Raw genomic sequence first — 452,917 nt, forward strand, 5'->3', positions numbered from 1 at the left:
CGGCTTCTTGTCCGAGAGCCTGCGGATCGCGTCATAGAGCGCTTCGCCGCCTGCGGTGGCGCCGCCGCCGGAATTGATCGAGACGATGACGCCCTGGACGGCGTCGCTCTTGCCGATCTTGTCGATCAGGTCGAGTTCGGCGCGGTTTTCGGAAATGAAGCCGGAAATGGTCAGCCGCGCGATATGCGGCCGCGAGCGTCCGCCCAGCGCATCGGGACCGGCCGCGAGCAGGCCGCCGCCGACAATGGCGAGCGCCGCCGCCACGAAGGCGACGACACGCCAGGTCGTCAGCTTTCGCCTCAGGCGTCGGCGATCCAGGATCTGATCCGCGTCGATGCTCATCCATACGCTCCCGGTCGATCTCGAAGACCCTGTACGGGTTATATGTTTTGCACTGCGAAATCAAACAAGACCGTGCCAAGCGATTGTCGGCACTGGCGATTTCGAAAAAATAGCCTCCCAAAACGAAAACGCCCCGGACGAGCCGGGGCGTTTCCTAGATCCATGGGGCGGTGACGATTACTCGTCGGTGCCCTGGCGTGCCTTGAGGGCGGCGCCGAGGATGTCGCCGAGCGACGCACCCGAATCCGACGAGCCGAACTGCGCAACCGCTTCCTTCTCTTCGGCGATTTCAAGCGCCTTGATCGAGACGGCGACCTTGCGGGCCTTCTTGTCGAAGTTGGTGATGCGGGCGTCGACCTTCTCGCCAACGGCGAAACGCTCCGGACGCTGCTCCGAACGATCACGCGACAGATCGGCGCGACGGATGAAGGAGGTCAGGTCGGAATCCGCAATCCGGACTTCCAGGCCGCCTTCGGTCACAGCCGTGATCTCGCAGGTGACAACGGCACCCTTGCGCAGCTCGCCGGAAGCCTCGACGAACGGATCGCCGCCAACCTGCTTGATGCCGAGCGAGATACGCTCCTTGTCGATGTCGACGTCGAGAACCTGCGCCTTGACGATATCGCCGCGGTTGTACTCGTCGATGACCTGCTCGCCGGGGCGGTTCCAGTCGAGATCCGACAGGTGGACCATGCCGTCGACGTCGCCGTCGAGGCCGATGAACAGACCGAACTCGGTCTTGTTCTTGACTTCGCCTTCGACGATCGTGCCGATCGGGAACTTCTCGGAGAAGCTCTCCCACGGGTTCGACAGGGTCTGCTTGAGACCGAGCGAGATACGACGCTTCACCGGATCGACTTCGAGGATCATGACCTCAACCTCTTGCGAGGTGGAGACGATCTTGCCCGGATGAACGTTCTTCTTCGTCCAGGACATCTCGGAGACGTGGATCAGGCCTTCGATGCCCGGCTCCAGCTCGACGAACGCACCGTAGTCGGTGATGTTCGTGACGCGGCCCGAGAACTTGGCCTGGACCGGGTACTTGGCTTCGATGCCAGACCACGGATCGGCCTCGAGCTGCTTCATGCCGAGCGAGATGCGGTGCGTCTCGTGATTGACGCGGATGATCTGCACGCGGACGGTCTGGCCGATCGAGAGCACCTCGGTCGGATGGTTGATGCGGCGCCACGCGATGTCGGTGACGTGCAGCAGGCCATCGATGCCGCCGAGGTCGACGAACGCACCGTAATCGGTGATGTTCTTGACGACGCCTTCGATGATCTGACCTTCTTCGAGGCTCTGGACGAGCTCCGAACGCTGCTCGGCGCGGGTCTCTTCAAGCACGGTACGACGCGAGACGACGATGTTGCCGCGACGCTTGTCCATCTTGAGGATCTGGAAGGGCTGCGGCGTGTGCATCAGCGGGCCGACGTCGCGCACCGGGCGGATGTCGACCTGCGAACGCGGCAGGAAGGCAACGGCGCCGTCCAGGTCGACGGTGAAGCCGCCCTTGACCTGGTTGAAGATGACGCCCGTGACCTTCTCGTTCTTGTTGAACTGCTCCTCGAGACGGATCCAGCTCTCTTCGCGGCGAGCCTTGTCGCGCGAGAGAACGGCTTCGCCGAGAGCATTTTCAACGCGCTCGAGATAGACCTCGACCACATCGCCGACCTTGAGCGCGTTTTCGCGGCCCGGGCCATTGAATTCCTTGAGCGCCACGCGGCCTTCGGTCTTGAGCCCGACGTCGATGACGGCGAGGTCCTTCTCGATGGCGACGATCGTTCCCTTGACGACGCTGCCTTCAAAGAGGTCTTCGTTGGCGAAGGACTCTTCAAGAAGGGCGGCGAAATCTTCGCGGGACGGGTTGGTAACAGCCATGAAATCTCCTGGTGCCATTTCTGGCATGCGTCGGCGGTTGGTGTTGCTGAAACCCGAGATCTCGATCCTGCCCTCGACGGAAATCGGGGCAACCGCATGTGGCGGACCGACGCTTCCGGACCTGGATTCGGGTGTTTTTCCATGAATTCCAGCCGCCAGGCCTCCATCCGGGGATGGGGACCGACGTCGAGACTTCGCGGATCTGGGGCTCTATATAGGCTTGATGCCCATGCGGCAAGGCAAAACTGGCCGATTTCAGCCCTTCCGGCGCCGTAAAACGTTCAATCACTCGTGTCCGGCGTCGACGATCTCGATCGCGGCGGCAAAGGCGGCCTCGGCGTCCAGCGCCGTCGTATCCAGCCGCACCGCGTCGTCGGCCTGGCGCAGCGGCGCCGCGGAGCGGTGCGAATCCCGCTCGTCGCGCTCCAGGATCTCGGCCAGGATCCGCTCATAGGGCACGTCGCGGCCCTTGGCGTTGAGCTCGTCGGTGCGGCGGCGGGCGCGCACTTCCGGCGAGGCGGTGACGAAGATCTTGATGTCCGCCTCGGGACAGATCGCGGTGCCGATGTCGCGCCCGTCGAGCACGGCGCCGGGCGGCGTGCGCGCGAAATTGCGCTGGAAGTCGACCAGCGCGGCGCGGACTTCGGGATGCACGGCGACGCGCGAGGCAAGCTCGCCCGCCTCGCGGCCGCGCAGGTCCGGGTGGTTCAGGTCTTTTGCCTTCAGCTTGCGGGCGACGGCGCCGGCCTCGGCGGCATTGTCGACATCCAGACCCTGTTCGGTCATCAGCCGGCCGATGGCGCGATAGAGCAGGCCGGTATCGAGATGGTTGAGGCCATAATGCTTGGCCAGCTTCAGGGCGATCGTGCCCTTGCCCGCGGCGGCGGGTCCGTCAATTGCGATGATCATGCTGCGGCGGGCTCCGCCCTTTCGAAATGCGCGCCAAGCCCGTTCATCAGGGCCTGGAATTCAGGGAAGTGGGTGTCGATCGCCCGGGAATCGTCGATCGTCACGGGGGCGTGCCCGGCGAGGCCCAGCACCAGGAAGCTGATCGCGATGCGGTGGTCGAGCCGGGTGGCGACCGTGCCGCCGCCGATCCGCGCCGCGCCGCCGGTGACGGCGAGCGATTCCGGCCCCTCCTCGACGGTGACGCCATTGGCGCCAAGGCCGGCGGCCAGCGCCGCGATCCGGTCGGACTCCTTCAGCCGGAGCTCGCTGATGCCGTTCATCACGGTGACCCCTTCGGCGAAGGCGGCGGCGATCGCCAGCGCCGGATATTCGTCGATCATCGAGGGCGCGCGCTCCGCCGGCACGACGACGCCGCGCAAGCGGCTTGCCCGCACGCGCACGTCGCCCACCGCCTCGCCGCCGACGGTGCGGCGATTGTCGATCTCGATGGCGCCGCCCATCTCGACCAGCGTCTCGATCAGACCGATGCGCATCGGGTTCAGCAGCATGGATTCGATCGTCAGGTCCGAACCGTCGATCAGTAGCGCCGCGACGATCAGGAAAGCGGCCGAGCTCGGATCGCCGGGAATGACGAGGGGTTGCGCCTTGAGATCGCGGCGGCCCTCCAGCCGGACCACCCGCTCGCCATCCTCGTTGCGATCGATCTCGAGCGCCGCGCCAAACCGTTCGAGCAGCCGCTCGGTGTGGTCGCGCGTCGGGGTTGGTTCGATGATCGTGGTGATGCCGGGCGTGTTGAGGCCGGCGAACAGCACGGCCGATTTGACCCGCGCCGACGGCACCGGCACGCGATATTCGATCGGCAGCGTGATGTCGGGGCCCTTGAGGGTCAAAGGCAGGCGGTCCTTCGAGCGGGCCAGCACCTGCACGCCCATGCGGCGAAGCGGATCGAGGATGCGGCCCATCGGCCGGGCGCGCAGCGATGCGTCGCCGGTGAAGGTGACGCTGATCGCCTGGCTGGCGACCAGGCCCATGGCAAGCCGGGCGCCGGTGCCCGAATTGCCGAAGTCGATGCAGTCTTCCGGTTCCAGGAAGCCGCCGACGCCGACGCCGCGCACCCGCCAGCGGCCGGGCTCGGTCCGCGTCACGATGGCGCCGAAGGCGCGCATGGCCGCCGCGGTGGCCAGGACATCGTCGCCTTCCAGCAGTCCGTCGATCGTCGTTTCGCCGATTGCCAGCGCCCCCAACATCAGCGCACGATGCGAAATCGACTTGTCGCCCGGCACGCGGACGCGCCCCTGAAGCGGGCGGGCAGAAGCCGCGACCAGGGGGGCGGGCGATGGGGACATGGATGGCATCGGGTCGGCACCTCGGGCATTCGGCACGGGCGAATTCGCGGTCGCGCATGCGGGCTCAGAGACCAGAAGGGACGGTCGTCGGATAGCACGCCTGTCCGCTGCCGTCACCCGAGTTGAGGACCCGGCGGCGCGCGAGTTGACGGCCGTGTCAGAATTGCTTTTGACAGCGCCGATACGAGTCATTATGGGACAGCCGCTCTTTTAACCGATGAGGCACGACGTGGCGAAAGCGGAACTCGGCACCAAGCGGGTCGACCCGGAGACGGGCAAGAAGTTCTACGACCTGAACAAAGACCCAATCGTTTCGCCCTTCACGGGCGTTTCGTATCCCCGCTCCTTCTTCGAGAGCGGACCGGCCAAGGCGCGTCCGGCCAATGTGACGGACGATGAGGACGAAGAGGTCGAGGACGACGTCGCCAAGGGCGCCGAGTTCGTCAGCCTCGAGGAAGCCGATGAAGAGGCTTCCGGCGGCGCCGTTGTGGTCGAGAGCGATGACGACGACGTCGAGATCGTCGACGACGAAGCCGATGACGTCTTCATCGAGGACGAGGAAGAGGAAGGCGACGACGTGGCCGACATCATCGGTGGCGTCGAGGACGAGGAGTCCTGAGGCTATCCACAGGCACCGGTTCGATTTTTGGAATTGGCGCTTGATTTGAAAAAGAGCGCGGCTTAAGAGTTGCGCCGTTCCGGGGGGGTCCCAACCCCTCCGACTTCTGGAACGAGTGGGGCCATAGCTCAGTTGGGAGAGCGCTTGAATGGCATTCAAGAGGTCGTCGGTTCGATTCCGATTGGCTCCACCAATTCCACCCTTCAGGCAACTGAAGCGAACGAAAGCCGCCCCTCGGGGCGGCTTTTCGCGTTCTGGGCTCTTTTCCCCGCAAGCCCCTAGCCTGCCGCGAAGCCCAGTTCCTCGGCATAGCGCGCCGGCGGCTTGCCGACCTGGCGCGAAAAGGCGACGCTGAAGGCGCTGGTCGAGCCATAGCCGATGCGTTGCGCCACTTCGGCAAGGCTGCGGCCCCGGCGCAGCAGGTCTTTGGCAAGCGTGATCCTCCAGTCCGTCAGATAGTCCATCGGCGGCCTGCCGACTTCCCGTTGGAATCGCGTGAAGAAGGTCGAGCGGGAGAGGCCTGCTTCCCTCGCCAGTTCCGCGACGGTCCAGGCGCGGGCCGGATCCGCATGCATGCAGCGCAGGGCCACGACCAGCCGGTCGTCGCCCATGCCCCGCAACACACCGGGGCTGGCCGTCCTCTCGCCGGTGGATCGGAACGCTTCGATCAGCAGCACTTCGAGCAGCCGGGCCAGCACGACATCGCGCGCCGGGCGGCTGGCACGGGCTTCCTCCGCCACCAGTGTCGCCAGGATGCCCAACCGGCTTTCTCCCCGAACGACGACGATATCGGGCAGCAGGGCGACCAGCAGGGTGGCGTCTGGCGATCCGAACCGGCAATAGCCGATCAGCTGCTCGACCTCGACCGGCGCGTCCGGCGAGCCGATGCGGGCGGTTCCATCCGCCTGCATCACGGGCTGGCTGTAGAGCCCCGCCGGGGGCGCCGGGTCGAGGCTCGACATGGTGAAATCCTGGATCGCCGGCACCAACACGAAATCGCCCTGCCGCAGGATGATCGCCGGCTTGCCACCGACCTCCAGCCGGGCGCTGCCTGAGATCATCAGCCCGTAATAGACCTGCCCCACCTCCGTCCGCTGCACCCGCCAGGCGCCGGACGCCCGGGCGATCTTGGAAAAGGGCGCGCCCGGCTGGAGCAAGGTGACGATCTCGGCGAGGGGGTCGGCCATTTTTGGACTCATGCAAATTCAAACTGGATTTTCGATGATAGAGAGTCCGGGTCTCGCTGTCCACATTCGACCCATCGATGAACCAGGAGACTTTCCATGAAGACCGTGATGATCACCGGCTGCTCGTCGGGCTTCGGCCTCGAGATCGCGCGTTATTTCCTCGACCGTGACTGGAGCGTGATCGCGACCATGCGCACCCCGCGAGACGGCATCCTGCCGCCATCGGACCGGTTGCGTATCCTGCCGCTCGACGTGACGGATGCTGCCAGCATCGCCGCTGCCATCGAGGCTGCTGGTCCGGTCGACGTCCTCGTCAACAATGCCGGAATCGGCTGGCTCAATGCACTGGAAGGCACGCCGATGCAGGTGGCGCGTGAACTCTTCGAGACGAACACGTTTGGCACGATGGCCATGATCCAGGCCATCCTGCCTCAGTTCCGGCAGCGGCGGTCGGGCATCATCGTCAACGTCACTTCCAGCGTCACGCTGAAGCCGCTTCTGCTGCTCTCTGCCTATACGGCCAGCAAGGCGGCCGTGAACGCCTTCACCGAAAGCCTCGCGCTGGAACTGGCCGCCTTCGACCTGCGCGCGCATCTCGTCCTGCCGGGGCGCGCTCCCGACACGAGTTTCGCGACGACCGCGCGCGGCCGGATCACCGGCGAGGGCGGCTTCCCGGAGCCGTATGACGATCTCGTGCAGGCTGTGATGGCCCGCTTCCAGCAGCCTGATGACGCCATCACGACGTCGCTGGACGTCGCCGAGGCGGTCTGGCGCGCGGCGACCGATGCCAACGCGCCGATGCGCATCCCGGCCGGCGCCGACGCGGTCGCCCTGTCGCCCGGCGCATAGTCTCGACCGGAAGCCGCGCCGAATGCGACGAGGTGCGCGATGCGCGCCTCGTCTCTTCACAATGCCTTGAGATTTTCTGGTGCTGCGGCGCGAAATTCCCATCTTCCAGACCGTCGCCCCTTGTCGGGCGCCAGGGGCACTCCGAAGCCGAAACGCTGGAGATCAGCCATGAAAAAGAACCTGCTGTTCCTTTCCTTCGCCGGCCTGCTTCTTGTGTCCGGCACCGCCCTTGCCGCGGAGACGCTGAACGGCGTCGTGGCGCGGGCCGATCCGAATACGGGCGAGTTGCAGATCGTTGGCGGTGGTCGCGTCCAGGTCACCGATCCGCGGCTGCTGCGCAATCTCGCCCCCGGCGAACATGTCATCGTGACCCGCAACAACAATGGCACCATCGGTGTGCAGGAAGACAGTTCCTATGCGGGAGCCGGCGACTACTGATCCGCATCCCTTCCGCCGCCAAGGCGCTCTGCGGGGCGGCTGAGGCATTCGGCGCGCTTCCGGGACGGGTGGCTCCGCCCCGGCGCGTTGCATCGACGGAATCGACACGGCTTCCCCAATTCCAGCCCCACTTTTGACCTCGCGCGCCAAGCCGGGATGAGCGAAGCTGGAGCGCGACATCTTCCGGTAGTGGCGGGCGGCTCGGGGGAGGCGGGGATGGAGTCTGCATCGACGCAAAAGCTGTCGCTGCCCAATCTGAGCGCGATGGTCGTCGGCTCCATGGTCGGGGCCGGGATCTTCTCGCTGCCGCAGACCTTCGGCCGCGTCACCGGCGGCTTCGGCGCGCTGATCGCCTGGGCGATCGCCGGCACCGGCATGCTGATGCTGGCGCTGACCTTCCAGAGCCTGTCGCGCCGCAAGCCCGACCTCGACGCCGGCGTCTTCGCCTATGCCAAGGCGGGCTTCGGCAATTATCTCGGCTTCGCCTCGGCGCTCGGCTACTGGACGGTCTGCTGCCTCGGCAACGTCTCCTATTTCGTGCTGATCAAGTCGACGCTGGGCGCGCTGGTGCCGGCCTTTGGCGAGGGCAACACGATCCCGGCGATCGTCAGCTCGTCGCTGATCCTGTGGGGCGTGCATTTCATGATCCTGCGCGGCGTCAAGCAGGCGGCCGGCCTCAACACCATCGTCACCGTCGCCAAGATCATCCCGATCCTGATCTTCCTGGTCTTTGTCGGCTTCGGCTTCAAGGCGGATATCTTCGCGCTCAATTTCTGGGGCGGCGAGGCGGCGACCTTCGGCCATGTGTTCGAGCAGGTGCGCGGCACCATGCTGGTGACCGTCTTTGTCTTCGTCGGCATCGAGGGCGCCAGCGTCTATTCGCGCTATGCCAGGAATCGCAGCGATGTCGGCCTTGCCACCATCCTCGGTTTCGTCGGCGTGCTCTGCCTGCTCGTGCTGGTGACGATGCTGTCCTATGGCGTGCTGCTGCGGCCGGACCTGGCGGCGCTGCGCAACCCGTCCATGGCGGGCGTGCTGCAGGCGGTTGTGGGCCCCTGGGGCGCTGTCTTTGTCAGCCTCGGGCTGATCGTCTCGGTGCTCGGCGCCTACCTCTCCTGGTCGCTGCTGGCGGCCGAGGTGCTCTATTCGGCGGCGCTGATGGAAAGCATGCCGAGATTCCTGGCGATCGAGAACCGCAACCAGGTCCCGGCAGCGGCGCTCTGGCTGACCAGCGGCCTGATCCAGTTGTTCCTGATCTTTACGTTTTTCGCCGAGGAAGCCTTCCTGCTGGCGCTGAAGCTGACCTCGTCGATGATCCTGCTGCCCTATCTGCTGGTCGCCGCCTATGCGCTGAAGCTCGCCTGGACGCGGGAGACCTATGCCGGGGAACCGGCTGCCCGACGCCACGATCTGGCCCGCGCCGGACTTGCCACGATTTATGCGGTCGGCCTGATCTATGCCGGCGGGCTCAAATTTCTGCTGCTTTCGACCGTCATCTACGCGCCGGGCACGATCCTGTTCGTGATCGCGCGGCGCGAGCAGGGACGGCGGGTGTTCTCCGCGGGAGAATGGGTTCTGTTCCTGCTGGCGGCGGCCGGCGCGATCGCGGCGATCTACGGCCTGGCGACGGGCCGGATCGGCGTCTGACCGGGCGGCCACGGCGGGTTTCGGCGCTTTTGGAGATTGCAGGACCAACCGCATTATATGGATGCCGGATTAAAATTTGTTCATGATCCTTGCCACCGATTGTCGGCCGCCCGGCCCGCGCCATGTCTCCATCGTGGGGCAAACAACGGATGAACATCATGCGCAAGATCCTGTTCCTTCTTCCCGTCGCCGGCCTACTGGCAGCCGGTCCGGCGCTCGCCGCCGAGACCTATGGCGGCGTGGTCTCCAACGTCAATCAATCTGCCGGCACTGTCACCGTCGAGGGCGCCGGCACGTTCCAGGTCAGCCAGCCGATGCTGCTTCGCGGCGTCTATAGTGGCGAGCATGTGATCGTCACCAAGAATGACAACGGCACCGTCGGTTTCCAGGAGGACAGCAACTTTTCGGACGGCAGCGGCATCAATACGAAGTGACGTCACGCGACGGCCGCGGCAGTCCGTTCTGCCCTCCGGCTCCAACCGCCTTCCCAGGCCGCCCCAAGAGGGCGGCCTTTTCACGTGGGCTCGTCCGGTTGTTCGTGTCCGTTCGCGATCTTGGCTTGACGTCGGCGGCGGCGATCGAGAAACCTGTCGCCGCGAGGAAAACGGGCCTTGCCGCAACGGGGCGCGACACCGGCTAGACCGGCAAGGTGGCCGCGATCGGGACGGCAGCATCCCGCGATCCAAAAAAGACAAAGGGAATGAAACGCCATGGCACTTGAGACGCGCCCGCTCGGACGCACGGGGATTCCGGTCACGACCCTCGGCTTCGGCTCCGCCCCGCTGGGCGACCTCTATCACCGGCTGGATGACGAAACCGCGCGCGGCGCCGTCGCGGCGGCCGTCGAGGCCGGCGTGACGCTCTACGACACGTCGCCCTTCTACGGCCACGGCCTGGCCGAGCACCGCATCGGCACCGTGCTGCGCGGCGTGCCGCGCAAGTCCTTCGTGCTGTCGACCAAGGTCGGCCGCTGGATGGACCCGCTGCACCAGCCCGCCGACGGCAACACCCAGCCTCCGAACTTCGCCGGCGGCCAGCCGCATCCCGCCCGGCTCGATTATTCCTATGACGGCGCCATGCGCTCGCTCGAGCAGTCGCTGATCCGCCTCGGCGTCGACCGGATCGAGATCGTGCTGATCCACGACGTCGACGTTTATTCGCATGGCGCGGCGGCGGTCGAGGGCCATTTCAAGGCCGCGATGGAGGGCGCCTACAAGGCGCTGGAGCAATTGCGCTCGGAGAAGGTGATCGACGCGATCGGCGTCGGCCTGAACGAGGCCGACATGTGCGAGCGCTTCGCCCTCGCGGGCGATTTCGACGCCATGCTGCTGGCCGGGCGCTACTCGCTGCTGGAGCAGCCGGCGCTCGATAGCTTCCTGCCGCTGGCGCAGGAAAAGGGCATCGGCATGATGCTGGGCGGCGTGTTCAATTCCGGCATCCTTGCCACAGGCCCGGTGCCCGGCGCCAAGTATAATTACCGCGACGCCCCGCCGGAGATCCTCGAGCGGGTGGCGGCGATCCAGAAGGTATGCGAGGCGCATGGCGTGACGCTCGCCGACGCGGCGCTGAAGTTCCCGCTCGGCCATCCCGCGGTCGCCTCGCTGGTCATGGGTTCGGTCTCGGCCGAGGAAACGAAGCGCAACCGCGCCGCCTTCGACCGGCCGGTGCCGGCCTCGCTCTGGTCCGATTTGAAGATGGCCGGCCTGCTGCGCGCCGACGCTCCGACCCCCGCCTGACCCAATCCGGCCGGCGGTGGCACGCGCCATCGCCGGCCGGTTTAGACTATTCCGGCTTCGGCTCGGACGGGGTTTCTTGCGAAAGTGCAGGTCGTTCCAGCTTGGGCGGGCGCAAACCCAGCCGGGCCGCTTCCTCGGCGCCGGCATTCGGCCCCTCCGGCGAACAGCGTTCGCTCGGCGGCGAGCCGCAGACCCGGCCGATATTGGCCCAGCTGACGCAGCGGCCATTCGGCCCGCGATAGCCCGGCCCACCGCGGCAGCCGCAGCCCGAGCAGGCGCTGGCGGGCATCGCCGAGATCCAGGCCAGGGCAACGATTCCCGCGAGAACCAGGAAGATGTCCAGCGGCCTGCCTCGGCCGCTCCGGATCCACGTCATGTCTGCCCCGCCCAAGCGCTAGCTGCCGAACGTTCCCTAAGGTGGGCCTATTGATTCTGGAAACGTGGCGGACGTCAAACACAACTGTCCATAGCCGGGGCGCCGGGCCAGCCGGAACGCGGTCGCGCGGGCAGCCCTGCCTCCAGCGCGAAAAGCCCAAAAAGCAAAAGCCCCGCATCCTGTTCGGAATACGGGGCTTTTTGCAGAAATTGGTGCCCAGAAGAGGATCGGGCAAGCCACTCGTCATGACATTGATATTAAAGGATAATTTCGGTCGACAATTGGGCACTGTGTAACACTCGCGTGCTCACCCCGCAATGCCCCTGTGGACGAGATGCCGTCAGTGGACGAAGCCGGGTTCACCTAATCCAATGCGTGATGGCGATGTCAGGGGAGGTCTGAAGTCGCAAAAAACAGGGGCTCGCATCCGACCGTGGCGCGATGTGCCATCGATCAGTCGAACCCCCTGTTTCCAGTTTCGTAGCTCATGAGATTTGAAAGGCGAAGGCAGCTATCCGCGTCGTTCCCATACACGCCGAGCTGGATCCGTTCTTGGCTCTCGCGCCTTCCAAGGGCTATCTGTTCGCCGACCTCAGGCCGAGCAAGCTCGATGGCAAGCGCGGAGCGGGCATCGGCAAAACGCTTGGGCGACGATTTAAGCCTATAACTGGCCATTCGACGTTTCACGCCTTCCGCAAGAACGTCGCGCAGACCTTCGAGCGGCATCGCATCCCCGACACCGAAGCTGCCCAGATCCTTGGCCACAAGAAGGTTGGGATGACCTACGGCGTCTATTCGCCGAATGGCCTTCGGATTGATCAGAAGCGAGATCTGATCGCGCTGCTGGCATTGCCGGAAGTTTGATTTTGGACGGAACCGGCGGAGGAAACCATAAGGGAGACATTAGGTCAGTCGGATGCGTCCCGGAAGTGTGCAAGGCGGCCATCGCTAGCCTTGCCTGAGGGAGGTGATAACAATCATCCATCAGAATGTGCGCCTGAGTTGTCGTCGCTTCCCCATCTTAACCCTTGAGGACGGCCGCCACGCGACGTTTAGAGACTGTCCGTTGCAATCACAGCGGTGTCGGTCGCACAGGTGCACACGAAAAAAACAGAGGGACCAGCCCTCTGTCTTGACGTTACGATATGTTGCGAACTGGTGACTTTCGCTTGCTCTCGACTCGCTCTCTATCCATAGGGCGATATCGCGCGAACACGGGGCCATCGTCAGTTTCCCATACGGTCCACTTGGCGGCCTCTCCGATGGTTGATTGCATGGCCACATGCGGAGAACCTGCCCACCGGGTCGTGAGCGCTGTGTCAGGCGCAAAGCCTTCTGCGAGAAGGACGCGCGCGCCGTCGAACAACGGCTGGTCTGAAATGCAAATGAGTCGGTCGCCCATACGGGCCTCGGACGCTACCCGGTCAGAGGCTCTGCGGCGGGCCGATGGGATCAGGGTGAGTTCAATGGATTGGTTTGTCATAGATCCAGACATGAAAAAGCCCGCCTGGTTGGGCGGGCCGGATGGGTTGGATTTTTCGAATGATCAGGCAGGGCGTGGATTCTGACCGCCGCCCTGCTTTTGCGGGATGAGCAGATTGTCTCGCCGGAGGTTCAGTGGATTGTTGTCGAGGTGAATCGGCAAGGGCTGGAATCGCTTCCGTTCGACCACGAGATCCGCGATTGCCGGGCGGAACTTCGCCGCCCTACCGGATCTGCCATAAATGGCGACGTAGCAGGAACCGTCACGCGCACGGGCCATACGCCATAGTGGGCTATAGCCTTGCGCTATAATGCGGTTGAAGTCCTCCTCCAAAAGGAGCGCCTTCTCCCCACGCAACAGCGTTACGATGACGATATGATTTCCATCGGCATCGATCGTGCGCAGGATCGGGTTGGCTTCAGTCAGGATTGCCAGCAATGGAGGCCCTCCCTTCCCGGCTTGCGGTCCAGGCAAGGACGAGCGTCTGCTTTGACATGGAGAATTTGCTCCAGCCGCGCACGAACGGCTGCCAGCGACGAGACCGCAAGGTTAGAAGCGAGCAGTGAAGAGCATGGACAACGGTCGATCTGGGCAGCACCGGGTAGACGGCCACCAGAGCCACGAAGACCTCGGATATGTGAACGATCAAGAATGGTCTCGATGCGTCCAGTCTCGGATTAGATAGCGCAGTGCCGTCGAAATCGTGGCTCGCCCATACGGAAGAATGGCGCGGCACACCGCATCGAGCATCTGGAGTTCTTCGTCAGCAAGACGCAGGGATATGCGTTCGGTAAGTCTGGGGTTTGGATTGTAGGGCATATTCTTTCTCTGCAAACATGAAGGGGAGTGGGAAGCGATGCATGTCGTTGTTCGACAAAAACCGGACAGGGGCTCGCATCGATGTCGCCTCTCTAGATTTGAAGGGTTCGGTAGAGCGGGGTCCGTGGGCACGCAACCGCTGGGAACCAGGGAGCGAGAGCGAACAACAATCGGCCGTCCAATCCGCCGAATGGATGACCACGAATCGAACGAGGGGCTCGGCCCCTGTAGCGGACCGCAAAGGTGGTGACCGCTCGGACCCTCGGCGTATCGTCAGCGATCGGTAGCCTTGGTGAAGCAATACGGCACCTGACCGACGAACAGATATCGAGAGGATGTATGTGCGAGGCTAACGGGAGCGCTGCAATGATGCTGCCGCGCTGCTGGACGCTATCGGGCGTGGATCGCAAGCGCCTCTGGGGACTGCTGGCCCGAAGACGTCCGTCGTGCGGCGACACGGAAGTGTCAGCGCCCCCCATGGATCATCGATCCTGAAACCTGGAGGACGACCCTACAGATGGAATGGATGAGGGGTAGCTGTTGTTCTAGATCGATATGTGCTGAGAAATCTCGGGATTGATCTTATCAATCCCTCCATTCCTCTTTATACAGAGTATCACTCTAGAACACTTTTCGTAGACCATCACGCTCAACGTCTCGTGCAGATGAAGGCCACATGACGTCTACCTAATGTTCGTCCTTAATGTATCATCTCAAACCGTAGGGGGAGAGCTTCTCCCGTATGGAAGGGATAAATCTCACTCGTACGTTCCTACTCGTAGTGTTCTGCCTTATGTCGGACTCTGCGTCGGTCATAACGTACACATAGTGGTTACATTACGTACGCCCTCCAACTCTTATCATCCCCCCAGATGGAAGAAATAAATGGAGTTTGGCTTGCGAGTCGGTCGGCCCCAGAGCTGGCGTCAGCGTAATGCTGGGTCAGTACATCGAAGGCGCAGAAAGGCCGTCCCTGCGGATACCGCAAGGCAGCAATCGAGGCTCCAGACCAAGCGCCTACACTCAATCGGCTAAGCCCGACTCTACGTGCCTTTGTAATAGCTCTCGGTCCTCGTCTTTCCCCTCGGCGGGAAGCCGCCTGAGGTCGGGTGCCCTCACGGCTCCCAAGATCGTGGAGTAGATCAGGTGATCGATCCTGATCATACAAGCGCGTCATCGACTAGCCGGACTCGCGCGGGTCGCGAATATCGGATCCAGTAGGCAATGCCTGTTGATTGCCAAGCGGCGACTAGGCGCTCTTGAGGGCGCGATAGACGCTCATCCGGGATATCTTGAGGTCGGCTGCGATCTTGGTGGGGCTCTCTCCCGCATCGTGGCGCGCTCTGATCGTGCCTACTGGCATCTTCGCCTCCCGCCCCTTGTAAACGCCAGCTTTCTTGGCCTTCTCAATGCCCGCCCGCTGGCGGTCGGCAATGAAGGTGCGCTCCATCTCCGCGACCATGCCAAGTACCGTCACCAGAATGCGTCCGGTGTCAGTGCCGGTCGTGAACTCGGGCTCCAGGACACGAAGGGCCGCTCCCTTGGCGTCCAGTTCATGAACGAGGTTGAGGACGTCCCGCGTGGATCGTCCGAGCCTGTCGAGCTTGACGACCACAAGCTCGTCACCGGGGCGGATGAAATCAATCAGAGTCGCCAACTCATCGCGCCTTTCGCGGCTCTTTCCGCTAACCTTTTCGGAGCGCACGAGATCGCATCCGGCCGCGCTGAGCCGGGTCATCTGGGTCTCAAGATCCTGATCATGGGTCGAGACGCGAGCGTAGCCATAGCGGGCCATAAGGTTCTCCGAGTGTCACATTAGGATGCACCCTGTCGCTATGTCGTAACATTGATATAAAATCAATCCTAATGTGACGATCCTCGCGTCACATCCACGTGTAACGCTGGAGTGCACCCAAAAGGGTCATCCACCCTTGGCGGTTTGGGTAGCTGGGCAGGTGGCACCATGTAGTCACGCCAAGAGCGCGGCAGCGTCGCAGCATCTTTTTGGGGGGGCAGGACAACGGGGGAGGCAGGGGGGCGCTGCCCATTCAACTGGGGGGAATATCCCCCTGCAAATACCCCGCAGTTTTTTGAGACTGGTTCGCTGGCGGGCTAACTCGTCGCTCTTTCCAGCATGAACATTATTTTGGTCGGGAAGGGCTTCGCAGACTCGCGGTGCGGATCGCCCAAGCGGTTCCTCGTTGGATCGATACCACCCAGCCCAGAAACCGGTTTGTGATCCTTGGCAGGTGTCCTAATCAGGAGGCGGGACAGGGCACACGGGGGGCTAGAAATGGCGCTGACGCCGCACGCATTCATCGCAAGATGGCAGAATTCGCCGATCAAGGAACGGGCGGCGGCACAGCCCCACTTTCTGGATCTTTGCGAGATGCTGGGCGAGCCAAAGCCGTCTGATCTGGATCCAACCGGCAAGGATTACGGTTTCGAGGTCGGGGCCAACAAGACGACGGGAACGCCCGGTTTCGCCGATGTGTTCAAGCGCGGCCATTTCGCTTGGGAGTACAAAGGAACCGGAGCCAACCTTGACGACGCTTTTGCGCAGCTTCAGCGCTATGCCGTCGCGCTCGATAATCCGCCGCTGCTGATCGTCTCGGACATCGGGACCACGATCCGCATTCACACCAATTGGACCAATTCGGTCTCCAAGCGCTACGACATCGCGATTGCCGATCTTGCCGACCCGGTCAAGCGCGGCTGGCTCAAGTCGGCCCTGTACGATCCAGAGGCGCTGAAGCCGTCCAAGACGCGGCAGCAATTGACCGAGGAAGCGGCGGGCGAATTCGCGGTACTGGCGCGTTCGTTGCGCGAGCGAGGCCACGATCCCGAGCAGGTCGCCCACTTCATTAACCGGCTTGTCTTCTGCATGTTCGCCGAGGACGTGAAGCTGCTTCCTGAGGGCCTGTTCACGAAGATGCTGGAGCGGGCGCTGGATTACCCGGCCGAGTTCGAAGATTTCGCCCGCGACCTGTTCGGAGCCATGACGAAGGGTGGCAGGGTCGGCTTCGAGAAGGTGAAGTGGTTCAACGGTGGTCTCTTCGATGGCGACCTCGTGTTCCCCTTGAACCGGGACGAGATCCAGATCGTCCATCGGGCGGCCAGCCTGTTCTGGGGCGACGTGGACCCCTCCATTCTCGGAACGCTGTTCGAGCGTGGTCTCGATCCCGACAAGCGCAGCCAACTCGGTGCGCATTATACGGACCGGGACAAGATCATGCAGATCATCAATCCCGTGATCGTTGAGCCGCTGTTCGCCGAGTGGAGCGCCGCCAAGGCCCAGATCGAGGCGCTCATGGCCAAGGCACTGGAGACGAAGGGTGCACCCGCCACGAAGGCCCGGAACCAAGCGCAACTGGTGCTGGATCAATACCTGCAACGGCTTGCCGACTTCCGAGTGCTGGACCCGGCCTGTGGCTCGGGAAACTTTCTCTATCTCGCCCTGAAGGCCCTGAAGGATCTTGAGCATCGCGCACAGGTCGAAGCGGAGACCTTGGGCATGCCGCGCCGCTTTCCGCAGATCGGTCCGGAAGTCGTTCACGGCATCGAAATTAATCCGTATGCCGCCGAACTGGCGCGGGTGTCGGTCTGGATAGGTGAAATCCAGTGGATGCTGCGCAATGGCTTCTCTGCCACCGAGAACCCCGTGCTGAAGCCGCTGGATAATATTCAGTGTCGCGACGCATTGATGACTTGGGAGGTTCCGGGTGATGGCTCTGAGGGCCGCTGGATCGAGGCGGTGTGGCCCGAGGCGGACGCTATTGTTGGTAATCCGCCATTTCTAGGTGGCAAACTCCTGAGGGCCGAGTTGGGTGATGTCCAGGTCGGACGATTGTTCACGCTCTATGCCGGGCGGGTGCCAGCGGAAGCGGATCTTGTGATCTACTGGTTGGAGAAGGGGCTGCAAGCCATCGACGCCGGTCGAACGGAGCGGGTCGGTTTCGTTGCGACCAATTCCATCCGAGGTGGAGCCAATCGCCGTGTTCTGGACAGGATCGCAGACGGACCGGGTATTGTGGCCGCTTGGGCTGACGAACCGTGGACGGTGGAAGGTGCCGCCGTTCGGGTATCAATGGCGGTCTATGGTGAGCGGCGGAACGGAGAGGACATGCGGCTGGATGGACACTCGGTCCAGCGGATCAACTCGGATCTGACATCCTCTGCCCACGATTTGACCAAGGCGAAGCGATTGCGGGAGAACCTCGGGGTTGCCTTCATGGGCGATACCAAGGGCGGAGCCTTCGATGTGCCGGGGGATGTGGCGAGGCAATGGCTGGCGCTTCCACTTAATCCCAACGGCCGAGGAAATTCCGATGTTTTGAGGCCATGGGTGAATGGGCTGGACCTCATGCGCCGCCCCCGCGACATGTGGATCATCGATTTCGGATGGGAGACGGATGAAGGCGACGCTGCCCTATACGAGGTCCCCTATGGTCACATTCTCGCGGCTGTCCGGCCTGTTCGCGCATCCAATAAGCGAGAGGCCTACCGTCGCCTATGGTGGCGGCATGTTGAGCCCCGGCAGGGGATGTGGAAGCGACTTCGCCCCCTTCATCGGTTTGTCGTCACCCCCACGGTCGCGAAGCATCGGCTGTTCGTCTGGGAAGCCTCTCCGACAATCCCCGATCACCAACTGATCGCCATTGCCCGCGATGATGGCACCACGTTCGGTATCCTGCACTCTCGCTTTCACGAGCTTTGGGCCCTGGGGCTGGGCACATGGCTGGGGGTCGGCAATGATCCAAGATACACGCCAACCACCACTTTCGAGACTTTCCCGTTCCCCAAGGGGCTGACGCCAGATATCCCCGCGATGAACTATGCCGACGACCCGCGCGCCACCGCCATCACCGTAGCAGCAGAACGCCTCAACGCACTTCGCGAAAATTGGCTCAATCCCGCTGACCTTGTGCGGCGAGAGCCGGAGGTCGTCCCCGGCTACCCGGATCGCATCCTGCCGGTCGATGATGCAGCTGCGGCAGTGCTGAAGAAGCGGACGCTGACCAACCTCTACAACCAGCGCCCGGCGTGGCTCGACAATGCTCACAGGGCCTTGGATGCAGCCGTCGCAGTGGCCTATGGCTGGCCCGATGATCTGACCGATGACGAAGTTCTGACGCGGCTGTTCGCCCTCAATCAGGAGCGGGCAGCGCAGCAGGACGCGGCGGACTGAAGCGAGGATGACCTCCTAGGGAGAAGCGAAAACGTGTCGTGAGCCCTGTGTCACGCGCACGCCGGTTATGCGAGATCGAGACGCGCGCGCCGTCGAATAGCCGCCGGTCTGATGTGAAGATGGGTCGGTCTCCCATGGGGCCTCCATAACGATCGATGGTGCGCAGGATCGGGTTTGCTTCAGTCAGGATGACCAGCATCGAAGGGCGCTTTCCATCCTTGCGGTCGAGTCAAGTACGGGCCTCACCATCTGAGATGGCCATCTGGTCAGGCGGCGCGCGGATGGCTGCCAGCGAAGCCACCGCAAGGCTAGAGGCGAGCATTGAAGGGATGGAGGAACTGACGAGCGGAACACGCCGGTCAGACAGCGACCAGCAGTGCTATTTCACGCTCGATGGCCAATCCCAATGGTTAGTCGAATAGAGACAGGGACTAGCATCCGAAAGTGGCGCTTCGAATTGATGGTGTTGGACGCACCCTTCTTTCGCAGCTCACGGTGCTTTCCGCTCCGTGTTCGGGTACGTCGTGGCCGTATTGCCTGACAACTCATATTTTTGGGGTGTTCGACGTAAGGGCGAAAACCAATAGAGAAGACCTGAGTCGACCCTATACCCCTAAGCGATCATTGAGTTTTCACTCAGAGATAGTTCATTAAGAGGGAGGTATATGAGTGTGTATCTGATTTAGTTCGATCATTCCGCTGATCTCTGACACGTCCCCCTAGTTCACATGTCGTTTCCACAACGTGCACGATATGTATAACGTTACGTACACCTTTTAGGTTTTATCATATCCCTCAGATGGGCGTAATTAATCGTCTTCTACCTGAAGGCGTACGGATAGAGAGGAATATACCAGAAGTTGCGTTAACATGAAGATGGGACAGAAGTGGTCGGTTGGCACACGTCCGCTTGTCTTTGGTTGGCAACGTTCGCTCGTTTCGGCTCCCACGATGACTGATTGCGCTCCGTAAGAGCCTCGCGGCCCTTGGGGAGCCCGTTCTAATGGCACCTATCTGGCGCGCAATAATCGCTCGATGGGTTGCGTCATTTTTCGCGGTGAGCTTTCGAGAAGAGCGCGAGACTACCCTTCCGCCTTGCCGACGCCCTCTAGCGCCCTGTAGACGCTCCCACGGCCTATCCCTAGCGCCTTGGCGATCTCAGTCGGCGTCTTGCCCTCGGCGTTCAGCTTCCTTGCATCGTCGGCTTTGAGTCGCGCAGTCGGCTTGCGTCCAAGGTATTTGCCTTCGGCCTTGGCCTTGGCGATTCCCTCGCGCTGGCGCTCCAGCATCATCTCGCGTTCGAACTGGGCGAAGCCGGAAAAGATGTTGAGAATGAGCCGCCCGGTGGCGCTCTTGGTGTCGACCGTCTCGCCGCCTAGGTTTAGTACCCTGAGGCTGACACCCTTCTCGTCCAGCGCCCGCACGACGTCCCAGAGGTTGATCGTAGAGCGAGCCAGGCGATCGATCTTGGTCACCACCAACGTGTCGCCCTCGCGGACGTATTCCATCGCCCGTTCTAGTTCAGGCCGCTTGCCCACGGACGACGCTTGTTCAAGGAAGAGCTTGACGCATCCGGTCGCGAGAAGATCGCGCCGCTGGGCTTCAAGGCCCGCCTCCTGCTCGGTGGTCGAGGTCCTGCCATAGCCGATGAGGTGACCGATTGAAGGATGTGTCGTCGTCACGTCGTCGCTGCCCAGAGTGTCCAAAAGGTCTGAGCATGAGAGTCAGAAGCGTCCATAATGTCAATATCTATCCTAATGGACGCACTAAGTGCCGGTACGGACACGTCCGTTAGGGCGAGGTCCAATGGACATCAAAGGTGTAGCCATCGGATCATTCGTGCAATCAACAGTAACGGATAGGCTGCATTATGGGGGTCGAGGGCGGGGTATGGGGGACAATAGCAGTTGCGCGCGAATGAATATCTGGCTGGGGATCGGAGCCAAAATTTTAGAGTGTTTTTGGTCGACGCGCGAAGGGGCTAGTCGAACCGGAAACCAAACAATCCTGCTGCTACGTCTGCATCGGACAACAGCGGGTCACAAACGGCGGATTGCCGATCGAACGAAGGGGGAAGCGGCAAGCGGTCGTACACGTCTGAGTTCAGTGTGACGATGTACTGGCCAGCGAGTTCGTCAGCAGCCTCCTTGCCCAAAACGAGTGCCTGAGCAACCTGTCGCTCGTCCACGCCGTCAAACAAATGGCTGTCGTGAACGAGGAACTTCGGGCCGCCGTGTTCCGCGTTGCTGCTCTTGAAGAGTGCATAGTCGAGGCAAAAAATCTCTATCTGCGAAATGCCGCCACCACGATCCCCCTCAATCTTGATCTCGAAAGTGGGTCCGTTGTCTTCCACGCCAATCTCAAACGCGCCGCTGCGATCATCGTACAGTCGTTCGATGGCTTGCCCAACGAACAGCACGGCCCGGTCCAACCGCTTCTGACGGGCCCGATGGTCATCCTGAAGGCGGCGCTTAATGTTGGCCCGGTCGATCTCCAACTCGGTGTTCTTACCTTCCAAAACCTCAGCAGCCTTGTATCGTTCACGAAGCGCCGACAACTCTGCCTGTTGCCCCGACACTTGTACTTGGAGAGCTACAAGGTCCTCAAACGCGCCGAACCCGGCAAGCTGCCTGAGGATACCGCTTCGCTCCTCGTCAAGTTCAGCCGTCTTGGCATCGGCGGAACCGATTTGTTCCTCGATGACTGCGCTCTCGGCCTCGAGACGTTTTTTGCGGTTCGCAATGACGGATTGATGAAAGGCCGACACTTCCTCAAACCGGCGCACAGCAATTTCCGGCAGTTCCACACCTACGGCCCGATACATTCGGTCAACCGCATCTTCTTGTGGTGGCTTTTCGTCAACCAATGCGCGACGTAGGTGGTCGAGTGACTGCTTGAGCAGTACCTTTTCTCGTTCAAGTCCGAGCATCTCGGCACGCAACGCCGCTGCGCGGTCAGACCACTGCTTGTAGGCATCAAGTACGCGAAACTCGCCGACGTTGCCTTGCAACTGCGCGACGGAGGCTTCCAGCTTCACTATCTTAGGTCGGAGCTCTGCAACGGTTCCGATGATCTCTCCGACAGCGCCGCCCTTCGCCGCCCTTTTTAGCTCGGTGAGCTGCCGCTCTTGCTGGCGAACCCCCTCTAGTGCGGACGGCACCGACCAATCCAGTCCAAGCAGGTAAGACAAGGCAACTTGAGTGTCCCACGGTTGCTGCTTTTCTGAACTCGCCTGAGGGTGCAGGAAGCCTCCCTTGCGGCGGGCGAAGTACGAGACGAGCGAGCGAAAGCTCGGAGAGTAGGAGGCGTCGTACGCAGTCCCTTTCGTGGGGAACGGAAGTCCAAAAAAGTAGTGGCCGAGAGTCGCCTTCCAGTTCTCATTGGAGACGTAGTGCCCACGAACCTTATCGACCTTCATAGGCAGTTGAAGGGCCTCACCGTCTTCCTCCCGTATCAGGATTTTGGACGCATCAGATGCCGTGCGCCCGACCTGAACCTTTCGACCTGCCAGCAGGAAGGTGCCATAGAACACATGATGGGCTAGCTTTTCGTGTGCCGCCAAATGGTTCTTGGCGGAGCTTCCAAGCAGGAAATGTAGAAGCTCTACCGTACTGGACTTTCCGGCGCTGTTCCGGGTCTTTCGCTCGTTTGAGCCCTTAGACTTATGCGACAAGAGTACGTTCATTCCGCCCCTGAATAAGAGCGGCTTGAAGCTCGGGAGGTCGCTTTCAATGGACAGGATCATTGCGAACCTCAGCCCTAGAAATGAGCCCATCAACGAGGTTCAGGGCGGACACAGCGTAGAGGAAGGTCAGTGATTGGACAAACTCGTCATAGCTGATCGGAGTGGCGGCGGCGCTTCGTGACCGTGCCTCCCTTACCCGCTCCCACACCTCTGAGACTGCACGGGGCTCGGCTATCGCTGCAATTATCTCTGCGCCAATGCCAATCAGCGACCGTGATGGGGGTAGATGCTTCGTGGGAAGTATCATGCCGACACCTTCGATGGGTCGTCCTCGAAAATGTCACATGCATCGAAGAGGTAGGCCAAGAGCGCGTGAGCCGCGACTTGTCTAGATGCAGTCACAGAGCCTATGCCCGTCAGGCGTTCGTATAGCGCGTCCATGATTTCGCCAGGCTTGAGACCTTCATGCCTCAGCGCCACATAACGCTCGGAGAAACTTTTGGCTACCTTGTCGCCCGTGGTGGCTTCCGGGTGTCTCTCAAAGTACTCCCGAACATATGGCTCGTTCAGTGAACCTGCGGTGATAAGGTGAACCCAATGTGGCGGGAGCTTGTTGAACGAGAGCTTGTCTGCTGGAACGGGCTTCACAGTCGCGGGCTGTGCGCTGCTCGCCCCAATGGCTTGCATTAGGGCGTCAACGGCCTCACGCACGTCGCTGAGGTTGAGATTTCGACTATCCTCTGCGGTGGCCGCAGGTCCCAGCAGATAGAGTAGGTCGGCTGGGGGCAGCGACAACACGATCGATTCTAGGCCGGCCGGACCGACGAAACCGAATGTTCGGGTTGGATTTGCCTTCTTTAGCGCCTCCAGTTCCTCAACAGCCGTGACGGGTAGCCCATCCACCATGTTATGGCCGAAGTGCCATTCCTTCATGATGGATCTCAAGTGGCCGTCGGCAAGCGCGTAGTCAGCGGAAATCTTTCCGGTCAAAGTCGTGGAGTTCACCGCCGCGTCCTGCAGCTTTCCAAAGCATTGATATATGCGCCCCGTTGAAGCGAGATAGCCGTCGCATCCCTTATCGCCAACTGAGCCAAACGGACGCACGCGGACGAAATCTGCTCCATGCTTCTTCTCAAGAACAGTCGAGAAGAAGTCCTGGAATGCGGTGCCGAAGACACTTCGGACCTTCAGATTGAAGATGACCTTGTAGTGATAAAGTTGCAGCGCGTCCATGTGCCCCCCCAGCACCCGACACTAGGACCAACTGTCCTCCAGACGCCATCCCTTTCGGTAGGCAGATGACAGCCTATAGTGCCGACCTCCCCCCGATTGAAAAGCAGTCCGCGCGTGGCAACAGTACCTTCCATGCGCCTCCACCATCGGCCACGCGAGCGGGGTACGGGGGACACGCTCGGCGCGCGCTAGCCTTTGTGTGTGTAAATCGGAGGCCAATTTTTGCCCCCCCCCCCCCGCGTACTCATAACGCTCACCACAATGCTTCTGCTGACTGCCACGACACAAGCTCATGAGGTCAGCGGGGCGAGGACATCCCCCAAGGCAACCCCAAGGACTGGATCGAAACCTCAAAGGCCATGAGCTGCACCACGTCTACTGCAACCGCTAGCTGGTCGCCTACGTCCTGATCGCCAATGGCGTAGAGTTCTGGATGGACACGGAAGGGAACCTGAAGGAGAGGGCTCGACGCCCGCCTCCGCCAAGCGCTCCGTGTAGCGGATGCTGACGTATTGAGCGCCCTGTCGGAATGATGGACAAGGCCGCCGCGATGGACGGGCCGTCGCTCATGCAGGGCCTGCTCCAGCGCATCGAGCACGAAGCTGGCATGGGCCGTCCGCGAGTCACGCCGGAGGGTGGGCCGAACGGCGAACTCACCTTCTTGAGTTGGATGTGGCGGGTGGGTCGCGGTCGGCTCGCATTCGACCCCAACCAATGTACTAAAGAAGTGTACTAAAGCCTTGACGACGATTCATCGTAAGTTATTGATTCTAAAAATTTTATTTGGTGTGTCTTGGGCTCCTCCCGCCCAACCCAGCCTACTCTGTGGACGCTTGCGTCTGCTCGACGCGAGGCGATCTGGTGTGTCGGGCGACATCTTGGGCGGGGTGACAGCCGGACCGCAATGCGAGTGGTTGACAGACTCCCACAACACTCCCACAAATGGCGATGACCGATGCGGGAAACGTAGGTTCCGCTTGGGATTAGTAGCGGGAGAGTCGAATCCAGGTTCCCCAGTCATTCATCGCCGCCAAGCAAGACTTCGACTGGAGTGTGTAGCGCCCAACGGGCGGGCAATGCTGTCTCCATATCGCGGCCGCCTCCTCGGCAGCCGTCAAATCGAGAGGGCCCCCCTGCTTCGGCCATTGACTACTTGATGACGTATCTCGGCAGCTTGTCGATGGCGATGGCCTTCGCCGTGATCGAGACCTCTCCGTATTCGTCCGCCACCGTCCTCGCAGCGTGTCCTTGGATGGCGTCGCGGACACCGGGATCAACTCCCATGTCACGACAGACGCTCTTGAAGCGATGTCTCCAGCCGTGGTTGGGCTGGACGCGCGGATCGTCGACGACTTCGCGGACGAACTCGCCTAGACGATTCTTCACGCCCTGGAGTGGCCCGAGAACGTCTCCGTCTTGGGCGGGGATCAGAAAGAGGGGGCCAGCCTTCGAAGCTTTGACGAACTCAATGAAGCCCTCATCAATGAGGTCGAGATGCAGCGGCACGTCGCGAGCCTCATCGGTCTTGACCGTGCCCGCGTCTGGAGAGATGTGGATGATCCATCTTTCGGCCTCCTGACGGACGTCTTGCTTCCGAAGCTGGGCGATCTCACCGACGCGCGCACCTGTGTAAGCGCAGAGCCAAGGAACCCAGCGCTTGGCCGCGAATGTGGTTGGGCGTTCCTTGCCGCGCCTGTGATCGCGCGCGTGTCGGAGGATTGTCGCAGCTTCGGCGTCGGTGAAGCCTTTGGGGCGGGTCCTTCGCTCCTTGCCGAGCTTAAGCGTGACGTCGGTCGCCGGGTTCGTGGCCATCTTACGGTTGGTGACCGCCCAGTCGAAAACGACTTTGAGCCCCGCGAGGTCGCTGCCTTTCACCGTCTTGGGTGAGATGGGCTTGCCGTTCCTCGGGTTGATTTCGGCGAGGCGCGCATCCTTGAAGGCGATGACGTCCTCTGGGGTCACCTTCGAAGCATCATCGTGGCCGAGATGCTTGACGAACTTCAGCATCGTGTTTCGGTAGCTCTCGTATGTGCTCGGCTTGCGTCCTGTGGCCTTCGCCTCGATCCACCACGCGTCAACGAGGCCCGTCAGTGAGGTGGTAGGTAGGGGCGCTGGTTCGGGCAACGGCGCGGCCTTGCGCTCGGGAGGCGCGAACGCTGGGAATCGATTGGCCTCAGGGTCTGGTGTGAAGTCGCTTTCCGCGTGCTTCAACAGCTGGAACGTGGCCTGTGTGAGCGACCTCGTCGATTCGAGGAGAAGGCGCTCACGGCTGTCGCGGTCGATGCGCAGCGCGTGACGACTGAGAACCCTGTCGACGAGATAGCCGTAGCGACGTTCAAGGGCGGCCAGGCGTCGCTCTTCCTGAGTGCCGATGAAAAGGATGTTGCCCGCCTGTGCGGACGCCACGTCCATCATGACACTCTGCCAGAGATCTGGGGATACGGGGTCGTCGCCAAATGTCGTGAGGAGATCTCGGTAGACCTCGCCGGACAGCGCTACGACTTGCTTGTGGTTGAGGCGGGCGGGTCCGAACCGAATCCCGTCCCAGACGCTGTCGAGGTAGGCTGTGACGACCGTGTGACGTCGCCTAGCCTCAGAGGGATCCCGCGTCTGCAGCGACATGACAATCGTGTCTGTCTTGGCTGAGAGTCTCTTGGTGACGAATGATTCGCCAATGGGGATCTGCAGGTCGATCCCATCCACCTTGCCGATTAAATCGGCAGGGATGCGCTTCCGGAACTGATGGAGGCTGGAGCCTTTACGTTTCATCGGAGAGGCCATCTTGAGGGGCATGTGTCGCACCGCTGTGTAGCAGTCGACCGCCTAATACCCCTGCAAGATCAACATCATAAGTGACATCAGTCACTTAGTTGGAAATGGTGCCCAGAAGAGGACTCGAACCTCCACGACTTTCGTCACACGGACCTGAACCGTGCGCGTCTACCAATTCCGCCATCTGGGCGCGGGGGGATGAATACGGGGAGGCCGGGGGCTTGTCAATCACGAGACGATGCGATCGCGAGGGATAATTCGGGGCTGGGGAAAACTCTGAGCCGCCTATGCCGCTTCCGCAACGAGAGGCCCCAACGCCGGCCCGCCTGTGCCCCGAGGCTCGCATGGGAGAAAGCGCGATCGAGGCTCCGGATACGGCCGCGGAGAAGCGCTGCGACACGGATTTCCGCGGCCCTGCAAGCCGGATTGCCTCGGCATCCGCCTTCGAGGCCATCTCGGCCCGAAGCCTCGCAGGCAGATATCCGCAGGGCCGAGGCGCCGATGCAGGTGGCAGGGCCGATCGGCTGGTGCCGGCCAACAAAGGCTATGAAGCGGACCCCCTCCGGCTGCGCCTGGCCGCCCAAGGCACAGAGGCCGTGATATCGTCCATCGCCTCGCGACGGGCCCCATCCCCTCCGGTGTCCTCGCCTAAAAGGATCGAACCGCGTCGAGCGCATGGGGTGCAGTCTCAAGGACTTCCGTCGCGTCGCCACCCGATACGACACGCTGGCCGGGAGCTCCACTTCGGCGTGGTCCCGGCCGTATCCGCGCCTACTGACTCAATCGAGTCCGGACCCTAGAGCGCGTAGCCGGACTGGCGGGCGAGGTCGATCAACGAGGTCGCCGGGCGCGGGCCCATATGGTTGATCACCTCGCCGGCCGCCAGCGAGCCGAGCGCCGCCGCCGTCCGGAGGTCGAGGCCCTTGGCGACGGCGTAGAGGAAGCCCGAGGCGTAGAGGTCGCCGGCGCCGGTCGTGTCGACCACGTCCTCCACCACCGTGGCCGGCACATGCTCGATGCCGTCCGGCGTCACGACATAGGAGCCTTCGGCGCCGACCGTCACCGTGGCGATGCGGCAATCCTCGCGCAGCGCCTTCAGCGCCGTGTTGAAGCTCGACGTCTCGTAGAACGACTTCAGCTCGACCTCGTTGGCGAACAGGATGTCGATCGTGCCGTCGCGCAGCAGGCGCAGGAAATCGCCGCGGAAGCGATCGACGCAGAAGGCGTCGGAAAGGGTCAGCGACACCTGCCTTCCGGCGGAATGGGCGATGTCGGCCGCCTTGAAGAAGGCGTCGCGCGCCGTCGGCGCATCCCAGAGGAAGCCTTCGAAATAGGTGATCTTGGTATCGGCGAACAGCACCGGGTCGATGTCGTCCGGGGTCAGCGCATGGCAGGCGCCGAGATAGGTGTTCATCGTCCGCTCGCCATCGGGCGTGACAAAGATCATGCAGCGCGCCGTCGGTGCGCCGCCGACCAGCGGCGCCACGTCGAAGGTGGCGCCGATCGAGCGCATGTCGTGGCCATAGATCGCGCCCAGTTCGTCATCGGCGACCTTGCCGACAAAGGCGGTCTTGCCGCCCAGCGAGGCGACGCCGGCGACGGTATTGCCGGCCGAGCCGCCCGATGCCTCAATCGCCGGGCCCATGGCGGCGTAGAGCCGCTTCGACTCGGTCATGTCGACCAGCCGCATCGAGCCCTTGGACAATTGCTGCTCGACCAGGAAGTCCTCTTCCGCCCGCGCCAGAATGTCGACGATCGCGTTACCGATGCCGAGAACGTCGTAGCGGGCTTCCGTCATGAGAAAATCCTGATAGAGCAAGCGGCCCTTGGCCGGCGGGAGTGACGGAGGCGGACTATACAGTCGGTCGTTCGCCGTGCAACCACCCTGCGGCGCGGGAGAAACGGTGCGTCTGGCCGCGTCGCGCGGCGGCTCGTCGCAAGCCCGACACAAACGCACCCCAGAGAAGGCGCCGCGGACGGTTGCCGCCGTACCGGCGTGCGGCGGCACGCCATACATTGGAATGCGCAGGATGATGAGCCAGACCACCGGAGACCCCGCCGCGAACCGTCCGATCGCGGTGATCGTCGAGCGCGAGGGGCTGGGCGACGTCATCCTCAAGCTGCCGCTGCTCAGGGCGATCCGCCATGCCCGGCCGGATCGCGCCATCTGGTGGATCTCGGCGCATGATACCGCCATGGAGGCGGCCGTGCTGCCCTATGTCGAGGGCGAGATCGCCCGGGTGATGTCGCAGCTGCATTTCACGGAACCGCTGCTGCAGGGGGTTCGCACGCTGAAGCAATTGCCGGCCTTCAGCGCTGTCTTCGATACGCGCACTCGCGTGGCCAGCGTGCTGGCGGCGCGGCTGGCGCTGACGGCGGAGGAATATTACGTCTGCCTGCCCGGGCTGAACCGCCGCGTCGGCGCGCCGTGGTGGGACCGGCGGCGGCCGGCCCATATCGGCGAACGCGCGCTGAACCTCGCGCATCAGGCGTTCGACACCGTCGATGCCACCGGCCGGATCGCCGCGAGCGCCGGCGCCGAAGCGCTGGCGGCAACCATCCTGCCGCCTTCCGAGCCCTGGATCGGCTTTGCCTTTGGCAGCAACAAGGCCTGGAAGAACTGGCCTCTCGAACGTTTTGTTGCGCTGGCGCGGGAACTGCGGACCGCTGGCTACCGGCCCGTTTTGCTCGCCGGGCCGGACGAGCGCGCGGCGCTCCCAGTCTTGGCCGAGACCGCGCCGGATGTCGACGTCGTCGACATGACGGCGATGGCGATCGACACGCCGCGTGGGAAGCTTGATGCCCCCTTGGCGCTGGCGCCGTCCATAAAGCTGCTGGTCGCCAATGATTGCGGCCTCGGTCATCTGTTCGGCGCCGCCGGCGTGCCGGTGGTCAGCCTGTTCGGTCCGACCAAGCCGGAGCGCTGGGCGCCGAATACGCCGGCCTCGCGCATCGTGCGCGCGCAGGATTTTGGCGGTTCGGCGATGACGGACATTCCGGTCGCCCCGGTTGTCGCGGCGACGCTCGACGTCCTGCGCGAAGTCGGGATCTCGCCGCGCCCGTAAGCCCCCCGCGCGCGTTGCCTTGCGCGGGGCGAGGCCGCATCCTATCTGCGTGCGTCGATCGGGGGAGGGTGCAAACATGCTTTCGGCTGCCTGGCTGGCTCTCAGCGATATCTGGACGCCGCCCTTCCGCGCCGTGCTGTGGAAGACGCTCGGGCTCACCCTCGTCCTGCTGATCGGCCTCTGGTTCGGGCTGCAGGCGCTGGTGGTGCATTTCGCCGATTGGCCGAGCCAGCCCTGGATCAACACCTCGGTCGCCATCGTCACCGGCTTCGGGCTGGTCATCGGCCTCGGCTTCCTGATCGCGCCGGTCTCGGCGCTGATGGCGGGCCTGTTTTCCGACGATATCGCGGCGGTGGTCGAGACCACGCATTATCCGCAGGATCCGCCGGGACGGGGGCTTTCCTTCGTCGACAGCGTCGTCTCGACGCTCGGCTTCACCGCGACAGTGATCCTGGTCAACATCGTCTGCCTGTTCCTGCTGCTGATCCCGGGCGTCAACCTCGTCGCCTTCTTCCTCGGCAATGGCTATCTGCTCGGGCGCGAATTCTTTGAATCCGCCGCGTCGCGCTTTCGCCCCGTCGCGGAGGCAAGGCAGCTTCGGCGCGACAATGCGGTGACGGTGCTGTTCGCCGGCTTCGTCATCGCCGCCTTCCTGGCGATCCCGATCCTCAACCTGCTGACGCCGCTCTTCGCCACCGCCTTCATGACGCATGTGCACAAGCGCGTGACGGGTTCCCGCCCGGCCGAAATCTCGACAAGATAGGCGGGCGGTCCAGGGTCCGCGCAACGGGGGACATCGCCATGCTCGTCGATCTGCTGCTCGCCATCGCCCATTTCCTGCTCGTCTTCGCCCTTGTCACCGTGCTCACGATGGAGCTGATGCTGCTGAAGCCGGGGCTTGCCGATGCGGCGCTGGAGAAGCTCGGCCGGGTCGATGCGATCTATGGCGGGGCGGCGACGCTGCTGATCCTGGCGGGCTTCGGCCGGGTGTTCCTCGGCCTGAAGGGCTCCGAATTCTATATCGGCAATCCCGTGTTCTGGGCGAAGATCCTCGCCTTCGCGGCGCTGGGCGTGATCTCGATCCAGCCGACGCGCCGCATTCTCGCCTGGCGCAAGCGGGCCAAGGTCGAGCCGGGCTTCGCCCCCTCGGCGGCCGAGATCGCCGGCGTGCGCCGGCTGGTGCATGCCGAGACGGCGATGCTGGTGCTGGTGGTGATCTTCGCGTCGATGATGGCGCGCGGCATCGGGATCTGAGGCGCTTCAACCGCGAGAGACGCCATGCCGCGGCGAACCGTTCGATTGCGGCATGGAGGGGGAACGCGTCGCCCCGACGAAGGCCGGGGCCCATAGACACCGGCCGAGCCGACAGGAGCCGGTCTTCTCTTCACTGCGTCGGCGCGTCTGGATCCCGGCCTCCGCCGGGATGACGGTCGAGCGACGAGCCGTTTGCATCCGTCGACAATCGCAACGCCTCGGCTGCATGGATCCTCGCCTTCGCGAGGATGACGGCCGGTCTGGGTTGGGCGCGGTGTGCGAAAAGCCCGGCTATGCCAGCGTCTTGTCGGGGTAGCGGCAGAGGTCGTTGATGAGGCAGACCGGGCAGTCGGGCTTGCGCGCCTTGCAGACATAGCGGCCGTGCAGGATCAGCCAGTGATGCGCGTGCAACATGTATCGCGCCGGGATGATCCGGTTCAGTTCCTTTTCCACCGCATCGACGGTCTTGCCGGGGGCGAGGCCCGTGCGGTTGCCGATCCGGAAGATATGCGTGTCGACGGCGATGGTCGGATGGCCAAAGGCGATGTTGAGCACGACATTCGCCGTCTTGCGGCCGACGCCGGGCAGCGCCTCGAGCGCGGCGCGGTCATCGGGAACCTCGCCACCATGCCGTTCCACCAGTTGCCGGCAGAGACCCATGACATTCCTGGCCTTGGTGCGGTAGAGGCCGATCGTCTTGATGTAGTCGCGCACGCTGTCCTCGCCGAGCGCCAGCATCTTGGCCGGCGTGTCGGCGATGGCGAACAGCGCCCGGGTCGCCTTGTTGACGCCGGCGTCGGTCGCCTGCGCCGACAGCACCACGGCGACCAGAAGCGTGAAGGTGTTGACGCTTTCGAGCTCGCCCTTGGGCTCGGGGTCGCGCGCCTCGAAGCGCGCGAAAACCTCGGCCACCTCCGCCCTGGTGAAGCGCTTCAGGGCGCGCGGGGCCTTGCGGCGCGGTGGCGCGGATGGCGGGAGAGGCTGTGCATCGGACATACATCCTCTATACTGACACCCCATGAGCGACCGCAATGTCGACATGCCGCAGACCGCGCCGCAGGCGTCCGGAAACGTGCTGTTCCGGGCGACGCTGACGCCGTACCGATCGCTGACGCCGCGCGGCTTCGCGGCGCTGATGATGGTCGTCGTCTTCACCTGCCTCGGCAGCGGGCTGCTGTTCTGGTCGATGGGCGCCTGGCCGATCGCCGCCTTTTTCGGGCTCGACATCCTCGCCATCCAGTTCGCCTTCCGCCTCAACTATCGCTCGGCCCGCGCCTGCGAGATCGTCGAGATGACGCAGGAGCACCTGACGGTGCGCCGGATCGCGCCGAACGGCCGCGCCGAGGCGTTCGATTTCAATCCCTACTGGGCGCGGCTCGAGGTCGAGCGCGTGCCGGATTGGGGCATCATCGGCATGGCGCTCGCCTCGCATGGCAGGCGGCTTGCGATCGGCGGCTTCCTCAATCCGGACGATCGCGAATCCTTCGCGACTGCCCTGACCCAGGCGCTGGCCTCGGTCCGCCACGCCTGAGGACGGTGCCGCGAAGGGGCTTGTACGCCCGCCCGGATGGGCGATAGACCGGGTTTCCTTCCCAGGCCCGCGGAGACAGCATGACCGGCAAGCACCTCTTCATCTTCGGGCTGGGCTTTTCGAGCCAGGCGCTGGCGCAGCGCGTGAAGGGCGATTACGCCTCGATCGGCGGTACGGTTCGCACGGAAGAGAAGGCGGCGCGGCTGCGCGAGGCCGGCATCGAGGCGCTGGTCTTCGACGGCGAGAGCGCCAGCGACGCGGTGATCGCCGCGACCCGGCGGGCGACGCATATCGTCCAGTCGATCGCGCCCGGCACGGCCGGCGACCCGGTCATCGCGCTGCTGCGCGAGGCGCTGATCGGCGCGGAAAACCTCGAATGGATCGGCTATCTCTCGACCGTCGGCGTCTATGGCGACCATGGCGGGGCCTGGGTCGACGAGGCGACGCCGCCCAATCCGCAGTCCGGACGCTCGGTCGAGCGGGTGCGGGCCGAGACGGAGTGGCAGATCCTGGGCGAGGAACGCCACGTACCGGTAGCGCTGTTCCGCCTGTCCGGCATCTATGGTCCCGGCCGCAACGCGCTGGTGCAGATCGCCGAGGGAACCGCGCGGCGCCTGGTCAAGCCGGGGCAGGTGTTCAACCGCATCCATGTGGCCGATATCGCGACCGCGGTCGCGGCCGGCGCGGCGCAAAAGGCTTCCGGCGTGTTCAACGTCACCGATGACGAGCCGGGCCCGCCGCAGGACGTGGTGGCCTTCGCGGCCGAGATCGCCGGCAAGCCCGTGCCGCCCGCGATCGATTTCGAGACCGCCGACCTGTCGCCCATGGCGCGGTCCTTCTATGGCGAGAACAAACGCGTCGGCAACAAGCGCCTCGCCGGCGATCTCGGCGTGCAGCTTGCCTATCCGACCTATCGCGAGGGGATCACCGCGCTCTGGAACGATGGCAGCTGGCGCGGCTGATCAGCCGAACAGCCAGGCAACCAGCAGGGCCAGCTGCAGCAGGGCGACGAGGCCAAGGCCCGCCAGGACGCGGCGCATCAGTCGGTTGATCCGGCGGCGCTGGAGGGCGAGGTCCGCCTCGACCCGCCCGAGCGCCGCATTGGCGGCGATCTCGCTTTCGGCGACGCTGCGCCGCCAGGCGGTGACCATCTCCATCAGCCCGGCGCGATCGAGCCTTTCGGTCCAGACATCGTCGAGCCCCAGCAGCGCCGGATCGCCGACCGCTTCGGAGACGACGGTCCAGGGCTTCTTGGCGGAATAGTGGATGACGCGCGCCGCGCGTGCCGCGCCCGGCAGGATCGGCTCGTAGGTTCGCAGGTAATTGTCGCGGATCGGCAGCCAGCGGACATCGTTGCCGAGCAAGGCGTTGAGGATGCCCTGGTCGCCGCCGTCGAAGGAGGGTGTCGCTGGCAGGCTTTCGAACAGCGCGTTGCGCAGCGCGGCATCCGGGGAAAGCGCGAAGGCGCCGGAATTGAAGACGGGGAAGGGCTGGTTGCTGAGCAGGTCCGGCGCGGCGGCGAAGCCCGCCCCGTCGAACAGATCGTCGATCGGCTGCCGCACCAGGCAGTCGCCATCGAGATAGACCAGCCGGTCGAGCGAGACGAAGCCGAACGTCCAGAGCTTGGTCAGCGTCCGGCGAAACCGCGCCGCCATGCTTCCTTCCAGGTCCTGCTTGATGATTTCCGGCACGGCCAGCACGGCCAGGTTCGGCGCCTGAAGCGCCGGCTGCCAGCCGCCGGCCGCGAGAAGCAGGATCGGCAGGTCGGTGACCGCGCGCAGCGAGCGCACCAGCACGTCGAGACCCAGCGCATATTCCGCCGTGCCGACCAGCACATAGGCGACGCGCCTGCCGTCGCGCCGGATACTTGGGCCAAGGCTGTCGAGCCAGGCCGCCGCCATGCGGTCGAGATGGGCCGCGACGGCCAGCAGGTCGTCGGTGGCGCGGGCGTCGATCGTCTCGGGCACGGCAGAGGTGACGATCGCGTGCGGCTCAGCCCCCATAGCGTTCGGCCTTGATGCTGGCGAAGGGGAGGCCGGCATCGAGCGCGAAGCCGGAGGCCGCGCTGACGAAAGGATTGGAGCCGCAGAGGAAAGTAGTCTTTGGCGCGGCGGGCAGGCTTGCCAGCGCGGCATCGACCAGGGCGCGGTCGATCCGGCCGTGACGGATGCCCTCGGTCGGGGCCGTCTCGCGACTCAGCGTCGCGAACAGGCTGAAATTCGGATCCTCGGCCGCGCGGCGCAGCAGCTCGTCGCACCAGATCAGGTCCTCGCGCCGGCGGGCGGAATAGATCAGCGCCGCCGGGATTTGGGGCGCGGCTTGGGCGCGGTAGCGCAGCATCGACATCAGCGGCACCAGGCCGGAACCGCCGGCGATAAGCAGCAGCGGCCCGCCATCTTCGGCGCGCCAGATGAAATGGCCGCCGATCGGGCCGCGGATCTCGATCTCGTCGCCGATCTCCACGACCTCATGGAAAAAGGGCGATACTTCGCCCTCCTCGATGAGGTCGATGACCAGCTCAATCTCGCCGCTGCCATCCGGCGCCGAGCCGATCGAATAGCTGCGCTCGGCCTGGTAGCCGTCCGGCGCGGTCAGCCGAACGTCGACATGCTGGCCGGCGGTGAAGCCATGCCAGTCCGCCGGCTTCAGCCGGAAGATCTTGACGCGCGGCGTCTCGATCGTGATGGCGACCACGGTGGCCGGCTGCCAGACCAGCCGGGCGGGCTGTGGCGCAATGTCGGGAAGGCTGCTCAAGGCGGAATCTCAATCTCCGGTAAAGCGCTGCTCGCGCCACGGGTCGCCACGCATGTGATAGCCGCGCAGCTCCCAGAATCCAGCCTCGTCACGCTGGGTGAACTGCAGGCCGTTCACCCATTTGGCCGATTTCCAGAAATAGAGATGCGGCACAAGCAGCCGTGCCGGGCCGCCATGGTCGGCGTTCAGCGGCTTGCCCTCGAAATGCGTCGCCACCATCGCCTTGCCGCCGATCAGATCCTCGGTCGGCACATTGGTGGAATAGCCGTCATAGGCATGCGCCAGCGTCCATTCGCTGGGCGCGGCGATGCCGGCCTCCGCCAGGATGTCGTCGACCATCACGCCGGACCAGGCGGTGTTGAACTTCGACCATTTCGTCACGCAGTGGATGTCGCGCGTCAGCTTCGATTGCGGCAGCTGGTTGAAGGACTCCCAATCCCAGCTCATCACCGGCCGGACGCCGTCCTTGAGGGTGAAGCGCCACTCGGCCGTCGCGACGCGCGGCGTCGGTCCGGCCGAGAGGACAGGGAAGTCCTCGGTCAGATACTGCCCCGGCGGCAGCCTGTCGCCGACGCCGTCGGTGGGCCGCTTGCCGATGAAGCCGCGTGTCGCCATGCCTCGCTCCGATCCTATTTCGGGCGAACCGGCCATCCCGGCTCCCCCGCCAAATTCCGTTCAGGCGATCGCCTCGACCGCGGCGATCAGCTTCTTGAGATCCTCCGGCCGCGACAGACGGTGGCCGGCATCCTTGATGATCGTCAGCACCACATCGTCCTGGGCCAGCTGCGCGACTAGATCGATCGCGACCTGCCACGGCACTTCGTCGTCGAGGACGCCCTGGATGATATGGACCGGCGCGCCGAGCGCAACGGGTCTGTGGCCGAGCAGATGGGTCTCGCCGTCGTCGATGAGCTTCTGCGTGATCAGATAGGGCTGGTCGGAATAGGCGCTGGGCTGCTTCAGCGCGCCGGTCGCCGCCATTTGGGCCCGCTCGGCCGGCGTCATCCGGGCGTAGATCAGGTCGCGCGTCATGTCGACGGCCGGCGCCAGCAGCACCAGCCCGGCGATGCGGCCGGGCGCCGCCTTGGTCATTTCCAGCGCCAGCAGCAGGGCGATCCAGCCGCCCATCGACGAGCCGACCAGGATCTGCGGCCCCTCGGCCTGGTCGAGCACGGCGCGCGATTCTTCCAGCCAGCGGGTGATGGTGCCGTCGGCAAAGTCGCCGCCCGAGCGGCCGTGGCCGGAATAGTCGAAGCGGGTGAGGGCGCGGCCGGTTTCCGCCGCCCACTGGTCGAGCGCCTCGGCCTTGGAGCCCATCATGTCGGACATGAAGCCGCCGAGGAAAAGCACGCCCGGTCCCTTGCCCGGGCGCGCCAGCACGGCAATGTCGCGGGCTTCCGCACCGGCGCCGACGGGGATGGTTCGGGGTTCTGACTGTATCAATTTCTCATCCACGACTCGAAATAAGCGCCGCGCCGCGCCCGGCCGGCGCGGAATGGCTGCTTTTGGTTGACTTTCCCGGCAGCTTGGCAGAGGTTTGCCGGGCTGTCCGGGATCTTTGACCCGCGTGTCCGCTTTTTGTCTCGCACCCGAATCCGGGGCCTAGCCAAACAAGTGGACCGTACCCATTTAGTCAATCCGGCCAGATTCATTAACGTTAGAGGAGAGTGCCCCCATTCGCCGTCCGTTCAAAGCGCAGGAACCCACTAAGGATGGGCCGCGTATCAACCGCGAAATTCGTGGTGTCCGTGAAGTTCAGTTGATCGGTGAAGACGGCCAGAATGTTGGCGTCACCCCGATTCAGGATGCGTTGGCTGCTGCCCAGGAAGCAGGCCTCGACCTCGTCGAGATCTCGCCGAATTCCGAGCCGCCGGTCTGCAAGATCCTCGATTTCGGCCGCTTCAAATATCAGACCCAGAAGAAGGCCAACGAGGCTCGCAAGAACCAGAAGGTCGTCGAGGTCAAAGAGATCAAGATGCGCCCCGCCATCGATGACCACGATTACGAGGTCAAGATGAAGGCCATCAAGCGCTTCTTCGAAGAGGGCGACAAGGTCAAGCTGACGCTCCGCTTCCGTGGCCGCGAAATGGCGCACCAGCATCTCGGCATGAAGCTTCTCGAGCGGGTTCGCGACGAGACGGCCGAGATCTCCAAGGTCGAGGCGGAACCGAAGCTCGAAGGCCGCCAGATGATCATGGTTCTGGCACCCCGCTAAGCGGATACGCAGCCCGGGATCGACGTTCGCAGGAACGTCGCCCCATGGCTTTGCAGGCCTGACAAGTCGGCGGACCGGAATCATCGGCCCGCCCTTTCACAGGACCTTGCCACCAACCCCGTCTCCCGCTATAGATCCGCCGTTTCCGAGCCGCCCGGCGCGAGGAACGTCAATTCGTTGACGATTTTCTCAGGGCATGCCGCGTCGGCTCACGAATGCTTCCATGCCGAAGCGACCATTCAGCGCCCGTTGCAAGACGGGCGAGGGTGGTTCTCATCTCGGCAGCATGATTAAGGATGAGCAAAATGCCCAAGTTGAAGACCAAGAGCGGCGCGAAGAAGCGTTTCAAGCTCACCGGTACCGGACGCGTCAAGGCAGGCCAGGCAGGCAAGCGCCATGGCATGATCAAGCGCACCGCGAAGTTTGTCCGTAATGCACGCGGCACCACCGTGCTTTCGGATGCGGATGCGAAGATCGTCAAGCAGTTCCTGAACGGCTGAACCGTCCCCCTTACCTGGAGTTTGAACCATGTCGCGAGTTAAGCGGGGCGTAACCTCCCACGCCAAGCACAAGAAGGTCCTGAAGCGCGCCAAGGGCTTCTACGGCCGTCGCAAGAACACCATCCGGACCGCCAAGGCAGCCGTCGATAAGGCCGCCCAGTACGCGTTCCGTGACCGCAAGGCCAAGAAGCGCAATTTCCGCGCTCTCTGGATCCAGCGCATCAACGCGGCTGTCCGCGAAGTTGCCGAGGGCCTGACCTACAGCCGATTTATCGATGGCCTCGCAAAGGCTGGTATCGAAGTCGACCGCAAGGTGCTGGCCGAACTGGCAATCAGCCAGCCGGCAGCCTTCAAGGCGCTGGTCGATCAGGCTCAGGGCGCTCTGCAGCAGCAGGCCGCCTGAGTTGGGCGGCCGCCTTCGGGCGGCCTCCTACCGGACTTTCCGGGGCCGGAACGCAACCGCGCCGCCGCCGCTTGAACAGCGGCTGCGGCGTTTGGCGTGATCCGGCGAGCATTCCTCTTCGGATCGAACTGACGATGATCCGGCGCTCGACGGGCGCCCATGAGGAATGACATGTCCGATCTCGAACTTCTCGAACGCGACATCCGCGCGGCCATTGACGGCGCTTCCGACGAAGCCGCCATCGAGACGGTCCGTGTCGCCGCCCTTGGCAAGAAGGGCTCCGTTTCCGATCTGCTGAAGGGCCTCGGCGCCATGACGCCGGACGAGCGCAAGGTCATGGGACCGGCGCTGAACGGCCTTCGCGATCGCATTTCCGAGGCATTGACCGCCCGCCGCGCCACGCTGAAGGAAGCCGGCCTCGCCGCCCGCCTCGCTTCGGAAGCCGTCGACGTCACGCTGCCGCTCCGGCCCAGCCCGCTCGAGCAGGGCCGCATCCATCCGATCTCCCAGGTGATCGACGAGATCACGGCGATCTTCGGCGATCTCGGCTTCGCCATCGCCGAGGGCCCGGATGTCGAGACGGACCATTACAATTTCACCGCGCTGAACTTCCCCGTCGGCCATCCGGCGCGCGAAATGCACGACACCTTCTTCTTCAATCCCGACGAGAACGGCGAGCGCCTGCTGCTGCGCACCCACACCTCGCCGGTGCAGATGCGCACCATGGAGCGCGAGAAGCCGCCGATCCGCATCATCGCGCCCGGCCGCACCTATCGCAACGACAGCGACCAGACCCATACGCCGATGTTCCACCAGGTCGAGGGACTGGTGATCGACACGTCGAGCCATATCGGTCACCTGAAGTGGCTGCTGGAAGAGTTCTGCCGCGCCTTCTTCGAGGTGGACAAGGTCGAGATGCGCATGCGCCCGTCCTTCTTCCCCTTCACCGAGCCGTCGATGGAAGTCGACATCCGCTGCAAGCGTGTCGGCAATGAAGTGCGCTTCGGCGAGGGCGACGACTGGCTGGAAATCCTCGGCTGCGGCATGGTCCACCCGAACGTCATCCGCTTCGCCGGCCTCGATCCCGACGTCTACCAGGGCTTCGCCTTCGGCATGGGCATCGATCGCATCGCCATGCTGAAATACGGCATGCCGGACCTGCGCGCCTTCTTCGACGCCGATCAGCGCTGGCTGAATCATTACGGCTTCCGTCCGCTGGACCTGCCGACGCTCGTCGGCGGCCTGAGCTCGTAAGGAAAGACCCATGAAATTCACGCTTTCCTGGCTCAAGGAGCATCTTGAGACCACCGCCTCGCTCGACGAGATCACCGATGCGCTGACCCGCGTCGGGCTCGAGGTCGAGGGCGTCGAGGACAAGGCGAAGCTGCTCGCCCCGTTCACCATAGCCTATGTCGTCTCCGCCGTTCAGCACCCCAATGCCGACCGACTGCGCGTCTGCATGGTCGATACCGGCTCGGGCGATCCCGTGCAGGTCGTCTGCGGCGCGCCCAACGCCCGCACCGGCATGAAGAGCGTCTTCTCGCCGGCCGGCACCTACATCCCCGGCAAGGACATCACCCTGACGGTCGGCACCATCCGCGGCGTCGAGAGCCACGGCATGCTGTGCTCGGCGGCCGAGCTGGAGCTGTCGGAAGACCATGACGGCATCATCGAGCTGCCGGCCGACGCGCCGGTTGGCCAGCCTTACGCCGAATATGCCGGCCTCGGCGATCCCGTCATCGACATTGCCATCACGCCGAACCGCCCGGATTGCCTCGGAATCCATGGCGTGGCGCGCGACCTGGCCGCCGCCGGCCTCGGCCAGCTGAAAGATCGTTCCGTCGCCCCGGTCGCGGGAAAATTCCCGTCGCCGGTCCGCGTGCATCTCGACCTCGGCGACACGCCGTCGCTGACGCCCGCCTTCGCGCTGCGCCTGGTGCGCGGCGTCAAGAACTGCCCGTCGCCGGAATGGATGCAGCGCCAGCTGCGCGCCATCGGGCTCCGGCCAATCAATGCGCTGGTCGACATCACCAACTTCCTGACCTTCGACCGCAACCGTCCGCTGCATGTCTTCGACGCGGCCAAGGTCAAGGGCGATCTGGTCGTGCGCCGGGCGAAGGAGGGCGAAAGCCTGCTCGCGCTCGACGGCAAGACCTATGCGCTCGACCCGTCGATCGTCGTCATCGCTGATGATAACGGCCTCGAGTCGCTCGGCGGCATCATGGGCGGCGAGGCTTCCGGCTGCGACGAGAACACCGTCGATGTGCTGATCGAATCGGCGCTGTGGGATCCGCTCAACATCGCCCAGACCGGCCGCAAGCTCGGCATCAACTCGGATGCGCGCTATCGCTTCGAGCGCGGCGTCGATCCGGCCTTCATGGTGCCCGGGCTGGAGCTGGCGACCCGCCTGGTGCAGGATCTGTGCGGCGGCGAGGCGAGCGAGGTCGTGGTGTCCGGCAGCGTGCCGGAGCCGCACCTCACCATCGCCTTCCCGATCACGGAAGTGAAGCGCCTGGCCGGCATCGATCCGAGCGAGGACGAGATCCGCAACGTTTTGACGGCGCTCGGCTTCTCGGTCTCGGGCCATGCGCCGTCGCTGACGGTCGGCGTGCCGTCCTGGCGGCGGGATGTCCACGGCAAGGCCGATCTGGTCGAGGAAGTCATGCGCATCCTCGGCGTCGACCGCGTGCCCTCGACGCCGCTGCCGAAGTCCGAAAACGTCACCAAGCCGGTGCTGACCCTAGCCCAGACCCGCACCCGCCGCGCCAAGCGCGGCCTCGCGGCGCGCGGCATGGTCGAGGCGGTGACCTGGTCCTTCGTGGCGAAGCCGGTGGCCGAAGCCTTTGGCGGCGGCAAGCCGGAACTGGCGCTGGCCAATCCGATCGCGGCCGACCTGTCCGACATGCGGCCGAGCCTGCTGCCCGGCCTGCTGCTGGCCGCCCAGCGCAATGCCGATCGCGGCGTTGCCGATCTTGCTTTGTTCGAAGTCGGCCAGATCTTCCGCGGCATCAAGCCGTCCGACCAGCTGACCGCGGCCACCGGCATCCGTCGCGGCACCGCAACGGTGAACGGCGCCGGCCGCCATTGGCAGGGCAAGGCGCCGGCGGTTTCGGTGTTCGACGCCAAGGCCGACGCGCTGGCGCTGCTCGACGTGCTCGGCGCGCCGGTGGACAAGTTCCAGATCGTCGCGGGGGCACCGTCCTGGTTTCATCCCGGCCGTTCCGGCACGATCCAGTTGGGACCGCAGAACATCATCGGCTGGTTCGGCGAACTGCACCCCTCCGTGCTGGAGGCGCTCGACGTCTCCGGCCCGCTGGTCGGCTTCGAGATCCTGCTCGACGCCATTCCCGTGCCGCGCGCCCGTCCGACCAAGACCAAGCCGCCGCTGGAGCTGGTGCCCTACCAGCCGGTGACGCGCGACTTCGCCTTTGTCGTCGATCGCAAGGTCGAGGCGGCGAAGTTGGTCAAGGCGGCGCAGGGCGCTGACAAGGCGCTGATCTCCAGCGTCTCGGTGTTCGACGTGTTTGAGGGCGCGGCGCTCGGCGCCGACAAGAAGTCCGTTGCCATCGAAGTGACGCTTCGCCCGACGCAGAAGACGCTGACCGACGAGGAGATCGAGGCGGTCGCCGCCAAGATCGTCGCCCAGGTCGGCAAGGCAACGCAGGGCGTCCTGCGTTCGTAAGCGTCGTCTCGAGTTGAAAAAAAGCCGCCCGGATGCGAGTCCGGGCGGCTTTTTTGTCTATCGGGGCGAGCTCTTCTTCGGGGCCGTTCCAAGGTGGCATTGCCCCGACCATCATCCTGAGGCGCCCGGCAAGGCCGGGCCTCGAAGGAGGGTCCAGGGATCTCGGATCGGTGGACCGCCCGAAAGCGGGAGCTCCGCTGGATCCTCCTTCGAGGCTTCGCTGCGCGAAGCGCCTCAGGATGATGGGCGAGGGGATCCCTCGGCTTGCCAGGCGCAGGTCGCCGAAGCCCTCTCGCCCAAAAATGCAAAAGGCACCGGACCTCCCCGCAGGAAGGATCCGATGCCCAGCATCGTGTTGGATTCCGCCGCCGCCGGGGGAGGCCGGCGCGGCAGGGGATCGAGCCTAGTGCAGGCTCACCGCTTCGAGGTCGTTTTCATGCGCGTTCATGACGACGGCGTCGCGGCTGTCGGAAATCATCAGCGGCGTGCCGCGTGCGTCGAGCAGGGCCCAGAACTTCTGGCCGGCTGCGAGTTCAGGCGCATCGGGAAACAGGTCGCGGATATTCTCGGACTGGACCGCCTTCACATAGGCGATCTGGCCGTTGCCGAGACCCGCAAGGCTCTCGGGCGAAATGGCAGTACGTGCAGACATAATATGTCTCCTCATTGAGAGCGAGAAGGACCGGCGACCTCAGTCGCGAACGCCGATCTCGATCTTGCGCACCACCCGCTCCGGCGTGGGCCGGGCAAGATCGATGGCAAGCAGTCCATCTTTCAACTCCGCCGAGATGATCTCGATCCCGTCGGCCAGCACGAAGGTCTTCTGGAACTGTCGTGCCGCGATGCCGCGGTGAAGGTAGATACGCTCCCGGTCGTCGGTTTGGCGTCCGCGGATGACGAGTTGATTTTCTTCCACGGTGACCTCGAGCGCCTCGCGGCAGAAGCCGGCGACCGCCAGCGTGATCCGCAGGCACTCGTCGCGCGCACCGCTTTTGGTGATCCGCTCGATATTATAAGGCGGATATCCGTCGCCCGACGCTTTCGCGACCCGATCGAGAACCCGTTCGATCTCGTCGAATCCCAGAAGCAACGGACTGGAGAACGCAGAAACGCGCGACATCCACAAAGTCCTTTCACTAAGCGACCTTGTAACCGGACCCTCTACGAGGCATCCGACGGGAACCTTCCCGTGGTCCCAATATGGTTGTGCCGACCCGACGCTTCAAGAACGTCGGCAACCGATCCTTCAGGGTCCCGTTGCCGCAGGCAAAAGCTCGGGTTTCTCCCACATTCCCGACCGTTCCGAGCGGAAGAGGGCGTCCAGAACGGCCATGTTGGCCAGGGCGTCGTCGAGCCCGTAGGGCCACGGCCCCGTGCCGCGCACCGCGCGAGAAAACGCTTCCGCCTGCAGGGCATACTGGTCGACGGGCGGGAAGGTGATGGTCTCGACCGGCTGGCCGGGGCCATGCAGGTCGAGGAGGATCTTCGACTTCTCGTCGGTCGGCGCCGAGAACGGCGTCTCCATCTCGATCCGACCCTCGCTGCCGACGATGCCGACGCGCTGATAGCGGAAGGCCTGGGTCGAGAGCGTCGCCGAAAACTGCCGCCCGGCGCCGAAATCAGCGAGGATCGACGTGGTGCGGTCGGTGTGCATCGCCGGGTCGCGGTCGATCAGCGCCATGACGCGCAGCGGCTCGGCGCCGAAGATCAGCCGGGCCGAGGCGATGGCGTAGCAGCCAATGTCCAGAATGGCGCCGCCGCCCGTCTCGGGCCGGTTGCGGATGTTGGCCGGGTCGACATTCAGGAAGGCGAAGAAGGTCTGCACGGCGCGGACCTTGCCGATCCGACCTGCCGCGAGGAGCTTCTGCACCTCCTGCCACTGCGGGTGGTGGCGGATCATGAAGGCCTCGCCGATCAGGATGCCGGCCGGCACGGCCTTCAGCCGCAGCGCGTCGGCGAGATCGAGGCCGATCGGCTTTTCGCACAGGACATGCTTGCCCTTCGCGGCGGCGGCGAGCGTCGTCTCGACATGCAGATGGTTGGGCAGCGCATTGTAGATCGCGTCGATCTCGGGATCGTCGATCAGTTCCTGATACGAGCCATAGGCCTTGGGAATATCGAAGGCGGCGGCGAAGTTCTGGGCATTGTCGAGGCTGCGCGACGCGACGGCGGTGACGCGCGTCGACGGGCTCTTCAGCATGGCCGGCACGACCCGCTGGCGGGCGATGCGGGCGGTGCTCAGAATGCCCCAGCGCACCGGGTCGGTGGCGGGCTCGCCTGGCGGGTTGGGCATGGTCGGCGTTCCTTCGTCTGCGCGGCTTCGGGGCGCTGCACCCGCGTCGCTGTGACCTGCGTCATTGCAGAAGTCGACATGCTTCGCTAGGAAAACGCAAACGCTTCCGAAATCTGAGGATTTTTTCTGTCATGACGATCCGCCTGCATCGCGGCGATCTGCCCGATCTCTCGAATTATGGCGCATCGGTCGCGATCGATACCGAGACTTTGGGGCTCAATCCGCATCGCGACCGGCTCTGCGTCGTGCAGCTGTCGCCCGGCGACGGCTCGGCCGATGTCGTGCAGATCGCGCAGGGCCAGCGCGAAGCGCCGAACCTGGTCAAGCTGCTGACCGATCCCGGCGTCACCAAGATCTTCCATTTTGCCCGCTTCGACGTGGCCGTGCTCGGCCATGCCTTCGGCATCACGGTCAATCCGATCTATTGCACCAAGATCGCCTCGCGCCTGACCCGGACCTATACCGACCGGCACGGCCTGAAGGATCTGGTCAAGGAGCTGCTCGACGTCGATCTGTCGAAGCAGCAGCAGAGTTCCGACTGGGCGGCGGAGAAGCTGACGGAGGCGCAGCTTGCCTATGCCGCCTCCGATGTCTTGTATCTGCATGGCCTGAAGGCCCGGCTCGACGAGCGTCTGGCGCGCGAGAACAGGACGGAGCTGGCCGAGGCCTGCTTCCGCTTCCTGCCGACCCGCGCGGCGCTCGACCTTGCAGGCTGGCCGGAACAGGATATCTTCGCGCATTCCTGAACGTAGGGCGACGTTGCGTCGCGCCTTGGTTTGCGCCGTCGGATATCCATATGGTGTCGCAGGCTCGCTGCGGCGGGGAAGCGATGAAAGAGCGGAGAGTGCATGAGCGCGTCGACTGACCCGACCTGGTCAGCAGGAGGCCCTGGCCGATATGTGGACGCCCGCCCGGGCGTCGACACGCGCTATCGCGCGGCCATGCGCCACAGCCGCTTCGTGCGCATCCTCAAGATCGCCCTGCCCACCGTCAGCGTCCTGGTCGCCGGCGCCTTCTTCGCCTTCACCTATTTCGTGCCGAGCCTGCCGGAAGGCGTCTCGTTCGGCTCGATCGACGTGACCAACAATGCCGTGGTGATGGAAAACCCGCATGTCTCGGGCTTCACCAACAATGGCCGCGCCTATGAGCTGAAGGCCGACCGGGCCGAGCAGTCGCTGAAGGACACCAAGGTCGTCACGCTGCAGAAGATTGGCGCCACGATCGGCATGGACGACACCGGTGGCACGGCCAAGGTCATTGCGACGACCGGCACCTATTATGCCGACAAGCAGCGCCTGTACCTCGACAAGGCGATCACGCTGTCGACCTCGACCGGCATCGCCGGCACGCTGCAGAACGCCGACATCGACATGAAGGCCGGCACCATGCGCTCCGACCAGCCGATCGACTTCACCGCCCAGGGAAGCCGCATCCAGGCCAACAGCGTCGAAGTGCAGGATCGCGGCAAGCGCGTTCTGTTCAGAAATGGGGTAAAGGTGACATACTCTGCCCCTGCCGACTCGCCTTCCCCGCAGCCCGCCGCACCTTCGGTGATCGAATGACAAGATTGTCCCACCGCCTCGTCTTTGCACTCGCCTTCCTGCCGTTGGCGCTTGGCGCTGTCGAAGCGCGGGCGCAGTCCTCCGCCGATCTGTTCAAGGGCTTCCAGACCGGCCAGAAAGGTCCGGTCAATGTCGAGGCGGATTCGCTCGACGTGGTGGAAAAGGATGGGCAGCGGATCTCGACCTTCACCGGCAACGTCACCGTCACGCGCGGCGACAGCGTGCTGAAGGCGGGCAAGATCTCGATCTTCTCGGCCGGCTCGAAAACCGCGCCCAAGGCTGCTGATGCCAAAGCCGCGGATGCGAATCCGGCGGACGCCAAGGCGACGGACGCCAAGCCGGCCGCCGCCAACAAGGAAGCCTCGCAGCTCGAAGGCAACCTTCCGGGCGCCGGCAGCTTCACCCGCATCGAGGCGAGCGGCAAGGTCTACGTCAATTCCGGCGCCCAGACCGCGACCGGCGACACCGCCGTCGTCGACATGGTCGGCAAGCTCGTCACCCTTTCGGGCAATGTCGTGCTGAGCCAGGGCCCCAACGTCATCACCGGCAACAAGCTGACCTGGGACATGACGACCGGCCGCGCCCGCGTCGACCAGAAGCCGGGCGCCCGCATTCGCGGCATCTTCACGCCGGGTTCGGCGCCGGGCAAGACGCCCTAGGCGCCGCAGAGCGCCGGCGGGCGGCCGCGTCGCGGCGGCCCGAGGCGAGGCGTCGGAGGACGCCGCGGTCCCACAGGGATCGTCCCGATGACAACAGCAGCCGGCAGCGCCGGGGCATCGAACGGAGCGCCGGACATTTTTTCGAGCCTATTCAAGCGCCGGGGACCGGCAACGGCCGATCTTGCCGCCATGCGCGCCGCCGAGCCGCAAGTCACCCGCTATGCGCAGGACGCTGGCGGTCCCGGCTGGCTCGTCGCCCATGGCATCGGCAAGAGCTATCGCCGCCGCCGCGTCGTCCATTCGGCCAGCCTCGCCGTGGCGCGGGGCGAGGCGGTCGGCCTGCTCGGCCCCAATGGCGCCGGCAAGACGACGATCTTCTACATGATCACCGGCCTGGTACAGGCCGATCACGGCCGCATCGAGCTGGACGGCAACGACGTCACCAACCTGCCCATGTATCGCCGCGCGCGCCTCGGCATCGGCTATCTGCCGCAGGAAACCTCGATCTTTCGCGGCATGACGGTCGAGCAGAACATCAAGGCCGTGCTGGAAGTGGTCGAGCCTGACCGCCACAAGCGCGAGGAGGAGCTCGATTCGCTGCTCGCCGAGTTCCACATCAGCCATCTGCGCAAGTCGCCGGCCATCGCGCTGTCCGGCGGTGAGCGCCGGCGTTGCGAAATCGCGCGCGCGCTGGCCAGCCGCCCGGCTTTCATGCTGCTCGACGAGCCCTTTGCGGGCATCGATCCGATTGCGGTCGGCGACATTCAGACGCTGGTCCGCCACCTGACCCAGCGCGGCATCGGTGTGCTGATCACCGACCATAATGTGCGCGAAACGCTCGGTTTGATCGATCGCGCCTACATTATCCACGCCGGCGAGGTGCTGATGGAAGGCCGGCCGGAGGATATCGTCGCCAGCCCGGACGTGCGACGGCTCTATCTCGGAGAGCAGTTTACGCTTTGAAGCCGGCGCGGCTTGCGATACCAAAGGGTGAACCAAGCAAGTCTTGGGCCACCGGGCCGGAAGGTCCGCGGCCATAAGGCAAAAAGCCTTGGACCACATCCGGGATTCGCTGCCGAAGAATGGCTCTTTCACAAAAACTCCTGCTTCGGCAGAGCCAGTCCCTGGTGATGACACCGCAGCTGATGCAGGCCATCAAGCTGCTCCAGCTTTCCAATCTCGACCTCGTCGCCTATGTCGATGCCGAACTCGAGCGCAATCCGCTGCTCGAGCGCGACGAGCGGGACGACAGCGCCGGCATCGCGCTTCCCGCCGAGAGCGCTTCGGACGCCGCCGAGGATCGCGACGTCGCGGGCGATGTCGCCGACGAGCGGCCGGATTGGCTGGAGACCCGGCTGGAGGTCTCGCCCGACGCGATCGCCGAGCGGCTCGATACCGACCTCGCCAATGTCTTTCCCGATGACCATGGCGCCCCGGCGGGCGAGGGCGCCGCGATGCCGGCCGCCGACCCCTGGGCGACGCCGTCCGACCGCCATTCGGTCAGCAGCGACGACTACAACCTCGAAGCCTTCGTCGCCGAGGAGAAGTCGCTGGCCGGCGCGCTGGGCGACCAGCTCGGCCTCGCCGTCACCGACCCGACGCTGCGGCTGATCGGCCAGGCGCTGATCGACGAGGTCGACGAGGCCGGCTACATGCGCGGCAGCCTGGATGCCGTCGCGACGCGGCTGGGCGCGCCGCTGGCGCTGGTCGAGCGGGTGCTGGCCATCCTGCAGACTTTTGAGCCGACGGGCGTCTGCGCGCGGGATCTGGCCGATTGCCTGGCCATCCAGCTGCGCGAGCGCGGCCGCTACGACCCCGCCATGGCGATCCTGCTCGCCCATCTCGATCTCGTCGCCCGGCGCGATCATGCGGGCTTGAAGCGGCTTTGCGGCGTCGACGACGAGGACTTGGCCGAGATGCTGCGCGAATTGCGCGCCCTCAACCCCAAGCCCGGCAGCGCCTTCGGTTCGGCGCCGATCCATCCCGTCGTGCCGGACGTGGTCGTGCGCGCCGCGCCGGATGGCAGCTGGCGCATCGAGCTCAATACCGACACGCTGCCGCGCGTGCTGGTCAACCAGAGCTACTACGCCAATGTCGCGCGCCATTCGAAGGGCGAGGACCGCACCTATCTGAGCGAATGCCTGCAGACCGCCAATTGGCTGGTGAAGAGCCTGGACCAGCGGGCCAAGACGATCCTGAAGGTGGCGACCGAGATCGTGCGCCAGCAGGACGCCTTCCTGGCCCAGGGCGTCGCGCATCTGCGTCCGCTCAACCTGAAGACGGTCGCCGAGGCGATCGCCATGCACGAATCGACCGTCTCGCGCGTCACCTCGAACAAGTACATGGCGACGCCGCGCGGCGTGTTTGAACTGAAATATTTCTTCACCGCCTCGATCGCTTCGTCGGAGGGCGGCGAGGCGCATTCGGCCGAGGCCGTGCGCCACCGCATCAAGGCGCTGATCGACGGCGAGACACCGGATGATGTTCTTTCCGACGATACGCTCGTCAAGATGCTGCGTGATTCCGGCATCGACATTGCGCGGCGCACCGTCGCCAAGTACCGCGAAGCGTTGCGGATTCCCTCGTCGGTACAGCGCCGCCGCGAAAAGCAAGCCCTTCTGGCGACTTAAAGTTTAGCCGTCTGCCCTTGCCTTGGGACCGTAGAAGGACCAGCTTCAAGACATGGCGGCTGTTGCTGGGCGGCCTTTCTTGACTTCCCGGCATGCTGTCACTAGAAGGGCGCGGCGCCAACGGCAGCCGAGGCCTCTGAGCCGGGAGGATATCGGCTCGAAGTCGGCAGGCCTTGGTGACGCCGGAACGCGACGTGCCCGACGGGGCTGCTTCACGCGAATGCGCGAGGGAGCCTCGGTTCGCAACGACGACCAAGGGGTACGAGAAATCCATGTCTCTGCGCATCTCCGGTAAGAATATCGAAATCAGCGACGCCTACCGCACCCATGTGGAGGGCCGCGTTGGTGACGCGATCGGCAAGTATTTCGCCGGCGGCTTCTCGGGCCGCGTCGTCTTGGAGCGTGATGGAACCGGCTATCGCGTTGACTGTGCCCTGCATCTCGATAGCGGGGCGGATCTGCACGCCGAGGGACGTGGGCACGAGATCTACCCGACCTTTGACCAGGCCGCGGAGCGGATCGAAAAGCAGTTGCGGCGCTACAAGCGCAAGCTGAAGGACCATCATCCGCGCAATGGCGCGGCGGATATCGACGCCAACTACACCGTTCTGGCGGCGACGCCCGACGAGGACGAGGAACTGGCGGCCGACTACAACCCGATGGTCATCGCCGAGGAAACGAAGGCCCTGCGGACCATGTCGGTATCCGGCGCCGTGATGGCGATGGATCTGGCGCAGTCGCAGGTCGTGGTGTTCCGGCATGCCGGGCATGGTGGCGTGAACATCGTCTACCGCCGGCGCGACGGCAACATTGGGTGGATCGACCCGGCCCAGGCCGGCAAAGGGGATTCCGTCGTCAGCTGATTCCGCGTAAACTCGGGATGGATTTTCGGCGCGCTCGGGGAGTGCGCCGAAACGACGGGTCTTGAAGGTTTGAACCGAGGCATTTTTGAACCAAGTCATGGACCTCAGTGATCTCATCAGCCAGGACGCCATCGTCCCGGCCCTGAAAGCCAATGGCAAAAAGCAGGCTCTTCAGGAACTGGCCGAAAAGGCTGCGAAACTGACCGGTCTCGACGAACGGCAGATCTTCGACACCCTGCTGCAGCGCGAGCGCCTCGGCTCGACCGGCGTCGGCAACGGCATCGCGATCCCGCATGGCAAGCTGCCGCAGCTGACGCGGATCTATGGCGTGTTCGCCCGCCTTCCCAAGCCGATCGATTTCGAATCGCTCGACGACCAGCCGGTCGACCTGATCTTCCTGTTGCTGGCGCCGGAAAATGCCGGCGCCGACCATCTGAAGGCGCTCGCCCGCATCGCGCGCCTCCTGCGCGAGCCTGGCCTCGCCAACAAGCTGCGCGCCTCCAGCGACCAGTCGGCGCTGTTTGCCGTGCTGACCGAGAGCGCCGCTGCGGCGCCCGTCAGCGCCTCGAGCTGACCTTCGGCGCGATTGCGCCGCGCCATGGCTGACGAAACCACAAAACTCAGGCTAGACTGGCTCCGGGCAGGGACATCGGGTTCATGCACGGGGCCTTTTCCATGAAGATCGCGCATCCTCTCGTCCTCCTGCTGGCGCTGCTGTTTTCGGGCGCCGGGCTTGGCGCCGCCCAGGCCGGGCCGACGCTGGAAGAGGCGTTTCGCGGCGAGGCGACGGGCGTCGGCCGCTTCAAGAGCCAGCTCGCCGGGGTCGATCGCGGCTTCGTCGTCACCACCAAGGGGCGCGGCGCCGGCGGCAAGTTCGTGCTCGACCAGGTCTTTCGCTTCGACAATGGCGCGCTCGACCGCCGCACCTGGCATTTCCGCAAGACCGGTCCCAATACCTATGTCGGCACGCGCGACGATGTCGTCGGCACGGCCAAGGTCGTGGTGGGCGAGGACGCCATCCGCATGTCCTACGACCTGATCACGCGCGGCAAGAACGGCAGCAAGTTGCAGCTGCATTTCGAGGACACGATCCGCCGCACCGGCCGCGACAGCATCGTCAACAAGGGCGTGATCTCGATGCTCGGCATGACGGTGGGCTCGGTCGACGTCGCCTTCCAGCGCCAGAAGAGCCTGCGCAAGCGCGGCCGCGCCGAAGAGCTGGCCCGGCAGTAGCCCTGCCGACTTTCCTAGGCCAGCGCCATGAGACCGGCGCGCAGAAGATCTGCCACGCCCTCGCCGAGCGGCGCTTCGACCTCGGCATGCGTCTGCTGCCAGATCGGCAAGGCTGCGGCCAGCACGGCCCGGCCGGCGTCCGTCAGCGCCAGGCGGCGGCTGCGGCGGTCTTCCGGGTCGACGGCGGTGCTCAGGAAGCCCTGCCGCTCCAGCGGCTTCAGATTGGCGGTCAGCGTCGTCCGGTCCATGGCGAGCAGCGCCGCCACGGCGCCGATCGAGGGTGGCTGCGGCCGGTTCAGCGACATCAGCAGCGAGAACTGGCCGCTCGTCAGGCCGACGGGCCGCAGCGCCTCGTCGAAGCGACGCGCCAGGGCGCGGGCGGCGCGCTGGGCGGCCAGGCACAGGCAATGATCGCGGACATGCAGCGTGGTCGAGAAGGGCACGGGGCCGGCGTTTGACATGCCCTTCTTATGTTGATATCAACCTAAATTGTCAATTGGACAATCCATCACGAAAGCCGTTGTCCACCGGGGGCGCGCCGAGGCGCCGGAGGCCCGGCAAGGGAAGACGCGGGAGAGCGACCCGCCAAGCGGGATGATCAGGAGGAGATCGAACCATGACCTATATCGAGGGATTCGTGGTGGCCGTTCCGGCTGCCAACAAGGAAGCCTATCGCAAGCATGCCGCCGACGCGGCGGCCTTCGTCAAGGAACATGGCGTCACCCGGATGGTCGAGACCTGGGGCGACGACGTGCCGGACGGCAAGGTCACCGATTTCAAGGGCGCCGTGCAGGCCCAGCCCGACGAGGTCATCGTCTTCTCCTGGTTCGAATATCCCGACCGCGCGACGCGCGATGCCTGCAACAAGAAGATGATGAGCGATCCGCGCATGGAAGCGATGGGAAGCTCGATGCCCTTCGACGCCAAGCGGATGATCTTTGGCGGCTTCGAAGCGCTCCTGGATGACGGTCGGCCCGGCAAGCCCGGCTATGTCGACGGCATCCTGATCGCCGTGCCGGAGGCCAACAAGGAGGCCTATCTCGCGCTCGCCTCGAAGACGGCGCCGATGTTCCGCGAACATGGCGCGTCGCGCGTCGTCGAGACCTGGGCCGATGACGTGCCGGACGGCAAGGTCACCGATTTCCGCCGCGCGGTGAAGGCGACCGACGGCGAGAAGGTCGTCTATTCCTGGATCGAATGGCCGAGCAAGGAAGCCCGCAATGCCGGCTGGGAGAAGGTCATGGCCGATCCGCGCATGCGGTTCGACATGCCGTTCGACGGCCAGCGCATGATCTATGGCGGCTTCGCGCCCATCCTCGACGTGTGAGGGACGAACGGCGGCGGCAGCCTGCCGCCGCGCCTTCCCGGGAGCGCCGTCACGGCGCCGGCAGCATCGCCTCCGCCCGATCGTCGCGCTCGGTCAGGATACGGTCGATGAGCCCCCATTCCTGCGCCTCCTCGGCGGTCAGGAATCGGTCCCGGTCCATCGCAGCCTCAAGCTCTCCATAGCTGCGTCCGCAGTGCTCGGCGTAGAGCCGTGTCAGGCGATGCTTGGTTCGCTGGATTTCCTCGGCGTGGATGAGGATGTCGGACGCCTGCCCCTGGAATCCGCCAAGCGGCTGGTGGATGTGGATGCTCGCATTGGGCAAGGCGGCGCGCTGGCCGGGCTCGCCCGCCATCAGCAGAAAGGACCCCATCGACCGGGCGGTGCCCATGCAGAGGGTGTGCACGGGCGCCCGGATGTAGCGCATGGTGTCGTACATGGCGAGGCCGCTGGTAACCACGCCGCCCGGCGAATTGATATAGAGCTGGATGGGACGACGGGGGTTTTCCGCCTCCAGAAACAGCAGCTGCGCGCAGACGAGCGCGGACACGGTGTCGTTGACCTCACCGTTCAGGAAGATGATCCGCTCGCGCAGGAGGCGGGAGTAGATGTCGAAGGACCGCTCCCCGCGGCTGGATTGTTCGACCACCATAGGGACGAGTTGCATCGCTTCGCGCATCGGCGAATTCCTTCCGTTTTGAAAAGGCTTGGTTGGGCCGGCGCGTCAGGCCGCGCGCAGGCTGCAGACGGCGTTGCCGTTCGCGGCGCTTCGCGGACGCAGCCATTGTCGCGCGTCCGTCAAACCGTGGACGATCCGCAACCGGGTGCCGCCCGTTGCATTGGGGCTGAGCTGGAAGGTCACGACGCTGTCGAGAAAGGGCGGCTCGGTCTCCCGCATCCCGTAGCGAATCTCCTCGCCGGGTTTCGACGAGACCGGCTCCGCGCCGGCCAGACTGCCCTTCGGCAGCCATTTCTCGCGAAGGGAGGGGATGCTGATCGCCCGCCAGACCTTTTCCGGCGGCGCGTCGAGCTCGTATTCGAGCACCAGAACGTTCGTCCGTCGTCCGGCCTGCTCCTTGGTCTCGATGTCGCTCATGGGTCCATCTCCCTCAGCAAGGCCTTGAGATCGTCGATGCGCGCGGGCCAGTAGGCGCGATATCTAGCCAGCCATGCGCCGATCAGCGCCAGGCCCTCGGGGTCGACCTCGTAATGCACGAAGCGGCCCTGCCGTTCTTCCCGCACCAATTTCGCCTGGCGCAGGACCGACAGGTGCTGGGACATGGCCGGCTGGCTGATCGCCATGCCCTGCCGCAAGGCGCTGGCGTTCATGCCGCCTGCCGCCAGCTTCTCGAAGATGGCGCAACGGGTCGGATCGGCCAGGGCCTTGAAGATCGCAGACTCAATCATGCCGTTACATAAGCGTACACTTATGTGATTCGCAAGTACGAAACGGCGACCGCTTTCCGGCTAGAGCGGTCGGGAGATCGACGGACGGACGCCCAGCGGGCGCGCAGAAAAGACAGGATATCCGTGCCCGCGAGGCGACCTAGCGCGGAAAGATCCGCCAGCGATGCGGGCGGAAGGCGATCTGGTTGCCGGCAAGGCGGCTGTGGTCGACGGGCATGTCGATCTCGACGCGATGCTTGTCCGCGCCGACCTCGAGCTCGAGCCGGCGAGCGCCGCCATGCCGGCGCTCGGTGACGATCGTGCCGGTGATCGCCGGGCTGCCGTCCTCGACGATCGAGACGTCATGCGGCCGGAAGCCGAGCGTGGCGGTGCCGGAGGGCGCGCCGAGGCCGGAGAGGTCGAGCGGCCGGCCATCCAGCTGCATGGCGCCGTCGACGACGGTGACCGGCAGGAACGAGGATTCGCCGATGAACTCGAACACGAAGGGGCTGGCCGGCGCGTCATAGATCTCGTCCGGCGTGCCGACCTGCTCGATGCGGCCCTTCGACATGACGACGACGCGGTCGGCAAGCTCCAGCGCCTCCTCCTGGTCGTGCGTGACGAAGAAGGTGGTGTGGCCGGTCTGGTCGTGGATCTCGCGCAGCCAGCGGCGCAGATCCTTGCGCACCTGCGCGTCGAGCGCGCCGAAGGGCTCGTCGAGCAGCAGCACGCGCGGCTCGATCGCCAGCGCCCGGGCGAGCGCCACGCGCTGGCGCTGGCCGCCCGAGAGCTGCGAGGGATAGCGCTTGTCGAGGCCGGTGAGTTGGACCAGGTCGAGTAGATGCAGGACGCGCTTGCGGATCTCGGCCTTGGGCGGGCGCTCGCCGCGCGGCCGCACCGTCAGGCCGAAGGCGATGTTCTGGAACACCGTCATGTGGCGGAACAGCGCGTAATGCTGGAACACGAAGCCGACATTGCGGTCCTGCACCGAAAGGCCCAGCGCATCGTCGCCGCCGAACAGCACGCGGCCGGCGGTCGGCGCGTCGAGGCCGGCCAGGATCCTGAGCAGCGTCGTCTTGCCGGAGCCGGACGGGCCCAGCAGCGCCACCAGCTCGCCCGCCTTGACGTCGAGCGAGACGCCATGCAGCGCCGGGGTGTCGCCGAACGCCTTCTGGACGTTCTCGATGGTCACGTCGATCGGCGCGCCAAGCGCCACCGAAGCACCCTTGTCGATCGGGGTGATCGCGTTCATTCCAGTTACCTCAGTGGCGGCGCGTCGCGGCGATCTCGTCGGCATAACGCCATTCCAAGACCGACTTGACGACCAGTGTAAAGAGGGCGAGCAGCGCCAGCAGCGAGGCTACGGCGAATGCGGCCGCGAAATTATACTCGTTGTAGAGAATCTCGACATGCAGCGGCATGGTGTTGGTCAGGCCGCGAATGTGGCCGGAAACCACGGAAACCGCGCCGAATTCGCCCATGGCGCGGGCGTTGCAGAGCAGCACGCCATAGAGCAGCGCCCATTTGACGTTGGGCAGGGTGACGCGAAAAAATACCTGGAAGCCGGAGGCGCCGAGCGACAGCGCCGCCTCTTCGTCGCCGCGGCCCTGTTCTTCCATCAGCGGGATCAGTTCGCGCGCCACGAAGGGGAAGGTGACGAAGATCGTCGCCAGCACGATGCCCGGCACCGCGAAGATGACCTGGATGCCCTCGCTCTTCAGCCAGGGGCCGAGCAGGCTCTGCGAACCGAACATCAGGATGTAGATCAGGCCCGCGATCACGGGCGACACCGAGAAGGGCAGGTCGATCAGCGTGTTGAGCAGGCTCTTGCCCTTGAAGTCGAACTTGGCGATCGCCCAGGAGGCGGCCAGGCCGAAGACGAGGTTGCACGGCACCGAGATGGCCGCGACCAGCAGGGTCAGGCGGATGGCCGCGGCTGCGTCCGGCTCGAAGATCGCCTCGGCGAAGGCCGGCATGCCGCCGCGAAACGCCTCGACGAAGACGGCGACGACCGGCATGACCAGGAACAGGCCGAGAAACGCCAGCGAGACCAGGATCAGCGCGACGCGGACGCGCTTGCGCTCCATCGTTACCGGACGGAAGCGGATCGCGGAGGCTCCCGGCAGGCGGGCGGTGGTGAAGGCTTCGTCAGACATCGCCATATCTCCGCCGGCTCCAGCTCTGGATCAGGTTGATCGCGAGCAGGACCAGGAATGATGCGATCAGCATCAGCACGGCGATCGTCGTCGCGCCGGAATAGGAGAATTCCTCCAGCTTGATGACGATCAGCAGCGGCGCGATCTCGGTCTTGTAGGGGCTGTTGCCGGCGATGAAGATCACCGAACCGTATTCGCCGACGGCGCGGGCGAAGGCGAGCGCGAAGCCGGTCAGCAGCGCCGGCCACAGCGCCGGCATGACGACCCGGCGCACCGTCTGGCGGCGGTTGGCGCCGAGCGTCGCCGCGACTTCTTCGACCTCGCGGTTGAGGTCTTCCAGCACCGGCTGCACGCTGCGCACCACGAAGGGCAGGCCGATGAAGATCAGCGCGATGATGATGCCGGTCTGCGAATAGGCGATGCGGATGCCGAGCGGCGCCAGCCAGGCGCCGATCCAGCCATTCGGCGCATAGAGCGTCGTCAGCGCGATACCGGCGACGGCGGTTGGCAGCGCGAAGGGCAGGTCGATGACGGCATCGATCAGGCGACGGCCGGGAAACTCGTAGCGCACCAGGATCCAGGCGAGGATCATGCCGAAGACGAGATTGACCAGGGCGGCGACAAAGGACGTCGTGAAGGACAGGCGCAGCGCCGCGAGCGTGCGCGGATCGGTCGAGATGCGGATGAACTCGTCGAGACCGCCGCTGGCCGAGCGCCAAAACAGGCCGGCCAGCGGGATCAGCACGATCAGGCTGAGATAGGTCAACGTGACGCCGAGCGCCAACCCGAAGCCCGGGATGACGCTCGACTTCCTGACCGAGGCGATGGTCGTTGCGGCCATCTGGATCCGTTCAGTTCGGCTTGTAGATCTGGTCGAAGATGCCGCCATCGCCGAAATGCTCCGGCTGGGCCTTGGCCCATCCGCCGAATTGCGGGTCGTCGATGGTCACGAGGTCGAGCTTGGGGAACCGCGCCAGCAACGCTGCGTCGACGGTTTCCGGCTTGGACGGGCGATAATAGTTCTTCGCCGCGATCGTCTGGCCTTCGGGCGAATAGAGGTAGGTCAGGTAGGCTTCGGCTGCCTTGCGGGTGCCCTTGGCATCGACATTGGCGTCGACCAGCGCGACCGGCGGCTCCGCCAGGATCGAGAGCGGCGGCACGACGATGTCGAACTTGTCGGGGCCGAGTTCCTCAAGCGCCAGGAAGGCCTCGTTCTCCCAGGCAAGCAGCACGTCGCCGATGCCGCGCTGGGCGAAGGTGGTGGTCGAGCCGCGCGCGCCGGTATCGAGCACGGGGACGTGCTTATACAGCGTCGAGACGTATTCCTTGGTCTTTTCCGGGTCGTTGCCGAACGCCTTGTTGGCATAGGCCCAGGCCGCCAGATAGTTCCAGCGCGCGCCGCCCGAGGTCTTCGGGTTGGGCGTGATGACCTCGACGCCGTCCCTGACCAGGTCGCCCCAGTCGGCGATTCCCTTCGGATTGCCCTTGCGGACCAGGAAGACGATGGTCGAGGTGTAGGGCGAGGAATTGTGCGGCAGGCGACCGCGCCAATCGGCCGGGATCTTGCCCGTCGCCTTGGCGATCGCGTCGATGTCGGCTTCGAGCGCCAGCGTCACGACATCCGCGTCGAGGCCGTCGATGACCGAGCGCGCCTGCTTGCCGGAGCCGCCATGCGATTGCTGGATGGTGACCGTCTCGCCGGTCTCGGCCTTCCAATGGGCGGCGAAGGCGGCGTTGTAGGCCTTGTAGAGCTCGCGGGTCGGGTCATAGCTGACGTTGAGCAGCGACACGTCGGCCAGCGCCGGCGTCACAACCATCGCCACGCCGGCGACGAGGGCGGCGAGCCCGGGTCGGAGGCGGCGGACAAGCGTGGATATCGGGCGGACCATCGTGTGCTCCCTGATCGATGACCCCATTATCTCGACATAGGCGCTCGACAATTTCAAACCACGCAACGCCTTCTGTTAGAGCCGTTCTAGAAAATCCTTCCTAGATCCGGCCCCCAGCAGAAACGATGTCGCGGGAGATGTCCAGATCTACCGGATCCGCCTCATGCCCCAGCGCGTCCGCCAGCGTCGTGGCCTCGAAGGCCTGGAGCTGGGTCTCGTAGGGGCCGGCGAACATGCGGCGGACGGCGCAGGCGGCCTCGTCCGGGCAGTCGGCGCAGGGCTGGTAGGCGGTGCGGGAAATGCAGGAGAGGGGCGCGATCGGCCCGTCTATGGCGCGCAGGACCTGGCCGATCGTGACCTCGCCGGGCTGCTTGATCATGACATAGCCGCCGGCGCGGCCCCGCCGGCTGGCGATGATGCCGCGATGTTTCAGGTCGAGCAGGATATGCTCGAGAAACTTGCGCGGCACGCCGGCCTGCCGGGCGATGTCATCGATCTGCGTCGTCTCGCCCTGGGGCTGCTTGGCGAGATGGATCAGCGCCTTGAATGCGTATTTGGCCTTCTGCGAAATCATCCGACGTCCAGCATCCTTTCGCACCGGGGCGGCGCGCTCCTCTCATAGCGGATCGGCGCAAGGAATGAAACGAAAGCTCGCGAAAAGCCGGGCGAAGCCTTTGTTGGCAGCGGCAAATCAGCTAAGTCCTGAAGCATGAAAATGCTGATCACCGGTGCGGCGGGCTTCATCGGCTCGCAGGTTGCGAAGGCGGCCCTCGAGCGCGGCGACGCCGTGATCGGCGTCGACAACATGAACGCCTATTACGACCCGGCGCTGAAACAGGCCCGGCTCGACCGGCTGGCGGCGCACCGGCATTTCGAATTCGTCGAGGCCAGCGTCAGCGACATGGCGGCGATGGAGCGGCTGGTCACCACCCATGCCGACATCGAGGCGGTGGTGCATCTCGCAGCCCAGGCGGGCGTGGCCTATTCGATCGAGAACCCGCTCGCCTATGCCGACGCCAACGTCACCGGCCAGGTGGTGATGTTCGAGGCCGCGCTGCGCCTGCCACGCCTGCGCCATGTCGTCTATGCCTCGTCTTCCTCGGTCTATGGCCTGAACGAGGACGTGCCGTTTCGCGAAAGCGACCGGGTCGACCGGCCCGCCTCGCTCTATGCCGCGACCAAGCGCGCCGGCGAGCTGATCGCCCATTCCTATGCCAATGTTCAGGGCATCGCCTCGACGGGCCTGCGCTTCTTCACCGTCTACGGCCCCTGGGGCCGGCCGGACATGGCGCCGTGGCTGTTCACCAGCGCGATCCTCGAGGGGCGGCCGATCACCGTCTACAACAATGGCGCGATGCAGCGCGATTTCACCTTCATCGACGATATCGTCGCCGGCGTTCTGGGCGCGGTCGACCGCCAGCCGGAGCGGGCGGAAAACCGCCTCTTCAACCTCGGTAACAACCAGCCGGTGGCGCTGATGGATTTCATCGCCACGATCGAGCGGGCGACGGGCCGCAAGGCCGAGATCTCCTTCGCGCCGATGCGCAAGGCCGATGTCGAGACGACCTTCGCCAATATCGACCTCGCCACTTCAGAGCTCGGCTTCGCGCCCAAAACCTCGATCGACGAGGGCATGGACCGCTTCGTCGACTGGTATCGCGGGTATAACGCCCGGCCGCTGAGCCTCGACTGACGGCAGACCCTCACCCCAACCCTCTCCCGCAAGCGGGAGAGGGGGATCGTCGGGGCCCTAAGCCCATCACGGCTCCCACTCCGTGCAGGCCGCCGGCCGAAACCCTCGCCCGCTTGCGGGAGAGGGTAGGGTGAGGGGCTTGCTTGGACTTCTCGCGGCCGATCCTCTCCGCCCGCTACCCGATGCTGGAGGCCAAAATCGCGTCGAGGCGCGGCGTCGGCAGGTCGAGGCCGAGCTCGCGCTTCCACGCCAGCACGCCCCCGATGCGGCGGCGCTTCTTTTCGGCGTGGTTGCCGAAGATCTCGGCCAGCCGGTGGGCGAGGAAGGGGTTTTCGAACCGCTCCAGCACGCTCGCCCGATATTCCGGCGCCTCAAGAATGCCGCCAGCGGCGAAGATCGGCAGCACTTCCGTGTCATAGATCGCATCGAGCTTTTCGCGCACGACCGGATCGGCAAGGCTCTCGCGCACCAGCTCGCCTTCCGTCCGGTAGGTCTCGCGCCAGCCTTCGGCCAGCACGGTATGGCCGAGATTGAGAATGAACAGCTTCAGCCGCTCATAGACGGCGAGGTCGTCGACCATGCGCACGTCCGGGTGCAGGCAGGGCGCGTCGAGCCCCGGCTGCTTCTCGATCGCCCAGAGCGCGTAGGGTTCGGCCACCGCGCCGGCCGGCTCGATCGGCTCGGAGACGATGCGGTCGACCAGCGAATTGGCGAAGAGGCAGGTGTCGAGCCAGGCCACGAATTCCGCCGGCAGATCGTTCTCGTCGGCGAGCGTCAGGAGCAGCGCCTTGAGCACGTCGCCATTGCGCGGGATCAGTTCGCAGGGAAACAGCGTCAGCGGCGCGCCCTTCGCCTGCCATCTGGCGAGCAGCAGCTTCAGGAGCTTGAGCGGGAAGGCGCGCGGCACGTCGCCGCCAAGCCTTTCGCCCTCGTTGAGCGCAAAGCCGGCATCCGACGTGTTCGAGATCAGGATCTTCGCTTCCTCGACGACGATGCGCTCGACCTCGTCCCAGTTGTCGACGGCGGAGAGGCCGCGTACCAGCGAGGTGACGCCGACCGTGCGCTCGACCGGCGCGCCATTCTCGATGCCGCGGATGACGATCGGGATCGGCGAACCGTCAAAGGCCTTGAGCCGGCCGGAGCGGGCGCCGGAGGCCGTGGTCTGCACGATGGTGACGGGGCCGACATCCTGGCCCTGCTCGCGCGCCTCCGACAGGAAGAGATCGGCATGCGCCTGCAGGAAGCGGCTGGTGCCGAACTGGACGATCGGCGTGCGGACGGGTTCGTTCATGGGGATTCCTTGAAGCTCATTGCAGCGTGCCGGACTCCGGGGTTTCCGGCACGGGAGGGAATGTCTTGGCCGAGCAGACGGCGATCGTCTCCTGCAGCCGGAGGGTCTGGTCCTCGGCCAGGGTGCGCGCCATGAAGGCGGCCATCAGCCCCTTGCCGTTCAGATCGTCGAACACGCAGCCGCAATAGCTCTGGCAATCGGCCGCGCTCTTGCCGACGGCGACGCAGCGATCGGCGCAATCGGCGCGCGCGTCTCTTTCCGCGCCGTTCGGCGCGACGATGGCGGCCAGCGCGAAGAACAAGGCGTAGAGCACCGGCTGGTGGATCAGGTAGACGGCGAGCGAATGGCGCCCGCCAAAGGCGAGCCACCGGCCGAGCACGAAGCGCGGCTGCCAGATGGCGATCCGCCGGTCCCAGCCCTGCGAAATCGCGAGCTTGGCCAGCGCCATGCCGGCCAGGACCACGCCGAACCAGGGAAAGAGCGGCACATAGTCGAACGAGCCCGGCGGCTTCGGCGCCAGCCCGACCCACCAGAGCGCCGGCTGGGCGAACACCTCGCTTCGATAGAGGAAGGGCAGGGCGAAGATGGCGATGGCGGCGAGGAAGACGAGGCGCGGCGGCAGCCGCAGGAAGGCCAGGCCGAGCACGCTTGCCAGCGCGATCTGGTGCAGGATGCCGAAGAAGATCCACCCTTCCGGCATGACGAAATAGGTTGCGACCGACACCAGCGCCGCGGCCGCGACGATCATCGCCAGCCGGATCAGATAGGGCCTGGGGCGAAAGCCGTTGCGGGTCGAGAGCACCAGGCTGATGCCGACCAGCATCAGGAACGAGCCGGCGATGGCGCGGGCGAAGATCACCCAGCCGATCGAGGCGCCGGGATCGAAGCGGACGATATGCAGGAAGGCGACGTCCCACGCGCCATGGAAGATCGCCATGCAGACCAGCGCCACGCCGCGCGCCACATCGAGGGCGGCGATGCGCGGCGGGCGGGCGATGGCAGTGGAAGCGGCGGCGCGATCGCCCTGCAGGGCCGCGGTTGCCTCATTCATGTGCACGCTCCGCCGATTGACGGTTCCCAAGGTCGTGGTGGCCCCATAGTCTCGGCGTCTCGCTTCGTCATGGTTCAAGGACCCGCATGTCGATCATTCCGATCATCGATCTCTCCGATCCCCAGGGCCCGCGCGCGGTCGCCGATGCCATCGGCCGCACCTGCCGCGAAACGGGTTTCTTCCTTATTACCGGCCATGGCGCGAACCGCGAAATCGTCGAGCGCGGCTGGCAGGCGGCCCGCGCCTTCTTCGATCGTCCGGTCGAAGAGAAGCTGACCGCCGTGATGCCCTACCCGGGCTATCCCTATGGCTACAGCCCGGTCAAGGGCGAGACGCTCGCCGCCTCACTCGGCGACGCCAAGCCGGCCGATCTGAAGGAGACGTTTTCCTTCGGCCCCTCCGCCTTCCAGCGCCTCGACCACAAGCCGGCCGACGACGCCGAAGCCTTCGTGTTCTCGGCCAATCCCTGGCCGCTCGGCGGCGACGACTTCCGCCTCGCCACCCAGGCCTATTACCGCGAAATGTCGGCCTTGGCCGGCCGGATCATGCGCTTCTTCGCCCTCGCGCTCGATCTGGAAGAAACCTATTTCGACCGGTTCATCGACCGCGAGGCCAGCGCGCTGCGCCTGCTCAACTATCCCGACCTGACGGAAGATCCCGTCCCCGGCCAGCTTCGCGCCGGCGTCCATTCCGATTACGGCTCGATCACCATCCTGATGCAGGAAGACGCGCCGGGCGGCCTGGAGGTGAAGGGACTGGACGGCGAATGGCACCGCGTTCCGGCCATTCCCGACAGCTTCGTCATCAATATCGGCGATCTGATGCAGCGCTGGACGAATGACCAGTGGAAGTCGACGCTGCACCGCGTCACCATCCCGCCGCGTGACCTCGGCCGCTCGGCCCGGCGCCAGTCAATGGCCTTTTTCCACCAGCCGAACTGGGACGCGGCCATCGCCTGCATCCCGACCTGCCTCGAGCCGGGCGAAACGGCGAGCTATCCTCCGGTGGGGTCCGGCGAGTATCTTGCGTCGAAATTCCGCTCGACGGTCGTGAAGGCCTGAACTTCGGGCGGACGTGCCAAGGGACCGGCATGGCGTGATTCTTGCGTCATTCCGGTCGGTGCGCCCGCCGCCAACGTCCTGCTGCGAACGCCCATGGAGAGCCCAAAAGCCGATGTCGATCCTCGCCGCGCTTCGCCACGTCACCCGTTATCGCTATGACCGGCCGGTCCAATTGGGGCCGCAGGTCATCCGGCTGCGTCCCGCCCCGCATTGCCGCACCAAGGTGCCCAGCTATTCGCTGAAGGTGACGCCGGCCAACCATTTCGTGAACTGGCAGCAGGACCCGCACGGCAACTGGCAGGCGCGTTTCGTCTTCCCGGAAAAGACCACGGAGTTCGCCATCGAGGTCGATCTGCTGGCGGAGCTCGAGGTCTACAATCCGTTCGATTTCTTCGTCGAGCCCTATGCCGACCAGTTCCCCTTCGCCTATGAGCCGGCGCTCGCCGAGGAACTGGCCGCCTATCTGGCGCCGGAGCCGGCCGGGCCGCTGCTGACCAATTTCCTGGCATCGATCCCGCGCGGGCAGATGCAGATCGTCGATTTCCTCGTCTCGATCAACCAGCGGCTCCAGAACGACATCCGCTATCTGATCCGCATGGAGCCGGGCGTGCAGACGCCGGAGGAGACGCTCTCCTCGGCAGCCGGCTCCTGCCGCGACTCCGGCTGGCTGCTGGTGCAGGCGCTGCGCCATCTCGGCCTCGCCGCCCGCTTCGTCTCCGGCTACCTGATCCAGCTGAAGCCCGACGTTGCCGCCCTCGACGGCCCCTCCGGCACCAAGGTCGATTTCACCGACCTGCACGCCTGGGCCGAGGTCTATGTGCCGGGCGCCGGCTGGATCGGCATGGATCCGACCTCGGGCCTGTTCACCGGCGAAGGGCATCTTCCGCTCTGCGCCACGCCGCATTTCCGCTCGGCGGCGCCGATCACCGGCTCGTTCATCGCCGATCCGGGCACCGAGACCTCGTTCGAATTCGAGATGACGGTCAACCGCGTCGCCGAGAATCCGCGCGTGACGCTGCCCTTCTCCGACGACAGCTGGGCGGCGCTCGACGCGCTCGGCCATCGGGTCGACGCCGATCTCAAGGCGAACGATGTCCGCCTGACCATGGGCGGCGAGCCGACTTTCGTGTCGATCGACGATTACCAGGCCGAGGAATGGAACACGGAAGCCGTGGGTCCGACCAAGCGCGACCGCGCCGACGACCTGATCCGCCGGCTGCGCGAGCGTTTCGCGCCGGGCGGGTTCCTGCATTACGGCCAGGGCAAATGGTATCCGGGCGAGAGCCTGCCGCGCTGGACCTTCGCGCTCTACTGGCGCAAGGATGGCAAGCCGATCTGGCGCGATTCCAGCCTGATCGCCGCCGAGGCCGACGACCTCAACGCGACCCCGGCGCAGGCCGGTGCGCTGCTGGCCGATCTCTCGGAGCGGCTGGGCATTTCGGCCGACCATGTCGTGCCGGCCTATGAGGATCCGGCGCACTGGATCCTCAAGGAAGCCGAGCTGCCGGAAAACGTCACCCCGCTTGATTCCAAGCTCGACGACCCGGAGGCCCGCGCCCGCATCGTCCGCGTGTTCGAGCGCGGCCTGACCGAGCCTTCCGGCTATATCCTGCCGGTGCAGCGCTGGCAGGCCGAGGCCGCGCCCGACAAGCGCTGGATGTCGGAGAAATGGCCGCTGCGGCGCGGCAAGATGTTCCTGGTGCCCGGCGACAGCCCGGTCGGCTTCCGCCTGCCGCTGTCCTCGCTGCCCTTCGTCCCGGTCTCGTCCTATCCCTTCATCGTCCAGCGCGATCCCGGAGCCGTCAGCGGACCGCTGCCCGATCCCGAGGTCTTGGCCGGTCGCGATCGCGCGGGCCATGAAGCCCTCGCCCGGCAGGAGGAACTGGCCCGCCATCTGGCCGGCGCCGGATCGGAGGACGCCGAATCCGAGCGCGGCGAGCAGGTCGAGCAATTCCTGACCGAGGGCGAGACGGTGCGCACCGCGCTGTCGGTCGAACCGCGCGACGGCAGGCTTTGCGTCTTCATGCCGCCGACCGAGAAGCTCGAGGATTATCTGGAGTTGCTCGCCTCGCTGGAGGAGAGCGCCCGCGCGCTCGGCCTCGCCGTGCATGTCGAGGGCTATCCGCCGCCGATCGATCCGCGCATGGACGTGATCAAGGTGACGCCGGACCCCGGCGTCATCGAGGTCAACGTGCAGCCGGCGGGCGACTGGACCGAATGCGTCGCCATCACCCGCGACCTCTATGAGGAAGCCCGGCTGTCGCGGCTCGGCACCGAGAAGTTCATGACCGACGGCCGCCACACCGGCACCGGCGGCGGCAACCATGTCGTGGTCGGCGGCGCCCATCCGGCCGATAGCCCTTTCCTGCGCCGGCCCGACCTGCTGAAGAGCCTGGTGCTTTACTGGCAGCGCCACCCGTCGCTTTCCTATCTGTTCTCCGGCCTGTTCATCGGCCCGACCAGCCAGGCGCCCCGCATCGACGAGGCCCGGCACGACGCGCTCTATGAGCTGGAGATCGCCATGGCCAGCGTGCCGGCGCCCGGCTATGGCACCCCGCCGCCGCCCTGGCTCGTCGACCGGCTGTTCCGCAACCTGCTGACCGACGTCACCGGCAATACGCATCGCTCCGAGATCTGCATCGACAAGCTCTATTCGCCGGACGGTCCGACCGGCCGGCTGGGCCTGGTCGAGTTCCGTTCCTTCGAGATGCCGCCGGATTACCGCATGAGCCTGGCGCAGCAATTGCTGGTGCGGGCGCTGATCTCGATGTTCTGGAACAACCCGCAGCACGGCCTGCTGACCCGCTGGGGCACGCAGCTGCATGACCGCTTCATGCTGCCCCATTTTGTCTGGGCGGATTTCCTCGACGTGCTCGGCGACCTGCAGCGGGCCGGCTATGCCTTCGATCCCGTCTGGTTCGAGGCGCAGCGCGAGTTCCGCTTCCCCTTCGTCGGCCGCATCCAGCAGCAGGGCGTCAAGCTGGAGCTGCGCCAGGCGCTGGAGCCCTGGCATGTGCTGGGCGAGGAGGGTGCGATCGGCGGCACCGTGCGCTATGTCGATTCCTCGGTCGAGCGCATGCAGGTGGAGGTCGAAGGCCTCGACCCGCGCCGGCATGTCGTTTCCTGCAATGGCCGCCGCGTGCCGATGGCGTCCACCGGAACGGCGGGTAAGTTCGTGGCCGGCGTGCGCTACAAGGCGTGGCAGCCGGCGCGCGGCCTGCACCCGACCATTCCCGCCCACGCGCCGCTCACCTTCGACATCGTCGACAGCTGGTCGCAGCGCTCGCTGGGCGGCTGCGTCTATCACGTCGCCCATCCGGGCGGCCGCAGCTACGACACCTTCCCGGTCAATTCCTATGAGGCGGAAGCCCGCCGTCTGGCGCGCTTCGAGGCGATCGGCCACACGGCCGGCCACTTCATGCCGCAGGCGGAGACCGGTTCGCCGGAGTTCCCGATGACGCTCGACCTCCGCCGCCCGGCCAATCTTTGATGGCGGTCCGGAAAGTCCTGATGCGAGGACTGCCCTTTCACCTCTCCCTGAGGGAGAGAAGCACCACGTCGCCCTTGCGCAGGATTGCCGATGCCCGTGACGCGTAAGGAAACGCTGCGCCGCAGCAAGGTCGCGGCCGACCGGGCGGAGCGGCTGATCGCCCACTACCGGCCGCTGCCCGGCATCGCCGACGAGTTCATCGGCGCCGATGGCAGCATCCGGCCGCATTGGATGCGCTTCGTCGAATCGATGGCCGAGCTGGGCCCGAGCGAAGTGCAGCACCGTTTCGGCCAGGCCGACCGCCATCTCGCCGATTCCGGCGTCGTCTTCCGCGTCTATGGCGCGGAGAATGGCGACGAGCGGCCCTGGCCGCTGTCGCATGTGCCGTTCCTGATCGAGCCGAAGGAATGGGCCCGCCTCGAAGCCGGCCTGATCCAGCGTGCCAAGCTGCTCGACGCGATTCTGGGCGATGCCTATGGCGAGGGGCGGCTCGCCGCCGATGGCGCGCTGCCGGCGGCGATCATTGCCGGCAGTCCGGAATATCTGCGCCCGCTGGTCGGCGCCGAGCCGGTCGGCGGCCATCATCTGCGTTTCTACGCCGTCGATGTCGGCCGTGGTCCCGACGGGCGCTGGTGGGTCGTGTCCGACCGCACCCAGGCGCCATCCGGCGCCGGCTACGCGCTGGAAAACCGAATCGCCCTGTCCCGCGCGCTGCCCGACCTCTATCGCAGCTTCAACGTCGAGCGGCTGGCCGGCTTCTTCCAGGCGTTTCGAACCGGGCTGAACCGGCTGAACCGGCATGAGGAAACCCGCGTCGCGCTGCTGACGCCGGGCCCGCTCAACGAGACCTATTTCGAGCACGCCTATCTGGCCCGCTATCTCGGCTTCGTCCTGGTCGAGGGCGAGGACCTCACGGTGCGCGACGACACCGTCTACATGCGTACCATTTCCGGCCTGAAGCGGGCCGATGTGCTGTTGCGCCGCCTCGACGCCGATTTCGCCGATCCGCTGGAACTGAACCCCGCCTCGCGGCTCGGCGTGCCGGGCCTGGCCGGCGCGGTGCGCCAGCGCAATGTGGCGATCGCCAATGCGCTGGGCTCCGGCCTGGTCGAGGCGCGGGCCATTCTGGGTTTCCTGCCCGGCCTCTCCCGTCGCATCCTCGGCGAAGACCTGATCCTGCCGAATGTCGCCACCTGGTGGTGCGGGCAGACGCTCGAGCGCGACCATGTCGTGGCCGAGTTCGACCGCATGGTGATCGCGCCGGCGCTCGGCGCCAGCGTGCCCGGCTTGCTCGATCGCGGCGCGGTGCTCGGCGCCACCATCGATCCCGATCGCAAGGCCGCCCTGATTCGCGCCATCGGCCGGCGCGGCACGGATTTCGTGGGCCAGGAAGCGGTCAAGCTCTCGACCACGCCGGTCTGGCGCGGCGAGGGCGACAGCGCCCGGCTGGAGCCCCGCCCCTCGATCCTCCGCCTCTATGTGGCGCGCACGAATGACGGCTGGACGGTGATGCCCGGCGGCTTCTGCCGGGTTTCCGACCAGCCCGACGCCCGCGCCGTTACCCTGCACCAGGGCGGCGCTTCGGCCGATGTCTGGGTGCTGTCTGACAAGCCGGTGGCGGAGACGACGCTGCTTGCCTCGCCCGACAAGGTTGCGCTGCAGCGCATGACGCAGACGCTGCCCAGCCGGGCGGCGGAAAACCTGTTCTGGCTCGGCCGCTATGTCGAGCGCACCGAGGCGACGCTGCGCATCGTGCGCGCCATCGCCGGCCGGCATATCGGCGCGGAATATGACGGCGAGGCGGTGATCGCCCAGCTCGACGCGACGCTCTCCTCCGCCGGATCGATCGGCGACACCGACGAGGACGCGACCCCGACCGAGCGCGCCCTCGCCATGCTGACCGACCGCAGCGATTTCAACACGGTGCCGCGCCTCGCCCAGGCCTCGCGCCGGGCGGCTTCCGTCATCCGCGACCGCCTGTCGCCCGACGCCTGGCGCACGGTCGCAGATCTCGAAGTGCTGCTGAACCAGCCGCTGGAGGCGCAGACCGACAGCGACATGCTGGAGCGCGCCAATGCGGCGCTGCGGCTGATCGCGGCCTTTTCCGGCCTGGTGCAGGAAAACATGGTGCGCCAGCAGGGTTGGCGCTTCCTGGAGACCGGTCGCCGCATCGAGCGCGGCCTCGCCATTGCCCGCGCCGCGCGCTTCTGCGGCCTCTCGGGCAAGGCCGGCGAACTCGACGCGCTGCTCGAACTCGCCGACAGCCAGATCACCTATCGCATCCGCTATGTGATGCTGGCCGCGCGCGTGCCGGTGGTCGACCTCGTGCTGCTCGACGGCGGCAATCCGCGCGCGCTCGCCTTCCAGGCCGAGAGGATCCGGCAATTGCTGGCCGACATGCCGGCGCATGCCCCGGCCGGGCTGCTGGGACCTGCCGACCGGCTGGCAACCCGGCTCGCCGCCGAACTGGGCACGGCCGATGCCGCCGCCCTCGATGCCGACGACCTGATCGGCTTCGAGCAGACCTTGATGAAGATCTCCGACGAGGTGGCGCTCGCCTATTTCACCCACCGGCGCGCCGCCGACCCGGTCGATGGCGGGGAATGACCATGCTCTACGACATCCGCCAGACCACCCGTTACACCTATGCCTCGCCGGTGCCCTTCTCGCGCCAGGTGCTGCGCCTTCTGCCCGTCGCCCGCAAGGGCCAGCGGGTCGTCGCCGCCGACCTCGTCATCACGCCGGAGCCGACCGAGCGGCAGGACGGCTTCGATTTCTTTGGCAATCGCATCACCACCGTCGCCTTCGCCTTTCCGCATGAGGAGCTGACCCTGGAGACGCGCGCCCGCGTCGCCGTTGACGCCGGCGACAAGCGCGACAGCGAGGCGACGCCAAGCTGGGAGCAGATCCGCCGCCAGGCCGTCGCCGAAGCGGATCTCGGGCCGCTGTCGCCGGTGCATTTCCTGTTCGCCAGCCGCATCATCGCCATCGACGACGCGATCGCCGCCTATGCGGTGGCAAGCTTCCCCGCCGGCCGGCCGATCCTGGCCGCGGCGTTCGATCTCACCTGCCGGATCAAGGCAGATTTCGCCTACGACCCCGAGGCGACGGATGTCACGACGCTGCCGGCCGACGCCTTCGCCAAGCGGGCCGGCGTCTGCCAGGACTTTGCGCATGTGATGATTGCCGGCCTGCGCACGCTGGGGCTGCCGGCCGCCTATGTCAGCGGCTTCCTGCGCACGCTGCCGCCGCCCGGCCAGCCGCGGCTGGAAGGGGCGGATGCCACCCATGCCTGGGTCGCCGTGTGGTGCGGCCGCGAGGCCGGGTGGATCGGGCTCGATCCCACCAATGGCGTCGTCGCGGCCGAGGATCACGTCGTGCTGGCGCTGGGGCGCGATTACTCCGATGCGGCGCCTGTGGACGGCATCATCGTCATCTCTGGCGACCACCAGCTGGATGTCGAGGTCGACGTGCTCGCCATCTCCGGCTCCGATGCCGGATAACATCAATCCGGGACCGAATTCGCCGGGCGAGCGGGACAGGCTGGTATTTCTCGACGGCACACGGTATCAGGACGAATGCAATTCCCTGCCGCCTTGGCTTGCGGGATCGGTTGTCATGTCTGCCGCAAACGCTTCGACGTCGTTGCAAATGTGCAGGCTTGCTCCGATATGCGAGAGCCATTCTAGATAGGATTACGTGACCGTCATGTCTTCCACGTTCGACGTCGTCGCCGATGTGATCGCCCAGACCAGCGAAATTCCGCGCGAGAAGATCACCCCTGAATCCCACGCCATCGACGATCTGGGCATCGACAGCCTCGATTTCCTCGACATCGTGTTCGCCCTCGACAAGAAGTTCGGGATCAAGATCCCGCTCGAGCAGTGGACCCAGGAAGTCAATGCCGGCAAGGCTTCGGTCGAGGATTACTTCCTCCTGAAGAATCTCTGCGCGCATATCGACGACCTGGTCGCCAAGAAGAACGCCTGACAGGATCGGCGTCGAAGCCATCATGCGTCTCGAATATTTTCAGATGATTGATCGCATCGTCGATTTCGACGCTGCGGCCGGTCGTATTCATGCCAAGGCTTTCGTCCCCGAGACGAGCCCGGTGTTCGAAGGTCACTTTCCCGGCTATCCGATCCTGCCGGGCGTGCTGCTGATCGAGACCATGGCGCAGGCTTCCGGCTTCCTGATCCTCGGCCTGAACGGCCTCTCGCGCATGCCGTTCTTCGCCGGCAGCAAGAAGGCCAAGTTCCGCAAGTTCATCGAGCCCGGCGCCGAGCTCGACGTCTATGCGACGCTGACGCATGACGGTTCCGGCTTTGCCGTGACCGAGGCGAAGATCGAGTCGGATGGCCCGGTCTGCGATGCGGAACTGACGCTGCGCGTCATGGATTTCCCGGCCCCGGAACTGGTCGAGAACATGCGCGAGCGGGTGCGGCAGATCGGCCTGACGCCGGTCGGAGATATGGTATGAGCGACACTTCCGGCGGCAACAGCGCCCGCGACGTATGGGTCACCGGCATCGGCCTGATCTCCTCGCTGGGCGAGGGCCTCGATGCCCACTGGCAGGCGCTTGCGGTCGACGAGCCGCATGCCGGCAGCGTCGACACCGAGCATTTCGCGCCGTTCCCCGTACACGCCATGGTGCCGCTGCAGCTCGACAAGCAGATTCCGCGCAAGGCCGACCAGCGCCAGATGGAGCCGTGGCAGCGCCTCGGCACCTATGCCGCCGGCCTGGCGCTCGCCGATGCCGGCCTCGCCGGCGACCTCGAGCGGCTCGCCCATATGGACATGATCGTCGCGGCTGGCGGCGGCGAGCGCGACGTCGTGGTCGACGGTCAGATCCTGGCCGGTCTCGGCAGCGCGGAAAATCCCGACGCCTTCCTGAACGAGCGCCTCGCCAACGATCTCCGCCCGACGCTGTTCCTGGCGCAGCTTTCCAATCTTCTGGCCGGCAACATCTCGATCGTCCACAAGGTGACCGGGTCGTCCCGCACCTTCATGGGCGAGGAACTGGCCGGCATCAGCGCCGTCGAGATCGCGGCGCGCCGCATTCGTGCCGGCGGCCAGGGCGAACAGTTCCTGGTCGGCGCCGCCTATAATGCCGAGCGCAAGGACATGCTGCTCAGCCTCGCGCTGGGCAACACGCTGTGGCAGGGCGCGGTCAATTCCGTCTGGGAGCGGGCCAATGCCGGCGGCGGCATGGTCACCGGCTCGCTGGGCGTCTTCCTGGTGCTCGAATCGCGCGAAAGCGCCCAAGCGCGCGGCAAGTCCGGCTATGCCCGGCTGGGTCCCGTGCTGTCCGGCCGCAGCCGCCGCGAGCCCGGCCAGGCAACGGCCGTGGCCCGGGGCCAGATCGAGGCGCTGCGTGCGGAACTGGGCGACAAGCCGGTCGGCCTGCTGTCGGGCGCGAGCGGCGTCGCCGCCCCCACGCTCGAGGAACGGGCCCTGCTCGAGGCGCTGGTCGCCGAGGGCACGGTCGGTCCGATTCGCGCCACGCAGAGCCTGCTTGGCAACAGCCTGGAGGCCGCTTTCCCGGCCCAGGTCGCGCTCGCCGCGCTGGCGCTGTCGCGCAAGGGTTTCTATCGGCCGGCCGATCCCACCGGATTGGAACTTGAAGCGACCGACGTCCCCACCCAGATCCTGGCGACGAGCTGGGGCTTCTGGCGCGGCGAGGGCATGGCGCTCCTCGAAGCGATCGACTGAGAAAGGTCACGATCATGGGCAAAGGCAAGACGCGGGATCATCTCGGTCGTCCGGTCGTCGCCGTCACCGGCATGGGCGTGGTCACCTCGCTCGGCCAGGGCATCGACGACAACTGGTCGGCGCTGACGTCCGGCAAGTCGGGCATCCACCGCATCACCCGCTTCCCCGTCGATCACCTGCGCACGACGATCGCCGGCACCGTCGACTTCCTGTTCGACGAGGCGCCGCGTTCGGCCGTGCTGACGGAAAAGCTGGCCGAACTCGCCGCCGAGGAAGCCATTGCCCGCGCCAGGATCGGCACGCCGGGCGATTTCCCGGGCATGCTGTTCATGGCGGTGCCGCCGGTCGAGCTCGACTGGTCGGTGAAGCGGGAGCTGTTCGAGGGTGGCGACACCACGACGGTCGATCCCTATGACCGCATGATCGACAGCGCGATGTCGCTCAACAGCCCCGAAGCCTATGAGTACGCGCTCTATGCCTGCGTCGCCGAGAAGACGGCCGACCGGTTTGGCACGCGCGGCGCCCCCATTTCGCTGTCGACGGCCTGCGCTTCGGGCGCGACCGCGATCCAGCTCGGCGTCGAGGCGATCCGCCGCGGCGATACGGATGCGGCGCTCTGCATCGGCACGGACGGCTCGGTGCAGGCGGAATCGCTGATCCGCTTCTCGCTGCTTTCCGCCCTTTCCACCAACAATGAAGACCCGGCGACCGCCTCGCGGCCGTTCTCGAAGAACCGCGACGGCTTCGTTATGGCCGAGGGCGCCGGCGCGCTGGTGCTGGAAGATTACGACGCGGCGGTGGCGCGTGGCGCCGAGATCCTCGCCGTCATCCGCGGCGTCGGCGAGCAGGCCGACGATTTCCACCGCACCCGCTCCAAGCCGGACGGCTCGCCTGTCATCGGCGCCATGCGCCAGGCGCTGGGCGATGCCGGCATCGGGCTGGACGAGATCAACTACATCAATGCGCACGGCACCAGCACGCCCGAAAACGACAAGATGGAAGCCTTGTCGCTCGAGGCGGTGTTCGGCGAGCACGTCAAGTCGATCCCGATCAGCTCCAACAAGTCGATGATCGGCCATACGCTGACGGCGGCCGGCGCGATCGAGGCGGTTTTCTCGATCCAGACGATCCGCAGCGGCGTCATTCCGCCGACCATCAACCACGACGTGGCCGACCCCTCGGTGTCGCTCGACGTGGTGCCGAACGTCGCCCGCGAGGCCCCGGTCTCGATGGTGCTGTCGAACTCGTTCGGCTTCGGCGGGCAGAACGCCTGCCTGGTGATCGCGGCCAGCCCCGCCTGACCGCGACGCTGGGTCCGGCGCGTGCCTCTGGCATGTTGCGCGCCGAGGCGGTAAAGCAGGCCCTGTTCAGAACGACAGACGGATAACTCATGCGCGCCCTGCAGCTGCTCGCCGACCGCAAGCTTTCGATCGTTGATGCCCCGATGGCCCCCGCGCCCGGTCCGGGCGAGGTCCGCGTGGCAATGGGCGCCGTGGCGCTCAACCACATCGACGTCTGGGGCTGGCGCGGCATGGCCTTCGCCAAGCGCAAGCTGCCGCTGACCGTCGGCGCGGAAGCCGCCGGCACCATCGAGTCGATCGGCGAGGACGTCGAGGGCATCAAGGTCGGCGACCGCGTCGCCATCTACGGCGCCGAAACCTGCGGTACCTGCCCGGCCTGCCATGCCGGCCGCGACAATCTCTGCGAGAACGTCGCCGGCGTGCGCGGCTTCCACATTGACGGCCTCTGCTGCGAATATGTGACGCTGAAGGCGCGCCACGTCGTCGTCGCGCCGCACGGCGTGGCCCTGCGCGACATCGCCTGCACGCCCGTGACCTTCGGCACCGTGCAGCACATGCTGTTCGACAACGCCAAGCTCGAGGCCGGCCAGACCATCCTCGTCCAGGCTGGCGGCAGCGGCATCGGCACGGCGGCGATCCAGCTTGCCAAGGCAGTGGGCGCCACGGTCATCACCACCGTCGGCAGCGACGAAAAGGGCGAGAAGGCCAAGGCGCTCGGCGCCGATCACGTCATCAACTACCGCGAAGACCGCTTCGAGGGCGTCGTCCGCAAGATCACCAAGAAGCGTGGCGTCGACGTCGTGTTCGAGCATGTCGGCGTCGATACCTGGGCGGGCAGCATGTTCTCGCTGCGCCGGGGCGGCACGCTGGTCACCTGCGGTTCGACCACCGGCATCTCGACCGAGATCAACCTGTTCCAGCTCTACCAGCAGCAGCTGCGCCTGATCGGCTCGTTCGGCTGCCGCATCGAGAACATCTCGCAGTCGCTGGCCAAGATCGCCGCCGGCGTCGTCAAGCCGGTCATCGACAGCGTCGTGCCGCTTGACGACATGGGCGATGCGCTGGACCGGATCGAGCAGCGCCAGGTCTTCGGCAAGATCATCGTCACGCTCTGATCCCCATGGCGCTGCCCAGCAAAAAGAAGAAGCCGGTCAAGCTGATGCGGCGCATCACGCGCAGCAGGGCGGCGCATGCGACGATCGCCTTCGTCGTGCGCGGGCTGACCGTCGGCGTGCGCAGCCTGGGCGAACAGCGCGCCGGCCGCGTGGCGGGCTCGGTCGCCCGCTTCATCGGCCGCTTCGTGCCCGAGTCCAAGCTGGCGCGGCGCAATCTTGCCGCCGCCTTCCCGGAGAAATCCGAGGCCGAGCGGGAAAAGATCCTGCAGGGCGTGTGGAGCAATCTCGGCTGCACGGTCGCGGAGTATGTCTTCCTCGACAAGCTGGTCGATATCGATCCCGAGCGCCTGGGCGAAGGCCGCATCGACGTGGTCGGCGTCGACCAGTTCCTGGCGATGCGCGACGACGGCAAGCCGGGCATCATCTTCTCGGCCCATCTCGCCAATTGGGAAATCCTCGCCGTGGTCGCGGCGCGGTTCGGCCTGCCGGTCGTGTCGCTGTTCCGCGCGCCCTCCAACAACATCATCGGCGAGGACCTGCTGCAGCAGCGCGAGCAGATGATGGGCAAGCTGGTGGCCTCCAATCGCGGCGCCACCTTCGAGGTCGGCGCGGCGCTGGATCGCGGCGAGCATCTGGGCATCCTCACCGACCAGCATCACCGGCGCGGCCCGCAGGTACCGTTCTTCGGCCGGCCGATCTACGCCAACCCGCTCGTGGCCCGCCTCGCCCGGCAATATGACTGCCCCGTGCATGGCGCCCGCACCATCCGCCTGCCCGACGGCCGCTTTCGCGTCGAGCTGACGCCGCCGGTCGAGATGCCGCGCGACGAAGAGGGCCTGATCGACGTCGACGCCGGCACCGCCAAGGTGATGTCGGTGGTCGAGGGCTGGGTCCGCGAACACCCCGAGCAATGGCTCTGGCTGCACAATCGCTGGCGATAGCGGGTCAATCCTGCCTCGCTGCCATCTCTCTCAACATGCTGAGGAGGCCCGAAGGGCCGTCTCGAAGCACGCAGGGCCTTCGCCGGCATCGACTCTCGCTCTCCGGGTGCGGACGTCCGCGCGCCCCGTCACCTCTCCCTGAGGGAGAGGTCGGAGCGACCTCGACGAAGTTCGCGCAAACTGCAGCGGGCGGAAACGGACCGTCGCCCCGGCGAAGGCCGGGGCCCATAAACTCCGGCCGGACATGGGTAGCTCTATTCACGAGGCCGGTGTGTCTGGATCCCGGCCTCCGCCGGGATGACGACGGAGCGTTGCGGAGGTCGGCATTGCCCGGTGTCCGCGAAGAGATGTTCCCTGACAGGATGAAGCGCAGGCGACCGAACGTCCCAGTCGCCGCCCTTTAATTCCCCGTCGCCGCGTGGCAAACTCTGTTCATGGTTCATTCTCCTGTCCTCGCGGTGCCGCGTGACGGCCGCCAGTCGGATATGGCGCTGGCCCTGCAGCGCGGCGTCGGCCGGCTGTTCCGGGCGCGCGGCCATGCCATCGTCACCGAACTGGTGCTGGCGACGGGTCGGCGCGCCGACATCATCGCGCTCGGCCCGTCCGGCGAGATCACCATCGTCGAGATCAAGTCGTCGATCGCCGATTTCCGCGCCGACGGCAAATGGCCGGATTACGCCCCCTATTGCGACCGGCTCTATTTCGCCAGCCATGCCGGCGTGCCGCAGGAGATCTTCCCGGAACAGGCTGGCCTGATCCTGGCCGATGCCTATGGCGCCGAAATCCTGCGCGAGGCGCCGCATGCGCCGCTGGTCGCCGCCCGGCGCAAGGCGATGACGCTCCGCTTCGCCCAGGCCGCGGCGCACCGGCTGCACGGTCTCTTCGACCCTGAGGCCGGCTTTCGCGAGATGCTCTGACGGGTGAGTTCGCGCGCCGGGCTTGAAGCCATGGCGCTATGCCGCTAGACGGGATCGGCCAATTCGCAAAAGGAAAATCCCATGAGCAGCATTCGTCGCATCGAGCCGGGCCCCCGCATGAGCGCAGGCGTCGTCCACGGCAACACCGTGTATCTCGCTGGCCAGGTCGGCAATCCGGGCGACGACGTCGCAGCCCAGACGCAGACCGTGCTCGACACCATCGACCGTCTGCTGGCCGAGGCCGGCACCGACAAGTCGCGCATCCTCTCGGCCCAGATCTGGCTGGCCGACATGGCCAATTTCGGCACGATGAACACCGTCTGGGACGCCTGGGTCGACAAGGCCAACCCGCCGGCACGCGCCACGGGCGAATCGAAGCTCGCCACGCCGGCCCATCTGGTCGAGATCATCATCGTCGCCGCGCTGCCGTAGGTTCGGCCAAGCTGCGAAGACGTTCAGCGGCGACGGGTCATCCCGTCGCCGTTTTCGTTTGGGGCCGGCCGACGCTGGCTCAGCCCTTTTCGGGATAGAGCGCCCGCAGGCCCTCGCGGCTCGCCGGGGCGACGCCGCGCTCGGTGACGAGGCCGGTCACCAGGCGCGCCGGGGTCACGTCGAAGGCCGGGTTGCCGACCTTCGTGCCCTTCGGCGCCAGCCGCACCTTGACGATCGAGCCATCGCCGGCGACGCCGGAAATATGCGTCACCTCGTCGGAGGCGCGCTCCTCGATCTCGATCTCGGTGACGCCGTCCTGCATGCCCCAGTCGATGGTCGAGCCGGGCAGGACGACATAGAACGGGACATGGTTGTCCTTGGCGGCGAGCGCCTTCAGATAGGTGCCGATCTTGTTGCAGGCGTCGCCCGAGGCGGTGACGCGGTCGGCGCCAACCAGGCAGATGTCGACCTGGCCATGCTGCATCAGATGGCCGCCGGCATTGTCGACGATCAGCGTGTGCGGCACGCCATGCGAGCCGAGTTCCCAGGTCGTCAGGCTGGCGCCCTGGTTGCGCGGCCGGGTCTCGTCGACCCAGACATGGACGGGGATGCCGTCGTCATGGGCGCGGTAGACGACGCCGAGCGCCGTGCCCCAGTCGACGCAGGCGATCCAGCCGGTGTTGCAATGGGTCAGGATGTTGACCGGGCGCGAGCGGCCATTGGCCTCGTAGATCTCGCGCACCAGCCTCGCGCCCTGTTCGGCGATCGCGCCATTGGTCTCGATGTCCTCGGCGCGCAGCCGGTCGGCCGTGACATAGGCGGCGACCGCGCGGTCGTCCGGGGCGAGATCGCGGACCTCTTGGCGCATGATCTCCAGTGCCCAGCGCAGATTGACGGCGGTCGGCCGCGCCGCGTTGATCGCGTCGAAGGCGGCGTCGACATTGGCGTCGGACGGGTCGTCGCGCAGCGCCATGGCATAGCCATAGGCGCCGGTGACACCGATCAGCGGCGCGCCGCGCACGACCATGCGCTTGATCGCGTCGATGGCGTCGGCGACGTTCATCAGCTTCAGCGTATCGAAGCGATGCGGCAGCAGCGTCTGGTCGACGACCGTGACCGTCGTCTCCGAGGGATCGCGCCAGATCGAACGATAGGCTACGCCGTCGACTTTCATCAAAAATTCCTCGACCGAAAATAGGATGACCGCTCTCACGTAATCGAGTAGAGGCGGAAGTACCAGTCAACCATCAGGATTCCAGTGATGTCGACCCCGCAAATCCGCGCCGTCCTGACCGATATCGAGGGAACGACCTCGTCGATCTCCTTCGTCAAGGACGTGCTGTTCCCGTTCGCGCGCAGCCGCCTGCAGGGCTTCGTCACCGAGCACGCCGCCGACCCGGCCGTCGCGGAGGCGCTGGCCGAGGCGCGTGCGCTGGCCGGACGGCCGGACCTCGACACCGCCGCGACCATCGAGCTTTTGCAGGGCTGGATCGACGAGGACCGCAAGGCGAAGCCGCTGAAGACGCTGCAGGGCATGATCTGGGAAGATGGCTACCGCTCCGGCACGCTGAAGGGCGATGTCTATCCCGATGTGGTCGAGAAGCTGACGGAATGGAAGGAAAGCGGGCTTTCGCTCTATGTCTATTCGTCCGGCTCGGTGCTGGCGCAGAAGCTGATCTTCGGCTTCACCCATTCCGGCGACCTGACGCCGCTGTTCTCCGGCTATTTCGACACCGCCATCGGCTCGAAGCTGGAAGCCGAATCCTACCAGGCGATCCCTGCCGAGATCGGCCTTCAGCCTTCGGAAATCCTGTTTCTGTCGGACAATACGAAGGAACTCGACGCCGCCCGCGACGCCGGCATGAAGACGATCGGCCTCGATCGCGGCGAAGTCGTCATCCCGCCGGACACGACGCACGCTATCGCCAAGGATTTTGCCGCCATCGACGCCAAGGCCGGCACGGTTCGCTGATCGGGTGGGGGGGGTGAGCAAACCCCTCACGCGATTGGGAGGCAAAGCAAGACCCTCACCCAACCCTCTCCCGCAAGCGGGCGAGGGCTTTTTTGGCCGGTGCGGACGGCGACAACGAGCCAGGCTGGTTGGGCGCCTTCGCCATCCGCCCAGGCTCTCTGTCGGCGTGGTCGATACGGAACAACGGGGTGCGTTGCGCCCCCTCTCCCGCGCGCGGGAGAGGGCTGGGGTGGGGGTCTGACCGGCCAGCGTTGCCGAGACTGCCCAGCCGCAGCGCCACCCTGCCTCCGCCGCCCCCCCACCCTCGCCGTCATCCCGGGCGAAGGCCCGGGATCCATTCAGCCGTGGTGTCGGGAGGTTGTTCCGGCCAAGGCACCGACTGCATGGATCCTCGCTTTCGCGAGGATGACGTAGAGCCGAGCGTGAGCCGCCTTACCTCAGCGTCTCCTCAAAAAACGCCAGCAGCCGCTTCCAGTGGCGTTCGGCGCCCTTCGCGTCATAGACGCTGTGGTCGCTGACCGTCCAGCCATGCGGCATGCCGACATAGTTCTCGAGCACGTAGTCGACGTCGGCCTCGCGCAGCGCCTCGGCGAGCTTGGCCGATTGTGCCGGCGGAAAGCTGCTGTCGGTGCCGGCCATGCCGACATAGACGCGGCCCCGGATGTCGGCGGCCTTCCGATGCGGGCTGTCGGGGGCGTCGCTGGCGAGATTGCCGCCATGGAAGCTTGCCGCCGCGGCGATCCCGTCCGGATAGGTCGCCGCCGCCGTCAACGCCCGGCCGCCGCCGAAGCAATAGCCCACCGTTCCGATCCGACCCGTCGCGCCGGCCTTTTCCAGGGCGTCGAGGAAGGCGCCGGTGTCGGCGGCGGTCATGGCCTGCGTCGTCGCCTGCAGCAGCGCCCGTAGTACCCCTCGCGTCGCCTCGTTGTTGAAGGCGTTGGTATCGAACGGGCCATAGGGCGCAGCGCGATAGAAGAGGTCCGGCACCAGCACGAAATAGCCGGCATCGGCCAGCCGCTCGGCCATGCCGTATAGCGCCGGCCGCGGCCCGAAGGCGTCGCAATAGAGGATGACGCCCGCCTTGCTGGCGTTCGGCCCGGTCGGCGCGAAAAGCCCGGCCTTGGCGACGCCATCGGCCGTCTGGATCTCGACGTCTTGTCTCATCGCAGCTCTCGATTTTTGGAAAGGTTCGATGAAGATAAGGCGGCAGAAGCCATTCTCAATCGCTGTCGCGACCAAAGTTGCGGACGAGGACGGCGGCGAGGATGATCGCCCCGGTCAGGAGGTCCTGCAGGAAGCTCGGCACGCCGAGGATGGTGAGGCCGTTGGAGACGACGGCGATGATCGCCGCGCCGACCAGCGTGCCCGGAATGCTCGGCTCGCCTTCGCGAAACGCCGTCATGCCCAGGAAGACCGCCGCATAGGCCTGCAGCAAATAACCGCCGCCGCCGGTCGGATGCGCGCTCCCGAGGCGTGCCGTCAGCAGCAGGCCGGCGAGGCCCGCCAGCGCCGCGCAGAGCGCGAAGGCGACGATCATGTCGCGCCGCACCGGCAGGCCGACCAGGCGCGCTGCCTCGCGGTTTCCGCCGATTGCATAGAGGCGGCGGCCGAACTCGGTCTGGTCGAGCAGCAGCCAGAAGACAACCGCCACGCCGATCAGCCAGAGCGTCGGCACCGGCACGCCGGCGAGCGTGCCGCGGCCGAGATCGCGAAAGCCGGCCGGAATGCCGGAAAACATCGTCGCGCCGTTGGAGACCCAGAAGGTCAGGCCGCCGATGACCGTGCCGAAGGCGAGCGTGGCGATGAAGCTCGGCACCTTGTAGCGCGCGACGAGGAAGCCGGAGACCGACCCCATCGCCACGGCCGAGACCAGTACGACGATCATCACCACCGGGACCGCGATGCCGGCCGCGAACAGCGCGGCGGCGGCGATGCCCGCCCAGGAGACGACGGCCGAGACGGAGAGGTCGAATTCGCCCAGCACCATGACCAGCGTCGCGCCGATGGCGACGATGGCGAGCAGCGCCATCTGCTGGGTGATGTTGACGAGGTTCGACATCGAGCCGAAGGCGTTGGGCGAGGCGATGGTGAAGACGAGGACGATCAGCGCCAGCGCCAGAAGCGTGCCGTAACGGCGAAGAAGGATCATGCGGAGCGTTCCGAGGGCGGCATCTGCTCGTCGGGAGCATGGCCGAAGGCGGCGGCGACGACCGCCGCGCGGGTGAGCGAGGGACCGTCGAGCTCCGCCACCAGCCGTCCGGCATGGAGCACGAGCACGCGGGTCGAAAGGGCGAGCAGTTCCTCGATGTCGCTGGTCGCCATCACTATGGCGGCGCCATCGGCGGCGATCCTGCGCATCTCGCCATGGATCTCGGCCTTGGCGCCGACATCGACGCCGCGCGTCGGCTCGTCGACGAGCAGGACGCGGATCGGGCGGCCGAGCCAGCGGCCGAACAGCAGCTTCTGCTGGTTGCCGCCGGAGAGCGTGGCGGGGGAGTGGTCGAGGCCGCCGGCCACGAGGCGCAGCCGCGCGCCGGTGGCCCTGGCGAAGTTGCGGATTTTTACGCGCGCCGGGACGGCGAGGCGGTCGAAGGCACGAAAATCGGAGAGGTGGGCGAGCGAAAGATTGCTCTCGATCGAGAGCGCATTGGCGAGGCCCTCGCGGCGCCGGTCTTCCGGCACATAGGCGCAGCCCGCGGCGATGCGGCCGGCCGGTCCATGTCCCGGCACCTGTCCGTTGATGGCGATCAGCCCGCGCCCGGGCGTGGCGCCCCAGATGGTCTTCAGCAGCGAGGAGCGCCCGGAGCCGACAAGGCCGTAGAGCCCGACGATCTCGCCCGGCCGCGCCGCAAAGGTGAAGCGGCTGTCGCCGGGCCCGAAGGCGAGGTCGGTGGCGAGCATGTCTTTCTCACCTCTCCCAGAGGGAGAGGTCGACGGCGAAGCCGGCGGGTGAGGGGTTGCAGCGTTTCCGGAGAGGGCTGAACCCCTCACCCGGCCCTGCGGGCCGACCTCTCCCCATGGGAAAGGTGAAGGGGCGTCACCCGCCGTCCCCGACATCATCGCGACCAGTCCCGCGCGGCTGGTGTCGGCGACGGAGCCAGAGCCGACCGTGCGGCCGTTGCGCAGCACGGTGTAGCTGTCGCAAAGGTCGAGCACCTCGTCGAGCCGGTGCGAGATGAACAGCACCGCGCAGCCCTCGGCGGAAAGCTGGCGCACGATCGCGTGCAGCCGCTCGGCCTCGCCCTCGGAAAGGCTGGAGGTCGGCTCGTCCATGACGACGAGGCGGGCTGGCTCCATAAGCGCGCGAACGATTTCCGCCATCTGGCGCTGGCCGGGCGTCAACCGCGCGGCGGGCTTGTCGAGCGGCAGGTCGGGGGCGATGCGCGCCGCGACTTCGGCGACCTTGGCCCGCATGGCGCGGCGGTCGATGAAAGGCCCGCGCCGGGGGTGGCGGCGGCCGATCCAGGCATTGCCGACGGCGTCGAAATGCGGAACCAGGTTCAGTTCCTGGTGGATGAAGCGGAAGCCGAGCGCTTCCGCCGCGCGCGGACCGTCGATGGTCACGTCTGTCCCGTCGAGGCGGATCGTGCCGGCGTCCGGCTGGTAGAGGCCGGACAGAGTCTTGATCAGCGTCGACTTGCCGGCGCCGTTTTCGCCGACAAGCGCATGCACCGACCCCGCGCGGAGCGCGAGATCGGCATGGTCGAGAGCTTTCGTCGCGCCGAAATGCTTGACGAGGCCGCCCAGCGCGAGAAAGGAATCCGATGTCACGGGCAGGTGACGCCCAGCGTTTCCGGGGTGATCAGCTTGGCCGGGGCGTAAATCTCGGCCGTTTCCGGCGTCTTGCCGGCGAGGATCTGCGTCAGGCCTTCGGCGGCGAGGCCGGCCATGGCGTCAAAGTCCTGGCTGACGGTGCCCTTGATGTGGCTGCACGACTTGATCAGCTCGACCGCCTGCGGGTTGCCGTCGATGCCGGCGATGATGATCTTCGAATCCGGCTTGTCGGCCTCGATCGCCAGCTGCGCGCCGATCGCCGGCTCGTCCCAGGCGGCCCACACCGCGTCGATCTGGTCGCCCTGGCTCTTCAGCCAGTTTTCCGTGGTCTTGCGGGCATCATCGATCGGGCCCGGCACGACGACGTAATGGTCGGCGATCACCTTGATATCGGGATATTTCTTCAGCGCCGCGTCCAGCGCCAGCTCGCGCTGGTGCACGCCCGGATGGGCCGAATAGAAGAACTTGACGATGTTGCCCTTGCCGCCGAGCTTGCCGAACAGGAAGTCGGACAGCTTGGTGCCGAGTTCGAAATTGTCCGAGGTGACGTTGAGCACGACGCCCGGCGCCTTGGCGCCGTCGATGGTGATCACCGGAATGCCGGCGGCGGCGGCGGCGCTGACCTGGTCCTGGATCTGGGTCGGGTCGACGCTGACGAGCACGATCGCCGCGACCTTGGCGGCGACGACGTCCTCGATGCGGCTGGCGAGCTGGCCCATGTCGCCGCGCGTGTCGACGACGGTCGCGTTCCAGCCGGCGGTCTTGGCCTTGTCCTGGAACACGTTGATCATCTGGTTGGTGGCGACCGAGCTCTGATACGGCGTCAACACCGCCACATCGGCGGCGAACGATCCGACCGTCGAAGCCATCAGGCCGGCAAAGGCCAAGCCAAGAATTCCAGCCCGCATTTTATCACTCTCCCCTTGGGTGCGGGGAGAGTGATATCGCTTCCGCTAGCGTCGGCGCAAGCGGATCAGAGCGCCGGATCGAGCGCGGCGGCCAGCGCCCGGGCATGGCTTGCCGCCATGCGATAGGCGGCGAAGCGCCGGGCCGCCCGCTTGGCCCGCTCCTTGCGCGGCTTGACGACGGTCTCGTCGCGGATGCCGGCGACCTTTTCGGTCTTCCTGGCGCGTCCGGCGGTCTTCTTTTCCTCGCCCGCCGGCGCTGCCTTGGCCGCCAGGCCGATGATCGGCGCGATGATGCGGAAGGCGCCATAGGCCGTGACGATGCGGCTCGCGGCCGGCACCGTCACCTTGGCGCCCGTCACGTCGGCGATCAGCTGCGCCACCGTCAGGCTGCCGGCGACGCCGCCGGCGAGCGCGATGGTCGCGGGGCGGATCGGCAGCGCGTCGAGATTGTCGCGGATGGCGTGGGCAAGCCCTTCCAGCACGGCATAGGCCAGCGCTTCCGGCGCATGTTCGCGGTCGAGGCCGAAGAACGCGCCGCGCACGGCGCGGTCGGAGAAGGGCGCCCGTTCGCCGATCAGATAGGGCAGGAACAGCGCGCCGGGCGGATTGGCGTCCTGCGTCTCGGCGGCGGCATAGAGCTCGCCGACCGGCTTGTTGGCGATCGCCGCATACCAGTCGATCGCCAATCCCGCCGCCAGGAAGGGCGAGATGACGATCACGTCGGTGCCGACGGGGGCCGCCAGCGTGTAGGCGTCGCGCGGCGGCTTGGCGACGGAATAGGGCATGGTCGCCGCGATCCAGCCGGTGGTGCCGAGATAGGCGTGCGGCCGGTCGTGCTGCTCGCTCGCCGTGCCCCAGGCCGTGGCGCCGCCATCGCCTGCGCCGACATAGACGGGGATGCCCGGCTTCAGGCCGAGCGCGCTCGCCGGCTCGGCCAGCAGCGGACCGGCCAGCGCGTCGGCATCGAGGATATCCGGCAGGATCGCCGGCGACAGGCCGATGGCGCCCAGGATCGCCGCATCCCAATGGCGCGCGGCGAGGTTCAGCAGGCCGGTGGTGGTGGCGCAGGTCGGATCGACGACGGCGCGGCCGGTCATGCGATGGATCATCGCGTCCTTGGCGCCGAACAGCACGCGCTCGACCTTGCCCATGGCGTCGATCTCGTGGTTCAGCAGCCAGTCGAGCCGGAACAGGCAGAGCGCCGGCTCGGCCCGGTTGCCGATGCGGGTCTCGAAATCGCCCGGCAGCTGCGCCTTCAAGGCCGCGATCTCCGCTGCTGTTACCCGCGCATCGCTATAGAGCAAGGCAGGGCGCACGCTGGAGCCGTCGCGGCCGAGCAGGATCACGTTCTGCATCGAGCCGGTCAGCGTGATGGCGATCGGCTGCGCGTCGATGGCGAGCGCCTTGACCGCGTCGATCGTCGCCTTCCACCAGAGCGCCGGGTCCTGTTCGGCCCAGCCCGGATGCGGCGCCTGGGTGGTGATCGGCGCATCGGCGGAGCGCAGCGTGCGGCCGGCCTCGTCGAACAGGGCCGCCTTCACCGACGAGGTTCCGACGTCGACGATCAGTACCTTGCGCGCCGGCACCGGCTTCTTGGCTGCCATGTTCGAATCCATGTCCGCAGTTTCGGGAGGCGCAATCTAGAGCCTGTTCCGTGGCGATGGAATCGACATGGCGACGCGCCCCTCCCGTTCCGGCAGGTTGTCCGCCGAAAGCTTGGCGTCAGGCGGCGTGGGCGGTATGCGGCAGGATGAAGGGCGCATCGGTGGGGACGCCGCCGACATGCACGCTGACGCCGAAGACGGCGCGCATCATCGCGTCGGTCAGCACTTCGCGCGGCGTGCCGCTGGCGGCGATGCGGCCCGCGCTGACGACGATGATCTTGTCGGCATAGAGCGCCGCGAGGTTCAGATCGTGCAGGATGGCGATGACGCCGCCGCCGGCACGGGCGAAGTTGCGCGCCGTGTCGAGGGTGAGCAGCTGGTGGCGCAGGTCGAGGCTCGCCGTCGGCTCGTCGAGGAAGAGATAGCGCGGCACGCCGTCGACAATCGGCTCCCACACCTGGCAGAGCACGCGGGCGAGATGCACCCGCTGCTGCTCGCCGCCGGAGAGCTCCTGGAAGAAGCGGCCGCCAAAGCCGTTCAGATCGACCCGGATCAGCGCGGCGGCGACCCGGGCGGCGCGGTCGGCCGGGCTCAGCGCGCCGCTGGTGCCGAGGCGGACGACCTCATGCACGGTGAAGGGGAAGGCGAGCGAGGAAGCCTGCGGCAGCACGGCGCGGCGCTGCGCCAGCTCATACGGACGGTAGGCGCCAAGCTTCCTGCCGTCCAGCTTGATCGTGCCGGTCGCCGGGCGCAGTTCGCCGGTGACCGCCTTCAGGATGGTCGATTTGCCGGCGCCGTTCGGCCCGACCACCGCCGTCAGCTCGCCCGGCGCGACGGTGAGCGAGACATTGTCGAGAATGGCGCGCTGGCCGGCGCGGACGGTGAGGGCTTCAACTTGCAGCATCTCTGCTTCCCGTTTCCTGGGAGAGCGGCCGGCCCACCGGGGCCGCCGCGTCTCCGTCTTTCATCGCAGGCCGAATGGACGCCTAGAGATCGATCACGCCGCGCTTCCTGAGCAGGATCGACAGGAAGAAGGGCGCGCCGATCGTGGCGGTGACGATGCCGATCGGCAGTTCGGCCGGGGCGACGATGGTGCGGCAGATCATGTCGGCGACAATCAGCAGCGTGGCGCCCAGCAGCGCGGTTGCCGGCAGCAGCGTCCGGTGCTCCGGCCCGATCACCAGCCGCAGCACATGCGGCACGACAATGCCGACGAAGCCGATGATGCCGGCAAAGGCGACCGAGACGCCGACGGCCAGCGCCACGACGAGGATGATCAGGCTCTTCAGGAACTGCGTGTTGAAGCCGAGATGGCGGGCTTCCGCCTCGCCCAGCACCAGCGCGTCCAGCCCTCTCGCGGTAAACGGCATGGCGAGGAACACGCCGACGATGAAGGGGGTGGCGAGCAGGATCTTGTGCCAGGTCGCGCCGCCCAGGCCGCCCATTGACCAGAAGGTCAGTTCGCGCAACTGGAAGTCGTCGCTGCGGAAGACGAGATAGGCGGTGATCGCCCCGGCGATCGCGCCGAGCGCAATGCCGGCGAGCAGCATGGTGCCGACCGAGGTCTGGCCGCGCCGCGTCGCGATGGCATAGAGCAGCAGCGTCGTGCCGAGGCCGCCGAAGAAGGCGGCGATCGGCAGCGCGCCGATGCCCAGGAAATCCATCACCGGCGCCAGGAAAGCGCCACCGAGCACGATGACCAGCACCGCGCCGAGCGCCGCGCCGGCCGAGACGCCGACCAGGCCGGGATCGGCCAGCGGGTTGCGGAACAGGCCCTGCATCATCGCGCCGGCCAAGGCCAGCGCCGCGCCGACCAGCGCTCCCAGCAGGGTGCGCGGCACGCGGATGTCGAACAGGATGACGTGGTTGACGGTGCTGATCGCATCGAAGCGGCCGGCGATCGCGTCGGAAAGCAGGCCGGCGACCTCTGCCGTCGACATGCCGGAGGGGCCGACGCAGAGCGAGATCACGCTGACGGCAACGAGCAGGACGACCAGGCTGGCGGTCACCACCCGCGCCCGTCCGCGGCGGTCGCCGGCGACCGGGGCTGTCATGGCGAGGCTCATCAGTCGGCTGCCGGCCATTCGGGAAGGTCGAGGGTCGGATAGAGTGCGTGCGCAAGATCGCGCGCCGCGTCCGCCGTGCGCGGCCCGAAGCCGAGCAGGTAGAGGCCGTCCATGGTGACGAGCGCCTTGTCCCGGGCCGCCGGCGTCGCGCGCAGAGCGGGCGAATCGAACACGACTTCCCGCTTGGGCGGGCCGCTCTGGCCGATCATCATCACGACGACTTCCGGCTCGGCTGCGATCAGCGCTTCGTCGGAAGCCGGCTTGTAGCCTTCGACGGCTGCCATCGGATTGATGCCGCCGGCCATCTGGATCATCGAATCGGCGGCGGTGTTGTGGCCGGCGGCCATCGGCTTGCCGCCGTTCAGGCTCATCAGGAAAACGGCCTTCTTGCGCTCGTTCTCCGGAATCTTGGCGATCGCGGTATCGAGCGCCTTGAACTTCGCCGCCATGGTGCCGGCGAGCTTGTCGCCCTTTTCCGTCTCGCCGAGAATGTCGGCGATCAGGCGCACCTTGGCCAGGATGCTGTCGCCGGTCCGGCGCTCGGGCACGATGACGATCGGCACGGAAGCGGATTCGAGCAGGGTGATCGCGTCCTTCGGGCCGGAGCCCTCGACGGCGATGATCAGGTCCGGCTTGACCGAGAGCACGCCCTCCGCCGACAGCGCGCGCATGTAGCCGACGTCCGGCTTGGCGGCGGCCTCGGGCGGATAGGACGAGGTGGTGTCGCGGGCGATGATCCGGTCGCCGGCGCCCAGCGCATAGACGATCTCGGTGATGTCGCCGCCGATCGTGACGATGCGGTCGGTCGAGCCGATCGTGACCTTACGGCCGGTCGCATCCTCGATCACCCGCTCGGCCGCGACCGACTGCACGATCGCGCCGCAGGTAATGACGATGGCGAAGGCCAGCCCGAACAGGAACGGGAAGCGGCGGCCCGACAGGCGCTCGACCGAGCGGAGGACGCCGAATGGCGAAGGAGAATGCGAGAGCCTCATCATGATCCCGTCTACTTGTTCAATATGAGCTTGCCGGCCCGGGTGAGGCGCAGCCTGTAGTCTTCGCCGACATGGCGAATGATGATCTCGCGCGTCCCGTTGAGGAGTTCGTCGCTGGAAATCACGCGCGGTCCCGAACCCGGTGCAGGGGTCTCCGGGGCATCCCCGGCCAGTCGTGTCTCGTGCATGTCAGCTCCACCGGATTGCCTGGGTGGCGGCAATTTTGAGTTGTTCTAAACTTGCGAATAATTCGCAACAATTTAGTTGACTGACGTACTCACCTTTTCGTATCTCCGCAAGCGAAAGATCGTCGATGCCGGTTTCGATGCGCTCGGGGGAGCCACGGAGAACGGCAGATTGCCAAGCACGCCAGTGCCGGCCGCCATGCGCGCCCGGACAGCCAGCCAGGCCCATTCAAACCAATGCCTATGGGGCTCGCATGCGTGTTGCTCGACACAAGACTTGGCTGATGGCTGGTACGGCCGCAGCCCTCCTCGCCACATTCGCGGCCACCGCCGCCAAGGCGCAGACCGCGCCGACGCCGGCCGCCAACAGTTCGGAAACCGACGAGGAGCTGAAGAAGAAGGCTGCCAAGGGCGAGACCGCCTTCCGGGCGCCGATCACCGTGACGGGCGACCGGGATGGCTGGAAGAACCCGTTCACGACCCCCGCGCCGATCAGCTCCGCCGGCGAGGACGAGATCCAGCTGTTCGGCCAGCGCAATCTCGGCAATGTGCTGCGCGCCATGCCCGGCACCTTCTCGCGCGATTCCATCCAGAACGCCGGTCTCTCGGTCAACATCCGCGGCCTGGAAGGCTCGGGCCGCGTCAACACGATGATCGACGGCGTTCGCCAGAACTTCCGCTTCACCGGCCATGAGGCGCAGGGCTTTGCCTATGTCGACCCGGCGCTGGTCGCGGGGGTCGACGTCCAGCGCGGCGCCATTTCGACCGCCGGCGGCGCCGGCGCGCTGGTCGGCTCGGCCAATGTTCGCACCCTCGGCGTCGACGACATCATCACGGACGGCAAGAATTGGGGCGCGCTGGCGACGCTGACCTGGGGCAGTAATGGCGTCGGCTTCTCGGAAATGGCGGCCGGCGCGGTGCGCTCGGCTGGTGGCGGCGCGGCGATCGCCGGCGCGATCAGCTACGCCAACCCCGACAATTACGACAATGGCGACGGCATCGAGGTGCCCTATACCGGCCAGAACCGCCTTTCAGGCCTGGTCAAGGGCGAGTTCGCCCCGAGCGACGACCTGACCGTCAATGTCGGCGCCGTGCTCTACGACAACGACTTCCTGGCCAACTCCTACAACCAGAACATCCGCTCGGACACCTATACTGCCGGCTTCAACTGGGATCCGGACAGCGAGCTGGTCAACGTCTCGGGCCACTTCTACGTCAACGACGTCAAGATGACCTATGGCGGCAACGCCGCCGGCACGCCCAACACCACGTCGGGCCGCGTCCTCGAGGACCTCGGCATCGGCTTCGACCTCTCCAACACGTCGAAGTTCAACATCGGCAATGTCGGCGTCAGCTCGACCTATGGCGTCGAGTACTTCCACGACGACGTAGACGCCTACAACAACTGGACGCCGAACAGCGAGGGCGGCGTCAATCCGAGCGGCAATAGCGGCATTGGCGGCGTCTTCTCGGAGACGACCTTCAGCTACAACATCGTCGATGTCATCGCCGGCCTGCGCTACGACTTCTACACGCTCGACGGCACCACCAACGTGCCGAGCAACAACCTGGCCGGCCTGCCGGCGGGCAATTACGACCTCGACCAGTCGGAAGGCCGGCTCGATCCGCGCATCACGCTGGCGCTCAACCCCTATGAGTGGCTGCAGCCCTACGTGACCTATGCGGAGACGTTCCGCGCGCCGACGATCAGCGAGACCATGCTGGGCGGCGTGCATCCCGGCTCCGGCCCGACCAACAGCTACAGCCCGAACCCGTTCCTGGAGCCGGAAATCGCCAAGGGCTGGGAAATCGGCGCCAACATCAAGAAGGACGGCCTGCTGACCGAAGGCGACATCTTCCGCCTGAAGGCCAACTACTACTACCAGAACATCGAGAACTACATCGCCGTCCAGAACGTCGGCATGGTCTGGTGGTTCGCCAACACACCCGGCACGTCGGTCATCAAGGGCCTCGAGCTCGAGGCGCTCTATGATGCCGGCTTCGCCTTCGCCAATGTGTCCTACACCCATGCGGAATCGAGCCTGCCGCCGACCCAGAACGGCCTCGGCGTCGCGAGCTACCTGCCCGACAACGTGTTCGCCCTGACCGCCGGCGCGCGCTTCCTGGAGCGTCGCCTGACCGTCGGCGGCCGCCTCAACTATGTCGGCAACACCGATGCCGGCCAGGGCTTCTTCGGCTCCGAAGTCGCCGACTGGGACGCCTATACGCTGGTCGACGCCTTCGCCAACTACAAGTTCGACAATGGCCTCGACCTGTCGCTCAACGTGACCAACGTGTTCGACAAGGCCTACACGCCGGCCCTGTCGACCCTGAGCAGTTGGACCGGCGACACCGGCCGCGGCCGCACCGTCCTGCTGACGGCGAAGATGCAGTTCTAAGCCGGCTCCGAAACCGTCTGCCCGGCGGTGTGGTGACGACGGGCAGGCGCGAGGGGGGAAGGCCGGAAACGGTCGTCCCTCCTCATTTTTTGCCTATCTTGAAGAATCACCCTCTACACGCACCTCATCGGCACGCAAACGGAAGAACGACCATGTACATCGCCATGAACCGCTTCAAAGTCATCAAGGGCATGGAAGCCGAGTTCGAGGAAGTCTGGCGCACGCGCCCGCGCAACCTGCACGAGCTCGAAGGCTACATCTCCTTCAACCTGCTGAAGGGCGCGACCGCCGAGGATCACACCCTCTATTCGTCGCACACGGTCTGGCAGAGCGAAGAGCATTTCGTCGCCTGGACCAAGTCGCAGCAGTTCCGCGATTCCCACCGCGGCGCTGGCGACCGCAAGCCGATGTTCCTCGGCCACCCGAATTTCGAAGGTTTTCAGGCCGTCGAAGGCGTCGTCTGATCCGACGCTGCCGGCCAGGCATAATTTTGGGCGCGGCCAACGAGGCCGCGCCCTTCTTGTTTGGGGGAGGGCCCGCCGTTAGTGCGCCTCGTCCCAGTTGTCGGCGGCGCGCGCGTCGACATTGAGCGGCACGCTGAGCGACACGGCCGGCGTCGGCGCGTTCTCCATGACGCGGGTGACCAGCGCCAGCGTCGGCTCGATCTCCGCCTCGGGCACCTCGAAGATCAGTTCGTCATGCACCTGCAGCAGCATGCGCGCGTTGAGGCCCGCTTCCTCCAGCGCCGGCTCGACGCGCACCATGGCGCGGCGGATGATGTCGGCCGCGGTACCCTGCAATCGCGCATTAATGGCGGCGCGTTCGTTGAAGGCGCGGATCGAGGCGTTCTTCGAGGCGATCTCGGGATAGTGGCAGCGGCGGCCGAACAGCGTCGTGACATAGCCGAGGTCGCGGCAGATCCGCTTGGTCTCTTCCATGTAGTCGCGAATGCCCGGGAAGCGCTCGAAATAGCGCTTGATATAGGCGCCGGCCTCCTCGCGGGCGATCGACAGCTGGTTGGCGAGGCCGAAGGCCGAAATGCCGTAGATGATGCCGAAATTGATAGCCTTGGCGCGGCGGCGCACTTCCGAAGGCATCCCCTCGACCGGCACGCCAAACATTTCCGACGCCGTCAGCGCATGAATGTCGATGCCTTCGGCGAAGGCGTGCTTCAGCTGCGGAATATCGGCGATCTCGGCGAGCAGCCGCAGTTCGATCTGCGAATAGTCGGCCGAGACCAGCTTGTGGCCGGGATCGGCGATGAAGGCGGCGCGGATCTTGCGCCCCGCCTCGGTGCGGACCGGGATGTTCTGCAGGTTGGGCTCAGACGAGGACAGGCGACCCGTCGTCGTCGCGGCGAGCGCGTAGGAGGTGTGGACGCGCTTGGTCTCGGGATGCACGTAGCCCGGCAGCGCGTCGGTATAGGTTGAGCGCAGTTTCGAGAGCTGGCGCCAGTCGAGGATCTTCTGCGGCAGTTCGTAGCCCTGCTCGGCCAGGTCCTCCAGGATGCTGGCGCCGGTCGCCCAGGCGCCGGTTGCCGTCTTGCTGCCGCCGGGCATGCCCATCACGCCGAACAGGATGTCGCCAAGCTGCTTCGGCGAACCGACATTGAAGGGCTGGCCGGCGATTTCCTGGATCTCGGCTTCCAGCGCGCCCGCCTTCTGGGCGAACTCGCCGGAGAGGCGCGAGAGGATGGCGCGGTCGATCGAGATGCCGCGCCGCTCCATCGAGGCCAGCACCGGAATCATCGGCCGCTCCAGCGTCTCGTAGACGGTGGACATGCCCTCGGCGGCGAGGCGCGGCTTCAGCACCTGCCAGAGGCGCAGCGTGACGTCGGCATCTTCGGCGGCATATTCGCTGGCACGCTCGATCGGCACGCGGTCGAAGGTGACGCGCGCCTTGCCCTTGCCAGTGACGTCGTCGAACGAGATCGGCTTGTGGCCAAGCCATCGTTCCGACAGCGGATCCATGGCGTGCACGCCGCGGCCGGCGTCGAGCACGTAGGAGATCAGCATGGTGTCGTCGAACGGCGCCGTGTCGATGCCGTGGCGGGCGAGCATCAGCCAGTCATATTTGAGGTTCTGCGCCACCTTGAGCACGGCGCGGTCTTCCAGCATGGGCTTCAGCAGCGCAATCGCCACGCGGATGTCGAGCTGGTCGGGCAGGAGCCCTTCCGTGAACAGGCCGTCGCCTTCGCCGCGATGCGCGAGCGGGATATAGCAGGCCTCGTTCGGCGCCACGGCGAGCGAGATGCCGACCAGTTCCGCCTGCATCGGGTCGAGCGAGGTGGTCTCGGTATCGATGGCGACGACGCCGAGCTCGGTCGCGCGGGCGATCCAGGCCCAGAGCCTCTCCTCCGTCCGGATCGTCTCATAGCCGGAATGCGAGAAGGGGATCGCCTTGATCGCGCTCGCCCGGGCGGCGGCGAGGCCGGAAGGCGTCAGCCCGCCAATGTCCTCGAAGCCCGGCTGCTGCTGCGGCGTGGCCTGGGAGCCGAACAGCGAGGCGGCGGTCGCGGCCCGGCCGGCCTCGCGGGCCCTGGCGGTCAGCGCCCCATCCGCCTCGACGCCACCGGATTCGACGCCCGTTGCGGCAGCGACGCGGCCGGTCAGCGTGGTGAATTCCATTGCCTTCAGGAAGGAGATCAGCTGCTCGCCGATGATCGGCCGCACGCCGAGCCGGTCGATCGGCTCGTCCAGCGGCACGTCGCGGTCGAGCGTCACCAGCTGCATCGAGATCCGTGCCATCTCGGCATGGGCGATCAGCGCCTCCCGCCGCTTCGGCTGCTTGATCTCCTCGGCACGCGCGAGCAGCGTTTCCAGATCGCCATAGGTCTCGATCAGTTGCGCCGCCGTCTTGACGCCGATGCCGGGGACGCCGGGGATGTTGTCGACGGAATCGCCGGCCAGTGCCTGCACGTCGACGACCTTTTCCGGCGGTACGCCGAATTTCTCGATCACCTCGTCGCGGCCGATTGTCTTGCCCTTCATCGTGTCGAGCATGATCACGCCCGGCTCGATCAGCTGCATCAGGTCCTTGTCGGAGGCGACGATGGTGACGTCGGCGCCGGCGGCCACCGCCTGCTTGGTGTAGGTGGCGATCAGGTCGTCGGCCTCGAAGCCTTCCATCTCGATCGACGGCACGTTGAAGGCGCCGACCGCCTGGCGGATCAGCGCGAATTGCGGCCGCAGATCTTCCGGCGGCTCGGGGCGCTGCGCCTTGTACTTGTCGTAGAGCGCATTGCGGAAGGTAGTCGCGGAATGGTCGAAGATGACCGCCAGATGGGTCGGCTTGACGCCGGCCTCGTTCGCTTCCTTGAGCAGCCGCCACAGCATGTTGCAGAAGCCGGCGACGGCGCCGACGGGCAGGCCGTCGGATTTGCGCGTCAAGGGCGGCAGCGCGTGGTAGGCGCGGAAAATATAGGACGATCCATCGACCAGAAAGACGTGATCGCCCTTCTGGACGGGGCGGGAAACGATGGCGGGAGCGAGCGTGTCTGACATGCGCGGACTATGCCCGCGAGCATCCGGTTTGGCTACAGCCGGCGACACGATGACAACGCTTCTGTTGCCATCGGGCTGCCGGTTGCAACCGGGTCAGCGGACCTTGGCCGGGCTGGTGGCGACGACGGTGGCGACCGCGAGGCAGGCCGTGATGCCGGTCAGCGCCAGCACCATCTGCATCAGCGGGCCGTCCGCCATGCCGGCGGTCGCCGCGATGGCGGCGATCAGAGCGAGGCCGCAGGCGCCGCAGAGGCTGCCGAGCCGCTCGCGGCCAAAGGCGGCGACGACGGCGCGCAGGCTGCCGGCGGTGAGCAGGCCGAAAATGACGAAGGCAGCGTAGAGAGCCCAATCCTCGGAAGGCGGCAGCAGCGGGCCGAAGGGCGCGAAGCCGGTCAGCGCGGCGACGCCGAGGATGGGGCGGCGCGACAGGGTGGTGACGGTGGTGGCGGCCAGCGCGCCGCACAGATAGAGCAGGGCGCAAAGCGCGATCGGCGTCAGCGCCGCCAGCGTCGCTGCCGGCTCCAGCGGCGTCTTGCTGCCGATGAAGAGAACGAGGGTCGTGGAGGCTGCGAGCGTCGCGGCGATCTGCATCGTCGCCTGCTGCCCCGTCTGTTCGATCCACTGTGCCATTGCCGTCTCCCTCGCTCGATCCGTCACTTAACGAAGCATTATCCATCTTCGTTCCCTGGCGCTGTTACGGGGGTCACAGGCATGCGGCGGCCGGTGGGTCCGGCCTCTCTAGGCGACGATCCCGGTTGGCAACTGCCGATTCCCCTGAAATCGCCGTATTCATGGAGCATTCGGGCCGCTAAACATGCGCCCCCGCGCACCCTATCGGCCCTTTGGACTGGAAGACGAAACAGGCATGGCGAGACCGCCGCGGAGCGAACGGATCGAACCGGTGCTCGACAAGCCGCAGGACCCGGACGAAGGCGAATTCGACATTCGCCTGGGCGCCGACGACCGTCCGGCCGGGGGCTTCGCGCCCCGTGCGCCGCGCGAGCGGGGCGACCGCGATGCCGAAACGCGCAGCGAGCCGGGTTTCGGCGCCGTCCGTGGCGAGCCGGAGTTTGGCGCCGAGCGGCAGGAGCCCGGATTTGGCCCCGCCCGCAGCGAACCCGGTTCCCGCAAAGCCGGTGCCACCGAACGGCGCGAGCCGGGCCTGGCGCTGGAGCGCACGGGCCGCCGGCGCGAGGCGCCCGAGCCGGAACCGGAAGCCGCGCCGCGCGCCGCGCGCGAGCGGCGGGAGCCGGAACTCGGCGCCGCGGATCGACGCGGCCGCCCGCCCGAGCCCGAGCCTTTCGAAGACGACATAGAGGATGCGGAATTCATCGATCTCGGTGAAGATGACCCCATGGCCGATTCCCGACGCTCCAAATCGCGCCGCAGCAAGGCGCCCGCCCGCAAGAAGGCGCGTTCCGGCGGCCGCAAGCGGTCTTCCGGCGGTTCCGGCATCGGCAAATGGGTCCCCCGCGGCATCAAGTGGACCGTGATCCTGATGTTCTGGGGCACGATCGCGCTGGCCGGCGGCATCGCCTGGTATGCGACGCAATTGCCTTCGACCGCCAACTGGTCGGTTCCCAAGCGCCCGCCCAACATCAAGGTTCTCGCCAATGACGGCACGCTGATCGCCAATCGCGGCGATACTGGCGGCGAGTCGGTGCGCATCGAGGAATTGCCGCCCTATCTGAGCCAGGCGGTGATGGCGATCGAGGACCGGCGCTTCCAGAGCCATTTCGGCGTCGATCCGCTCGGCCTGCTGCGCGCGGCCTATGTCAATTTCCGGTCCGGCTATGTCGTGCAGGGCGGCTCGACCGTCACGCAACAGCTGGCCAAGAACCTGTTCCTGAAGCCCGAGCGAACCATGGATCGCAAGATCCAGGAAGCGATCATGGCGATCTGGCTGGAGACGAAATACTCCAAGGCCCAGATCATGGAATCCTACCTGAACCGCGTTTATCTGGGCGCCGGCGCCTATGGCGTCGACGCGGCGTCGCGGCGCTATTTCGGCAAGTCGGCGCGCGACATCTCGCTGAAGGAGGCCGCGATGCTCGCCGGCCTGCTCAAGGCGCCGTCGACCTATGCCCCGACCTCCGACCCGGCCGCCGCCAATTCGCGCGCCAATGTCGTGCTCGGCGCCATGCGCGAGGCTGGCTTCATCACGGCCGACCAGGCCAAGCAGGCCGCTTCGATCACCATCAAGGCGCAGTCCGAGGGCGAGGGCGGGGCCGGCCGCTATGTCGCCGACTGGGTCGCCGATCTGGTGCCGGAAGTCGTCGGCGCGCTCGACCAGGACGTGATCGTCGAGACGACGATCGATCCGCGCCTGGAGGACATGGCCGGCAAGGCGCTGACCGAGGCGCTCGACAAGAGCGGCAAGTCGTTCGGCGTGTCGCAGGGCGCGCTGGTGGCGGTGGACGGCACTGGCGCGGTGCGCGCCATGGTAGGCGGCCGCGATTACAAGCAGAGCCAGTTCAACCGGGCCGTCGACGCCAAGCGCCAGCCCGGCTCCGCCTTCAAGCCCTTCGTCTACCTGTCGGCGCTCGAATACGGCATGGTACCCGAAACCGTCCGCGTCGACGAACCGACCCGGATCGGCAATTGGGAGCCGAAGAACTACGAGAAGATGTACAAGGGCCCGGTCTCGCTGCAGACCGCGCTGGCGCTTTCGATCAACACCGTCGCCGTGCAGCTCGCCAATGAAGTCGGCCCGGACCGCGTCATCAAGACCGCCGAGCGGCTCGGCATCACCTCGCCGCTGCAGCCCAATCCCTCCATCGCGCTCGGCACGTCTGAAGTGAGCCTGCTGGAGCTGACCGACGCCTATGTGCCCTTCGCCAATGGCGGCTACAGCGCCAAGCCGCATGTCATCGCGCGGGTGAAGAACGTCGCCGGCAAGACGCTGTACGAGCACCCGTCGGTCAAGGCGACGCAGATCATCGACCCGCTCTATGTGGGCATGATGAACAGCATGATGACCGACACGCTGGCGCGCGGCACGGGCCGCAAGGCGGCGATCGCCGGCTGGCAGGCGGCGGGCAAGACCGGCACCACCAATGATTCCAAGGACGCCTGGTTTGTCGGCTATACCGCCAATCTCACCACCGGCGTCTGGCTCGGCAATGACGATTCCAAGCCGACCAAGCGGATGACGGGCGGCAGCCTGCCGGCGCAGATCTGGAACCGCTTCATGACCGAGGCGCACAAGGGCGTCGCCGTCGCGGCGCTGCCGGGCAACTACGCCTATCGCGATCCCGCGGAGACGGCGCAGGACCTCTACCAGAACGGCCAGTATGTCGGCCCCGAGCAGGGCGGGCTGGTCGATGAATATGGCCAGGTCGTCGGCAGCGGCGCGCCGCCGCAGCGGCAGCCGGCCTATGAGCAGCCGCCGGCCAACGGCCAGCCGACGCCGCAATATCGTGACCCGCAGCCGAGCCAGCCCGATTATGGCGGCTATGGCGACCCGGAATCGCCCGATGGCGGTTGGAACGATGGCGGCGACTATCAGGCGCCGCCGCCCGGCGCCCGCATCTACCGCGATGGCGATCCGTCCTATGGCGTCGAGCGCGGCGGGCCGGTTCCGCCGGCCGGCGTCGGCGAGGATGGCCAGGCCGGCGTCTACCAGGCGCGCCCGCACCGCCGCAATCTGCTCGATCGCCTGTTCGGCGGCTGATACCGGGGTTCGTCCCCCGCCGCCCATGGCGGCGGTGGACTTTGCCCGTCAGGCGTGGATAGTGGCGACGCGCCGGTTGGCGCTGCTTCGTTCACGGCTCGCCGCTCCCGATCGGGAGAGGCCGGGCACCCTGCCCAGGGAGTTCTCCGGCCATGGCCGACAGGCGCAAACTATACCGCGAGCTGGCCGTCGAACCGGACGCCACGCCCGCCGAGATCGACAAGGCCTATCGCCAGCGCGCCCGCGCCGCGCATCCGGACGCCGGCGGCACCGCCGAGGCGTTCCATGCGCTGAGCCACGCCTATGCGATCCTTTCCGATCCCGACCGCCGCAAGGCCTATGACGAGACCGGCTATGAGGGTGAGCTCGCCGTCGACGACATTGTCGGACGGGCGATGGAGCGCATCCACGCGCTGGTCGCCTCGGTGCTGGAAAGCGACCTGCCTTTCGAGGCGGTCGACCTGATCGCGCCGATCCGCGACACCCTGACCAAGCAGAAGGCCGATATCGGTGTCGGCATCCGCAAGCTCGAGCGCCAGGCGAAGCGCGCCGAGGCGATGGCCGCCCGCTTCCGCAAGCGCGAGGGCGACAACATCATCCGCAAGGTGCTGGAGCGCCGCGCCGCCGATACGCGCGAGCAGGCGGAAAAGACCCGGCGCGAGGAGACGATCTTCGCCAAGGCGATCGAATTGCTCGCCGATTATTCGTTCGATTTCGAGCCGCCGGCGCCGCCCAAGGCCGAAAAGTCGGCCGAGCCCGCCAGGCCGGCACCGGTCGCCAGGCCCGCCGAAGCCGCGAAGCCGGCCGAGCCGGTCAAGCACGCGGAAGCCGCAGCCCGCCCCGAACCGCCCAAGCCCGGCGCCACCAAGCCCCGGACGCTGAACCTGGTTCGTTAAGGGGTTACGGGAGGCCCGTCTTCGGGCTCTCCAAACGGCCCCATCGCGCGACATCGTAGACGCGCCCGGCCGGGGTGGGCTCGGTCGTCATCCCGGCGAAGGCCGGGATCCAGACGCTCGAGGCCCGTCGGAGAGAGGCTGGCCAGGGCTTGCTGGGCCGGTGTTCATGGGTCCCGGCCTTTGCCGGGACGACGCAGGGTGCACCTACAGAAATCGGCCATCGTCTAGGTTTCCGAAGGCGTTGTCCCGAAAGAAGCCGAACCCCCAACGGCCTCTCAGCCGACGCTGGCGCGGACGTCCTCGTAGTGGCGACGGATGAAGTCGCGCTCGAGCAGAAGATTGGCGAACTCGTCCTCGTCCGGGCCGTCATAGATCAGCGTGTAGGGCCCGCGAAAGCCGGCCGCGTCGGCGGCGGCCAAGCAGCGCCGGTAGTCTTCGGCATGCAGGATGCCGTTGCTGAAATCCGCCTTGGCGTGGCAGCAGGTGGCGAGATCGAAGATCGCTTCGAGATCGGCATATTTGGTCGGGCCGGACCAGTTGCCGAAATCGCCGTTGAGCGTCACCGTCTCGTCGAGCCGGTCGAACAGATAGCGCAGCTCGCGCGGCCCGGGCAGCAGCTCGTACCAGTTTTCCGTGACGATCCGCACGCCGCGCGCCTCGCCACAATGGCCGAGACGGGTCAGCCCGGCGGCGCTGAGATCGAGCGCGTCGCGGGTCGGCGGCGCCCGGCCGGCGATGACGCGGGCCTGTTCGGCGCCGAACAGCGCCGCCGTGTCGATCCAGCTTTCGATCCAGGCGAGATCGCGCTCGCGGGTCGTGGGATGGGTGATGTCGCCATATTCGATCAGCAGGGTCTGCAGCACGACGCCGGCCTTTTCGAGCGCCGCCTTGAACTGGTCGGCATAGTCGACGTCGCGGCTGGGCAGGTGGAACGAGCACAGCTCGATGCGGCCGATGTCGAGCGCGGCGACGGCGGCGGGCAGGTCGAGCAGGTCGAGCCGACCGGGGCCGAAGGTCGGCTCGGGCGCCAGCGCGACGTCGTGATCGGGACGGTTCGGATAGGTGAGGCCGAGCGCCCGGTGCAGGCTCCAGCTCGACACCGCCAGCGCCGGTGACTTTTCGGCAGACATACGCTCTCTCCGTCCCATTTTTTCGCTGTGATCATAGCGGGTGGCGGCGTGTTCGGGAATGACCGGGCGTCCCGCCGGTCAGGCCCGGCGTTTCATTCCGCGCCAACGGCGTGCAGCGATGCGCCGTGGCGGACCAGCCAGGCCTTCGCATCGTCCATGCCCGGGCAGATCGAGGCGACATGGCGCCAGAAGCGCGCCGAATGGTTCATCTCGCGCATATGCGCCACTTCATGCGCGGCGAGGTAGTCGAGCACGGCCGGCGGCGCCAGGATCATCCGCCAGGAATAGGCGATCGTCCCGGAGGAGGAACACGACCCCCAGCGGCTGGTCGGATCGCCGAGCCGGATGTTCTTGACCGTGACGCCGAGCGAGGCGGCATGCCGCGCCGTCGCCGCCTCGAGGTCACGGCGCGCCTCGCGCTTCAGGAAGTCCGTGACCCGGCGGGGCAGGTGGTCGATCTCGCCCGGCACGAGAAGCTGTGTCTCGCCCTCGCTCTCCTGCAGGCGCACGATGCCTCGCCCCGGCCTGTGCAGGATGCGCACCGGCACGCCGCGCAGCGGGATCGAGGCGCCATCGGCGAGCGGAGTGGGCGCGGGGAGGGCAGCGAGCCGCGCCTGCAGCCAGCCGCGATTGCGGTCGAGAAAAGCGCGCGCTTCCGAAAGCCTGCCGCGGGCCGGGATCGTGACCACGGGCTCGCGCACGGAACCGCGCAGGCGCAGCGTGTAGCGGCGGGCGCGTTCGTTCCACAGCAGCGTCACGCGGACCATCTCGCCGTCGATCTCGACATGGAAATGGTCCGGCTTGGCGACGCTGGCGCGTGCAGGAGTGCCGGTGAGGCGCTGGAAAAAGCCCATGGACTGTCAGTCGGATGATTCGTCGGCATTATGATGGCACGAAACCGCCGCCGCCCGGAAAGCGGCGCGAACGCAAAAAGGCCGCGCGGGGGCGCGGCCTCTTCGAGCGTTGGGGCGCTCAATCCTTGAGATCGTCCGGCACCTTGCCGCCATTCTCGGCCAGCTTCTTCATCACCGCCTTGTGCAGCCACATGTTCATGGTGGCGGAATCGTTGGTGTCACCGGTGTAGTGCAGTTCCTTGGCCAGTTCCTTGCGCGCCGCGATGCTGCTGTCGAGATCGAGCAGTTTGAGCAGGTCGACGATCGACTTCTTCCAGTCGAGCTTCTCGCCGGACTTGGCAGCAAGCGCGGTCAGAACCGCGCCGACATCGACCGTCGCCTGCGGGGCCGGAGCGACCGAAGGCGCGGCCGGGGCCGTGGGGGCGCCCGCAGGCGCCGCGGCTGCCGGGCTGGCGGCATCGGCTGTGGCGGCCGGGCTCGCTTCCGGGGTGCGTTCCGCCGCCTGGGCCTCGCCGCCCTTGAAGATCTTGTTGAAGATCAAGCTCAACTTGCTCATGCTTCGCACTCTCGCTTCCGTGTTGTTCCAGAGACTCAAGCCGCAGCCCTGGCTGCAGTTCCGCTCCCCTGCAACCTGACTCGGGCCGGGCCAAAAGGAAAGGCCGCGCCTTGCGGCACGGCCCTCTTGGTCAGGATCCGCCGTCGATCAGAGATCGATGACCGGGCCGGGACCCTTGTCGCCCGTCGCGGGCGGGGTCTGGTTGCGGCGAGCGGCGGCGCGCTCGGCGGCGAAGCGATCGAACTCTTCCTGGTCGCGGGCGCGACGCAGGTTCTGGACGAAGGTTTCGAATTCGGCGCGTTCTTCATCGAGCTTGCGACGCTCTTCGTCGAGCCGCTTCAGTTCGGCTGCGCGATAGGCGTCGAAGGCGGAATTTCCGCTCTCGCTGCGATAGGCGCCCCATGACGTCTCACGCCGGCTCTGCCAGCCGCAGCCGGAAAAGGAGCGCTTGAAGTCGTTGCGCATTCCCTCGGCGTTGCGGCGGAACTCGGGTAGCCGGTCGCCCCAGATGATGTAGGCGAGCATGGCGAGGCCGAGCGGCCAGAACACGAAGAAGCCGAGGACCATCAACGCGATGGTGAGCGGCGTCCATCCCGGACGCAAGGCCTGAGTATGAGACATTGAACCTTCCTCTCTCGCACCCCCAGCATCGGAAGTGGGAAGAGGCCGAGCGCGATTCAAGAAGAATCTAGTCTGCGGACGCTGGGGCAGGTTCCGGTGTCGCCGACGCCTGTGCCGACGCTTCCTGCATCAGGGCCTTGGCCTGCTCGATCCACTTTTCGCGCGCTACCCGGCCGCGCAGTCCAAGCCGCGCATCGAGCGCGGTCTGCTGCTTCACGGTCAGCCGGGCGATCTGGGCGAAGCGCGTGAATCCGGCCGCGTTGAGGCTCGCCTCCAGCTTCGCGCCGATGCCGGCGATGCGCTTGAGATCATCGGCCGGTTCGGCCGGCTTGGCGGAGGTCGCTTTGGCCGGTGCGGCTGGCTTGGCCTTGGCAGGCCGCGCTACGGCGGGCTTCGCGGCGGCGGATTTGCGCGCGGCGGGGGTAACCGCCGATTTGGCCTCGGGCTCCGCCTTGGCGGCGGCAGCCTTGGCAGCCGGCGCCTTGGCAGCGGGGGCCTTGGCGCTCGCGCCATTGGCGGCGCGGTCGCGATCATGCGTCAGCACGAAATCGCTGATGCGCGGCGCAATCTCGGCGCGGAAGCGCGAGCCGTTGAAGACGCCGTAATGGCCGACCTTCGGCTGCATGTAATGCGCCCGCATGTTGTCGGGGATGTTGATACACAGATGCTGCGCCGCCTCGGTCTGGCCGACGCCGGAAATGTCGTCATTCTCGCCCTCGACGGTGAGCAGCGCCACATTGCGGACGGCGGTCAGGTCGACGGGCACGCCGCGATGGGTCATCGTCCCCTTCGGCAGCGCATGGGTGATGAACACCGTCTCGACCGTCTGCAGGTAGAACTCCGCGGTCAGGTCCATGACGGCCAGATATTCGTCGTAGAAGTCGCGATGCTTGGTGGCGCTGTCGCCGTCGCCCGCGACCAGATGCTTGAACAGGTCCTGATGCGCCGTGACATGGCGGTCGAGGTTCATGCTCATGAAGCCGGAAAGCTGCAGGAAGCCCGGATAGACGTCGCGCATGCAGCCGGCATGCGGGAACGGCACCTTCATCACGACATTCTCGGCGAACCAGTCGAGGCTCTTGCCCTGGGCCATCTCGTTGACGGCGGTCGGGTTGATTCGCGTGTCGATCGGGCCGCCCATCAGCGTCATGGAGCGCGGCGCGAATCGGTCGCCCGCGGCTTCCATCAGCGCCACGGCGGCGAGTACCGGCACGGCCGGCTGGCAGACCGCGACCACATGCACGTCGTCGCCGAGGAAGTGCAGCATCTCGACCAGATAGTCGATGTAATCGTCGAGATCGAAGCTGCCATCGGCCAGCGGCACCATGCGGGCGTCGATCCAGTCGGTGATGTAGACGTCGTGGCGCGGCATCATCGCCTCGACCGTGCCGCGCAGCAGCGTGGCGTAATGGCCCGACATCGGCGCGACGATCAGCAGCTTGGGATCGCGGCGGGGTCGCTCGAGCTGGCGTTCGAAATGAATGAGGTCGCAGAAGGGCTTATGCCAGACGACGTGCTCGGTGACGGGCACGCGCATGCCGCCGACCAGCGTCGTCGGCAGATCGAAGCTGGGCTTGGCGTAGCGGCGGGTGGTCCGTTCGAACAACTCCAGGCCGGCCTGCCAGTTGCGGCCGAGCGGCGTCTGGCTCATCGGGTTCAGCGGGTTTTTCAGAAGCAGGCCGAACATGTCGGCGGCCGCCCGCATCGGCGACATCGCCGCATGGTTCAGCTCGTAGAGCTGATAGTAGGATAAGGGACCCATCATGCCGTCCACCTGCCGCTCCGCGAAGGGATCGGACCGGCCGGGTATTCCGTCGGGCAGTAAGGGCGGCGGCCAGCCTTGTGCATTGCAATATGTAAGAACGATTATAGCCCTGATGCAAGAGCCATGCGGAACCGGGTGCCCCGGAGTCGCCTGAGATCGTTCGGCTCGTGCTATAAGCCGGCGCTGTTGCGCAACTTTCAACGTCAGGTGACGCCGCCATGCCCGAGCAAGCTCCCCCCTCGCACGATTTCGGCGCGCGGCGGCTGAAGCTCGACACGCTGGTGCGGCTGCGCTGGCTGGCGGTCATCGGCCAGACGGCCACCGTCGTCTTCGTGCGATTCTGGCTGGAATACCCGATGCCGATCGGGCTCTGCCTGGCGGCGATAGCGCTGTCGGCCTGGCTCAACCTGTTCATCAAGATCCGCTATCCCTCCAGCCTGCGCCTGCAGGGGCGCACCGCCGCGCTGCTGCTCGCCTATGACGTGCTGCAGCTCTCTGTGCTGCTGTCGCTGACCGGTGGTCTGCAAAATCCCTTCGCCGTCCTGATCATCGTGCCGGTCATTGTTTCCGCCACCACGCTGGCGCCGCGCCTGACCGTGATGCTGGGCGGGCTGGTGATCGTCGCGGTGACGGCGCTCGGCCTCTGGCACATGCCGCTGCCCTGGCCGGAGGGCGAGGCGCTGACCATGCCTTATCTTTATGTGCTGGGCGTCTGGGTCGCGCTGGTCTCTGCCGTCTTCTTCATGGGCGTCTATGCCTTCCGCGTTGCCGAGGAGGCGCGCCAGCTTGCCGACGCGCTGACGGCGACCGAACTGGTGCTGGCGCGCGAGCAGCATCTCTGGGCGCTGGACGGGCTTGCCGCCGCGGCCGCGCATGAGCTCGGCACCCCATTGGCCACCATCGCGCTGGTCAGCAAGGAGCTGGAGCGCGAGCTGCCGCCGGGCAGCCCCTATGCCGAGGACGTCGCCCTGCTGCGCAGCCAGTCGCAGCGCTGCCGCGATATCCTGGGCAAGCTGACCTCGCTGTCGACCGATCCGGGCCAGCATGTCGACCGCCTGCCGCTCAGCCACATGCTGGCCGAAGTGGTCGAGCCGCATGCCGATACCGGCATCGACATCCAGGTGAAGTTCAGCGGCGAGGCCGGCAGCGAGCCGGTCGGCCGCCGCAACCCGTCGATCCTCTACGGCCTCGGCAATCTGGTCGAGAACGCCGTCGATTTCGCCGAAACCACGGTCGAGATCGCCGCGAAGTGGAACGCGGACAATGTGTCGCTGACCATTGCCGATGACGGCCCGGGCTTCGCCTCCGAGGTGATCGACCATATTGGCGAGCCCTATGTGACGACCCGCTCCCGCGCCATCGAGGGCGTCGAGGATCACGAGGCCGGCGGTCTCGGCCTTGGTTTCTTCATCGCCAAGACGCTGCTGGAACGTACCGGCGCCCGGCTGGATCTCTCCAATCGCGAGGCCCCGGCGCATGGCGCGATCGTGCGCATCGTCTGGTCGCGCGAGGCGATGGATCGGCTCGGCATTTCCGGCAAATCGGACGGCAGCGAGGGCCATGACGGCCCTTCGGCGCACAGTTGATGCCCAGCATAGCGTCCGCGCGGCCCTGTTTCGGCCTTTCCGGTTGCATGGTGGCCTTGGCGCGGGGGCTTCGGATGCCTATAACCCGGTCTGGAAGGAAAAGAAAATTCGGGGAGGCGCGGAGTTAAACGTCTATGACAGATCTGGAATCCGCCGGTCTCGCCGGCACTGATACCTCGCTCATCATCGTGGATGACGACAAGGCTTTCCTGCAGCGACTTGCCCGGGCAATGGAAGCACGCGGCTTTCTGGTGGAAACGGCCGATTCGGTCGCCGAAGGCATGCGCAAGGTCGACCAGAAGCCGCCGGCCTATGCCGTCGTCGACATGCGCCTGGAAGACGGCAACGGCCTCGACGTGATCGAACTGATCCGCAAGCGCCGGCCTGAATCGCGCACCGTCGTCCTGACCGGCTATGGCAACATCGCGACCGCCGTGACCGCCGTGAAGCTGGGCGCCGTCGATTATCTCGCCAAGCCCGCCGATGCCGACGAGGTCTTCTCGGCGCTGACCCGCGATCCGACCGAGCGGGCTCTGCCGCCGGACAATCCGATGTCGGCCGATCGCGTCCGCTGGGAGCATATCCAGCGCGTGTATGAACTGTGCGAGCGCAATGTTTCGGAGACGGCCCGCCGCCTCAACATGCATCGCCGCACCCTGCAGCGCATCCTGGCAAAGCGCGCGCCGCGCTGAGGCGAGCCAGCCTCGCGGAACGATAACGGGCGCCGAGGCGCCCGTTTGCATGTCTGGAAGCCTGAGGGCTCGCTTCTATCGCCCCCGGCGGCGGATTTCCGTCGTTCCCTGCTGCACGGCGCCCTTCGGCGTGCGGCAGAAGCAGCGGTCGCCGACCTGCTCCAGCCGGCCGAGCGTGCAGGTGCCGAGCAGGGTGCGGCACTCGCTGCCGACCATCGGACGGATCCGCGGGCCGGCTGGCGTGCGCACGCGGGGCTGCGGCGCCGTGAACAGCTTGGGCTGGGCAAACAGGTTGGGCTGCTCGAATAGGCTGGGCGTGTCGATGCCGCTGCCGGCGAGCGCGGGCAGCGGCGCCAGGCTTAGAATCAGCGCCGCTGCGCTGAAAGCCAGGCGCCGGCCGAGGGATCTCTGCATCAAAAACTCTCCATGCGGCGCAGGGGCGCCACGGTCCGGCCATGCTATCAGCCCCGGCATCGCTCGACGATCGCACAGATCCCGGCGGGCTTTCGAACGCTGGGCGGCTATGTTAGGAAGCACACGATCAGCGCTGGGGGTCGAATATCTCCACGCGACAGGATAGTGCGCGCGCCTCCATTTTCGAGTGTCCGCGCCAAACAGAGGTAGATTGACGGCATGGCAGATCGCCCGTCGAGCTTCGACTATGAGGCTCTGCTCGCCTGCGGGCGAGGGGAATTGTTTGGCGAGGGCAACGCGCAATTGCCGCTGCCGCCCATGTTGATGTTCGACCGCATTACGTCGATCAGCGAAGAGGGCGGTGAATTCGGCAAGGGCCATATCCGCGCCGAGCTCGACGTCAATCCGGATCTCTGGTTCTTCCAGTGCCACTTCAAGGGCGATCCGGTAATGCCGGGCTGCCTCGGCCTCGACGCCATGTGGCAGATGCTGGGCTTCTTCCTCGGCTGGAGCGGGTCGCCGGGTCGCGGCCGCGCGCTGTCGACGGGCGAGATCAAGTTCTCCGGCATGGTCGTTCCCAGCGTCAAGCACGTCGAATATGGCGTCGACCTGAAGCGCGTCCTGCGCTCGAAGCTGGTGCTCGGCATCGGCGACGGGTGGTTGAAGGCCGATGGCGTCACCATCTACCGGGCCAAGGACCTTCGCGTCGGCCTGTTCCAGGGCGAAGCGACACCTGCCGTCGGTTGATCGGCAGGTCCGATCCGCACGGGGTCGGAACGGTCGCGAACCGAGCAGTATGCTCTTCAAGCTAAGGACGAGAATCGATGAAGCGGGTCGTCGTGACGGGGATGGGGATCGTCTCTTCCATCGGGAACAACACCCAGGAAGTGCTGGCGAGCCTGCACGAAGCGAAGAGCGGCATTACCTTTGCCCAGGATTACGCCGAGCACGGCTTCCGCAGCCATGTGTTCGGCGCGCCAACGCTGGATCCGGCCGAGGTCGTCGACCGGCGCGCCATGCGCTTCCACGGCGGCGGCACCGCCTGGAACCATGTCGCGATGGATCAGGCGATCCGCGATGCCGGCCTCGAGGAGGCCGACATTTCCAATGAGCGCACCGGCATCATCATGGGTTCGGGCGGGCCGTCGACGCGCACCATCGTCGAATCCGCGCAGAAGGCGCTGGCTTCCGGCTCGTCCAAGAAGGTAGGCCCGCTGGCCGTGCCCAAGGCGATGTCGTCCTCGCCGTCGGCGACGCTGTCGACCTGGTTCAAGATCAAGGGCGTCAACTATTCGATCTCCTCGGCCTGCGCGACGTCCAATCATTGCATCGGAAATGCCTATGAGATGATCCAGTACGGCAAGCAGGACCGGATGTTCGCCGGCGGCTGCGAGGAGCTGGACTGGACGCTGTCCGTGCTGTTCGACGCCATGGGCGCCATGTCGTCCAAGTATAATGACCGCCCGGCCATCGCCTCGCGCGCCTATGACGTCAACCGCGATGGCTTCGTCATCTCGGGCGGCGCCGGCGTGCTGGTGCTGGAAGAGCTCGAGATCGCCAAGGCGCGCGGCGCGCGCATCTATGGCGAGATCGTCGGCTACGGCGCCACCGCCGATGGCGCTGACATGGTCGCCCCGTCGGGCGAGGGCGCGGCGCGCTGCATGCGCCAGGCGCTTTCGACGGTGAAGGGCAAGGTCGACTACATCAACCCGCATGCGACGTCGACGCCGGTCGGCGACCTGAAGGAGATGGAAGCGATCCGCGAAGTGTTCGGCTCCGGCGACAATTGCCCGCCGATCTCGGCGACCAAGTCGCTGACCGGCCATTCGCAGGGCGCCACGGGCGTGCACGAATCCATCTATTCGCTGCTCATGCTCAACAACCGGTTCATCGCCGAATCGGCCAATATCGAAGAACTGGATCCGGCCTTCGCCGACATGCCGATCGTGCGCAAGCGCATCGACGACGCGAAGATCGACACCGTACTCTCCAACAGCTTCGGCTTCGGCGGCACCAACGCCTCGCTGGTCTTCCAGCGCTACGTCGCCTGAGACATAACAAAAACAAGGACGATCGAATGACGGCACCAACCAGCAACCTGATGAGCGGCAAGCGCGGGCTCATCATGGGTGTCGCCAACGATCATTCGATCGCCTGGGGCATCGCCCGCACGCTGGCGGCCCACGGCGCCGAACTCGCCTTCACCTATCAGGGCGATGCCTTCGGCCGCCGCGTGAAGCCGCTGGCCGACAGCATCGGCGCCAAGCTGCTGCTGCCCTGCGACGTCGAGGATGTCGCTTCCGTCGACAGCGTCTTCGCGGCGCTCAAGGCCGAATGGGGCAAGATCGATTTCATCGTCCACGCCATCGGCTTCTCTGACAAGAACGAGCTGAAGGGCCGCTACGCCGACACGACGCGCGACAATTTCGTGAAGACGATGGTGATCTCGTGCTTCTCCTTCACGGAGATCGCCAAGCGCGCCGCGGCGTTGATGACCGATGGCGGCTCGATCCTGACGCTGACCTATGGCGGCTCGACCCGCGTCATGCCGAACTACAACGTCATGGGTGTGGCCAAGGCGGCGCTGGAATCCTCGGTGCGCTACCTCGCCATGGATTTCGGCGGCGACAACATCCGCGTCAACGCCATCTCGGCCGGCCCCGTCCGCACGCTGGCCGGCTCCGGCGTCGCCGATGCGCGCATCATGTACAATTACCAGAAGAAGAACGCGCCGCTCCGCCGCACGGTCTCGCTCGACGAGATCGGCGGCTCGGCGCTGTATCTGCTGTCGGAACTGGGCGCCGGCGTCACCGGCGACGTGCATTTCGTCGATTCCGGCTACAACATCGTCTCGATGCCGCGCCTGGAAGAGCTGAAGGTCCACGAGGCCCACGCCGAAGCGATCAACCCGCAGGCGGATTGATTCTTCTCGGGGTTTGGATGAGTTCGAAGGGCGCCCAGGTGGCGCCCTTTTTGTTTTGGGGGTGAGCCTAGTTGTCTAGGACTTGGTCCATCCCCCACTCGCCGATAAACTCACCTGAAGTTGCATCTGCACGTGAACCGACCATGGATCCCTGCTTTCGCAGGGATGACGGCGAGGGTGGGTCGTGCAATTTTGGGTACATGACACCGTGCGTGTACATCCTGGCCAGCGGCCGTAACGGAACGCTCTACATCGGCGTGACGAGCAATTTGCCCCAGCGGGTCTGGCAGCATCGAGAAGGTTTCCTGGGCGGCTTCACGCGTCGATACGGGATCAAGACCTTGGTCTACTATGAGCGGCACGACACGATGGAATCGGCCATCCGCCGAGAGAAGCAGATGAAGCTCTGGAAACGGAACTGGAAGATCGAATTGATTGAGTGCGCCAGCCCGGACTGGCTCGATCTATACGAACAGATCGCCTTGTAGCCCCATCCTCCCCGTCATCCCTGCGAAAGCAGGGATCCACGCAGCGGAGCAGCCGCTCCCCCCGCAGCCGCAGAGAAACGCCCCCCACTGGCACGAAGGCCCGTCCCCCTCTATGACGGCGGCATGCTGCCCGTCGATGACGTCCTCCCCGAACTGAAATCCGTGCTCGAACGCGGCACCAGCGCCGTGCTGGTGGCGCCGCCCGGCGCCGGCAAGACCACGCGCGTGCCCCTGGCACTGCTCGACGCACCCTGGCGGGGCGATCGCCGCATCCTGATGCTGGAGCCGCGCCGGCTCGCCGCCCGCGCCGCGGCGCGGCGGATGGCCGAGACGCTCGGCGAAGAGGTCGGCCAGACCGTCGGCTACCGCGTCCGGCTCGAAAAGAAGGTTTCGGTAAAGACGCGCATCGAGATCATCACCGAAGGCGTCTTCACCCGCATGATCCTTGACGATCCCTCGCTCGATGGCGTCGCGGCGGTTATCTTTGACGAGTTCCACGAGCGCAGCCTCGACGGCGATCTCGGCCTGGCGCTGGCGCTCGATGCGCAGGGCGCGCTGCGCGACGATCTGCGTATCCTTGTCATGTCGGCCACCATCGACGGTGCCCGCGTCGCGCGGCTGCTCGGCGAGGCCCCGGTGGTCGAGAGCCTTGGTCGGATGTTCCCGATAGAGACCCGGCATGGCGGCCGCGACCCCGCCCGGCGCATGGAGGACGATGTCGCCGACGCCGTGCGGCGCTCGCTCGCTGCCGATAGCGGCAGCCTGCTCGTCTTCCTGCCGGGACAGGCGGAAATCCGCCGCGTCGCCGAGCGGCTGGAGGGGCGCGTCGCGCCCGAGGTCGAGATCGCGCCGCTCTATGGCGCGCTCGATTTCGCCGTGCAGGACCGCGCCATCCGGCCGGCCGCGCCGGGAAAACGCAAGGTGGTGCTGGCGACCTCGATCGCCGAAACCTCGCTGACCATCGAGGGTGTGCGCGTCGTGATCGATTCCGGCCTCGCCCGCGCGCCGATCTACGAGCCGGCGACCGGGCTGACCCGGCTGGAGACGCGCCGCGTCTCGCGCGCCGCGGCCGACCAGCGTCGCGGCCGCGCCGGCCGCACCGAGCCCGGCATCTGCTACCGGCTCTGGGAAGAAGGCCAGACGGCAGCCCTCGCGCCGTTCGACCGGCCGGAGATATTGGAGGCCGATCTGGCGCCGCTGGTGCTCGACCTCGCCAATTGGGGCGTCGCCGATCCAGGCCAGCTCGCCTTCCTCGATCCGCCGCCCAGGCCCGCCTGGGAGGAAGCCGTCGCGCTGCTGACCCGGCTCGACGCGCTCGACGCCGATCGCCGCCTGACGAAAGAAGGCGCGGCACTCGCCCGCCTGCCGCTCAGCCCCCGCCTCGGCCACATGCTGCGCAAGGGCGCGGAACTCGGTCTTGGCGGCCTCGCCGGCGCGGTCGCCGCCGTGCTTTCCGAAATCGGCCTCGGCGGCAACGACACCGATCTGCGCGAGCGCGTGCGCCGGCTCTTTGCCGCCCGCGATCCCAGATCCCGCGATTCGCTCGGTCTCGCCGCCCGCTGGGCCCGCGATGTCGGGGCGCGTCCGGACGATGGCCGGCAGGCGCCGGAGGAAGCGGGGCTGCTCACCGCCTTTGCCTTTCCCGACCGCATCGCCATGGCGCGCGGCGCGCCCGGCGCCTTCGTCATGGCGAATGGCCGGGGCGGCGTGCTCGATGCGTCCGACGCCCTGTCGCGCGAGCCCTATCTCGCCATTGCCAGCTTGCAGGGCGCGGCCGAAAAGGCCCGCATTCTGACCGCGGCGCCGATCACGCTGGCCGAGATCGAGGCCCATTTTTCCGGCCTGATCACGGACGAGGAAAGCGTCGCCTTCGATCCGCAGACCGGTTCGGTGCGCGGCCGCGCCGTGCGCCGGCTCGGCCGCCTGGTCCTTGGCGACCGGGCGATTGCCAAGGTCTCGGATGGAGCCGTGCAGGCGGCCCTGCTGGCGGAAATCCGCCAGCGCGGCGTGGCGGAACTGCCGTGGGAAAAATCGGCCGAGCAGTTTCGTGCCCGCATCGCCTTCCTGCATGCGCGGCTCGGCGGCGGGTGGCCGGATGTTTCCGATGCGACGCTGGCCGAAACCCTGCCGGACTGGCTCGGGCCTTTCCTGAGTGGCAAGCGCCGGCTCGATGCGGTGACGCCGGGGCTGTTGCATGAGGGGCTGGCGAGCCTCGTCCCCTGGGACAAGCGTGCGCTGATGGACCGCCTCGCGCCGACGCATTTCGATGCGCCTTCGGGATCGCGCGTGCCGATCGATTATTCGGACGAGAATGGCCCGGTTCTGGAAATCCGCGTCCAGGAACTGTTCGGCCTCGATCGCCACCCGGCGGTGGCCGATGGCGCGGTGCCGGTGACGGTAACGCTGCTATCGCCCGGCCATCGTCCGATCCAGATCACTCGAGACCTGCCCGGCTTCTGGCGCGGCTCGTGGAAGGATGTGCGCTCCGACATGCGCGGCCGCTATCCCAAGCATGTCTGGCCCGACGATCCGCTTGCCGCGCAGGCGACGGCGCGCGCCAAGCCGCGCGGCACCTGAGGCGGGATCGGGACTCGGAATTGCCATCCTGCTGTGGGCATTCTGGGGAAATCGAATCATCCGGCCGTCGCGGAAAGGAACGACCATGAAGATTGATCCCGTCGCCATCGATGCGGCCGTGACCAAGGAGGCGCTTCTGGTTAGTCTCGCTGATGGCCGCGAACTCGCGACCCCGATCGACTGGTTTCCGCGCCTTCTCGGCGCCACCCGCGCCGAGCGCGAGAACTGGCACCTGACCGGCCGCGGCGAGGCCATCCACTGGCCCGACCTCGGCGAGGACATCGAGATCGCCAGCCTGCTGCGGACCAGCTGACCTTCGGCCATGCCGGGTGGTGGCAGGAGGCCGCCACACGCTCGCCGTCATCTCCGCGCAGGTGGGGACCCATTCATCCCCGTTCTTTGACGCAAAACCAGAGATCTAGCTGCCGACGCCTCGGCTGCATGGATCCTCGCTTTCGCGAGGATGACGGCGTTTTGGATGTTTGCGTCGGCGCTCCTTCACCTCTCCCTGAGGGCGAGGTCGACGGCCGCAGGCCGGCGGGTGAGGGTTTACGGCCTCACCGGATGAGCCTCTCGACGACGCACCGCCTGACCCGGAGGGTTCCCGAAACCCTCACCCGGGCGTCGCTCCGACCTCTCGCTCAGGGAGAGGTAAAGCGAAGGACTTGCCCTCACTTATGCCAGCGGCGGCCTTCGGTGACGATGCCGAACAGATCGGGGTGGCGGGCATAGGCGGTGATGCCGGCCAGCGCCGGTTCGGGATGGACGACGACCGAGGTCGGCATCCGGTCCATCATCGCGCCATGCGGCACCTTGTCGATGAAGGCGTCGCGAAAACCGCTCTCCTTCAGGAAGGGCGCGATCTTGGCGGCGATGCCGCCGGCCAGGAACACGCCGCCATTGGCCATGAAGATCAGCGCCAGATTGCCTGCGAGCCGGCCGAGATGCACGCAGAACAGTTCGAGCGCTTCTTCCGCCGCCGCGTCGGAGCGATCCATCGCCGCGGCGGTGATCTCGGACGGGTTGTCGAAGCGCGCCGCCTCGCCCCGGGCGCTGGCGACCGCCCGGTAGAGCCGCAGCAGGCCGCTGCCGCAGAGCAGCGTTTCGCCCTCGATGCGCGCGAACGGGTCGGTCTGCTGGTGCGGCCGCTCGATATGCGGCCAGATCTCGAAATCGCGCGCGCTGACCGGCGCCAGGTCGATATGGCCGCCCTCGCCGGGCACCGGCAGCCAGGCGCCATTGGCGTGGATCAGCGCCGCGGCGCCGAGGCCGGTGCCGGGACCGACCACCACTTGCGCGCCATTGGCGAGCGGCGTGCCGCTGCCGATCGTCACCAAATCCTCGCCGGCCAGCGCCGGCAGCGACAGCGACAGCGCCTCGAAATCGTTGAGCAGGATCACCTCGTCCAGACCGAAGCGCGCGATCATCCGCTTGGGCTCGACCACCCAGTGGCAATTGGTGAGCGGAACCTGGTCGCCCTGGATCGGCCCGGCCAGCGCCAGCACGGCCGAATGCGGCGCCGCGCCTTCCGGCAGCACGGCGGCGATCGCGTCGTCGATGGTGGCGAAATCGGCCGTCAGCACGGTCGGGAACCGGATGACCCGGCCGGTCTCGTCCGGCACCAGCGCGAAGCGGGCATTGGTGCCGCCGATATCGCCGATCAGCGTCGGGAACGGTACGAAGGCGCGGGGCGGGGTGGTGGTGGTCATGGTGCCTTGGGTTGGCTGAGCGGGCGTTGGCAAGCTGGGCGGTGCGGAGCGCATCACGATGTCTGCAGGAAGGCGTCGGGATGGGCGATCAGGAGATTGGCGGTCGCCTGGTTCAGCGCCATCGGAATGTCGTAGAGCGCGGCGAGCCGCATCAGCGCCTTGACGTCTACGTCATGCGGCATCGGCGTCAGCGGGTCGACGAAAAAGATCAGGCCCTTGATGCGGCCCTCGGCGATCAGCGCGCCGATCTGCTGGTCGCCGCCGAGCGGGCCGCTCTTCAGCCGCGTCACCGGCAGCGTCGGCACGGCGGCGAGGATCCGGCTGCCGGTCGTGCCGGTGGCGAACAGGTCGAAATCCCCAAGCTTGGCCTGGTGCGAGACGGCAAAGGCGACGAGCGCGTCCTTCTTCTGGTCATGCGCAACCAGGGCTAGGGCCGGGCGGATCGGGGCCGGGTCGATCGTCATTGTCAGTTCTCCAAGCGGTCTCCCGGACCGGCTTGCCAGTGATAGAAAAATCGGGGTCCGAGGAAAAGCCGAAAGTGAGGCAGGACGACAATTTGATGGCAGGCCCGCACCGGCGTTTCTTTGATCAGTTGTATAAAAAAATGTCGCCGCATAATCTGCCAGCCACGATCCGCCTTGCTTGTGAAGGGCAGGGTTGCGCGGGGGCCTGAATAAAGAAAGCGCATGAAATTTGCCGGGCTCCATGCAAAATGGAAAAGAACGGCCGCTCGTCGGTAACGTCAGGGGAACTTTCGGTCTGGCGATCAACGCCCGACGAAGACGCCTTCAAGAGGAGAGAGTCACCATCATGATCCGCAAGTTTATCGGGGTAGCCTTCGTGGCGCTTATGGCCACGGGTTCGGCCTGGGCTGCCGACGTCAAGCCGGCCATCGTCTATGGCACCGGCGGCAAGTTCGACAAATCCTTCAACGAGGCCGGCTTCAACGGCTCGGAGAAGTTCAAGTCCGAGACCGGCATCGACTACAAGGATTTCGAGCCGCAGAACGACACGCAGGGCGAACAGGCAATCCGCAATTTCGCCAAGCGCGGGTTCAACCCCGTCGTCGCGCTCTCCTTTGCCTGGACCGATGCGGTCGCCAAGGTCGCGAAGGAATTCCCCGATACGCAGTTCGTGCTGGTCGATTCCGTCGTCGAGGCTCCGAACGTCCGTTCGGTCGTCTTCGCCGAGGACGAGGGCTCCTATCTCGTCGGCGTGCTCGCCGGCCTGAAGTCGGAAACCAAGAAGGTCGGCTTTGTCGGCGGCATGGACATCCCGCTGATCCGCAAGTTCGGCTGCGGCTACGTCCAGGGCGCCAAGGCGGCCGGCGCGACGGACGTCTTCCAGAACATGACCGGCACGACGGGCGCTGCCTGGAACGATCCGGTTCGCGGCGGTGAACTCGCCAAGTCGCAGATCGACCAGGGCGCGGACGTGATCTACGCGGCAGCCGGCGCCACCGGCCTCGGCGTGCTGCAGACCGCCGTCGACGCCGGCAAGCTCGGCATCGGCGTCGATTCCAACCAGAACCACCTGCACCCCGGCAAGATCCTGACCTCGATGGTCAAGCGCGTCGACGTCGCCGTGCACAACGCCTATTCCGACGTCAAGGACGGCAAGTTCACCGCCGGCACCCAGGCGCTCGGCCTCAAGGAAGGCGGCGTGGACTGGGCGCTCGACGACAACAACAAGCCGCTCGTCACCGACGAGATGAAGGCTGCCGTCGAAAAGGCCAAGGCCGACATCATCTCCGGCACCGTCAAGGTTCATGACTACATGACCGACGAGAAGTGCCCGAGCTGATCGCGGTCCGTTTCTGAAACCCGTCGCGATGCCGGATTTTCTCGGCGTCGCGACGGATCCGATGCGGCCGGCGGCGCCGGCGAGGGGCATCCCGGCGGAGCGAGCGCTTCGCGCCGGGTTCGGAGGTCCGGCCCCTTTCCCGGTCATGGCGATGAACAGTCCGGCCACCTTCCTTAAGAAGGTGCAGCCGTTTCGGGGCCCCTGAATGACAGCTTCGACCTTGGATTCCACGCCCGCCATCGAGCTTGTCGGCATCGACAAGCGCTTCGGGCCGGTCCACGCCAACAAGAACATCCACCTCGCCGTCGCCAAGGGCTCGATCCATGGCATCATCGGCGAGAACGGCGCCGGCAAGTCGACGCTGATGTCGATCCTGTACGGATTCTACCATGCCGACAGCGGCCAGATCCTGGTCGACGGCAAGGAGATCCGCATCACCGACAGCCAGACGGCGATCCAGGCCGGCATCGGCATGGTCCACCAGCACTTCATGCTGGTCGAGAATTTCTCCGTGCTCGAAAACGTCATGCTCGGCGTCGAGGGCGGCGCGCTGCTGAAGGGCGGCGAGACCGCCGTGCGCCTGGCGCTGCAGCAGATCGAGCGCGAATACGGGCTCGATGTCGATCCCGACGCGATCATCGAGGAACTCCCGGTCGGCAAGCAGCAGCGGGTCGAGATCCTCAAGGCGCTCTATCGCGGCGCGGAGGTGCTGATCCTCGACGAGCCGACCGGCGTGCTGACGCCGGCCGAGGCCGACCATCTGTTCAAGATGCTGGCGCAGCTGAAGGCGCAGGGCAAAACCGTCATCCTGATCACGCACAAGCTGCGCGAGATCATGGCGATCACCGACACCGTCTCGGTCATGCGGCGCGGCGAGATCGTCGCCACGCGCAAGACCTCCGAGACCACCATGCCGGAGCTGGCCGAGCTGATGGTCGGCCGCCGCGTGCTGCTGCGCGTTGAGAAGGGCGAGGCGAAGCCTGGCCCCGTCGTGCTCTCGGTCGAGAACCTGACCGTCAAGGACGGCCGCGGCGTCACCATGGTCGACAACGTCTCCTTCGAGGTCCGGGCCGGCGAGATCGTCGGCATCGCCGGCGTCGCCGGCAACGGCCAGTCGGAACTGCTCGAGGCGATCGCCGGCATCCGCAAGGCCTCGTCGGGGCGGATCATCATGAATGGCGAGCCGGTCGACAGGAATGGCCGCATCGACCCCGCGCTCCTGCGCAAGAAGGGCCTCGCCCATGTGCCGGAGGACCGGCACCACATGGGCCTGGTGCTCTCCTTCGAGGAAAACGAGAATTCGATCCTCGGCTACCAGGACGATCCGAAATATCTGAAGGGCCCGTTCCTCAACATCGACGCGATCCGCAAGGACGCCGTGGAGAAGATCGAGAAATACGACATCCGCCCGGCCGATCCGCGTCTGAAGACCGCGAATTTCTCCGGCGGCAACCAGCAGAAGATCGTGCTGGCGCGCGAAATCGAGCGGGATCCGGCCTGTCTTCTCGTCGGCCAGCCGACGCGCGGCGTCGATATCGGCGCCATCGAGTTCATCCACAAACGCCTTGTGGCGCTGCGCGACCAGGGCAAGGCGATCCTGCTGGTTTCGGTCGAGCTGGACGAGATCCGCTCGCTGTCGGACCGCATCCTGGTGATGTTCGCCGGCACCATCGTCGGCGAGCCGGATTCCCATGCCGACGAGCAGGAAATCGGCCTGATGATGGCCGGCATCGGCCGGGAGGCGGCGGAATGATGATCGACGCCCAAGCAAGCGCTGATGCGGTCCCCCCCTCCCGAAGCTGCTTTCGCTTCGCTCGGCACCTTCGACCTCCCCTCAAGGGGGAGGTTCAGCAAGGATCTTTTCGCGGTAGCGAGCTCCGCTTGAACCCTCCCCTTGAGGGAGGGTCGAAAACGCCGTGGCGTTTTCGGGGAGGGGCCAAAAGCCGCCATCCCGCCAGCCTTGCCAACGCGTTGAACCGCGGTTCCCACAGCCACCCGGAAGCACACCCATGAGCGTCCCACTCGGAACCCTGCCGCGCTGGGTCAATTTCGGCCTGCTGCCGCTGATCAACGTCGCCGTGGCCTTCGCGCTTTCCGGCCTCGTCGTGCTGTTCATCGGCGAGAACCCGATCGAGGCGGTGAAATACCTCGTCCAGGGCGCGCTCGGCGATGGCGAGGGCATTGCCTTCACCCTCTACTACGCCACCAATTTCATCTTCACCGGCCTCGCGGTCGCGGTCGCCTTCCATGGCGGCCTGTTCAACATCGGCGGCGAGGGCCAGGTCTATCTGGGCGGCCTCGGCGTCGCCTTCGCGGCGCTGACGCTCGACCGCTATATGCCCTGGTACGTCACGGCCGTGTTCGCCACGGCCGCGGCCTTCGCCTTCGGCGCCGCCTGGGCGTTCATCCCCGCCTGGCTGCAGGCCAAGCGCGGCAGCCACATCGTCATCACGACGATCATGTTCAACTTCATCGCCGCCGCGCTGATGGTCTATCTGCTGGTCAACGTCATCAAGCAGCCCGGCAACATGTCGCCGCAGACCCGCCTGTTCGAGGAAGGCGGCCAGCTGCCGAAGCTCGGCTGGCTGATGCAGGTCTTCGGCCTCGATATCGGCGCCGCGCCCTTCAACGTCTCGTTCCTGATCGCCCTGGTCGCGGCGGTGGCGGTGTGGCTGCTGATCTGGCGCACCCGCTTCGGCTACGAGATCCGCACGATGGGGACCAATGCGACGGCGGCCGTCTATGCCGGCATTCCCTATGTGAAGACCGTCGTCATCACCATGCTGATCTCGGGTGGCCTCTCCGGCATGATGGCGCTGAACCCGGTGATGGGCGACGCCGGCAAGCTGCAGATCGATTTCCCCGCCGGCGCCGGCTTCGTCGGCATCGCGGTGGCGCTGATGGGCCGCTCCCATCCGGTCGGCATCATCATCGCCTCGATCCTGTTCGGCGTGCTCTATCAGGGCGGCGCGGCGCTCGCCTTCGACATGCCCAACATCTCGCGCGAGGTGATCATCCTGATCCAGGGCCTGGTCATCCTGTTCGCGGGCGCGCTCGAGCACATGTTCCGTCCGGCGCTGATCGTGTTGTTCGCCCCGAAACCCAAATCCGTCGCGGCGTCGCCCGCCGGCGCGGCCTGAGGAGCGATCATGGACTTCGCCGATCTGATCCAGATCCTCGCCGCCACGGTCCGCCTGTCCGTGCCGCTGATCTTCACCGCGCTCGCCGGCCTCTATGCCGAGCGGTCCGGCATCTTCGACATCGGCCTGGAAGGCAAGATGCTGTTCTCGGCCTTCTCCGCCGCCTCGGTCGCCACCGTCACCGGCTCGCCCTGGCTCGGGCTGTTCGCCGGCATCCTGACCGGCGTGCTGCTCAGCCTGCTGCACGGCTTCGCCTCGATCACCCAGCGCGGCAACCAGATCATCTCGGGCGTGGCGATCAATTTCATCGCCTCCGGCCTGACGATCCTGCTCGGCAATGCCTGGTTCGGCCAAGGCGGCCGCACGCCGCAATTGCCGAACACGGCCCGCTTCACCGAGATCACGCTGCCCTTCGCCGCCGATATCGCGCCGATCCCCGTCCTCGGCCCGCTCTATTCGGGGCTGGTTTCCGGCCAGAACATCCTGGTTTATCTCGCCTTCCTGGCGGTCCCCTTCACCTGGTGGGTGCTCTATCGCACGCGCTTCGGCCTGCGCGTCCGCGCGGTGGGCGAAAATCCCGGCGCGGTCGACACGGCCGGCATTTCCGTCGCCTGGCTGCGCTACCGCGCGCTGATCTGCTGCGGCATCCTTGCCGGTTTCGCCGGCACGTATCTGTCGATCGCCCAGTCCGCCGGCTTCATCCGCGAGATGTCGGCCGGCAAGGGCTATATCGCGCTGGCAGCGCTGGTCTTCGCCAAGTGGAAGCCGCTCAACGTGCTTCTGACCTGCCTGCTGTTCGGCTTCCTCGACGCCGCCTCGATCCGCCTGCAGGGCATCATCCTGCCCGGCATCGGCGAGGTTCCGGTGCAATTGATCCAGGCACTGCCCTACATCCTGACCGTGATCCTGCTTGCCGGCTTCATCGGCAAGGCGATCCCGCCCAAGGCTGGCGGCGTGCCCTATGTGAAGGAACGCTAAGATGGACGACCAGCTCAAGGCGGAACTGCTGCAGCGGGCGCAGGAAGTCCGCCTCAATGCGCACGCGCCCTATTCGAAATTCCTGGTCGGAGCCGCGGTGCTGACCGAGGATGGCGAGGTCTATGTCGGCGCCAATGTCGAGAACGCCGCCTATCCCGAGGGCTGGTGCGCCGAGACCTCGGCGATCGGCCAGATGATCGCCGCCGGCATTCCGGGCGACGGCCGCCGCATCGCCGCCGTGGTGGTCGTGGCCGACCGGGTCGATGGCGGCATCGTCTGCACGCCCTGCGGCGGCTGCCGCCAGCGGCTGAAGGAATTCTCGCATCCCACCACGCTGATCCATTGCTCGGATCCGACCGGCGAGGGCCAGGATTTCACCATGGCGCAGCTGCTGCCGGCTGGCTTCTCCATGGACGAGCGGTTCTGATGTCGGCGCTTCGGGACGACGGCCGCGCCGCGGCCGCCGTGCTGCGCGACCGGCGCGACGCGCCCTATCGCATCGGCATCGTGCTCGGCTCCGGCCTCGGTCCGCTGGCCGACGCCGTCACCGACGCCGTCCGCATTCCCTATGCCGAGCTGCCCGGCATGCCGGTGTCGAAGGTTTCGGCCCATGCCGGGGCGCTGGTGGCGGGCCGGCTGGAAGGCGTCGAGGTCCTCGTTTTCTCCGGCCGCTCGCATTTCTACGAATCCGGCGACGCCTCGGTCATGCGCAACGCCATCGGCCTGCTGAAGGCGATGGGCTGCGAGGGCGTCATCCTCACCAATGCCGCCGGCTCGCTCCGCCCCGAAATGGGGCCCGGCTCGCTGATGATGTTGGAAGACCACATCAATCTCTCGGGCGCCAATCCGCTGATCGGCGAAGAGACCGATGCCCGCTTCGTCGGGCTTTCCGTTGCCTATGACCTGGTGTGGCGCGCCAGCCTGGAGCGCGCCGCCAAGCGCGAGGGCGTCGATCTCGAAAGCGGCGTCTATATGTGGTTCTCCGGCCCGTCCTTCGAGACGCCGGCCGAAATCCGCATGGCGCGCATCCTCGGCGCCGATGCGGTGGGCATGTCGACCGTGCCGGAGACCATTCTGGCGCGGTTCTTCGGGCTGAAGGTCGCCGCCATCTCCAACATCACCAATCTCGGCGCCGGCATGGCGGCGGGCGAGCTGTCGCATGGGGAGACCAAGGAAATGGCGCCCCTCGGTGCGAAGAAGCTCGAAAAGATCATCCGCCGATTCCTGCGGGATCTGGAGGACTGACGAAGGGGCCCGCCACCTCTCCCATGGGGAGAGGTGAGGTATAGTGCGATCCGTGACCATGGCTGGACGCGTATCGGTATGGGAGGCGTGCCAAAGAAATGCTGCTGCCGCAGGAAATCATCCGCGCCAAGCGCGAGGGCGAGGCGCTTGCCCCCGAGGCGATCCGCTTCATGGTCGAGGGCCTGACTTCCGGCGCCGTCTCCGAAGGCCAGGTCGCCGCCTTTGCCATGGCGATCTTCTTTCGCGGCATGACGCGCGACGAGGCGGTGGCGCTGACGCTCGCCATGCGCGATTCCGGTTCGGTGCTCGACTGGTCGCACCTCGACGGCCCCGTGGTCGACAAGCATTCGACCGGCGGCGTCGGCGACAATGTCTCGCTGATGCTGGCCCCGATGGTCGCGGCCTGCGGCGCCTATGTGCCGATGATCTCCGGCCGCGGCCTGGGCCATACCGGCGGCACGCTCGACAAGTTCGATTCCATCCCCGGCTACCAGAGCCAGCCCGACCTCGCCCTGTTTCGCCAGGTGGTGAAGGATTGCGGCACCGCCGTCATCGGCCAGACGGCCGATCTCGCGCCGGCCGACAAGCGCCTCTACGCCATCCGCGACGTCACCGCGACGGTCGAATCGATCCCGCTGATCACCGCCTCGATCCTGTCGAAGAAGCTCGCCGCCGGGCTGCGGGGGCTCGTGCTCGACGTCAAGACCGGCACCGGCGCCTTCATGGCGAGCCATGCCGACGCCCGCGCGCTGGCGAAAAGCTTGGTCGAGGTGGCAAACGGCGCCGGCGTCCCCACCACGGCGCTGATCACCGACATGAACGAGCCGCTGGCATCGGCCGCCGGCAATGCGCTCGAGATGCGCAACGCGGTGCACTACCTGACGGGGGCGGCCCGCGACGCGCGGCTGCACGAGATCACCGTGGCGCTCGGCGCCGAGATGCTGATCACCGCCGGCCGCGCCGATGGCGTCTCCGCCGCGCGCGAGCGCATCGAGACCGCGCTCGCCTCCGGCCGCGCGGCGGAAATCTTTGGACGCATGGTGGCGGGGCTGGGCGGCCCCGCCGATTTCGTCGAGCGCGTCGACGACTACCTGCCCGACGCCGAGATCGTGCGCGACGTGCTGGCCGAGGATTACGGCCATGTCGCCGGCATCGACACCCGCGCCGTCGGCGTCGCGGTGATCGAGCTCGGCGGTGGCCGCCGCATGGCGAGCGACCCGATCGACCTCTCCGTCGGCTTTTCCGACCTCGCCGGCATCGGCGCCCCGATGGACGCGAAGACGCCGCTCGGCCGGGTGCATGCGAAATCGGAGGCCGACGCCGACCGCGCCTCGGCGCTGCTGCGCGCCGCCTACCGCCTCGGCCCCCGCCCGGAAGTCAGCGCGACCGTGTATGAGCGGGTCGAGGGCTGAACTCTTCTTCGCGGGCCGGCGCCAGCGGGGGCGGCCTTCCTTCGCCCGTCACGCTGTGGGTGTGGTCGAGGATCGGCCGGACCTCAATGCTGCCCATCCGCGCCATGGGCGAGGCCCTGGCGATCGCGATCGCCGCGTTCCGGTCTTCCGCCTCGATGATCAGGAAGCCGCCGAGCATCTCCTTGGCCTCAGTGAAGGGGCCGTCGGTGACGCTGGCCTGCCCCGCCCGGACGCGCACCACGGCGGCGGTCTCGGGCGGTTGCAGCGGCCGCGCCAGGATCAGTTGCCCCGCCTGGCGCAGGGACCAATCCTGCTCGATCGTCGCGTCGGTGAGCCGGGCTTGCTCTTCCTTCGACAACGCTGCCATCGCGTCGCCGTCGATATAGACCAGGCAGGCAAACTGCATCGGAAGCTCCTTTGATCGGGGGCGAGCGAGGCTTGGGCCTCTAGCGGTATTCCAGCTCCGGATACCAGTCGGTGCCGCGGCCTTCCGGCGTCAGGTCGAGCACGGTCCAGAGCGGCATCACGTCCGGGGCGCCGCGCGGGTCCTGGCCGGGATCGGCGCTCTCGCCCATCTCGTCGCGCCAGAAATGGCGGATGACGCCGTCCCTGCGCGTGAACACGTTGAGCGCCGGGATGTCGGCATCCTCGGGGCTCGCATAATCCCGCGTGTAATCGCCGCTCATGTCCGAATAGAGCTTCAGCGCCTTCCAGCCGCGCTCCTGCTTGAACGCCCAGAGCCGCTCGATCGGCGAGCGGGCGACCATGGCGAAGGCGACGCGCTGCTCGATATCCCGCGCCTCGCCGTCCCAGGCGCTCATCAGCGCCGTGCACATCGGGCAGGGCCGCTTGCGCTGCGGCCCATACATGTAGTTGTAGACGACCAGCGTCGTGTGCTCGCCGAACAGGCCGGCGAAATCGACCGGCCCCAGCTCGCCCTCGAAGCGGTAATCCTTGTCGACGATGGCGCCCGGCGGCAGGGCGCGGCGCTGCGCCGCCACCCGTTCGATATGGCGGCGAAGCTCGATTTCCTCCGCCAGCAGCGCCTGCCGCGCCTGGCGATAGGCCTCGCTCTCGTTCGGCACGCGGGCGGTGTTGCGGGCCGCCATTTCCCGGGCCGGAACGAGCGTCTCCGGCGGAACGATCTGGTCATGCGGCATGGTCTCATCCCTTTCGCTGCTTCGCGCTGGCGCGGGCCAATCGGCCGCGCCTCAAGCCCCCGACGAACGGACCGGCCGCAAATCGACAGCGAGGAGACGGAAAAGGCGAAAAAGTCCTATTCGGCCCATTCGCTGTCGGTGGTGAAGGCGATGGTGAGCCAGCGATTATAGCTCTCGTCGCCGATCGCCTCGCCGATCTCGTCGCGGATCCGGTCCCATTCCTCCAGCCGCCGCGCCGGTTCGTTCTTGGCGACGATGAAATAGATCTCGATCTGCTTGGCGCGGCCCACCTTGGCGACATAGGCGCGATAGGCGAGAAAGCCATGCCGCCGGACCGTATCCGTCGCCACCTGGTCGACATGCTCCTTCAGATCGGCCGGCGCCAGCAGCAGCATCTCCGAGACCGCCTGGCGCACCGTGCCGATCGGGATCGGGATGATGGCGGCGCTGATCACGGCGAGCGCGACGGGATCGATATAGGGCGAGATCCATTCATGCGCCGTGCCCTCGACGGCATAGCCGATGGCGAAGGCAATGAGCAGCGCGCCACTGATCGCGCCCGACATCACCCAGGAATGGATGTCGAGCTTGAGAAAATCCGACTGGATCCTTCGGTTGGCGCGCCAGTCGACCACCGTCATCACGACGCAGACGACCAGTGTCGCCGCGGCATAGATGATGGCATAGCCGAATTCGAGCTCGCGCCCGCCGCCCTGGATCGAGAGGATGGCGTTGATCAGCGCATAGATGGCGACGATGATCAGGATGGTGCCGTTGAGGCCCAGCACGATCGGCTCGAGATGCCAGAAGCCCATGCTGAAGCGGTTGCGCAGTTTTCCCGAAACCGCGTCGCGCTGGGCCGATTGCACGATCAGGTGCGACACGCCGAGCGCCACCGTGGTCATGGCGGCGTCGGCCAGCGCATAGACGCCGTCAAAGGCGATGGAAAACGACCCCGAAAGCAGGCCAAAGCTGATGCCGAACGCCGCGACGACAAAGGTGATCGCGATCGACGCGCGGAGGATGGTCTGTTCGGTCAGCAATCGTCTCTCCCTGGCCCACTTCGGCCGGACGCCGGCGGCGCGGGACCTTAGCGAGACGGGCGTCCGGATGCACGCCCGCTTTCAGGCAAGCAGGCCGCGCAGCAGCACATAGCTGCCGACCGAGATCACCACGCCGGCGAAGATCGGGCCGAGCCATGCCTTGCGGCTGGAGAGATGCCGGCCCGCCGCCGCGCCGACCAGGCCTCCGGCGACCCCGCCCAGCACGAAGACGAAGGCCAGCGGCCAGTCGACCAAGCCGCTGGCGGCATAGCTCGACGCCGTCGCCGCGCCGAAGGCGCTGACGGCGACCAGCGACGTGCCGATGGCGAAGGTAAGCGGCATGCCGGTCGCGAGCATCAGGCCGGGGACGATGAGAAAGCCGCCGCCAATGCCAAAGAAGCCGGAGAGGCCGCCGACGCCGAGCCCGGTCGCGATCAGGCGCGGCAGCAGATGGCGGGCGGTTTCCGCCGTCAGGCGAACCCCTTCCTGGCCGGCGGCGCCGCGCCGGCGCAGCATCACCAGCCCGACGACGATCATCAGCGCGCCGAACAGCATCAGCAGCTTGTGGCCGTCGACCGACTTGGCGAGCTCCGCGCCAGCCAGCGCGCCGATCACGCCGGCCGCCGCGAACACCGCGCCGCAGCGCCACTTCACCCGGCCCGCCCGCCAATGCGGCATGAGATTGGCGAAGGCGCTGGCCGCCACCGCCACCGTGGCCGTGCCGATCGCGACATGCGGCGACGCGACGCCGACGCCATAGACGAGGAACGGAACGGCGAGGATCGATCCGCCTCCCCCGACCAGCGCCAGCACGAAGCCGACGATCGAGCCGAAGAAGGCGCCGAGCAGGTCTGTGAAGAGGCTGGGCATGATCATCTCTCTAGACTCAGCCCGCCAGCGTCGAAGGCGTGCGGTTCCACGGCGCGAGCCGCAGGATCCGCGCCATGGCGCAGGTGCCGGAGACGCCGGCGAACACCAGGCCCGCACCGACGAAGCCGGAAAGCCAGAAGAAGGCCGGATGCACCAGGGCGCCGAGCAGCGCGCCGATCACGACCAGGCTGCCGGCCACGATCTGCACCTGGCGCATCATCTCGATCGGCTGGCGCCGGTCGGCGACGACCGCATGGCCGGCCTTCTTCCAGCTGTCGAGCCCGCCTTCCAGCCGATAGGCCTCGCTTGGCGCGGCGGCGGCCAGCCGGTCGGCATGCGCCGTCGTGCGCGCCCCGGAGCGGCAGGTGAAGATGATGGGACGACCGGGTTCCACGTCCAGCGTCTGCAGCGTCGAGAGCGGCCGGGGCCGGGCGCCGGCAATGTGTTCGCGGCGGAATTCGTCCGCCTCGCGGATGTCGACCAGCAGCGCGCCGCCTTCGACGAGTTCCTTCGCCCGGTCTGCCGGGATTGCCTTCAAGGTCATGGGTCTTTCCTTCGTGTCAGGTCTGGGGTGTGGTTTCGGTCCGGCAATAGAGCCGGTGCAGCACGGCGATCAGTTCGCCGATGCGGGGGTCGTCGAGGCGATACCAGATGGTCTGGCTGTCGCGCCGGGAGGTGACGATGCCGCTCTCGCGCATCTTGGCGAGGTGCTGCGACAGCGCCGACTGGCTGAGGCCCACCGTCTCCGCGAGCGCGCCGACGGTCATCTCGCCATGCTCGACGAGCTTGCAGAGCACCATCAGCCGCCGCTCATTGCCCAGCGCCCGCAGCAGATCGGCGACTTCCATCGCATTGGCTTCGAAGGCGGCGAGATCCAGGGGGGCGAGGTCGTGCGGCATGAAAAGCTTCCTGTCTATTAGGTGTTGCTAAATTAGTAATCGCTAATATATATGTCAAGCCATAAGCGATAAAGGAGACCATCATGTCGTCGTCCCACAGCGCGCCCGTCATCCGGGCCTTCTTCGATGAACCGACCCACACCATCAGCTATCTCGTCGCCGACCCGGCGACCCGGAAGGCCGCCGTCATCGATCCGGTGCTGGACTATGATCCGCGCTCCGGAACGGTCGATCTGCGCTCCGTCCGCGCCATCCTGGCCGCGGCGCGCGAGGCGGATTGGGATATCGTCTGGGTGCTGGAGACGCATGCCCATGCCGACCATCTCTCGGGCGCCCCCTATATCAAGGCCGAGACCGGCGCCACGATCGGCATTGGCGAGCACATCAAGGACGTGCAGCGCATCTTTCGGCCGGTCTTCAACGCGACCGACCTGAAGACCGATGGCAGCGATTTCGATCACCTGTTCAGGGATGGCGAGCGCTTCCGGATTGGGGACCTTGAGGCCTCGGTGCTGCATACGCCCGGGCACACGCCGGCGGATGTCGTCTATCGTATCGCCGATGCCGCCTTCGTCGGCGACACGCTGTTCATGCCGGATTATGGAACGGCGCGGGCCGATTTCCCCGGCGGCGACGCCCGCACGCTGTATCGGTCGATCCAGCGCCTGCTGGAGCTGCCGGGCGAGACGCGGCTGTTCATGTGCCATGACTACAAGGCGCCCGGCCGCGATCACTATGCCTGGGAGACCACGGTGCAGGCGCAGCGCGACGGCAATGTGCATGTCGGCGCCGGGACCAGCGAGGAGAAGTTCGTCGCCATGCGCGAGAGCCGCGACGCGACCCTGTCGGCGCCGACGCTGCTGTTGCCCTCGATCCAGGTCAACATCCGCGCCGGCCGGATGCCCGCCGCCGAAAGCAATGGCGTGCGGTATCTGAAAGTCCCGGTCAAGGCCGCACCGGACGCCGCGCTGCTGTGATCCGAGCGGCCACCGGGGCAGGGGCGCCGCATTCTGACGTGCGCCCCTCAAATTTCGATTCCTCTCCTATCCGGTTTGGCCTAAAACAGGCGCGGGCCGGCAGAGCCGGCGAAGACGGATCGTTTCAGGGACGGAAAACCTCATGACCAGCGGCGCCATTTATCCGAGCCTCAAGGGCCGGACCGTGCTCATCACCGGCGGCGGCAGCGGAATCGGCGAAGCCATCGTTCGCCACTTCGTCGCGCAAGGCTCTAAAGTCGGCTTCCTCGATATCAACGCCGAAGCCTCCGAGGCGCTGGTGAAGGAGCTTTCCGCCACCGGCACCGTGCATTTCGAGAAGTGCGACCTGCGCGACATCGCGGCGCTGCGCCAGTCGATCGAGAATGTGCGCCAGAAGCTCGGCCCGATCACCATCCTGGTCAACAACGCCGCGCACGACCAGCGCCACAAGCTGGAAGACGTGACGCCCGAATATTGGGACGAGCGCTACCAGGTCAACATCCGCCACCAGTTCTTCGCGGCCCAGGCCGTGGCCGAGGACATGAAGGCAGCCGGCGGCGGCGCCATCATCAACATGGGCTCGACCTCCTGGATGATCGGCCAGGGTGGCATGCCGGCCTACACCTCGGCGAAGTCGGCCGTGCAGGGCCTCACCCGCGGCCTGGCGCGCGACCTCGGGCCGTTCAACATCCGCGTCTGCTGTGTCGTCCCGGGCTGGATCATGACCCAGCGCCAGATCGACCTCTGGCTGACCCCGGAAGCCGAAGCCGACCTGATGAACAAGCAGTGCCTGAAGCGCAAGCTCTACCCGGACGACATCGCCAAGCCGGTGCTGTTCTTCGCCTCCGACGAGGCCTCCGGCTGTACCAACCAGAGCTACGTCGTCGACGGCGGCTGGGTCTGAGACTTTTCTGTTTCGCCAAAAAAGAGAGGCCGGCTTTCGCGCCGGCCTTTTTTATGGCGCTGATGGCGAGGGACCTTGCTTCACCTCTCCCATGGGGAGAGGTCGGAGCGAAGCTCCGGGTGAGGGGATGCGATCTATCCGGTGAGGCCTCAACCCCTCACCCGCCGGCCTCCGGCCGTCGACCTCTCCCTCAGGGAGAGGTGAAGGCTCCCGCCTCGCAATGACCTGGGCCCCCACACTCGCCGTCATCCCGCGCTTGACCCGGGATCCATTCAGCCGACTGCTTTGGGAAGCTGCATGGATCCCGACTTCGCGCGGACGCGCCGGAGTTGGATACGGCGCCGTTTTGCTCTCTGCCATGAGAGAGAGATAAGGCGTTTCGCGTAGGGGTTGAGGGAAAAACCCTCACCCCAGCCCTCTCCCGTGAACGGGAGAGGGGGCAGGTCGAGCCTCGCCCCTTACGCACCGATCTCCGTTCAGACCGCACGCCCGATCCAAACGCGCCGTCCGAAAACCCCTCGCTTGGCTGCGCGAGAGGGTTGGGTGAGGGGCTTGCTTGCAGGCTGAGGGAAAACCCTCACCCCAGCCCCTTATCCCGTGAACGCGAGAGCGGCAGGCCGAGTCCTATTCCAGACCTTCGAACAGAGCGGTCGACAGATAGCGCTCGGCGAAGGAGGGGATGATGATGACGATGTTCTTGCCGGCATTTTCCGGACGTGCGCCGACCTTCAGGGCTGCGGCGACCGCGGCGCCGGACGAAATGCCGACCGGGATGCCCTCGACCCGCGCCACTTCGCGCGCCGTCTCCAGCGCCTCGGCGCTGGCGATCTGCACGATCTCGTCATAGATCGTCGTATCGAGCACGCCGGGGATGAAGCCGGCGCCGATGCCCTGGATCTTGTGCGGGCCGGGCGCGCCGCCGGAGAGCACAGGGCTTTCGACCGGCTCGACCGCGATGACCTTGAGCGACGGCTTGCGCGGTTTCAGCGCCTGGCCGACGCCGGTGATGGTGCCGCCGGTGCCGATGCCGGAGATCAGGATGTCGATGCCGCCATCGGTATCGTTCCAGATCTCTTCCGCCGTGGTTTCGCGGTGGATCTGCGGGTTGGCCGGGTTCTGGAACTGCTGCGGGATGACGGCGTCGCCGATCTCCGCCTTCAGTTCTTCGGCGCGGGCGATCGCGCCCTTCATGCCCTTCGGCCCCTCGGTCAGGACCAGTTCGGCGCCGAGCAGCTTCAGCATCTTGCGCCGCTCGATCGACATCGTCTCCGGCATGACCAGGATCAGCCGGTAGCCGCGCGCCGCCGCGACGAAGGCGAGGGCGATGCCGGTATTGCCCGAGGTCGGCTCGATCAGCGTGGTCTTTCCGGGCGTGATCGTGCCGGCGGCCTCCATCGCGTCGACCATGGCGACGCCGATGCGGTCCTTGACGGAAGCGATCGGGTTGAAGAATTCGAGCTTGGCCAGCAGATGGGCCTGCACGCCCTTCTGCTTCGCAAGGCGGTCGAGCCGGACGATCGGCGTGTCGCCGACCGTGTCGGTGATCGACGCATAGATCTTGCCGCGCCCGCGCTTCTTGTCATCCGCCATTGGTCGTCTCCTCAACCCGTTGCTCTTGTGGGCGAAATCCTAGTCCAGCCGGCCGGCCGGGTCGAGCCTCGCTATTGGCCGCCGGTCGAGCCGAAGCCGCCGGCGCCGCGCGTCGTTTCGGCCGAGAACTCGCTGACCACCTCGAAGCGCGGCCGCACCACCGGCACGAACATCATCTGCGCGATGCGGTCGCCCGGTTGAATCTCGATTGGCGCGGTGCCTATGGCGTTGCGGTTCCAGACGCTGACCAGGATCGGGCCGAGATAGTCGGCGTCGATCAGCCCGGTCGAATTGCCGAGCACCAGGCCCGTCTTATGGCCGAGGCCGGAGCGGGGCAGGATCATCGCGGCGACGAACGGATCGCGGATGAACAGCGACAGGCCGCTGGGGATCAGCACGGCCGGCGAGCCGGGCTCGATCGAGAGGGGGGCGTCGATCGCGGCGCGCAGGTCGATCGCCGCCGCCATGTCGCTCTGATAGGCGGGCATGCCCCAGGCCTCGAGGCGCGGATCGAGCACCTTCAGTTCGATGGTCGGCTGGTGCGGCACGGCAAGGTCCTCAAATGCAACGGAAGGCTAACGAGGGGTTAACGGGAGGGGAGGCTGTTAACCCGGATGGCGCGGGAGAAGCCGGGGCTGTCGCCGGCGGCGATGCCGAGCGCGCTGACGGCGGCCCGTCGGCGGAACTCGGCCTCGGTCAGGCCCGACTTAAAGCCTTGATTCTGATAGATATAGCTCGGCAGATAGCCGGACAGCAGGATGCGGTAATCGAAGGGCAGCGCCGGGTCGAGCGCGCGCAGCAGGCGGAAAACCACCGTCGTGCAGTTGGTGGTGACCGTATTGTAGAAGGTCGGCACCTCGGCCAGGTGATTGCCGGTATCGAGATAGGACAGGAACAGTTCCCGCATGCCGGCCTTCGGCATCTGCACGGGATAGAGATAGACGTCCTCTCCCCGGATGTTGGTTCTGAGGCGGATGATGTCGCGCTCGTCGGCGGCGATCAGCGCCAGGTCGAACTCCTTGAAGAAGCCGCCGATCGAGGAGAAGCTCTCGCCCTTCTCCTTGCGGATTTCGGCTGAGAAAACAACATGTTGTCCGTCTTCGAAACCGAAGGAGACAAGCGTGTGGGCAATCGCCGGTCCCGCCCAATAAGACAGGAACAGGTCGACGGATTCGATTTTCGACAGGTCGTAGGATCGCGTTTCCCAGCGCGGCGTGAACTGGGTCTCGGTCTGCCAGTCGAAGTTGCGAACGTTCGTCAGCGTGACGATGTCGCCGTCGCGCGTGCCGGTGACGATGTACGCAACGTCGGGCGCCCATTCGTGATCGAAGCTCGGCTTGATGCTCGTCCACCAGAGCAGCGCCGCGATCAGCGCCAGCCCATAGACGCCGCGAACGATCCACGAACGCCTTGTAATATCAAGGTAAAGCACGCCAAGTGCGAACAGGCCCCAGGCGCCGATGGCGATCTTCGCGGCAATTGGCGGCAGCGGCAGCTGGTACCAGAACGCCATGCCGGCCAGCGCCGCGGTGAGCGCGATCAGCAGCCAGAGGAGCAGTCGTCCGATCCAGCGAAGGAGGGTCAGGAGGGCGCGGATGATGAGCCTCGTTCAGGCGGTCGGCGGCAGGCGGCCGGCGATCCAGTGCACCAGGCGGCGGGCGACCTCATCCTTCGGCAGCTGCGGCCAGCTTTCGATCCCCTCCGGCGTCACCAGATGCACGGTGTTGGCGGCGCCGCCCATGACGTTATTCGCCGGCGAAACATCGTTGGCGACGATGATGTCGGCACCCTTGCGACCCAGCTTTTTCCGCGCATTTTCAAGCACATCGTCGGTCTCGGCGGCAAAGCCGACGACGAGGCCCGGCCGGCCATCCCGGCGGTGCGCGATGGTCGAGAGGATGTCGGGATTCTCGGTGACGTGCAGCGGCGGCACAATACCGCTGCCATCCTTCTTCAGCTTCGAGCCCGCCTCATGCGCCGGCCGCCAGTCGGCGACGGCGGCGGCGAAGATGGCGATATCGGCGGGAAGCGCGATCTCGACGGCGGCGAGCATGTCGCGCGCCGTCTCGACCCGGCGGACCGAGACGCCCTCGGGGTCCGCCAATCCGACGGGTCCGGCGACCAGCGTCACGCGGGCACCGGCAGCGGCCGCCGCGGCCGCGATGGCAAAGCCCTGCTTGCCGGAGGAGCGATTGGCAATGTAGCGGACGGGATCGATCGGCTCGTGCGTTGGCCCCGCCGTCACCAGAACGTGCTTTCCCAACAAGGGCTTGGCGGTGGTGGTCGTGCCACTATCGCCCGCCAGAAGCGCTTCGACGGCGGCGACGATGGCGAGCGGCTCGGACATCCGCCCGGTGCCGGCCTCGCCGCTCTCGGCCATCTCGCCGCGCTCGGGGCCGGCGAGCCGGATGCCGTCGGCGATCAGGGTCGCGATGTTGCGTTGGGTTGCGGGATGCGCCCACATGGCCGGGTTCATCGCCGGGGCGACGAGCACCGGCAGCTTGGTCGCGAGCAGAATCGCGCTGGCGAGGTCGTCGGCATGGCCGCCCGCCATCTTGGCCAGCAGATCGGCGGTGGCGGGGGCGACGACGATCAGGTCGGCCTCGCGGGCCAGCCTTATATGGCCGACATCCTGCTCGGATTCCCGGTCGAACAGCTCGGTATAGACGGTGCCGCCGGCGAGCGCGCCGGCCGCGAGCGGCGTGATGAATTCCTGCGCGCCGCGCGTCATCACCACGCGGACCGTGGCGCCGCGCTCCTTGAGGCGGCGGATCAGGTCGAGGCTCTTATAGGCGGCGATGCCGCCGGCGATGACGAGCAGGATCCGCTTGTCCCGAAGCGTCGCGTCCGAATGCGCCATGATGCTTCCCCGCTGTCGTCTCCGCGCGGTGCGCGAAGGCCAGAGCTACGTGAACATATTCCAGGCGAGCAGCACAACCGCCACCCAGACGCCGATGGTCAGCCAGCGATTGCCCCGGCCCTCGGCCCGGCCGATCGCCTCGACGGTTTCCGGCGAAAGGGTGATGCCGTCGCGGGTCGCGTCGCTCAATTGCGCGGCGATCCGGGCGCCATGCTGCAGCATGGTCGGCAGGCTGGTGACGGCGCGGCCGAGATCGGCGATGCCGGTGCCGGCTTGTTCAAGCTTGCCAAGTGGCCCGAGATTGCGCTCGATCCATTCGCGCACCACGGGCTCGGAAGCGTCCCACATGTCGAAGGTGGGGTCGAGCGAGCGGGCGACGCCCTCGACGACGACCATGGTCTTCTGCAGCATGAGAAGTTCCGGCCGCGTCTGCATGTCGAACAGTTCGGTCACTTCGAACAGCAGCGTCAGCAGCTTGGCCATCGAGATGTCGCTGGCCGGCTGGCCGTGGATCGGCTCGCCAATGGCGCGCAGCGCCTGGGCGAAATCTTCCGGCGCGTGGCGGGCCGGCACGTAGCCAGCCTCCATGTGCACTTCGGCGATGCGCAGATAGTCGCGGCGGATGAAGCCGTAGAGAATCTCGGCGAGGAAGCGCCGCTCGGCCTGACCGAGCCGTCCCATGATGCCGAAATCGACCGCGACGACATCGCCGGCCGCATCGACGAACAGATTGCCCTGGTGCATGTCGGCATGGAAGAAGCCGTCGCGCATGGCGTGGCGCAGGAAAGCCTGCATCAGCCGTCGCGCGACCGCCTTGCGGTCATGGCCGGCCGCCTCGATGCCGGCGGGATCGGAAAGCTTGACGCCATCGATCCATTCCAATGTCAGCACGTCGCGCGCCGTGCGGGCCCAATCGACCTTGGGCACGCGAAAACCGGGGTCGCCCTGGGTGCGCTCGGCCATTTCGGAAAGCGCCGCTGCTTCAAGGCGCAAATCCATCTCCATCGAGACGGAGCGCGCCAGCGTGTCGACCACGGCGAGCGGCTTCAGCCGCTGCATGGCCGGATCGAGCCGCTCGACCAGATGGGCGCCGGCATAGAAGGTCTCGAGATCGCGACGGAAGCGGCTGCGCACGCCGGGGCGCAGCACCTTGACGGCCACGGCGCGCAACGTGCCGTCGGCCTCGATCACGTCGGCCTTGTGCACCTGGGCGATGGAGGCGGCGGCGATCGGCGGCGAGAAATTGGCGAAGATCGCCTCGACCGGCTTGCCGAAATTCTTCTCGATGACGACACGCGCCGCCGGCTCGCCGAAGGGCTCGATCTCGTCACGGAGCCGTCCCAGCGCATCGGCGACATCCTCGCCGACGAAGTCGGGCCGGGTCGCCATGAACTGGCCGAGCTTCACATAGGAAGGGCCGAGCCTGTTGAGGGCGGCGGTGATCCGCTCGCCGCGATCGGCGACGAGCGCCGAGCGGCGCTCGACCAGCCGGCCGAGCCGGACGCCGAGGCGCGCGCCGGAGGGCAGATCATCGATATCGACGAGGCTGAACGCGCCTTCGCGCGCCAGAACGAAACCGGCCGCGGCGAGGCGGAAAAGGGCGGCTATGCCGAGCGCCATTGCGTCAGATTTTCCAGCCCGAGTGAATGGCGGCGATGCCGCCCGTCAGATTGCGATAGGAGACCTTGGTGAAACCGGCCTGGCGGATCATCTCGGCAAAGCGCTCCTGATGCGGGAAGCGGCGGATCGATTCGACCAGGTAGCGATAGCTCTCGCTGTCGCCGGCAACCGCCTTGCCCATCGCCGGAATGACGTTGAACGAATAGAAATTATAGACCTTGTCGAGGCCGGGCACGTCGACGTCGGAAAATTCCAGGCAGAGGAAGCGGCCGCCGGGCTTCAGAACCCGGTAGGCTTCCTTCAGTGCCTGGTCGATGCGCGGTACGTTGCGGATGCCGAAGGCGATCGTATAGGCGTCGAAGCGGTTGCTCTCGAAGGGGAGTTCCTCGGCATTGCCCTCGACGAAGCTGACATGGTCGGCGAGGCCGCGCTTTTGCGCGCGCTCGCGGCCGACTTCCAGCATCGAGCCGTTGATGTCGCAGACCGTCGCGGTCGCCGATTTCTGCGAGCGCTCGACGATGCGGAACGACACATCGCCGGTGCCGCCGGCGACATCCAGCACCTCGAACGGCCGGTTGCGCGGCGGCGTCAGCCACGACACCATCGCATCCTTCCAGATGCGGTGCAGGCCGGCCGACATCAGATCGTTCATCAGATCGTAGCGCGAGGCCACCTTGTGGAAGACGTCGTTGACCATGCCCTGCTTGGCATCGACGTCGACATCGCGGAATCCGAAGGAGGCGCGGCCCTTTTCGGGCGTCTCGCTGCGAGATTCGGTCGCCATGGCGTCCCACTCCTTATATTACGCATGTGAGCCAGCGATCGCGGTGCGGGAAAGCCCGCGAATGCGGCGACCACCGCCCGATCTGGGAAAATCGAAGTCCTTGATACCTGATGCGCATCCAGCGCGCCACGGCCCCCATACCCGCAGAGTTGACGCAGCCTAAATGCCAGAACTTCCCGAGGTAGAAACCGTCCGCCAGGGCCTCGCCCCCGCCATGGAGGGCGCGGTGATCGAACGGCTGGAGCAGCGCCGGCCCGACCTGCGCTTTCCCTTTCCGGAACGCTTCGCCGAAAGGCTGACAGGACGGCGGATCGAAGGGCTCGGCCGGCGCGCGAAATACCTGCTCGCCGATCTCGACGATGGCGCGGTGCTGATCATGCATCTCGGCATGTCGGGCTCGTTCCGGATCGAGGACGGTCCGGGCGCCGATCCCGAGACACCGGGCGAATTCCATCATCCGCGCGGAAAAGCCGCCGCGCATGACCACGTCGTGTTCCATCTCTCGAACGGCAAGCGCGTCATCTATAATGACCCGCGCCGCTTCGGCTTCATGGATCTGGTCGCCCGCGCGGAGATCGAGGCGGCCCGTCATCTCGTCGGCCTCGGCATCGAGCCGGTCGGCAATGCCTTCGATGGCAAGGCGCTGCACGCTTTGTTCCGGGGCAAGAAGACGCCGCTGAAGGCAGCCCTGCTCGACCAGCGGTTGATCGCCGGCCTCGGCAATATCTATGTCTGCGAGGCGCTGCATATGTCCGGCCTGTCGCCGGAGAAGAGCGCGGGGTCGCTGACGGCCAAATCGGCGGAGCGGCTCGCCACCTCGATCCGCGAGGTCCTGGCCGCCGCCATCGCCGCCGGCGGCTCGTCGCTGCGCGATCATCGCCAGGCGAATGGCGAACTCGGCTATTTCCAGCATTCCTTCCGCGTCTATGACCGCGAAGGCGAACCCTGCCCGACGCCCGGTTGTTCCGGCGTGATCGCCCGCAAGGTGCAGTCCGGCCGCTCCACCTTCTACTGCCCTGTCTGTCAGAAATGAGCCGGAACGGCGGCGGCGCCCGGCGCGCCGCTTGAATGCCGGGCCTGGGTCCGTTAGGCCTGCGGCACGGTCGCCCTGCTGATTTGCCCCTTCGCGGGAGGGCGGCCAGCCGAATGCGGGAGCGCGCCATGTCGTCGAAGATCACGCCGTCCGAAGACGCGACCTACGAGACCGTCCTGGTCGAGACCCATGCCGGCGTCGGCCTGATCCGGCTGAACCGGCCAAAGGCGCTGAATGCGCTGAGCCGCCAGCTGATCGCCGACCTGAACGCGGCGCTCGATGCGTTCGAGGCGGATGACGCCATCGGCGCCATCGTGCTGACCGGCTCGGAAAAAGCCTTCGCCGCCGGCGCCGATATCAAGGAGATGCAGGCGCTCGGCTATGTCGACGTCTTCCTGGATGATTTCGTCGCCCGCTGGGAACGCCTCGCGGCCGTCCGCAAGCCGGTCGTGGCGGCGGTGGCGGGCTTCGCGCTGGGTGGCGGCTGCGAACTGGCGCTCATGTGCGATCTTGTCATCGCGGCTGACAACGCGAAGTTCGGCCAGCCGGAGATCACGCTGGGCCTGATGCCCGGCGCCGGCGGCACCCAGCGTCTCGCCCGTTCGGTCGGCAAGGCCAAGACCATGGACATGGTGCTGACCGGCCGGATGATCGACGCGGCCGAGGCCGAGCGGATCGGCCTGGTGTCGCGCGTCGTGCCGGCCGCGGAACTGGTCGACCAGGCGATCGCCGCCGCGCAGAAGATTGCCGGCCTGTCGCGGCCGTCCGTGCTGATGGCCAAGGAGGCGGTCAACCGCGCCTTCGAAAGCCCGCTCGCCGAGGGCATCCGCACCGAGCGGCGGCTGTTCCATTCGCTGTTCGCGACCGAGGACGCGCGCGAGGGAATGGCGGCGTTCCTCGACAAGCGCCCCGCGGCGTTCCGCAACCGCTGAATCCTGCGCTTCCCGATTGACGGCGCGCGGGCAGATGATTATAAGCCGCCCATGAACCCGGGGCGGCCGCGAAGCTGCCTCTTCCGTTTAGCCTGAACTCCTCTGGGTTCGTGGCACGGAAAGTCCAACGAACCGCTTTTTCAGGAAGGCCCCTCATGGCCAATACGCCGTCCGCCAAGAAGGCGACCCGCAAGATTGCTCGCCGTGCCGAGGTCAACCGCAATCGCCGCAGCCGCATGCGCACGCATGTGCGCAAGGTTGAAGAGGCGATCGCGTCCGGCAACGCCGCCGCTGCCGCCGAGGCGCTCAAGAACGCCCAGCCGGAACTGATGCGCGCTGCCCAGAAGGGCGTGCTGCACAAGAATACCGCTTCCCGCAAGGTTTCGCGCCTCGCAGCGCGCGTGAAGGCGATTTCTGCCTGATCTGCAGACTTCTGGGGATTGACAAAAGCTCGGCTTCGGCCGGGCTTTTTTGTTATGCGGGTAAGTGTCTGCCCTGCCTCAGAAATGCCGTTATAGCCATTGCGGAAGCGCGGCAGGCCAGACTGCTTCGCATCATTTAGTGAGCAAAATCAAAGGCTTATCGGGCGGTCGGCATGGCCGTCATCGACTCGGCGGGATTCCAGTCGAGTCAAGGGCCGCGGGTCGAATATTTTTCGCCTGCTTCGGATCTTTTCTCCGGCCCCGCCGCCGCCATCTGAACCCTTTGAGTCGTAAGGGATTCGGACGGGCTGGAGGGGGGTATGGGGTGGGACCCAGGGGCTGCGGCGCCGGGGCGCGGGCGAATCTTGGCGTTGCGCCGTTGCGAGCCACCAACCCGCTGTGTATTTTCCCCTTCATGGACACGACAGCAAAAGTCGTCGTCCGCCGGAGGGGTGATCCGGCATTTATTCAAGCAGGCGTTTCTCGCCTCTGAGAGTTTAGGGGCGCTAAGGCAGTGAAATCGCGAACATTAAGTTTGCTCTATATGTAGTGTTTTTGCGTATTTAACTGCTTCCGCGTTCTGGAAGAACCTCCACCACCCTGTATCAACGAGCGTTTTACATAGTGCGTGACCCGCCGGTCATGTGCGTGAGGGGGCAGTATGTCTCGTTCGCCTGCCGGCAGCTTCGCCGGCGACGTTTCGGCCGATGAGGCTTGGGAAGGTCTTTCCAGCGAGCCGCAATCGATGCTCATCGATGTGCGGACCCGGGCCGAGTGGGCTTATGTCGGCATCGTCGACCTGAGCGCCATCGGCAAGGAGACGCTGCTGGTGGAGTGGCAGAGCTACCCGACGATGGCGGTCAACGCCGACTTCGCCGAGGTGCTCGCGGCCGAACTGGACCGACGCGGCGTCGGTCGCGAGACGGCCTTGTATTTTCTGTGCCGGTCCGGCGCGCGCAGCCTCGCGGCAGCGAACGCTCTGGCCGATGCCGGTTTCGACCGGTGCTTCAACATTGCCGGCGGCTTTGAAGGGCCGCTGGACGAGGGCCGACATCGTGGTTCCGTGGATGGCTGGAAAGCCGCGGGACTGCCTTGGGTCCAATCATGATTAGATGCCAATCGTTACGAGAGGGGCTCAGATGCGCGACGACAGGACTGGCGAATTCGGATCGGGGGCTTCGGCCTTGCGGGCTATCGCCGTCGACGAGGTTCAGCCGATGAGCGGGCGTGCCGATGCGGTGCTGTGGGAGCGCGTCAAGACGCGGCTCCGGACGGAACTGGGCGAGGACGTCTTCTCCAGCTGGTTTGCGCGTGTTGAGTTCGAAGGCGCCGATGGCGCATCCGTCAACCTTTCGGTGCCGACCCGGTTTCTGAAATCCTGGATCCAGGCGCATTATTTCGACAAGCTGCTCGGTCTCTGGGCGGCGGAAGTCGACAGCGTCCGCCGGGTCGAGCTGATCGTGCGCGGCGCCGTCCGGGCGCGCGCTCCCGCCAAGGTCGACAAGCCGGCCGTGGCGAGCGTCGCCGCCAATCCGACGCCGACCTTCATTCCCGCAGCCAGTGCTGCCCCGGTCCTGATGCAGGCAAGCCCCGCCCGCATCGAGGCCGATGGCGCCGGCTCGCCGGTCGATCCGCGCTTCACCTTCGAGACCTTCTGCGAGGGCGGCGCCAACCGCGTTGCCTATGCCGCCGCCCGCGCCGTCGCCGAGACGCCGGCCGGCCGGCCGACGCCCTATAACCCGCTTTACCTTCACGCCGGTGTCGGCCGCGGCAAGACGCATCTGCTGCATGCCGTCGCCCAGGCGGCGCGCCGCGCCGATCCGAGCCGCAAGGTCGTCTACCTGACCGCCGAGCACTTCATGTTCCGCTTCGTAGCGGCGCTGAAGAACCAGTCGGCGATCGCCTTCAAGGAAAACCTGCGCGATATCGATCTGCTGCTGATCGACGATCTGCAGTTCCTGCAGGGCAAGTCGGTGCAGCAGGAGTTCTGCCACATGCTGAATGCGCTGATCGACGGCGCGCGCCAGGTGGTGGTGGCGGCGGACCGTCCCGCGGCCGAGCTGGAGACGCTGGACGAGCGCGTTCGCTCGCGCCTTCGCGGCGGCGTCGCCTTCGAGATCGGCTCGCCGGATCTGGATCTGCGCCGCGATATACTGAAGTCACGCTATGCGATCGCGCAGTCGCAGAATCCGGGCGTCGACGTTCCCGAGACGGTCATCGAATATGTCGCCCAGTCGGTCGTCTCGAACGGCCGCGACCTGGAAGGCGCGCTGAACCGCCTCGTGGCGCAGTGGCAGTTCACCAACCAGCCGGTGACGATGAATTCGGCCGAGATCACGCTTCGCGATCTCGTCGGCGCCTCCGAGCCGCGCCGGGTCAAGATCGAGGACATCCAGAAGGTCGTCTCGCGCCACTACAACGTGTCGAAGGCCGACCTGCTCTCGAGCCGCCGCACCCGCACCATCGTGCGTCCTCGTCAAATCGCTATGTATTTGTCCAAGACGCTGACCCCGCGCTCGCTGCCGGAAATCGGCCGCCGCTTCGGAGGTCGCGACCACACCACGGTGCTGCACGCCGTGCGCAAGGTCGAGGAGATGATGCAGGGAGACCAGCATCTGAAGGAAGAGATCGAGTTGCTGAAGCGCATGATCGACGAATAGTCGGTCTGCCTAGGGGCCGGCGGGATCTCCGCCGGCCTTTTCTTATTCCGGCCTTCCGCGTCGCCCCCGGCCGATTGTCGAGGGGGCCTTGCGTTCCGGGCTCGAACAAGCCAATTTCCACGGTCCGTACCGGACGCTCTGTCCGCCTTATGTCGGTGCCGCGCCATCTGCGCGGCTTTTCTATCAAGGTTCCTGCGTTTCATGAGAGCGACCCTCGAGCGATCCAACCTCCTGAAGTCCCTCAACCACGTTCATCGCGTGGTCGAACGGCGGAACACGATCCCGATCCTCTCCAACGTCCTGCTCCGCGCCTCTGGCTCGGAACTGACGCTGAAGGCGACCGATCTCGATCTCGAGATCCTGGAAACCATTGCCGCCGATGTCGGCCGCCCGGGCGCGACCACCGTGCCAGCGCATATGCTCTATGACATCGTGCGCAAGCTGCCGGACGGCTCGGAAGTGGTGCTGGAGACGTCGGCCGATGGCCAGACGCTGACGGTTCGCTCGGGCCGCTCCAACTTCTCGCTACAGATGCTGCCGGAGACCGATTTCCCGGACCTGACCACGGGCGAGTTCCCGATCCGCTTCGAAATGCCGGCCTCGGGCTTCAAGACGTTGATCGATCGCACCCAGTTCGCGATCTCGACGGAAGAGACCCGCTATTATCTGAACGGCATTTACCTGCACACGCCGACGATCGAAGGCCGCACGGTGCTGCGTGCGGTCGCGACCGATGGCCACCGCCTGGCCCGGGCGCAGACCAATGCGCCGATCGGCTCCGAAGGCATGCCAGGCGTGATCGTGCCGCGCAAGGCGGTCGGCGAGATCCAGAAGCTGCTCGAAAGCTCGGAAGAAGTCGCGACCATCGAATTGTCCGAGACCAAGATCCGCGTCTCGTTCGGCGCTGTGGTCCTGACCTCGAAGCTGATCGACGGCACCTTCCCCGACTATGCCCGCGTCATCCCGCAGGGCAATGACAAGCTCCTCAAGGTCGATCGCGGCACCTTCTCCAACGCCGTGGACCGCGTCTCGACCATCGCCAGCGAGCGCGGCCGTGCGGTCAAGCTGTCGCTGTCGTCGGAAGGTCGCTTGGCGCTTACCGTCAACAACCCGGATTCGGGTTCGGCGACGGAAGAGCTCGACGTCGACTATGCCGCCGATCCCATCGATATCGGCTTCAATTCGCGCTACCTGCTCGACATCGCCGGCCAGCTCAAGACCGGCACGGCGCTGTTCAAGCTGGCCGATCCCGGCTCGCCGACGCTGATCCAGGATGACGGCGACGAGGACGCGCTCTACGTCCTGATGCCGATGCGCGTGTGAGCCTCACGGCCGAGGCCGGCCAGCCGCGCATCACGCGGCTGACGCTGGCCGACTTCCGCTCCTATAGCCGTCTCGATGTCGCCATCTCCGGTCGCCTGGTCGCCCTTTCGGGCGAGAATGGCGCCGGCAAGACCAATCTGCTCGAAGCGATCTCGCTGCTGTCGCCGGGCCGCGGCCTGCGCCGCGCCGACATGGCCGAGATGTCGCGGATCGGCGGAGGCGGCGGCTTCGTCGTCGCGGTCGATTTCGATACGGCGAATGGCCCCGTCCGGCTGGGCACGGCGCTGGACGGCCAGCCGCCGTCGCGCCGCTGCCGCATCGATGGCGCGCCGGTTTCCTCCGCCACCGCTTTCGCCGAATATCTGCGTATCGTCTGGCTGACGCCGGCGCTGGATGGCCTGTTTACAGGCCCCGCCGGTGACCGTCGCCGCTTTCTCGATCGCCTGGTCCTGGCGGTCGATGCGCAGCATGGCACCCGGGTCAATTCCTTCGAGAAGGCGGTGCGGGGCCGCAATCGCCTTTTGGAAGACCCGTCGCCCGACAGGGCCTGGCTCGACGGGCTGGAAGCCGAGATCGCCGAGATCGGCGTCGCGGTCGCCGCCGCCCGCAAGGAGACGGCGGAACGGCTTGCCGGTCTGATCGCCGAGGAGCGCGACGACGGTTCGCCCTTTCCCTTCGCCGTGCTGGCGCTGGAGGGCGATGTCGAAGGCTGGATCGGCCAGGGGCCGGCGGTCGAGGCCGAGGATCGCTATCGCGCCGCCCTCCGCAACGGCCGGGCGCGTGACCGCGCCGCCGGGCGAACGCTGATCGGGCCGCAGGCGAGCGACCTCGTCGTTCGCCACGGACCGAAGGACGTACCCGCCGGCCGTGCCTCGACCGGCGAGCAGAAAGCGCTTCTCGTCGGCATCGTGCTGGCGCATGCCAGGCTGGTGGCGCGGATGAGCGGGCTGGCGCCGATCGTCCTGCTGGACGAGATCGCCGCCCATCTCGACCAGCGCCGCCGCGCGGCCCTGTTCGAGGCACTGGACAGGCTCGGCGGACAGGTGTTCATGACGGGGGCCGATCCGGCCCTGTTTGCCGAATTGCCGGATTCGGCGCAGATTTTCACGGTGACGCCGGGACGCGTCGAAACATTGTGACGCGCCGGGTTGCCCAGGCACTGCCGAAGAGGGTGGGATGACAGGACTTTCGCTTTCCGGATTGGCGCTGTTCGCCGCCGCGCTCGCGGTTGCCGCTTTTTCGCCCGGCCCCGGCATCGCGGCGATCGTCGCCCGCGTCCTCGGGCGTGGCCGTCATGGCGCCTTTGCCTTCACCGCCGGCATGGCGATCGGCGATATCGTGTGGCTGACGCTGGCGGTGCTGGGCCTCGCCATGGTGGCGCAGACCTTCCATGAGGTGTTCGCGCTGCTCAAATATGCTGGCGCCGCCTATCTGCTCTATGTCGCCTGGAAGATGTGGAAGGCCCCGGCCGCCGCCCCCGACATCGCGCCGGTCGCCCTGCGGGAGAGCCGCCTTCGGCTGTTCCTGGCGGGCCTTGCCGTCTGCATGGGCAATCCGAAGACGATGGTGTTCTATCTGGCCCTGCTGCCCTCGATCCTCGACGTCACCCGCATTGACGGGCTGGCCTTCCTCGAGCTCTCGATGGTGACGCTGTCCGTGGTCGGCATGGTTTTCGCCTTCTATGTCGGCGTGACGCTGCGCGCACGCCGCCTGATCACCAGCGCGAAAGCGGTGCAGCGGGTCAATCGCGGCAGCAGCGTGGTCATGGCGGGAGCGGCCATCGCCATCGCCACGCGATAGCGCGCCCGGCCAGACGGATCGACGCGGGCCGGCTTTCGCGCGTGTAAGCCGGCTGCCGAGCGGCTAGCATCGCCGGAACCCGAATCACTTTCCCCCGGATGCTCCATGCCGCTATCGCGCGCCCGCGCAGCGCTCAAAACTGTCTTTGGCTACGATGATTTCCGCCCCGGCCAGGACGAGGTCATCGCGGCGGTGATGAGCGGCGAGCATGTGCTCGCTGTCATGCCGACCGGTTCCGGCAAGTCCATGTGCTACCAGTTGCCGGCGATCGTCGACGGCGGCCTGACGGTCGTCGTCTCGCCGCTGATCGCGCTGATGCGCGACCAGGTGCAGCAGATGCAGCATGTCGGCGTGGCGGCGGCGACGCTGAACTCGACCAATGGCGACGATGCCAATCGCGAGACGCTGCGCCGCCTGCGCGCCGGCGAAATCTCGCTTCTGTTCGTCTCGCCCGAGCGGCTGGCCGGCGACGGGCTGGTCTCGCTGCTGGCCGCCTGCGACGTGCGCCGGCTGGCGATCGACGAGGCGCATTGCGTCTCGCAATGGGGCCATGACTTCCGCCCCGAATATCGCCAGCTCGCTTCCGTTCGCGAGGCGCTGGGCGGCGTGCAGGTGGTGGCGCTGACGGCAACGGCCGACCAGGCGACCCGCAACGATATCGCGGCCCAGCTCTTCCCGGCGCCGCCCCGGGTCGTCGTCCATTCCTTCGACCGGCCCAACATCCATCTCCGCTTCGAGGCCAAGGACCGGCCGCGCACGCAGATCGCCGACTTCCTCGCCCGCCACAAGGGCGGCAGCGGCATCATCTACGCCTCGTCGCGCGACAAGACCGAGAAGCTGTCGGAATGGCTGGTCGGCAAGGGCATCCGCTCGGTGCCCTATCATGCCGGACTCGACGCCGGCATCCGTTCCAAGCACCAGGACATCTTCCTGCAGGAGGATGGCGTCGTCGTCGTCGCCACCGTCGCCTTCGGCATGGGCATCAACAAGCCGGACGTCCGCTTCGTCATCCATGCCGACATGCCGGCGGGTGTCGAGGCCTACTACCAGGAGATTGGCCGCGCCGGCCGCGATGGGCTTCCGGCCGACACGCTGACGCTGTACGGGCTCGACGACATGGCCTTCCGCCGCCGTCAGATCGACGAGAAGGCAATCAGCGAGGCGCAGCGCCGGGTCGAGCAGAAGCGGCTCGCAGCGATGACCGATCTCGCGGAGTCCGCGACCTGCCGGCGGCAGGCGCTGCTCGCCTATTTCGGCGAGCCGATGGGCCGCTGCGGCCATTGCGACCTTTGCCAGGGTGGCGCGGAACTGGTCGATGCGACGGTCGACGCGCAGAAGGTGCTCTCCGCCGTCGTGCGCACCGGGCAGCGCTATGGCGCGGCGCATCTGGTCGATGTCCTGCGCGGCGAGGCGACGGACGCCGTGCAGCGCCAGGGCCACGACAAGATCAAGACGTTCGGCGTCGGCACCGATCGCAGCGCGCATGTCTGGCGAACGCTGGTGCGCCAGCTTTTCGCGGCCGGTGCGCTGGCCGAGGCGAGCGAGGAGCATGGCGGCTTCCGCATCACGCCGGAAGGGGAGGCGGTGCTGTTCGGGCATGAGCGGATCGCGCTGCGCTCGATCCGCGAGGCGGCGCCCAAGGGCCGCGCCAGGCGGAGCGAGAAGGACGACCGCGCCGACGGCCTCGACGAGGCGACCGCGACCATGTTCGAGCAACTGCGCGCGCTTCGGCGCGAGATTGCCCGCGGCGAGGGCGTGCCGGCCTACATGGTCTTCCCCGATCGCACGCTGATCGAGATGGCCGAGGCCATGCCCGGCACGCTGGACGAGATGCGCGGTGTGCAGGGGGTCGGCGAGCGCAAGCTCTCCCTCTATGGCGAGGCATTCCTCGAGGCGCTGCATTCGGCCCGCTGACGGCGCGCCTCAGGCGTCCGCCTGCCTGTGGGCATACCAGGCCCGCGCGAGCGCCACGGCCGCCAGCACGCCGACCAGCAGCAGGCCGGCGACGATCAGCTTATGGTCCTGGTGCAGGCGGCCGGCAAAGCGCTCCAGCGTCTGGCTGAACAGATAGCCGATCGTGGTCATCACCGCCGCCCAGACGGCGGCCGAGATGAGATTGAGGCCCGTGAACAGCAGCGGACTGACCCGGGCCACGCCGATCGCGATCGGGCTGATCGTGCGGATGCCGTAGATGAAGCGGAAGCCCAGGATGAACGGCACCTTGTTGCGGTGGATCTGGTCGAGCACCTTGGCGAAGGCGGGGCGGGCCATCTGCTTCTGCGCATAGCCGCTGCCGCCCAGATAGCGTCCGACGAAAAACCAAGCCTGGTCGCCGGTGACCGAACCGGCGAAGGCGGCGAGGAAAACGGCGTAGGGGTTCATCACATGCTGATGCGCCAGGAAGCCGGCGGCAATGACCACGCTCTCGCCCTCTACGATGACGCCGAGATAGACGACGATCAGTCCGTACTGGACGAGGAAGGCGTGGATCGCGGACATGGATCGGGCTTTCTCTGGCGTCGCCGGCGGCACGGTGGTTCGCTGACAGCATCCGGTGCCGTCGCCCGGCTTGCAAGCTCGGCGGTCGCCGGAACCCGTCAGTGGCGATTTGCCACCGAAGCGCCGCGTTTCCGTGTAAGGCTAAGGGTGCAATTTGCTTGTCGAAGCAATATATTAGCCTCTCGATTCGACGTATCGCGCGCGCAGGCGCGCGACGCTTTCAAGGAAGCCTGAATGTCCGATACCGCCCGCGATCAAGCCTCTGATGCCTACGGCGCCGATTCTATCAAGGTGCTCAAAGGCTTGGATGCCGTCCGCAAGCGCCCGGGCATGTATATCGGCGACACGGACGACGGCTCCGGCCTCCACCACATGGTCTATGAGGTGGTCGACAACGCCATCGACGAGGCGCTCGCCGGCCATGCCGACGAGGTCAACGTCACCCTCAATGCGGACGGTTCCGTCACGGTTCGCGACAATGGCCGCGGCATTCCGACGGATCTGCATGCCGAGGAGGGCGTTTCGGCGGCCGAGGTCATCATGACCCAGCTGCATGCCGGCGGTAAGTTCGACCAGAATTCCTACAAGGTTTCCGGCGGCCTGCACGGCGTCGGCGTCTCGGTCGTGAATGCGCTGTCGAGCATGCTGAAGCTGACGATCTGGCGCAACGGCAAGGTGCACGAGATCGAGTTCGCGCATGGCAATGCCGTGTCGCCGCTCAAGATTATCGGCGACTGGGACGGCCGCAACGGCACCGAGGTCACCTTCCTGCCCTCGACCGACACCTTCACCCAGGTCGAGTTCGATTTCGACACGCTGGAACATCGCCTGCGCGAGCTCGCCTTCCTGAATTCGGGCGTGCGCATCGTGCTGACCGACAAGCGCGGCGTCGAAGTCCGGCGCGAAGAGCTGGTCTATGACGGCGGCCTCGATGCTTTCGTGCGCTATCTCGACCGCACCAAGAAGCCGCTGATGACGGCGCCGATCTACATGACCAGCGAGCGCGACGGCATCACCGTCGAGGTCTCGATGTGGTGGAACGACAGCTACCACGAGAACGTCCACTGCTTCACCAACAACATCCCGCAGCGCGATGGCGGCACGCATCTCGCCGGTTTCCGCGGCGCGCTGACGCGCCAGGTCACCGGCTATGCCGACAGCCAGGGCATCTCGAAGCGCGAGAAGGTGACTCTGTCCGCCGACGATTGCCGCGAAGGCCTCACGGCGGTGCTTTCGGTCAAGGTGCCGGATCCGAAGTTCTCGTCCCAGACCAAGGACAAGCTGGTCTCGTCGGAAGTGCGTCCGATCGTCGAGAACGCCGTCAACGAGATGCTCGGCATGTGGTTCGAGGAGCATCCGGCGGAATCGAAGATCATCCTCGCCAAGGTCGTCGAGGCTGCCACCGCCCGCGAAGCGGCGCGCAAGGCGCGCGACCTGACGCGACGCAAGGGGGCGCTCGACATCGCCTCGCTGCCCGGCAAGCTTGCCGACTGCCAGGAACGCGACCCGGCCAAGTCCGAAATCTTCATCGTCGAGGGTGACTCGGCAGGTGGCTCGGCCAAGCAGGGCCGCAACCGCGAGAACCAGGCCGTGCTGCCGCTGCGCGGCAAGATCCTGAACGTCGAGCGCGCGCGCTTCGACAAGATGCTGTCGTCCGAGCAGATCGGCATGCTGATCATCGCGCTCGGCACCTCGATCGGCAAGGACGAGTTCGCGCCGGACAAGCTGCGCTACCACAAGATCATCATCATGACGGACGCCGACGTCGACGGCGCCCATATTCGCACCCTGCTGCTGACCTTCTTCTTCCGCCAGATGCCGGAACTGATCGAGCGCGGGCACATCTACATTGCCCAGCCGCCGCTCTATAAGGTCACCAAGGGCCGTTCCGAGCAGTACCTGAAGAACGAGCGCGCGCTGGAGGATTACCTGATCCAGCAGGGTCTCGATGAGGCCGCGCTGCAGCAGGAGGATGGCGAAGTCCGCGCCGGCGCCGATCTCGATCACCTGATCCAGGACGCGCGCCAGATCGCCTCGATCCTGAGCGGCATCCATACCCGCTACGACCGCGGCATGGTCGAGCAGGCCGCGATGGCCGGCGGTCTCGACCCGGCGCTGCTGGAAGACAAGGACCGCGCCACGGCCGCCGCCAATGCGATCGCCACCCGGCTCGACCTGATCGCCGAGGAAACCGAGCGCGGCTGGCAGGGCACGCTCGACCCGCAAGGCGGTTACCGCTTCGAGCGCGAGGTTCGCGGCGTGCGCGAGGTGCACACCATCGACATGGCGCTGATCGATTCGGCCGATGCCCGCAAGCTGCACGCCATCTCGTCGCGTATCTCCGACGTCTTCGCCAAGCCGTCGACGCTGCGTCGCAAGGAAATGAGCACGCCGATCTTCGGCCCGCGCTCGCTGCTGGAAGCCGTCTTCCTGCAGGGCCGCAAGGGCATCCAAATGCAGCGCTACAAGGGCCTTGGCGAGATGAACGCCAGCCAGCTCTGGGAAACGACGCTCGATCCCAACGTCCGTTCGCTTCTGCAGGTGAAGATCAAGGAGGCGGACGCCGCCGACGATCTCTTCACCAAGCTGATGGGCGACGAAGTCGAGCCGCGCCGTGAGTTCATCCAGGACAACGCGCTCAGCGTGGTCAATCTCGACGTCTGAGGATCTGGCTTCCCGCCGGCGGGTTTATTCCGCCGGCACGGGGCAGCTCATGTCGCCTTCCTGGCAGGCCAGCATCGCCTTGAGCTCGTCCAGCCGGGTGCGCGTCATGCCGTCCAGGCAGGTGCTGTAGACCATCGGATAGGCGCTGCCGCCGCTGACGCCGGAGCTGCGGAAGCTGCATTCGGCATCGCGGAACGCGATCCAGGCGCGCTGCGTCGTCACCAGCAGCCGGGTTGCGTCGGGGTCGTCGGCGAGGCGGCGGGTGATCGCCCGATAGACCATGTTGAGCCGCTTGTCGGTGGCTTTGAGCGCCATGTCGGCGCAGACGTTCATCGTCGACTGGTCCGGGGCGTTGTCGCAATCCATCGCAGGAGCGGCCGATGCGCCTGCAAGCGTCATGGCGGCGATGAGGACGAGACGGCGCATGGATTTCTCCTGAAGGTTGTGCAGCCCGAGTAGAGTCGGAATCCGGCTTTCCGGCAAGTCGTCGATGTTTCGAGTGTCGCAGCAATTTTCGGGCGGGATATTGCCCTCGTCCCGTCCTCGGTCCATACCGTCTGTCTGTGCACCCGTCCGCTCAGCCGCTCGGCTGATGTCAAACTCGCAGGCCAACGTAGTTCCCCGCGATGGTCCCAAAGTCTAACACGCATCAGGGATGAAACACTTTGCAGCAACTCGCTGATATTGGCGTGCTTGGTCTCGCCGTCATGGGCGCGAACCTCGCCCGCAACGCGGCCCGCAAGGGATTCGGCGTCGCCGTGTTCAACCGCAATGGTGCCCGCACCGATGAACTGATCGGCGAGCACGGCTCCGAGGGCCGTTTCACGCCGTCGAAGACGATTCCGGATTTTGTCGCTTCGATCGCCAAGCCGCGCGCCATCATCATCATGGTCAAGGCCGGTCAGCCGGTCGACCAGGTGATCGAGGAGCTGCTGCCGCATCTGGAGACGGGCGACATCATCATTGATGGCGGCAACTCGCTCTACACCGACACGAACCGGCGCTTCCACTATCTGAAAGACCGCGACATCAAGTTCATCGGCATGGGCGTGTCCGGCGGTGAAGAGGGCGCGCTCGAAGGTCCGAGCATGATGCCGGGCGGCACGCGCGAGGCCTATGCCCGCATCGAGCCGATCGTCACCAAGATGGCGGCCCAGGTCGATGGCGAGCCCTGCTGCGCCTATATCGGCACCGAAGGCTCCGGGCACTACGTCAAGATGGTCCATAACGGCATCGAATATGCCGACATGCAGCTGATCACCGAAGCCTATGACCTGTTCAAGACGGTCTATGGCCTCGAGGCGCCTGCGATCGCCGACATCTTCGCCGAATGGATGAAGGGCGATCTCGATTCCTACCTGATCGACATCACCTCGGCCGTGCTGCGCAAGATCGACAGCACCGGCAAGCCCCTGGTCGATTCGATCGTCGATGAGGCCGAGCAAAAGGGCACCGGACGCTGGACGGCGCAGTCGGCGCTGGATCTCGGCGTGCCGCTGACCTCGATCACCGAGGCGGTGTTCGCGCGCGCGCTTTCCGGCCGTCGCGCCCAGCGCGCCGAAGCCGAAAAGCTGTTCCCGCACGAGGCTCCCGCCAAGCGCCAGATCACCCAGGCCGACATCGACGCCGTCAAGGATGCGCTCTACGCCTCCAAGATCGTCGCCTATGCCCAGGGCTTCGAGCATCTGACGGTCGCCTCCGAGCAGTTCGGCTGGGATCTGAAGCTTGGTGAAGTCGCTTCGCTCTGGCGCGGCGGCTGCATCATCCGCGCCCGCTTCCTCAACCGCATCCGCGATGCCTATGACGCGGGCGTCGCTGGTCCGAACCTGCTGCTGCAGGACTATTTCCGCGACGCGGTTTCGAAGGCCGAGCCGAACTGGCGCAAGGTCGTAGGCCTGGCGATCGAGCAGGGCATTCCGGTTCCCGCCTTCTCGTCGTCGATCGCCTATTATGACGGCCTGCGCCGCGCGCGCGGCCCGGCCAACCTGCTGCAGGGCCTGCGCGATTATTTTGGCGCGCACACCTATGGCCGCCTCGACAAGCCGGGCAAGTTCCACACGCGCTGGAGCCAGGACGGCTCCGAAATTGACGCCTGAGCAACAAAACGATACCGGCCCGCAATGTTTCCTTGCGGGTCGGCCAAATTCCGGGCGCATTCGCCATCGATCCTGACGCTGCGTCTTCTTCTTGCGGCCTAGCCGTTGCGCGAAGATGACAGTGCACCCACATGTGGTGCGCGATTGAAACAGGCGGAGACGATGACGACCTACCGGACCTTCACGATTTCAGGCCCTCGCGGCACCACGAGCTGGAAGGACAAGCTTCGGCTCGGACTGGCGCTCGTCGTCGGCGCCGGCGTGGTCTTCGCGGCGCTGGTCGTGTCCTTGTCGATCGCGCTGATCCTCATTCCGGTGCTGGCCGTGGTCTACCTCTTCCGCCGGCGTATTCTGCGGAGCTTCCTCGCCCGCGCCATGCCGCCCGGCGCGGCCCCGCCGGGGCCGCGTCCCGATCCCGCCGCGCAGACCGCGTATGAAGAGCCGAATCCGTTCCGAGCACCCTCGCGTGGCCGGCCGGACGAGGTGATCATCGACGCCGAATATCGCGTCGTGGATCCCGACGAAGAGCGTCGCTGACACGCCATCTCCCCGTTTGAGGGGCGGATCGCTCGAATGTGATCCGCCTTGTCGCCAGATCCTGCATCACCCGGGCCGCGTTGGGATAGATTGTCCCCTCGCGCCCGGGTTTGTCGTCATGGACGAGGCGGGGCAGGAGGCCCCGCATCGCCTGCCTCCCGGCGCTTTCGCAGGAGGAAACCATGCCGAACACGGTCACTCTCTCCGAACTTCGCAAGGCGGTGGAAGGCAATGACGCCAAGGCCCTGGCGGCGTTCTATGCCGACGACGCGGAACTCCGCGTCATCGACCAGGACCATCCGCCGAGCCGGCCGCTGGTGCTCAAGGGCAAGCCGGCGATCCGCGCCATGCTCGACGACGTGTGCAGCCGCGCCATGAAGCATCACCTCGACGACGGACTGATGGAGGGCAGCCATCTCGCCTTTGCCGAGACCTGCACCTATCCCGATGGCGTCAAGGTCTACATGAGCGCGATGCTGGAACTAGCCGACGGCAAGATCCGCCGCCAGACCAACATCCAGGCCTGGGATCACTAGGCACTACGCTTGTCACCTCTTACGGAGGCGACCTTCGTGCGATGCAAGACGGACGGTCTGCAACGCTCCGATCACCAACATCCTGAGGCGCTTCGAGCAGCGAAGCCTCGAAGGACGCACCGCCCTGAGGGTAAATCCGGATAGCGGAGCCGCTGTGCGTGCTTCGAGACGACCCTCTGGGCCTCCTCAGCATGTTGAGGATGGTGCTACGCGAGGGGCTTATTTGGCAAAGGGGTAGGGCGGCGCGAAATGCCCTACCGCTCCAGCCGGTTGACGAACCAGCGGGTCAGCTCGATCCAGACCTGGTCCTTTTCGGCCGCGTCCTCAATGCCGTGCTCGATGTTGGGATTGTCGTTGACCTCGATGACGAAGAACCCGTCTTCGGTCTGCTTGATGTCGACGCCATAGAGTCCGTTGCCGATCAGCTGCGCGGCGCGCAAACCGATGTCGATCACCTCGGGCGGCGCCTGGCCGATGGTCATCGAGCGCAGGCCACCCTCCAGCGCCTTGCCGTTGGGCTGGTGCTTGACGATCTGCCAGTGCTTCTTGGCCATGGTGTACTGGCAGACGAAGAGCGGCTTGCCGCCCAGCACCCCGACGCGCCAGTCGAACTCCGTCGGCATGAATTTCTGCGCCAGCAGCAGGTCCGTGTCCTTGAACCAGGCCCGCGCCAGCTCGTCCATCTGGCGATGGTTGTCGACCTTCTTGACGCCGCGCGAGAAGGAGGAATCGGGGATCTTCATGACCAGCGGAAAGCCAAGCTCGTCGGCGGCGCGTTCGAGATCGCCATTGCCGCCGAGGATGATCGTCGGCGGCACCGCGATGCCGTTGCCGGTCATCAGCTCCTGCAGATAGACCTTGTTGGTGCAGCGGATCATCGAAACGGGATCGTCGATCACCGGCATGCCTTCCTGGACGGCGCGCCGGGCGAAACGATAGGTGTGGTTGTCGATCGAGGTGGTCTCGCGGATGAACAGCGCGTCGAACTCCGCCAGTCGCGCCAGGTCCTTCTTGGTGATCGGCTCGACTTCGACACCGAGCTTTTCCGCCGTGCGTGCCCAGTGTTTCAGCGAGACGAGGTTGGAGGGCGGCATCGCCTCGGTCGGGTCGTGCAGCACGGCGAAGGAATAGCGCGGCGCCGAGCGGGTCGCCTTTTTCGAGCGCCATTCGCGCCGGGTGTGGTCGTGCAGCGCCTCATGGAAGAAGGCGAGCTCGTGCGACGTCAGCTTGTTGATCGGTACGGGAGCGAGCTTGCGGATCTCGGCCCGGCTGTTCTGGTCGATCGTCACCTCCAGCACGGGGCAGCGGAACCAGTCGAAGAGCAGGCGGGAGAACCGATCAAAGCGGTGGTCCTCGCTGATGCCAAACATCACCAGCAGCCGGCCGGGCAGGTCCTTGTCGTCCGAGGCGGAGATCGCCTTGGCCAGCTGGTCCTCGAGCTCCGGCAGCGCCTGGGCATAGAGGGTGCGGCTGGCGAGATCGATCATCGTCTCGACGTTGGGCACGACCCGGTGGCCGCGCGCGCCGGCCAGCAGCGAGGCGTAATAGCCCCGGCTCTGATAGGCGAAGGAGCGCGACAGGTTGATGATCTTGGGGCGGGAACCGCGAAAGAGATTGGCCCTGGCCAGGTAGTCCTTCGTCGTGATGACCTTGTGCGGCGTGTCCTCGTTTGGAAAGTCCTTCGCCGTATCGACCAGGATAACCCAATCAGCCATGGTTCACCTCGGTCTGAGAACGACAGCCGCGCGCAACGGTTCCCGGCCCCAGCGCGCCATATGCTCGAAATCGGCATAGGGAATGGGCAGGTTGGCCGCGTCCGAATGAGTCTCGTGCTCGCGGTCCTCGACCCAGGGGTCGTGAATGAAGAGATGACGCCCGTCATCGCCCACCACCAGCACCCAGTGCGGCACCTTCTTGCCGAACATCCGGTAGGCCGAGATCAGCACGATCACCAGGGCGCCCTGCGCCAAGGCCTCGCGGATCGCGGCGACGTCGAGCGGCCGGTGGTGGATCGGGATGTCGAAGGCGATGGTCTGGTGGCGGAAATCCTCCTGCGCCAGTTCCATGACCCGCCGCTTCTCGGGATCGCGCACCGATTCCAGAAACAGCGAGCCCTCGCGGCTGACGTGGATCGAGGCCGAAAGCCCGTTGCGGGCGGCCGAGACGGCCAGCCCATGCGGATCGCAGCCGCCCAGCCCCGCCATCATGAACACCGTCGTCGCCTGCCGCCAGAGCTTGATCTCCTCGACCGGGCTCATGGCGTAATCGCGACGGAGATGGCCGAGCGCCATCATCACGCAGCAGGGACCGCAGGTGAAATCGGTGGTCTGCTCGTAATAGCGCACCGAGGTCGAGAGCGCGTCCCCGCGCAGCCGCTTCTCGTAGCGCAGCGCGTTGGCGTGATCTTCGTAATAGTCGAGATAGCGGCCGATGCGGCGATAGCCGAGCCGCTCATAGAGGCGGATGCCGGCCGCATTGTCTTCGCGCACTTCGAGCCGGAGCAGGAAGCGGTCGCGCTCGAAGGCGACGCGCTCGGATTCGGTCACCAGCGCCGCGCCGACGCCGCTGCCGCGCATGTCCGTCAGCACCGCGATGGAATAGAGCCGTGCCATGCCGGTGCCGGCCCGGAACAGCAGCAGCGCATAGCCGACGAGGCGGCCATCGGGCAGGGCGGCGACGGTGAGGGCGGCGGTCGGCGCTTCGACGAGCTTGCGGAAACTACGCCGCGCCATCCTGTCGGTCTGGAACGAGGCGGCCTCGATCGCGACCAGCCCGTCGAGATCGGCGACCAGGGCCGGCCGCACGGTGAACAAGGGAGGCGAGGTGGCGTCGACTGCACTCACAAGGCGCGATGGAACGCCCATTTCGACCGATCCGCAAGAGCCGGCGTATCGGGATCGACGCGCCATCCGGTGGCGGGATCTCGGGCCTCAATTGCGGCGCGTCTATGGCCTTATCTCACACGCAATCGTGAGCGTGGCCGCCGCTCCGGCCGGCTTCGGCAGGCCGTCTTCCGGGACTAGCCGGGAACGTTGTCGCCGACTTCCTCGGCGATGCTCTGGCCGGCCTTGGTGCGCGCCTCGCGTTGCTCGCGCATGAAGATGAACAGGCCGGAGGCGATGATGATGGCGGCGCCGATCAGCATGGAAGGTTTCGGCTGGTCGCCGAAGACAAAATAGCCGAACACCACCGCCCAGATCAGCATGGTGTACTGATAGGGGACGACCACCGAGGCCGGCGCCAGCTTGAGCGAGCGCGTGACGCAGAACTGCGCCATCAGCGCGACGACGCCGAGCAGGCCCAGCAGCCCGAAATCGATCCCCGTCGGCGTCACCCAGGCGAAGGGCGCGATCACGGCGCCGACCACCAGCGTGCTCACCGTCGAGAAGGTCAGCAGCGTCTTGTCCGGCGTGCCGCGCAACTGGCGGGTGACGATCATCAGAGCCGCGAAGAACAGGCTGCCGCCAATGGCGATCAGGGCGCCCCAGCTCAGGCTGTCGGAGGAGGGCTGCAGCACGATCAGCACGCCGATGAAGCCGGCGACGATCGCCGCCCAGCGCGGACCGTCGACCTTTTCCTTCAGCAGCAGCGCCGACAGCGCCGTCACATAGATCGGTCCGGCCAGGTAATAGGTCATGACGTCGGCGAGCGGCAGCAGCGACACCGCCCAGTAGAAGAAGCCGATCTCGCCGGTGATCACGCCCACCCGCAGCAGCTGCATCCAGGGACGCGGTGCCTGGGCGAGCTGGCGCACGCCATTGTCGCGGCAGATGACCGGCAGCATGACCAGAAGCGCGGCCAGCGACCGGATCAGCAGGATCATGCCGACCGAATAGGTGCCGACCAGCCATTTGCCCAGCGTGTCATTCACCGAATACAGCAGGATGCCCAGAATCATCAGGGCTATGCCGAGAAGCGGACCGGAAAGAGTGCGCGCGGTGGCGGTAGGACTGCTGGCGGACATGAAATTCACACAAGGGGCTGCTAGAACGGGCACTCTGCACAGAAGCGCGGCAGAGACAAGAACATCCGGGCGCTTCCGCCGCAATCTCGCGGTCTATTCTGGGACCGTGCGACTTTTCGTTTGCTTTTTCCGCCGCGAGTCTGCATATACGCGGCGACGATCATCGTGATCGCGCTGTGCCACACGAGATTTCGGTGGCTCTATCCTGCTGGTAAGGTAGGACACGACCCCGTCCTCTGATCCTGTCGCGCGTGGGTCATGGCTAGAAGTCGGATGCCGGATGGTGTTCGCATAATTAGGCTTTCTTCTTGAATCAATTGACAAATTTTTCGGCTTTGGCACTTGCCGAGCCGCTCGTGCGTGCGCTTGACGTGGCCGGCATTACGACGCCGACGCCGATCCAGGCCCAGGCAATTCCCGCACTTCTCGAAGGCCGCGATATGCTCGGCATTGCGCAGACCGGAACCGGCAAGACCGCCGCGTTCGGCCTGCCGCTCCTGCAGCATCTGTCGCGCCGCGCTGATGGTCTCCAGCCGAAGAGTGCCCGTTCCCTCATTCTCGCCCCGACGCGCGAACTTGCGATCCAGATCGATTCCGAGCTGCGCAAGTTCTCGAAGTTCCTCGGCATCCGGCACGCGCTCGTCTTCGGCGGCGTCGGCCATCAGCCGCAGATCCGGGCGCTCGAAAAGGGCGTCGACATTCTCGTCGCCACCCCCGGCCGCCTGCTCGACCATCTGCAGGCGCGCGTCGTCCGTCTGGACCAGGTCTCCCACCTGGTGCTCGACGAGGCCGACCGCATGCTCGACATGGGCTTCGTCCGCGACGTCATGAAGATCGTGGCGCTGCTGCCGGAAAACCGCCAGTCGCTGCTGTTCTCGGCCACCATGCCGGCCGAAGTGGCGACGCTTTCGCGCAAGATCCTCAAGGACCCGGTCCGGGTCGAGGTCACGCCGGAAGCGGTCACCGTCGACCGTATCGACCAGAAGCTCTATCGCGTGCCGACGGCCGAGAAGCGTAATTTCCTCCTGGATCTGCTCGCCAATCCGGAGATGGAGCGCGTGATCGTCTTCACGCGCACCAAGCACGGCGCCGACCGCGTCGCGCAGCACCTGCAGAAGGCTCGCGTAGAGACGCTGGCCCTGCACGGCAATAAGTCCCAGGGCGCCCGTCAGAAGGCGCTGGAGGGCTTCAAGGATGGAAGTCTCCGGGTGCTCGTCGCGACCGACATCGCCGCTCGCGGCATCGATGTCTCCGGCATCACCCATGTTGTGAATTTCGACCTGCCCGACGAGCCGGAATCGTATGTCCATCGCATTGGACGTACCGCCCGCGCCGGTCGCAGCGGGCTCGCCCTCTCTCTGTTCGACGCCGGTGAATCGGCGCGTCTGAAGGCCATCGAGCGGCTGATTCGCCGTCCGATCCCCGAAGTCGCGACCCAATTCAAGGCCTCGCACGCCGCGCCTCGGTCCGTTGCAGATACGCAGCGGGGCGACAAGCCGGTGCGCGATAGCCTGCCGAACGAAGAAAAGAGCAAGAAAAATCGGTGGCGTGGCCAACAACGCCGCCGAGCGGCTTGACGACGGGACGGTCGTTAGCAAAGTTCTCTACCGCCAGACTGAAGGAGATTTCCATGGCGACGGGTACAGTGAAGTGGTTCAATGCGACGAAGGGCTATGGATTCATCCAGCCCGATCAGGGTGGTCAGGATGTGTTCGTGCACATCAGCGCGGTTGAGCGTGCTGGTTTGTCGACGCTGCGCGACGGCGCCAAGATCTCGTACGAACTCGAGACCGATCGTCGCGGCAAGACGTCCGCGACGGAACTGAAGGTCTCGTAAGGAACAACACATGGCGAAGGAAGAAGCGCTCGAATTCGAGGGTACGGTCGTCGAGGTACTGCCCGACGCCAAGTTCCGCGTGGAACTCGAGAACGGGCATGTCGTCGTCGCCTACACCGCGGGCCGGATGAAAAAGAACCGGATCAAGACGCTGGCGGGCGACCGCGTAACCGTCGAGATGACGCCATACGATCTCGATCGTGCGCGACTGGTTTTCCGGCACAAGGGCGAACCGCTTGCCTCGCAAGCACCCAGGCCGCCTTTCCGCGGTGGCGCGGCGCGTCGACGCTGACATCCGACGCCAGGTGAAGATCAAGGGGGCCGACGCGAGTTATCGCGCCGGCCCTTTTCTTTTGGCCGGTCGGCTTCGCGGGAAGCCCGAATCCAGCCTGGGGCCAGGGTTCCCGAGCCGCCGGCCGCCCGTAGGCGTCGCTACGGCAGGTATGGTTTATCGGGATTAATGCTATTTTAGGCCAAAATCCGGCAGATTGTGAAAATGTGGCGCTCGGAGGGCAAAACCCACTTGCATCCCGCGAGGGAAGCCCATATTCTTTTTCTTGTCGCGGGGCAGACGATTCACCAGATCTTAAGTCCGGACGTTGAAGGCAGCTTCGGGAAGTTCCCGGTTAGAAGTGTATTCGAAGGTTATTTGACGCGCAGTTGTAGTTAGAATTAGTGAGCTCGAGTTTTTTTTGGTTCGGGCAAAGAGTTGTTCTTATTTAGTTATGTTTTAGCCGCCGGCCCAAAAGGTCGGCGGTTTGTTTTTGTGCGCGGTTTGCTTTCACAAGCCCCGTCTACGCGGCCCGCCTGGGCGGGCGAGATTCCGACATTTCCGCGGCAGCGCCGGAATGATCTGGGCCCGGCGACCGCTTGTCGCGTGCCTGTTTCCTAACCTTGCCGTATTGTCATGCAGCTTAGGCCGTCACGTCGGTCGAATCGATGTTCGAATCGGCCGGCCCCGGAGAGATCGAATGCTCAATGTGCTTCGTAATTTCATTGCCGAACTGACGGGTGAGACGGCTCCCCGGCAATTTGGCGATGACGACCACCGCCTTGCCGCCGCGGCGCTGCTCTATCACGTCGTCGCGGTCGATGGCGAAGTGGCCGAAGCCGAGCGCGTCCGCCTGCACGAACTGCTCAAGGCCCGCTACAGCCTCGACGAGGAGGCAACCGGCGACCTCGTGCGCGCCGCCGTCGAGGCCGATGACGAGGCGGTCGACTTTTATCGCTTCACCAGCGTGCTGAAGTCGCAGCTGGACGAGATCGATCGCGAGCAGATCGTCGCGATGATGTGGGATCTCGTCTATGCCGATGGCCGCCTGACCGAATTCGAGGACAATGCGATCTGGCGCGTCGCCGATCTGCTCGGCGTATCCGGGCGTGCGCGGCTGCGGCTGAAGAAGATCGTGCAGTCGGGCGGCAGCGCCGTGGACACGCTCGCGCCGTCGAAGGAATGACCCCGCGGGGCCGGTTTCCACCGGCTCCCGGATCTGAGGACCCTTGCTGTCGTGCCGCAGTCGCTGAAGCCCGTCTTGATCGTCCTGCACCAGGAACATTCGACGCCCGGCCGTGTCGGCCTGCGCTTGGCCGAGCGCGGTCATCCGCTCGATATCCGCCGACCCCGCTTTGGCGACCCGCTGCCGGCGACGCTGGACGGGCATGCCGGGGCGGTCGTCTTCGGCGGGCCGATGTCCAGCAATGACGACGAGGATTTCATCCGGCGCGAGATCGACTGGATGGCGGTGCCGCTGGCCGAGCAGGCGCCGCTGCTCGGCATCTGCCTCGGCGCGCAGATGCTGGCGCGCCAGCTCGGCGCCCGCGTCGGTCCCCGGCCCGACGGGCTGGTCGAGATCGGCTATTACCCGCTGCGGGCGACCGAGGCGGGGCAGGGGCTCTGCACCTGGCCGGAGACGGTCTATCAGTGGCATGGTGAGGGCTTCGACCTGCCGGAGGGCGCGGCGCTGCTCGCGGAAGGCCAACTCTACCGCAACCAGGCCTTCCAATACGGGCCGGCCGCGTTCGGCTTCCAGTTCCATATCGAGCTGACGCTGGCGATGATGCATCGCTGGACCACCACCGGCGCCGACCGGTTCGCGCTGCCCGGGGCGCAGCCGCGCGCCCAGCATATGGAGGGCCGCGCCGTCTATGACGCGCAGACCTCGCAGTTCCTCGACAGCTTCCTGGATTTCTGGCTGCGTCTGCCGCGCGGCGAAGCGGCCGCCACGGAGGCCCCTGCCGCTCGCGGCGAGCCGGTTGGACTGGCCTGAGGCCAAGCCCCGCTTGCAAATTGCGAATGCCGTCGCAATTTGCAATGCGCGGAAGGTGAATCGGTCGTTAACCTTCCCCAGATCTGGCGAATTTCATTCAAATCGTAACCATATCTGGTGGTGCCACGCGCCTTCGCGAGTGGCAGGAGGCTTGCGACACATTTTGGCAAGCTGATCTTCCGGTTGTGCGTAGTCAGCTCTTATCGGACGGAGAAGGGTGGAACCGATGACCCCCGGTAACCCTTCTCCGCTCCGCTTGCTCGTGCCCCTGCACGCGGCGCTTGCATCCTTGCCCCTCCCTGGTTTCCTATAACGGCGCGACGGAGTCCTTTCGTCGCGGGGGGAACCTTCGGTCATGACGGACACGCAGGATTCGCTGGCGCGCGCCGCGCGGCTCTCGTTCTGGAGCGGACCCGTCTCGCCCCAACCCCTGGCCGGCGGACTCACCAACACCAATTGCCTGGTCGAGGACCGGGGCCGCAAATATGTCGTGCGCATCGGCGGCGACATGATCGAGCACGGCATCATCCGCACCACCGAGCTGGCGGCGAGCCACGCGGCGGCGGAGGCCGGCATTTCGCCGATCGTCGTCCATGCCGAGCCGGGCGCCATGGTCATCGACTTCGTCGAAGGCCGCAGCCTGACGCCGCAGGATGTCCGCGACGATCGCTATCTCGGCCGCATCGTCGAATTGCTCCGGCGCGCGCATCGCGACATTCCGCGCTACTTCCGCGGCCCGGCGCCGCTGTTCTGGGTGTTCCAGGTCATCCGCGACTACACCCACACGCTGGAGGCGGGCGAAAGTCACCATCTGCCGATGCTGGTGCGCCTGCTGGACACTGCGGATCGGCTGGAGAAGGCGGTCGGCCCGATCGATCTGGTCTTTGGCCATAACGACATGCTGGCCGCCAATCTGATCGATGACGGCAAGCGGCTCTGGCTGGTCGACTGGGACTATGCCGGCTTCAACTCGCCGCTGTTCGACCTGGGCGGGCTTGCCTCCAACAACCTGCTGTCGCCGTGCGAGACCGAGCAGGCGCTGGAGCTCTATTTCGACCGGCCGCTGAACGACGAGATGCGCCGCCGCGCCATGGCGATGACCGCCGCCTCGCTGCTGCGCGAGACGATGTGGAGCATGGTCTCCGAACTGCACAGCCGGCTGGTGTTCGATTATCCGGCCTATACGGCGGAGTATCTCGGCCGCTTCAAGGCGGCGATGCTCGCTTTCGACGCGCTCGACCGGTGACAGGGAACAGCATGACCGATCTTCCATCCTCGGCCCGCATCGTCATCATCGGCGGCGGCATTGTCGGCACGTCGGTCGCCTATCACCTCGGCGCCATGGGGCAGACCGACGTGATCCTGCTCGAGCGCGGCAAGCTGACCTCGGGCTCGACCTGGCATGCCGCCGGTCTCGTCGGGCAGCTCCGCACCTCCGCCAACATCACCCAGCTGCTCGGCTACTCCGTCGCGCTCTATGACCGGCTCGAGGCCGAGACCGGGCAAGCCACGGGCTGGAAGCGCAATGGCGGCCTGCGTCTCGCTTGCAATGCCGAGCGCTGGACCGAGGTCCGCCGGCAGGCGACCACGGCGCGTTCCTTCGGGCTGGAGATGCAGTTGCTGACGCCGCGCGAGGCGCAGGAATTGTGGCCGCTGATGCAGGTCGACGATGTTGTCGGCGCCGCCTTCCTGCCGACCGACGGCCAGGTGTCGCCCTCCGACATTTCCGCCTCGCTCGCCAAGGGTGCGCGACAGAAGGGCGTGACGATCCGCGAGGGCGTTGGCGTCACCGGCATCGTCGTCGAAAACGGCGCGGTCACGGCGGTCGAGACCGACCAGGGCCGGATCGCCTGCGAGAAGGTCGTGATCGCAGCGGGCCAATGGTCGCGCGAGATCGGCCGGCTTGCCGGCGTCAACATCCCGCTCGTCTCGGTGCAGCATCAATATCTGATCACCGACGCCATTCCCGGCGTCACACCCAATCTGCCGACGCTTCGCGATCCGGACAGGCTCACCTACTGGAAGGAGGAGGTCGGCGGACTGGTGATGGGCGGCTACGAGCCGAACCCGAAGCTCTGGGATGTCGATCCGCTGCCGCGCGATTTCGAGTTCCAGCTGCTACAATCCGATTTCGATCATTTCGAGCCGATCCTCGAGCAGGCTCTCGGCCGCGTGCCGGCGATGGAGACGGTCGGCATCAAGCAGTTCATCAACGGGCCCGAGAGCTTTACGCCAGACGGCAATTTCATTCTCGGCGAGGCGCCGGAGGTGCGGAACGTCTTCGTCGGCGCCGGCTTCAACGCCTTTGGCATCGCGTCGGGCGGCGGCGCCGGCATGGCGCTCGCCGAATGGTTGGTGAACGGCGCGCCGCCCTTCGATCTCTGGCCGGTCGATATCCGCCGCTTCGGCCGCAACCACCACGACCTCTCCTGGATCCGCAGCCGGACGCAGGAGGCCTATGCCCGCCATTACACCATGGCCTGGCCTTCGGAAGAGTTCCTCTCCGGGCGGCCGCTGCGCCGCTCGCCGCTCTATGACCGGCTGGCGGCGGCCGGCGCGGTGTTTGGCGAAAAGCTCGGTTTCGAACGCGCCAACTGGTTCGCCGATGTGGCCGCCGGCGAGGTGGCGGAGGACCGCTACACCTATGAGCGGCCGAACTGGTTCGAGCCGGTGGGCCGCGAGCATCGCGCGGCGCGTGAGGCGGCGGTGCTGTTCGATCAGACCTCGTTTGCCAAATTCGAGCTGACCGGGCGCGACGCTGAGAAGGCGCTCTCTTGGATCGCCGCCAACGACGTCGCCAAGCCGGTCGGCCATCTCGTCTATACGCAGATGCTGAACCGGAAGGGCGGCATCGAATGCGACCTGACCGTCGCGCGGCTCGCCGAGGATCGCTACTACATCGTCACCGGCACCGGCTTCGCCACGCATGACTTCCACTGGATCCAGTCGAACATCCCTGCCGGCCTCGATGCGCGCCTGACCGATATAACCTCGCAGAACGCCGTGCTGGTGCTGATGGGGCCGCGTGCTCGCGACATCCTGCAGCCGCTGGCCGATGCCGACATTTCCAATGCCGCCTTCCCGTTCGGCCGCGCGCGCAGGCTTTCCATCGCCGGCTGCCCGGTGCTCGCGCTGCGCATCACCTATGTCGGCGAACTCGGCTGGGAACTGCATGTGCCGATGGAGTTCGCGCTGACGCTGTATGACGCGCTGATCGAGGCGGGGCGTCCGGCGGGTCTGCGGCTCGCCGGCTATCGCGCCATCGAGACGCTGCGGCTGGAAAAGGGCTATCGCGCCTGGGGCGCCGAGATCGGCCCGGATCATTCGCCGCTCGTCGCTGGCCTCGGCTCATTCGTGAAGCTGAAGAAGCGGATCCCGTTTCTCGGCCGCGAGGCGCTGGAAGCGCAGGCGGAAAAACCACTGCCGCGCCTGCTCGCGGCTTTCACGACTGAGGATCCGTCGATCGTCCTGCTCGGCCGCGAGACCATCTACCGCGATGGCGAGCGCGTCGGCTGGCTGGCGAGCGGCGGCTACGGCTACACGGTCGGCTTGCCGATCGGCTATGGCTATGTGCGGCGCGCCGCCGGGGTCGACAGCGATTTCGTGCTGTCGGGACGCTACGAACTCGAAGTTGCCGGCGAGCGGGTTCCGGCGCGGGCGCATCTCGATCCGCTCTACGATCCGGCCGGTCAACGCATCCGCGCCTAGGTGCTTTCCAGACAGGCTGTGACAATGGCGTCCGCCGCCGCCAGGGGCTACGGAGTTGACAGGGCCGCCGCACGGGTATTGGTACGAAAAGCAATCGACATCAATAACATAGAGTTATTCCAATGTACGACGTCACCCGGCGCCAGCTGATGCATTTGGGCGTCGGCGCTGCCGGCGCCGCGATGCTGTCGGGCCTGCCGGTTCCGGCGCGGGCCGAGGACCAGACGCTGGCGCTCTATAATGGCCAGCACCGTCCGCCCGTGGAGGCACTGGTCGCTGCCTTCACCGCCGCCACCGGCATCGCGGTCGTCACCCGCAACGGCAACAGCGCCCAGCTCGCCAGCCAGCTGATCGAGGAAGGCGCCAATTCGCCGGCCGACGTCTTCTGGTCGGAAGAAAGCCCCTCGCTCGTCGCCATCGCCGAAAAGGGCCTGCTGGCGCCGCTCCATGCCGACACCCTGCAACAGATTCCCGCCAAATATGCCGCCCGGGACGGATCCTGGATCGGCGCCGGCGCGCGCAGCCGGGTCGTCGTCTACAACAAGTCGATGATCGAGGAATCGGCGCTGCCGAAGACCGTGCTCGATTTCGCCGGCGAGGCATGGGCCGACAAGGTCGCCTTCGCACCGAACAGCGGCGCCTTCCAGCAGCAGGTCGTTGCGGTCTCGCTGCTCAAGGGGCGGGATGTCGCGCTCGCCTGGCTCAAGGGGCTGCGCCAGTACGGCCGCGTCTACAACAGCGATTCCGCCGCGGTCGAGGCGGTCGAGGGCGGCGATATCGCCGTGGCGCTCAGCAACAACTACTACTGGTACGCGCTCGAGCAGGAGCTGGGCCCCGACAACATGAACTCGGCGCTCTATTTCATGGGCCATGGCGATCCCGGCACGCTGATCACCGTGTCCGGTGCCGGCGTGCTGAAAACCTCGAAGAAGGCGGAAGCTGCCCAGCGTTTCGTCGCCTTCATGGTCAGCGCCGAAGGCCAGGCCGCGATCGTCGGCGCGATCGCCGAATATCCGCTGCGTCCCGGCGTGGTCTCGTCTTTCCCGCTGAAGCCCTTCGACCAGCTCGATCCGGCGCCGGTCACGCCGGCCGATCTCGGCGATGCCGCCGAAGCGCTCGCGCTGCTGCGCGAGGCAGATCTCGCTTGACCAGCGCCGCCAGCGCTTCCGATGGCTCGTCCCGGCGCGGCGCGGCAGGTTCCGCACCGGCCTCGCGCTGGCTCGTCGCGCTGGCACTGATCCCGACCGCGCTGATCGCGCTGCCGGTGATCTATGTGCTGATGCGCTCCTGGGGCGCCGGCTGGCAGGCCATCTGGAGCGAACTCGCCCGGCCGCGCACGCTCATGCTGCTCGGCAATACCGTCACGCTCTGCCTGTCGGTGACCTTCTTCGCCAGCCTGCTCGGCTATGCGGCGGCGTGGTTCACCGAGCGCACCGATCTCAAGGGCAAATGGCTGTGGCGCGTGCTCTGCTGCCTGCCGCTCGCCATGCCGGCCTTCGTCGCCAGCTTTGCCTGGAAGTCGCTGGGTCCCACCTTCCAGGGCATGCCCGGCGCCATCCTTATCCTCAGCATGGAGAGCTTCCCGCTCATCTTCCTCCCCGTCGCCGCCTCGCTGCGCAGCATGGATCCGGGCATGGAGGAAGTGTCGCGCTCGCTCGGCAAGGGGCCGGGCAGAACGTTCTGGAAGGTGACGCTGCCGCGGACGCTGCCCGCGCTTGGCGGCGGCGCGCTGCTGGTCGCGGCGCACATGCTGTCGGAATTCGGCGCGCTGGCGCTGCTGCGCGTCCAGACCTTCACGACCGCGATCTTCCAGCAATATGAGCTGCAGTTCGACAATGCCTCGGCCGCCGTGCTCTCGGCGCTGCTGATGCTGCTCTGCCTGCCGGTCGCCTTTGGCGAGATGTGGCTCCGCCGCGGCGTCCGCTTCTCGAAGGTTGGCCGCAACACGGCGCGGCGCGGCTCGCCGGCGCGGCTCGGCCGCGCGCAGCCGCTCGTCATGCTGGGCTTCATCGCCGTGGCCATCGTGTCGCTCGGCGTACCCTTCGGCCGGCTCGGTTACTGGCTGGTCAAGGGCGTCTCGGCCGGTCGCGGCCTCGACGCGCTCGGGCCCGCTCTGTTCGGCTCGCTGTCGCTGGCCCTGCCGGGAACCGTCGTCACGACCTTGATCGCCCTGCCGCTGGTCTTGCTGGTTCTGCGCAGCCGGGGCTTCTTCGCGCGCTTCGCCGACCGCCTGCCCTATGTCGTGCATGGCCTGCCGGGCCTCGTGGTCGCCCTGGCGCTGGTCTATCTGTCGATCCGCCTGCTGCCGGCGATCTATCAGACCCGCGCCGTGCTGTTCGCCGCCTACGCCATCCTGTTCCTGCCGCTCGCGCAGTCGGCCATCCGCGCTTCGGCCGAGCTGGTGCCGCGCGAGATCGAGGAGGTCGCCCGCACGCTCGGCCGCAGCCCGCTGCAGGCCTTCCTCTCCGTCACGCTGCCCTCGCTTGCCCCCGGGCTCGGCGCCGCTCTGGCGCTGGTTGCGCTCGAACTGATGCGCGAACTGACGGCGACCCTGATCCTGGCCCCGACCGGGGTCGTGACGCTCGCGACCGAGGTCTGGTCGCACACCAACGACAGCGCCTACGCCGCCGCCGCGCCCTTCGCGGCGCTGCTCGTGCTGATTTCAGGCATTCCGGTCTACATCTTCACGCTGCGAACGTTACGCCCCCGTTCTGATCATCAGGCGCGTTAAGCAACGTCCCAGAAGTTGCAGCCGATCGCGGCCCTTATGACTCTGGCCTCAACAATGGCAAAGAGTCGCCGCATTTCTCCTCCATGATGACGATGGATCGTTATTCCTTATCGCGATTCAGTATTGGAGGCGTTTATTCGTTTCCTATTTCAGACGTCTATGACAACAGGAAATATTAACCGAGAACAATTTTCGATCTGTTTTGGCGGGAGCGGGGGTTACGTGTCGAAACAAAGTAGAGATGAGTACCATGATCCATTCGGGCAAATCGAGCGCCGCCTTGCGCGTGCGCAGTCTCGCTGAGCTGACTGATTCCGATCCGTCGACTCCCGCCGCCGAAGGCGTTTCATCCCTGGAAGACCTCCGTCTGCAAGAGAATCTCGATCTGAAGGTTCGGGGATTCCCGAAACTGGTTCTGCATCGTTCCGAGCCGGAGCCGGACACGTCCCTGTCGCAACTCGAAGATCTGGCCGCCGAACTCGAGGCGGCGCTGATGGGCGATCTGCGCAACATCGCGGCGTCCTGGGAGCCCGACAGGCCGGTAGTTGCCAAGGCCGAGCCCCCGGCGCCGGCAGCCCTTCCCCTGATCCAGGCGGAATTCGAAGAAGAAGATCTCGCGGCGGAGCCGACGATTGACCCGCCGGCGCAGCTTGGACTGCCGCAGCAGGACCGGCTCGCCGTCGAGCTGCTGCTGGCGCGAGGCCGGCGCCCCGACGTGGCTGCCAAGCCGGCTGCCGCCGTGGCGGCCGTGGCGCTGGAAGACCGGCTTGCCGGCGAACTGGCGCAGCGCCTCTCGATCGCGGTCGATGAATTGCGCATCGCCGATGGCGAGGAGCCCACCTTCGACGCGGAGCGGAGCGAACTCGCCGACGCAACCCGCCGGCGTCGCGTGCTGAACCGGCAATTGCTCGGCGTCGTTGCCCTGCTCGCCCTGGTCGGCGGTGGCGCACTGGCGACGATCCATTCGGTCACAGCCCGCACGGATGCGCCGGTCGCCAGCGAACTGGACGGTCTGTCGACGGCCGGAATCGTCAAGGCAGACGCCCCGGCGGCGCTGCCCGCGCCCGCCGCAAAGCAGTCCTATGACCGCGCTCCGGAGGATCGCTCGCTGCCGGAATCGCCGCAGCTGCGCGGCGCCGACATGCTGGACGCCGTTCCTGGTTCCGCGCCGACACTGAGCTCCGCCATGCTGCCGGGCTCTGCGGTCAGCGGCCAGCCGGTGACGCCGAGCGTTCGCGCCGCCTATGCCGCGCCCGCTGCCGAGCATTCCCTCGCGGCGATGCCGGCAGCTCAAGCTCCGGTCGAGGCGAAGCCGGTGGCGGCTGTGGCCGATCCGGTTGATGAACCCGCACCGACGGCGGATCCCGCAATCGCGGCTGCCGAGCCCGACGTGGCGGCGACCGATGCTGCCCTCCCGCCAGCCTCCGATTCCGCAGCTCCGCCGGCTGCGGCCGCTCCGGCCAAGAGCGTCGCGGCAGGTTCGCCTACGCCGGGGCCGGCCCGGATCACCAGCGGCGTCAAGCTGCGCGGCAATCCGGACAATGGCGCCCCCACGGTCGGCCTGCTCAAGACCGGGGACCGGGTCCAGGTCGTCCAGTGCAAGGGCTGGTGCGAGGTCGTCGTCGATGGCAAGCGTGGCTTCGTGTTCAAGAAGTTCCTCGCCTCCGTCAGCGGCTAGGCTATCCTCCTCCCGCGGTTCATCTCGCGGGAGGATCGCTTCTTTCATATTGTCGCGCCTTGTTCGCTTGCGGACCGCCATTATGATTGTGTCGGAATGATTGCATCTGCTACGAGGAAGCAATCTGTACGAGGCGATCGAAGACGGACATGCAAGGGCAGGGATCGGACATACCGGGCACCATCGCGTACACGCTGCCGCGTGATCCCGAACGCTATTTTCGCGCGGTCGAAATCCTGCTTTCGGCCGTGCAGGCCCTGTCGTTCACGCGCGAACCCGGCCAGGTGCAGCGGATCGTCAAGACCGCGGCTCGCCAGCTGACGCGCAGCGAAGGCGCGAGCTTCGTGCTGCGCGACGGCGCCGCCTGCCACTTCGTTGACGAGGATGCAATCGCTCCGCTCTGGAAGGGCCTTCGCGTGCCGCAGGAGAGCCGCATCGAAGGCTGGGCGATGCTGAACCGGCAATCGGTCCAGATCCGCGACCTCACCGCCGATCCGCGCCTCGATGCTTCCGTCTATCAGCCGACCTTCATCCGCAGCCTCGCCGTGGTGCCAATCCGCACCCATGAGCCCATCGGCGCCATCGGCGTCTACTGGGCCGAGGCGAATGCCCCGACCGACGATGACCTGCGCCTGCTGATCAAGCTTGCCGACGCCGCCTCGCTGGCGATCGAGAACATCCGCATCCATGGCGAGCTGGAGGAGCGGGTGCGCCTGCGCGCCGCCGAGCTGGTCAAGGCCAAGGCCGATATCGAGGAGCTCTCGATCACTGACGAGCTGACGGGCCTGCTCAACCGCCGTGGCTTTCGTCGCGCCGCCGAGACGATCCTCGCCAGCGGCAGCGGCTGCCAGATCGCCTTCATCGACGTCGACGGGTTGAAGAAGGTCAACGACAAGTTCGGCCATACGGTCGGGGACAGCCTGATCGCCGATTGCGCCAGCGTGCTGCGCGACAGCGTGCGGCAGTCCGACGTGGTGGGCCGGATGGGTGGCGACGAGTTCTGCGTTCTCGTCCAGGCGCCGCTCGCCCCGGCCGAGACCCTGCGCAACAGCCTGCGCACCCGGCTCGATTATTTCAACCGCCTGTCGCCGGCCCAGTGCACCCTGTCGATCAGCATCGGCATCGTCCAGGCAAAGCCGGGCAGCAACGAATCGCTCGACGATCTGCTCAGCCATGCCGACGCGCTGATGTCGATGGAGAAGCACTCCAAGTCGATGTCGGAATCCCGCCACTAGGGTTTTTCCCGCGGAACTTCGCGTTTGTTGCTGCGCCGTCCGGCTGCCTGGCAAAATCGTCAGATCGTTCAAATTGCGCGGATCGGTTTGTGAATTTGCCAAGGGCTGCGGCTGCCTTATCGCGTCAGTAGGACCGATAGGGCAGAACTCCATGTCGCTAGGAAAAAAGACCAGACTGCCGCGCAAGCCGACCCCCCCGCCGGCTTCGTTCCCGGACATGCGGCGACCGGCGGGTGCTGGTGCGGAGCCAGCGAGCCGGCCGGTGCGGCTGCTCGATCTGACGGCCGAGGAACGTGCGGAACTGGAGCAGGCCAACGCGCTCGTCATCGACGGCGTCGGACGCGAATGCTTTCGCGGGCTCTCCATTGCGGAATCGCTGGAATTCCTCGAACTCCGGCGCATCGGCCTCGACAATGACGACCAGAGCTTCCTGAAGCTCGTGCTGCTGGGCGATCTGCACGAAGCCGCCCAGAGGCGCCTTGCCCCCTAGACCGCTTGCCTGGGCGGATCGCGCGAGACAGCGCGATCCCTTTCCTCGTGGCAGATGAATGCCGGCCAATGGGCCAAGCAGTCGGCGGTCAGGCCTTTTGCAGCAGGATCCAGCCGGGGAAGGCGCATTCGAAGGCGGTCGTCGCCGACACGGGCACTCCGTCTTCCAGCTTGAGCGCGGCAATGCGGGACGAATCCCAGCCGGCCACGAGCAGATGGTCGCCATGCACCAGCAGGTGCTGCGGCCAGAACACGCTGGAGTCGATTTCCGAGACCAACTTCGGCGTCTCCCCCGACACATCGAAGGTCGAGATTGTATCGTTGCCGCGATTGGCGAAATAGACGAAGCGGCCATCGGCCGAGCGCTGGATGTCGCCGGGATAGTTGCGGCGGTGGCGCGTGCGGGCGGGACCCGGCCGCGTCGTGCTCGGCACGCTCACCCAGTCTTCGAGCGGCGCGCCGGGCCTGCCCACCAGCAGGTTGGAGCCCAGCTCGCCGCTGACGGCAAGGCGCCCGTCCGGCAGGACGACGGCATGGCGCGGTCCGCACCCGGCGGGAAGTTTGGTGACGCGCGTCGCCGTCAGCGCCGCCGATCCCGGCTTGGCCGGATCGACGCGGAACTCGCGGATCGAATCGTCGCCGAGATCGATGATGAACAGCGTCTCGCCAACGAAGAAGGCCTGGTGCGGATGCGCGTCATCCTGCCGGTCGAGCTCCGGACCGCTGCCGGAAAGCTTCACCAGCGCGATCTCGCCGTCGAAGCTGCCATCGGCGGCGAGCCGCTGAAGGCCGAGCGTGCTGGTGGTGTAATTGGTGAAGACCAGCAGCGTTCCCGTGGGATCGACGGTGAGGTGGCAGGGCTCGGCGCCGCCGCTCTTCTTCTCGCCGATGGTTTCGGCCTTGTCGCCGGCGATCCGCCACGCATGGATCTCGCCATCCATGCCGGCCCGCGACGTGCCGTAGATGACCGGCAGCGTCGGGTGGGAGGCGAGCGCGGAAAGCTGCTCGGCGCGCCCCAGCGTTTCGCCCGTCCAGACGCCGTCCTTCTCGACCCATCGGGTGAGGCCGTGCAGTTCGAAGACGCCGCGCGACGCGACGAACAGCGCCTCGCCGGCCGCGAGCTTGAAGTCCGACATGTTTGGTCTCCCCGATCGAATGTCTGCCTTGGCCGAAGCCTAGATCAAATTTCCGGCCCCAGAAACCGGGCTCGCACTTTCCCCGCTCCCCGAGGGGAGGCGAAAGAGTGCCTTCCGTCCCCGTTAGACCCGCCGCTACTCCGACGAGCCCGGCCCGAATCCTTCCCAGCTGGCGGCGAGCTTGCCGTCCTGGAGGATGGCGGCGCGGCGCAGCATGGCGAAGGCCATGCAGACATGGTTCGGCACGATCTCCAGCCGCGTGCCGACCGGCAGCGGCGTCGGCTCGCCTTCGCCATGCCAGCGCAGCCAGCCATGCTCTTCCGACATCTTGTCGATGACCCAGCCGGGCGCATTCACGATCATGCCCATGCCGGGATATTCGTGCCGGTGCGCCGCGGCGGGTACGAGGTCGGTCGAGAGCGATTTCGAGCCGGCATCGATGCAGGCGCGGTCGGGGTCGGGATGGCTGATCACCGTGCCGATGACGCGGACGGCGACGGTATCAAGCGTGGCATTGCCGAGCGCGATCTGGCCGACGTCGTTGAAGGCATAGATGCCGGGGCGGATCTGGGTGACACCCGGCACGTGGGCGACCGCGCGGGCCGAGGCCGAGGCGCCGAGCGAGACGATCGGCAGGGCGATGCCTTCGGCCCGGATCGCCTTGGCAACGCCGACCATCAGCTCGCCGGCGGCCACCGCGCGCGCCTCCAGGTCGACCCTGTCCTTGGCGCCATAGGTGGCGCCTTCATGCGTGTAGATCCCGACGAGATCGACGCCCGGGGCGGCGGCGATCGCTTTGGCGACCTCGACCGCCTTGGCCGGCGAGACCCCCTCGCGGCCGAGGCCGGAATCGATTGCCAGCATCATGCGGGCCTTTTCGCCCGCCGCCGCGAAGACCGCGCCGATGCTGGCGGCGGCAGCGAGGCTGTCGGTGGCGAACAGCGCATCGCACCGACGGGAGAGCGCCAGCGCCCGCGCGCCATTCTCGGCGCCAAAGATCGGGTTGGCGACGAACAGCCGTTCGATCCCGGCATCGGCGAAGGCTTCCGCCTCGCCCAGTTTGGCGACGCAGAGGCCGTGCGCGCCCCGTTCGATCTGCCGGCGGCCGGCATCGGCCATGCGGTGCGTCTTGGCATGCGGGTAGAGCTCGACGCCTGCCGAGCGGGCGATCGCCGCCATCTCGTCGAGATTGCGGTCGAGCACGTCGAGATCCAGCACGAGGCCGGGCGTGGCCACGGGGATGTCGGTCCAGTCGGAGGCAGTAAGAGCAGTGGACATAATGGGAACCTTCGGAGGAAACGGGATCAGGCCGGCATGCGGATGACGCGGCCGGCACGGACGCCGGTCATGACGCCATCCTGCAACGCCAGTTCGCCATTGACCATGACGTGGAAAATGCCCGAGGCGGCCTGGCGCGGCACCTCGTAGGTGGCGTTCGCTTTCACCGTCATGTGGTCGAAGACGACGATATCCGCCCTGGCGCCGACCGCGATGCGGCCGCGATCGGGCTGGCGCAGGCGGTTGGCGGCGGTGCTGGTCATGTGGCGCACGCATTCGGCAAGCGTCAGGACCTTTTCCTCGCGCACATAGGTTTCCAGCATGCGCGGGAAGGTGCCCCAGGAGCGCGGATGCGGCCGGTCGCCAACCAGGATGCCGTCGCTGCCGACCGTATGCTCGTCGCGCTGCATCAGCGCGCGCACATGCTCTTCATGGCCGATGAAGAAGACACAAGGCGCGCTGCGCTCTGTCGCGAGCAGAATGTCCAGTGCGAACTCAGCCGGGCTCTTGCCGACCTTCTTCGCAGCGGCGGCGAGGTCGCTTTCCATCACCCATTCGAGTTCCGGCGCGCCGGGCGTGCCGACGACATGCACCGTCGACCAGTTGACGGTCAGGCCCTGGTGGCCGTCCGATCCGGTAACGTCGAGCGCCTCGATGATTTTCGCGCGATCTTCTGGCGAACGCAGGCGCGCCATCTGTTCCTCGCCGGTGCCGGCGAGCGACCAGCTCGGCAGTTGCGACAGCAACGTCGTCATGCCGGCCAGATAGGGGTAGCTGTCGAAGGTCAGGTCGACGCCATCGGCGATGGCATCGTCCAACATCTTCAGGAGCTCCGGCAGCTTGCCGCGATTGCACTCGAAGGAGAGATGCGTGTGGGCGAGATGCAGCGCGACGCCGGAGCGTCGCGCAATGTCGAAGCACTCTCGATAGCCGCCGAGCGCGTCGAGGCCGTAATTGCGGTGATGCGGGCAGTAGAAGCCGCCGTATTCCGCCACGACTTCGCAGAGCGCCACCAGTTCGTCGGTGTCGGAATACATCGCCGGCACATAGGTGAGGCCGGTCGAGAGGCCGACACCGCCTTCCTCCAGCGCGACGCGCAGCAGCGCCTTCATCTGATCCAACTCGTCGGCCGTGGCGAGACGGGGCGCGTTGCCCATGACGAGCATGCGCAGATTGCCATGCGGCACCAGATAGGCGGTGTTGACGGCGGTGTTGCCGTCGAGGCGCTTCAGATAGTCGGCGACCGAGCGCCAGTTCCAGTCGAAGCCCGGCGGGTCGTCGTTCCAGCCCTTCAATTGCGCTCTGAGTTCGGCCAGGGTCGCCTCGTCGATCGGCGCGTAGCTGAGGCCGTCCTGGCCGAGCACCTCGGTCGTGACGCCCTGCGTGATCTTGGAGGTGTGGTCCGGCTGGACCAGCACCTGCAGATCGGAATGGGTGTGCATGTCGATGAAGCCGGGGGCGAGGATCAGCCCGTCAATGGCGACCGTGCGGTCGGCTTCGAGCGTCTCCGTGCCGTCGGTGATGCGGACGATCCGGTCGCCTTGCACCAGCACGTCGCCGCGCACGGGATCGGAACCGAGGCCATCGACGAGGATGCCGCCGGAAAAGAGCGTGGTCTGGGAGGTCATGCTGTGGGGATCCGTATCTTTTGTCCGGTGCGGGCGCTTTCGTAGATGGCGTCCGTGACGGCGACGACATGCGCCGCGAGGGTGGCGGTCAAGCCCGTGGGAGCGGGTGCGCCGAGCGCGCATTCGATCAGCGCCTTGGTCGGGGCGCCGGCGTCATAGAGGCCGGAGGCATCGGCTTCGCCATATTCGACCACCTCGCCATTGGCGCGCACGAGCCGGACATGGTCGGCGACGGAATCAAGCCAGATCTGGCCCCTGTCGCCATAAAGCGCGAGGTGCCATTGCGGCCGGGCGAGGTAGGGATGCGTCGAGGCGCTGCTGATCGCCGCCATGCCGCCGCCGGCGAAATCGGCATTGACGCTGGCATGCAGGTCGATCTCGCGTACCGGCGGATAGGTGCTGGCGCTGACGGCGATGATCGGTTCGCCGGCCAGCCACTCGATCAGGCCCAGCTGATGCGACATCGACACGGCCGCCGAACCGCCGCCGGAGATTTTTCGGTCGGTATAGGTCGAGGCGGCCGAATTGCCGTCGCCGCCCCAGCCGCCATCCGTGCCGCCCAGCAGCAGGGCGCGCGTATTGACGGCCAGATGCATGGTCAGATGCTCGATCCGGCCGATCTCACCCTTGTCGATCAGCGCCTTCGACAGCGCGAAGCAGGGCGCCGCCGGCCAGCCGAAACCGACCAGCAGGGTTCGGCCGACCCTTGTCGCCGTGTCGCGCATTCGGTTCGCGGCGCCGGCCTCCAATGCGAACGGTTTTTCCACCAGCACATGCGCGCCGGCTTCGAGCGCCGCGATCACCTGCTCTTCATGCGCCACTGGCGGGCTCGAGACGACGACGATGTCGGGCTTTTGGGCCAGCACGTCGCGCCAGTCGGTGAAGGCGAGCGGCACGCCGAAGGCGGCGGCAAGGCTTTTCGCCGTCGCCTCGTTCGGGCTCGACAGCGCCACCAGCTCGACGCCGGGATGGGCGGCGAGCGTCGGCAGGTGGCTCGATTGCGACCATGAGCCGGCGCTGATCACCGCCGCGCGGATCGGTTTAGTCATTTCACGGCTCCGGCGGTGAGCGCACCGACGACATGGCGCTGGAAGATGATGACCAGCACGACCGGCGGGATCATCGACATGACGGTGGCGGCGGCCAGCGCGTTCCAGTTGAACTGCTGCACGGACTGGAAGCCCGCCAGCAGTGGCGGCACGGTCAGCTGGTTGGTGAGCACCAGCGAATAGAAGAACTCGCTCCACGCCTCGAGGAAGATCAGCACGCCGGCGGCGACCAGGCCGGGGCGGGCGAGCGGCACCACGATGATCCAGAGTGTCTGCAGCCGCGAGGCGCCATCGATCTTGGCCGCTTCCTCGATCTCGCGCGGCAGCTGGTCGAAATAGTTCTTCAGGATCATGATCGCCAGCGGCAGCGTGAACACGTTGTAGCTGATGATCAGCGCCCAGGGCGTGTTGAGGATGCCGGTGACGCGGAAGGCGACAAAGAACGGCCCGATGATGGCGATCGCCGGCACGACGCGGGAGATGATGATCGAAAGTTCGAACAGCCGCGAGCCCCGGAATGGGTAGCGCGACAGGCCATAGGCGGCGAGCCCGGCGATGGTGAGGTTCAGCACCACGAGGACGGAACTGACGAAGAAGCTCTGGCCGATCGCCGGCAGCAGCCGGGCGCCGATATCCGTGCTGCCGAAACCCTTCGAGCCGGTCGAGCCGGTGAGCACGGACAGATAGTTGTCGAAGGTGATGCTGCCCGGCATCATCGGGAACGGCTTTACGCCAAGCTGGGCCGGGGTGATCAGGCTGGAGACGACGAGATACCAGACCGGCAGCAGGATCCAGATCGCGAAGACTGCGACGCAGAGATAGATCACGCAGCTGGCGACGAGGCTGCGCTGCCGGCCGCTGGCGGTTGCGGCCTTCGACAGACGCCGGGGCGCGGTGGAGGCGAGGGCGGTCATGCGGGTTGGCTCCCCCGGGCGTAAAGCAGCTTGACGGTGATCAGCCCACCCGCGAGCGCGACGAAGCCGAGGATGACCGCCAGCGCCGAGCCGAGGCCGATCTGGGTGACGCCGAAGAGCTGGCGATAGATCAGGATCGACAGCACCTGGGTGGCGTCGCCCGGCCCGCCTTGCGTCATGGCGAAGATCACGTCGAACTGCAGGAAGGCGTAGATGACGTTGAGCACCGTGACGGTGACGAGCGCCGGCCGCAGCCAGGGCAGAGTGATGTTGCGGAAGCGCTGCCAGAGATTGGCGCCGTCGAGCGAGGCAGCCTCGTTCAGGTCGCCCGGCAGGGTCTGCAGGCCGGCCAGCAGCAGGATTCCAGCGAAGCTCGCCTGGCGCCAGACGGCGGCGACGATGGTGATCGCCAGCGCCGAATTCGGGTCGGACAGAAAGTCGTGATAGTCGGTCGTCGCCCCCAGCATCAGCAGCACGGCGTTGAGCCCGCCGACGCTGCCATCGGCAAACCATTTCCACAGGATGCCGATCATCAGCCAGGGCGTCGCCCATGGGATGATCAGGAGCGCGCGGGCGAGGCCCCGTCCGATGAAAGGCTGGTTGAGCAGCAGCGCCATGGCTAGGCCGATCAGTGTCGAGAGCACCACGAAGCCGACCGAGAACAGGAAGGTCACCCAGGCCGAGCGCCAGAACACCGAGCTGCCGAGCACGATGGTGTAGTTCTCCAGCCCGACGAACGGGCCGAGGCTGCGGCCGTTGGCCGGCACGTCATGCAGGCTATAGAGGATGGTGAGGGTCGTAGGCACCAGCAGCAGGACGGCGAGGAGGATGCCGGCCGGCGCCGTCAGCCTGAATCCGAAGCGCCGATCGTCGCGCGTCAGGGCATTGCTGGAAAGGGGGGAGGCCGCCAAGGTCGCATCCTTCGGGCAAGGTCAGGGAGTGCCGGTGACGGGAGCCGAGCCGGCGCTGTCGCCCGGCCCCGTCCTCCGTCCCGCTTTTCGCTTCACCGCTCGGGCCAGATCCGCACTCGGTGAGCTAGGCCTTCCGGCTGAGAGCGACCGCCTTAAAGGCTGCGGCCCTTCTGGGCCGAGTTCGCCGCCCCTGTCAGGGCCTCGACCGTCTGCTTCGGTGTCGCCTGGCCGAGCAGCAGCGCGTGCACGACGTCGCCGACCTTGGCCTGGAAGTCCGGATACCAGGGAAGCGTGCGCGCCGGCACGACCTTGGAGCCGGTCTCGAAGGTCTTCGAGATCAGCGGCAGGTCATAATAGTCCGGGAAGGCGGCGATCACGTCGGGGTCGGTGAAGAAGCCGGGATAGGGCGCGGCGAGGCCGGCGGCCTTGGCCCACTGGTTGAACACGCTGAACTTCCCGGCCGAGTCCTTCCAGCCATAGAACTTCATCAGGTCCCAGGCCGCCTCGCGCCGGGCGGGATCCTCGCCGGCGCCGAGTTGCAGCACCTCGCCGATCTGGAAGGTGTGGTTCGTCCCGCCGATCGGCCCCTGCATGACATTGGCCGATTCCGGGCCGCCCAGGCTGCGGATCGACGACAGGAAATAGTGATGCAGCACGAAGAAGGCGGCCTCGCCCTGGGCCATCTGGTTGGAGAGCTTGCCCGGGTCGTCGTTCAGCACCGATTTCGGCGCCAGGCCTTCCTGATACATGGTCTGCCACCATTCGAAGACGCCCTCGGTCTTCGGGTCGTCGGCGAAGACCGGCTTGCCGGCGGCGTCGAAGGCGGTGACGCCCTCGTTCAGCAGATAGGTGTGCAGGTATTCCTCGCAGAATTCCTTCACCCAATAGGCGACATAGGGCGAGGCGACGACGTTCTTGTCCTTCAGCGTCTTCGACGCGTCATAGACTTCCTTCAGCGTCTGCGGCGCGGCGGCAATGCCGGCGTCTTTCAGCATGCGCTGGTTGTAATGCATCATGTGGACGGCGGAGAAATAGGGCGCGCTGATGATGTCGCCGGCCGCGTTCACATAAGCCGCGCGCGCGCTCTCGAACATGTCGCCGACCATTTCGTCGACGCCCGGCAGCCCGTTCAGCTTCGAGGCCCAGCCCTGATCGATGAACTTCTGCGAGTTGTAGGCAAAGTTGTAATAGAGATCGATTGCGTCGCCGCCGCGCAGGCGCGTCTGCAGGGCGGGCGAATAGCCGAGATTGGGGATCACGGCGACATTGACGGCCGGATTACCCTTGGCTGTCCATTCGCCGACCAGCTTCTTGATCGTGTCGGGCTGGAAATCCCAGGCGAGCATGTCGAGGGAGCCGGTAAAGCCGGCGGCCTCGGCGCGCCCGGCCAGGCCTGGCGCCAGGAGGGCGCCCAGCGCGGCGCCGCCGCCGGCCTTCAGAAAGGCGCGCCGATCGAGGCCGCCCGCAACGGTCTTCCCTGTATCTCTGGTCTTCATGGTGAACCCCTTCCCTTGGATGGTCTTCCGCGTCGTCGCGCGGAAGGGCGGCGCGGCCGTCCTTCCCGTCGTCCCGTTCCGCAGACTGTTGCCGTCCGTCGGAGCCGGTCTTCGCCTTGTTTTCCTGGCCGGGCGAGGGTTCGTTGCCACGTCCCGCACCTTGGCCGAAATCCGCCTGCCGATGGATGGCGACAGGCCTGCATCAAGATCGTTGGCGGCCTCGGCGAGGGGGCCCTCCGCCCCCGTTTCAGCGCTCCGCCGCAGTCCTGAAACGTCACGCTATGGCAGTCGCTATCAAATATCAACGCATAATATTGTCCGTAAAATCATCATATGATGTCGCCCTATTCACGGGCTGCCAAACCGGTTTTCCGGGTTACGATTGGATCGTACGGACGGCACCGGGCCCTCGGCGAGCCGTCCCACCGGGGGCGTTGGTCAAGCGCGGCCATTTGCGGTACATCTGGAGGTGGTGTGAGGCTTGCCACGGCGGGGTTCCTTCGCGGACGTCGCTTGAACCGGGAGGCGGATTTGCGCGGCACACAGGGCGGGAAGATGGGTGCAGCGGCACTCTTGCCGATGCCCGCGGCGGACATCGCCACCGACTGCGAAATCGAACTCAAGCTGACCTGCCGCGATCCCTCGCAGCTCGCCGCGATCGCCACCGCGCCGATCCTCGCCGGCGTCGGCGGATGGCGCACGCGCCAGCTTTTCTCGACCTATTACGACACCGACGCGCTGCTCCTGCGCCAGTCGGGCTATACGCTGAGGGTCCGCGAGGACAGGGGGCGCTTCGTGATGACCGTCAAGGCGCAGCGCGGCGCCGGGCTGTCGCGCTTCGAGCGCGAAGAAGCAGTGCCCTCGTCCTCGATCGACGGCGCGATCCTGAGCCGGCTCTTGCCGGCCGACATGGCCGATGCGCTGGGCGCCGCGCCGCTGCGGCCGCTGTTCACGGCCCGGATCGAGCGGCAGCAGGTGACGCTGGACTTTGCCGGCTCCACCATCGAGGTCGCCCTGGACCGGGGCCAGATCCTGGCCGGCGAACGCATCGAGCCGGTCGCGGAGGTCGAGCTGGAGCTTAAGCGCGGTTCGGTGACCGCGCTCTACGAACTGGCGCTGGAACTGTCAAACCATGCGCCGCTGGTGCCGAGCGGGCGGACGAAATCCGATCGCGGCTTTGCGCTGGCTCTGGGCGGTCCCGGCCGGGAGACGGCGAACGAGGTCCGCCTCACCCGCGATATGTCGCGCGACCAGGCGCTCGGCGCCCTGTTTGGCCCCGCCCTGACGCAGGCCGTCGATCACGTGCCGCGCGTGGCTGATCCCGCCGATGCGGAGGGCGTGCATGGCATGCGGGTGGCGCTTCGGCACATCCGCATGGGGCTCTGGCTGGTGAAGCGAAGCGAGGGCGGCCTGCTGGCCGGCGTGCTGGCGGATGAAGTTCGCTGGCTGGCCGGAGAGCTCGGCGAGGCCCGCGACTGGGATGTGCTGGCCAAGGAAATCGTGCCGGCCGTGACCGCGGCAGACCTGGAGCGGGCCGGATTTCGCACGCTGGTGCAGCGGATCGAGCAGCACCGCGACCTGGCGCATGCCAAGGCAGCCGAGGCCATGACGGGCGGCCGGGCCGGGCGCCTGTTGCTCAGCCTGGGCCTCTGGACCAGCCGGCATGGCTGGCGCGACACCGAGCCCGGCGGGGAGGCCCGCTTCGCAAAGCCGATCAAGGGGTTGGCGAGGAAGGCGCTCGCGGACCTGCATCGCCAGGTCCTGAAACGTGGCCGCAAGTTCGATCGGCTGGATGCCGAGGGGCGGCACCATCTGCGCATCCGCGTGAAGTCGCTCGCCTATGCGGCGGATCTCTTCCTGCCGATCGTCCAGAAGCGCAAGGCGGCGCGCCGCCACGTGGCGACCCTGAAGCGTCTTCAGGACCAGCTTGGCCGGCTGAACGACGCGATCCGGGCCTCGGAATTGCTGAACCAGCTCGTCGAGGAAGGCCTGTCGCCGGGGGCGCGGCGGGCGACCGACATCGTCCTTGCCCGGCAGCATGTGACGCTGACGGAGGGCGAGGCGGCGCTGCGCCGCCGCTGGCTGGATTTTACGCGAGCCTTTGAAACCGGCCGCAAGCGCAAGCGGCGTCGGGGCTGACGGGGCGCACCGCGCGACCCGCCTTCGCTGTCCGCCTTCGGGCCGAGCGCGATTGACCGCCCTGCCTGGATTGCTTACATATGAATATCACATTCAAATCTGACGCGACGGACGGACACAAGCCCTACTGACACGTTCCGTGCGCCGGTCGTAGGATAGACAGCCCCGCTGCCCAGACGCCGACCGCATCGACCTGAACTCCCCTGCATATGGATGACCGAAAGCCCATGACCCGCATCGTCGACATCGCCGTGCACGACCTTCGTTTCCCGACCTCGCAGTCGCTCGACGGGTCGGACGCGATGAATCCCGATCCCGATTACTCGGCCGCCTATGTCATCCTGAAGACCGACAAGGACGGGCTCGACGGGCACGGCCTGACCTTCACGATCGGTCGCGGCAACGACATCTGCTGCGCCGCCATCCGAGCGATGCGCCATTTGATCGTCGGCCTCGACATGGACTGGGTGCGGGAGAATCCCGGCCGCGCCTGGCGCCACCTGACCGCCGACAGCCAGCTGCGCTGGATCGGCCCAGACAAGGGCGCGATGCATCTCGCCACCGGCGCCGTCGTCAATGCGCTCTGGGACCTGATGGCCAAGGAAGCCGGCAAGCCGGTCTGGCAGTTCGTCGCCGACATGACGCCGGAACAGCTCGTCGACATCATCGACTTCCGCTACCTGACCGATTGCGTCACGAAGGAGGAAGCGCTGGCGCTGCTGACCGAAGCCGCGAAGGGCAAGGAAGAGCGCCGCGCCACGCTGCTGGCCGAAGGCTATCCCTGCTACACCACCTCGGCCGGCTGGCTCGGCTATTCCGACGAGAAGCTGCGCCGCCTGGCGCAGGAGGCGGTCGATGCCGGCTTCACCCATATCAAGATGAAGGTCGGCCGCGACCTGGAAGACGACATCCGTCGCCTGAAGGCGGTGCGCGAGGTCATGGGGCCGGACCGCTACCTGATGATCGACGCGAACCAGGTCTGGGAAGTCGACCAGGCGATCGACTGGGTCGGCAAGCTGAAGTTCTCCAATCCGTTCTTCATCGAGGAGCCGACCAGCCCCGATGACGTCGCCGGCCACCGCAAGATCCGCGCCGGCGTGGCGCCAGTGAAGGTCGCCACCGGCGAGATGTGCCAGAACCGCATCCTGTTCAAGCAGTTCATCATGGAAGGCGCGATCGACATCGTCCAGATCGACGCCTGCCGCATCGGCGGCCTCAACGAGGTGTTCGCGGTGCTGCTGATGGCGGCGAAGTACAAGCTGCCGGTCTGGCCGCATGCCGGCGGCGTCGGCCTCTGCGAATATGTCCAGCACCTGTCGATGATCGACTATCTCGTCGTCTCCGGCACCAAGGAAGGCCGCGTGATCGAATATGTCGACCATCTGCACGAGCATTTCGTCGAGCCCTGCGACATCCGCAACGCCGCCTACATGCCGCCCAAGCTCCCCGGCTTCTCGATCGAGATGAAGGCGGAATCGATCGCCGCCAACGAGTTCGGAGGCTGACATGACCATCGCCACGCGCCCGCTCGGTCGGAGCGGACTGGATGTCACGACGATCAGCTTCGGCGGCGCCGGAATCGGAAATCTCTACCAGGCGGTCTCCGACGAGGCCGCCCATGAGGTGCTGCAGGCGGCCTGGGATGCCGGCATCCGCTTCTTCGATACGGCGCCCCGCTATGGCCACGGCCTGAGCGAACGCCGCCTCGGCGACTTCCTGCGCTCCAAGCCGCGCGGCAGCTATGTGCTCTCGACCAAGGTCGGCCGCATCCTGACGCCGCTGCGCGGCCGCGAGATGGGGTTCTATGGCTTCGTCGACGTGCTGCCGTTCGAGCAGGAATATGACTATTCCTATGACGGCATCCTGCGCTCGCATGAGGCGAGCCTGCATCGCCTGGGCCTCGACCGCATCGACGTGCTCTACATGCACGATATCGGCGTCGACACGCATGGCGTCGAACAGAACGCGGAATATTTCCCCGTCGCCATGTCGGGCGGCCTGAAGGCGATGCAGGAATTGCGCGCCAGCGGCGACGTCAAGGCGATCGGCCTCGGCGTCAACGAGGTCGAGGTCTGCCTTCAGGCGCTCGATCATGCCGAGATCGATGCGTTCCTGCTCGCCGGCCGCTTCACGCTGCTGGAGCAGGAGGGCGCGCGGCCGCTGCTCGAGGCCTGCGTGGCGCGCGGCACCAGCCTGGTGATCGGCGGCGTGTTCAATTCCGGCATCCTGGCCACCGGCGCCGTGCCGGGCGCGCATTACAACTATGCCGAACCGCCGGCCGAGATCGTCGAGCGCGTCAACCGGCTGGAGCGCATCTGCCGCAGCCATGGCGTGCCGCTGGCGGTCGCCGCGCAGCGCTTCCCGCTCAGCCATCCGGCCGTGGCGTCGGTGCTGATCGGCGTCAGCAGCAAGCGCAATCTCGATCGCAACATGGCGGCGATGGACGTGGCGATCCCCGACGCGCTCTGGGCCGATCTTGTCGCAGAAGGCCTCCTCGCGCCGGATCTCGCGCCGCGCTGAGGCGGCGACGGAAACAAAGGGGCCGGCCTATCCCACCATGGGGCGAGGCCGGCCCAACTCTATTGTCTGCCGCGCGGTCAGTTCAGTCGCAGAAGGCCGGCGCCCGATGGACGGGCCGGGCCGGCAGGATAGCGTCCTGCAACAGCCGACCCTCGGCCGAGCGCAGCGCCAGCCCCCGCGTCACCGGAGCGTCTTCCTGGATGGCGCCTTGCGCGAGCACGATGACGCGGCTGCAGAACAGCTGCACTAGCCGAAGGTCGTGGGTGATGAACAGCACGGCCATTTTCAGCCGGGCCTGAAGATCCCTGAGCAGCGCGATCATCTGCATCTGGAGCACGAGATCGAGATTGGATACCGCCTCGTCCAGCACCAGCAGCCGCGGCGCCGGCGCGATGGCGCGGGCGATGCAAACGCGCTGCAACTGGCCGCCGCTCATCTGCGAGGGAAGCTTGCGGGCGTCGTCGGGAACCAGGCCCACCTGCGCCAGCAGCGAGCGAACCCTTTCGCTTCGCGCGTCCTCGGTCAGATCGGTGAGATGGCGCAGCGGCTCGGCGATGATCCGGCCGATGTTATGGCGCGGATTCACGGCGCCGAGCGAATCCTGGAGCACCACCTGCACCGAGCGCCGATAGTGCCGGTACCGCTCGCCCGAAAGGCCGCTCACGCTTTCGCCCTCGAACGCCACGCTACCGCCATCCGGCCGCTCGAAACCCAGCAGCAGCCGGCCGAGCGTGCTCTTGCCGGATCCGCTGCGTCCGAGCAGGGCGATGCTCTCGCCGGCCGCGATATCCAGCGACACGTCCCGGAGCACCGTCTTCGGAGCGGATCGGCCGGTGAGCGAATAGCTGGAATAGGACTTCGAGACCGAGCGGGCGGCGAGGATCACGCTCATGCGACCTCCGGATAGAGCGACATGTGCGCCTCGACCAGTTCGCGCGTCGCGATGCGTTGCGGATTGTCGAAGATCTCCCGGGTGGTTGCCGTTTCGATGATCCGCCCGTTCTCCATCACCGCCACCGTGTCGGCGAGGCGGGCGACCACGCCCATGTCATGCGTGATCAGGAGCACGCCCAGATTGCGCTGCCGCGCCAGCTCGTCGAGCAGGTCGAGGATGCGGGCCTGCACGATCAGGTCGAGATCGGTCGTCGGCTCGTCCGCGAACAGGAATGGCGCGTCCGAAAGCAGGGCGAGCGCGATCATCGCCCGTTGCAGCATGCCCCCGCTCATCTCGAAGGCGTGCAGCGGCAGCACGCTTTCGGCGTCCTCGAGCCCCGCGATTGCGAAGGCCTCGAGCGTCCGGTTCCGCCAGTCGCCCTCGAGCCTGCCGACGGCGCGAAGAGTTTCCCGTGCATGATCCGCCATGGTGCGGATCGGGTTGAAGGCGCTGCGCGGGTTCTGCAGGATCGTCGCGACGATCCGGCCGCGCAGTTGTTCCGGCGCGATCGTCCTGCCGTCATGCAGCACGCGCCCCTGCGTGACCCGTACACCCGGCGGCAGCACGCCCTGCGCGCCGCTGCAGGTCATCGACTTGCCGCAGCCGCTGGCGCCGACCAGTGCGAGGATGCGGCCCCGGCGAAGCGTCAGGCTGACGCCGTCGACCAGCACATGGTCGTGATGGCCGTGCCGCGCCGCGACATGCAGGTTTTCGATCGTCAGCGTATCGCTCAATGCTGGTGGTCCCCGTGCAGGCTCGGGTCGAGCCGGTCGCGGACCGCATCGCCCAGAATGTTGAAGGCCATGACGCTGAGGAGAAGCGCGAGGCCCGGCCATAGGATCAGCATCGGCATAGACCAGACGAACTGGCGCGCGTCGCCGATCATCACGCCCCATTCCGCCGTGGGCGGCTGCACGCCGAGGCCGAGGAAGGAAAGCCCGGCCACGTGCAGCATCATGTGGCCGATGTCGAGGGTCGCCAGCACGATCATCTGCGCCATGATCGCGGGAAACAGGTGCTCGAAGAACACCCGCACGCGGCTGGCGCCGGCGGCGCGCGAGGCCAGCACGAAATCGCGCTGCCGGAAGGACAGCACAAGGCCGCGAACCATGCGCGCATACCAGGCGAAGTGCGACAGCGCGATGGCGATGATGACGTTGACCATGCCGGTGCCGAGGATGCCGATCAGGAACAGCGCCAGCACGATGGTCGGAAAGGCGAGGAAGCAATCGCAGAACCGCATGATCGCCTGATCGACCCGACCGCCCATATAGCCGGAGAGGCCGCCGACGGCGATGGCCAGGGCCAGGATCAGCACGATGCTGAGGGCGACCGAGCCGAGCGAAACGCGGGTGCCGTAGATCAGCCGCGAAAGCTCGTCCCGCCCGAGATGGTCGGTGCCGAGCCAATGGGCGAGGCTCGGCCCTTGCAGCCGCTGGGCCAGGTCCACGGCATCGGGATCGTAAGGCGCGATCCACGGCGCCGCGACGGCGGCGATCGCCAGAAGGGCCACGATGAGGAGGGCGATGCGCACCGCCCAGCTGTCGCGGATCGGCAGGCGCCACATCCGGCGTCGCGCGGCGCGCGCGTCGAGGCTGGCGACGCTCATATCGCGGCCTCCGCATTGAGGCGGATGCGCGGATCGAGCCACGCATAGAGGATGTCGACGAGCAGATTGCAGACGACGAAGATGGTGACCAGGAACAGCGTGAAACACTGGATGACGGGAAAATCCCGGCTGTAGATCGCGGAGACGGCATAGCGGCCGATGCCGGGCCAGCCGAATACGCTTTCGATCACCAGCGTGCCGCCCAGCAACTCGCCGACATGCATGCCGGTTGCCGTCACGATCGGCAGCAGCGCGTTGCGCAGGATATGCGACCGCTCCACCTGCCGCTCGCCGAGGCCGCGCAGCCGCGCATAGAGCACGTGCCGGGCGCTCGCCGTCTCCAGCATGCTGGCGCGCAGCAGCCGGGCGTTGATCGCGAGCGACATGAACGAGACGGCGAGCACCGGCATGATCATGTGCTGCCAGCCGCCCTTGCCCATGGGCGGTAGCCATTTCAGCGTCAGCGAGAACAGCAGCACCAGCAGGAAGCCGAGCCAGAAGTTGGGCGTGGAGACGCCGACAAAGGCGAAGGCGCGTACCAGTTGATCCGGCCATCGATCCTTGTAGCGCGCCGACCAGATGCCGAGCGGAACGGAGACGATCAGCGTGAAGAGCAGCGCCACACCCGCGAGCTGTAGCGTCGCCGGCAGGTAGTGCAGGATGTCGTCGATCACCGGTCGCCGCGTGACGTGCGAGACGCCGAAGTCGCCCTGGACTGCATTGCTGAGCCAGCTGACATATTGGGCGAGGATCGGCCGGTCCAGCCCGAGCGTCTGCCGCGCCTCGGCCACGGCGGCGGGCGTGGGCGGGATGCTCGAGAGCTTGAGATAGGCCACCGCCGGATCGCCGGGCGCCATCCGCAGGATCACGAACATCAGGATGGATACGCCCAGCAGGATGGGGATCAGGAGCAGCAGCCTGCGCAGGATGAAGCCGGCCATGGCGCGCTCACTCCTTCGGCTTCAGGGCGGCGAAGGGATAGTCGAACTGCGTCGCGCCGAAGCCGAGATTGCCGACCGTGTCGCGCGCCACCAGCATGGCCGTCGAGAAGGTGAGGGGCAGGTAGACCGCCTCGTCATGCAGGCGGGTCAGGATGTCGGCATAGAGCGCCTGGCGCTTCGTCGCGTCGGTGCTCGTCAGCGCCTGGCCGATCTTCGCGTCGATCTCGGCCTTGTCGGCGAGGCCGAGCTGGGCCTGGTAATCGGCATGCGCCGGTACCCGCATCGAGCTGACAAAGGCGTGCGGATCGTAGGGCGCGCCCCAAGTGTTGCCGAAGATCATACCGAAATTGCCGTCGGTCTGGCGGACATAGAAGGAATTGGCCTCCTCGCCGAGCAGCCGGACTTCGATGCCGACCCTGGCGAGATCCGCCTGCAGCACCTCCGCCATCGACTTCATCACCGCGTCGGTGCCGATATAGGCGAGCTCCACCTGCAGCGGCTGGCCGTCCCTGGAGCGGAAGCGGGCGCCGGGCGCGAGACCCCAGCCGGCCTTGTCGAGCAGGCTCGCCGCCAGCGCCGGATCGTAGCCATAGGGCTTCAGCCCGACATCCGAATAGGGAGCGGACGGCGCGAACAGCGTGTCGGCCCTGGTCTGCGTGCCGTGATAGATCGCTGGAATCAGCGTGTCCTTGTCGACGGCGTGGTTGATGGCCTGTCGCACGGCGAGGTCGCGGGTCGGCCCCTTGTTGGTGTTGAGGGCAAGCACCTGGGTCCCCAGCGGCGGCGAAATCTCGGCCGCGTAGCCCTGCGCCTTCAGGCGGGCGAAGGTGTCGGGCGTGATCGGTCCCTCGTCGCCATAGATCAGGTCGATGTCGCCCGTCTCCAGCGCGACGGCCCGCGTATTGCTGTCCGCGATCACCTTGACGACGACCTTCTGATAGGCCGGCTTGTCGCCCCAGTAGCCGTCATTGCGCGCGAAGACGTCATATTCGCCGAGCCGCGTTTCGACGAGCTTCCAAGGCCCCGTGCCGATCGGCGCCCGGGCGCCGACGGGGGCCTGGAGCTGCGACGGCGCGATGAAGCGGACGGGGCGAACCAGCGCCAATTCCTGCAGGAGCGGGTAGTAGGGGTCCTTCAGCCGCAGCTCGACGGTCCTCCCGTCGAGCGCCTTGGCTGATTGCAACTGGTTGATCAGTTCGAGCCAGTCATGGGTCCGGCGATCGGCGATCACCGAGTCCAGATTGGCGACCACGGCGGCGGCGTCGAACGGCTCGCCATTCGAGAACGTGACCCCGTCGCGGAGCGTGAAGGTGTAGGTGCGGCCGTCCTCGGAGGTGGTCCAGGCGGTCGCGAGCCAGGGCGCCACGGTTCCGTCCGGCTGATACTTCACCAGGGATTCGTAGACCATGCCCTGCGCGAACATCTGGTTGGGCGCATAGCCGTGCGGGTCGAGCGGGCCGACATTGGACGGCCAGGAGAAGTTCAGAGTTTGTGCGAGAGCGCCCGTGAGAGGCACGCACGCCGCCGCGATTCCCAGCAGCACTCCGACCCAAACGCCACGCATCCCTCGCCCCTCTCGACAACCCTGTGTTGCGGGAGGCTAAGGGGAAGTATCGTATGATGTCTAGTACAAAAGATCATACTCACAGGCGAGGGCGGTGCCAGCGTGCCGCAAGCGGCCCGATTCGCCGCCTTGCTCGCCGGGCCCCGTCGTCAATGCCAGGGCCCAGATCGCAGAGATCGTCCGCTGCGGCATCCAGTCGGTGCTCCGGGGACAATGGGAGGCGGCTCGCGCGCTCGGCCTGCATCGTGGCTGATCTTCGTCAAGATTGTGCTGTCGCAGGCGGGTGATCACGCCGCTGATGACGTCGAGCTATCTTAGCCTGACCGTCGAAGACGTTAGAGGACGAAGGCGAGGGCCAGCACCAGCGCTATCGTCGTGAACGTGTTGCCCATGTCGCAGAAGGTCTTGGGGCGGGAAATCCGTACCGGCCAAGGTCGGTTGAAGCTTCCGCCTAGTACACCCGCGCGGCGCTCGACACCGCAAAACCACCGTCGTCCACCCCTTATGCGCGACGCGTCTAGGGGGCTTGCCGCAGGGTGGGGAATCCGGGCCGGCGATCGGCCGACCCTGAGAAAAAGGAGGGCCGGATTGGAAAGCTCCGGCCCGGGCTCGTCGGGGCGGCGAGGGTCTCGCCCGCCGCCCCGACGGATCGGCGCTTAGTCCAGGTAATCGACCTTCAGGTGGCTGATCTTGCCGTTGAGGGCGAAGGGCTTGCGGTCGAAATACGCGAGCGAGACAGGGGAATAGCTGTCCCGGCCGACGTCGAAGGCGTCATTGGCGGTGAAGGCAAGCGACGTCGAGCGTGGAACCCGCCCCTTGCTGACCTCCTTGCCATCCACGCGGATGACAATGTCTAGCGGCGCAGGGCGGGCGCCGTCGACCTTGCGCGTCTCTACCTCGATCTTGACCTGTCCGGTCGGGAGCGGGGCGGAGGTTGCCAGCTGCGTCCGTTCGATCTCGAACAGATTGTACTCGAAGTTGAGCTTACCGTTCTCGACCCACAGGGCGACACCGCCCGAGACGGCGCCGAGCGCGTAGAGCACACCCTTCGAGTCAGGCTGCAAATCCACATCGATGGTGACAAGGCTGCTGCGAGATCCGAGCCGCGGTGCGGTGAATTCGGGAACGCCGACGACGTCCTGGGTGTAGTTGAACGTCCTGGCAGGGTTGGCGGGCGCGTCTTCCGGATGAAAGACCGCAGACCAGAGGCCGCCGCCGACCGGGTTGACCTTGTTGTCTGTCGCGCTTGCGTCGAACGCGCTCTTCAGCTCCTTGAGCTTTTCGGGATTGGCGGCGGCGACGTCCATCGCCTGCGAGAAGTCCTTGGAGAGATCATAGAGCTCCCAGACATCGTCCTTCGGCGACCATTTCAGGATCGCGGGATCGACGCCCGTCTGCCAAGGCACTCGCGGCCCAAATGCCGAGGCGATCCATCCGTCCTTGTAGTAGGAGCGGCTGCCCATGACTTCGAAATACTGCTCCTTCTTGGTATCCGGCGCCGTCGGCGAGGCGAAGGAATAGGTCATGCTGGTGCCGTCGAACTGATCCTGGCTGATGCCATCGACGAGCTTGGGCGGCGTGATGTCCAGGATGTCGTAGATCGTCGGCACAATATCGTTGACGTGATGGAACTGCGGACGTGGCGTTTTGTCCGCCTTAATCTTTGTTGGCCAGGACACCGCGAGCGGCGTGCGCGTTCCGCCGAAATGCGCGGCGATCAGCTTCGTCGAACGGTAGGGCGTCGAGCCGGCCCAGGCCCAGCCGGCATGGTACATGTTGTCGACCTTGGACGAGCCCAGAACATCCAGGCCGCCCAGCTCGTTCATGGTTCGGATATGGTCCTTGATGTCGGAAGGAATGTTATTCTGCGCCAGGAGCTCGCTGATCGTGCCGTTCTGGCCTTCAGCACTCGAGCCGTTATCGCCCCAGATATAGAAGACGAGCGTGTTGTCGCGGATGCCGAGCTCGTCCAGTGCATCGATCAGCCGGCCAGCCTGCGCGTCCGCGTGTTCGGTATATCCGGCGAACACTTCCATGAGGCGGCGCTGGAACGGCTTTTCGTCCTCGGGAATGTCGGCCCATGCAGCGAGCGTCTTCGGCCGCGGCGTGAGCTCCGTATCCTGCGGGATCCAGCCGAGTTCCTTCTGGCGGGCGAAGACGCGCTCGCGCATGACGTCCCACCCGTCGTCGAACTTCCCCTTATACTTGTCCGCCCAGTCCTTGAAGATGTGATGGGGACCATGCGAAGCGCCGGGGGCCCAGTACATGAAGAAGGGCCGATCCGGCGTCAGCGCATGGACCTGCTTCATCCATGAGACGGCCTTGTCGGTCATGTCCTCAGTGAAGTGATACTCGTCCTTCCCTTCGGATGGATTCAGCCGGACCGTGTTTTCGACGACCGCAGGCTCCCATTGCGAGGATTCACCCGCCAGGAAGCCGTAGAAATAGTCGAATCCGACTCCCTGTCCCGCCGGCCAGTTTGTATAGGGACCGACGGCCGTGGTCTCGTTGGCCGGCGTGTTGTGCCATTTGCCAAACGCTCCGGTCGCGTAGCCATAGTAGCCGAGCACCTTGGCCGCGGTCGCCGAAGTGCGCGGGATCAGGCCGGAATAGCCGTCCCAGTCGTTTGCAAGCTCCGCGATCTGGCCATAGCCGACGCGGTGGTGGTTGCGCCCGGTCAGCAGCGCCGCCCGGGTCGGGGAGCACATCGCGGCATTGTGGAAGCGGTTATAGGTAATGCCGTCGCCAGCGACGCGGCTCAGCGTGCGCGTCTCGATGACGCCGCCAAAGGTGCTCGGAAGCGCCGGACCGACGTCGTCGAGCATGATCACGACGATGTTCGGCGCGTCGGCGGGAAGATGCGATTGTGCCGGCAGGGGGCTGTAGGTCGATTCCGCGATCGTCGGTCCGGCCTTGCTGCCCGAGGGCTTTGGCGGAAACGGCAGCGCCTCCTGGGCTACCACGGGGGATCCCAGCATCAGGAGCGTCGTGCCGACCCCCAGCCAGCGAGCTCTGAACGGGTGTCTAGGAAGCCGTTTCATGCGATTCTCCGTTTCGTGAAACTCTTTAGCGCCCCTCCCGCAGCCCTTGCGGGACGGCTCCTTTGCCGTGGGCATCTCAACCTTCCTCCCGGCGCCGTTCTCGTGGTCAACATGGGGCACGAGCTAGACGGGAGGGTCGTAATTATGGTTTCAGCTGCCACGCCTGCAGTTTATTCCGCGCCGTTCCGAAATTTCCGAGCTGGTAAACTGACAGCGCTGCGGGCGAGAAAGTGAATGCGTCGAACGGTTCGGCGATCATCTTCTGGAGATAATCTGGGGGGGCCACACCGACTGTGACGTGTGGCATGAAGTTCTTGCCACTCGAGTGCGGCACGTAGCGATTCACATAGTCAATTGTTGGCTGGTTGATGTCGGGTTCTACCGCCGTGGTGAAGAATGCAGCTGTCGTTCCCGTCTCCACGGTAAAGGGAGCAACTGCGTCGATGAGTTTTTGCTGGAACCGGATGAGTTGGTCCGTCGGCTCGACGAGCAGCGCTGTCACGCCGGTCTGGTCCGAGACAATGAAGTCGTATTTGAGCGTCTTCAGCGTCCATTCGGCCGGGTTTTCGGCGGCAAGGACCGCACCGACCGCGGCGTAGACCTCGTCGAGCGCTGCCGTGTCGACGAACCGCTGCAGGATCGTGATATGCGGGCGGTGTGTTGCATCCAGAGCGTAGCCCTCTGGGAAAGCCGCGCGCAGGCGGGCATTGGTCGCCTCCGCGTGTTGAAGCATAGCTGCGTCTGGTTCCAGCGCGATGTCTATGGCCGTGACGGGATTTTCTTGCGCCACCGCTGAGCCAACCAGCAATGCGAAGCTCGTTATAAACGCGGCCATTAAATTCAAGGATCTACGCATCCGACCTGTTTTCCTCAGAGCCAACGATTTCCACTCGGTGCCGACAGTTTTCGCGCTGTCCAGAACCGGATTTCCTCTAAACTTCATTTCGAACAACACATCTGAACCCGACATGGCTGGTCGACGTATCGATCGCCTCGGCATGTCGCGCTGCAGGTCGGTAGCGGCGGCAGTAGTTCGGCGCGCAGAGATGCGACCCGCCCTTCAGCACCTTCCGCGGGATTTTTATGTCGGGGAGGCAGGGGTCGTAGCTGGCGGACTCGAGCCCGCCGCGCGGGTTCCGGGGGATGCAGCAGGCCTTTCCGGCATCCGCCTCGTGCTTCGAGGCGAACCAGTCGGAGGTCCACTCCCAGACGTTCCCGATCATGTCGTGGAGGCCGTAACCATTGGGAGGATACGCCCGCGCCGGGGAAGTGCGGGCGTATCCGTCGAGCTGGCGATTGACCGTTGGAAACGATCCTTGCCAGGTATTGGCCATGTAGCGGCCCTCAGGGGTCAGTTCCGAGCCCCAAGCATATTCCGCCCGGTCGAGTCCCCCGCGGGCGGCGAATTCCCATTCCGCCTCGGTCGGCAGGTCCTTGCCCTTCCAGCGGGCATAGGCCATGGCGTCGTCATAGGTGACATGGACGACGGGATGATCGTCCATGCCGGCCAGGCTGCTGCGTGGCCCATAGGGCTGGCGCCAGTTGGCGCCCTTCAGGAACGTCCACCATTGCGACCAGTCGCGCAGATCGACCCGCCCGGTCGGCTCGCGGAAGACGAGCGAGCCGGCATAGAGCATTTCCGGCAGGATGCCGGGATAGTCGCGCGGGTCCGGCGCGAATTCGGCGAAGGTCCGATGTCCGGTGGCGGCGACGAAAGCGGCGAAATCGGCATTCGTGACGGGGGTCTCGTCGATCAAAAAGCCGTCGACGCGGACGCGATGGGCCGGCTTCTCTTCCGGGTAATGATGATCGGATCCCATCCAGAAGCTTCCGCCCGGCACGAACACCATGCCCTCGCGTCCTTGCTCCCCGGACCCTTCCCCCTGCGCCGCCTCGGCCTGCATCGCCTGCCTTTCCATCCCCGTGTCCGGATCGCGAGTGCGTTCGCGATCCGGACACAGCCATAGCGGGTATGGCGAGGAAGACTGTCCGGATCGCGCAATCGGGTGATTCAGAACCGATAGGTCGCGGCGAGGATCGGGCCGTGCATCGTCGTGTCGTAGAGGAAATCGTCCTTGCGATAGTCGACATAGAGGGCGCGGTAGCCCGTCCGGAACTCCCAGTTCTGGTTCCACTGATAGTTGACCGTGCCGACCGCCTGCCAGGTCAGCTTGGACCCGATGTCGAAGCCGCCAATATCGCCGGCGACCGTGACGCTCCAGGGGCCGCTGAGCCTTGCGGTCATGCGGGCCGCGACGACCGGGTCGAGCCAGTTCTCCGAGTGGCTGTAGTCGATCTCGCGGTTGAGCGATCCCGGCGAGATCTTCAGCTCGTTGTCGAGGTTCCAGAAGCGAAGGCCCGCGCCGACATCGAGATCGAAGGTCTCGTCGCTATGGAGGCGGTAGAGCACCCCGCTCTGCAGCGTCAGCGTGCGCGTACGGACCTCTGCCGACGAGAAGTACGGACCCGGCAGGGAACCGCCGGGCGTCACTTGCGAGAACATTGCGTCGGCCAGGAAGCTCCAGTTCCCCATGCGCATCTCGGCGGAACCCATCAGGGCGCCGTTCATGTTCTTGAGGATATCGCCGAAGCTGAGATCCAGGTCGGCCGCGGGCAGCGGCGGCAAGGTCGAGCCCCGTCCGTCGATCGCCGACGCCCATCCATAGCCGGTGAAGGAAAAGCTCGGTCCGACCGATGGCAGCGGCGGTACCGGCGGCTTGGAGGCGAGATCGGCGGCCAGGGGCGACGCACAGGTGAGCAGGAAGGCCGCGACGGCAAGGGCGGATCGCAAGGGACAGGCTCCGATGGTTGATTCTCTCGCGACAAGAAATGCGGAGAAACGCGGAGCCAGACTGTTCCGTGGGAACAATTTGGAATTTTGAATGTGCTATCCGCTCAATATGAGCCCGAACCTGATCAAACGCGACGAGGCCGAGGCCATTCTCCTGCAGAATGGCTGGCTGTTCCATCAGCCGGAGGCCTTCCAGAAGGAAGTCCTGCGACGCTCGATTCTCGTGCACTTTGCGCCGGGCGAGCGGATCTTCGGCTCTGGCGACGAGCCGGCCGGCATCTATGGCCTGGTGAGCGGCGGCGTGATGATCAATACCGCGCCGCCCAACCACATTCCGCAGCTGATCAATGTCGGCGCGCCGGGCGCCTGGGCCGGAGAGGGCTGCTTCCTGACACGACAGCCGCGGAGCTTCGAGCTGCGCGCGCTGGTCGGGACCTGGGCCATGTACCTGCCGCTCGAGCAGATGGATGAGATGGCCGAGGCCGACCCGATGGTCGCCCACAATTTCGGCCAGATCATCATGGCCAGCGTCGATGCGCTCATCCGCGTGATCCATGATCTGCAGCGGATCGATCCCGACCGCCGGATTGCCGCCGTGCTCCAGCGGGCCCGCTGGATCGGCGAGCATCCTCTGCCGCTGACCCAGGCCGAGATCGGCACCATGGCCCGCGCTTCGCGCCGGCAGGTCAACGCCGCCTTGAAGCGGTTTGCGGATCAGGGCTGGGTGAAGACCCGCTATCGGTCGATCACCATCCTCAACGCCGAGAAGCTGCGGCTCTTTTCAACGCAGGACGACTGAGCCAGCCCGCTTCAGCGGAGCCTTCCCGGTTTCAGGCCCATGGGGAATCATGAGCGCGACTTTGATCAAGCGAGCCACCGCCGAAGCCATCCTTCGGGAGAACGGATGGCTATCCAGGGAACCGGAAGCCTTTGCGGACGAGGTGCTGCGACGCTCCATCCTGCTGCGCTATGCGCCGAATGAAGTGATCTATCACTTTGGCGATGACCTCGGCGGGATCTATGGCCTGGTGAGCGGCGTGGTCGCCGTCAATACGGCCCCGCAGGTCGATGCGCCGCAGCTGGTCCATATGGGCGTGCCGGGTTCCTGGACGGGCGAAGACAGCTATCTCATACGCCAGCCGCGCCGGCTGGAACTGCGCGCCCTGACCGAGCTGTGGGTGATGCACCTGTCGCTGGACCAGATGACCCAGATGACGGCCGCCGATCCCTCGGTCAGCCGCCGTTTCTGCCAGAACCTGCTGCATGGCGTCGATGTGCTGATCCGCATCATCCACGATCTGCAGAAGCCGGACCCCGACCGCAGGATCGCCTCCGTGCTGCAGCGCATGACGTGGAGCAGCAAGCAGGTTCTGCTGACGCAGGCCGAGGTCGGCACGATGGCCTCGGCATCCCGCCGCCAGGTCAATGCCGCGCTGAAGCGGTTTGCCGCGAAGGGATGGCTGACGACCCGCTATGGTTCGATCACGATCCTGAACGCCGAGGCGTTGCGACGCTTCGGCGACGAGGACGGGGTGGAGCATCCGGCGTGATGGCCTCCCGTGGCGCGGTCCATAGCTTCGCATAATATGTTGACATAGAGTGCCGACTCAGACGATTTTGCGGTCATGGATGAAATAGACCGCAAAATATCAAATCTCCTCGCCGAAGACGCGCGCCGCTCGCTCGCCGATATCGGCGCCGTCGTGGGACTGTCGGCTTCCGCCGTGAATGAGCGGATCCGGCGCCTCGCGGCCAGCGGCGCGATCCGCAAGTTCACGGTCGACGCCGACCCCGCCGCCTTCGGCCGGCCTGTCCTGGCCTTTGTGTGGGTCGCGCTGGCCGCCGAGGCCGACGAGGCGGCGTTCCGGGCCTATGCCCGGTCGCAGCCGACGATTGCCGAATGCCACCATGTGACGGGACCCTGGTCCTATCTCGTGAAGGTGCATGTCGGCTCGCTCGCCGATCTCGAGGCCTTTCTTTCGGAGCTGAAGGCCGCCCGGTTCATCGCGCGCAGCGAAACGGTGATTGCGCTGTCCTCCGTCGTCGATGGACCTTTCGACCCGACGGAGGTCCCGCGTGATTGATCTCGCGCTGTTCGGCAAAAGCCTGCTGCTCGGTCTCGCGGTCGCCGCCCCGCTCGGCCCTATTGGCGCGCTCTGCATCAGCCGCACGCTCGAACGGGGCTTTTGGGCCGGCATGGCCGGCGGGCTCGGCACCGCGCTCGCCGATGGCTTCTATGCGAGCCTGGCGGCGCTCGGCTTTGCCGCTTTTTCCGCTATTTTGAGCGAGATCAGCGGCCCGATGCGCCTGGTCGGCGGCTTGTTTCTGATCTGGCTCGGCTGGAAGAGCCTGCAATCGAAATCGTCCCCGGGCGTTGCCAGTGTCGGGGCGAGGGATCTCCTCGGCACCTCGGTGGCGACCTTCGCGCTGACCCTCGCCAATCCGATGACGATCCTCTCCTTCGCAGCGATGTTCGCCGGGCTCGGCCTGGCGGAGGAAGGAGTGGACGCGCTGACCGTTGTGGTGGGCGTGTTTCTGGGCTCTCTCGCCTGGTGGATCGTGCTGAGTGGCTCGGTGGCACTCGCGCACCGGCGTCTGCCGGAAGGCTTCGCGCGCTGGGTCCGCTGGGCCTCCGGCGCGGTCCTCATCGCCTTCGGCCTGATGGCGCTGGGGAGCCTTCTCCTCGAGCGATTCCAGCAAGCCTAAGACCGCGAAATCGCAACGGGACCGCGATGAGGGGGGAGACGCCCGCCACGCCGTGCTTTTCGCGGCTCTCTTTGATCTAGAACAAATACGAACTCGCCGAATTCCGGGAAAGTCCTGCCGCACGCAACCTTTTCGCCAAGGCGGCGCAGCGGCTTTATTTCTGGAATTTGAGGGCTCGGATATGGTTGCGGGACTAAGCAGGGGCGATCGGCAGGTCGCACTCGCGATCTCGATTCTGGTCGCGCTTTGCGGCTTGGCGCTCGCCGCCATCGGCCGCGGCGATCCGATCGGGACCCATGGTTTCGTCATTCTGCTCTACGCCCTCGGCGTGAGCTTCTTCGTAATCGCCGGCTATTATGGGCCCGAGCCGGACAGCTCGCGGCTCTCGCGCTATTATGACGACCCGACCAAGGTCGGCATCGTGCTAGCCATGGCCTGGGCCGTGTTCGGCCTCGCCTTTGGCGTGTGGGTCGCGGCGCTGCTGGCCTGGCCGGACCTGACCTTTAACGCCGCCTGGGCAAGCTTCGGCCGCATCCGCCCGGTGCACACGACCAGCGTCATCTTCGGCTTTGGCGGCAACGCGCTGATCGCGACGTCCTTCCACGTGCTCCAGCGCACGACGCGGGCGCGCCTGCCGGACCAGATCAGCCCGTGGTTCGTGCTGCTCGGCTACAACCTGTTCTGCGTCATCGCGGTCAGCGGCTATTTCATCGGCATCACCCAGTCCAAGGAATATGCCGAACCGGAATGGTATGCCGACATCTGGCTCGTCATCGTCTGGGTCGTGTATTTCCTGATCTACATACGGACCCTGCAGCGGCGCAAGGAACCGCATATCTACGTCGCCAACTGGTACTACATGGCGTTCATCCTGGTCGTGGCGGTGCTGCACATCGTCAACAACCTCGCCGTGCCGGTCTCGTTGGGCCACGCCAAGAGCTATTCGCTGTTCTCCGGCGTGCAGGATGCGATGACCCAGTGGTGGTACGGCCACAATGCGGTGGCGTTCTTCCTGACCGCCGGCTTCCTCGGCATGATGTATTACTACCTCCCGAAACGCGCCGGCCGGCCGATCTTCTCCTACCGGCTGTCGATCATCAGCTTCTGGGGCATCACCTTCATGTATATGTGGGCGGGCTCGCATCACCTGCACTACACGGCCCTGCCGCAATGGGTGCAGACACTTGGCATGACCTTCTCGATCGTGCTGCTGGTGCCGTCCTGGGCCTCCGCCGGCAATGCGCTGGCGACGCTGAACGGCGCCTGGCACAAGGTGCGCGACGACGCCACGCTGCGCTTCATGATGGTCGCCGCCGTCTTCTACGGCCTCTCGACCTTCGAAGGCTCGTTCATGGCGATCCGCGCCGTCAATTCGCTCAGCCATTACACCGACTGGACCATCGGCCATGTCCATGCCGGCGCGCTCGGCTGGGTGGCGATGATCTCCTTCGGCTCGATCTACGCGCTGGTGCCGTGGATGTGGAAGCGCGAGCGCATGTATTCGCCCAGGCTGATCGAGTGGCACTTCTGGTTGGCGTTGGCGGGAACCGTCGTCTACGTCTTCGCGATGTGGAATTCGGGCATCATCCAGGGGCTGATGTGGCGGACCTACAATGAAAGCGGGACGCTCGCCTATTCCTTCGTCGATTCCTTGGTCGCGATGCATCCCTATTACATCGCCCGGGCCTTTGGCGGCCTGCTGTTCCTGATCGGCGCGATCCTCGGCTCCTACAACATCTGGATGACCATCCGTCAGCCCGGGACCGCGCTCGCCGCCAAGGCGGGGGAGGCGGACGAGCCGCACCTTGCGACCCAACCCGCCCTTCAGGCCGGAGAGTAGCCGACATGCCGAGTTTTCATCGCAAGCTCGAACGCAGTGCCATCGGCTTCGTGCTGGCCATCGTCGGCGTGTCGGCGATCGGCGGGTTCGTCGAGATCGCGCCGCTCTTCACCATCCACGAGACGGTCGAGAAGGCGCCGGATATGCGCGTCTACACGCCGCTCGAACTGGCGGGGCGCAACATCTATCTGCGCGAGGGCTGCTATGCCTGCCACTCGCAGATGATCCGCACCCTGCGCGACGAGGTCGAGCGCTACGGTCCTTATTCGCTGGCGGTCGAGTCGCAATACGACCATCCCATGCTCTGGGGCTCGAAGCGCACCGGGCCGGATCTGGCTCGTATCGGCGGCAAGTATTCCGACATGTGGCAGACGGCGCATCTGCGCAATCCGCGCGACGTCGTGCCCGAATCCGTCATGCCGAGATATGGCTGGCTGGAAGAGACGACGCTGCGCACCGACGATCTCGGCGATCACCTGCTGGCGATGAGCCGCGTCGGCGTGCCCTATACACAGGCGATGATCGACAACGCGCCCGCCGACGCCTACGGCCAGGCGGCGCCCGACACGGCCTTCGCGACCGGGGTCGGCGAGCGCTATGGCGCGGCGACGAACATCCGCGCCTTTGACGGCGATCCGTCGCGGCTGACGGAGATGGATGCGCTGGTCGCCTATCTGCAGATCCTGGGCAAGCTGACCGACGCCGCCTCGACCGAGGCCACGCTGCCCCCGACCGAAGCGCCGAACACCGAAGCGCCCAAGGAAGTCCCCAAGGCGGAAGCGACCAAGGCGGATGGATCGCCCGCCGTGGCAAGGGGAGGCTGAGCGCGATGGACTTCGACTATCAATCCGTCGTCGCCTTCTCCAAGAGCTGGGGCCTGTTCTACCTGATCGCGCTCTCCATCGGCGTGCTGGTCTACACCTTCTGGCCGCGGAACAAGAAGGGCTTCGACCAGGCGAAGAAGAGCATTCTCGACAAGGACGACAAGCCGTGGAACTAGGCAAGCGCGACCCCGTCACCGGACGGCTGACGACCGGGCACGAGTGGAACGGCATCGAGGAACTCGACTCGCCGATACCGCGCGTCGTTCTGTTCTTCCTCGCCGCCGGCATCCTGTTTTCGATCGTCTACTGGGTCCTGATGCCGGCCTGGCCGCTGGGCTGGACCTATACCAAGGGCTTGCTCGGGATCGACCAGCGCCAGATCGTGACCCGCGAAGTGGCCGATGCCGCCACCGCCCGCGCCGGCTGGACCGACCGCGTCGCGTCGATGGACTATGCCGCGATCGAGGCCGATGCGCCGCTGATGCAGTCGGTCCGCGACACCGGGCGGACGCTGTTCGTCGACAATTGCGCCGCCTGCCACAGCGTCGACGCGCGGGGCGGCCCCGGCTTCCCCAATCTTCGCGCCAAGAGCTGGCTCTGGGGCGGCACGCCGGAAGCGATCGCCGAGACCATCCGCGTCGGCATCAACTCGACCCATGGCGATACGCGCGTATCGCAGATGCTGGCTTTCGGACGCGATGGCATCCTCGATCGCAAGCAGGTGAGCGATGTCGTCGCCTATGTCCGCTCGCTGTCGGGAACGGCTCCGGTGGGACAACTCGATCCCGCCCGCGTCGCGGCGGGCAAGGAGGTCTTCGCCGCCAATTGCGTCGCCTGTCACGGCGAGGCCGGCAAGGGCAATCCCGAGGTGGGCGCGCCTGACCTGACCGATGCCGCCTGGATCTATGGCGCCGACGCCCAGTCGATCTTCAGCACGGTGCATGGCGGGCGGCAGGGACACATGCCGCATTGGGGCGAGCGACTGAGCCCGATCGACATGAAGATCCTGGCGCTCTACGTCCACACGCTGGAGGGGGACGCGAAATGAGCCTGGCTCCATCGCTGCCCGGGGCGCGGCCAAGGCGCCCCAACTGGAAGTGGATCTCGATCGCGATCGCCTCGATCGGCGTCGCCGTCCTGGTCGGCGCCAATGTGCATCTCGTCTATGTCGCGCTGCGCTCGCAGCCGGACTGCGTTCCGCATGCACGCGATGCGTCCGATCCCGGTGACGGCTTCCGTGCCGCCAAGTCGGCGTGCTGAGGCAGGAGACAATCATGGCCACGTCCACAAACGCATCCCCCGCCATCGAGCCGCCGCTGGTGCCGTCGCGCCGGCGCGATCTGGCGCCCAGCGCCGCGCTGGGCTGGCTCGCGGCCGGCTGGCGCGACCTGCTCGTCCGTCCGGCGACCAGCCTCGTCTACGGCCTCGCCGTCTTCGCGATCTCGGGCGTCGTGATCTGGAGCCTGTTTGCCCTCGGCCTTGATTACATCCTGTTTCCGGCGCTCGCCGGCTTCATGGTGGTCGGGCCGTTCGTCGCCATCGGTCTCTATGCCAAGAGCCGCGACATCGCAAAGCGCCGGCCGGTTTCCCTGGCGCGCATGATCCTGGTCAAGTCGGAATCCGGCGCCCAGGTCTGGTTCACGGGCGCCATCCTCTCCCTGCTCATGCTGGTCTGGATGCGCGCCGCGGTGCTCATCTATGCGCTGTTCTTCGGCCTGCGGCCTTTCCCGGGGCTCGAAAATGTCGCGACCATGCTGTTCACCACGCCGGTCGGTCTTGCGATGCTGCTGGTTGGAACGGTCGTCGGCGCGCTGTTCGCCGCGTTCTCCTTCGCCATCAGCACCTTCGCGATCCCGATGCTGCTCGACGAGAAGACCGATGCGTTCACGGCCATGGGCACCAGCATCTCGCTGGTCTGGAACAACCTGCCGGTGATGCTGGCCTGGGGCGCGATCGTGCTCGTCCTCTTCGCGCTCTGCGTGGCAACCGGCCTGCTCGGGCTGATCGTCGTGTTTCCGCTGCTCGGCCACGCGACCTGGCATAGCTACGAGGCGATGAAATGAGCTGCTGCGCTGGCGGGGCCGCCGACCTGGCTCGGACGGTCCATGCCTGCGCTTCCGACGAGGAACTGCGGCTCGCCAGCCGCGATCTCGGCGACGGGCTGCGCCAGGTCGATCTCGCCGTGCCGGACATGCATTGCGCCGATTGCATCCGCAAGGTCGAGCGCGGGCTCGCCGCGCTTCCAGGCGTCACCCAGGCCCGCGTCAATTTCTCGACGCGCCGCGCCAGCGTGAAGTGGCGCGGCGAGGTGCCGCCTCTGATCGAGACGCTGGCGGGGCTCGGCTATCCCTCGCATCTCTACGACGCGGCCGAGGCGGCGAGCGATCCCCAGCTCAACCAGCTGATCCGCGCGCTGGCCGTGGCCGGCTTTTCCTCGATGAACATCATGCTGCTGTCGGTGTCGGTCTGGTCGGGCGCCGAGCCGGAGACCCGGCAGGCGTTCCACTGGATTTCGGCCCTGCTTGCCCTGCCGGCGCTGTTCTATTCCGGGCTGGTCTTCTTCCGCTCTGCCTGGAGCGCGCTCCAGCACGGGCGCACCAACATGGACGTGCCGATCTCGATCGGCATCAGCCTCGCCTTCGGCATCAGCGTCTACGAGACGTTCCAGAACGGCGCGCACGCCTATTTCGACGCGGCGACCTCGCTGGTCTTCTTCCTGCTGATCGGCCGCACGCTCGACCACATGATGCGGGAGCGGGCGCGCCAGGCGGTCAGCGGGCTGGTACGCCTCGCGCCGCGCGGCGCCACCGTGCTTGGCGCCGACGGCAGCCGCGACTATCTGCCGGTCGCGGAAATCGAGCCGGGCATGACCCTGCTCGTCGCGGCGGGCGACCGCGTGCCGGTCGATGGCACCGTCGCTAGCGGCGCGTCGGAGCTGGATTGCTCGGTCGTGTCCGGCGAGAGCCTGCCGCAGCCGGTCGAGGCCGGGTCGGCGCTCAAGGCCGGCATGCTGAACCTGACCGGCGGGCTCGTCGTCACGGCGACCGCCCGGGCGCAGGATTCGTTCCTGGCCGAGATGGTCCGGCTGATGGAGGCGGCGGAAGGCGGCAAGGCGCGCTACCGGCGGCTCGCGGACCGCGCCTCGCAGCTCTATTCGCCGGTCGTCCATGCCACCGCCTTGCTGACCCTGGTCGGCTGGGTCGCCGCGACCGGCGACTGGCACCGCTCGATCACCATCGCCATTGCCGTCCTCATCATCACCTGTCCCTGCGCGCTCGGCCTGGCCGTCCCGATCGTCCAGGTGATGGCGGCCCGGCGGCTGTTCGAGAACGGCGTCATGGTCAAGGATGGCTCCGCCATGGAGCGCCTGGCCGAAATCGACACGGTCGCCTTCGACAAGACCGGCACCCTCACGCGAGGCAAGCTGCAACTCATCGATGCCGAACGGATCGAGCCGGCCCATGCGGCGATCGCCGCCGCCATGGCCGCGTCCTCGAACCATCCCGCCTCGCGCGCCATCGCGGCGCGGTTTGGCGGCGGCGATGTGGCCTTCGAACGGCTGAGCGAAATTCCCGGCCATGGCGTGGAGGCGGCGCTCTCCGGACGGACCTATCGGCTCGGCCGGGCCGAGTGGGCGCTGGACGAGCCCGGCGAGACCAGCGGCACCGTCCTGAGCGTCGATGGCCGTTGTCTCGCCGCCTTCGCTTTCACGGACGAACTGCGGCCCGATGCGCGCGCCGCGGTCCAGGCCTTGCGCCAGGCGGGCCTTCGCACGCTGATCCTTTCCGGCGACCGCATGGAGCCGGCTCAAGCGACCGCCGCCGAACTGGGTATCGACGACGTCACCGCGGCGGCGCTGCCCGCCGACAAGGTTGCCCGGGTCCGCGCGCTGGCGGCCGAGGGACGCAAGACGCTGATGGTGGGCGACGGGCTCAACGACGCGCCGGTCCTGACGGCCGCCCATGTTTCGATGGCGCCGGCGAGCGCCGCCGACATCGGCCGCAACGCCGCCGACTTCGTCTTCCTGCGCGACAGCCTGAAGGCCGTGCCGCTGGCCCATCGCGTGTCGATCGAGGCCGGGCGGCTCATCCGCCAGAACTTCGGCCTCGCCATCGCCTACAACCTGATCGCGCTTCCCGTCGCGATCGCCGGGTTCGTCACGCCGCTGATCGCGGCGCTGGCCATGTCGCTGTCGTCGATCCTCGTCGTCGCCAATGCGCTCCGCCTCAAGGTCGGCAGCGGCAAGGACGAGGCGGAAGCCCGGCCCGCCGTCCCGGCGCGGCGCCCGGAGGCGGAAGCACGCCGGCCCCCGGTCGCGCAGGGCCAGCCATGGACAGCCTGATCTTCCTGGTGCCGCTCGCGCTGCTGTTCGGCTCGGTCGCGCTCGTCGTCTTCCTCTGGTCGCTTCGCAGCGCTCAATATGACGACCTCGACGGCGCGGCCCAGCGCATCCTCCTGGATGATGACGACGAGGGGCCCGGAACCGGGCGCTGATCGCCGCTCAGCGCTGCGGGTTTTAAGCCATGTCGAGCCCCGGGGATGACGCGTTCTGCCGGTGATCACTGCGATAGCGCGCCGGCGAGGTGCGGTAGATGCGGCGAAAGCTGGCGCCGAAGGCGCTGTCGGAGCGGTAGCCGAGCGCCGCGCCGATGCTGGACACCGGCTCGTTCCCGCGCCGCAATCTGCCGGCCGCCAGCCGCATGCGCCAGCGTGTCAGATACTCCAGCGGGGCGACGCCGACACGCTGCTTGAACCGCGCGGCAAAGCTGGACCGGGACTGGCCGGCAAGGCGTGACAGCTCGGCCAGGGTCCAGTTGCGCTCCGGTTCGGAATGCACCGCCTGCAGGACGGGGGCAATGTGCCGGTCGGTCAGCCCGCCCAGCCAGCCGGCCGCGTCGGCGGCGCCCTGCGCCAGATGGGCGCGCAGCACGTGGACAAAGGCGAGGCGCAACAGGTCGTTGCACATCAGTTGGGCCCCGGGCGCGCCCGAATCCCATTCGCGATCGAGCTGGTCGAGCAGCCATGTGATCGGCGCCGCCGCACCTCCCTGGATCACCAGAATCGGCGGCAGCGCGCCGGAAAGCACTACGCCGTCAATGGTATCGAGCCGCACACTGCCGCCTAGAATGGCAAAATCGGCGCCATCCCCGAGTTTGGCGGCCATGCCAGAGTCTGTGAAGACGTCACGGGCCGCCTCCATCCGGGCGTCCGGCGTGCTGGCCAGGTCGAAGGGCGTGTGGGCGACGACGAAGCAATCGCCGGCCGCGAGTTGCACCGGTGTCTGGCCCTCGGCGAGCAGCCAGCAGGTGCCGCGACGCACCACGTTGAACTTGATGTTGGCGGGCGCCGAGAAGCGGACGCCCCATTCGCCGCCTGCCTGCAGGCTGATCGAGCAATGCGCCACGGCATGGATGGTGGTGAGAATCGCCGACAGGGCGTCGCCGGGCATGGTTTGGACGATCACGATATCATCTCGGACTTGGCTGTCTGGATTGTCCCTCGAGATAGGCGATATCTGGAGACCTTACCAGTGGAGACAAGACATGACCCAGCAACATCCGATCGGCTCGCCCTTTTCCGCTGCCAGCACGGCTGCCGACGTGATCCGCGGCATCGACCTGTCCGGCAAGAACGCCATCGTCACTGGCGGCCACTCCGGCCTTGGCATCGAAACGGTCCGCGCCCTGGCCGAGGCGGGTGCGCGGGTTCTCGTTCCGGCGCGCGACCCGGACCAGGCAAGAGCGGACCTGGCTGGGATCGCCAATGTCGAGGTCGATCCGATCGACCTGACGGATCCTGCGTCGATCGCGGCTTTTGGCGAGCATGTGGTGGCAGGCGGCCGGGCTCTCGACATGCTTATCAACAGCGCTGGCATCATGGCGGCGCCCCTGTGGCGCGATGCCGAGGGCCATGAGAGCCAGTTCGCCACCAACCATCTCGGCCATTTCCGGCTGACCGTGGCGCTGTGGCCCGCGCTGACCCGGAGCGGCGATGCCCGCGTCATCAGCGTGTCCTCGCGGGGCCACCAGATCGCGGGCGTGGATTTCGACGATATCGACTTCCTCTCGCGCCCCTATGACAAATGGGTGGCCTATGGCCAGTCCAAGACCGCCAATGCCCTTTTCGCCATGGCGCTGGACAAGCGTGGCAGGGAAAGCGGCGTGCGGGCCTTCTCCCTGCATCCCGGCCAGGTCCTGACCGGTCTGGCGCGGCATCTTTCGGAGGCGGAGATTGCCAGCTTCGACGCGCGGGATGAGCAGGGCAGGCTTCGGGTCGACCCCGCCCGCGGCATGAAGACGGTTCCCCAGGCGGCCGCGACGTCGGTATGGTCCGCCACCAGTCCGCTGCTGGCGGACCTTGGAGGTCTTTACCTGGAAGACTGTGACGTTGCCCCCATCCACACGGGCGAAGCCGGCCGCAAGGGCGTTGCCCCATGGGCCGCTGACCCCGACCTGGCCGAGCGGCTTTGGCGGGTTTCCGAGGCCATGACGGGTGTATCGATCGGCTGAAGCCAGGCGCTTTTGCCGTAGCATCGAGCGGCGTATGCAGCCTCATCAGCGGAAGCGGTTGCGGTCATCGCACGGCTGCGGCAAGCGAGAGGCGGGCTTCGAGGGCCTCGGCGGCCTCCTTGCGCTCGCTGTAGCGGTCGGTGAGGTAGGGCGAGACATCCCGCGTCAGCAGCGTGAACTTGACCAGCTCCTCCATCACGTCGACGACCCGGTCATAGTAGCTCGACGGCCGCATGCGCCCGGCCTCGTCGAACTCCTGGAACGCCTTGGCGACAGAAGACTGGTTCGGAATGGTGATCATGCGCATCCAGCGCCCGAGCACGCGGAGCTGGTTGACGGCATTGAACGATTGCGAGCCGCCCGACACCTGCATTACCGCGAGCGTCCGTCCCTGCGTTGGCCTCACGGCACCGACCGAAAGCGGGATCCAGTCGATCTGCGCCTTCATGACCGCGCTCATCGCGCCGTGGCGCTCGGGGCTGGTCCAGACCTGCCCCTCCGACCAGAGCGCCAGTTCGCGCAGTTCCTGGACCTTGGGGTGGTCGGCGGCCGTTGCGTCCGGCAGCGGCAGGCCGTGCGGATCGAACACCCGCGTTTCCGCGCCGAAATGCTGCAGCAGCCGTTCGGCCTCCAGGGTCAGGAAGCGGCTGTAGGAGCGCTCGCGCAGCGAGCCGTAGAGCAGCAGGATGCGTGGACGATGCGTCGAGGCCGTCTTCCGCAGCTTGTCCGATTCGGGAGCTTGGAGCAGGTCGGCGGCGACGTTGGGCAGTGCGGGAATCATGTCCGCGTCTCCTCAAGAGTGGGGCGGACAAGAGGGCCGCGCTCGTACCAGCCTTTGGACCGGTTCACGATCCACACCACGGAGAGCATGACCGGCACCTCGATCAGCACACCGACGACGGTTGCAAGCGCCGCGCCCGAGTGAAAGCCGAACAGGCTGATGGCGGCGGCGACGGCGAGCTCGAAGAAGTTGGACGCGCCGATCAGGGCGGAGGGGCCGGCGACGCAATGCGCTTCGCCCGTGACCCGGTTCAGGAGGTAGGCGAGGCCGGCGTTGAAATAGACCTGGATCAGGATCGGAACCGCGAGCAGGCCGATGATCAGGGGCTGCGCGATGATCTGTTCGCCCTGGAAGCCGAACAGCAGCACCAGCGTGGTGAGCAGCGCCACCAGTGAGACCGGACCCAGCCGTCGCAGGGCCTTCGCCAGCGCGGCTTGCCCGCCCGTGGCGATCAGCCGGCGACGGGCGATCTGGGCGAGCAGCACCGGTACGACGATGTAGAGCGCGACCGAGAGCAGAAGCGTGCCCCAGGGGACGGTGATGGCCGACAGTCCCAGCAGCAGGCCGACGATGGGCGCGAAAGCCACGACCATGATGGCGTCGTTGAGCGCCACCTGCGACAGGGTGAAGAGGGGCTCGCCCTTGGTTAGGTTTGACCAGACGAACACCATGGCGGTGCAGGGCGCGGCGGCGAGGATGATGAGGCCGGCGATGTAGCTGTCGATCTGGTCGGCCGGCAGCAGCGGGCGAAACAGCCAGCCGATGAACAGCCAGCCGAGCAGCGCCATGGAAAAGGGCTTGATGGCCCAGTTGATGAACAGGGTAACGCCGATGCCGCGCCAGTGTCGGCCGACCTGGCCGAGCGCCGAGAAGTCGATCCGCAGCAGCATGGGAATGACCATGAGCCAGATCAGGATGGCGACCGGCAGATTGACCTTTGCGATTTCGGCTGCGCCGATGGCCTGGAAGACACCCGGCATGACATGGCCGAGGGCGATGCCGGCGACGATGCAGAGGGCTACCCACAGGGTGAGATAGCGTTCGAAGATGGACACGGGCGGGCCTCTAGAAGCGTTCTCGAGCGAAATGGGTACCGGTTCGCGTGAAGAAACGTGATCCCACAAGGAGTTAGAGCGTTGCACCGTTCCGGAGAAACGGTGAAAGGCTCTAGAAGCGGATGGTGCGGGCGAGAAGGGCGGCGTCGGCCGGGCACAGGCTGCTGGCCTGACGGGTCGCGAGGACGGTGGCCGGCGCATCGTCCCGCGCGACAGGCTTGAAGCCGATTTTTTCGAAGAAGGGCGCGGCCGAGCTTGTGAGCACCCAGGCGCGGCGGGCGCCCGCATCAAAGGCGCGCCGCTGCAGGAGCGACACGAGGTTGCGGCCCAGCGCCTGGGCGCGCCACGCGGGCAGGACGACGATGGACCGCAGCAGCGCGTTGTCGCCGAGCGCCTCGTAGCCGCCGAAGCCGACGGGATCGCCGGCCGACGTCCGGTAGGCGAAGAAGGTCCGTCCCGGCGCCAGGAGATCGTCGCAGGGAAGGCCAGCGGATTGCAGGGCGCCGACGAGGCCGGGGTCGTCCCCCGCTATCCCTGCGTCGACCAGGAAAGGCACGCCCTCCTCCTTGAGAAGGGCGGTCGTGACGCCGGTCGGCAGCAGGTCGAACACGATGTCGGACGGCCGGCATAGTCGCACGCCGGGCGGGCCGACCACGATCGGCCGGTTGATCAGGATGGGATGCGCGATCATCGCATCGAGCAGGGCGTCGTCGCCCAAGGCTGGATCGTCGAGGCCGAGCGCGGCATAGGGCGTGCCCTTCTGGCGGATCGCGTCGCGCACCGCGAGGCCCATCCGGTCGATGAGATCGGCGAGTTCCGCGCGGCTCGGCGGGGTCTTGAGATATTCGACAACGCGCGGCTCGACCCCCACGCTGCGCAGCAAAGCGAGCGTGTTGCGCGAGGTGCCGCAATCGGGGTTGTGGTAGATGACGAAGGTCATGGACGCCTAGGCTCCAATCTTCCGGGGCGAGCTGGCACCCTCGATCTGGCCGATTTCGGAGAGCTTCGCTCCCAGCGCGATGGTATCGAGGCGCTTGAACGGCAACGCCGTGAACAGGGAGATGCGCGTCTTCAGCATTCCGAAAGCTGTGACGAACGCCCTCTCCATTTCGTAGTCGCTGCCAACCACGCCCGCAGGGTCTTCGATGCCCCAATGCGCGGTCATGGGCTGCCCCGGCCATACCGGGCAGGCTTCGCCAGCGGCGCTGTCACAGACGGTGAACACGAAGTCCATCGTCGGAGCGCCGGGCGCGGCGAATTCATCCCAGGGTTTTGAGCGGAAGCCCTCGGCGGGATATCCAAAGCTCTCCAACACACGAAGCGCGAGTGGATTGACGCTGCCCTTGGGCTGACTGCCGGCCGAGAAGGCCCTGAAGCGGCCTGCGCCGTCCTTGTTGAGAATGGACTCAGCAAGGATCGAGCGCGCCGAGTTGCCCGTGCAGAGGAACAGGACATTGTAGATCCGGTCCATCATTTCTTCGTCTTTCTGGCTAGCAGTTGCAGGCGGCAAGCGCCGCCATGGCGGGCTCGCACACTTCGGGGTGGCCCTGGCAGCAGTCGCGCATCAGGAAGCCGACCAGGCCGGCCAGGGCCGGATAGGCGGCGCTGTAGAGGATCGAACGGGACTCGCGCCGGGAGGTGATCAGCCCTGCCTGTTCCAGATGGCTCAGATGGAACGAGGCCTTGGACGACGACGCGCCAACGGCCTCGCCGATGACGCCGGCCGCCAGACCTTCTGGCCCGGCCTTCACCAGCAGCCGGACAATCTGGAGCCTCGTCTCCTGCGACAGCGCCGCAAACGCATTCAGGGCCTGTGCCTCGTCCATTTCAACCTCTCAAGAGATGTTGAAATGATTGCTATCGGATTCGGTCCCGCCAAGCAATCTGTTGTGGCGATGATCTCGGTGGCAACGCGCTGGTGCCCGCCACGGAGGAAATCGCGTCTGCGATCTGGGCTGGAGCGTTTTCGCGTCGCGTCGCGGCGAGGTGCCGGGGGGAGCCCACCAACTCCGCGATCTGGACCCAGGGGAAGGCTGCGCGGTCCGTCACGCTTTAGGCCGGTGGCGGTCCCGAGCCGTGTCGAGAGCGGCTCAGTCGGCGGACAGGATCTTGCTGGAGCGAGCCATGGATCCGCGGCCTCCGGGGGGGGGGGGCGGCAGGCAGGCTAGCAGCTGGACTAAACTATTCCGACCAGCTGAAAAGCTGGTGGAGCCGAGGGGAATCGAACCCCTGACCTCTGCAGTGCGATTGCAGCGCTCTCCCATCTGAGCTACGGCCCCGTCGCATCGCGACGCGGCCATTTAGAGGGGGGCGCCGAAGGCTGTCAAGCACCTCCGGAACGTCGCGCCAGCAAGGCCGAAACGACAGGCCGTCGTGCCCGCGGCGATGGGACGGGCGCTCCTCTGGATTCCTGCGAAGGCACGCCTTCCTGACCGCCGGGCTGTTCTCGGGCGGTGGTCAGGCGGCTCGGTTGGCACGAGGGCAAAGGGGCCGCCGGGGCGCCCGCCGCAGGCGCGGGTTGCGGTCGTGGCGGGCGATCGCTACATCAGGACGTCCTGATTTCTTCCGCGACCATCCCGGGAAACCCATGCGCGCTATCCTCGACGTCGTTATGATCGCCCTCAACCTCTATTGGTGGATCGTGATCGCCAGCGCCCTGTTCAGCTGGCTCTACGCTTTCGGCGTGGTCAATCCGCGCAATCAGGTCGTGGCTTCCATCGGCAAGTTCCTCTACCAGGCGACCGAGCCGGCGCTGCGGCGCATCCGTGCCTTCATGCCGAGCCTCGGCGCCATCGACATCTCGCCGATCATCCTGCTGCTCGGCATCATCCTGATCCAGCAGGTCATCATCCGCTACGTCTACCCGAACGTGTTTTGAGCGATAACGGCTTCGTCCGCACCGGCGATGGCCATGTCGTGGTTCAGGTGCGCCTGACGCCCAAGGGCGGCAGCGATCGCATCGACGGCCTCGGCGAACTGGCGGATGGCCGCAAGGTGGTGCTGGCGCGGGTGCGGGCGGCGCCGGACAAGGGCGCGGCCAATGCGGCGCTGGAGGCGCTGCTGGCCAAGGCCGTCGGCGTCCCACGCTCGGCCGTGTTGCTGATCACGGGCCATACGGCGCGGCTGAAGGGCCTGCGCATCGATGGCGAGGTTTCAGACCTGATCGAGCGGCTGGCACGGCTGACCGGCTGAACGGACGGTCCGCGCGATACGCGCGCCACCCCGTTCCCGCTCAGTGGGTGTAGAGCCCGCGCAGGGATCCTTCGTCCCAGAACACGTCGCGGATGCGCCAGCCCTGGTCGATCTGGACCAGCCGCAGCTCGATCTGCTTCGGCTCGCCAAAATTCAGGAAGGTGACATGGCCCTCGGCCGTGTCGGGCGTCCCGGCTTCGACATCGACGCGCAGATCGGAAATGTCCCAGTCCTGCGCGTTGACGAAGGGGTCGCCGTCCAGCTTGCCGACCTCGCCCGCGGCGGCGGCCTCGTCGCTGTCGGCGATCATCCGCTCGGCCAGGCGCGGCTCGAACAGCGCGCGCACGGTCTCGGCATTGTCGAGCGGCACGCCTTCGCCGCCGTTCTCGTAACGCGCATAGATCGCGGCCACGAAGGCCTCGGGATCGTCGGCGGCAGCCGACGTTCCCACCTTTGTCGGGACGAGGCCCACGCCGAGCACGGCCGCCAGCAGAAATTGCGCGACGCCGCGCCGCGTGGGCGACATCGCGGTCAGCCCTTCTTGGCGCGTTCGATGGCGTCAACGATCAGCTGCTGCGCCTCGTCGAGGTCGCCCCAGCCGGTGATCTCGACCCACTTGCCGTTTTCGAGATCCTTGTAGTGGCGGAAGAAGTGCTCGATCTGCTGCAGCGTGATCTCGGGCAGGTCCTTGTAGGACTTCACGTTCTCGTAGCGGCGCGTCAGCTTGGTCGACGGCACGGCCAGGATCTTCTCGTCCTCGCCGCCCTCATCGCGCATCTTGAGAACGCCGACCGGGCGGCAATTCATGATCGCGCCGGGGACGATGGCGCGCTGGTTGGCGACCAGCACGTCGATCGGGTCGCCGTCGCCGCAGAGCGTGTGCGGGACGAAGCCGTAATTGCCGGGATAGCGCATCGGCGTATAGAGGAAGCGGTCGACGTAGAGCGCGCCGGCTTCCTTGTCCATCTCGTACTTGATCGGCTCGCCGCCGACCGGAACTTCGATGATGACATTGACGTCGTGCGGGGGATTCTTGCCGATCGGAACAGCATCGATGTTCATGGCGGTACCTCGAGTGAAATGGGCGCTTCCCTTTACGGGGCGCCATCCCGGCCCGCAAGCCCGAATTCGCCGCAGCGCAGCAAGCCGCGCCGGGAAGGTCGATCCGGATCGGGAGGAAAGGGCGGCTCAGCCGCGCGCGAAGGCGAAGGCGACCTTGGCCAGCACCGTGTCGCCGAAGCGCTCGCTGCCGCGCGCCACCTTGCGGCCGCCGGCATTCTTGTAGAAGCGGCAGGCGCCCTCGTTCTCGGCCAGCGCCCAGACCACGGCGGAATCGAAGCCGTGGCGCAGAAGCTCGCGCCGGGCGGCGAGGAACAGCCGGGTGCCGAGGCCGACGCCCTGATATTCCGGCCGCATGTAGATCTCGTAGATTTCGCCGCGCTGGACCAGGTTGCGCGCCCGGTTGGGACCGAAAGTGGCATAGCCGACCACGGTGCCGCCGACATCGATGACGATGATGCCGGTGCCGCGGCGTATCGCGCGGCTCCACCACGCAGCACCCCGCCGCGTGATCATCCGGCCCAGTTCCCGGGCCGGGATCAACCCATCATACGCCTGACGCCAAGCGCTGTCGTGAACCGCGGTGATTGCTTCCGCGTCACTGGCTTCTGCGCGACGGACACCGATCGACAGAGTGCTCATGTCGACCAAGATATGTCTGCCAATCGCATCGGGGAAGGGGGTTTCTCGCATGACTGCGCGAGTTCGCCGCAGCGTGACGAAGCGGTCACGCCGGGGCGGATGCCGACGGGCTGAGAAACGCGATGCGGCGCCCGCGGAAAGAGTGCCGGGCCGGCTGCAAAAGCAAACGGCGGCGCCCTGGGGCGCCGCCGTTGAATTCTGTCGCTCAGGCCAAGCGGCGCTGCTTAGGCGCTCTTGCTCGAACGGTCGGCGCGCTTGCGCTCGACGGGATCGAGGATCGCCTTGCGCAGGCGGATCGACTTCGGCGTCACTTCCACCAGCTCGTCGTCCGAGATCCAGGAGAGCGAGCGCTCCAGGGTCATGCGGATCGGCGGCGTCAGGCGGACGGCTTCGTCCTTGTTGGCCGAACGAACGTTCGAGAGCTTTTTGCCCTTGAGCACGTTCACTTCGAGATCGTTGTCGCGCGTGTGCTCGCCGACGATCATGCCCTCATAGACCTTCCAGCCGGGCTCGATCATCATCGGGCCGCGATCTTCCAGGTTCCACAGCGCGAAGGCGACGGCCTCGCCCGACTCGTTCGAGATCATGACGCCGTTGCGGCGGCCGACGATCTCGCCCTTGTGCGGGGCATAGGAGTGGAACAGGCGGTTCATGATCGCCGTGCCGCGCGTGTCGGTCAGCAGTTCGCCCTGGTAGCCGATCAGGCCGCGCGTCGGCGCGTGGAAGACCAGGCGCAGGCGGTCGCCGCCAGAGGGGCGCAGCTCGACCATGTCGGCCTTCCGCTCGGACATCTTCTGCACGACGATGCCGGAATGCTCCTCATCGACGTCGATGATGACTTCCTCGATCGGCTCCAGCGTCTGGCCCGAAAGATCCTTCTGGAACACGACGCGCGGGCGCGAAACGCCCAGCTCGTAGCCTTCGCGGCGCATGTTCTCGATCAGGATGGCCAGCAGAAGCTCGCCACGGCCGGATACGATGAAGGCGTCCTTGCCGGCCGACTCCTCGATCTTCAGCGCGACATTGCCTTCCGCTTCCTTCATCAGGCGGTCGCGGATCATGCGGCTGGTGACCTTGTCGCCCTCGGTGCCGGCGAGCGGGCTGTCATTGACCATGAAGGTCATCGACACGGTCGGCGGATCGATCGGCTGCGCCTTGATCGCCTCGGTGACGGCCGGATCGCAGAACGTGTCGGCGACGGTGCCCTTGGTCATGCCGGCCAGCGCGATGATGTCGCCTGCGACGCCTTCCTCGATCGGCTGGCGCTCGATGCCGCGGAACGCCATGATCTTGGACACGCGGAACTGCTCGACGGTCGAGCCGTCCTGGGCCAGCACCTTCAGCGTCTGGTTCGGCTTGACGTTGCCCGACGTGATGCGGCCAGTGATCAGGCGGCCCAGATAGGGGTTGGACTCGAGCAGGGTGCCGATCATGCGGAACGGGCCGTCCTCGACATGCGGCGCCGGCACATGCTTTAGCACCAGGTCGAACAGCGGCGCCATGCCTTCTTCATGCGAGGCGTCGGGCGAATTGCCCATCCAGCCATTCTTGCCGGATCCGTACAGGATCGGGAAGTCGAGCTGCTCGTCGGTGGCGTCGAGGGCGGCGAAGAGGTCGAACACCTCGTTCACGACTTCCTGGATGCGCGCGTCGGCCTTGTCGACCTTGTTGATCGCGACGATCGGCTTCAGGCCGAGCTTCAGCGCCTTGCCGACCACGAACTTGGTCTGCGGCATCGGGCCTTCGGCGGCGTCGACCAGAACGATTACGCCATCGACCATGTTCAGGATGCGCTCGACCTCGCCGCCGAAATCGGCGTGGCCGGGGGTATCGACGATGTTGATGCGGGCGTCGTGCCAGGTGATCGAAGTCGCCTTGGCCAGAATCGTGATGCCGCGCTCTTTCTCGATGTCGTTCGAATCCATGACACGTTCGGCCACGCGCTGGTTGTCACGGAACGAACCGGACTGCTGAAGCAGCTTGTCCACGAGTGTTGTCTTGCCATGATCGACGTGCGCGATGATGGCGATATTGCGAAGTGTCATTTGCGAATCCGAAAAGGCGCGGCGGCGTCGGACAGGTGCCTCGAGACGGCCAGCATGTTTTGCGGCGCAAAATGATCGAAAAGGCCGCAAAACGCAACCTCCGATCCGACACCCGGAATGACGTAGCGGAATGTAAGATATATGCCGTAACGGCAGGTCTGCACGTGAAACCGCGATAACCTAGGGGATTCTTGACTTTCCCGGCAAGATTTGTTTATAATATGGAATTCTTATTATACATGGGAGAGTCAGCTTTTGGCAGCCACCACCGAAGATCCGCTGGGCTTTGTACTCGTCGATGTGGCCCGTTTGCTGCGGCGCCGCTTTGAGAAGGCGCTGGAAAACGCTGGCCTCGGATTGACGGTTGCCGAAGCGCGAACGCTCGCCTTTGTCAGTCGTCACCCCGGGCTCCGGCAATCGACGCTCGCCGAGGAACTTTGCGTCGAGCCGATGACCCTGGTCGGGTTCCTCGACCGGCTGGAAGCCGCCACTTTGGTCGAGCGCATGCAGGATCCGGCCGACCGCCGCGCCAAGCTGATCCGGCTGACGCCGAATGCCGCCAGCATCGTGCGGCGCATCCGCGCGATCGGCAAATCGGTGCGCGAGGAGGCCGAGCGCGGCATCGATCCGGCCCTGACCGAGACGATGCGCCTGACGCTGCTGAAGATGCAGGACAACATCCTGGCCAGCGAAGACATGGTCGCCTGAGGCGCGTTTCGGGTGCCGAGCTTCAAAAGCCCATGCCGTCGCCGGCATGGGCTTTTTTGTTGGGCGGGCGCGGGATCGGCGGCGCTTCCGGATCGATCGGGGCTCGCGGGCCGGTGGCGGACGGGCCTCGAGGTTGGTTCGCTGGGAATGTCTCAGGAAAAACCCTCACCCCAACCCTCTCCCGCAGGCGGGAGAGGGGGCTTGACGGCGCATGTCGAGGCCATCGGAGCTTGCTTTAAGCGGCTCAATGGGTCGAGGAAACCTCTCCGGCCATCGCCCAAGCGCGCTCCCGCTCGATGAAAGCCGTGGCCGAAAAGCCCTCGCCCGCTTGCGGGAGAGGGTGGGGTGAGGGGCTTGCTTGCCATCTGCCGAGAGCTGCAGCCCCGCCTCAAGCCAAAACAGCGCCCGTCAGACCCGGCCCGACGACCCCTAATCCTTCCGCTTCGCGACGTTCAGGAACTCGGCCAGCCGGCGGTAGAGCGTGGGGTCGGCGGCGACGAAGCCGCCGGGATAGCCCCGCTCGATCGCGTCATAGGCTTCCGGCGCGGTTTGCTGCATCTCGATCAGCGCCTGCAGCAGGTTCGATTTCGCCATCTCCGGCAAGTCCTTGCGCACTACATGCGGCCCGAACGGGATCAGTTCGGATTGCCACACGACCCGGAGCGTTGAGGGCGACAGCACGCCGTCGCTGGCAAGCCGGGCGAACGGTCCGGAACCGATCGCCGCCGAAAGCGGGTCGGGCGCCGACGACCAGGCCGTGGCGAGGTCGGCCTCGCCGGCCGCCAGTTCGCCCAGCGCCGCCTCGCTGTCCGGCGTTTCGACGATGCGCAGGAAGTAGCCCGGGGGATCGATCCCCTCCTTCGCCAGTCCGGCAAAGGCGGCGCGGCGGCCGGAGAGCGAATCCTTGGCGCCGACGGCAAGCCGCATGTTGCGGGCATCGGCCAAGGTCGCGAGGGGCCCGTCGCTCTTCGCCACCAGCAGCGCGCGGAACCCGCGCGCGTGATCGGCGGTCGTCGGCTGCACAAGCGGCTCCGCGCAATCGCAGCGCTGGTCGAGCGCGATATAGGCGAGCGACGACAGCACGGTGTACTGGACGCGGCCGGTCGCCTGCGCCTCGATCAGCGCGTCATAGGTGCGGGCCGGGAACAGTTCGACGGGGACCGCGAGCGCGTATTGCAGCCGCCAGCGGAATTTCTCCAGCCGCGCCACCTCATAGGCCGGATTGTCGCCGGCGATGAAGCCGACGCGCAGCGTGCCGATATCGTCGCGCCAACTCGCCCAGGCGGGCGAGGCGAGGGCGATCAGGAGGGCCAGGCAGGCGGCGATCCGGCGCATCGTCTTCTCCTATGCGGGCAGGCTGGCGAGCAGGCGGGCACGGGTCGCCTCGTCGACGAAAGCCGCCTCGAGCGAGGTGCGGGTGGTGGCGATCAGCGCGGCGTCGGAAAGGCCGAGATCTTCGGACAGCCAGCCATATTCTGCGCCGATCGAGGAGCCGAAATAGGGCGGATCGTCGGAACTGACCGTGACGCGGACCCCGGCATCGCCAAGTTTGCGGAACGGATGGCTGGCCACGTCCGGATAGAGCCCGAGCGCCACGTTCGAGCCGGGGCAGAGCTCCAGCACGATGCCTTCCTCGACGATGCGCTGGACGAGGCCGGCATCCTCGATGGCGCGCACGCCATGGCCGATGCGGCTGACGCCGAGATGGTCGAGCGCGTCGCGCACGCTCTGCGGCCCGCCGAATTCGCCGGCATGCACGGTCAGCCCCAGCCCGGCCTCGCCGGCGATGCGGAACGCGTCGGCGAAATCGCGCGGGTGGTACATGCGCTCGTCGCCGGCAACGCCGAAGCCCGTCACCAGCGGGTGCGGCTCGTTCGCGACCGTCTCGGCGGCGGCGAGGATGCGGTCCGGCCCGTAATGGCGCACGCCGGTGGCGATCATCCGCCCGACGATGCCGGTCGCGGCTTCCGCATCGCGGATACCCTGCGCCAGTCCCTCGACATAGTCGCGATAGCTGAGGCCGGAGGCGAGCGCGTGATCGGACGAGATGAACACCTCGCCATAGATTGCGCCCTCGGCCGCTAGGCTGGAGAAATAGCTGAAGGTCAGGTCGCGATAATCCTCCGGCGTGCGGAAGACGGCGGCGGCGCGGTCATAGGCGTTGAGGAACGAGGTGAAGTCGTGCCAGGCGAAATTGCCCTTGGCGTCGAACAGGCCGGTGAGGTCGACGCCGTGCCGCGCGCCGACCTTGCGCACGAGGTCGGGCGAGGCTGCGCCTTCGACATGGCAATGCAGCTCGGCCTTGGGGATATGGGAAACCATTTATAGAAATCTCCGTCCGTGTCGTCCGGGCGTCAGCCCGAGATGGGCGGCGATCGTTTCGCCGATATCGGCAAAACTCCGTCGCGCGCCAATGTCTTTTCCCGGCAGGCCGGGGCCGAAGGCGAGGATCGGCACCTGCTCGCGGGTGTGGTCCGTGCCGCGCCAAGTCGGGTCACAGCCATGGTCGGCGGTGATGATCACCAGGTCGCCGGACCGAAGCGCCGCCTCGATTTCCGGCACGCGGGCGTCGAACGCCTCCAGAGCGGCGGCATAGCCGGCGACGTCGCGGCGGTGGCCATAGAGCATGTCGAAATCGACCAGATTGGCAAACACCAGGTCGCCATCCCCGGCGCTTTCGATCGCCGCCAGCGTTGCGTCGGTCAGCGCCGCATTGCCCGAGGCCTTGGTGAGGTCGCTGATGCCCTGATGCGCGAAGATGTCGCCGATCTTGCCGATGGCATGCGTGCGGCCGCCGGCGGCGATCACCCGGTCGAGGATCGTCGGTTCCGGCGGCGGCAGGGCATAGTCGTGGCGGTTGGCAGTGCGCTCGAAGGTCTCCGCCGTCTCGCCCAGGAAGGGCCGGGCGATGACGCGGCCGATCGTATAGGGCTCGAGCAGGCGTCGCGCCGTTTCGCACAGGGCGTAGAGCCGGTCGAGGCCGAAATGGGTTTCGTGCGCGGCGATCTGCAGCACGGAATCGGCCGAGGTGTAGAGGATCGGCTTGCCGGTGCGGATATGCTCCTCGCCAAGCTCGGCCAGGATGGTGGTGCCGGAGGCGTGCCTGTTGCCGAGGATGCCCGGCAGCCCGGCCTCGCGGATGATCGCGTCGGTGAGTTCCTTGGGGAAGCAGGGCTCGGTTTCCGGAAAATAGCCCCAGTCGAACGGCACCGGCACGGCGGCGATTTCCCAATGGCCGGACGGGGTGTCCTTGCCGTTCGAAACCTCCGCCGCATGGCCATGGATTGCGGTCGCGCCCGGCGCGGGCAGGGTGCCCGGCCATTCGCCGCTGGCGCCCTGCGCCGCCGCGCCGAGGCCCAGGCGCCCGAGATTCGGCAGGCGCAGCGGGCCCGACCGCAGGCCCGTGCGATCGCCGCCACCGGTCGCGCAGGCCTGCGCGATGTGTCCGAGCGTGTTCGCGCCTGCGTCGCCATAGGCTGCCGCATCGGGAGCGCCGCCGATGCCGACGGAATCAAGAACAATCAGAACGGCGCGCGGCATGGAGCGACAACCTGTGCGAGGGGGTACAGGATAGGCCCGGCAGGCCTCTCGTCACAAGCAGGCCGTTGCGTGGGGACAATCGAGGGCGCCATCGCCGCATGACGTAGCGGCGCAGTTTCCAGCGGGAAGCTGGCAGGCTACGGTAGTCGCAACCGAAGACAAGCGAGGCCAAGAATGAACGGCGTGACGGTGATCAACCACCCCCTGGTGCAGCACAAGCTCACCATCATGCGCGACAAGCATACGTCGACGGCGGGCTTCCGCCGGCTGCTGCGCGAGATCTCGACGCTGCTTTGCTATGAAGTGACGCGCGACCTCGAGATGACCACGACGACGATCGAAACGCCGATCACGGAGATGGAAGCGCCGACGCTCGCCGGCAAGAAGCTGGTCTTCGCCTCGGTGCTGCGCGCCGGCAACGGCCTGCTGGAAGGCATGCTCGACCTGGTGCCGGCGGCGCGCGTCGCCCATGTCGGGCTTTATCGCGACCCGAAGACGCTGCAGGCGGTCGAATATTACTTCAAGGCGCCCGACAGCCTGGACGAGCGGCTGACCATCGTCGTCGATCCGATGCTGGCGACCGGCAATTCGGCGGTCGCCGCCGTCGATCGGCTGATGGAACGCGGCGCCAAGGACATCCGCTTCCTCTGCCTGCTGGCGACGCCCGAAGGCATCGCCAATTTCCACGCTGTTCACCCGACGATCCCGATCTACACCGCCTCGATCGACAAGAAGATCGACGATCACGGCTACATCGTGCCGGGCCTAGGCGACGCCGGCGACCGGATGTACGGCACCAAGTGAGGCCGGGTCCTGCTGGCCGGGGTTCGGGTTGGCCTGCGCGCCCGCCTGTTCGCCGGCCCGAGGCCAGACGATTTCCTCGGTGTGCACGGTGAAGTTCACCAGCATCGCGTTGCCGAAGGCGTTGGTCAGCGCCACGTCGGTGGCGTCCCGGCCGCGCGCCATGACGATGCGGCCGATGCGCGGCTTGTTGTGGCGCGCGTCGAACGTGTACCAGCGATCGCCGATATAGGCCTCGAACCAGGCCGAGAAATCCATCGGCGCGGGATCGTAGGGCACGCCGATATCGCCTAGATAGCCGGTGCAGTAGCGCGCCGGGATGTTCATGGCGCGGCACAGCGCGATGGCGAGATGGGCGAAGTCGCGGCAGACGGCGAAGCGCTCATTATGCGCCTCGAGCGCCGTGCGCGTCGGCCGGGCCAGCGGGTAGCTGAAGGTCAGGTGATTGTGGACATAGTCGACGATCGCCTGCACGCGCGACCAGTTTTCCGGCAGATGGCCGAACAGGGGCCAGGCGACGAAGCCCAGATGGTCGGTTTCGCAATAGCGACTGCCCAGCAGGTAGACGAGGCATTCTTCCGGCAGTTCCTGCACCGGCAGGATGCGGGCATCCGGCACGACCGGGTCGGGCTCGCCGTCATTATAAACGACGCCCTCGGTCCAGATGCGGGTGCGTCCGGCCGGCAGGACGGTGCGGCTGGCCAGATTGCCGAAGCCGTCAATATAGGTGTCGATCGCCACGACCGGATCCGACACCAGATAGTCCTGCTGGACCAACCGGCTGCCGAGGCTCGGATGGGCCCGAAGCATCATCAGCATCGGAGTGGGTTGGGCGCATTCGAAAGCAATGTCGAATCCGATGCGGATATGCATGGCCAGCTAACTCCACGGAAAAGGGATTTGACCACATAATGCCGCAGTGCGGGAAAGTGTTCCGTAGCGTTTTGGCCGAATTTTAGGCAGTTTCGCAGATGATCTCGCCTTGTAAAAGCGCAGCGGATAGGATCGGGGCATGACGTTTACCTCCGATGAAATCGAGCGCTATTCCCGCCACCTGCTTCTGGCGGAGGTGGGCGGGCCCGGACAGCAGAAATTGCGGGCGGCGCGGGTGCTGGTGCTGGGGGCGGGCGGACTCGGCGCGCCCTTGATCCAGTATCTGGCGGCGGCGGGCGTCGGCACGATCGGCATCGTCGATGACGATGTCGTCGCCCTCTCCAATCTGCAGCGGCAGGTGATCCACGCGACGCCGACCGTCGGCCGGCTCAAGGTCGAGAGCGCGCGGGAGGCGGTGGCCCGGCTCAATCCGCATGTCGCGATCGAGACGCACCCGGTCCGGCTCGACGCCGCCAATGCCGATGCACTGCTTTCCGCCTATGATATTGTCGCAGATGGCACCGACAATTTCGAGACCCGCTTTCTCGCCGCCGATCGCTGCGCCGACCTGCGCCGGCCGCTGGTGACCGCCGCCGTCGGCCGCTTCGACGGCTCGCTGACGACGCTGCTGCCCTGGGAGACGACGCAGGGCGTGCCCAACCCCGGATATCGCGACCTGTTCCCCGCGCCGCCGCCGCCCGGCCTGGTGCCCAGTTGCGCCGAGGCCGGCATTCTGGGCGCGCTGACGGGCATTTTGGGCAGCCTGCAGGCGACCGAGGTGCTGAAGCTCATCCTCGGCATTGGCGAGCCGCTGGTCGGCCGCCTGCTGCTGGTCGACGCGCTGTCGATGCGCTTCGAGACGATCCGCTACAAGCGCAAGGCATGACGCGCTAGCGGGCGAGGCCGAACAGGCCCAGCAGCGCCAGGTAGGGAACCGTGGGGTGATGCGCGCCGCGCAGGCCGTCCTGCGGCGGCGTCTCGGCGTTGCGCGTCTCTGCCGGCGCGCGCTCCCGCTCGAAGCGGTCCTGGTACAGGGTTTTGAACAGATAGCTGGCAGGGATCATGGCCCGACCTCCGGTTAGCAAGATGAATCGATTCAAGTCAGAAATGACATCCGTCTTGAACCGGTTCAAGAATAGGCCCTGCTTCCCCACTGGTCAAGTGAAAATTGAACCGATACAAGAGAGGTCGGAAATTGGCCCCGGCCTTGCACTCTCGTGTCGATCCAGCTGGGCTGGCATTCCGTTGGCGGCAACCAGGCTGAGGCGAGGAGAGTGGACGAACATGCAGCCGGCACGTAAGACTCTCGCATGAAACGGGTCATCAAGCTTTCCGACGTCGCCAAGGCCGCCGGTGTGTCGCAGGGCACGGCGTCGAACGCCTTCAACCGGCCGGAGATCGTACGGGCGGAAGTCCGCGAAAAGGTCGAGGCGGCGGCGCGCGAGCTCGGCTATGCCGGGCCCGATCCCAAGGGGCGGCTGCTGCGCGCCGGCAAGGTCAACGCCATCGGCGTCGCCACCACCTCGCCGCTCGGCTATTTCTTCGACGATCCCTATGCCCGCAGCCTGATGGCCGCCATTTCGGAGGCCTGCGACGAGCATGGTGCCGGCATTTCGCTGGTCTCGGCCGCCAGCGACGAAAAGCTCGCCTGGAACATCCAGAGCGCGATTGTCGACGGCTTCATCCTGTTCTGCGTCGAGGGCGGCGAGAGGCTGGTGGAATTGACCCGCGAGCGCGGCCTACCCTTCATCGCGCTGCAACTGGTGGGGGTCGACGAGACGATCTCGGCCATCGGCATCGACGAATTCGAGAGTGCTCGCGCGGCCGGCCGCCATGTGCTGGGGCTTGGCCATCGCCATGTCGCCATCCTGGCGCTGGAGCTGGACGAAGGCCATGTCGGCCTGCTCAGCGAGGCGCAGATCGAGGCGGGGGTCTACACCGGCACCGTCGAGCGCATCGGCGGCTATCGCGCGGCGCTGGCCGAATTCGGGATCGATCCGGCCTCGGTGCCGGTCTACGAGACCGACCACACCACGGCCAGCATCCACGACGCGCTGCAAAGCCTGTTTGGCGCTGCGCATCCGCCGACGGCCCTGCTATGCATGTCCGACCGCGTCGCGCTGATCGCGCTCGACTGGCTGCGGCTGCGTGGGATTGCGGTGCCGGGCGACGTCTCGGTCATCGGTTTTGATGGCGTGCCGGAGGGCGAGACCTCGGAGCCGCCGCTCACCACGGTCGCCCAGCCGATCGCCGCCATGGGCCGCCAGGCGGCGGAAATGATCCTGAAGGGCATCGTCAAGCCGCACCGCGAACGGCTCGAGGTGGAACTGATCGAGCGCTCGTCCACCGCCCCGCCGCGCTAGCACCCTCACCCCAACCCTCTTCCGCAAGCGGGCGCGGGGGCTCTTTCGAGCGAGTGGAGGCATTGGCGTACAGTCGATGAAGATCTCGGACCGAACCCTCGCCCGCTTGCGGGAGAGGGTAGGGTGAGGGTCTTGCTTGATGAGCGCTGCGTCGCCTGCGGAGCCGACTCCATCTTCACCTCTCCCTGAGGGAGAGGTCGGAGCGAAGCTCCGAACCTAGCGGGGCCGACTCCTGTCCATGAACTGTTCGTCGCCCCGGCGAAGGCCGGGGCCCATCAACACCGGCCAAGCAGACCTTGGCCAGCCTTTTTCCGGCGGGCCATGAGAGTATGGGTCCCGGCCTCCGCCGGGATGACGGCCGAGGGAGACAGGGCTTTTGCGTTTCAACGATGTTGCGCGACGCTCTCCTCAGGCAGCGAAGAGCCCTAATGCAGCGAGCGGTTCCCAAAAGATCCGAATCCGGCTTAGCTCCGGCGCTTAGCCGACTCAGAGCATCGAGGGCAGGACGCGATCCGGCGGCTTATGGCCGTCGAAATAGGCGCGGATGTTGATCAGCACCTTCTCGCCCATGGCGATGCGGCCCTCGATCGTCGCCGAGCCCATATGCGGCAGCAGCACCGCCTTGCCCTTGGCGGCGAGGCGCAGCAGCTTCGGGTTGACCGTCGGCTCGTGCTCGAACACGTCGAGCCCGGCGCCGGCGATGGCGCCGGATTCGAGCAGCTTCGCCAGCGCATTCTCGTCGATCACGTCGCCGCGCGAGGTGTTGACGACATAGGCTTCCGGCCGCAGCAGCTTCAGCCGGCGTTCGGAAAGCAAATGGAAGGTGCCGGGCGTGCGCGGGCAATTGACCGAGATGATGTCCATCCGGGCCAGCATCTGGTCGAGGCTGTCCCAATAGGTCGCCTCCAGCCCTTCCTCGATCTCCGTCGAGAGGCGGTGGCGGTTGTGATAGTGGATCGACAGGCCGAACGCCTTGGCGCGGCGCGCCACGGCCTGGCCGATGCGGCCCATGCCGACGATGCCGAGCCGCTTGCCGGCCATGCGCCGGCCCAGCATCCAGGTCGGCGACCAGCCGGCCCAGTCATGGTCGGGCGTCAGCACGCGCGCGCCCTCGACCAGCCGGCGCGGCACGGCGAGGATCAGCGCCATCGTCATGTCCGCCGTGTCCTCGGTCAGCACGCCCGGCGTGTTGGTGACGGTGATGCCGCGCGCCAGCGCCTTTTCCACGTCGATATGGTCGAAGCCGTTGGAGAAGGAGGCGATGACCTTCAACTGCTCGCCAGCTTCCGCCAGGATGGCGCCGTCGATGCGGTCGGTGACGGTCGGCACCAGCACGTCGGCGATCTTGACCGCCTCGACCAGCTGGGCCGGCGACATCGGCCGGTCGTCGATGTTGAGCTGCGTGTCGAACAGTTCGCGCATGCGCGTCTCGACCGCGTCGGGCAGGCGGCGTGTGACGATGACAAGCGGCTTCTTCTTCATCGCGGCGGCCTCTCCGTTGAGAGCTCCTTAACCATGGAGCGTCAAACTATACGCGTCGGCTGGTATACCCCGTCGCTGCGTATCTCGATCCTCTACCAGACAGTCCGGCGATCACAAATGGTTCGGTGGTCGGGCGGTCGGGAAAGAACCTCCGGTCGCAGCAACGGGCGGTAAAGAGGGGTGTCTACGCGATGGTTTTGGCTGCGATCCTGGGAATGTCCCGTCGGCTGCGCGACGGGCGCTTGTTATCCTCGGCGCTGACCATTGCCACGGTCGCCGCCCTCGTCCTCGTCGCCCAGCCCACTGCGCCCGCCAGCGCCCAAGGCGCGGCCGGCGCCGCGCCGAAGCTGGGGCCGAGCGGCTTGCCCTTGCCCCGATTCGTCTCGCTCAAGGCCGGCCGCGTGAATGTCCGCGTCGGTCCCGGCCAGGGCTACAAGGTTTCCTGGGTGTTCACCCGCTCCGGCCTGCCGGTCGAGATCGTGCAGGAGTTCGACAACTGGCGCCGCATCCGCGATTCCGACGGCACGGAGGGCTGGGTTTTCCACAGCCTGCTCGTCGGCAAGCGCACCGCGGTGGTTGCGCCCTGGCAGGACGGCGACCCGCTGCCGATCCGCGCCGATCCGACCGATACGGCCGAGATCACCGCCTATTTGCAGCCCAAGGTCGTCTCCTCGGTGACCAACTGCGCCGGCGGCTGGTGCCGACTGGTCGACAAGCGCTTCCGCGGCTGGATCAAGCAGACAAACCTCTGGGGCGTCTATCCCGACGAGGATATCGACTGAGGTTCTTTGAGGGGGTTAAGGAGCAAGACCCTCCCCCCCAGCCCTCTGTTGCGGGCGGGAGAGGGGGATCGCCTGCGCTTGCAGGTGAGCCTGAATATCTGTGACGGCCGCCGGCCAGAAACCCTCGCCCGCTCGCGGAGAGGGTAGGGCGAAGGGCTTGCTTCGCTGCGCTTCCGCACTGGTCCTTCCGTTATCCCTCAAAGGCCTGCGCACGCCCTTGTTGAATGCGAGGCCCGGGATCACTCGGGCGTCATCCCGGCGGAGGCCGGGATCCAGACACACCGTCCTGCGGACGGAGGGCTGGCCATATCTCGCTTGATCGGTGTTTATGGGCCCCGGCCTTCGCCGGGGCGACGGGCTTAGGCGGCGGCGCTTTCCCTTCATCCCACGCCAAAACAAAAAAAACTCCCCGCGGCTTGCCAGACGTATTCCCTGGACCCTCCTTCGAGGCCCGGCTTCGCCGGGCACCTCGGGATGAGGGGCGATGGGCAAGTCGGACTTAAGGCCTTGCTTCCGCTCTCTTAGGGGGAGGTGGCTCGGCGCGCCTCAGGACCCCAAAACAAAAAAACGCCGCGCGGCTGGGCCGGGCGGCGTTCTTGAAAACTCGAAAAATCCGGAAATCAGCTGCCGATGCGGCGCAGGCGCACGACGATGTCGACGCGGGTGATTTCCATGCCTTCCGGCGGGACGGGGACGTCCTCGACGCGCAGGGTCGACATCGGAATGTCGAGCACGCGGTTTTCTCCTTCGACGAAGAAGTGGTGGTGGTCGTCGACATTGGTATCGAAATAGGTCTTCGAACCGTCGACAGCGACTTCGCGCAGCAGGCCGGCTTCGGTGAACTGGTGCAGCGTGTTGTAGACGGTGGCGAGCGACACCGGCACGCGATGGCTCATCGCCTCTTCATGCAGCCCTTCGGCCGAGATGTGGCGGTTGCCGCGCTCGAACAGGATCTCGGCCAGAGCCAGACGCTGGCGCGTCGGACGCAGGCCCGCCGTCCGCAGCATGACGCGCACTTCCGAAGCCTTCTTGTCGGCTGTGCGGGTTGCTTTTCTGACGAGATCCATACGCATTTGCGGTCTGTCCGTATCTTGGCGTTCGAGCGACAAACTGATCCCGCCCGGAAAGGCTGGGTCAGTCCGAATAACCTAACTCTAAAATGAAGCTTTAGCAACAGACCGATGAAAACGGCCTGTTGCCTTGCTTCCCAGAGTCTCAGCCGCGCTGGTCGCGCGCCGCCAGCGTGCGCAGACGGAGCGCGTTCAGGCGGATGAAGCCGGCCGCGTCCTTCTGGTCATAGGCGCCGCGATCGTCCTCGAAGGTGACGAGCGCGTCGGAATAGAGCGACTTCGGCGACGAGCGGCCGACGACGATGGCGTTGCCCTTGTAGAGCTTCAGCCGCACCGTGCCTTCGACATGCTCCTGGCTCTTGTCGATCAGCGCCTGCAGCATCTCGCGCTCGGGCGAGAACCAGAAGCCGTAATAGATCAGCTCCGCATAGCGGGGCATGATCGAATCCTTCAGATGCGCGGCCTCGCGGTCGAGCGTCAGGCTTTCCATCGCGCGGTGCGCGGCGAGCAGGATGGTGCCGCCCGGCGTCTCGTAGATGCCGCGCGACTTCATGCCGACGAAGCGGTTCTCGACCAGGTCGAGACGGCCGATGCCGTTGTCGCGGCCAAGCTCGTTCAGCTTGGTCAGGAGCGAAGCAGGAGAGAGTTGCACGCCGTCGACTGAGATGGGATCGCCCTTCTCGAAGCCGATCTCGACATAGGTCGCGACATCGGGCGCGTCTTCCGGCGCCACGGTGCGCATGAAGACGTAGGGCGGGGCTTCCTTCGACGGGTCTTCCAAAACCTTGCCCTCGGAAGACGAGTGCAGCAGGTTGGCGTCGACGGAGAACGGCGCCTCGCCGCGCTTGTCTTTGGCGATCGGGATCTGGTTCTTCTCGGCGAAGTCGAGCAGGTCGGTGCGCGACTTGAAGTCCCACTCGCGCCAAGGCGTGATCACCTTGATGTTCGGGTTCAGCGCATAGGCTGACAATTCGTACCGGACCTGGTCGTTGCCCTTGCCGGTGGAACCATGCGCGACAGCGTCGGCGCCGACTTCGCGGGCGATCTCGACCAGGCGCTTGGCGATCAGCGGCCGTGCGATCGAGGTGCCGAGCAGGTAGGTGCCTTCGTACAGCGCATTGGCGCGGAACATCGGGAACACGAAGTCGCGGACGAATTCCTCGCGCACGTCCTCGATGTAGATCTGCTTGACGCCCATCATCTCGGCCTTCTTGCGGGCCGGCTCGAGCTCTTCGCCCTGGCCGAGATCGGCCGTGAAGGTAATGACTTCAGCCTGATATTGCTGTTGGAGCCATTTGACGATGATCGAGGTGTCGAGCCCGCCGGAATAGGCGAGGACGATCTTCTTGATGTCGGACATTGTGAGGCCGTTTCCGCGAAGATGAAGGATGGCAGCGCTTATAGTATGCGCGTTCCCCGCCAGCAACCGCAGCGGCGCGGGCGCTAGTCCGTGTCGTCGCCGCAGAGCGGCACGGGGGCGAGCGGCGCGATCGGCCGGTCGAGCCGGAACAGATGGTAGGACCGGCTCGAACTCGGGCCGCTGGCGACCGCCAGCCGGCCCTTGTCCTCGACCTCGCCGAAGAAGCGGGCGAGCCGCGCGGGCTCGGCGCAGCCGGCGACCAGCAGCGCCGGGCCGGTCGGCGCGTGGTCGAGGAGGCTGCGCGTCAGTTCGAACTGGTTGTCGGGCCCTGGATCGTCCGGCCACACCGTGACGGCCACGGGATCGTCGCGCAGATTGTAGACGAGGGCGGCCGCGTCGGCGCGGCTGAGCGCCACCACCATGCTCGCGCCGGAAGCCTTCGCCTCGGCCCGGACGGCGTCGCCGAGCCGGCTCCAGCCCAGCACCTGCTTGTAGATGTCGCCATGCTTCAGCAGCGGCAGCGTCACCCGGTCGGCGACGGCGTTACCGACGAACAGCACCAGCTGCGCGACAATGCCGATGGCAAGCCCGGCCTGGACCAGGCGGAAGCGGCCGCTGCGGATCAGGAATGAGGTGCCGATAAGGGCGGTGGCGACGAGGCCGGAGGCGGCCCAGTTGGCGTTGGTGATGGTCAGCACGCTGGCGATCGTGACGACCAGGATCACCGGCAGCGCGAAAGCGAGCAGCATCCGGTCCTCGCCGGGCCGGCCCTTGCGCCAGGCGGCGATCGCGGCGGCAAGGGCGCCGCCCATCAGGAACGGCCCGATGATGCCGAACTGCGCGGCGAGGAAGCCGATGGCGTTGCCGAGGCTGATCTTCAGCCCGTCGCCGGAGATGTTCTCGTTGGTGTGGCGCAGCGTGACCAGGCCGTTGTTGAGGTTCCAGACGATGTTGGGCAAAAGCAGCAGCAGCCCGATCGCGACCGCCAGCCAGAACCGGCCGGAACGGATGACGGCGCGCGATGGCGGGTCGATCAGGGCGGCGATCAGTGCGCAGCCGATGAAATAGGCCATCGCGTATTTCGCCAGCAGGCCGAACCCAATCCCGAGGCCCAGCAGCAGACTCCAGCGATAGCCGCCGCCGGCGCGCAGCCGCACGAAGGCGTAGAGCGACAGCGCCCAGAAGAACAGCAGCAGCACGTCGGTCGACAGGATCGCCGCGGAGAAGGCGACGCCCGGCGCCAGCGCGAAGCCGAGCGCGGCCCAGAAGCCGATGCGCGGCCCATGGAGCGCGCGGCCCGTCGCATAGATCAGCAGCGAGGTGCCGAAATAGAACAGCGGCGACGGCGCCCGTACGCAGGCGACGCCGGTGCCGCAGACCGCGTTGGCGGCGGCGATCGTCCAGGCGATCAGCGGCGGCTTGGAAAAATAGCCGAAGGCGAAATGCTGCGACCAGTCCCAGTATTGCGCCTCGTCGACCTGCAGATCGGTGACCGAGTATCGCAGCGCCAGCAGCCGCGCGAGGGTGATGGCCGCTAGCAGGACGACCAGGAGCACGGCGCTTTGGTCGGCAAAGGGCGACGCGGCCGCCCCTGTTTCAGTTCGATCGGTCAACTCGGCCAAGTCCGTTGCTGCGGTGGTCCCGCGGGCCACCCCGCGCAATACGCCCGAGGATAAAAGCCGCTGCAAGCGCGATCTTCGCCAGCGTACCTTCGGTCGCAGCATCGATGCGGGCACTGAAGGGGCCTGCAACCAGCACGCGATGCAGGCCGAGCAGAATGACGAGTGTGATGGCCCAGGAGATCAGCACGTCGGAGAGAAAATGGCCGCCAAAGGCGATCCGGTTCAGCGACAGGGCGAGGGCGAGCGCGCCGATGGCCGCGGCGAGGGCCGGCCGGTAGCGCGGCGGCGCCAGCATGGCGAGGGCAAGCAGCCACATCGCCGAGGCCGCCTCGCCGGAAACGAAGGAGCAATTGGAAAGGCAGGCGCCGCCGATCTTCCAGGCGGGTTCGAAGGGCGCGGCGCCGCCGAACAGATCGACCTGGATCGGGCGGGGCCGGCCCCAAAAGCTCTTGAGGACGCCATTGACGATCAGGCCGGGTCCGAGCGCCAACGTCGAGAACAGGAACCAGATGTGGCTGGCTCGGATCGGCATGGGGCGCAGCGGGCGCGCCAGCTTGGCGCCGAGGCTCGCGAGCAGGGCGAGGCATACCAGCACGACCAGATCCCTGCCGAGCAGGCGCAAGGTCACGAGCCCGGGAAGGCGCGATGCGGGAAAGGCTCCATCGACATGAAACAGCGCGGCGAAGCGAAGATCGAGGGCGGGAAAGGCCATGAAGAGCAGCGAGATCGCGGCGAGGCTGGCCAGCGCCCTATAGAGCGGCGTCAGGGAAAGCGGGTCGGCGGACCGACCGGCCGGGGCCGTGCCGTCCCGCGCTGCACCGTTGCGTGAAGCGATGTCCCGCTCCGCCATTCTCCGGCCCCCGCTGCCATCCGGAGGCGCCGCGAGGCGCCATGCAGGACATGCATAGAGCAGGGTGTGTGACAGGATCAGGACAGTCGCGGCGGCGAAATCGGCTTGCGCGGCCCGCGTTGAGGGCAGCCCAAAATGAATCCGGCGCCGCCGCGGTGTGGTGACCCGCGGCGGCGCCGGAAAGCCCCGGGGGATCCCCGAGGCTGTGCGAACTTGTTGGCGCTCGCGCCTATTCGGCTTCGTTGCTGGGCGCGGCCTGGAGCTGGTAGTAGAACTCCTTGCCGAGATCGTTCAGCAGGCCAAGCTGGGTCTCGAGGAAGTCGATATGGCCTTCCTCGTCCTTCATCAGCTCTTCGAACAGGGCCATCGAGACGTAGTCGCCGGCGGCGTGGCAGACGTCGCGGCCTTCCTTGTAGTAGTTCCGCGCCGTGTATTCGCCGCGCAGATCCGCCTCGAGCACTTCCTTGACGTTCTGGCCGATTTCGAGTGGGTCGAGCACCTGCAGGTTGGGGAAGCCGTCGAGGAAGATGATGCGCGCGATCAGCTTGTCGGCGTGGTGCATCTCCTCGATCGATTCGGCCCGCTCCTTCTTGGCGAGCTTGGTGTAGCCCCAATCCTCGGTCAGCCGGTAATGCAGCCAGTATTGATTGACCGCCGTCAGCTCGAGGCGCAGCGCGCGGTTGAGATACTCGATGACCTTGGCATCGCCCTTCATGGCGGCATCCTTTTCTGGAATTGTTCTAATCCGAGAATAGGGTGGGCCGCGGCGATCGTCAAACGCCGATTCCGGTCTTCTGGAAGGACTTAGCCGTAGACGGCGATGTCGTCGGATTCCTCGGAACTGCTGCCGAGCGGTTCCGGACAGGTGACGATGGCGCCCGATTCCGCCAGCAGCTTGCGCACCAGGATGAAGCAGACGGTGCACTGCGCCTTCATGCCGAGGGCGCGATAGACGCGGGCGGGGGTGAGCGGTCGGCCGGGGGTCTCGCGCGCCAGCCGTTCGGCGGCTTCGAGAATGCGGGCCTTGGTGAGGAAATTGCAGGAACAGACGATCATGGCAGGGGAGGTTGCCTCCGTGGGCTTCCGTTTTACCAGAGATAGGCCTTCGCGTCCGCGCCCGCCAGCCGGCTGACCGGCGGAGAGAGAGGGCGAGCCCGCGCTAGGCGCGGGCTGCCGGGCCGCTTTCGATCGCTTCTTTTGCCGCAAACGGGGCGTTTCGATGACCGCATCGATCCTCGGCCCGCTTCCCGGAAGGGGGTATTGCCCCTCCGCTCCATTGGCCGGGAGAGGCCGCGAAGCGGAAAAGCGTATTCGTTGGCTGGAGCCTAGCGGCTGACCACCGCGAGGAACAGGATCACGACGATCAGCGCCAGCAGGCCCCAGACATAGGGACCGCCGAGGAAGCCGCGTGCCGCCGCGACCTCGACTTCTTCCTCGATCTCTTCCGCGACTTCGCCGAGATCGAGCGCTTCGTCGTCGATCTTGTGCTCGATGCGGTCGGTCAGCTCGTCGGTCGCCGCCGCGTCGGCGGGCTCCAGATTGGCGGGCTCCAGCTTGACGGGCTCGGCATCGGGCGGGGTGGTCGGCGTGAGGGAGGCCATCGTCGGCTCGTCTCCAGAAAGGCGGTTGGCAATAGCGCCGACAAAGCCGTCGGCTATCTTCTTGGTTGTGCTGTCTATCAGTCTTGTGCCCAGTTGCGCCAGCTTGCCGCCGACGTCGCCGCTCGCATCATAGATCAGGATCGTCGCATCGCCATCCTCGGCGAGCTTGAGATCGGCCCGGCCGGTGGCAAAGCCGGCGACGCCGCCCTTCGCTTCGCCGCGGATCGTGCAGCGCTCGGGCGGCTGCACATTGGCAAAAGCCAGGCGGATGACGAAATGCGCCTGGATCGGTCCGACCTTGGCGGCGATCGTGGCGCTGATCGCATCCTTCGCCGTTCGCGACAGCGTCTCGCAGCCGGGAATGCAGGCCCGCAGCACCTCCGGATCGCTCAGGGCCCGCCAGACTTCGTCACGACGGGCGGGGATGCGGTATTCGCCCGTCATCTCCATGGCTGTCGTCCTCGTCAGCCGGCGCCGGGCCAATCCGCCTGTCGCCGTCTTCCGCGCGAGGGCGCGCGGGTTATCTCCTCCATTTTATCTTGGATGGAGCCCCGGAGTCGGCAAGACGGGCGGCGCCTTCGTTGCCGGCATCGATTGGCTTTCGGCGCGGCGAACGCTATGAACCGACCATGACGACCGCTTCCGAGATTTCCCCCGCCGCCCGCGCTCCCCAGACACCGGCCTCCCGCTGGCCGGTGATGCTGACGACAGAGGGCTGGCCCGATTATGCGCTGATCGATTCCGGCCATGGCCGGAAGCTCGAGCGCTATGGTCCCTACCGCATCGTGCGCCCCGAGGCGCAGGCGCTGTGGACGCCGCGCCTCTCCGCCGAGGAATGGGATCGCGCCGACGCGATCTTCACCGGCGCCAAGGACGAGGATTCGGACGGCCGCTGGAAATACAGGAAGCCGCTCGGCGAGACCTGGCCGATGGCCTGGCCGCTCCCGCGCGCCGTCGGCGAGGGCGAGGTGCGCTTTCTCGGCCGCTTCACCGCCTTCCGCCATGTCGGCTTCTTCCCCGAGCAGGAAATGCACTGGGCCTGGTTCGGCCGGAAGATCCGCGACGCGAAATATGCCGATCCGAAGCGCCAGCCCAAGGTGCTGAACCTCTTCGGCTATACCGGCATCGCCTCCTTCGTCGCGGCCATGGCCGGCGCGCAGGTGACGCATGTCGACGCCTCGAAGAAGGCGATCGGCTGGGCCCGCGATAACCAGACCATGTCGGGCATCGCCGATCTGCCGGTGCGCTGGATCGTCGATGACGCGATGAAGTTCGTGCAGCGCGAAGTGCGCCGCGGCTCGAAATATGACGGCATCATCCTCGACCCGCCAAAATTCGGCCGTGGCCCGAATGGCGAGGTCTGGGACATCTTCGAGCGCCTGCCCGAGATGATGGCGCTCTGCCGCCAGTTGCTCGCCGACGACGCGCTGTTCCTCTGCCTTTCCGCCTATTCGATCCGGGCTTCCTTCATGGCGATCCACGAGACCTCGGCCGAGGCGCTTTCAGGCCTGCCGGGCACGCTCGAATCCGGCGAGTTGCTGATCCGCGAGGAAGGCGAAGGCCGCACCCTTTCCACGTCGCTCTTTTCCCGGTGGTCCCGCGATGGCTGATCATTCCCCGATTGCCGCGCCCGGCGCGGTCAAGACCATCACCAGCTTGACCAATCCGACGATCAAGGACATTCGCGGCCTCGCTTTGCCGAAGAACCGCAAGGAAAGCGGCCTGTTCGTCACCGAGGGCATGAAGCTGGTCGCCGACGCGGTCGAGGAAGACTGGCCGATCAAGATTCTTGTCTATGGCGCGAAGGTCGCCGACCACCCCGTGGTCAAGCGCGTCGCGACGACGGCGCATGCGCGCGGCGGCGACGTTCTGGAAGTCTCCGAGGCGGTGCTTTCAAAAATAACGCGCCGCGACAATCCGCAGATGGTCGTCGGCGTGTTCGAGCAGAAGCTGACGCCGAAGAGCGAGATCCAGCCCGGCCCCGCCGGCGTCTGGGTGGCGCTCGAAGGCATCAAGGACCCCGGCAATCTCGGCACCATCATTCGCACCGCCGATGCCGTCGGCGCCGAGGGCGTGATCCTTGTTGGCGACACGGTCGATCCGTTCGGGGTCGAGGCGGTGCGCGCCACAATGGGCTCGATCTTCCACATGAAGCTCGCCCGCATGAGCGTCGAAGAATTCAAGTCCTGGCGGAAAGGCTGGCCCGGCATCGTCGTCGGCACGCATCTTTCCGGCAAGTCGGATTATCGCACCATCGATTACGACCGGCCGGTCATGCTGTTCATGGGCAATGAGCAATCCGGCCTGCCGGACGATCTTGCCGCGACCTGCGACCATCTCGTCAAGATCCCGCAGGCGGGCCGGGCGGATTCGCTCAATCTCGCGATTGCCACCGGCGTGATGCTCTACGAGATCCGCCGCGACAAGCTGAAGCTCTAGGCATGGGTGCGATGACGCCAGAGACGGACACCAAGGCCGCCCCGGCGGGGGCCCGCATTCCCGGCCCGTTCTCGGCGCTGGGTCTTTCGATCATGGCGCTGACCATCCTCGTCGACCAGCTCTCGAAGTGGATCGCCGACGCCTATCTGGTCTATCAGCAGGGCATCGCGGTGCTGCCGGTCCTGGCGCTCTACCGCATCAACAATACCGGCATCGCCTTCTCGCTCGGCAACAGCGCCGACAGCCTGGTTCTGATCGTCCTGACCGCGATCGTGACGGGGGTGGTGTTCTGGGTCTGGCGCGGCTCGACCGAGGGCGGCCGGACCGCCGCCACCGGCTTCGCGCTGATCGCCGGCGGCGCGATCGGCAATCTGATCGACCGGATCTGGCACGGCCACGTCATCGATTTCCTGTATCTGCACTGGAACGAGCGCGGCTTCTTCGTCTTCAACCTCGCCGACGTGGCTTTGACCATCGGCCCGCTGCTGCTCGCCTGGGTGTATCTGCTGCAGCCGGGCAAGAAGGGCTGAGCCAGCTCTTCTTGAACCTCCCCCTTGAGGGGAGGTCGAAAACGCCCTTCGCGTTTTCGGGAGGGGGCGCTTGCGATATCCGACGAAGCACCCCTCCCCAAGACCGCCCCGAGGCGGTCTTGACCCTCCCTCAAGGGGAGGGTTCAGGGCGGTGCGTGCTTCGAGACGGCCCTGCGGGCCTCCTCAGCATGCTGAGATTGGAATTGGCACGCCGGCAAAGTCGAAAAAACCCCAACATGCTGAGGAGCGGCCCAAGGGCCGCGTCTCGACGCACGCACAGGGTCTTAGCCGCCCCTAAAACACCGTCCCGTCGCTCTCGATCATCAGCGGCGGGCCGCCATCGGCGCGCTTTTCCCGCGCAATCCGCCGCCCGGCCGCCCAGGTGCCGCCTTCCAGCACCTTGGCCAGCGGCAGCGTCTCGGCGTCTCGCCCCAGCGTCTCGCGGATCAGCGCCGCCGTGCGGTCGAGCAGGGCGACGGTCAGCGCCCGCCATTCGACGATGAACTCGTCCTCGGCCTTCCAGCGCCGTGCGAATGCGGCGGAATCCCTCGGCACCAGCACGCCGAAATCGAGGAACAGACCGCCATTGCGGTATTCCGGCAGCCCGGTCAGCCCGTCGAGATCGATGACCTCGACCCCGGTCCAGAGCAGCGGCTCGATCAGCGAATAGGTCAGCCACTGCGACAGCTTGTGGAACGGCATCAGGCCCGAGGTCGCGTCGTCCGTGATGAGCTTGCGATGCTCCCAGGTGTCGCCGAGCGCCACACCCTCGCGCAGCAGCCGGCTCGGCCAGATCGGCCCGAGCGCCTCCAGCACCAGCTCCAGGATTTTCGGCGCTGAGACCCGGCCGTCCTCGTCGGCGGTGGCGAGCACCGCGTCGAACAGCCCGCCCGGCCGCGCCTCGTCGGTGCCGAAGAGATCGGCCCGGTCGGCGACGACCCGGCCCAGCGCGTTCAGCAGCTTGGCCCGGCCCTCGAGCCCGACCATCGGATTTTCAGGCGAAACCTGGAAGCCCTCGGCGAGGTCGGCGGCCTCCAGCACGGCCAGCGCCGCGGCGTCGGCGCGCAGCGGGTCGGCCGGGTCCTGCGAGAACAGGCCGGAGGCGAACATGGCGAAGCTCGCCACGCCAAGCCCCTCCGAGCGGGAAAAGGTCTCGCCGGTCATCGCCTCGTGATAGCGCCAGTCGGGCCCCGCGCCGGCATCGAGCAGCACGGAAACGATGGCAAGATCATAGGCGGCGCGGCCGAAAGCGAAGGGATCGGTGATGCCGGCAGCATCCACCAGGCCGCCGAACCGGTCGATCTGCCCGGCTTCGAAGTGGCGCCAGCGCGCATGGAACGGGATGTCGCGGTCGCCATAGTTTTCCCGCATCGTCTCGATGACGTAGTCGGCCACCGCCGGCAGGCGGTCGAGATCGACGGCGAAATGGTCGAGCTCGCCGGCGATGCCGAGGTCGAGCAGCCGGTTGGCGCGCTCGCGCACGGCGCTGGCGGAGAGAAGGGAAGGGATCGATGCCAAGGAGATGCTCCGTCGATGCGATAGGAACGGACTTCACCTCTCCCGGAGGAAGAGGTCGACGGCGGAGCCGGCGGGTGAGGGTTTACGGCGTTTCCGGAGAGGACGTAAACCCTCGCCGGACGTTTGGGCCGATCTCTCCCTTGCGACGCGAGGAGAAAAGCGCCTCCATCCCGACCGCCGGCAGCCCTCTCAATATTTCTCCAGCGGCCTGCCGATCGTGTGCGCCAGATCGTCGGCGGTGGGCGGCGCGTCGGCGGAGAAATAGCCGGCCGCCTTCTTCGCCTCCATCTCGACGCGCGCGTCGACCGGGATCAGCGCATCCGGCAGCGCCACCCGCTCGCGGATCTCGATGCCGGAGCCGGTGATGGCGTCATACTTCATGTCCGACATCGAGACGAAGCGGTCGATCTTGGTGATGCCGAGCCAGTGCAGGATATCCGGCATCAATTGCTGGAAGCGGGCGTCCTGCACGCCGGCGACGCATTCGGTGCGCTCGAAATAGGTCGCCGCCTGGTCGCCGCCCTCCTGCCGCTTGCGCGCGTTGTAGACGAGGAACTTCGTCACCTCGCCAAGCGCCCGGCCTTCCTTTCGGGTGTAGACGATCAGCCCGACGCCGCCTGCCTGCGCCTCCTTCACCGCCTCCTCGATGCCATGCACCAGATAGGGCCGGCAGGTGCAGATATCGGAGCCGAACACGTCGGAACCGTTGCATTCGTCATGCACGCGGCAGGCGAGCGTCCGCTTCGGATCCGCGATCGCCGCCGCATCGCCGAAGATGTAGAGCGTGATGCCGCCGATCGGCGGCAGGAACAGCGCGAGGTCCGGCCGCGTCACCAGTTCCGGATACATGCCGCCCGTCTGCTCGAACAGGGTGCGGCGCAGCTGGTCCTCCTCGACGCCGAAGCGCGCCGCGATGCCCGGCAGGTGCCAGACCGGGTCGATCGCCGCCTTGGTGACGGCGACGTCCCCATTGCCATGCACGATGGTGCCATCGATCGGCAGCCGCTTCAGCCGGATCGCCTCATGCAGCTCGATCATGGTGAGCCGCGCCTTGGTGATGGCGATGGTCGGGCGGATGTCGACGCCCTCGGCGATCAGGTCGGCGAAAAGCTCGGCGGCGAGGTGCCCGAACGGGTCGAGCGAGACGATCTTGGCGGGGTCGGCCCATTGCGGGTGCGGACCGATCGAGACCGCCGGCGAGGTGTTGCGATAATCCGGCCGCTGGATCGGGTTCAGCGCGCCGGAGGAGACGGCGAGCGCGCGATAGAGCGAATAGGAGCCGCCATGCGTGCCGATCGTGTTGCGGTCGGCGGGGTTCGACACGGTTCCCACCACAGGCCCGCGCCGGCGCGGGTCGGGGTCGCCCCAGCGGATCGGAAACCGGACCGGCGCCTGGGCGCCGGGATGCGAGGTGAGACGGATATGCGTCGAACGGTTGATCGTCGTCATGATGCTCCAGCGAACCGGACTGCGAGAGCACGTCAGAATGATCCGCGCCGCTGCGGAAGGGAAGAAAATTCGCGCGGGAGGTTGGGCTTGGGGTTCGCGGCATTTCGGCAGAGCGCCGGACAGGCTCCACCATCATCCTGAGGTGCCCGGCAAGGCCGGGCCTCGAAGGAGGGTTCAGGGAACGGCCTTGGGGCGACGCGCCGTCCGCGAAGATGCCCGCTGGACCCTCCTTCGAGGCTTCGCTGACGCGAAGCACCTCAGGATGATGGTCGGCGCAGGATTTCGCGAGCGAAGCCCACCAGGATGACGGCGAGGGTGGGGAGAGGGGGCGAACATCCACGTGGCGCCGTCGGCCGGCGTCGTCAGAACGTGCTGTCCGCCCGGCCGGCGCTGTCTTCACATCCGCCAGTCGACCCCTGCGCTCCGCCCGCCCCAAACCCTCCGTCGTCATCCCGGCGGAGGCCGGGATCCAGACACTCCGGCCTCAACGGAAGGTTGCAACCAAGATTTCCAAAGCCGGTGTTCCTGGGCCCCGGCCTTCGCCGGGGCGACGGTCCGCGGCCAACAAAAAAGCGACCGCGCCGGTCGTGGCGCGGTCGCTTCATCAAGGGCTGGCCCCTCCGGCGTGCGGTAGGGCCAGCAAAGAGAGTCCTCAGCCGGTGCGGCTGAAGCGGAACAGGGTTTCCTGGTGATAGGTCTCGCCGGGGCGCAGCACCGCGCTCGGGAAGTCCTTCTGGTTGGGCGCGTCGGGGAAGAGCTGCGCCTCCAGGCACAGACCCGCATTGGCGCCATAGACTTCGCCATTGATGCCGGCGTCCTTCGAGGCCACCATCTGGCCGCCATAGAACTGCACGCCCGCCTCGGTCGAGGTGACTTCGAGCGCGACGCCGCTCTTCGACGAGGAGAGCACGGCGATCGGCTGCGGCGTCGCGACCTTTTCGCGCCGGACGACCATGTTGTGGTCGTAGCTCTCGACCACGCCGTCATGGCCTTCGCCAAAGCGGCGGCCCCCACGGAAATCATATTCGGTGCCGGCGACGGGACGGAACTCGCCGGTCGGGATCTTGCCCGCGTCGATCGGCAGGTAGGTCTCGGCCGGGATGGTCAGCATGTGGTCGCGGATGGTGCCGGTGCCGTCGAGGTTGAAATAGCTGTGCTGCGCCAGATTGACCAGGGTCGGCTTGTCGGTCGTGGCGGAGATCACGGTCTTCAGCGTGCCGGGCGCCTCGATCGAATAGGTCAGTTCGACATCGACCTTGCCGGGATAGCCCTCTTCGCCATCGGCGCTGCTGATGCCGAGCGTGACGCTGGACGGCGTCGAGCGCAGCAGCGTCCAGACGCGCGTGCCGAAGCCGTCGAAGCCGCCATGCAGATGGTTCGGCGCCTCGTTCTGCGACACCTGGTAGGGCGTGCCGTCGATCTCGAAGCGGCCATTGGCGATGCGGTTGGCGAAGCGGCCGGCGATCGCGCCGAAATAGGTGCGGTTGCGCAGATAGGCTTCCATGTTGTCGTAGCCGAGCACCAGCGGATGCGGCACGCCGGCGAGGCGGATATCCTGGATCACGGCGCCGAAGGTCAGGATCGTCGCCGTCAGGTCGCCATTCGAGATGGTGATGGCCTCGACGGATGTGCCATCCGGCATCGTGCCGAAGGAGCGGGAAGTCATGTGCGTTCTCTCCATGGGTGTTTTCTAGGCGTTTATTGTCGGCCCCGGCCGGCGAACCGGCCGCGGGCGTATTGGATAGCGAAACTCAGGAACGGTCGTCCGGTGTGGGAAACAGGGGAAACGCCCGTTCGAAGAACCGGAGCGGAGATTGGCGTGGAAATCATTGCGAAAGCAACACCATAGCGGGTGCTGCCGGAGGGTTACCCGCTGAAACCAGCGGAAAGGATCGAACGCCCGCCGCCGGCTCCTTGCCGAGGCCGGGTGGCGCAGGCTCCACCTTGACGCTTCCCCGCGCGCGCCCCTAACGTCCGCCGGCCCCTGTGCCGGCCCTTGATAGCCGGCCGGGCCGGGAGACGTTTCCCGCTTTCCTCTTGTCCCTGCCCATGGAGTGCCGCGCGTGGCCCAGAAGCTCATTCTCGATGTCGATACCGGAACCGACGACGCGGTCGCCATCATGCTGGCGGCGCTGCATCCGGAAATCGAGTTGATCGGCGTCACCACGGTCAACGGCAATGTCGAGGTCAAGTTCTGCACCGACAACACGCTGCGCGTGCTCGACCATATCGGCCGTTCCGACATCCCGGTCTATGAGGGCTCCAACCGCCCCTTCGTGCGCGACAATTTCCCGGTCGCGCGCGGCGTCACCGACCAGGCCTCGAAATTCCATGTCGAGACGCTGCCCGTCCCGGCGGCGAAGTCGAAGAAGGCCGACAAGGGCGCGGTCGATTATCTGGTCGAGACCTATCGCAACGCGAAGGAGCCGATCGTGCTGATGCCGGTCGGCCCGCTCACCAACATCGCTGCGGCACTCGCGGCCGATCCGGATTTCGCCAAGCGCGTGCCGGAGCTGATCATCATGGGCGGCGGCCACGAGATCGGCAACATGACGCCTTCGGCCGAATTCAACATCTGGGCGGATCCGGAAGCGGCGGCGCGGGTGTTCTCGGCCGGCTTCGAGAAGGTGACGCTGGTGACGCTCGACGCGACGCACCGGGCGCTGATTTCCTATGCCGATTGCGACCATCTCGCCATGCTCGGCACGCCGGCCGCCCAGGCGACCTCGGACATCGTGCGCTTCCGCATCGAGATGCACGACATTTCCCAGAAGATGGAGGTGCTCGGCACGGCGCCGGTGCATGACGCGGTCTGCGTCGCCTATCTGGTCGATCGCGACGTGCTGACCACCCGCCACCTGCATGTCGACGTGGAGACCGGCGGCGCGCTGACGGTTGGCCGCACGGTGATCGACACGCATTTCCGGGGCAATCGCGAGCCGAACGCCCACGTCGCCTTCGACGCCGACCCGAAGCGCTTCGTCGCCATGATGACCGAGATCTTCTCTCATCCGCACGGGTAGGGGAGGGCGGCTTTCACCTCTCCCATGGGGAGAGGTCGGAGCGAAGCTCCGGGTGAGGGGATGCGATCTCGCCGGTGAGGCCTCAACCCCTCACCCGCCACGCTCCGCGTGTCGACCTCTCCCCATGGGAGAGGTGAAGCGACGTATCAACCTCCCCGCCGGACCACCTCGTCCGACGGTACGTCAAACCGGCGGATGCCCTTGACCGCCGCCTCGTCGAGCGCGTCTTCGTAGCCGGCGTCGGCATAGCGGATCACGCCGAGCGAGGTGTCGTTGGTGAGCGCCCGCGCCAGGCGCTCGCCCGTCCCTAAAGAGACCTATCCAGTCAGAACTTGTAGTTCACACCGAGTCGGACGGCGTGAAACTGCGCCGAGTCGCGCCAGCTGATGGATTCCGTGCTGTCGTCGGGGCTCAGGACCGAATGGTTCTTGCTGCCGAGGTCGACGTACAGATATTCGCCCTTCAGGCTGAGCTTGTCGGTGAGGGCGTATTCGGCGCCGGCGCCGAGGGTCCAGCCCCAGCGGACATTGCTGGACGATCCGTCGAAGCCGCCGCTGCGATCGAAAAAGTGATCGCCGGGGCCGCCCCACCAGTAGCCATATTCGTGCCACTTGTAGCTGGCGCTGCTCTTCACCTGGCCATAGGCGAGACCGCCGGTTGCGTAGACGAGCAGGCGTTCGGACGGCGTGACGCCGAGGCGGGGACGGATGGTACCGAACCACTCGATCCTGCTCTCGGTGTCCAGGTCCTCTTTCAGATTATAGTTGTAGTCGGGGCTCGCATCCGAATAGAGCGTGTCAAAATAATCTGCAGAATATTGGTTTTTGACATTGAGATAGTTGAGGTCGGCTTCGATGCCGAGCACAATATTGTTGATCTGGTAATTGTAGCCGATCTGGGCGCCGCCGGTGAAGCCGCTCTTGTTGGAGCTGTCTTCGCTGTTGAACCAGCCATTGGCGAAAGTGCCATCTTCGCCATTGAGGTGGTAGGTCGTGTCGCCGAGCGGATCGCCATTGCTCCAGCCCGCGCCGGCATTGGCGCCGACATAGAGGCCCGTCCAGGAAAAGGCGGATGCAATGGGCGCCGGTTCGCTCGCGGAAACATCCGCGGCATAGGCTGGCGACGCGAGAAGCAAGAGGCTTGATGCGGCGAAGATAAGCTTCATGGATAGGCCTCTCAGGGTTCCTAATCCTTCTTAGCCTTCGCGCAGCACCCTGGCTGTTGCGCATGCGCAACGAGGACACTAATCCGGGGGCACAAGGGGGGCGGCCCCCTATGTGCGGCTCAACCTCCCCGCCGCACCACCTTCTCCGAGGGCACGTCGAACCGGCGGATGCCCTTGACCGCTGCCTCGTCTAGCGCGTCCTCATAGCCGGCGTCGGCATAGCGCATCACGCCGAGCGAGGTGTCGTTGGTAAGCGCCCGCGCCAGGCGCTCGCCCGCGGCGGGCGTGCCATCGGCGACCAGCGTCACGCCCGCCGAGGTCATGTAGCCGGCATAGCCGCCGCCGCCCGAATGCACCGTGACGAGATCGGCGCCGGAGGCCGAGAGCGTCATCGCGTCGAGCAAGGGCCAGTCGGCGATCGCATCCGACCCGTCGCGCATGTTCTCCGTCATGATGTTCGGATGCGCCATCGCCCCGGCATCGAGGTGATCGCGGGAAAAGGCGATCGGCCCGGAGAGCGCGCCCGCCGCCACCAGGTCGTTGACGGCGAGCGCCAGTTCGGTGCGCGCGCCATGGCCGAGCCAGGCGATCCGTGCCGGCAGGCCCTCGAACGGCACGTTGTCGCGCGCCAGCCTTATCCAGTTGGTGACGATGGCGTTGTCGGGAAAGCGCTGCAGCACGAGGTCGTCGATGCGGCTTATGTCGTCGGGATCGTTGGAAAGCGCCATCCACCTGAACGGGCCGATGGCGCGGGCGAACAGCGGCCGCAGATAGGCCTCGGTGAAGATCGGGATGTCGAAGGCGTTTGCGACGCCGGCTTCGCGTGCCTGGGTGCGGATCAGGTTGCCGTTGTCGAACACCACCGAGCCATGCTTCTGGAAATCGAGCATGGCGCGCACATGGGGAACGATCGAGGCGCGCGACAGCGCCATCAGTTTCGCCGGATCGCTCTGCCGCAATGCCCGGACCTCGGCGAGCGAGATCCCCGCCGGCACATAGCCATAGACGAGGTCATGCGCCGAGGTCTGGTCGGTGACGATGTCAGGCACGATGCCGCGTCGAAAAATTTCGGGATAGATCTCGGCCGCGTTGCCGACCAGCGCGATGGAGAGCGGCTCGCGATGGTGGCGGGCGTGCGCAATGCGCTGCAAGGCGGTGTCGAGGTCGGGCGCGATCTCCTCGACATAGCCGATCGCCTTGCGCTTTTCTGCCCGCTCGGGATCGACATCGACGGTGAGGATCGCGGCGTTGGCCATGCGGCCGGCCAAGGGCTGCGACCCGCCCATGCCGCCGAGGCCGGCGGTCAGGATGAAGCGTCCGGCGAGATCGCCGCCGAAATGCTTCTCGGCGATGCGCATGAAGATCTCGTAGGTGCCCTGGATGACGCCCTGGCTGCCGATATATTGCCAGGCGCCGGCCGTCAGCCCGCCCCAGCAGATCAGGCCGTTGCGCTCCAGCTCGTAGAAATACTCCGCCTTGGCCCACTGGCCGACGATGTTGCAGTTCGCCATGATGACGATCGGCGCCTGCACCTGCGTCTTCAAGAGGCCGATCGGCTTGCCGGACTGGACGATCAGCGTCTCATCCTCGTCCATCGTCTTCAGCGCCTGGACGATGGCGTCATGCGCCGCCCAGTTGCGCGCCGCCTTGCCGAGCGCCGCATAGACGATCAGGCTGTCCGGGTCCTCGCCAACCGAGAGCACGTTTTCGAGCAGCCGCAGCAGGCCCTCCTGCCGCCAGCCCTTGCAGCGCAGCGTCGTTCCCGAGGTGACGGGATAGCGGGGATTCGGCATGGAAAGCGCCTCGCGGGTCGGTAATGCGTGCTTCGAGGCCGCCCTGCGGGCGGCGCCTCAGCATGATGGACAGGACGGGTGCCGCACCAGCCCCCATCAGGCCGAGATGCGCGCGCAGCGAGCCTCGCAGCCCGCCGCTATTTTTTCTTCCGCTTCTTCTTCGGTGCGTCCTCAAACACATAGCGCGCGAGCTCGATGCCCATCGCGGCTTCCACCGGCGGATAGACCGAGGGGTCGAGCACGCCGGCCGAAAGCGGGATGATCGCCTTGGGCACATGCAGCACATGCACCGTCATGCCGACATGCAATTGCCCGACAGAGAGCGGCTCGCCATCCTTGTCCAGTGTGGTGATGACATCCGGGAAGGTGGCGAGGCGGGTGCCGCCGGCATCGTCGATCGCCATATATTCGTTCATCACATGCAGCGTCGTCGCCTTGTCGCCGGCGCCGATCACCACCGTGCCGATGTCGAAGGCGGCGTTGGTGTAGACCACGTCCTTGCGGGCGATACGGCCAGAAACCGCGATATGGCCGCCGGTCACCTTGCAGATCGCGTCGATGACGGCGGTGCCGCTGCCCTTGCCGGCCCCCTTGCCATCGGCCGCGACGATCGCCTCGCCGAGCGCCAGCGCCATCGAGATGCCGCCCAGCGCCGCGTTCTTCCGCACATAGCTTGCATGCACCGGATTGCGCGCCGAGGCGATGAAGCCACCCGACATGTCGGAGGCCGTGCGCAGGATCGGCGACACCTTGGCGGTCGCGCCGCGCACCACCAGCTCGATATAGCGGTTGTCGGCCCGGTTGCCGCCGACCGCCGTCTGGATCATCGGCTCGGGCGAGGCGGCAAGCCCGATCGAGCCCATGTCGCCGGTCGGATGCGCGCGGATATCGCCGACGGCGTCGAGCACCTTGGTGCCGAGAATGGCGGAGGGCAGCCAGCCGTTCAGCGTCGAGGAACGGCCGTTCTGGCCGACCATCAGCGCCGCCAGCGGCTCGCCCAGCGCTTCCTGCAGCAGCCGCACGGCGTGGACATAGTCGACGCCCTGCATTTCCCAGGCGGTGGTGCCGGCCGGCGCGCCGATCGCGGCGGCGGTCGCGACCCAGTCATTTTTGTCGAGCTCGTCGACCGTGACCAGTTCCGGCTTGCCGATCCGTACGGCCGCGAGCCCCAGCATGCGGCCATGGTCGGCCCAGCCGCCGCCCCCGGCCGCATAGACCGAGCCGCCGCGCACGGCGGGTTCGACGTCTTTCTCGGTCAGGATGCGGCCCATGCGGTTCTCCTTCAGGCGAGCAGGGTATCGAGGCGCAGCACGGCGTCGAGCAGCACGGCGGCGCCGGCGGCGATCTCGCCCGGCTCCGACCATTCTTCCGGCGTGTGGCTGCGGCCATCCTTGCAGGGAACGAAGATCATAGCCGAGGGGGCGATGCGCGAGAACCAGGCCATGTCGTGGCCGGCGCCCGAGGCCATGCGGCGTGGTGCCAGCCCCAGCGCCTCGGTCGATTGCTCCAGCACGTCGAGCAGCAGCGGATCGGAAAGCGCTGGGCGGTTGTCCGAAATGGCGCGGAATTCGGTGATCCGCGCTCCCGTGCCGGACATGGCGCGCAGGATCAGCGGCCGCAATTCGGCGACGAAGCCTTCCATGAAGCTGCGCTCCTCGGCGCGCGCATCGACCAGCAGCGTCACCCGGCTCGGTACGACATTGGCGGCGTTGGGCTCGACGCGGAATTCGCCGACCGTGGCGACGAAATGGCCGTGCCCCGCCTTGGCGCGGCGGCTCGCATCCTTGGCAATGACCGACACGGCGGCGGCGGCCCCCGCCAGCGCGTCCTGGCGCAGGTTCATCGGCGTCGTGCCGGCATGGTCGGCGCGGCCCTCGATGACGATCTCGAGCCGCGTGATGCCGGAGATCGCCGTGACGATGCCGATGTCGCAGCGCTCGTCCTGGAGGATCGGCCCCTGCTCGATATGCAGTTCCAGATAGGCGGCGATATCGTCGCGCCGCGCCTCGGCGAGATAGGCGACGTCGCCGCCCATGCGGTCGATCGCGTCGCGCAGCACCTCGCCGGTATCGGGCTCCGGCCGTTCCAGCTGCTCGGGCGTCAGCAGCCCGGCGACGGCGCGGCTGCCGATGCAGGAAAGGCCGAAGATCGAGACCTCTTCCGCCAGGCAGTCGATCACCTCGAACGGGTGGTCGAGCTCGGCGCCGTCCTGCTGCAGGCTGCGGGCGACCGCGATGCCGGCCATGACGCCGGCCGTGCCGTCGAAGCGGCCGCCATCCGGCACCGTGTCGCTATGCGAGCCGATGACGATGGTCTTGTGGTCGGGAAAGCGGCCCTCGCGCCGGCCGATCAGGTTGCCGGCCGCGTCGAGGCGGATGGCGAGCCCGGCCTCCTGCATGCGCCGGGCGACGAAGGCGCGGCCTTCGAGAAACATCGGCGTGAAGGCGCGCCGGGTCCAGGGCCGGCCGGGATCGGTCAGTTCGGCGAGCGCCATCAGATCGTCCCAGAGCTGGGTCTCGTCGATCGGCAGGTTGTTGCGCATGGAGGGATCAGGTCTCGATCGGCAGGGTGAGGGGCGGACGCACGAACCGGCCCGAACCAGGTTCGGCCAGCACAGCGCGCCCGTCAAAGACCTGGATTCCGCGCAGGAACGTGCCGCTCACCCGCCAGGGGAGCGTCATGCCGTGATACGGACTCCAGCCCACTACATTATGCCCACTCGCCACCGCATCATAGAGCGCCGGCTCATGCGTCAGCACGGCGATGTCGGCATCCTTCCCGATCTCCAGCGCGCCCTTCTGGTCGGCGATGCGGAAATGCCGGGCCGGGTTCCGGGCCATCAGCCGCGCCGCAGAGGTGAGCGGGATGCCGCGTTCCAGCGCGCCCTTGACGAAGAGCGGCAGCATGACCTCCAGCCCCGGCACGCCGGAGGCGTTGTCCAGCATGGCGGGCTTGGTCTTGCGGTCTTCCGACCAGGAGACGTGATCGGTCGAAACGAGGTCGACATGGCCCAGCGCCACTTGCCGCCACAGCGCCTCGACCTCGGCGCGCGACCGGATCGGCGGGTTGATCTTGGCCTTGCCGCCGAGCCGGCAGACATCGTGCTCCTCGTCCAGCGTCAGATAGTGGATGCAGACCTCGACGGAGGCGGCATGGCCCTCGGCGCGGTAGCGGGCCGCGAGTTCGGCGCCGCGCGCCAGCGACGAATGCACCACATGCGCCGGACACCCGGTCAGCGCTCCGGTCTCGAATATCTCGACATCAGCCAGCAGTTCGGTGATCGGCGGCCGCGACAGGCCATGCGCCCGCCAGTCGGTGATGCCGGAGGCGCGCACCCGCGCCATATGCGCGTCGACGGCCTCGTGGATCTCGTTGTGCACGCCGGCGGACAGCCCGGTCGGCGCGATCGCGGCGAAGCATTCCGCCAGCAGGGCCGGGGGAATGCGGGGAAACCGCTTGGCATCGGTTCCGAAGGTGGAGAACTTGAATGCCGCGACGCCGGCCGCCGCCATTTCGCGGATGCGCACCGTGCCTTCCTCCGGGTCGATCGTGCCATAGAGCGCGAAATCGACGCGCGCCTGCGGCCCGGCATGGTCGAGCTTCCTCTGCACAGCCGCCGCCGAGCAGACGAGGTTGCCCTCGTCATAGGGCATGTCGACGATGGTGGTGACGCCGCCGGCCGCTGCCGAACGGGTCGACCAGATGAAATCCTCCTGGTCCCTCTGGCTCAGCGAATGCACCTGCGCGTCGATCGCGCCCGGCAGGATCAGCGCCTTGCCGAGCGCGTGTTTCTCTCGCGCCAAGGGTGCCTCGCCCTGGCCGACCATGGCGATCTTCCCGTCGCGCACCGCGACGAACCCGCCCTCGATGACGCGGTCGGCCGTGACGACGGTTCCGGATAGGACGAGATCGAAATCGCTCATGGCATCACCGGCGGTTGTCGGGAAGGGAGATTGCGACTCGGCACACCCGCGACGCACCCTCGTCGCCATGTTGACGGCTTTGCCGACGAAATGGGAAGGCCGATTTGCGTTCGGGCCGCTTCTTCAGCGTGCGGGCTGAGCTGATGATGAGGTTACCGGCTGGCTGAGCAAGGCTTCCCCCTCCCCAAAACCGGCAGGCCGGTTTTGACCCTCCCTCAAGGGGAGGGTTCAGGAGGCCCGCCGCGCCGCCAAAGCTCTGCCGACGGATTCCGATGGCGCTTCGGCGGACCGCGCTCCGCTTGAACCCTCCCCTCGAGGGAGGGTCGAAAGCGCATGGCGCTTTCGGGGAGGGGCGCTTGCCATGCGGGAGAGGGCAGGGTGAGGGGGTTGCCTACGTAGGATGGGTCACATCAGGCCGTCGCCCCGGCGAAGGCCGGGGCCTATAACCTCGGTCCCAATAATGGGTCCAAGGCCGGTGCTCCTGGATCCCGGCCTTCGCCGGGATGACGACGGAGCGTGGGTGACGCCGGAGCTGGGATGACGACCGAGCGAGGCGGGGGCAGATCACCCGGCAGCCCTCAGGCGCCCAACTTCAACATCCTGAGGAGCGGCCGGGAGGCCGCGTCTCGAAGGACGCACCGCGCTTCCGCGCGACGACGTTGCCCGCAGACACCCTCACGCCGCGACCTCCGCCAGCCGCCCCGTCCGCTTCGCGACCCGGCGCTCGACGATCGACAGCGCGTCATAGATCAGCACCGCCAGCAGCGCGACGATGATGCCGCCCTGGAGGATGAACGAGGTGTTGGAGGTAAGAAGCCCGGCGATGATCACCTCGCCAAGGCCCTTGGCCGCGACCGTCGAGCCGATCGTCGCCGTGCCCATGTTGATGACGACCGACAGCCTTATGCCGGCGAGGATCACGGGAAGCGCCAAGGGCAGCTCGACGCGAAACAGTTGCTGCGTCGGGTTGAGGCCCATGCCGCGCGCCGCCTCGACGACATTCGCGGGCACTTCCTTGAGGCCGGTGATGGTGTTCTCGAAGATCGGCAGCAGGCCGTAGAGCACCAGCGCGATCAGGGTCGGCTTCAACCCGAAGCCGACCACCGGTACGGCCAGCGCCAGCACCGCGACAGGCGGGAAGGTCTGGCCGATATTGACCAGGCTGCGCGACAGCGGCAGGAATTCGGCGCCGACCTTGCGCGTCACGAACACGCCCATGACCAGCGCCAGCGCCGTGCCGATCAGGCTGGCGATGGCGACAAGGCCGAGGTGATAGAGCGTCAGGCTCAGCAGGCTGCCCTGGTTGTAGATCACCGGCGCGTCGTTCTCGGTGAACGGCTTCAGGATCGGCACGAACCAGTCGGGCCGGAGGATGAGGGCGAGCAGCAGCGCCAGCGCCGCGAGGCGCGCCAGGGGTCCGATGATGCGGCTCACGCGGGCACACCGGCATGGGCGCGCAGCGCCGCGAGCGAGATGCGGCCGACCAGCGTGCCGTCCGCGCTCGCCACCGGCAGCGCGTCGCGCTGGTGCCAGAGCAGCTCGGACAAGGCATCGCGCAGCGTGGCGGTCGCGGCGATCGGCGGGCCCTCGGCCGTGCCGGGCTCGACGATCGACGAGACGGGCGCGAGCGACAGCAGCCGGAACGGCCGGTCGACGCCATTCACCAGCTTTTCGACGAAGCCATGCGCAGGCCGCGCCAGGATTTCCGCCGGCGGCGCATATTGCAGCAGCTTGCCGCCATCCATGACCGCGATCCTGTGGCCGAGATGGATCGCTTCCTCCATGTCATGCGTCACCAGCACGACGGTGATGCCGAGGCGCTGCTGCACGGCGAGCAGGTCTTCCTGCGCCTTGGCGCGGATGATCGGGTCGAGCGCGCCAAACGGCTCGTCCATCAGCAGCAGGCCGGGCTCGGCCGCCAGCGCCCGGGCGACGCCGACGCGCTGCTGCTCGCCGCCGGAAAGCTGGTGCGGGAATTTCTGGGCGAACTCTTCCGGCCTCATGCTGAACAGGGTCAGCAGCTCGTCGACCCGCTTGGCGATGCGGGCGGCATCCCAGCCGAGCAGGGTCGGCACGGTGGCGATGTTGCGCGCCACCGTCCAGTGCGGGAACAGGCCGTTGCCCTGGATGACATAGCCGATGCCGCGGCGCAGTTCCTCGCCGGAGACGGAGGCCGTGTCCTTGCCGTCGATGCGGATCGTGCCGGCGGAAGGCTCGATCAGCCGGTTGATCATCCGGAGCGTCGTCGACTTGCCGGAGCCGGAGGTGCCGACGATGACGGTGATGGTGCCGCGCTCGACGGAGAAGGAGACGTCGTCGACGGCGAGCTGGTCGCCGAAGCGGCGGCTGACATGTTCGAGTTCGATCAAAGCCGGCGCCTTTCGGAAAGCTCGATGGCCGCATCGAGAAGGATGGCGGCGGTGAAGGCGAGCGCGATGGTGGGAACCGCGCCGAGCAGGACGAGGTCGGTGGCGGCCTGGCCGATGCCCTGGAACACGAAGGTGCCGAAGCCGCCGCCGCCGATCAGGGCGGCGATGGTGACGAGGCCGATATTCTGCACCAGCACGATGCGGATGCCGGTGAGGATGACGGGAAGGGCCAGCGGCAACTCCACCTGGAACAGGCGTTGCAACTTGGTCATGCCCATCCCCTCGGCCGCCTCGACGACCGAGCGGCGCACCTCGCCGAGGCCGACCACGGTGTTGGCCACGACCGGCAGCAGCGAATAGAGGAACAGCGCGATCAGCGCCGGGGCCGTGCCGATGCCGCGGATGCCGAGCGAGGCGGCGAGCGGCGACCAGGCGGCGAGCAGGCCGAGCGGCACGATCATCAGCCCGTACATCGCCATGGAGGGCACGGTCTGGATGATGTTGAGGACCGGCAGCGTGATGCCGCGCAGCGTCGCGTTGCGGTGGCAGGCGATGCCGAGCGGCAGGCCGATGACGACGGCGGCGGCGAGCGAGCCCAGCGCCAGCTCGATGTGCTTCGCCCCCTCGCGCCAGAACTTTTGCGCGTTGGTGGCGTATTCCTTCAGGATCGACAGTCCGTCCCAATGGCCGGAGCCGAGGATCAGGGCGACCGCGATCGCGGCCCCCGCCAGCATGGCGAGCCGCGCCAGCGGCCCCAGTTGCAGCTTGGCGATGGCGTCGGTGGTGAGCACGGCGAAGGCGAAGGCCATCAGCCAGAAGCCGGCGGCGGGGGACACCCGGGCATAGCTGTTGTCGGGCGGCACGACCGTCGCCGGCACGATGCCGATCAGCACGGCCAGCAGCAGCAGCGACCCGATGCCCACCGCAAGCCGCAGCAGCGCGCCGGTGCGCAGCACCGCCACGATGGTGGCGATCGACAGCAGGCCGATGCCGATCGCCGCCCACAGGGTCGGCAGCGACTGGGCGAGGCTGAGGCCCTGGCCGGAGATCAGGCGGTTGGGTTTCAGTGTCGCGAAGGATTGCCAGTCCATGCCGAAGATCGCGATCACAGCGACGACGATGCCGACGCGGTCGAGGCGCGCGGTCAGGGGCTGGGCTGCGGTCTGGCTGGCTTCCGTCACGCCGGATGGCTCCCTCTCGTTGCGCAAGAGCTTAAGGGCAAATCGGCGTACCGCAAGGTTAACGGGAAGCTAACAGGCGGGAGGCTGTTAACAGGGGCCGGACGGCGCGTGTTCCACGCCGTCCGGGTTTCACGTGAAGCGCGCTTGGGCGCTTATTTCACGAAGCCCTTCTGGGCCAGATAGGCCTTGGCGACTTCCTTGGCCGGCTCTCCGCCGACCTGGATGCGGCCGTTCAGTTCCTGCAGGGTCTTGAGATCGAGCGAGGCGAAGACCGGCTTCAGCACTTCCTCGATCTTCGGGAACTTCTTCAGCACTTCCTCGCGGATGATTGGCGCCGGGGCATAGACCGGCTGCACGGCCTTGTCGTCGTCCAGCACGACCAGGCCGGCCGCCTGGATGGCGCCGTCCGTGCCATAGACCATCGCGGCGTTGACGCCGTCGGTCTGCTCGGCCGCGGCCTTGATCGTCGCCGAGGTGTCGCCGCCGGAGAGAACCAGCAGCTGCTCGGGCTTCAGCGAGAAGCCATAGGCGGTCTGGAAGGCGGGGAGGGCGGCGGCCGAATTGACGAACTCGGCCGAGCCGGCCAGCTTCACCTTGCCGCCACCGGCGACCCACTTGCCGAAATCGCTCAGCGATTTCAGCTTGTTACCCTCGGCGACGTCGCCGCGCAGGCCGATCGCCCAAGTGTTGTTGGCGGGCGAGGGCGACAGCCAGACGATCTTGTTGGCGTCATAGTCGAGCGTCTTCGCGGTCTCGAAGCCCTTGGCCGCATCCTTCCAGAGCGGATCGTCCGCCTTGTTGAAGAAGAAGGCGGCATTGCCAGTGTATTCCGGATAGATGTCGATCTCGCCGGCCGTGATCGCCTTGCGCACCACGGGCGTGCCGCCGAGCGAGATGCGGTCCTCGACCGTGATCCCGTTCGCCTCGAGCACCTGGGCGATGACGTTGCCGAGCAGCGTGCCCTCGGTATCGATCTTCGAGGAAACGACGACATCGGCTGCGTGCGCCCCGCCGATCGAGGCGAGGATCGCGGCCGCTGCCGCGATGGTCTTCAGAGCTTTCATTGCGGAAGTTCCTCTACTGTCGGTGGGTCTGGGCGAGCATCGTACTTCTTAGGGTTCCGCGCGCGTCAACGCGAGAAAATGAGCTCATCCGTTGTGATGGATTCGTAGAAATTTCTGACTGTCTCCAAGAGCGCAGGCTGAAAAAGGTTGCGTTCGATGGTCTCGATATCGAGTGAAAGCGCACGATCCTTCTCCAGGAAGGCAACTTCGGAGCGGACGGAATCATAGACCATGCCGACCAGCCCGGCTGGTTTCAGGCCCTGCATGTCGAGCCCCTGGGCGGCCAGAAGCGCCTCGATCGCCGTCAGCATCTTCAGCGAGGCGATCTGCCGGTTGAGGCGCTCGACGATCAGCGGCGCGAACATCGCCTCGTCCTCCATGCCGCCCGCGATCAGCAGCGGCATGGCGGAAACCGGGGCCAGATCGGCCATGACGCGGCTGGCGAGGTCGCCCGCCAGCTTGACCAGCGGCCCGAAGCCGGTGGCGTCCGTCGCCTCCGAGACGAGATTGGCCGGCAGCACGCCGCGCCCGCCATTGGCGATCAGGATGATGCGGTTGAGGATATTGCGGGCGAGATGCGCCAGCCCCGGCCCGACGGATTGCAACGTCAGCGCCAGTTCCAGCGGCAGCGACCCGCCCGACGTCATCGGGATGCCGTCGATGACGACGGGATTGTCGTCCGGCCGCGCCGTGGCGGCCTCGACGCTGGCGGCCGCGAAGGCGACGACCCCGGCCGAGGCGCCGAAGATCTGCGCCATCATGCGCAGGCTGAGCGGGTCGTGCAGATGGGTGGCCGGCGCCCAGGGAAAGGCGTCCGCCACCGCCATCAGCACGGTTCCGGCCGCCGCCTCGCGCGGCGAGCCGATGCGCGTCGCCACGCGCCAGGGCTCGGGCGAGGCGCGCAGCGCAGCGGCGGCGCTGGAACCGGTCGCCATGGCGACGCGGATCAGCTGCGCGGCCTCGATCAGCGTCGCGCCGGCGCTGGCGACCGTCAGCGCGTTGGTGCTGACGGCGGAAAGGGCGTCCTTCAGCCGGAAGACCAGGGGCGTCAGGCCGGCTTCGCGCAGCGCTTCCTCGGCGGATTTCAGCACCCCGCGATGGAAGACCTGGCCCTCGCCCGCCAGCGCGGTTGCGACCTGGCTCATCAGCCCGATATCGGCGGCGCCGATCGAGCCGAGCCGGCGCACGACCGGCACGATGTCGGCGTCGAGCGCCGCAACATAGGCGCGGACCAGCTCGGGGCTGCAGCCGACCATGCCGGAAAGCGCCGTGTTGACGCGGATCGCGATGCCGGCGCGAACGATCTCCGGCGGCAGCGGCTCGCCGACGCCGAAGTGATGGGCGCGGACCAGATCGGTGCGATCGGCCGAGGCGGCTAGGGCGATCGACCGATCCTTGATGGCGCCGACGCCCGTCGTCACGCCATAGAGTTGCCGCCCGCCCTCGACCGCGCCGCGCACCGCCTCATAGGCCTTCGCGACCTCGACCAGTCGCACCTCGCACGGCACCACATGCAGCAGGCCGCGGCCTATCAGCGACAGCGTCGACAGACGCAGGGGGGAGCCATCGAGGATTACGGTTTCGCGCGGCGAGGCCGTCCGATCGTCAAGCATCACTTCGACAGCAGCTGGCATGATATCCTTCGCGGGATGGCCGGAACGGAGCCCCTGCCCAGCTTAGCTCAAATTGTCGGCAGGTCAGCCATCATCCGCAAATGGTTTGGCATGATCTTGGCAATAAGCAGCGTCATCGCGGCGCAATTGATCCGTCGGCGCGCCGGGGCCATGATCTGCGCCGATTTCGAATCGAGGCCAGCAAGGCAAGGATGATTGAAGTGAGCGACAGCCTGATCGACCGTTCCGACGTCGCTATTCCGATTCATGCAGTGGATCCCGAAGGGTTGGAGGCCCTGCTGGCGTCCATCGGCGACGTCGAGGCCGCCTGGGCGCGCTCGACCGGCTTCGATGCATCGGCCGGCGCCGTGACAATCATCGCCGACACGCGCGGCGTCATCGGCCGGGTGTTGTTCGGGCTGGGGCGCGCGGAAAGCCGCCGCGCCGCGCCGCTGATCACCGGTAAGCTGCCGATGATCCTGCCGCAGGGCGACTATCATTTCGTCACCGACCTGCCGGACCCGATGCTGGGCGCGGTCGGCTGGGCGCTCGGCAATTACCGCTTCGAGCGCTACAAGAGCAATCCTTCGCCGATCCCGCGGCTGGTCGTGCCGAAGGGCGCGGACCCGTCGCGGGCCCGCAGCATGGCGCGGGCTATCGCCATGGTGCGCGATCTCATCAACACGCCGGCGAGCGATCTCGGCCCGGCCGAGCTTTCCGCCGCGATCCACGACCTCGGCGCGCGCTTCGGCGCCAAGGTCAGCGAGATCGTCGGCGCGGATCTGCTTTCCGCCAATCTGCCGATGATCCACGCCGTGGGCCGCGCCGCCGATGGCGATCGCCAGCCGCGACTGGTCGACCTGGTCTGGGGTGATCCCTCGCATCCGAAGGTCACGCTGGTCGGCAAGGGCGTCACTTTTGACACCGGCGGCCTCGACATCAAGCCGTCGAGCGGCATGCTGCTGATGAAGAAGGACATGGGCGGCGCCGCCAACACGATGGGGCTGGCGCACATGATCATGGAGGCGAAGCTGCCCGTGCGGCTGCGCCTGCTGGTTCCCACGGTTGAAAACGCCATCTCCGGCCCCGCCTTCCGTCCCGGCGACGTGTTGCGCTCGCGCGGCGGCGTCACGGTCGAGATCGGCAATACCGATGCCGAGGGTCGCCTGATCCTCGCCGATGCGCTGGCCGTCGCCGCCGAGGAGAATCCGGCCCTGCTGATCGACCTGGCGACGCTGACCGGCGCGGCGCGCGTGGCGCTCGGACCCGAACTGCCGGCGATCTTCACCCATGACGACACGCTGGCAGCGGATCTCGCGCGCCATGCCGCGCTGCATCTGGATCCGCTCTGGCGCCTGCCGCTCTGGGCACCCTACGAGTCGATGATCGATTCCAAGATCGCCGACATCAACAATGCCGGCGCCGGCGGCTTTGCCGGGGCGATCACGGCGGCGCTTTTCCTCGATCGTTTCGTTCCCAAGTCGATCCCCTGGATTCACGGCGACATCTATGCCTGGAACCCCTCGGGCAAGCCCGGCAAGCCGGAAGGCGGCGAGGCGCAGGCCATCCGTGCGCTGTTCTCGTTGATCCAGGAACGTTTCGCCGCCGAATAGCGCGGCTCGACGACAGCGATCGATACAATCGGAGCCCGCGCTGCGATCAGGCCTTGTGGCCATCGCAGCGCGACGCTTAAATAGAACGGGTCCGAAACGATCGCGGATGTGTCAGGGGAGCCGTTCATGCCTGCCGAACTGCGTCCAACGCAGGCGCTTCGCCTCTGGCATGATGTCACGCTCGATCTCGTCCGCGACGGCGAGCACGACCTCTCGGCACGCCAGATGGCCGTGCTCCTGACCGTGTATCTCGAAATGCCGCCGCATACGGTGCGCGGGCTAGCCGCCAAGCTCGGCGTCACCAAGCCGGCGATCACGCGGGCGCTCGATACGATGGGACGGCTCGGCCTGGTCAGCCGGCACCGCGATGCCAAAGACCGCCGCAATGTCGTGATTCAACGGACCGTCGCCGGCGCCCTTGCCGTCGAACGATTGGGCGATCTCGTCATCGCCCGGCATAGGGAATTGCCGTTTTGACGCTGGATGTTCGCGCAAATGCCTATCGGCCCGATCTCGCCGACAGCAGGCTTCAGGGCCAGGTCGAGGCTTCGCGCTTCGTCGAGGGCGCGCTTCGACGCATCGCGGTCGGCTCGACCCCGATCCGCCGCGCGCCCCGCTCCGACGCGATGATCGACAGCGAGGCGCTTCGCGGCGAACGGGTCCGCGTGTTCGAGGAGACGGCCGAAGGCTGGGCCTGGATCCAGGCCGAGACGGATTCCTATGTCGGCTTTGTCGCTTCCGATGCGCTGGGCCCTGTCGATCCCGCGCCGACCCACCGTGTCACGGCGCTCCGGACCTTCGTCTATCCCGCCGCCGACATGAAGTTCCCGCCCGTGGCCGCGCTGTCCCTCGGTAGCCGGCTGGCGCTTGGCCAGGCGGCCGAGACACGCGGGACCCGGTTTTTGTGGCTGGCAGATTTCAGCGGCGCTGTCGTCGCCCGACATGTGGCCGCGCTGGAAGAGGCCGCGGAGCCGGATTTCGTCGCCGTGGCCGAACGCTTTCTCGAGACGCCCTATCTCTGGGGCGGCCGGACCAGCCTCGGCCTCGATTGTTCCGCTCTGGTGCAATTGTCGCTGGCGGCGGCAGGCCTGCCCGTGCCGCGCGATACCGACCAGCAGGAGCAGGCGGTCGGCTCTCCCGTCGACGGCAACATCGCAGGCACGCTGCGCCGCGGCGACCTGGTCTTCTGGAAAGGCCATGTCGGCATCCTGCGCGACCCCGACACGCTGCTGCACGCGAGCGGTTTCCATATGGCCGTGGTCTCCGAGCCCTTGAAGGACGCGCTCGCCCGCTATGAGAAGGCCGGATCTCTGGTCACGGCGGTCCGGCGGCCGTCGTTTGGATGAGCCGATCGGATCGGCGTGCAAGCCGCCTGCTTACCCCATTTGAGGTATGTCGCCCCTGATCATCCTGCTTAGTCTGTCAGCCAAGGGGCGGGATGTGGCGCAGCGAGCGTCCTTCGCACCAAGCGCGCCGTTTATGGCGTGACAGGAGGAACAAGATGCAGGCCACCGCGCAATACATTGAAGAATTGTCTGATCAACTGAGCAATCTGGCCAAGCAGCACGAGATGCACGATCTCGCCTATCTGCTGCGGCTGGCCTCCGATGAGGCGCGCGCCAACGCGCAACGCGCCCCGGCGCCGGTGCGGGCTCCGGCCTATGAGGGGCTCAGCCAGCACGGTTAGCCGCAAGCCTGCGGCGCAAATGCGTCAGTAGCCGCGGGAAACATCCACCAGATTGGCCAGCGGCTTTCCCGCCTCGAAATCGAGGATCTGGCGGTGGATGCTGTCGGCCAGCACGCTGGCCTCGCTCGAGGCCGCGACATGGGGCGTCAGCACGACGCGTGGGTGATCCCAGAACGGGCTGTCGGGGCCCAGTGGCTCCGGTTCGAACACGTCGAGGCTGGCGCCGATCAGCCGGCCGTCGTCGAGTGCCGCCAAAATGTCGGCCTCGACCTGAAGCCCGCCACGACCGCCATTGATCAGCACCGCCCCGCCCAGCGCGCCATTCCTGGCGAGCCGGTCGAACACCGAGGCGTCAAGAATGCCGCGCGTATCCGCCGTCAGCGGCACGAGCGCGACGAGAATGTCGGTGCGGCCGAGAAACGCCGTCAGCCCGTCCTCGCCATGGAAGGTCTCGATGTCCGGGATGGACTTGGCCGAGCGGCTCCAGCCGGCGACCTGGAAGCCGAGGCGGGCGAGCACAGCGGCTGCGTCGCGGCCAAGTTCGCCAAGGCCCATGATGCCGACGCGCACGTCGTTGGCGACCGGCTGGCGGAGTTCGCGCCATTGATGCGCCGCCTGCTGGCGCGCATAGGCGAGATGCTGGCGGTGGTGCAGCAGCACCTGCAGCGTCACCCATTCGGTCATGCGGGTGGTCAGGTCCGGGTCGACGACGCGCACGATCGGCACGTCGGGCAGCGCGGCATTGCCGACGACATGGTCGACGCCGGCGCCGAGCGAGAACACGGCCTTGAGGTTCGGCAGATTGGTGAAGGCCTCGGACGGCGGACGCCAGGCCAGCACATAATGGATCGCCTTGCGGTCCGGCACGTCCGGCCAGATGGCCAGAGGCCGATCCGGCTCGCTGGTGAACGGGAGTGCCCATGGCTCGGGCGCCCAATTGCCCGAGGCGATCAGGACGCCGGGCAGAACGGTCTTCTCGGTCATTGCGAAACGATGCCTTCCGGGGCCGTCTCGATCGAGAAGGCGGCTGCGATCAGGGCGCGGGTATAGTCGGTCTCGGGCGCGGTGAAGATCTGTTCCGACGTGCCGCGCTCGACCACCTTGCCGCCGCGCATGACGACGACCTCGTTGGCCAGCGCCCGCACCACCTTCAAATCGTGGCTGATGAACAGATAGGCGAGGCCATGCCGCTTCTGCAGGTCGCGCAGCAGGTCGACGACCTGCGCCTGCACCGACATGTCGAGGGCCGAAGTCGGCTCATCGAGCATGACGAATTGCGGCTCCAGCACCATCGCGCGGGCAATGGCGATGCGCTGGCGCTGGCCGCCGGAGAATTCATGCGGATAGCGGTGGCGGGTGGCCGGGTCGAGGCCGACTTCCTCCAGCCCCTGCGCCACTTTTCGTTCGCGCTCGCGGAAGGAAAGCTGCGGCTCGTGCACGCGCAGCCCCTCGGCGACGATCTCGCCGACCGACATGCGCGGGCTCAAGGAGCCGAACGGGTCCTGGAACACGATCTGCATGTGCCGGCGCAAGGGCCGCATCGCCTGGAAGCCGCGACCGTCGATGCGCTCGCCCTTGAAGTCGATCGCGCCCTTGGAACTGATCAGCCGCATCATGGCGAGGCCGAGCGTCGTCTTGCCGGAGCCGGATTCGCCCACCACGCCCAGCGTCTGGCCGCGCCGGACGGCGACGTCGATGCCGTCGACCGCCTTGATGTTGTCGACCGTGCGCCGGAAAATGCCGCGCTTGATCGGGAACCAGACCTTGAGGTCATGCGCCTCTATTACCACGGGCGCCGTCTCGTCGGCCGGCGGCGGGGCGCCCTTGGGTTCGGCCGCCAGCAGGTGCTTGGTATAGCTGTGCTGCGGGTGGTCGAAGAGTTCCTTGGTCGGCCCCTGTTCGACGATCTTGCCCTTGGTCATGACGCAGACCCGGTCGGCGATCTTGCGCACGATGCCGAGGTCATGGGTGATGAACAGCAGCGCCATGCCGGTGCGGGTCTGGATTTCCTTGAGCAGCTTCAGGATCTGCGCCTGCACAGTGACGTCGAGCGCCGTGGTCGGCTCGTCGGCGATCAGCAGGTCCGGCTCGTTGGCGAGCGCCATGGCGATCATGACGCGCTGCCTCTGGCCGCCCGAAAGCTGGTGCGGATAGGCGTTAAGACGCTTCTCGGCATCGCGGATGCCGACCTCGGCCAGCAGCTCGAGAATGCGCTTCTCGGCCGCCTTGCCGGAGAGGCCGCGATGGATCTTGAGGATCTCGCCGATCTGCTGCGAGATCGTATGCAGCGGATTGAGCGAGCTCATCGGCTCCTGGAAGATCATCGTGACGTCGTTGCCGCGAACCTTGCGCAGTTCGCGGTCGCTGACCGTCAGGAGGTCCTTGCCCTCGAACAGGATCTTGCCGGTCGGATGCTCGGCCGAGGGGTAGGGCAGCAGCTTCAGTACGGAGAGCGCCGTCACCGACTTGCCGGAGCCGGATTCGCCGACCAGGGCGACGGTCTCGCCGCGCCCGACGGTAAACGAGATCCGGTCGACGGCGACCGTGCGCGTCTCCCCCTGCAGGAAGTGGACGGAAAGGTCCTCGATGGCGAGAAGCGGGGGCTTGCCCGATGCGGTGCTGCCTGTCTCGGCTGTCATGGTCTTGTCCATCCTGTCAGCCGAACGTCTTTCTGGGGTCGAATGCGTCGCGCACGGCCTCGCCGATGAACACCAGCAGGCTCAGGATCACCGAGATGACGACGAAGCCGGTCAGCCCGAGCCATGGCGCCTGCAGGTTGTTCTTGCCCTGCGCCAGGAGTTCGCCAAGCGACGGCGAGCCGGGCGGCAGGCCGAAGCCGAGGAAATCGAGCGAGGTCAGCGTCGTGATCGAGCCGTTCAGGATGAAGGGCAGGAAGGTCAGCGTCGCCACCATGGCATTGGGCAGGACGTGGCGGACGATGATGGTGCGGTTCTTGACGCCCAGCGCCCGCGCCGCGCGGACATATTCGAAGTTTCGCGCGCGCAGGAATTCGGCGCGCACCAATCCGACCAGCCGCACCCAGGAGAACAGCAGCAGGATGCCGAGCAGCACCCAGAAGCTCGGCACCAGGATCGAGGCCATGATCAGCAGGATGTAGAGCTCGGGCAGCGAGGTCCAGATGTCGATGAAGCGCTGGAAGATCAGGTCGAGCCAGCCGCCGAAATAGCCCTGCACGGCGCCGGCGAGAATGCCGATGGCCGAGGAGACGACCGTCAGTACCAGACCGAACAGCACCGACAGGCGCACGCCATAGAGGAGGCGCGAAACCACGTCGCGGCCCTGGTCGTCCGTGCCCATCCAGTTGAAATTGCCCAGCGTGCAATTGGGGTCGGCGTCGCCGAGCGGATAGGCGCGGCAGCGATCTTCCTTGGGGATCATCCACCAGGGCGGGGCCGGCGCCGGGGTCGCCATGTCGTTGTTGACGGTGTCGAACGAGTAGCGGATCGGCGGCCAGATCATCCAGCCATTGGCGTTGATCTCTTCCTGGATGAAGGGATCGCGGAAATTGGTCGTCGCCAGGAACCCGCCGAATTTCTCCTCCGGATAATCGGCAAACACCGGCAGCAGCAATTCGCCCTTGTAGGAGGCGATTAGCGGCCGGTCATTGGCGATGAAGTTGGAAGCGAGCGTCAGCCCGAACAGCGCCAGGAACAGCCACAGCGACCAGTATCCGCGCCGATGCGCCTTGAAATTGCGCCAGCGGCGAAGGTTGAGCGGCGACAGCGCCAGCCGGCGCGGCTCGATCTCGCGGGCTTGGATGGAGACATCGGTCACGTCAGACATCCCGCCGTTCGAAATCGATGCGCGGATCGATCCAGGTGTAGGTCAAGTCGGAGAGCAGGCCGATCACCAGGCCCATCAGCGAGAAGATGAACAGGGTCGCGAACACCACCGGATAGTCGCGGTTGATGACGGATTCGAAGCCGAGCAGGCCGAGCCCGTCCAGCGAGAAGATCGTCTCGATCAGCAGCGACCCGGCGAAGAAGGCCGAGATGAAGGCCCCGGGGAAGCCGGCGATGACAATCAGCATCGCGTTGCGGAACACATGGCCGTAGAGGACCTTGCGCTCCGAAAGGCCCTTGGCGCGGGCAGTGACGACATATTGCTTGCGGATCTCGTCCAGGAACGAATTCTTGGTCAGCAGCGTCGTCGTCGCGAAGGCCGACAGCGACATGGCGATGATCGGCAGCGTGATGTGCCAGAAATAGTCGACGATCTTGCCGCCGAGCGACAGGCTGGCGAAATTGTCCGAGGTCAGGCCACGTAGCGGGAACCAGTCGAAGAAACTGCCGCCGGCGAACAGCACGACCAGCAGGATCGCGAACAGGAAGCCCGGAATCGCATAGCCGACCACGATCACCGCCGAGGTCCAGACGTCGAAGCGGGCGCCGTCGCGCACTGCCTTGGCGACGCCGAGCGGGATCGAGATGCCATAGGAGATCAGCGTCATCCAAAGCCCGAGCGAGATCGAGACCGGCATCTTCTCCTTGATCAACTCCAGCACGCTGATGTCTCGGAAATAGCTCTGCCCGAAATCGAAGCGGATGTAATTCCAGAGCATCAGGCCGAAGCGTTCCAGCGGCGGCTTGTCGAAGCCGAACTGCTTCTCGAGCTTGGCGATGAACTCCGGATCAAGGCCCTGCGCGCCGCGATATTTGGATGAGACGGGTGCGCTCCCGAGCGTCCGGTCCTGACCGCCCATGCCGGCATCGGCGCCACCTCCGCCGCCGATCCGGCTGGTCGCCGAAACGTCGTTGCCCTGCAACTGCGCGATGACGCGCTCGACCGGGCCGCCGGGCGCGAACTGCACGATGATGAAACTGATCGCCATGATGCCGAAGATCGTCGGAATCATCAGCAGAATGCGTCGGAAAATATAGGCTGCCATCTGTCTCCCGCCCTAGCCGGCTTTGCCGATGGCGATCGCCTTGGCCTCGTCCTGCCACCATGTCGTTTCCGGGGAAAAGCCATAGTCGGGCTTTGTCTCCGGCCAGCCGAACTTATCCCAGATGGCGACGCGATGCGCCGTCGAAAGCCAGGCCGGAAACCAGATATGCAGGGATCGGAGCACGCGGTCCAGTGCGCGCATCAATGTCACCAGTTCGGCGCGGTCCCTGACGTTCGCGGCCTGGGCTACCAACGCGTCGACAACGGGATTCTTCAGCCCCGCCAGGTTGGAGCCGCTGGGAATATCGGCGGCCACCGACCCGAAGATCTGCTCGATGCCATCGATCGGCGTGGCGTCGAACATGATCCGCTGCGCCATGACGTCGAAATCGAATGCGTTCTTGCGGCTCTGATACTGTGCGGCGTCGACCATGCGCATCGAGCTGTTGATGCCGATCGCCTTCAGATTGGCGATCAGCGGCGACAGGACGCGTTCAAAGGCCTGCGACTGGATCAGGAATTCCAGCGTCAGCCGTTCGCCGTCGGCGTTGACCAGGTCATTGCCCTGCCGCTTCCAGCCGGCGTCGGCCAGCAGGGTCGTCGCCTGCCGCAGCAGCTTGCGGTCGCGCCCGCTGCCATCGGCCTCGGGCGGCATCACCGCCGTGCCGAAAACTTCGGCCGGCAACTGGTCGCGGTATGGCTCGAGAAGCGCCAGTTCTTCCGCGCCCGGCAGGCCGGAAGCGGCGAAATCCGACATCTCGAAGAACGACGTCGAGCGAACGTAAAGCCCGAAGAAAAGGTTCTTGTTGGTCCAGGGAAAATCGAGCGCCATGCCGATGGCCTGGCGGGTGCGCGGATCGGCGAACTTGGCGCGGCGCAGATTGAAGAACCAGCCATACATGTCCGGCCGGCGTTCGGCCGCGAAGGATGGCTTCTGGACGCGGCCATCACGGGCGGCCGGGAAGTCATAGCCCGTCGCCCATGTCTTGGACGAGGGTTCCTCGCGGAACAGCAATTCGCCCTTGGCGAAGGCCTGAAACTGCACCTCGTCATCCTGGTAGAATTCGACCTGGATGCGGTCGAAGTTGAAGGCGCCGGCGGTGACCGGCAGGTCCTTGCCCCAATAATCGGCGACGCGCTGATATTCGATCGAGCGTCCCGCGCTGATCTTGCCGACGCGGTAGGGCCCGGAGCCAAGCGGCGGGTCCATGGTGGAGGCTTCGAAATCGCGGCCGGCGAAATAGGCCTTTGAGAAGATCGGCAGCGTCGAGGCGACGATCAGCGGCACCTTGCGGTTCTGCTTGCCGGAAAACACGATCGTGACGTCGCGCGGGCCTTCGGCCGTCACCGAAACCATCTCGCGGATCGATTGCGAGATGTCGGGATGGCCCTTTTCCTTCAGCGTCTGCAGCGAGAAGACGACATCGTCTGCCGTCAGCGCCGAGCCATCGTTGAATTTGACGCCGTCGCGCAGGCGGAACGCATAGGTGTTGCGATCTTCCGAGATGGTGACGCTTTCGGCGATGAGTCCGTAGGCGGAGCCGGGTTCATCGGATGCCGATGCCATCAGCGTGTCGAAGCAAAGCTCGATGCGCGGCGGCGCGTCGCCCCGGAAGGTGTAGCCGTTCAGCGTGTTGAAGGTGTAGGCGTTCTGATTGTAGTACCAGTTCGGCGCGGCGAAGATGAAGCTGCCGCCCTTTGGCGCTGCCGGGTTCAGATAGTCGAACCGCTTGAAATCAGCGGGATATTTGAGATCGCCGAACACGGAGAGTCCGTGCGAACGGGTCGCCTCGGCGGCGGCTGCGCGGAGCGGCGACAGGCCGAGGATCGGCAGGGCGGCACCGACGGCCGCGCCGCCCAGCAGGGCACGGCGCGTGATCGAGGACAAGCGGCGCGGTTCGGGCGAAGGGCGTTCGCTCAAGGCTTGGCCCCCAGGGCCGCTTCCTTGGCCGGATCGACCCACCAGGAATAGGTGTCGATGCCGACATATTCGGGCTGCTTCTCCGGGATGCCGAACTTGTTCCAGTAGGCGACGTTGATGGTGTCGCTGAACCATTGCGGCACGACGTAATAATTCCAGAGCAGCACGCGATCGAGCGCATGGGTGGCGGCGACCAGGTCGTCGCGGTTGGTGGCAAACACGACACGGTCGATCAGTGCGTCGACGGCCGGGTTCTGGATGCCCATCAGGTTGCGGCTGCCGGGCGTCTTCGCGGCGGCCGATCCCCACATTTCGCGCTGCTCGTTGCCGGGCGAATGCGATTGCGCGATCACCGTCGAGACGACGTCGAAGTCGAAATCATTGACGCGGGCGACATATTGCGCGGTATCGACGACGCGCAGGGTGGCGTCGATGCCGATGCGCTTCAGGTTCTGGATATAGGGCGCGACCACGCGCTCGAACGACGGATCGCTCTCCAGGAATTCGATGGTGAAGGGCTGGCCCGTCTTCGCATTGACCAGCTTGTTGCCCTTGAGTTCCCAGCCGGCTTCCTGGAACAGCACCAGCGCCTTGCGAAGATTGTCGCGGAATGCCTGCGGCGTGTCGTTGACCGGCAGCTTGAACGGCGTGGTGAAGACCTCTGGCGGGACCTTGTCGCGCACCGTCTCTAGGATCTCCAGTTCCTTGCCTTCCGGCAGGCCACTGGAGGCCAGGTCGATGCCGGCGAAATAGCTCTCGATGCGCTTGTATTTGTCGAAGAACAGGGTCCGGTTCATCGTCTCGAAATCGAAGACGTAGTTGAGCGCCTGGCGGACGCGCGGATCCTGGAACTTGTCGCGGCGCTGGTTGAGCACATAGCCCTGCATGCGGCCCGAGGAGGCCAGCGGGAACGAGCGCTGCACCACCTTGCCACTCTTCACGGCGTCGAAATTATACTCCGTCATCCAGCGCCCGATGCGGTTTTCCAGCCGGTAATCGTCGAGGCCACCCTTCTTGAAGGCCTCCCAGGAGGCATTCGGATCCCGGTAGTAGTCGACCTTGATCCGATCGAAATTGTTGCGGCCGACCTGGGTCGGCAGGTCCTTGCCCCAATAATCCGGCACGCGCTTCCAGACGATCTGGCGGCCGGGAGCCACGGAGTCGATCTGATAGGCGCCGGAGCCCAGCGGAACTTCCAGCGTCGACCTCGAGATGTCGCGCTTCTTGCCGCTGGCGTCAGTGCCCTCCCACCAGTGCTTCGGCAGCACGGCGAGGTCGCCCATGATGTTCGGCAGCTCGCGATTGCCCGGCTTGTCGAAGGTGAAGGTCACTTCCCGGTCGCCCGTGATCTCCGCCTTCACCACATTGGCGTAGTACTTGTTGTACATCGGGCTCTGGGCCTTCAGCGTCTCGTACGACCAGATGACGTCCTCCGGCGTGACCGGCTTGCCGTCATGCCAGCGCGCCTTCGGGTTCAGGCGAAACTTGGCCCAGGCGAAATCGTCGGGATAGCTGATCGCCTCGGCAAGCAGGCCATAATTGGTGCCGGCCTGGTCGGTCGCCTGCTCCATCAGCGTGTCGTAGAGCAGCCCGCCGCCAAACGCCGCGAATCCCGCCGCCGGGCTGCCCTGGACGATATAGGGATTGAGGCTGTCAAAGGTGCCGACGGCCGCCTGGTTGAGCGTGCCGCCCTTCGGGGCGTCCGGGTTGACGTAGTCGTAATGCTTGAAGCCGTCTTCGTATTTCGGCTTGCCGATGAGGGAGGTCGATGCGCGCCAGACCTCGTCCGCTTTCGCGCTGGCTGCCGCGGGCACGAGGAGCGACAGGCTGAGCAGGGCGGCGGCAACGAACTTCATGGGCGCGATTCTCCGGCTGACTACGCTCATTACTAAGGCGGATCGCGCGAAGGGCAACTGCCGCGTGATCCCATGCAACCGACTTGGCAATAGAAAAAGGCCGGAGAGTGATCTCCGGCCTTTCGAAATTGTCGCAGGATGCGCAGGCCCTTAGGGCGCCGCGGGCTGTTCGGCCGGAGCCGGGGTAGCCGGGGCAGGCTCCTTCGTCGGCGCCTCGGTGGCCGGAGCTGCCGGAGGGGGCTCGGTCGGCGTGGCCGACGGTGCCGGCGTTGCCGGAGCGGGCTCCGCAGCCGGTGCGGCAGGGGCCGGGGCGGGCTCTGCGGCCGGGGCTGCCGGAGCAGGCTCGGCGGTGGGAGCCGGGGTGGACGGAGCGGAACCGGGCGAAGGCGTCGCGTCGGACGGGGCCGGCGCCACTTCGGCGGGGGTCGCCTCGGCCGGAGCGGCGGATTCCGGTGCCGGCAGCGGGACCGGCTCATGCGCCAGCGTCCGCAGATAGGCGATCAGGTTGGCGCGATCCTCGGGCTTCGGTAGGCCGGCAAAGCCCATCGCCGTGCCCGGCATGTCGGCCTTCGGGTTCTTCAGGAAGTGGTAGAGGTGCTCATAGGTCCACTTCTTGCCCTCGTCATGCGCGGCCTGAAGCGGAGCGGAATACTTGAAGCCCTCGACGGAGCCGATGCCGCGGTCGACGACATTGTAGAGATCCGGGCCGACCTTGGCGCCGGCGCCCTCGACGAAGTTGTGGCAGGCGCCGCACTTCTTGGCGACGGCTTCGCCCGCATCGACCTTGGCGCTGGCCAGCAGGACGGCGATCGGCGGATCCTGCGCCACTGCCGGTGCCGCGCCACCTTCGGACGATTCCTCGGCCACTTCGATGACGAAGCCGGGCTTCTCCGGAACGGCCGGCGAATAGATCACTCCCGAGAAGATGCTCAGCGACATCACCACCAGAAGCGTGAACAGGATCGCGCCGAGAATCTTATTAAGTTCGAATGAATCCATCGGTCTTGGCCCCAGGCGCTTCAAATAGGCTATGGGAACCGGCTGCCCCTTGGCGCCATCTCCCCCGCATGTGGCGCGGAAACTACAAGCTTTCCAGTGTTGGGTGCAATACGTATGAACGCTTCCAGATTGAGACGTTTTGACACCTACATGCCCGGAGCCGGGCAATAATCGAGGAAAACCTGATGCGTTCCGCCTCCGAGGCCCTGGTGCTTATCCCCGCCCGCATGGCGGCGACGCGGCTGCCGGGCAAGCCTTTGGCCGATATTCACGGCGTTCCGATGATCGTCCATGTCTGGCGCCGGGCGAGCGAGGCGCAGATCGGACCCGTGGTCGTGGCGACGGATGACGTCGACATCGCGGCCGCCGTGCGCGGCGCGGGCGGCGAGGCGGTGCTCACCCGCGCCGACCACGAGAACGGTTCGGCGCGCATTCATGAGGCGGCTAGCCTGGTCGATTCGGCCCGGCATTACGACGTCATCGTCAACGTCCAAGGCGACCTGCCGACGATCGAGCCGGCCTCGATCGCGGCCTGCTTCGCGCCGCTCGCTGATTCGGCCGTCGACATCGCCACCATCGCGGCGATGATCGACCGCGACGAGGAGCGCACAAACCCGAACGTGGTCAAGATCGTCGGCTCGCCGATCGACGCGAACCGCCTGCGGGCGCTCTATTTCACCCGCGCGACCGCGCCCTGGGGCGAGGGGCCGCTGCTGCACCATATCGGGCTCTACGCCTATCGCCGTTCCGCGCTCGACCGCTATGTCGCGCTGCCGCCCTCGGTGCTGGAAAAGCGCGAAAAGCTGGAGCAACTGCGCGCGCTCGAAGCCGGAATGCGCATCGATGTGGCGCTCGTTGACGCCGTGCCGCTCGGTGTCGATACTCCCGCCGATCTCGAAAGGGCGCGCAGCCTGCTGGCGGCCTCCCGCGGGTCCGGTCGCTAGAACCGGCAATCTTGAACAGAAGTCTCAATCGCATGAAGAAGATCGTGTTCCAGGGCGAGCCTGGCGCCAACTCCCATATCGCCTGCGCCGACGTCTATCCCGACTATGAGGCCGTGCCGGCCCCGACCTTCGAGGATTGCTTCCAGGCGATCTCGCGCGGCGACGTCGACCTCGCCATGATCCCGATCGAGAACTCGCTCGCCGGCCGCGTCGCCGATATCCACCATCTGCTGCCGGATTCGGGCCTGCACATCATCGGCGAGTATTTCCTGCCGATTCGCTTCCAGCTGATGGCGGTGAAAGGCGCGACGCTCAAGACGATCAAGACGGTGGAAAGCCATGTCCATGCGCTCGGCCAGTGCCGCCGCATCATGCGCGAACACGGCTATCGCGCCGTGGTCGCGGGCGACACGGCGGGGGCTGCCCGCATCATCTCGGAAACCGACGATCTCACCCGCGCCGCCCTGGCTCCCCGCTTCGCCGCGGAGATCTACGGCCTCGACATCCTGGCCGAGAACGTCGAAGACGCCGCCCACAACACGACGCGGTTTGTCATCCTGTCGCGCGAGCCGCAACACGCGGCCTTCGGCGCCGGGCCGGTCATCACCACCTTCGTCTTCCGCGTCCGCAACATTCCGGCCGCGCTGTACAAGGCGCTGGGCGGCTTCGCCACCAACGGCATCAACATGACCAAGCTGGAGAGCTACCAGCTCGACGGCCGCTTCTCGGCGACGCGATTCTATGTCGATGTCGAGGGCCATCCGCAGGATGTCGGCCTCGCCCACGCGCTGGAGGAACTTGCCTTCTTCTCGGCCGAGATGCGGATCCTGGGCGTCTATCCGGCCGCGACCTTCCGCGCCGACGTCGTCGAGCCGAAATAGCGGATCGTAGGGACTTCCTTCTCTTCACCTCTCCCGCCGGGAGAGGCGAAGGAATCAGACTGAGGCCTTAGCCGGCCTCGACCCAGGCGCGGATCAGCGTGTGCGCAATCGCCATGCGCGGCGGCGTCGAGAGGCCGTCCGGATGGTCGCCGTCCAGCATCGAGCGCGTCTCGTCGCGCGAGAACCAGCGGCAATCCTCGAGCTCTTCCGTGTCCGGCACGATGTCGGTCGAGGTCGCCTCGGCGATGCAGCCGATCATCAGCGACATCGGGAACGGCCAGGGCTGGCTGGCATGATAGGCGACGCGGCCGATCTGGATGCCGGCCTCTTCCTGGATCTCGCGGCGCACCGCGTCCTCGATGGTCTCGCCCGGTTCGACGAAGCCGGCGAGGCAGGAATAGGTGCCCGGCGCGAAACGCGCCTGGCGGCCCATCAGGCAGCGGTCGCCATCGACGGCCAGCATGATCGCCACCGGATCGGTGCGCGGAAACTTCTGCAGCCCGCAATTCGGGCAGTCGCGGCGATAGCCGCCCTGCGCCATGATCGAGCGGGTGCCGCAGCGGCCGCAATGCCGGTTCGAGGCATGCCAGTGCAGCAGCGCCCGCGCCTGGGCGAGCGCCCCGAGCGTGGCGGGCTCGACCGTGTCCATCAGAATGCCGCCGGAATAGGCGGCGGTCGCCAGCGTCCGCAGCGGCACGGCGTGGAAGGCGTCGACGTCGAAGGAGGTGTCATTGCCGACGATCGCGGCAATGCGGGGCGCCGAATCCTGCCAGCCGAGCAGGATCGCCTCATCCATCAGCGCGCCTAGCGCCTTGGCTTCCTTCAAACTGAACAGGCTTTCCGACGTGCCGCCGGCGCGCATCATGGCCTCGTCGCCGCGGAGCAGGAACACACGCACATTCGGATCGGCCAGCGCGGCGGCATAGGTCGATTCGTTGCGGGCCTCGCTGCGGCGGTCGAGCGTATTGCCGGAAAAGCCGACGGTCGTGCTCGGCTCGACCGGGGGCAAGCGATCAAAGAAATTGCGGGTCATGGTGCTGCTGTGGTGTGCGGAGGGTGGCCGACAACCGTCGACTCGAAATGAATCTGGTGATTACGCCATAGACCTTTTCATCGCGATAGCCCCGATCAAGCTTCGGGCTTGCCATTTCGATCGGGAACGACGATATGTCTCCGCGGGAGGTTGGTGGTGGACGAGCCACTCGCCAATCGGGTCAGGTCCGGAAGGAAGCAGCCCCAACGAGCCACGGCACGGGTCGCGTGCCAGCCTCCTACCTTTTCCCAGCCATCGCGTCAGCTTCGATGATCAGACGGCGCGCCCCTCCGGGTGTGCTAAGGTCGAAGAGGCTTGCCCGCGAGGGCGGCGTGAAATGGAACAGCAGGGACGGCAGCGGCGACGCATGGACGGCGGCGATCTTTCCAGCACCCCGAAGGATGGCGCGAACGGCGCCTACCGCGTCCTTGCGCGCAAATACCGGCCGCGCAGCTTTGACGACCTCGTCGGCCAGGAGCCGATGGTCCGCACCCTCAAGAACGCCTTCGAGACGGGTCGCATCGCGCAAGCCTACATGCTCACCGGCGTTCGCGGTGTCGGCAAGACGACGACGGCCCGCATTCTGGCGCGCGGCCTCAACTACTCCATTCCCGGCCAGGTCGATCGCCCGACCATCGACATGCCAGAGCTCGGCATCCACTGCGCCGAGATCATGGAAGGCCGCCATGTCGACGTGCTCGAGATGGACGCCGCCTCCAATAACGGCATCGACAACATCCGCGAGATCATCGAGGCCGTGCGCTACAAGCCGGTCTCGGCCCGCTACAAGGTCTATATCCTCGACGAAGTGCACATGCTGTCCGGCGCGGCCTTCAACGGCCTGCTGAAGACGCTCGAAGAGCCGCCCGAGCATGTGAAGTTCATCTTCGCGACTACCGAAATCCGCAAGGTGCCGGTTACCGTCCTGTCGCGCTGCCAGCGCTTCGACCTGCGCCGGATCGAATCGGATCGGCTGATCGGCCTGCTGCGCTCGATCACCGAGAAGGAGCAGGTCGAGATCGGCGACGACGCGCTGGCGATGATCGCCCGTGCTGCCGAGGGTTCGGCCCGCGATTCGCTGTCTCTGCTCGACCAGGCCATCGCGCATGGCGCCGGCGCCATCACGGCCGAGGACGTGCGCGGCATGCTCGGCCTCGCCGACCGGGCCCGCATCATCGATCTGTTCGAGGCGCTGATGGGCGGCCGCATCGCGGAAGCGCTGGCGCTGCTCAAGGAACAATATGACATCGGCGCCGATCCCGCCGTCGTGCTGCAGGATCTCGCTTCTTTCACCCATGCAGTGACCCGCTTCAAGGTCGTGCCGGACAGCGGCGAGGACGCCGCCCTGCCGCAGGACGAGCGGGTTCGCGGGCGCGCTTTGGCGGAGACCGTATCGCTGCGCGTCCTGGCGCGCGCCTGGCAGATGCTGCTGAAGGGCATCGAGGAAGTCTCCAGCTCCAGCCGGCCGCTGGCGGCCGCCGACATGGTGCTGATCCGCATTGCCCATGCCGCCGATCTGCCGACGCCGGACGAGGCGCTGCGCCTGCTGAAGAGCGGCAATTTCTCGGCCGCCTCCTCGGGCGGCGGCGCGACGCCGCAGGTTTCGCATCAGCCGCCATCCGCGCCGCAGGCGTCGGGCGGTTCGAGTGGCGGACCGATCGGCCAGATGCGCACGATCACCAACACCTCGCCCATTCCGGCCACGGCGACGATGGCCCAGCCCGCGAGCGCGCCGCAGGCCAAGGCCGAGCCGGCGATCCGTTTCCAGCGCTTCGAGGATCTCGTCGCCTATGTCGGCCTGAAGCGCGATATCCCGCTCAAGCTGGCGCTGGAACAGCAGGTCAAGCCGATCCGCTTCGAGCCGGGTCTGCTCGAATTCGAGCCGACCGAGGATGCGCCGCGCGCGCTGGCGCAGGATCTCGGCCGCAAGCTCTCCGACTGGACCGGCGATCGCTGGGTCGTGGCGCTCGGCAAGGGCGCGACCGAGCCGACGATTGCCGAGGCGCGCGCCTTCGCCAAGGACAAGGCGCGCTCGGACGCCGCCGCCGATCCGCTGGTCGCAGCCGTGCTGTCGCGCTTTCCCGGCGCCAAGATCGTCGACATCCAGATCCGCAGCGCCGAAGAGCCCGAGGGTCTGCCGTCCCCGGCCGTTCCGGTCGACAATCCCGACGAAGCGCCCGATCCCGACGACGACTGATCCATCCATTTTCCGACCATTCGAACCAGGAGAACCCGCATGCGCGACATTCTCGGCATGATGAGCAAGGCCAAGGAATTGCAGTCCAAGATGCAGGACATGCAGGCCGAGGTCGCAACCATCGAAGTCGAAGGTTCGGCCGGCGCCGGCCTCGTCACGGTGCTGATGACCGCCAAGGGCGACCTCCGCAAGCTCTCGATCGATCCCTCGCTGTTGAAGCCGGAAGACGTCGAGATCCTGGAAGACCTGATCATCGCCGCCCATGCCGACGCCCGGGCCAAGGCCGAGCGCACCATGGCCGACAAGATGCAAGAACTGACCGGCGGCCTCGGCCTGCCGGCTGGCTTGAAGCTGCCGTTCTAGTCTGACGGAGAGGGGGCGAGCGCGTTTGCGTTCGCCCTTTTCGATCCGCAAATCCAAGTAGAAAAATGTCCCGCAGCACTGCCGGTCCCGAGATCGAACGCCTGATCCAGCTGCTGGCGCGGCTGCCGGGGCTTGGGCCGCGTTCGGCCCGGCGCGCGGCGCTGGCGCTCGTCAAGAAGAAGGACCAGCTGCTGGTGCCGCTGGCCGGCGCGATGACGGTCGCGGCCGAGCGGATCCTCACCTGCTCCGTCTGCGGCAACATCGATACGGCGGATCCCTGCACCATCTGCACCGATGTCACGCGCGACGAGAAGACGATCGTCGTGGTAGAGGACGTCTCGGATCTTTGGGCGCTGGAGCGGGCCGGCGCGATCCGGGCGCGCTATCATGTGCTGGGCGGCACGCTGTCGCCGCTCGATGGCGTCGGGCCGGAGGATCTCAACATCGATTCGCTGGTGCTCCGCTGTTCGACTGGCGAGGTCGCCGAGGTGATCTTGGCGGTCAACGCGACCGTCGACGGCCAGACCACGGCGCATGTCATCACCGACCGCCTGACCGGCACGCCGGTCAAGGTTTCGAGGCTGGCGCATGGCGTGCCGGTCGGCGGCGAACTCGACTATCTCGACGAAGGCACGCTCGCCGCCGCCATCCGCGCCCGCACGCCCTTCTGAGGCTGCTCCCGGCGAAGCCCTCGTCCGCTTGCGCGAGAGGGTGGGTGAGAGGGCGTTGCCTAAAGACTTGCGACATACGGGGACAACTCACCATGCCGACCGAAAAGCCCGATCCCGCCATTCTGCTGGAAGTCCACCGCTTCTGGTTCGAGGACCTGGTTGCCGGCGTCGCGCCGCTGGCCGAGCGGGTCAAGGTCTGGTTCTCGCGCCGCGATGCCACCGATGACGCCATCCGCGCCCGCTTCGCCGCCTCCCTCGACACCGTCGCTGATGCGGACTGGGACTTCGAAGGCCTGCAGCCGGCGGCCGCGATCGGCTTCGTCCTGTTCCTCGACCAGTTCCCGCGCAATCTCTTCCGCGATGACGGCCGCGCCTTTGCCTATGACGCGCGCGCCCGCGCGGCGGTGCGGCGGCTGATCGCGGGCGGAGTGGGTCGCTTCGCGCCAATCGAGCGCGTCTTTCTCTATCTGCCGTTCGAGCATAGCGAGGAACGGACCGACCAGGATCTCTCGGTCCGCCTTTACGAGGCGCTTCTGGCCGAGGTGCCCGAGGCGGACAAGGAGGATTATCAGTCGTTCGTTGGCTATGCTGAGAAGCACCGCGACCTGATCCGCCGTTTCGGCCGCTTCCCGCATCGCAACGCCGATCTCGGCCGCGAGTCCACGCCGGAAGAGATTGAATTTCTGAAGGACGGCCGCGGCTACTGAGGCCGGAAACGCTGCCATCGGGACCGGACAACGGGGAGGGCGGCAAAAACGAGCTGCCCGGCGAGGCCGAGAGCCCCAGCCGCCGTTGCATAGGCTGCCAGGCTGTCGGCTGGCGTGCGGCCGAAGGCGAGGATGCCGAGCGCGAATTCAGCCGCCATGAGGAACAGGAACGCCATCGCGCCCATGCCGATGTCCCGATGGTTCGTGGCGGATATGCCGAAACGGCGCAGGGTGAGGCCGCAGACGAGCCACGCGATGCCCAGCATGATAGGCAGTTCCAGAAGGACCGCGGCGACCTCGCCCCATCGTGGCGCAATGAGCAGCACGCGCAGCGTGCCCAGCACAAACCCGGCCGCAAAGGTCGCTGCGAAGTAGAGAGCCGCGGCACGCAGGGTGTTCATGGCCGCTCTGCCCACGGCTATTCGCCGGCCAGCAGGTCCGGCTGGCGGTCATAGGCCGGCGAGCCCTCGTCGCCGAATTCCAGCGCCTCGATCTTGGCGCCCCGCGCCGTCAGCTTGCGGGTCGAGATCAGGATGTCGTCGATGTCCTTGGAGGCCTGGTCGAAATGCGTCTTCAGCTTGAGGACGCGGTCGTTCACGCGGCCGACATCCTCCATCAGCTTCATCACCTCGCCCTGGATGAGATGCGCCTGCTCGCGCATGCCGGCATCCTTCAGCACCGACTGGACGACCTGGATCGACAGCATCAGCAGCGATGGCGAGACGATGACGATCCTGAGCCGGTGCGCGGCCTGGATCAGGTCCTCGAAGCGCTCATGCACGTCGGCGAAGATCGATTCCGACGGCACGAACATGAAGGCCGTGTCCTGCGTCTCGCCGGGGATCAGGTAGCGCTCGGCGATGTCCTTCAGATGCTTGGTCACGTCGCGGCGGAACTGCGCCTCGGCGGCGCGGGTCAGTTCGGGTCCCTCGGCGGCGCGGATCGCGTTCCAGGCCTCGAGCGGAAATTTCGCGTCGACGACGAGGCCGGCGGCGCCATTCGGGAAGGCGATGACGCAATCCGGCCGGTTGCCGTTCGAGAGCGTCGCCTGGAACTGGTAGCCGCCCATCGGCAGGCCATCCTGGACGATCGCCTCCATCCGCGCCTGGCCGAAGGCGCCGCGCGTCTGCTTGTTGGCGAGGATGTGCTGCAGCCCGACGACCTGGCTCGAAAGCTCGGTGATGTTGCGCTGCGCGGTGTCGATGACGGCGAGGCGCTCGTTCAGCCGGGTCAGGTTTTCATGCGTGTTGCGGGTCGATTCGACCATGGTCTGGCCGATGCGGTGGCCGAGCCCGTCCATGCGGTTGGATAATCCGTGCAGCAGTTCCGATTGGCGGGACCCGAACACCTCCGCCATGGTCTGCATCCGGCCGGTCATCTCGCTCTGGATCCGCACCAGTTCGCCGATCCGACGCTCGAATTCGCCGCCCAGCATTGCCTGCTCGGCTTCTGCCGAGTCGCGCCGGCTCATTCCGCGCCAGACCACGATCAGCACGAGCAGAAGCAGCAGGACGGCGGCCACGGCGGCGGCCAGCACCAGCATGGCGACGGAGATCGGCCGGTCGCCGACGAAGAAGAGGACATCCTGCATGGCTCTTCATATCAGATTCGCATGCCAAGACGAGATCAAAACAAGAACACGCGTCGTGTGGCCGGGCGTGGCTTCCATCATTCCTCGTTGACCCACCCCGCCGCATCTCTTATCTGAAACGGCTAAATCTGAGGTTTTCATGGCCCTACTCGACATCATCACCCTGCCGGACGCGAAGCTGAGGCTCGTCAGCGAGCCGGTGGAGCGCATCGACGACGAACTGCTGCGCTTCATGGACGACATGCTGGAGACGATGTACGAGGCGCCGGGCATCGGCCTCGCCGCGATCCAGGTCGGCGTGCCGCGCCGGATCGTCACCATCGACGTGTCGGGCCGCGAGGAGGGCAGCAAGCCCGAGCCGCTGTTCCTGATCAATCCCGAGATCCTGACGTCCTCGGACGAGCGTTCGGTCTATGAAGAAGGCTGCCTGTCGATCCCGGATTATTATGCCGAGGTCGAGCGCCCCGCTTCGGTGCGCCTTCGCTATCTCGACCGTGACGGCAAGCTGCAGGAAATCGAGGCCGATGATATCCTCGCCACCTGCGTGCAGCACGAAGTCGACCATCTCGATGGCAAGCTGTTCATCGACTACCTGTCGCGGCTGAAGCGCGACATGGTGATCAAGAAGTTCGTCAAGGCGTCCAAGACGGGCGTCCGGCCGGAATTCAAGTCGCATACCCCCGACGAGATGTGAGGCGGATATGAGCCTCCGCGTCGTCTTCATGGGCACGCCCGAATTCTCCGTGCCCACGCTTGTCGAGATCATCGGCCAGGGGCATGAGGTCGTCGCCGTCTACTCGCAGCCGCCGCGCCCCGCCGGACGCGGCATGGCCGAGCGCAAGTCGCCCGTGCACGAGACGGCGGAGCGCTTCGGCATTCCCGTCTTCACGCCGAAATCGCTGAAAGGCGCCGACGAGCAGGAGGCCTTTGCCGCGCTCGACGCCGATGTCGCCGTCGTCGTCGCCTATGGCCTGATCCTGCCGCAGGCGATCCTGGACGCGCCGCGCGAAGGCTGCCTCAACCTGCATGCTTCGCTGCTGCCGCGCTGGCGCGGCGCCGCCCCGATCCATCGCGCCATCATGGCCGGCGATGCCGAGACCGGCGTCATGGTCATGCGCATGGAAGCGGGCCTCGATACCGGCCCCGTCGCCATGGCGGAAAAGATCGCGATCGCGCCCGATATCACCACCGGCGATCTGCACGACAAGCTGGCGCGGCTCGGCGCCGATCTGATGGTGCGGGCGCTTGCCGCCGCCTCGCGCGGCGGGCTCGATGCCGTGCCGCAGGCGGAGGAGGGCGTCACCTACGCCGCCAAGATCGACAAGGCCGAGACGCGGATCGACTGGCGGAAGCCCGCTGCCGAAGTGCACAACCACATTCGCGGCCTGTCGCCCTTTCCGGGCGCCTGGTGCGAGATGACGTTTGGCGACAAGGTCGAGCGGGTGAAGGTGCTGCGCTCGACGCTGGCGACCGGCTCTGGCGCTCCGGGCACGGTGCTGGACGACCAGTTGACCATCGCCTGCGGCGCGGGCGCCGTCCGGCTCGTCGAGGTGCAGCGCGCCGGCGGCAAGCCGCTCCGCGCCGTGGATTTCCTGCGCGGAGCATCGGTCGAAGCCGGTGCTCTCGTCGGCTAGGCCGGCCGATGCCACGCTACAGGATCCTGATCGAATATGACGGCACGCCCTATGCGGGCTGGCAGCGCCAGAAGAATGCGCCGTCCGTGCAGCAATCGCTGGAAGCCGCCATCAAGCGCTTCACCGGCGAGGACGTGCTGACCTTCGGTGCAGGCCGCACGGACTCGGGCGTCCATGCGACCGGGCAGGTGGGGCATTTCGATCTCTCGGGAACCTGGTCGGGCCTGCGCATCCGCGACGCCATGAACGCGCAATTGCGCCCCGAGCCGATCGCCATCCTCCAGGCCGAGCCGGTCGATGACAGCTTCGACGCGCGCTATTCAGCGGTGAAGCGGCACTACATCTACCGTGTCATCGACCGCCGCGCCCCGGCCGCCCTCGACATCAATCGCGTCTGGGATGTGCGCAAGCAACTCGATATCGAGGCGATGCAGCAGGCGGCCAATTCGCTGCTCGGCTGGCACGACTTCACCACCTTCCGTTCCGCCGATTGCCAGGCGCTGAGCCCGATGAAGACGCTGGAGCGGCTGGAGATCCGCCGCGATGGCGACCAGGTGCTGTTCGAGGTCTCGGCCCGTTCCTTCCTGCACAACCAGGTGCGCTCCATGGTCGGCACGCTGAAGAAGGTCGGGGAGGGCAATTGGCCGGTCGCCCGCGTCGCCGAGGTTCTGGAAGCGCGCGATCGCAAGGCCTGCGGCCCGGTGGCGCCGCCCGGCGGGCTCTATCTCGTCCGCGTCGACTACGCCGCCTCAGGCGCCGAACAGCCGGCTGAAGATGCCGCTGAGGATGAGGCTTAGCGCGAGGTCGGCCGCGACCAGCCCGACCCGGAAGCCGACCGACTTGCCGAGCGTCGCGCCGACGATCTGGTAGTGGTAGCGCAGCATGACGCCGACGATCGCCAGCGAGACGACAGCGGCGAATTCGATCGGCACCACGCCAAGCCCGGCCAGCAGCGCGATCGCCGCTTGCGGCGCCGCCATGATGACGGAAGCCCAGTTGCGCACCACGATATAGGAGGCGTAGCTGCGCGCGATGCCGAGCCGCTTGGCGAAGATCGCCAACAGGATGGGCATGGCGATCCAGTCAAGCACTAGGTCGAGCCCGCGCGAGACGAGGAAGATCGCGTCCGTCGGACCGGCAATGGTGACGTCTTCCGGCCGCAGCCGATGCTCGACGGCGACGCTGATGGCGAAGAATGGCAGCATGTAGAGAACGGCGCCGAACGAGCTCCAGAAGCCGTCGACGCTGAAGTCGAACCGCGTCAGCCCCTCGCGCCGGCCGAGAAACAGCTCGAACGCGCCCGTCAGCGCGCTGGATGCGGAGGGGTTGATCATCGCGCCGCCGCCGTCACGCAAAATACTGGTCGAGGAAGCCGCGATAGATTGCCGTCAGGGTCTGGAGATCGGCGACGGATACCCGTTCGTCGATCTGGTGCATGGTTTGCCCGACAAGGCCAAACTCGACCACCGGGCAATAGTCCTTGATGAAGCGCGCATCCGAGGTTCCGCCGCTGGTCGAGAGCGCCGGCCGGCGGCCGGTCGAAGCCTCGACCGCGTCCGAAAGCGTGCCGATCAGCTTGTCCGAATGGGTCAGGAACGATGCGCTTCCGGTCGGCACCAGCTCGAGCTCGAAGTCGATCTCGTTACCGGCCGCTTCCTGCAGCCGGCTCCTTAGCCAGGCTTCAAGCGTGTCGCGATTCCACTCGTCGTTGAAGCGGATGTTGAAACGGGCGCTGGCCTCGGCCGGGATGACGTTCCAGGCCTTGTTGTCGACGTCGAGACCGATGAATTCGAGGTTCGAGGCGTCAAAGCGCTCATTGCCGTGATCGAGCGCCTCCGCCGTCAGCCGGCGGATCAGCTTCATCAGCTGCGGGATCGGGTTCACCGCCAGATGCGGATAGGCGACATGGCCCTGCCGTCCCTGCACGGTGATCGTGCCGGAAAGGCTGCCGCGCCGGCCGATCTTGATCGCGTCGCCCAGCCGTTCGGGATTGGTCGGCTCGCCGACGATCGCCGCGTCGAAGCGGTGGCCCTTCTTGGCTGCCCAGTCGAGCAGCTTGACCGTGCCATTGATCGATGGACCTTCCTCATCGCCGGTGATCAGCAGCGAGATGGTGCCCCGCTTCAACCCGCTCTCGGCCAGGAAATCGAGCGCCGCGGCGGTAAAGGCGGCAATGCCGCCCTTCATGTCAACCGCGCCGCGGCCATAGAGCATGCCGTCGACAATGTCGCCGGAGAAGGGGCCGTGCAGCCAATGCGCCTCGTCGCCCGGCGGCACGACGTCGGTATGGCCCGCAAAGACGAAATGCGGCGCGCCGCTGCCGATGGTCGCGAACAGGTTTTCCACGTCCGGCGTGCCGACCTCGGAAAACACCGGCCGATCGACGGTGAATCCGGCTTCGGCCAGGACGCCGTCCAGATAGGCGAGCGCCCCGCCTTCGGCCGGGGTCACCGACGGGCAGCGGATGAGGTCTTGCAGGATACGGATTGGGTCGTGGCGATGCATGCCATCTCGTTGCCACGCGTTCTCGCGTCAGGCAAGCCCGGGCTCGGCGGAAACTGGTGTGGAAGACGTTGGGGCGAGCGGATCCGGGCCGAAGCGGTTCTCACCACGCGTGCCGCGCAAATGGACAAGCTCAATCCATGACCAGAGGAGCACCACGATGGAGATTGTGGCTACGATTGTGCCGATCGTGGCCAACGGACCGCCCATCTGCGCGACTTCGATCGCAGGGTATAGGATCAGAGATGGGACAACTTGAATTGCCAGTATCCACCAGCCAGATTTATTTCTGTCGTGCAGTCGTTTGACGCCGAGAGCAGCCCATATAAACGCAGCGAACATTGCGTTTATCATGCTTACCGTCAGCCAAAACAAACTATCGTCGATCTCAACGGAAAATATCTTGTGTAGAGCTAGCTCTAGAGCTGCCAATAATACATTGACCAGAATTATGGAAATCAGGAACTTTGTTCGTGCAATCCGCCCCTGAAATGAAAATAGTAACTGCCACAAACTCATAGTACGCCCCCACCCCGATAGGCGTTGAGCCTATCAGGGCGGGAGCGTTTCGCAATCTGCAATCTAGTCGCGCAGCAGTTCGTTGACGCTGGTCTTGGAGCGGGTCTTGGCATCGACCTTCTTGACGATCACGGCGCAGTAGAGCGACGGGCCGGGCTGGCCGTTCGGCAGGTTCTTGCCCGGCAGCGACCCGGAGACGACAACGGAATAGGGCGGCACGCGGCCAATATGGATCTCGCCCGTCTCGCGGTCGACGATCTTCGTCGAAGCGCTGATGAACACGCCCATCGAGATGACGGAGCCCTCGCCGACGATAACGCCCTCGACGACTTCCGAGCGGGCGCCGATGAAGCAATTGTCCTCGATGATGGTCGGGCTCGCCTGCAGCGGCTCGAGCACGCCGCCAATGCCGACGCCGCCGGAGAGATGCACGTTCTTGCCGATCTGGGCGCAGGAGCCGACGGTCGCCCACGTGTCGACCATGGTGCCGGTGTCGACATAGGCGCCGAGATTGACGAAGGAGGGCATCAGCACGACGCTCGGCGCGATATAGGCGGAGCGGCGCACGACGGCGCCCGGCACGGCGCGGAAGCCGGCCTTGGCGAACTCATCGGCGCCCCAGCCCTCGAACTTGGTCGGCACCTTGTCCCACCAGGTCGAGCCGTTCGGCGCGCCGGGGATCGGGCCCATGTCGTTCAGGCGGAAGGAGAGCAGCACGGCCTTCTTCAGCCAGTCATTGACCACCCAGTCGCCATCGATCTTTTCCGCCACGCGAACCTCGCCCCGGTCGAGCAGGCCCAGCGTCGTCTCGACGGTGGAGCGGACGGCGCCCTGCGTCGCGGGGCTGACATTCGCGCGATCCTCGAAGGCGGCTTCGACGGTGGACTTGAGGGCGGCGAGGTCGTGCGTGGTCATCGTTCTTCCTTGGAAAGCGGGCATCTCCGGCGCAGGAGAGGCCGGCATGGTTCGGGCCGGACGATATCGGGCAATCGGGGGAAGTCAACGCGCAAGGCAGGCAGGCCGACTTTTTCGCCGGCGCCGGCTCGCTGCCGGCTCAGGCGCTCGGGGCGATTCGGGCCAGGAAGACGGGGAGATCATCGGTCTGGTGATCGATATGCGCCGTGTTGGCGCGCGTCTCCCAGGCCTCGACGGGGGCTTCGGCGGTGCCGCGCGGAACCACCAAGACGGTCGCCATCCCGAGCGATTTCGGCACCTCGAGATTGCGCGGCAGATCTTCGAACATCGCGGCCGAGGCCGGGTCGATGCCGTTCTGGCCGAGGAAGCGGGCATAGGTGTCGGGATGCGGCTTCGGCACGAAATCGGCGCGGATGATGTCGAAGATGTCGTCGAAAGGGTCGTGGAAGCCGAGCCTGGCGAGGATCCGCTCGGCATGGTCCTGCGAGCCATTGGTCAGCACGAAGCGCCGTCCGGGCAGGCGCCCTATGGTGGCGACCAGGGCCGGGTCGGGCGCAAGCTTCGAGTGATCGATGTCGTGCACGAAGTCCAGGAAGGGCGCGGGATCGATGCCGTGCTCGACGATCAGGCCGCGCAACGTCGTGCCGTGACGCCGGCAGAAATCCGCCCGGACCGCCAGCGCCTGCTCGCGGGTCTGCGAAAGATGGCGCTCGACATAGAGAAGGATCCGCTCCGAAACCTGCTCGAACAGGCCCGTATGGTGCGGATACAGCGTGTCGTCGAGATCGAATACCCAGGCGCGGATGTCGGCGAACCGGGCCAGCGCCGGGTCCGTCGACAACGGGGTCTTGGGCATTCGGCCGGTCAGCGCTTGATCAGCGTGCCGGCGCCGCGCTCGGTGAAGAGTTCGAGCAGAACGGCATGCGGCGTCTTGCCGTCGAGGATGACGACGCCCTCGACGCCGCGATCCAGCGCCTCGATGCAGGTCTCGACCTTGGGGATCATGCCGCCCGAGATGGTGCCGTCGGCGATCATGGCGCGCGCCTCGGCGACGGTCAGTTCCTTGATCAGGTTCTTGTCGCGGTCCAGCACGCCGGGGACGTCGGTGAGGAACAGCAGGCGGCTGGCGTCGAGCGCGCCGGCGATGGCGCCGGCGAAGGTGTCGGCATTGACGTTGTAGGTTTCGCCATCCTCGCCGGCGCAGACGGGCGCCAGCACGGGGATGATTTCCGACTTGGCCAGCACTTCCAGCACTTCGGTGCGGACGCGGGTCGGTTCGCCGACGAAGCCCAGGTCGATGACCTTCTCGATGTTGGAATCGGGATCGACGACCTTTCGGGTCAGGCGCTTGACCGTGACCATGTTGCCGTCCTTGCCGGTCAGGCCGATGGCGCGGCCGCCCGCCTCGGTGATCGTCTGCACGATCTCCTTGTTGATCGAGCCGGCGAGAACCATCTCGACGACCTCGACGGTCGCCTTGTCGGTGATGCGCATGCCGCCCGCCCATTCGGACTTGATGCCGAGGCGGGTGAGCATGGCGTTGATCTGCGGGCCGCCGCCATGGACGACGACCGGATTGATGCCGGCGAGCTTGAGCAGGGTGATGTCTTCGGCAAACGCCTTGCCGAGCTCTTCCGAGCCCATGGCATTGCCGCCGAACTTGACCACCACGGTCTTCTCGTCATAGCGCAGCATGTAGGGCAGCGCGGTGGCGATCAGTCGTGCGGTCAGCACCGGATCCGTGCTGTCCTCTACCCGCATATCCATCCTCAAATCTCCGCTCCGCTGCAAAAGGGCAGGGCTCTATAGCGATTACGCGATGGCGGAACAATGACGGCGACGGTTTCGCCGCCGCAGTTCCTCAGGTCGCGAGCTGGGCGATCTCGGCGCGCAGCAGATCCATGCCTTCGCCGGTCTCCGAGGAGGTGGCGATGACGACCGGGAAGGCCGCCGGGCGCTTGGCGATGGCGGCTTCCGTCGCCGCCTTGACGCGGGCGAGTTCGCCCGTCTTCAACTTGTCCACCTTGGTGAGGACGATCTGGTAGGAGACCGCCGTCTCGTCAAGCAGGTCGAGCGTCAGCTTGTCGTTTGCCTTCAGTCCGTGGCGGGAATCGATCAGCACATAGACGCGGCGCAGGCTGACGCGGCCGCGAAGATAGTCGCGGATCATCCGGTTCCAGGCATCGACGAGCTTCTTCGGCGCTTCGGCATAGCCATAGCCCGGCATGTCGACGATCGACAGGCCGCTGCCGGAGGTGAAGAAGTTCAGCTCCTGCGTCCGGCCCGGCGTGTTCGACGTCCGCGCCAGGCCGATGCGGTTGGTCAGCGCGTTGATCAGCGACGACTTGCCGACATTGGAGCGCCCCGAGAACGCGATTTCTGCCACGTCGATCGGCGGCAGGTGCCCGATCGTGGGCACGCTCATCACGAACTCCCAGGACTTGGCGAAGAAGAGACGGCCCGTTTCGAGGCGGTCGATCTCTTCCTGATCAATCTCCGGCATCAGCTCTTGGCCTTGGTTGGCGCGGTGGTCTTGTCGCCACCGTCCTTGGGCTTCTTCTTGAAGGTCGACATGATGTTGCCGAGCAGGTTCACGTCGACGCCCTGGCGCCGCATGATGACCCACTGCTGGGCGATCGACAGCGTGTTGTTCCAGGCCCAGTAGATCACCAGGCCGGCCGGGAACGTGCCGAGCATGAAGGTGAAGATCACCGGCATCCAGTTGAAGATCACCTGCTGCGCCGGGTCGGCCGGAGCCGGGTTCAGGCGCATCTGGACCCACATCGTCAGACCCATGATCAGCGGCCAGATGCCGATCATCAGCATGTGCGGCGGCGTCCAGGGGATCAGGCCGAACAGGTTAAAGATGGTGGTTGGATCGGGCGCGGAAAGGTCCTGGATCCAGCCGAAGAACGGCGCATGGCGCATCTCGATGGTGACGAAAATCACCTTGTAGAGCGAGAAGAAGACCGGGATCTGGATCAGCACCGGCCAGCAGCCGGCGAGCGGATTGATCTTTTCCTTCTTGTAGAGCGCCATCAGCTCCTGCTGCTGCTTCACCTTGTCGTCAGCATAGCGCTCGCGCAGCGCGGCCATTTCCGGCTGCACCTTCTTCATCGCGCTCATCGACTTGTACGACTTGTTGGCGAGCGGGAAGAACACGGCCTTGACGATGACGGTGACCAGCAGGATGGCCACGCCGAAATTGCCGAACAGCCTGAAGAAATAGTCCATCAGGAAGAACAGCGGCTTGGTGAAGAAATAGAACATGCCCCAGTCGATCAGCAGGTCGAAGCGGTCGATCTTGAGGTTGTTCTGGTAGTCCTGGATGACCGACACCTGCTTGGCGCCGGCGAACAGCAGGCCCTCGGCGGTGGCGGTGCCGCCGGCCGGGACGGTGATCGCCTTGCTCTTGAAATCGGTCTGGTAGAGGGGCGTGACGCCGTCGACGAAGCTGAACGACGCGTCGAAGGACTCGGTGCCGCGCGGAACGACGGCGGCGGCCCAATACTTGTCGGTGATGCCGAGCCAGCCGGTGTTGATGCCCTGGAAGGATTCGGAACCGGCCTTGCGCAGGTTCTTGTAGGTGATTTCCTGCAGGCCCTTCTCGCCGAGCACGCCGAGCGGGCCTTCATGCAGGATGTAGTAGCCGGCAACGGTGGGTTCGCCCAGGCGCACGACGCGGCCATAGGGCGCCATCGAGACGGCTTGGCCCGTGGCGTTGGCGACTTCGTCCTTGACGGTAAACATGAAGCGCGGATCGATCGAGATCGTGCGCTTGAAGGTCAGGCCGGCGCCATTGTCCCAGGTCAGGACGACCGGGGTGGTATCGGTCAGCTTCGCGCCTTCGGGCGCGGTCCAGAGCGTGTCGGGGCCGGGCGCCGCGACGCCGGCGGGCGCGACCCAGCCGAACTCGGAGAAATAGCCGTTCGGCGCGCCCGAGGGCGACAGCAGGACGATGGTCGGGCTGTTCGGATTGACCGTCTCGCGGAAGCCGTCGAGATGCAGATCGTCGAAGCGGGCGCCCTTGAGGTTGATCGAGCCGGTCACCGACTGGGTGTTGATGGCGACGCGCGGGTTGGCGGCGAGCGCCTGCTCGCGGGTCATGACGGTCGCCTGGCCCGGCGTGGTCGGGGCGCCCGGCGTTGCCGCCGCGCCTTCCGTGCCGGTCGTGGCCGTCGGGCTGCCGGAGGTCGACTGCGCGGCCGGGCTCGTCTGAGCGGTATGCTGGCGCGTCTGATCGATCTTCGGGCCCGCGACGAAATACTGCCATCCGAAGACGACCGCCACCGAAAGAATGACGGCTAGGATCAGATTGCGGTTATCGGTCATCGTTCACGTCTTTCGGGTGAGGTCGCTTGGCCCGGCTGCTGGGCTTTTTCCTTGCCGCGATCATGGTGCCGCGGTCCGGAGGTCGGGCGCTTCAGCGCGTCGAAGCCGGAGATAAGATCGGTCACGAGGGTTTCGAAGGGCAGCGACAGTGTGGCGCGGCGGCCGACCAGGACATAGTCGGTGCCGGCAACGGCGTGGTCGATGCCCGCGAGGCGGATGGCCTCGCGCAGGCGCCGCCGGATCCGGTTGCGCTCGGGCGAGTTGCCCATCTTCTTCGTGACCGTATAGCCGACACGCGCCGGGCGACTCTCGTCATCCGCGCGTAGGTCGCGTTTCTGCAAGACAAAGCCGCGCCGGGAGGCGCGGGGCCCTCCGGCGACGGCAAGAAATTCGGCGCGTTTCTTGAGACGATCCATGGTCTTCATATGATCCATGGGAGGCCTTTCCGGGCGCCGGCCGGCTGTCCCTCCGCCGATTAGGCAGTGAGCTTCTTGCGGCCCTGCGCGCGGCGAGCCGCGATGACCTTGCGGCCGCCGACGGTGGCCATACGGGAACGGAAGCCGTGGCGGCGGGCGCGAACGAGCTTGCTAGGTTGATACGTGCGCTTCATGCGTCGTCACCGCTTGGGGCGGCCCCTCGAATTCAATGTTTATCATCGGATGAGCGAGCCTTCCCGGCGGTCCAGGACCCCGTGCCACGACAAAAGCCATGGCACGACAGGAAGCGTGCTCTCGTGAGCCCGGCTTATACGGACTAGGTCCAGCCAAGTCAACGCGACTCCGGTATCGCGTCGTCAGATCCCCAAGGGGCATCCGCTGCCCGATGGACGGCGCCGGAAGGGAGCCAAAGTTTGACGCAATGTGGCCGCGCGAGTCATCATAGGGTGTCATCGGCCTAGATGGGAGTGCCGATTGAATGACGCCAAAGTGACGGATCTCAACGCAGGCCCCTTGCAGTCCGGTATTGTCGCGCAGGCTTCCGTGCCGGATGTCGTGCCCGCGCGGCCGCGGCGCCATGCCTTCGGCCTGTCGATCAAGCTGATCCTGCTGACCATCGTTTTCGTCATGGTCAGCGAAGTCGCGGCCTTCGTCCCCTCCGTGTCGAGCTATCGCGTCCGCTTCCTGGAAGAGAAGCTGGCGACCGCGCAGGCGGCTGCCGTGCTGCTCGGCTCGGCCGCCTGGGAAAATGTGCCGCGCAGCGTCCAGGACGAGTTGCTGGCCTCGGTCGGCGCGACCGCCATCGTGCTGCGTACCGGCAAGGCGAGCCGTCTGCTCGCCGCCGTCGAAATGCCGCCCACCGTCGACGAGGTGGCGGATCTGCGCGAGGTGACGCTCTGGCGTTCGGCCGAGGCCGCCTTCTCGACCCTGACCGCCTGGACGCCGCGCACGCTGCGCGTCATCGGGCCGGATCGGGACGGCAAGAGCCTCGAACTGGTGATCAGCGACCGGCCGCTGCGCGCGGCGATGATCCGCTTCGCCGGCAACATCCTGCTGCTTTCGGCAGTGATCTCGATCCTGACGGCGATGCTGATCTATGTCAGCCTGCAGCGCCTGCTGATCCGGCCGATGCGCCGGTTGGCGCAGGCGATGGTGCGCTATTCCGAGGATCCGGAAGACAAGTCGCGCATCATCGAGCCGAGCGGCCGCTCCGATGAAATCGGCATCGCCGAGGACAAGCTGGCCGCGATGCAGAACCACCTGACCGAGTCGCTGGCGCAGAAGCGCCACCTCGCCGATCTCGGCCTGGCGGTGTCCAAGGTCAATCACGATCTGCGCAACCTGCTGGCCTCGGCGCAGCTCTTCTCCGATCGCATCGCGGCGCTGCCCGACCCGGCTGTGCAGCGCTTCGCGCCAAAACTGATCGCCACGCTCGACCGCGCCATCGATTATTGCCAGACGACGCTCGCCTATGGCCGGGCGCGCGAACGCGAGCCGCAGCGGCGCCTGATCAATCTCGCCCGGATCTGCCATGACGTCGCCGACGTGCTCGGCCTCGACCAGCATGCGAGCATCACCTTCGATAACCGCATCGAGCCCGGCTTCGAGATCGATGCCGATCCCGACCAGCTGTTCCGCGTCCTGCTCAATCTGTGCCGCAACGCCGTTCAGGCCATGGACGGCGAGGCGGACCCGGCGATCGTGCGGCGCCTTTCCATAGAAGGGCGGCGCGAGGGCAGCGTCGTCATCCTCCGCATCTGCGACACCGGCCCCGGCGTGGCGGCCAAGGCCCGCCAGCACCTGTTCCAGGCCTTCCAGGGCGGCGTGCGGCCCGGCGGCGCGGGGCTTGGTCTCGCGATCGCGGCGGAGATCGTCCGCGCCCATGGCGGCACGATTTCCCTGGTTGACCAGAGCAAGCCGGGGGCGGTGTTTGAGATAACCCTGCCGGACCGGCCGATCGCCTTCGATCTCGCCGCCCGGGCGCGGGTCGGCTAGGGATTTCCCCCTCGATGCTTTGATGAGCGGCGACGTAGGGAGCGCTTGGCGACCCGACGGCAATCGGCGCGTCTTTAGCCGGCGCGAAAAATTCTCCACAGGCTCATCCAACTCGACGCTTGCAATCGCGGGAACGAGGCTGTAGCAATCCCCTCGTCGACGGCCTGAGGGTCGGCGCGGCGCCCGGGAGGTTTACTCCAGGGTGAAGCAAGCGACAGGCGCCCGTAGCTCAGCTGGATAGAGCACCAGACTACGAATCTGGGGGTCAGGAGTTCGAATCTCTTCGGGCGCGCCATTTCCTTCAAGGAAATCAATTGCTTACCAAAGCGCCCTTCCGGGGCGCTTTTTGCATTTTGGGCTTGGGGTACAACGTCGAAAGCCGCGCGCCGACGCTACCCGGCACTCATAGGCATTCCTGATAACGTCAGTGTCGCTCCATCGCGGTGAGCCGACGCCGGATGCCAGACCCATCGCAGCTTCCATGCCGGAGTTTGCACGGAGCCGAACGCCCTCTGAGCAGGACGCATTCGGTTCGCCAAGGCGCAGGGGCGCCGGAAGGCTCGATCTACTTGTGTGGCGGTTGAGCGGGCGGCCAACTCAAGGCCACGACCGCTCTGCTTCCTTCGAGACGGCCCGGGACCGATCTCGTGCCGGCCAGGGAGCGTCCTAGCCAGGGCTCTGGCAGGCTGGTCGTGGCGGGGGCCGACTGGCCGCTCAAAATTCATAAATTGTTAAATCCTGTTGGCCAGTTTGCCTTGGCTGTTCGGAACAAATCCCTACCGGGCAGTCCTTTATATAAGTCTGGTGGGAGCGTAATGACTGGATTATCGATCGCGAAAAGAGCGCTTCTCGCAGGAGCAATCTGTGTAATGGCGAGCAGCGTTGCTGCTCAAACTCCAAGGCTGATCAAAACATATTCTGATTGGGCCCTATATACTTACCCCGACAAGGCGGGGAAGGTCTGCTTTGCGATGGCGGCGCCTACGTCGCAGCGCCCAACCGGCGTCAATCGCGACCCGACATACTTCATGGTGACCAATCGTCCGGGCTCAAAAGTCCACAACGAAGTGTCGATTGTCATAGGCTACCCGTTCAAGTCGGATTCTTACGTCACAGTGAACGTGGATGGCAAAAAGTTCAGGCTCTTCACCCAGGGAGACGGCGCCTGGAGTGATGAACTTTCTGAACAGGCGTGGCTCGTCAACGCCATGAAGGCGGGAAGCAAGATGTCTGTCCATGGTTTGTCGAAACGCGGCACGAATACAACGGACACCTATTCCCTGAAGGGCGTGTCAGCGGCCTTGAGAGCGGCGGACCAGGCCTGCGCCTGACCGGAAGGGGTCGATCCCAGGATGGCGCCTCGCATATGCGAGGCTTGCCATGCCTGAGAGAGGGGTATCACGGCTGCGGCAGGGCATCCGGGCGCCGCAGGCGCGGCTCGTTATAGAGCGGGCCGCGATGCCGGCTTTTGGCACTGCCCTGATAATAGAACGGATTGCGCTGGGGATCTGCCTTGAGGCGCGTCGCGTCCGTTGCGCGGCTACTCACTCGACAACCCTTGCCGACAACCCTGAATTCACCATCCGGGCACGGTTGGTGCCTTGAGGTCAGGTCGGTTTTCGAGAATTCTGGCGTGGAAATTCCTGCCGCCAAGACTGGTCCGGTTATGAATATTGCAGTGATCGCGAAGATCCCTGCCGTGGCTCTCATCGGTTTCATAAGCCCTCGAAATGCAATTATATCGCGCTGGATTGGCCAGCAATGGATTTTCCGCCGACGGGCAGGGCGGAGATGCTGATGATTCATCATATGTCATTTGAAACGCTCATATCAATAGAGCGGGTCAGCTGCAGGAACTGTCCGCCGCGTCGGGTCCAACGTATCGGCTCCATGATCACCCTTGCGAGTGTGTCCGTTAAGCAGGGTTTCAACGTGTCCCGATATTCCTTGGCAACAGCTGCGGAGAGGGCTGCGACGGATCGGCTCGCCCGGCCCCCGTTAGACTTTCCCATGGCGAATGAGACGGCTCGGAACCGACGCGGCCCGGCTCGGCAATTCAAACGCATGCCAGGCGCCACCGTCGACGTCGACGTCGACGTGGACCGGGTAGGGGGGGTGGCCTATGACCCTGCAGGCCGTGGAAATCGGGAAAGTTTAGGCGCTCAGGTCCTGGCGGCCGCGTCCAAGGTGTCCAGACACGGAGTACGTACGCTTCGCTGGCGCCCAAAGACCGCCGTACTGCCGTTATCGTTCAAAGACCGAGATGGCGGGAGGCCTCAATGTTCAAAGCTCGGGTCGCGCTCATGCTGGTCATCAGCATGTTGATCGCCGGAAGCGCTGGCGCTCAACCTTGGCAAGCGGTCGATCCCGCGACGTCGGGTTGGTCCTCCGAGGGGTTGGAGGTGGCAAAGCGTCAATCGAGTGCTCTCAGGTCGACAGCCCTGATGATCGTTCAGGACGGGAGGGTCGTCGCCAGTTGGGGAGACGCGGCCCACAAAGTGAATGTCGCTTCCGTCCGAAAGAGCCTTCTGAGTGCGCTTTACGGGATTGCCGTTTCCGAAGGAAGGATTGATCTTTCCAGCAACCTGGCTGACCTCGGTATCGACGATAACGCACCCAGTCTTACCGCAGCTGAAAAAACGGCAACCGTCCGGGATCTTTTGATGGCGCGTTCTGGCGTCTACCATCCCGCTGCCCATGAAACGGCCGACATCAAGCGCAAGCGGCCTGAACGCGGGAGCCATCCACCCGGAACTTTCTGGTTTTATAACAACTGGGACTTCAACGCGCTGGGAACGATCTATCGACAGCGGACCGGCGAAGACATCTTCCAAAGCTTTGAACATAGAATTGCCCGGCCGCTCGGCATGGAAGATTTCTCGATCCAGGATGGGCGCTACGCCGCTGAGAAGCTTTCCGAGCACCCGGCCTATCCCTTCAAGCTTAGCGCCCGTGACGCGGCGCGCTTCGGCCAATTATATCTCAATGGAGGGCGTTGGGGCGGAAAGCAGATCATTCCCGCCGAATGGGTGAGGGAATCGACGGCTCCCCACTCCTGGGCAAAGCGGATACGGCAGGGCTACGGCTACATGTGGTGGACGTTGCCCGTCGATACCTGGGGTCCAGAGGCCTTTTATGCCTCGGGGTACGGTGGCCAGGTCATCGCCGTCGTGCCATCGAAGAGGCTTGTGGTGGTCCAAACTGTCGACCTGAAGCAGAACGCGCAGGGGGTCCGGACAAGCGCGTTCATTGATCTACTGAAGGTGATCGCCTCCGCTTCGCCGTGAACGTCGACTTCGCGTGTTGTCTGCGAGCAGCCGGGGGCGGGTAGGACGCTATTCCTCCGGCGCCACCACTGGAGCCGTGACAGCGCCTTCTGTCGAACCGGCACTGCTCCGCTGTCTGCCATGGATCGGCGTCTTGAGCGTTCGCTTGACGCGGTGGTTTTCATCCGCCTTCGAAAGGCCGGACGGAGAAACGCCCTTCAGATAGTTCTTCTGCCACTTCTGTTCTTCGGTCAGTTCATCCCGCATCTGAAGGCCGGCATTGAAAAGGCGGCGCTCGCTATTCCAGACCTTGTGTTCCCGGTGGAAGTCGGGATCGTCCTCCATCGAAAGGATGACTGGCTGCACCTCTTCGATGGCGACACTGGGCGTCATGGTGATGAAGCAGAATGGCTCACCCTTGGCGAAGGTTACGGCGCCGGGGCGGGTGAACTTCCAGTTCATGGTGAAGCTGAAGGGGAGCCAGTTTGTTTCAACCAGGCCGTCGAGCGGATGGATGCCGTCTTTGAGTCGGTTTGGACCGCCTCGCGCCCAGACCATCCAGCCCGGATCGGTTCGAAATACATAGCCAGGGTGGAACGTGACAATGCCATGGCCGAAGGTGGACGAGATGAAGCGGTGCGTCACCCCCGGCTCGTGCACGCGGATGATAACGTCGCTGGTGCTGTTATAGCCCGTCCAGATGACTGTCACTTCATGCGGGTTCAGAAGCTCCCAGCCGGAAGCGTTCGCAATCGAAAGCGGAGTGCAACGATAGGCAAAATGCTCGTTGGTTGCATCCATCCAGTCGCGCTGCCCCGGCGCAGGAACAAGCGCGGGCGGATTGGGGGACTGAATCATGCATTCCAGGCGGGGGGGAACCATCGTCTTTCCTCTACCGGTGGTACATGAAGCGTCATTGCGATGCTGGCCCGGCCAATTCAACTTTCACGAATGCGTGCGCTTGGATAGCCCTGGGCGAACACCATCGCGGGCAATGGCCGCGATGGTGTCCAATCGACTGTACTGCCTGTCACCCGGACTCTCCGGGAGGGCCGGGAGGACCGGAAGGTCCCGGAGCGCCCGGCGCTCCGGGAGGTCCCTGCTCTCCCGGAGTGCCCGGCGGGCCATCGCTTCCCCCCGGCCCCTGCGGTCCCTCGGGGCCAATCGGCCCCTGCGGCCCCTCGGGGCCAATCGGACCCGTGGGACCCGTCGGCCCAGTCGGTCCGACTGTTCCGTCGGTTCCGGGGGCCCCTGGTGCACCGGGTGTTCCAACCACATTGGCCGAACGCGGCAGATCGCCCGCATCGCGACCCAGATAGGTTGGCATGTAGTCTTCGCGATCGCGCCGGATAAGGGACTTGTTGCCCGTTCCGAAGTGGAAGCGCAGACCGCCCATCGCGGTCACGTCGTTGCCGCCATCGTCATTGCCGCCAACATCGAATGCGACATCACCAAAGATCGAGGCGGCGGTCCCAGTCGAGAACTGGGTCAGGTATTCCGCGCCGCCAATGATTTCGGTCCTGTCGTTGCCGAACGCGTCAGCGTAGCGGAGGCCGGCATTGATCTTGAAGTTGTCGGTTGCGTACCAGTTGGCGCGTCCCTCCGCGAACAGCCCCGCATCGTCGTCGAGCGAATCCCAGTTGACGCCGGCGAGGCCTTCCAGGGTAAAGCGGTCCAGATAAAGCTGGCCCTCGACGCCGACCTTGGCCTGCGATAGGCCCTGCTCGTAATCGGTGCCATCCTGATAGGAGCCGTTGCCGTAGAGATAGCTGGCATATGCGCCGATCGCCCCCTTCTCGGGATCGCGACGGAACAGATGCACAGCGGAACCGGCAAAGCCGTTTTCCTGCGAAATGCCGCCCAGCGCGTCGAGCTGGACGCCCCCGCGTTCGCCCAGCGGAATAGCCAGCGAGCCCTCCGAGTAGCCATAGCCTTCGTAGCGCCCATTGCCGCCGCCACCGCCAATGCGGAAATTCGGGGCAGCAACGGCAAGGCGGCTGGGAGGAGCCTCTCCGCTGTAGTCCACCAGCATCCGGCTGCCTGCCGCCTGGGCGGAGAGTTGCCCTTGAATGGCGGTGGATGCAGACCGGACCTCGGCGAGCTCAGCCTGGGCCCGGGCCGTTTCGGCACGTGCCGCGACCAGTTCGCCTTCCAGCCGCCTCTGGCCCCGCTGGAGGTCCAGGATCATCTTGTAGAGCTGCTCATTGCTCGGCGATTGAGCCAACGCCGCTGGTATCGAATTACCGAAGACGGCAGTAAAGGCAATGATGGAGCAACTTATATACAGTGTCTTCCGATCTGGTCTCATTCGGCTAGGCCCCCCCCGGGGCTGAATTGAATTCAGGATGCTCGTTGCATATTCAGGCTAATCTCACTTTGCCGGCTCGCGACTTTAATTCTGATATATCTCGCGAAACATGCCAGCCTAATCTGATTCGAGGGCAGGCTGACCACAAAATTCCGCTATCTGCTTGCGTAATTGCTAAATTGTTTTCGCGTTAATTTCAGTAAATGACACTTTCTGTATCTTCCTGTCACTTGATGACTTTGGGGAAACAGCATATTAGGCTCCCCTATCTTCTTGCGCGGGTTGCAACCTTGGTTGTTGGAGTAGATCGTGCCGATGGACAAGGGATGGCAAAGCCGCAATCGCGAATTTTGCGGCGGGCGGCCTGTGGGATCGATATCACCCGGTTTGAGCTCTTTGCCGACCGTCAACGGACCTCCAATGCGGCAACTCTGCTACCTCCGGATGCGCCTTATTTTTGCATTGTCCATGATGCTCGCTTGTCTGCTTCCGCAGACACCCTGGGCCCTTTCGTTGAAGCCGGGGGATGGCATAAGGGCCCCAGTTTCCCTCAGCGGGCATCTCGCCGTCTTCTATGATTCTTCCGGCGCGCTCACGATCGACGATGTCGTGTCCGGGCGTCCCGACGTCCGGTTCACACCCATCCCTTCGATGCTCACGCAGGGCTATCGAAAAGGGGCGGTCTGGGTCCGCTTCTCCCTGTCTGCCCCCGCGGATTCCGGCCCATGGCTGCTGCAGATTGAGCGGCCGCTGATCGAACAGGCCACGCTATATATTTCCGATGGAGCGGGGCATTTCGCGGTCTCCCCCCCTGGCTATATCGATCCCTGGAACAAGCGCGACGCACGCGCGTATCCAGCTCTCTTTCCTATATTGGGGACCACCGCAGAACGTGAATATTACTTTCGCTTGCAGTCGTCGACTTCCATAACCAGTGCTTTGAATGTTTGGAGTAAAGACGGATTTGAGCAATATATTCGAAATGGAAACTGGCTTATAGGCATATTGATTGGCGCGATTGGCGCAATGATTATTGCAAATTTACTATATGCGCTATGGCTGCGTGACCCAATATATCCTTTATATGCGGTGCTGCTATTTATTTCGGGTCTAATTAGCATATTCCATATGGGGTATGCCTCTGAAATTCTTCATTTCCTGAAACCGCAACAAATTCATCGAAGCTGGGGAGCTATCGTCTGCCTCTACAGTGTGGTCATGGCGTTGTTTCTAGGCCAGCTGTTCGAGTTTCGACGCCACTCGATCTGGGCCTGGCGTATCATTCAAGTCATCGCTCTGCTCAATGGCATCGCTTTGATCTTTGCTCTGATAGGACGGTACGGCGACGTCGGCCTGTTCGTATCGGGGCTGCAGCAACTGTTCTTCATCTACATCGCCTCGGTGGTTCTGTATCTGCTTATCGTCCGCCGGCAATATCAGTACCTCCTGTCGGCGATTGCCTTCGGCAGTGTAGTAGTAGTGCTACTGGTCATGCAGTTGCAGTACACTGGTGCCAATCCGTTGCGGATCGACAGTTCCCTTGCCAGGGTTTTGGCTGTCGGCACCCTGATTCATACGGTGCTCTTGAGCGCGGCGGTGGCAAAGCGCGCCCAACTCGCCGAGCGCAGCTTGAGCGAGGAGAAGGACCGCGCCATCGCTGTATCGCGGCTTGCCGAGCGCGAACTGGCCATCAGGGTGCGCGAGCGGACCGCGGAACTTGCGGAAAGCAACGCCTCGCTCGAGGAAGAGGTGGATCGACGCTACCATCTCGAGACGAAGCTCCGGCAATCGCTCGACTCCGTCAACGACGCCCTGGCTCAGCAACGAGATTTCCTAGCTTTGGTCACGCACGAGTTTCGCGGACCACTGGCCGTCATCGCCACCGCTGTCGACAATCTGGCGCTTTCGGCAGCCGAAAGTTCGGACGACGTTCAAGTGCGCGCGGCCAAGATCCGCAGGACCGTCAACCGGATGTCGATGCTGATCGAGAATGTTCTGGCTGGGGATCGGCTCGACGCCGCAGGGAAGCCGCTTGCGGTAGTCGAGACGTTCGATCTCAACGAGATCCTCCGGGTTGAGCAGGCGGCACTGGATGATGATGCCATCCGTCGTGTCACCTTTATTCCTGGCGATGAGGCGCGCGTGCGTGGTGATCGGTACCTGCTGGAAATCGCGCTCCAGAACCTGATCCAGAATGCCCTGAAATACTCTGCTGCGACCGATCCGGTGGCCGTCCGGCTCTCGATGGATCAAGGCATGGCGCTGGTCAGCGTGATAGACCGAGGTGCCGGCGTTCCGCCCGAGGAGCAAGCCTTCATATTCCTCAAATACTATCGCGCGGCGGGCCAGCGGGTGAAAGGATCGGGTCTGGGGCTATACATTTCGCGGGAGATCGCCCGGCAGCATGGCGGCGAACTAGTCATTGCCGCCAGCGACGTAAATGGATCGACGTTTCGTTTTTCTCTGCCGCTCACGGAACCGGGTCCAATGCCTGTCGATCCTGTCATGGGGTAGCTCCCAGGCGGCGTCGGGTCGGAGAGGTTGATTTCGTCGAGCAGGGTGCCGGCCTTATCGGTCGGCGCACCCTGCCTGGCCGTCGGGTCCGTCCCGATCGGCGCGTATGCGAACCCGTTTGGCGACGGACCCTTCTTGAACCTCCAGCCATTGTTCATCGGCAGCGGCATCTCGGTCGTTCAGCAAGGCGTCGACATCGATGCCATGGCGCTGGAGTTCGCGGTGTGCCTGGCTGGGCAATAGGCCGGCCAGGAACTTCAAGGGAGCGACGGGAAGCTTCAATTCTTCCACGCAAATGCCGTCGACAAATTTCTCGATGACGATGGTGCTCATAGGGAAACGCTCTCTGTCGGTGGGAAATGCACGGCACGGCGCCGCATGGGTCTGACTCTTCGCAACAAGTGGGCCCGACTGCTGAGCCGCGCGACTTCATCGACTAACTAGCAGCGTGCCATGGCGGCTGTCATCAGAGCGCTGGCGCCGGCCAGTGGAGAAGCCGAACTTCGCCTGAAGGTGATCCTCCGATAGTGATGATTGTCTGGCGACAGGACGATCATTCCCAGGAATGCCGGCAATGTGGGTCCCTCATGGATCCAACTTTGGCCCGGAAACGACCACGAACGGCAGATCGTCGGCGCTGTGGCGTGGGGCAAACCCGAAGTGCGCCTGCCTGCCGATTTTGCGGAGTCGGTCGACCTCGGCCTGCGCGAAAATCTGTCTCGAGAATCGCACTAGGCCCCCCATCCAACGAGCCTGGGCCGGCCGATCGTGGGCGGGAAGGAGAACCAGCCAATGATCCGGGCGAAAAGGAGTTTGTCCATTTCGCCCGCGACTTCTTTGGCTCCTGCGACTGGGTCTCCCTCAAGCCAGATGACAGCTTTCCGCAGCATGCTTCGATCCTTCCTTGGAGGGACCCCGCACTGCCAGTGTGGGCTCCTGCGCCTGCTGACTAGCCTCGGAATACGAAGAAGAAAGCCCGCCGTGCGCAATTTGGCATCCGGAAATGATCATCGCTGCGGAGTAGAATTTTCAGTCTGTCGATGGTCTAGGCGCGTGCGAAGCCCCGGATGCGGGAGAATCCCGCCGACGGAGTTTTCACCGCCAAACAACCCGCCAGGCGCGCGTGTTGCCGTCGACGGCTGGGGGGCTGCCGACGGGCTCGGGGCAATTGGGGGAACCGCCGCCCCGGAAATCACAGAAATCGAGACGTGCTACGTCGCCGGGCCTTCCCAGCTCAGCGGCGCCGCCGCGATGACCTGCAGCTTGTTCGACTTGGCGATAGAGGGCTTTTCGTAGGTCTTCTTCATGTCAATTCCTCCGTTTTATTTGTCCGACTAGACGCAGTTCCATACCGACTCACCGGCATGTCGTCATCAAAGGCAATCTGTGCCGGACACGCAGGGCTGTATCGCTGCAATCGACTGAAGAAGCGCGGCGCGGGTGTAAGAAGGCTTTTCGTAGGTCTTTTTCATCTTGGGTCCCCTGATGATTTTCGAATTCCGGGACTTTGTCAGCAATGGATGAGGGGCGCGAGTGACCGACGTCAAAGCTGGCCTGTGGCCGATCCCCGGCATCGCAGGGCGCTAAGGATGGTACAGGCAGCGGCGGGCAAATTCGCGGGCCTGATCGATGACGACCGCATGCAGTTGCTCGAGCGTGAGCGGGCGCGTGTCCGCCGGGAATTCGAACGCAACCTCCATTCGTCCAAGCGCGATAGGAGGCGGTCCGCCCGGTACGCATTCGACGGTCGCGCGAACCGTGACTCCGTCTTCTTCGAGACGTCGGATATTCCAGTGCCATGTGGTCATTGGGAATTTTACTCATCGGAGACATGCAGAACCCGTCGGCCGCTGCGGCAACCGACGGGTCTTGGGCGCGGCCGATCGGGGTGAACGACGGCCCTTCCAGCAATAATTCCAGAGGCGGGGTGAAGTTCCCGCGTTGATGCGGTGCAAACGCAAGTTGTGGGCGAAAAACAGCGGCGCTTGGCTGGCGCCGCCTGCGCATCCTTAGCCAGAGAACGCGCTGACTGGCTGGACCGATGGAAGAGGCGGGGCGGCGACAGACCGCCCCGCCGGCTTTCTAGCGCTTCAAGACGAGATGGGCGTTCTCGTGAGGCAGGCCCTGATCATCCTCGGCCCGCCGCGAGACTTCCACGAAGCCGAGCTTCTCGTAAAACGAGGTGGCCTGCCTATTGGCGGTGTAGACCTCCAGCTGCAATTCGCCCCTCAAGTTCAAGGCGTGCGCCACCAGGGCCCGGCCGATCCCGTGTCCTTGTTGGCCGGGGGCGACGAACAGGCCTCCGATGAAGCCATCGAGCAGGCTGATGAACCCCACTGGCGTCTCGCCGAGGCAGGCGACCCAGGTTTCCGCTTTCGGCAGATATTCGGTTTCGATCAAGGGGCGCTGTTCGCGCAGCCGCGCCTCGCCGATGAATGGGTGCGCGAGCAGGGATGCTTCGAACCAGATGTTCGACAGCGTATCCCGGTCCGTTGCCTCGTCATAGGCGCGGATATTCAATTCCAGAGACGTCATGATTTCTTCCGTAGAGAAGTTTGCATAGAGAAACGGCGCCCGAAAGGGCGCGTGAAACGTCCGCTGCATGCGGCTCAGTTCGGGTCTCTGTGCATTGATCTCCTTCTACTGGCGGCCGTTCTAACGCTGGCACCCCGAGAAGGCAAGGTTGCTGCGAATGCCGCTGGAATCATCGGGTCTGGCAGGTCGCCGGGGGCGCCCCTGGATATCTGGCCTGCAGGCGTTGGTGCCGATGCCGCCAACAAGGCATCGGGCTGGCCATGCCGCGACGGACGCGGTTCCTCGTCGGGCCTCTCCACAGATCGGCATGACGGTCGGGCGGCGGCTCGAGGCAAGCCGGCCACTCCCGTTCGCAAAGCGTGGGTCGGGATCTCAGGCGTCTACTGCGCCGGCGACGGGCTATGGACCGGGATCCAGATCTCGACTTCCCCCGCACCGGTGGCGGCGTCGAAACGATCGTCATAGAGCTCGAAATCCGGGGCGCAGGCGGCCTGATAGCCCGATTCCGGCAAGGCCTTGTTCCAGATCGTATAGACCGTGCTGGAGATGGTGGAGATATGGCCCTTGTGCAGGAACACGAGGTATTGCTGCGCAGGGATGCGGATACCTGTCAGCTCGGCCCTAGCGTCCGGCAATTCCTTCACTTCGACCCCGCACATATAGTCGAAATGGCCGGTATCATCGCCATTGCTGCAGATGCCGTAGGATTTGCGGCCGACCTGCCCGGGAATATTGCCGATATGAGGCATGAACCGCTGCCATAGCGACGGTATGCCCTGGTTGGTCTCAAAGGAGTAGCGGCCGGAAAGGCCCGCGATCCGCAATTCGCGCCCTTGTTCCAGGCGCGGCGCGTCGAGTTCCACGATAAGAGATTCGTCCATCCTGATCGGCTCCAGACATGTGAGATTGTTGAGGTGGCCCTGCGCCCGCACCTGTTCGGGCGTCAGGCCGTACTCGTCGCGGAAGGCACGGGAAAAGGCTTCGTGCGAGCTGTAGGCGGCGTCGAGTGCGACCGTCAGAATGTCGGGAGCGCCTTCGGCCAGGGCACGGGCCGCCTCCGCAAGTCGACGGCGCCGCAGATAGCTCATCACGGTATGCCCGGTCGCGGTTCCAAAGCTGCGCGACAGGTTGAAGCGAGAGACGCCGCTGGCTTCCGCAATGTCGTCCAGCGTGATCGCTTTCGCGAAGTGGCACTCCATGTACCAAAGTGCTTTTCCAACCGGATCCATGTGCCCCCCTTGAACTCCCTACCTATCGTCGATTTGCGGAGGGGCCACTTGATCGCGCTTGCGCGATCGGGAGCGCGTGGAGCCGGGGGCTTGCGCGGAGATATCTGTGCTCAGGAAGCATTCTCGGGATCCTCATGCTTGGATGGGCGCCGCGCCTCGTCCTAGTCTCGTGGCTCCACAGGGTAGGGGAGGGACGGTTGCCAAAGCTTGACATGACGCTCTGGAGGACCGGAGCGGGCGAGATCAATCCCGTTTTCCAGAACTCCACGGGGCCGTTCGCAGAACTCGTTCTCGGGGATCAGGCCGCGCTTACGCAATTCGGGGTCCGGATCGAGCGTCTGCCGCCGGGATCGCAATCTTCCGAGCGCCATTGGCACCAGGCCGAAGATGAACTCGTCTATGTTCTTTCCGGAGAATTGGTGCTTGTCGAAGACGAGGAACAGTTGCTGCGCGCTGGCGAGGCTGCCGCCTGGCCGGCGGGAAAGCCGGTCGCGCATTGCCTGGTCAATCGCTCCGAGGCGGACGCGACCTTCCTGGTCATCGGGACGCGCAGCCCGACCGACATCGTCACCTATCCCGAGCACGGCCTGCGCCTCATCCGGAATGGATCGGAGCGGCGTCACGAACCGATCTCACCGACCGAGCCTTCCTGAAACAGACGGTCCCGAATTCCCCCTCGCTTCTGGTCGCGGCCACGGGCCAGCCTCGCAGTCACACCACCAAAGGAGAGCCGGAAACATCTTCGCGCTCGCAAGCTCTGCTCCCTCTTTCCTATTCGCCGGCGATCCGGTAGGTCAGTTGGGAAAGTGGGGGAAATCATGACGTTCGCCGTTACTCTGATCCTGATCGGCCGGGTTATTCTTGGCCTGTTCTTCATTATTGCGGGCATCCGCAACTTCCTGAATTTTGCCAAGGCCAGCGCCTCCGAAACCAATTACGGCTTCAAGCTGCCGGCGCCGCTGGTGGCGCTGGGCTTCGCCTCGCAGCTGGTCGGCGGCCTTTCCGTCGCGCTTGGCATTCTGCCTGCCTGGGGCGCCGCGCTGCTGATCCTTTTCCTGATCGCCGCCACCGCATTGTTCCATAATTTCGTGCTGTTCCAGGGCGAGGCGCGCAAGCCGCACCTCTATTTCACGCTCGTGAACTGCGCGCTGGTCGGCTACTGCCTGATGGTCATCGGCCTCTCCGTCTGAGGGCTAGGGCTTCCGCATCATTCGGGCGCGCCGGTCCTGGCGCGCCCCGTTTTCATGCAGCCCTATCGTCTCCAGTCTCAGTCGTTCAGTTCGGTATCCGGCATCGAGACGAAGATCAGCACGGTGATGATCGTGATGAAGAAGCGGAAGGCCGATTCGATGCCGTTCCAGGTCTGCGACATCCACATCCCGAACCATTCGCCGCCGATCGACAGGAACGCTACCTGCCAGACCAGGAAGCCGAAGGCGAGACCGCCGATCGCCCACTTCTTCGAGCGATTGAACGCGCGGGCGTCGGCGCCGAGACGTCCGAGCATGGCGAAGGTGCCGATCCAGCACAGGATCGCCGTCAGCGTCTCCGCCGCGATGATCAGAATGTAGAATGCGTGGTGCAGCGTCGGGCTCGTGATGGCGCGATAGTGAATCGTCGCGTTCGGGAAGATCGTGTCCATCAGCAGCACGTGGCGCACGAACTCGAAGTTGGACCCGTAGTCGGTGATGTTGCCGAACGCGACCAGCGTCGCGAAGAAGGCAATCGAAGCGACAAGCGCCGTCTTGCTCAGCCGGGTGATCTGCATTTCGTCTCCTCTTGGTTGCAAAAGCAAAGCGATACGCCGCTTCTTCTACGAAGACGTAAATGCCCTACCGGCAGGCGTGCCTCTTCTTGCTTGTCTGGCTTCTGGCCGGGGTGGAGCTTGCCGTGGCTGCCCTTGGCGGGCGAACTCTAGCGATAGCCGGTTGCGTCGGCGGGTTGGTCGGCTTCCTGCACTCCGACGAGATAGCGCCAGGCATCGGGTCGCGAACCGTCGAGATCGGTGAAGCCATAGACCTGCGCGAGGCCGCCGCTGGAGAGCGATTGGCCGTTCCAGCGGGCGCGGTCCGGGTCGGCGGCAAGCGCGGCGACGGCGCGGCCGACGAAGCGCGGCGTTTCCGAGATCACGAAATGCGGCTGGTCATCGAGCGCGTCGCGCCAGTTCGCCTCGCGGACGCCAAACGCCTCCAGCATCATTTCCGAGCGCAGCCAACCGGGCGTCAGTGACACGGACGTCGCGCCATGGGGCGCCAGGTCCTTGGCATGCGCCCAGGCCATGCGGTTCACAGCCGTCTTGGCAAGGTCGTAGAAGGGCGAGAGCCGGTAATGCGTCGCGTTGTAGTCCGCGGTGCCGTCGGTCACCTCGACGAGCAGGCCGCCGGGTTGGGCGATGAGGAGCGGCAGTGCGAAATGGGCCGTGATCAGATGCGTGTCGATGCCGAGCCGAAGCAGGCGCAGGCCATTGTCCAGCCCGTGCTCCCAGACCGGCTTGTTCCATTCGAAGAGCTTTTCACCACCCCAGATGTCGTTGACGAGGATATCCAGCCGGCCCTCGTCGCGACGGATGCGTTCGACCAGCGCCTGCACCTGCTCCGGTACCAGGTGATCGGTCGGCACGGCGATGCCGCGGCCGCCAAGCGCGCTCACAAGCTCTGCGGTCTCCTCGATCGTCTCGGGCCGCTGATATTCGGACGGCCGGTCGCGCGTCGTGCGTCCACTGACATAGACGGTGGCTCCGGCCGCGCCGAGTTCGGCAGCGATTCCACGGCCAGCGCCCCGCGTTGCGCCGGCGACAAGCGCGACTTTCCCTTTCAACATCCCGATTTCTCCCTATTTCTGGCCTTCAACCGCTGGTCTATCCAATGCCTTCGATATATAAATGATCATTCGTTTATAAAAGGATGTCAATATGGCGCGCACGAAGTCGATGCCTGACGAGACCGTGCTGGAAGCGGCCCTCGCCATCATCCAGCAGCAGGGCCCGGAGGGTCTAACCTTCGAATCGCTCGGCCGCGCGTCTGGGCTGGCGGGGTCGACGCTGGTGCAGCGTTTCGGCAGCAAGGCGGCCTTGAAGCAGGCGGCGCTGCTGCATGCGTGGGATGGGCTCGACGCCCGGACGGCGACGCTTGCCGCCGCCGTGCCGAAGAATCCTGCCGGGGCTATCGCGCTCCTCGTCGGACTGTCCGACTATGGCGAGATCGATGCCTATGCCGAGGGGCTGTTGATCCTGCGCGAGGATCTGCGCGATCCGCAACTGCGGGCGCGCGGTGCCAAATGGAAGGCGGAACTCGCCGGAATACTCGATGCCTGCTTCGCGGAAACGCCGCACGCCCCGGCCGATATCGGCCTGCTGATGGCGGCGCAGTGGCAGGGCTCGCTGCTCTGGTGGAGCTTCGATCCGCAGGGCAGCGTCACCCAGCACGTGCAGCACAGCCTGGTCCGCTTCGTCGCGGTGCTGCTGGCTGCCGAGCCGGGCTCGTCCCGCTGACGATTTCGTTCGAGAAGCGAGTCTACCGCGTGCGAAATCATGGCGCTCCGCGGTGGCCGATGGCAGGTTAGCCCGATCCAACGGGGGTGCCTGATTCCGCAAGGATGGGCGCTAAAAAAGACGGCCGTCGGGGATGCGTCAGGGGCAGGACCGCGTCCGCCGCAGGCCAAGGTAAAGATAGGGAGAGACAAGCATGGCGGAATTGGCGGGCAAGGTGGCGATCGTGACAGGCGGCGCGACCGGCATCGGCTTTGGCGGCGCCCAGGCGCTGGCCGGGGAGGGCGCGACGATTGTGATCTTCGGGCTCGACAAGGCGGCGCTGGACAAGGCGGTCGCAACGCTCGCGGCCTCGGGCGCCACGGCCCATGGCATTGTCGGCGACGTTTCCAGCGACGCCTCGGTATCGGCCATGGTTTCCGAGACCGTCGCAAAATTCGGCCGCATCGACATCATCGTCAACAGCGCCGCCATCCAGCCTTACGGCACGGTCGAGACGATGGGCGAGGCGGAATGGGACCGCGTCCTCGCCGTCAACCTGAAGGGCACCTATCTGACGGCCCACCACGCCATTCCCGTCATGCGGAAGAATGGCGGCGGTACGATCGTCAACATCGCCTCGGTGCAGGGCATCGCCTGCCAGACCAATGTCGCCGCCTATGTCGCCTCGAAGGGCGGCCTTCTGGCGCTGACCCGCGCCATGGCGCTGGATCACGCCAAGGACGGCATCCGTGTCAACGCGGTCTGCCCCGGCTCGATCGACACGCCGATGCTGCGCTTCGCGGCAAGCGAAAATCTCGACGGCAAGACGGAGGATGAGGTGATCGCCTCCTGGGGCGCGGCGCATCCAATCGGCCGCGTCGGCCGCATCGAGGATGTCGGGGCGATGATCGCCTTCCTGGCCGGTCCGCGCGCCGCCTTCTGCACCGGCGGCGAATACAAGGTCGATGGCGGCCTGCTCGCCAAGATCGGCGTCGTCCTGCCGGATTGAGGCGGAACCGCAGACAGAAAAGCCCCCGGCGAAGTTCGTTCGCCGGGGGCTTTTCTATGGGGTGGCGTGAAGCCTACTCGGCGTCGGCGCGCAGGATGCCGAGGCCTTCTTCGGTCAGCACATAGCCGGCGACGCGGGTGCGGACGAGGCCAAGCTCGATCAGCTTCTGCACGGCCTTGCCGTTCAGGCCGACATACGGGCCGGGACGCGCGACGCGAGCCAGCGTCTTCAGCTCGATTTGGGAAAGGTCGGTCTTCGAAACGGCCATGGCACGGTCCTCTCAGTGATTTGCCGCGGACAATAGCGAATAATCCCGGGAAGACTAGCGCCGCGCCGCGAATTGGTGAAGCCCGCCCCGGCGCCGCGAAAAGCGCGATGCCGGGGCGGTGATATGGCTATTCCGCCGCGGCAAGCAGGCCGCGCTTCTTCAGCAGTGCCGAGGGCTCGGGGTCGCGGCCGCGGAAGGCCCGGTAGGCCTCGTCCGGCTTGCGGCGATTGCCGGCCGAATAGACGGATTCCTTGAGCTTGGCGGCAACCGCCGGCGCGAAGATATCGCCCGCTTCCTCGAAGGCGCCGAACCCGTCCGCGTCGAGCACTTCCGACCAGAGATAGGAGTAATAGGCCGAGGAATAGCCGTCGCCGGCGAAGACGTGCTGGAAATGCGGGGAGCGGTGCCGCATGACCATCGCCTGCGGCATGCCGATCTCATCCAGGATCTTCTGCTCGAAGGCGGGTGCGTCGAGCCCCGAAGTATCGTCCAGCAGGTGCAGTTCGAGATCGACCAGCGCCGAGGAGACATATTCGACGGTGGCAAAGCCCTGGTTGAAGGTGCGGCTTGCCATCAGCCGCTCGATGAGGGCCTTGGGCATCGGCTCGCCGGTGCGGTAGTGCAGCGCGAAGCGCTCCAGCACCGAAGGCTGCTCGAACCAGTGCTCGTAGAGCTGCGACGGGAACTCGACGAAATCGCGCGCGACATTGGTGCCGGCGATCATCGGATAGGTCACGTCGGACAGCAGCCCGTGCAGGCCATGGCCGAATTCGTGGAACAGCGTGCGGGCGTCGTCGAAGGAGAGCAGCGTCGGCTGGCCATCGGCCGCCTTGGCGAAGTTCATCACATTGACGATGATGGGCTGGATGGCGCCATTCAGCCTTTCCTGGCCGCGATATTCGCTCATCCAGGCGCCGGAGCGTTTCGACGAACGCGCGAAATAATCGCCGAGGAACAGGCCGACAGGCTTGCCGTCACGGTCCTTCACCTCGAAGACGCGGACGTCCGGGTGATAGACCGGCACGTCGAAGCGCTCGGTGAAGGTGACGCCGAACAGCCGCGTCGCCGTGTCGAAGGCGGCGTCGATGATCCTGTCGAGCTGGAGATAGGGCTTCAGCTGGCTTTCATCGAGATCGAACTCGGCCTTGCGGCGCTTCTCCGAGTAGTAGCGCCAGTCCCAGGCGGCGATGTCGAAATTGCCGCCTTCCGATTGCGCCAGCGCCTGCAGCGCCTCGCGCTCGGTGATCGCCTGGGCGCGGGCGGGCTTCCAGACGGATCGAAGCAGGCCCATCGCCGCTTCCGGCGTCTTGGCCATGGAATCGTCGAGCCGGTAATGCGCGAAGGTCGGGAAGCCGAGCAGCTTGGCCCGCTCGGAGCGCAGCTTCACCGTCTCGGCGATGATGGCGCGGTTGTCGGTCTTGCCGGCCTCGCCGCGCGCGGTCCAGGCGGCAAAGGCCTTTTCGCGCAGGTCGCGCCGGGCGGAAAACTGCAGGAACGGTTCGATCGACGAGCGCGACAGGGTGATGACATGCTTGCCGTCGAGCCCACGGTCTTTGGCCGCCTGCGCCGCCGCGTCGCGCAGGAAATCGGGCAGGCCGGCGAGATCGTCCTCGCCTTCCAGCGTCAGGCTCCAACTCTTCTCGTCGGCGAGAACGTTCTGGCCGAAATTGGTGCCGAGCGTCGCAAGCCGTTCGGCAATGGCGCCGAGACGGGTCTTGGCCTCCGCCGGCAGGCCGGCGCCGGCGCGCATGAAACCGGTGTGATAGCGATCCAGCACCCGCGCCTGTTCGGCGTCGAGGCCGGTCGTGCCTGCCTTGAACAGCGTGTCGATCCGCTCGAACAGCTTGGCGTTCTGGTAGATGCCGTTGCTGTGCCGCGCCAGCACCGGCGCGAGATCGAGCTCGATGGTTTCCAACTCGTCATTGGTATGCGCGCCGGTCAGGTTGAAGAAGACGCTGGCGACGCGGTCGAGCTTGCGGCCGGCGCGCTCCATCGCGGCGATCGTGTTGTCGAAGCTGGGCGGCTCGGCATTGTCCGCGATATCAGCGATCTCGGCCTCATGCTCCGCGATCGCCGCCTGGAAGGCGGGCGTGTAATGGGCGGGTTCGATGGAGGCGAAGGGCGGGACGCCGAACGGCGTATTCCAGGGCGCGAGAAGCGGATTTTCGGCAGTCATGCGGTCCTCGGTGAGATTGAGCTGGCCCAGACATGGAGCCATCGGCCGCGCGGTTCAAGCTTAATGCCGGCTGCATTCCTCTCTATAGGAGAGAGATCAACCTTCTGTCCGATTCGAGTTTCGCCATGTCTGCCTCCGCTCCGCTCCGTCCCCGTATGCTCGTGATCGGCGATGTCATGACCGACGTCATCGTGCGACCGGACGGTCCGCTGGTGGTGGGCTCCGACCGGCGCGCCAAGATCGGCCTCTATCCGGGCGGCTCGGGCTGCAACCAGGCGGCCTGGCTGGCGCATTTCGGCATTCCGGTCGCCTTTGCCGGCCGGGTCGGCCGCCGCGATCTGGCCGAGCAGGAACAGGCGCTGCGCGATGCCGGCGTGGTGCCGGTGCTCTCGGCTGATGACGAGCGCACGACGGGCATGCTGATCGTCCTTCTCTCCGAGGGCGGCGAGCGCAGTTTCCTGACCGACCGCGGCGCCAATGACGGGCTTTCGGCAGAGGACCTGCCCTTCTCGATGCTGAACGAAATCGACCTAGTGCATGTCTCCGGCTATTCCCTGTTCACGCCCGGCCCGCGCGAGGCGGTGATGGCCATGATGGCGGTGGCGCGGGCGCGCGGCATCACGGTCACCGTCGACCCGGCCTCGGTCGGCTTCCTGGAGGAGGTCGGCCCGTCGAATTTCCTGGGATGGACCAGTGACGCCTCGATCATCTTCCCCAATGCCGAGGAAGCCGCGTGCCTGACGGGCACCCGCAACGCCGCGGAGCAGATCCGCTTCCTGACAGCGCGCTATGACCTCGCCGTCATCAAGCGTGGCGCCGAGGGCGCGGAGGCCGCCAATCTGTCGGTTCGCCTCAAGGCGGCGGCGCCCAAGGTCGAGGTCGCCGACACCACGGGAGCGGGCGACGCGTTCCTCGCCGGCTTCCTGGCAGCGCATCTGGCCGGCAAGGGCGTCGACGTCTGCCTCGAGCGCGGCGTCAAAGCCGGCGCCGAGGCGACGACGGTCTTTGGTGGCCGCCCGAAGCATGGTAACCCACTGCCGCGCGTCTGGGGCGAGGTCTAGCCAGGGCCGACGGATTCGACGTGGCAGAAGCGCCTTTCACCTCTCCCACAGGGAGAGGTCGGAGCGAAGCTCTGGGTGAGGGGATACGATCTCACCGGTGAGGCCTCAACCCCTCACCCGCCGCACTGCGTGCGTCGACCTCTCCCCGTGGGAGAGGTGGCAGCCATACTCCATCCAGAAGCCTATCTCCCGACGTAGCTCGCCGCCCCGTCCGCCAGCGCCACCTCGATGATCTGCAGGCCCTTGTCGCTCAGGCGCGAGGGAAAGCGCTCCGGCAGTCGGGCTTCGTGCGGCGGGATCACGCGGTTCCAGTCGCCGCTGGCGGCCTCGACGATGTCGTGCAGCGCCAGCACCATGTTGGTCTGGCTGCCGACGCCCATGCCTACCGGGCGGTAGTACGGATCGTCCGGCGTGCCGCCATGCAGGTTTTCCATCCGGTAGACGAGATCGCCGGTGATCACCCAGCTGTCTTCGCTGTCGCGCCGGCCGTCATTGCGGATGACGACATATTGCGAACCGGCCGTATGCGTGTCCGAGGCCAGACGCAGGTCGATGCCGGGGAATACATCCTCCATGTCGCCGCTGATCGAGACGAGCCGGCCGTCGCGCGCCAGCTCGACGCAGCGGATGATGTCGCCGGGATCAGCCGCCTTCATCAGCCAGCGGAAGCGCCGGTCCAGCGACATCGCCCAGATCCAGCGCGAGAGTTCCCGCTCCTGGATGTAGAACTTCGCATTCGGGAACAGCGTCAGCCCGCCCATATGGTCGAAATGGGCATGGGTGATGATGACGTCGGTGATCTCTTCCGGCTTCACGCCGATCTCGGCCATCACGACATGCGGCGGCTGCCAGTTCACGACGCCGGAATTGTCGGCGAGCACCTTGCCATAGGCGGCGTTGTCATGGCCGCAATCGATCAGGATCGTGTGCTGGTCGCTCTTCAGCAGCGTGTAGCCATAGGGCAGCTTGCAGGTGCCCTTGTTGTGCTCGCCATGCACCAGCGCGCTGAGCGGCATCTCGGGAATATAGGCGTATTCCAGAACCCAGATAGAATAAGTGGCCATGTTCCCCCCCCGGAAGCCTAGAGCGCCAGCCGCCCGGCCTGCCGGTGTTCGGCGCAGCAGGACTGGCTGAAATCGACGAGATCGAAGCCGGGCAGGGCGCGCGAGGCATGGCCCAGCTCCTGCCAGGCGCTGGTCAGTCTTTGCGTCGGCGCGGTGACGGCCTCCCTGTCGGCCGGCGCGATGCGCAGCAGGGCGAGCGTTCCCGCCAGCTTCTCGACTGCGGCCTTGAGATGCAAATGGTGATGCCTGGCCAGCGCCGAGCGCGGCGTCAGACGAAGCGTGGCATCACGGGCGGAATCGAAGAGATCGGCGGCGACGGCGAGCATGGGATGATGCGGCCCGGCGGAACGGGCACCAGTGGCGGCAAGCAGCAGCAGGCCGGCAAGCTGGGCCGCGACCTGGCGCAGATCCTCGAAGCAGCTTTCCGCCGCCTCGATATAGGCGAGCGTCGCGTCATCAAGCCCGCCTGGGGGCTCGCAGCGAAACGCCTCGGATCCGAACCGGTTGGTCATGCCCTCTCCCGCCGAACCGCTCCCCCATGGCCGGCGGGGCAGCATGGTCGAACGGGCGCATCGGCTCAAGACCGGCAGGAAAATTCGCCTCCGCGCATCCGGCGGGATAAGTCCCGGGGACGCGCGGAGGCGGGTGTCGTGGGCGCTTATTCGCCGTAGGGAACCCAGATGTTCTTGACCTGGGTGGCGCGGCGCAGGAACTCGCGGCCCTGGCCGGAAGCCTCGTTCCAGCGGCGCGGAACGCCCTGGTTGGCCCAGACCGGCTTCAGGTTTCCGGCCGAAGCCTTCTCCACCATGGCGCTGCCGGCCTTGGAGCCGAAATACCAGAGCGCGGCGACATCGTCGTGCTCGGCCAAGGTCTTGGCGAGCACGTCGCGCTCACCCGTGACGATGTTGACCACGCCAGCCGGGACGTCGGAGGTGTCGAGGATCTGGTAAAAGTCCGTCGCCGCCAGCGGATGGCTGGAGGACGGCACGACGATGACCCGGTTGCCCATGGATATCGCCGGCATCACCAGCGAGACGAAGCCCAGCAGCGGCGCCTCGTCGGGGCAGAGAATGCCCATATTGCCAAAGGCTTCGTTCATGGCGAGCGTGACGTTGCGCGACTTGGTCGCATGCACCGCGCCGTCGAACTTGTCGGCCTGCGCCGCGTACCAGAAGGTCCGCCGGATCGAGACCGCAACCTCTTCCGCCGCCGCCTTGGCCGAAACGCCGGTCATCGCGACGATGCGCTCCTCGAACTCCTTCGCACGGGACGAGAGGTTTTCCGCGACGTAGTAAAGCACCTGCGCGCGGTTATGCGCCGTGGCGCCGCCCCACGATCCGGCCTTGCCGGCCGCTTCCACGGCGTTGCGGATATCCTTGCGGTTGCCGAGGCCGGCCTGGCTGATCGGCTGACCCTTGGGGCCGAGCACCGTGTAGGAATAGCCGGAGTCGGGACGAGCCTGCTTGCCGCCGACATAGAGCTTGGCGGTGCGGTCGATCGACGGCAGGCCCGAGATCTCTTCGTCCGCGACCGGTAGCGCCGACAGCTTGGCGGCGATTTTCTCGTCTGCCTTCAAGGGCTTGTCGATCACCGGCTTCAGATATTCGGCCATGCCCTCGCGCCCGCCTTCGCGGCCATAGCCGCTCTCGCGATAGCCGCCAAAGCCGGCGGCGGCGTCGAACATGTTGGTCGAATTGATCCAGATCACGCCGGCCTTCAGCTTGGCGGCGACGTCCAGGGTCAGGTTGATGTTCTCCGACCAGACCGACGCGGCCAGGCCGAAGCGGCTGTTGTTGGCGATCGCCACCGCTTCATCCGGCGTGCGGAAAGTCATCGCCGCCAGAACCGGTCCGAAGATCTCGACCTCGGCGATGGTGGAGGCCGGCGCAACATTGGTGAACAGCGACGGCGGGAAGAAACAGCCCTTGCTTGGTAACCCCTTGTTAGCCTGGAAGAGCGTTGCACCCTCGGCTTCGCCCTTGGCGACCAGTTCCTTGATCCGCTTCAGCTGGACCGGGTCGACGATCGCGCCCATGTCGATCGACTTGTCGAGCGGATCGCCGACGCGCAGGCTCGCCATCCGGGTGCGCAGCTTGGCATAGACCGCTTCGGCGACGCCTTCCTGCACCAGCAGGCGGGAGCCGGCGCAGCAGACCTGGCCCTGGTTGAACCAGATCGCATCGACGACACCCTCGACCGCGCCGTCGAGGTCGGCGTCGTCGAACACGATGAAGGGCGACTTGCCGCCGAGCTCGAGCGACAGCTTCTTGCCGGAGCCTGCCGTCTTCTCGCGGATGATGCGGCCGACCTCGGTCGAGCCGGTGAAGGCGATCTTGTCGACATCGGGGTGCTCGACGATGGCATTGCCGGTCACGCCGTCGCCGGTGACGATGTTGACGACGCCGGCCGGCAGGCCGACCTCGCGGCAGATCTCGGCAAAGGCGAGCGCGGTCAGCGGCGTGTATTCAGCCGGCTTCAGCACCACCGTGTTGCCGGCGGCGAGCGCCGGGGCAATCTTCCAGGCCAGCATCAGCAGCGGGAAGTTCCACGGGATGATCTGGCCGCAGACGCCGACCGGGCCTTCGCCGGGGAACTCGCTCTCGATCAGTTCGGCCCAACCGGCGTGATGGTAGAAGTGGCGGGCGACGAGCGGAATGTCGATGTCGCGCGTCTCGCGGATCGGCTTGCCATTGTCCATCGTCTCCAGCACGGAGAGGAAGCGCTCGCGCTTCTGGATGTGGCGGGCGATGGCGTAGAGATAGACGGCGCGCTCATGGCCCGACAGCGCCGACCACGACTTGAACGCCTTGCGCGCAGCCTTGACGGCCTTGTCGACGTCGGCGGCGCTGCCCTGGGCGACCTGAGCGAGCTCGGTCTCATAGGCCGGGTTGAACACGGGGAAGCGTTCGCCGGTCGAAGGGGCGACGAACTTGCCGTCGATGAAATGGTTGAAGCCGTCCTTGTGCTGGTCGAGCCAGCCGACGACGGGTTCGTTTACTTCCGGAGCGGGGCCGTAATCCATGCTCACGAGGATGTCCTTGACGAGTGCCATGTTCGTTCCCCTCAGGCGAGCGCGTGACGGATGGTGGAGGAATAGCGGCCGGTAACGAAATGCTCGATCTGCCGTTCGATGTCGGCAAGCAGCGAGCTGGCGCCAATGCGGAAAAGTTCAGGCTCGAGCCAGGCATTGCCGAGCTCTTCCTTCATCAGGATCAGCCAGGACATCGCGTCCTTGGCGGTCTTGAGGCCGCCGGCCGGCTTGAAGCCGATCTTGAAGCCGGTCAGCGCCTCGTAGTCGCGGATGGCGCGGCACATCACCAGGCTCACCGGCAGCGTCGCGTTGACGTCTTCCTTGCCGGTCGAGGTCTTGATGAAGTCGGCGCCGGCCTGCATGGCCACCATCGACGCCTTGTAGACATTGCGCAGCGTCTTCAGATCGCCGGTGGCGAGGATCGCCTTCAGATGCGCCTCGCCGCAGGCTTCGCGCATGGCGGCGACTTCGTCGTACAGCGCCTGCCAGTCGGCGTTCAGCACATGGGCGCGGGTGATGACGATGTCGATCTCATGCGCGCCTTCGCCGACCGCGTAGTGGATCTCTTCCAGCCGCTGCTTGAGCGGCGTCAGGCCGGCCGGAAAGCCGGTGGCGACCGAGGCGACGGGAATGCCCGAGCCTTCCAGCGCCTTGACGGCGGGGGCGACCATGGTCGGATAGACGCAGACCGCGCCGACCTTGGGCGGGTTCGCCTGGAGGCCGAGCGCCTCGACCAGATCCTCGCGGAACGGCCGGCGCGCCTTCATGCAGAGGCGGTGGACACGGCCGGGCGTATCGTCGCCGGCCAACGTCGTCAGGTCCATCAGCGTCACGGCCTTTACCAGCCAGGCAGCCTGATATTCCTTCTTCACCGTCCGCCGGGTCGGCAGCGTCGCGGCGCGACGCTCCGCGGCGGAGGTGTTGACCTGGGCGCCGTCGAACCATTCGACCTGCAACGGCGTGCCGTCATTGCGCTTCAGGGCATTGGATAGCGGCGGAGTCTTGCGCTCCGTGGAGCCGTCAGCCGGCATGGGTTTTCTCCCGGTCTTCGGAAAGGGCTGTTTCGTGGATGGCGTGGTCCGACAGGGCGTAAAGAGCGGTCGCCTCATCGGTAACGAGAACGTTGACGTAGCGCGCCTTGAGGGCGGCGAGGACGACGGCGTGCTTGGCCTTGCCGGAAGCGACGCCGATCGAATGGGTCTTGTCGCGCAACCGCTCCGGCGCGAGGCCGATGGTGCGGGCGTCGAGCGCCGGGTCGGCGATGGCGCCGTTGGCGTCGATGAAGCGGCCGAGCACGTCGCCGACGGCATGGTTGGCGGCGAGGCCGTCGACCTCTTCGGTGGACAGGTAGCCGGATTCGACATGGACGGAGCCGGCCATGCCGCCGAGCCCGAAGCAGGCGACCGGGGCTTCGGCGGCCAGGGTCAGCACGCTTTCGATCACCGGATCGGCCTCGATGACGGTGCGCGTCTCGGCACGGCCGACGATGGCCGGCACCGGCAGCAGCGTCGCGGTGCCATTGCCCGCCTCGGCGAAGCGCTCCGCGACGGTGTTGGTCTTCAGCGTCGCGGATTTGAGGTTGGTGGCGCCGTTCATCAGCACGACGCGGACGCCATCGTTCCAGCCGGGCGCCAGCCAGTGCGCGACGGAGGCCATGGTCCGGCCCCAGGAAACGCCGACCAGCCCGGGGCGCGGGCTGAGGCTTGCCAGATATTGCCCGGCCGCCTGCGCCACCGCGTCCTGCGCCACGTCGCCATCGCCCATCGAGGGCACGATGATCGCCTCGCGCAGGCCAAAGGCTTTCTGCATCCGGGATTCGAGCGCCGGCAGGCGCTGGGCGCGCGGCACGATGGCAATGCGGACGATGCCGGTTTCGCGGGCATCGCGCAGCAGCCGGCTCACCTGCCAGCGGGTCAGGCCGACTTCCTCGGCGATCTCGCTCTGCGTCCGCTCCAGGTCGTAATAGAGCTTCGCGACCTGCACCATGCGGTGCTCGCGCTGCTCGTCACGGCTCGGGGGGGCGGGGGTAGCGATGCTCGGCATGACTTTCACAAATGTGAGGCGCGATCACTTATGTGAAATGGATAGGCTTTCGCCGCGGAGGAGTCAAGGCGCATGCGGGGGTGAGAGGCGTGGGGAGGCCGTGTGGGCAGGCATGGCGAGGGAGGCCGACGCGTGGGGGAGGGCGTGACGGCGCGGAGGGGGTGTGGGGGTGGAGGCAGGGAAAGCATGCGTGGCTGGGCGCAGGGGGCGCCTTTGGCTGGAGTATCCCGACGCGACTTGGCTAATGCGGGTCGACGCCAGCCCCACCCTCGTCGTCTTCCCGGGCAAAGACCCGGGATCCATTCAGCCGAGGTTCTGGGAGGTTCGCGCGGCGAGAACCCGGCTGCATGGATCCCTGCTTTCGCAGGGATGACGGGGAGGGGTTGGAAGCGTTGAGCCAGTCCAGCCATCGCCGCGAAGACAGGAAGCGGTCGTCGTCGCGAAGACCGGAAGCGGACAGAAAGCGGACGCTTCCGGCTCCCCAGCCTGTCCGCAATACGCCCTGCCTCACCCCACGCTCGCCGTCATCCCGGGCGAAGACCCGGGATCCATTCAGCAAAGGTTTTGGGAGGTTTGCGCGGGGAAAATCCGGCTGGATGGGTCCTCGCTTTCGCGAGGATGACGGCGAGTGTGGGGGAGCGGGGAGGCTAGGCTGGACGACCTGCCATTCCTAGCGACGGCGCGGCGATCTGCTCGCACCCTGTTCGAACTGCCGCCCCCCATTATCTGTTCGCACGACGAACCCGACGCCAGCCCCACGCTCGCCGTCATCCCGGGCGAAGACCCGGGACCCATTCAGCGGAGGTGGGAGGTTCGCGCGGGGAAAACCTGGCTGGATGGGTCCTCGCTTTCGCGAGGATGACGGCGAGTGTGGGGGAGCGGAGAGGCTAGACCTGGAACACGCAGCGCCCAACGTCTCGACAGCGCATGGCGCATGGAGCATGGAGCTCTCGAACCATCCAGGGACCCTCACCCCACGCCTCTCCCGCAGGCCGGAGTGGCTTGGCTGCGATGACGGCTCGCGCTCTTCCGTCGATGAAGAGAGCCGGCCGCAACCTCGCTCGCTCGCGGGAGAGGGCAGGGTGAGGGACTTGCAGGCCTCCGAGCCTTACGCCCGCGCGGCCGCGCCTTCGACGATGACCTGGAAGTAGAGGTCGAGGAAGCGCGGGCCGTCGACGGCGGTGCAGATCTTCTGGTCCGGCAGGCCGTCCCAGGGCGTCGGCGGGAAAGAGCGCAGCGCAGACTTCTGGATCGTCTGGCCGATCGCGATGCCCTCGGTCACCACCTTGATCGGGCCGGCGCGGGTGGTGAACAGGCTCGGATCGAGCAGGTAGGCGACGGCCGAGGAGTCATGCACGAAGATGCCGTCGATCCCGGTCGCGCGGCGGTAGAAGTCCTCGTAGAAGCGCGAGATGTCCCAGAAGAACTGGCCGGCCTTGCCGCCCTTTTCGCGCAGTTCCTGCATGTAGGCGGTGGTCATCACGCATTCCTGCGTGACGTCGAGGCCGACGGCGACGACCGGCCATGGGGCGGCGAACATCTCGTCGGCAGCGTGCGGGTCGCCGATGATGTTGGCTTCGGCCACTGGCGTCACATTGCCGGAATGGCCGTAGAAGCCGAACGCGCCGCCCATGATGACGACTTCCTTGACCAGTTCGGCGATGCCGGGATCTTCGCGGAGCGCCAGCGCCAGGTTGGTCATGCGGCCGACGGCGACGATGACGATCTCGTGCGGGTGCTTGCGCACCATGTCGATGATGAAGCGATGCGCCGGCAGTTCATGCTCCTGGACCGAAAGCGTCTCGGGAACCGGCACTTCGCCGAGGCCATTGCGGCCGTGCACGAAATGCGGCTCCTCGACCATCGGCACCACCAGCGGCTTGCCCGCGCCGCGCGCGACCGGAGCGGCGATGTCGAACAGCTGCTTCAGATAGAGGGCGTTGTGCGTCGTCGTGTCGATCGAGGCGTTGCCGAGCACGGTGGTGATACCGACGAGGTCGATCTGCGGCGCATATTCCAGGAACAGCAACGCCATGGCGTCGTCGATGCCGGGGTCCGTGTCGTAGATCACCTTGATGGGGGCGGCGCTCTGGCTTGTCATTCTGGGTCCTGATCGTTCTGGCGGGCCGGCAAGTCGACCCGTTCTTCTATCCCGCGCGGCATTCGATCCGCGCCGAGGGGCGGCCAAGATCGGACAGATTGGCGGGCATGAACAGGGGGGCGCGGTCTCCGCCGCTCGCTTTCGGCTTCGACCAAACCGTTGCGCGCACGGTCAAAACGATCCCGCGATGATGCGTACTCGTTGATTTCGATCAAATTGATCAATCGCGCCCATGGCCGTTTGCCGGCTTGCGTGCAAAATGCCCGTCTGAATAATGACCGGCAGAGCAGGAATCGTGATCAAGATGATCAAATCGCAACGCGAACAGCGCATTCTCGACATTCTGGCCCAGGCGGGCGAGGAGGTCTCCGTGCTGGAAATCGCGCAGCGCCTTGGCCGGGTTTCCGGCGTGACGATCCGGCGCGACATCGTCCGGCTGGCGGAAGAGGGCCGCGTCGAGCGCACCCATGGCGGCGCGTTGCTACCGACGACCTCCCCGCAGGACGCGGAGGCGCCGACGCCGCGTGAAAACGCGCTGCAGGACGAGATCGAGGGCGTCGATGCCATCGTGCTGCCGCCGATCGGCGGGCGCGGGGCGGATACGCTGCGTATGCTGGCCAAGCGCCGGCGCATCCCGTTCCTGGCCGAATCCTCGCCGCAGGAAGGCGGCGTCTATCTCGGCCCCGACAATTTCACCGCCGGCCGCGAACTGGGCCGCGCCGCCGGGCGCATGATGACCGGCGCGGTTGCCGAGGCCCGCGTTCTGCTGGTCTCGCTGGAGACGCTGCCCAACACGCGCGCCCGCTGCGACGGCTTCATCAAGGGCTTTGGCGAGACGTTTCGTGGGCTCGTGCGGCCATGGCGCGTCGACGGCCAGGGCAGCTTTCGCATCGCCTTGCGCGCCAGCCTCGACGCCTTTGCCGCCTATCCGGATATCAACGTGATCTTCGGCGTCAACGACCATTCGGTGCTGGCGGCGATCGAGGCATCGGACCGGGCCGGCGTCGCCGAGGTCAGCGCCTTTTCCGTCGGCGGCGAGGGCGGGGCGCTGTTCGATGCGCTGGCCTCGCGCGGCAAGCTCAAGGCGACCTGCGCGCTGTTCCCGGAAATTGTCGGCATCCGCGCCGTCGAGACGCTGGCGAGCGCGCTGCATGGCAGCGCCATGCCGGACGAGATCCGCACGCCGCATGTCGTCGTCACGCCCGACACGCTCGACCGCTATTATCGCAAATCCGGCGCAGGCTGGGGCCTGGCGCCGGAAGCCGAGGCGTCGATCCTGGGCGCGGCCGAGCGTCCGGCCTTCGTGCGTTCGGTCGGGCCGCGCCGCGCCATCGGCTTCGTGCCGCATTATCCCGCGCATGACTGGTATCGCAACATGGCCCGCGCCATGCGCGAGCGGGCCGAGGCGCTCGGCTTCGAGCTGAAGATCGCCGCCCCGCAATCCGGCATTGCCCGCGAGATAGCCGCGATCCGCCGCCTGATCGCCAAGAGCGCCGCCCGGCTGGTGCGCGACGGCGACACCATCCTGATCAACAGCGGCATCCTCTCGACGCTGCTGGCCGACGAACTGATGGGCCGCACAGGCATCACCATCGTCACCAACGCCGTGGACGTCATGGAGCGGCTTTCCGGCCGTCCGGGCCTGAAGCTGATCATGACCAGCGGCGAATACCAGCTGAAGGATCGCTGCCTGGTCGGGCCCAGCCTGGGTGCGCTGTTCGAGACCATGCGGGTCGATCGCGCCTTTCTCTCGGTCGACGGCATCTCGCCGCATTTCGGCGCTTCGGCGACGGACGAGCGGCTGGCGCTGGCGGCCAAGCGCTTCGTCGACGCCTCGCGCGAGGTCGTCGTCATGGCGGACCATTCGCTGGTCGGCGTCGAGGCCAGCCACCGCATCGTGGCGCTCGGCGCGATCGACGACCTGATCACGGATTCCGCCTCGCTGCCGGCGGATCGGCTCGCCTTTGCCTCGATGGGCACGCGCATCACGCTTGCCGACGAGGAGCCGGAGGAGATGGCGGCGCCACGGACGCACAGGCCGGCGGACAGACGGAAGGCCTGAACGGCCGCACGCTTGCAGAAACTGAAGAAGAACTGGGAGGATTACCATGAAGAAACTGCTTCTCGCCGCGACGATGTTCGCGGGCCTGACGCCTGCCGCCTTCGCGCAGGAAACCATCACGCTGAAGTTCTGGGACAACCAGCAGACCGAATCCGGCCTGAGCCAGTACCAGCAGGAGGCGGTCAAGCGCTTCGAAGCCGAGAATCCCGGCATCAAGATCGAAGTCACGACCATTCCCTATCCGGAATTCCAGCAGCGCCTGCTGACCGCCGTGCAGGGCGGCAACGCGCCCGACGTCTCGACCGTCGACCAGATCTGGCAGGGCGCCTTCGCCGAGGCCGGCGCGATCGCCGATCTCGACGCTCAGGCCAAGGCGGCCGGCATCTCCGCCGAAGGCTTCTTCAAGGGCGCCTGGGATTCGGCCAATTACAACGGCAAGCTCTACGGCATTCCGTTCAATGTCGACGTCTGGCAGTTCTCCTTCCTGAACAAGGCGCTGTTCAAGGAAGCCGGCATCGACCCGGCCTCGATCTCGACCTTTGAAGGCCTGAAGGCGGCGGCAGAAAAGCTGACCGATCCGGCCAAGGGCAAGTATGGCGTCGGCCTGTTCGGCCACAAGGGTGAAGATACCGTCGCCGTGCTCGACAGCTTCATCTTCTCGAATGGCGGCAAGGTGCTGGACGAGAACGGCAAGTGCGCGCTCACCAGCCCCGAGGCGGTCGGCGCACTCGAATATCTGCAGACGCTGGTGCCGTTCGCGCCGAAGGGCATCCTCAATGCCTCGTCGGGCGACATGCGCGAACTGTTCCTGAACGGCTCGCTCGCCGTCGAGTTCTGGCCGGCGCTGGAGCAGCCGACGCTGCAGAAGTCGAAGATCGACTGGGACTTCGAGAACGGCACCGCGCCGGCGGGCAAGACCCCGGTCGGCACCTATGGCGGCTGGAACCTCGTCGTCTACAAGTCGTCCCCGCATCAGGACGCGGCCTGGAAGTTCATCCAGTTCCTGACGCGCGAAGACGTCAATGGCGCCGTCGTCGACCTGGTGCCGGCCAACGTCAAGGCGGCCAAGACCTTCCTCGAAGCCAACCGCAAGGGCGCCGACAAGATCATGACGCACCTGCAGAACGCCCAGCCGCGCCCGCTCTCGGCGCGCTACCTGGAAGTCTCCGACATCCAGGTGACGCTGGCGCAGGACGTCTATTCCGGCGCCAACGCCAAGGAAGCCGCCGCCAAGGCCTGCGCCGCCATTGACGGCCTGAACTAGGCAGCTCGCGCCGGGCACGCTTCGCAGCGCTGCCCGGCCGCTTGCCGCTCCGTCATCCCCGCGAAAGCGGGGATCCATCAAGGCCTGAGACGCCTCAGGCTGAATGGATCCCGGGTCAAGCCCGGGATGACGCCATACCTGCGTCCGGCACGCCTATACCGAAAAGAAAAAATCCATGCTGAAACGCGATCGCTGGCTCACCTGGATATTCGTGACGCCCGCCGTCCTGCTGGTCGCGGTCATGATGTATTACCCGATGATCGGCACGGTCATCGAGAGCCTCTACTCGACCTCGTTCATCAACCCGACGCCGAAATTCGTCGGCCTCGCCGTCTACCAGAAGATCTTCGGCAGCGCCGATTTCGGCCAGATCGTCTGGAATTCCTGCGTCTGGACGCTGGCCGTCGTGGCGCTTCAGAACGTCTTCGGCTTCCTGAGCGCGCTGCTGCTCAACCAGAAGCTGCCCGGCCAGGGCCTGATGCGCTCGCTGATCTTGCTGCCCTGGGTGCTGCCCGGCGTCGTCGCCGCCATCCTGTGGCGCTTCATGTACGACCCGCAGCTCGGCCTCATCAATTCGTTCCTGATCAGCGCCGGCTTCGGCGACCAGGGCCTCGCCTGGCTCGCCGACTCGTCGACCGCCATGGCCGCTGCGGTGATCGCCGCCGTCTGGAAGGGCTTTCCCTTCTGCACCATCGTCTATCTGGCGGCGCTGCAGAACGTCGAGGAAGAGCAGATGGAGGCGGCGCGCATCGATGGCGCGGGCGCGATCCGCCGACTCTGGCACATCGTGCTGCCGTCGATGAAGGAGGTGATCGTCATCAACTTCATCCTGACCACCATCCTGACCTTCAACTATTTCGACATGATCTGGGTGCTGACGCGCGGCGGCCCGCAGAACGCGACGCATATCTTCCCGACCAAGATCTACGAGCTCGGCTTCGGCCAGTTCCGCTTCGGCGAGGCGGCCGGCTATGGCGTCGTCTCGATCGTGATCCTCGCCCTCCTGATCACGCTCTATTTCCTGGCCCAGGGCTCGGGCCGAAAGGCTGCATCATGAGCGTCGCTCCCTCCAAGACTTCCCGCGCTGGCCTGATGCTGCTGCAGTTCGGTCTCTGCGTGGTGATCCTGCTGCCCTTCTTCTGGATGGTGTCGGTGTCGCTGAAGCCGGCTTCCGAGCCCTTCGCCATTCCCGCCCGGCTCTGGCCGCAGAACCCGACGCTGGAGAACTACGTCACGGCGTTCCGGCCGGAATTCCGCACCTATTTCGTCAACTCGGTCGTGGTCTCGCTGTCGACGGTGGTGATCACCGTGACGCTGGCGCTGTTTGCCGCCTATTCGTTCACGAGGACGCAGATGCGCGCCATCTCGGTGCTGATGCTGCTCGTCATCGTGGCGCAGATGTTCCCGGCCAGCGCCATCATCATCCCGATCTACAAGATGATGAAGGCGGCGAACCTGCTGAACACCTATGCCTCGCTGATCCTCGCCTATGTGACGGTGACACTGCCGGTGGCGATCTGGATGCTGCGCGGCTTTCTCGCGCGCCTGCCGGTGGCGCTGGAGGAGGCGGCGGCGATCGATGGCGCCGGGCCGTTCAAGATATTCTTCCTGATCATCCTGCCGCTCTGCAAGCCGGGCATCGTCGCGACCGCCGTGTTCGTCCTGATCGTCACCTGGCAGGAGTTTCTGTTCGCGCTCTCCTTCACCTCGACCAAGGACATGCGCACGCTTCCCGTCGGCATGAACGATTTCATCGGCCAGTACGGCATCCGCTATGGCGAGCTGATGGCAAGCTCGGTGCTGATCTCCGTGCCGGTGATCGCGATCTTCTTCCTGCTGCAACGCCAGTTCGTGGCCGGCCTCACCGCCGGCGCCGTGAAAGGCTGATCGATGACCGAACCTCTTGTTCTCAGCGAAGACATCGAGCCCGGCATCGTCCGGCTCACCTTCAACCGTCCCGACAAGCTGAATGCGCTGTCGACGCCGCTGATGCGTGAGTTCGAGGCGCATCTGGACAGTCTCGCCGCCGATCCCGCCGTGCGTGTCATCATCCTGGCCGGGGCCGGCGAAAAAGCCTTCGTCGCCGGCGCCGACATCGCCGAATATCGCGGCAACCGCCGGGCCGAATTCATCGCCTACCAGCTGGAGAGCCGGCGCATCTTCGACAAGCTGGAAGCCCTGCCCAAGCCGACCATCGCGGCGATCCGCGGCTATGCGCTGGGCGGCGGTTTCGAAATCGCACTCTGCTGCGACGTCATCCTCTGCGCCACCAGCGCCCGGCTTGGCCTGCCCGAGGGCCTGCTCGGCCTGTCGCCCGGCGGCGGCGGCACGCAGCGCCTGACCCGCGCGGTCGGCCGCATCGTCGCCTCGGACATGATGCTCGCCGCCCGCCGCATCACCGGCGAGCGGGCGTACCAGCTCGGCCTCGCGGCCGAATGCGTCGCCGACGAGGCGCTGGTGGAAACCGCGCTCAGCCGCGCCCGCGCCATGCTCAAGGTCGCGCCGCTGGCGCAGGCGGAGATGAAGCGGTTGATCCGGCAGGGCCCCGATGCGGCGCTGCCGGTGGCGCAGGGTTTCGAGCAGGAAGTGCTGTTCCGCCTTTACGGCACGGCGGACGGCCAGGAGGGCATCGACGCCTTCCTCGACAAACGTGATCCGGTCTTCAAGGGAATATGACGATGCGTGGAAGCGAACTTTTGGGACGGGTTGCCGTCGTCACCGGCGCTGCCATGGGCATAGGCCGCGCCTCGGCCGAGGCGCTGGCACGGGAAGGCGCCGCCGTGGTGGTGGCCGACATCGACGAGGAAGCGGGAGCCGCGACCGCGGCGGGCCTGCGTGGCACCGGCGCCGAGGCGATCTTCGTGCGCACCGACGTCTCGGTCATGGCCGACATGGAAGCGATGGCGGCGGCGGCCGTGCAGGCCTTTGGCGGCATCGACATCCTCGTCAACAATGCGGCCCGCGCGATCGGTGGCGTCGTCGACGAGATCGATGAGGACAGCTGGAACACGGTCATCACCACCAACCTTTCCAGCGTCTGGCGCGGCATGCGCGTCTGCGTCCCGGAAATGCGCAAGCGCGGCAAGGGCGCCGTCATCAACATGTCGTCGGTGCAGTCGCTGGCCGGCTTCAAGGGCTGGGCGGCCTATGCGGCGGCCAAGGGCGGCATCAACGCGCTGACCCAGCAGGCGGCGATCGATCTCGCCCCGCATGGCATCCGCGTCAACGCGGTCGCGCCCGGCACGATCATGACGCCGCTGAACGAGAAGATCTTCGCCACCCATCCCGACCCGGAGGGGCTGATTTCGAGCTGGAACAACGCCCATCCGCTCGGCCGCTTTGGAGAAGCGCCGGAAGTTGGCGAAGCGGTCTTGTTCCTGGCCAGCGATCGGGCTTCCTTCATCACGGGAGAGATCCTGCGCGTCGATGGCGGCCTCGTCGTCAGGGGCGAATGACGCGCGGCAACCATCACCGGAAGGAAGCGGAATGAACGCAACCGATTTTCATACGATCGAGGCCCAGGGCGTCAAGGCGACGCTCGACCTGCGTGGCGGCCATGTCCGCGTCTTCGCGACCGAGCAGGACGGCCGCACGATCGAGCCGCTGCACACGGCTCCGTGGGTCGACGACAGGGCGATCTATGAGGACGAGAGCCTCGACGCCAATCTGCGCTTCCTGTCCGGCGATTTCTTCTGCGCGCCCTTCTCTGCCGCCGATTTCGAGCCGGCGCCTCCGCATGGCTGGCCGGCCAATTCCACCTGGAAGCTGGTGAGCGTCGAGGCGCATCCCAAGGGCGGCCAGACGGCGCGCTACGAGTTGGAAAAGCGGGTCCTGGGCGCCAAGGTCATCAAGGAATTTACCCTCCGCGACGGCCATCCCTTCCTCTATGAGCGCCACATCTTCGTCGGTGGCGAGGGCGCGGTGCCGGTCGGCAACCACGCCATGACGCGCTTCGACGCCGGCGGGCGGGTCTCCTTCTCGCCCAAGCGGTTCGGCATGACGCCCGATACCGGGCTGGAGCCGGATCCGGCACGCGGCCGCTCGGTCCTGGCCTATCCGTCGCGCTTCGAGGACCTGACCAAGGCCCCACGCGCCGATGGCGGCACGGCCGACCTCACCACCTACCCGATCGGCTCGCGTCAGGAGGATTTCGTCGCCCTGATCGAGGATTCGAAGAATATCCTCGGCTGGGCCGCCGCGGTCCGCCCGGACAAGCGCGATATCTTCGTGTCGCTGAAGAACCCGGCCGATTTCCCCATCACCATGATGTGGTTCTCGAATGGCGGCCGCGACTATGCGCCCTGGAATGGCCGCCACATCGGCGTGCTCGGCCTGGAGGAAGGCCGCACCTATGCCGGCTATGGCCACAAGGCCTCGATCGCGCCGAACCCGTGGTCGGAGGCTGGCATCCCGACGGCGCTGACGCTCGATCCGGCCGGCGAGGTGGAAGTGCGCAATGTCATCGGCGGCGTCGCGCTGCCCGAGGGCTGGACGCGCGTGGCCTCGATCGAGGCCGGGGCGTCCGAACTGGTGCTGACCGACGAGGCCGGCGGCACGGCGTCCGTGCCCTATGACGCGCAGTTCCTGATGCGGGGCGCATGATGGCCGGCGCGGGGATCCATCACGGCTTTTCGACCGGCGGGAATACGATTTTGCCGGCCGAGCGCGCCACCGTCCTGTTCGACGGCATCTTCTCCTCCCCGCGTTTGCAACACCCTGAGGGCGTCGCGGTGGGTCCGGACGGCTGGGTCTGGGTCGGCAGCGAGAATGGCCAGATCCTGCGCATCGCGCCGGATGGCTCCGCCCTCGAGGAGGTCGTTTCGACGGGCGGCTTCCTGCTCGGCCTCGCCTTTGACGGCGACCGGGCGCTGTTTGCCTGCGACTCGCGGCACAGGGCGGTGTTCCGTCTCAACCTCGCCGACCGTTCGTTAAGGCGCTTCACCGCGCCGGGCATCGAGGTGCCGAACTACGCTGTGGTCGATCGCGCCCGCGGCCGGCTCTACGTTTCCGACACCCGTGCACCGAGCGATCCCGGTCCGTCGATCTGGTCGTATGATCTCGAAACCGGCGCGGGCGATGTCTGGCATGGCGGCCCGTTCGACCATGCCAACGGCATGGCGCTCGCGCCCGAGGGCGACGCGCTTTTCCTCTGCGAGACCTTCGCCCGTCGCATCACGCGGATCGCGATTGCGGCCGATGGTTCCTCAGGCCGTGCGACCACCTGGTCGGACGATCTGCCGGGCCTGCCGGACGGGCTCGCCTTCGATGATTCCGGGGCGCTGTTCGCCGGTTGCTACGAGCCGTCGCGCGTGCTGCGCATCCCGGCCGGCGGGGGGCCGTCCGAGATCTATATCGAGGATGCGACCGCGCATGTCCTCGCCCATCCGACCAACATCGCCTTCGACGGCGCGGCCCTGTTCACGGCCAATCTCGGCCGCTGGCACGTGACGAAGATCGATACCGACACCTTCGGGACGCCGCTCTGGCGGCAGGCCCGGGGCGAGCCCGGCTGACCAGCCAGGGCCTGCCGCCGATGCGGCCGGCCAAACGACGAGTGTGAGGATTCGACATGACCGCCGCCAAGGCCCTTCAGGACGTCACCGTCCTCGATCTGAGCCATCTCCTGCAGGGCCCCTTCGCCACCCAGCTGCTCGCCGACATGGGCGCCAATGTGATCAAGGTGGAGCGGCCGGGGCAGGGCGACCTGTTCCGCACGCTGACCTTCAACAATCGCTGGGTCGGCGGCACGGAGAGCCCGAACTTCCTCGCCTGGAACCGCAACAAGCGGTCGCTGGCGCTGGACCTGAAGGCGCCGGAAGCGAAGGAGATCCTCTACAGGATCGCCAAGACGGCGGATGTCGTGGTGCAGAATTTCCGCCCCGGCGTGCTGGAGCGCCTCGGCTTCGGCTATGCCGACTTCGCCAAGGTCAATCCGCGCATCATCTATTGCTCGGGCTCCGGCTATGGCGATAGCGGGCCGTATCTCGCGCGCCCGGGGCAGGACATGCTGATCCAGGGCCTGACCGGCATCATGGCGGCGACCGGCCGCGGCGACGGCCCGCCGGTTCCGGTCGGCTCCGGCTTTTCCGACCAGATCGGCGCCATGAACATGGTCTATGGCATCCTGTCGGCGCTCTACTGGCGCGAACGCTCCGGCGAGGGACAGGAGATCAAGGTCGACCTGCTCTCGGCGATGCTGGCCCATCAGGGCCAGGAAATGCTGATGGCGATGAATTTCCAGCAGGACTTCGTCCGCCCCAATTCCGGCATCGGCCATCCCGGCATGGATGCGCCCTTCGGCGTCTATCCAACGTTCGACGGCTGGGTCACGGTGGCGATGAGCCCGTTCAAGCGCTTCGTCGGCGTGCTCGGCGACGACAGCCTGCTGGTCTATGACAACCCGAAGGACCTTTTCGACAAGCGCGACGAGATCTGGGAAAAGCTCGCGGCGCTGACCAAGGGCTGGACCACCGCCGAGCTGATGCAGGCGCTGCTCGCCGTCGACATCTGGTGCGGCGAGGTCAAGACGCATCTGCAAGCCGAACAGGACCCGCAGGTAAAACATATCGGCGCGATCACCAGCTACGAGCACCCGACCGCCGGTACGGTCAAGGTCGTCGCCCCGGCGGTGAAGATGTCCAAGACGCCGTCCGAGATCGAGCGCCCGGCGCCGCGCATCGGCGAACATTCCCGCGAGATTTTGGGCGAGTTCGGCTTTGACACGGCGACGGTGGATGGCTGGGTCGCCAAGGGGTCGGTCGCAGAGGTGAAGTAGGGGGCTGGAACTTCTGGATGGATCAACCTACTCCGCCATCATCCTGAGGTGCTTCGCGAAGCGAAGCCTCGAAGGAGGGTCCAGCGGCGCTCGAGGCTTGCAGTCCGGTCCCGATCCGGCAAGACCAGTTCCCTGGACCCTCCTTCGAGGCCCGGCTTCGCCGGGCACCTCAGGATGATGGTCGGGGGCACGCAGCGGGCCGTGTATGCAGACCAAACAAAAAAGGCCCCGCCGAAGCGGGCCCCTTTCGTTTTCGCCTCTATTTCAGCGCGCCGGCGGTCAACCCGCTGACGATCTTGCGCTGCAGCAGCATGAACACGATGACGATCGGCGTCACATAGATCACCGCATAGGTCATGATGCCGTTCCAGTCGGTGGTGTTCGGGCCCATGAAGTTCATCAGCCCCACCGTCGCCGTCTGCAGGTCCTCCTGCGAGATCAGCGTGCGCGAATAGACATATTCGCCGAAGGACTGCAGGAAGATCAGTACCGAGGTGACGAGGATGCCGTTGCGCGCCAGCGGCACGATGATGCGGAAGAAGGCAACGATGCGCGAGGCGCCGTCGACGCGGGCCGCTTCCTCCAACTCCTTAGGGATCTGCATGAACGAGGTGCGGCAGAGGACGATGTAGAGCGGCAGCACCTTGGCGGTCTGCGCCAGCACCACGGCGAAGCGCGGCGTGGCGATCAGGCCGATCTGGTTGAACAGCACGAAGATCGGCGTTGCCATCAGCGAGGGCGGCAGCACCTGCATCATCAGGATCAGGAACAGGACGAGGTCCATCCAGACGCTGCGGACGCGGGCCAGCGCATAGGCGCAGCCCGTGCCGATCAGGGCCGCGATCACCGTGGTGCCGATGGCGACCACCAGCGAGTTCCACAGATAGACGTCCATCTTCTTGTCGATGAACACCCGCACGAAGTTGAACTGCGGGTCCGCGGGCCAGAAGCTCGGCGGATAGGTGAAGGTCTCCGACGACGGCTTGAAGGCCGTCAGATACATCCAGTAGAGCGGGAAGAGGTAGATCGCGAGGAAGCCGATGGCGACGACCAGCAGGACATAGCGTTTCATGGGTCGCGCTCCTCAGGCCCGGTGTTCTTGGCGCGTCGAGCGCACGTACAGCAGCGCGACGACGATGACGAAGCCGAGCATCAGCACCGAGACGGCGCTGCCGGTGGCGATGTCGTAGTTCTGGAACGAGAGCTGCCAGGACCAGTATTGCGCGACGTTGGAGGAGTTGGCCGGGCCGCCCTGGGTCAGCGAGGCGAACAGGTCGAACTGCTGCAGCGTGAAGATGATGCCGAGACAGGTCACCGCGCCGATCGTCGAGCGCATCATCGGCAGCGTCATGTGCCAGAACCGGCCCCAGGGCCCGGCGCCGTCGAGGGCGGCGGCCTCGTACATGTCCTTCGGAATGCCGGCAAGGCCGACCGAGAGCAGGATCATGTTGAACGGGATGCCGAGCCAGATATTGGCGATGATGACGGAATAGAGCGAGATCGCTGGCGTCGACAGCCAGAAGATCTTGTCGTTCACGATGCCGGTCGACATCAGCATGTAGTTGAGCACGCCGAAATCGCCGGCGAAGATCCATTTCCAGATCGCGCCGGCAACCAGCGCCGGGATGATCCAGGCTGCCAGGAACAGGCCGCGCAGATAGGTGGCGCCGATGAAATCCTGCTGGAAGAACAGCGCCAGGCCAAAGCCGATGGCGAGCTGGAACACGATGCTCAGGCTGACGAACAGCGCCGTATTGCCCATGATCGACCAGAATTCCGGCGCCGCGAATAGCGCCCGGTAATTGGCGAGGCCCACGAAGGGCCGGATCAGGTCGCCGAGCGAGAACATGTCCACTTCCTGGAAGGACATGGCGACGTTGTAGACGAGCGGGAAGGCCGAGAAGACGAGCAGGTAGGCGAGCGCCAGGGCGGCCAGCGCCACGTCGAAACCGCGTCCATCGCGTAGGCTGCGCAGAAGCGCCGACATTGGCTATCTCCAGGATCCGGAACGGGCCGGGGGCGCGCGTTCGCAAAACTGCCGATGATGGGGTGCCGCTCGTCCGGCGGCGCAGGCGCGGCCGGACACAGCGGAAAGGGGGCCTGCACGCCGCCCGAGGGAAGGCAGCGTGCCGGCAGTGCGCTTGGGAGGGCGCTTACTTCTTGACGATGCCGTCGATCGTCGCCTGCGCCGTGGTCAGCGCGGTCTTGGCGTCAGCCTGGTGCGTCAGCGCCTGCTGGATCGCGGTCGAGATCGCCTTGGAGATCTTCGCCCAATCCGGCGACGGGCCGCGGACGCGGGCATACTTCATCGATTCCTCGAACACCTTGTACTGGGGTGCCCACTTCGGGTCCTTGGCCTCGACCGGGTAGGACGGAATGAAGCCGAACTCGTTCCAGACGCGCGGCATCTGCGAATACATGTATTCGAGATAGAGGAAGGCTTCCTTGGGATGCTTCGACTTGGCGAAGATCACATTGTTGCCTTCGCCCAGCGCCGAGGCGCGGGTGTCGCCAACCTTCTCGGTCGGCAGCAGCGCGACGCGAACGTCGAACTTGACGTCCTTCGCCATGCGCGGCAGCTCCCACGGGCCGGAAATGCCCATGGCGGCGTTCTGCGCGTTGAACGAAGCCATCGAGTCGTACTGGCCGCGGATCAGCGTATCGGGCGAGGCCAGCTTCTCGTCGATGATCTTCTGCCACATCTCCAGCGCGCGGACGGCGCCGTCATCGGCGATGTGATCGAAATCGGCGCCGGTCGACTGCGCCCAGGGCAGGAACTGGAAGGTGCCTTCCTCGTTCGAATTGGCCGAGAAGGCGAGACCGTAGACGTTCTTGGCCGGGTCGGTCAGCTTCTTGGCCGTCTCGTACAGCTCTTCCCAGGTCTGCGGCGGCTTGTCCGGATCGAGGCCGGCGGCCTTGAACATGTCGGCATTGTAGTAGAGCGCGATCGTGTTGGAGCCGCGCGGCAGGCCGTAGATCTTACCGTCCCAGGTGACGGAAGAGAGCGGGCCCGGGAAGATCTTCGAGGTGTCGACGATCTTCGAGTCGGCAATGTAGGGGGTCAGGTCGAGCAGCGCGCCCTTGGCCGACAGGAACGGCGTGTTGGGATTGTCGACATAGGCGACGTCCGGGGTCGTGCCGGTCGCGACCGCGCGCATGACGTCATTCGCCCAGTCGGCGAACTCGACGCGCTTGATGTTGATCTTGATGTCCGGATGGAGCTTCATGAACTCATCCGCCATGACGTAATTATAGCCCGGATCCGCCTGGCGATCGATCGTCCAGACGTTCAGTTCGACGGGCTCCGCCGTTGCGGCGGCGGTCATGGCCAGAACGCCAGTGGCGCCCAGCAACAGGGTCTTGGTGAAATTCGCCATCGGTTTCCTCCTTGGTGGCGAGCAATCAAACCCACGCTCCTCCGCGTGGCGGGGCACGGCCCCGGCAGTCCCCGCCGGCAAGCCGGCGGGTTGGTCGTCGGCGCCGGCGATCAGGCCGGGTTGGCGATGAAGGACATCCCGCCACGGGCTTCCTTCAGGTAATTCAGGGACTTGACCTGTCCGGTGATCTCGAGCTCGTTGCGATAGACCGGGTCATGCCAGCCTTCGATATCGATGCAGCCCTTGTAGCCCGCGAGGCGCAGCTCGCTGATGACGCGGGTCCAGTCGCTGTCGCCGAAGCCCGGCGAGCGCATCTGCACGAAGGGATACTTTCCGAAGATGCCGTTTTCGCGGATGACGTCCCAACGGATCGTCGCGTCCTTGCCATGGACGTGGAAAATCTTCGGCGCCCATTTGCGGATCTGCGGGATCGGGTCGATCAGATAGACCATCTGATGGCACGGCTCCCATTCGAGGCCGATATTGTCGTCCGGCGTCTCGTTGAAGATCAGCTCCCAGGCGTCCGGATTGTGGGCGATGTTCCAGTCGCCGCTCGCCCAGTTGCCGTCCATCGCGCAATTCTCGAAGGCGAGACGCACGCCCTTGTCGGCGGCGCGCTTGGCCAGCTCGCTCCAGACCTGCTTGTAGCGCGGCAGGCTTTCCTCGATCGACTTGCCGCGGATACGGCCGGTGAAGCCGGCGATCGTCTTGGCGCCGAACAGATGCGCGTTGTCGATCAGCGTCTTCCAGCCTTCCAGCGTCTGCTGGTCGATCTCGGTGGTCTCGAGCGGATTGCCGAACATGCCGAGCGTGTCGATCTTCACGTCGGCGTCGCCGATCGCTTCCTTGAGCTCGGCGGCGAGCTTCGGGATGTCCTTGCCGCCAATGGTCTGCCAGAAGAACGGCTCGATCGATTCAAAGCCGAGCGGCAGGATCTGCCGGACGTAGGCGGCCGGGTCGGGGAGGTTCCCCTTGATCATCGTGCCGATGCGGATGTCGAGAAGCGGATTGGTCAAGGCATCAATTCCCTGGAGCGTTTCGGCCGACGTCGCGGGGACGCGGCCAGCAAAGGTTCAGATCGTGATTTCGACGCGGCGTCCGGTCTCGGCGCTTTCGATCGCGCCGAAGACCATGGCGAGGCTGTTGATGTTCTGGTGGCCGACCGTTTCCGGCTCCGGCCCGCCGCGCGTGGCGGCGATGAAATCCTGCAGGACCCCGAGGTGGCCGCCGGTCCGGTCGGATTCGGCGAGTGGAGGGATCTCGCTGGCAACCACCTCGGAGAAGAGACCGTCGATCGCTTTTCCTGCGATCTCGGCGCGAATGTCCTGGTGCCCGTCCCAGACGAGCGTCCCCTTGGTGCCGACGATGCGCCAGGCGGATTCCCAGCTCGTCATCAGCCCGTCGGCGCACCAGCTGCCGCGATAATTGAAGATCACGCCCTCGCCGAACTCGAAGATCGCGGCGGCGGAGGAACCTTGGCGGTACCAGGAGTTGCTGGGGTTCCATTCGCGGCAATAGACGGCTTCCGGCACGTTGCCCGACATGAAGCGGGCGGCGTCGAAGGTGTGGATCGCCATGTCGAGCAGCAGGACATGGTCCATCTGCTCGCGGAAGCCGCCGAAATGCGGCGCGAGGAAGAAATCGCAATGGATCGAGGTGACGTCGCCGATCGCGCCCTGGTCGATGGCGCGGCGGATGCGGCGCACGCCTTCGAGATAGCGGCGGTTCTGCACGACGACATGCAGCTTGCCGGCCTCTTTGGCGCGGGCGATCAGGTCGCGCGCCTGGTCGAGGGTCTCGGCCATCGGCTTTTCGGAGAGGACGTGGCAGCCGGCGGCCAGCGCCGTCGAGACGATGTGATGGCGGGCGGCGGGGATGACGACGTCGAAGACGACATCGGGCTTCGCCTCGGCGATCAGTTCCTCGATGCTGGTGGCGATGACGATGTCGCCCAGCTCGAATTCCGCCGCGCGGGCTCGCGCCGCATCGGGGTTGATGTCGGCCAACCCCACGATCTCGAGATCGGGGATGGTCTTGGCGGCGGCGAGCCAGGCGCGGCTCATCGCTCCGCAACCGATCAAAACGGCACGTTGCATTCCGGACTTCCTCCCACGGCCAGTTCCTCAAACATCGCACCGCAAACGTTTACGGTGCGGTGCAATAAGGCCGTAAACGTTTACGACAACACCAAATTGAGGTACGCTTGTCAAGTGCGAGGGTTCAGGCAACGCGCGGTAACCCCGCAAGGAGCGGGTGCACGATCCACCGAAAATGATGTACGCAAGGCGATCGCCTCGCGGAACGGCCCGGAAGGGGAGGAGACGTACCCTTGAGCATCAAGGATCTGGCGCAGCATCTGAATATCTCGATCGGCACCGTGTCGCGGGCGCTGAACGGGCGCGCCGACGTCAATCCCGATACGCGCAAGCGCGTGCTCGCCGCCGCCAAGGCGATGGGCTACGTCGCCAACCAGTCCGGCCGCAGCCTGCGCCAGGGCGCGACCAACGTCATCGGCTTCACCATCGAAACCAATGTCGAGACCAAGTCGCAGGGCGATACCTTCTTCATGACCGTGTTCGACGGCGTGCAGACGGTGTTCGCCCGCCACAAGCTCGATCTCGTCGTGCTGCTCTGCTCGTCCGATGACGATCCGTTCGACCATGTCCGCCGAGTCGTCTCGCGCCAGTTCGCCGACGGGCTGATCATCTCGGCCACCCAGCGCCAGGACCCGCGCATCGACTATCTGATCGAGCGCGGCATCCCCTTCGTGACGCTAGGCCGCAGCCTTTCCGGCGGCGAGCATTCCTGGATCGACATGGATTTCGAGGGCGTGGCGGCGCAGTCCGTGGCGCGGCTGGTCGCGCGCGGCCACACCCGGATCGCGCTCGCCAACACCACGCGCGGCATCAATCTGAGCTATGTGTTCGAGGATGCCTACAGGGCGGCCCTGGCCGATCACGGCATCGCCTACGACCCCGACATCGTGCTGCGCGGCGACATCACGGAGCTTGGCGGCTACCAGCTGTGCGAGAAGCTGCTGGCGCTGCCCAACCGGCCGACCGCCGTCGTGCTGGTCAATGAGAGTCTTGCGATCGGCTTCTATCGCCGCCTGCACGAGGCTGGGCTGACGCCCGGACGCGACATGGCGATCATCGGCTTTCGGCAGAGCCCGCAGGCGCGCTTCCTGTCGCCGGCGCTGACCTGCTACCGGCTCTCGCTGCACGATGTCGGCGTCGAGCTGGCGCAATCGCTGCTCGCCACCATGCCGGCCTACAAGGACCTCTATCCGCTCGGCACCGTGCAGAAGATCTGGCCGATGGAACTGGTGCCGGGCGAGAGCGATCCGCCGCTGCGTCGCTGAACCGCGACGCTTTGCAACCTCCCGCCCCTTGCCGCCCGTCCGTCATCGCCCTAGAACATATCATGAACAGGATGAGGACGGGCCACGATGGACATGCTGGAGAAGCTCGGGATCCTGGCGGATGCCGCCAAATATGACGCTTCCTGCGCTTCGAGCGGCACCGACAAGAAGCACGCCCCGGCCGGCAAGGGCCTGGGCTCCACCGAGGGCATGGGAATCTGCCATTCCTATGCGCCGGACGGCCGCTGCATCTCGCTGCTGAAGGTGCTGCTGACCAATGCCTGCAATTTCGATTGCCTCTATTGCGTCAACCGCGCCTCGTCCAACGTGCCGCGCGCCCGCTTCACCGTGGCGGAAATCGTCAAGCTGACGCTCGATTTCTACCGCCGCAACTATATCGAGGGCCTGTTCCTCTCCTCCGGCATCATCCGCAATCCCGATTACACCATGGAGCAGGTGGTGGCGGTGGCGAAGTCGCTGCGGCTTGATCATGGCTTTCATGGCTACATCCATCTGAAGACGATCCCCGAGGCGAGCGAGGCGCTGATCACCGAGGCGGGGCTCTATGCCGACCGCCTGTCGATCAATGTCGAACTGCCGACCGAGAAGGCGCTGAGCGCGCTGGCGCCGGAAAAGAGCATCCCCTCGATCCGCCGCACCATGGGCCGGCTGCGGCTAAAGCTCGACGAGGCGAAGTCGGAGAAGCACCTGAAGCACGCCCGGCGTTTTGCCCCGGCCGGCCAGAGCACGCAGATGATCATCGGCGCCGATGATTCGACCGACCGCTCGATCCTCGATCTCTCGGCCAACCTCTATGGCTCGTACCGGTTGAAGCGGGTCTATTACTCCGCCTTCAGCCCGATCCCGGATTCGAGCCTGAAGCTGCCGCCCAAGGCGCCGCCCTTGATGCGCGAGCACCGGCTTTACCAGGCCGACTGGCTGCTGCGCTTCTATGGTTTCGAGGTCTCCGAAATCGGCGGCAAGGGCGGCATGCTCGACCTCGACATCGACCCCAAGCTCGCCTGGGCGCTGGCCAATCGCGACCGCTTCCCGGTCGACCTCAACCGCGCCCCGCGCGAAGAGCTGTTGCGCGTGCCGGGGCTGGGCGCCAAGACCGTCGAGCGGCTGATTTCGGCCCGCCGCCACCGCACGCTGCGCAGCGACGATCTGGTGCAGTTGCGCCTGCCGCTCGCCAAGCTGATGCCCTTCGTCGTGCTCGGCGACCACAAGCCCTCCAGCCTGCTCGATTCGGAACGGCTGTCGGCCTTGCTGCGCCCCAAGCCGACGCAGATGCAACTGCCGTTCTAGAAGCTCGTTGGGGAGGTGGCGGCTTCGCTCGTTGAGCTAAGCTGCCGCGGGATATCGTGGTCGCCACGCGGTGGCACGGGCTCGTCGCCCCGGCGAAGGCCGGGGCCCATAGACACCGGTGGGGCCAACCGTGCGCGCCTTCGGTCCCAATGCCGGTGTGTCTGGATCCCGGCCTTCGCCGGGATGACGACGAGGGTCCAACTGACGCAACAGAGTCTTTTTCGGGGGGGACGAAGCATGCACCGGATCGCACTGGCGGGACCCACCGATTTCAAGGGCTGGCGCGACGCTGCCCGCCGGCTGGCGCGGCAGGGCGTCGAACCCGCCGACGTGGTGTGGACCGTCGTCGGCGAGTCCAGCGATCTGTTCGCCGCGCCGGGGTTGGAAACGCCGGCGGCGCCTGCGCCGGAAGGGCCGGCCTTTGCCGTGCCGCGCGCCTTTCTCGATCTCGCCGAGACCGCGATCCTGCACAGCGATCCCGAACGCTTCGCCTTGCTCTACACAATGCTTTGCCGGCTCATGACGAATCATGACGCGCTGGAGGATAGTGTCGATCCGCTGGTCGTCCGGCTCAACGGCTTCGCTAAATCGGTGCGGCGCGACATTCACAAGATGCACGCCTTCGTCCGATTTCGCGCCGTCGAAACGGAGGCGGGCGAGTGCTTCATCGCCTGGTTCGAGCCGGAGCATCGCATCGTCGAGGCGGCGGCGCCGTTCTTCGCCCGCCGCTTTGCCTCGATGCGCTGGTCGATCCTGACGCCGGAGCGCAGCGTGCATTGGGACGGCGAGATCCTGCGCCTGTCGGAGGGCGTCGACCGCTCGGCCGCACCGGGCGAGGATGCGCTGGAGGATCTCTGGCGGCGCTATTATGCGTCGATCTTCAATCCCGCCCGGCTGAAAGTGCAGGCGATGATGTCGGAGATGCCGCAGAAATACTGGCGCAACCTGCCCGAGGCGTCGCTCATTATACCGCTGATCGACCAGGCGGAGCGAAGGAGCGCCGAAATGGTTCAGTCCGCCACGACGCCGGCCAATCCCCGGCCGCAGCGCGCCCGGCCAACGCCCGCGGAGGTTACCGAGGCGCCGGCAATGGCCGGCACGATCGCGGCATTGCGGGCCGAGGCCGCAGGCTGCCGGCGTTGCCCGCTCTGGGCGCCGGCGACGCAGACCGTGTTCGGCGAGGGGCCGGAGGATGCCGAGATCGTGTTTGTCGGCGAGCAGCCGGGCGACCAAGAGGATCTGGCCGGGAAACCCTTTGTGGGTCCGGCGGGTCAGGTGTTCGATGCGGCCCTTCGCGACGTCGGCATCGATCGCGGCCGCGTCTATGTCACCAATGCGGTGAAGCACTTCAAATTCGTGCCGCGCGGCAAGCGGCGCCTGCACCAGAAGCCGAATGTCTCGGAGATCGTCGCCTGCCATGTCTGGGTGGCGCAGGAACTCCAGATCCTGCGGCCGCGCCTGGTCGTGGCGCTCGGTCTGACCGCGGTGCGCAGCTTGACCGGCAAGACGATGACGCTGGCGTCCGCCCGCGAGCAGAAGCTGCAGACGGAGGCGGGAACGGCGCTGCTGGCGACGATCCACCCGTCCTATCTGCTGCGCCTGCCGGACGAGGCGATGAAAGCGCGCGAGCACGCGCGCTTTCTCGAGGATCTCAAGCGCGTGGCCGAAATGGCCAGGGCTGCCTGACTACCAGCAGGTATAGCCGCCATCGGCCGAGACGATCGAGCCGGTCATCAGGCTGGCCGCGTCGCTGGCGAGGAAGTGCACGACCGAGGCGATCTCGTCGGTCTCGCCCATGCGGCCCATCGGCGTGCCGCCGATCCAGGCCTCGTTCATCACAGGATCGTCCTTCACGAAGGCGGTCAGCGGCGTGTTGATATAGGTCGGGGCCACCGCGTTGACGCGGACGCCGCGCGAGGCCCATTCGGCCGCCAGCGACTTGGTCAGGTGGTGCACGCCTGCCTTGGAAGCATTGTAGAAGGCCTGCTCCTGCGGCTTGTTGACGATGAAGCCGGACATCGAGCCGATATTGACGATCGCGCCGCTCTTCGCCTTGAGCATGTAGTTGCCGAAGGCGCGGCAGCACCAGAAGGTGCCGTTCAGGTTGACGTCGATGACGTTCAGCCAGTGTTCGTCGGTGACCGTCTCGGCCGGGGTCATGCTGCGGGCGATGCCGGCATTATTGACCAGGATGTCGATCTTGCCGTGCTTGGCGACGACGTCGTCGGCGACCTGGTTGACGCGGGCGGAGTCGGTGACGTCCATCACCACGACCTCCACGTCATAGCCCTTGGCCTTCAGGCTGGCCTGGCCGGCCTTGGCAACGGCTTCGTCGCGATCGGCGATGATGACGGTCGCCCCCGCTTCGGCCAGCGCTTCGACGGTGGCGAGGCCGATCGACTGGCCGCCGCCGGTGACGAGCGCGACCTTGCCGTCGAGGCGGAGCTTTTCGAGATACATTCTTTACCTCCTGAGAATTTCTCGTAGGCCATCAAGCTACTGAACGATCGTGGTGGCGTCACGATCGAAGCGATGGGTTTTGGGGGAATTCGGTCGGAGAAAATCGGTCCCGTGGCGCCCGTGCCAATGCAAACGGCCCGCACCCGCACGGCAGGCGGTTGGGCTGGCGATGGCGGGTAGGGCTGGGCGCTGAAGAAGTTGGCGACGGGCCGGAATCGGGGGCATTCGGGCCCGTCGCCCCGGACGATGCATCGGGCAGGAGCATCGGCCGGAAAATGATGGGGTGGTCTAGGGACTAGCCGTCCTGGTCCTGGCTAGGGCTGCCGAGCGGCGGGGCCTTGCCGCCTTCGGGACGCGCGGGCTTGGCCGGATCGTGCGGCTCCGCCTGCTTGCCGGGGTCGTCGCCCTGGATGTCCGAAGGACGATTTTCGTTGCCGAAGCTGCTGTTGCCTCCGGCCTTGTCCTTGTCATACGGCGTCGACATGAAATGTCTCCTTCGCTTCCTCAGGAAGAAAACACGTCAACGCCGATCCGGTTCCCGTGACGGCGGCGGGGAATGCGTCAGCTGACCGCGATCAGGAACGGCACGCGGTGCCGGCGGCCCTGCCGGTCAAGCTGGGTCAGCCGCTCGCGATTGGAGATCACCGAACGGCGCAGGTGCCGCTCCAGCGCCCGTTGCGCCTCGGCCGTCCGGCCGGCCAGAAGGTGCTCGAACACCTCCAGATGCTCGCCCAGCATCACCTCGATCTCGTCAGTGTCGCGATGGCGTTGAAACGTCTCGTGCATGGCGATCAGCGGCAGCTGGCTGCGACGAATGGCGTCGCGCAGCTGGCTGTTGCCGCAGCGCAGAACGGTTTCGACATGCAGGTCGTTTTCCAGCCGCTCCAGCCGGGCCGGGGTGCGCCTGCCAGCCTGCACGCGGCGGATCCGCTCGTGCCGGGCGCGCAGCTCGGCCGGATCGAGATGCGGCAGAGCCTGCTCCAGCGCGATCGGCTCCAGCAGCCAGCGTACCTCGAAATGCTCGTGCAGCAATTCCGGCGTCAGCGGCCCGGCATACCAGCGCTGGTTCTTGTCCTGCGTGACCAGCCCGGCGCGATCGAGCCCGGTCAGCACCTCATGCGCCACGGTGCGGCTGACGCCGTAATGGTCGGCGAGCAGGCTTTCGTTCAGATGGAAGCGGCCATAGGGGAGGCAGCAGGCGACGATGTGCTCGACCTCGGGGTAGATGGTGGCGCGGCGATTGCGCGTGCGCGGCTCGATCATCCGCGCATCGGGCAGGGTCAGCCCGGCCTCGATCAGGTCGAGGCGCAGCGGCGGCGCGCCGGCGTCTTCGCCGATCATCAGCCCGCGTCCGCCGAAGCGGACGACCAGGCCCTCATCCTCCAGCCGGCGGAGCGCGGCGCCGGCCGGGATGCGGCTCGACTGGAAGGCCCGCGCCAGCGCCGTTTCGCCGATGACCAGGCCGCGCGGCAGCCGCGCTTCGACGATGTGCCGCCGCAGCACGCGGTAGATCACCTCGTAGAGCGGCAGCTCCATGTCTTCCGGTTCAGCCATCGCCGACATTGGCGCGCCCTCCCGGCCCGTCCTGCGACGCGGCGGCGTGGGCCGGCACGGGCGATCGTCCGGCGCGGCCAGCGTGCCGCCGGTCAGACACGCGCCGCCTCGGGCGCCGGGCTTGTCTGGTGCGCTTGGCCTGGCTCGGCGCTGCCGGCGTGGATCAGCGCCATGATTTCGCGGCTCATCGGCTCGTAGCGGCGCGAATTCTCGATCGTGCCGGCAATGGCGAAATCGCGCATCACCAGAATGCGGTCGGCCAGCGTGATCATCTCCGGCATGTCGCTGGAGACCAGCAGCACGGAAAGCCCCTCGCGGGTGATCTCGCCAATCAGCTCGTGGATCGCGGTCTTGGTCTTGATGTCGATGCCGACCGTCGGCTCGTCGATGATCAGGATCTCGACGCCGGCTGCCAGCCATTTGGCGATCGACACCTTCTGCTGGTTGCCGCCCGAGAGCTTGCCGACGGCCTGCTCGATCGACGGCGTCTTCACCTCGAGCTTGTCGACCAGCGGATGGACCAGCTTGCGCTCCGTCGCGCGGGTGATCAGGCCGAGACTGGAGGCGATGCGCCGCCAGACGGTGATCGCGACATTCGAGCGGATCGGATGGGTGAGGATCAGCCCTTCCGCCTTGCGGTCCTCGGAGATGTAGCCGAGGCGGTGGCGGCGGATGGCGGTCGGAACGTCGGGGATCGTGACCGGCTTGCCATGCAGGCGCAGCTCGCCCGAAACGACCTTGCCGTCGCCGATCAGCGCCCGCGCCAGCTCGGTGCGGCCGGCGCCGACCAGGCCATAAAGGCCGAGGATCTCGCCCTTGTGCAGCTGGAAGCTGACGTTCTTGTGGCCGAAGGAGGTGGCGATGTTGGTCGCCTCCATCACGGTCTGCGAGCGGTCGGCGCTCCGCGTCCCCATCTCGGCGACGCGCTCCTCGCGGCCGATCATGGCCGAGACGATCTTGCCGCGGTTCATCGCCGAAATCGGCTCGCCGGCGGCGGCGATCTTGCCGTCGCGCAGCACGGTGACGCGATCGGAGATCGCCATCACCTCTTCAAGCTTGTGGCTGACGAAGACGATCGCCTTGCCTTCGTCGCGCAGGCGGCGGACGACGGCGAACAGCGCATCGGCCTCATGACCGGTGATCGAGGCGGTCGGCTCGTCGAGGAGCAGCACCTGCGCTTCCAGCGACAGCGCCTTGGCGATCTCGACGATCTGCATCTGCGCCACCGAGAGATGGCGGACCTCGGTGCGGGTGTCGATCGTCGGATCGATCAGGTCGAGGAATTTTCGCGCTTCGGCATGCACGCGGTCGAAGTCGATGACGCCGTTCCGGGTCGGCGGCCGCTCGATCATGATGTTCTCGCCGACCGTGAAGCGCGGGATCAGGTTGCGCTCCTGGTGCACGGCCGAGATGCCGGCGGCGATGGCATCGCGTGGCGAGGTGAAGTCGACCGGCTTGCCGTCGACCAGAAGCCGGCCACGATCCGGCCGGTAGAGGCCGGTGATGATCTTGATCAGCGTCGACTTGCCGGCGCCGTTCTCGCCCATCAGCGCGTGGGTTTCGCCGGGCAGGATCTCGAACGAGACGTCGTCGAGCGCGGTGACGCCGGGAAAATCCTTGCCGATGCCTTCTATGGTGAGACGCATGGTCAGGCGCCTCCCGCGCGGACGGCGCGCAGCCGGTTGAGGCCGACGGCGGCGAGGATCAGCGCGCCGAGCAGGAACTGCACCCAGTAGGGGTCGACCTTGGCCAGCACCATGCCGTTCTGGATGATGACGATCAGTACGACGGCGAGCGCGGTGGCGGCGACCGAGATATGGCCGCCGGTCAGCGCCGCGCCACCGATGATCGGGGCGGCGAAGGACATCAGCAGCCAGTCGACGCCGATGGTCGGCTGGGCGGAACCCAGCTGCGCCACGGCGAGGATGGCGGCGGCGGCGGCGAGCAGGCCGGACAGCGTATGCGCCATGACGATGACGCGGTCGCGCGGGATGCCGGAAAGCTCGGCCGCCTGTGGGTTGCCGCCGACGGCGAGCAATTGCCGGCCCGGCACGGTGCGGGCCAGGAAGAAGGCGAGTGCGATGGCGATCAGCACGGGTGGCAGCAGCAGATAGGGCAGGGCCGAGATGCGCCCGGTGCCGAAGGCGACGAAGCCGGCCGGCAGATTGTAGAACGGGATCGACTCGGTGATGCCCAGATTGATGCCGGTGAAGGCGGAAGCGGTCGCGAGCGTGATGATGAAGCCGTTGATGCCGGTGCGGACCGTCAGCAGGCCGTTGAGCAGGCCGCCCGCGGCGCCGATGGCGAGGCCGCAGAGAACAGCCACGGGAACCGGGAAGCCCCATTTCTCCATCATGCCGCCGACCGCGATGGCGACGAGCCCGCCCAGCGCGCCGACCGAAAGGTTCATCTGGCCGACGGCGAGCGTCAGCATCTGCGCAAAGGCGACGATCAGCACGACGCAGAACGAGCGCAGCATCACATAGAGGTTGAACTCGGTCAGGAAGGCCGGCGACAGGGCGGCGAGCGCCACCAGGCCGATGACGATCGCCACCGCCAGCGCCGACCATTCATTGGCGAGGAAGCGCTGGCCGAAGCTCATGTTGCGGGTGAGGGTGCTCATGCGCGGCGTCCCGAATTGCGGCGGCCCAAACTACGGCGTTCGGCATAGACGCTGCGATAGCGGTCGAGCATGACGGCGGCGAGCAGGATCAGTCCGAGGAAGAGCTGGAGCCAGAAATTGCCGATCTGCATGACCAGCAGACCCGAGCGGATGGTGGTGACGAGGAAGGCGCCGAGGATGGTGCCGACGACGGAGACATAGCCGCCGGCGAGCAGCGTGCCGCCCAGCACCGGCGCGAGGAAGGAGGGCAGCAGCCAGTCCTGCCCGATCGACGGCATGGCGGCGCCGAGCCGGAAGACCAGCATCAGGCCGGCCGAGGCGGCGAGCGCGCCGGACAGCGTATGCGCGATGATGATGGCGCGGCCGACCGGTACGCCGGAAAGCTCGGCGGCGCGGGCATTGGCGCCGGCGGCCAGGATCTCGCGGCCCAGCGCCGTGAAGCGGAACAGCACGATCAGCGCGGCGCCGAGGCCGAGCGCGACGAACAGCAGCGGCGACAGGAAGCCCCAGCGCATGCGCCCGAAGGCGGCGATTTCCGGCGGCAGCGCGTTGAAGGTCTGCGCCTTGGAAAGGATCAGCATGCCGCCCAGGAACAGGCTGGCGCTGGCAAGCGTGATGATGAAGGAATTGACGCCGGAGCGGACGATGACGAAGCCGTTCAGCCAGCCGAGAAAGGCGCCGAGCAGCAGCGCCAGCGCCATGGCGACGGGAATCGGCAGGCCGATGGTCTGCATCAGATAGCCGGACGCCATCACCGCGCAGACGCCGATCGAGCCGATGGCGAGGTTCATGCCGCCGGTCGCGAGCACCACCATGGTCGAGAAGCCGATGACGACGTCGACCGCCAGCGAGCGCGACAGCGCGAACAGGTTGAAGGTCGAGACGAAGCCGGGGGCGAGGCTGGTGAACAGCACCCAGAACAGCAGGATGATGGCCGCGAGGCCGATCAGGTTCGACTGTTCCGCCAGAAAGGACGGCCGAGCGCGGGAATCGGATGGGACGGAAAGGGTCATGGTGAAGCCATGTGAGAGGTAATCCGGTCGGCGAGGCGCCTTACGCGGATGATCTTGCTTCACCTCTCCCTGAGGGAGAGGTCGGAGCGTAGCTCCGGGTGAGGGTTTACGGCCTCACCGGATGGTTTCCTAAACCCTCACCCGCCGGCTTCGCCGTCGACCTCTCCCTCAGGGAGAGGTGAAGGGGCGTTTTGGCGTCAGGGTTGGAAGCCGGGCGGTTCGTATCGCCGCCCGGCCGCCATCAGGCCCGCTTACTTGCAGGTCAGATACTTGTCCTTGAAGGTGGACTGGATCTCGGCGGTGATCTTCTTCAGATCGTCCTTGTAGGTCGCGGCGTTGTCGTTCGAGATCAGCAGCGTGCCCGAGTCGATGAAATGCTCGGTCTGCGGCGTCTTGATCCACGGCGCATCGGCCTTGACTGTGCAGGTGCCGCTGGCGATCAGGTCGAGCACATAGGCGCCGACATAGCCCTGGCCATAGGGGTTCTGCGCCATCGTGCCGGCGACGAAGCCGTCCTTGATGCCGTCGAGAACGATCTGGTCATCGTCGATGCCGACCAGCTTGATGCGCTTGTCGCCGAGATTGCGCAGCGACTTGGCCGCGACCACGGACGGGATGTAGGCGGTCGAGATCAGGCCGTCGATTTCGTCCTTCTGGGCGCCGAGCAGGGCGTTGATCTTCTGGTCGGCGGCTTCCTGCGCATCGGTATCGGTGATGTGCTGGACGATGGTGACCGCGCCGTTGGTTTCCTTCACGGCCTTCTCGACCGCGTCCATGCGCAGCTTGGTGTTCGGGTCGACCAGCAGGCCGGCCAGATGCACGATCTTGCCCTTGCCGTTCATCGACTTGATGAGCGCCTGGGTGCCGAGATAGGCCGAGTTGAACACGTCGGTGCCGAGGCAGAACGACATCTTGGTCGGGTCCTGCGCGCAGCCGGCGAGCGCCGCGGCCGGAATGTTGTTGGCGGTGAGTTCCTCGACCGTCTGGTTGATGCCGACGGCATCGCCCGGGAAGATGCCGAAGGCGGTGTAGCCCTGGCTGACCAGGCTTTCGACCAGCTCGGTCTGCAGGTTCAGCTTCCACTCGGCCGGAACCTTGAAGTCGACGGCGGCGATGCCGAAGTCCTTCGCCGCGTCCTTGCCGGCCTGTTCCCAGGGCGCGAAATAGGGATGAGGCCCGCCCGGAATGAGCGCGATCTTGTTGTCGGATGCGTGGGCGGCGCCTGCGGCAAGTCCGAACAGGGCGGCGGCAAGCATCGGCAGGGCGCGCGAGCGCGCGCCACGGTGGCGTAGATTCATGGTGTCCTCCCTCAGCGACTGACGCGGCCTGCTCCACCAGTCCACGTTCGCGACGGCGATGTAACCACAAACGCATATCGCGTGCAATATGCGGTGCCGCTGTCCCGCCTCTCCTGCGCGATCGAATCAGGCAAAAACAAAAATGGCCCCGCCCCTGGGGTTCAGGGCGGGGCCGTATTGGGGGGTCAGAAGTCAGTCTGTCTTGTCAACTCCGACGGCCGGGGATGGTTCCCCGGCCGCGTTTGCGTCAAGCTTTCACGCGTCGGATCAATCGGCCGGGCCGGCATCCGGACCGCCATCGGCCGGTCCGCCATCCGCCGGGCCGCCTTCATCCGGGGCCGGGCCCGCGGGGCCGCCCATGTCGTCGTCGCCCATCGGGCCGCCGGGACCGCGCATGTGGTCGCCGCCCATCGGGCCGCCACGGTCATGCGGGCCATGGCCATGCGGGCCGTGGCCGGGGCCACGATCGCGGCCGGGACCGCGCGGGCCCATCGGCGGGCCGAAGCGAAGGTCGGCATTGGCCAGCTTGTCCAGCTGCTCGGGGGTCAGCTTGGCCTTGAGGGCATCGATCGCCTTCGACAGGTCGGCTGCCTTGGCGGCGCGGTCGGTGACGTTCCGGATCAGGCGTTCTTCGCGGGCGAAGGCCTGCGGAGCGGGCTTGGGCGCCGGAGCGGGCTGCGCATCCGTGGTGCCGGCTGCCGGCGGGGCCGGAGGTGCGGGCGGCGCCGGGGGAGCCGGCGGCTGGAACATGGCGAGCAGCGCGTTGGTATAGTCGCGCCAGGCGTCATGCTGGTCGGCGCGGATGCCGATCAGGGTTTCCACGGTGCTGAGGTTCTGGGCGAGCCACATCTGCATGCGCTCGCCGCGCGGACCGCGAGGACCATGGCCACGCATATCGCCGTGACGGCCTTCATGCATGCCGCGCATCATGGGGCGGTCGCCCCTTTCGGTCGCGGCGGGGGCGTCAGGCTTGGCGAAGGCCGGCGCGACGGCAACCGCCGAGACGCTGGCGAGGGACAGGATCGTGAGGGCTGCGAGAGTACGCTTCATAGAAATCTCCAATGGCTTACGCTGGGCACGATCCGAAGCTAGGAGCGGGCTGTTTCCCCGGTAGGTCGTTTCGTGTCGGAGCATGTCCGCGATCAACGATTTCGTTGCGAAATGTTTCCCGGGGCCGCTTTGAGACGTTCGGTTACGAAAAAGCCGAGCCCCGACGCCGTCGAGCGGGTAGAGCTTGGCCTGGTTCCGCGCCGCGCCAACTCCCGCCGGCCTCCTTCAGACAGGTTTCAAGAGGCCCAGCGCCGCAATGTCCAACCCGCCGCACATCCTCGTCGTCGATGACGACCTCGAAATCCGCCGGCTTCTCGGCCGCTATCTCGACGGGCAGGGCCTGCGCGTGACGCTGGCGGCCGACAAGCGCGAGCTGGAGGACAAGCTCGCCACGCAGCATATCGACCTGATCGTGCTCGACGTGATGCTGCCGGACGGATCCGGCCTCGACATCTGCCGCCAGCTGCGCGACCGCCGCCCGCCGATCCCGATCATCCTGCTGACGGCGCTGAAGGAAGATGTCGACCGCATCATCGGGCTGGAGATCGGCGCCGACGACTATCTCGGCAAGCCCTTCAACCCGCGCGAATTGCTGGCGCGCATCCGTGCCGTGCTGCGCCGCTCGGCCGAGGTGGTCGAGGCGGCTCCGCTTGCGGCCAGCTACCGCTTTGCCGGTTTCGTCGCCGCGCCCGAGACGCGCACCGTGGTGGATCCCGACGGCGCCGAGATCGCGCTGACCGGCGCCGAATTCGACCTGCTGATCGTCTTCCTCGACCGACCCGGCCGCGTGCTGTCGCGCGAGCAGCTGCTCGACCTCACCCAGGGCCGCGAGGCCGACCCGCTCGACCGCTCGATCGACGTGCTGATGAGCCGTCTGCGCCGCAAGCTGGGCGATGACGGCAAGTTCAACATCTTCAAGACGGTGCGCAATGGCGGCTACCAGCTGGCGGTCAAGGTCGAGACGGAGGGGCCGGCTTGAATTCGCTTCGCCTCAAGATCGGCCTGCTCGTCATCGGCGCCATCGTCGCCGTGGTAGGGCTGGCCACGCTGGTCGCGGTGAGCGTCATCGGCGAGCCCGGCCCCGGGCGGATGCTGGGCCCGACAGCGATCCAGATCGACCTGATCGCCCAGCTCGTCGAGCGCCATCCGGAGGATTTTCGCGACGGCCAGGTCGTGCCCGGAACCGGGCATGGTCGCGATCTCGGCATCCGCATCCGCGAGAGACCGGCGCGGGGGCCGGTGCATGAAGAGCTGACGCGGGCGTTGCGCGATGTGCTCGACCATACCGGCCATCCACGCGACGTGATCGTCACCCAGCCGCGGCCGCATGCGCCGGCGCTGGTCTCGATCCCGATCAGCGACCTTGGCTATATCGCCGTGCCGCTTTCCAATTCGCCGCCGGCGCGCGCCGGCTGGATCGTGCTGATCGGCTGGATGCTGGCGATCATCCTGGGCGCGGCCGTCATCGCGCTGGTGATCGCCAACCGGCTGACCAAGCCGCTGCAGATGATCGAGGCGGCGATCGCCTCGGTCGGCGCGGACGGCGTGCTGCCGGCGCTGCCGGAAACCGGTTCTGCCGAAACGCGCGCCACGGCCGGCGCGCTCAACCGCCTCTCGGCCCGGTTGAAAAGCGCCATGGAGAGCCGGATGCGCCTGGTCGCGGCCGCCGGCCATGATCTGCGCACGCCGATGACGCGGATGCGGCTCCGCGCCGAATTCCTCGACGACGACGAACGGCAGAACTGGCTGAACGATCTCGACGAACTCGACCGCATTGCCGACAGCGCCATCCGTCTCGTGCGCGAGGAGGTGGAGGAGGGCGACCGCGATCCCGTCAAGCTCGACGAACTCGTCCGTCGGCTGGCAACGGAACTGGCGGTGCAGGGCCATGACATCGAGGTCGGCCCGCTCGACGCCGTGGCGGTTGCCGCCGCGCCGCTGGCGCTGACGCGGGCGCTGCGCAATCTGATGATCAATGCCGCGACCCATGGCGGCGGCGGCACGATCAGCGTCACGCGCCAGGGCGAGACCGCGATGATTCGCATCGTCGACCGGGGCCCGGGCATTCCGCCCGAGATGATCGAGCGCGCCTTCGAGCCGTTTTTCCGGGTCGATCCAGCGCGCCGCCAGTCGGTGCCCGGCGCCGGCCTCGGCCTTGCGATCGCCAAGGAAATCGTCGAACGCCTGGGCGGGCGCATCCTGATCCGTAATGGCGAGGGCGGTGGCCTGGTGCAGGAAATCAGCCTGCCGCGTGTCGAACTCCCGGCCGAACCAGCCGGGCCTGCCTAGCTTGTTGCAACCCCTTCATGCGGCTGTGCTACCGTTCGCGCGAAACCACGCCTGAACGGAAAAATCACGTGACCCTTTCGATCGAAGACCGCACCGCCCGCTTCACCCTGGCGCAGGAAATCGCGCGCGAGGCCGGTGCGCTGGCGCTCGGCTATTTCGAGCGCCTCTCGACGCTGGCCGTCGAATTCAAGCATGGCGGCCAGGACGTCGTCAGCATTGCCGATCGCGAGGTCGAGGTGCTGATCCGCGCCCGCATCGCCGAGGCGTTTCCGGACGATGGCGTGCTCGGCGAAGAGGATGGCCTGGTCGAGGGCAAGTCCGGCGTGCTCTGGGTGGTCGACCCGATCGACGGCACCAGCCCGTTCCTGAACGGCCTGTCGCACTGGTGCGTGTCGATCGCGGTGGCGGTCGAAGGCGAGGCCGAGATCGGCGTCATCTACGCGCCGGTCAGCGACGAGTTCTTCGCCGGCGCCAAGGGCCTCGGGGCTTTCCTGAACGACGCGCCGATCGCGGTCGCGCCCGCCCGCGCCATCGAGGACGGCCTGCTCGGCTTCGGCAGCAACCACCGCATTCCGCCGGAAGATGTCGGCCGCTTCGTCACCGCGCTGCTGGAAGCCGGCGGCATGTTCTACCGCAATGGCTCGGGCGCGCTGATGCTGGCTTATGTCGCCTGCGGCCGGCTGGTCGGCTATTACGAGCAGCACATCAATTCGTGGGATTGCCTGGCCGGCCTTTGCCTGATCCAGGAAGCCGGCGGCTGGCACAATGATTTCCTGTCCGGCGACGGCATGCTGCAAGGCAACCGCATCGCCGCCGGCGCGCCGCAGATGAAGTCCGGCCTTGTCGCCCTGCTGGAACGCGTCGGCGCCTCGACCGAGACGATCGTCTGATCTCGCTTCAGAAAGACCCTCACCCCAGCCCTCTCCCGCGCGCGGGAGAGGGGGTAGGCTGGCGCCCTGAATAGAACTCTGCGCCATCCCGGGCGATCGCCAGTCACACACTCCGCCGTCATCCCTGCGAAAGCAGGGATCCATTCAACTGGAGCCTTGAGCACGCAAGCCTCCCGATGCCTCGGCCGCATGGATCCCTGCTTTCGCAGGGATGACGGGCGAGGTTGGGCGTTTGGCCAGAGCCATCGGCTGACTCCGCCCAAAACCCTCGCCCTCTCCGGATGGGTCCCTAACCTCTCACCCGCCGGCTACGCCGTCGACCTCTCCCTCGGGAGAGGTGAGAAAGTGAGGCGACCTAAACCCCAGGCCCCGACGCCTCGCGCAGGTAGCGGACGGGGCGTTCCGGGGCGAGCGCCAGGGCGGCGCGGACGATCGCCTGGGCGTCGATGCCGTGGTGGCGATAGAGATCGGCGATCGTGCCGGTCTGGCCGAAGTGCTCGACGCCGAGCGAGCGGGTGCGGTGGCCGCCGACCGAGCCGAGCCAGCCCAAGGTCGCCGGATGGCCATCCAGGACCGTGACCAGCGAGCAATGATGCGGCAGGTCCGCGAACAGCCTTTCGACATGCGACTGCGCATGGACGAGGCCGCGCTCGCGGGCGCGGCCGGCCGCCGTCCAGCCGGCGTTGAGGCGGTCGGCCGAGGTGATGGCGAGCAGGCCGATGTCGCGCCGGTCTTCGGCGAGCAGCCCCGTTGCCTCGATCGCCTCGGGCGCCACCGCGCCGGTATAGGCGATGACCACCTCCGCGTTCGGCCCGGGCTTGCGCAGCCAATAGGCGCCGTCGACGATCGCGCGCGACAGCTCCTCGTCTATTGCGCGGACCGGCTGTTCGAGCGGCCGCGTCGACAGGCGCAGATAGATCGAGCCGCCGGTCTGGTCGCGCAGCCAGGTGCGCTCGTCCGGGTCGCCGTCGCCATTCCTCTGGATGTAGTCGAAGCCGAAGCGGAGGATTGTGGCGAGTTCGTCGACAAAGGCCGGCTCGAAGGCGGCGAGGCCGTCCTGCGCCATGCCGATCAGCGGCGTGCCGATCGACTGGTGTGCGCCGCCTTCCGGCGCCAGCGTGATGCCGGACGGCGTGGCGACGAGGATGAAGCGGGCGTCCTGGTAGCAGGCATAGTTGAGCGCGTCGGCGCCGCGATAGATGAACGGGTCGTAGAGCGTGCCGATCGGCAGCAGCCGTTCGCCATTGATGGAGTGGCTGAGCCCCAGCGCCGAGAGCATCAGGAACAGGTTCATCTCGGCGATGCCGAGTTCCAGATGCTGGCCTTCGGGCGAGAATTCCCAGTTGAAGGTCGAGGGAATGCGCTCCGACTTGAAGGTGTCGGCCATGCTTTTAAGCGCGAACAGGCCGCGCCGGTTGACCCAGGGGCCGAGATTGGTCGAGACGGTGACATCAGGCGAGGTCGTGACGATGCGGTTGGCAAAATCACTGTCGTCGCGTGAAATTTCGTTCAGGATCTGGCCGAAGCCCGCCTGGGTCGAGAGCTCCTTGCCGCCGACGCCGGGGGTCGGCAGCACGGCGGGCACGTCGATATGCGGCGAGACGGCAGCCTTCTCGCGCTTGTTGAACGGCACGGCGTCGAGGAAAGCCTGAAGCTTTTCCGGCGCTTCGGAAAGGCCCTCGAAATTCTCCCATTCATGCCCCGGGCGGACGTTCATCGCGATGCGGAAGGCGTCCATCTGGGTCGGGTTCATCAGGCCCGCATGATTGTCCTTGTGACCGGCGAGCGGCAGGCCGAAACCCTTGATCGTATAGGCGATGAAGCAGGTTGGCCGGTCATGCGTGCCCGCCTTGGCGAAGGCGTCGAGCAGCGTCGGCAGATCATGGCCGGCGAGGTTGGTCATCAGCCGGGCGAGTTCCTCGTCCGAGCGCGATTCGACCAGTTTCGTCACCGGTCCCTGGTCGCCGATCTCGTCGAGAAGGCGCTTGCGCCAGGACGCGCCGCCCTGGAAGCAGAGGGCGGAATAGAGCTGGTTCGGGCAGTGGTCGATCCAGTCGCGCAGGCGTTCGCCGCCCGGCTCCTGGAAGGCGGCTTCGAGCAGCACGCCGTATTTCAGCACAACGACGTCCCAGCCAAAATTCTGGAAGATCGCTTCGAAACGCTGCCAGAGTCCTTCGCGGACGACAGCGTCGAGGCTCTGGCGGTTGTAGTCGACGATCCACCAGGTATTGCGCAGGCCGTGCTTCCAGCCTTCGAGCAGCGCCTCGAAGATGTTGCCCTCGTCCATCTCGGCGTCGCCGACCAGCGCGATCATGCGCCCTTCGGGGTGCTCGCCGCTCCAGCCCTTGGCGCGGACATAATCCTGCACCAGTGAGGAAAACAGCGTCTGCGCCACGCCGAGGCCGACCGAGCCGGTCGAGAAGTCGACGCCGTCAATGTCCTTGGTGCGGGACGGGTAGCTCTGGGCGCCCTTGTAGGCGCGGAAATTCTCCAGCTTTTCGCGCGTCTGGCGGCCGAGCAGATACTGGATGGCGTGGAAGATCGGGCTCGCATGCGGCTTGACCGCGACGCGGTCCTGCGGGCGCAGCACGTCGAGATAAAGTGCCGTCATGATCGTGGCGAGCGACGCCGAAGAGGCCTGGTGGCCGCCCACCTTGATCCCCTCCGCATTGTCGCGCAGGTGGTTGGCGTTGTGGATGGTCCACGCCGCCAGCCAGAGGATCTTCTTTTCCAGCTCCGCCAGCAGGGCGAGGCGGTCCGGAGACGGCGAAGACGGGGCGGGCGCGGTCGGCATGGACGATCCTCCATCGAACAATCAATCAAGAATGAACCGGGCGCGACGCCCGGTCCAGCATCGTGTCGCCTACTGCAAACCGCACGAACCTCATCCTGAGGCGCCCGGCGCAGCCGGGCCTCGAAGGAGGATCCAGACGGCGCCTTGCTTCCGTCTGGATCGGCGCTCGCAGGGGAGCTTCGCTGGACCCTCCTTCGAGGCTTCGCTCACGCGAAGCACCTCAGGATGATGGGGAGCGGAATGGCGGATCGCAGGTTCGGAAAGAGGCGAGAGTCGGGTTCCATCCCTGCAGATCCTTGCCTCAGCCGATGCGCGTACCGGTCGCGGTATCGAACAGGTGGATGCGGTCGACCGGGAACGAGACGCTGACCGTATCGCCGCGCACGGCGACGCCGCGCTCCAGCGAGAAGGCCTTGACGTCCTCGCCGAAGGCGCTGGCGTGCAGGATGGTGCCGAAGCCGGTCGGCTCGACCAGCGAGATCAGCGCCTGGATGCCTTCGAGCCCGGTCTTGCCGACCAGCACATGCTCCGGGCGGATGCCGAGCGTCACCTTGGTGCCGTCGGCGGTCGGGGCCGGGCCGGCGAGCGGCACGACGACGCCTTGTCCCAGCTCGACCGTGCCGCCATTGGCGGCCCGATAGATTCCCTCGAACATGTTCATGGCCGGCGAGCCCATGAAGCCGGCGACGAACAGATTTGCAGGGCGGTCATAGAGATCGAGCGGGCTGCCGACCTGCTGCACGAGGCCGGCATTCATCGCGACGATGCGGTCGGCCAGCGTCATGGCTTCGATCTGGTCATGGGTGACGTAGATCGAGGTGGCGCCGAGGTCCTGGTGCAGCTTCTTGATCTCGCCACGCATGTGCTCGCGCAAGCGGGCATCGAGGTTGGAGAGCGGCTCGTCGAACAGGAACGCCTTGGGCGAGCGCACGATGGCGCGGCCCATGGCGACGCGCTGGCGCTGGCCGCCGGAGAGCGCCTTGGGGCGACGCTCCATCAGCGGCGTCAGGCTGAGCTTGGTGGCAGCGCCCGAAATGGCGGCGGCGATCTTCTCCTTCGCCGTCTTCCGAAGCCTAAGGCTGTAGCTCATGTTGTCCGCGACCGTCATATGCGGATAGAGCGCATAGGACTGGAACACCATGGCGATGTCGCGGTCCTTCGGGTCGAGGTCGTTGACGACCTTGCCGCCGATGCGGATCTCGCCGGAGGAAATGTCCTCAAGCCCGGCGATCATCCGCAGCAGGGTGGACTTGCCGCAGCCGGACGGGCCGACCAGCACGACGAACTCGCCGTCCTTGATGGTCAGGTCGACGCCATGCAGGATCTTGGTGCTGCCATAGGCCTTGCGGACGTCGGTGATATCGATGGATGCCATTGCGAACTCCGTCAGCCCTTGACCGCGCCGGCCGTGAGGCCCTGCACGAGGTAGCGCTGGATGAGAAGGAAGAAGATACAGGCGGGGATCAGCGCGAGCACGCCGGCTGCCATCATCTGTCCGAAATCGACCGAGAATTTCGAGACGAAGCTGAGCAGCCCGACCGGGAAGGTGCTGGCGTCGACGCCGGAGATCAGCATCAGCGCGAACAGCAGTTCGCTCCATGCCGCCGTGAAGACGAAGCCCAGCGTCGCCGCCATGCCCGGCAGCGTCAGCGGCAGGATGATCTGCCGGAACGCCATGAAGCGGGTGGCGCCGTCGATCATCGCGGCTTCCTCGAGATCCTTCGGGATGCCGTCGAAGAAGGACTGCATCAGGAAGGTCGCGAACGGCACGTTGAAGGCGACATAGACCAGCACCAGGCCGGAGAGGCTGTTGGTGAGCCCGAGCGGCGACAGCATCTTGAAGATCGGCGCGATCAGCATCACCAGCGGGAACATCTGCGTCAGCAGCATCAGCCCGACGATCCAGAACTTGCCGCGGAAGGTAAAGCGCGACAGCGCATAGCCGCCGATCGAGGACAGGATGGTGACGATGAATGCCGTCGAGACGGACACGATCATCGAATTGCGGAAGAACAGCGGGAAGTCGCTGTGCTCCAGCACGAAGGTGAAATGGTCGAGCGTCGCCCGCGACGGCCACATCCGGACGCCCTCGGAATAGAGGAGGTCGTTCGGCGTCACCGAGACCTTGACCAGCCAGTAGAGCGGGAACAGGGCGAAGGCGACATAGACGAGGATGGCCGCCCGGTGGGCGAGGGTCATGCCAAGGCGCTTGGGTCGGATCATGGTCTAGCGTTCCTTGAGCAGCGTCTGGCGCAGGAACACGATCAGCAACGAATAGATCATCAGCAGCATCAGGAGGACCAATGCGATTGCCGAGGCGTAGCCGAAATCGAGCCTGCGGAAGGCCTGGGTGAAGATGTAGCTGGCGACGATCTGCGTCTTGTCGGCCGGGCCGCCATTGGTCATCACGACGATCAGATCGGCGAAATTGGCGATCCAGATCGTGCGCAGCATGACGGTGATGGCGATGGTCGGCGCCAGGAAGGGCAGGGTGATCGAGCGGAAGCGCTGGAACGGCGTGGCGCCGTCGATGGCGGCGGCCTCATAGAGGTCGCGCGGGATCGACTGCAGGGCGGCCAGCAGCGTGATGGCAAAGAACGGGATGCCCCACCAGACATTGGCGACGATCGGGCCCCACATGGCGAGATCCGGATTGGACAGGATGTTGTCCGGCGCGCTCATCAGGCCGAGGCCGTACAGCCAATGCGGAATCGGGCCGACGACGGGGTTGAACATCCAGGCCCAGTTCAGGCCGGAGAGGAAGCTCGGCACGGCCCAGGGCAGGAAGCAGAGCGCCTGGGCGAGGCCGCGGCCATAAAAGGGCTTGTCGAGCAGCAGCGCCAGGATCAGGCCGAAGGCGAACTGCAGGGCGACCGAATAGCCCGTCCAGTAGACGGTGTTCTTCAGCGCCAGCCAGAAGGTCTTGTCCTTGGCGATGGCGCGGAAATGGTCGAGGCCGATGAAGCCGCCCGAGAACGGGTCGAGCAGCGTCATGTCGCGGAAGGCATAGGAGATGCCGATCGCGAGCGGCACCAGCATCACCGTGACGATCAGGATCAGGGCCGGGGCGGAATAGAGATAGGGCTCGCTCGCATTGGCGAGCCGCCGCAAGAACGGTCGTCGATCTCGCCCATATGGGGCGCTCACGGCCTCTGTCATCGGAAGTCGATCCCTTTGGTCTCTTCGCAGCCTGCTGGACCTCTCTTGGGCGGAGGTCGCAGTCGCGGAATTGGGTTTCGGGAGGCGCTTTTTGCGCCGGCGAGGGGCGTCCCCTCCCGCAACCGTCTCTGCCGGGTGCCGGCCCTCCCGATGGGGGAGGGCCGGTCCGACGGTGGCCCGGGCCGAAGCGCGGGCGCAGCTAGAACGTCGCAGCCAATCTTACTTGGTGGCGAGGAACTTCTGCTGGCTCTTGGTCAGGTAGTCGGCCCACTGCTGGCCGAGCTCTTCCGGCGTGATCTCGCCGAGCAGCGCCTGCTGGCTCGACTTGATGACCAGCGAGTCCTTGAAGAAGGCGAACTCGGGCAGGTAGGTCGGCATCACGGTCGGGACGACGTCCTTGTCCGAAAGCTCGGCGAACCAGCCCTTGAACTGCTCGCTGGCATAGAAGGGGTCGGTCTCGGCCGACTTGCGGGCCGGGAGAGCGCCCGTCTTCTTGTTCCAGGCGATGTTGCCTTCCTTGCCCTCAAGGGCAGCGAGCAGCTTCCAGGACGCTTCCTTGTCTTGGCTCGTCGAGAACATCGACCAGCCGGCATAGCCGATGGTCGGGAAGGTCTTGCCGTTCTCGCCCTTCGGCATGGTCATGATGCCGTAGTCTTCCGGCTTCATCCGCTCGGCGATGGCGATCAGCGCGTCCGGGTCCTGGTCGAGCATCGCGCAGGTGCCGGAGTAGAAGCCGGCGACGATCTCGTTGAAGCCCCAGTTGACGCTGTCCTTCGGGGCCAGGCCGTTCTTGTACATGTCGGTGACGAAGGTCAGACCCTTGATCCAGCCGGCATCGGCGAAGGTCGAGGTGCCGTCTTCCTTGAAGAAGGTGTTGTCGCCATTGGCGATCGCGCCGAACATGACCCAGCCGTTCAGGCCGCCGGGGCCGCCGCGCAGGCAGTAGCCCGACTTGCCCGGCAGCGCCGAGACCTTCTTGGCGGCTTCCTCGAACTCGACCAGCGTCTTCGGAATTTCCGTTACGCCGGCCTGTTCGAACAGCTTCTTGTTGTAGAACATCGCGCGCAGATAGAAGCCGTAAGGCAGCATGTAGGCGGTGTCCTTGACCGAGCGGCCGAGCTCCAGCGCGCGGTCGTTCAGGTCGGAAGCCTCATCCCACTTGGCGATGTAGGGCTCGAGGTTTTCGAGCATGCCGCGATTGGCATAGAGCGAGAGCCAGGTGTCCGGCATCTCCATGACGTCGGGCGTCTCGCCGGCGGCGACCATGGTCGCGAACTTCTCGAAGGCCTGGCCCCAGGGCAGCGAGATGATCTCGACCGTGGTGCCGGGGTTGGCGGCCTCGAAGGTCTTGACGATGCCCTTGAGCGTCTCGGTGCGCTCCGGGCTGGTGATCACTTCGACCAGCTTCAGCTTGGTATCGGCAAGCGCCGAACCGGCGAGCAGCGCCGTCATGACGGCGGCTGCGGCGATCTTCTTGAACATTATGGTCTCCCTCTTCTTGTTAACTGCAGTGCTTACGCTCGCCGGGCGGATTCGATGGCCGCGGCGAGATCGTTCCAGAGCGCGTCGGCCCCCTCGAGGCCGACATGCAGACGAACCATGTTGGCGCTAACGCCGAAGTCGATTGCCGAATTGGGGCCGGCGGCCTGGACGCGGACGACCTGCGCCGGCACCACGAGGCTTTCATGCCCGCCCCAGCTGACGCCGATCTTGAACAGGCCGAGCGCGTCGGTGAACCTGGCGATGTCGACGGCGCCCTCGCGGAAGGTGAACGAGAACAGGCCCGACGTGCCGGAAAGGCCGGCCGGCAGCGCGTTGCCGAGGCCGGGATGCTCGACCGAGGCGACGGCGTCGTGGTCGAGCAGGCGGCGCGCGACATGCAGCGCGGCCGCTTCATGCGCCTTCATGCGGATCGGCAGGGTGCGCAGGCCGCGGATCAGCAGCCAGGCGTCGAAGGGCGACAGCTTGCCGCCGAGATAGGGCAGCGTGCCGGAGCGGATCTTGCCGATCAGTTCCTTGGAGCCGACGACGATGCCGGCGACGACGTCGCTGTGGCCGCCGAGATATTTGGATGCCGAATGCAGGACGAGGTCGACGCCGAGCTTGATCGGCTGCTGGAACACGGGCGAGGCCCAGCTGTTGTCGATCGCGGTCAGGACGCCGTGGCGCCTGGCCATGGCCGCCAGCGCCTGGACGTCATGCGTCTCCATCGTCCAGCTGGTCGGGCTCTCCATGTAGAAGAGCGTGGCGCCCGGCAGGGCTGCCTCGACCGCCGCCTCGTCGCGGCCGTCGACATAGGTGACGGAAACGCCGTAGCGCGCGAGCAGCGTTTCGAACAGGCGGTAGGCGTCGGGATAGACGTGGCGCACGCAGACGACGCGGTCGCCCGGCTTGACGAAGGTGATCACGGTCGACGAGATCGCCGCCATGCCGCTGCCGAAGGCGAGGCCGTCCTCGGCGCCTTCCATGGCCGCGACCTTCTCCTCGAAGATGCGCACGGTCGGGTTCAGGCCGCGGCTGTAGGTCGGGCGAACCTTGAGGCCCTTATAGGTCTCCTCCATCTCGGCATAGGACGAGAAGGTGAAGAGCGAGGTCTGCACGATCGGCGGCACCACCGCGTCATAGGCGTTGACGTCGTCATGGGCGGCGATGAGGGACGCGTGGTCGAAGGCCGCGGTGAAGTCGTTCATTTCGATACCTTGTGCATGGTCTGGGCGGTGTCCTGCGACATCTCCCGGATGTCTTCCTCGACGATCTCCAGGATCGTCAGGGTCTCTCTGCGGGCGCGGTCGGCGTCCTGGGCCGCGATCGCCTCGAACAGCGTGCGGTGGAAGGGAAAGGAACGGCCGGCAAAGTCCGGCCGGTCGAAGGGCTTGGTCCAGAAGCGCTCGAAGGCCTCGCGCATCTGCTCCAGCAACTGCCCGAACATCGGATTGTGCGAGGCGTCATAGACGGAGAGATGGAAGGCGAGGTCGTACTTGCCCGAGGTGCCCTCGGCGAGATGGACCTTCTCCATCGCCTCGAGCTTTTCCTCGATGATGTCGAGATCGGCCTGGGTCCGCCGCAGCGCCGCCAGCGCACCGGCCTCCGCCTCCAGCCCGCGCCGGATGTCGAGCGTCGCCAGCAGGCCCTCGCGCAGCGTGCCGGCATCGATCGAGAGCGGCATGTGGATGGTGTCGGAGGAGATGCCGCGCAGCAGATAGGTGCCGCTGCCTTTTCGCGATTCGACGACGCCGAGCGCCTGGAACTGGCGGATCACCTCGCGCACCGTCGAGCGGCCGACGGCCAGCGACTGCATCAGCTCGCGCTCGGTCGGCAGGCGCTCTCCCGGCTTCAGGTTGGACTGCGCGATATAGTCGGCCAACGCCTTCATGACGGTGCCGGCGCGGTCGGAGGCGGGCAGCGGCGACAGGCCGGGAACGGAAAGCGTCATGCCGGCACCGCCTGCGGCGCAAGGCTCTCGGCATCAACAACCCGGCTCGTCTGGATCACGCGCTCATCCCGTTGCCACGCCCGAAGGCTTCCCAAAATTGGTCTGACATCTGATCATTTCTACAATGCTGTCATTTCGTCAAGGGCAGGATTTTCGGCAGCTTGATGCCTGTTTGGGCAGGGGCATGGGTCGCACAACCCTGCGGTGCCGGCCGGCGGGGGCACAAAATTCCGGCCAAGCCGGCAAAGCTGTCTGATTCTGCGGCTTCTGGCGGGGGCCGTGACCTGCTAGCCTCGTTTCGCGCATGTTGCGCTGGGCGGACGAGCATGAGCGACAAGCCGGACCTTCAGATCACGCCGACGCGCTTCGAGATGGAGGTCGACGGCCATGTTGCCTTCATCCTCTACCGGATGCAGGGCGACGTCATCGAACTGGTGCACACCGAGGTGCCGGCCGAACTCGGCGGCCGCGGCATCGGCACGCAGCTGGTGCGCGCCGTGCTCGACAACATCCGCGCCCGCGGCGCCAAGCTGCACCCGCTCTGCCCCTTCGTGCACGCCTATATCGCGCGCCATCCCGAATATGCCGATCTCGTCACCGACTGAATCCAGCTGACCGGAGACACGCATGCCATCCTTCGATGCCATCATCATCGGCACCGGCCAGGCCGGGTCGCCGCTTGCCGGCCGGCTGACAGAGGCCGGCATGAAAGTCGCCATCATCGAGCGCAACCTTTTCGGCGGCACCTGCGTCAACACCGGCTGCACCCCGACCAAGACGCTCGTCGCCAGCGCCAAGACGGCGCAGATGGCGCGCCGTGCGGCCGATTACGGCGTCCTCCTCGACGGCCCGGTCAAAATCGACATGAAGAAGGTCAAGGCGCGCGCCGACAGCGTCTCCGGTGCGTCGCGCGACGGCATCGGAACCTGGCTCGACGGCATGGCCAACTGCACCGTCTATCGCGGCCACGCCCGCTTCCTGGATGCCAGGCGCGTGCAGGTCGGGGACGACGTGCTCTCGGCCGACAAGATCTTCATCAATGTCGGCGGCCGCGCCACCCTGCCGGAGATTCCGGGGCTCGCCTCCGTGCCCCACCTCACTAACAGCACGATCCTCGACCTCGATGTCGTTCCCGATCACCTGCTGATCATTGGCGGCAGCTATATCGGGCTGGAATTCGCGCAGATCTATCGCCGCTTCGGGGCCAAGGTGACGGTGTTCGAAACCGGACCCCACCTGATTCGCCGCGAGGACGAGGATATTTCGCGCGCGGTGGCGGAGATCCTGACCGCCGAGGGGATCGACATCGTCACCGGCGCCGCCAACCTCTCGGTCAGCCGGGCGACCAACGGTTCCGGCAGCATCGCGCTCAGCCATGACGGCCCGAACGGGCTGCAGGCCGTCGGCGGTTCGCACCTGCTCGTCGCCACAGGCCGCCGTCCCAACACCGATGATCTCGACGCGGAAAAGGCCGGGATCGCGCTCGACGCGCATGGCTACATCATCGTCGACGACGCGCTCCGCACCAATGTCGACGGCATCTGGGCGATGGGCGATTGCAACGGCAAGGGCGCCTTCACCCACACCGCCTATAACGACTTCGAGATCGTCGCCGCCAACCTGCTCGACAACGACCCGCGCCGCGTCAGCGACCGCATCCCGGTCTATGCGCTTTATATCGATCCGCCGCTCGGCCGCGTCGGGCTGACCGAGACCGAGGCGAAGAAGACCGGCCGGAATATCGTGGTTTCGACCCGGCCGATGGCCCGCGTCAGCCGGGCGATTGAAAAGGGCGAAACGCAGGGTTTCATGAAGATTGTCGCCGACGCCGACAGCGGCGAGATTCTCGGCGCGGCGCTGCTTGGAACCGGCTGCGACGAGGTTGTGCATTCGCTGATCGACGTCATGTATGCCAAGCGCCCGTATGAACAAGTTCGTCGCGGTGTCCACATTCACCCGACGGTTTCGGAACTGCTTCCGACCATGATGGCCGAGTTCCACCCGGCCTGACGTCACCGTCGCCACCCTTTCCCAGGGTTGCAGAGATCGGCCTTGGCTGACGGGCGGTAGTGGCGCGAGGGCCTATGTATGGTAAATGTTAAGGATAGTCTCATAGAGACAGGAGCGTATTGGCCGAAGTAGCGTTCCGGCGATGTGTATGGGTGTAGTACCGTTGAAAGTCTCTCTTCTCCCGCCGCGCGGCAAACGTTTGCGGCGCCGGTTGCACCAGACTCTCGCCTCGGCCCTTGTGCTGGTTATGGTGGGCTCGTCGGCGGGCTACGCGCAGGATGGCGGGTTTTTCAGCGGAATCCGGTCGTTCTTTGGCAAGACCAAGGAAGAGCCGGTCGCCGACGCCGTCCCGTACAAGCCGACGATCAATGTCATCGATGCCCCGCGTTCGCTGCGCAAGGCGATCACCGCCGCCTCCAATCTTGAGTCGATGAAGAAGTCGCCGCCTTCCGGCGCGGCCGGGCTGCTTCGCCGCGCGCGCTCCGACATCGACCAGATCACCGCCGCGCTCTATACGAATGGCTATTATGCCGGCTCCATCCGCATCACCATCGCCGGCCGCGATATTGACGCGCCCGATATCCTGCAGGTGATCGAGGCGGCGCGTCCGGCCGGGCCGGTGCCCGTCCAGGTCGACGTCACCACGGGGCCGCTGTTCCATTTCGGCGAGATCTCGCTGGTCGACGCCGATCGTCGCCGGCCGCTCGCCATGGCGCCGACGCTGAAGAGCCTGCGCCTGCTGCCCGGCGACGAGGCGAAGTCGTCGACCATCCTCGACGCCGAGGGCCGGATCGCCGAATTCTACCGCAAGGAAGGCCACGCCTTCGCCAAGGTGGTCGACAAGGACGTGGTCGCCGACCATGCCAGTAACCTCGTCAACGTCACCTATGTCGTCAGCCCGGGCCCCGCCGTGGCCTTCGGCCAGGTCACCGTCTCCGGCACGGAGAAGGTGCGGCCGTCCTTCGTCCAGGAGCGGGTGCGCATCATTCCCGGCGAGATGTTCTCGCCGCAGCGCCTGGCCGACACGCGCAAGTCTCTGCTGAAATACGAGGCGTTTTCCGGTGTTCGCGTCGTGGAGGGCACCAAGCTCGACGCCAATGGCCGCCTGCCGGTCGATGTCGAGGTGACCGAGCGCAAGCCGCGCTATGTCGGCTTCGGCGCCAAATATTCCTCGACCGACGGCTCGTCGATTAATGCCTTCTGGGGCCATCGCAACCTGTTCGGCGGCGCCGAGACGCTGCGCCTCGACGGCCAGCTCTCGTGGTTCGGCGGCAAGTCCGAGGCGGTGCCCGACGCCAATCCGTTCGGCTACCGCTTCGCCGCCACCTTCGGCAAGCCCGGCATCTGGACGCCGATCGACGATCTTGTTGCCCAGGCGGCGGTCCTGCGCGAGGTGACCGACGCTTATGTCCGCGAGGGCGTGACCTTCACGGGCGGCGTTCGCCGCAACTATAGCGACCAGTTCTCGGTCCAGGTTGGCCTCGATCTCGAGCAGTCGCACGTCCAGGACACCAACGGCTCGCGCGATGACACCATCGTCGGCGTGCCGGTCGACGTCGCCTACGACACCACCGACAATGCACTTGATCCCTCCAAGGGCATCCGCGCCAGCGGTACCTTCGAGCCTTTCGCCTATCTCGGCCAGGCCAGCGCCGGCCCGATGATGTTCAAGGGTTCGCTGGCGGCCTATCGCGCCTTTGACGAGGACAAGCGCTATATCCTCGCCGGCAAGATCTCGGCCGGCACGATCTTCGGGGCCGACCTGCTCGACGTGCCCCCGCAGCGCCGCTTCTATGTCGGCGGCGGGGGCTCGCTGCGCGGCTATGATTACCAGTCGGCCAGCCCGCGCAATGCCCAGGGCGACATCATCGGCGGCCTCAGCTTCGTCACCGCCTCGGTCGAGGCGCGCGTCAAGATCACCGACACGATCGGCCTCGTGCCGTTCGTCGACATCGGCGCCGCTTCGGAAGGCTCGGTGCCGGATCTGGGCGACCTGCGCTATGCCGCGGGCCTCGGTCTGCGCTATTATACCGGCATCGGACCCGTCCGGCTCGATGTCGCCATTCCGCTCAATCCCGAGCCCGGCGATGCCGGGTACGGCGTCTATATCAGCCTTGGACAATCCTTCTGATGCCCCGCGCCCTCACCATCCTGCGCTGGCTCGGCGTCGGTTTCATCGCCGTCCTGATCACGCTCGTCGCCCTGTTCGGTTTCCTGCAGACCGGTCCCGGCCTGCGCATGCTCGCCAGCGTCGGCAGCAAGCTTGCCAGCAGTGACGGGCTGACCGTCCGCATCGAAGGCATTTCCGGCTTCGTGCCGTCCGACATGAGCGTCGCGCGCATCGACGTCGCCGACGCCACGGGTCCGTTCGCCCAGATCGAGAATTTGCGTCTCGCCTGGCACCCGATGTCGCTGCTTTCCGGCAAGGTGGCGATCAGCGATCTCGCCGCCGACCGGGTCGCGGTCTCCCGCAAGCCCGTTCTGCCGCCCTCCACCTCGACGTCGTCCAGCAACGGCCTGCCGTTCATCCGCGTCGCGCTCGATCAGCTCGATATCGCCCGGATCGACATTGGCGAGCCCGTGCTCGGCATGGCGGCGGTTCTCCGCCTGCAGGCCTCCGCCCGCCTGGTCGACCCGGCCGAGGGGCTGGCGCTCGACTTCGCGCTGGTGCGCGAGGATGCGCCCGGCGAGATCAAGGGCCGCGCCCGCTATGCGCCGGGCGACGGCACGGATTCGCTCTATCTCGACGTCACCGCCAGCGAGCCGGCCGGCGGCCTGGTCGCACGGCTGGCGCAGATCGAGGGCCTTCCCGCCCTGTCGCTTTCGGTCAAGGGCAACGCGCCGCTCGACAATTGGGACGGCCGCATCGCACTCGACGCGGGCGCCGCCGGCCATCTCGGCGGCACGGCTGCCGTCAAGCAGGTCGAGAATGGCCGCCGCGTCATGCTCGATCTCGCCGGCGAGATCGCCGGCCTGGTGCCGGCCGATATCCGGCCGCTGTTCAGCGGGCAGACGACGCTGATGGGGTCGGCCATTGTCGGGCCGGAAGGGCGCATCGCGCTGGAGGGGCTGAACGCCACCGCCGCCGGCTTCGGCCTGGCGCTGGTCGGAAAGCTCGACACCTCCGCCAGGACCGCCGATCTGAAGCTCGATCTGGTGGGCGGCGACCCGTCCCATTTCGCCGCCTTCGCGCCGGGCGTCACCTGGTCCGGCTGGCGCCTGAACGCCGCCGTGACGGGCGCGTTCGCCTCGCCCTCGGTCGATGCGACGCTGACCGCCCAGAACCTTTCCGGCGCCGGCTATGGCGCCGCCGATATCAGCCTCGTCGCCAAGACCACCCCGGCCGCGGGCGGGCTCGCCTTCACCGTCGATGGCAATGCCGCCGGCCTGAGCGCCGAGGATCCGAAGGTTGCCGCCGCCCTCGGCAAGACCGCGAAGCTCACCGCCGCCGGTTCGCTCGGCGAAGCCGGCCCCGTGCTGACCGACGCCAAGGTCACGCTGGAGCCGCTCGATCTCGCCTTCACCGGCACGGCGGCGCCGAAATCGGTCCAGGGCGCGCTGCGCCTCGACCGGCTCAAACTCGCCGCCTTCTCCGGGCTTGCCGGCCGGCCGCTTTCGGGCAGCGCCGTGCTCGACGCCAGGATCGACGCTGACCCCTCGACCCGTCGCATCGCGCTCGAGCTCGACGGCTCGTCCAAGGCGATCACCACGGGCATCGCCCAGGTCGATGATTTCTTCGCCGGCGAGAGCCGGATCAAGGGCGCGGTGTCGCTGGCCGAGGATGGCCGCATCGCCGTCAACGGGCTGACGCTCGCCGCCAAGGGCCTCGACGTCGCGGTCGATGGCGGCATCGAGAAATCCGCCGCCGACCTGACCGCGCGGGTCAAGCTCGCCAATCTGAAGCAGTTCGATCCCCGCATCTCCGGGGCTGCCAATGCCGACCTCCGCTTCACCGGCGGGCTCGATGCGCTCGGCCTCACCGGCAAGGTCTCGATTCCGTCCGGCGTCGCCATGGACAAGCCGATCGAGAACCTGACGCTTTCGGTCGATCTCACTGACCTGACGGGCCGCCCGGGCGGCACGGTGGCGCTCGACGGCAAGCTGGCCGGCAAGCCCGCCAAGGGCGGCGCGAGGCTGACCTCGCTTGCCGATGGCGGCCGCCGCCTCGATGATCTCGACCTGGCGATCGGCGGCGTCCGCGCCAAGGGCGCGGCGGCGCTGGCCGCTTCCGGCCTGATCGACGGCAAGATCACCATCGCCGCCTCCAACCTCGCCGACCTCTCGGCGCTGATCCTGACCGACATCGCCGGCAAGCTGGATGCGACCGTCGTGCTCGATGCCTCGAACGGCGCCCAGCGCGTCGCGATCGACGCCAAGGCGCAGGGCATCGACGTCGCCGGCAACCGGGTCGACCGGGCCGACATCAACGCCCGTATCGCGGATCTTTTCGGCACACCGGTGATCGACGGCAAGGCCGTGCTCGGCGGCGTCCGCGCCGGCGGCCAGGTCATCGAGAGCGCCACCGTGACGGCGAAGAGCGCCGGCACCGCTACCGACGTGACGCTCGACACCGCGCTGCTCGGCTCCAGCATCAACGGCAAGGCGCGCATCTCGCCCGCCGGCGCCGACACCAATATCCGCCTCGATGCGCTGAAGATCGCCCGCGCCGGCACCAATGTCACGCTGTCGGCGCCGTCCAACATCACCATCGCCAAGGGCGGCGTCTCGATCGACCGGCTGGCGCTGGCGACCGGAGACGGCCGCGCCACGATCAGCGGCAAGGCCGGCGAAACGCTCGACCTGAATGTCGACCTCCGCAACCTGCCGCTGTCGCTGGCCTCGCTCGCCGCGCCGACGCTCGACATGCGCGGCACGCTGAGCGGCACGGCGCGCATCACCGGCAAGGCGACCGCGCCGGCGGGCGATTACGATCTCAAGGTGGCAAAACTCACCAATGCCGACATCGCCCGCGCCGGCCTCGGCCCGTTCGACATTTCCGCGCGCGGAAAACTGGGCGGCGGCCGCGTCGGCGTCCAGGCGACCATCAACGCGCCTTCGGTTTCCGGCCTGACGATCAACGGCTCGGTGCCGATCGCCGCTGGCGACCTGGACCTGAAGATCAAGGGCGCCATCGATCTCGCCATCGCCAATACCGCGCTTGCCACCTCCGGCGGCAATCTGCGCGGCAAGGCGGTGGTCGATGCGGCGCTTGGCGGCCCGACCTCGGCGCCGCGCGCTTCCGGCTCCATCCGCGTCTCGGGCGCCAGCTACAACGACTCGCTGAACGGCATCTCGCTTTCCAACATCGAAGCGGTGCTGACCGGTTCCGACCGCGCGGTCACGGTATCGTCCTTCTCGGCCCAGACGGTCCAGGGCGGTCGCATCGTCGGCAAGGGCAACATCGCGCTCGACCCGGTACAGGGCTTCCCGGCCGCCGTCGAGATGACGCTGCAAAAGGCGACGCTGGTCTCCAGCGACCTGATGCGCCTGGTTGCCGACGGCAAGATCAACATCCAGGGCCCGGTCGCGACACGGCCGAAGATCGCCGGCCAGATCAATGTCCGCAGCCTCGACATCAACATCCCGGACAAGATTTCGGGCGGCATCGATCCGCTCGAGGTGCGCCACGTCAATACCGGCGGCAAGCCGCAGGTAAAGGGCGGCATCCGCGCCCAGGCGCAGAACCGCGCCAACGCCACGGCCAAGAAGAAGGCCAAGGCACCGAGCCCGTTCGTCGCCGATCTGGACCTCAAGGTCTCGGCCCCCAATGGCGTGTTCGTGCGCGGCATGGGCATGGACGCGGAATTCGGCGGCGACCTGACGCTGCGCGGCACCACGGCCGACATGATCACGCTGGGCGGCTTCAACCTGCGGCGCGGGCGCTTCAGCGTTGTCGGCCGCCAACTCACCTTCACCGAGGGCACCATCACCTTCAATGGCAGCCTCGATCCGGAGCTGAACTTCAAGGCCGACACGTCGGGCGGCGACGTCGTCGCCAGCATCATCATCGCCGGCAATGCCTCGGCGCCGGAGGTGAGCTTCACCTCGACGCCGACCCTGCCGCAGGACGAGGTGATCGCCCGGCTGCTGTTCGGCCGCTCGATCAGCACGCTGACCGCCGGCCAGGCGCTGCAGGTGGCGCAGACGGTGGCGCAGTTCTCTGGCGGCGGACCAGGCGTGGTCGATTCGATCCGCCGCTCGCTCGGCGTCGATGCGCTCAACATCGGCACGGATTCGACCGGCAAGGGCGGCCAGATCGGCGCCGGCAAGCGGTTGAACGACAAGATCTATGTCGGCGTCCAGCAGGGTACGACGCCGGATTCGAGCAAGGTCACGGTCGATGTCGACGTGACCCGCAACATCCGCATCCAGGGCGCCGCCGGCGCCGACGGCTCGAACGAGCTCGGCATCGGCGCGCAGTGGGATTATTGAGGGGCTACTTCACCTCTCCTTAGGGGAGACTTTCGCAGAACATCGCTGAAACGCGAGATCCGGGATCACTCGGGCGTCATCCCGGCGAAGGCCGGGATCCAGACCCACAGTCTTGTCGGAGGAAGGCTGGTCAACTCTTGCTGGGTCGGTGTTCATGGGCCCCGGCCTTCGCCGGGGCGACGTGCTTCATGTCTGCAGCCTGTCGGTCTGTCTTCAAGGTTGCGTTCATTCTCCCTCAGGGAGAGGTGAGCGCCCGGCCGAAACCCTCGCCCGCCTGCGGGAGAGGGCAGGGTGAGCGACTTGCCTTTACCCAGGGAACAGCGTCAAGCCGCCATCGACGCGGATCACCTGGCCGTTGATGAACTTCGAGCCCGGGCCCGCGAGGAACGCCACGGCGTCGGCGATCTCGGACGGCTCGGCGTAGCGGTTGAACGACTTGCCCGACGAATCCATCTTCACTGGGTCGACGACGCGGGTCGCCTGGAAGCGGGCCGATTTGGTCGGTCCGGGGCTCACCGCGTTGATCCGAACGCCCTCTTCATAGAGCTCCTTGGCGAGGCAGCGCGTGTAGTGCACCACGGCCGCTTTCAGCGTCGAATAGACGACTTCCGGCGAGCAGCCCATATGCGCCGCCGCCGAGGCGATGTTGATCACCGAGCCGCTGCCCGCCGCCACCATCGCCGGCACGAAGGCCTGGCAGACCAGCATGGTGCCGATCAGATTGTTGTTGGTGAGGACGGTGATGTCCTCGAACGAGATGTGGAGCGCGTCGTTCGGCTTCGGCTTGTTGCCGGAGGCGCCGATATCGCCGCCGGCGCAATTGACCAGCACGTTGACCGTGCCGAGCTTGGCCTCGATTTCTTCCTTCATCTTCTGGACGGCGGCGGGGTCGCCGATATTGCCGGTGACGGCGACGGTGCGCACGCCATGCTTGGCGATCTCGGCGGCGACTTCACCCAAATCCTTCGCCTCGCCGTACTTGGCCGGTCCCGTCCATTCGAGATCGTGGATCGCGACGTCGGCGCCGAGGCTCGCCAGCTTCTCGGCCATGGTGCGGCCCAGGCCACGGCCCGAGCCGGTGACGAAGATGATCTTTCCGGCGAGTTCCTTGCTCATTCGCGAGCTCCTTTATGTGCGAGGGTCTGATCTTTACCTCTCCCTGAGGGAGAGGTCGGCTCGAAGAGGGTTTAGGGAATTCTCCGGGTGAGGCCGTGAACCCTCACCCGCCGCCCTGCGGGCGTCGATCTCTCCCTCAGGGAGAGGTGAAAGACCTTCCGATGGTTCACGGCATGACGCCGAGCGAGCGCATGTTGGCGACGCTCCTGCGGATCATGTCGAGTTCGTACGCGACGAGCGCACCATCCTCGCCGCGCTCCCAGGGGGTGCGGTAGTCGGCGTCGTCGGGGAGGCGATTGCGCCGCGCCGCGAGCAGGCAGGCGGCGAGCGAGCGGGCGCTACGCTGCGCATAGCCGTTCCACCAGTCCGGCGTCAGCAGGCGCACATGCCGCACGTCGAGCGCGCCGGGCTCCAGCACGGCGGTCAATGTCGGGTGATGTTCGGCCAGAATGGCGAGCACCTCGGCGAACGGCACGACGCCGTCGCCGATCGCGCAGCGGACGAGGCGAAAACCCTCATCGGTGAACTGGACGTTGTAGTCCTTGAGGTGGACGTGCCGGACCCAAGGGGCGACGCGGCGGGTGAAATCGAGCGGCGCCTCGCCGACGGGGAGCGTGTTGCCGGTGTCGTAGCAAATGCCGACGGCGGGACCCGCCTCCTCGCAGAGCGCGACCAACTCGTCGCTGGTGAAATCCTGATGGTTCTCGATCACCAGCGTTCGGCCTTCGGCCTCGGCGCGCGGGGCATAGAGCGCCAGCGCTGCGTGCACGCCGCGCACCAGCTCGTGCCACTTTTCGCCCCAAGCGTTGCGGTCGCCGCAGAGCACCGAGGTCAGGCAAACGCGGATCAGCTTGGCATCCAGCCGCTCGGCCGAGCGGAACGCGCTGTCGAGCGGGCCGTGGTTCAGGCCGCTGCTGATCACCGGCGTCATGCCGAGCGAGGCAAGCCGCGCCTTCAGCGCCGCGACCTCGCCATCGTCGAGCCGCGCGATCCAGGGCTCGAAGATCTCCAGCGTCTTCGCGCCAACCTCTTCGGCCAGTTCGATGAAACCTTCAAGGCCGCGTCCTTCCGGATTGGCGCGCGGCGTGCCGTGTCCCTGCAGGCCGAGATAGTAGGTCAATCCATACGGGTTCAGTCCGACTTGCAGCATGGCATTTCCAATCTGCCGAAGGGTTTTGCGGGCGGCGCTAGATCAGGCCGCCATCGACGATGATGGATTGCTTGGTGATCATCCGGCTGTCGTCGGCGCCGAGGAAAAGCACGGTGCGGGCGATCTCGTCGCCCAGCAGCACCTTTTGGATGCATTGCCGGCTCACTAGCGCGTCGACGCTTTCCGGCGTCGGATACCAGAGCGCGTGCTGCTTCTCGGTCATCACCGCGCCGGGCTCGATCGCGTTGACGCGGATGTTGTCGGGACCGAAGGCGCGCGCGAGACTGCGCGTCAGCCCGAGCACCGCCGCCTTGGCCGTGGTGTAGGCCGGCATGTTCGGCGCGCCGCCGCGCCAGGCGATCGACGAGAAGTTGATGATCGAACCAAAGCCAAGCAACTGCATCTGCGGCCGTACGGCTTGGGCGGTGAAGAATTGCGGGCGCAGATTGATCGCCTGCGCCCAGTCCCAATATTCCTCGGTCACCGCGTCGATCTCGTGCCGGTCGTCATTGGCGGCATTGTTGACCAGCACGCCGATCGGCCCGAGCGCGCGCCCGACCTCGGCGATCACCGCCTGCGTCGCGGCGGTGTCGGTCAGGTCGCATCGGTAGAAGCGGGGCTTGTGTTCCGCGCCGGCGAGTTCTTCGGCAAGTGCCGCGCCGGCATCCGCCTGGATATCGACGAAGGCGACTTTCGCGCCGGTGCCGGCAAAGGCGCGGACGATGTCCGCGCCGATGCCGGAGGCGCCGCCGGTCACAAACACGACGCGCCCGGAAAGGCTTGGGTAGTTGGCAAAGGTCATGGAGGCTGGCCCGTCGGCTGCGCGGCTAGATGAGGTTGCGGGTGACGGGGTCGAACAGGCAGGCATGCGACATGTCGATGCCCAGCGTGATCGTCTCGCCCATGCGCGGCGCCTCGTCCGGGTCGAAGCGGCCGGTGACTTCCAGCTCGCCGAAGCGCATCAGCCCGATGGTCTCGGCGCCGGTCGGCTCGACCATCTCGACCGGCGCGTCGACGCTGGCGATGCTCTTCTTGCTGGCCTTCAGCTCGTGCGAATAGCGGAAGATGTGCTCGGGCCGGACGCCGAGGATGACGTCGCGGCCCGCCGCGCCCGGCGAGATGCCGTCCTGCAGCGTCAACACCGCCGTGCCACCCGTCGCCTTGATCGAAACCGCCGGTTTGCCCTCGGCGTCGGTGGTGAGCGTCGCGGGGATGAAGTTCATCGCCGGCGAGCCCATGAAGCCGGCGACGAACATGTTGGCCGGGCGGTCATAGACCACCTGCGGCTCGTCGAACTGCTGCACCTGGCCCTGGTGCATCACGGCGATGCGCGAGGCGAGCGTCATCGCCTCGACCTGGTCATGCGTGACATAGACCGTGGTCTTGCCGACGCGGTGGTGCAGCTTCTTGATCTCGGTGCGCATGTCGACGCGCAGCTTGGCGTCGAGGTTGGAAAGCGGCTCGTCGAAAAGGAACAGCTTGGGGTCGCGCACCAGGGCGCGGCCCATGGCCACGCGCTGGCGCTGGCCGCCGGAAAGCTGGCCGGGCTTGCGCTTCAGCAGTGGCTCGATCTGCAGCAGCGCCGCGACGCGCTTCACCGCCTCGTCGCGCTGCGGCTTCGGCACGCCGCGGCTTTCCATGCCGAAGGTGATGTTCTCGCGCACGGTCATGGTCGGATAGAGCGCGTAGGACTGGAACACCATGGCGATGTCGCGGTCCTTCGGTGCCACCGAATTGACCAGCCGGTCGCCGATGCGGATCTCGCCCTCGGAGACGCTTTCGAGCCCGGCGATCATGGCGAGCAGGGTGGATTTCCCGCAGCCCGACGGCCCGACCAAGGCGATGAACTCGCCGGTCCGCGCCTCGATGTTGATGCCCTTCAGCACCTCGACGGCGCCGAAGCTCTTGCGCAGGTTGCGAATGGTCAGGGACGACATGCGAGCCTCATCGGATTGCAGCAAAGGTCGGGGGAGCGGGTCATCACTTGATCGCTCCCTGGGTGAGGCCCCGGACGAAATACTTGCCGCCGAGGAAGTAGACGAGCAGGGGCGGCAGCGCGCCGATCAGCACGGCGGCGCTCATCACGTCATAGGCGCGGACATTGGTGCCGCTGGCGGTCAGCGCCACGAGCGCGGCGGTGATCGGCTGTTCGCGGCCCGAGGTGAACACGACGCCGAACAGATATTCGTTCCAGATGCCGGTGAACTGCCAGATCACGGTGACGATCAGGATCGGCGGCGACAGCGGCAGGATGATCTTGCGGAAGATCCGCCAGAAGCCGGCGCCGTCGATGCGCGCCGCCTTGATCAGGTCGTCGGGAATCGAGACGTAGTAGTTGCGGCAGAACAGGGTGGTGAAGGAGATGCCCTGCACGACGTGGATCAGGATCAGCCCGTAGGTCGAATTGGTCAGCCCGACCTTGCCGAGCAGGAAGGCCCATGGCATCAGCGCGATCTGTCCCGGCATGAACACGCCGAGCAGCATCAGCGTGAACAGCACTTCCGAGCCCTTGAAGCGCCATTTCGACAGCACGTAGCCGTTCATCGCGCCGAGCAGGGTCGAGAGGATGGTGGCGGGCACCGCCATCCAGAGCGAGTTCAGGAAGTTGCGGCGCATGCCCTCGCAGGTGCCGCCGATACAATAGGTGCTCCAGGCTTCCGCCCAGGCCTTCAGCTGGAAGCTGCGCGGGAAGGCGATCAGGCCGTTCTGCGCGATCTCCGGCTGCTCGCGGAACGAGTTGAAGACGAGGATCAGCAGCGGCGCCAGGTAGATTACCGCGAAGATCGTGAGCAGCGCGTAGATGACCGTGCGGCTGACGAAGTGGCGGCGGGAGGCGGCGGCGGCTTCACGGTCATGGACCGCGGCGATGGTGGCGTCGGTCATGGACGGCTCTCCCGGCGATGGCGCCAGACCACGAACAGCGCGTAGGGCACCAGCACCACGGCAAGCGCGGCCAGCATCATCATGGCGGCGGCGGCGCCTTCACCGATCTGCCCGCGCTGGAACATCAGATCGTAGACATAGATGGCCGGGAAGGTGGTCGAGATGCCTGGGCCGCCGCGCGTCAGCGCCGCGACGAGATCGAAGGTCTTGATCGCGAACTGGATCTGCACCACGGCGACCGCCAGGAAGATCGGCGAGATGATCGGCAGGATCACCCGGCGATAGGTCCGGAAGGTCGAGGCGCCGTCGATCTGCGCCGCCTTGATCAGGTCCTGGTCGACCGAGCGAAGCCCGGCGAGGAACAGCGCCATGGCGAAGCCCGAGCTTTGCCAGATGCCGGTGATGATGATGGCGTAGATCGCCGTGCTGCGGTCGGAAGCCAGCGCGAAGTTGAAATCGGTCCAGCCGAGGCTGCGCACCAGCATCTGGATGCCGTCGGTCGGGTTGTAGAGCCAGCTCCAGACCGTGCCGGTGACGATGAAGGACACGGCGAGCGGATAGAGGAAGATGGTCCGCCAAATCGCCTCGCCGCGCACGCGCTGGTCGATCAGGATGGCGAGGAGGAGGCCGATGCCCATCGCGCCGACGATGTAGAAGGCGGAGAAGAAGAACAGATTGCTGTAGGCGATGTTCCAGCGCCGGTTGCTCCACAGCGAAACATAGTTGTCGAGACCGACAAAGCCGTAGCTCGGCAGCAAGGACGAGTTGGACAGCGAGATATACAGCGTCCAGATCGTGAAGACGAAGATGTAGACGAAGGACGCCGCAAGCGACGGCGCGAGAATGAGGATCGGCGAAATCCGGGTGATACGCTCCCGCCAGGTGGGGCCGGGCGCCGCCGACGCGGAATTCCGGCCGGCATCCATTGGAACTGTCGACATTGCTGGCCCTGTCCTTGTGAGCCGGATCCTGGGGACCCGGGCTTCTCACCGCTCGCCTCAAGAGAGAGGTCGGCTCGAAGAGCCGGGTGAGGGTTTAGGGAACCATCGGGGGAGGCCGCGAACCCTCACCCGCCAGCCATCGCTGTCGACCTCTCCCTTGGGGCGAGAGGTGAAGAATGGCGCAGGTGATGGAAGGGCGATGTAGCCTGACCAGGGAACCGGGCGCGACGCCGAGGCATCGCGCCCGGAAGCGCGGTTCGTTACATCTGGGCCTCGACGGCATCCGCGATCGCGGTCGCCGCCTGTTCGGGCGTCATGGCCGGCGTGTTCACGAACTCGGTGACCGTATCCATGATCGCGCCGCGATATTTCTGCGGAATGGTCATGTTGTGGGCCATCGAACGCACCAGCGTGCCAGCCTCGATCGAAGCCTGCAGGTCCTTCTGCGAAAGCTGCTGGCAGGGGTTGAAGCCGGTCGACAGGTCGACGTCCATGCGGGCCGGGATCGAGCCCTTGGCCTGGTTGAACGCGGTCTGGAACTCCGGCGACAGGATCGTCTTGGCGAGCAGCTGCTGGCCGGCGATGTAGTCGGGGTCCTTCTGCTTGAAGAACACGACGCTGTCGGCGTTCAGGATGAAGCCGGGCTTGCCCCAGTCGGTCGGCGCCTGGCTGCAGGTATAGTCGGTGCCTTCCTTGAAGCCGGCCGCGGTCAGCAGGCCGACGGTCCAGTCGCCCATGATGTGGAAGGCGGCGTCGCCGCGGCCAACCATCGCCGACATGGTGTCCCAGTCACGGCCGACCATGCCGGGATCCATGTATTTCGACGTCATCAGGCGGAGCTGGGTCAGGGCCTTGACCATGCCCTCGCTGCGCAGCGCGTCGACGTCGCCCTCGACCAGCGCCTTGCGGAACAGGTCGATGTCCTGGCCGTAGACGACCACTTCGAACACGGTCGAATCCGTCCAGTCGGCCGTCGAATGGGCGATGCAGATCTTGCCGGCGGCGACGACCTTCTCGCAGGCGGCGTTGAACTCGGCCCAGGTCTTCGGCACCGCCTCGACGCCGGCTTCCTTCAGCACCTTGGGCGAGGACCAAAGCCAGTTGATGCGGTGGATGTTCATCGGCGCGGCAACCCAGTTGCCGGTCGGCTTCATCACCGAGATCAGCTCGGGCGCAACGACCTTTTCCCAGCCTTCGGCGGCGGCGAGCTCGTCGAGATTGGCGGTCATGCCAGTGGCGTTCCACTCGGCGATCTCCGGGCCCTTGAGCTGGACGGCCGGCGGCGCATTGCCGGCGATCACGTCGGCGCGGAGCTTGGCGAGGGTGTTGGCGGTGTGGCCGGCGATCGAGGTCTGTTCCCACTTGCCGCCGGCGGCGGTGAACATCTCGCCCAGCTTGGCGACGGCGGCGGCGTCCGAGCCGGTCGCCCATTGATGCAGCAGGTTCGTCTTGGGCTCGGCAAGAGCCGTGCCGCTCAGGAGAGCAAAGGACAATAGCCCAGCGCTCACCTTCCAAGTGAAGGTCATGATTCCTCTCCCTAGGTGTCCCGCCCGATACTTACGATCGGTTTGCGCAGGTACTTGTTTTTATGGCTTTCAGTCCGTCTCCCCGTGATCTGACGCCGTATTTGTTCTATGATGAACTTATTAAGCTGTCAACGCGCCCGCAAAGTTCGCCAATGTTTGAAGCAAGACTAAAATCGTTCTTCGAGGATGCCGGCGACGGCACGCCTTCGGCGCGCGTCGTCCGCCTGCTGCGCGAGCGCGGCACGCTGAGCGCGACCGAAATCGTCAGGCTCACCGGCCTCGCCAAATCGACCGTCTCGATGACGCTCGCGGAGCTGCGCCGTTCGGACATCGTCATCGAGAAGGCTAGCAGCGAAACCGGTCGCGGCGCCAGCGTCGGCCGTCCCGCGACGGCGCTGATGCTCAATCCCAAGGTCGGCACCTGCGTCGGCGTGCTCTTCGGGCTGGAGGCGATCCAGCTGATCGTCGCCGATGTCTCGCATCGGGTGATCTCCGATCGCAAGGTCCAGATCGAGCCGGATTATTCGCCGGCCGAGGCGGCGGCGCTGACCCGTCGCCTGATCGACGAAGCCTATGAGGAGCATGGGCTCGCGCCGGAAGGGCGGCTCGGCGTCGGCGTGGCGGTCGCCGGCCCGATCAATCCCATCGACGGCCGCGTGCTGCGCGCCAGCGGCGTGCCGACCTGGGCCGGCACCGATATCCGCGCAACCTTCGGCCCGGTCCTGAAAAGCCCGATCTTCGCCGACAATGAGAGCAACTGCGCCGCGATCGCGGAGATGATGTGGGGCGCGGCGATCGGGGTGGAGGATTTCGTCTTCTTCAAGATCGACCTCGGCGTCGGCGGCGCGATCGTCAATCGTGGCCATGTCGTCCGGGGCATCGCCGGGTCTGCCGGCGAATTCGGCCATATGATGATCGATCCCGGCGGACCCCTGTGTCGCTGTGGCAATCGCGGCTGCCTGGAGCTCTATGCCAGCGCCCGCACGGCGCTCGCCGACACGGAAAGGCGGCTGGGGCGGCCTTTCGACATGGATGGGCTGGTCGCGCTGGCCCGCGGCGGCGACGAGCCGAGCCGGCGCCAGATCGCCGAGATGGGCGAGGCGGCCGGCAAGGGCCTCGCCATCATCGGCACGGCGATCAATCCGGCGCTGGTCGTGCTCGGCGGCCGGATGCCGCTGGCGGGCGACATGCTGCTCGGGCCGCTCTCGGAGAGCTTCGAGCGGCACACGCTGGTCAAGCGGGCCGAGATCGCGCCCGAAGCGAGGACCCGCTTCGTGCCGGGCGTGTTCACGGACAATGACGCGTGCCTCGGCGCGGTCGGCCTCGTGCTGCGCCATCATGGCCGGCCGGGCTGAGATTGCCGGGCGAATGCCGCAATCGCGGATGGAATTTGCAGCACTTCGTGCGAAAACGGGTTCATGCCGATCGATCGTACCCCTCCTTCGCCGCTCCGCACCGGATCGGCGCCGCCGGCAGAACGGACGGCCTACCAGCCGGCCGGGCAGAACCTCGTCCATGCCGCCGATCACAATCTGCGCGTGACGCTGGAGGCGCTGCGCCGGACCGGCCCGATGAGCCGGCTGGAACTCGCCCGGCTGACCGGATTGACCGTGCCCGGCATCACCAACATCGTGCGCCGCCTCGTCGCCGACGGGCTGGTCAGCGAGGGCTCGGACGAGGGGTCGCGCGCCAACCGTTTCGGCCTCGTCGCCGAGGGCGCCGTGTCGCTCGGCATCGACGTCTCGGACGGCATGGCGCGGCTGGTGGTAATCGACCTCGCCGGCCAGGTCGTGCTGCGCGACGAGCGGCCGGTGCGGGAAGGCGACACCGTCCGCGTCGTCATCGAGCTCGCTTCCGCGGCGCTGGAACGGCTGGCCGAGGGCACGGCGGCGCGGGTGATGGGCGTCGGCATCACGGCGCTGGATGGCGTCGACGAGATCCGCGCCGCGCTGGCGCCGCTGCCGGTCATCGTCGAACCCGACACCATCGCGGCAGCGCTGGGCGAGCGGCAGTTCGGGCAGGCCACGGCCGGCGACAGCTTCGTCTATGTCCTGCTCGGACCCTCGACCCGGGCCGGCATGATCATCGGCGGCTCGGTGTTCAACGGTGTCGACCAGCGGGCAGGGCTCGTCGGCGCGATGCGCACCGGCGAGGACGGCCGGTTGCTCGACGAGGTCGCCTCGACTACGGCGCTCGCCGGCATCGACACGCTCGATCCGGCCGACCCCGCTGTCGCGCGCTGGATCGAGGCGGTCACCGCGCATCTGATGGATTCGATCATCGCGATCTCCGCCTTCATCGCGCCGCGCGTCATCTTCATCGGCGGCCGCCTGCCGGCCGATCTTCTGGCGGCGCTGGTGTCGCGCCTCGCCCGGCAGCGCCAGGAGCGCATGATCGAGCCGACCCAGCCCTACTGGCTGCCGGAACTGGCACCGGGCTCGCTGTCCCGCGACGCCGTGTTGATGGGAATCGCCGCCATGCCGTTCTTGGAATTCCTGCTGCCCGATCCCCGCCGCCCGTTCAGGCCTTAGGAAAGCATCCGGGAGGGGGAGGCCTTCGGCTCCCTCCGTCGTCATCCCGGCGGAGGCCGGGATCCAGATGCGCCGTCGGCTCGCCAGAGGGCTCAGCCGTAGTTCACCAGGCCGGTGTTCATGGGCCCCGGCCTTCGCCGGGGCGATGCGTCCAGACCCTTACGCCGATGGCCCTTGCCCGCGCGCGAGCCGGCTGCCCGACCGCGTGTCGTCGCTGCGCAGCGGCGAGCGGGTCAACTGCGCGGGGTCGGCGGATTCAAGCCGCAGCGCATGCGACAGCGGCAGGGTGGCGGCGCCCAACGCTGCCGCGTCTTCCGAGCCGACGGCGCGGTGGATGCGCGGCGTCGGGCGGAGGTCGCGCGACAGCGCCTCGCGCACATAGCCGAGCAGCTCGTCGATGATCGTCACCGGAATGCGGCCGCCGATCAGCACCGCGTCGGGATTGATCAGCAGGCCGATGTCGATCGCCGCCTCGGCGATATGGCCGGCCGCCATGCGCAGCCATTGGGTCAAGAGCCGCTTGCCATGCGCGTCGAGCGTCAGAAGGTCCTGCGGCCGCTCGACGGCGATGCCGTGGCTGGCGAGATAATCGTAGAGGATGAACAGCGACACGACCTGGCCGAGCGGCTGCACGCGCTCGCCGGCCGGCGCATCCGGCAGCGTCACTGGCAGCCAGCCGATCTCGCCGCTAATGCCCGTGGTGCCGTGATAGCAGGCGCCGTCCAAAACCAGCCCGCCGCCGAGGCCGGAGCCGAAGAAGATATAGAAGAAGCTGCGGATCTCGACGCCGAGGCCATAGGTCAGCTCGCCGATCGCGGCCGCCGTCGCGTCATTGTCGATCAGGATCGGCTGGTCGGTGATGCGGGCGAAGCGCTCGCGCACGTCGACGCTGCGCCAGCTCTTGTAGGCCTCGGGCATGCCGATGAACGGGATTTCGCCGAGCCAGTCGGGAAAGGCGACGCCGATGCCGGCGAGGCGCGACTCGTCGATGGCGTGGCGGCGGCGGAACGTCTTCAGCGCTTCCTTCATCTCGGCAAAGAATTCGTCCGGCAGCATGTAGCGGACTTCGCGGTGGATGCGGTCGCGCACCGTGCCCAGGGCATCGACGGCGACGATGGTCAGATGGTCGCGGCCGAAGCCGACGCCGACCGCGAAACAGCCTTCCGGATTGATCTCCAACTCGATCGCCGGCTGGCCGCGCATGCCGTAGCGCCGGCGCGCCTCGACGACGAGGCCGTCATCGATCAGCTTTTCGGTGATGCGGGCGACGGCCTGCTTGCTGAGGCCGGACCGGGCGGCCAGTTCGGTGCGGGAAATCGGCGCATGCCAACGGATGGTGCGCAGGATCACCGCCTGGTTATGGCTCGCCGCCAGCCCGGAGTTCGAGCCGGCGAGGTCGCCTGGAGCCGTCTTGGATTTCATCGGGATGTCAGGACCGCCGGCGGAGATCATGGGTGACCGTCCGCCGGCGGATAGAGAGCAAGGGTGGCTCGCTTGTCAAGGATGGCGCAGGCCTAGCTTGGCTGGATAAGCCAGCTACGGACTTCGAACGGGTTGAGGTCCGGTCCGGCGGCGCGATCGACCGCTTCCTCCAGGATGTTGACCGGGTCGGAGAGCTGCCAGCCCTCCCGCGGCGCGATGTCGAGGCGGCCGCGCCCGCCGGCCGGTTCGTAGACCCGGAGCACCAGGGCGTTGCCGTCCTCGCTGGCCTTGAGACCGCCGAGGCCGGCAGGCATGCCGGAGACCGCGATCGGGGTCTGCACTCCGGTCGCGACGTCAGAAGCGCGGATGGCGAGCAGCGTCTGGTTGAGGTCGAGCGCTTCCTCGCGCACGCCGCCTTCATGCCAGGCACCGGCATGCGGCAGCAGGGAATAGACGAAGCTCTGCTCGCCCTCGTCCGCCAGCGGATCCGGATAGATCGGAGCGCGCAGCAGGCTGAGACCCAGCACATTGCCCTTGATGCTGTGGCCATACTTGCCGTTGTTGAGCAGCGCCACGCCGAAGCCGGTCTCCGACAGATCGGCGAAGCGATGCGCCGGCACCTCGAACTTCGCCTCGTCCCACGAGGTGTTGTTGTGGGTGGTGCGCCGGACGACGCCGAAGGCGCATTCGAAGGTGGCGAGATCTGAGCGGATATCGACGGGCGTCAGGGTCCGCAGCAGTACGCGGCGGTCATGCCAGTCGAGATCGGTCTGGATGTCGAGGCGCGGCGAGTTGGCGAACAGCTGCAGCGTCTGGGTGATGGTCGAGTCGCGGAACTTGCGCACGATCTGGATGGATGCGCGGTGCGGACCGGACTCGGTCACCTCCAGGCTTTCGAACGAAGTCAGTTCCTGGCCGTTCTTGACGTAATCGTCCTCAAGGTCCCAGGCGTCCCAGTTGCGGGGCTTGTCCATGGGATAGACCCAGAGCTGGTTGCCGCGACCGGCGAGCGCTTCGCGGCCGCTGCGCTTGTCGAACAGGCTAGCGATCGTGCCGTCGGCATTCAGCGTGACGCGGATCAGGCTGTTTTCGAGTTTCTGCTTCGAGACGCTGAGCCCGGCGGTCGGCGCGAGCGCCTTTTCGTCGAGCACGAGGATGCCGAGCGGCGGCACGATCGCGTCGAGCGCGATCGCCTGCCCGTCCAGTTCGACCCGGACGGGGCGGGCGTGCAAATCGGGATTGACGACGACGAGGGCGTTCTTCCCCTCGCCCTTCGGCAACTGGCCGACCAGCGCGGTCAAGCCCGCCTGCTGCGCGTCGAGGCCGGTTGCCAGCGCCTCGCCCAGTTCGCGCTCGGCATCCTCGTAGATCTCGCGGATGCCGGAGCCGGGCAGGATGTCGTGGAACTCGTTCTTGAGCACCTTGCGCCAGGCGAGCTCGAGGCTCTCCGGCCGGGCCCCGCCCAGCATATGCGCGAGCGAGGCGACCGTCTCGGCGGTGATCAGCGCGCGCTCGGCATGGCGGTGCAGGCGCTTTGTATGGCTCTGCGTCGTCAGCGTGGCGCGGTGCAGTTCGAGATAGATCTCGCCCTGCCAGACCGGGATCTCGGTGGCGGGAATGGCGTGCATGCGGGCATAGACGTCCTCGACGCGGACGGGCGACAGCGTCGGGATAGCCGGGAAATCGGCCAGCTGCGCCTGCCGCTCCAGCATTTCCGGCGTCACGCCGCCGCCGCCATCGCCATAGCCGACGGCGAGCAGGCTCTCGTCATGCAGCGTCTTGCCGCGGAAATTGCCCCAGGTGCCGAGGATCGCCTCCGGCTCGGTCGAGCCGTTATAGCCGCGCACCGGATTGTCGAAGGTGTGGGCGATGACCTGGCTGCCGTCGAGGCCTTCCCAGAAGAACAGATCATGCGGGAATTTGTTGGTCTCCGACCAGTTCACCTTGATGGTGAAGAAGGAGTCCATGCCGCCCTGCTGCAACAATTGCGGCAGCGCCGGCGAAAAGCCGAAGCAGTCCGGCAGCCAGCAGACGCGGTGGCGCACGCCGAACTTCTGCTCGAAATAGCGCTGGCCGTAGAGGATCTGGCGCACGAAGCTTTCGCCGGTCGGCATGTTGGTGTCGGGCTCGACCCACATGCCGCCAATGGTCTCCCACTGGCCGCTCTTCACCGCCGCGACGATCTCCTGGAACAGGGCGGGGTCGTCTTCCTCGATCTGCGCGTAATAGGCGGCGGTCGACTGGTTGAAGACGAAATCGGGGAAGCGCTCCATCAGCCGCAGCGCCGTGTTGAAGGTGCGGCGCGCCTTGCGGCGGGTCTCGTCATAGGGCCAGAGCCAGGCGAGATCGATATGGGCGTGGCCGGTGATGCCGAGCTTGCCCTGCTGCGGATAGCGCGCCTTCAGCTCCTTCAGCGCCGCGGTCAGATCCTTGAGCGCGCGCGAAACGCTGGCGCGGTGATCCTGGCGCAGCCCTTCCGGATTGGGCTTGAGCGGCGGCAATTGCCAGATCTTCTGCTGGCCGTGCTGCGGCGCCGTGCGGGCGACATAGTCCTGGGTCGCCGAGGGCCAGTCGAGCGCCGCGAAGGTGTTCTCGGCCGCCGTGATCAGATGCGGCACGACCTCATGCGCGCCGAGGAAATGGGCGGCTTCCGAAACCTGGCGCAGCAGCAGCGCCAGTTCGTGCACCGGCTGGTCGATCCAGGCGAGATGGGCGCGCGTCAGGCGCGGCTCGCGCACCGGCTCGCCGAAGGGCAGGCGGGCGACGGCATCGACATGGATCTCGAAGCGGCGGGCGGGAACCGGGAATTCCTGGTGGAACGGGTCGAGACCGAAGCGCTTTTCAGCACCGGAGCCGACCGGCGTCAGCGTGATCAGGCTTTCACCGCCGACATCGATCAGGAGGCGCACATCCTCGAGCGCCCAATGCTCGGGCACCGAGGCTTCCGTGTCGAAGGTGACGGTGCCGTCCTTTTTGGGCCAGAAGCCGCCCATGGCGATCGGCGCGCCCTCGAACTGCCAGTTTTCGACCGCGAGCGTCTCGCGCTCGCGCCAGAACCCCAGTTCCTCGACGCGAACGTCGATGCGGGCGAGCCGCTGCTGGAGGGTCAGGGACATGGGAATTCTCCGTCTCGGATAGGGGTATGGATAGGGGAAGGGATGGATCGGGTTTGCCTCAGCCCTTGACGGCGCCGGCGGTGAGCGCACCGACGATCATGCGTTGCAGGAGGAGGAAGGCGATGATGGCCGGCACCACCGCGACGAGGCAGGCTGCGGCGAGCACCTGGGTCGACGAGGCGTTGGAGGTGCCGGCGAAATTGAAGATCGCGACCGAGATCGGCAGCTGCGCGTCCTTGTTCAGCAGCAGGAACGGGATCAGGAACTGCGACCAGTTCAGGATCACGATCAGGATGAAGGCGGAGGCGAGGCCGGGGGCGGCGAGCGGCAGGGTGATGCGCCAGAAGGTGCCGAAGCGGCTGCAGCCATCGATGGCAGCGGCTTCTTCCAGCGACTTTGGTATGTTGTCGATGGCGCTCTTCACCAGCCAGGTGCACATCGGTACGCCGATGGCGATGTAGACCATGGTGACGCCAAAGTGGCTGTTGAGCAGGCCGAGCCGGCTCATGTAGCGATAGAGCGGCACCAGGATGACGAGCGGCGAGATCATCTGGAAGGCGAGGATGGTCATCATCAGCGCCGATTTGCCGGAGAACCAGAAGCGCGAGAAGGCGTAGGCCGCGGGTGCCGCCACCAGCAGGCAGCCGAGCCCGCCCAGCGCCGACAGCTTCAGACCGTTCCAGAGATAGAGCAGGAAGGTCGGGTCCGAGAGGATCTGCGCGAAATTGTCGAGCGTCGGCCGCTTCGGGATGAAGCGGCTGGCGCCGAGGAAGACTTCCTGCCGGGTGCGCAGCGACAGCGACAGCAGCCAGGCCAGCGGCGTCAGGAAGAAGGCGGCAATCACGATCGCCGACAGATAGGTGAGGGCGTCGCCCCATTTCTCGCGGGCTTCATGGGTCATTCGGACACCTCCCGGCGCGGCATGAAGGACGCATAGAACAGCGCCAGCACGAGACTGATCACCAGCATCAGCACGGACAGCACGCTGCCGCCGGCAAGGTCGTAGTTGCGGAACACCGTGTTGAAGGTGAACAGCGACAACACCTCGGTGGCGCGGCCGGGGCCGCCGCCGGTGAGTGAGATGATCGCGTCGAAGGTGTTGAGGGTCTGAATCGTCACCAGGATCGAATTGACCAGGATGGCGGCGCGCAGCTGCGGCAGCGTGATGAAGCGCAGCTTCTGCAGATGGCCGGCGCCATCGACGCTCGCGGCTTCATAAAGCGTCGGGTCGATCGCCTTCAGCGCGGCGTAGAACACGATCATCGAAAAGGCCGTGCCGCGCCAGACATTCGAGATGACGGCCGAGAGCATGGCGATGTTGGGGTCCGACAGCCAGGCGACCGGCGAGACGTGCATCATCCGCAGCACGCTGTTGATGGCGCCGAACGGCGCCTCGCTGAACAGCATCTGCCAGATCAGGCCGTTGGCGATGCCGGGGATGACCCAGGCGACCAGGACGAGGGTGCGGAGCGCCACCATTCCCTTGAGCTTGCGCCGCTCGCCGCGCATCACCAGCAGCGCGATGGCGAGGCCGAAGACCTGCTGGCCGACGACGCTGGCGATGGTGAAGACGGCGGTGGTCTTGAGGATGTCGAGCAGGGCGGGGTTCTCGAACATCGCCTGCAGCGTGACGATCGTATAGCGCTCGTCGGAGCTGACGAGGCTCGCATTGGTCAGGCCGAGGCGGAACACGTCGAGGATCGGATAGAGGTAGAAGACGCCGAGCATGACGGCGACCGGCACCAGCCAGGTGAACGGGTTGGCTTCGAGGCGTCGTGCGAGGCTGGGTCCGGCCACGCGGCGTTGCGCGGCGCCCATGGCGGCCGCCGTTGTCGTCGGCATGAGGTCTCTCCTTGAACGCCCTCGCGCGCGGCGAAGGGGAAGGGCCCTGTCCCGGGGGGAGGAGAAGGACAGGGCCCCGTCGCAAATACCGGGTCAGAGGCGGGCGAAAGCGGCCTGGACAGCGGTATTGGCGGCGTCGAGCGCCGCTTCCGGCGTCTTCGTGCCGGAGAGGACGTCACCCATCATGATCTGGATCTGGTTCGAGATCTCCGGATAGATCGGCACGCCGGGGCGGGCCTGACCGTTGACGAGCGCCTTGGCGAAGGTCTCGTTCGCCTCGGTCTTGAAGACGTCGTACTTGCCGTAGAGGGCCGCCGCCGTCGGCAGCTGCTGCTGCAGCGCATTGCCGGGGCCGGCATAGATCTCCTTGATCACGGCCGCGCACATGGCGACCTTTTCCGGATCGTTGGAGAAGGCGCCGAAGGTCCAGCCGCCGGTGCCGGTCGAGCGCTGGTCGGCGGTCGGGCCGGGGATCTCCGAGAAGGTCCACTTGGCGAACTCTTCCGGCTCCAGCGTGTTCTTGAGCTGGCCATACTGCCAGTTGCCGCCGATGAACAGCGCCGCCGTGCCGGCCGCCGCCGCTGCGTTGAACTCGTCATAGTTGACGATGGTTGCGACCCGCTTCGGCGCCGCGCCGGAATCGACCAGGTCCTTGAAGTAATTGACCGCCTTCAGGAACTTCTCGCGGTTCTCACCCTCGGCGAAGATCGGCTTGCCCTTGTCGTCGACGAGCTTGCCGCCCTGCGCCCAGAAATTGGCGAGCCAGTCGAAGGTCGTGCCTTCCCAGCGCCCGCCATTGAACAGCACGCCCTCGCTGCCCTTTTCCTTGGAAGCGAGCGCGGCGGCCTTCAGCTCGGCCCAGTCCTTCGGCGCATCCGGAACGATTTCCTTGTTCCGGTAGAGCACGCGCAGGTCGGTGTTCCACCACCAGGCGTAGATCTTGCCATCCGGGCCGGTAATGCCTTCGCGGATGAAGGGGAACAGGTCGGCGACCTCTTCCTTGGTGAAGTATTCGTCGAGCGGCTTCAGGACATTGGCGCCCTTGAACAGGGCCAGCACGAAGCTGTCGACGGCGGCGCAATCCGGGCCGTTGCCGGACTTTGCCTGCTCGAGCATGCGGGCCTGTTCCTGGCCAATATTGTCGGACATGCGCTCGAGATCGATGCGCCAGCCCGGATGGCGCTGGATGAATTCGCTGAACAGCTTTTGGTAGCCCTCGGCCCAGACCGGGTCGGTGCTGGTCGGGCCGTCATTGGTCAGGCGGAGCGTGAAGGATTTGGGCGCATCGGCGGGGCCGACGCGGTCCTTGGTGACGAGATTATCGGCATGGGCAGAGACGGCGACGAACGCGGCGGCGGAGGCCAGCAACGCGGTGACGAGACGCAAGCGCATCATGAAATCTCCCGTGGGTGTTTCCTCGAACGAACGGCTGTTTCGCCGTTTCTTTTCTTCCGCTCCGCGTTTCCGGCGGCAGCTGCGACGGATTAAATCACATCGATTTTATATTGCAAGCGGAGTCGCGAAGGGGTTTGCCGCCGGAGCGTGACGGCGGGGCCGAGGCAGGGCGTAGAGCCGGGCGCAAAGGTGTCGGTCGCGAGCCGGTGCAAGCTACGGACTCGAGGACGCGTGCCGGCGAAATCCCTCTCCCGCGAGCGGAGGGTAGGGTGACGGGGCTTTCGGGTCGCTTATCCCGTCAGCGTCGCGCCGCGATGCTCGCGAAACGCGGCGGCCAGCGTGCGCAGCGCGCCGCGCGACTTGGCGTCGGTCAGCGTCGAATGCAGCACGATTTCGGACGAGGGCAATTCCGGCAGTCCGAAGCGCGGACCGACCTCGACCGTGCCCGGCGGGGCGAGGCGGCAGGGAAACGCGCCGATGGCGAGACCGGCCGAGACGGCGGCTGTCACCACCGAGGAGCCGCCGCCGAGAAACACGTCGATCCACGGGATGCTGATCGCGTCGAGGGCGCGGGTGGCCATGTCGCGCACGCCGCAGGAGGGGGCGTGGGTCGCGAGGCGAATGGGCTCGCCCTGACGGTGCTCGAAATGCGGCACTGCGAACCAGCCGAAATCCTCGGGCCCGAGGATTTCGGCGTCGCGGCGATCATCTTCGCGGCGGACGATGGCGGCGTCGAGCTCGCCGCGATCGAAAGCGTCGAGCAGGGTGCGCGAATTGTCGAGCCGCACCTCGATCGTCAGACCCGGATCATGTGCGTTGAGCCGCGCCAGCAGGGTCGGCAATTCCGGTCCGGCGACATGGGCGGCGATGCCGAGCGTGAAGCGGCGACGGCAATCGGTCAGGCCCGCCAATGCCCGTTCATGCGCGGCGAGAAAACCGCGCGCGCCGTCGAGGAACAGCGCGCCCTGCGCCGAAAGCCGCACGGAGCGCGGCGTCCGCTCGACCAGCCGCTGGCCAATCTTGTCCTCCAGCCGCTTCAGCTTGACGCTGATCGCGCCCTGCGTCGTCCCCAGTGCCTCGGCGGCGCGGGTAAAGCTCTGGAAGTCGGCGATGGCGACGAAGGCCTGAACCGACTCGACGTCCAGCACGGTCATGGGATGTATCCGGATTTGTTGTCTCTGAAATAGATATTCATCCGGTTTTGCTGTCGTCAAGCGGCCGCTAAGGTCGGCGCCGAATCTCTCTCCGCGACGCCGGCCCTCCCGCCGAAGCCGTCGCGCCATTCGAAAGCCGTTCCATGACCCAAGACCCGTCCCCCTCCCGCCGCAGCCTCGTCGCGCTCGCCGCCGTCTGTCTCTCCTCGCTGATGTTCGGCCTGGAAATCTCCAGCGTCCCGGCGATCCTGCCGACGCTGGAGCAGGTAATGCATGCCGATTTCATTGAGCTGCAATGGATCATGAACGCCTACACCATCGCGGTGACGACGGTGCTGATGGCGACGGGCACGCTAGCCGACCGCTATGGCCGCAAGCGCGTGTTCCTGATCGGCATCGCCGCCTTCGGTCTCGCCTCGCTGGTCTGCGGCCTGACGGAGAGCGTATCGATCCTGATCGTCGCCCGTTTCCTCCAGGGCCTGAGCGGCGGCGTCATGCTGATCTGCCAGGTCGCCGTGCTGTCGCACCAATTTCGCGAGGGCCGGGCGCGCGGCATGGCGTTCGGCTGGTGGGGCATCATCTTCGGCATCGGGCTCGGCTTCGGCCCGATCGTCGGTGGCGCCATCGTCGCGGTCTGGAGCTGGGAATGGGTGTTTCTCGTCCATGTCGCGCTCAGCCTCGTCACCTTCGCGCTGGCGCAGGGCGGCGTCGAGGAATCGCGCGATCCCGAGGCGACCCATCTCGACCTCGCCGGCATGCTGACCCTGTCGCTCAGCGTCTTCGCGCTGGCCTATTTCATCACCCAGGGACCGGATCTCGGCTTCTCAAGCCCGGCGGCGCTGGCGATCCTCGGCGTGGCCATCGCGAGTTTTGTCGGCTTCCTCGTCGCCGAGAAGCGCAGCGCGCGGCCGATGTTCGATTTCTCGGTGTTCCGCGTCCGTCCCTTCTCCGGCGCGGTGATCGGCTCGGCCGCCATGAATGTCAGCTTCTGGCCGTTCATGATCTACCTGCCGATCTGGTTCCAGGCCGGTCTCGGCTATGACAGCGTCGCCGCCGGCACGGCGCTGCTCGCCTATACGCTGCCGACCCTGGTGGTGCCGCCCTTGGCCGAGCGTCTGTCGCTGCGCTACCGCCCCGGACTGGTCATTCCGGCGGGCCTCTTCCTCATCGGCCTGGGCTTCCTGGCGATGAAGTTCGGCAGCAGCGTCGAGGCGGCAAGCTGGCTCACCATGCTGCCCGGCTGCGTGCTGGCCGGCATCGGCCTCGGCTTCACCAACACGCCGGTGACCAACACGACGACCGGCGCGGTCGCCGCCAACCGCGCCGGCATGGCCTCGGGGATCGACATGAGCGCGCGCATGATCTCGCTTGCCATCAACATCGCGCTGATGGGCTTTTTGCTGGTCGAGGGCGTCGGCGCATCGCTCCGGGCGGCGCTTCCGGACGGCATCGACGCGACGGCGTTGCGCCAGCTGGCGCAGCAGATCGCGGCCGGGGCGACGGTTTCTCCCGAGAGCGGGATATCGCCTGCGGTCGTCCATCAGGCCCTGACGAACGGCTTCGGCTGGGTCCTGCTCTATGGTGGCCTCGCCGTCTGGCTACTGGCGATCGCGAGCTATTTTGTGTTTGGTAGGGGCGGGGCGAAGGTCGCCTGCCCAGCGCAGCCAGTGGTGGGGTAGGGCAGGGTACTGCGTCAGAGAGGCGGAAGCGTTTGTCGCCCAGACTCCGTCATCCCTGCGAAAGCAGGGATCCATTCGGCCGAGGCCTGTCGAGACGATCGCCGGATGACTCCGCTGTATGGATCCCGGGTCAAGCCCGGGATGACGGCGAGCGTGGGAGGACGCGGGAGGCAGGATTACAGACGTTCAATACGGCGTCTCGCCCGCATCCGCGTTGACCGCCTGGCCGCGGACCAGCATGGCGTCGTCGCCGAGCAGGAAGGAGGTCACGCGCGCCACCTCGACCGGCTGCAGATGGCGCACCAGCTGCGCCGACAGCATCTTGTCGAAGATCGCGGGCGCCGGCTCGGCGGTGAATTCCGAATAGGCTTCCGACACTTCCTTCAGCATCGGCGTCGCCACGCCGCCCGGGCAGACGCAATTGACGTTGATGTCATAGGGGGCCAGCGCCTCGGACAGCATGCGGGTCATCGAGATCATGCCGGCCTTGGAAGCGCTGTAGGCGAGCGACTCGACATGGCCCTTCTTGCCGGCTTCCGACGCGATCGAGACGATGGCGCCCTGGATGTCGTGCTCGATCATGTGGGCTGCGACCAGCCGCGAAATATCATAGGCGCCGAACAGGTTGATCTCGAACTGCTTCTGCCAGTCGGCGCGCGAGATCGCCAGCGGGTCGGAATGCAGCACGATCGCCGCGCAGTTGACCAGGCCGTCGACGCGGCCGAGCAGGTCGATCGCCTTGGCGACGCCGTCGGCGACCGACGCTTCCGAGGCGACGTCCATGGCGATGCCGAAGCAGCCGCCGGCCGCGCCGCCCAGCGCCTCGACCGTGGCGTCGACCGTTTCCTGGCGGAGATCGGCGATGACGACGCGCGCTTCCTGCGCGATCAGCAGTTCCGCGATCGCCTTGCCGATGCCGCCCGATCCGCCGGTGACGATGAAGCCCTTGCCGGCATGCACGGGAAACACCCGGCTCTTGCGCAGGGGAAGCGCTTTTTCGGGACGGCGGGTGACGTATTTCGACATCGAAAATCCAATCATCGGCAGGGGCGGGGCAACCCGTACACAGGGCAAGTCACTGGACACGCAAGGGTATCGGTTGCGTCCAGAATAGGCATGATCGATATGCGGTCAATCGCAGTTGTGGCGCCATCAACGAGTCGATATCTTCGCGGCCATTCCACATGCAGGAGATTGCAGATGAGGCTTCGGGGGCTTTTGGCTGGCGCGGCTGCGCTGATGGCGGTGACGACGGCGCAGGCGCAGGATGCCAAGCCGTTGGTCGTCTTCGTCTCGCCCAATCCGGTTGGCGTGAACGACTTCCTGAAGCTCGCCAAGGCCGGCACGGAAAAGGCGGCGGAAGCCGCCGGCGCGACCGCCAAGATCTATGAGAGCACGGACCCGACCACGATCCGCCAGAACCTCGACGCCGCCGCCAAGGAAGGCGCCAAGGTGGTGATCGCTGTCGGCTTTGAGTTCAACGACGTGCTGCCGGAAGTCGCCAAGGCCTATCCGGACACCAAGTTCCTGCTCGTCGACAGCTGCCCGCAGACCCCCGTTGCCAACATCCATTGCTCGGTGTTCCGCGAATATGAGGCCGTGTTCCTGGCCGGCGCCGAAGCGGCGCTGACCAGCGAGACCGGCAAGGTCGGCGCCATCGGCGCGCTCGATATCCCCTTCATCCATCGCTACACCGACCCCTTCAACGAGGGCGCCAAGCATGTGAAGCCGGAGATTGAGATCGCCCCGTCGCTCTGGATCGGCGGCAACAACCCGTTCTCCGATCCGGCCCGCGGCCAGCAGCGCGCCAGCGTCATGGTTTCCGACAATGTCGATCGCGTCATGGCGGCCGGCGCCGGCTCGAATGGCGGCATCTTCAAGGCGATGGAAGACCTGCCGGGCGCAGCCGCCTTCGGCGTCGACACCAACCAGTGCCCGCAGGCGCCGGGCCTGATCATGGACAACGTCCAGAAGCGCACCGACACCGTCATCGAGAAGGGCGTCGCCGGCCTGTTCAAGGGCGACCAGCCGGCCTTCGCCACCTACGGCCTCGCCGAGGGCGGCATGACGCTGACCAGCCTGGAGCCGGGCCTCGAGGAATCGGGCTGCCTGATCGCCAAGCTGCCGGATGTCGTCGCCAAGGTGAAGGCGCTGCGCGACGAGGTCGTTGCCGGAACGGTGAAGGTCGCCGATCCGATGCAACTCGCCAAGTAAGGGCGGCCTGACTTCGGCATGTCGACGATCGAGCTCGAAGCCAGAAGCATCGTCAAGCGCTACGGGCCTCTCGTCGCCAATGACCACATCGACCTCTCCGTGCTCAGCGGAGAGGTCCACGCCGTGATGGGCGAGAACGGCGCCGGCAAGTCGACGCTGATGTCGATCCTCTATGGCATGCAGGCGCCCGATTCCGGGCAGATCTTTCTGCGCGGCGCCGAGATGCGCTATCGCTCGGCGCTGGATGCGATCGGCGCCGGCATGGGCATGGTCCATCAGGCGTTCAAGCTGTTCAATTCGCTGACCGTCTGGGAAAACGTCGTTTATGGCATGGAACCGACCCGCTTCGGCTTCATCGACCGGCGCGAGGCGGCCCGCCGCGTCGCGGCGCTGGCCGATCGATATCGCCTTCGGGTCGATCCGCATGCGATCGTCGGCCAGCTTTCGGTCGGCGTGCGCCAGCGCGTCGAGATATTGAAGGCGCTCTATCGCGACGCCCGCGTGCTGATCCTCGACGAGCCGACCGCCGTGCTGACGCCGCAGGAGCGCGACGGCCTGTTCGACATCATCCGCCACCTGACCGCCGACGACCGCACCATCCTGTTCGTCACCCACAAGCTGCATGAGGTGATGGCGATCACCGACTGCGTCACCGTGCTGCGCGACGGCAAGGTGGTCGACCGCATGGTGACTTCCGAGACTTCGGCACGCGAGATCATCCGCGCCATGACCGGCCGCGCGGTCAACCTGACCGTTGAGAAGCGCCCGGCCGAACCGGGCGCCGTGGTGCTCGAGGCGCGCGGCCTGACGGTTGCGACCGATGGCGGCAAGCCGGTGGTCGACCGAGTCGATCTCTCCATCCGCGCGCGAGAAATCGTCGGCATCGCCGGCGTCGCAGGCAACGGCCAGACAGAACTGATCGAGGCGCTGACCGGCCTGCGCATCCCCGATGGCGGCAAGGTCGCCATTAACGGGGCCGACGTCACGGCGCTGGACGTGGAGCGCCACCGCGACGCCGGTCTCGCCTATATCCCGGAAGACCGCGCCACGACCGGCACGGCGCTAGCCGCCTCCGCCGCCGACAATCTGGCCATGGGATTCCAGCGCAAGCCGCCGCTTTCGAACGGCCGCCTACTCGACGGCAGCGCCGTCACCGCGCATGCGCAAAAGCTGATCGAGCGCTTTGGCATCAAGATCGGCTCGGAGCAGCTCGCCGTCGGCACGCTCTCGGGCGGCAATCTGCAGAAGGTCGTCGTCGCGCGCGAGCTGTCGCATGCCGCGCCGCTGCTGATCGCCGAGCAGCCGACGCGCGGCGTCGATGTCGGCGCTATCGAATTCATCCACGCCCAGCTGGTCGCCGAACGCGATCGCGGCAGCGCCGTTCTGCTGGTCTCGGCCGAGCTGACCGAGATCCTGGCGCTCGCCGACCGTGTGCTGGTGATGTTCGACGGCCGCATCCTGGCCGAGCTCCCTGCCGCCGAGGCCGACGAGGAAACGCTGGGCCTGTTGATGGCCGGCCGCGTCGGCGAGGCAAGGCTCACCGACGGAACGGAGGCGGCATGAGCGAGCGTAGTGTGCGGGCCCCGAGGCTTCCGCGGATCCCGGCCGTGCCTTTGGCGATCAGCATCGGCATTCTGATCGGCGGGCTGCTGGTGCTGGCCTCGGGAGGTGATCCGATTGCCGCCTATCGCGAGATCCTGATCGGTGCCTTAGCGCCGCAAAACTGGCCGAACACGCTGAACTGGGCCGTGCCGCTGGTCGGCATGACGCTGGTGGCAGCACTCCCCTTGCGCGGTGGCATGGTCAATCTCGGCGGCGACGGCCAGCTGGTGATCGGCGGCCTCGTCGCGGCGATGGCCGCGCTCTATCTGCCGCTGCCCGGTCCGCTGCTGATCGCAGCCTCGATCCTCTGCGCCATGGTCGCCTCGGGGCTTTACGCCTCGCTCGCCGCCTGGGGCGAGACGCGCTTCGGCATCCCGATGCTGATCTCGACCCTGCTGCTCTCCTATCCGGCGATCGGCATCGCCTCCTATCTCGTCGGCTTCCCGCTGCGCGACATGGCGACCGGTCTCGCCCAGACCCGGATGATCCCCGATGCGGCGCGGCTGCCCGTTATCTCCGGCCCGCTTAATATCGGCCTGGTCCTGATGGTCATCGTCGCCATCGCCGTCGTCTTCTATGATCGTCGCATGGTCGGCGGCTATGAGCTTCGGATGCGGGGGCTGAACGCCAAATTCGCCGGCTATGGCGGCGTCCGGCTCGCGGCGCAGCAGGTGCGCGTGATGTTTGCGAGCGGCGCGATTGCCGGCCTCGTCGGCGCGATCCTCGTGCTCGGCTCGCTCTATCGCTACCAGGACGGCGCGCTGCTGACGCCGGGCTATACCTGGTCCGGCCTGATGGCAGCCCTCTTGGCCGGCGGCGCGCCGCTCGGTGCGATCTGCGCAGGCCTGTTCTTCGCCGGCCTGCAGACGGGCGGCTTTGCCATGCAGCGCGAAACCGCCATCCCGCGCGTGCTCACCATGATCCTGCAATCCGTCATCATCCTTTTCCTGGCGATCCGCCACGGCGTCGGCAGGAAGTCGTCATGAGCCTGATGAGCTTCATCACCCCGTCGCTGGTCAATTCGGCGGTCCAGTCGATCACGCCGATCCTGCTGGCGGCCCTTGCCGGCACGCTTTGCGGCCGGGTTGGCGTGTTCAACATGGCGATGGAAGGCCAGCTTCTGGTCGGCGCCTTCGCCGCCGTCGTCGGCTCCTACGCCACCGGCAGCGCGCTTGGCGGCGTGCTGTTCGCGATCGTCTTCACCGTGCTGTTCTCGCTGATCCTCGCCTATGGCGCGACGGTGTTCAAAGGCGACAGCGTCGTCATCTGCATCGGCATGAACCTGCTCGCCGCCGGCCTCACGGCCTATCTGCTGCGGCAGATGTTCGGCGTCTCGGGCACCTTCTCCGATCCGGGCATTGTCGGCCTGACCAAGATCCGCATTGACGCGATCAACACCATCCCCTGGATCGGCTGGATTTTCTCCCGCCAGACCGCGATCACCTGGCTCGCCTGGATCCTGACCGCCGCCGTGACCATCATGATGTTCCGCACCCCGCTGGGCCTCCGGATGCGCGGCGTCGGCGAGGATGCGAGCGCCGCCGGCACCATGGGCATCGACGTCACGCGCTACCGTGTCCTGACCGTGCTGTTCGCCGGCAGCCTGACCGGGCTCGGCGGGGCGCAGCTTTCGCTCGGCACGGTCAGCATCTTTTCCGAGGACATGAGCGCCGGTCGCGGCTGGATCGCCGTCGTCGCCGTCATGCTCGGACGCAATCATCCGCTCTGGGCAGCGCTGGCCTGCGTGCTGTTCGGCGTTGCCGATGCGCTGTCGGTCCGCCTGCAGAGCCAGGGCCTGCCCAACCAGTTGACTGATGTCGTGCCCTATGTGGTGACGCTGCTGGCGCTCGCGCTCAGCCATCGCAAGCGGCTGAAGCGCCGCGCGGCCGAGACGATCACCGCGCACGCCTGACCCATTCTACCCTCCAAGGAACTTCGCCATGACCGAAACCTGCCGCATGATCCTCGACGTCGACACCGGCGTCGACGACGCCATGGCGATCTTCTATGCCGTCCGCCGCCCGGGCATTAAGCTGGAGGCGCTGACCACCACCTTCGGCAACACCGACACGGTGATCGCGACCGAGAACACGCTGAAGATCCTGGAACTGCTCGGGCGTCCGGAGATCCCGGTGGCGCAGGGCGTCGGCCGCTCGCTGATCCGCCCCTACAAGCGCATGGCCGACCATATCCATGGCTCCAACGCGCTGGGCGACGTCGAATTGCCGGCGCCGAAGATCAAGGCGACCGACGAGCACGCGATCGATTTGATGATCCGCGTCATCAAGGAGAACCCCGGCGAGATCACGCTCTGCCCGGTCGGCCCGATCACCAATGTCGCGCTCGCCATCACCAAGGCGCCCGAAATCGCCAAGCTGGTGAAGGAGATCGTGGTCATGGGTTCGACGATCCTGCATCCCGGCATCCATGGCCCGATCGCCCCGATGGTCGACGCCAATTTCGCCAATGATCCGGAAGCCGCCCACATCGTGCTGCAGGCCGGCGCCAACGTCACGCTGGTCGGCATGGACGTCACCATGACGACGCTGCTCTCGACCGACATGATGGACGAGATTTCGCGCGAGGGCGATCACGCGGCGCAGACGCTGATGAAGATCACCTCCTTCTATGTCGACGCCTACAAGACGATGTATCCGGGCATCCAGGGCTGCGGCCTGCACGATCCGCTGGCCGTCGCCGTCGCCGAGGATCCCACCCTCGTCGGCCTCGAGCGCATGTATGTCGATATCGAGCTCAATGGCGAACTGACGCGCGGCTCGACGGTCGCCGACCGCCGCCGCACCGCCATCCCGTTCCACAACGCCAACGTCGCCATGACCGTCGACCGCCCCCGCTTCGAAGCCGAATTCATGGCGCTGATGAAGGGGCGGTAAGGGCTCAAGACCCTCACCCCAGCCCTCTCCCGCGTGGCGGGAGAGGGGGTCCGCTTGCGCCTCGGCGTCGATGCGGGCGCCGGCCGAAACCCTCGCCCGCTTGCGGGAGAGGGTAGGGTGAGGGGCTTGCTTGCTACGCCCTCAGCCCGGCCCCCGCCGCGAAAACTGCTGTTCGATCACCTCGGCGCCCCATTGGGTGCCGGGCTTTTCCTTGGCTAGTTCGAAGCCATGCGCTTCGTAGAGACGCCGCGCCGCGTCCAGACCCTTGAATGTCCAGAGCCGGGTGGCGGCGAAGCCGGCCGCGTCGCAGAAGGCAATCGCCTCGCCCAGCAGGCGGCGGCCCACGCCCCCGCCACGGCAGCCCTCGTCGAGGATGAACCAGCGCAGATGCGCCCGGTTGTCGCCAAGGTCCTCGCCGTCGATGGCGATCGAGCCGACGATCCGGCCGTCGTGGATCGCCGCCCAGGCCTGGTTGCGCGGACGGTCGAGCCGGCCGGTGAATTCGGCGGCGCCGCTGGCTACCGTGCTTTCGAAGAACGGCCCAAATCCCCAGTGCCGCGAATAATGGGCGGCGTGCATCTCGGCCACGCGGCCGATCCATCCGGGCCGGTAGCCGGTGACGATCTCGATCGGCGAAAGCGCGGGTTCCTCGGCCGCCGGATCGCGTGCCGCCAGCGCGCGGGCGTAAGACGACAACCCCTGCGCCACCGCCTGCTGCTCGGTCGGGTTCAGATGCGCAAGCGCCGCCATTACCTTGTCCCGGGCGAAGGCATGGATCCCGACGACCGTGCGGATGCCCTGCGCGGTCAATTCGAGCGGCTTGGTGCGGCTGTCGGCTGCGCCGGCGGCCTCGACAAGCTCGCCCGCGCCGATGAGCTTGCCGACCATGCGGCTGATGCTGGATTTCTCCAGCCGCAAGACCTCCACCAGTTGCGCGGCAGTCATCGATCCCTGGCGCTCGATCTCCAGCAGCGCATGCACGGCGGAGGCGGAATAGGCAGTGCCGGCCAGCGTCGGGTCCATGAAGCCGAGCTCACGGACGATACGGCGCGAAGCGGACCGGATTTCATCAACCAAAGCGGAACTGGACACGCGACCCTCTGTGGTGATTATAGTTGCATTATACAACTATACGAACCGTGTTTGTCCAGCGGCTGTTCGGCAGGCTTTGGCAACACCCGTTCGTTCCTAGGACTCCGGCGGACAGGTCGCGTCTCAAGCTTGTTGTCTCAGGCGTGCCTGGGTGCAGCGCCCCGTGTCTGCGCCGTCGGTTTGGTCGCAATACTCGGTTGGACGCAGCAATTCGGATGAGCAACGTTTCCATTAGGCCCAGAAGCGATGCCCCGTTTTCGCCAAGACCAAATTTTGGGCAGAAGCAGAGGCATATGAATGGTTTGTTGGATATCGGCCCAAACAGCCTCCCGCGAAATCCCTGTTGCGTCGGACGAATGTCGCTTGACGTACGTGGCACGGCATGTTGACGTTTACATGAGGAAAAGGCGCTGGGTGGAGGCGCCTTTGCGGCATTGAGGAATGCCGTGGAAGGGGAGGGAAGCGCATGCGCATGGGCAGCGGATCTGTTGTCGTGTCGATTCGGGCGAGGTGCATCTGATGCCGCGCGGACCGATCGTCGATACGCATCTCCATCTCTGGGATCCGAAGAAGCTTCGCTATGCCTGGCTCGACGGCAATCCCGTTCTCGATCAGGCCTATGGGCTCGACCGCTACGCTGCGGCTACCGAAGGGCTCGACGTCGAGGCCATGGTGTTCCTGCAATGCGAGGTAGATCCCGCGCAGTATGAGCAGGAAGCCGAGTGGATCGCCGGGCTCGCCAAGATCGATCCGCGCATAAAGGGCATGGTCGCCTGGGCGCCGCTCGAGAAGGGCCGCGCCGTCGCCGCCGAGATCGAGCGTCTGGCCCGCCACGATATCCTGCGCGGCATCCGCCGCATCATCCAGTTCGAGCCGGATCTCGATTTCTGCCTGCGGCCCGATTTCATCGAGGGCGTGCGCACGCTCGCCGAATTCGGCCTCTCCTTCGACATCTGCGTCGATTATCGCCACATGGCGAATGTGCTGAAATTCGCGGCGCAGATTCCGGAAGTGCCGATGATCCTCGATCATATCGGCAAGCCGGCGATCGCCGACGGCGTGATGGAGCCGTGGGCGAGCCAGATGCATCAGTTGGCCGAGCTACCGCATGTCTCGTGCAAGATCTCCGGCGTCGCCACCGAGGCGGATCATGCGAACTGGACCGAGGACGAGCTGAAGCGCTACGTCCAGGTCGCGATCGACGCCTTCGGCTTCGACCGGGTGATGTTCGGCGGCGACTGGCCGGTCGCCGTGCAGGCGATCGAGTTCCGCCGCTGGGTTGCCCTTCTCGACGACGTCCTCGCCTCGGCGACCGACGCCGAGCGCCGGAAATTCTGGCGCGACAATGCCGTCCGCTTCTACCGCCTGGAGACGGCTCGATGACAGGTTCTGCGCCGCTCGTTTCCGCGCGCGGCATTTCGAAGTCCTTTGGCGGCGTCGAGGTTCTCCGGAATGTCGATCTCGACCTGATGCCGGGCGAAGTGCATGCCCTGCTGGGCGAGAACGGCGCCGGCAAGTCGACCTTCGCCAAGATCCTGGCCGGTGTACACCGGCCGACGCGCGGCACGATCGAGCTCGGCGGCAAGCCGGTCGAGATCCAATCGCCGATCGCCGCCCAGCGGCTCGGCATCACGCTGATCCATCAGGAGCCGATTTCGTTTCCCGATCTGTCGGTGGCGGAAAACCTCGTCATCGGCCAGGTCGGGGCCAAGCCGCTCGGTCGCGTCCGCTGGGCGGAGCTTGCCAAGGAAGCCCGCCGGCTGATGGGCCTCCTCAACGTGCCGATCGACGTCACCGTGCCGATGCGGGGCCTCTCCATCGCCGACCAGCAGATGGTCGAGATCGCCCGCGCGCTCGCCTCCGACAGCCGGCTGATCATCATGGACGAGCCGACCGCCGCTCTGACGCCGAAGGAGGTCGAGACCCTGTTCACGATCGTCCGCCGGCTGCGCGAAGAGGGCCGGACGATCATTTTCATCTCGCATCGGCTGGAAGAAGTGCGCGCCATCTGCGACCGCGTCACGATCTTCCGCGATGGCGACAAGATCGAGACGGCGACGACGGCCAGCCTGACCGACGCCGACATCATCCGCCGCATGATCGGCCGCCCCGTGGCGGATTACCTGCATCGCGGTACCAGCCATGTCGGCGATGTCGCCCTTTCGGTGCGCGCGCTGACGTTGCCGGGTCGGTTCGAGAACATCTCCTTCGATATCCGCAAGGGCGAGATCGTCGGCCTCGGCGGCTTGGTCGGCGCCGGCCGCACCGATGTCGCCCGGGCGATCTTCGGGGTCGCGCCGGCGACCTCGGGCGTGATCGAGATCGACGGCAAGCCGGTCACGATCAAGGAGCCGACCGACGCCATCAGCCTCGGCATCGCGCTGGTATCGGAAGACCGCGCCATTGCCGGCATCTTCCGCTCGCTGCCGGTCGAGACCAACATCACGGCCGCCGTGCCGAAGCGGATCGCGCCCAAGGGTATCATCCGCCGGACGGTCGAGAAGGCGCTGGCGAAGGAATCAGTCGAGAAGCTGTCGATCCGGCTGGCTTCCGTGCGCCAGCCGATCGGCGAGCTTTCCGGCGGCAACCAGCAGAAGGCGATCCTCGCCCGCTGGCTGCTGGCCGAGCCGGACATCCTGATCCTCGACGAGCCGACGCGCGGCATCGACATCGGCGTCAAGGCCGAGTTCTACGACATGATCGGCGAGCTTGCCGCCAGCGGCCGCGCCATCCTGCTGATATCCTCCGAATTGCCCGAGTTGCTCGCCTTGTCCGATCGCATCCTCGTCATGTCCGAAGGCAAGCTGACGGCCGATATTCCGCGCGCCGAGGCGAGCCAGGAATCGATCATGCACGCCGCCGTGCCGCGCACCGGTCGCCATACGGTTTCGGGAGCGGCGGCATGAGTCAGGTCTCCCGCCTGTTCCGTGCCCGCGAGGCCGGCATCCTCGTCATGCTCGTGCTGTTCGTGGCTTTCGTCAGCCTGATCCAGCCGCGCTTCTTCTCGACCGAGACGCTGCGCATCGTGCTGCTCGCCGTGCCGTTGATCCTGGTCGCGGCGATGGGCCAGATGATGGTGCTGGTCGCCCGCCACGTCGACCTTTCGATCGGTTCGATCCTCGGCTTCTCGGCCATCGCCGCCGGCATGGTGTTTCGCGATCACCCCGAACTGCCGCTTTTCGTCGGCTTCGCCGTCGGCGTGTTGTCGGGGGCAGCGCTTGGCTTCGTCAACGGCCTGGTCGTGACGGTGTTCAAGCTGCCCTCGATCATCGTGACGCTCGGCACGCTCAGCCTCTATCGCGGCCTGCTGTTCATTCTGTCCGGCTCGAAGCAGATCGACCCGAACGACATTCCCGAGCCGCTGATCCGCATGGCCCAGACCTCGCCGATCGACATTCCGTGGATCGTGATCATCGCCTTTGGCGTCGCCTTCGCCACCTGGCTGTTCCTGAACTATAGCCAGATCGGCCGCCAGATCTACGCCATCGGCTCTAATCCGGTGGCGGCACCCTTGCGCGGCATCCGCGTCATGCCGGTGACCATCCTCGTCTTCACGCTCTCGGGCGCGCTGGCGGGGCTCGCCGGGCTGATCTACGCGGCGCGCTTCGGCTATGTGAACCCCGGCATCACCGGGGTCGGCTTCGAGTTCACCGTCATCGCGGCGGTGGTCATCGGCGGCGTCTCGATCAATGGCGGCGTCGGGTCGGTGCTCGGCACCGTGCTCGGTGTGCTGCTGCTCGGATCGGTGCAGGTGGCGCTGCCGATCCTCGGCGTCTCCGGTTTCTGGCAGAACGCCATCTATGGAGGCATCATCCTGATCGCCCTCGTCATCGACCGCACCGTCCGCCAGGGCGGCCTGCTTGCCCGAGGTGGCGCATGAACTCGATCGAGAAATCGCCGATTCCCGCTACCACGCCGCGCGTGATCGTTCGCGAGGCCGCCGCGCCCCGCCCGCGCTGGCAGGTTTGGCTGATCCGGCCTGAAGTGGTGACGCTGCTGCTGCTTGTGATCGCGGCGATCGTCGCGACGCGGCTGTCGCCCTTCTTCGCCGATCTCGGCTTCATCCTGGAAAGCTCGACCTATTACATCGAATTCGCGATCGTGGCGCTGGTGCTGACCATTGTCATTATCTCCGGCGAGATCGACCTGTCGCCCGCCGCCCAGATGGCGCTCTCCGCCTGCCTGTTCGGCACCGCCTTCAAGGCCGGCGCCCCGATCCCGGTCGCGATCGGCGTCAGCCTGCTGTCCGGCCTTGCCATGGGCGCCTTCAACGGCTTCTTCGTCACGGTCCTGCGGCTGCCCTCGATCATCGTCACCATCGGCACGCTGATCCTCTATCGCGGCCTGGCGCAGGTACTGGCCGGCGACAAGTCGATCAGCGGCTTTCCCTCCTGGTTCGTCGGCATCGATTACCGCATGGTCGGCATCGTGCCGATCCCGGTGCTGATCTTCATCGCCGCGTCGATCCTGCTCGGCCTGTTCCTCGGCATCACCATCTACGGTCGCCAGATCTACCAGATCGGCACCAGCGAGATCGCCGCCATCCATGCCGGCATCCGGGTCCGCCGCATCAAGATGGGCCTGTTCATCGCCTCGGGGCTGGTGAGTTCGATCGCAGGCCTGATGGTCGCCTCGCGCCTCGGCTCGGTCCGTTACGACCTCGCCACCGGCGGCGAACTGACCATGGTGCTCATCGTCATGCTGGGCGGCACCTACATCTTCGGCGGACGCGGTTCGATCCTGGGAACGTTCCTGGCCGCCTGGCTGCTCGTCATCATCGCCACCGGCATGACCGTCGCTAACATCGCCATCAATGCGCAGCTCACCATCATGGGCCTGCTGCTCATCGTCTCGATCATCGCCACCAACGCGATCTATGCCCGTAGCCAACGCTAACGGGACGTTAACGCAGCACTAACAGGGAGGAACTGAAAATGCTGAGAAGAAACCTGATGCTCGCCGTCGCACTCGGTGCGACGCTTCTCTCCGGCGCGGCCTATGCCGCCGACCCGGTCTCGATCGTCTACATCCCGAAGAACACCGGCAACCCGTACTTCGATTCGATCATCAAGGGCTTCGAGGACGGCTGCAAGACGCTGGGCTGCGAGTTCACCACCGTCGCTCCGGCCTCGGCCGAAGCCACCTCGCAGATCCCGTTCGTCACGGCGCAGATCCAGCGCGGCGTCAACGTCGTCGCCATCTCGCCCAACAGCCCGGATGCGCTGAACCAGGTGTTCGACCGCGCCCGCGCCAAGGGCACGATCATCCTGTCGGTCAATTCCGACATGCCGGGCAACGAGACGCACCGCGACGCCGCCATCCTGCCGGTCGATTTCACCAAGACCGGCCCGTCGCAGGTCGAACTGCTCGGCAAGCAGATCGGCTATGAGGGCGAGATCGCCATCCTCTCGGCCACCACGGACGCTCCGGACCAGAACGTCTGGATCGCGGCGATGAAGGATACGCTCGAGAAGGATCCGAAATACGCCAAGATGAAGCTGGTCACGATCGCTTACGGCGATGATGATCCGCAGAAGTCGACCACCGAGACCGAGGCCCTGCTCGCCAACTACCCGAACCTGAAGGGCATTATCTCGCCCACGACGGTCGGCGTTGCCGCCGCCGCCCAGGTCGTGGAGACGGCCAAGAAGGCCGACAAGGTCAAGGTCGTCGGTCTCGGCACGCCCAACCAGATGCGCCGCTTCATCGAGAACGGCACGGTCGAGGCGTTCCAGCTCTGGAGCCCCTACAACCAGGGCCTGCTCGCCGCCAATTTCGCCGTCGGCGTCAAGAATGGCACGATCAAGAACGAGGCAGGCACCGTCTTCGAAGTGCCGGGCCTCGGCAAGGTGACCGTCGAGAAGGACAGCGTGATCAAGACGCAGGCCGATCTCACCACCTTCGACAAGACCAACATCGCCGACTTCAACTTCTGATCCGTCGGTCCCGTTCGATGCCCGCGGCGCGCTCTGGCCCGTCGCGGGCATTGTCATGTCCACCTCTTCGTACCGGCGGCGAGCCCTTCGCAGCCGCCCGCCGTCGCAACGGAAGCCATCATGAACCACTATGATTTCAAGGACCGCGTCGCCATCGTCACCGGCGGCGGCCAGGGCATCGGCCGCACCGTCGCCGAGCGCATCCTCGCCTCGGGCGGCAAGGTCTCCATCTGGGACCGCGACGCCGCCCTGCTCGAAAAGACCGTCGCCGAAATCGGCAGCGAGCATGTCGAGGGCCGCGCCGTCGACATCGGCGATCTGGCCGCGGTTGAGGCGGCGACGGCGGCGGTGATCGGCCATTTCGGCCAGATCGACATCCTGATCAACAATGCCGCCATTGTCGGCCCGAACGCGCCGACCTGGGAATATCCGCCGCAGGCCTTCAGCGACGTCGTCCATATCGGCCTGACCGGCACCTTCCATTGCTGCCGCGCCGTCGTCCCGCACATGATCGCGCGCAATTACGGCCGCATCGTCAATGTAAGCTCGGTTGCCGGCAAGGAAGGCAATCCCAACGCCGTCGCCTATTCCTCGACCAAGGCGGGCGTGCTGGCGCTGACGAAATCGCTCGGCAAGGAATTGGCGACGCAGAACATCTCGGTCAACGCCGTGACGCCGGCCGTTGCCAAGACGACGATGGCGCTGAGCCAGGCGCCGGAATTCCTTGCCTATATCCTGGCGAAGATCCCGCGCGGCAGAATGCTGGAGCTTTCGGAAGCGGCCAGCATGATCTGCTTCCTGTCGTCGGAGGAAAACTCCTTCACCACGGGCGCCACCTTCGATCTCTCGGGCGGCCGCGCCACCTATTGAGGCGATGGCTCCGCGACAGTCCCGGCGTCGACCAGCCTTTCGCGGGCCGCCGCCCAGACGAGGATCGCGTCGAGCGCCGGACAAAGCGCCTGGCCCCATTCGGTCAGGCGATACTCCACCTTGGGCGGCACCTGATGGTGGACGATGCGGCGAACCACGCCGTCGCTCTCCAGCTGCCGCAGCTGCTGGATGAGCATCTTCTGCGAGATGCCCGGCATGGCCCGCTCCAGTTCGGAGAAGCGGTGTTCCTTTCCGTCGAACAGATGGAACAGGATGAGCAGCTTCCAGCGCCCCTCCAGAATTCCGAGCGTCGCCGCGACATCGGACGCCGCGGTCTGCGGCGTGTAGGGCGCGCCGCTGGCGTCCACCTTACTTTTTGGTTCGTACCTTACTTTTTCGTCGGTTCTTGTCATTTTGGCAGTCTACTCGCATGTCTTGGCTTCATGCAACGGAGTGAGCCATGACCGACAAACTTCCCCATTCTGTCACCGCCTATTATTCGGCCGCCGCCGCCCATGATTTCGAAGCGCTTGCCCATTGTTTCGCCGTCGACGGCGTGGTGCGCGACGAAGGCGCGGTCCGGACCGGACGCGCCGCCATCGCCACCTGGGCCGCCAACGCCTATGCGCAATACAAGCACGAAACCGAGGTGGTTGAGTCCCGCGAACAGGATGGCGTTCATGTCGTCTCCGTCCGGGTCAGCGGCCAGTTCCCGGGTTCGCCGGTGCAGCTGACGCAGCGCTTCGCTCTCGCGGGGGATGAGATCCGCTCGCTGGAGATCGGCTGATGGCTTCCGATTTTCACGGCAAGCGCGTTCTCGTCACCGGCGCCAGCCGCGGCATCGGCCGGGCGACGGCGCTCAAGTTTCGGGAAGGCGGCGCGACCGTGCTCGGCGTGGCGCGGACCGCCCTGGAAAGTGCCGACGACCAGTTGATCTCGATCGCGGCCGATGTCGCCACGATCGAAGGCTGCACCAGCGTCGCCGAGGCCGTGCTCTCGCGGCTGGGCGGCGTTGACGTTGTCGTCCACGCGCTGGGCGGTTCGCACGCACCGGGCGGAGGCTTCGCCGCCCTGGACGAAGACGAATGGGCCAAGGAGATGAACCTCAACTTCTTTTCCGCCGTTCGCCTCGACCGCGAGCTGCTGCCCTCGATGCTGGAGCAGGGCTCCGGCGTGATCGTGCATGTGACGTCGATCCAGGCGCAATCGCCGGTGTTCGAATCGACGCTTGGATATGCCGCCGCCAAGGCCGCGCTGGCCAATTACAGCAAGGGCCTGTCGAAGGAGGTCAGCCCCAAGGGCGTCCGCGTCATGCGGGTTTCGCCGGGCTGGACGGAAACCGAGTCGTCGGTGGCGCTGGTCGAGCGGCTTGCGGACAAGGCCGGGTCGGACTTTGACACCGCCCGCGCCGAGCTGATGAAGGCGATCGGCGGCATCCCGATCGGCCGTCCCAACACGCCGCTGGAAGTCGCCGAGCTGATCGCCTTTCTGGCCTCCGACCGCGCGGCGTCGATCACCGGGGCCGAGTTCCGCATCGATGGCGGTTCGCTCCCCGTCGTCTAGGCGGTCGGGAAGCCCAGCGAGCGTTGCATCTTTCTGCCCCTCTCCCGTGAACGGGAGAGGGGGTAAGCCTGAGCCTTGGCCGCCCTATGGCGTCGGAGCGTCGGCGCGGATCAGGCCTTCGTGCTTCAGCTCGGCCCAGAGATCGCCAGGGATATCGAGCCGGACATAGTCGAGATTGGTCGTCACCTGTTCCGGCTTGAACGCGCCGGGGATGACGGAGGTGACGGCCGGATGGTGCAGCGGGAACTGCAGGGCCGCGGCCGGCAGCGGCACGTTGTGGCGTTGGCAGACCTCGGCGATGCGGCGCGCCTTCTCCAGGATTTCCGGCGTCGGCTCGAAGTAATTGTACTTTGCGCCCGGTACCGGGCCGGTGGCGTAGAGGCCGGACGAGAACACGCCGCCGATGATGATGCCGACCTTGCGCTCGACGCAGAGCGGCAGTTCCTTCGTCAGCGTCTCCTGTTCGCCCAGCGTGTAGCGCAGCGCCAGCAGGAAGAAATCCATGTCGAACAGTTCGAGGAAACGCGGGATCAGGCCGAGTTCGTTGATGCCGGCGCCGATGGCGCGGATGCGCCCGGCCGCCTTCAGATCGGCGAGCGCGCGAAAACCGCCATTGGCGAGCTGGGCGAAGCCCGCCTGCACCATGGGTTCCGAGCCGCGGTGCCACCAGTCGAGATCATGGATCACCAGCGTGTCGATGCGGTTCATGCCGAGGCGCTGGAGGCTGTCCTCATAGGCGCGCATGACGCCATCATAGCTGTAGTCGAAATAGTGATCGAAATGCAGGCCGCCGGACCAGAAGCCGGTATCGAACTGGTCCGGTTTCTGGATCGGCGCGCGCAGGATGCGGCCGACCTTGGTCGAGAGGATCAGCTCGTTGCGGTCCTGCTTGTAGAGGAAACGGCCGACGCGGTGCTCGCTCTGGCCCCGGCCATACCAAGGGGCGGTGTCGTAATAGCGCACGCCGGCGTCCCAGGCGGACTTCAGCGTCGCCTCCGCGTCGGCGTCCGAAACCTTGGTGAACAGCTCGCCGAGCGGCGCCGCGCCGAAGCCGATCTGCGGCAGCATCACGTCGGTGCCGCCGAGTTGCCGGCGTTTGAATGGATCCATGTTTCCTCTCCCTTTCGCGAGCCCGCGCTGGGGCGCCTGCGGCGATGCGCCAGTATCGGTCGATCGGCAGGCATGCATCGGCCGCCCCAGCCAGCGAGCCGGCCCATAAAATGGCAGGATGGTGTAAACGTCAACATGGTCCTACCATAGGCTTTGGAAATCCATCAATTCACATCAGATTGCGCGATAATCCTTGCTTGTCCGTAGGGTCAATGGCAGCCTGTGCCAACGAGGAAACGCGCATGCGATCGCCGGTCCATGCCCCTGATCCGCAAGAAGACAGGGTAGGGATGTAAACGTTATGTCAGGGAAATTGCCGGGCGGCCGGCGCCAGCCGACCATCCATGAAGTGGCGGCCACGGCGGGCGTCTCGATCGGGACCGTCTCCCGCGTCGCCAGCGAAAGCCCGCGCGTCGCGCCGGAAACGCGAGCCCGCGTGCTGGCCGCGATGGCCGAGCTCGGCTACCAGCCCAATGCCGCGGCGCGCGCCATGCGCACCAACCAGACCATGACGATCGGCTTCCTGATCCCCGACATGACCAACCAGGTCTTCGCGCGCGTCGCGCAGGGCGCGGAAACCGTGCTGGCGCCTGAAGGCTACATGCTGTTCGCCTTCTCGTCGAACCGCTCGCCGGCGCGCGAGATCGAATTCCTGCAGGCGGCCCGGCAGCGCCAGATGGACGGGCTGATCGTGACGCTCTCGGACGAGACCGCCACGGGCACGATCGAGGAAATCGCCCGCATGGGCGTTCCCGTCGTGGTGCTCGACCGTGACATCCCGGTCGAGGCCGATGTCGTCTATAGCGAGCACATGCAGCCCATCGAGACCGTGGTAGAGCAATTGCTGCAACTCGGCCACCGGCGCATCGGTCTGATCACCGCCTCGCACAACATCCGCCCGGGCCGCGACCGCGTCGCCGGCTTCAAGCGGGCGCTGGAAAAGGCCGGCGTGCCGATCGACGAATGGCTGATCCGCGCGCGGACCCAGAGCGCCGAGCGCGGCATGGCCGAGACGCATGACCTGCTGACCGGCGCCAACCCGCCGACCGCCATTCTCGCCGCCGGCAGCGACATCTTCTATGGCGCGCTCAAGGCGGTGCGGCTGCTGGGCCTGTCGATCCCGGACGATATCTCCTTCGTCGGCGCCGACGATGCGCTGCTCGGCGAACTGGTCTATCCGCCGATCACCGTGATCGATCGCGACATGGTCGAAGTCGGCCGCCAGGCGGCGGGGTTGCTGCTCGACCGTCTGAAGGGGCTCGATGGCCCGCCGCGCCGCATCATGCTCGGCAGCGACGTGTTGCTGCGCAGTTCGATCGCCGCGCCCAAGCGCCGCTAGCCGGGCTTCAGTCCGGCGGCGATGGCAGCCATCGGGTGCAGCGCCGCGGTCTTCGAAAGGCGCTCGACCTGGCAGCGGCACGAGAAGCCGCTGGCGAGCACCGTCGTTTCCCCAGCCAGCGCCGGCGCCCAGGACGCGTCGAACAGCGTTCGGCTCACCGTCTGCTGGCGCTGCTCATGCCCGAACAGCCCTGCCATGCCGCAACAGCCGGTCGGGGTCGGCCGCACGGATAGGCCGAGCGCTGCGAACACTTCCTGCCATTGTTTGAGCGCCTGCGGTGCCGCGGAGGCCTCGGTGCAATGGACCATCAGCCTCGGCGCGCTGGCGGCGGCGAGGGCCTTCGGCCATGGATCTCCCGCTGTTAGGCGCTGGCGCAGGAACTCCTGCACCAGCAGGACCTTCGGCACGGAAGGCGTCAGCTCGCTAAACTCGCTGCGCGTCATCAGCACGAAGGCGGGATCGACGCCAACCATCGGGCGGCCGGTCTTCCCAAGCTCCGTCAGAGCTTCGATCTGCCGGCCCGCCAGCCGGGCGAAACGCTTGCGCATGCCTTTGACATGCGCTGCCTTCGAGCCGGGCGGCAGGGTGACAAGGATGGGCCGGTAGCCGAGCGCGACCAGCCCGTCGCAGACGGCCCCGACCGCTGCGGTATCGAAGGTCGCGGTAAAGGCATCCTCCAGCACCAGCACGGTCTTCTCGTCCGTGGCGAGTGTTCCGATCTTCGTGTGGCGGACTACGGGATGGCCAAGCTGGCACAAGCCACGCTCGGAGATCGCCGGCAGGTCGATGAGACCGAGCCCTCGCGCCATGAGGCTCGCCAAGGGCATCAGCCGGCGCGCCAGTGGCCGGATCGCCGCGACAAACGGCGCCATAGCCTCGACAGCGACCGCCGCATGGTCGCGCAGCGGCCGGCGATTGTCATTGTGATAGGCGTCGAGAAACTGCGATTTCAGCGTGGGAACGCTGACATGCACCGGGCAGGCGCTGCCGCAGGCATTGCAGCCGAGGCAGCTATCGAGCACGGCATAGGTGTCGCGGCCGATCGCGGCCAGGTCCGGGTCGCTGGCTTCCTGCGCCTGCCGCCATTTCCGCACGGCCTCCGCGCGCCCCTTCGGCGACTGGCGCAAATCGCGTGTAGCCTTGAAGGAGGGGCAGATCGGCACGGTCTTGCTGTAGGTCAGGCAGGACGCGTTGCCGTTGCAGTGAAAAGCCTTCTCGAAGCCGGGATCGTTGGCGGCATTGCCCTGGCGAAACGGCAGCTCGACGATGCCGATCGGCTGGCGGGAGACCGTTACCAGCTTGCCCGGATTGAAGCGCTCCAGCGGGTCGAAGGCGTGCTTGATCCGCTGGAAGGCGGCATACGCCACGGGACCGACATAGTCAGGCAGATAGGCGCCGCGAATGCCCTTGCCATGCTCGCCCCAGAAGATGCCGCCATGCCTATTGCAGAGCGCATAGACGGCGTCGGAAATCGCCTGGAAGGTCGCCCGATCGGCCTTTTCGTCGAGATCGAGAGCTGGGCGCACGTGCAGGCAGCCGACATCGATATGGCCGTAAATGCCATAGCGCAGGCCATGACCCCTGAGGATCGTATCGAACCCGTCCACAAACGCGACGAGGTTCTCGACCGGCACGACGCAATCCTCGACGAAGGCGACCGGGCGGCGGGCGCCCTCGCGCTTTCCGAGCAGGCCAACGGCGGCGGCGCGCGTCGACCAGAGCTTGGCGGCGTCCGCCTCGTCGCGGGCGCAATAGCTGCCGATGACGCCGGGAAGCCGTGCCGCATCGGCGATCAGGCGGGCGACCGAGGCCGTCAGGGCGTCTTCCGCCTCGCCGACGAACTCGACGAACAGATAGGAAATCCGCGTCTCCGCTTGCCCACGAATATCGACCGGCAGGCTGTCCATGAGGCCGGCGTCGCGGGCGAGCCGCTGCACCCAGTCGTCCATGATCTCGATCGCCAGCGGCGCGTGCGCGAGGATCGGTTCCCCGGCCGCCAGCGCGGCGGCGAAACTGTCGAAGGCGACGACGACGAGCCGCTTGTGGGCCGGCTTCGGCGTCAGCTTCAGGCGGATCTTCGTGACAAGGCCGAGCGTCCCCTCGGCGCCGAGCAGCAGCCGCCACCATTCGAGCCGATCCGCCGCCGGCCGGGCGCGTTCGAGGTCGTAGCCGGTGAAGCGGCGCGAGATGCGTGGCGTGTTGTCGATCAACGCCTGCCGGCCGGCGTCGCAGGCATCGGCGATGTCGTCCAGCATGGACTGGGCCCAGGCGGGTGGCGGCTCGAGGCTGCGGATCGTCCGGCCGCCGCTCAGCGTCAGGTTGAGGCCCAGCACGTTGTCGCTGGTCTTGCCATAGATCCGCGAGCCCTTGCCCGAAGCGTCGGTGCTGATCATGCCGCCGATGGTGCAGCGGTTCGAGGTCGAGGTGTTCGGCGCGAAGAACAGGCCAGTATGCGCAATCAGGCCGTTCAATTCGTCGAGCACGATGCCGGGCTCGACATCGACCCAGCCTTCGGCTGCGTTCAGTTCCAGGATCCCTGTCATGAAGCGCTGGAAATTGACGATGATGCCGCGATTGAGGCTCTGGCCATTGGTGCCGGTGCCGCCGCCGCGCGCGGTCACGGCGAGATGCCGGAACGCGGGCCGGTCGGCGACGGCCATGAGTATCTCGACATCGGCAGCGCTTTTCGGCGCGACGATGATGTCGGGTTCGAGTTCGTAGACGCTGTTGTCGGTGGCCATCGCGGCCCGCGCCGCGTGGTCGGAGGCGACATCGCCGGCAAAGCCCGCCTCGGCTAGCGCCGCGGCGAAGCCGGCAAGCTCTGGCGGAAGAGGGGCGGTCAATGGACGGACGGATTGGATCATGGCGAAGCCTTTCGAGCTTCCCTTGAACCACGCCTAGCCGCTTCGTAACATTGGAATGAAATGACAAAACATTCGAAAAAAACGAACATCGGCATCCGGCATTTCCGCGCCGCCCTGGCGCTCGCGCAGGAACAATCCTTCACCCGCGCCGCCGACAGCCTCGGTATTGTCCCGTCGGCGCTGACCGAGACGATCAAGCAGCTGGAGGCGGATTGCGGCCTGCGTCTGTTCAATCGCGAGGCGCGGCCGGTGACGCCGACCGAGGCCGGCGAGGAATTCCTGGCCGGGGCGCGCCGGGTTCTCTCCGATTTCGAGATGGCGCTGGATGATCTTCGCCGGGTCGGCGGCATCGAGCGCGGCGCGGTCAGGGTGGCCGCCGCCCCGTCTGTGGTGCTGTTCCATCTCGCCCCCGCGCTCCGCGCCTTCCACGCCGCCCATCCGGCGATCGAGGTGACGGTCTATGACGACATCGCCGAGCGGATCGGGGCGCTGGTGCTGGACCGGGTGGTGGATTTTGGCCTGGCGGAACGCTGGCACGAGACCGACCAGCTCGACTACGAGCCGTTCCATGTCGACCCTTTCGTGCTGGTCTGCCATCGCGACCACAAGCTGGCCGGGCGCGCCGAGGTCGATCTCGCCGAAATTCCGGTCGCCGACGTCATTGCACTCGACGAGAGCACCGGCATCGGCAAGCGGATCGCCGCTGCGCCCGAAATCCCGCCCGAATTCCGGCGCGGCTCGATCCGCACGCGTGGCACCATCGCGCAGCTCACCCTGATCTCGCAGGGCATGGGCGTGGCGCTGATGCCGAAGCTCGCGGCCTCGGTGATTCAGAGCCCCGAAATTCGTCATGTCGGATTGCGCGATCTCTCGCTGAAGCGCACGCTTTGCATCCTTACGCGATCGCGCAGGGGCCTGTCGCCGGCGGCGGAGCGGCTGCTTGCGTGTCTGCGTCCGCTCGGATCGCTCGCCTCGCCCTGACGCGGCATTTTTGCCTTGAAACACGCGATTCCAGGCCAGTCCTGCTTCGCGCTTTCCGTCCGTCGTCCTCCAAACGCAAAGGACGAAAGCGCTGTTGCTAATAGGGATTGCCTTATCATTATTGTTTGAACTCATATGAGTTTGCGTGTAGTTGACGAAGGGAGGCTTGACGATCTCGCGTTATGGAGAAGAGCGATGTCACACGATCCCGTCTCGGCGCTGCCGAAGGGCAAACTCGTCATCCGCAATATCGGCATGGTCCTTAGCGGCGCCATGGAAAACCCGATCCTCGACGCGGATACGGTTGTCGTCGTCGACGGCAGGATCGCGGCCATTGGTCGTCTTGGGGATCTCGACACGGAAGACGCCACCCAGGTCATCGACGCCAATCAGGCTGCGTTGGCTCCGGGGCTGATCGACAGTCACGTCCACCCCGTCGCGGGCGACTGGACGCCGCGCCAGAACCAGATGGGCTGGATCGACAGCACCATGCATGGCGGCGTCACCACCATGATTTCCGCTGGCGAAGTGCATACGCCCGGCCGCCCGACCGACATTGTCGGCCTGAAGGCGCTGGCGATCGCCGCGCAGCGCACATTCACCAATTTCCGCCCCGGCGGCGTCAAGATCCATGCCGGTGCCCCGATCATCGAGCAGGGCATGGTTGAGCAGGATTTCAAGGATCTGGCGGATGCGGGCGTGCGCCTGCTCGGCGAGATCGGCCTCGGCAGCGTCAAGGATGGCGAGACCGCCGGCAAGATGGTCGGCTGGGCGCGCAAATACGGCATCCAGTCGACGATCCACACGGGCGGCCCCTCGGTGCCGGGCTCGGGCCTGATCGGCGCCGACGTCGTTCTGGCGGCCGGCACCGATGTCGTCGGCCACATCAATGGCGGCCACACCGCACTGCCGGATCTGGAAATCCGCTGCATCTGCGAAGGCTGCAAGGCCGGCCTCGAGATTGTCCATAACGGCAATGAGCGCGCCGCCCTCTATGCGCTGCGCATCGCGCGCGAAATGGGCGAGATGGGGCGTGTCATCCTCGGCACCGATGGCCCCGCCGGCTCGGGCGTCCAGCCGCTCGGCATCCTGCGCATGGTGTCCCTGCTGTCGTCGCTGGGCGACGTGCCGGCCGAGATCGCGCTCTGCTTTGCCACGGGCAATACGGCCCGCATGCGCAGCCTGGAAAGCGGGTTGATCGAGGTCGGCCGTCCCGCCGATTTCGTGTTCCTCGCCAAGGCGATGCATTCCGCCGGCCGCGATCTGCTCGACAGCATCCAGCTTGGCGATCTGCCCGGCGTCGGCATGATCGTCATTGACGGCATCGTCCGTTCCGGCCGCAGCCGCAACACGCCGCCGGCCGAGCGCCTGCCCTTCATCTGCAACTAGAGCTCTGCCAGGTCGCGTTTTCTTGACGCGAACCGGTACCCCACTTCGCTTGAAACCGCGCCATTGCTCTCGACTGTCCACTTCAGGAGTTTGAAATGACCGACGTCGTCGTCCGGAAGTTCCTTATCCGCATCGAGGAGATTTTTCACGAGGGCGGACCCGTTTCCGCCAATCCGCCCCGTCGCGGCACGATCATGGCCGTGGTGAAGAACCCTTATGCCGGCCGCTATGTCGAAGACATCACCGGCTTCATGGAAGACCTGAAGCCGCTCGGCCTGGAAATGTCGACGCGCCTGCTCAATGCGCTCGGCGGCGACAAGTCGGTCATCGAAGGCTACGGCAAGGGTGCGATCGTCGGCGAGGGCGGTGAACTCGAGCATGGCGCGCTCTGGCACATGCCCGGCGGCCATGCGATGCGCGCGCTGCTCGGCGACGTCAAGGCGATCGTTCCCTCGGCCAAGAAGGTCGGCGGCCTCGGCGCCAATATCGACATCCCGATCACCCATATCCACGCCTCCTATGTCCGCAGCCATTTTGATGCCATCGAGGTGAATGTTCCGGACGCGCCGCGCGCAGACGAGATCGTTCTGATCCTGTCGATGACCACCGGCTCGCGCGTGCATGCCCGCGTCGGCGGCCTGGCTGTCTCCGACATCAAGGGCGAGGACGGCCTGCGATGACCGTCATCCGCAAGATCGTCACGACGCTGGAAGAGACGCTGATCGAGGGCGACGTCGTCCTGCCGCATCCCTTTCGCAAGGTGTCGGCCGTCGCGGTCGTCTCGAATTCCGCCTCGGGCCGCTATGTCGAGGATCTGAGCGAACTGATGGATCTGGGCGAGCAGCTCGGCGACATCCTGCCCCGGCGGGCGGTCGCGCTGCTGGGCATTCCCGGCGATCAGGTTGAGAGCTTCGGCAAGGCGGTGATCGTCGGGGCCGAGGGCGAGTTCGAGCATGCGGCGGCGATCATGCACCCGAAGCTCGGCGCTCCCTTCCGCGCCGTGCTGGGCAAGGGCGATGCTCTGATCCCGTCGGCGAAGAAGCGGGCCAATATCGGCGCCGTCATCGACGTCCCGCTCGGCCACAAGGATCACGCGCGCGTGCGCAGCCATTTCGACGCCATGGAAGTCCGCATTCCGGATGCTCCCAAGAAGCATGAGATGGTCGTCGCGATCGCCGTCACCGATTCCGGCCGGCCGCTGGCCCGCGTCGGCGGCATGCGCAAGGAAGACATCGGCCAGTAGGCCGGACTTCCTCCCCGAATGAGAGAAGGCCGCTGTCGAAACAGCGGCTTTTTTGTTTGTGGGGCTCGGGAGAGCCACCCTCACCCCAACCCTCTCCCGCGAGCGGGCAAGGGGGCTCGCTAGCGCCCATTGCTGCGACTGCGCCAAATGAGGAACGCCTGCTAAGAAGCCTCGCCCGCTTGCGGGAGAGAGTGGGGTGAGGGGCTTGCTTTGGGACGGAAGCCCGCTCAGGTCTTCTCGGCGATCTCGGCGCGGACCTCGTCGCCATGCTCGCCCAGGCGCGGCGAGCGCCGGGTCAGCGCCAGTTCCGAGCCGGACATGGTGATCGGCGAACGCACGCCCGGAATTCCGTCGATATCGATCTGCATCCCCCGCGCCAGAACCTGCGCGTCGGTGAACACGTCTTCGAGCGTGTTGATGGGGCCGGCCGGCACATGCGCTGTAGCGAGCTTCTCCAAAAGCGCGTCTCGCTGCCAGCTCGCCAGTTCGCCGGCGATCAGCGCCGTGAGCGCCACCCGATTGGCGACGCGGAGCGAATTGGTCAGGAAGCGGGCGTCGGTGGCGAGTTCCGGCTTGCCGATGACCGAGGCAAAGCGGGCGAATTGGCCGTCATTGCCCACCGCCAAAATCAGATGCCCGTCCGCCACGGCAAACGTCTGGTAGGGCGCGATGTTCGGATGCGCGTTGCCGAGCCGGCGCGGCGGCTTGCCGGTGGCGAGGAAGTTCATCGCCTGGTTGGCGAGCACGCCGACCGAGGTATCAAGCAGAGCCATGTCGATATGCTGGCCAAGCCCGGTGCGCGCGCGCTGGGCGAGCGCCGCCTGGATGGCGATCACGCTGTAGAGGCCGGTGAAGATGTCGGAGAAGGCGACGCCGATCTTTTGCGGTTCGCCTTGGGGATCGCCGGTCAGATCCATGATCCCGGCCATGCCCTGGATGAGAAAATCATAGCCGGCGCGCTCGCGATACGGCCCGGTCTGGCCGAAGCCGGTGATCGAGCAGTAGATGAGGCGCGGGTTGATCGCGTTCAGGCTCGCATAGTCGAGCCCGTATTTTCCCAGGCCGCCGACTTTGAAATTCTCGATGACGACGTCGGCATCGGCGATCAGGGCGCGGACGAGATCGGCGCCTTCCTGGGTGCGGAAATCGGCGACGATCGAGCGCTTGCCGCGATTGCAGGCATGGAAATAGGCGGCCGATGTCTCGCCGCCATTCTCGATGAAGGGCGGGCCCCAGCTGCGCGTGTCGTCGCCCTCGGGGCTCTCGACCTTGATGACGTCGGCGCCGAGATCGGCCAGCGTCTGGCCAGCCCAGGGGCCAGCCAGGATGCGCGCCAGCTCGATGACCTTCAGTCCCGCGAGCGCCTGCATCAGAAGAAGGCCTGGATGCCGGTCTGGGCGCGGCCGAGGATCAGCGCGTGCACGTCATGCGTGCCCTCATAGGTGTTGACGGTCTCGAGGTTCTGCGCGTGCCGCATGACGTGGTACTCGATCTGGATGCCGTTGCCGCCATGCATGTCGCGCGCCTGGCGGGCGATGTCGAGCGCCTTGCCGCAATTGTTGCGCTTGACCAGCGACACCATCTCGGGCGCGGCCTGGCCCTCGTCGAACAGCCGGCCGACGCGCAGCGAAGCCTGCAGGCCGAGTGCGATCTCCGTCTGCATGTCGGCGAGCTTCTTCTGGAAGAGCTGCATGCCGGCCAGCGGCTTGCCGAACTGCTTGCGATCGAGGCCATACTGACGGGCGCGGAACCAGCAATCCTCGGCAGCCCCCAGCACGCCCCAGGAAATGCCGTAGCGGGCGCGGTTCAGGCAGCCGAAGGGACCCTTGAGGCCGGACACGTTGGGGAGAAGCGCGTCTTCGGAAACCTCGACATCGGCCAGCACGATCTCGCCGGTGATCGAGGCGCGCAACGACAGCTTGCCGCCGATCTTCGGGGCGGTGAGGCCCTTCATGCCCTTTTCCAGCACGAAACCGCGGATCGCGCCGTCATGCGCTTCCGACTTTGCCCAGACGATGAAGACGTCGGCGATCGGCGAATTGGAGATCCAGGTCTTGGCGCCGTTCAGGACGTAGCCGCCTTCGGTCTTCCGGGCGTTGGTGATCATGCCGCCCGGATCGGAGCCGGCATCCGGCTCGGTCAGGCCGAAGCAGCCGATCCACTCGCCGCTCGCGAGCTTGGGCAGGTATTTCTGCCGCTGCGCTTCGCTGCCATAGGCGTAGATCGGATACATCACCAGCGACGACTGCACGCTCATCATCGAGCGATAGCCGGAATCGACCCGCTCGACCTCGCGCGCCACCAGGCCGTACGAAACGTAGGAAGCGCCGACGCCGCCATATTCGGCCGGCACGGTGACGCCGAGCAGGCCCATCTCGCCCATCTCGCGGAAGATCTCGGGGTCGGTCAGTTCGTCCAGATAGGCCTTTTCCACACGGGGCATCAGGCGGTCGGCGGCAAAGGCCTTGGCCGTATCGCGGATCATCCGCTCCTCGTCGTCGAGCTGGGACTCGAAATGGAACGGGTCTTCCCAGGCGAAGCGCGACAGCGCCGGTTGATCCTTGGCCTTCAGGGTGGGGTTCAATGCGGACATGCGGTCACCTTTGCAGTCTGGGCATGCGGGCCGCGAACAGCCACGCGTTTGCCGAAAACTAGCAAATCGCGTCCAGGCGGGATAACAAGGCTTTCAGCGAAGTTGATGAGTATCGATCATAATCCGAGGGTAAGCGGCGGCCATGCGCGAAGGCTATATCCCCACGATTACAGAGCTTCAGGCTTTCTCGGCCTGTGCGCGGCTCGGTGCGACCACGCGCGCCGCGCATGCGCTGAACCTGACGCAAAGCGCCGTCAGCCGCTCGGTCGGCACGCTGGAGGAGCGGCTCGGCGTGCGCCTGTTCCACCGCGTCAAGCAAAGGCTGATCCTCTCCGACGCCGGTCGCGCGCTGCATCGCGATGTCGACCGGTTGCTGGAGGATCTGCAGCAGGCGGCGATGACGGTGATGGCGTTCGGCGGCCATGCCGACGTGCTGCGGCTGGCGGTGCTGCCGACCTTCGGCAGTACCTGGCTGGTGCCCAGGCTCGCGGCCTATCGCAGCGTTGCGCCCAACCTCACCTTCGATATTTCCGCGCGGCTGGACGTGGTCGATTTCGAGGCGGATGGCTTCGACGCCGCCATCCAGCGTGGCGATCACCGCCCGCCCGGCGCGCATGCCGACATGCTGATGGAGGAGCAACTGGTGGTTCTCGCCGCGCCGTCCCTTCTGGAAGGCAGAAGCGTCCTCGCGGATTCCGAGCTTTCGCACATGCCGTTGCTGCAGCAATCGACGCGGCCGACGCTCTGGCTCGACTGGTTCCGTGATGCCGGCCTCGACAGCCGCACCATCCTGCGCGGCGCCCGCTTCCAGCATTTCGACATGGTGATCCATGCGGCGATCGCCGGTCTCGGCGTCGCGCTAGTGCCTGAAATCCTCGCCCGCGCCGCGCTCGCGGCGGGCGATCTGGTGCTGGCTTCGGAGCGGCGGCTGGTCGGCGACCAGCCCTACACGCTGATCTATCCCCATCGCAGCCAGCAAAGGGAAGGCTTCATGCGCTTCCGCGGCTGGCTGCTGCAACAGGTCGGGGACGAGGCGTTGATCAGTCGTCGCTGATGCGCTGCAGCAGTTCCAGCAACAGCGCCTGTTCGGCGGCGGATAGCGGTGCCAGAAGCCGGGTGCCGGCTTCCTTGCTCTTGCTCAGCCGGTCGAGCGTGTAGTCGACGCCCTTGTCCGTCAGCGTGATGATCACCATCCGCTGGTCGGTGCTCGACGTGCCGCGCGTCACCAGCCCAAGCTTGCGGAGCTTGCGCACCACCAGGCTGATCGTCGACGGGTCCATGGCCGTCAGGCGGCCGAGATGGTTCTGCGAAACGTCGCCGTGCCGCAGAATGGTGGCAAGTGCTGCGAACTGCGTCGGCGTCAGGTCCTCGCCTGCCATTATCTGCTGGAAGCAGGTCGTGGCGCGCTGGTGCACCTTCCGGATGATATGGGCCGGATGGTGATCCAGATCGTAGCCGGTCGCGGCGATCATCTCGTCGATCTGCGCCCGGCTATAGCTCGTGCCTGCAGCTGGCTCGTCGCCGAGCTCGCCGTCCTGGCTTGCGTTTTCAATCAATAGGTGTAGCCCCTTGCCACTCTGGCGTTCAGAAAATCCTTAAACCTGACGCAGCGCAAGACCATCCTTGAGGGATGCGACCACGTCGGCGGCGTTCGTCACAACGCCGAAATGGGTCGCGATGTCATAGAGCGAGCTTTCCTGCTCGCGCGCACCGGTTGCGGCGCAGCAATCCTGCGGGACGGCGACGTCATAGCCGATGAAAAAGGCGTCATGCACGGTCGAGCGGACGCAGATATTGGTCACGACGCCGAACACGACAAGCTGGGTGATCTGCATGTCCTTCAGGGTCATGTCGAGATCGGTCTGGAAGAAAGCCGAATAGCGGCGCTTGACGATGTGGATCTCGTCGGCGCGGGCGCCGAGGTCCTCGATGATCTCCGTGCCCCACGTGCCTTCGACGCAATGCGGGGTGCGCTTCACCCATTCGCGGTCGCGGCGCATGTTGGCGCGGTGCACGTCATGCACCCAGAAGACCGGTGCGCCGACGGCGCGGGCAGCCTCGATCACCTCGAGCTGCTGCGGCACCAGCGTCTCGTAGCCCGGCAGCACCATGGCGCCGCCCGGCTTGCAGAACTCGTTGATCATGTCGACGACGATGACCGCCGTGCGGGCCGGGTCGAGGGTCAGGGTCTCGCCATGGCGATGATCCGAGAAAACGTCAGCACTCATATGATCCTCCATGCGGGTTTCGCTGCATCGCCGGCGTCCACGCAGCGATCCATCCGGCCCTCAGCTCCAAGAACTTTATTTGGCTAGTAAGTATATTACTCACGCCGTGTCAACCAAGGCAAGTTGTCCAAAATCCGGTCACGTCGGAACCTTATCTGGCTGATTTTAATGCAGATTCCGAAATTGAGCTGCGCACCTGCAGGTCCATTGACAAAGGCCGGGATTCGATCTGATTATTGTATGACTATCAATGAATGAGGCGGTCGAGGGGACCTGTTCTCGTCATTGATCGGAGGGACTTCCATGCTCATTCGCAAGCTAACCGTTTCGCGCCTGATGCTAGCCAGTGCCATGACCGTTCTGGCTTCCTTGTCTCCGTCGATTGCCAGCGCCGAGGGTGTCACCCTCAAGGTGTTCGGCGGCTCGGCACTCAATAAATTGGCCCCGCGTCAGACGCCTGACGTGCAGAAGGCCATTCAGGACAAGGTGATTTCCGGCTTCCTCGCGGCGCATCCCGAGGTCAAGGCCGTCGAGTGGGACGCGCAGGGCCCGCAGGCCAACGACGTCCAGCGCCTGATGACGGCGCGTCTCGCCAATCAGGAAATGGACCTGATCGCGTGCTCGGCCTTCTACACCAACGGCGCCTATGTCCGTCGCGGCCTGGTTCGTCCGATCACCAAGGAGATCGAGGCGTTTTCCGCCAATCTCGACCAGCCGGCGATCGGCGCCTTCACCGTGCGCGGCGAAGTCTACGCCGTGCCGATCACGACGATGTCGACCTCGGCGATCTTCTACAACAAGAAGGTCTTCGCGGATCTCGGCATCCCGGTGCCGCCGAGCTATGAGAACCTGAAGGCCGCCGCGCCGAAGCTTGCCGCGGCCGGGCTGATCCCGCTGCTGCATCAGGGCTCCAACACGCCCATGTGGCCGATGTGGTACTTCGAGACCTTCGCCCAGGCCTCCGGCGACCCGATCGGCCGCACTACGGCGATCCTGGACGGCAAGGCGAAGTTCAACGATCCCGACGGCGTCGCCGCCTTCGACCTGATCAAGACATGGGTGGATGACGGCATCCTGTCCAAGGACTCGCTCGCCGTCGACCAGGACGGCATGCGCTCGGCCTTCGCGAGCGGCAAGAGCGCCATGTATTACGGCGGCACGTGGGAAGTTCCGTCGCTGCAGGAAAGCGTGCATGACTTCGAGTGGGGCACCTTCGCCTTCCCGAAGATGGCCGGAACTCCCGGCGAGCCGAAGCATGGCGGCGGCGCTGACAACGGCATGTGCATGTCGGCGACGATCGCGCCGGAGAAGGTCGCGCCGGCCGTCGCCTTCATGGCTTATCTGACCCAGCCCGAGGTCGCGACGCTCTATCTCGAGCCCGAGCAGCCGCTGGCGACCTCGGTCAAGGGCGTCCCGGTCGTCGAGGATGCCTATGCCAAGGACCTGCGCGCCAGTGCCTTTCCGAACACGGTCAAGTTCCTCGACTGGGTCTGGCCGGCTGAAATCGCCACCGCCGTCTCGTCGTCGATCGCCGGCGTCGTCGGTGGTCAGCTGACGCCGCAGCAGGCCGCGGACGCCGTGCAGGCCGTCTATGACGACCTCGTCGCCCAGGGAAACTGGCCGCCGCAGGACTAAGCCTCCCAACCCGCAAGCGAGCCCCGGCATCATTGGGAAGCCGGGGCTTCGCCGGTTGATCGGACGCATGCCGCCCGAAACGGATCATCGACAAGGACAAGATCATGACCACCCTGAGCGCAAAGCCGCAGCGTTTCTCCATCGGCTATCATTTGAACAGCTGGGACCTTGAAGGGCTGCCGCTGCAGCCGGCCTTGAAGTTCCTGGCGGATCAGGGCTTTGGCTGGTTCGAGATCCTGGCCTTCACCAGCCTGTCGGATCAGTTCGCGCGCAAATACATGCAGCTCGGCCACCAGGCGCCGATGGGTGTCACCACCGACACGGACATCCTGCGCCGCTATGCGATCCTGTCGAAGGCGCAGAGCGAACTCGGCATCCGCCTGTCGTCGCTCTACGTCAACGCCGTCTTCGTCAATCCCGTCGCCTGGGAATATGAGCGCGACGTTCTGCTGTCTCTGGCCCGTCTGCTCAAGGGTTTCGATGCGCCGGTGCTGGTGCTGGGCGGCGGACCGTCGGTCGCTTCCGGCAATGCGCATGACGCGCAGGACTATCGCGATTTCGCCCGCTCGCTCGAGGATATCGGCCGTCGCACCAAGGATCTCGGTATCGACACGGTCTACCACCCGCATCTCGACACCTTCGTCGAGACGCGCGAACAACTCGATCGCCTGATGGACGTGCTCGACACCTCGGTCGCCGGCCTCTGCATCGACCCGGCCCATCTGGCGCAGACCTATTCCGACCCGGTCGACGCGGTGAAGACCTACATCTCCGCCATTCGCTACATGCATTTGAAGGACACCAAGGTCGATCCCGCCCTGAAGGGCTATGACCGCTATGCCGCCTTCTGCGAACTGGGCGCCGGCGTCGTCGACCTGAAGGGAATCGTCAAGGAACTGCTCGACGCAGACTATGCTGGCCTCGCCATCGTCGAACTCGATGCCTCGCAGAAGACCGCCGAGCAGAGCACCCTCGAAAGCATCGACTATCTCAAGAACACGCTCGGCCTCGTGCTCACTCCCGACGCGCGGGCTTAAGCCATGGCGATGCCGGCAGCCCTGACCTCGAAATCTCCGGCGCCCTCGCGCGTCTCGCTTGCGAGGCGGCTGGGGCGCAGCGACGGGTTTGTCGCGGCGATGATGATGTTGCCGGCCGGCATCCTGTTCGCGCTGTTCTTCCTCTGGCCCTTCGTCAGCGGCTTCTGGCTCTCGTTCCAGCGCTGGGACGGCTTTTCCGACCCGCGCTTCATCGGCTTCGGCAATTACCTGCGGCTGATGAAGGACGGGGTGTTTCTCCTCGCGCTGAAAAACAGCTTCATCTTCGTCATCGTCAGCATCCTGGCCAAGAACATACTGGGTCTGGCGCTGGCGCTGCTGCTGAACCGCGTCACCTTCATGCGCGGCTTCATCCGCGCCTCGGTGTTCGTGCCGGTGACGATCTCCTTCGTCGCCGCCGGCCTGCTCTGGGCCTGGATCTACAATCCGGTGTTCGGCCTGCTCAATGCCGGGCTCGAATTCGTCGGCCTGGCATCCTGGAAGCGCAGCTGGCTTGGCGATGCCAATGTCGCGCTCTACGCCGTCATCGTAGTCGATGTCTGGAAATGGCTCGGTTTCCACGCCGTGATCTACCTGGCCGGCCTGCAGACCATTCCGTCCGAGCTCTATGAGGCGGCCCGCATCGATGGCGCCAATGCCCGTCGCCGGCTCTGGCACATCACGCTGCCGCTGATGGTGCCGGTGATCTTCATCAACACGATCCTGAGCCTCTCCGGCGCCTTCGTGCGCAATTTCGACATCGTCCATGTGCTGACGCAGGGCGGCCCCAACCACGCCACCGAGGTCGTGATCACCGCCATGGTCAAGGCGGCCTTCACGAACAGCCAGATGGGCTATGCGGCGGCCATGGGCTACGCGCTGTTCGTCCTGGTCGGCAGTATCTGCGCCATTCTCGTCTATTGGCTCGGCCGCACGAGGTTCAAGGTCTGATGGCTATGTCCTCCACCCGCGACGTCCCGCCCGATTCCTCCCGCGCCTTCACCGCCGCACTGGAGCGCATCGGCATCTATGCCGCCCTCGCGATCGTGCTGTTCCAGACGCTGTATCCGCTGCTCTGGGTGCTCTTCGGCTCGCTGAAGACCAAGTCCGAACTGATCAACAATGTCTGGGGCCCGCCGACCAGCCCGGTCCTCGACAACTACATCCAGGCCTGGCAGATGGCCGAGATGGGGACGCGCATCGTCAACAGCGTCACGGTCACGGCGCTTTCGCTGGCGATCCTGATCCTGGTGGTGACGCCCTGCAGCTACGCGCTGGCGCGGCTGCGGTTTCCGGGCCGGAACATCGTCACCGGCCTGGTCGTCGGCTCGATGCTGGTGCCGCCGCAGGTGCTGGCGATCCCGCTCTTCATGGTGGCGCGCGACCTCGGCATCATCAATTCGACCGTCGGCATCTCCTTCATCTATGCGGCGTCGATCATGCCGCTCTCGATCTTCATCATGCGCAGCTTCTTTATGTCGCTGCCGTTCGACCTAGAGGATGCGGCGCGCGTCGACGGGGCAGGGCGGGTTGCGATCCTGGTCCGGATCATGCTGCCGCTCGCCCGTCCCGGGATGGCGCTGATCATCATCTTCGGCTTCATCGAGGTCTGGAACGACTTCTTCCTCGCCTTCCTGCTGCTGCGGCAGCCGGAGGTGCAGACCATCCCGCTCGGGCTGGTCAACTTCTTCCAGCAGTACGACTCCCTGTGGAACCTCTATTTCGCAGCGTTGATGATCACCACCCTGCCGGTGATCCTCCTGTTCGTGCTCATGCAGCGGCAGTTTATTGCCGGCCTGACCGCCGGCGCAGTGAAGGCCTGAGAATGACAAAGCGTAAGATCGGTGTCGGCGTCGTGGGCTGCGGCGAGATTGCCCAGCTCATGCATCTGCCCATCATCAAGGAACTGCCCGAACTCGAAATCGCGGCGCTGTGCGACCTCTCGCGTCAGGTCGTCGACAGCCTCGGCGAGGCCTATGGCGTCGCAGGCCGCTACACCGACCATCACGAGCTGATCAACGATCCGGCCGTCGACGTCGTGGTGATCTGCACCTATGACCACGGCCCGATCATCGAAGACGTGATCGCCGCCGGCAAGCACTTCACCGTCGAGAAGCCGCTTGCCTTCACGGCTGAGGAAGCCGCGCCGCTGATCGAGAAGGCGAAGGCCAAGGGCGTGCTCGGTCTCGTCGGTTACATGAAGCTCTATGATCCCGGCTATGTGCTGGGCATTGAACGCATGGCCTCGATCGAGGCGCTGAAGCAGATCCACGTGCACAATTTCGCCGGCCGCTTCGACCGCTACCAGAGCCTGTACACCCAGGTTCGCGGCAGCGACGTCGATCCGGCCAGCCTCGCCGCCGGTCGTGCCCTGGCCGATGCGCGCATCGAGGCGTCGCTGGGGCCCGACCATGCCGGCTACAAGGACACCTATCTGATGCTGCTGATGCTCGGCAGCCATAACCTCGCCGTCCTGCGCGGCGCCTTCGGCGTCGCCGAAAGCGTCGAATACGCCAAGGCGGTCGATCCCAACCACATTTTCGCGCTGCTCAATTTCGCCAATGGCGTACCGTGCGTGTTCGAGGTCTCGTTCGGCGCGCAGTATGAGTGGTGGGATGAGTGGATCGCGGCCTATGGCAAACATGACGAAGTGCGGGTCGATTTCCAGAATCCCTACATCCGCAACACGGCCGCGACCGTGACCATCCGCGAGCCGCGCGGCAACGGCCCGTCCGAGACCATCCTTCCCGGCAAGCCCGACACGGCGTTCCGCCAGCAGTGGCTGCACTTCATCGATTGCATCGAGAACGGCACCGCGCCGCGGACCAGCCTCAAGGGCGGTCTGGAAGATCTGAAACTGGCGCAGGCCATCATCCAGGCGCTGCCGCCCTGTCCGAAGGTGCAAAACTGATGCGGATCGTCATCACGGGTTCCAGCGGCCTGCTCGGACGGCATGTCGCCGCGGCTGCCGTCGCCGCGGGCCACGACGTGCTCGGCATCGACAGCGTGCCGCCGCCGGCCGGGAGCGGCTGGCGACATGTCACCGCCGATCTGACCGATCTCGGCATCGCGATGCAGCTGGTGCGCGATGCCGATGCCGTCTTCCACATCGCGGCCATCCCGCGCCCGACCGGGCGCGCGGCGGCGGAGGTGTTCCAGACCAACATGGCGCTGGCCTACAACGTCATCGAGGCATCGGCGCTTTCGGGCGTGACCCGCTTCGTCTACGCCTCTTCGTTCAGCATTTTCGGCTATCCGTTCTTCACCAACTGGCCGAAGCAGCTCTATCTGCCGATCGACGACAATCACCCGGCCGGCCCGCAGGATGCCTATGGGCTTTCGAAGTGGCTGGGCGAGGAAATGGTGCAGGCGGCAGTCGCGCGCGGCGCGTTCACGGCCGTCAGCCTGCGGATGCCCTGGGTGCAGACGCCGGAAGGCTTTGCCGGCCAGATCGGTCCGCGCCGCGCCTCTGGCGATGCCGGCCGCGATCTCTGGTCCTATATCGACGCGCGCGATGCGGCGGATGCCTTCCTGCTGGCGCTGCAAGCGCCCGTCGAGGGCCATGCCCGCGTCATGATCAGCGCCGCCGACAGCTACATGGACGAGCCGACGGCAGAACTGGCTGAGCGCGCCTTCCCGGATGTGACGCGCAACCCGATGCCGGGCTTCGCCAGCACGTTCGATCTCGACAATGCACGCCGGACGCTGGGCTACGAGCCCCGCCATTCCTGGCGCGACTATCCCACAAGCTGATTGGAGACCGTCATGACGAGGTTCATGGACAAGATCGTCCTGGTGACGGGGGGAGCCGGCGCGATCGGCCAGGCCGCCGTTCGACGCTTCCTGGAGGATGGCGCGCGCGGCGTGGCGATCCTCGATCAGGACGGCGCGCGCGCGTCGGCGCTGGCGGCGGAACTGGGCGACCGGGCGTTTGCCGTTTCGGCGGACGTGACCGATCCGGCGGCCGTCGACGTGGCGCTTACTGCCGTCGTCGAGCATTTCGGCCGGATCGACATCCTGTTCAACAATGCCGGCATCTCCGGCACCCCCGCGCCGATCCCCGAGCTGGCGCTGGAAGAATGGGACCGCGTGCTGCGCATCAACCTGCGCGGCATTTTCATCGTGCAGCAGGCCGTGGTCCGCATCATGATCGCCCAGAAGCAGGGCGGCGCGATCGTCAACATGGGTTCGTCCATGGCCGGCTGGGACGTCCTGTCGGGCGGCTCGCCCTATACGGCCAGCAAGCATGCCGTGGTCGGCCTGACCAAGGTCGCGGCGCTCGATTGCGCGCCCTATGGCATCCGCGTCAACGCCGTCTGCCCGGGCGTCATCCAGACGACGCTGGGCGTGCCGGCTGCTGACCAGGCCGCCTTCGAGGCGAGCACCAAGCGCTTTTCCGACCGTATTCCGCTGCGCCGTATCGGCCAGCCGGAGGATGTCGCGGCGGTGGTGGCTTTCCTCGCCAGCGACGACGCGCGCCATGTCACCGGCTCGGAACTGCTGATCGACGGCGGCCAGACGCTGATGAGCTGGGCCAACGCGCCCGACGCGGACGCCTATCCGCGCTACATCTGAGCGATCGCCGCGCGCGATGGGGCGCGTCCACCCAGGTATGAAAAAAGGGGCGGCGCCGATGGCGCCGCCCCTTTCTGTTGGGCTGCTGAAAGCGCTGCCGGCTCAGGCAGATTCCGGGTGGGGCGTAGCCGTGGGAGCCACGGGCGGGGTCGCCTCGACCTTCTTGTCCTTGCCACCACCGATGAGTTTGTAGAACAGCGGGATGAAAAAGATGGCGATGAAGGTCGCCGCCAGCATGCCGCCGATGACGCCGGTGCCGATCGAATGGCGGCTGGCGGAGCCGGCGCCCGTCGAGATCGCCAGCGGCAGCACGCCCAGGATGAAGGCGAGCGACGTCATGATGATCGGACGGAAGCGCAGGCGCGCCGCCTCCAGCGCCGCGTCGAAGGCGCTCATGCCTTCCTCGCGCTTGATCACGGCGAATTCGACGATCAGGATCGCGTTCTTCGCCGCAAGGCCGATCAGCGTCACCAAGCCGATCTGGAAGTAGACGTCGTTGCTGAGTCCGCGCAGCCAGATGGCGAGCAAGGCGCCGAACAGGGCGAACGGCACCGCCAGGATGACCGCGAGCGGGAGCGACCATCGTTCGTACTGGGCGGCGAGGATCAGGAACACCATGATGATGCCGAAGATCAGCGCCTGCTGGCCTGAACCGCCGGTGGCGATTTCCTGATAGGCCGAGCCGGTCCACGCCACCGTATAGTTGAGCGGCAGCGCTTCCGCCGCGACTTCACGGATGGCGGCGAGCGCCTGGCCGGAGGAATAGCCCGGCGCCGGATTGCCCATCACCTTCGCTGCCGGGAAGTTGTTGAAGCGTTCCAGCAGGTCCGGTCCGATCGTCCGGTCGACATGCACGAGCGCATCGAGCGGGATCATGCTGCCGCTGTCGGCGCGGACGAAGACTTGGCGCAGGTCTTCCGGCTTCTCGCGGAAGTTCGCCTCCGACTGCAGCTTGACCTGGAAATTGCGGCCATAGAGCGTGAAGTCGTTGACATAGAGGCTGCCGAAAGTCGCCTGCATGGTGGAGAAGATCGAGGTCAGCGGCACGCCAAGCGCCTTGGCCTTCTCGCGGTCGACGTTGATCTTGTACTGCGGCACGTTGGTCGCCAGCGTCGTGCGGACGCCGGCGAGTTCCGGCCGCTTGGCAGCCGCCTCGACCAGCGCCTGGGTCGTCGCCAGCAATTGCGGCGTGCCCGCGCCGGCACGGTCCTGGACGTAGAGCTCGAAGCCGCCCGTCGTGCTCAGGCCCTGGATCGGCGGCGGGTTGAACGCCAGCACCATGCCGTCCTGGATGCCGGCATTCATGCCCATGACCTGGCCGGGCATGGCGCGGGCGTCGAGATCCGGCGTCTTGCGTTCGGCCCAGTCCTTCAGCTTGACGAAGGCGGCGCCGGCGCTTGGCGACTGCGAGCCGGCGAGCAGGTCGAAGCCGGAAAAGGCCAGGACACTGGCTACCGCAGGGTGCTTGGAGACGTTGTCGCTCACCGTCGACATCACGTCGCTGGTGCGCGACAGGGCGGCCGCCGGCGGCAGGATGCCGACCGTCAGGATGACGCCCTGGTCTTCTTCCGGCACCAGCGCGCCGGGGATCTTCATGGCGAGATAGCCCATCGCGCCGATCATGATGGCGAACAGCGCGATGCCGAGCAGGGCCCGCTTCAGGAAGAAGCGAACGCCCGAGGTGTAGCCGCGCGTCAGCCATTCGAAGAAGCGGTTGAACAGGCGGAAGGGCAGGATCGGCTCGTGATGGCCGGGCTTCAGCAGCAGGGCGCAGAGCGCCGGCGTCAGCGTCAGCGCGACGATGCCCGACAGGGTGACGGAAACGGCGATGGTGATGGCGAACTGGCGATACATCTCGCCCGCCAGGCCGCCCATGAAGGCTACCGGCACGAACACCGAGACCAGCACCAGCACGATGGCGATGACGGGGCCCGTCACTTCGCCCATCGCCTTGATGGTCGCCTCGCGCGGCGGCAGCTTCTCCGTCGTCATGATGCGCTCGACGTTTTCGAGCACGACGATGGCGTCATCGACGACGATGCCGATCGCCAGCACCAGGCCGAACAGGGTCAGCAGGTTGATCGAGAAGCCGAGCAGATACATGCCGGCGAAGGTGCCGAGGATCGATACCGGCACGGCGATCAGCGGGATCAGCGTCGCCCGCCAGTTCTGCAGGAAGACGAAGACGACGACCACGACGAGAACAAGCGCTTCGATGAAGGTCTTGATCACCTCGTCGATCGAGGCCTGCACGAACAGCGTCGTGTCATAGGGGATCTTGTAGCTGACCCCTTCCGGCATCCGGCCCTGGATTTCGTCCAGCTTGAGCTTGACCGCCTCGATGGTGTTGAGCGCGTTGGCGCCCGGCTGCAGATAGATGCCGATCGGAACGGTCGGCTGGCCGTTCAGGATGGCCTTGAAGCCATAGTCCTGCGCGCCGAGATCGATGCGGGCGACATCGCGAAGCCGCAGCGTCGAGCCGTTCGAATCCGAGCGCAGGATGATATTGCCGAAGGCCTCGGCGTCGGGCAGGCGGCCGTCCGTGGTGACGGCGTAGGAATAGGTCAGCTTGCCCTCGGTCGGCGGGTCGCCGACGCGGCCGGCGGCGTATTGCTGGTTCTGCTCGCGGATGGCGGTCGCGACTTCGTCCGTCGTCAGGCCGAACTGGGCCAGCTTGTCCGGTCGCAGCCAGACACGCATGGCGTAATTCTCGCGGCTGAACAGGTTCGCCTCGCCGACGCCCGGCGTGCGCTTCAACTCGTCGATGACGTTCAGCAGGGCATAATTGGCGAGAAAGACGGAGTCGTATTGCGGATTGTCCGAGGTCAGCGCCACGACGGCGAGGATCGAGCTCGACTGCTTGTTGACCGTGACACCCAGGCGCTGGACCTCCGAGGGTAGCGCTGAAAGCGCCCGCTGCACGCGGTTGTTGACGTTGATCGTCGCCTGGTCGGCATCCGTGCCGGTGGCGAAGGTCACGATCAGCCGCGTCGAGCCGGAACCCGAATTGATCGACTGCATGTAGAGCATGTCTTCGACGCCGTTGATCTGCTCTTCGAGCGGCGCCGCGACCGTCTGGGTCAACACGTCGGCGCTGGCGCCGGGATAGGTTGCGGTGACGACCACCTGCGGCGGCGTCAGCTCGGGATATTGGGCGATCGGCAGGGCGCGCATGGCGAGAATGCCCGCCAGCACGATGACGATCGAGATGACGGCGGCGAAGACCGGCCGTTCGACGAAAAAGCGGTTCATCAGTTCGCCTGCGCAGTCTGGACGATCGTCTTGGCAGCGGCGACCGGTGCGCCGGGACGGACCTTGATGACGCCGGAGGTGACGACGTGGTCGCCCGATTTCAGCCCTTCGGTGACGATCCAGCCGCCCTCGACCGACTGGCCGAGGGTGACCGGCGCCATGGCGGCGACGTTCTTGTCATCGACGGTGTAGACGAACTTGCCCTGCGGTCCCTGCAGAACGGCAATTTCCGGCACCACGATCGCCGAGGCAAGCGACATGCCCGAAATGGTGACGCGCACGAACTGGCCGGGGATCAGGTAGAGGTCCGGATTGGGGAACACGGCGCGCGAGCGGATCGTGCCGGTTTGGACGTCGATGCTGGACGAGGTGAAGTCGATTTCGCCCGGCTTGTCGTAGACCCGGCCATCGCCGAAAGTGATCGTCGCCGTCAGCTTTGCATCGGCCGTATGCGCCTTCTGGGCATCGGTGATGCTGCGCAGTTCGGCGGCGTTCGCGTCGGTGAAGGAGAAGTTCACATAGACCGGATCGAGTTGGCTGATGGTGGTCAGCAGGCTGTCGGTAGTGCCGACGCCGATCAGGCTGCCTTCCGGGACGACGTCGAGGCTGGTTACGCCGTCGATCGGCGCGCGCACGGTGGCATAGTCCAGATTGATCTGCGCCGTCTTCAACTGCGCCTTGGCGGCGGCAACGGCGGCCTCGGCGAGGTCGACGGCCGAGAGCGCGTCATCGCGCGTCTTTTGCGAGCCCACCTGGCGGGTGAACAGTTCCACGGCGCGGGCCTTGTCGCGCGTTGCCTGGGCAAGCTGCGCCTGTGCCGTCTGCAACTGCGCGTCCGCGCGGGCGACTTCCGCCTCATAGGTCTTGGGATCGACACGGAACAGCACGTCGCCGGCCTTCACCCTGGCGCCCTCGACATAGGCGCGCTCCATCAGGATGCCGCCGACCTGGGCACGGACCTGGACTTCGCGGAAAGCGGAGACGCGCCCGGCATAGCTGTAGCTCAGCGGCACCTCGCGAGCATTGACGGTGGTCAGCTCGACGCTGGGCGGCGGCGGAGCGGCCGGCGCCTGGGCCATGGCCGTAGCCGGCAGGGCGAGCAGACTGGCGCCCATGAGCAGCACGGCTATGGTTCGACGGGAGGGAGACGGCAAACGCATGCTTTTGCACCGCAAAAAGAGATGGCTGGATCTATTGCAGCACAGCATATATACAAACAACAATGTATGTAAAGGGAGCCGTATGAATGAGGCGCACGAAATCGGAGTCTGAGGAAACTCGGCAACGCATCATGAATGCGGCCGAAACCGTCTTCGTCGAGATCGGCGTTTCCCGTGCGTCCATGGAGAAGATTGCCGCCGCGGCCGGCGTCACCCGGGGCGCGATCTACTGGCATTTCGCCAACAAGCAGGAATTGCTGGGCGCCATCATCCAGCGCGTCCACGGCATCCATGACGCCGTCATTGCCCGGGCGTTCGAAGGCGGCGCGGAACCGCTTCGAAGCGTGCTCGACTGGGCTCTGGAGGTCATCGAACTGTTCGCGACGGACGATCACACTCGGAAGGTCTACAAGATCATCGTGACGCGCTGCGAATATGTCGGAGAAATGCAGGAAGCCTTGGCCTGGCAGCAGGAGATGCGTGAAACCATGGATGCCAATTTCCGTCGCGCCTTCGAGGCCGCGGAAGCGGATGGGCATCTGGGGCCGGGGTGGACCGCCTGCGCCGCCTCGATGACGTTGCGCTGTTTCATGTCGGGCATGCTCGACAACTGGCTGCGCTACGAGTTCGACGCCAGCTTGGCCGTGACCCTGCGCGCCGCCCTGAATTGCCTGGTGGCGAGCTTTCGCTGTGACGTGGCGGCGGCCCAGCGCGAAGGCGTGCCGGGGCCGCAATCGGCCTGACGGTCAGCCCAGCGCGAGCCTGCCGATGGCCCACCAGAGCAGGATGCTGAGCGCGATGATGCCGGCATAGACGAGGGTGCGAAGGATGGCCCGGGGGGTGTCTCTCAATCGGAGAGGCGTTGTGGCGCGGCTTCCCGCCTTGGTGGCATCCCGGCGGCTGTCGGGCATCTTGCTGCTCATGGACGGCAAATTCCGGGTGGACAACAGGAAAGCGGCACAAGCTGTATTGGAAATGCCTATCGCGAGCAATTGGCGAATGCCTTCCGTAAGGCGAGGAATGTACTTCCTCCACACGAAATCGGCCTAGTCTTCGTAGGTGGCGGCGGTCCTTCGTAAGGGGTGTCGGCCGAATAGGTCGGTGATCTCGGGATGTTCGGAGAAAGGGATCATGGATCTGTAAAGAGCCTGGTGACGGGCCGAATGGACGGAACGGAGGAAGCGTTCCTTCACGCGCTTTCTTCCCTCCGCGGCAAGTCGGCTTCGATGCGCCTCGTCTCCCAGAATGTCGCGGATCGCCTGGGCATAGTCGGCTGCATCGAACCGGTCGATCAGCCGCCCGTTGACGCCATCGATCACCACCTCGTCCGTACCCGGAATGTTGGAGGCGATCACCGGCAAGCCGCAATGCAGTGCCTCGATCGGTGCGATCGGCAGCCCCTCCCAAAGCGAGGGAAGCACATAGAGCTTGGCCGATAGAAACGTCCGCAGCACCTCGTCCCTAGGCAGGGCGCCGGAGAGGGTGATGCTGTCGCGCGCCGGGCTGGCGGCGATCCGGGCGCGCAGGGAAGGCTCCAGCGCGCCGCCGCAGATCATGCGCAGGCGGATGCCGGAACCGCGCAAGGCTTCCATGATCTCGACCATGAAGAACGGATTCTTTTGCCGGTGGGCGCGCCCGGCAAAGACCAGATCGAAGCGCTCCTCGAAAGGGACGAGGCCCTCGAACTCGGTGGGATCGATGCCGTTGGCGATCACCGAGTGCCGATCGTCGCCTGCGGGCAGGATCCGCTCGCGTTTCGCCTGGAACCGGTCGCCATTCGACACGAACACCACGGCATCGGCCCGCGCAAAGATCCGTCCTTCGGCGAGGCGACCCAGAGGACGCATCGGTAGCGGCCTCTTCGCGTGGTGAAAGCCGTGCACCGTGTAGGCCAGCGGAACCGTCTTCGACAGAGATGGCAGGCAGAACGGCAAGCCGGCGCGGGCTCCATGGGCATGGAGAAGGTCGGGGCGGAACGCTTTGATCCGCTGCGCCAGGCGACCTGGCAGGCGAAAGTCGAACCGCGAGGTGAAGAAGTCGAGCGGCAGGCAGGCGATCCCGGAGTTCTCGGCCTGCTCGGCGACGGGGGAATTGGGCGCGGTAACCAGGCCGACATCCCAGTTTCCGGTCGCCACGAGATCGCGGCAGAGTCCGAGGACCACGGTGGCGCCGCCGCCCGCGCTGCCATCCGGCAGGATGTGCAGAACGCGCTGACGCATCCGGCTAGCCATCCGCGCGCTCCGCGGGGCCGATCCTGTGGCGGGCGGCGAGGACGGCCGCGCGCGCGGCCAGCAGCAAGGTCGCATTCAGCACCATCGCCAGCCCCACCCCGACGAGCCCAAGCCGGGGCAGCAGCACGACGCTGAGCAGAACGGCGGTGACCGCGCCGAGGATGTTGATGCCGGCCAGGGAGCGGTCGAGTCCTCGACTGTAGAGGCCATAGTTGAGCCCGTCGCCCACTAGCCGGATGACGGAGGAAACCAGCATCAGCGCCAGCAGCGGACCCGAAATCGGCAATGCTTCAGCCGAGACCAGGGGCAGGCCAAAGACGGCGACGGCAAAGACCAGCAGGGCAAGCGGCGCACCGATCGCCAGAACCCGCAGGACCAGCGCGCTGAGTTCGATCCGCCATGGCCCGTCGCCTTGACGGTAGGCGCTTACCAGCGCCGGGAGGGAAACCTGCACCGTTGCCGCCGTCACGAGGACATGCACGGCATTGGCGATCGCCCAATGCAGCACGAAGATCCCGGTCGCGCGGAGGTCGAGCATCGAATGGACGATGTAGCGGTCGAGATAGGTCATGCCGACGATGCCGAGATCGTTCAGATAGATCAGCTTGCTGCCCCGCATCCGCGCCGCGATCCAGTCCCGGTCGATGCGGGCGCGCGCAATCGCGGCGAGCGGCCAGGCGGCGAGGATCGGCAGAAGGGCCCCGAAATTGGCGATCAGCGCCAGCGTCCAACACAGAAGCACGAAGTCGAGCGTCCGCAGCGTCGGAAAGGCGAGGCCGAGCCCGGCGGCGGGAAAGACCCAGAGCCCGGACCGGACGAACAGCAGGAAATTGGCGGCGACCGGCTTGCCGACGCTGATCAGGGCAAAATGCAGATCAAAGGCGAGCGATTCCAGAAACAGGATGGCGGCAATCCAGGGCAGCGCGCGTGGCGCCTCGATCGTCTCCGTCACTATCAAAGCCGCCAACACGGCGCCCACGGCGGCGAGGCTCGCGATCGTGAGCAGCAGCCGGTCGCGCACCAGCCGGCCGGCCTCCAACGGCGGTCTGCCAACAAGTTCGCGGCCGAGATAGTAGGTGACGCCCCATCCCAGCACGACCGGGGCCAGGCTGGCGGCGCCCTGGATCAGGCCGAATTGGCCGACCGCATCCATGTCGAGAAAGCGGGCGAGATAGACGACCAATCCGAGCCGCATCGCCAGACCGAGGGCCCGCACCGAGAGATTGGCGGCGGGGATGGCGAGCGCCTGTCGGCGCAGGACGAAACTAGCCGCCGGCATGGCTGGATGCGATCTGTGGGGCTGCGCCCGCTGGCATAGCCTCCCAGCCGACCTGGCTTTCGAGCCGCTCGGCAATCGTGTTCCAGTCGAGCCCCAGGGCAAGGCGGCGCCCGGCGTCGGAAAGTTCCTGCCATTGACCCAGCACCCGGCGGGCCGCATAGGCTAAGGCAGCCGGTTCTGGCGCGGCGACGAGACCGCATCCGGCCGCCAACACCACGTCCTGAGTCCCGTTGCCCACAAAGCCGGCGGTGACGACCGGCAATCCGCTGGCCATCGCCTCGGCGACGACGCGTGGAAAGCCCTCGCGGCGGCTGACGAGGGCGAACAACTCATATTGCGCCAGCAGCCGGGCCTTTTCGGCATCGCTCACCGGACCGGGAAGGGTGATGGCATCTGCCACAGGCGACGCGGCGACAACGCGGCGCAATTCCGGCAGGGCCGGTCCGTCGCCGGCAATGGTCAGCCGGCCCGGATAGCCATCCTGCTTCAGTCGTTCGAAGGTTGCGACGAGCAAGGGCAGGTTCTTGTGCTCGACGATGCGGCCGAGCGACAGGATACCGCTCCGGGTAGATCTTGGCTCGGAGTGATAGTCGTCGAGACAGAGGCCGCTCGGCAGGACGAAGAAGGGCCGGCCGGAGGCCATTCCGATCGCGCCTGCCACCGCGTCGCTGATCGCCGCATTGTGCCGGACGAGGCATGGCAGCCATTTCTGCAGCATCACATAGAACCGGCCGTCGCGAACCTCGCACCAATGCAGGACGGCGTGGCGGCGATGCTCAGACGGTAGGGTCACCGCGTGCAGGAGCGGCCATTGGTTGAGAAGGACCAGGTCGTATGCGTGCCCCGCCAAGCAGCGCCGCGTCCAGAAGGCGTAGCGAAAGATCGTCGGCCAGGCGCGCTTCATCCAGGCTCTTGGTGGCGTCCTGTAATCGGGGTCGGTGGGAAAGCGATGCACGGTGACCCCGTCGACGATCTCCAGCGGCGGCAGGCCTTCGGCATGGGCGACGCAGAAGACATCGACGCTATGGCCCCGGCGGGCCAGCGTTCGGCCGAGGCCCTCGAAGAAGAGTTCCTGCCCGCCGATGCTGGGCGGATAGAGTTCGGTGAGCAGCGCGATCCGCATCACGCCGTTCCCACGGCCGGAACGTCTGGCAGGAAGAGCCCCGGGCGGATGTCCGGGTGGCGCCAGAGATCCTCCACCGCCTCCCGGATCGTCCGTTTCGGCCTCCAGCCGAAGCGTGTTTCGATCCGGCCGATATCCGCAGCGAGAAACGGCCGGTCGACGGCCCGGATGCGGGCTGGGTCCATCACGACGCGAAAGTCGACGCCCGCCGCCTGCCGCATGTGGTGCAGGATCTCCGCGACCGAGTGCTGGCGCGCGGTGCCGAGATTGACGGCCAGGGCTTCGCCCGGCGGCACATCGCCCCCAAGCGCCAGCGCGGCGAAGCCGGCGGCGGCGTCCTCGACATGGATGTAGTCGCGCTTCGGCCAGATATTGCCGAGCCGGACCTCGCTTTGGCCCGTCTTCAGCTGCCATGCGATCTCGGGCAGGAGATGCGGGTTGGTCTCGCCGGGGCCAACGACGTTGAACAGGCGCGCCGCAATGCCCGCCAGCCCCTTGGCGCGGCTGAAGTGCTGCAGATATCCCTCGGCCTGCAGCTTGGTCAGCCCGTAGACATCGCTGGGTTCGAGCGCGGAGACATCCTCGCGATGCGGCACATCGTCGGGCCCATAGACCGCGCCGCTACTGGCCAGCACGAAGCGGCAACCCCGTGGCGCGGCCGCCAGTAGGTTGACCGTACCCGCGACATTGACCATGACCGCCGTGACGGGGTCTTGCTCGCAATGCGGAATGAAATGGATGGCGGCGAGATGGACGATGACCTCCGGCGCAAAGGCGCCGACGGCGCGTTCGACGGCAACCGGGTCGCGAACATCGCCCTCGACCAGCTCGATCTGGGCCAGTTCCGCTTCCGTGAATCGGCATCGTCCGAAACGAAGGGCGTCATAGACGAGAACGTCATGATCGCGAGACAGCAGCCGAACCAGCGGACGCCCGACAAAGCCGGAACCTCCGGTGATCAGGATGCGAACGCGATGACCTGTCATTGCCATGGGCCCCCCGGTATCGCGTCATCAGACGGCGGGACGTGCCGTCATAAGACGCGATGCGAATACTGGCTTGCGGTCGTCTGTATGGTCTGTGGCAGAGGCTGCTGGTTCCGCCCGCTTCAGGCTGGCGGAGAATGGCCGGAAATTGTCTGGGATCTGCACCTTCTATTGAAATAGTGCTCGGGCGGAATTGCAAGCGCTTCCCTGCACACGCCGAAGCTGCGCTGACCGGGCGCCGGGGCAGGCTGCGGCCGTGCCTGAACCGAAAATTAATCGCCAGACGATTAACTGGGACCTCGCATCGCTGCTCCCCACGGAGGCGGCGATGGTCCGTATTGCGTTTTCACGGCAGGTCCGCGGTCCCCAGTTCCGGACCGGAGCGCCGCCTAGTCCAGAGGAAGAGCCGCCGCATTCATGGCTGACGGTCCCCGCACCCACGGAACAGCCAACGGGGCTTCGGCAAGCGACGCGGGGCCCTGGCCGCTGGCGCTTGCCGTTGTCGCGGCTTCCTTCCGTCGTGGCATCTGGTGGATCCTGCTCGCCGGCGTCGTGTTCGGCGGGCTCGGCTTTGTCGCCAAGTCCTTCCTGCCGCAGCGCTATTCCGCCACGGCGCAGTTCCTGCTCGATCCGCGCGGATTGCCGGTGTTTCCAGGCGACGTCTCGACGGCGCAATTCGACGCCAACAGCCAGATCGGCGTCGTCGAGAGCCAGATGCGCGTCCTGACCTCGGAGCGGGTGCTCTCGAAGATCCTGCGCGACGAGAGCCTGATGAACGAGCTGTCGCCAGAGGGAGACGAGGACGAGGCGGACAGGGGCGCGACGCCGGTCGAGCCGATGCCGCTGCGCCCAAGCCTGGATGCGGAGGGTGGCAATGCCGCGGCCTTGGCCGCGCTGCAACGGTCGATCACGGTCCAGCGCGCCGAGCGCAGCTTCGTCATTGACGTTACCGCGACCGCCCGCACGCCTGTCGCCGCGGCCCGTTTGGCCAATGCGGTGGTCAAGGCATACATCGAGGAAGATGCCGCCAACCGCGCTGCAGCCGCCCGGCGCCTGACCGACGAACTGACGTCCCGGCTCGACACGCTGCGCAAGCGGCTGAGCGACGCCGAGGCGCGGGCCAACGCCTTTCGCATCGAGAACGGGCTGATCAGCACCGGCGACAGGCTGGTGGTCGAGCAGAAGCTGGCCGACGCCGTCAACGCGGTGAGTGCCGCGCAAATCCGCCTGGATCAGGCGACATCGCGGGCGGCCCAGCTCGATTCCTCCGGCGGCGATCTTTCCATGCTGGGCGCCAATGACGACACGCGGTCTCTGACGCTGCTGATCGAACGGCAGAACGCCGCGCAGGAAGATCTGGCGACGCTTGCTGCCCGTCTCGGCGATCGCCATCCGGCGTTGACCGAAGCGCAGGGCCGGGTCGAGGTAATCCGCCGGCGCATCCGTCTCGAACTGGACCGCATCCGCTTCTCCGCGCGCGCCGATCTGGAGCGCGCCCGCACCACCGAGCAGGCCGTCGCCCGGTCGGTCGCGTCGCTCTCCGACGCCGTGGCCAAAACGCAGCAGGCGAAGATCGAGATGCGCACGCTGGAGCAGGAAGTCGAGACCAACCGCACGCTGCTCGAATCCTTCAAGACGCGCGCCCTGCAGGCGAGCGAATTCGGACGCATTGATCCAGGTTCGGTCCGGATCGTCTCCGTCGCGCAGCCCCCGCCCGCGCGCAAGTCCTTGACGGGCCAGGTGGCTTGGGCGGTCTTCGGCGCCCTGATGGGCATAATGCTGGCGGCGGCGTGGATCCTTCTTCGGGCGATGTGGCGGCTTGGCTCCCTGAGGGGCGCGCCGCCTCGCGTTGATCCGGATCAACGGCCTCCGTCTCGCCGTCCCACCGGTTTGCCCGGCGGGATCGCGCAGCCGTCCTGACGCGATGAGCCGGCATCCGAACCTGTTGCCCATGCGAGCCCTCCGATGAACCAAGGCAAGGGTTCGGCGAAGCCTCCGCGTCTGCTCGGCTGGATCGGCTGGGCGGGGGCCGATGCGATCGGACGGCTGGCGCTTCTGACCGGCAGCACCGTCATTCTGTCGCGCATGCTGGAGCCGCGCGATTTCGGCGTCAGCGCGCTGGTGCTGACGCTCGTCGCGGTCGCGTCGGTCTGCGTCGGCGCGCCATTCGAGGAGGCGCTGGCGCAAAGGCGCGCCTTGCGAAAGTCCCATCTTAGCGCCGCCCTGGCGGTAGCTTGGCTCGTGGCGCTCGGGCTGTTCGCCCTGTCCGTGGTCGGCGGATTCTGGCTGGGCCATGCCTATGGCGAGCCGGAAATGCGCGTGCTGCTGCCGGTCGCCATGCTGTCGATCTTCTTCAGCGGACATTCGGATATTGCGACCGCGCTGGCGCGGCGGCTGCATCGCTTCAACGACGTCGCCATCGCCACGTTGGGCGGCCACGCGATCGGCATCGCGCTCTCGCTGGCGATCGCCTTTGCCGGGGGCGGCGTCTGGGCGCTGATCGCGCAGCGCCTGCTTGTCGTGGTTGCCCGCGCCATCCTGCTGCAATGGCGGCTCGGCTTCCTGATCCTGCCGCGCTGGTCGATGGCGCATCTCGGCCATATCGGCCGCTTCGCGCGCATCTCCTTCTTCGACAGGCTCGCCGACAACCTCACCTATCTCGCCTTCAACAATGTCGTCGGCGCGCTCTATGGCGTCACCGTTCTTGGCTATGTGAACATGGCGATGCGGCTGATCGAACCGATCCGCGGGGCCATCGTCGCGACGTCGCACAATCTCGCCTTTTCCTATTTCGCCGGCGCCAGCTCGGATCCGCGCCGGCTGCGCGACCGGGTCGAGCCCGTCGTCGCCAACGCCGCCTTCGTCATCGCACCGCTCTTCGTCGGCATGGCCGCCGTGACGCCGATCCTGCTGCCGATCGTCGCCGGACCGGGCTGGGACGGGGCGATCGATATCGCCATCTGCCTGGCGCTCGGCGCCGCCATCCTGCTGCCGGCGCGGCTGGTTTATACGGCGCTTTCGGCCAGCGCGCGGCCGGAATTCAGCCTGATCGGCTCGCTGTCCGGCTTCGGCGCGACCCTGTTGCTACTGGTCCTTGCCAGCCCGCTCGGTCCGATCAGCGTCGGCCTTTCCCGGCTGGTCGGCGATGCCGTGCAGTCGTTCCTGGCGATCGGCTTGCCCGCGCCCAATCTGGCCTGGCCGCAGCGCGAGCGCTTTCGGGCCCTGCTGCCGGCATGGAGCCTGGCGGGGGCGATGGGGCTCGTCGTGGCCGGAAGCGGACTCGTCTTGCAGGGGCTAAATCGTCCGCTGGCGCTGGTTATTTCCATCGGGATCGGCGTTGTCTGCTATGCCGTGCTCCTGGCTGTCTTCGCCCGTCCGGCATTCCGTAACCTGCTGGCGATCGTCCGGCCAAGCGCCCGCACAGCCCCGACCACGGAGTCCTGACCTGATGACCCTTTATCCCGATACGCGCCGTTCCGCCTTGGTAACCGGCGCGACGGGCTTCATCGGGTCGGTCGTCACTGCTTCCATGGCGGCGGGTGGCTATACGGTGCGTGCCGGCACGCGGCGGTCGCCCAGCAGCGCGGTCTCGCCGGAAGGCATCGTGCCGACGCCCTGCGATCTCGACGATCTCGCGCAGACCCGCGGCGCCGTGGCCGATGTCGAACTGGTCGTGCATGCCGCCTATGGCGACGAGGCGGCCATGGTGGCGCAATGCCGGCTGCTGCTCCAGGCCATGACCGAGGCCAGCGTGCCGGCCCTGGTCTATTTCAGCTCGATCGCGGTCTATGGCGACCGCACCGGCGTGATCGACGAAGGCATGCCGCCGGCCGGCTCGCTCGGCGCCTATGCCAGGGCGAAAATCGAATGTGAGACGCTTATTGACGCCTGGGCTCGTGACCCTTCCCATCCGCATCGCCGGGTCCTGATTCTCCGGCCGGGCATTGTCTATGGCACCGGCAGCCGCTTCTGGACCGACAAGCTTGCCGAGCGCATCGCCGCCGGCGCCTGGGGCAATTTCGGCCGCGCGGCCGACGGCCCGGCGCCTTTGGTGCATGTCGACGATATCGGCGCGCTGGTGGCGGGAGCAGGGCACGCGCTGCTCGCAGGCCAGAGCCTGGGCTGGCCGGCGCTGACGGTATTGAACGTCGTTGGCCCGGAGACGCCAACCTGGAATGTCTATTTCTCGGCTGTCGCACAGCGGATCGGTGCGCAGAGATTGCCATCGCTCGGCGGCATGAGGCTGGGCTTTCGCCAGTTCCTGGCCGTCGCGGCGAAGATCGGCCGCCGCCTGGGCCTGGCGGGATCGAAGCGCGCGGCCCTCGCGCCGACGCGTGCCGAGATGGCGATCTTTGGCCGCGATGCCGTCTACAGCACGCAGGCGGCCGCGAACCTCGGCCTCGAAGCCCGCATCGGCCTCGACGAAGGCCTGGCGCGAACGTTGTTTCCTCAACCGAAACTGTAGCGGCGGGCCGAACGCGCCGGCAGCAGCACCTGCTGGCCACCATCGAACTGGATCGGGATTTCCGCCAGCTCTGTCGTCGTGGGATTGGCCGCGTCGAAGCCAAGGACCGACAGGCAATCCGGCGTTTCAGTCGCTTCGAAGCGCAGATCGACCGTCGCCGACGAATCCGATTTGTTGATTACGATCAGTTGCACGCCCGGCTTGCCGTCTTCAGACGTCGAGGCATAGGCGACGAGATCCGGCGTGCCTTCGATCGTCACAGGAAGCGACCGGTCGCCGAAGCGCCGGCCTGTCGCATCGGTGCTGCGAAACAGCCGGTAGGCGTCGCCGAGCGACCCGGCGAGGCTGCCCCAATGGGTGGCGAAGGAAACGCCTTGCTGGCCGAACCGACCGAGCACGTCGGCCAGCGCCAGTCCCGACGCGATCTGGCCGGCGCCGCCATAGTTGAATTCCGTCACGGCGAGTTCGGTGCCGGGAAACACATGATCGGCGATGCGCCGCAGGCTCGGCAGCAGGGGCAGGCCGACCTCGCGATCGCCGCCGGCATCGGCCAGTGCCCGCACGACCCAGCTGTCCTCGCGAAAGCCCGCTTCGGTCAGCGATCGAGGGGCATCGAGCAGGGCGGCCGCCAGCGCCGGATCTTCGGAGCGGAATAGGTCGCCCCGGTTGCTGTAGGGGTACCAATGGACGTCGAGCGCATCGAGCAGGCGGATGCCGTCCTGTTCCGAAGCCGTGCGAAACGCATCCAGATAGGCGGCGAGGAAGCTGCCATGCTGCCGGTAGTCGCTCCAGTCCGGCGCATCCTGGAACGAGACCATCTCCGACGCACCCCAGCTGACGGGGCCGAAGACGCGCGCGGCGGGATCGGCGCGCTTGATGGCGCGGGCCGCCGCGAGCGATCGGTCGAGAAAGGCTCGGATCGTCGGCTTGGACGTGACCACGCGGGGATGCGTCTCTGCCCAGAGACCGGGCTCGTTGTCGAGTGCATAGGCATGGATACCGCGCTCGCTGTCGGCGCCGCCATAGCGCGCGACCAGCCGGGCGAGCAGTTGCGGAATGTCCGCGACGGCCGGCACGATGGGATCGCCGGCCTTGGCGCCGGGTTCCCAGCGCGTCGGCACGAAACGGGGCGACGGGGCGCTCGCCTCCGGTGGCACGGGACCCGCGAAATCGGCCGCGACATAGCCCGCGAGCGGGACAGTGACGAGGCTCTTCGCGCCCATGGCGAGCGAGGCCTCGTGCATCGTCTCGATCAGCAAGGCCGGCTTTTGCCACTCGCTCTCTGCCAGGCCGAGCGCATTGAGCAGGAAGGGGCCGTTGGCGTGATGATAATCCTTGCCGGAATTGGCGGCGTTGTTGACCCAGTTATAGGTCGTCATCAAATTGCCGCCGAGCCGGCGCGCGGTGACGCCTGCGGCCCGGTCCAGTTCGGCCGAGGGCGCGCCGCCATCCATCGTGCCGATCTCGTTCGAGCCGTAGATCAGCGGGCTTATCGGCGTTCCCGGCCCGCCATCCTGCATGCGGACCATCCATCGGCCGCCGGATTGGGCCCTGGCCGGCAGGGCGCCCAGCAGGCCCGACCCGAGGCCGCCGGCAAGCACCGTCCGCCGGGTCGGTCCGGCGCGGTGTCGGTAGCTCACGAGACCAGGCCCGATCCATAGAGGGCAGGGCGGAAATGGCGCATCCAGAACACCTTGCCCAGCCCGCCGCGCACCTTCACCCGCGCCTTTTCCGACCGGATCCGATCGAACGGCGCGGTGGCGATGGCGGCGATGCCGTGCAGGACAATCTGCGCCATGCCGGCGCACATCCAGAAGGCGATGCGGCTCCATTCGACCGGTTGGGCCTTGTGGTGCGTCAGCACGCGGATCTGGCCGCTCAGAAACTTGCGCTTGCGGACATAGGCCCAGTTGAGCCGGCGTTCCGGCACCCATTCGGTCACGTTCGCCTCGGCCGACCAGGCGAAGCGCTTTCCCTCGTCGACCAGGCGCTTCAGCAGCAGCGTATCCTCGCCCCCGGTCTCGTTCAAGCTGGTGTCGAATGGGCCACCTTCGCCCTGCAGGCAGCTTGCGCGGTCGAACATCGAATTGTTGGTGCCGAGATAGGGTGCGAGATCGGTGACGTCCTCGCCATCCATCCGGTCGAAATGGCGCGAAAAATAGGGCGCCAGCGGCCCGATCTCGCGATCGCCCTCGGCCTTCGCCGACACGGGGCCGAACACCGCCTGGGCGCCACTACGGCGCGCGATCTCGACATGCCGGCTGAGCCAGATCCCCGACGCCTCCTCGTCATCATCAAGGAAGGCGACCCAGCGCCCCTGCGCGGCGGTCACGCCGGCATTGCGCGCATTGGCGACGCCGGGCACGGGCATGGAGATGTAGCGCACCGGCCGATTGCAGCCGGCGGCCATCGCCTCCACAAGCCCCCGCGCATTGCCATCGGAAGAATTGTCGATCACCAGGATCTCGACCTCGAGATCGGCCAGATCCGACTGAGCAAGCGCGCTCGTGACGGCGCGCTGCAGTGCCTTCGGCCGGTTCAAGGTGGGAATGACGATGGAAACACTACCCACCCGGAAGCCTTCTTGCTCTGCTTGGATCTCGCGTCCCGGCCGGCCGAATGGCGCGCCGTAGGACGATCTTTACTGTTGGACGCCGATCCTACGAATCTATGATTGCAAGGCAAGCGGATGGTCATGGTAGACGAACTTGCCGCACCGTCCATACCGGGCGGGGCAGGCGTGGCCGAAGCCCGCGCGACGGGTGCGATCCTGGCGTCTCGGAGTCGATGAGATGAGCGATGCCCCGACGCCGGCAAGCCTGCGAAATTTGGCGGATGCGCGCGGCCTGGCCCGCGCGGCCGGCGACAGCCTGCACGGCGTGCTGCTGGCTGGCTTCATGCTCTACACCTTTATCGGCACACGCCCCTTTGCCGATGCCTCCGTTGCCGAGCGCGTCGAGGGCAGCCCGCTCGACCGCTTCGCCGTTCTCGGGCTCTTCCTGCTCGCCCTCGTCACGATCGTCGTTCATTACCGCGCGGCGGCGACGCTCTTTATCCGCAACCTGCCCCTGGTCGCTTTCACCGGTTTCTGCATGGCCAGCATGGTCTGGTCGGACTATCCCGGCCTGACGCTCCGCCGGGCGCTGCTCCTTGTCTTCCTGACCACGATCGCCGCCGGCATCGCGGCCAGCCTTCAGGATGTTCGTCGGTTTCACACCTGGTGGTTTCTCGGACTAACGGGCGTGATGCTGGTCAATCTGGTGGGGACGGCGCTCTGGCCCGGCGTCGCGATCACCGATATCGGCGTCCGCGGCCTCTATACCCAGAAGAACGTCGCCGGCCTGGTGGCCATGATCACGGTGATCTGCGGCGCGACCTGGATATTGGGCGCGACGCGGGCCCGTTCCGTCGGCCTCGGCCTTCTGATGCTTCTGCCGGCGCTGCTCTTCCTGATTATCACCAAGTCCAAGACATCGATCGGACTGACCGGTGTCGCGGTGATGATGATCGCCGTGCTCGCCTGCGCCGAATGGTTGGGCGCGCGCTTCGTGCTTCTGATGATCGCGCTGGGGCTCCTCGCCGTCACGGCGCTGCTTGGCCTGTTCGCGGTGTTCGACTTCAACCTGGATGCGCTGCTGACCGCCACGCTGGGCGACGCCTCCTTCACCGGGCGCGACGAACTCTGGGCCTTTGCCCTTCGTTCGGCGCAGGAACGCTTCTGGCTCGGCCATGGCTATGGCGCCTTCTGGGATGTCGGCCTCGCTGCCGATCCGTTGCAGCGGCTGGAGCCGGGCACCTGGCTCGGCGATGTGGAGATCGGCACGATTAACCAGGCGCATAACGGCTATCTGGAACTCTGGCTGCATGTCGGCCTGCCGGCGACGATCGCCGCCGCGCTGATCGTGGCGGCGGGCGCTCTATCCGGCACGGCGCAGGCGATCGCCGGGCCGCTGGGCCGGCCGGCGCGCGCGGCGATCGGCTTCCTGGCGATGCTGCTCTGGCTCTATCTGCTGCACAACCTGACCGAAGCGACCCTGTTCATGCGCGGCACGGTGCTTTCCAATGTCGCGGTGCTCTGCCTGTTCGTGCTGTCGCGGGGGCGGGATTTCGCAGCCGGTGCTGGCCGCGCCTAGTGCGTTGGTCTAGGAAGGCGCGAATGGCGGGGGCAGCAGGCTTGAACAAGATGGGGGCGGCCGAGGCGGAGGCGATCGATCTTTCGATCATCCTCTGCACCTATCGGCGCGAGGAACTTCTCGGCAAAGCGCTGGCAAGCATCCGCGCACAGGCTATACCGCCCGGCACCCGGCTTACCGTGGTCGTGGCGGACAACAGCGATGACGGATCGGCGGCGTCGGTGGTCGCCGCGGCCGACGCGGCGAGCCCGTTCGAGGTTCGCTATGTCGAGGCCCATCCCGCCAACATTTCGGTCGCGCGCAATGTAGGCATCCGCGCCACCACCTCGCCGTTCATCGCCTTCATAGATGATGACGAGGAACTGGCGCCGGGTTGGCTGGAGGCCGTGGTCACCGGGCTGCGGCAGCATCCGCATGACGTTTTCTTCGGCGGCGTCGATCCGATGTTCGAGACCCCCGATCGCGTGACTCCGGCGATCCACACGCTGTTTTCCCGCCAGATCGAGGCGCCGTCCGGCCAGGATGTCGTGGCGCTCGGCAAAAGGCGCGAGCGGGTCATCACGGTGGCGACCTGCAATTCGATCTTCCGCCGCGCCACCACGCTTGCCGATGCCGAGCCGTTCAATCCGCGCTTCGGCCATGCCGGCGGCGAGGATCTCGATCTCTTTTGCCGGCTGCAGGCGCGCGGCCGCGGGTTCGGCTGGCTGCCGGATGCGCGGGTGTCGGAATTCGTGCCGGCGTCGCGCTGCGATCCAGCCTATCTCCGCCGCCGCTTCTTCGCCGGCGGGCAGGTCTATGCCGAAGCGGTGGCCGGCAACAGCCCGTCACCCGTTCTCACCCGCTGGTGGCTGCGCGCCAAGGCGCTGGTGCAACTGGGCCTGCTGGCGGTGCGCTATCCATTTGTTCGCCGAAAGGGTCCGGCGGCGCAGGCCGATTTCCGCTATCGCTGGGCGGGCGTGCTCGGCAAGCTGTCGCTCGGCAGCCTCTATCCCGTCTACCGCGAGGCCGATCCGGCCAAACGCGCTGCCTCCTGATCCTGCTCGGCCGCGAGCGCCGCGACCCGGTCAAAGATGGCTTGCCGCTTCGTCATCGACGTGTCGATGGTCGACTGGATCAAGCAGGTGACGTGCTCCGGCCGCAGCGAGCGCACAAATGATTCCTCGTCCTCGGCGCCGGCGAATTCGTCGCCCCAACGCGAGTGGCAGAGCGTGAAGGATTCGGGCATCAGCCCGGCCGCGTCGAGGCCCAGGAACTTGTCGGCATAGACGCCGTAGAGGACGTATTCGGCGAAATGCGGCGTGCGGGCGAGCACGATGCGCCAGTCGCGGCCGGCGATGGCCTCGATCCGCTCGATCATGCCGCGGATGACGGAGCGCCGCCAGACGACGAAGGGGTTGATGTATTCGGCGCCGTAATAGCGGCTGGCGGGCAGGCCGAGCAGCTCACCTGCCGTCTCCTGCCAAACGCGATGCGTCTCCAGATCGACCATTTCGGGGTTGCGATAGATCCGCACCTTGCCGTCCCAGGCGAGGTGCTCGAGCTTCAGCGGTCGGATGAAGACATTGTCGCTATCGATATGGGCGACGATCTCGGCCGTGGCGTTGGCGGTTGCCGCGATCTTCATGATCTGCTGCGCGATCCAACCGCGCACCAGCGGGCTGTAGGGCGTCGCATACATGTTGCGGCGGGGGAGGTGCAGCCGCCGCCGCCATTTTGGGCCTGGCAGCGGCAGCTTCATGAACCACCGCGGCAGTAGGTCTTCCTGCGCGGCGACGATGCGACGGTCCGAGGCGAGATCGGCGAAGAGGGGCAGGTCGGCGCGCGGCACGTAAAGGCTGTGCGGGATGGTCGCCGGCACGAAGCGGTCAATGCTCTCGCACAGCATCCGGCAGACGTCGAGATCGCCCCGGAACGAACAGGTGATCAGATTGGCTTCGGGGGCGGGCGCGGTCATCGTGCCCAGTCCATCGGCTCGATCGGTGCGAAGCGCGACTGCACGCGGGCAGGGCGGTCGAAACGCTCGGGATATTGCAGCATCTCCGTCACTTCCGTCACATGCACGGCGAAATCCTCGTCGAGCCGCGACCGGCGACCTTCCCGGATCGCGGCGGCCAATTCCGCCGGCCCGCGCATGAAATCCATGGTCGGCTTGCCGCGCCCGCCCTTGAACGGCACGGGGCGCGCCATCGGGAGGCGCTTGCCGAGGCCGCCGCCGAGACGCCGCTCGATCAGCCGCGCGATCCGTCCCTCGCCGGGGCGGCGCAGGATGACCGGCGAGGCGTAGTCCCACGGTTCCTTGATTTCGAGCGTGCCCGTCTCGCCGATGATCCGCATGCGATGGTCATAGGGTGCGACGATCGAATTGGTGAGCCGCGCAACGACGCCGCTTTCATATTCGATGCAGCCGACGGAGAAGTCCGGCGCGGGATGGGCGAGCGGCGGCGTGGTCTGCTTGTCGGGCACCAGCAGGGCCGAGAAGGCGGTGACCCGCGTCGCCGCGCCGAACATCGCGCCGAAGATGGTCAGCGCGTAGCCGGCATGCTCATAGGTGCAACCGGTCTCGAATTCGCCACGTCCCGGCCAGGGCTTGCCGCTGCGGCTCAGCCAGTCGCCATACTGCGTGCGGTGGATCATGCCGTCGTCGAGTTCGGCATAGGCGAGCAGCACCTTGCCGATCGTGCCGGCCCGGATTGCGGCCCAGGCCGTCTGCAGACTTTCGCCAAGGACATTGCAGGGCGCGGAGGCGAGCCGGACGCCGGCATCGCGCGCGCGATCGCGCAAGGCGGCGGCCTCGCTGGCCGTCATCGCCAGCGGCTTCTCCGAATAGACATGCTTGCCTGCGGCGATCGCGGCCTCGGTGACGGCGGCGTGGCTCTCGGGATCCGTCAGGTTCAGAACGATCGAGCAGGCGGGATCGGCCAGCACTGCCTCGAGCGAGGCATAGGCGGGGTCGCCCCATGTCGACCGATAGGCGGCAAGCCGCCCAGCGTCGCGGTCATAGGCGCCGGTCAGGCGCAGCGTGCCGTCATGCAGGGCGAGGCATTGTCGGTAGGAATCCGCGACATAGCCGCAGCCGATGATCGCGATGCCCGTGCCCTGATCCGCCGCCATGCGCTGTCCGTTCCCCCGGCCAATTGTCTGTCCTGCCTCGCCGCTGTCGCGACCCGGCGGACCATCCATAGAAGCTGCACGCTTTCCGGGTGGTTACTCGGATGGGTCAGGCTGGAAGATTGGCGACGTAGCGCGCAACGAGGCGTTCGATGCCGATCTGGTCGTCGGCGTCGAACCGGCCGGCCCTGGGGCTGTCGAGGTCGAGCACGCCCAACACCCGCCCGTCGCGGATCAGCGGTACCACCAGCTCCGATTGCGATGCCGCATCGCAGGCGATGTGGCCGGGAAAGGCATGCACGTCCGGAACCAGGATCGTCTCGCGCTTTGCCACCGCCGTGCCGCAGACGCCCTTGCCGATCGGGATGCGGACGCAGGCCGGCTTGCCCTGGAAAGGGCCGACGACGAGCACGTCCGTGCCCTCGGGCAGGAAATAGAACCCGGCCCAGTTCAGCTCCGGCATCGCGTGATAGAGCAGCGCCGACATGTTGGCGGCGTTGGCGATCGCGTCGGGCTCGCCCTCGATCAGCGAAGCCAGTTGCTGGTCGAGCTCGAGATAGAAGGCGGGCTTGGCGGCGGGGTTGGCAATCGGCGTCGAATCGAACATCGGCATCTCGCGTGCTTGTCACCGGGAGGGCTGATCCACTTGCGCCCCCCGGCCTCTGGAATTGCCTATAGGCGGTCTCGATCGGTTTGGCGAGGAACCGCGTTTCCTGCCCGAGGCGCGGCTCAGCGTGGCGATGTTTCGACGCGGCGGACGATGTCGCAAGTGCCGGAATATTGACGAGCTTTGCCGGAAACCCGTATGGGGGACAGGGGAAATACGGTTGCATCCTGGCTGATGGACTCTGATTCGCGTGTAGTTCCGCCAGCCGATTGCGATCTTCCGACACGGTCCGATCTTGCCGAGAGATGCATCCAATGCCCCTCCATCTGCCCGCCCTGAACGTCTCTTCCGCCAAGCGGCCCGGGCCTGCGGGCGCAGGATTGCGAACCGTCTTGCTGTCGCTTGGCATCGTGGCCGGAGCCAGCGGGACCGCTTCGGCGGCCGATATCCTGCCCGTGCCGGAAGCCGCCATGGCAGCGCCGGCCTCGGGGTGGACCTTCACCGTCGCGCCTTATGTCTGGGCGCCGTCCACGTCTGGAAATGTCGGGTTCGGCCCGGTGAAGGCGTCGTTCGAAATGGATTTCTCGCAGATCTGGGACCATCTCGATTTCGCGGCCATGGGCGTGGTCGAGGCGCGCTATGACCGCTTCTCGGTCTTCTCCGACCTTCTCTATATGAAGCTCTCGGCCGATGCGAAGCTGCCCTATGGAATCGGCGCGGAGCTGGGCACAGAACTGCTGCAGTGGACGCCGGCCGCCGCCTATTCGCTGATCAAGACCGATCGCGGCAATTTCGATGTTCTGGCAGGCGCGCGGATCTGGTCGGTCGAGGCGTCACTCAATGTCACGGACGCGCCGCTGCAACTCGGCCTCGACCGTCGTCACAGGGCGACCTGGGTCGACGCTGTGATCGGCGTCAAGGCGCAGTATTCCCTGACCGATTCCGTGTTCGTGAGCGGCTGGGCGATCGCCGGTGGCGGCTCCTCCGATTCCAATTGGGATCTGCTCGGCGCGGTTGGCTACAAGGTCAATGACCGTTTCTCCGCCTTGGCCGGCTATCGCGCGCAGGGCATCGACTACGAAGACGGCCCCTTCGTCTTCGACTCCGTCATCCAGGGACCGATTCTCGGCGGCACGATCAAGTTCTGAGCCGCGCCGTCCCCTCGCTCCCCCGAACTCATGTGAGGAGTTTTCCATGAAGAAGCGTCTCTCCCGATCCGCAGCACTCGCCCTTTCGGCCGCGATGCTGATGCCAACCCTGACCGGCTTTGCCGATGCCTGCACCCGCACCCTTTTCGTCGGAGACGGCCAGATGGTGGCGACCGGGCGCAACATGGATTGGAAGGAGGACATGTTCTCCAACCTCTGGGCGTTCCCGGCGGGAATCGAGCGCGATGGCGCATCCGGTCCGCAATCCCTCACCTGGACGTCCAAGTATGGCAGCGTCATCACCTCGGGCTACGAGGCCGGATCGACCGACGGAATGAACGAGAAGGGCCTGGTCGCCAACATTCTCTATCTGGCGGAATCGCAGTATCCGGCGCCGGTGGCGGGCCGTCCCTTCCTGTCGATTTCGTTGTGGGCCCAGTATGTGCTCGACAACTTCGCGACGGTGGATGAGGCCGTTGCCTATCTGCGCACCGAGCCGTTCAACCTGCTCGCTCCGGCGCTCCCCAACGGCTCGCCCGCCGCGCTTCATCTTGCCATGTCGGATGCATCCGGCGATTCCGCGATCTTCGAATATGTCGAAGGCAAGCTGATCATCCATCACGGCAAGCAGTACACCGTGATGACCAATTCGCCGACTTACGATAAGCAGCTGGCGATGAACGAGTACTGGGAAGAGATCGGTGGCCTGGTCTTCCTGCCGGGCACTAATCGCGCCGCCGACCGTTTCGCCCGGGCCTCGTTCCTGCTGAGCGCGATCCCGAAAGAGGCGGATCCCAACTACATCAAGAGCGTGCCGCAGCACTCGTTCGACTATCAGGCCGTCGCCAGCGTCATGGGCGTGCAACGCGCCGTCAGCGTGCCGCTCGGGATCACGACGCCGGACCAACCGAACATCTCCTCGACCATCTGGCGTTCGATTTCCGATCAGAAGAACCGGATCTACTACTTCGATTCCGCGACCCGGCCGAACACCTTCTGGGTGTCGCTCGACAAGCTGGACCTGAAGCCCGGCGCGCCGGTCCAGAAGCTGACCATTCAGAACGGCGAGATCTTCGCCGGCGAAGTCGCGGCTGAATTCAAGCCGGCCAAGCCGTTCACCTTCCTGCCCGGCAATCCGGAATAGCGCAGGACAGTCAGCGTGCCGGATCGCCTCACCTTGAGGGCGGTCCGGCCTTCCTCGGGATCCACTTATCGGAGCTTCCCGACAAGCCATCCTGCGTGTGCTATTGGGGCCGCGCTCAGCGAATCCTCCCGCATCGGAAGGCTCCGGCGCCCCGGAGAAACGTCACGCCGCATTCATCGGCGGAGCCATGAAAAAGGGGCCGAAACACTGGCTTTCACGAGTGTTTCTCGCGGCCCTTCCGCAGGAATTCATCGGCTGATCTGGCATGCCGATCGTATGGCATAAGAATAATTCATTGACATTCGGCGGCTGCCATCGTAAATAGAGCACGCTGAGTTTTGGTTGACGGGCTTTGATTGCCGCGCGATTAGCACCGCGCTCGAACGAACCTTCCTTTCAAAAATCACTACATTACGCCATGGCGACGTCTCGCCGTGGTTGTGCAATTTGCTATGGAGGGTTCATCATGACCACTGGCACCGTTAAATGGTTCAATTCCACCAAGGGCTTCGGATTTATCGAGCCTGACAATGGCGGCCCGGACGCCTTTGTGCACATCTCCGCCGTCGAGCGCGCTGGAATGCGCGAACTGGTCGAAGGCCAGAAGCTCGGCTACGAGGTTGAGCGCGACGCCCGTTCGGGCAAGATGTCGGCCTGCAATCTTCAGGCTGCTTAATTAGGGATCTGCTTTCCTTTGACCACGGATGTACTGGCACTGTTGAAAGCATGAGACCAATCAAGGTCAGGCAGATTGCCTGGCCTTTTTTCTTGTCCGTCTTCAGATCGGAATGATCATGACAGAGATCAACACCAAATCTCGCCAAACGGCGGACGTCGCCTTTGGAAAAGCTCAGTCTCAGTTCGTCGCGCGCAAGCGCGTGTTCGATGAACTGGATCTGATCGTCGTCGCTCGCGACGAGAAGACCGTACGCCTGCGCGAGGCACGCCTCGCGAAGGAAGCCCAGGATCAACTGACGGTCCTGGCGAAGAAGCCTTCAAAGCTCGCTTCGAAGGCCTGAATATCCTTCCGTTTGAAACGTCATTGGAACTTAAGTTTGAAAAACGTCGCCGATAAATTCGTAGACCGTCGCAGCACCTCCGCCGATGCCAAGGCCGCCGCCCTGCGCGCGTATCTCGCCGCCAAGGAAGCTGCCGAACCGACGCTGCTCGCCCGTCAGGCTGAGCGCAAAGCCGTTGCCGAAGCCCGGGACGCGCGCCGCATGGAGCGCGAGCGGGTCAAGGCCGAAGAGAACGAGCGCATTCGCGCCGAAGCCGCCGAGCGCGAGGCCGCCATCGAGGCTGCCGCCCGCGCCGAGAGCGACGAGCGCGAAGCTGCTCAGAAGAATCGCGTTTCGCGCGTCATCGAAGACGAAGCGGCTCGCAAGGCCGAGCGCGACCGGCGCTACGCCAACCGCAAGGCCCGGCAGGCCTAACGCGCTTTTCCGCGAAGCGCCTGCCGCTTTGCTGAAACAATACGCGACCTCATGAAGAGCCAACGCCCGTTGGCCCGGACGGCATCCACGCTGCCCGGGCTATGCACTGGGCCGCGCGATGTGGTTCATTCGGCGAGGTTCTTGGGGTTCAGCGACAGTGTGATGACGATCCCCTCGGGCGACCAGTCCGTGTGGATGGTGCCGCCCAACTGCCCGGTCACGCTCCGGTGCAGCAGCCGGCTGCCATAGCCTTCATCGGCCGGTGGCTCGACGGATGGGCCGCCTCGCTCCGTCCAGACGATGCAGACCTCGCCTTGCGTGCTCGTCCCGGAAATATCCAGCAGACCCGACCCAACGGATAGCGCGCCATATTTCAGCGAGTTGGTGGCAAGCTCATGGATGATCAGCGCCATAGAGGTTGCGGATTGTTCGCCCACGCCCATCCGGGGCACCGCCACCCGGATACGGCCGCTGAACGCACCGGAATCGTCATAGGGCGCCAGAAGCACCGCGATAATGTCGCCGAGCAGCGCGGCCCGGCCCTGGTGGCCCGGAAGCGGACGCACCAAATCGTGCGCCCTGCCAAGGGCGGTGAGGCGCGCCGTCAGTTCCTTGGCCATTTCCTGGACCGTGGTGGATGAGCGCGAGGTGATCGCCGTCAGACCCGCCGCGATCGCCAGGAGGTTCTTCACCCTGTGGCTCATTTCGCCGGCGAGAAGCTCGTTGCCTTCCTCCGCCTGCTTGCGACCGGTCACATCCAGGAAGACGCCCGACATCTGGCCTCGGTGCAACCCCTCGTCATTGCCGAGCCCACGGGTGGAAATCCATCGGATCTCTTCTCCGATCAGGATGCGAAAATCGATCTCATAGGCGCCGACGATGGCCCGTGTCGCGGTGAACGCCGCTCGGACCCGGTCCCGATCTGCTGGGTGGATCCGGGAAGACAGGTCCTCGAAGGTCACGCTGCCGGACTGCGGAAGGCCCCAAAGCTCAAAGCCCTGCTCGTCCATCGCGAAGTCGTCGCTCTCCACGGTCCAGGACCAGAGCGCAACGCCCGCCGCATGCAGCGCCCGCTTCAGGTTCTCGGCTTTCCACAAGCGTTGGTCTTCATCGACGACGGGCATGGCAGGCTCCTAGATCCGCGAGTTGATCAGATCCTGCGACGCCGCGCCAGCCTTGCCGGATGCGACCGACGATGGCAGATCCAGCGATCTCAGGAGATTCCGAAGGTTGCGGAGGGTTGGCCGACGCCAGCCCAGATTGGGCCGCGAGACGGCCCATCCCTGCAATCCAGGGATGTGGTCTGTCAACTGTCCAACTGAGCAGGCGTCTCCCGCCAGCCTCCCTCCTACATTGTGGGCCGAGTTGCAAGCGCCGGTGGGCGCGCAAACCGTTTAAGGCGGCTGCGCCGGTTCCGCGCGACCTTTTGATGGCCACTACCAAGGGCAGGCTGATCCGAAATTAATGCAACTCTTTGGTGTAAAAGTGTTGATTCAAAATCATACCTAAGTCTATGTTCGATTATGCGTCTCCAGATTCGAGATTAATGATCATTATAATGGCTTAGGGGCTGGGATATGACGGCTGTTATACAGGATATTGTTTCAATATTCTTTGTTTTGGCACTTGGCTATTTTGGTGGCAAGAGGAATATATTCGATCAGGACCAAGCAGCGGGCTTCAATAAGCTTGTCCTCGATTTCTGCCTGCCGGCTGTTCTTTTCGTATCGATCGTCAAATCGTCGCGGGAAGAACTGTTTTCGGACAGCCGCATTTTTCTGATTTCGGTTGCCGTTCTGATCGGCTGGTACGTCGTCGCCTTCCTCGGCGCCAAGCTGGTTTTCAAGCATGACAAGCAGGAAGCCGGCATTGCGGGACTGAGTGCCGCCGCGCCGACGGTCGGCTTTCTCGGCATCGCCGTCCTGGCGCCCTTGTTCGGGGGCGCGGCTGCCCTGAGCGTTGCGGTGCTGGCGCTCATCGTCAACGTGCTGCAGGTGCCGCTGGGCATGTTCTTCGTGGCCCCCGCTGGAACCAAGCCGGCCGCGGCATTGGCCCGCGCGATCAAGGAACCCGTCGTCCTGGCGCCGCTGATCGCCGTCGTCCTGGTTCTGGTCGGCGTCCGCGTGCCGGACCTGATCGATCCACCGCTGACGCTGATCGGTCATGCCAACTCGGGCGTGGCGGTGTTTGCGGCAGGCCTCGTCCTCTCGGCGCACAAGTTCGAATTCGGCGTCGAAGTCGTCTGGAACAGCCTCGTCAAGATGATCCTCATGCCGGCCACCATGCTGGCGGCGGGTCTGTATTTCGGGGTCTCCGGAGCCCGTCTGGAAGAAATCGTCCTGCTCGCGGCATTGCCGCCCGCCTTCACCGGCATCGTCATGGCGGGTCGGTTCCAGACCTATGTCTCCCTCGCCTCGTCCACCCTGATCGTCTGCGTTCTCGCCTTCGCCGTCGCGGCGCCGGCCTGGATCGCGATCGTTCGTCACTTCGTGGCCGGTTAGCGCTGCGGTCCCAATCCTCACCTTCAACCCAAGGAGAATGCACATGGCTGAGACGACTCTGTCCTTCAAGTATCAGCTCGAAAAGGAAAAGCCGCGGCTTGGACCGGGCGGCATCACCCGGGGCGCCTCGGTGCATCAGTTCCCGGCCAGCCAGGGCATCGCCGGCGTCTCGATGCGCGTCGAGCCCGGCGGTATGCGGGAACTTCATTGGCACGCGAATGCCGCCGAATGGGGCTATGTGATCTCGGGCAGCGTTCGCACGACGCTGATGCGCCCGGATGGAAGCTGGGCCATCGACACGTTCTCGCCCGGCGACATCTGGTATTTTCCGCGCGGCTGGGGTCATTCGATCCAGGGCGTCGGCCCGGACGAGTGCCACTTCATCCTGATCTTCGACAACGGTGATTTCTCCGAAGATCACACCTTCAGCATCACCGACTGGCTGGCGCATACCCCGCCGGAAGTGGTCGCGCAGAGCCTCGGCATTTCGCCCGAGGAAGTGGCCCTGCTGCCGAAGGGCGAGGCCTATTTCGCCAAGGGCGCCGTGCCGGATGACGCGTCGTTCATCTCGGCCCCGCAGAAGGATCCGAAGCTGGTCACCACCCATCGCTATCCGCTGATGGCGCAGGAGCCGCGCCGGGTGCCGGGCGGCGGTGTCCAGCGCACGGTGACGGTCGACGAGTTCCCGATCTCGACGACGATGGCCGGGTCGGTGCTGGAGATCCAGCCGGGCGCCATGCGCGAACTGCATTGGCATCCGAATGCCGACGAATGGCAGTATTTCCTCGAAGGCACCGCCGAGATGGCCGTCTTCCTGGCCGAGGCGACGACGGTCACGGACCAGTACGAAGCGGGCGATATCGGCTACGTGCCGATGGGCGCCGGTCACTACATCAAGAACACGGGCACCACGGTCCTGAAGGTTCTGATCGGCTTCAACAGCCCGAAATATGAATCGAACGATCTGTCGACCTGGCTGGCGACAAACCCCGCGGACGTTCTCGTGACCAATCTCGGCTTGCCGCCGGAGACGGTCGCGAAGCTGCCGAAGGAAGAGCACTTCTTCGTTCCCAAGCGCTAGCCCGCCAAGGGCGGGGAGGGCGGCAACGCTCTCCCGTCCGCCTCGGCCGGAACAACACGAAAAGGGGCGCCCACTGGGCGCCCCTTGCATGTCGGTACCACTCTGTAGACCCAGAGGCAGGCCGCGGCTCGGCCAGCGACCTCGCTAGCGGTGGGGTCAGGTGTGCCGGATCTCGGTGCCGAGAACCTTCAGGCATTCGCGGATGAACGCCGCCAGCGCCGTCCAGCCCTTGGCCGAGACCATCGTGCCGTCGACATAGGCATCGGTGGGCGAAAGGTCGATATAGGTGCCGCCGGCCAGGATCACTTCCGGCTCGCAGGCGCCAAGGGCCGCGACCTTCTTGCCGCGCACCACGCCATCGACCGCGATCAGGATCTGGACGCCGTGGCAGATCGTGAAGATCGGCTTCTGCGCCTCGTGGAAGTGCCGGACGATCGCCTGCACGCGCTTGTCGGTACGGATATATTCGGGGCCACGGCCGCCCGCCGCATAGACGGCGTCGTAGCGGTCCAACTGGGCTTCGGCTTCCGAGAAGGTCTTGTTGATGATGAAGTGATGACCGGGCTTCTCGGTATAGGTCTGGTCGCCTTCAAAATCGTGCAGCGACGTCTTGAGGATGTCGCCGGCCTTTTTGTCGGGGCAAATCACGTGAACCGTGTGGCCAACGGCCTCCATCGCCTGCTGGAACACGAAGATCTCGTATTCCTCGGTGAAGTCGCCGGTGAGCATCAGGATTTTCTTGCCGGGCATTCTTGCTTCCTTCGTGCGGTTGAAGGGCAGGCGGGTCGTCGACCCGCCT

General features: G+C 66.1%; 413 protein-coding genes, 4 tRNA genes, 1 other RNA gene and 2 pseudogenes (1 of these 420 cut by a window edge). 201 read left to right on the plus strand and 219 right to left on the minus strand.

From position 1 onward, the window contains the following. The 4 genes from sppA to aroA all read right to left on the minus strand — a co-directional run. Positions 1–342, minus strand: the start of a protein-coding gene (gene sppA, locus ABIE08_RS17660; protein ID WP_354553096.1) for a signal peptide peptidase SppA. Its footprint begins 663 nt before the window's first position; only the first 342 of its 1,005 coding nucleotides appear in the window; its start codon is at positions 340–342; its stop codon lies beyond the left edge, outside the window. A 177-nt stretch (positions 343–519) separates the two neighbouring features. Continuing rightward, positions 520–2,220: a 30S ribosomal protein S1 gene (rpsA, locus tag ABIE08_RS17665; RefSeq protein ID WP_354553098.1), complete on the minus strand. Its 1,701-nt coding sequence runs from the start codon at positions 2,218–2,220 to the stop codon at positions 520–522. A gap of 285 nt (positions 2,221–2,505) precedes the next feature. Further along, entirely contained in the window at positions 2,506–3,129 is a 624-nt protein-coding gene (cmk, locus tag ABIE08_RS17670) for a (d)CMP kinase (RefSeq protein ID WP_354553100.1), read from the minus strand. Beyond that, positions 3,126–4,484, minus strand: coding sequence for a 3-phosphoshikimate 1-carboxyvinyltransferase (gene aroA, locus ABIE08_RS17675; protein ID WP_436409574.1), 1,359 nt, complete (start codon positions 4,482–4,484; stop codon positions 3,126–3,128). Before aroA ends, cmk begins: the two co-directional genes overlap by 4 nt. Positions 4,485–4,704: 220 nt before the next feature. Between aroA and ABIE08_RS17680 the strand changes: the two genes are divergently transcribed. Then, a complete protein-coding gene (locus ABIE08_RS17680; protein ID WP_354553104.1) occupies positions 4,705–5,094 on the plus strand; it encodes a TIGR02300 family protein in 390 nt (129 codons plus the stop codon). A 117-nt stretch (positions 5,095–5,211) separates the two neighbouring features. Further along, positions 5,212–5,287, plus strand: a tRNA-Ala gene (locus tag ABIE08_RS17685). 85 nt (positions 5,288–5,372) lie between these two features. On the opposite strand, the gene ABIE08_RS17690 is transcribed toward ABIE08_RS17685, so the two are convergent. Further along, entirely contained in the window at positions 5,373–6,281 is a 909-nt protein-coding gene (locus ABIE08_RS17690; protein WP_354553105.1) for an AraC family transcriptional regulator, read from the minus strand. Positions 6,282–6,377: 96 nt separating this feature from the next. Between ABIE08_RS17690 and ABIE08_RS17695 the strand changes: the two genes are divergently transcribed. The 5 genes from ABIE08_RS17695 (at position 6,378) to ABIE08_RS17715 (ending at position 10,951) form a co-directional block, all read left to right on the plus strand. After that, the gene (locus ABIE08_RS17695) at positions 6,378–7,130 is read left to right on the plus strand and encodes an SDR family oxidoreductase (protein WP_354553106.1); all 753 of its coding nucleotides are present in this window, start codon (positions 6,378–6,380) and stop codon (positions 7,128–7,130) included. A gap of 168 nt (positions 7,131–7,298) precedes the next feature. Continuing rightward, positions 7,299–7,568 (plus strand): hypothetical protein, encoded by a 270-nt coding sequence (locus ABIE08_RS17700; RefSeq protein WP_354553107.1) that lies wholly within the window; start codon positions 7,299–7,301, stop codon positions 7,566–7,568. A gap of 216 nt (positions 7,569–7,784) precedes the next feature. Further along, entirely contained in the window at positions 7,785–9,215 is a 1,431-nt protein-coding gene (locus ABIE08_RS17705) for a basic amino acid/polyamine antiporter (RefSeq protein WP_354553109.1), read from the plus strand. Between the two features lie 158 nt (positions 9,216–9,373). Further along, complete coding sequence (locus ABIE08_RS17710) at positions 9,374–9,649, plus strand: hypothetical protein (RefSeq protein ID WP_354553111.1); 276 nt, start codon at positions 9,374–9,376, stop codon at positions 9,647–9,649. Between the two features lie 276 nt (positions 9,650–9,925). After that, positions 9,926–10,951, plus strand: coding sequence for an aldo/keto reductase (locus ABIE08_RS17715; protein WP_354553113.1), 1,026 nt, complete (start codon positions 9,926–9,928; stop codon positions 10,949–10,951). Positions 10,952–10,997: 46 nt separating this feature from the next. On the opposite strand, the gene ABIE08_RS17720 is transcribed toward ABIE08_RS17715, so the two are convergent. Then, positions 10,998–11,327: a hypothetical protein gene (locus ABIE08_RS17720; protein WP_354553115.1), complete on the minus strand. Its 330-nt coding sequence runs from the start codon at positions 11,325–11,327 to the stop codon at positions 10,998–11,000. 552 nt (positions 11,328–11,879) lie between these two features. Between ABIE08_RS17720 and ABIE08_RS17725 the strand changes: the two genes are divergently transcribed. Then, complete coding sequence (locus ABIE08_RS17725) at positions 11,880–12,191, plus strand: tyrosine-type recombinase/integrase (protein WP_354553116.1); 312 nt, start codon at positions 11,880–11,882, stop codon at positions 12,189–12,191. A 682-nt stretch (positions 12,192–12,873) separates the two neighbouring features. Here the strand turns inward: ABIE08_RS17725 and ABIE08_RS17730 are convergent. Then, a complete protein-coding gene (locus ABIE08_RS17730; protein WP_354553118.1) occupies positions 12,874–13,248 on the minus strand; it encodes a hypothetical protein in 375 nt (124 codons plus the stop codon). 1,630 nt (positions 13,249–14,878) lie between these two features. Beyond that, complete coding sequence (locus ABIE08_RS17735; RefSeq protein WP_354553119.1) at positions 14,879–15,424, minus strand: recombinase family protein; 546 nt, start codon at positions 15,422–15,424, stop codon at positions 14,879–14,881. Positions 15,425–15,922: 498 nt separating this feature from the next. Here ABIE08_RS17735 and ABIE08_RS17740 point away from each other — a divergent pair, with 498 nt between their 5' ends. Then, positions 15,923–18,817 carry a class I SAM-dependent DNA methyltransferase gene (locus ABIE08_RS17740; RefSeq protein WP_354553121.1) on the plus strand — a complete coding sequence of 965 codons (2,895 nt, stop codon included), beginning with the start codon at positions 15,923–15,925 and terminating at the stop codon, positions 18,815–18,817. A 1,082-nt stretch (positions 18,818–19,899) separates the two neighbouring features. Here the strand turns inward: ABIE08_RS17740 and ABIE08_RS17745 are convergent. From ABIE08_RS17745 to ABIE08_RS17780, 8 genes and pseudogenes are all read right to left on the minus strand, one after another. Next, positions 19,900–20,499, minus strand: coding sequence for a recombinase family protein (locus tag ABIE08_RS17745; RefSeq protein ID WP_354553123.1), 600 nt, complete (start codon positions 20,497–20,499; stop codon positions 19,900–19,902). Between the two features lie 299 nt (positions 20,500–20,798). Beyond that, a complete protein-coding gene (locus tag ABIE08_RS17750; RefSeq protein ID WP_354553124.1) occupies positions 20,799–22,562 on the minus strand; it encodes an ABC-three component system protein in 1,764 nt (587 codons plus the stop codon). After that, complete coding sequence (locus ABIE08_RS17755) at positions 22,546–22,809, minus strand: ABC-three component system middle component 6 (RefSeq protein ID WP_354553126.1); 264 nt, start codon at positions 22,807–22,809, stop codon at positions 22,546–22,548. Before ABIE08_RS17755 ends, ABIE08_RS17750 begins: the two co-directional genes overlap by 17 nt. Continuing rightward, a complete protein-coding gene (locus ABIE08_RS17760) occupies positions 22,806–23,735 on the minus strand; it encodes an ABC-three component system protein (protein WP_354553128.1) in 930 nt (309 codons plus the stop codon). The genes ABIE08_RS17755 and ABIE08_RS17760 overlap by 4 nt, the downstream gene beginning before the upstream one ends. Before the next feature lie 458 nt (positions 23,736–24,193). Next, positions 24,194–24,363 (minus strand): annotated as a pseudogene (locus ABIE08_RS17765) (IS3 family transposase); the annotation flags it as partial. 521 nt (positions 24,364–24,884) lie between these two features. After that, entirely contained in the window at positions 24,885–26,528 is a 1,644-nt protein-coding gene (locus tag ABIE08_RS17770; protein ID WP_354553130.1) for a DUF6538 domain-containing protein, read from the minus strand. An 84-nt stretch (positions 26,529–26,612) separates the two neighbouring features. Next, positions 26,613–26,697: transfer RNA gene (locus tag ABIE08_RS17775), tRNA-Leu, on the minus strand. A 606-nt stretch (positions 26,698–27,303) separates the two neighbouring features. Then, complete coding sequence (locus ABIE08_RS17780; RefSeq protein WP_354553131.1) at positions 27,304–28,305, minus strand: adenosine kinase; 1,002 nt, start codon at positions 28,303–28,305, stop codon at positions 27,304–27,306. 235 nt (positions 28,306–28,540) lie between these two features. On the opposite strand from ABIE08_RS17780, the gene ABIE08_RS17785 reads away from it, so the two are divergent. From ABIE08_RS17785 to ABIE08_RS17795, 3 genes are all read left to right on the plus strand, one after another. Further along, positions 28,541–29,572, plus strand: coding sequence for a glycosyltransferase family 9 protein (locus tag ABIE08_RS17785; protein WP_354553133.1), 1,032 nt, complete (start codon positions 28,541–28,543; stop codon positions 29,570–29,572). A 76-nt stretch (positions 29,573–29,648) separates the two neighbouring features. After that, positions 29,649–30,335, plus strand: coding sequence for a sulfate transporter family protein (locus tag ABIE08_RS17790; RefSeq protein WP_354553135.1), 687 nt, complete (start codon positions 29,649–29,651; stop codon positions 30,333–30,335). A 38-nt stretch (positions 30,336–30,373) separates the two neighbouring features. Next, complete coding sequence (locus ABIE08_RS17795) at positions 30,374–30,826, plus strand: DUF2214 family protein (RefSeq protein WP_354553137.1); 453 nt, start codon at positions 30,374–30,376, stop codon at positions 30,824–30,826. A 291-nt stretch (positions 30,827–31,117) separates the two neighbouring features. Here ABIE08_RS17795 and nth read toward each other — a convergent pair whose 3' ends face one another. Beyond that, positions 31,118–31,822, minus strand: coding sequence for an endonuclease III (nth, locus tag ABIE08_RS17800; RefSeq protein WP_354553138.1), 705 nt, complete (start codon positions 31,820–31,822; stop codon positions 31,118–31,120). Between the two features lie 22 nt (positions 31,823–31,844). Here nth and ABIE08_RS17805 point away from each other — a divergent pair, with 22 nt between their 5' ends. Together ABIE08_RS17805 and ABIE08_RS17810 are read left to right on the plus strand one after the other, a co-directional pair. After that, positions 31,845–32,357, plus strand: coding sequence for a DUF2244 domain-containing protein (locus ABIE08_RS17805; protein WP_354553140.1), 513 nt, complete (start codon positions 31,845–31,847; stop codon positions 32,355–32,357). An 80-nt stretch (positions 32,358–32,437) separates the two neighbouring features. Beyond that, positions 32,438–33,319 (plus strand): SDR family oxidoreductase, encoded by an 882-nt coding sequence (locus ABIE08_RS17810; RefSeq protein ID WP_354553142.1) that lies wholly within the window; start codon positions 32,438–32,440, stop codon positions 33,317–33,319. Here the strand turns inward: ABIE08_RS17810 and ABIE08_RS17815 are convergent, their stop codons facing one another. From ABIE08_RS17815 to ABIE08_RS17830, 4 genes are read right to left on the minus strand one after another with little or no spacing between them, the layout of a single operon-like run. Next, positions 33,320–34,360, minus strand: coding sequence for a hypothetical protein (locus tag ABIE08_RS17815; RefSeq protein ID WP_354553144.1), 1,041 nt, complete (start codon positions 34,358–34,360; stop codon positions 33,320–33,322). Then, positions 34,350–35,111 (minus strand): ferredoxin reductase, encoded by a 762-nt coding sequence (locus ABIE08_RS17820; RefSeq protein WP_354553146.1) that lies wholly within the window; start codon positions 35,109–35,111, stop codon positions 34,350–34,352. Before ABIE08_RS17820 ends, ABIE08_RS17815 begins: the two co-directional genes overlap by 11 nt. A gap of 9 nt (positions 35,112–35,120) precedes the next feature. Then, positions 35,121–35,726, minus strand: coding sequence for a sulfite oxidase-like oxidoreductase (locus tag ABIE08_RS17825; protein ID WP_354553147.1), 606 nt, complete (start codon positions 35,724–35,726; stop codon positions 35,121–35,123). A gap of 60 nt (positions 35,727–35,786) precedes the next feature. Continuing rightward, the gene (locus tag ABIE08_RS17830) at positions 35,787–36,551 is read right to left on the minus strand and encodes an alpha/beta hydrolase (protein WP_354553601.1); all 765 of its coding nucleotides are present in this window, start codon (positions 36,549–36,551) and stop codon (positions 35,787–35,789) included. A gap of 235 nt (positions 36,552–36,786) precedes the next feature. Between ABIE08_RS17830 and infC the strand changes: the two genes are divergently transcribed. The 5 genes from infC to pheT all read left to right on the plus strand — a co-directional run bounded on the left by infC (position 36,787) and on the right by pheT (position 41,911). Beyond that, a complete protein-coding gene (infC, locus tag ABIE08_RS17835; RefSeq protein WP_026304192.1) occupies positions 36,787–37,326 on the plus strand; it encodes a translation initiation factor IF-3 in 540 nt (179 codons plus the stop codon). A 305-nt stretch (positions 37,327–37,631) separates the two neighbouring features. Next, on the plus strand, positions 37,632–37,826 hold the full coding sequence (rpmI, locus tag ABIE08_RS17840) for a 50S ribosomal protein L35 (protein WP_201401663.1): 195 nt from the start codon (positions 37,632–37,634) through the stop codon (positions 37,824–37,826). A gap of 28 nt (positions 37,827–37,854) precedes the next feature. Continuing rightward, positions 37,855–38,229, plus strand: coding sequence for a 50S ribosomal protein L20 (rplT, locus tag ABIE08_RS17845; protein WP_354553149.1), 375 nt, complete (start codon positions 37,855–37,857; stop codon positions 38,227–38,229). 171 nt (positions 38,230–38,400) lie between these two features. After that, positions 38,401–39,483, plus strand: coding sequence for a phenylalanine--tRNA ligase subunit alpha (pheS, locus tag ABIE08_RS17850; RefSeq protein ID WP_354553151.1), 1,083 nt, complete (start codon positions 38,401–38,403; stop codon positions 39,481–39,483). A 10-nt stretch (positions 39,484–39,493) separates the two neighbouring features. After that, entirely contained in the window at positions 39,494–41,911 is a 2,418-nt protein-coding gene (pheT, locus tag ABIE08_RS17855; RefSeq protein WP_354553153.1) for a phenylalanine--tRNA ligase subunit beta, read from the plus strand. Between the two features lie 403 nt (positions 41,912–42,314). On the opposite strand, the gene ABIE08_RS17860 is transcribed toward pheT, so the two are convergent. The 3 genes from ABIE08_RS17860 to ABIE08_RS17870 all read right to left on the minus strand — a co-directional run bounded on the left by ABIE08_RS17860 (position 42,315) and on the right by ABIE08_RS17870 (position 44,204). After that, positions 42,315–42,563, minus strand: coding sequence for a DUF1150 domain-containing protein (locus ABIE08_RS17860; protein ID WP_354553155.1), 249 nt, complete (start codon positions 42,561–42,563; stop codon positions 42,315–42,317). A gap of 39 nt (positions 42,564–42,602) precedes the next feature. Next, positions 42,603–43,031, minus strand: coding sequence for an Hsp20 family protein (locus tag ABIE08_RS17865; RefSeq protein ID WP_354553156.1), 429 nt, complete (start codon positions 43,029–43,031; stop codon positions 42,603–42,605). A 126-nt stretch (positions 43,032–43,157) separates the two neighbouring features. Further along, on the minus strand, positions 43,158–44,204 hold the full coding sequence (locus ABIE08_RS17870) for a Gfo/Idh/MocA family protein (protein ID WP_354553158.1): 1,047 nt from the start codon (positions 44,202–44,204) through the stop codon (positions 43,158–43,160). 131 nt (positions 44,205–44,335) lie between these two features. Between ABIE08_RS17870 and ABIE08_RS17875 the strand changes: the two genes are divergently transcribed. From ABIE08_RS17875 to ABIE08_RS17910, 8 genes are all read left to right on the plus strand, one after another. Then, complete coding sequence (locus ABIE08_RS17875; protein ID WP_354553160.1) at positions 44,336–44,950, plus strand: ribonuclease D; 615 nt, start codon at positions 44,336–44,338, stop codon at positions 44,948–44,950. A gap of 102 nt (positions 44,951–45,052) precedes the next feature. After that, positions 45,053–45,766, plus strand: a complete 714-nt coding sequence (gene lptC, locus ABIE08_RS17880; RefSeq protein ID WP_354553161.1) for an LPS export ABC transporter periplasmic protein LptC — start codon at positions 45,053–45,055, stop codon at positions 45,764–45,766. Continuing rightward, complete coding sequence (locus ABIE08_RS17885; protein ID WP_354553163.1) at positions 45,763–46,425, plus strand: LptA/OstA family protein; 663 nt, start codon at positions 45,763–45,765, stop codon at positions 46,423–46,425. The genes lptC and ABIE08_RS17885 overlap by 4 nt, the downstream gene beginning before the upstream one ends. An 87-nt stretch (positions 46,426–46,512) precedes the next feature. After that, positions 46,513–47,388: an LPS export ABC transporter ATP-binding protein gene (gene lptB, locus ABIE08_RS17890; protein ID WP_354553164.1), complete on the plus strand. Its 876-nt coding sequence runs from the start codon at positions 46,513–46,515 to the stop codon at positions 47,386–47,388. Between the two features lie 119 nt (positions 47,389–47,507). Further along, on the plus strand, positions 47,508–49,055 hold the full coding sequence (rpoN, locus tag ABIE08_RS17895; RefSeq protein WP_354553166.1) for an RNA polymerase factor sigma-54: 1,548 nt from the start codon (positions 47,508–47,510) through the stop codon (positions 49,053–49,055). 272 nt (positions 49,056–49,327) lie between these two features. Then, on the plus strand, positions 49,328–49,918 hold the full coding sequence (gene hpf, locus ABIE08_RS17900; protein ID WP_354553168.1) for a ribosome hibernation-promoting factor, HPF/YfiA family: 591 nt from the start codon (positions 49,328–49,330) through the stop codon (positions 49,916–49,918). A 97-nt stretch (positions 49,919–50,015) separates the two neighbouring features. Then, positions 50,016–50,492, plus strand: coding sequence for a PTS IIA-like nitrogen regulatory protein PtsN (gene ptsN / locus ABIE08_RS17905; RefSeq protein WP_354553169.1), 477 nt, complete (start codon positions 50,016–50,018; stop codon positions 50,490–50,492). Positions 50,493–50,593: 101 nt separating this feature from the next. Continuing rightward, the gene (locus tag ABIE08_RS17910; RefSeq protein ID WP_354553171.1) at positions 50,594–51,151 is read left to right on the plus strand and encodes a DUF3833 family protein; all 558 of its coding nucleotides are present in this window, start codon (positions 50,594–50,596) and stop codon (positions 51,149–51,151) included. 14 nt (positions 51,152–51,165) lie between these two features. On the opposite strand, the gene ABIE08_RS17915 is transcribed toward ABIE08_RS17910, so the two are convergent. Continuing rightward, positions 51,166–51,612, minus strand: a complete 447-nt coding sequence (locus ABIE08_RS17915) for a MarR family winged helix-turn-helix transcriptional regulator (RefSeq protein ID WP_354553173.1) — start codon at positions 51,610–51,612, stop codon at positions 51,166–51,168. Positions 51,613–51,767: 155 nt separating this feature from the next. Here ABIE08_RS17915 and ABIE08_RS17920 point away from each other — a divergent pair, with 155 nt between their 5' ends. After that, positions 51,768–52,478: a DUF1428 domain-containing protein gene (locus tag ABIE08_RS17920; RefSeq protein WP_354553175.1), complete on the plus strand. Its 711-nt coding sequence runs from the start codon at positions 51,768–51,770 to the stop codon at positions 52,476–52,478. Between the two features lie 49 nt (positions 52,479–52,527). Here the strand turns inward: ABIE08_RS17920 and ABIE08_RS17925 are convergent, their stop codons facing one another. The 8 genes from ABIE08_RS17925 to ABIE08_RS17960 all read right to left on the minus strand — a co-directional run bounded on the left by ABIE08_RS17925 (position 52,528) and on the right by ABIE08_RS17960 (position 58,480). After that, complete coding sequence (locus ABIE08_RS17925) at positions 52,528–53,154, minus strand: ATP-dependent Clp protease proteolytic subunit (protein WP_354553176.1); 627 nt, start codon at positions 53,152–53,154, stop codon at positions 52,528–52,530. A gap of 45 nt (positions 53,155–53,199) precedes the next feature. Then, positions 53,200–53,571: an SRPBCC family protein gene (locus ABIE08_RS17930; RefSeq protein WP_354553178.1), complete on the minus strand. Its 372-nt coding sequence runs from the start codon at positions 53,569–53,571 to the stop codon at positions 53,200–53,202. After that, a complete protein-coding gene (locus ABIE08_RS17935) occupies positions 53,568–53,882 on the minus strand; it encodes an ArsR/SmtB family transcription factor (protein WP_354553180.1) in 315 nt (104 codons plus the stop codon). The genes ABIE08_RS17930 and ABIE08_RS17935 overlap by 4 nt, the downstream gene beginning before the upstream one ends. A 139-nt stretch (positions 53,883–54,021) precedes the next feature. Beyond that, a complete protein-coding gene (locus ABIE08_RS17940) occupies positions 54,022–55,059 on the minus strand; it encodes a sulfate/molybdate ABC transporter ATP-binding protein (RefSeq protein WP_354553602.1) in 1,038 nt (345 codons plus the stop codon). Positions 55,060–55,123: 64 nt separating this feature from the next. Beyond that, positions 55,124–56,017: a sulfate ABC transporter permease subunit CysW gene (gene cysW / locus ABIE08_RS17945; RefSeq protein WP_396306452.1), complete on the minus strand. Its 894-nt coding sequence runs from the start codon at positions 56,015–56,017 to the stop codon at positions 55,124–55,126. Beyond that, positions 56,010–56,858 (minus strand): sulfate ABC transporter permease subunit CysT, encoded by an 849-nt coding sequence (gene cysT / locus ABIE08_RS17950; RefSeq protein WP_354553182.1) that lies wholly within the window; start codon positions 56,856–56,858, stop codon positions 56,010–56,012. The genes cysW and cysT overlap by 8 nt, the downstream gene beginning before the upstream one ends. A gap of 10 nt (positions 56,859–56,868) precedes the next feature. After that, entirely contained in the window at positions 56,869–57,906 is a 1,038-nt protein-coding gene (locus tag ABIE08_RS17955) for a sulfate ABC transporter substrate-binding protein (protein ID WP_354553183.1), read from the minus strand. 100 nt (positions 57,907–58,006) lie between these two features. Further along, a complete protein-coding gene (locus tag ABIE08_RS17960; protein WP_354553185.1) occupies positions 58,007–58,480 on the minus strand; it encodes an RrF2 family transcriptional regulator in 474 nt (157 codons plus the stop codon). Between the two features lie 135 nt (positions 58,481–58,615). Here ABIE08_RS17960 and ABIE08_RS17965 point away from each other — a divergent pair, with 135 nt between their 5' ends. After that, positions 58,616–59,599 carry an SDR family NAD(P)-dependent oxidoreductase gene (locus tag ABIE08_RS17965; RefSeq protein WP_354553187.1) on the plus strand — a complete coding sequence of 328 codons (984 nt, stop codon included), beginning with the start codon at positions 58,616–58,618 and terminating at the stop codon, positions 59,597–59,599. Between the two features lie 175 nt (positions 59,600–59,774). Here the strand turns inward: ABIE08_RS17965 and ABIE08_RS17970 are convergent, their stop codons facing one another. Continuing rightward, positions 59,775–60,890, minus strand: a complete 1,116-nt coding sequence (locus ABIE08_RS17970) for a mannitol dehydrogenase family protein (RefSeq protein ID WP_354553189.1) — start codon at positions 60,888–60,890, stop codon at positions 59,775–59,777. A gap of 16 nt (positions 60,891–60,906) precedes the next feature. After that, on the minus strand, positions 60,907–61,941 hold the full coding sequence (locus ABIE08_RS17975; RefSeq protein ID WP_354553191.1) for a heparan-alpha-glucosaminide N-acetyltransferase: 1,035 nt from the start codon (positions 61,939–61,941) through the stop codon (positions 60,907–60,909). 86 nt (positions 61,942–62,027) lie between these two features. Between ABIE08_RS17975 and ABIE08_RS17980 the strand changes: the two genes are divergently transcribed. From ABIE08_RS17980 to ABIE08_RS18035, 12 genes are all read left to right on the plus strand, one after another. After that, positions 62,028–63,002 carry an isopenicillin N synthase family dioxygenase gene (locus ABIE08_RS17980; protein ID WP_354553193.1) on the plus strand — a complete coding sequence of 325 codons (975 nt, stop codon included), beginning with the start codon at positions 62,028–62,030 and terminating at the stop codon, positions 63,000–63,002. Positions 63,003–63,114: 112 nt separating this feature from the next. After that, positions 63,115–66,492, plus strand: a complete 3,378-nt coding sequence (locus ABIE08_RS17985) for a DUF2126 domain-containing protein (protein WP_354553195.1) — start codon at positions 63,115–63,117, stop codon at positions 66,490–66,492. 90 nt (positions 66,493–66,582) lie between these two features. After that, entirely contained in the window at positions 66,583–69,099 is a 2,517-nt protein-coding gene (locus tag ABIE08_RS17990) for a circularly permuted type 2 ATP-grasp protein (RefSeq protein ID WP_354553196.1), read from the plus strand. 2 nt (positions 69,100–69,101) lie between these two features. Then, a complete protein-coding gene (locus ABIE08_RS17995) occupies positions 69,102–69,995 on the plus strand; it encodes a transglutaminase family protein (RefSeq protein ID WP_354553604.1) in 894 nt (297 codons plus the stop codon). Between the two features lie 205 nt (positions 69,996–70,200). Beyond that, positions 70,201–70,482, plus strand: coding sequence for an acyl carrier protein (locus ABIE08_RS18000; RefSeq protein ID WP_354553198.1), 282 nt, complete (start codon positions 70,201–70,203; stop codon positions 70,480–70,482). 22 nt (positions 70,483–70,504) lie between these two features. Next, on the plus strand, positions 70,505–70,972 hold the full coding sequence (locus ABIE08_RS18005) for a 3-hydroxyacyl-ACP dehydratase FabZ family protein (protein ID WP_266334484.1): 468 nt from the start codon (positions 70,505–70,507) through the stop codon (positions 70,970–70,972). After that, the gene (locus ABIE08_RS18010; protein WP_354553200.1) at positions 70,969–72,204 is read left to right on the plus strand and encodes a beta-ketoacyl-ACP synthase; all 1,236 of its coding nucleotides are present in this window, start codon (positions 70,969–70,971) and stop codon (positions 72,202–72,204) included. The genes ABIE08_RS18005 and ABIE08_RS18010 overlap by 4 nt, the downstream gene beginning before the upstream one ends. 14 nt (positions 72,205–72,218) lie before the next feature. Next, on the plus strand, positions 72,219–73,505 hold the full coding sequence (locus ABIE08_RS18015) for a beta-ketoacyl-ACP synthase (protein ID WP_354553202.1): 1,287 nt from the start codon (positions 72,219–72,221) through the stop codon (positions 73,503–73,505). 89 nt (positions 73,506–73,594) lie between these two features. Next, positions 73,595–74,620: a zinc-binding dehydrogenase gene (locus ABIE08_RS18020; RefSeq protein ID WP_354553204.1), complete on the plus strand. Its 1,026-nt coding sequence runs from the start codon at positions 73,595–73,597 to the stop codon at positions 74,618–74,620. Between the two features lie 5 nt (positions 74,621–74,625). Beyond that, the gene (locus ABIE08_RS18025; protein WP_354553206.1) at positions 74,626–75,561 is read left to right on the plus strand and encodes a lipid A biosynthesis lauroyl acyltransferase; all 936 of its coding nucleotides are present in this window, start codon (positions 74,626–74,628) and stop codon (positions 75,559–75,561) included. Positions 75,562–75,995: 434 nt separating this feature from the next. Further along, positions 75,996–76,478, plus strand: coding sequence for an MmcB family DNA repair protein (locus ABIE08_RS18030; RefSeq protein ID WP_354553207.1), 483 nt, complete (start codon positions 75,996–75,998; stop codon positions 76,476–76,478). A gap of 81 nt (positions 76,479–76,559) precedes the next feature. Next, complete coding sequence (locus ABIE08_RS18035) at positions 76,560–76,910, plus strand: RidA family protein (RefSeq protein WP_266334473.1); 351 nt, start codon at positions 76,560–76,562, stop codon at positions 76,908–76,910. A 79-nt stretch (positions 76,911–76,989) separates the two neighbouring features. Here the strand turns inward: ABIE08_RS18035 and mtnA are convergent, their stop codons facing one another. After that, positions 76,990–78,084 carry an S-methyl-5-thioribose-1-phosphate isomerase gene (gene mtnA, locus ABIE08_RS18040; RefSeq protein ID WP_354553209.1) on the minus strand — a complete coding sequence of 365 codons (1,095 nt, stop codon included), beginning with the start codon at positions 78,082–78,084 and terminating at the stop codon, positions 76,990–76,992. An 87-nt stretch (positions 78,085–78,171) separates the two neighbouring features. Between mtnA and mtnC the strand changes: the two genes are divergently transcribed. Beyond that, positions 78,172–78,882: an acireductone synthase gene (mtnC, locus tag ABIE08_RS18045; protein ID WP_354553211.1), complete on the plus strand. Its 711-nt coding sequence runs from the start codon at positions 78,172–78,174 to the stop codon at positions 78,880–78,882. A gap of 432 nt (positions 78,883–79,314) precedes the next feature. On the opposite strand, the gene ABIE08_RS18050 is transcribed toward mtnC, so the two are convergent. The 9 genes from ABIE08_RS18050 to hemP all read right to left on the minus strand — a co-directional run bounded on the left by ABIE08_RS18050 (position 79,315) and on the right by hemP (position 88,417). Beyond that, the gene (locus tag ABIE08_RS18050) at positions 79,315–80,046 is read right to left on the minus strand and encodes a dienelactone hydrolase family protein (protein WP_354553212.1); all 732 of its coding nucleotides are present in this window, start codon (positions 80,044–80,046) and stop codon (positions 79,315–79,317) included. A gap of 55 nt (positions 80,047–80,101) precedes the next feature. After that, on the minus strand, positions 80,102–81,031 hold the full coding sequence (locus ABIE08_RS18055; protein ID WP_354553214.1) for an ABC transporter permease: 930 nt from the start codon (positions 81,029–81,031) through the stop codon (positions 80,102–80,104). Further along, on the minus strand, positions 81,028–82,653 hold the full coding sequence (locus tag ABIE08_RS18060; protein WP_354553216.1) for a sugar ABC transporter ATP-binding protein: 1,626 nt from the start codon (positions 82,651–82,653) through the stop codon (positions 81,028–81,030). The genes ABIE08_RS18055 and ABIE08_RS18060 overlap by 4 nt, the downstream gene beginning before the upstream one ends. Then, positions 82,650–83,564: a sugar ABC transporter substrate-binding protein gene (locus tag ABIE08_RS18065; protein WP_354553218.1), complete on the minus strand. Its 915-nt coding sequence runs from the start codon at positions 83,562–83,564 to the stop codon at positions 82,650–82,652. Before ABIE08_RS18065 ends, ABIE08_RS18060 begins: the two co-directional genes overlap by 4 nt. A gap of 65 nt (positions 83,565–83,629) precedes the next feature. Next, complete coding sequence (locus tag ABIE08_RS18070; protein WP_354553220.1) at positions 83,630–85,168, minus strand: xylulokinase; 1,539 nt, start codon at positions 85,166–85,168, stop codon at positions 83,630–83,632. Positions 85,169–85,286: 118 nt separating this feature from the next. After that, the gene (locus ABIE08_RS18075) at positions 85,287–86,072 is read right to left on the minus strand and encodes a heme ABC transporter ATP-binding protein (RefSeq protein ID WP_354553222.1); all 786 of its coding nucleotides are present in this window, start codon (positions 86,070–86,072) and stop codon (positions 85,287–85,289) included. Between the two features lie 82 nt (positions 86,073–86,154). Then, complete coding sequence (locus ABIE08_RS18080; RefSeq protein ID WP_436409575.1) at positions 86,155–87,252, minus strand: FecCD family ABC transporter permease; 1,098 nt, start codon at positions 87,250–87,252, stop codon at positions 86,155–86,157. Continuing rightward, positions 87,234–88,232, minus strand: a complete 999-nt coding sequence (locus ABIE08_RS18085) for a heme/hemin ABC transporter substrate-binding protein (protein ID WP_354553224.1) — start codon at positions 88,230–88,232, stop codon at positions 87,234–87,236. Before ABIE08_RS18085 ends, ABIE08_RS18080 begins: the two co-directional genes overlap by 19 nt. A gap of 8 nt (positions 88,233–88,240) precedes the next feature. Further along, positions 88,241–88,417 carry a hemin uptake protein HemP gene (hemP, locus tag ABIE08_RS18090; RefSeq protein ID WP_354553226.1) on the minus strand — a complete coding sequence of 59 codons (177 nt, stop codon included), beginning with the start codon at positions 88,415–88,417 and terminating at the stop codon, positions 88,241–88,243. Positions 88,418–88,698: 281 nt separating this feature from the next. Here hemP and ABIE08_RS18095 point away from each other — a divergent pair, with 281 nt between their 5' ends. Both ABIE08_RS18095 and ABIE08_RS18100 read left to right on the plus strand, forming a co-directional pair. Next, entirely contained in the window at positions 88,699–90,813 is a 2,115-nt protein-coding gene (locus tag ABIE08_RS18095) for a TonB-dependent receptor domain-containing protein (RefSeq protein ID WP_354553228.1), read from the plus strand. A gap of 152 nt (positions 90,814–90,965) precedes the next feature. Then, complete coding sequence (locus ABIE08_RS18100; protein ID WP_354553230.1) at positions 90,966–91,277, plus strand: antibiotic biosynthesis monooxygenase family protein; 312 nt, start codon at positions 90,966–90,968, stop codon at positions 91,275–91,277. A 78-nt stretch (positions 91,278–91,355) separates the two neighbouring features. On the opposite strand, the gene polA is transcribed toward ABIE08_RS18100, so the two are convergent. Next, positions 91,356–94,316, minus strand: coding sequence for a DNA polymerase I (gene polA / locus ABIE08_RS18105; protein ID WP_354553232.1), 2,961 nt, complete (start codon positions 94,314–94,316; stop codon positions 91,356–91,358). Between the two features lie 93 nt (positions 94,317–94,409). Beyond that, positions 94,410–94,946 (minus strand): hypothetical protein, encoded by a 537-nt coding sequence (locus ABIE08_RS18110; RefSeq protein ID WP_354553234.1) that lies wholly within the window; start codon positions 94,944–94,946, stop codon positions 94,410–94,412. A gap of 235 nt (positions 94,947–95,181) precedes the next feature. Here ABIE08_RS18110 and ABIE08_RS18115 point away from each other — a divergent pair, with 235 nt between their 5' ends. Both ABIE08_RS18115 and ABIE08_RS18120 read left to right on the plus strand, forming a co-directional pair. Next, complete coding sequence (locus ABIE08_RS18115) at positions 95,182–97,989, plus strand: transglycosylase domain-containing protein (RefSeq protein ID WP_354553236.1); 2,808 nt, start codon at positions 95,182–95,184, stop codon at positions 97,987–97,989. Positions 97,990–98,141: 152 nt separating this feature from the next. Further along, positions 98,142–98,885: a DnaJ domain-containing protein gene (locus ABIE08_RS18120; RefSeq protein WP_354553237.1), complete on the plus strand. Its 744-nt coding sequence runs from the start codon at positions 98,142–98,144 to the stop codon at positions 98,883–98,885. 275 nt (positions 98,886–99,160) lie between these two features. Here the strand turns inward: ABIE08_RS18120 and ABIE08_RS18125 are convergent, their stop codons facing one another. The 5 genes from ABIE08_RS18125 to phaZ form a co-directional block, all read right to left on the minus strand. After that, positions 99,161–100,015, minus strand: a complete 855-nt coding sequence (locus ABIE08_RS18125; RefSeq protein ID WP_354553239.1) for a sugar phosphate isomerase/epimerase family protein — start codon at positions 100,013–100,015, stop codon at positions 99,161–99,163. A 92-nt stretch (positions 100,016–100,107) separates the two neighbouring features. Continuing rightward, positions 100,108–100,869: a M48 family metallopeptidase gene (locus tag ABIE08_RS18130; protein ID WP_354553241.1), complete on the minus strand. Its 762-nt coding sequence runs from the start codon at positions 100,867–100,869 to the stop codon at positions 100,108–100,110. Between the two features lie 118 nt (positions 100,870–100,987). Further along, positions 100,988–101,425, minus strand: a complete 438-nt coding sequence (locus tag ABIE08_RS18135; RefSeq protein ID WP_354553243.1) for a DUF3597 domain-containing protein — start codon at positions 101,423–101,425, stop codon at positions 100,988–100,990. A gap of 147 nt (positions 101,426–101,572) precedes the next feature. Continuing rightward, on the minus strand, positions 101,573–102,046 hold the full coding sequence (locus tag ABIE08_RS18140) for a DUF2852 domain-containing protein (protein WP_354553245.1): 474 nt from the start codon (positions 102,044–102,046) through the stop codon (positions 101,573–101,575). 67 nt (positions 102,047–102,113) lie between these two features. After that, the gene (phaZ, locus tag ABIE08_RS18145; RefSeq protein WP_354553605.1) at positions 102,114–103,808 is read right to left on the minus strand and encodes a polyhydroxyalkanoate depolymerase; all 1,695 of its coding nucleotides are present in this window, start codon (positions 103,806–103,808) and stop codon (positions 102,114–102,116) included. 221 nt (positions 103,809–104,029) lie between these two features. Between phaZ and ABIE08_RS18150 the strand changes: the two genes are divergently transcribed. Then, entirely contained in the window at positions 104,030–105,397 is a 1,368-nt protein-coding gene (locus ABIE08_RS18150; protein ID WP_354553246.1) for an ActS/PrrB/RegB family redox-sensitive histidine kinase, read from the plus strand. A gap of 134 nt (positions 105,398–105,531) precedes the next feature. Further along, positions 105,532–106,089: an ActR/PrrA/RegA family redox response regulator transcription factor gene (locus ABIE08_RS18155; RefSeq protein ID WP_354553248.1), complete on the plus strand. Its 558-nt coding sequence runs from the start codon at positions 105,532–105,534 to the stop codon at positions 106,087–106,089. A gap of 75 nt (positions 106,090–106,164) precedes the next feature. On the opposite strand, the gene ABIE08_RS18160 is transcribed toward ABIE08_RS18155, so the two are convergent. Next, complete coding sequence (locus tag ABIE08_RS18160) at positions 106,165–106,503, minus strand: hypothetical protein (RefSeq protein ID WP_354553250.1); 339 nt, start codon at positions 106,501–106,503, stop codon at positions 106,165–106,167. 219 nt (positions 106,504–106,722) lie between these two features. Here ABIE08_RS18160 and fabA point away from each other — a divergent pair, with 219 nt between their 5' ends. The 6 genes from fabA to ABIE08_RS18190 all read left to right on the plus strand — a co-directional run bounded on the left by fabA (position 106,723) and on the right by ABIE08_RS18190 (position 112,804). After that, on the plus strand, positions 106,723–107,250 hold the full coding sequence (gene fabA, locus ABIE08_RS18165; RefSeq protein WP_266334424.1) for a 3-hydroxyacyl-[acyl-carrier-protein] dehydratase FabA: 528 nt from the start codon (positions 106,723–106,725) through the stop codon (positions 107,248–107,250). Positions 107,251–107,327: 77 nt separating this feature from the next. Continuing rightward, on the plus strand, positions 107,328–108,554 hold the full coding sequence (gene fabB, locus ABIE08_RS18170) for a beta-ketoacyl-ACP synthase I (protein ID WP_354553252.1): 1,227 nt from the start codon (positions 107,328–107,330) through the stop codon (positions 108,552–108,554). 26 nt (positions 108,555–108,580) lie between these two features. Next, on the plus strand, positions 108,581–109,426 hold the full coding sequence (gene fabI / locus ABIE08_RS18175) for an enoyl-ACP reductase FabI (protein ID WP_354553254.1): 846 nt from the start codon (positions 108,581–108,583) through the stop codon (positions 109,424–109,426). A gap of 200 nt (positions 109,427–109,626) precedes the next feature. After that, positions 109,627–109,914 (plus strand): GIY-YIG nuclease family protein, encoded by a 288-nt coding sequence (locus ABIE08_RS18180; RefSeq protein ID WP_354553255.1) that lies wholly within the window; start codon positions 109,627–109,629, stop codon positions 109,912–109,914. Between the two features lie 123 nt (positions 109,915–110,037). Next, entirely contained in the window at positions 110,038–112,491 is a 2,454-nt protein-coding gene (gene hrpB, locus ABIE08_RS18185) for an ATP-dependent helicase HrpB (protein ID WP_354553257.1), read from the plus strand. Between the two features lie 85 nt (positions 112,492–112,576). Continuing rightward, complete coding sequence (locus ABIE08_RS18190) at positions 112,577–112,804, plus strand: DUF2442 domain-containing protein (RefSeq protein ID WP_354553259.1); 228 nt, start codon at positions 112,577–112,579, stop codon at positions 112,802–112,804. Positions 112,805–113,162: 358 nt separating this feature from the next. Here ABIE08_RS18190 and glk read toward each other — a convergent pair whose 3' ends face one another. Continuing rightward, a complete protein-coding gene (gene glk / locus ABIE08_RS18195; RefSeq protein WP_354553261.1) occupies positions 113,163–114,200 on the minus strand; it encodes a glucokinase in 1,038 nt (345 codons plus the stop codon). Between the two features lie 53 nt (positions 114,201–114,253). Then, positions 114,254–114,664, minus strand: a complete 411-nt coding sequence (locus ABIE08_RS18200; RefSeq protein WP_354553262.1) for a methylglyoxal synthase — start codon at positions 114,662–114,664, stop codon at positions 114,254–114,256. A 346-nt stretch (positions 114,665–115,010) separates the two neighbouring features. Here ABIE08_RS18200 and ABIE08_RS18205 point away from each other — a divergent pair, with 346 nt between their 5' ends. From ABIE08_RS18205 to deoA, 7 genes are all read left to right on the plus strand, one after another. After that, on the plus strand, positions 115,011–116,003 hold the full coding sequence (locus ABIE08_RS18205) for a BMP family lipoprotein (RefSeq protein ID WP_354553264.1): 993 nt from the start codon (positions 115,011–115,013) through the stop codon (positions 116,001–116,003). 220 nt (positions 116,004–116,223) lie between these two features. Continuing rightward, complete coding sequence (locus ABIE08_RS18210) at positions 116,224–117,756, plus strand: ABC transporter ATP-binding protein (protein WP_354553606.1); 1,533 nt, start codon at positions 116,224–116,226, stop codon at positions 117,754–117,756. A 256-nt stretch (positions 117,757–118,012) separates the two neighbouring features. Beyond that, positions 118,013–119,143, plus strand: a complete 1,131-nt coding sequence (locus tag ABIE08_RS18215) for an ABC transporter permease (protein WP_354553266.1) — start codon at positions 118,013–118,015, stop codon at positions 119,141–119,143. Between the two features lie 9 nt (positions 119,144–119,152). Continuing rightward, positions 119,153–120,121 (plus strand): ABC transporter permease, encoded by a 969-nt coding sequence (locus tag ABIE08_RS18220; RefSeq protein ID WP_354553268.1) that lies wholly within the window; start codon positions 119,153–119,155, stop codon positions 120,119–120,121. Between the two features lies 1 nt (position 120,122). Continuing rightward, complete coding sequence (gene cdd / locus ABIE08_RS18225) at positions 120,123–120,548, plus strand: cytidine deaminase (RefSeq protein ID WP_354553270.1); 426 nt, start codon at positions 120,123–120,125, stop codon at positions 120,546–120,548. Then, on the plus strand, positions 120,548–121,366 hold the full coding sequence (locus ABIE08_RS18230) for a purine-nucleoside phosphorylase (RefSeq protein ID WP_354553271.1): 819 nt from the start codon (positions 120,548–120,550) through the stop codon (positions 121,364–121,366). The genes cdd and ABIE08_RS18230 overlap by 1 nt, the downstream gene beginning before the upstream one ends. Before the next feature lie 101 nt (positions 121,367–121,467). Further along, a complete protein-coding gene (gene deoA, locus ABIE08_RS18235) occupies positions 121,468–122,778 on the plus strand; it encodes a thymidine phosphorylase (protein ID WP_354553607.1) in 1,311 nt (436 codons plus the stop codon). Here deoA and ABIE08_RS18240 read toward each other — a convergent pair. From ABIE08_RS18240 to ABIE08_RS18265, 6 genes are all read right to left on the minus strand, one after another. Then, the gene (locus tag ABIE08_RS18240) at positions 122,744–123,184 is read right to left on the minus strand and encodes a YciI family protein (protein WP_354553273.1); all 441 of its coding nucleotides are present in this window, start codon (positions 123,182–123,184) and stop codon (positions 122,744–122,746) included. The two genes, deoA and ABIE08_RS18240, sit on opposite strands and share 35 nt — an antisense overlap. A 40-nt stretch (positions 123,185–123,224) precedes the next feature. Beyond that, positions 123,225–123,938 carry a DUF899 family protein gene (locus tag ABIE08_RS18245; RefSeq protein ID WP_354553275.1) on the minus strand — a complete coding sequence of 238 codons (714 nt, stop codon included), beginning with the start codon at positions 123,936–123,938 and terminating at the stop codon, positions 123,225–123,227. A 116-nt stretch (positions 123,939–124,054) separates the two neighbouring features. Then, positions 124,055–124,981: a cation diffusion facilitator family transporter gene (locus tag ABIE08_RS18250; RefSeq protein ID WP_354553276.1), complete on the minus strand. Its 927-nt coding sequence runs from the start codon at positions 124,979–124,981 to the stop codon at positions 124,055–124,057. Between the two features lie 81 nt (positions 124,982–125,062). Further along, positions 125,063–125,854, minus strand: coding sequence for a sulfite exporter TauE/SafE family protein (locus ABIE08_RS18255; protein WP_436409581.1), 792 nt, complete (start codon positions 125,852–125,854; stop codon positions 125,063–125,065). 13 nt (positions 125,855–125,867) lie between these two features. Then, complete coding sequence (locus ABIE08_RS18260) at positions 125,868–126,395, minus strand: rhodanese family protein (protein WP_354553278.1); 528 nt, start codon at positions 126,393–126,395, stop codon at positions 125,868–125,870. Between the two features lie 16 nt (positions 126,396–126,411). Then, positions 126,412–126,750: an ArsR/SmtB family transcription factor gene (locus ABIE08_RS18265; protein ID WP_354553279.1), complete on the minus strand. Its 339-nt coding sequence runs from the start codon at positions 126,748–126,750 to the stop codon at positions 126,412–126,414. 83 nt (positions 126,751–126,833) lie between these two features. On the opposite strand from ABIE08_RS18265, the gene ABIE08_RS18270 reads away from it, so the two are divergent. Both ABIE08_RS18270 and ABIE08_RS18275 read left to right on the plus strand, forming a co-directional pair. Beyond that, the gene (locus ABIE08_RS18270) at positions 126,834–127,727 is read left to right on the plus strand and encodes an MBL fold metallo-hydrolase (protein ID WP_354553280.1); all 894 of its coding nucleotides are present in this window, start codon (positions 126,834–126,836) and stop codon (positions 127,725–127,727) included. Between the two features lie 142 nt (positions 127,728–127,869). Continuing rightward, complete coding sequence (locus tag ABIE08_RS18275; protein WP_354553281.1) at positions 127,870–128,631, plus strand: SDR family NAD(P)-dependent oxidoreductase; 762 nt, start codon at positions 127,870–127,872, stop codon at positions 128,629–128,631. Positions 128,632–129,255: 624 nt separating this feature from the next. Here ABIE08_RS18275 and cysK read toward each other — a convergent pair. The 6 genes from cysK to ubiE form a co-directional block, all read right to left on the minus strand. Then, positions 129,256–130,221, minus strand: a complete 966-nt coding sequence (gene cysK / locus ABIE08_RS18280; RefSeq protein ID WP_354553282.1) for a cysteine synthase A — start codon at positions 130,219–130,221, stop codon at positions 129,256–129,258. Between the two features lie 71 nt (positions 130,222–130,292). After that, positions 130,293–130,769: a dUTP diphosphatase gene (dut, locus tag ABIE08_RS18285; RefSeq protein WP_354553283.1), complete on the minus strand. Its 477-nt coding sequence runs from the start codon at positions 130,767–130,769 to the stop codon at positions 130,293–130,295. A gap of 38 nt (positions 130,770–130,807) precedes the next feature. Beyond that, a complete protein-coding gene (locus ABIE08_RS18290) occupies positions 130,808–131,734 on the minus strand; it encodes an Lnb N-terminal periplasmic domain-containing protein (RefSeq protein ID WP_354553284.1) in 927 nt (308 codons plus the stop codon). Between the two features lie 96 nt (positions 131,735–131,830). Then, positions 131,831–133,081 carry a bifunctional phosphopantothenoylcysteine decarboxylase/phosphopantothenate--cysteine ligase CoaBC gene (gene coaBC, locus ABIE08_RS18295; protein WP_354553285.1) on the minus strand — a complete coding sequence of 417 codons (1,251 nt, stop codon included), beginning with the start codon at positions 133,079–133,081 and terminating at the stop codon, positions 131,831–131,833. Between the two features lie 45 nt (positions 133,082–133,126). After that, on the minus strand, positions 133,127–134,701 hold the full coding sequence (gene ubiB, locus ABIE08_RS18300; protein WP_354553286.1) for a 2-polyprenylphenol 6-hydroxylase: 1,575 nt from the start codon (positions 134,699–134,701) through the stop codon (positions 133,127–133,129). 4 nt (positions 134,702–134,705) lie between these two features. Continuing rightward, positions 134,706–135,485 (minus strand): bifunctional demethylmenaquinone methyltransferase/2-methoxy-6-polyprenyl-1,4-benzoquinol methylase UbiE, encoded by a 780-nt coding sequence (gene ubiE / locus ABIE08_RS18305; protein ID WP_354553287.1) that lies wholly within the window; start codon positions 135,483–135,485, stop codon positions 134,706–134,708. A 163-nt stretch (positions 135,486–135,648) separates the two neighbouring features. Here ubiE and mutM point away from each other — a divergent pair, with 163 nt between their 5' ends. The 9 genes from mutM (at position 135,649) to recQ (ending at position 145,569) form a co-directional block, all read left to right on the plus strand. Next, positions 135,649–136,518: a bifunctional DNA-formamidopyrimidine glycosylase/DNA-(apurinic or apyrimidinic site) lyase gene (mutM, locus tag ABIE08_RS18310; RefSeq protein ID WP_354553288.1), complete on the plus strand. Its 870-nt coding sequence runs from the start codon at positions 135,649–135,651 to the stop codon at positions 136,516–136,518. Positions 136,519–136,646: 128 nt separating this feature from the next. Beyond that, on the plus strand, positions 136,647–137,450 hold the full coding sequence (locus ABIE08_RS18315; RefSeq protein ID WP_354553289.1) for an enoyl-CoA hydratase: 804 nt from the start codon (positions 136,647–136,649) through the stop codon (positions 137,448–137,450). A gap of 155 nt (positions 137,451–137,605) precedes the next feature. Beyond that, complete coding sequence (gene rpsT / locus ABIE08_RS18320; protein WP_018182451.1) at positions 137,606–137,872, plus strand: 30S ribosomal protein S20; 267 nt, start codon at positions 137,606–137,608, stop codon at positions 137,870–137,872. A gap of 661 nt (positions 137,873–138,533) precedes the next feature. Beyond that, entirely contained in the window at positions 138,534–138,980 is a 447-nt protein-coding gene (locus ABIE08_RS18325; RefSeq protein WP_266334366.1) for a rhodanese-like domain-containing protein, read from the plus strand. 109 nt (positions 138,981–139,089) lie between these two features. Beyond that, a complete protein-coding gene (dnaA, locus tag ABIE08_RS18330; RefSeq protein WP_354553608.1) occupies positions 139,090–140,532 on the plus strand; it encodes a chromosomal replication initiator protein DnaA in 1,443 nt (480 codons plus the stop codon). A gap of 201 nt (positions 140,533–140,733) precedes the next feature. After that, positions 140,734–141,855 (plus strand): DNA polymerase III subunit beta, encoded by a 1,122-nt coding sequence (dnaN, locus tag ABIE08_RS18335; protein WP_354553290.1) that lies wholly within the window; start codon positions 140,734–140,736, stop codon positions 141,853–141,855. After that, positions 141,852–142,994, plus strand: coding sequence for a DNA replication/repair protein RecF (gene recF / locus ABIE08_RS18340; RefSeq protein ID WP_354553291.1), 1,143 nt, complete (start codon positions 141,852–141,854; stop codon positions 142,992–142,994). The genes dnaN and recF overlap by 4 nt, the downstream gene beginning before the upstream one ends. Positions 142,995–143,031: 37 nt before the next feature. Next, positions 143,032–143,655: a LysE family translocator gene (locus ABIE08_RS18345; RefSeq protein ID WP_354553292.1), complete on the plus strand. Its 624-nt coding sequence runs from the start codon at positions 143,032–143,034 to the stop codon at positions 143,653–143,655. Positions 143,656–143,760: 105 nt separating this feature from the next. Further along, complete coding sequence (gene recQ, locus ABIE08_RS18350; RefSeq protein WP_354553293.1) at positions 143,761–145,569, plus strand: DNA helicase RecQ; 1,809 nt, start codon at positions 143,761–143,763, stop codon at positions 145,567–145,569. A 9-nt stretch (positions 145,570–145,578) separates the two neighbouring features. Here the strand turns inward: recQ and ABIE08_RS18355 are convergent, their stop codons facing one another. Beyond that, on the minus strand, positions 145,579–146,154 hold the full coding sequence (locus tag ABIE08_RS18355; RefSeq protein WP_354553294.1) for a DedA family protein: 576 nt from the start codon (positions 146,152–146,154) through the stop codon (positions 145,579–145,581). A gap of 234 nt (positions 146,155–146,388) precedes the next feature. Between ABIE08_RS18355 and gyrB the strand changes: the two genes are divergently transcribed. Beyond that, positions 146,389–148,818, plus strand: coding sequence for a DNA topoisomerase (ATP-hydrolyzing) subunit B (gene gyrB / locus ABIE08_RS18360; protein ID WP_354553295.1), 2,430 nt, complete (start codon positions 146,389–146,391; stop codon positions 148,816–148,818). A gap of 24 nt (positions 148,819–148,842) precedes the next feature. Here the strand turns inward: gyrB and ABIE08_RS18365 are convergent, their stop codons facing one another. Further along, positions 148,843–149,244, minus strand: a complete 402-nt coding sequence (locus tag ABIE08_RS18365; RefSeq protein ID WP_354553296.1) for a lysozyme inhibitor LprI family protein — start codon at positions 149,242–149,244, stop codon at positions 148,843–148,845. Positions 149,245–149,483: 239 nt separating this feature from the next. Here ABIE08_RS18365 and gndA point away from each other — a divergent pair, with 239 nt between their 5' ends. From gndA to ABIE08_RS18380, 3 genes are all read left to right on the plus strand, one after another. Next, complete coding sequence (gene gndA, locus ABIE08_RS18370; protein WP_354553297.1) at positions 149,484–150,914, plus strand: NADP-dependent phosphogluconate dehydrogenase; 1,431 nt, start codon at positions 149,484–149,486, stop codon at positions 150,912–150,914. A 162-nt stretch (positions 150,915–151,076) separates the two neighbouring features. Beyond that, entirely contained in the window at positions 151,077–151,451 is a 375-nt protein-coding gene (locus ABIE08_RS18375; RefSeq protein WP_354553298.1) for a hypothetical protein, read from the plus strand. A 182-nt stretch (positions 151,452–151,633) separates the two neighbouring features. Further along, on the plus strand, positions 151,634–151,987 hold the full coding sequence (locus ABIE08_RS18380; protein WP_354553299.1) for a nuclear transport factor 2 family protein: 354 nt from the start codon (positions 151,634–151,636) through the stop codon (positions 151,985–151,987). 254 nt (positions 151,988–152,241) lie between these two features. Here the strand turns inward: ABIE08_RS18380 and ABIE08_RS18385 are convergent, their stop codons facing one another. The 3 genes from ABIE08_RS18385 to ABIE08_RS18395 form a co-directional block, all read right to left on the minus strand. Further along, positions 152,242–153,702, minus strand: a complete 1,461-nt coding sequence (locus tag ABIE08_RS18385; RefSeq protein WP_354553300.1) for a RimK family protein — start codon at positions 153,700–153,702, stop codon at positions 152,242–152,244. A 3-nt stretch (positions 153,703–153,705) separates the two neighbouring features. After that, on the minus strand, positions 153,706–154,851 hold the full coding sequence (locus ABIE08_RS18390) for a GNAT family N-acetyltransferase/peptidase C39 family protein (RefSeq protein ID WP_354553301.1): 1,146 nt from the start codon (positions 154,849–154,851) through the stop codon (positions 153,706–153,708). Between the two features lie 155 nt (positions 154,852–155,006). After that, positions 155,007–155,951 carry a DMT family transporter gene (locus ABIE08_RS18395; RefSeq protein WP_354553302.1) on the minus strand — a complete coding sequence of 315 codons (945 nt, stop codon included), beginning with the start codon at positions 155,949–155,951 and terminating at the stop codon, positions 155,007–155,009. 356 nt (positions 155,952–156,307) lie between these two features. Here ABIE08_RS18395 and ABIE08_RS18400 point away from each other — a divergent pair, with 356 nt between their 5' ends. The 12 genes from ABIE08_RS18400 to ABIE08_RS18455 all read left to right on the plus strand — a co-directional run bounded on the left by ABIE08_RS18400 (position 156,308) and on the right by ABIE08_RS18455 (position 169,897). After that, on the plus strand, positions 156,308–157,528 hold the full coding sequence (locus ABIE08_RS18400; RefSeq protein ID WP_354553303.1) for a DEAD/DEAH box helicase: 1,221 nt from the start codon (positions 156,308–156,310) through the stop codon (positions 157,526–157,528). Positions 157,529–157,581: 53 nt separating this feature from the next. Continuing rightward, the gene (locus tag ABIE08_RS18405) at positions 157,582–157,788 is read left to right on the plus strand and encodes a cold-shock protein (RefSeq protein ID WP_018182467.1); all 207 of its coding nucleotides are present in this window, start codon (positions 157,582–157,584) and stop codon (positions 157,786–157,788) included. Positions 157,789–157,798: 10 nt separating this feature from the next. Beyond that, positions 157,799–158,080, plus strand: coding sequence for a translation initiation factor IF-1 (gene infA, locus ABIE08_RS18410; protein WP_018182468.1), 282 nt, complete (start codon positions 157,799–157,801; stop codon positions 158,078–158,080). Positions 158,081–158,759: 679 nt separating this feature from the next. Beyond that, positions 158,760–159,245, plus strand: a complete 486-nt coding sequence (locus tag ABIE08_RS18415; RefSeq protein ID WP_354553304.1) for a TerB family tellurite resistance protein — start codon at positions 158,760–158,762, stop codon at positions 159,243–159,245. A gap of 51 nt (positions 159,246–159,296) precedes the next feature. Then, a complete protein-coding gene (locus ABIE08_RS18420) occupies positions 159,297–160,055 on the plus strand; it encodes a glutamine amidotransferase (protein WP_354553305.1) in 759 nt (252 codons plus the stop codon). 355 nt (positions 160,056–160,410) lie between these two features. Continuing rightward, the gene (locus ABIE08_RS18425; protein ID WP_354553306.1) at positions 160,411–161,301 is read left to right on the plus strand and encodes a choline/ethanolamine kinase family protein; all 891 of its coding nucleotides are present in this window, start codon (positions 160,411–160,413) and stop codon (positions 161,299–161,301) included. An 11-nt stretch (positions 161,302–161,312) separates the two neighbouring features. Continuing rightward, on the plus strand, positions 161,313–163,763 hold the full coding sequence (locus ABIE08_RS18430; RefSeq protein ID WP_354553307.1) for a GcvT family protein: 2,451 nt from the start codon (positions 161,313–161,315) through the stop codon (positions 163,761–163,763). A gap of 122 nt (positions 163,764–163,885) precedes the next feature. Next, entirely contained in the window at positions 163,886–164,911 is a 1,026-nt protein-coding gene (locus ABIE08_RS18435) for an extracellular solute-binding protein (protein ID WP_354553308.1), read from the plus strand. Further along, positions 164,908–166,494 (plus strand): ABC transporter permease, encoded by a 1,587-nt coding sequence (locus tag ABIE08_RS18440; RefSeq protein WP_354553309.1) that lies wholly within the window; start codon positions 164,908–164,910, stop codon positions 166,492–166,494. The genes ABIE08_RS18435 and ABIE08_RS18440 overlap by 4 nt, the downstream gene beginning before the upstream one ends. A 241-nt stretch (positions 166,495–166,735) precedes the next feature. Beyond that, complete coding sequence (locus tag ABIE08_RS18445) at positions 166,736–168,172, plus strand: SH3 domain-containing protein (protein WP_354553310.1); 1,437 nt, start codon at positions 166,736–166,738, stop codon at positions 168,170–168,172. Between the two features lie 149 nt (positions 168,173–168,321). Then, positions 168,322–169,407, plus strand: coding sequence for a sensor domain-containing diguanylate cyclase (locus ABIE08_RS18450; RefSeq protein ID WP_354553311.1), 1,086 nt, complete (start codon positions 168,322–168,324; stop codon positions 169,405–169,407). 262 nt (positions 169,408–169,669) lie between these two features. Beyond that, on the plus strand, positions 169,670–169,897 hold the full coding sequence (locus ABIE08_RS18455; RefSeq protein ID WP_354553312.1) for a hypothetical protein: 228 nt from the start codon (positions 169,670–169,672) through the stop codon (positions 169,895–169,897). Positions 169,898–169,985: 88 nt separating this feature from the next. On the opposite strand, the gene ABIE08_RS18460 is transcribed toward ABIE08_RS18455, so the two are convergent. The 7 genes from ABIE08_RS18460 to ABIE08_RS18490 all read right to left on the minus strand — a co-directional run bounded on the left by ABIE08_RS18460 (position 169,986) and on the right by ABIE08_RS18490 (position 178,308). Further along, the gene (locus ABIE08_RS18460) at positions 169,986–171,032 is read right to left on the minus strand and encodes a lactonase family protein (RefSeq protein WP_354553313.1); all 1,047 of its coding nucleotides are present in this window, start codon (positions 171,030–171,032) and stop codon (positions 169,986–169,988) included. A 135-nt stretch (positions 171,033–171,167) separates the two neighbouring features. Beyond that, on the minus strand, positions 171,168–172,310 hold the full coding sequence (locus ABIE08_RS18465; RefSeq protein WP_354553314.1) for an alanine racemase: 1,143 nt from the start codon (positions 172,308–172,310) through the stop codon (positions 171,168–171,170). A gap of 26 nt (positions 172,311–172,336) precedes the next feature. After that, the gene (locus ABIE08_RS18470) at positions 172,337–173,938 is read right to left on the minus strand and encodes an N-acyl-D-amino-acid deacylase family protein (protein WP_354553315.1); all 1,602 of its coding nucleotides are present in this window, start codon (positions 173,936–173,938) and stop codon (positions 172,337–172,339) included. Continuing rightward, positions 173,935–174,987, minus strand: coding sequence for a Gfo/Idh/MocA family protein (locus tag ABIE08_RS18475; protein ID WP_354553316.1), 1,053 nt, complete (start codon positions 174,985–174,987; stop codon positions 173,935–173,937). The genes ABIE08_RS18470 and ABIE08_RS18475 overlap by 4 nt, the downstream gene beginning before the upstream one ends. Further along, a complete protein-coding gene (locus ABIE08_RS18480; protein ID WP_354553317.1) occupies positions 174,984–175,901 on the minus strand; it encodes a carbohydrate ABC transporter permease in 918 nt (305 codons plus the stop codon). Before ABIE08_RS18480 ends, ABIE08_RS18475 begins: the two co-directional genes overlap by 4 nt. After that, complete coding sequence (locus tag ABIE08_RS18485) at positions 175,898–176,812, minus strand: carbohydrate ABC transporter permease (protein WP_354553318.1); 915 nt, start codon at positions 176,810–176,812, stop codon at positions 175,898–175,900. The genes ABIE08_RS18480 and ABIE08_RS18485 overlap by 4 nt, the downstream gene beginning before the upstream one ends. Positions 176,813–176,964: 152 nt before the next feature. After that, on the minus strand, positions 176,965–178,308 hold the full coding sequence (locus ABIE08_RS18490; RefSeq protein ID WP_354553319.1) for an ABC transporter substrate-binding protein: 1,344 nt from the start codon (positions 178,306–178,308) through the stop codon (positions 176,965–176,967). A gap of 531 nt (positions 178,309–178,839) precedes the next feature. Here ABIE08_RS18490 and ABIE08_RS18495 point away from each other — a divergent pair. The 3 genes from ABIE08_RS18495 (at position 178,840) to ABIE08_RS18505 (ending at position 182,967) form a co-directional block, all read left to right on the plus strand. Next, the gene (locus tag ABIE08_RS18495) at positions 178,840–180,447 is read left to right on the plus strand and encodes a CYTH and CHAD domain-containing protein (protein WP_354553320.1); all 1,608 of its coding nucleotides are present in this window, start codon (positions 178,840–178,842) and stop codon (positions 180,445–180,447) included. 227 nt (positions 180,448–180,674) lie between these two features. Continuing rightward, complete coding sequence (locus ABIE08_RS18500; RefSeq protein WP_354553321.1) at positions 180,675–181,952, plus strand: L-fuconate dehydratase; 1,278 nt, start codon at positions 180,675–180,677, stop codon at positions 181,950–181,952. 7 nt (positions 181,953–181,959) lie between these two features. Beyond that, complete coding sequence (locus ABIE08_RS18505; RefSeq protein WP_354553609.1) at positions 181,960–182,967, plus strand: aldo/keto reductase; 1,008 nt, start codon at positions 181,960–181,962, stop codon at positions 182,965–182,967. An 82-nt stretch (positions 182,968–183,049) separates the two neighbouring features. On the opposite strand, the gene nikE is transcribed toward ABIE08_RS18505, so the two are convergent. The 9 genes from nikE to ABIE08_RS18555 all read right to left on the minus strand — a co-directional run bounded on the left by nikE (position 183,050) and on the right by ABIE08_RS18555 (position 193,847). Next, a complete protein-coding gene (gene nikE, locus ABIE08_RS18510) occupies positions 183,050–183,859 on the minus strand; it encodes a nickel import ATP-binding protein NikE (protein WP_354553322.1) in 810 nt (269 codons plus the stop codon). After that, positions 183,856–184,635, minus strand: coding sequence for a nickel import ATP-binding protein NikD (locus tag ABIE08_RS18515; protein WP_436409576.1), 780 nt, complete (start codon positions 184,633–184,635; stop codon positions 183,856–183,858). The genes nikE and ABIE08_RS18515 overlap by 4 nt, the downstream gene beginning before the upstream one ends. Further along, positions 184,632–185,468 (minus strand): nickel ABC transporter permease subunit NikC, encoded by an 837-nt coding sequence (gene nikC / locus ABIE08_RS18520; protein ID WP_354553611.1) that lies wholly within the window; start codon positions 185,466–185,468, stop codon positions 184,632–184,634. The genes ABIE08_RS18515 and nikC overlap by 4 nt, the downstream gene beginning before the upstream one ends. 38 nt (positions 185,469–185,506) lie before the next feature. Continuing rightward, entirely contained in the window at positions 185,507–186,451 is a 945-nt protein-coding gene (gene nikB, locus ABIE08_RS18525; protein WP_354553323.1) for a nickel ABC transporter permease subunit NikB, read from the minus strand. 7 nt (positions 186,452–186,458) lie between these two features. Then, positions 186,459–188,015: a nickel ABC transporter substrate-binding protein gene (gene nikA / locus ABIE08_RS18530; protein WP_354553324.1), complete on the minus strand. Its 1,557-nt coding sequence runs from the start codon at positions 188,013–188,015 to the stop codon at positions 186,459–186,461. 656 nt (positions 188,016–188,671) lie between these two features. Then, complete coding sequence (locus ABIE08_RS18540; RefSeq protein ID WP_436409577.1) at positions 188,672–191,056, minus strand: arylsulfatase; 2,385 nt, start codon at positions 191,054–191,056, stop codon at positions 188,672–188,674. Between the two features lie 142 nt (positions 191,057–191,198). Continuing rightward, positions 191,199–192,026, minus strand: a complete 828-nt coding sequence (locus ABIE08_RS18545; RefSeq protein WP_354553326.1) for a 2'-5' RNA ligase family protein — start codon at positions 192,024–192,026, stop codon at positions 191,199–191,201. Then, a complete protein-coding gene (locus ABIE08_RS18550; protein ID WP_436409582.1) occupies positions 191,989–192,906 on the minus strand; it encodes a formylglycine-generating enzyme family protein in 918 nt (305 codons plus the stop codon). The genes ABIE08_RS18545 and ABIE08_RS18550 overlap by 38 nt, the downstream gene beginning before the upstream one ends. A 161-nt stretch (positions 192,907–193,067) precedes the next feature. After that, positions 193,068–193,847 carry a hypothetical protein gene (locus ABIE08_RS18555; protein WP_354553327.1) on the minus strand — a complete coding sequence of 260 codons (780 nt, stop codon included), beginning with the start codon at positions 193,845–193,847 and terminating at the stop codon, positions 193,068–193,070. A 91-nt stretch (positions 193,848–193,938) separates the two neighbouring features. On the opposite strand from ABIE08_RS18555, the gene ABIE08_RS18560 reads away from it, so the two are divergent. From ABIE08_RS18560 to ccoS, 12 genes are all read left to right on the plus strand, one after another. Beyond that, positions 193,939–194,646 (plus strand): Crp/Fnr family transcriptional regulator, encoded by a 708-nt coding sequence (locus ABIE08_RS18560; protein ID WP_354553328.1) that lies wholly within the window; start codon positions 193,939–193,941, stop codon positions 194,644–194,646. Between the two features lie 49 nt (positions 194,647–194,695). Beyond that, a complete protein-coding gene (locus ABIE08_RS18565) occupies positions 194,696–195,397 on the plus strand; it encodes a Crp/Fnr family transcriptional regulator (RefSeq protein WP_354553329.1) in 702 nt (233 codons plus the stop codon). A gap of 75 nt (positions 195,398–195,472) precedes the next feature. Beyond that, on the plus strand, positions 195,473–195,931 hold the full coding sequence (locus ABIE08_RS18570; protein ID WP_354553330.1) for an Lrp/AsnC family transcriptional regulator: 459 nt from the start codon (positions 195,473–195,475) through the stop codon (positions 195,929–195,931). Further along, complete coding sequence (locus ABIE08_RS18575) at positions 195,927–196,553, plus strand: LysE family translocator (protein WP_354553613.1); 627 nt, start codon at positions 195,927–195,929, stop codon at positions 196,551–196,553. Before ABIE08_RS18570 ends, ABIE08_RS18575 begins: the two co-directional genes overlap by 5 nt. Before the next feature lie 181 nt (positions 196,554–196,734). Continuing rightward, a complete protein-coding gene (gene ccoN / locus ABIE08_RS18580) occupies positions 196,735–198,393 on the plus strand; it encodes a cytochrome-c oxidase, cbb3-type subunit I (RefSeq protein WP_354553331.1) in 1,659 nt (552 codons plus the stop codon). Positions 198,394–198,398: 5 nt separating this feature from the next. Continuing rightward, entirely contained in the window at positions 198,399–199,217 is an 819-nt protein-coding gene (gene ccoO / locus ABIE08_RS18585; protein ID WP_354553332.1) for a cytochrome-c oxidase, cbb3-type subunit II, read from the plus strand. A 5-nt stretch (positions 199,218–199,222) separates the two neighbouring features. After that, complete coding sequence (locus ABIE08_RS18590; RefSeq protein ID WP_354553333.1) at positions 199,223–199,393, plus strand: cbb3-type cytochrome c oxidase subunit 3; 171 nt, start codon at positions 199,223–199,225, stop codon at positions 199,391–199,393. Beyond that, positions 199,384–200,265, plus strand: a complete 882-nt coding sequence (ccoP, locus tag ABIE08_RS18595; protein WP_354553334.1) for a cytochrome-c oxidase, cbb3-type subunit III — start codon at positions 199,384–199,386, stop codon at positions 200,263–200,265. The genes ABIE08_RS18590 and ccoP overlap by 10 nt, the downstream gene beginning before the upstream one ends. Beyond that, complete coding sequence (locus ABIE08_RS18600; protein WP_354553335.1) at positions 200,262–200,477, plus strand: hypothetical protein; 216 nt, start codon at positions 200,262–200,264, stop codon at positions 200,475–200,477. Before ccoP ends, ABIE08_RS18600 begins: the two co-directional genes overlap by 4 nt. 14 nt (positions 200,478–200,491) lie before the next feature. Continuing rightward, complete coding sequence (locus ABIE08_RS18605; protein ID WP_354553336.1) at positions 200,492–201,280, plus strand: DUF2189 domain-containing protein; 789 nt, start codon at positions 200,492–200,494, stop codon at positions 201,278–201,280. After that, positions 201,277–203,559, plus strand: coding sequence for a cation-translocating P-type ATPase (locus tag ABIE08_RS18610; protein WP_354553337.1), 2,283 nt, complete (start codon positions 201,277–201,279; stop codon positions 203,557–203,559). Before ABIE08_RS18605 ends, ABIE08_RS18610 begins: the two co-directional genes overlap by 4 nt. After that, positions 203,547–203,711, plus strand: coding sequence for a cbb3-type cytochrome oxidase assembly protein CcoS (gene ccoS / locus ABIE08_RS18615; protein WP_354553338.1), 165 nt, complete (start codon positions 203,547–203,549; stop codon positions 203,709–203,711). The genes ABIE08_RS18610 and ccoS overlap by 13 nt, the downstream gene beginning before the upstream one ends. 22 nt (positions 203,712–203,733) lie before the next feature. On the opposite strand, the gene ABIE08_RS18620 is transcribed toward ccoS, so the two are convergent. Then, positions 203,734–204,681 carry an AraC family transcriptional regulator gene (locus ABIE08_RS18620; RefSeq protein ID WP_354553339.1) on the minus strand — a complete coding sequence of 316 codons (948 nt, stop codon included), beginning with the start codon at positions 204,679–204,681 and terminating at the stop codon, positions 203,734–203,736. Positions 204,682–204,760: 79 nt separating this feature from the next. Here ABIE08_RS18620 and ABIE08_RS18625 point away from each other — a divergent pair, with 79 nt between their 5' ends. Continuing rightward, entirely contained in the window at positions 204,761–205,726 is a 966-nt protein-coding gene (locus ABIE08_RS18625; protein WP_354553340.1) for an oxidoreductase, read from the plus strand. A 64-nt stretch (positions 205,727–205,790) separates the two neighbouring features. Here ABIE08_RS18625 and arsH read toward each other — a convergent pair whose 3' ends face one another. The 6 genes from arsH to ABIE08_RS18655 form a co-directional block, all read right to left on the minus strand. Next, positions 205,791–206,507, minus strand: a complete 717-nt coding sequence (gene arsH, locus ABIE08_RS18630) for an arsenical resistance protein ArsH (protein WP_354553341.1) — start codon at positions 206,505–206,507, stop codon at positions 205,791–205,793. Next, positions 206,504–207,562 (minus strand): ACR3 family arsenite efflux transporter, encoded by a 1,059-nt coding sequence (gene arsB / locus ABIE08_RS18635; RefSeq protein ID WP_354553342.1) that lies wholly within the window; start codon positions 207,560–207,562, stop codon positions 206,504–206,506. Before arsB ends, arsH begins: the two co-directional genes overlap by 4 nt. A 112-nt stretch (positions 207,563–207,674) precedes the next feature. Further along, positions 207,675–208,502 carry an arsenate reductase (glutaredoxin) gene (gene arsC / locus ABIE08_RS18640; RefSeq protein ID WP_354553343.1) on the minus strand — a complete coding sequence of 276 codons (828 nt, stop codon included), beginning with the start codon at positions 208,500–208,502 and terminating at the stop codon, positions 207,675–207,677. Between the two features lie 6 nt (positions 208,503–208,508). Further along, positions 208,509–209,036, minus strand: a complete 528-nt coding sequence (locus tag ABIE08_RS18645) for an arsenate reductase ArsC (protein ID WP_354553344.1) — start codon at positions 209,034–209,036, stop codon at positions 208,509–208,511. Positions 209,037–209,052: 16 nt separating this feature from the next. Further along, complete coding sequence (locus ABIE08_RS18650; protein ID WP_354553345.1) at positions 209,053–209,388, minus strand: ArsR/SmtB family transcription factor; 336 nt, start codon at positions 209,386–209,388, stop codon at positions 209,053–209,055. Positions 209,389–209,765: 377 nt separating this feature from the next. Then, a tRNA-Ala gene (locus tag ABIE08_RS18655) sits at positions 209,766–209,841 on the minus strand. Positions 209,842–210,149: 308 nt separating this feature from the next. On the opposite strand from ABIE08_RS18655, the gene ABIE08_RS18660 reads away from it, so the two are divergent. After that, positions 210,150–210,440, plus strand: a complete 291-nt coding sequence (locus ABIE08_RS18660) for a YggT family protein (protein WP_354553346.1) — start codon at positions 210,150–210,152, stop codon at positions 210,438–210,440. Next, complete coding sequence (locus ABIE08_RS18665; RefSeq protein ID WP_354553347.1) at positions 210,437–210,754, plus strand: DUF167 family protein; 318 nt, start codon at positions 210,437–210,439, stop codon at positions 210,752–210,754. Before ABIE08_RS18660 ends, ABIE08_RS18665 begins: the two co-directional genes overlap by 4 nt. Before the next feature lie 40 nt (positions 210,755–210,794). Here the strand turns inward: ABIE08_RS18665 and ABIE08_RS18670 are convergent, their stop codons facing one another. The 4 genes from ABIE08_RS18670 to typA all read right to left on the minus strand — a co-directional run bounded on the left by ABIE08_RS18670 (position 210,795) and on the right by typA (position 214,500). Continuing rightward, a complete protein-coding gene (locus ABIE08_RS18670) occupies positions 210,795–211,280 on the minus strand; it encodes a DUF3828 domain-containing protein (protein WP_354553348.1) in 486 nt (161 codons plus the stop codon). A gap of 5 nt (positions 211,281–211,285) precedes the next feature. Next, positions 211,286–211,816: an inorganic diphosphatase gene (gene ppa, locus ABIE08_RS18675; protein ID WP_354553349.1), complete on the minus strand. Its 531-nt coding sequence runs from the start codon at positions 211,814–211,816 to the stop codon at positions 211,286–211,288. Positions 211,817–211,942: 126 nt separating this feature from the next. Then, positions 211,943–212,455, minus strand: coding sequence for a GNAT family N-acetyltransferase (locus ABIE08_RS18680; protein WP_354553614.1), 513 nt, complete (start codon positions 212,453–212,455; stop codon positions 211,943–211,945). A gap of 224 nt (positions 212,456–212,679) precedes the next feature. Beyond that, complete coding sequence (gene typA / locus ABIE08_RS18685) at positions 212,680–214,500, minus strand: translational GTPase TypA (RefSeq protein ID WP_354553350.1); 1,821 nt, start codon at positions 214,498–214,500, stop codon at positions 212,680–212,682. Positions 214,501–214,755: 255 nt separating this feature from the next. On the opposite strand from typA, the gene ABIE08_RS18690 reads away from it, so the two are divergent. Next, positions 214,756–215,208, plus strand: coding sequence for a MarR family winged helix-turn-helix transcriptional regulator (locus ABIE08_RS18690; RefSeq protein ID WP_354553351.1), 453 nt, complete (start codon positions 214,756–214,758; stop codon positions 215,206–215,208). Between the two features lie 429 nt (positions 215,209–215,637). On the opposite strand, the gene phnD is transcribed toward ABIE08_RS18690, so the two are convergent. From phnD to ABIE08_RS18705, 3 genes are read right to left on the minus strand one after another with little or no spacing between them, the layout of a single operon-like run. After that, positions 215,638–216,543 carry a phosphate/phosphite/phosphonate ABC transporter substrate-binding protein gene (phnD, locus tag ABIE08_RS18695; RefSeq protein ID WP_354553352.1) on the minus strand — a complete coding sequence of 302 codons (906 nt, stop codon included), beginning with the start codon at positions 216,541–216,543 and terminating at the stop codon, positions 215,638–215,640. 9 nt (positions 216,544–216,552) lie between these two features. Next, on the minus strand, positions 216,553–217,530 hold the full coding sequence (locus ABIE08_RS18700; RefSeq protein WP_354553353.1) for an adenosine deaminase: 978 nt from the start codon (positions 217,528–217,530) through the stop codon (positions 216,553–216,555). Next, positions 217,531–218,748, minus strand: a complete 1,218-nt coding sequence (locus tag ABIE08_RS18705) for a phosphopentomutase (protein ID WP_354553354.1) — start codon at positions 218,746–218,748, stop codon at positions 217,531–217,533. A 174-nt stretch (positions 218,749–218,922) separates the two neighbouring features. Between ABIE08_RS18705 and upp the strand changes: the two genes are divergently transcribed. Then, positions 218,923–219,552, plus strand: coding sequence for a uracil phosphoribosyltransferase (gene upp / locus ABIE08_RS18710; RefSeq protein WP_354553355.1), 630 nt, complete (start codon positions 218,923–218,925; stop codon positions 219,550–219,552). Here upp and ABIE08_RS18715 read toward each other — a convergent pair. Next, entirely contained in the window at positions 219,514–220,422 is a 909-nt protein-coding gene (locus tag ABIE08_RS18715) for a transglutaminase-like domain-containing protein (protein WP_354553356.1), read from the minus strand. The two genes, upp and ABIE08_RS18715, sit on opposite strands and share 39 nt — an antisense overlap. A gap of 139 nt (positions 220,423–220,561) precedes the next feature. Between ABIE08_RS18715 and moeB the strand changes: the two genes are divergently transcribed. After that, positions 220,562–221,308, plus strand: a complete 747-nt coding sequence (gene moeB / locus ABIE08_RS18720; RefSeq protein ID WP_354553357.1) for a molybdopterin-synthase adenylyltransferase MoeB — start codon at positions 220,562–220,564, stop codon at positions 221,306–221,308. 4 nt (positions 221,309–221,312) lie between these two features. Here moeB and ABIE08_RS18725 read toward each other — a convergent pair whose 3' ends face one another. Next, on the minus strand, positions 221,313–221,486 hold the full coding sequence (locus tag ABIE08_RS18725) for a hypothetical protein (RefSeq protein WP_354553358.1): 174 nt from the start codon (positions 221,484–221,486) through the stop codon (positions 221,313–221,315). Between the two features lie 246 nt (positions 221,487–221,732). On the opposite strand from ABIE08_RS18725, the gene ABIE08_RS18730 reads away from it, so the two are divergent. Then, positions 221,733–222,785 carry a LacI family DNA-binding transcriptional regulator gene (locus tag ABIE08_RS18730; RefSeq protein ID WP_354553359.1) on the plus strand — a complete coding sequence of 351 codons (1,053 nt, stop codon included), beginning with the start codon at positions 221,733–221,735 and terminating at the stop codon, positions 222,783–222,785. Positions 222,786–223,271: 486 nt separating this feature from the next. Here the strand turns inward: ABIE08_RS18730 and ABIE08_RS18735 are convergent, their stop codons facing one another. After that, complete coding sequence (locus tag ABIE08_RS18735; RefSeq protein ID WP_354553360.1) at positions 223,272–224,267, minus strand: 2-hydroxyacid dehydrogenase; 996 nt, start codon at positions 224,265–224,267, stop codon at positions 223,272–223,274. A 215-nt stretch (positions 224,268–224,482) separates the two neighbouring features. Here ABIE08_RS18735 and ABIE08_RS18740 point away from each other — a divergent pair, with 215 nt between their 5' ends. Then, positions 224,483–225,049 (plus strand): SH3 domain-containing protein, encoded by a 567-nt coding sequence (locus ABIE08_RS18740; RefSeq protein ID WP_354553361.1) that lies wholly within the window; start codon positions 224,483–224,485, stop codon positions 225,047–225,049. A gap of 620 nt (positions 225,050–225,669) precedes the next feature. Here the strand turns inward: ABIE08_RS18740 and irrA are convergent. From irrA to ABIE08_RS18775, 7 genes are all read right to left on the minus strand, one after another. Next, the gene (gene irrA, locus ABIE08_RS18745; RefSeq protein ID WP_354553362.1) at positions 225,670–226,122 is read right to left on the minus strand and encodes an iron response transcriptional regulator IrrA; all 453 of its coding nucleotides are present in this window, start codon (positions 226,120–226,122) and stop codon (positions 225,670–225,672) included. 142 nt (positions 226,123–226,264) lie between these two features. Beyond that, the gene (locus ABIE08_RS18750) at positions 226,265–227,479 is read right to left on the minus strand and encodes an argininosuccinate synthase (RefSeq protein WP_354553363.1); all 1,215 of its coding nucleotides are present in this window, start codon (positions 227,477–227,479) and stop codon (positions 226,265–226,267) included. A gap of 83 nt (positions 227,480–227,562) precedes the next feature. Next, a complete protein-coding gene (locus tag ABIE08_RS18755; RefSeq protein WP_354553364.1) occupies positions 227,563–229,092 on the minus strand; it encodes an ArnT family glycosyltransferase in 1,530 nt (509 codons plus the stop codon). Next, on the minus strand, positions 229,076–229,951 hold the full coding sequence (locus tag ABIE08_RS18760) for a phosphatase PAP2 family protein (RefSeq protein WP_354553365.1): 876 nt from the start codon (positions 229,949–229,951) through the stop codon (positions 229,076–229,078). The genes ABIE08_RS18755 and ABIE08_RS18760 overlap by 17 nt, the downstream gene beginning before the upstream one ends. Positions 229,952–230,180: 229 nt before the next feature. Next, entirely contained in the window at positions 230,181–230,666 is a 486-nt protein-coding gene (gene bfr, locus ABIE08_RS18765; RefSeq protein ID WP_266333976.1) for a bacterioferritin, read from the minus strand. An 89-nt stretch (positions 230,667–230,755) separates the two neighbouring features. Beyond that, positions 230,756–231,007: a (2Fe-2S)-binding protein gene (locus tag ABIE08_RS18770; RefSeq protein ID WP_266333978.1), complete on the minus strand. Its 252-nt coding sequence runs from the start codon at positions 231,005–231,007 to the stop codon at positions 230,756–230,758. Between the two features lie 269 nt (positions 231,008–231,276). After that, entirely contained in the window at positions 231,277–232,002 is a 726-nt protein-coding gene (locus ABIE08_RS18775) for a CoxG family protein (RefSeq protein WP_354553366.1), read from the minus strand. A 179-nt stretch (positions 232,003–232,181) separates the two neighbouring features. On the opposite strand from ABIE08_RS18775, the gene ABIE08_RS18780 reads away from it, so the two are divergent. The 3 genes from ABIE08_RS18780 to lspA are packed head-to-tail and all read left to right on the plus strand — an operon-like array spanning position 232,182 to position 234,521. After that, entirely contained in the window at positions 232,182–233,162 is a 981-nt protein-coding gene (locus ABIE08_RS18780) for a class I SAM-dependent methyltransferase (protein ID WP_354553367.1), read from the plus strand. Beyond that, positions 233,155–233,991 carry a TrmH family RNA methyltransferase gene (locus ABIE08_RS18785; protein WP_354553368.1) on the plus strand — a complete coding sequence of 279 codons (837 nt, stop codon included), beginning with the start codon at positions 233,155–233,157 and terminating at the stop codon, positions 233,989–233,991. The genes ABIE08_RS18780 and ABIE08_RS18785 overlap by 8 nt, the downstream gene beginning before the upstream one ends. 11 nt (positions 233,992–234,002) lie before the next feature. Further along, a complete protein-coding gene (lspA, locus tag ABIE08_RS18790; RefSeq protein WP_354553369.1) occupies positions 234,003–234,521 on the plus strand; it encodes a signal peptidase II in 519 nt (172 codons plus the stop codon). A 294-nt stretch (positions 234,522–234,815) separates the two neighbouring features. Here the strand turns inward: lspA and ABIE08_RS18795 are convergent, their stop codons facing one another. The 3 genes from ABIE08_RS18795 to ABIE08_RS18805 form a co-directional block, all read right to left on the minus strand. Beyond that, the gene (locus tag ABIE08_RS18795) at positions 234,816–236,045 is read right to left on the minus strand and encodes a URC4/urg3 family protein (protein ID WP_436409583.1); all 1,230 of its coding nucleotides are present in this window, start codon (positions 236,043–236,045) and stop codon (positions 234,816–234,818) included. A gap of 183 nt (positions 236,046–236,228) precedes the next feature. Continuing rightward, complete coding sequence (locus tag ABIE08_RS18800; protein ID WP_354553371.1) at positions 236,229–237,488, minus strand: GTP cyclohydrolase II; 1,260 nt, start codon at positions 237,486–237,488, stop codon at positions 236,229–236,231. 652 nt (positions 237,489–238,140) lie between these two features. Continuing rightward, positions 238,141–239,154 carry an aldose epimerase family protein gene (locus ABIE08_RS18805; protein ID WP_354553372.1) on the minus strand — a complete coding sequence of 338 codons (1,014 nt, stop codon included), beginning with the start codon at positions 239,152–239,154 and terminating at the stop codon, positions 238,141–238,143. A gap of 397 nt (positions 239,155–239,551) precedes the next feature. On the opposite strand from ABIE08_RS18805, the gene ABIE08_RS18810 reads away from it, so the two are divergent. Continuing rightward, complete coding sequence (locus ABIE08_RS18810; RefSeq protein WP_354553373.1) at positions 239,552–240,511, plus strand: nucleoside hydrolase; 960 nt, start codon at positions 239,552–239,554, stop codon at positions 240,509–240,511. A gap of 146 nt (positions 240,512–240,657) precedes the next feature. On the opposite strand, the pseudogene ABIE08_RS18815 reads toward ABIE08_RS18810, so the two are convergent. The 11 genes and pseudogenes from ABIE08_RS18815 to ABIE08_RS18865 form a co-directional block, all read right to left on the minus strand. Continuing rightward, positions 240,658–240,810 (minus strand): annotated as a pseudogene (locus ABIE08_RS18815) (hypothetical protein); the annotation flags it as partial. A 26-nt stretch (positions 240,811–240,836) separates the two neighbouring features. Next, complete coding sequence (locus ABIE08_RS18820; RefSeq protein ID WP_354553374.1) at positions 240,837–241,676, minus strand: outer membrane protein; 840 nt, start codon at positions 241,674–241,676, stop codon at positions 240,837–240,839. Between the two features lie 119 nt (positions 241,677–241,795). Next, positions 241,796–243,469 (minus strand): urocanate hydratase, encoded by a 1,674-nt coding sequence (locus ABIE08_RS18825; protein WP_354553375.1) that lies wholly within the window; start codon positions 243,467–243,469, stop codon positions 241,796–241,798. Between the two features lie 137 nt (positions 243,470–243,606). Then, positions 243,607–244,740 (minus strand): DUF917 domain-containing protein, encoded by a 1,134-nt coding sequence (locus ABIE08_RS18830; protein WP_354553376.1) that lies wholly within the window; start codon positions 244,738–244,740, stop codon positions 243,607–243,609. An 11-nt stretch (positions 244,741–244,751) separates the two neighbouring features. Then, entirely contained in the window at positions 244,752–246,011 is a 1,260-nt protein-coding gene (locus tag ABIE08_RS18835; protein WP_354553377.1) for a Zn-dependent hydrolase, read from the minus strand. Between the two features lie 7 nt (positions 246,012–246,018). After that, positions 246,019–247,392, minus strand: a complete 1,374-nt coding sequence (locus tag ABIE08_RS18840; protein WP_354553378.1) for a dihydroorotase — start codon at positions 247,390–247,392, stop codon at positions 246,019–246,021. Positions 247,393–248,067: 675 nt separating this feature from the next. Beyond that, entirely contained in the window at positions 248,068–248,826 is a 759-nt protein-coding gene (locus ABIE08_RS18845; protein WP_354553379.1) for an ABC transporter permease, read from the minus strand. Beyond that, the gene (locus ABIE08_RS18850) at positions 248,823–249,761 is read right to left on the minus strand and encodes an ABC transporter ATP-binding protein (protein ID WP_354553380.1); all 939 of its coding nucleotides are present in this window, start codon (positions 249,759–249,761) and stop codon (positions 248,823–248,825) included. Before ABIE08_RS18850 ends, ABIE08_RS18845 begins: the two co-directional genes overlap by 4 nt. Beyond that, positions 249,758–250,909 carry an ABC transporter permease gene (locus ABIE08_RS18855; RefSeq protein ID WP_354553615.1) on the minus strand — a complete coding sequence of 384 codons (1,152 nt, stop codon included), beginning with the start codon at positions 250,907–250,909 and terminating at the stop codon, positions 249,758–249,760. The genes ABIE08_RS18850 and ABIE08_RS18855 overlap by 4 nt, the downstream gene beginning before the upstream one ends. 185 nt (positions 250,910–251,094) lie before the next feature. Then, positions 251,095–252,006 carry a glycine betaine ABC transporter substrate-binding protein OsmF gene (osmF, locus tag ABIE08_RS18860; RefSeq protein ID WP_354553381.1) on the minus strand — a complete coding sequence of 304 codons (912 nt, stop codon included), beginning with the start codon at positions 252,004–252,006 and terminating at the stop codon, positions 251,095–251,097. 65 nt (positions 252,007–252,071) lie between these two features. Next, positions 252,072–253,640: an aromatic amino acid lyase gene (locus ABIE08_RS18865; RefSeq protein WP_354553382.1), complete on the minus strand. Its 1,569-nt coding sequence runs from the start codon at positions 253,638–253,640 to the stop codon at positions 252,072–252,074. A gap of 200 nt (positions 253,641–253,840) precedes the next feature. Between ABIE08_RS18865 and ABIE08_RS18870 the strand changes: the two genes are divergently transcribed. From ABIE08_RS18870 to ABIE08_RS18885, 4 genes are all read left to right on the plus strand, one after another. Next, entirely contained in the window at positions 253,841–255,232 is a 1,392-nt protein-coding gene (locus ABIE08_RS18870; protein WP_354553383.1) for a leucyl aminopeptidase family protein, read from the plus strand. A 126-nt stretch (positions 255,233–255,358) separates the two neighbouring features. Continuing rightward, complete coding sequence (locus ABIE08_RS18875; protein ID WP_354553384.1) at positions 255,359–255,709, plus strand: MarR family winged helix-turn-helix transcriptional regulator; 351 nt, start codon at positions 255,359–255,361, stop codon at positions 255,707–255,709. Beyond that, the gene (locus ABIE08_RS18880) at positions 255,706–256,578 is read left to right on the plus strand and encodes an NlpC/P60 family protein (RefSeq protein WP_354553385.1); all 873 of its coding nucleotides are present in this window, start codon (positions 255,706–255,708) and stop codon (positions 256,576–256,578) included. Before ABIE08_RS18875 ends, ABIE08_RS18880 begins: the two co-directional genes overlap by 4 nt. Positions 256,579–256,733: 155 nt before the next feature. Then, positions 256,734–256,919: a hypothetical protein gene (locus ABIE08_RS18885; RefSeq protein WP_354553386.1), complete on the plus strand. Its 186-nt coding sequence runs from the start codon at positions 256,734–256,736 to the stop codon at positions 256,917–256,919. A 24-nt stretch (positions 256,920–256,943) separates the two neighbouring features. Here ABIE08_RS18885 and ABIE08_RS18890 read toward each other — a convergent pair whose 3' ends face one another. The 7 genes from ABIE08_RS18890 to ABIE08_RS18920 form a co-directional block, all read right to left on the minus strand. Continuing rightward, on the minus strand, positions 256,944–257,903 hold the full coding sequence (locus tag ABIE08_RS18890) for a 2-hydroxyacid dehydrogenase (RefSeq protein ID WP_354553387.1): 960 nt from the start codon (positions 257,901–257,903) through the stop codon (positions 256,944–256,946). Then, positions 257,900–259,558 (minus strand): ABC transporter ATP-binding protein, encoded by a 1,659-nt coding sequence (locus ABIE08_RS18895; RefSeq protein WP_354553388.1) that lies wholly within the window; start codon positions 259,556–259,558, stop codon positions 257,900–257,902. The genes ABIE08_RS18890 and ABIE08_RS18895 overlap by 4 nt, the downstream gene beginning before the upstream one ends. Positions 259,559–259,574: 16 nt before the next feature. Continuing rightward, positions 259,575–260,723, minus strand: a complete 1,149-nt coding sequence (locus ABIE08_RS18900) for an ABC transporter permease (protein WP_354553389.1) — start codon at positions 260,721–260,723, stop codon at positions 259,575–259,577. After that, positions 260,716–261,828: a microcin C ABC transporter permease YejB gene (locus ABIE08_RS18905; RefSeq protein WP_354553390.1), complete on the minus strand. Its 1,113-nt coding sequence runs from the start codon at positions 261,826–261,828 to the stop codon at positions 260,716–260,718. The genes ABIE08_RS18900 and ABIE08_RS18905 overlap by 8 nt, the downstream gene beginning before the upstream one ends. Before the next feature lie 12 nt (positions 261,829–261,840). Continuing rightward, on the minus strand, positions 261,841–263,748 hold the full coding sequence (locus ABIE08_RS18910; RefSeq protein ID WP_354553391.1) for an extracellular solute-binding protein: 1,908 nt from the start codon (positions 263,746–263,748) through the stop codon (positions 261,841–261,843). Beyond that, on the minus strand, positions 263,745–265,604 hold the full coding sequence (locus tag ABIE08_RS18915; protein WP_354553392.1) for an extracellular solute-binding protein: 1,860 nt from the start codon (positions 265,602–265,604) through the stop codon (positions 263,745–263,747). Before ABIE08_RS18915 ends, ABIE08_RS18910 begins: the two co-directional genes overlap by 4 nt. A gap of 150 nt (positions 265,605–265,754) precedes the next feature. Continuing rightward, positions 265,755–266,603 carry a c-type cytochrome gene (locus tag ABIE08_RS18920; protein WP_354553393.1) on the minus strand — a complete coding sequence of 283 codons (849 nt, stop codon included), beginning with the start codon at positions 266,601–266,603 and terminating at the stop codon, positions 265,755–265,757. Positions 266,604–266,788: 185 nt separating this feature from the next. Between ABIE08_RS18920 and ABIE08_RS18925 the strand changes: the two genes are divergently transcribed. Together ABIE08_RS18925 and ABIE08_RS18930 are read left to right on the plus strand one after the other, a co-directional pair. Further along, the gene (locus tag ABIE08_RS18925; protein ID WP_354553394.1) at positions 266,789–267,547 is read left to right on the plus strand and encodes a 3-deoxy-manno-octulosonate cytidylyltransferase; all 759 of its coding nucleotides are present in this window, start codon (positions 266,789–266,791) and stop codon (positions 267,545–267,547) included. Positions 267,548–267,579: 32 nt separating this feature from the next. Next, the gene (locus tag ABIE08_RS18930; RefSeq protein ID WP_354553395.1) at positions 267,580–268,428 is read left to right on the plus strand and encodes a prephenate dehydratase; all 849 of its coding nucleotides are present in this window, start codon (positions 267,580–267,582) and stop codon (positions 268,426–268,428) included. Between the two features lie 67 nt (positions 268,429–268,495). On the opposite strand, the gene nudC is transcribed toward ABIE08_RS18930, so the two are convergent. Further along, positions 268,496–269,461 carry an NAD(+) diphosphatase gene (gene nudC / locus ABIE08_RS18935; protein WP_354553396.1) on the minus strand — a complete coding sequence of 322 codons (966 nt, stop codon included), beginning with the start codon at positions 269,459–269,461 and terminating at the stop codon, positions 268,496–268,498. 145 nt (positions 269,462–269,606) lie between these two features. Here nudC and ffs point away from each other — a divergent pair. From ffs to ABIE08_RS18960, 5 genes are all read left to right on the plus strand, one after another. Continuing rightward, positions 269,607–269,703, plus strand: an RNA gene (gene ffs / locus ABIE08_RS18940) — signal recognition particle sRNA small type. 125 nt (positions 269,704–269,828) lie between these two features. After that, a complete protein-coding gene (locus ABIE08_RS18945) occupies positions 269,829–271,658 on the plus strand; it encodes a DNA polymerase III subunit gamma/tau (protein ID WP_354553616.1) in 1,830 nt (609 codons plus the stop codon). 39 nt (positions 271,659–271,697) lie between these two features. Continuing rightward, a complete protein-coding gene (locus ABIE08_RS18950; protein WP_354553397.1) occupies positions 271,698–272,021 on the plus strand; it encodes a YbaB/EbfC family nucleoid-associated protein in 324 nt (107 codons plus the stop codon). 65 nt (positions 272,022–272,086) lie between these two features. Further along, entirely contained in the window at positions 272,087–272,692 is a 606-nt protein-coding gene (recR, locus tag ABIE08_RS18955) for a recombination mediator RecR (protein WP_354553398.1), read from the plus strand. A gap of 92 nt (positions 272,693–272,784) precedes the next feature. After that, positions 272,785–273,399, plus strand: coding sequence for a DUF924 family protein (locus ABIE08_RS18960; RefSeq protein ID WP_354553399.1), 615 nt, complete (start codon positions 272,785–272,787; stop codon positions 273,397–273,399). Here ABIE08_RS18960 and ABIE08_RS18965 read toward each other — a convergent pair. Together ABIE08_RS18965 and ABIE08_RS18970 are read right to left on the minus strand one after the other, a co-directional pair. Next, positions 273,393–273,800 (minus strand): hypothetical protein, encoded by a 408-nt coding sequence (locus ABIE08_RS18965; RefSeq protein ID WP_354553400.1) that lies wholly within the window; start codon positions 273,798–273,800, stop codon positions 273,393–273,395. The genes ABIE08_RS18960 and ABIE08_RS18965 overlap by 7 nt on opposite strands. Positions 273,801–273,817: 17 nt before the next feature. Next, complete coding sequence (locus ABIE08_RS18970) at positions 273,818–274,990, minus strand: DNA recombination protein RmuC (RefSeq protein ID WP_354553401.1); 1,173 nt, start codon at positions 274,988–274,990, stop codon at positions 273,818–273,820. A 139-nt stretch (positions 274,991–275,129) separates the two neighbouring features. Here ABIE08_RS18970 and def point away from each other — a divergent pair, with 139 nt between their 5' ends. From def to truA, 3 genes are read left to right on the plus strand one after another with little or no spacing between them, the layout of a single operon-like run. Further along, positions 275,130–275,684, plus strand: a complete 555-nt coding sequence (gene def / locus ABIE08_RS18975) for a peptide deformylase (RefSeq protein ID WP_354553402.1) — start codon at positions 275,130–275,132, stop codon at positions 275,682–275,684. Between the two features lie 7 nt (positions 275,685–275,691). Further along, on the plus strand, positions 275,692–276,624 hold the full coding sequence (gene fmt / locus ABIE08_RS18980; protein WP_354553403.1) for a methionyl-tRNA formyltransferase: 933 nt from the start codon (positions 275,692–275,694) through the stop codon (positions 276,622–276,624). Positions 276,625–276,632: 8 nt separating this feature from the next. After that, positions 276,633–277,421, plus strand: coding sequence for a tRNA pseudouridine(38-40) synthase TruA (truA, locus tag ABIE08_RS18985; protein ID WP_354553404.1), 789 nt, complete (start codon positions 276,633–276,635; stop codon positions 277,419–277,421). Here the strand turns inward: truA and ABIE08_RS18990 are convergent. The 10 genes from ABIE08_RS18990 to rpmH form a co-directional block, all read right to left on the minus strand. Continuing rightward, the gene (locus ABIE08_RS18990) at positions 277,374–277,958 is read right to left on the minus strand and encodes a hypothetical protein (protein WP_354553405.1); all 585 of its coding nucleotides are present in this window, start codon (positions 277,956–277,958) and stop codon (positions 277,374–277,376) included. The genes truA and ABIE08_RS18990 overlap by 48 nt on opposite strands. Before the next feature lie 13 nt (positions 277,959–277,971). Then, the gene (gene dapE, locus ABIE08_RS18995; protein WP_354553406.1) at positions 277,972–279,129 is read right to left on the minus strand and encodes a succinyl-diaminopimelate desuccinylase; all 1,158 of its coding nucleotides are present in this window, start codon (positions 279,127–279,129) and stop codon (positions 277,972–277,974) included. Positions 279,130–279,156: 27 nt separating this feature from the next. After that, the gene (locus ABIE08_RS19000) at positions 279,157–279,645 is read right to left on the minus strand and encodes a DUF805 domain-containing protein (protein ID WP_354553407.1); all 489 of its coding nucleotides are present in this window, start codon (positions 279,643–279,645) and stop codon (positions 279,157–279,159) included. Between the two features lie 63 nt (positions 279,646–279,708). Next, positions 279,709–280,560, minus strand: coding sequence for a 2,3,4,5-tetrahydropyridine-2,6-dicarboxylate N-succinyltransferase (gene dapD / locus ABIE08_RS19005; RefSeq protein ID WP_354553408.1), 852 nt, complete (start codon positions 280,558–280,560; stop codon positions 279,709–279,711). 139 nt (positions 280,561–280,699) lie between these two features. Continuing rightward, positions 280,700–281,416, minus strand: a complete 717-nt coding sequence (locus tag ABIE08_RS19010) for a pyrimidine 5'-nucleotidase (protein ID WP_354553409.1) — start codon at positions 281,414–281,416, stop codon at positions 280,700–280,702. 8 nt (positions 281,417–281,424) lie between these two features. Then, a complete protein-coding gene (gene argB / locus ABIE08_RS19015) occupies positions 281,425–282,327 on the minus strand; it encodes an acetylglutamate kinase (RefSeq protein ID WP_354553410.1) in 903 nt (300 codons plus the stop codon). A gap of 94 nt (positions 282,328–282,421) precedes the next feature. Continuing rightward, positions 282,422–283,063 carry a ribosome biogenesis GTP-binding protein YihA/YsxC gene (yihA, locus tag ABIE08_RS19020; protein ID WP_354553411.1) on the minus strand — a complete coding sequence of 214 codons (642 nt, stop codon included), beginning with the start codon at positions 283,061–283,063 and terminating at the stop codon, positions 282,422–282,424. Further along, entirely contained in the window at positions 283,063–284,892 is a 1,830-nt protein-coding gene (gene yidC / locus ABIE08_RS19025; protein ID WP_354553412.1) for a membrane protein insertase YidC, read from the minus strand. The genes yihA and yidC overlap by 1 nt, the downstream gene beginning before the upstream one ends. After that, positions 284,889–285,326: a ribonuclease P protein component gene (gene rnpA, locus ABIE08_RS19030; protein WP_354553413.1), complete on the minus strand. Its 438-nt coding sequence runs from the start codon at positions 285,324–285,326 to the stop codon at positions 284,889–284,891. Before rnpA ends, yidC begins: the two co-directional genes overlap by 4 nt. A 41-nt stretch (positions 285,327–285,367) precedes the next feature. Then, positions 285,368–285,502, minus strand: coding sequence for a 50S ribosomal protein L34 (gene rpmH, locus ABIE08_RS19035; protein ID WP_201401895.1), 135 nt, complete (start codon positions 285,500–285,502; stop codon positions 285,368–285,370). A gap of 301 nt (positions 285,503–285,803) precedes the next feature. Here rpmH and ABIE08_RS19040 point away from each other — a divergent pair, with 301 nt between their 5' ends. From ABIE08_RS19040 to ABIE08_RS19050, 3 genes are all read left to right on the plus strand, one after another. Then, positions 285,804–287,324 carry a HAMP domain-containing sensor histidine kinase gene (locus ABIE08_RS19040; RefSeq protein WP_354553414.1) on the plus strand — a complete coding sequence of 507 codons (1,521 nt, stop codon included), beginning with the start codon at positions 285,804–285,806 and terminating at the stop codon, positions 287,322–287,324. 218 nt (positions 287,325–287,542) lie between these two features. Then, positions 287,543–287,619: transfer RNA gene (locus ABIE08_RS19045), tRNA-Arg, on the plus strand. A 574-nt stretch (positions 287,620–288,193) separates the two neighbouring features. Next, positions 288,194–288,655, plus strand: coding sequence for an invasion associated locus B family protein (locus tag ABIE08_RS19050; protein ID WP_354553415.1), 462 nt, complete (start codon positions 288,194–288,196; stop codon positions 288,653–288,655). Positions 288,656–288,722: 67 nt separating this feature from the next. Here the strand turns inward: ABIE08_RS19050 and ABIE08_RS19055 are convergent, their stop codons facing one another. After that, a complete protein-coding gene (locus ABIE08_RS19055; protein WP_354553416.1) occupies positions 288,723–288,872 on the minus strand; it encodes a hypothetical protein in 150 nt (49 codons plus the stop codon). Between the two features lie 731 nt (positions 288,873–289,603). Between ABIE08_RS19055 and ABIE08_RS19060 the strand changes: the two genes are divergently transcribed. Next, a complete protein-coding gene (locus ABIE08_RS19060; RefSeq protein WP_354553417.1) occupies positions 289,604–290,611 on the plus strand; it encodes a serine hydrolase domain-containing protein in 1,008 nt (335 codons plus the stop codon). A gap of 48 nt (positions 290,612–290,659) precedes the next feature. Here the strand turns inward: ABIE08_RS19060 and ABIE08_RS19065 are convergent, their stop codons facing one another. Further along, complete coding sequence (locus ABIE08_RS19065) at positions 290,660–291,472, minus strand: DUF6065 family protein (protein ID WP_354553418.1); 813 nt, start codon at positions 291,470–291,472, stop codon at positions 290,660–290,662. Positions 291,473–291,620: 148 nt separating this feature from the next. Then, positions 291,621–292,898, minus strand: coding sequence for a hypothetical protein (locus tag ABIE08_RS19070; protein WP_354553419.1), 1,278 nt, complete (start codon positions 292,896–292,898; stop codon positions 291,621–291,623). 315 nt (positions 292,899–293,213) lie between these two features. On the opposite strand from ABIE08_RS19070, the gene ABIE08_RS19075 reads away from it, so the two are divergent. Beyond that, a complete protein-coding gene (locus tag ABIE08_RS19075) occupies positions 293,214–295,412 on the plus strand; it encodes a sensor histidine kinase (RefSeq protein ID WP_354553617.1) in 2,199 nt (732 codons plus the stop codon). 54 nt (positions 295,413–295,466) lie between these two features. On the opposite strand, the gene ABIE08_RS19080 is transcribed toward ABIE08_RS19075, so the two are convergent. From ABIE08_RS19080 to ABIE08_RS19095, 4 genes are all read right to left on the minus strand, one after another. Then, a complete protein-coding gene (locus ABIE08_RS19080; protein ID WP_354553420.1) occupies positions 295,467–295,745 on the minus strand; it encodes a hypothetical protein in 279 nt (92 codons plus the stop codon). 1,250 nt (positions 295,746–296,995) lie between these two features. Beyond that, positions 296,996–297,220: a hypothetical protein gene (locus ABIE08_RS19085; protein WP_354553421.1), complete on the minus strand. Its 225-nt coding sequence runs from the start codon at positions 297,218–297,220 to the stop codon at positions 296,996–296,998. A 274-nt stretch (positions 297,221–297,494) separates the two neighbouring features. Then, the gene (locus ABIE08_RS19090; protein ID WP_354553422.1) at positions 297,495–297,947 is read right to left on the minus strand and encodes a GNAT family N-acetyltransferase; all 453 of its coding nucleotides are present in this window, start codon (positions 297,945–297,947) and stop codon (positions 297,495–297,497) included. Between the two features lie 380 nt (positions 297,948–298,327). Continuing rightward, positions 298,328–299,176 carry an AraC family transcriptional regulator gene (locus ABIE08_RS19095; RefSeq protein ID WP_354553423.1) on the minus strand — a complete coding sequence of 283 codons (849 nt, stop codon included), beginning with the start codon at positions 299,174–299,176 and terminating at the stop codon, positions 298,328–298,330. A gap of 134 nt (positions 299,177–299,310) precedes the next feature. Here ABIE08_RS19095 and ABIE08_RS19100 point away from each other — a divergent pair, with 134 nt between their 5' ends. Both ABIE08_RS19100 and ABIE08_RS19105 read left to right on the plus strand, forming a co-directional pair. After that, entirely contained in the window at positions 299,311–299,829 is a 519-nt protein-coding gene (locus ABIE08_RS19100; protein ID WP_354553424.1) for a cupin domain-containing protein, read from the plus strand. Positions 299,830–299,994: 165 nt separating this feature from the next. Beyond that, positions 299,995–300,366 carry a DoxX family protein gene (locus ABIE08_RS19105; RefSeq protein ID WP_354553425.1) on the plus strand — a complete coding sequence of 124 codons (372 nt, stop codon included), beginning with the start codon at positions 299,995–299,997 and terminating at the stop codon, positions 300,364–300,366. A gap of 77 nt (positions 300,367–300,443) precedes the next feature. On the opposite strand, the gene ABIE08_RS19110 is transcribed toward ABIE08_RS19105, so the two are convergent. Next, complete coding sequence (locus ABIE08_RS19110) at positions 300,444–300,944, minus strand: DUF2165 family protein (RefSeq protein ID WP_354553426.1); 501 nt, start codon at positions 300,942–300,944, stop codon at positions 300,444–300,446. Positions 300,945–301,090: 146 nt separating this feature from the next. Continuing rightward, positions 301,091–301,996, minus strand: coding sequence for an SDR family oxidoreductase (locus ABIE08_RS19115; RefSeq protein WP_354553427.1), 906 nt, complete (start codon positions 301,994–301,996; stop codon positions 301,091–301,093). A 91-nt stretch (positions 301,997–302,087) separates the two neighbouring features. Between ABIE08_RS19115 and ABIE08_RS19120 the strand changes: the two genes are divergently transcribed. Both ABIE08_RS19120 and ABIE08_RS19125 read left to right on the plus strand, forming a co-directional pair. Continuing rightward, entirely contained in the window at positions 302,088–302,666 is a 579-nt protein-coding gene (locus ABIE08_RS19120) for a TetR/AcrR family transcriptional regulator (RefSeq protein WP_354553428.1), read from the plus strand. 193 nt (positions 302,667–302,859) lie between these two features. Beyond that, the gene (locus tag ABIE08_RS19125) at positions 302,860–303,654 is read left to right on the plus strand and encodes an SDR family NAD(P)-dependent oxidoreductase (protein WP_354553429.1); all 795 of its coding nucleotides are present in this window, start codon (positions 302,860–302,862) and stop codon (positions 303,652–303,654) included. Positions 303,655–303,727: 73 nt separating this feature from the next. Here ABIE08_RS19125 and ABIE08_RS19130 read toward each other — a convergent pair whose 3' ends face one another. After that, positions 303,728–303,922 carry a hypothetical protein gene (locus tag ABIE08_RS19130; protein WP_354553430.1) on the minus strand — a complete coding sequence of 65 codons (195 nt, stop codon included), beginning with the start codon at positions 303,920–303,922 and terminating at the stop codon, positions 303,728–303,730. A gap of 127 nt (positions 303,923–304,049) precedes the next feature. Then, the gene (locus ABIE08_RS19135) at positions 304,050–306,098 is read right to left on the minus strand and encodes a M3 family metallopeptidase (protein WP_354553431.1); all 2,049 of its coding nucleotides are present in this window, start codon (positions 306,096–306,098) and stop codon (positions 304,050–304,052) included. A gap of 125 nt (positions 306,099–306,223) precedes the next feature. On the opposite strand from ABIE08_RS19135, the gene ABIE08_RS19140 reads away from it, so the two are divergent. Then, on the plus strand, positions 306,224–307,159 hold the full coding sequence (locus ABIE08_RS19140; RefSeq protein WP_354553432.1) for a carbohydrate kinase family protein: 936 nt from the start codon (positions 306,224–306,226) through the stop codon (positions 307,157–307,159). A 182-nt stretch (positions 307,160–307,341) separates the two neighbouring features. Here the strand turns inward: ABIE08_RS19140 and ABIE08_RS19145 are convergent, their stop codons facing one another. The 6 genes from ABIE08_RS19145 to ABIE08_RS19170 form a co-directional block, all read right to left on the minus strand. Beyond that, positions 307,342–308,223 carry an N-acyl homoserine lactonase family protein gene (locus ABIE08_RS19145; protein WP_354553433.1) on the minus strand — a complete coding sequence of 294 codons (882 nt, stop codon included), beginning with the start codon at positions 308,221–308,223 and terminating at the stop codon, positions 307,342–307,344. Between the two features lie 17 nt (positions 308,224–308,240). After that, complete coding sequence (locus tag ABIE08_RS19150; protein WP_354553434.1) at positions 308,241–308,735, minus strand: hypothetical protein; 495 nt, start codon at positions 308,733–308,735, stop codon at positions 308,241–308,243. A 146-nt stretch (positions 308,736–308,881) separates the two neighbouring features. After that, entirely contained in the window at positions 308,882–311,275 is a 2,394-nt protein-coding gene (locus tag ABIE08_RS19155) for an aldehyde dehydrogenase family protein (protein ID WP_354553435.1), read from the minus strand. An 11-nt stretch (positions 311,276–311,286) separates the two neighbouring features. Continuing rightward, positions 311,287–312,285, minus strand: coding sequence for a deoxyribose-phosphate aldolase (gene deoC, locus ABIE08_RS19160; protein ID WP_266334107.1), 999 nt, complete (start codon positions 312,283–312,285; stop codon positions 311,287–311,289). Further along, positions 312,275–313,297: a sugar-binding transcriptional regulator gene (locus ABIE08_RS19165; protein WP_354553436.1), complete on the minus strand. Its 1,023-nt coding sequence runs from the start codon at positions 313,295–313,297 to the stop codon at positions 312,275–312,277. The genes deoC and ABIE08_RS19165 overlap by 11 nt, the downstream gene beginning before the upstream one ends. A 1,108-nt stretch (positions 313,298–314,405) precedes the next feature. Further along, the gene (locus ABIE08_RS19170) at positions 314,406–315,398 is read right to left on the minus strand and encodes a nucleoside hydrolase (RefSeq protein ID WP_354553437.1); all 993 of its coding nucleotides are present in this window, start codon (positions 315,396–315,398) and stop codon (positions 314,406–314,408) included. 304 nt (positions 315,399–315,702) lie between these two features. Here ABIE08_RS19170 and ABIE08_RS19175 point away from each other — a divergent pair, with 304 nt between their 5' ends. The 9 genes from ABIE08_RS19175 (at position 315,703) to ABIE08_RS19215 (ending at position 325,499) form a co-directional block, all read left to right on the plus strand. Continuing rightward, the gene (locus tag ABIE08_RS19175) at positions 315,703–317,460 is read left to right on the plus strand and encodes a substrate-binding domain-containing protein (RefSeq protein ID WP_354553438.1); all 1,758 of its coding nucleotides are present in this window, start codon (positions 315,703–315,705) and stop codon (positions 317,458–317,460) included. 46 nt (positions 317,461–317,506) lie between these two features. Further along, positions 317,507–318,724, plus strand: coding sequence for an ABC transporter substrate-binding protein (locus ABIE08_RS19180; protein WP_354553439.1), 1,218 nt, complete (start codon positions 317,507–317,509; stop codon positions 318,722–318,724). A gap of 175 nt (positions 318,725–318,899) precedes the next feature. Then, positions 318,900–319,781, plus strand: coding sequence for a carbohydrate ABC transporter permease (locus tag ABIE08_RS19185; protein WP_354553440.1), 882 nt, complete (start codon positions 318,900–318,902; stop codon positions 319,779–319,781). After that, positions 319,778–320,611 (plus strand): carbohydrate ABC transporter permease, encoded by an 834-nt coding sequence (locus tag ABIE08_RS19190; RefSeq protein WP_354553441.1) that lies wholly within the window; start codon positions 319,778–319,780, stop codon positions 320,609–320,611. Before ABIE08_RS19185 ends, ABIE08_RS19190 begins: the two co-directional genes overlap by 4 nt. A gap of 3 nt (positions 320,612–320,614) precedes the next feature. After that, positions 320,615–321,400, plus strand: coding sequence for an enoyl-CoA hydratase/isomerase family protein (locus ABIE08_RS19195; protein ID WP_354553442.1), 786 nt, complete (start codon positions 320,615–320,617; stop codon positions 321,398–321,400). Between the two features lie 2 nt (positions 321,401–321,402). Then, a complete protein-coding gene (locus ABIE08_RS19200; RefSeq protein ID WP_354553443.1) occupies positions 321,403–322,179 on the plus strand; it encodes an SDR family NAD(P)-dependent oxidoreductase in 777 nt (258 codons plus the stop codon). A 31-nt stretch (positions 322,180–322,210) separates the two neighbouring features. Continuing rightward, positions 322,211–323,326 carry a hypothetical protein gene (locus ABIE08_RS19205; RefSeq protein WP_354553444.1) on the plus strand — a complete coding sequence of 372 codons (1,116 nt, stop codon included), beginning with the start codon at positions 322,211–322,213 and terminating at the stop codon, positions 323,324–323,326. Then, on the plus strand, positions 323,326–324,237 hold the full coding sequence (locus ABIE08_RS19210) for an SMP-30/gluconolactonase/LRE family protein (RefSeq protein WP_354553445.1): 912 nt from the start codon (positions 323,326–323,328) through the stop codon (positions 324,235–324,237). The genes ABIE08_RS19205 and ABIE08_RS19210 overlap by 1 nt, the downstream gene beginning before the upstream one ends. 56 nt (positions 324,238–324,293) lie before the next feature. Beyond that, on the plus strand, positions 324,294–325,499 hold the full coding sequence (locus ABIE08_RS19215; RefSeq protein ID WP_354553446.1) for a CaiB/BaiF CoA transferase family protein: 1,206 nt from the start codon (positions 324,294–324,296) through the stop codon (positions 325,497–325,499). Between the two features lie 259 nt (positions 325,500–325,758). Here ABIE08_RS19215 and ABIE08_RS19220 read toward each other — a convergent pair whose 3' ends face one another. From ABIE08_RS19220 to ABIE08_RS19240, 5 genes are all read right to left on the minus strand, one after another. Continuing rightward, positions 325,759–326,571, minus strand: coding sequence for a carbohydrate ABC transporter permease (locus ABIE08_RS19220; RefSeq protein WP_354553447.1), 813 nt, complete (start codon positions 326,569–326,571; stop codon positions 325,759–325,761). 12 nt (positions 326,572–326,583) lie between these two features. Beyond that, entirely contained in the window at positions 326,584–327,486 is a 903-nt protein-coding gene (locus tag ABIE08_RS19225) for a carbohydrate ABC transporter permease (RefSeq protein WP_266334131.1), read from the minus strand. A gap of 166 nt (positions 327,487–327,652) precedes the next feature. Further along, on the minus strand, positions 327,653–328,876 hold the full coding sequence (locus ABIE08_RS19230) for an ABC transporter substrate-binding protein (RefSeq protein ID WP_354553448.1): 1,224 nt from the start codon (positions 328,874–328,876) through the stop codon (positions 327,653–327,655). A 110-nt stretch (positions 328,877–328,986) separates the two neighbouring features. After that, complete coding sequence (locus ABIE08_RS19235) at positions 328,987–329,856, minus strand: sugar phosphate isomerase/epimerase family protein (protein WP_436409584.1); 870 nt, start codon at positions 329,854–329,856, stop codon at positions 328,987–328,989. A gap of 93 nt (positions 329,857–329,949) precedes the next feature. Beyond that, a complete protein-coding gene (locus ABIE08_RS19240; RefSeq protein WP_354553450.1) occupies positions 329,950–330,972 on the minus strand; it encodes a Gfo/Idh/MocA family protein in 1,023 nt (340 codons plus the stop codon). Positions 330,973–331,205: 233 nt separating this feature from the next. On the opposite strand from ABIE08_RS19240, the gene ABIE08_RS19245 reads away from it, so the two are divergent. From ABIE08_RS19245 to ABIE08_RS19255, 3 genes are all read left to right on the plus strand, one after another. Next, positions 331,206–332,237, plus strand: coding sequence for a LacI family DNA-binding transcriptional regulator (locus ABIE08_RS19245; protein WP_354553451.1), 1,032 nt, complete (start codon positions 331,206–331,208; stop codon positions 332,235–332,237). Positions 332,238–332,324: 87 nt separating this feature from the next. Beyond that, the gene (locus ABIE08_RS19250) at positions 332,325–333,545 is read left to right on the plus strand and encodes a putative DNA modification/repair radical SAM protein (RefSeq protein WP_354553452.1); all 1,221 of its coding nucleotides are present in this window, start codon (positions 332,325–332,327) and stop codon (positions 333,543–333,545) included. A gap of 237 nt (positions 333,546–333,782) precedes the next feature. Continuing rightward, positions 333,783–335,231, plus strand: coding sequence for a UdgX family uracil-DNA binding protein (locus ABIE08_RS19255; protein ID WP_354553453.1), 1,449 nt, complete (start codon positions 333,783–333,785; stop codon positions 335,229–335,231). On the opposite strand, the gene ABIE08_RS19260 is transcribed toward ABIE08_RS19255, so the two are convergent. The 8 genes from ABIE08_RS19260 to ABIE08_RS19295 form a co-directional block, all read right to left on the minus strand. Then, positions 335,232–336,005 carry an SDR family NAD(P)-dependent oxidoreductase gene (locus ABIE08_RS19260; protein ID WP_266334143.1) on the minus strand — a complete coding sequence of 258 codons (774 nt, stop codon included), beginning with the start codon at positions 336,003–336,005 and terminating at the stop codon, positions 335,232–335,234. It lies immediately after the preceding gene. A 295-nt stretch (positions 336,006–336,300) separates the two neighbouring features. Beyond that, positions 336,301–336,489, minus strand: coding sequence for a hypothetical protein (locus ABIE08_RS19265; RefSeq protein ID WP_354553454.1), 189 nt, complete (start codon positions 336,487–336,489; stop codon positions 336,301–336,303). A 77-nt stretch (positions 336,490–336,566) separates the two neighbouring features. Next, positions 336,567–337,568 (minus strand): GntR family transcriptional regulator, encoded by a 1,002-nt coding sequence (locus tag ABIE08_RS19270; RefSeq protein WP_354553455.1) that lies wholly within the window; start codon positions 337,566–337,568, stop codon positions 336,567–336,569. Between the two features lie 83 nt (positions 337,569–337,651). After that, positions 337,652–339,205, minus strand: a complete 1,554-nt coding sequence (locus ABIE08_RS19275) for a sugar ABC transporter ATP-binding protein (RefSeq protein ID WP_354553456.1) — start codon at positions 339,203–339,205, stop codon at positions 337,652–337,654. Between the two features lie 2 nt (positions 339,206–339,207). Next, positions 339,208–340,182 (minus strand): ABC transporter permease, encoded by a 975-nt coding sequence (locus ABIE08_RS19280; RefSeq protein WP_354553457.1) that lies wholly within the window; start codon positions 340,180–340,182, stop codon positions 339,208–339,210. Then, positions 340,179–341,195, minus strand: a complete 1,017-nt coding sequence (locus tag ABIE08_RS19285; protein ID WP_354553458.1) for an ABC transporter permease — start codon at positions 341,193–341,195, stop codon at positions 340,179–340,181. Before ABIE08_RS19285 ends, ABIE08_RS19280 begins: the two co-directional genes overlap by 4 nt. Before the next feature lie 251 nt (positions 341,196–341,446). Continuing rightward, the gene (locus ABIE08_RS19290) at positions 341,447–342,493 is read right to left on the minus strand and encodes a substrate-binding domain-containing protein (RefSeq protein ID WP_354553459.1); all 1,047 of its coding nucleotides are present in this window, start codon (positions 342,491–342,493) and stop codon (positions 341,447–341,449) included. 267 nt (positions 342,494–342,760) lie between these two features. Next, positions 342,761–343,543: a hypothetical protein gene (locus ABIE08_RS19295; protein WP_354553460.1), complete on the minus strand. Its 783-nt coding sequence runs from the start codon at positions 343,541–343,543 to the stop codon at positions 342,761–342,763. A gap of 256 nt (positions 343,544–343,799) precedes the next feature. On the opposite strand from ABIE08_RS19295, the gene ABIE08_RS19300 reads away from it, so the two are divergent. Genes ABIE08_RS19300 through ABIE08_RS19310 form a run of 3 tightly spaced genes read left to right on the plus strand, consistent with a single transcriptional unit; the run spans position 343,800 to position 346,722 of the window. Continuing rightward, positions 343,800–344,522: a response regulator gene (locus ABIE08_RS19300; RefSeq protein WP_354553461.1), complete on the plus strand. Its 723-nt coding sequence runs from the start codon at positions 343,800–343,802 to the stop codon at positions 344,520–344,522. Next, positions 344,519–345,832 carry an ATP-binding protein gene (locus tag ABIE08_RS19305; RefSeq protein WP_354553462.1) on the plus strand — a complete coding sequence of 438 codons (1,314 nt, stop codon included), beginning with the start codon at positions 344,519–344,521 and terminating at the stop codon, positions 345,830–345,832. Before ABIE08_RS19300 ends, ABIE08_RS19305 begins: the two co-directional genes overlap by 4 nt. A gap of 17 nt (positions 345,833–345,849) precedes the next feature. Further along, the gene (locus tag ABIE08_RS19310; protein WP_436409578.1) at positions 345,850–346,722 is read left to right on the plus strand and encodes an inositol monophosphatase family protein; all 873 of its coding nucleotides are present in this window, start codon (positions 345,850–345,852) and stop codon (positions 346,720–346,722) included. A gap of 355 nt (positions 346,723–347,077) precedes the next feature. On the opposite strand, the gene ABIE08_RS19315 is transcribed toward ABIE08_RS19310, so the two are convergent. The 5 genes from ABIE08_RS19315 to ABIE08_RS19335 form a co-directional block, all read right to left on the minus strand. Next, positions 347,078–349,516, minus strand: coding sequence for a transketolase-like TK C-terminal-containing protein (locus ABIE08_RS19315; RefSeq protein ID WP_354553464.1), 2,439 nt, complete (start codon positions 349,514–349,516; stop codon positions 347,078–347,080). A 301-nt stretch (positions 349,517–349,817) separates the two neighbouring features. Further along, positions 349,818–350,891, minus strand: a complete 1,074-nt coding sequence (locus ABIE08_RS19320) for an ABC transporter ATP-binding protein (protein WP_354553465.1) — start codon at positions 350,889–350,891, stop codon at positions 349,818–349,820. Between the two features lie 11 nt (positions 350,892–350,902). Then, entirely contained in the window at positions 350,903–351,739 is an 837-nt protein-coding gene (locus ABIE08_RS19325) for a carbohydrate ABC transporter permease (protein ID WP_354553466.1), read from the minus strand. Between the two features lie 3 nt (positions 351,740–351,742). Continuing rightward, positions 351,743–352,675, minus strand: a complete 933-nt coding sequence (locus ABIE08_RS19330) for a carbohydrate ABC transporter permease (protein ID WP_354553467.1) — start codon at positions 352,673–352,675, stop codon at positions 351,743–351,745. A 219-nt stretch (positions 352,676–352,894) separates the two neighbouring features. Continuing rightward, positions 352,895–354,157 (minus strand): ABC transporter substrate-binding protein, encoded by a 1,263-nt coding sequence (locus ABIE08_RS19335; protein WP_354553468.1) that lies wholly within the window; start codon positions 354,155–354,157, stop codon positions 352,895–352,897. Between ABIE08_RS19335 and ABIE08_RS19340 the strand changes: the two genes are divergently transcribed. Beyond that, positions 354,063–354,287, plus strand: a complete 225-nt coding sequence (locus ABIE08_RS19340) for an MMPL family transporter (protein ID WP_354553469.1) — start codon at positions 354,063–354,065, stop codon at positions 354,285–354,287. The genes ABIE08_RS19335 and ABIE08_RS19340 overlap by 95 nt on opposite strands. Here ABIE08_RS19340 and ABIE08_RS19345 read toward each other — a convergent pair. Next, complete coding sequence (locus tag ABIE08_RS19345) at positions 354,190–355,365, minus strand: PLP-dependent transferase (protein ID WP_354553470.1); 1,176 nt, start codon at positions 355,363–355,365, stop codon at positions 354,190–354,192. The genes ABIE08_RS19340 and ABIE08_RS19345 overlap by 98 nt on opposite strands. Continuing rightward, on the minus strand, positions 355,362–356,108 hold the full coding sequence (locus tag ABIE08_RS19350; RefSeq protein ID WP_354553471.1) for a FadR/GntR family transcriptional regulator: 747 nt from the start codon (positions 356,106–356,108) through the stop codon (positions 355,362–355,364). Before ABIE08_RS19350 ends, ABIE08_RS19345 begins: the two co-directional genes overlap by 4 nt. 326 nt (positions 356,109–356,434) lie before the next feature. Here ABIE08_RS19350 and ABIE08_RS19355 point away from each other — a divergent pair, with 326 nt between their 5' ends. From ABIE08_RS19355 to ABIE08_RS19370, 4 genes are all read left to right on the plus strand, one after another. Further along, on the plus strand, positions 356,435–356,713 hold the full coding sequence (locus ABIE08_RS19355; RefSeq protein ID WP_354553472.1) for a GNAT family N-acetyltransferase: 279 nt from the start codon (positions 356,435–356,437) through the stop codon (positions 356,711–356,713). Between the two features lie 22 nt (positions 356,714–356,735). Beyond that, positions 356,736–358,118, plus strand: coding sequence for an FAD-containing oxidoreductase (locus ABIE08_RS19360; RefSeq protein ID WP_354553473.1), 1,383 nt, complete (start codon positions 356,736–356,738; stop codon positions 358,116–358,118). A gap of 211 nt (positions 358,119–358,329) precedes the next feature. After that, positions 358,330–360,249 carry an autotransporter assembly complex protein TamA gene (locus ABIE08_RS19365; protein WP_354553474.1) on the plus strand — a complete coding sequence of 640 codons (1,920 nt, stop codon included), beginning with the start codon at positions 358,330–358,332 and terminating at the stop codon, positions 360,247–360,249. After that, positions 360,249–364,550, plus strand: a complete 4,302-nt coding sequence (locus tag ABIE08_RS19370) for a translocation/assembly module TamB domain-containing protein (protein WP_354553475.1) — start codon at positions 360,249–360,251, stop codon at positions 364,548–364,550. The genes ABIE08_RS19365 and ABIE08_RS19370 overlap by 1 nt, the downstream gene beginning before the upstream one ends. 306 nt (positions 364,551–364,856) lie before the next feature. Here ABIE08_RS19370 and ABIE08_RS19375 read toward each other — a convergent pair whose 3' ends face one another. From ABIE08_RS19375 to ABIE08_RS19405, 7 genes are all read right to left on the minus strand, one after another. Then, on the minus strand, positions 364,857–365,666 hold the full coding sequence (locus ABIE08_RS19375) for an SDR family NAD(P)-dependent oxidoreductase (protein ID WP_354553476.1): 810 nt from the start codon (positions 365,664–365,666) through the stop codon (positions 364,857–364,859). Positions 365,667–365,832: 166 nt separating this feature from the next. After that, on the minus strand, positions 365,833–366,816 hold the full coding sequence (locus tag ABIE08_RS19380; RefSeq protein ID WP_354553477.1) for a sugar phosphate isomerase/epimerase family protein: 984 nt from the start codon (positions 366,814–366,816) through the stop codon (positions 365,833–365,835). A gap of 37 nt (positions 366,817–366,853) precedes the next feature. Further along, positions 366,854–367,618 carry an SDR family NAD(P)-dependent oxidoreductase gene (locus tag ABIE08_RS19385; protein ID WP_354553478.1) on the minus strand — a complete coding sequence of 255 codons (765 nt, stop codon included), beginning with the start codon at positions 367,616–367,618 and terminating at the stop codon, positions 366,854–366,856. Positions 367,619–367,643: 25 nt separating this feature from the next. After that, positions 367,644–368,753: an ABC transporter ATP-binding protein gene (locus tag ABIE08_RS19390; RefSeq protein ID WP_354553479.1), complete on the minus strand. Its 1,110-nt coding sequence runs from the start codon at positions 368,751–368,753 to the stop codon at positions 367,644–367,646. A 43-nt stretch (positions 368,754–368,796) separates the two neighbouring features. Continuing rightward, positions 368,797–369,699, minus strand: coding sequence for a carbohydrate ABC transporter permease (locus ABIE08_RS19395; RefSeq protein ID WP_354553480.1), 903 nt, complete (start codon positions 369,697–369,699; stop codon positions 368,797–368,799). Next, a complete protein-coding gene (locus ABIE08_RS19400) occupies positions 369,696–370,640 on the minus strand; it encodes a carbohydrate ABC transporter permease (protein ID WP_354553481.1) in 945 nt (314 codons plus the stop codon). The genes ABIE08_RS19395 and ABIE08_RS19400 overlap by 4 nt, the downstream gene beginning before the upstream one ends. 260 nt (positions 370,641–370,900) lie before the next feature. Further along, positions 370,901–372,166, minus strand: coding sequence for an ABC transporter substrate-binding protein (locus ABIE08_RS19405; protein WP_354553482.1), 1,266 nt, complete (start codon positions 372,164–372,166; stop codon positions 370,901–370,903). Positions 372,167–372,318: 152 nt separating this feature from the next. Between ABIE08_RS19405 and ABIE08_RS19410 the strand changes: the two genes are divergently transcribed. Both ABIE08_RS19410 and ABIE08_RS19415 read left to right on the plus strand, forming a co-directional pair. Further along, positions 372,319–373,521 carry an ROK family transcriptional regulator gene (locus ABIE08_RS19410; protein WP_354553483.1) on the plus strand — a complete coding sequence of 401 codons (1,203 nt, stop codon included), beginning with the start codon at positions 372,319–372,321 and terminating at the stop codon, positions 373,519–373,521. A gap of 63 nt (positions 373,522–373,584) precedes the next feature. Then, complete coding sequence (locus tag ABIE08_RS19415) at positions 373,585–374,697, plus strand: ROK family transcriptional regulator (RefSeq protein WP_354553484.1); 1,113 nt, start codon at positions 373,585–373,587, stop codon at positions 374,695–374,697. Positions 374,698–374,856: 159 nt separating this feature from the next. On the opposite strand, the gene ABIE08_RS19420 is transcribed toward ABIE08_RS19415, so the two are convergent. The 6 genes from ABIE08_RS19420 to ABIE08_RS19445 form a co-directional block, all read right to left on the minus strand. Beyond that, the gene (locus ABIE08_RS19420) at positions 374,857–376,119 is read right to left on the minus strand and encodes an ROK family transcriptional regulator (RefSeq protein ID WP_354553485.1); all 1,263 of its coding nucleotides are present in this window, start codon (positions 376,117–376,119) and stop codon (positions 374,857–374,859) included. Between the two features lie 92 nt (positions 376,120–376,211). Next, entirely contained in the window at positions 376,212–379,235 is a 3,024-nt protein-coding gene (locus ABIE08_RS19425) for an alpha-mannosidase (RefSeq protein WP_354553486.1), read from the minus strand. Between the two features lie 58 nt (positions 379,236–379,293). After that, positions 379,294–380,136 (minus strand): carbohydrate ABC transporter permease, encoded by an 843-nt coding sequence (locus ABIE08_RS19430; protein ID WP_266334205.1) that lies wholly within the window; start codon positions 380,134–380,136, stop codon positions 379,294–379,296. Further along, a complete protein-coding gene (locus ABIE08_RS19435; protein ID WP_436409585.1) occupies positions 380,133–381,053 on the minus strand; it encodes a carbohydrate ABC transporter permease in 921 nt (306 codons plus the stop codon). Before ABIE08_RS19435 ends, ABIE08_RS19430 begins: the two co-directional genes overlap by 4 nt. 117 nt (positions 381,054–381,170) lie before the next feature. Then, a complete protein-coding gene (locus ABIE08_RS19440; RefSeq protein ID WP_354553619.1) occupies positions 381,171–382,469 on the minus strand; it encodes an ABC transporter substrate-binding protein in 1,299 nt (432 codons plus the stop codon). Positions 382,470–382,762: 293 nt separating this feature from the next. Further along, positions 382,763–383,626, minus strand: a complete 864-nt coding sequence (locus ABIE08_RS19445; RefSeq protein WP_354553487.1) for a LysR family transcriptional regulator — start codon at positions 383,624–383,626, stop codon at positions 382,763–382,765. A gap of 143 nt (positions 383,627–383,769) precedes the next feature. Here ABIE08_RS19445 and ABIE08_RS19450 point away from each other — a divergent pair, with 143 nt between their 5' ends. Continuing rightward, complete coding sequence (locus ABIE08_RS19450; protein ID WP_354553488.1) at positions 383,770–385,305, plus strand: MFS transporter; 1,536 nt, start codon at positions 383,770–383,772, stop codon at positions 385,303–385,305. Positions 385,306–385,491: 186 nt separating this feature from the next. On the opposite strand, the gene ABIE08_RS19455 is transcribed toward ABIE08_RS19450, so the two are convergent. Next, positions 385,492–386,331, minus strand: coding sequence for an SDR family NAD(P)-dependent oxidoreductase (locus ABIE08_RS19455; protein WP_354553489.1), 840 nt, complete (start codon positions 386,329–386,331; stop codon positions 385,492–385,494). A gap of 174 nt (positions 386,332–386,505) precedes the next feature. Between ABIE08_RS19455 and ABIE08_RS19460 the strand changes: the two genes are divergently transcribed. From ABIE08_RS19460 to ABIE08_RS19480, 5 genes are read left to right on the plus strand one after another with little or no spacing between them, the layout of a single operon-like run. After that, positions 386,506–387,519 (plus strand): BMP family ABC transporter substrate-binding protein, encoded by a 1,014-nt coding sequence (locus ABIE08_RS19460; protein WP_354553490.1) that lies wholly within the window; start codon positions 386,506–386,508, stop codon positions 387,517–387,519. A gap of 18 nt (positions 387,520–387,537) precedes the next feature. Continuing rightward, positions 387,538–389,082 carry an ABC transporter ATP-binding protein gene (locus ABIE08_RS19465; protein WP_354553491.1) on the plus strand — a complete coding sequence of 515 codons (1,545 nt, stop codon included), beginning with the start codon at positions 387,538–387,540 and terminating at the stop codon, positions 389,080–389,082. Then, entirely contained in the window at positions 389,079–390,107 is a 1,029-nt protein-coding gene (locus ABIE08_RS19470) for an ABC transporter permease (protein ID WP_354553492.1), read from the plus strand. Before ABIE08_RS19465 ends, ABIE08_RS19470 begins: the two co-directional genes overlap by 4 nt. Then, a complete protein-coding gene (locus ABIE08_RS19475) occupies positions 390,104–391,033 on the plus strand; it encodes an ABC transporter permease (protein WP_354553493.1) in 930 nt (309 codons plus the stop codon). Before ABIE08_RS19470 ends, ABIE08_RS19475 begins: the two co-directional genes overlap by 4 nt. A gap of 28 nt (positions 391,034–391,061) precedes the next feature. Further along, positions 391,062–392,015 (plus strand): nucleoside hydrolase, encoded by a 954-nt coding sequence (locus ABIE08_RS19480; RefSeq protein ID WP_354553494.1) that lies wholly within the window; start codon positions 391,062–391,064, stop codon positions 392,013–392,015. A 141-nt stretch (positions 392,016–392,156) separates the two neighbouring features. On the opposite strand, the gene ABIE08_RS19485 is transcribed toward ABIE08_RS19480, so the two are convergent. Continuing rightward, complete coding sequence (locus ABIE08_RS19485) at positions 392,157–393,107, minus strand: bifunctional helix-turn-helix transcriptional regulator/GNAT family N-acetyltransferase (protein WP_354553495.1); 951 nt, start codon at positions 393,105–393,107, stop codon at positions 392,157–392,159. A 519-nt stretch (positions 393,108–393,626) separates the two neighbouring features. Here ABIE08_RS19485 and ABIE08_RS19490 point away from each other — a divergent pair. The 6 genes from ABIE08_RS19490 (at position 393,627) to ABIE08_RS19515 (ending at position 399,913) form a co-directional block, all read left to right on the plus strand. Continuing rightward, on the plus strand, positions 393,627–394,490 hold the full coding sequence (locus ABIE08_RS19490) for an amidohydrolase family protein (protein WP_354553496.1): 864 nt from the start codon (positions 393,627–393,629) through the stop codon (positions 394,488–394,490). Next, positions 394,487–396,013, plus strand: a complete 1,527-nt coding sequence (locus ABIE08_RS19495) for a sugar ABC transporter ATP-binding protein (protein WP_354553497.1) — start codon at positions 394,487–394,489, stop codon at positions 396,011–396,013. The genes ABIE08_RS19490 and ABIE08_RS19495 overlap by 4 nt, the downstream gene beginning before the upstream one ends. Further along, entirely contained in the window at positions 396,010–396,987 is a 978-nt protein-coding gene (locus tag ABIE08_RS19500; RefSeq protein WP_354553498.1) for an ABC transporter permease, read from the plus strand. Before ABIE08_RS19495 ends, ABIE08_RS19500 begins: the two co-directional genes overlap by 4 nt. Beyond that, positions 396,984–398,003, plus strand: coding sequence for an ABC transporter permease (locus tag ABIE08_RS19505; RefSeq protein ID WP_354553499.1), 1,020 nt, complete (start codon positions 396,984–396,986; stop codon positions 398,001–398,003). Before ABIE08_RS19500 ends, ABIE08_RS19505 begins: the two co-directional genes overlap by 4 nt. A 38-nt stretch (positions 398,004–398,041) precedes the next feature. After that, positions 398,042–399,043: a substrate-binding domain-containing protein gene (locus ABIE08_RS19510; RefSeq protein WP_354553500.1), complete on the plus strand. Its 1,002-nt coding sequence runs from the start codon at positions 398,042–398,044 to the stop codon at positions 399,041–399,043. A 120-nt stretch (positions 399,044–399,163) separates the two neighbouring features. Then, positions 399,164–399,913 carry an SDR family NAD(P)-dependent oxidoreductase gene (locus ABIE08_RS19515; protein ID WP_354553501.1) on the plus strand — a complete coding sequence of 250 codons (750 nt, stop codon included), beginning with the start codon at positions 399,164–399,166 and terminating at the stop codon, positions 399,911–399,913. On the opposite strand, the gene ABIE08_RS19520 is transcribed toward ABIE08_RS19515, so the two are convergent. After that, a complete protein-coding gene (locus ABIE08_RS19520; protein ID WP_354553502.1) occupies positions 399,907–400,326 on the minus strand; it encodes a winged helix-turn-helix transcriptional regulator in 420 nt (139 codons plus the stop codon). The two genes, ABIE08_RS19515 and ABIE08_RS19520, sit on opposite strands and share 7 nt — an antisense overlap. A gap of 47 nt (positions 400,327–400,373) precedes the next feature. Between ABIE08_RS19520 and ABIE08_RS19525 the strand changes: the two genes are divergently transcribed. Together ABIE08_RS19525 and ABIE08_RS19530 are read left to right on the plus strand one after the other, a co-directional pair. Further along, positions 400,374–400,700 (plus strand): nuclear transport factor 2 family protein, encoded by a 327-nt coding sequence (locus tag ABIE08_RS19525; protein WP_354553503.1) that lies wholly within the window; start codon positions 400,374–400,376, stop codon positions 400,698–400,700. Beyond that, positions 400,700–401,476 carry an SDR family oxidoreductase gene (locus tag ABIE08_RS19530; RefSeq protein ID WP_354553504.1) on the plus strand — a complete coding sequence of 259 codons (777 nt, stop codon included), beginning with the start codon at positions 400,700–400,702 and terminating at the stop codon, positions 401,474–401,476. The genes ABIE08_RS19525 and ABIE08_RS19530 overlap by 1 nt, the downstream gene beginning before the upstream one ends. Before the next feature lie 84 nt (positions 401,477–401,560). On the opposite strand, the gene ABIE08_RS19535 is transcribed toward ABIE08_RS19530, so the two are convergent. Then, positions 401,561–402,586 (minus strand): aldo/keto reductase, encoded by a 1,026-nt coding sequence (locus ABIE08_RS19535; protein ID WP_354553505.1) that lies wholly within the window; start codon positions 402,584–402,586, stop codon positions 401,561–401,563. Positions 402,587–402,887: 301 nt separating this feature from the next. Between ABIE08_RS19535 and ABIE08_RS19540 the strand changes: the two genes are divergently transcribed. Further along, complete coding sequence (locus tag ABIE08_RS19540; protein WP_354553506.1) at positions 402,888–403,925, plus strand: LacI family DNA-binding transcriptional regulator; 1,038 nt, start codon at positions 402,888–402,890, stop codon at positions 403,923–403,925. Here the strand turns inward: ABIE08_RS19540 and ABIE08_RS19545 are convergent. Continuing rightward, positions 403,922–406,789, minus strand: coding sequence for an FAD-binding and (Fe-S)-binding domain-containing protein (locus ABIE08_RS19545; protein ID WP_354553507.1), 2,868 nt, complete (start codon positions 406,787–406,789; stop codon positions 403,922–403,924). The two genes, ABIE08_RS19540 and ABIE08_RS19545, sit on opposite strands and share 4 nt — an antisense overlap. A gap of 60 nt (positions 406,790–406,849) precedes the next feature. Between ABIE08_RS19545 and ABIE08_RS19550 the strand changes: the two genes are divergently transcribed. The 4 genes from ABIE08_RS19550 (at position 406,850) to ABIE08_RS19565 (ending at position 410,402) form a co-directional block, all read left to right on the plus strand. Further along, the gene (locus ABIE08_RS19550) at positions 406,850–407,770 is read left to right on the plus strand and encodes a LysR family transcriptional regulator (protein ID WP_354553508.1); all 921 of its coding nucleotides are present in this window, start codon (positions 406,850–406,852) and stop codon (positions 407,768–407,770) included. Between the two features lie 195 nt (positions 407,771–407,965). Continuing rightward, a complete protein-coding gene (locus tag ABIE08_RS19555; RefSeq protein ID WP_354553509.1) occupies positions 407,966–409,159 on the plus strand; it encodes an amidohydrolase family protein in 1,194 nt (397 codons plus the stop codon). 95 nt (positions 409,160–409,254) lie between these two features. Beyond that, positions 409,255–409,839: an amino acid synthesis family protein gene (locus ABIE08_RS19560; RefSeq protein WP_354553510.1), complete on the plus strand. Its 585-nt coding sequence runs from the start codon at positions 409,255–409,257 to the stop codon at positions 409,837–409,839. Further along, complete coding sequence (locus tag ABIE08_RS19565; protein ID WP_354553511.1) at positions 409,836–410,402, plus strand: amino acid synthesis family protein; 567 nt, start codon at positions 409,836–409,838, stop codon at positions 410,400–410,402. Before ABIE08_RS19560 ends, ABIE08_RS19565 begins: the two co-directional genes overlap by 4 nt. 227 nt (positions 410,403–410,629) lie before the next feature. Here ABIE08_RS19565 and ABIE08_RS19570 read toward each other — a convergent pair whose 3' ends face one another. Next, positions 410,630–411,772, minus strand: a complete 1,143-nt coding sequence (locus ABIE08_RS19570; RefSeq protein WP_354553512.1) for a CaiB/BaiF CoA transferase family protein — start codon at positions 411,770–411,772, stop codon at positions 410,630–410,632. After that, positions 411,772–412,950, minus strand: a complete 1,179-nt coding sequence (locus ABIE08_RS19575) for an acyl-CoA dehydrogenase (protein WP_354553620.1) — start codon at positions 412,948–412,950, stop codon at positions 411,772–411,774. The genes ABIE08_RS19570 and ABIE08_RS19575 overlap by 1 nt, the downstream gene beginning before the upstream one ends. 187 nt (positions 412,951–413,137) lie before the next feature. Here ABIE08_RS19575 and ABIE08_RS19580 point away from each other — a divergent pair, with 187 nt between their 5' ends. Beyond that, positions 413,138–414,049 (plus strand): LysR substrate-binding domain-containing protein, encoded by a 912-nt coding sequence (locus ABIE08_RS19580; protein ID WP_354553513.1) that lies wholly within the window; start codon positions 413,138–413,140, stop codon positions 414,047–414,049. On the opposite strand, the gene ABIE08_RS19585 is transcribed toward ABIE08_RS19580, so the two are convergent. Both ABIE08_RS19585 and ABIE08_RS19590 read right to left on the minus strand, forming a co-directional pair. Further along, positions 414,036–414,548: a MarR family winged helix-turn-helix transcriptional regulator gene (locus ABIE08_RS19585; RefSeq protein WP_436409586.1), complete on the minus strand. Its 513-nt coding sequence runs from the start codon at positions 414,546–414,548 to the stop codon at positions 414,036–414,038. The two genes, ABIE08_RS19580 and ABIE08_RS19585, sit on opposite strands and share 14 nt — an antisense overlap. 42 nt (positions 414,549–414,590) lie before the next feature. After that, entirely contained in the window at positions 414,591–415,223 is a 633-nt protein-coding gene (locus ABIE08_RS19590) for a cysteine hydrolase family protein (RefSeq protein WP_354553515.1), read from the minus strand. A gap of 303 nt (positions 415,224–415,526) precedes the next feature. On the opposite strand from ABIE08_RS19590, the gene ABIE08_RS19595 reads away from it, so the two are divergent. The 7 genes from ABIE08_RS19595 to ABIE08_RS19625 all read left to right on the plus strand — a co-directional run bounded on the left by ABIE08_RS19595 (position 415,527) and on the right by ABIE08_RS19625 (position 422,467). Next, positions 415,527–416,858 carry an extracellular solute-binding protein gene (locus ABIE08_RS19595; protein ID WP_354553516.1) on the plus strand — a complete coding sequence of 444 codons (1,332 nt, stop codon included), beginning with the start codon at positions 415,527–415,529 and terminating at the stop codon, positions 416,856–416,858. Between the two features lie 104 nt (positions 416,859–416,962). After that, entirely contained in the window at positions 416,963–417,895 is a 933-nt protein-coding gene (locus tag ABIE08_RS19600) for a sugar phosphate isomerase/epimerase family protein (protein ID WP_354553517.1), read from the plus strand. A 3-nt stretch (positions 417,896–417,898) separates the two neighbouring features. Further along, entirely contained in the window at positions 417,899–418,843 is a 945-nt protein-coding gene (locus ABIE08_RS19605) for a carbohydrate ABC transporter permease (protein WP_354553518.1), read from the plus strand. Beyond that, the gene (locus ABIE08_RS19610; protein WP_354553519.1) at positions 418,843–419,715 is read left to right on the plus strand and encodes a carbohydrate ABC transporter permease; all 873 of its coding nucleotides are present in this window, start codon (positions 418,843–418,845) and stop codon (positions 419,713–419,715) included. Before ABIE08_RS19605 ends, ABIE08_RS19610 begins: the two co-directional genes overlap by 1 nt. 2 nt (positions 419,716–419,717) lie before the next feature. Continuing rightward, positions 419,718–420,803, plus strand: coding sequence for a Gfo/Idh/MocA family protein (locus ABIE08_RS19615; protein WP_354553520.1), 1,086 nt, complete (start codon positions 419,718–419,720; stop codon positions 420,801–420,803). Next, positions 420,803–421,645 (plus strand): NAD-dependent epimerase/dehydratase family protein, encoded by an 843-nt coding sequence (locus tag ABIE08_RS19620; RefSeq protein ID WP_354553521.1) that lies wholly within the window; start codon positions 420,803–420,805, stop codon positions 421,643–421,645. The genes ABIE08_RS19615 and ABIE08_RS19620 overlap by 1 nt, the downstream gene beginning before the upstream one ends. 12 nt (positions 421,646–421,657) lie before the next feature. Then, complete coding sequence (locus tag ABIE08_RS19625; RefSeq protein WP_354553522.1) at positions 421,658–422,467, plus strand: SDR family NAD(P)-dependent oxidoreductase; 810 nt, start codon at positions 421,658–421,660, stop codon at positions 422,465–422,467. A 102-nt stretch (positions 422,468–422,569) separates the two neighbouring features. Here the strand turns inward: ABIE08_RS19625 and ABIE08_RS19630 are convergent, their stop codons facing one another. Together ABIE08_RS19630 and ABIE08_RS19635 are read right to left on the minus strand one after the other, a co-directional pair. Then, complete coding sequence (locus tag ABIE08_RS19630; RefSeq protein ID WP_354553523.1) at positions 422,570–425,719, minus strand: efflux RND transporter permease subunit; 3,150 nt, start codon at positions 425,717–425,719, stop codon at positions 422,570–422,572. Then, a complete protein-coding gene (locus ABIE08_RS19635) occupies positions 425,719–426,834 on the minus strand; it encodes an efflux RND transporter periplasmic adaptor subunit (protein ID WP_354553621.1) in 1,116 nt (371 codons plus the stop codon). Before ABIE08_RS19635 ends, ABIE08_RS19630 begins: the two co-directional genes overlap by 1 nt. 176 nt (positions 426,835–427,010) lie before the next feature. Here ABIE08_RS19635 and ABIE08_RS19640 point away from each other — a divergent pair, with 176 nt between their 5' ends. After that, positions 427,011–427,622, plus strand: a complete 612-nt coding sequence (locus tag ABIE08_RS19640; RefSeq protein ID WP_354553524.1) for a TetR family transcriptional regulator — start codon at positions 427,011–427,013, stop codon at positions 427,620–427,622. A 3-nt stretch (positions 427,623–427,625) separates the two neighbouring features. Here the strand turns inward: ABIE08_RS19640 and ABIE08_RS19645 are convergent, their stop codons facing one another. The 5 genes from ABIE08_RS19645 to ABIE08_RS19665 form a co-directional block, all read right to left on the minus strand. Beyond that, on the minus strand, positions 427,626–427,802 hold the full coding sequence (locus tag ABIE08_RS19645) for a hypothetical protein (RefSeq protein ID WP_354553525.1): 177 nt from the start codon (positions 427,800–427,802) through the stop codon (positions 427,626–427,628). A 123-nt stretch (positions 427,803–427,925) separates the two neighbouring features. Next, positions 427,926–429,110: a glycosyltransferase family 4 protein gene (locus tag ABIE08_RS19650; protein ID WP_354553526.1), complete on the minus strand. Its 1,185-nt coding sequence runs from the start codon at positions 429,108–429,110 to the stop codon at positions 427,926–427,928. After that, positions 429,103–430,389 (minus strand): lipopolysaccharide biosynthesis protein, encoded by a 1,287-nt coding sequence (locus tag ABIE08_RS19655; RefSeq protein WP_354553527.1) that lies wholly within the window; start codon positions 430,387–430,389, stop codon positions 429,103–429,105. Before ABIE08_RS19655 ends, ABIE08_RS19650 begins: the two co-directional genes overlap by 8 nt. Further along, positions 430,376–431,512, minus strand: a complete 1,137-nt coding sequence (locus ABIE08_RS19660) for a glycosyltransferase family 4 protein (protein ID WP_354553528.1) — start codon at positions 431,510–431,512, stop codon at positions 430,376–430,378. Before ABIE08_RS19660 ends, ABIE08_RS19655 begins: the two co-directional genes overlap by 14 nt. Then, complete coding sequence (locus tag ABIE08_RS19665; RefSeq protein ID WP_354553529.1) at positions 431,512–432,504, minus strand: NAD-dependent epimerase/dehydratase family protein; 993 nt, start codon at positions 432,502–432,504, stop codon at positions 431,512–431,514. The genes ABIE08_RS19660 and ABIE08_RS19665 overlap by 1 nt, the downstream gene beginning before the upstream one ends. Before the next feature lie 411 nt (positions 432,505–432,915). Between ABIE08_RS19665 and ABIE08_RS19670 the strand changes: the two genes are divergently transcribed. The 3 genes from ABIE08_RS19670 to ABIE08_RS19680 are packed head-to-tail and all read left to right on the plus strand — an operon-like array spanning position 432,916 to position 436,963. Further along, complete coding sequence (locus tag ABIE08_RS19670; RefSeq protein WP_354553530.1) at positions 432,916–434,418, plus strand: GumC family protein; 1,503 nt, start codon at positions 432,916–432,918, stop codon at positions 434,416–434,418. A 45-nt stretch (positions 434,419–434,463) separates the two neighbouring features. Next, positions 434,464–435,942 (plus strand): oligosaccharide flippase family protein, encoded by a 1,479-nt coding sequence (locus ABIE08_RS19675; protein WP_354553531.1) that lies wholly within the window; start codon positions 434,464–434,466, stop codon positions 435,940–435,942. 4 nt (positions 435,943–435,946) lie between these two features. Further along, positions 435,947–436,963: an NAD-dependent epimerase/dehydratase family protein gene (locus ABIE08_RS19680; RefSeq protein ID WP_354553532.1), complete on the plus strand. Its 1,017-nt coding sequence runs from the start codon at positions 435,947–435,949 to the stop codon at positions 436,961–436,963. Here ABIE08_RS19680 and ABIE08_RS19685 read toward each other — a convergent pair. Both ABIE08_RS19685 and ABIE08_RS19690 read right to left on the minus strand, forming a co-directional pair. After that, positions 436,948–438,603 (minus strand): glycoside hydrolase family 44 protein, encoded by a 1,656-nt coding sequence (locus tag ABIE08_RS19685; protein ID WP_354553533.1) that lies wholly within the window; start codon positions 438,601–438,603, stop codon positions 436,948–436,950. The genes ABIE08_RS19680 and ABIE08_RS19685 overlap by 16 nt on opposite strands. Then, a complete protein-coding gene (locus tag ABIE08_RS19690) occupies positions 438,600–439,535 on the minus strand; it encodes a glycosyltransferase family 2 protein (RefSeq protein ID WP_354553534.1) in 936 nt (311 codons plus the stop codon). Before ABIE08_RS19690 ends, ABIE08_RS19685 begins: the two co-directional genes overlap by 4 nt. A gap of 220 nt (positions 439,536–439,755) precedes the next feature. Here ABIE08_RS19690 and ABIE08_RS19695 point away from each other — a divergent pair, with 220 nt between their 5' ends. Then, positions 439,756–441,096 carry an O-antigen ligase family protein gene (locus ABIE08_RS19695; RefSeq protein WP_354553535.1) on the plus strand — a complete coding sequence of 447 codons (1,341 nt, stop codon included), beginning with the start codon at positions 439,756–439,758 and terminating at the stop codon, positions 441,094–441,096. Positions 441,097–441,119: 23 nt separating this feature from the next. Beyond that, positions 441,120–442,130: a glycosyltransferase family 2 protein gene (locus ABIE08_RS19700; protein ID WP_354553536.1), complete on the plus strand. Its 1,011-nt coding sequence runs from the start codon at positions 441,120–441,122 to the stop codon at positions 442,128–442,130. Here the strand turns inward: ABIE08_RS19700 and ABIE08_RS19705 are convergent. The 3 genes from ABIE08_RS19705 to ABIE08_RS19715 form a co-directional block, all read right to left on the minus strand. Continuing rightward, positions 442,091–443,050 (minus strand): DUF6492 family protein, encoded by a 960-nt coding sequence (locus tag ABIE08_RS19705; protein WP_354553537.1) that lies wholly within the window; start codon positions 443,048–443,050, stop codon positions 442,091–442,093. The genes ABIE08_RS19700 and ABIE08_RS19705 overlap by 40 nt on opposite strands. Next, complete coding sequence (locus ABIE08_RS19710; protein WP_354553538.1) at positions 443,047–444,207, minus strand: Gfo/Idh/MocA family protein; 1,161 nt, start codon at positions 444,205–444,207, stop codon at positions 443,047–443,049. Before ABIE08_RS19710 ends, ABIE08_RS19705 begins: the two co-directional genes overlap by 4 nt. Positions 444,208–444,313: 106 nt before the next feature. Then, entirely contained in the window at positions 444,314–444,811 is a 498-nt protein-coding gene (locus tag ABIE08_RS19715; protein ID WP_354553539.1) for a GAF domain-containing protein, read from the minus strand. Between the two features lie 314 nt (positions 444,812–445,125). Between ABIE08_RS19715 and ABIE08_RS19720 the strand changes: the two genes are divergently transcribed. From ABIE08_RS19720 to ABIE08_RS19740, 5 genes are all read left to right on the plus strand, one after another. After that, positions 445,126–445,959, plus strand: coding sequence for a hypothetical protein (locus ABIE08_RS19720; protein ID WP_354553540.1), 834 nt, complete (start codon positions 445,126–445,128; stop codon positions 445,957–445,959). Between the two features lie 46 nt (positions 445,960–446,005). Continuing rightward, complete coding sequence (locus ABIE08_RS19725; RefSeq protein WP_354553541.1) at positions 446,006–447,103, plus strand: linear amide C-N hydrolase; 1,098 nt, start codon at positions 446,006–446,008, stop codon at positions 447,101–447,103. A 466-nt stretch (positions 447,104–447,569) separates the two neighbouring features. Next, entirely contained in the window at positions 447,570–447,779 is a 210-nt protein-coding gene (locus ABIE08_RS19730; RefSeq protein ID WP_354553542.1) for a cold-shock protein, read from the plus strand. A 118-nt stretch (positions 447,780–447,897) separates the two neighbouring features. Continuing rightward, positions 447,898–448,122 (plus strand): hypothetical protein, encoded by a 225-nt coding sequence (locus tag ABIE08_RS19735; RefSeq protein WP_354553543.1) that lies wholly within the window; start codon positions 447,898–447,900, stop codon positions 448,120–448,122. A 36-nt stretch (positions 448,123–448,158) separates the two neighbouring features. Continuing rightward, complete coding sequence (locus ABIE08_RS19740) at positions 448,159–448,536, plus strand: DUF6481 family protein (RefSeq protein ID WP_354553544.1); 378 nt, start codon at positions 448,159–448,161, stop codon at positions 448,534–448,536. 125 nt (positions 448,537–448,661) lie between these two features. On the opposite strand, the gene ABIE08_RS19745 is transcribed toward ABIE08_RS19740, so the two are convergent. Next, positions 448,662–449,660, minus strand: a complete 999-nt coding sequence (locus tag ABIE08_RS19745) for a sensor histidine kinase (protein WP_354553545.1) — start codon at positions 449,658–449,660, stop codon at positions 448,662–448,664. Positions 449,661–450,113: 453 nt separating this feature from the next. Between ABIE08_RS19745 and ABIE08_RS19750 the strand changes: the two genes are divergently transcribed. Further along, positions 450,114–451,037 (plus strand): AEC family transporter, encoded by a 924-nt coding sequence (locus ABIE08_RS19750; protein WP_354553546.1) that lies wholly within the window; start codon positions 450,114–450,116, stop codon positions 451,035–451,037. Positions 451,038–451,080: 43 nt separating this feature from the next. After that, positions 451,081–452,118 (plus strand): cupin domain-containing protein, encoded by a 1,038-nt coding sequence (locus tag ABIE08_RS19755; RefSeq protein ID WP_354553547.1) that lies wholly within the window; start codon positions 451,081–451,083, stop codon positions 452,116–452,118. Between the two features lie 156 nt (positions 452,119–452,274). Here ABIE08_RS19755 and ABIE08_RS19760 read toward each other — a convergent pair whose 3' ends face one another. Beyond that, a complete protein-coding gene (locus tag ABIE08_RS19760) occupies positions 452,275–452,868 on the minus strand; it encodes a DJ-1/PfpI family protein (protein ID WP_354553548.1) in 594 nt (197 codons plus the stop codon). Positions 452,869–452,917: the final 49 nt, after the last annotated feature.

Source organism: Kaistia defluvii (assembly GCF_040548815.1).
Taxonomy (GTDB): domain Bacteria; phylum Pseudomonadota; class Alphaproteobacteria; order Rhizobiales; family Kaistiaceae; genus Kaistia; species Kaistia defluvii_A.

Excerpts from the sequence above, each read along its gene's own strand:
- rpsA (WP_354553098.1), bottom strand. The coding sequence starts at position 2,220 with ATGGCTGTTACCAACCCGTCCCGCGAAGATTTCGCCGCCCTTCTTGAA.
- cmk (WP_354553100.1), bottom strand. The coding sequence starts at position 3,129 with ATGATCATCGCAATTGACGGACCCGCCGCCGCGGGCAAGGGCACGATC.
- aroA (WP_436409574.1), bottom strand. The coding sequence starts at position 4,484 with ATGCCATCCATGTCCCCATCGCCCGCCCCCCTGGTCGCGGCTTCTGCC.
- ABIE08_RS17690 (WP_354553105.1), bottom strand. The coding sequence starts at position 6,281 with ATGGCCGACCCCCTCGCCGAGATCGTCACCTTGCTCCAGCCGGGCGCG.
- ABIE08_RS17695 (WP_354553106.1), top strand. The coding sequence starts at position 6,378 with ATGAAGACCGTGATGATCACCGGCTGCTCGTCGGGCTTCGGCCTCGAG.
- ABIE08_RS17700 (WP_354553107.1), top strand. The coding sequence starts at position 7,299 with ATGAAAAAGAACCTGCTGTTCCTTTCCTTCGCCGGCCTGCTTCTTGTG.
- ABIE08_RS17705 (WP_354553109.1), top strand. The coding sequence starts at position 7,785 with ATGGAGTCTGCATCGACGCAAAAGCTGTCGCTGCCCAATCTGAGCGCG.
- ABIE08_RS17710 (WP_354553111.1), top strand. The coding sequence starts at position 9,374 with ATGCGCAAGATCCTGTTCCTTCTTCCCGTCGCCGGCCTACTGGCAGCC.
- ABIE08_RS17715 (WP_354553113.1), top strand. The coding sequence starts at position 9,926 with ATGGCACTTGAGACGCGCCCGCTCGGACGCACGGGGATTCCGGTCACG.
- ABIE08_RS17720 (WP_354553115.1), bottom strand. The coding sequence starts at position 11,327 with ATGACGTGGATCCGGAGCGGCCGAGGCAGGCCGCTGGACATCTTCCTG.
- ABIE08_RS17735 (WP_354553119.1), bottom strand. The coding sequence starts at position 15,424 with ATGGCCCGCTATGGCTACGCTCGCGTCTCGACCCATGATCAGGATCTT.
- ABIE08_RS17740 (WP_354553121.1), top strand. The coding sequence starts at position 15,923 with ATGGCGCTGACGCCGCACGCATTCATCGCAAGATGGCAGAATTCGCCG.
- ABIE08_RS17750 (WP_354553124.1), bottom strand. The coding sequence starts at position 22,562 with ATGATCCTGTCCATTGAAAGCGACCTCCCGAGCTTCAAGCCGCTCTTA.
- ABIE08_RS17755 (WP_354553126.1), bottom strand. The coding sequence starts at position 22,809 with ATGATACTTCCCACGAAGCATCTACCCCCATCACGGTCGCTGATTGGC.
- ABIE08_RS17760 (WP_354553128.1), bottom strand. The coding sequence starts at position 23,735 with ATGGACGCGCTGCAACTTTATCACTACAAGGTCATCTTCAATCTGAAG.
- ABIE08_RS17770 (WP_354553130.1), bottom strand. The coding sequence starts at position 26,528 with ATGCCCCTCAAGATGGCCTCTCCGATGAAACGTAAAGGCTCCAGCCTC.
- ABIE08_RS17780 (WP_354553131.1), bottom strand. The coding sequence starts at position 28,305 with ATGACGGAAGCCCGCTACGACGTTCTCGGCATCGGTAACGCGATCGTC.
- ABIE08_RS17785 (WP_354553133.1), top strand. The coding sequence starts at position 28,541 with ATGAGCCAGACCACCGGAGACCCCGCCGCGAACCGTCCGATCGCGGTG.
- ABIE08_RS17790 (WP_354553135.1), top strand. The coding sequence starts at position 29,649 with ATGCTTTCGGCTGCCTGGCTGGCTCTCAGCGATATCTGGACGCCGCCC.
- ABIE08_RS17795 (WP_354553137.1), top strand. The coding sequence starts at position 30,374 with ATGCTCGTCGATCTGCTGCTCGCCATCGCCCATTTCCTGCTCGTCTTC.
- nth (WP_354553138.1), bottom strand. The coding sequence starts at position 31,822 with ATGTCCGATGCACAGCCTCTCCCGCCATCCGCGCCACCGCGCCGCAAG.
- ABIE08_RS17805 (WP_354553140.1), top strand. The coding sequence starts at position 31,845 with ATGAGCGACCGCAATGTCGACATGCCGCAGACCGCGCCGCAGGCGTCC.
- ABIE08_RS17810 (WP_354553142.1), top strand. The coding sequence starts at position 32,438 with ATGACCGGCAAGCACCTCTTCATCTTCGGGCTGGGCTTTTCGAGCCAG.
- ABIE08_RS17815 (WP_354553144.1), bottom strand. The coding sequence starts at position 34,360 with ATGGGGGCTGAGCCGCACGCGATCGTCACCTCTGCCGTGCCCGAGACG.
- ABIE08_RS17825 (WP_354553147.1), bottom strand. The coding sequence starts at position 35,726 with ATGGCGACACGCGGCTTCATCGGCAAGCGGCCCACCGACGGCGTCGGC.
- rpmI (WP_201401663.1), top strand. The coding sequence starts at position 37,632 with ATGCCCAAGTTGAAGACCAAGAGCGGCGCGAAGAAGCGTTTCAAGCTC.
- rplT (WP_354553149.1), top strand. The coding sequence starts at position 37,855 with ATGTCGCGAGTTAAGCGGGGCGTAACCTCCCACGCCAAGCACAAGAAG.
- pheS (WP_354553151.1), top strand. The coding sequence starts at position 38,401 with ATGTCCGATCTCGAACTTCTCGAACGCGACATCCGCGCGGCCATTGAC.
- pheT (WP_354553153.1), top strand. The coding sequence starts at position 39,494 with ATGAAATTCACGCTTTCCTGGCTCAAGGAGCATCTTGAGACCACCGCC.
- ABIE08_RS17860 (WP_354553155.1), bottom strand. The coding sequence starts at position 42,563 with ATGTCTGCACGTACTGCCATTTCGCCCGAGAGCCTTGCGGGTCTCGGC.
- ABIE08_RS17865 (WP_354553156.1), bottom strand. The coding sequence starts at position 43,031 with ATGTCGCGCGTTTCTGCGTTCTCCAGTCCGTTGCTTCTGGGATTCGAC.
- ABIE08_RS17870 (WP_354553158.1), bottom strand. The coding sequence starts at position 44,204 with ATGCCCAACCCGCCAGGCGAGCCCGCCACCGACCCGGTGCGCTGGGGC.
- ABIE08_RS17875 (WP_354553160.1), top strand. The coding sequence starts at position 44,336 with ATGACGATCCGCCTGCATCGCGGCGATCTGCCCGATCTCTCGAATTAT.
- lptC (WP_354553161.1), top strand. The coding sequence starts at position 45,053 with ATGAGCGCGTCGACTGACCCGACCTGGTCAGCAGGAGGCCCTGGCCGA.
- ABIE08_RS17885 (WP_354553163.1), top strand. The coding sequence starts at position 45,763 with ATGACAAGATTGTCCCACCGCCTCGTCTTTGCACTCGCCTTCCTGCCG.
- lptB (WP_354553164.1), top strand. The coding sequence starts at position 46,513 with ATGACAACAGCAGCCGGCAGCGCCGGGGCATCGAACGGAGCGCCGGAC.
- rpoN (WP_354553166.1), top strand. The coding sequence starts at position 47,508 with ATGGCTCTTTCACAAAAACTCCTGCTTCGGCAGAGCCAGTCCCTGGTG.
- hpf (WP_354553168.1), top strand. The coding sequence starts at position 49,328 with ATGTCTCTGCGCATCTCCGGTAAGAATATCGAAATCAGCGACGCCTAC.
- ptsN (WP_354553169.1), top strand. The coding sequence starts at position 50,016 with ATGGACCTCAGTGATCTCATCAGCCAGGACGCCATCGTCCCGGCCCTG.
- ABIE08_RS17910 (WP_354553171.1), top strand. The coding sequence starts at position 50,594 with ATGAAGATCGCGCATCCTCTCGTCCTCCTGCTGGCGCTGCTGTTTTCG.
- ABIE08_RS17915 (WP_354553173.1), bottom strand. The coding sequence starts at position 51,612 with ATGTCAAACGCCGGCCCCGTGCCCTTCTCGACCACGCTGCATGTCCGC.
- ABIE08_RS17920 (WP_354553175.1), top strand. The coding sequence starts at position 51,768 with ATGACCTATATCGAGGGATTCGTGGTGGCCGTTCCGGCTGCCAACAAG.
- ABIE08_RS17925 (WP_354553176.1), bottom strand. The coding sequence starts at position 53,154 with ATGCGCGAAGCGATGCAACTCGTCCCTATGGTGGTCGAACAATCCAGC.
- ABIE08_RS17930 (WP_354553178.1), bottom strand. The coding sequence starts at position 53,571 with ATGAGCGACATCGAGACCAAGGAGCAGGCCGGACGACGGACGAACGTT.
- ABIE08_RS17935 (WP_354553180.1), bottom strand. The coding sequence starts at position 53,882 with ATGATTGAGTCTGCGATCTTCAAGGCCCTGGCCGATCCGACCCGTTGC.
- cysW (WP_396306452.1), bottom strand. The coding sequence starts at position 56,017 with ATGTCTGACGAAGCCTTCACCACCGCCCGCCTGCCGGGAGCCTCCGCG.
- cysT (WP_354553182.1), bottom strand. The coding sequence starts at position 56,858 with ATGGCCGCAACGACCATCGCCTCGGTCAGGAAGTCGAGCGTCATCCCG.
- ABIE08_RS17955 (WP_354553183.1), bottom strand. The coding sequence starts at position 57,906 with ATGGTCCGCCCGATATCCACGCTTGTCCGCCGCCTCCGACCCGGGCTC.
- ABIE08_RS17960 (WP_354553185.1), bottom strand. The coding sequence starts at position 58,480 with ATGATTTCGCAGAAGGCCAAATACGCATTCAAGGCGCTGATCCATCTC.
- ABIE08_RS17965 (WP_354553187.1), top strand. The coding sequence starts at position 58,616 with ATGAAAATGCTGATCACCGGTGCGGCGGGCTTCATCGGCTCGCAGGTT.
- ABIE08_RS17970 (WP_354553189.1), bottom strand. The coding sequence starts at position 60,890 with ATGAACGAACCCGTCCGCACGCCGATCGTCCAGTTCGGCACCAGCCGC.
- ABIE08_RS17975 (WP_354553191.1), bottom strand. The coding sequence starts at position 61,941 with ATGAATGAGGCAACCGCGGCCCTGCAGGGCGATCGCGCCGCCGCTTCC.
- ABIE08_RS17980 (WP_354553193.1), top strand. The coding sequence starts at position 62,028 with ATGTCGATCATTCCGATCATCGATCTCTCCGATCCCCAGGGCCCGCGC.
- ABIE08_RS17985 (WP_354553195.1), top strand. The coding sequence starts at position 63,115 with ATGTCGATCCTCGCCGCGCTTCGCCACGTCACCCGTTATCGCTATGAC.
- ABIE08_RS17990 (WP_354553196.1), top strand. The coding sequence starts at position 66,583 with ATGCCCGTGACGCGTAAGGAAACGCTGCGCCGCAGCAAGGTCGCGGCC.
- ABIE08_RS17995 (WP_354553604.1), top strand. The coding sequence starts at position 69,102 with ATGCTCTACGACATCCGCCAGACCACCCGTTACACCTATGCCTCGCCG.
- ABIE08_RS18000 (WP_354553198.1), top strand. The coding sequence starts at position 70,201 with ATGTCTTCCACGTTCGACGTCGTCGCCGATGTGATCGCCCAGACCAGC.
- ABIE08_RS18005 (WP_266334484.1), top strand. The coding sequence starts at position 70,505 with ATGCGTCTCGAATATTTTCAGATGATTGATCGCATCGTCGATTTCGAC.
- ABIE08_RS18010 (WP_354553200.1), top strand. The coding sequence starts at position 70,969 with ATGAGCGACACTTCCGGCGGCAACAGCGCCCGCGACGTATGGGTCACC.
- ABIE08_RS18015 (WP_354553202.1), top strand. The coding sequence starts at position 72,219 with ATGGGCAAAGGCAAGACGCGGGATCATCTCGGTCGTCCGGTCGTCGCC.
- ABIE08_RS18020 (WP_354553204.1), top strand. The coding sequence starts at position 73,595 with ATGCGCGCCCTGCAGCTGCTCGCCGACCGCAAGCTTTCGATCGTTGAT.
- ABIE08_RS18025 (WP_354553206.1), top strand. The coding sequence starts at position 74,626 with ATGGCGCTGCCCAGCAAAAAGAAGAAGCCGGTCAAGCTGATGCGGCGC.
- ABIE08_RS18030 (WP_354553207.1), top strand. The coding sequence starts at position 75,996 with ATGGTTCATTCTCCTGTCCTCGCGGTGCCGCGTGACGGCCGCCAGTCG.
- ABIE08_RS18035 (WP_266334473.1), top strand. The coding sequence starts at position 76,560 with ATGAGCAGCATTCGTCGCATCGAGCCGGGCCCCCGCATGAGCGCAGGC.
- mtnA (WP_354553209.1), bottom strand. The coding sequence starts at position 78,084 with ATGAAAGTCGACGGCGTAGCCTATCGTTCGATCTGGCGCGATCCCTCG.
- mtnC (WP_354553211.1), top strand. The coding sequence starts at position 78,172 with ATGTCGACCCCGCAAATCCGCGCCGTCCTGACCGATATCGAGGGAACG.
- ABIE08_RS18050 (WP_354553212.1), bottom strand. The coding sequence starts at position 80,046 with ATGAGACAAGACGTCGAGATCCAGACGGCCGATGGCGTCGCCAAGGCC.
- ABIE08_RS18055 (WP_354553214.1), bottom strand. The coding sequence starts at position 81,031 with ATGATCCTTCTTCGCCGTTACGGCACGCTTCTGGCGCTGGCGCTGATC.
- ABIE08_RS18065 (WP_354553218.1), bottom strand. The coding sequence starts at position 83,564 with ATGCGGGCTGGAATTCTTGGCTTGGCCTTTGCCGGCCTGATGGCTTCG.
- ABIE08_RS18070 (WP_354553220.1), bottom strand. The coding sequence starts at position 85,168 with ATGGCAGCCAAGAAGCCGGTGCCGGCGCGCAAGGTACTGATCGTCGAC.
- ABIE08_RS18075 (WP_354553222.1), bottom strand. The coding sequence starts at position 86,072 with ATGCTGCAAGTTGAAGCCCTCACCGTCCGCGCCGGCCAGCGCGCCATT.
- ABIE08_RS18080 (WP_436409575.1), bottom strand. The coding sequence starts at position 87,252 with ATGGCCGGCAGCCGACTGATGAGCCTCGCCATGACAGCCCCGGTCGCC.
- ABIE08_RS18085 (WP_354553224.1), bottom strand. The coding sequence starts at position 88,232 with ATGATGAGGCTCTCGCATTCTCCTTCGCCATTCGGCGTCCTCCGCTCG.
- hemP (WP_354553226.1), bottom strand. The coding sequence starts at position 88,417 with ATGCACGAGACACGACTGGCCGGGGATGCCCCGGAGACCCCTGCACCG.
- ABIE08_RS18095 (WP_354553228.1), top strand. The coding sequence starts at position 88,699 with ATGGCTGGTACGGCCGCAGCCCTCCTCGCCACATTCGCGGCCACCGCC.
- ABIE08_RS18100 (WP_354553230.1), top strand. The coding sequence starts at position 90,966 with ATGTACATCGCCATGAACCGCTTCAAAGTCATCAAGGGCATGGAAGCC.
- polA (WP_354553232.1), bottom strand. The coding sequence starts at position 94,316 with ATGTCAGACACGCTCGCTCCCGCCATCGTTTCCCGCCCCGTCCAGAAG.
- ABIE08_RS18110 (WP_354553234.1), bottom strand. The coding sequence starts at position 94,946 with ATGGCACAGTGGATCGAACAGACGGGGCAGCAGGCGACGATGCAGATC.
- ABIE08_RS18115 (WP_354553236.1), top strand. The coding sequence starts at position 95,182 with ATGGCGAGACCGCCGCGGAGCGAACGGATCGAACCGGTGCTCGACAAG.
- ABIE08_RS18120 (WP_354553237.1), top strand. The coding sequence starts at position 98,142 with ATGGCCGACAGGCGCAAACTATACCGCGAGCTGGCCGTCGAACCGGAC.
- ABIE08_RS18125 (WP_354553239.1), bottom strand. The coding sequence starts at position 100,015 with ATGTCTGCCGAAAAGTCACCGGCGCTGGCGGTGTCGAGCTGGAGCCTG.
- ABIE08_RS18130 (WP_354553241.1), bottom strand. The coding sequence starts at position 100,869 with ATGGGCTTTTTCCAGCGCCTCACCGGCACTCCTGCACGCGCCAGCGTC.
- ABIE08_RS18135 (WP_354553243.1), bottom strand. The coding sequence starts at position 101,425 with ATGAGCAAGTTGAGCTTGATCTTCAACAAGATCTTCAAGGGCGGCGAG.
- ABIE08_RS18140 (WP_354553245.1), bottom strand. The coding sequence starts at position 102,046 with ATGTCTCATACTCAGGCCTTGCGTCCGGGATGGACGCCGCTCACCATC.
- phaZ (WP_354553605.1), bottom strand. The coding sequence starts at position 103,808 with ATGGGTCCCTTATCCTACTATCAGCTCTACGAGCTGAACCATGCGGCG.
- ABIE08_RS18150 (WP_354553246.1), top strand. The coding sequence starts at position 104,030 with ATGCCCGAGCAAGCTCCCCCCTCGCACGATTTCGGCGCGCGGCGGCTG.
- ABIE08_RS18155 (WP_354553248.1), top strand. The coding sequence starts at position 105,532 with ATGACAGATCTGGAATCCGCCGGTCTCGCCGGCACTGATACCTCGCTC.
- ABIE08_RS18160 (WP_354553250.1), bottom strand. The coding sequence starts at position 106,503 with ATGCAGAGATCCCTCGGCCGGCGCCTGGCTTTCAGCGCAGCGGCGCTG.
- fabA (WP_266334424.1), top strand. The coding sequence starts at position 106,723 with ATGGCAGATCGCCCGTCGAGCTTCGACTATGAGGCTCTGCTCGCCTGC.
- fabB (WP_354553252.1), top strand. The coding sequence starts at position 107,328 with ATGAAGCGGGTCGTCGTGACGGGGATGGGGATCGTCTCTTCCATCGGG.
- fabI (WP_354553254.1), top strand. The coding sequence starts at position 108,581 with ATGACGGCACCAACCAGCAACCTGATGAGCGGCAAGCGCGGGCTCATC.
- ABIE08_RS18180 (WP_354553255.1), top strand. The coding sequence starts at position 109,627 with ATGACACCGTGCGTGTACATCCTGGCCAGCGGCCGTAACGGAACGCTC.
- hrpB (WP_354553257.1), top strand. The coding sequence starts at position 110,038 with ATGCTGCCCGTCGATGACGTCCTCCCCGAACTGAAATCCGTGCTCGAA.
- ABIE08_RS18190 (WP_354553259.1), top strand. The coding sequence starts at position 112,577 with ATGAAGATTGATCCCGTCGCCATCGATGCGGCCGTGACCAAGGAGGCG.
- glk (WP_354553261.1), bottom strand. The coding sequence starts at position 114,200 with ATGACCACCACCACCCCGCCCCGCGCCTTCGTACCGTTCCCGACGCTG.
- ABIE08_RS18200 (WP_354553262.1), bottom strand. The coding sequence starts at position 114,664 with ATGACGATCGACCCGGCCCCGATCCGCCCGGCCCTAGCCCTGGTTGCG.
- ABIE08_RS18205 (WP_354553264.1), top strand. The coding sequence starts at position 115,011 with ATGATCCGCAAGTTTATCGGGGTAGCCTTCGTGGCGCTTATGGCCACG.
- ABIE08_RS18215 (WP_354553266.1), top strand. The coding sequence starts at position 118,013 with ATGAGCGTCCCACTCGGAACCCTGCCGCGCTGGGTCAATTTCGGCCTG.
- ABIE08_RS18220 (WP_354553268.1), top strand. The coding sequence starts at position 119,153 with ATGGACTTCGCCGATCTGATCCAGATCCTCGCCGCCACGGTCCGCCTG.
- cdd (WP_354553270.1), top strand. The coding sequence starts at position 120,123 with ATGGACGACCAGCTCAAGGCGGAACTGCTGCAGCGGGCGCAGGAAGTC.
- ABIE08_RS18230 (WP_354553271.1), top strand. The coding sequence starts at position 120,548 with ATGTCGGCGCTTCGGGACGACGGCCGCGCCGCGGCCGCCGTGCTGCGC.
- ABIE08_RS18240 (WP_354553273.1), bottom strand. The coding sequence starts at position 123,184 with ATGCAGTTTGCCTGCCTGGTCTATATCGACGGCGACGCGATGGCAGCG.
- ABIE08_RS18245 (WP_354553275.1), bottom strand. The coding sequence starts at position 123,938 with ATGCCGCATGACCAGATCGTTCCGCCGGAGACGCTCGTTCCGGCCCGG.
- ABIE08_RS18260 (WP_354553278.1), bottom strand. The coding sequence starts at position 126,395 with ATGACCTTGAAGGCAATCCCGGCAGACCGGGCGAAGGAACTCGTCGAA.
- ABIE08_RS18265 (WP_354553279.1), bottom strand. The coding sequence starts at position 126,750 with ATGCCGCACGACCTCGCCCCCCTGGATCTCGCCGCCTTCGAAGCCAAT.
- ABIE08_RS18270 (WP_354553280.1), top strand. The coding sequence starts at position 126,834 with ATGTCGTCGTCCCACAGCGCGCCCGTCATCCGGGCCTTCTTCGATGAA.
- ABIE08_RS18275 (WP_354553281.1), top strand. The coding sequence starts at position 127,870 with ATGACCAGCGGCGCCATTTATCCGAGCCTCAAGGGCCGGACCGTGCTC.
- cysK (WP_354553282.1), bottom strand. The coding sequence starts at position 130,221 with ATGGCGGATGACAAGAAGCGCGGGCGCGGCAAGATCTATGCGTCGATC.
- ABIE08_RS18290 (WP_354553284.1), bottom strand. The coding sequence starts at position 131,734 with ATGGCGTTCTGGTACCAGCTGCCGCTGCCGCCAATTGCCGCGAAGATC.
- coaBC (WP_354553285.1), bottom strand. The coding sequence starts at position 133,081 with ATGGCGCATTCGGACGCGACGCTTCGGGACAAGCGGATCCTGCTCGTC.
- ubiB (WP_354553286.1), bottom strand. The coding sequence starts at position 134,701 with ATGGCGCTCGGCATAGCCGCCCTTTTCCGCCTCGCCGCGGCCGGTTTC.
- ubiE (WP_354553287.1), bottom strand. The coding sequence starts at position 135,485 with ATGGCGACCGAATCTCGCAGCGAGACGCCCGAAAAGGGCCGCGCCTCC.
- mutM (WP_354553288.1), top strand. The coding sequence starts at position 135,649 with ATGCCAGAACTTCCCGAGGTAGAAACCGTCCGCCAGGGCCTCGCCCCC.
- ABIE08_RS18315 (WP_354553289.1), top strand. The coding sequence starts at position 136,647 with ATGTCGTCGAAGATCACGCCGTCCGAAGACGCGACCTACGAGACCGTC.
- rpsT (WP_018182451.1), top strand. The coding sequence starts at position 137,606 with ATGGCCAATACGCCGTCCGCCAAGAAGGCGACCCGCAAGATTGCTCGC.
- ABIE08_RS18325 (WP_266334366.1), top strand. The coding sequence starts at position 138,534 with ATGTCTCGTTCGCCTGCCGGCAGCTTCGCCGGCGACGTTTCGGCCGAT.
- dnaA (WP_354553608.1), top strand. The coding sequence starts at position 139,090 with ATGAGCGGGCGTGCCGATGCGGTGCTGTGGGAGCGCGTCAAGACGCGG.
- dnaN (WP_354553290.1), top strand. The coding sequence starts at position 140,734 with ATGAGAGCGACCCTCGAGCGATCCAACCTCCTGAAGTCCCTCAACCAC.
- ABIE08_RS18345 (WP_354553292.1), top strand. The coding sequence starts at position 143,032 with ATGACAGGACTTTCGCTTTCCGGATTGGCGCTGTTCGCCGCCGCGCTC.
- recQ (WP_354553293.1), top strand. The coding sequence starts at position 143,761 with ATGCCGCTATCGCGCGCCCGCGCAGCGCTCAAAACTGTCTTTGGCTAC.
- ABIE08_RS18355 (WP_354553294.1), bottom strand. The coding sequence starts at position 146,154 with ATGTCCGCGATCCACGCCTTCCTCGTCCAGTACGGACTGATCGTCGTC.
- gyrB (WP_354553295.1), top strand. The coding sequence starts at position 146,389 with ATGTCCGATACCGCCCGCGATCAAGCCTCTGATGCCTACGGCGCCGAT.
- ABIE08_RS18365 (WP_354553296.1), bottom strand. The coding sequence starts at position 149,244 with ATGCGCCGTCTCGTCCTCATCGCCGCCATGACGCTTGCAGGCGCATCG.
- ABIE08_RS18375 (WP_354553298.1), top strand. The coding sequence starts at position 151,077 with ATGACGACCTACCGGACCTTCACGATTTCAGGCCCTCGCGGCACCACG.
- ABIE08_RS18380 (WP_354553299.1), top strand. The coding sequence starts at position 151,634 with ATGCCGAACACGGTCACTCTCTCCGAACTTCGCAAGGCGGTGGAAGGC.
- ABIE08_RS18385 (WP_354553300.1), bottom strand. The coding sequence starts at position 153,702 with ATGGCTGATTGGGTTATCCTGGTCGATACGGCGAAGGACTTTCCAAAC.
- ABIE08_RS18390 (WP_354553301.1), bottom strand. The coding sequence starts at position 154,851 with ATGGGCGTTCCATCGCGCCTTGTGAGTGCAGTCGACGCCACCTCGCCT.
- ABIE08_RS18395 (WP_354553302.1), bottom strand. The coding sequence starts at position 155,951 with ATGTCCGCCAGCAGTCCTACCGCCACCGCGCGCACTCTTTCCGGTCCG.
- ABIE08_RS18405 (WP_018182467.1), top strand. The coding sequence starts at position 157,582 with ATGGCGACGGGTACAGTGAAGTGGTTCAATGCGACGAAGGGCTATGGA.
- infA (WP_018182468.1), top strand. The coding sequence starts at position 157,799 with ATGGCGAAGGAAGAAGCGCTCGAATTCGAGGGTACGGTCGTCGAGGTA.
- ABIE08_RS18415 (WP_354553304.1), top strand. The coding sequence starts at position 158,760 with ATGCTCAATGTGCTTCGTAATTTCATTGCCGAACTGACGGGTGAGACG.
- ABIE08_RS18425 (WP_354553306.1), top strand. The coding sequence starts at position 160,411 with ATGACGGACACGCAGGATTCGCTGGCGCGCGCCGCGCGGCTCTCGTTC.
- ABIE08_RS18430 (WP_354553307.1), top strand. The coding sequence starts at position 161,313 with ATGACCGATCTTCCATCCTCGGCCCGCATCGTCATCATCGGCGGCGGC.
- ABIE08_RS18435 (WP_354553308.1), top strand. The coding sequence starts at position 163,886 with ATGTACGACGTCACCCGGCGCCAGCTGATGCATTTGGGCGTCGGCGCT.
- ABIE08_RS18445 (WP_354553310.1), top strand. The coding sequence starts at position 166,736 with ATGAGTACCATGATCCATTCGGGCAAATCGAGCGCCGCCTTGCGCGTG.
- ABIE08_RS18450 (WP_354553311.1), top strand. The coding sequence starts at position 168,322 with ATGCAAGGGCAGGGATCGGACATACCGGGCACCATCGCGTACACGCTG.
- ABIE08_RS18460 (WP_354553313.1), bottom strand. The coding sequence starts at position 171,032 with ATGTCGGACTTCAAGCTCGCGGCCGGCGAGGCGCTGTTCGTCGCGTCG.
- ABIE08_RS18465 (WP_354553314.1), bottom strand. The coding sequence starts at position 172,310 with ATGTCCACTGCTCTTACTGCCTCCGACTGGACCGACATCCCCGTGGCC.
- ABIE08_RS18470 (WP_354553315.1), bottom strand. The coding sequence starts at position 173,938 with ATGACCTCCCAGACCACGCTCTTTTCCGGCGGCATCCTCGTCGATGGC.
- ABIE08_RS18475 (WP_354553316.1), bottom strand. The coding sequence starts at position 174,987 with ATGACTAAACCGATCCGCGCGGCGGTGATCAGCGCCGGCTCATGGTCG.
- ABIE08_RS18480 (WP_354553317.1), bottom strand. The coding sequence starts at position 175,901 with ATGACCGCCCTCGCCTCCACCGCGCCCCGGCGTCTGTCGAAGGCCGCA.
- ABIE08_RS18490 (WP_354553319.1), bottom strand. The coding sequence starts at position 178,308 with ATGAAGACCAGAGATACAGGGAAGACCGTTGCGGGCGGCCTCGATCGG.
- ABIE08_RS18500 (WP_354553321.1), top strand. The coding sequence starts at position 180,675 with ATGACCCGCATCGTCGACATCGCCGTGCACGACCTTCGTTTCCCGACC.
- nikE (WP_354553322.1), bottom strand. The coding sequence starts at position 183,859 with ATGAGCGTGATCCTCGCCGCCCGCTCGGTCTCGAAGTCCTATTCCAGC.
- nikC (WP_354553611.1), bottom strand. The coding sequence starts at position 185,468 with ATGTGGCGCCTGCCGATCCGCGACAGCTGGGCGGTGCGCATCGCCCTC.
- nikB (WP_354553323.1), bottom strand. The coding sequence starts at position 186,451 with ATGGCCGGCTTCATCCTGCGCAGGCTGCTGCTCCTGATCCCCATCCTG.
- nikA (WP_354553324.1), bottom strand. The coding sequence starts at position 188,015 with ATGCGTGGCGTTTGGGTCGGAGTGCTGCTGGGAATCGCGGCGGCGTGC.
- ABIE08_RS18540 (WP_436409577.1), bottom strand. The coding sequence starts at position 191,056 with ATGAAACGGCTTCCTAGACACCCGTTCAGAGCTCGCTGGCTGGGGGTC.
- ABIE08_RS18545 (WP_354553326.1), bottom strand. The coding sequence starts at position 192,026 with ATGTCGGGTTCAGATGTGTTGTTCGAAATGAAGTTTAGAGGAAATCCG.
- ABIE08_RS18550 (WP_436409582.1), bottom strand. The coding sequence starts at position 192,906 with ATGGTGTTCGTGCCGGGCGGAAGCTTCTGGATGGGATCCGATCATCAT.
- ABIE08_RS18560 (WP_354553328.1), top strand. The coding sequence starts at position 193,939 with ATGTGCTATCCGCTCAATATGAGCCCGAACCTGATCAAACGCGACGAG.
- ABIE08_RS18565 (WP_354553329.1), top strand. The coding sequence starts at position 194,696 with ATGAGCGCGACTTTGATCAAGCGAGCCACCGCCGAAGCCATCCTTCGG.
- ABIE08_RS18570 (WP_354553330.1), top strand. The coding sequence starts at position 195,473 with ATGGATGAAATAGACCGCAAAATATCAAATCTCCTCGCCGAAGACGCG.
- ccoN (WP_354553331.1), top strand. The coding sequence starts at position 196,735 with ATGGTTGCGGGACTAAGCAGGGGCGATCGGCAGGTCGCACTCGCGATC.
- ccoO (WP_354553332.1), top strand. The coding sequence starts at position 198,399 with ATGCCGAGTTTTCATCGCAAGCTCGAACGCAGTGCCATCGGCTTCGTG.
- ABIE08_RS18590 (WP_354553333.1), top strand. The coding sequence starts at position 199,223 with ATGGACTTCGACTATCAATCCGTCGTCGCCTTCTCCAAGAGCTGGGGC.
- ABIE08_RS18600 (WP_354553335.1), top strand. The coding sequence starts at position 200,262 with ATGAGCCTGGCTCCATCGCTGCCCGGGGCGCGGCCAAGGCGCCCCAAC.
- ABIE08_RS18605 (WP_354553336.1), top strand. The coding sequence starts at position 200,492 with ATGGCCACGTCCACAAACGCATCCCCCGCCATCGAGCCGCCGCTGGTG.
- ABIE08_RS18610 (WP_354553337.1), top strand. The coding sequence starts at position 201,277 with ATGAGCTGCTGCGCTGGCGGGGCCGCCGACCTGGCTCGGACGGTCCAT.
- ccoS (WP_354553338.1), top strand. The coding sequence starts at position 203,547 with ATGGACAGCCTGATCTTCCTGGTGCCGCTCGCGCTGCTGTTCGGCTCG.
- ABIE08_RS18625 (WP_354553340.1), top strand. The coding sequence starts at position 204,761 with ATGACCCAGCAACATCCGATCGGCTCGCCCTTTTCCGCTGCCAGCACG.
- arsH (WP_354553341.1), bottom strand. The coding sequence starts at position 206,507 with ATGATTCCCGCACTGCCCAACGTCGCCGCCGACCTGCTCCAAGCTCCC.
- arsC (WP_354553343.1), bottom strand. The coding sequence starts at position 208,502 with ATGACCTTCGTCATCTACCACAACCCCGATTGCGGCACCTCGCGCAAC.
- ABIE08_RS18645 (WP_354553344.1), bottom strand. The coding sequence starts at position 209,036 with ATGATGGACCGGATCTACAATGTCCTGTTCCTCTGCACGGGCAACTCG.
- ABIE08_RS18650 (WP_354553345.1), bottom strand. The coding sequence starts at position 209,388 with ATGGACGAGGCACAGGCCCTGAATGCGTTTGCGGCGCTGTCGCAGGAG.
- ABIE08_RS18660 (WP_354553346.1), top strand. The coding sequence starts at position 210,150 with ATGCGCGCTATCCTCGACGTCGTTATGATCGCCCTCAACCTCTATTGG.
- ABIE08_RS18670 (WP_354553348.1), bottom strand. The coding sequence starts at position 211,280 with ATGTCGCCCACGCGGCGCGGCGTCGCGCAATTTCTGCTGGCGGCCGTG.
- ppa (WP_354553349.1), bottom strand. The coding sequence starts at position 211,816 with ATGAACATCGATGCTGTTCCGATCGGCAAGAATCCCCCGCACGACGTC.
- ABIE08_RS18680 (WP_354553614.1), bottom strand. The coding sequence starts at position 212,455 with ATGAGCACTCTGTCGATCGGTGTCCGTCGCGCAGAAGCCAGTGACGCG.
- typA (WP_354553350.1), bottom strand. The coding sequence starts at position 214,500 with ATGACACTTCGCAATATCGCCATCATCGCGCACGTCGATCATGGCAAG.
- phnD (WP_354553352.1), bottom strand. The coding sequence starts at position 216,543 with ATGCGCCGGATCGCCGCCTGCCTGGCCCTCCTGATCGCCCTCGCCTCG.
- ABIE08_RS18700 (WP_354553353.1), bottom strand. The coding sequence starts at position 217,530 with ATGGTTTCCCATATCCCCAAGGCCGAGCTGCATTGCCATGTCGAAGGC.
- ABIE08_RS18705 (WP_354553354.1), bottom strand. The coding sequence starts at position 218,748 with ATGCCGCGCGCCGTTCTGATTGTTCTTGATTCCGTCGGCATCGGCGGC.
- upp (WP_354553355.1), top strand. The coding sequence starts at position 218,923 with ATGAACGGCGTGACGGTGATCAACCACCCCCTGGTGCAGCACAAGCTC.
- ABIE08_RS18715 (WP_354553356.1), bottom strand. The coding sequence starts at position 220,422 with ATGCATATCCGCATCGGATTCGACATTGCTTTCGAATGCGCCCAACCC.
- moeB (WP_354553357.1), top strand. The coding sequence starts at position 220,562 with ATGACGTTTACCTCCGATGAAATCGAGCGCTATTCCCGCCACCTGCTT.
- ABIE08_RS18725 (WP_354553358.1), bottom strand. The coding sequence starts at position 221,486 with ATGATCCCTGCCAGCTATCTGTTCAAAACCCTGTACCAGGACCGCTTC.
- ABIE08_RS18730 (WP_354553359.1), top strand. The coding sequence starts at position 221,733 with ATGAAACGGGTCATCAAGCTTTCCGACGTCGCCAAGGCCGCCGGTGTG.
- ABIE08_RS18735 (WP_354553360.1), bottom strand. The coding sequence starts at position 224,267 with ATGAAGAAGAAGCCGCTTGTCATCGTCACACGCCGCCTGCCCGACGCG.
- ABIE08_RS18740 (WP_354553361.1), top strand. The coding sequence starts at position 224,483 with ATGTCCCGTCGGCTGCGCGACGGGCGCTTGTTATCCTCGGCGCTGACC.
- irrA (WP_354553362.1), bottom strand. The coding sequence starts at position 226,122 with ATGCGTATGGATCTCGTCAGAAAAGCAACCCGCACAGCCGACAAGAAG.
- ABIE08_RS18750 (WP_354553363.1), bottom strand. The coding sequence starts at position 227,479 with ATGTCCGACATCAAGAAGATCGTCCTCGCCTATTCCGGCGGGCTCGAC.
- ABIE08_RS18760 (WP_354553365.1), bottom strand. The coding sequence starts at position 229,951 with ATGGCGGAGCGGGACATCGCTTCACGCAACGGTGCAGCGCGGGACGGC.
- bfr (WP_266333976.1), bottom strand. The coding sequence starts at position 230,666 with ATGAAGGGCGATGCCAAGGTCATCGAGTATCTCAACCGCGCGCTGCGC.
- ABIE08_RS18770 (WP_266333978.1), bottom strand. The coding sequence starts at position 231,007 with ATGATCGTCTGTTCCTGCAATTTCCTCACCAAGGCCCGCATTCTCGAA.
- ABIE08_RS18775 (WP_354553366.1), bottom strand. The coding sequence starts at position 232,002 with ATGGAGATGACGGGCGAATACCGCATCCCCGCCCGTCGTGACGAAGTC.
- ABIE08_RS18780 (WP_354553367.1), top strand. The coding sequence starts at position 232,182 with ATGACGACCGCTTCCGAGATTTCCCCCGCCGCCCGCGCTCCCCAGACA.
- ABIE08_RS18785 (WP_354553368.1), top strand. The coding sequence starts at position 233,155 with ATGGCTGATCATTCCCCGATTGCCGCGCCCGGCGCGGTCAAGACCATC.
- lspA (WP_354553369.1), top strand. The coding sequence starts at position 234,003 with ATGACGCCAGAGACGGACACCAAGGCCGCCCCGGCGGGGGCCCGCATT.
- ABIE08_RS18800 (WP_354553371.1), bottom strand. The coding sequence starts at position 237,488 with ATGACGACGATCAACCGTTCGACGCATATCCGTCTCACCTCGCATCCC.
- ABIE08_RS18805 (WP_354553372.1), bottom strand. The coding sequence starts at position 239,154 with ATGACTTCCCGCTCCTTCGGCACGATGCCGGATGGCACATCCGTCGAG.
- ABIE08_RS18820 (WP_354553374.1), bottom strand. The coding sequence starts at position 241,676 with ATGAAGCTTATCTTCGCCGCATCAAGCCTCTTGCTTCTCGCGTCGCCA.
- ABIE08_RS18825 (WP_354553375.1), bottom strand. The coding sequence starts at position 243,469 with ATGCCGAATCCCCGCTATCCCGTCACCTCGGGAACGACGCTGCGCTGC.
- ABIE08_RS18830 (WP_354553376.1), bottom strand. The coding sequence starts at position 244,740 with ATGGGCCGCATCCTGACCGAGAAAGACGTCGAACCCGCCGTGCGCGGC.
- ABIE08_RS18835 (WP_354553377.1), bottom strand. The coding sequence starts at position 246,011 with ATGCGCAACAACCTGCCGATCGACGAGACCCAGCTCTGGGACGATCTG.
- ABIE08_RS18840 (WP_354553378.1), bottom strand. The coding sequence starts at position 247,392 with ATGAGCGATTTCGATCTCGTCCTATCCGGAACCGTCGTCACGGCCGAC.
- osmF (WP_354553381.1), bottom strand. The coding sequence starts at position 252,006 with ATGAAAGCTCTGAAGACCATCGCGGCAGCGGCCGCGATCCTCGCCTCG.
- ABIE08_RS18865 (WP_354553382.1), bottom strand. The coding sequence starts at position 253,640 with ATGCCAGCTGCTGTCGAAGTGATGCTTGACGATCGGACGGCCTCGCCG.
- ABIE08_RS18875 (WP_354553384.1), top strand. The coding sequence starts at position 255,359 with ATGCCTGCCGAACTGCGTCCAACGCAGGCGCTTCGCCTCTGGCATGAT.
- ABIE08_RS18885 (WP_354553386.1), top strand. The coding sequence starts at position 256,734 with ATGCAGGCCACCGCGCAATACATTGAAGAATTGTCTGATCAACTGAGC.
- ABIE08_RS18890 (WP_354553387.1), bottom strand. The coding sequence starts at position 257,903 with ATGACCGAGAAGACCGTTCTGCCCGGCGTCCTGATCGCCTCGGGCAAT.
- ABIE08_RS18895 (WP_354553388.1), bottom strand. The coding sequence starts at position 259,558 with ATGACAGCCGAGACAGGCAGCACCGCATCGGGCAAGCCCCCGCTTCTC.
- ABIE08_RS18900 (WP_354553389.1), bottom strand. The coding sequence starts at position 260,723 with ATGTCTGACGTGACCGATGTCTCCATCCAAGCCCGCGAGATCGAGCCG.
- ABIE08_RS18905 (WP_354553390.1), bottom strand. The coding sequence starts at position 261,828 with ATGGCAGCCTATATTTTCCGACGCATTCTGCTGATGATTCCGACGATC.
- ABIE08_RS18915 (WP_354553392.1), bottom strand. The coding sequence starts at position 265,604 with ATGAAGTTCGTTGCCGCCGCCCTGCTCAGCCTGTCGCTCCTCGTGCCC.
- ABIE08_RS18920 (WP_354553393.1), bottom strand. The coding sequence starts at position 266,603 with ATGGATTCATTCGAACTTAATAAGATTCTCGGCGCGATCCTGTTCACG.
- ABIE08_RS18925 (WP_354553394.1), top strand. The coding sequence starts at position 266,789 with ATGCGTTCCGCCTCCGAGGCCCTGGTGCTTATCCCCGCCCGCATGGCG.
- ABIE08_RS18930 (WP_354553395.1), top strand. The coding sequence starts at position 267,580 with ATGAAGAAGATCGTGTTCCAGGGCGAGCCTGGCGCCAACTCCCATATC.
- nudC (WP_354553396.1), bottom strand. The coding sequence starts at position 269,461 with ATGACCCGCAATTTCTTTGATCGCTTGCCCCCGGTCGAGCCGAGCACG.
- ABIE08_RS18945 (WP_354553616.1), top strand. The coding sequence starts at position 269,829 with ATGGACGGCGGCGATCTTTCCAGCACCCCGAAGGATGGCGCGAACGGC.
- ABIE08_RS18950 (WP_354553397.1), top strand. The coding sequence starts at position 271,698 with ATGCGCGACATTCTCGGCATGATGAGCAAGGCCAAGGAATTGCAGTCC.
- recR (WP_354553398.1), top strand. The coding sequence starts at position 272,087 with ATGTCCCGCAGCACTGCCGGTCCCGAGATCGAACGCCTGATCCAGCTG.
- ABIE08_RS18960 (WP_354553399.1), top strand. The coding sequence starts at position 272,785 with ATGCCGACCGAAAAGCCCGATCCCGCCATTCTGCTGGAAGTCCACCGC.
- ABIE08_RS18965 (WP_354553400.1), bottom strand. The coding sequence starts at position 273,800 with ATGAACACCCTGCGTGCCGCGGCTCTCTACTTCGCAGCGACCTTTGCG.
- ABIE08_RS18970 (WP_354553401.1), bottom strand. The coding sequence starts at position 274,990 with ATGCAGGATGTCCTCTTCTTCGTCGGCGACCGGCCGATCTCCGTCGCC.
- def (WP_354553402.1), top strand. The coding sequence starts at position 275,130 with ATGGCCCTACTCGACATCATCACCCTGCCGGACGCGAAGCTGAGGCTC.
- fmt (WP_354553403.1), top strand. The coding sequence starts at position 275,692 with ATGAGCCTCCGCGTCGTCTTCATGGGCACGCCCGAATTCTCCGTGCCC.
- truA (WP_354553404.1), top strand. The coding sequence starts at position 276,633 with ATGCCACGCTACAGGATCCTGATCGAATATGACGGCACGCCCTATGCG.
- ABIE08_RS18990 (WP_354553405.1), bottom strand. The coding sequence starts at position 277,958 with ATGATCAACCCCTCCGCATCCAGCGCGCTGACGGGCGCGTTCGAGCTG.
- dapE (WP_354553406.1), bottom strand. The coding sequence starts at position 279,129 with ATGCATCGCCACGACCCAATCCGTATCCTGCAAGACCTCATCCGCTGC.
- ABIE08_RS19000 (WP_354553407.1), bottom strand. The coding sequence starts at position 279,645 with ATGAGTTTGTGGCAGTTACTATTTTCATTTCAGGGGCGGATTGCACGA.
- dapD (WP_354553408.1), bottom strand. The coding sequence starts at position 280,560 with ATGACCACGCACGACCTCGCCGCCCTCAAGTCCACCGTCGAAGCCGCC.
- ABIE08_RS19010 (WP_354553409.1), bottom strand. The coding sequence starts at position 281,416 with ATGCCCAAGACCCCGTTGTCGACGGACCCGGCGCTGGCCCGGTTCGCC.
- argB (WP_354553410.1), bottom strand. The coding sequence starts at position 282,327 with ATGGATATGCGGGTAGAGGACAGCACGGATCCGGTGCTGACCGCACGA.
- yihA (WP_354553411.1), bottom strand. The coding sequence starts at position 283,063 with ATGCCGGAGATTGATCAGGAAGAGATCGACCGCCTCGAAACGGGCCGT.
- yidC (WP_354553412.1), bottom strand. The coding sequence starts at position 284,892 with ATGACCGATAACCGCAATCTGATCCTAGCCGTCATTCTTTCGGTGGCG.
- rnpA (WP_354553413.1), bottom strand. The coding sequence starts at position 285,326 with ATGGATCATATGAAGACCATGGATCGTCTCAAGAAACGCGCCGAATTT.
- rpmH (WP_201401895.1), bottom strand. The coding sequence starts at position 285,502 with ATGAAGCGCACGTATCAACCTAGCAAGCTCGTTCGCGCCCGCCGCCAC.
- ABIE08_RS19050 (WP_354553415.1), top strand. The coding sequence starts at position 288,194 with ATGGCGAGCAGCGTTGCTGCTCAAACTCCAAGGCTGATCAAAACATAT.
- ABIE08_RS19060 (WP_354553417.1), top strand. The coding sequence starts at position 289,604 with ATGTTCAAAGCTCGGGTCGCGCTCATGCTGGTCATCAGCATGTTGATC.
- ABIE08_RS19065 (WP_354553418.1), bottom strand. The coding sequence starts at position 291,472 with ATGGTTCCCCCCCGCCTGGAATGCATGATTCAGTCCCCCAATCCGCCC.
- ABIE08_RS19070 (WP_354553419.1), bottom strand. The coding sequence starts at position 292,898 with ATGAGACCAGATCGGAAGACACTGTATATAAGTTGCTCCATCATTGCC.
- ABIE08_RS19075 (WP_354553617.1), top strand. The coding sequence starts at position 293,214 with ATGGACAAGGGATGGCAAAGCCGCAATCGCGAATTTTGCGGCGGGCGG.
- ABIE08_RS19080 (WP_354553420.1), bottom strand. The coding sequence starts at position 295,745 with ATGAGCACCATCGTCATCGAGAAATTTGTCGACGGCATTTGCGTGGAA.
- ABIE08_RS19085 (WP_354553421.1), bottom strand. The coding sequence starts at position 297,220 with ATGACCACATGGCACTGGAATATCCGACGTCTCGAAGAAGACGGAGTC.
- ABIE08_RS19090 (WP_354553422.1), bottom strand. The coding sequence starts at position 297,947 with ATGACGTCTCTGGAATTGAATATCCGCGCCTATGACGAGGCAACGGAC.
- ABIE08_RS19095 (WP_354553423.1), bottom strand. The coding sequence starts at position 299,176 with ATGGATCCGGTTGGAAAAGCACTTTGGTACATGGAGTGCCACTTCGCG.
- ABIE08_RS19100 (WP_354553424.1), top strand. The coding sequence starts at position 299,311 with ATGCTTGGATGGGCGCCGCGCCTCGTCCTAGTCTCGTGGCTCCACAGG.
- ABIE08_RS19105 (WP_354553425.1), top strand. The coding sequence starts at position 299,995 with ATGACGTTCGCCGTTACTCTGATCCTGATCGGCCGGGTTATTCTTGGC.
- ABIE08_RS19110 (WP_354553426.1), bottom strand. The coding sequence starts at position 300,944 with ATGCAGATCACCCGGCTGAGCAAGACGGCGCTTGTCGCTTCGATTGCC.
- ABIE08_RS19115 (WP_354553427.1), bottom strand. The coding sequence starts at position 301,996 with ATGTTGAAAGGGAAAGTCGCGCTTGTCGCCGGCGCAACGCGGGGCGCT.
- ABIE08_RS19120 (WP_354553428.1), top strand. The coding sequence starts at position 302,088 with ATGGCGCGCACGAAGTCGATGCCTGACGAGACCGTGCTGGAAGCGGCC.
- ABIE08_RS19125 (WP_354553429.1), top strand. The coding sequence starts at position 302,860 with ATGGCGGAATTGGCGGGCAAGGTGGCGATCGTGACAGGCGGCGCGACC.
- ABIE08_RS19130 (WP_354553430.1), bottom strand. The coding sequence starts at position 303,922 with ATGGCCGTTTCGAAGACCGACCTTTCCCAAATCGAGCTGAAGACGCTG.
- ABIE08_RS19135 (WP_354553431.1), bottom strand. The coding sequence starts at position 306,098 with ATGACTGCCGAAAATCCGCTTCTCGCGCCCTGGAATACGCCGTTCGGC.
- ABIE08_RS19140 (WP_354553432.1), top strand. The coding sequence starts at position 306,224 with ATGTCTGCCTCCGCTCCGCTCCGTCCCCGTATGCTCGTGATCGGCGAT.
- ABIE08_RS19145 (WP_354553433.1), bottom strand. The coding sequence starts at position 308,223 with ATGGCCACTTATTCTATCTGGGTTCTGGAATACGCCTATATTCCCGAG.
- ABIE08_RS19150 (WP_354553434.1), bottom strand. The coding sequence starts at position 308,735 with ATGACCAACCGGTTCGGATCCGAGGCGTTTCGCTGCGAGCCCCCAGGC.
- ABIE08_RS19155 (WP_354553435.1), bottom strand. The coding sequence starts at position 311,275 with ATGGCACTCGTCAAGGACATCCTCGTGAGCATGGATTACGGCCCCGCT.
- deoC (WP_266334107.1), bottom strand. The coding sequence starts at position 312,285 with ATGCCGGCTGACGGCTCCACGGAGCGCAAGACTCCGCCGCTATCCAAT.
- ABIE08_RS19165 (WP_354553436.1), bottom strand. The coding sequence starts at position 313,297 with ATGCCGAGCATCGCTACCCCCGCCCCCCCGAGCCGTGACGAGCAGCGC.
- ABIE08_RS19170 (WP_354553437.1), bottom strand. The coding sequence starts at position 315,398 with ATGACAAGCCAGAGCGCCGCCCCCATCAAGGTGATCTACGACACGGAC.
- ABIE08_RS19175 (WP_354553438.1), top strand. The coding sequence starts at position 315,703 with ATGATCAAATCGCAACGCGAACAGCGCATTCTCGACATTCTGGCCCAG.
- ABIE08_RS19180 (WP_354553439.1), top strand. The coding sequence starts at position 317,507 with ATGAAGAAACTGCTTCTCGCCGCGACGATGTTCGCGGGCCTGACGCCT.
- ABIE08_RS19185 (WP_354553440.1), top strand. The coding sequence starts at position 318,900 with ATGCTGAAACGCGATCGCTGGCTCACCTGGATATTCGTGACGCCCGCC.
- ABIE08_RS19190 (WP_354553441.1), top strand. The coding sequence starts at position 319,778 with ATGAGCGTCGCTCCCTCCAAGACTTCCCGCGCTGGCCTGATGCTGCTG.
- ABIE08_RS19195 (WP_354553442.1), top strand. The coding sequence starts at position 320,615 with ATGACCGAACCTCTTGTTCTCAGCGAAGACATCGAGCCCGGCATCGTC.
- ABIE08_RS19200 (WP_354553443.1), top strand. The coding sequence starts at position 321,403 with ATGCGTGGAAGCGAACTTTTGGGACGGGTTGCCGTCGTCACCGGCGCT.
- ABIE08_RS19205 (WP_354553444.1), top strand. The coding sequence starts at position 322,211 with ATGAACGCAACCGATTTTCATACGATCGAGGCCCAGGGCGTCAAGGCG.
- ABIE08_RS19210 (WP_354553445.1), top strand. The coding sequence starts at position 323,326 with ATGGCCGGCGCGGGGATCCATCACGGCTTTTCGACCGGCGGGAATACG.
- ABIE08_RS19215 (WP_354553446.1), top strand. The coding sequence starts at position 324,294 with ATGACCGCCGCCAAGGCCCTTCAGGACGTCACCGTCCTCGATCTGAGC.
- ABIE08_RS19220 (WP_354553447.1), bottom strand. The coding sequence starts at position 326,571 with ATGAAACGCTATGTCCTGCTGGTCGTCGCCATCGGCTTCCTCGCGATC.
- ABIE08_RS19225 (WP_266334131.1), bottom strand. The coding sequence starts at position 327,486 with ATGTCGGCGCTTCTGCGCAGCCTACGCGATGGACGCGGTTTCGACGTG.
- ABIE08_RS19230 (WP_354553448.1), bottom strand. The coding sequence starts at position 328,876 with ATGGCGAATTTCACCAAGACCCTGTTGCTGGGCGCCACTGGCGTTCTG.
- ABIE08_RS19235 (WP_436409584.1), bottom strand. The coding sequence starts at position 329,856 with ATGATCAAGGGGAACCTCCCCGACCCGGCCGCCTACGTCCGGCAGATC.
- ABIE08_RS19240 (WP_354553450.1), bottom strand. The coding sequence starts at position 330,972 with ATGCAACGTGCCGTTTTGATCGGTTGCGGAGCGATGAGCCGCGCCTGG.
- ABIE08_RS19250 (WP_354553452.1), top strand. The coding sequence starts at position 332,325 with ATGGACATGCTGGAGAAGCTCGGGATCCTGGCGGATGCCGCCAAATAT.
- ABIE08_RS19255 (WP_354553453.1), top strand. The coding sequence starts at position 333,783 with ATGCACCGGATCGCACTGGCGGGACCCACCGATTTCAAGGGCTGGCGC.
- ABIE08_RS19260 (WP_266334143.1), bottom strand. The coding sequence starts at position 336,005 with ATGTATCTCGAAAAGCTCCGCCTCGACGGCAAGGTCGCGCTCGTCACC.
- ABIE08_RS19265 (WP_354553454.1), bottom strand. The coding sequence starts at position 336,489 with ATGTCGACGCCGTATGACAAGGACAAGGCCGGAGGCAACAGCAGCTTC.
- ABIE08_RS19270 (WP_354553455.1), bottom strand. The coding sequence starts at position 337,568 with ATGTCGGCGATGGCTGAACCGGAAGACATGGAGCTGCCGCTCTACGAG.
- ABIE08_RS19275 (WP_354553456.1), bottom strand. The coding sequence starts at position 339,205 with ATGCGTCTCACCATAGAAGGCATCGGCAAGGATTTTCCCGGCGTCACC.
- ABIE08_RS19280 (WP_354553457.1), bottom strand. The coding sequence starts at position 340,182 with ATGAGCACCCTCACCCGCAACATGAGCTTCGGCCAGCGCTTCCTCGCC.
- ABIE08_RS19285 (WP_354553458.1), bottom strand. The coding sequence starts at position 341,195 with ATGACCCTTTCCGTCCCATCCGATTCCCGCGCTCGGCCGTCCTTTCTG.
- ABIE08_RS19290 (WP_354553459.1), bottom strand. The coding sequence starts at position 342,493 with ATGAATCTACGCCACCGTGGCGCGCGCTCGCGCGCCCTGCCGATGCTT.
- ABIE08_RS19295 (WP_354553460.1), bottom strand. The coding sequence starts at position 343,543 with ATGAAGCGTACTCTCGCAGCCCTCACGATCCTGTCCCTCGCCAGCGTC.
- ABIE08_RS19300 (WP_354553461.1), top strand. The coding sequence starts at position 343,800 with ATGTCCAACCCGCCGCACATCCTCGTCGTCGATGACGACCTCGAAATC.
- ABIE08_RS19310 (WP_436409578.1), top strand. The coding sequence starts at position 345,850 with ATGCGGCTGTGCTACCGTTCGCGCGAAACCACGCCTGAACGGAAAAAT.
- ABIE08_RS19315 (WP_354553464.1), bottom strand. The coding sequence starts at position 349,516 with ATGCCGACCGCGCCCGCCCCGTCTTCGCCGTCTCCGGACCGCCTCGCC.
- ABIE08_RS19320 (WP_354553465.1), bottom strand. The coding sequence starts at position 350,891 with ATGGCATCCATCGATATCACCGACGTCCGCAAGGCCTATGGCAGCACC.
- ABIE08_RS19325 (WP_354553466.1), bottom strand. The coding sequence starts at position 351,739 with ATGATCCGACCCAAGCGCCTTGGCATGACCCTCGCCCACCGGGCGGCC.
- ABIE08_RS19330 (WP_354553467.1), bottom strand. The coding sequence starts at position 352,675 with ATGACAGAGGCCGTGAGCGCCCCATATGGGCGAGATCGACGACCGTTC.
- ABIE08_RS19335 (WP_354553468.1), bottom strand. The coding sequence starts at position 354,157 with ATGTTCAAGAAGATCGCCGCAGCCGCCGTCATGACGGCGCTGCTCGCC.
- ABIE08_RS19345 (WP_354553470.1), bottom strand. The coding sequence starts at position 355,365 with ATGAACGACTTCACCGCGGCCTTCGACCACGCGTCCCTCATCGCCGCC.
- ABIE08_RS19350 (WP_354553471.1), bottom strand. The coding sequence starts at position 356,108 with ATGACGCTTTCCGTTCCCGGCCTGTCGCCGCTGCCCGCCTCCGACCGC.
- ABIE08_RS19355 (WP_354553472.1), top strand. The coding sequence starts at position 356,435 with ATGAGCGACAAGCCGGACCTTCAGATCACGCCGACGCGCTTCGAGATG.
- ABIE08_RS19360 (WP_354553473.1), top strand. The coding sequence starts at position 356,736 with ATGCCATCCTTCGATGCCATCATCATCGGCACCGGCCAGGCCGGGTCG.
- ABIE08_RS19370 (WP_354553475.1), top strand. The coding sequence starts at position 360,249 with ATGCCCCGCGCCCTCACCATCCTGCGCTGGCTCGGCGTCGGTTTCATC.
- ABIE08_RS19375 (WP_354553476.1), bottom strand. The coding sequence starts at position 365,666 with ATGAGCAAGGAACTCGCCGGAAAGATCATCTTCGTCACCGGCTCGGGC.
- ABIE08_RS19380 (WP_354553477.1), bottom strand. The coding sequence starts at position 366,816 with ATGCTGCAAGTCGGACTGAACCCGTATGGATTGACCTACTATCTCGGC.
- ABIE08_RS19385 (WP_354553478.1), bottom strand. The coding sequence starts at position 367,618 with ATGACCTTTGCCAACTACCCAAGCCTTTCCGGGCGCGTCGTGTTTGTG.
- ABIE08_RS19390 (WP_354553479.1), bottom strand. The coding sequence starts at position 368,753 with ATGTCGTCCCTGACCATTCGCAACCTGCGCAAGAGCTTCGGCGCCGTC.
- ABIE08_RS19395 (WP_354553480.1), bottom strand. The coding sequence starts at position 369,699 with ATGACCGACGCCACCATCGCCGCGGTCCATGACCGTGAAGCCGCCGCC.
- ABIE08_RS19400 (WP_354553481.1), bottom strand. The coding sequence starts at position 370,640 with ATGTCGACAGTTCCAATGGATGCCGGCCGGAATTCCGCGTCGGCGGCG.
- ABIE08_RS19405 (WP_354553482.1), bottom strand. The coding sequence starts at position 372,166 with ATGACCTTCACTTGGAAGGTGAGCGCTGGGCTATTGTCCTTTGCTCTC.
- ABIE08_RS19410 (WP_354553483.1), top strand. The coding sequence starts at position 372,319 with ATGTTTGAAGCAAGACTAAAATCGTTCTTCGAGGATGCCGGCGACGGC.
- ABIE08_RS19415 (WP_354553484.1), top strand. The coding sequence starts at position 373,585 with ATGCCGATCGATCGTACCCCTCCTTCGCCGCTCCGCACCGGATCGGCG.
- ABIE08_RS19420 (WP_354553485.1), bottom strand. The coding sequence starts at position 376,119 with ATGAAATCCAAGACGGCTCCAGGCGACCTCGCCGGCTCGAACTCCGGG.
- ABIE08_RS19425 (WP_354553486.1), bottom strand. The coding sequence starts at position 379,235 with ATGTCCCTGACCCTCCAGCAGCGGCTCGCCCGCATCGACGTTCGCGTC.
- ABIE08_RS19430 (WP_266334205.1), bottom strand. The coding sequence starts at position 380,136 with ATGACCCATGAAGCCCGCGAGAAATGGGGCGACGCCCTCACCTATCTG.
- ABIE08_RS19435 (WP_436409585.1), bottom strand. The coding sequence starts at position 381,053 with ATGGGCGCCGCGCAACGCCGCGTGGCCGGACCCAGCCTCGCACGACGC.
- ABIE08_RS19440 (WP_354553619.1), bottom strand. The coding sequence starts at position 382,469 with ATGCGCTTGCGTCTCGTCACCGCGTTGCTGGCCTCCGCCGCCGCGTTC.
- ABIE08_RS19445 (WP_354553487.1), bottom strand. The coding sequence starts at position 383,626 with ATGACCGTGCTGGACGTCGAGTCGGTTCAGGCCTTCGTCGCCATCGCC.
- ABIE08_RS19450 (WP_354553488.1), top strand. The coding sequence starts at position 383,770 with ATGACCCAAGACCCGTCCCCCTCCCGCCGCAGCCTCGTCGCGCTCGCC.
- ABIE08_RS19455 (WP_354553489.1), bottom strand. The coding sequence starts at position 386,331 with ATGTCGAAATACGTCACCCGCCGTCCCGAAAAAGCGCTTCCCCTGCGC.
- ABIE08_RS19460 (WP_354553490.1), top strand. The coding sequence starts at position 386,506 with ATGAGGCTTCGGGGGCTTTTGGCTGGCGCGGCTGCGCTGATGGCGGTG.
- ABIE08_RS19465 (WP_354553491.1), top strand. The coding sequence starts at position 387,538 with ATGTCGACGATCGAGCTCGAAGCCAGAAGCATCGTCAAGCGCTACGGG.
- ABIE08_RS19470 (WP_354553492.1), top strand. The coding sequence starts at position 389,079 with ATGAGCGAGCGTAGTGTGCGGGCCCCGAGGCTTCCGCGGATCCCGGCC.
- ABIE08_RS19475 (WP_354553493.1), top strand. The coding sequence starts at position 390,104 with ATGAGCCTGATGAGCTTCATCACCCCGTCGCTGGTCAATTCGGCGGTC.
- ABIE08_RS19480 (WP_354553494.1), top strand. The coding sequence starts at position 391,062 with ATGACCGAAACCTGCCGCATGATCCTCGACGTCGACACCGGCGTCGAC.
- ABIE08_RS19490 (WP_354553496.1), top strand. The coding sequence starts at position 393,627 with ATGCCGCGCGGACCGATCGTCGATACGCATCTCCATCTCTGGGATCCG.
- ABIE08_RS19495 (WP_354553497.1), top strand. The coding sequence starts at position 394,487 with ATGACAGGTTCTGCGCCGCTCGTTTCCGCGCGCGGCATTTCGAAGTCC.
- ABIE08_RS19500 (WP_354553498.1), top strand. The coding sequence starts at position 396,010 with ATGAGTCAGGTCTCCCGCCTGTTCCGTGCCCGCGAGGCCGGCATCCTC.
- ABIE08_RS19505 (WP_354553499.1), top strand. The coding sequence starts at position 396,984 with ATGAACTCGATCGAGAAATCGCCGATTCCCGCTACCACGCCGCGCGTG.
- ABIE08_RS19510 (WP_354553500.1), top strand. The coding sequence starts at position 398,042 with ATGCTGAGAAGAAACCTGATGCTCGCCGTCGCACTCGGTGCGACGCTT.
- ABIE08_RS19515 (WP_354553501.1), top strand. The coding sequence starts at position 399,164 with ATGAACCACTATGATTTCAAGGACCGCGTCGCCATCGTCACCGGCGGC.
- ABIE08_RS19520 (WP_354553502.1), bottom strand. The coding sequence starts at position 400,326 with ATGACAAGAACCGACGAAAAAGTAAGGTACGAACCAAAAAGTAAGGTG.
- ABIE08_RS19525 (WP_354553503.1), top strand. The coding sequence starts at position 400,374 with ATGACCGACAAACTTCCCCATTCTGTCACCGCCTATTATTCGGCCGCC.
- ABIE08_RS19530 (WP_354553504.1), top strand. The coding sequence starts at position 400,700 with ATGGCTTCCGATTTTCACGGCAAGCGCGTTCTCGTCACCGGCGCCAGC.
- ABIE08_RS19535 (WP_354553505.1), bottom strand. The coding sequence starts at position 402,586 with ATGGATCCATTCAAACGCCGGCAACTCGGCGGCACCGACGTGATGCTG.
- ABIE08_RS19540 (WP_354553506.1), top strand. The coding sequence starts at position 402,888 with ATGTCAGGGAAATTGCCGGGCGGCCGGCGCCAGCCGACCATCCATGAA.
- ABIE08_RS19545 (WP_354553507.1), bottom strand. The coding sequence starts at position 406,789 with ATGATCCAATCCGTCCGTCCATTGACCGCCCCTCTTCCGCCAGAGCTT.
- ABIE08_RS19550 (WP_354553508.1), top strand. The coding sequence starts at position 406,850 with ATGACAAAACATTCGAAAAAAACGAACATCGGCATCCGGCATTTCCGC.
- ABIE08_RS19555 (WP_354553509.1), top strand. The coding sequence starts at position 407,966 with ATGTCACACGATCCCGTCTCGGCGCTGCCGAAGGGCAAACTCGTCATC.
- ABIE08_RS19560 (WP_354553510.1), top strand. The coding sequence starts at position 409,255 with ATGACCGACGTCGTCGTCCGGAAGTTCCTTATCCGCATCGAGGAGATT.
- ABIE08_RS19565 (WP_354553511.1), top strand. The coding sequence starts at position 409,836 with ATGACCGTCATCCGCAAGATCGTCACGACGCTGGAAGAGACGCTGATC.
- ABIE08_RS19570 (WP_354553512.1), bottom strand. The coding sequence starts at position 411,772 with ATGCAGGCGCTCGCGGGACTGAAGGTCATCGAGCTGGCGCGCATCCTG.
- ABIE08_RS19580 (WP_354553513.1), top strand. The coding sequence starts at position 413,138 with ATGCGCGAAGGCTATATCCCCACGATTACAGAGCTTCAGGCTTTCTCG.
- ABIE08_RS19590 (WP_354553515.1), bottom strand. The coding sequence starts at position 415,223 with ATGAGTGCTGACGTTTTCTCGGATCATCGCCATGGCGAGACCCTGACC.
- ABIE08_RS19595 (WP_354553516.1), top strand. The coding sequence starts at position 415,527 with ATGCTCATTCGCAAGCTAACCGTTTCGCGCCTGATGCTAGCCAGTGCC.
- ABIE08_RS19600 (WP_354553517.1), top strand. The coding sequence starts at position 416,963 with ATGACCACCCTGAGCGCAAAGCCGCAGCGTTTCTCCATCGGCTATCAT.
- ABIE08_RS19605 (WP_354553518.1), top strand. The coding sequence starts at position 417,899 with ATGGCGATGCCGGCAGCCCTGACCTCGAAATCTCCGGCGCCCTCGCGC.
- ABIE08_RS19610 (WP_354553519.1), top strand. The coding sequence starts at position 418,843 with ATGGCTATGTCCTCCACCCGCGACGTCCCGCCCGATTCCTCCCGCGCC.
- ABIE08_RS19615 (WP_354553520.1), top strand. The coding sequence starts at position 419,718 with ATGACAAAGCGTAAGATCGGTGTCGGCGTCGTGGGCTGCGGCGAGATT.
- ABIE08_RS19620 (WP_354553521.1), top strand. The coding sequence starts at position 420,803 with ATGCGGATCGTCATCACGGGTTCCAGCGGCCTGCTCGGACGGCATGTC.
- ABIE08_RS19625 (WP_354553522.1), top strand. The coding sequence starts at position 421,658 with ATGACGAGGTTCATGGACAAGATCGTCCTGGTGACGGGGGGAGCCGGC.
- ABIE08_RS19630 (WP_354553523.1), bottom strand. The coding sequence starts at position 425,719 with ATGAACCGCTTTTTCGTCGAACGGCCGGTCTTCGCCGCCGTCATCTCG.
- ABIE08_RS19635 (WP_354553621.1), bottom strand. The coding sequence starts at position 426,834 with ATGGGCGCCAGTCTGCTCGCCCTGCCGGCTACGGCCATGGCCCAGGCG.
- ABIE08_RS19640 (WP_354553524.1), top strand. The coding sequence starts at position 427,011 with ATGAATGCGGCCGAAACCGTCTTCGTCGAGATCGGCGTTTCCCGTGCG.
- ABIE08_RS19645 (WP_354553525.1), bottom strand. The coding sequence starts at position 427,802 with ATGAGCAGCAAGATGCCCGACAGCCGCCGGGATGCCACCAAGGCGGGA.
- ABIE08_RS19650 (WP_354553526.1), bottom strand. The coding sequence starts at position 429,110 with ATGGCTAGCCGGATGCGTCAGCGCGTTCTGCACATCCTGCCGGATGGC.
- ABIE08_RS19655 (WP_354553527.1), bottom strand. The coding sequence starts at position 430,389 with ATGCCGGCGGCTAGTTTCGTCCTGCGCCGACAGGCGCTCGCCATCCCC.
- ABIE08_RS19660 (WP_354553528.1), bottom strand. The coding sequence starts at position 431,512 with ATGCGGATCGCGCTGCTCACCGAACTCTATCCGCCCAGCATCGGCGGG.
- ABIE08_RS19665 (WP_354553529.1), bottom strand. The coding sequence starts at position 432,504 with ATGGCAATGACAGGTCATCGCGTTCGCATCCTGATCACCGGAGGTTCC.
- ABIE08_RS19670 (WP_354553530.1), top strand. The coding sequence starts at position 432,916 with ATGGCTGACGGTCCCCGCACCCACGGAACAGCCAACGGGGCTTCGGCA.
- ABIE08_RS19675 (WP_354553531.1), top strand. The coding sequence starts at position 434,464 with ATGAACCAAGGCAAGGGTTCGGCGAAGCCTCCGCGTCTGCTCGGCTGG.
- ABIE08_RS19680 (WP_354553532.1), top strand. The coding sequence starts at position 435,947 with ATGACCCTTTATCCCGATACGCGCCGTTCCGCCTTGGTAACCGGCGCG.
- ABIE08_RS19695 (WP_354553535.1), top strand. The coding sequence starts at position 439,756 with ATGAGCGATGCCCCGACGCCGGCAAGCCTGCGAAATTTGGCGGATGCG.
- ABIE08_RS19700 (WP_354553536.1), top strand. The coding sequence starts at position 441,120 with ATGGCGGGGGCAGCAGGCTTGAACAAGATGGGGGCGGCCGAGGCGGAG.
- ABIE08_RS19705 (WP_354553537.1), bottom strand. The coding sequence starts at position 443,050 with ATGACCGCGCCCGCCCCCGAAGCCAATCTGATCACCTGTTCGTTCCGG.
- ABIE08_RS19710 (WP_354553538.1), bottom strand. The coding sequence starts at position 444,207 with ATGGCGGCGGATCAGGGCACGGGCATCGCGATCATCGGCTGCGGCTAT.
- ABIE08_RS19715 (WP_354553539.1), bottom strand. The coding sequence starts at position 444,811 with ATGTTCGATTCGACGCCGATTGCCAACCCCGCCGCCAAGCCCGCCTTC.
- ABIE08_RS19720 (WP_354553540.1), top strand. The coding sequence starts at position 445,126 with ATGCCCCTCCATCTGCCCGCCCTGAACGTCTCTTCCGCCAAGCGGCCC.
- ABIE08_RS19725 (WP_354553541.1), top strand. The coding sequence starts at position 446,006 with ATGAAGAAGCGTCTCTCCCGATCCGCAGCACTCGCCCTTTCGGCCGCG.
- ABIE08_RS19730 (WP_354553542.1), top strand. The coding sequence starts at position 447,570 with ATGACCACTGGCACCGTTAAATGGTTCAATTCCACCAAGGGCTTCGGA.
- ABIE08_RS19735 (WP_354553543.1), top strand. The coding sequence starts at position 447,898 with ATGACAGAGATCAACACCAAATCTCGCCAAACGGCGGACGTCGCCTTT.
- ABIE08_RS19745 (WP_354553545.1), bottom strand. The coding sequence starts at position 449,660 with ATGCCCGTCGTCGATGAAGACCAACGCTTGTGGAAAGCCGAGAACCTG.
- ABIE08_RS19750 (WP_354553546.1), top strand. The coding sequence starts at position 450,114 with ATGACGGCTGTTATACAGGATATTGTTTCAATATTCTTTGTTTTGGCA.
- ABIE08_RS19755 (WP_354553547.1), top strand. The coding sequence starts at position 451,081 with ATGGCTGAGACGACTCTGTCCTTCAAGTATCAGCTCGAAAAGGAAAAG.
- ABIE08_RS19760 (WP_354553548.1), bottom strand. The coding sequence starts at position 452,868 with ATGCCCGGCAAGAAAATCCTGATGCTCACCGGCGACTTCACCGAGGAA.